This window comes from Pseudomonas sp. Z1-12 (genome assembly GCF_051132015.1).
In the GTDB taxonomy this organism is placed as follows: domain Bacteria; phylum Pseudomonadota; class Gammaproteobacteria; order Pseudomonadales; family Pseudomonadaceae; genus Aquipseudomonas; species Aquipseudomonas zanjanensis.
Genome location: NZ_CP071647.1, coordinates 5,963,703 through 6,421,626, shown reverse-complemented (window position 1 = coordinate 6,421,626; position 457,924 = coordinate 5,963,703). Strand labels below are relative to the sequence as shown.

Sequence of the window (457,924 nt, the reverse complement as noted above, 5' to 3'; positions counted from 1 at the left end):
CGGTTGTCCGGCGGGCGGGCGCTGTTCAACCTGGTGACCGGCGGCGACCCGGACGAATTGGCCGGTGACGGCCTGTTCCTTGACCACGAGCAACGCTACCAGGCCTCGGTGGAATTCACCCGCATCTGGCGCCGGGTGCTGGAAGGCGAGACCGTGGATTACGATGGTGAGCACATCAGTGTGAAGGGCGCCAAGCTGCTCTATCCGCCGATCCAGCAACCGCGTCCGCCGCTGTATTTTGGCGGCTCGTCGGAAGCTGCCCAGGACCTGGCGGCCGAACAAGTGGAAATGGTGCTGACCTGGGGTGAGCCGCCGGCAGCCGTTGCGCAGAAAATCGAACAGGTACGCGCCAAGGCCGCGAAGCTGGGCCGTACCGTACGCTTTGGCATCCGTCTGCATGTGATCGTGCGGGAAACCAACGCTGAAGCCTGGCAAGCGGCGGATCGGCTGATTTCCCACCTGGACGACGACACCATCGCCCGGGCCCAGGCTTCCCTGGCGCGCTTCGATTCGGTGGGCCAGCAACGCATGGCCGCCCTGCACGGCGGCAGTCGCGACAAACTGGAAGTCAGCCCCAACCTCTGGGCCGGTGTCGGCCTGGTTCGCGGCGGTGCCGGCACGGCGCTGGTGGGCGATGGCCCGACCGTGGCGGCGCGGGTCAAGGAGTATGCCGACCTTGGCATCGACACCTTTATCTTCTCCGGTTATCCCCACCTGGAAGAGTCCTATCGCGTGGCGGAACTGTTGTTTCCACACTTGGACGTCGAGCGCCCGGAGTTGCCGAAAAGCCAGGGCTATGTGAGCCCGTTCGGTGAAATGGTCGCCAACGACATCCTGCCCAAAGCCGCGTCCCAGAGCTGAGGCGGCCATGAATAAAATCATCCACAACCTCGCGCCCTGGGCGGTGCCGCTGCTGTTGCTGGCGGTCTGGCAACTGTCGGTGTCGGCCGGTTGGTTGTCCACGCGGATCCTGCCGGCACCCGTGGCGGTGATCGAAGCCGGGGTCAGCCTGGTGCGCAGCGGCGAGATCTGGACGCACCTGGCCATCAGCGGTTGGCGCGCAGCGGTCGGTTTCCTGATCGGCGGCGGCATCGGCCTGGCCCTGGGCTTCATCACCGGCCTGTCAAAATGGGGCGAGCGCCTGTTGGACAGTTCGGTGCAGATGATCCGGAACGTCCCGCACCTCGCGCTGATTCCGCTGGTGATCCTGTGGTTCGGCATCGATGAGTCGGCGAAAATTTTCCTGGTAGCCCTGGGCACGCTGTTCCCCATCTACCTCAACACCTACCACGGCATCCGCAACGTCGACCCGGCGTTGGTGGAAATGTCCCGCAGCTACGGATTGTCCGGTTTCAGCCTGTTTCGCCAGGTGATTCTGCCGGGCGCCTTGCCTTCGATCCTGGTGGGCGTGCGCTTTGCCCTGGGCTTCATGTGGCTGACGCTGATCGTGGCGGAAACCATCTCGGCCAGCTCCGGTATCGGTTATCTGGCGATGAATGCCCGTGAGTTCCTGCAAACCGACGTGGTGGTGCTGGCGATTCTCTTGTACGCGGTGCTGGGCAAATTGGCCGACCTGGCCGCTCGTGGGCTTGAGCGGATCTGGCTGCGCTGGCACCCGGCGTACCAAGTGAACAAGGGAGGTGCCGCATGACCGCCCAACAACCTCCGCGCCTGCTGCGTGGCATCCCGCTGGCGGTGCGCAACCTGCAAAAAACCTTTGGCGCGCGCCAGGTCTTGCGCGACATCGACCTGCATATCCCGGCCGGGCAATTCGTCGCCGTGGTCGGTCGCAGCGGTTGTGGGAAAAGTACCTTGCTGCGGTTGCTGGCCGGCCTCGATCAACCCACCGACGGCCAACTGCTGGCGGGCTCGGCGGCCTTGAGTGCGGCGCAACAGGACACGCGGTTGATGTTCCAGGAAGCGCGTCTGCTGCCGTGGAAAAAAGTCATCGACAACGTTGGCCTCGGGCTCAAGGGCGACTGGCGTCCGCAGGCCTTGCAGGCGCTGGAAGCCGTCGGCTTGGCCGACCGTGCCCATGAGTGGCCGGCGGCGCTGTCCGGCGGCCAGAAACAACGAGTGGCCTTGGCCCGCGCGCTGATTCATCAGCCACGGCTGTTGTTGCTCGACGAACCCTTGGGAGCATTGGACGCCCTGACCCGTATCGAGATGCAGCAACTGATCGAAAACCTCTGGCAGCAGCACGGTTTCACCGTGTTGCTGGTAACCCACGACGTCAGCGAGGCGGTGGCGATTGCCGACCGGGTGATCCTGATCGAGGACGGCCAGATCGGCCTCGACCTGCCCATCGACCTGCCACGCCCACGGGTTCGCGGCTCTCATCGCCTGGCGAGCCTGGAAACCGAAGTCCTCAACCGTGTGCTGTCCTTGCCCGGCCAACCGCCGGAACCCGAACCCGTTTCACCCTTGCCTACGCAATTGCGTTGGGCGCAATAACTTCATCCAGACAGGAATCGACACCATGACCATCAAAGCCATCAACGTACGCAACCAGTTCAAAGGCACCATCAAGGAAATCGTCGAAGGCGACGTGCTGTCGGAAATCGACGTGCAGACCGCCTCCGGCATCGTCACGTCGGTCATCACCACCCGTTCGGTCAAGGAGCTGGAACTGGCGATCGGCAGCGAAGTGATTGCCTTCGTCAAATCCACCGAGGTGTCTATCGCCAAGTTGTGAACGATGCTTGACCCACAGCCCCGGACGGCGTGAGCCCTTCGGGGCTTTTGGGTTTTAGGGCAGCGCACCCATGCACTTTGTTGAGGTGAGGAGGGGGCTGCTGCGCAGCCCAGCGGGAGCAAGCTCCCTCGCCACCTGGATCAGGAAGCTTCGCGCTTGGGTAGATACGGCGGCAAATACAGCCCCAGGTACGCATCGAACACCCGCATGCCTTCTTCGGCCATGCGTGGGGTGATCTGGCCGTGTTGTTGGACCGAGCGGGCGTAGACGCGGTCGCCCAGTTCCATGGCCAGGGCGAACACATCGACGTCGTCGGGCAGGGGTGGCAGGGCGAAATGGTGAGCAAAGACCTTGTGCAGCAAGTCGCTCAACTCGAGGTCGTGCTGGCGGTCGGCCTGGGTGACTTCGGTCAGGCCGTGCTGGGCCAGGATCAACTGGCGAGCGGCGGCGTCCTGGCTGTAGATGGCGAGCATGCGTTGTTCCACCAGCCGGGACAGGTCGTGCCAATGGTTCAGCACGGCATGATCGATCGGTGCTTGCAAGCCCGCGCGGAAGGCGGCGTGGACGTCGGCGGTCAGGGCTTCGAGCAGGGCCGGGACGCTGGCGAAGAAGTGGTACACGGAAGAGGGCGGGATCCCGGCGCGCTCGGCGACGCTGTAGATCGACAGGCTGGCCACGCCTTCGGCGGCAAGCAGCGTACGGGCGGCATCGAGAATGGTGTCGATCCGGGCCTGGCTGCGTGCGCGGGGTTTGCGGGGTGTGGCGATGCGCGTCATGGACGTCTCCTGCGGGGCTGCCGGGCATTGTACGCAGAGCGAGCGGATGGTCCATACCCGGACTTGTGAGCAGAGCAACTCCTGTGGCGAGGGAGCTTGCTCCCGCTGGGCTGCGAAGCAACCCCGAAACCAGCCGCCGCCGTGGTTCAGGTTGACCGCTTCAGCATTTTTGGGGCTGCTGCGCAGCCCAGCGGGAGCAAGCTCCCTCGCCACAATGTTCAGCAACAGACATAAAAAAACGCCGCAGGCCATAAGGCCTGCGGCGTTTCTTTTTGACCGCAACCGCTTACACGGTATGCAGGTACCAGTTGTACTCAAGGTCGGAGATGGAGTGTTCGAACTCCTCCAGCTCGCTTTCCTTGCAGGCCACGAAGATATCGATGTATTTCGGATCGATGTACTTGGCCATGACTTCGCTGTCGTCCAGCTCGCGCAGGGCATCGCGCAAGTTGTTCGGCAGGCTTTGCTCGTTCTGCTCGTAGCTGTTGCCTTCCACCGGCGCACCGGGCTCGATCTTGTTGACCAGGCCATGGTGCACCCCTGCCAGCACGGAGGCCATCAGCAGGTACGGGTTGGCATCGGCGCCGGCGACGCGGTGTTCCAGGCGCACGGCATCGGCTGAGCCGGTCGGCACGCGCAAGGCCACGGTGCGGTTGTCCAGGCCCCAGGTCGGCGAGTTCGGCACGTAGAACTGTGCACCGAAACGACGGTAGGAGTTGACGTTCGGGCAGAGGAAAGCCATCTGCGCGGGCAGGGTCTCGAGCACACCGCCGATCGCGTGACGCAATGCGGCGTTCTGCTCGGGATCCTCGCTGGCGAAGATATTCTTGCCGTCTTTATCCAGGATAGAAATGTGGACGTGCAAACCATTGCCTGCCTGGCCCGGATACGGCTTGGCCATGAAGGTGGTGTCCATTTCATGGTCGTAGGCGATGTTCTTGATCAGGCGCTTGAGCAGGACTGCGTAGTCGCACGCCTTGATCGGATCGGCCACGTGGTGCAGGTTCACTTCGAACTGCGCCGGGGCACTTTCCTTGACGATGGCGTCGGCGGGAATGCCTTGCTCCTTGGCCCCTTCCAGAATGTCCTGGAGACAATCGACATATTCGTCGAGGTCATCGATCAGGTAGACCTGGGTCGAATGCGGGCGTTTGCCGGAAATCGGCGAGCGGGGCGGTTGTGGGCGTCCATTCACGTTCTCCTGGTCGATCAGGTAGAACTCCAGCTCGAATGCGGCGCAGATGGTCAGGCCCAGTTCATCGAACTTGGTCACGACCTGGCGCAGGACTTCACGCGGGTCGGCGAAGAAAGGTTCGCCTTCGAGTTCGTGCATGGTCATCAACAGTTGCGCGGTAGGGCGCTTCTGCCAAGGCTCGTTGCACAGGGTGTCAGGGATTGGATAGCAGATCCGGTCGGCATCACCGATGTCCAGGCCCAGGCCGGTGCTTTCCACCGTAGAGCCATTGATATCCAGAGCAAATAAAGAGGCCGGCAGGTTGATGCCTTTCTCGTAAACCTTGTGGAGGCTGGTGCGTTCTATGCGCTTGCCGCGCACCACACCATTCATATCCGCAATCAGAAGGTCAACGTACAGAACCTCAGGATGTTCCTTAAGGAACGCGTTCGCTTCGTTAAGCTGAACGGCACGCGGGGGTACCGACATGATGCAACACCTTTGTTGTTAAAAATATCAATCATTGATCTCTTCGAAAGCCAGTCAACCCGAACGGCATGCCGAAGTCAAGCAGGGCCTTTTTTGCCCTAAAAAAGCACCTGCGAGGCTTTTTTGGGGCAATTTAGGGCGTTTTTTTCCCTTTAGGGGCCTTGGCGCCCGCAGGCTTGAGCGGGCCGTGTTGTATTTTTTACGGGGGTGTTGTGTAAAAAAATGAACAAGGCTAAGCTCGATTCAAACCCATAACAGCAATAATACCGGGGTGCTTCATGTCTCGCCTGCCGTTAATCGGCGTCACCACCTGCTCCAAGCAGATCGGTCTGCATGCTTATCACACCAGTGGCGATAAATATTCCCGGGCTGTCGCGACAGCCGCCAAGGGCTTGCCAGTGCTGCTCCCGTCCTTGGCGGATCTGTTCCAGCCGTCCGATATTCTGGACGCCCTGGACGGTATTCTCCTTACCGGCTCTCCTTCCAATGTAGAACCTTTTCACTACCAGGGCCCGGCCAGTGCGCCAGGCACTGCCCATGATCCTGCACGGGACGCCACTACCCTGCCGCTGATCCGCGCCGCTGTCGAGGCGGGCATCCCGGTGCTGGGTATTTGCCGTGGTTTCCAGGAGATGAACGTAGCCTTTGGCGGCAGCCTGCATCAGAAAGTTCATGAAGTCGGAACCTTCATCGATCATCGTGAAGACGAGACTCAAGCGGTGGAGGTCCAATACGGTCCTGCCCATGCCGTGCATATCCAGCCCGGCGGTGTACTGGCAGGCCTGGGATTGCCTCAATCGATAGAGGTCAACTCGATCCACAGCCAGGGCATCGAGCGCCTGGCGCCTGGGCTGCGGGCCGAAGCGGTGGCGCCGGATGGCTTGATCGAGGCGGTTTCGGTGTCAGAAGGCAAGGCTTTTGCTTTAGGTGTGCAATGGCACCCCGAATGGGAGGTAAGCTCTAACCCGTACTACCTTGCGATTTTCCAGGCATTTGGCGATGCCTGCCGAGCAAGGGCAACACAACGCGACGCGGATGCGTCAAACAACGCCTGACGATTAATAGCAGTCAGGAAACTCACGCCTAGAGGCATTTATGAGTAACAACCTCGACCAGCTCACCGATTGGTTGAAAGACCACAAGATCACAGAAGTCGAATGCATGATTGGCGACCTGACCGGTATCACCCGGGGCAAGATCTCGCCGACCAACAAGTTCATCGCCGAAAAAGGCATGCGCCTGCCCGAGAGCGTGCTGCTCCAGACCGTGACGGGCGACTATGTCGAAGACGACATCTATTACGAACTGCTCGACCCGGCTGACATCGACATGATCTGCCGCCCGGACGAGAACGCCGTGTTCCTTGTGCCTTGGGCCATCGAGCCCACCGCCCAGGTCATCCACGACGCCTACGACAAGCAGGGCAACCCCATCGAGCTGTCGCCGCGCAACGTGCTCAAGAAAGTGCTCAAGCTCTACGCCGACAAAGGCTGGCAGCCCATCGTCGCGCCGGAAATGGAGTTCTACCTGACCAAGCGCAGCGACGACCCGGACTTCCCGCTGCAGCCGCCCATTGGCCGCTCCGGCCGCCCGGAGACCGGTCGCCAGTCCTTCTCGATCGAAGCGGCCAACGAATTCGACCCACTGTTCGAAGACGTCTACGACTGGTGCGAATTGCAGGAGCTGGACCTCGATACCCTGATCCATGAGGACGGCACGGCGCAGATGGAAATCAACTTCCGTCACGGCGATGCCTTGTCCCTGGCCGACCAGATCCTGGTGTTCAAGCGGACCATGCGCGAGGCGGCACTCAAGCACGACGTGGCCGCCACGTTCATGGCCAAGCCCATGACCGGCGAGCCGGGCAGTGCGATGCACCTGCACCAGAGCATCATCGACAAGGAAACCGGCAAGAACGTCTTCTCCAATGAAGACGGGACCATGAGCGATCTGTTCCTGCACCACATCGGTGGCCTGCAGAAATTCATCCCCGAGCTGTTGCCGCTGTTCGCTCCCAACGTCAACTCGTTCCGCCGCTTCCTGCCGGATACGTCGGCGCCGGTGAACGTGGAGTGGGGCGAAGAGAACCGCACCGTGGGCCTGCGCGTGCCGGATGCCGGGCCGCAGAACCGTCGGGTGGAAAACCGCTTGCCGGGCGCCGACGCCAACCCGTACCTGGCGATTGCCGCCAGCCTGCTGTGTGGCTTCATCGGCATGGTCGAAGGCATCAGCCCGAGCGCGCCGGTGGTGGGCCGCGGCTACGAACGCCGCAACCTGCGTTTGCCGTTGACCATCGAAGACGCCCTGGAACGCATGGAAAACAGCACCACCATCGAGAAATACCTGGGCAAGAAATTCATCACAGGCTACGTCGCGGTCAAGCGGGCCGAGCATGAAAACTTCAAGCGCGTCATCAGTTCGTGGGAGCGGGAATTCCTGCTCTTTGCCGTCTGAAGCGCCGGGCGGGGCTGCTTCAGGCAGCTTCGCCCTCACCGATAACAGGAGAATTCGCATGACCCGCAATAACCCGCAAACCCGTGAATGGCAGGCCCTGAGCAACGATCATCACCTGGCGCCGTTCAGCGACTTCAAGCAGCTCAAAGAGAAAGGCCCGCGCATCATCACCCACGCCAAGGGCGTCTACCTCTGGGACAGTGAAGGCAACAAGATCCTCGACGGCATGGCTGGCCTCTGGTGCGTGGCCGTTGGTTACGGCCGCGAGGAGCTGGCCGATGCCGCCAGCCAACAGATGCGCGAACTGCCGTATTACAACCTGTTCTTCCAGACGGCCCACCCGCCGGTGCTGGAACTGTCCAAAGCCATCGCCGACATTGCCCCTGAAGGCATGAACCATGTGTTCTTCACCGGCTCCGGCTCCGAGGGCAACGACACCATGTTGCGGATGGTCCGCCACTATTGGGCGATCAAAGGCCAGCCGAACAAAAAAGTCATCATCAGCCGCAAGAACGGTTATCACGGCTCGACCGTCGCGGGCGCGAGCCTGGGCGGCATGACCTATATGCACGAGCAGGGCGACCTGCCGATCCCGGGCATTGTCCACATTGCCCAGCCTTACTGGTTCGGTGAAGGCGGCGACATGAGCCCCGAAGAGTTCGGCGTGTGGGCGGCCAACCAGTTGGAAGAAAAAATCCTGGAGATCGGCGTGGACAACGTCGGTGCGTTCATCGCCGAACCGATCCAGGGCGCTGGTGGCGTGATCGTGCCGCCGGACAGCTACTGGCCGCGCATGAAGGAAATCCTCGCCAAGTACGACATCCTGTTCGTGGCCGACGAAGTGATCTGTGGCTTCGGCCGCACCGGTGAGTGGTTCGGTACCGACCATTACGGGTTGAAACCGCACATGATGACCATCGCCAAGGGCCTGACCTCCGGCTACATCCCCATGGGTGGGCTGATCGTGCGCGACGACGTGGTCGCGGTGCTCAACGAAGGCGGCGACTTCAACCACGGCTTTACCTACTCCGGTCACCCGGTGGCCGCGGCGGTGGCCCTGGAAAACATCCGCATCCTGCGCGACGAGAAGATCATCGAGCGTGTCCACAGCGAAACGGCACCCTATTTGCAACAACGCTTACGGGAACTGAACGATCATCCGCTGGTGGGTGAAGTACGTGGGGTCGGTTTGCTGGGGGCGATCGAACTGGTCCAGGACAAGGCCACGCGCAAGCGCTACGAAGGCAAGGGCGTGGGCATGATCTGCCGGCAGTTCTGCTTCGATAACGGGCTGATCATGCGCGCGGTGGGCGACACCATGATCATTGCGCCGCCGCTGGTGATCAGCAAGGCCGAGATCGACGAGTTGGTGACCAAGGCGCGGCAGTGCCTGGACCTGACCCTCAGTGCGTTGCAAGGCTAAGTGCTAGGCTCTGAGCGAGGTGCCTGCGAGGGCCTCGCCCAGCGTGAACAAAAGGTTGGGCTTGTGTTGAAAGCCTGGCCTGTAACTTGCCAGACTGGTGTCCTGTTTCACGAATACGTTACTTTTTGACGAGTGGCTGTTGTCGTCAAGCAAGGCGCCGCGACGAGTCATAGCCCGCTACGGCGAGGAGCGGCAACGCAGCATGACGGCAACAGACGCCGTCAAAAAGGAACAGTATTTGTGATACAGGGCACCCCTGCCTGTTCAAGTTGCCAGAGAGCCGGCTACTGAACTGTGGCTAAGAAGAATAACTGGAGCACTTTTTCATGAAGGCATTAGGCATGAAGACATTAGGTATGAAGATAGCTGGCAAGACCCTCCTCGCCATGTCCCTGATGGGCGTGATGGCGGGCGCCGTCCAGGCGGACGACAAAGTGCTGCACGTCTATAACTGGTCCGACTACATTGCGCCGGACACCGTTGCCAAGTTCGAAAAGGAAACGGGGATCAAAGTCGTCTACGACGTGTTCGACAGCAACGAAACCCTGGAAGCCAAGTTGCTGGCCGGCAAATCCGGTTATGACATCGTGGTGCCGTCGAACAACTTCCTGGCCAAGCAGATCAAGGCCGGTGTCTACCAGGAGCTGGACAAGTCCAAGCTGCCTAACTGGAAGAACCTGGACACCGACCTGCTCAAGGCCGTCGGCGATGCCAGCGACCAGGGCAACAAACATGCCTTCCCCTACATGTGGGGCACCATCGGCATCGGTTACAACCCCGAGAAGGTCAAGGCCGCATTGGGCGTCGACAAGATCGATTCCTGGGACACCCTGCTCAAGCCCGAGAACATCGCCAAGCTCAAGAGCTGCGGCGTGAGCTTCCTCGATTCGCCAACCGAAATGATTCCGGTGGCCCTGCACTACCTCGGTTATCCGACCGACAGCCAGGACAAGAAGCAACTGGCCGAGGCCGAGGCGCTGTTCCTCAAGTTGCGTCCATCAATCGGTTACTTCCACTCGTCCAAGTACATTTCCGACCTGGCCAACGGCAACATCTGCGTCGCCGTGGGTTACTCGGGTGATATCGAGCAATCCAAGAGCCGCGCTGCCGAAGCTGGCGGCAAAGTGAAAGTGGCCTACACCATTCCGAAGGAAGGTGCCGGTTCGTTCTATGACATGGTCGCCATTCCCAAGGATGCCGAAAACGTCGAGGCCGCTTATAAGTGGATGAACTTCATCATGCAGCCGGAAGTCATGGCGGAGATCACCGACAACGTGCGTTTCCCTAACGGCAACAAGGCCGCCACCGCTCTGGTGGACAAGGAAATCTCCGGTGACCCGAGCATTTATCCATCGGACGAAGTGAAGGCCAAGCTGTACGCCATCGCCGACCTGCCAGCCGCGACCCAGCGGATCCTGACCCGCAGCTGGACCAAGATCAAATCCGGTAAATAAGCCGGCCCGAAGCACCCTCCTGTTGTCGCGGCCAGCGCGGCGGCGGCAACAGGAACCCATAAATAATTAAAAGTTTTGCGGGATCGGTTTATCGAGGGTAAGTTGCGCGCCGGTTTTGTTGCAGGGCCCCAACAAGGGTCACGTAACGGGGGCAACTTGGGCCCAACTATTTAAGAGGACCTCCACGTGCCAGTCTTTTCTTTGTTACGCAACGCCTTGCTGGTGGGCGCCGGCCTGACGCTCGCCGTCAGTGTCCAGGCTGCCTCCACTGTGCATATTTATAATTGGTCGGACTACATCGGCGAGACCACCCTGGCGGATTTCGAAAAAGCCACGGGCATCAAGCCGGTGTATGACGTGTTTGACTCCAACGAAACCCTGGAAGGCAAGTTGCTGGCCGGGCGCACCGGTTACGACGTAGTCGTGCCGTCCAACCACTTCCTCGGCAAGCAGATCAAGGCCGGGGCGTTCCAGAAACTCGACAAGGCGCAGTTGCCCAACTACGCCAACCTCGACCCGGTGCTGCTCAAGCGCCTGGAAAAGAACGACCCGGGCAACCAGTACGCCGTGCCTTACCTGTGGGGCACCAACGGCATCGGCTATAACGTCGAGAAAATCAAGGCAGTCCTGGGTGTCGACAAGATCGATTCGTGGGCCATGCTGTTCGAGCCGGAAAACATCAAGAAGCTGTCCAGCTGCGGCGTTTCGTTCCTCGACTCGGGTGACGAGATGATTCCGGCGATGCTCAACTACCTGGGCTTGAACCCCAACAGCGAAGACCCTGAAGACTACAAGAAGGCTGAGGCTCAACTCCTCAAGATTCGGCCTTACGTGACCTACTTCAATTCCTCCAAGTACATCTCCGATCTGGCCAATGGCGAGATCTGCGTGGCCGCCGGTTTTTCCGGGGACATCTTCCAGGCCCGCGAACGTGCCAGCGAAGCCGGCAAGGGCGTCGACATCGCCTACGTGATTCCCAAGGAAGGCGGCAACCTCTGGTTCGACATGCTGGCGATTCCCCGGGATGCCGGCAACGTCAAGCAAGCCCATGCCTTCATCAACTATGTGCTCAAGCCTGAGGTCATCGCCCAGGTCAGCGACGTTGTCGGTTATGCCAACCCGAACCCCAAGGCTGGCGAACTGATGGACCAGAAAGTACGCACCGATGAAGCGGTTTATCCACCGCAAGCGGTCGTCGACAAGCTCTACGTCAACTCCGAGTTGCCGCCCAAGATCCAACGACTCATGACCCGCAGCTGGACCAAGGTCAAGTCGGGTAAATAAACGTCAACACTCTTGTTCGCCTCCGTGGGGCGAACTGCAAATTCTGTGGGAGTTTCGTAAATGGCAGTTGCCTCCGGCGCCTATAAGAAAGCCCTCGAGGGCGACCAGACACCCAAGCAGGTGCTGGTCAAAATCGACCGGGTCACGAAGAAGTTCGACGAGACGATTGCCGTGGACGATGTGTCCCTGGAAATCAAGAAAGGCGAGATCTTCGCCCTGCTCGGCGGTTCGGGATCGGGCAAATCCACCTTGCTGCGCATGCTGGCCGGTTTCGAGCGGCCCACCGAGGGGCGGATTTTCCTCGACGGCGTGGACATCACCGACATGCCGCCCTATGAGCGGCCGATCAACATGATGTTCCAGTCCTACGCCTTGTTCCCGCACATGACCGTGGCGCAGAACATCGCCTTCGGCCTGCAACAGGACAAGATTCCAAAAGCCGAGATCGATGCCCGCGTGGCGGAGATGCTCAAGCTGGTGCAGATGAGCCAGTACGCCAAGCGCAAGCCGCACCAACTGTCCGGCGGCCAGCGCCAGCGTGTGGCCTTGGCCCGTTCCCTGGCCAAGCGGCCCAAGCTGTTGTTGCTCGACGAGCCGATGGGCGCCCTGGACAAGAAGCTGCGTTCGCAAATGCAGCTTGAGTTGGTGGAGATCATCGAGCGGGTCGGCGTGACCTGCGTCATGGTGACCCACGACCAGGAAGAGGCCATGACCATGGCCGAGCGCATCGCGATCATGCACCTGGGCTGGATCGCCCAGATCGGCAGCCCGATCGACATCTACGAAACCCCGACCAGCCGCCTGGTCTGCGAGTTCATCGGCAACGTCAACATCTTCGAGACCGAAGTGGTGGACGACGCCGAAGGCCATGCGGTGCTGACCTGCAAGGACCTGGACCGCAACATCTACGTGGGCCACGGCATCAGCACCTCGGTGCAGGACAAGTCCGTGACCTACGCCATTCGCCCGGAAAAACTGCTGGTCACTTCCGAGCAGCCGACCTGCGAGCACAACTGGTCCAGCGGCAAGGTCCATGACATCGCCTACCTGGGCGGTCACTCGGTGTTCTATGTCGAGCTGCCGAGCGGCAAGTTGGTGCAGTCCTTCGTCGCCAACGCCGAACGCCGTGGCCAGCGCCCGACCTGGGGCGACCAGGTGTTCGTCTGGTGGGAAGACGACAGCGGCGTGGTGCTTCGCTCATGAACATGCGCAAACTCAAACGCCGACTCGATCGAATAACGCCCGGTGGCCGCCAACTGGTCATCGGGGTGCCTTTCATCTGGCTGTTCCTGTTCTTCATGCTGCCGTTCTTCATCGTCCTGAAGATCAGCTTCGCCGAAGCCGACGTGGCCATTCCGCCCTACACCGAGATCTACAGCTACGTCGACCAGAAGCTGCAGGTGCTGCTCAACCTCGCCAACTACGTGATGCTGAGCGAGGACGAGTTGTACATCGCCGCCTACCTCGGCTCGCTGAAAATGGCCTTGATCAGCACGGTCCTGTGCCTGCTGATCGGTTATCCGATGGCCTACGGCATCGCCAATGCCCGCAAAGAGATGCAGACGGTGCTGGTGCTGCTGATCATGATGCCGACCTGGACCGCGATCCTGATCCGCGTCTATGCGTGGATGGGCATCCTCAGCAACAACGGCTTGCTCAACGGGTTTTTGCTGAGCATGGGCTGGATCAGCGAGCCGCTGCAGATCCTCAACACCAACCTGGCGGTGTATATCGGGGTCGTCTACTCCTATCTGCCGTTCATGATCCTGCCGTTGTACGCCAACCTGGTCAAGCACGACCAAAGCCTGCTGGAGGCCGCCTCCGACCTGGGTTCGAGCACCTTCAACAGCTTCTGGAAAATCACCGTGCCGCTGTCCAAGAACGGCATCATTGCCGGCTGCATGCTGGTGTTCATCCCCGTGGTGGGCGAGTTCGTGATCCCGGAACTGCTGGGTGGCCCGGAAACCCTGATGATCGGCAAAGTGCTGTGGCAGGAATTCTTCAATAACCGAGACTGGCCGGTGGCGTCCGCCCTGGCGGTGGTGATGCTGGCGATCCTTATCGTGCCCATCATCCTGTTCAACCGCAGTCAGGCCAAAGAAATGGAGGGCAAGGAATGAAGCGCTTCAGTTTTTCAAGCCTGATGCTGGTGCTGGGTTTGCTGTTCATCTACGCGCCGATGCTGATTTTGGTGATCTACTCGTTCAACGCCTCGAAACTGGTGACGGTGTGGGGCGGCTGGTCGGTCAAGTGGTACGTCGGTCTGCTGGACAACAGCCAGTTGATGGGCTCGGTGATGCGCTCGCTGGAAATCGCCTGCTACACGGCGATTGCCGCGGTGGCCCTGGGGACGCTGGCGGCCTTCGTGCTGACCCGCATCACCCACTTCAAGGGCCGCACGCTGTTCGGCGGCCTGGTCACCGCGCCGCTGGTGATGCCGGAAGTGATCACCGGCCTGTCGCTGTTGCTGCTGTTCGTGGCCATGGCACAGATGATCGGCTGGCCCCAGGAGCGTGGCATCGTCACGATCTGGATCGCCCACACCACGTTCTGCGCGGCCTATGTGGCGGTGGTGGTCTCGGCACGCTTGCGTGAGTTGGACCTGTCCATCGAAGAGGCGGCCATGGACCTCGGTGCGCGGCCGTGGAAGGTGTTCTTCCTGATCACCATCCCGATGATCGCGCCGTCACTGGCGGCGGGGGGCATGATGTCCTTCGCGTTGTCCCTGGACGACCTGGTGCTGGCGAGCTTCGTTTCCGGTCCGGGTTCGACGACCTTGCCGATGGAAGTGTTCTCGGCCGTGCGCCTGGGGGTGAAACCGGAAATCAACGCCGTGGCGAGCCTGATCCTGCTGGCGGTGTCGCTGGTGACCTTCCTGGTCTGGTACTTCAGCCGCCGCGCCGAAGAAAATCGCAAGCGCGCGATCCAGCAAGCCATCGAAGAAAGCGCCGCCGATTCCTGGAAGCAACCGGAAGTCCGCCGGGCCGAGACCGCGCCGGTCTGACCGACACTGGGCCTGTATGTGGGAGCGAGCCTGCTCGCGAAAGCGGTGTGACAGCCAGCGAAGATGCTGAATGTCAGGTCGCCATCGCGAGCAAGCTCGCTCCCACAGGTGTTTTCTGTCGCCTGCAAAACCGTGGTCGAACACAGATCCCTTGTGGGAGCGAGCTTGCTCGCGAAGACGGCAGTACATTCAACACTTATGTTGGCTGATACACCGCTTTCGCGAGCAAGCTCGCTCCCACAAGGGGTTCGGGAACGCCACGGTCCTGTGGCGAGGGAGCTTGCTCCCGCTTGAGTGCGCAGCGCTCATCGCTTTTTTTGGGGGCGCTGCGCGACCCAGCGGGAGCAAGCTCCCTCGCCACAAAAGCTTCCAAATCATCACACCATGGATTGATCAACAGTAAATCCTGTGGGAGCGAGCTTGCTCCGGGCGGCGATCCGACGATAGCGACCTGTGGGGTTATTGGCCCGTCACTTCTTCAACGCGTCATGAGCCTCCAGCGCTCGCAGGGAGTAGATGTACGCCGCGCCCGCGTTGAGGGACACCGCGGTGGCCAGGGTGGCGGCGATTTCTTCGCGGGTGGCGCCGGCCTTGATGGCGGCGTCGGTGTGTACGCCGATGCAACCGTCACAGCGGGTGGTGATGGCGACGGCGATGGAGATCAGCTCCCGGGTCTTGGCATCGAGCACATTGTTCTCGGCCGCGGCTTCGTCCAGGGCCATGTAGGCCTTGACCATCTTCGGATTGCTTTTGCCCAGGGCACCAAAGGCGCTCTTGATGGTGGGCAGCAGCTCGGACCAGTTGTTGAACATAGCGTTGACTCCTGTGGAAGAGACGGGCAAGTGTGCCCCTGTAGTCTTGACCATCCGTGACGATCAAGCCCGGTTAGCGATGAAAAAGACCAGCGCCCGATTCAGGGCGCCCGTGCCGGCAATAGCTTCAACGTGCCGTGGGTATTGGCCGTCACTTCTTCCTCGGCCAGGTGCGCCTGGTGATACAGCCCCTCAATGTACGCCTCGGCCTGATCCTCGTAATGCTTGTCGAACGGCACGCCGCTCTGGCCAACGGGATTGATGGTGACGCTGTGGCCCGGGTCGGCGAAGTCGATGATGCGCCGTGTCGAAGGCCCGTAGGTCACCGGCCACGGCGCCGGGCCGATCCGGGCGGAAAGATTGTTGGGCACTTCATGGGTGCCGGGCGCGGCGAACGGGCCGACGTTGAAGATCCGGTCCAGGGGCTTTTGCAGGCCCAGCGGGTGGCCGTGGGTCAGGGTGTGGGCCTTGCCCCATTGCCATTGCGTGGCGTCTTCGCCGAGAGTGGCCTTCAGATGGGCCAGGCTCTTGTCCCAGGCCTTTTTAACGGTGTCGGCACGGGTCTCGGTGCCGAGGGTCGTGCGGTCGTCCCACCACGGTGATTCCTCTGCGGCTGCCAGGCGTGGCAGGGCCGCGTCGATCACTCGGGTCGACAGGGCGGTTTCGAAGAACCCGTCGCCCAGTTCATCGTGCAGGGCGGCATCGGCCAGGTTGAACAGGAACTGGTTGAACAGCGTGGCGCTGATGGAGTCCAGGGGATAATCGCCCGGCCATTGGGCCAATTGTTCCACCCATTTGCGTTGCTGCGGGTCACTGACCACCTCACGCAGCACCGGCAACAGCGGCGCAAGCAGGCGAGGGCCGTAGGCGGTGGTGGTGCCCAATTGCAGTTTCTGGGTGCTTTCCAGGTCCCACTTTGCCTGTTTGTCGCTGAGCTGGTGGTTGAGTTGCTGGCCACGGTCGGCGAGGTTGTAGTAGCCGGGGATCTCGATGCCGCTGGCCGGCACCGGTTGGAAATTGGCCGAGACGATGTAGCCTCGCGCCGGGTTTTCTTCCTGCGGGTTGCTGCTGAACGGATAAAAACCTTCCTTTTCCGCCTCCGGGCTGCTGCCGTCGAGGATGAAGCCAGGCTTCACGCCGGCGGGGCGCTTGGGCAGTTGCGCGGCGGCCCACCAGCCGATATCCCCCTTGGCATTGGCCCAGACCACGTTCAGCCCCGGTGCGTGGATCTTGGCCGAAGCGCTGCGGGCCTTGGCGAGGGTGTCGGCACGGTTGAGCTGGTAGAAGGCGTCGAGGATCGGATTGCGGCTTTCCAGGAACCCCCACCACATGGCGACCGGGGTCTTGCCGGCGTTCGCGCCGAGGGCATCGTTGACGATCGGACCGTGGGGCGACTGGCGCAGTACCAGTGTCACCGGCGCCTGGCCCTTGACCGCGATCTGCTGCTCGCTGCGGGTCATGTCCACCCATCTGTCGCGATACCAGACCTGCTTGGGATTGTCCGGGTTGACCTTCTCGGCGATCAGGTCCAGGTCGTCGTTCTGGAACATGGTGACGCTCCAGCCGAAATCCTTGTTCATGCCCAGCGTCGCAAACGGCATCAGTGCCTGGTAATGCCCGTAGAGCTCGAAGCCGGGGGCGGACAAGTGCGCCTCGTACCACACCGACGGCGTGGAAAAACGAATGTGCGGGTCGCCCGCCAGCAACGGCTTGCCGCTGCGGGTACGGCCGCCGGCGACCGCCCAGGCGTTACTGCCTTCGAACTGCGGCAAGCCATTGTCGGCCAGGGCCTGGTCGCTCAGGCGGGCCAGGGCGTTGAGGTCTTTCCAATCGGCGGCGGCCAGGGGCAGGCCTGCCTTGCGTCCTTCGGCCAGCACGCCCTGGGGCTGCCAGTCGAGGTCGAAAATATTCAGGTAGTTGGCACCCAGCACATCGCGCACATAGGTCAGCAGGGGTTCGGTGCGAAAGGCCGCGGCAAAGCTGTAGGCCATGTAGCCGGTAATGCTCACGGTGTCTTCGGCGGTGAACGGGCGCTTGGGAATGCCCAGCACGTCGAACTCCACGGGCCGGGTGTGGCTGTCCTGGTAGGCGTTGATACCGTCCAGGTAAGCCTGCATGGCGACCCAGGCCGGGGATTGCGGGTCCTGCTCGGTGATGTAGGCCGCGGCGCGCTCGCGGATACGCAGGCTGCGCATCAGCTTGTCGGTGTCCAGCAGCTTCGGCCCCAGCACCTCGGCCAACTCGCCCCGGGCGAGGCGGCGCATGATCTCCATTTGGAACAGCCGATCCTGGGCATGGACATAACCGAGGGCGCGGTACAGGTCGGCTTCGTTCTCGGCGCGAATATGCGGCACACCGCGTTCGTCGTAGCGCACCGTCACCGAGCCCTGCAGCCCTTGCACCTGCATCGTCCCTTGGCGGGTGGGCTGCTTGCTGTAGAGGTAGCCGCCCGCGACGATGATCGTGGTGACGATCAATGAGAGGAAGGCGATGAGGGTGCGTTTCATGGTGAGTCCTTATTCTGATGACAGCAGTTCCATGGCCTCGCTGTTCGTTCCCTGTTTAACACGCCGCTGCGCGACTTCGCATCGCTCCTCGGGAGGATTTGCCGTCTTATTCCTTGCCTGATGTGTCCTGGGCCCACGGACAATAACAACCCACCGCCATCGTATGCGTCGCATTCACCGCCCGACCGCCGCTCAACGCTTCAAGAATCGGCTCGATAAAGCTGTTGCTCGAATTACAGGTCAGGCCTTCGCTGTAGGGGCCGAAATACGCGAGCTGGCCGCTGCGATCCCAGATCGCCACGGCCGGGCTGGCGGGGATCTGGCTGGAGCCGGGCAGGCTTGGGAGCGGCTTGAGGTTGTTCAGGGTGGCTGGTAACTGACCCTGGCTGCCGGGCTTTTGTACCGCATAGAACTCGACGCCTTGCGGTACGTATTTATCCACCAGTTCGGAAAGGTGTTGCTGATTGCCGACGTTGCACGGGCACGCCGGGTCCCAGAAATGCACCAGGCGGATCGCGCCGGGGCCGGCCAGGTCGGCGGGCAGGCGCAGAGGGTCGCCGGAAAATATCGCGGTGTGTTGGCTGAAGGCCCGCAGGAAACGGCCCTGGAACCAGTCGTAGGCCACCCACAATACGACGGCGCATCCGAGGGCGAGCAGGCTGGCAAGCAAGGTCGTGCGGTGGGACGGGCGCATGGAGTCGATCCTCTGAAGCCGCGTAGCTTGCCATGCTTGCCGCGACAGATGAATATCGCAGGCCTGTAAAGTCTGTTTCGCGCGCTGCGCCCATGCCTGGAAACCTTGATGCCTGCCACTTTTGATCCCGATCTCCTGCGTGCCAGCCTGCAACCGTTGGCCCAGTGGCAAGCCCTGTCCGAGCAGGCCCAGGCCTACCAGCGGTTCTATGGGCTGGATTTTCCCCAGCGCAGCGTGCGCAAGGGATTAGGGCGTTTCGAGGTGGGCGGGTATGAAGTGGTCAGCCAGGTCTGGTGGCCGGAAAAAGCCGTGGCGACGTTGTTTGTGTTTCACGGTTACTACGATCACATGGGGCTGTACCGGCACTTGATCGAGTGGGCTCTGGAGCAGCAATTCGCGGTGATTGCTTGCGACTTGCCGGGCCACGGCCTGTCCAGTGGCGAGCGTGCCAGCATCGGGGATTTCGCCGAGTACCAGGCCACCTTGCAGGGCCTGTTGGCCGAGGCCGCGACGCTGGACCTGCCGCATCCCTGGCACCTGTGTGGGCAAAGCACCGGCGGGGCCATCGTGGTCGATCACGTGCTCAACCACGGCGCGCAGAGCCCGGCCCAGGGCCAGGTCATCCTGCTGTCACCCCTGGTGCGGCCGCGGGCCTGGGGCTGGTCGCGCCTGAGTTATTACCTGCTCAAGCCCTTCGTGACCGGCATCGCCCGGCGTTTCAGCGAGAACTCCACCGACCCGCAGTTCCTGCCTTTCCTGCAAGCCGACCCGTTGCAACCGCTACGCTTGCCCACTGCGTGGGTGGGCGCGTTGGGGCAATGGATCAAGCGTATCGAAGCCGCCCCGAGCAGCCCGCGCCAGCCCTTGATCGTGCAGGGGCAGGCGGACATGACGGTGGACTGGGTGCACAACCTGAACGTGCTGCGCAGCAAGTTCGACCGGCCGCAGGTGTTGATGTTGCCTGAGGGGCGGCATCACTTGGCGAACGAGGCGCTGGCGATGCGGCAGGAGATGTTTGGGTTCTTGACGAAGCGGATGAGCCGGATTCGGCGGTGACTGGGCTATTGCTATCGCGAGCAAGCTCGCTCCCACACAGGATCTTCGGCGATCGCAAAACCTGAGTTCACTGTGGGAGCGAGCTTGCTCGCGATAGCGGTGCCGAACTACTGCCCCAGCGTTTGCCCCACCGCCAACCCCGCCCGAATCGCCGCCAGGGCCGCCTGATAATAAGCCTGTCCCTCGGTCGATTCGGCGAAGGTGGCGAATTCTTCCAGCTCGGTATCCGTCAGGTCACGGTAGACGTACAGCAGCGTGTTGTTCAGGTCCGCGCCGATCTGTTCCATCAGTCGCTGACGCTGGCCGTTGAGCATGCCTTGGGCCTGGCCGGCACCCAAGAGTCCCGGGATCATCGAACTCAGGCTGTCGGCCGCCACGCCGGCGATCGCCAGGCTGACTTCGGCGCCGGCTTCGCGGGCGGGGAGGGCCTGGGCCAGGTGGCCGATGATCAACAGGCGGTTGTCGCTGGCTTGCATCTTCGGCAGGCCCTTGGCGTTTTTCGCCAATTGGTCGCGCCGGGTCGCCAGCAATTCGGCCGCCACGACCTTGCGGCCTAGGGGCGACTGGAAAAAGGCCAGGGCCGGGTTCGGGTCGCGAAGCTTGCTGCGTATCTGCGCCTCGGCCCGCTGGTCCATGGCCTGGGGAGCAAAACGTTGATTGCTGTTGTTGACCAGCGCCTGGAACACTGCCGGCGGCAGGCTGCTCTGGTAGCGTTGCTGGGCGGCGCTCAAGGCGTCGTTGAAATGCGCCCGCTGTTCCGGCCAGCCGGCGACCTTGTACAACTGGTCGTAGCTGTCTGCCCAGGCGGGCAAAACGCAGAACATCAACAGTGAGAAAAGCAAACGGCGCATAGGGACTCCTGTCAGCAGCCGACTATTCTCCGTGGGGTGTGGGGTCTTGTCGAGAATTCGTATCAAGTTCGTACGGCGGTGCTCTTGGAGGTAAAGAACCGACGCAGCGAACCCGCTGCGTGGCGCTGTCGGTTTTGCAGGCGCCGGCATACTATGCGCGCCATGCAAATACCTTCTGATCACCCGCTGCTGTTACGTATCGTCGACGACCTGGCCGAGCGCGGCTGGTCGCAGCAGAACCTCTTCCTGCCGGACGCGCTGACCCGCGCCCTGGCGGCCGAATGCCGCCAGCGTGCCGCCGAAGGTGAGCTGGCCCCGGCGGCGGTCGGGCGCGGGCCGTTCTCGGAGATTCGCGAAGGGATCCGGGGTGATCGCATCCAGTGGATCGAGCCCGGCCAGGCGCAAGCCTGCGATCAATACCTGACGCTGATGGACAGCCTGCGCGAGGCGATGAATCGCGGGTTGTTCCTGGGCCTGGAAGACTTCGAAAGTCACTTTGCCCTGTATCCACCCGGCGCGTTCTACCTCAAGCATGTCGACCGCTTCCGCGACGACGATCGGCGGATGGTGTCGGCGGTGCTTTATCTCAACGACGATTGGTTGCCGGAACACGGCGGTCAGTTGCGCATGTACCTGGAGGACGGCGTGGAGCGTGACGTGGTGCCCATCGGCGGTTGCCTGGTGGTGTTCCTGTCGGGGGACATCCCCCACGAAGTGCTGCCGGCCACCCGGGATCGCCTGTCCTTGACCGGTTGGTTCCGCCGTCGCGGCAACGAGGTGTTCTGATGATGGAAAAGATCCTGGTCAGCCGCTGCCTCCTTGGCCATCGCGTGCGCTACGACGGCGGTGCCAGCGGCCCGTTCGATCAACTCCAGCAATGGCTCGACCAAGGCCGGGTCGTACCGCTGTGCCCGGAAGTCGCTGGCGGCTTGCCCACCCCGCGTGCGGCGGCGGAGATTCCTGGGGGGCAGGGCGGGCAAGTGCTTGACGGTCAGGCCGCGGTGATCACCACCGATGGCGAAGATGTGAGCGCGCAATTTCTGTCAGGCGCGTATCAAGCGCTGGAGCAGGTGCGAGTACACGGCATCCGCATCGCGGTGCTCAAGGCCAACAGCCCGTCGTGCGGCAACCTGCTGACCTATGACGGGACGTTCAGCGGTGTGAAAGTCAGCGGCGAAGGCGTGACGGCGGCGTTGCTCAGGCGCCATGGGGTAAAAGTGTTCAGTGAGCTGGAGCTGCCTGAAGCGGCGGCGGCTCTCAAGGCCTTGAGCAACGACTGATTGCCCAGGCGTTGATTGCTTTTGTGGCGAGGGAGCTTGCTCCCGCTGGGCCGCGAAGCGGTCCTGAAACCTGACACCCCGGTGTGTCAGGCCAACCGTGTTCCGGCATTTTGGGGCCGCTTCGCAGCCCAGCGGGAGCAAGCTCCCTCGCCACAGGTTTTGTGTACTGCCAAAGGGTACTTGGCCAGAACCTTGTGTCGCTCAGAGCTGCCCGGCCAACTGCTCGATCAGCTCCTGCCGCTCCGCCTGGCTCAGCCGCGCCTGGGGATTGAGGGATGACCACTGCGGATGCGCCCGGGCCTTGTTCAAGGCTTCGGGCAGCTTGTCCTCGCGCCAGGACTTGTCCTGGGGCGTGGCGATGCGGATGCTGTCCAGCGCCGCGTGGCCGCGCAGGTTGAGGGCTTGCAGCAGCTGTCCTTGGCGCAGGGCCAGCAGGCGCAACACGCTGTCGTCCACCGTCAGTTCCCGTTGCCCCTTGAGTTTGCCCATCAGCCGGTTGCCGTAGCTGCGGGCGGTTTGCAGGGTGCCGCCGACAATTGCCCCGGCCAGGGCGGCGGCGCCAAGGGTCAGGCCACCTACCAGCAAGTCCACCCCGGCACCGGCCGCCGCGCCCGCCGCGATCCCGCCGCCGACGCGTACACCCAGTTGCTTGAGGGTTTCGGGGTTGAACAGGTCATCGCCCCAGCGCCCGTCGAGCAGCGGCAGGTCGCTGGCGGCGGCGTCCTGGGGGCGGAACGCGTAGAGCTTGAGCAGGGCTTCGACACAACGCTGTTCGCGTTGACGCACCGCGTTGCGCAACTCGCCAATGGCCTGGCGTTCCAGCTCGGTATCGCTGGCGACGCTGCGTCGGCAGGCGGCGCAGTCGATCAGCAGTTCGGCGATCAAGCGCGCCGCGCTCTGCTGGCGGGCCAGGCGTTGGGCCTGTTGGTCGGCGACCAGTCGCTCCAGTTGCCCACGGGCGCTTTCCAGCAACAACGCGAGGCTTTCATACAGGCGTCGCTCGCCGTCCTCGGGCGGGGCGACGCTGTCAAAGCGCACCAGGGCGTGCAACCCCAATCGCGCCAGGGCTTCGCGCCAGTCGGGTTCACGATGCTGGGCGCTGCTGACGAAATTCAACACCGGCAGCAGCGGTTTGCCACAACTGGCGAGGACTTCCAATTCATCGCGGTACTTGGCCAGCACCGGTTCCCGGGCATCGATCACATACAAACCGGCGTCGCTGGCGAGCAATTGCCGCAGTACCTTGGCTTCCTGTTCGAAGCGTTGTCGCGCCTCGCTACCCTCGAGGAAGCGAGCCAGGCGCGCCGGGCCGTCGAGGCGTTCGCCAGGACGCTCCAGGCGCTCAAGGTAATCGAGCAGGGCGATGGCGTCTTCCAGGCCCGGCGTGTCGTACAGCTCCAGCAACGCTTCACCGTCCACCGACAGGCGCGCACCCTCGACATGCCGGGTGGTGCTCGGGCGGTGGGACACCTCGCCGAAGCCGACGTCGCGGGTCAAGGTCCGCAGCAACGAGGTCTTGCCCACGTTGGTGTGGCCGACCACGGCCAGTTTCAGCGGCTTCATGGGGTCAGTCATGGCCGCTCTCCAGCCAGTTCAAGGGCATGCAATCGGCAAAGGGCAACTGCAACTGTTGCAGCGCGGTGTGCCAGTCGCCCAGGCGCTCGGCGTCCAGCGCTTCGCCGGGCGGCGCCTGCAACAGCCAGACGCGGGTGGCGCTGGCGCTGCGGGCCAGCTCGGCGATCAGCGCCAGGCTGCCACGGTCCGGCGAGCGACGTGGGTCACAGGCAATCGCCAGGCGTGCCGGCGGAAAACGCGACAGCTGTTCGAGGAGTTTGTGGCGCGACTCGCGGCTGTCGAGGATGCCGGCGTTTTTCACGGTTTCGGGCAGCTTGGGCGGCCAGGGCCGATCGTCCAGCTCGATCGCCACCAACAGCGCGCCGTCGCTGTCCATCGCACTGACGGCACTTTCGACTCGATGCAAGTGCGCGGGAGCGGCGTCGTTGACGCCCAGGCGTTCGCTGCTGGGCATCAGCCGTTCACGCAACTGGGCGTAGCCCGGCAGGTTCAAATCCAGGCGCAGCGTGGCGCGACCGCGTCGCCAGCGCCACAGGCACAGCAACGCCAGGCCCAGGCGAGGCAGCACGCCATAGACCAGCAGCACGCCGACCAGCCAGGCGGCCCAGGCCTGGCGGGCGCTTTCGATGTTCAGCGCGGCGTCGCCACTGGCGCGGATCATGTCCTCGGTCGGTACGCTGAAGCCCAGCAGTGCCGGCAGTGCGCCGAGGGCCTGGGTCATGGCGACGAAGGTTTCGCTGCCCAGCAGGGTGGTTTCCCAGACGAAGCCATAGCGCCGGGTCGCCATCAGCAGCAGGACGATGACCAGCGCGCTGAGCATCGCCAGCAGCCACAGGCCATTGACCAACACACCGAGGGCCCAGCGACTGAGTTTGTGCCGTTGCAGCAACAGCAGCAGGGCCGGCGCCAGTTGGGCGGCCTTGGCGTCGCGGGCGAGTTTTTCGCTGAGCCACAGCCACAGGCGTCCCAGTGCGGCACCTTGCTCACCGGCAAAGACCAGGCCCAAGACCCAACCGATGAGCAGCACCAGATTCAACCCCAACAGGCTGCCCAAGGCCCAGAACACATTGACCGGTGCCTGGCCGTCACCGAGGGCGGCCAACCCGAGGCCGGCGCCGCTGATGACGGCGAGCAGCGCCAAGGCGATCAGCGCCAGGCGCGCCCCTTGCAGCCAATGGCGCAGGGCTTGCGTGAGGCCATCGCGCTCGGCCAGCCAACGGGCGCGCTGATGGATGCGGGCGGATAAATCGCCGCCTGACGCACGGGCCAGGCGATTGGCTTCCTGGTCTTGGAGCGGGCCGGCGTGCTCTTCACGCAGGCGGATCGTCTCGGTCAACCAGAGGTTCTGCAGTACTGTCACGGGGGCTTCCGTTGCTCGAATGAGGGTTGAGCATAACCGCTGTGATGCCTGTCGGGGTACGCCGGGCCTCTGGTATCCTCGCGTCCATGAACAAAACTCTCCCCCTAAGCCTGATCGCAGCCCTCGGTGAAAACCGTGTGATCGGCGTCGACAACAGCATGCCCTGGCACCTGCCGGGGGATTTCAAATACTTCAAGGCCACCACCCTGGGCAAGCCGATCATCATGGGGCGCAAGACCTGGGATTCCCTTGGTCGACCGCTGCCGGGGCGGCTGAACATCGTCGTCAGCCGCCAGCCGGGGCTGGTGCTGGAAGGTGCCGAGGTGTTTTCCACCTTGGAAGCCGCCGTGGCGCGGGCCGAGGCCTGGGCGCTGGAGCAGGGTGTCGACGAATTGATGTTGATCGGCGGCGCCCAACTCTATGCCCAGGCCCTGGAGCAGGCGGATCGGCTGTACCTGACCCGCGTGGCGCTGAGCCCTGAGGGAGATGCGTGGTTTCCTGCGTTCGATTCGAGCCAGTGGCAGCGGGTCTCGAACCAGCCGAACCCGGCTGAAGGCGACAAGCCGGCCTACAGCTTTGAGGTGTGGGAAAAGCGTTAAAAGCATCGCGAGCAAGCTCGCTCCAACAATGGATTTCTGGCGAACACAGAGTCTGTGATCACTGCCGATCCCTGTGGGAGCGAGCTTGCTCGCGATAGCTATCTATCAGGCGCCACCCATCAAGCGTGCACCAACTCCCCATGCTCCTGGGCATCAAGCAACGCCTTGTCCGTCTGCTGCATCACCTGGCTGGTAATCGCCCCGGCGGTGATCGAGCCGCTGACGTTCAACGCCGTACGCCCCATGTCGATCAAGGGCTCGACGGAAATCAGCAAGGCCACCAGCGACACCGGCAAGCCCATGGCCGGTAGCACGATCAGCGCGGCGAACGTCGCGCCGCCACCGACCCCGGCCACCCCGGCCGAACTTAACGTCACGATCGCCACCAGTGTCGCGATCCAGACCGGGTCCAGCGGGTTGATGCCTACGGTCGGTGCGACCATCACCGCCAGCATGGCCGGGTAAAGGCCGGCACAACCGTTCTGGCCGATGGTGGCGCCGAACGAGGCGCTGAAGCTGGCAATCGCCCGGGGAATGCCGAGGCGGCTGGTCTGGGCTTCGATGCTCAACGGGATGGTGGCCGCGCTGGAGCGGCTGGTGAAAGCGAAGGTCAACACTGGCCAGATCTTGCGGAAGAAGCGCAATGGGTTGATGCCGGCAGCGGACACCAGTAGGCCATGGATCACGAACATCAGGCCCAGCCCCAGGTATGACACCACGACAAAGCTGCCGAGCTTGATGATGTCCTGCAGGTTGGAGCCGGCCACGACTTTGGTCATCAGCGCCAGCACACCGTACGGCGTCAGTTTCATCACCAGGCGCACCAGGCGTGTCACCCAGCTTTGCAGGGTGTCGATCGCGTTGATCACTTTCTGGCCTTTTTCCATGTCATCCTTGAGCAATTGCAACGCCGCGACGCCGAGGAACGCGGCGAAGATCACCACGCTGATGATCGACGTCGGCTTGGCCCGCGCCAGGTCGGCAAAGGGGTTCTGCGGAATGAACGAAAGCAGCAGTTGCGGGATGTTCAGGTCGGCGACCTTGCCGGCGTAGTCGCTCTGGATCACTTGCAGGCGCGCCAGTTCCTGGGTGCCGGCCACCAGGCCCTCGGCGGTGAGGCCGAACAGGTTGGTCAGGCCGATGCCGACCAGCGCGGCGATGGCGGTGGTGAACAGCAGCGTGCCAATGGTCAGGAAGCTGATCTTGCCCAGGGACGAGGCGTTATGCAGGCGGGCCACGGCGCTGAGGATCGAGGCGAAGACCAGTGGGATCACGATCATCTGCAGCAACTGCACGTAGCCGTTGCCCACTAGGTCGAACCAGCCGATCGAGGCCTTGAGCACCGGATTGCCGGTGCCATAAATCGTGTGCAGGGCGATACCGAACACCACGCCCAGCACCAGCGCCAGCAGCACTTTCTTGGCCAGGCTCCAGGTGCGGTGACGGGTTTGCGCCAGGCCGAACAGCAAGGCGAGGAACACCAGCAGGTTGAGGAACAGCGGCAGATTCATCAAAAGAGACTCCGATAAGACGTGCCAGTCGCCCGAAGCCGCGACTGTGAGCCGGGAAGCCTAACAGCCTGATATCTAATGAATTAATACTAAAAAGGCATGTTGATTGTCGTTTATGGAATAAGGACTTGGCGTTTGCGGGTATGTCGCTGGCGTGATCAGGACGCAAGCGGTCGCGGCTGGGCGAGGACTGTCACACGCATTTGTTAGCGTCGAGTTCTTTGAACCCGGGAGAAATGCCGATGAAGCTCGCACCTCGTTTTCTCGCTGTCGCCTTGAGTCTTGGCCTCGTCGGCCAGGCACTTGCCACCGAACTCAAGCACTGGCCAGCGGAGCAGGCCAAGGCCTTGGACGCGATGATCGCCGCCAATGCCAACAAGGGTAACTACGCGGTGTTCGACATGGACAACACCAGTTACCGCTACGACCTTGAGGAATCGTTGCTGCCGTTCATGGAGAACAAGGGCCTCATCACCCGGGAAACCCTCGACCCGTCCTTGAAGCTGATGCCGTTCAAGGACACGGCCGACCACAAGGAAAGCCTGTTCAGCTATTACTACCGCCTGTGCGAAGTGGACGACATGGTCTGCTACCCGTGGGTGGCCCAGGTGTTCTCGGGCTTCACGCTCAAGGAGCTCAAGGGCTATGTCGATGAGTTGATGGCGTCCGGCAAGCCGGTGCCGACCACTTATTACGATGGCGACAAGGTGGTCCAGTACAACGTCAATCCACCGAAGATCTTCACCGGCCAGGCCGAGCTGTACAACAAGCTGATGGAAAACGGCATCGAGGTCTATGTCATGACCGCCGCTTCCGAAGAACTGGTGCGCATGGTCGCTTCGGATCCTAAGTACGGCTACAACCTCAAGCCGCAGAACGTGATCGGCGTGACCACGCTGCTCAAGGACCGCAAGACCGGCGAGCTGACTACCGCGCGCAAGCAGATTACCAACGGCAAATATGACGAGAAGGCCAACCTTGGCCTGGAGTACACGCCGTACCTGTGGACCCCGGCAACCTGGATGGCCGGCAAGCACGCGGCGATCCTGACGTACATCGACGAATGGAAAAAACCGGTGCTGGTGGCGGGTGACACACCGACCAGTGACGGCTACATGCTGTTCCACGACGTGGACGTGGCCAAGGGCGGGATTCACCTGTGGGTCAACCGCAAGGACAAGTACATGACCCAGATCAACGGCATGATGGCCAAGCACGCCGCGGCCCAAGCCAAGGAAGGACTGCCAGTCACCGCGGACAAGAACTGGGTGATCGTCAAGCCTGAAGACATCCAATAAACCTGTGGGAGCGAGCTTGCTCGCGATGACGGCAAACCAGTAATCCTTTTGCTGGCTGACACACCGCTATCGCGAGCAAGCTCGCTCCCACAGGGATACCAAGGAACCCTGTGGCGAGGGAGCTTGCTCCCGCTGGGCTGCGTAGCAGCCCTAAAGTCAGCCCACGCATTGAGGTGAGGGACGAATTTTTGGGGCCGCTTCGCGACCCAGCGGGAGCAAGCTCCCTCGCCACGAAAGATGACTTGGCTCAAAGGGCTGAACTGAAGCAATAAAAAAGCCCCGCACTTGGCGGGGCTTTTTTATGGGTAGCGCTTACAGGCCGTCAAGCATCGCCTTGTTCCGCACCGCGCCCTTGTCGGCGCTGGTGGCGAGCAGGGCGTAAGCCTTGAGGGCCGTGGTGACTTTGCGTGGACGCACTTCCACCGGTTTCCAGCCCTTGTTGTCCTGTTCGATGCGGCGCCCGGCCAGTTCTTCGTCGCTGATCAACAGGTTGATTGAGCGGTTCGGAATGTCGATCAGGACCTTGTCGCCATCGCGCACCAGTCCGATGGCGCCGCCCGCCGCCGCTTCCGGCGAAGCGTGGCCGATGGACAGGCCCGAGGTGCCACCGGAGAAGCGGCCATCGGTCAGCAAGGCGCAGGCTTTACCCAGGCCCTTGGACTTCAGGTAGGACGTTGGGTAGAGCATTTCCTGCATGCCCGGGCCGCCTTTCGGGCCTTCGTAGCGAATGATCACGATGTCGCCGGCCTTCACTTCGTCAGCGAGGATGCCGCGCACGGCGCTATCCTGGCTTTCGAAAATCTTCGCGTTGCCTTCGAATACATGGATCGACTCGTCGACGCCGGCGGTTTTCACCACGCAGCCGTCCAGGGCGATGTTGCCGTACAGCACGGCCAGGCCGCCTTCCTGGGAGTAGGCGTGCTCGACGCTGCGGATGCAGCCGTTTTCACGGTCGTCGTCCAGGGTTTCCCAGCGGGTCGACTGGCTGAACGCGGTTTGCGTCGGGATGCCCGCCGGGCCGGCCTTGAAGAAGTGATGCACGGCCTCGTCGGTGGTCTGGGTGATGTCCCACTTGGCGATGGCCTCGGCCATGGTCTTGCTGTGCACGGTCGGCAGGTCGGTGTGCAGCAGGCCGCCACGGGCCAGGGAACCAAGGATGCTGAAGATCCCGCCGGCACGGTGCACGTCTTCCATGTGGTACTTCTGGATGTTCGGCGCGACCTTGCACAGCTGCGGTACGTGACGGGACAGGCGGTCGATGTCGCGCAGGTCGAAATCGATCTCGGCTTCCTGGGCCGCGGCCAGCAAGTGCAGGATGGTGTTGGTGGAACCGCCCATGGCGATGTCCAGGGTCATGGCGTTTTCGAACGCCTTGAAGTTGGCGATGTTGCGCGGCAACACCGACTCGTCGTTCTCGCCGTAGTAGCGCTTGCAGAGCTCGACGATGGTCCGGCCGGCCTGCAGGAACAACTGTTCGCGGTCGCTGTGGGTGGCCAGGGTCGAACCGTTGCCCGGCAATGCCAGGCCCAGGGCTTCGGTCAGGCAGTTCATCGAGTTGGCGGTGAACATGCCGGAGCACGAACCGCAGGTCGGGCAAGCGCTGCGCTCGTACTCGGCAACCTTCTCGTCAGAGGCGCTGGAGTCGGCGGCGATCACCATGGCGTCGACCAGATCGAGGCCGTGGCTGGCGAGCTTGGTCTTGCCGGCCTCCATCGGGCCGCCGGAGACGAAGATCACGGGGATGTTCAGGCGCAGGGCGGCCATGAGCATGCCGGGGGTGATCTTGTCGCAGTTGGAAATGCACACGATGGCATCGGCGCAGTGGGCGTTGACCATGTACTCGACCGAGTCGGCGATGATCTCGCGGCTCGGCAGCGAATAAAGCATGCCGTCGTGGCCCATGGCGATGCCGTCGTCCACGGCGATGGTGTTGAATTCCTTGGCAACGCCGCCGACGCGTTCGATTTCCCGGGCAACCAGTTGGCCGAGGTCCTTGAGGTGGACGTGGCCCGGTACGAACTGGGTGAAGGAGTTGGCAATGGCGATGATCGGCTTCTTGAAGTCGTCATCCTTCATCCCCGTGGCGCGCCACAAGGCACGGGCGCCGGCCATGTTGCGGCCATGGGTGGATGTTTTCGAGCGGTAATCAGGCATGGAGCACTCCGGGCGGCTAATCAGGTACTTATCAGGTATCAATGGGGAAGTGAGCTTCTGTCGACGTCTGGAGCACCCGGGTTTGGCCGTGTGTCCGGAAGTGGCCGATGACTTTGCAGGATCGCTGCGCGCCTCGGCATGAGCTCATAAACCCGCCGGGGATGAATGGCGATGAATGCCACGATTCTACACCGCTGGCGCCAGGATGAAATGACGCAAAGCGCTGATCGGGCGCCAATGTCGCGTGCGGGATGACGACTGGCAGGGTTCAGCCGGCTAACAGGCCCCTGCCACGCTGCCGGACCTGGGGGGCAACAGCGGGGCCGGGGTTGATCTTTTGAGCGGAGGCTTATTCAGACGCGCAAAAAAAATCGCAGCCAAGGCTGCGATCAGGATGCAATTGGAGTGTGCGGGGCACAGCGCTATTGGCCCTGGCCCCGCCTGGCCTCAGCTGTTGGGCAACAACCGGCAGGTGATGCTCTTGATGTAGCGGGTTTCGGCGATGGCCGGGTGTACCGGGTGGTCGGGCCCCTGGCCGCCGCGTTCGAGCAGTTGGATGTTGCGGTCCAAGTGACGGGCGCTGGTCAGCAGGATGTTTTGCAGGTCGTCTTCGGGCAGGTGCATCGAGCACGATGCGCTGACCAGGATGCCGTCCTTGCTGAGCAGGCGCATGGCTTGCTCGTTGAGGCGGCGATAGGCGCCTTCGCCGTTCTTCAGGTCTTTCTTGCGCTTGATGAAGGCCGGTGGGTCGGCGACGATCACGTCGAAGCGCTCTTCGCTGGCCTTGAGCTCCTTCAGGGCTTCGAAGACGTCGCCTTCGATGCAGGTCAGCTTCTCGGCGAAGCCGTTCAGCGCGGCGTTGCGCTCGACACCGTCGAGGGCGAAGGCCGAGGCGTCGACGCAGAACACTTCACTGGCGCCGAACGCCGCGGCTTGCACGCCCCAGCCGCCGATGTAGCTGAACAGGTCCAGCACGCGCTTGCCCTTGGCGTACGGGGCCAGGCGCGCGCGGTTCATGCGGTGGTCGTAGAACCAGCCGGTTTTCTGGCCTTCCATGACCGGCGCCTCGAACTTCACGCCGTTCTCTTCCAGGGCGACCCATTCCGGCACCAGGCCGAACACGGTCTCGACGTAGCGGTTCAGGCCTTCGGCGTCACGGGCGGCGGAGTCGTTCTTGAACAGGATGCCGCTGGGCTTGAGCACTTGAGTCAGGGCGGCGATCACGTCGTCCTTGTGGGCTTCCATGGTGGCCGAGGCGATCTGCACCACCAGGATATCGCCGAAGCGGTCGACCACCAGGCCTGGCAGCAGGTCGGAGTCACCGTAGACCAGGCGATAGAACGGCTTGTCGAACAGCCGCTCGCGCAGGGACAACGCCACGTTGAGGCGATGCACCAGCAGGGATTTGTCCAGCGGCAGCTTCACGTCACGGGACAGCAGCCGGGCGCAGATCAGGTTGTTGGGGCTCATCGCAACGATGCCCAACGGCTTGCCGCCGGCGGCTTCGAGGATGGCCTGGTCGCCGGCCTTGAAGCCGTGCAGGGGCGTGGCGGCTACATCGATTTCGTTGCTGTAGACCCACAAGTGGCCGGCGCGCAGGCGACGGTCGGCGTTGGCTTTGAGGCGCAGGCTAGGCAGGGACATGACGTCGCTCCGGAAAAAAGAGCGGGATTATACCGTGTTGCAACCTTGGCGGGGCTTGCGGTGGACATGTGGTGAGGGAGCGGGCTCCCTCGCCACGGTGTCGAGCCGGCCTCAAGCGGACAACGCGTTGAGCAACTCGCGGTTAAAGGCCGGGATGTCATCAGGCTGGCGGCTGCTGATCAACGTGCCGTCCTTGACCACTTCCTGGTCGACCCAGTTCGCGCCGGCGTTGACCAGGTCATCCTTGAGGGTCTTGTAGCTGGTCATGGTCTTGCCCTTGACCAGCCCGCTCGATACCAGCAGCCAGCCGCCATGGCAAATCACCGCGATGGGCTTTCTCGCCGCTTCGAAGCCCTTGACCAGTTTCTGGGCGTCGGGGTCGATGCGGATGGTGTCGGAGTTCTGCACGCCACCGGGCAGCACCACGGCGTCGTACTGCTCGACATTGGCGGCCTTGAAGGTCAGGTCGATCGGGAAGTCGTCGGCCGGCTGGTCATGGTTCCAGCCTTTGACCTGGCCTTCGCGGGCCGAAACGATGTCCACCTTGACGCCGGCCTGTTCCAGCGCCTGTTGGGGGCCGGTCAGTTCGGCTTGTTCAAAACCGTCGGTCACCAGGATGGCGACACGTTTATTGTTCAGGGAGCCAGGCATGAAAAAATCTCCTCAAGCTGAGTGGCTGGGTTGCCGACTAAAGCCTGTATGCAGGCTCGGCTGTCGGCCCTGTAAAGTCCGAAGCCGATGCCTGAAGGAAAGTTCCGCCGATCTTCCTTGCGGTGTATCGGATCCATCTTTAAGGGTTAGAATCCCCGCCTGACCCAGAGTGTGTACTCATGTCCAAAGAGCTTACTGCCGAACAGATCCAACAGTCCTTGCAAGGCATCAGCGTGCCGCCCCAGCCGCAGATCATGGTGGATCTGCAGATGGAGCAGTACATGCCCGACCCGGACCTGGAGACCATCGCCAAACTGATTTCCCAGGACCCGGGCCTTTCCGGGGCCTTGCTCAAGATCGTCAACTCGCCGTATTACGGCCTGCGCAACAAGATCACCTCGATCCAGCGCGCGGTGAACCTGCTGGGCAGCCGTTCGATCATCAACCTGATCAATGCGCAGTCGATCAAGGGCGAGCTGCACGATGATGCCATCGTCACCCTGAACCGCTTCTGGGATACGGCCCAGGACGTGGCGATGACCTGCCTGACCCTGGCCAAGCGCGTTGGCCTGGAAAACGGTGACGAGGCTTATGCCTTGGGGCTGTTCCACGATTGTGGCGTGCCGTTGATGCTCAAGCAGTTTCCCAGCTACATGAGCGTGCTGGAAGAGGCCTACGCCAGTGCCAGCGCCGAGTGCCGGGTGGTAGACACCGAGAACCGTGTGTTCAACACCAACCATGCGGTGGTCGGTTACTACACGTCCAAATCCTGGCGCCTGCCGGATCACGTCAGCCAGGCCATTGCCAACCACCACAATGCCCTGGCGGTGTTCAGCGACGAGTCTTCACGCAACAACAGCCCGCTGAAAAACCTGCTGGCGATCCTGAAGATGTCCGAAAACATCTGTGCCTCCCACCGGGTACTCGGCAACCAGGCCGAAGACCACGAGTGGGAGAGCGTCGGGGGCCTGGTGCTCGACTACATCGGTTTGTCGGAATACGACTTCCAGACCCAGAAACAGGAAATTCGCGACCTCGCCTCTCGTTGAGCGCGCGGCGTCGCCTGACGCGAGAACTCCATGCCAGAACTGCCGGAAGTCGAAACCACCCGCCGCGGCATCGCGCCCCATCTTGAAGGCCAGCGGGTCAGTCGTGTGGTGGTCCGTGACCGTCGCCTGCGCTGGCCGATCCCGGAAGACCTCGACGTGCGGCTCTCGGGCCAGCGCATCGTGCAGGTGGAGCGGCGGGCCAAGTACCTGTTGATCAATGCCGAGGTCGGCACGTTGATCAGCCACCTGGGCATGTCCGGCAACTTGCGCCTGGTGGAGGTCGGCATGCCCGCCCTCAAGCATGAGCACGTGGACATCGAGCTGGAGTCCGGCCTGGCCTTGCGCTACACCGACCCTCGGCGTTTCGGCGCGATGCTCTGGAGCCTCGACCCGCTCAATCACGAACTGTTGATTCGCCTTGGTCCCGAGCCGTTGACCGACCTGTTCGATGGCGAGCGGCTGTTCCAGCTTTCGCGAGGGCGCTCCATGGCGGTCAAGCCGTTCATCATGGACAACGCGGTGGTGGTGGGCGTGGGCAATATCTACGCGACCGAGGCGCTGTTCGCCGCCGGGATCGACCCGCGCCGGGCCGCCGGGGGCATTTCCCGGGCGCGTTACCTGAAGCTGGCGATCGAGATCAAGCGCATCCTCGCCCATGCCATCGAGCGCGGCGGCACCACGTTGCGGGATTTCATCGGTGGGGACGGCCAGCCCGGCTATTTCCAGCAGGAACTGTTTGTCTACGGCCGCGGCGGGGAACTGTGCAAGGTCTGCGGCACGGGGCTGCGGGAAATTCGCCTGGGCCAGCGCGCCAGCGTCTGGTGCCCTCGCTGCCAGAGCTGATCGGTCCTACGGTCTATAGTCAGTATTCATACTGTTTTAGCCGAAGGATCGACCATGAATCTGTTTCGACCTGTCGTTCTCGCGCTGCTGCTGAGTGTCGGTTTGCCTGCCCAGGCCAACAGCGGCAGCGGCGACCCGCGCTACACCATCCAGAATCCGCCGGCCTTCGCCATGATCGGCGACCTGCTGATCGCCCGCCCACTGCTGCTCGCCGCCACGGTGATCGGGGCGGGGGCGTTCGTGGTGTCGTTACCCTTTACCGCACTGGGCGGTGGGGTCGGGGATGCGGGGAAGGCGCTGGTGGTGGACCCGGCGAAAGCCACGTTTGTGCGATGCCTGGGGTGTGTGGGAGAGGGGTTTGAGCGGCAGGAGTGAGGCAGTTGGATGCTTGTTAGGGCTGCTGGCCTCATCGCGAGCAAGCTCGCTCCCACAGGGATCTATTGAGTTCACACAATCTGTGTCCTAAGCAAATCCCTTGTGGGAGCGAGCTTGCTCGCGATGGGGCCAGCAGGGCCGCCCAAAACACTCAAGCCTTGCCAGTGATCTTGCGATATTTCTCCATCAACTGCTCTTCCGTCTCCGGATGAGCCTCGTCCAGCGGGATGCAATCCACTGGGCAAACCTGCTGGCACTGGGGTTCGTCGTAATGGCCGACGCACTGGGTGCAGAGGTTCGGGTCGATGACGTAGATTTCCTCGCCTTGGGAAATGGCGGCGTTCGGGCACTCGGGTTCGCAGACGTCGCAATTGATGCAGTCGTCGGTGATGATCAGGGACATGCAGGCTCCTGCCGGGGCGTTGGGCCCGGGCATCTGAAAACGTATGGGCGCAATTGTGCCGCATTGACGAGCGCAGTGCACGCGGGCGCGATGGACTGCGCTGTGCTGCGAGGCGGCTCGCAGCATCCGCCAGCTATTTCTTGAAGCGCAGGGTCAGTGCATCGGCCACGGCCGGGTGGACGAACTTGGTGATATCACCGCCCAACGCCGCAATTTCCCGTACCAGGGTCGAGGAAATGAACGAGTAGCGCTCCGACGGCGTCAGGAACAGGCTTTCGACGTCCGGTGCCAATTGGCGGTTCATGTTGGCCAATTGGAACTCGTACTCGAAGTCCGAGACCGCGCGCAGGCCGCGAAGGAACACGTTGGCGTTCTTTTCCTTGGCAAAGTGGGCCAGAAGCGTCGAGAAGCCGACCACTTCCACGTTGGGCAGGTGCTTGGTGACCTCGCGGGCCAGTTCCACACGTTGTTCCAGCGGGAACAGCGGGTTTTTCTTCGGGCTGGCTGCCACGGCAATGATCACATGGTCGAACAGGCGCGCGGCGCGTTCGACCAGATCGCCATGGCCCTTGGTAATAGGGTCGAAGGTACCTGGGTACAACACTCGGTTCATCGCGTCGTCCTGGCGGGAGTCCGTTGGGGAGTCGGATGGTATCGCAGCCTTCTCGGTCGGCCAAGTCGGCTGTTGCGTAAGAAAGCACTATAGACGCTGCGAATAACCCGGATATTCAGACGTTCGGTAAGCCTGTGGCGAGGGAGCTTGCTCCCGCTGGGCTGCGCAGCAGACCCATTTTGGGAGCGCTTCGCGCTCAAGCGGGAGCAAGCTCCCTCGCCACGGTTTCAATACAGGGTTCATGGGTTTTTCAGGCGTTCGGCCAGGGCCGTCGCCAGTTGTGCGGTCAGCCCGTACACCGACAACTGCGGGTTGGCGCCGATGCTGGTGGGGAACAGCGAGCCGTCATGGATCGACAGGTTGCCCAGTTGGTGATGGCGGCCCAGGCTGTCGGCGACGGCGGTTTTCGGGTCTTCGCCCATGGCGCAGCCACCCATCACGTGGGCGCTGCCCAGGCGCGTGCGATACAAGGCCAGGTCGAGCCCGTCGATCAGCGCGCGGGCTTCTGCCGGGGTCTTCACGTAATGGGCATCGCTATGGGCGGGCATGACCGCCTTGGCGCCGCCGGCGAATTGTATTTCGGCCATGCTGTGGAAAGCCCGACGCAGGCCATCCCAGGTATATGGCGAAACGGGGTAGTCGAGCACGGGCGTGCCGTCGCTGCGCAACTCGACGCTGCCGCCGGGACTGTCCGGGTGAAAACCGTCGCGCAACAGCGCCAGCATCGCGTGGGTATGGGGCAGTCGGGACATGTGCAAGGCGTTCTCGGCGCCGAACCCGCCCAATAACGTGGTGGCGAGGGCTGGGTGCAGGGGCGGGACTTCGAGCTTGTAGGCCATCTTGCCGGTGGCCCCGTCCTGCCATTGGAAATGATCCGAATAAATCGATTGCGGCGCGCCGTAGAACGGATTGATGACCTCGTCGAATTGCCCGACGGACATGTTCACCAAGTGCAGGAAGGTACGCTTGCCCACGCGTTCGTGCGGGTCTGGCGCCTCGGAGCGCAACAGCAGGCCCGGGCTGTTGATGCCACCACCCGCCAGCACGTAGTGCCGCGCCTTGACGGTGATGCGCCGCCCGGTCGGCGCCACGCAACGTTCGTCCATGGCTTGGCACTCGATGCCGACCACGGCGTCGTTCTTGATCGTCAGGCGCTCGGCCCGCGCCAGGTAAAGCAGCGCGCCACCCTTGTCCAGCGTGGCCGGGATGGTGGTGACCAGCATCGACTGCTTGGCGTTGGTCGGGCAGCCCATGCCGCAATAACCCAGGTTCCAGCAACCGCGGACGTTGCGCGGGATGACGTGCCAGGCGTAGCCCAGTTGTTCACAGCCTTTGCGGATCACGTCGTTGTTGGCGTTGGGCGGAACGAGCCACGGCGCCACGCCCAGGCGTTGTTCCATCTGCGCAAACCAGGGTGCCATGTCAGCACGGCCGTGGCCCTTGACGTTGTGCTCGGCGGCCCAATGGTCGAGGGTCTGGTCGGGCGTGCGGAAGCTGGAGGTCCAATTGATCAGCGTCGTGCCGCCGACGGCCCGGCCTTGGAGAATGATAATGGCGCCGTCCTTGCTCATGCGCCCGAGGCCTTCCTGGTACAGGCTGCTGTAGGCCTGGTCTTCGAGCAGCTTGAAGTCATGGCTGGTCTTGAGCGGCCCTTCCTCGATCAGCAACACACGGTAGCCGGCGGCACTGAGGATTTCCGCCGTGGTCCCGCCACCGGCACCGCTGCCGACGATGGCCACGTCCGCTTCCAGGGTCAGGTCTTCGGTCAACTGCGCGCCGTTGTAGGTGGTCCAGCCACGGGCGAGGCCTTCGCGGAAGGGATCGGGTACGGGCATGTTCGGGGCTCTCTTATTGTTATGTGTCGACGATGAGGAACCCTGTGGGAGCGAGCTTGCTCGCGATTGCGATGTGTCAGTCGACAAAAATGCTGCTGATCCGACGCCATCGCGAGCAAGCTCGCTCCCACAGGGTGAAACTTGGTTTTTCAGACCGTTGGCGGTCCTGGATACCCGCAACGCGCCCAGGACTCGGGGCGGCTGTACCAGGCCATCATCACCAGTTGCAGCAATGAACTGTGGCCTTGGCGCAGCAGGTCCAGAGAACTGTTTTCCCAACGGGCGAGGAACTGGCGGATGTCATCGGCGCTGGCGTTCTCCCACGTGCCCCAGACCCCAGTCAGTGGTCCACGGGTAATGCCAAGGGTGAGCACATCGAACAGCTGATGCGTGAGCTTGAGCATGGCGGGGGACAAGTGGGCCAGGCCGTTGTCCAGGCTTTTCAGGGTTTCGTCAGTGGCGGCAGGGATTCGTTCGAGGGTCACTGCGCCCTCCAGCATCACGGGGATGACGCTGCGTAGAAATGGCAGGTCGCTGTCGCGCAGGGCGATCAAGCCCGCGGCCGGTTGGCTTGGCGAACAACCGCTCAGGCTGACACTGAGCCCGACGGTGGCCAGGAAGGCGCTGGCGCCGAGGCTGAATTTCAGCAGGCCGCGCCGTGACAGCGCGGGGGTATCGATGAGGCTTGGGTTCATTATTGTTATTACCCGGCAAGAGACGCGTCAGCGGACAAACAGCTTCTGGATCAGTTTCTGCAACGGCTTGCCATAGGGTGGATAAATCAGCTTCGCCGCGTTGAATCGCTGTTTGGTCAGCACGCCCTTGGCCTTGCTGAAGGTCAGGAAGCCCTCGTGCCCGTGGTAGTGCCCCATTCCCGAGGGCCCGATGCCGCCAAACGGCATGTCATCCTGGGCGACATGCAGCAACGTGTCGTTCAGGCACACGCCGCCGGAATGGGTTTCGTGGAGCACGCGATGCTGTTCGGCCTTGTTGTAGCCGAAGTAGTAGAGCGCCAGCGGGCGGGGTCGCTGATTAATGTAGACAAACGCCTGGTCGAGATTGTCATAAGGCACGATGGGCAGCAGTGGGCCGAAGATCTCGTCCTGCATGACGATCATCTCGTCGTTGACGTTGAGCAACAGGCTGTGGGCCATGCGGCGACCCTGGCCTTGTTCGAACAGCTCGATCAGCAACGCGCCTTTGCTGGTGGCGTCGCCGATGTAGCCGTTGAGCCGCGCCAGTTGTCGTTCGTTGATGACGGCGGTGTAGTCCGGGTTGTCCGCCAGGGTCGGATAAAACCCGCGAACCGCCTCGCGATAGGCCTCGACGAACTCGCCGACGCGGTTCTGCGGCACTAGCACATAGTCCGGGGCGACACAGGTTTGTCCGGCATTCAGGGTTTTGCCGAAGGCAATGCGTTCGGCGGCGTCCTTGATCGGTACATCGACCGACACGATGGCCGGGGATTTCCCACCCAGCTCAAGGGTGACCGGCGTCAGGTTTTCCGCCGCGGCGCGCATGACATGCTTGCCGATGCTGGTGGCGCCGGTGAACAACAGGTGATCGAAGGGCAACTTGGAAAACGCCATGCCCACCTCCGCCTCGCCCAGCACCACGCACACCAGGTCCTGGGGGAAGACCCGGGCCAGCAATTGCTTGAGCAGCAAACCGGTCGCCGGTGTCGATTCGCTGAGCTTGAGCATCACCCGGTTGCCCGCCGCCAATGCCCCTACCAGCGGCCCGATGGCGAGGAACAGTGGGTAATTCCACGGGACGATGACCCCGACCACGCCCAACGGCTGATAGATCACTTTGGCGGACGCCGGTTGAAAGGCCATGCCCACCTTGCGCCGGGAGGGTTTCATCCAACCCTGGAGATGACGGCTGGCGTAATGAATGCCATGCAGGCTCGGCATCAGCTCGGCCAACAGTGTTTCGTCGGCGCTGCGGTGGCTGAAATCCTGGCTGATGGCGTCGATCAAGGCTTGGCGTTCGTTGCTTAATACCTCCCGCAGTGCCTTGAGCCATTGGCGGCGCTGAACGGCCGGTGGCATCGGGTGGGCGGCGTAGGCCTGGCGCTGGGCATCGAAGCGCGACCGCAGCTCGTCCAGTTGTTGTTGAGACTCGTGCAGGTAGGCCACGTCGGCAGGCATCGTCAGGCACCAGATATTATTAGAGTGGGTGTTTTTTAGAGCTTATACTCTAGAAAGTCAATGGCATCCTTAGCGGCTTTGGGTTTTTCCTGTGGCGGATAGGTCGTAAGATGCCGTTCAATGCCTTCGTCGAATTAAAGCCCAAACCATGGCCCCACGAATGAAAACCAGCGAGCGCATCGTGCAAAACAGCCTCGAGCTGTTCAACCAGCAAGGCGAGCGCAGCGTCAGCACCAATCACATCGCCGCCCACATGGACATGTCCCCGGGCAATCTCTATTACCACTTCCCCAACAAGCAGGCGATCATCGCCGTGCTGTTCAGTGAGTATGAGAACCTGGTGGACAGTTTCCTGCGACCGCCCCAGGGCCGGGCGGCCACAGTGGATGACAAACGTTTTTACCTGCAGGAACTGCTGGCGGCCATGTGGCGGTATCGCTTCCTGCACCGGGACCTGGAGCATCTGCTCGACAGCGATCCGGACCTGGCGGCCCGCTATCGTCGATTTTCCCAGCGCTGCCTGATCCACGGTACCGCGATCTACGAGGGCTTCGTTGCCGCCGGCATCCTGAAGATGGACCGGGTGCAGATCGAATCCCTGACCCTCAACGCCTGGATCATCCTCACGTCCTGGGTGCGGTTCTTGTGCACCACGCGGGAAAATTTCAGCCACCTGAGCGAGCAGGCCATCAAGCGCGGCGTCTATCAGGTGCTGGTGCTGGAGGCCGGTTTCGTGACCGACCAGGCCCGCGAGGCGGTGGATGCACTGTTCAAGGAATATTACGTCCCGCTGGCCCAGACCCTGGAGGAAGGGCAGTAGGAATCGATCCCCGATTCAGTCACAGGAGCTCACCATGCCCATCGCGCAACTCATCAGTCCCCAAGCCCTCGAACAGCGGCGATCCCAGCCCGGGCTGGTGATCCTCGACTGCCGTTTCGCCCTGGAAGACCCGGATTACGGTCAGCGCAGTTACGCCGAGGGCCACATTGCCGGGGCGTCGTTCGCAGACCTTGAGCGCGACTTGAGTGGAGCGGTGACCAAGGGCGTGACCGGACGTCATCCGTTGCCCGAGCCCGAGGCGTTGATCGAGCGTCTCAAGACTTGGGGGCTGGATAACGACAGCGAGGTCGTGCTGTACGACGACGGTCCCGGCGCCTATGCCGCGCGGGCCTGGTGGTTGCTGGCCTGGCTGGGCAAGCGCGACGGCGTGTACATCCTCGACGGTGGGCTCAAGGCCTGGCATGCCGCCGGCTTGCCCCTGAGTCTTGATCCGCCGCAGAACGGTCGTGGGACCTTCAGCGGTGCGCCGGACGCGAGTTTGTTGATCGATGCGCAAGCCCTGCAACAACGCCTTGGCGAGCCGGCCATGACCTTGCTGGATGCCCGGGCATTGCCGCGCTTCAAGGGCGAAGTCGAGCCAATCGACCCGATAGCCGGGCATATCCCGGGCGCCCAGTGCGCAGCGTTCACCGACAACCTGGGCGCCGATGGCCGCTTCCTGCCGGCCGAACGGCTCACGCAACGCTTCGCCGAAAAACTGGGCGAGCGTTCGCCCACCGAACTGGTGGCGTACTGCGGCTCCGGCGTGACGGCGTGTCATAACCTGTTTGCCTTGTGCCTGGCAGGCTATCCATTGGGGCGGCTGTATGCCGGTTCGTGGAGTGAATGGATCAATGATCCCCAGCGGGGCGTGGCGAAGGGTGAATAGCGAACACTCGGAATCAATAGGGGTGAACACCAGACTGGTGAACACCCCGGAAAAAATTGTGGGAGCGGGCTTGCTCGCGAAGACGGCGGTACATCCAACATTAATGCAATCTGACCCACCGCTTTCGCGAGCAAGCCCGCTCCCACAGGGGATTCGTTTTGTCTGCAGATCCTTTTACTGCCCTTGCCACGCTCAGCCGCGCTCCAGGCTGGCCAGCCAATGGGGAATCCGCCGCTCCAGGTAATACCCGGGGCGCCGCAAGGTTCCGTCGACAAACCCCACATGCCCACCCCGGGCATGCAATTCAATCCGGGTCGAGGCCGATAATTCGCCCGGTTCGGGCAGGCTGTGGGGGAATATAAAAGGATCATCGGCGGCCTGGATGACCAGGGTCGGCGTGCTGATACTTGCCATGAAATAGCGGCTGGAGGCGCGGCGGTAGTAATCCGCTGCATCGGAGAACCCATGCAGCGGCGCCGTTACCCGGCCGTCAAAGTCCCAGAAGGTGCGCATGTTCTCCAGCGGACCCAGCGCCGCCAGGGTCGCCAGGCCTTCGTGACGTCCGTCGTGCTGGAACTGGCGCTGCTTGTTGCGCACATAGGCCACCAGTTGCCGCATGAAATGGGCCTGGTAGAGCTTGGAAAAACCCTGGCCGATGCGATCGGCGCACTGGTCGAGACGAAACGGTACCGAGACCGCCACCGCCCCTTGCAACTGGCTGTCGCCGGCGGTTTCTCCCAGGTGCTTGAGCAACACATTGCCGCCCAACGAATAGCCCACCGCAAACAGCGGAGCCAAGGGCCGTCGGGCGCGCAAGTGGGCAATGGCGGCGGCCAGGTCTTCACTGACGCCCGAGTGATAGCTGCGGGGCAACAGGTTCGGCTCCCCCGAGCAGCCGCGCCAGTTCAACGCCGCACTGGCCCAGCCCTGGCGACCGAGCGCCTGCTGCAACCCGGCCACGTAGGGCGAGTTGGAAGAGCCGGTCAGCCCGTGCAGCACCAGCACCAAGGGTGCCTCGGCGCTGTGGGGGCCATGCCAGTCGAGGTCGAGGAAATCACCGTCTTCCAACCACAAGCGCTCGCGTTGGCGCGCGATGTGGGTGGTCGGGCGCCACAAGGGGCCCCACAAGGTTTGCAGGTGCGGATTGCCAAGGCCCGGAGCAGGGACGAAACGTTCAGGTGCGGCGGACATCATTATTATTCTCGATGTACGGGTCAGCCGTTCAGCCCATGTCCTTTGTCAAACGCTGCCACAACGCGTAATACACCCGTCCGGATTTCTGCTCGCGGTGCAAGCGCCAGTTGCCCGGCAAGCCCAGGGTGGACGGGGCGGTCTCGCTTTCAGTGTAGACCCAGGCATCCTCGGCCAGCCACTGGCGTTCTTCGAGCAAGGCGCAGACCGTCGGCAACAGGTTCTGGTTGAACGGCGGGTCGAGGAACACCAGGTCGAAAGGCGTTGCCGGTTGGCTGTCGAGGTAGCGCAGCGCATCGGCGGTTTGCACCTGGCCGACGGTGCAGCGCAGGGTGCCCAGGTGTTCCTTCAGGCTGGAGACCGCCAGATTGCTGGCGTCCAGGGCCTGGCCCATGGCGGCGCCACGGGACAGGGCTTCGAGAAACAGCGCGCCGCTGCCGGCGAACGGGTCGAGTACCCGGGCACCCGCCACATAGGGCGCGAGCCAGTTGAACAGGGTTTCCCGCACGCGGTCCGGGGTCGGGCGCAGGCCCGGGGCATCCGGGAAGCTCAGGCGCCGGCTGCGCCATTCGCCGCCGATGATGCGCAACAGGTTCACACCGTTGTGCACGGGTTTCTTGCTGGAATTGGATGGGCGGGCCATTAGTGCTCCGGAACCCCGAGCGGCTGCTCGGCAGGTTTGTCAGTGGGGGGCGGCAACGGCTTTTGCGGCACGCTCGGGCCGGCGGTGACGATAACCATCTTGTCGGTGCTCAGGTGTTTGTTCAGCGCGGCCTTGACCTGCTCGACGGTCAGTTCCTGGGACTGGCGCATGAAGTCCTCCAGGTAGCTCAGCGGCAAGTCATAGAACCCCATGGCGCCGAGCTGGCCGACGATGTCGGCGTTGCTGGCGGTGGACAGCGGGAAGCTACCGGCCAGCTCGCGCTTGGCGTCATCGAGTTCTTTTTGGGTCGGACCGTTCTTGAGGTAGTCGGCGAACACGTCCTGCACCAGTTTCAAGGTGCCTTCGCTCATCTCTGCACGGGTTTGCAAATTGATCATGAACGGGCCGCGGGCCTGCATCGCCGTAAAGCCGGAGTACACGCCGTAGGTCAGGCCGCGCTTTTCGCGAACTTCAGTCATCAACCGCGTGCCGAAGCCACCGCCGCCGAGAATCTGGTTGCCCAGGGACACGGCGGCATAGTCCGGATCGTCGCGGTCGATGCCCAGTTGCGCGAGCATCAGGTTGGTCTGCTTGGACGGAAATTCGATGTGACCGATGCTCGCCTTCGGCTCCACCGGTGGCGGGGTTTTCGCCAGGGCCTGGCCTTTGGGCAGCGCGGTGGAAACCTGGTTGGCAATCGCTTCTGCTTCGGCGCGGGACAAGTCCCCCACCAGTGCGATCACGGCGTTGCCGGCGGCATAGGCCTTGGCGTGGAACGCCCGGGCCTGGGCCAGGGTGATCGGTGGAATGCTCTCGGCGGTGCCGTCGCTGGAGTGGGCATAAGGATGCTCGCCGTACAGGCGCTTCATCAGTTCCAGGCCCGCCAGTTTGCCGGGGTTCTGCTTCTGGTACTCGAAGCCGGCCAGCATCTGGTTCTTGATACGGGCAAAGGAGTCGGCGGGGAAGGTCGGTTTGCCGACGACTTCGGCGAACAGCTTCAAGGCAGGCTCACGTTTGTCGACCACACTGAGGCTGCGCAGGGACGCCACGGCCATGTCCCGGTAGGCACCGTTGCCGAAGTCCGCGCCGAGGCTTTCGAAGCCTTGGGCAATGGCGCTGACGTCCTTGCCGGCCACGCCTTCGTTGAGCATGGCGTTGGTCAGCAGGGCGAGGCCGGGGGCGTCGCCGTCCTGGCTGCTGCCAGCGGCGAAGGTCAGGCGCAGGTCGAACATCGGCAATTCCCGGGCTTCGACGAACAGCACCTTGGCGCCGTCGGCGGTTTTCCAGGTTTGCACGTCGAGCTGGCGCCGGCTGGGCGCCTTGTCGTTCAGTTCAGCCAAGGATTGCAGCTTGTTGCCGGACTTGGCCTTGTCCAAGGCCTGGCTGGCGTTGGAGTCGCTGGACGGCGTCAGGTAAAAGGCCAGGGCGCAGGCCAGGGCGATCGACACCAGGCCGATCGGCACCAGGCGCGATGATTTGCGCTCACTCATGAGCTTTCTCCTCGGGCAGGATGTGCGCAACGCTTAGACGCGAGCGGGTGAAATACAGCTGGGCTGCCTTCTGGATGTCCTGCGGGGTCACGCTTTGCAGTTCGGCGAGTTCGGTGTCCATCAGCTTCCAGGACAAACCGACGGTTTCCAGCTGGCCGATGGCGGTGGCCTGGCTGGTGATCGAATCGCGCTCATACACCAGGCCGGCGATGACCTGGGCGCGTACGCGTTCCAGTTCCTCGGCAGTCGGGGCGGTGGTTTTCAACTGATCGAGCAAGCGCCACAGGCCGGCTTCGGCCTGGGCCAGGGTTTTGTTTTTCTGCGTGTTGGGCGTTGCCGACAAAGTGAACAGCGTGTCGCCACGGGTGTAGGCGTCGTAGCTCGACGAACCGCCGGACACCAATTCTTCACCGCGCTCCAGCTGGGTCGGGATCCGGCCGCTGTAGCCGCCGTCCAGCAAGGCCGAGATCAGCCGCAGGGCGTTGACCGACGCCTTGTCTGTCGCGGTGGCGATGCTGGGCACGTTGAACGCCAGCATCACGCTGGGCAGTTGGGTCTGCACATGCAGGGTGATCTGGCGCTCGCCGGGTTCGGCCAGCTCCAGGGGGATTTTCGCGACCGGCACCGCGCGCCGGGCAATCGGGCCGAAATAACGCTGGGCCAGGGACTTGACCTCATCCGGCGTTACGTCGCCAACCACCACCAGGGTCGCGTTGTTCGGGGTGTACCAGGATTGGTACCAGTGACGCAGCTCTTCGACGGTCATCCGGTCCAGGTCGGCCATCCAGCCGATGGTCGGCGTGTGGTAGCCGCTGGCCGGGTAAGCCATGGCCTTGAAGCGCTCGTAGGCCTTGGACATGGGCTTGTCGTCGGTGCGCATGCGCCGCTCTTCCTTGATCACCTCGATCTCGCGGCTGAATTCCTCCGGCGGCAGGCGCAGGCTGGCCATGCGATCGGCTTCCAATTCGAAGGCCACGCCCAGGCGGTCACGGGCCAGCACCTGGTAGTAGGCGGTGAAGTCATCGCTGGTAAAGGCGTTCTCTTCGGCACCGAGGTCGCGCAGGATCAGCGACGCTTCGCCGGGGCCGACTTTTTCACTGCCCTTGAACATCATGTGTTCGAGGGCATGGGACAAACCGGTCTGGCCTGGCGTTTCGTAGCTGGAGCCCACCTTGTACCAGACCTGGGACACCACCACCGGCGCGCGATGGTCTTCGCGCACGACGACCTTCAGGCCGTTGTCGAGGGTGAATTCATGGGTGGGTTGTGGGTCGGCAGCCAAGGCTGAAAAGGGCAGACAAACTGTGCTGAGCAGCAGGCCTGCGGCGCGGCGGGCAAGAGCATTCATTCGTGTTTAAACCTGTTGGGTTGCCCGCTAGGTCTTAGCGTCGGCGGGCGAGAGGGTGCTAGGATACTGATCCGTTTTACTGGCGGCCACGCCTATCGGGCCTTTTATCGGCCCGGGGTTGTCTGGGTTCTCCGGAGAAACGTTGGGTTTGCTCGTTGATCCCGGCGTTTTCGCCGATGATGCCGTATCAGTCCTTCGAAAAAATCGACTTTGAGGCGTCCTGGGGACGCTTCGACAAAATGTTGCGCATGAACAAGCTGGATGAAACGCAGTCTGTTCAGCATCGAATATTTATCACCGAGGCGCCCTCGTGGCGCGTCGCTACCGTGAGATAGCCGTCCTCCATGTTTGGTTCCAACGACGACAAGAAGCCCCCAGCTGCGGCTGGCGAGAAAAAAAGCCTGTTCGGATGGCTGCGCAAGAAGCCGCAGGAAACCGTCGTCGAACAGCCAGAAGCGCTGCCTGAGCCCGCCGCCGAGACAGTGGCCGAAGAGGCCGCGCCCATCGTCCTGCCGATCGCCGAGCCGGTGCTGCAGCCGGTCGAGCCTGAGCCTGAAGCCGCGCCTGAGCCAGTGGCCGAACAGCCGCTGACCCCGCCGGCCGGGCAGACCCCTTGGCTGACCTTGCCGGTGGCGGAAGAACCGGTTGCGCTGGTCGAAGATGAGGCTGCGCATACCCCGCCACCGATTCCGGCAACGACGCAACCTGTCGAGAAGCCGGTCGAGACGCCGGTTGCCGAAGCGCCAGCGTCCGTCATTACGCCCGCCGCGCCTCAACCCGTTCCTGAACCAGAGCCAGAGCCTGCTCCGGCTGTGGTTCCGACTCCGGCCGAGCCGCCACGCACGGCCGAAGAAAACAAGGTCGGCTTCTTCGCCCGCCTCAAGCAGGGCCTGTCCAAGACCAGCGCCAGCATCGGCGAAGGCATGGCCAGCCTGTTCCTGGGCAAGAAAGTCATCGATGACGAATTGCTGGAAGACATCGAAACCCGCCTGCTGACCGCCGATGTCGGTGTCGAGGCCACGTCGGTGATCATCCAGAGCCTGACCCAGAAGGTCGCGCGCAAGCAGCTGACCGATGCCGATGCCCTGTACAAATCCCTGCAAGGCGAGCTGACCAGCCTGCTCAAGCCGGTGGAAAAACCCCTGGTCGTTGCCTCGCAGAACAAGCCGTTCGTGATCCTGGTCGTTGGCGTCAACGGCGCCGGCAAGACCACCACCATCGGCAAGCTGGCCAAGAAGCTGCAGCTCGAAGGCAAGAAAGTCATGCTGGCCGCGGGCGACACCTTCCGCGCCGCCGCGGTCGAACAGCTGCAAGTGTGGGGCGAACGCAACAAGATCCCGGTGATCGCCCAGCACACCGGTGCCGACTCCGCCTCGGTGATCTTTGACGCCGTACAAGCGGCCAAGGCCCGTGGCATCGATGTGCTGATCGCCGACACTGCCGGTCGCTTGCACACCAAAGACAACCTGATGGAAGAATTGAAAAAGGTGCGCCGGGTGATCGGCAAGCTCGACGCCGACGCGCCCCACGAGGTGCTGCTGGTACTGGACGCCGGTACCGGCCAGAACGCCATCAACCAGGCCAAGCAATTCAACCAGACTGTCGAACTGACCGGGCTGGCCCTGACCAAGCTCGACGGCACGGCCAAGGGCGGGGTGATCTTCGCCCTGGCCAAGCAGTTCGGCCTGCCCATTCGCTACATCGGCGTGGGCGAAGGCATCGACGATTTGCGCACCTTTGAAGCTGAGCCCTTTGTCCAGGCACTGTTTGCCGAGCGGGAGCATTCATGATTCGTTTCGAACAGGTCGGTAAACGCTATCCGAACGGTCACGTCGGCTTGCATGAGCTGAGCTTTCGGGTCCGTCGGGGCGAGTTTCTGTTTGTCACCGGCCATTCCGGCGCCGGTAAAAGTACCCTGCTGCGCCTGTTGCTGGCGATGGAACGACCGTCCACTGGCAAACTGCTGCTGGCCGGCCAGGACCTGAGCACCATCAGCAATGCCCAGATCCCCTACCTGCGGCGGCAGATCGGCGTGGTGTTCCAGAATCACCAATTGCTGTTCGACCGCACGGTGTTCAACAACGTGGCGTTGCCGTTGCAGATCCTCGGCTTGTCCAAGGCCGAGATCATCAAGCGCGTGGACTCGGCCCTGGAGCGCGTGGCCCTGTCGGACAAGACCGACCTGTACCCAGGCGACCTGTCCACCGGCCAGCAACAGCGCGTCGGCATCGCCCGCGCCATCGTCCATCGCCCGGCCTTGCTGCTGGCGGACGAACCCACCGGTAACCTCGACCCGCGCCTGGCGGCGGAAATCATGGGCGTGTTCGAAGACATCAACCGCTTGGGCACCAGCGTGCTGATCGCCAGTCACGACCTGGCACTGATCGCGCGCATGCGTCACCGCATGCTCACCTTGCAACGCGGTCGACTGATCGGTGACGGGGAGGCCGGCGTATGAGTGCTACTCGCAGCCCGAAAGTGGCCGAACGCGTGGCCCCGAAGGCATCCGATCCGCAGCCGCAAAAGAAAAAGCGCGACGATGACGACGGCCCGGACTTCGCCACACTGCTGCGCGCCTGGATCGAAAGCCATCGCGCCAGCCTGCTGGACAGCCTGCGGCGCCTGGGCAAGCAGCCCATCGGCAGCTTCTTTACCTGCATGGTGATGGCGGTTGCCTTGAGCCTGCCCATGGGGCTGTCATTATTGCTAAACAATGTGGAGCGCCTCGGCGGTTCCTGGCAGCGCGCCGCGCAGATTTCCCTCTACCTGCAGATGGACGCCAGCCCTGGTGAAGGCCAGGCGTTGCGTGAGCAAATCAAGGCCCTGCCCGGCGTGTCTGATGCCGAATACATCGGGCGCGAACAGGCGCTGGAGGAATTCCAGCAGCAGTCCGGCCTGGGCGATGCCCTCAAGGAGTTGCCGGAGAATCCGCTGCCAGGCGTGGTGCTGGTGACGCCGAACGAGGTCGACAAGCCGGCCCTTGAAGCATTAAGACAAAGACTTTCCGAGTTGCCGAAGGTACAACAGGCGCAACTTGATCTAGTCTGGGTCGAGCGTCTGGCGGCGATCCTTAAGCTGGGCGACCGGTTTGTCTTCGGTCTGACGGTGCTGCTGGTTTCTGCATTACTTTTGGTGATAGGCAATACCATTCGTCTTCATATTGAAAACCGCCGCACCGAGATAGAAGTGATTAAACTCGTCGGCGGTACGGACAGTTATGTACGCAGGCCCTTCCTTTATATGGGGGCGCTGTATGGCTTCGGTGCCGGCATTCTGTCTTGGGGCGTATTGGCGTTTGGCCTGGACTGGCTGAACGATGCGGTAGTGGGGCTGGCCGGTTTGTACGGCAGTGATTTCTCGCTGGCCGGAGTGCCAGTCGCCGACGGTCTGTCGCTCTTGCTTGGCGCGGTGCTGTTGGGTTATATCGGTGCATGGATTGCGGTCGCACGCCACTTGCGTGAGCTTGCGCCAAAATAGTGTTTTTTGCGCGTATTGACCTTTCGGTTTTTGTGGGAACTTGTCCTACGGTTCCCGGTCAATTTTCGCAGTGCTGAACTGCACGAGTTATGTAAGTTGGAGGTTTTTTCGTATGACCACTTCTTTGCAACCTGCTTATGCTCTGGTCCCGGGTGCGAACCTGGAGGCCTATGTGCACACGGTCAACAGCATCCCGCTGCTGACCCCCGAGCAGGAGCGTGAACTGGCCGAGAGTCTCTACTATGAGCAGGATCTTGAGGCGGCTCGGCAGATGGTGCTCGCCCACCTGCGTTTTGTCGTACATATCGCCCGCAGCTATTCCGGCTACGGGCTGGCCCAGGCCGACCTGATCCAGGAAGGCAACGTTGGCCTGATGAAGGCGGTCAAGCGTTTCAACCCGGAAATGGGTGTACGCCTGGTGTCGTTTGCCGTGCACTGGATCAAGGCGGAAATCCACGAGTTCATCTTGCGCAACTGGCGCATCGTGAAAGTCGCGACCACCAAGGCCCAGCGCAAGCTGTTTTTCAACCTGCGCAGCCAGAAGAAGCGTCTGGCCTGGCTGAACAACGAGGAAGTCCATCGCGTTGCCGAAAGCCTGGGCGTGGAGCCTCGGGAAGTGCGCGAGATGGAAAGCCGCCTGACCGGCCATGACATGGCCTTCGACCCGGCCGCCGAAGCGGACGACGACAGCGCTTTCCAATCGCCGGCCAACTACTTGGAAGACCACCGGTACGACCCGGCGCGTCAACTGGAAGACGCCGACTGGAGCGACAACTCCAACACCAACCTGCACGAAGCACTGGAAGTGCTGGACGAGCGCAGCCGCGACATCCTTTACCAGCGCTGGCTGGCCGAGGAAAAAGCCACGCTGCACGACCTGGCGCAGAAGTACAACGTGTCGGCCGAGCGGATTCGCCAGCTTGAGAAGAGCGCGATGAACAAGCTCAAGGTCTCGATCGCGGCTTGACCTGCGATAGCGACAATAAAAAACGCCCCGATCAGTGATGATCGGGGCGTTTTTTTGTGCTCGATGTTGGATTCGCCCCGGGTCCCTTGTGGGAGCGAGCTTGCTCGCGATGGCGGTGGGTCAGTCGACATCTCTGCTGAGTGCTCAATTGTCATCGCGAGCAAGCTCGCTCCCACAGGGGTATTCAGTGCTGCTACTGCGCCCAAGGCGCCCGCCGCGCCCGATCGAGCTCCAGCAAATAACCGGCGCCCCCCAGCTGGCTCATCTGCTGGCGAATCCAACCCGCTCGCCGTAGCACGTAGGGGCTCGGCCGGCTTGCGCTCCATTTTCGCGGGTTGGGCAACACCGCCGCCAACAGGCTGGCCTGTTGCCGGGACAATGCCCCCGCGCCCACGCGAAAGTGATGCCGCGCCGCCGCTTCCGCTCCAAACACGCCGTCGTCCCACTCCACGCTATTGAGGTACACCTCGAGGATCCGCTGCTTGGGCCAGAACATTTCGATCAGCGCGGTGAACCAGGCCTCCAGGCCTTTGCGCAGCCAGCTGCGCCCCGACCACAGGAACAGGTTTTTCGAGACTTGCTGGCTGAGCGTGCTGGCGCCGCGAATCGAACCGCCACGGCCATTGTGGGCGAAGGCAGCCTGGATCGCGCCGATGTCGAAGCCCCAGTGTTCGGGGAATTTCTGGTCTTCGCCAGCAATTACCGCAACCTTGAGGCTGTCGGATATCTGGTCCCAAGGTTGCCAGTCGCGCTGCAGGTCGATCGGCTCGCCGTTGAACCAGGATTCAACCTTGCGCTCGATCATCAGCGCGGTGAACGGTGGCGGCACCACGCGAAACAGCAGCACCAGCACAACGCTGCCGACGGCGAACCAGAGCAGGGCTTTAAGGAATCGTCGAAACAATGTACGCAGCATAGAGATGGCTTGGCCGAACCCGTCGAGCGGGCCATTATACAGACCCTGCCCACCGAGTCTGACTGGAGTTCCCATGTTGCGTAGCTTTCTGATGCTGGCGGCTTTTTTCGGCTTCACCGGCGTCGCCCTGGGAGCATTTGCCGCCCATGGCCTGAAAAACCGCCTGAGCGCCGATTACCTGGCGATTTTCCACACCGGCGTCACCTACCAACTGGTCCACACCCTGGCGTTGCTGGGCGTTGCGCTGCTGGCCACGCATATTCCCGGTCGCATCGTCATCTGGGCCGGGGTTTCATTTGTGGTTGGCATCCTGTTGTTCTCCGGCAGCCTGTACCTGCTGACGCTCACGGGTATCAGCAAGCTGGGCATCATTACCCCGTTCGGCGGCGTAGCGTTCCTGATCGGCTGGTTGTGCCTGGGCCTTGCCGCCTGGCGCCTGAATTGACGGTAGAGGTCAACTGGCGTTCTTCCAGCCATTGAGCAACGTTTGTGTGAAGGACGGCGCAAGGACGCGGTTGCCGTGCCCACTCAAGTGGTCGGCATCGCGGAAGAGTGGTTTATCGTCGTCGTAGGCAGAGCAGGTCGCGCCTGGGCACAACAGGGGGAGCGGGTCCCAGACAAGCAGCATCGGATACTGGCCGGTCAAATGATCGAGCAGGGTCATTTGCGCCGTTCGCAGTTGCTCGATGTGTTGCCGCGCGATGGTGAATCCCGGGGTGCAGATCGGATTCATCCGGTTGAACCAGTCCGAACAGCGATAGGGCGGCGCCTTGAACAGAGGCATGGGCGCATTGATCAGTACCCGCACGTTGGCGGCCATCAAGCGTGTCAGCACCGCTTCGGCGGCAATCCGGGCGCCTTCAATCTGTTCGGACGTCAGCTCGGAAAGGGCGTCCCCCCATGCTTCCTCTTCGCTGCGAGCCCAGTCGCGCCCAGCCAGCTCCGGCATTCGCAGCGACGCCAGGAACACAATGTCACCGGGTCTTGCCCGTGCTTCGATGTCGCTCAGGGCCTTTTCCCGAGCTCGGGCGCAGACACCTTGCGGATTGGGCGCCATGAGGCTGACCACCGCGCAGCCGCCGCGTTCATATTCCCGAACCTTGAAGCCGAGTTGCCGTGATGCGAGGCTGAGCATGGTGCGATAGGCCGCCGCGTGAGAATCGCCGATCACGAACAATTGGCGGCCCTGCAAGGGTGGGTTCTGGACGGGTTCGTCGACGGAGCGTTGTGGCAGTCGCCTGGAGAACCAGGTGTAGGTATCCCGGGTCTGGCTGAGTGAAAGGGCCTGGGGATTTTCGCTGACCCAGCGTGCGCCGGACCAGCCCAGGCCGATGGCTGCCAGGCAAGAGGCAATCGTGATCCAGGCGCGGCGTTGGAACAGCGAATGGCCGTTGCGCAAGGGTGTTTCGACCCAATGGTAGGACGCTGCGGCAAGCGCCATGACGATCAGCGGGTAGGCCAACTGTACCGCCAGTTGCTCCAGGCCCGTGGTCCAGCGCAGGAACACCAGCACCGGCCAGTGCCACAGGTACAACGAGTAGGACAGTTTGCCGACATAGACGACGGGCGCCGATTGCAGCAGGCGCCGGGGCAGGAAGTGATCGTGGGTTTTCTGGACCAGGGCGGTGAGGATCAGCACAGTGCCGCAAACCGTCAGCAGCGCCCAAGGGAAGGGAAACTGGTTTTTATCGGCGAGGAACAGTCCGCCAGTGACCAGCGCGAAGCCCGCGAGCAGCACGACCCGGCTTGCGGCCGTTGAATGCAGCGTAAAGCGCCCCGTAGCCATCAACTGGAAAAGCGTCGCGCCGGCGGCCAGTTCCCAGAACCGACTGGGCAACAGGTAAAACGCCTCGAGCGGATTTACCCGGGTCTGCAGGGCGCTGAACGCCAGCGATGCCAATGCCAGCAGGGGCAGCAAGGCCCAGGCGAGCCGGCTGTATTGCCGGTAGCGCAACCAGATGAAATAGAGGAATGGAAAGACCAGGTAGAACTGCTCTTCCACCGCCAACGTCCAGGTATGGGTATAGGGGTTGAGCAGGGTGGACGGGGCGAAGTAGGTGTCGGTGTTCCAGGCCAGCACAAAATTGCTCAGGCCGAAGAAGGCGGCCAGCCCGGTACGGTCATTCTGCTGGCTGAGCCAGGCTTGGGGCACGAACATCGCCGAAAGCAGGCTAAAAACCAGAAGAACCAAGAGCAGCGCGGGCACGATACGCAGGAACCGGCGGCGATAAAAATCCATCAGGAAGGCTGGAAAGCGAAGGTGGGCGCGAGCGGACAGCGACTGGCTGATCACGTAGCCGGAGATGACGAAAAAGATGTCGACGCCGGTAAATCCACCGGGCAGTACGTTCAGGAAGTCCGCGTGGAAAACGATCACGCTCAGGACTGCAACGGCGCGCAGGCCGTCGATGGCGGGGTTATTCGGCGTTGGATGGAGGTTGGGCACAGGCTCCTCACACGCGTTATTCGATCAGGTCTAGCTCAAGGCAACGAATATAGGAGGCTTGGACGGGTGCTTGAACCCTGGAGTTGTTTCCGGATTGTTCCGGGCCTGCCGCCTGGCGGCTGGGCTGACCAGCAAGTCCATTTCATGACGAATGGCTTGGGTCACCCAGACTGATCGGGCTAGAATGCCAGCCCCTAAAAATGATGGCGGCATCCGGCATGCGCATTCAGTTGAACGGCGAACCCCTTGAACTGCCCGACGGTGAAACCGTTGCGGCCCTGCTGACCCGTCTGGAACTCACCGGACGCCGCGTCGCGGTGGAACTCAATCTGGATATCGTCCCGCGCAGCCAGCACGCCGAAACCACGTTGAACGACGGCGACAGCGTCGAAGTGGTCCACGCCATCGGTGGCGGCTAGTCGCCTCGGTTTCGCAGCCTTTCGCAAGAACCTCACCCCTACAGAGGATTTCCCATGAGCATCGTTCGTAGCGACAAGCCCTTCGTCCTGGCCGGTCGTACCTACCAGTCGCGCTTGCTGGTAGGCACCGGCAAATACCGCGACATGGAAGAAACCCGCCTGGCCATCGAGGCCTCGGGCGCCGAGATCGTGACCGTCGCCGTGCGCCGGACCAACATCGGCCAGAACCCGGGCGAACCGAACCTGCTGGATATCCTGCCGCCGGATCGCTACACCATCCTGCCCAACACCGCCGGTTGCTTCGACGCCATCGAGGCCGTGCGCACCTGCCGCCTGGCCCGTGAGCTGCTCGACGGCCACAACCTGGTGAAGCTGGAAGTGCTGGCGGACCAGAAGACCTTGTTCCCCAACGTGATCGAAACCCTCAAGGCCGCCGAGACCCTGGTCAAGGAAGGTTTCGACGTGATGGTCTACACCAGCGACGACCCGATCATCGCCCGTCAACTGGCGGAAATCGGCTGCATCGCGGTCATGCCGCTGGCCGGCCTGATCGGCACTGGCCTGGGGATCTGCAACCCGTACAACCTGCAGATCATCCTGGAAGAAGCCAAGATCCCGGTGTTGGTGGATGCCGGTGTCGGTACCGCCTCTGACGCCACCATTGCCATGGAACTGGGTTGCGAAGCGGTGCTGATGAACTCGGCCATCGCCCACGCCCAGCAGCCGATCCTGATGGCCGAAGCCATGAAACACGCCATCGTCGCCGGTCGCCTGGCGTACCTGGCCGGGCGCATGCCGAAAAAACTTTACGCCAGCGCCTCCTCGCCGCTGGATGGTCTGATCAAGTAAGAGCCATTGATGACTGAATCGAACGACACGCCGGTCCTGCCGGAAGAAGGCGAAGAGCGCCAGCACCGCCGCATCAAGAGTTTCGTGATGCGCGCCGGGCGCATGACTGAAGGCCAGCAGCGCGGCCTGGAGCAAGGCGCGCCACTGTTTGTCCTGCCCCTGGCCGATGCGCCGGTGGATTTTGACCAGGTCTTCGGCCGCTCGGCCCCGCGCTCGCTGGAAATCGGCTTTGGCATGGGCCACTCGTTGTTGGAAATGGCCGCCGCTTCACCTGAGCAGGATTTCATTGGTGTGGAAGTCCACCGTCCAGGCGTCGGTGCGCTGCTCAATGGCGTGCTGACCCAAGGGTTGACCAACCTGCGGGTCTACGATTGCGACGCCATCGAAGTGCTCAACCGCTGCGTGGCCGATAACAGTCTCGATCGGCTGATGCTGTTCTTCCCGGATCCCTGGCACAAAAGCCGCCACCACAAGCGCCGGATCGTCCAGGCGTCGTTCGCTGAGCTGGTGCGTAGCAAGTTGAAGGTCGGCGGGGTGCTGCACATGGCCACCGACTGGGAGCCCTACGCCGAGTACATGCTGGAAGTGATGAACGTCGCCCCGGGTTATCGCAACCTGGCCGAAGACGGCAAGTGCGTGCCGCGACCGGCCGAACGGCCGATCACCAAGTTCGAGCGCCGTGGCGAACGGCTTGGGCATGGGGTGTGGGATTTGAAGTTCGAGAAATTGGCGTAAACACCACAAGACCCATAGTGAAATGGGACCCCCTGTGGGAGCGAGCTTGCTCGCGATGAGGGCATGACATTCAACATCAATGTTGACTGTTACACCGCCATCGCGAGCAAGCTCGCTCCCACAGTTGTTTTTGGTTGTGACTGAATCAGCGGCGGTCAGCCACCACCCCAATCAACACCAGCACCACCAACAAAACCGGCGCAAGACTGTAGTTGTTGAACTGGCTCAAGCCCCTGACGATCCATGGCGTGGCATAGATCAGCGCCGCGCCGCTGCCGATCATGCACAGCAGGGCGATCAAGGGCACGCGCAAGGCGCCGGCGATGCTGCCCAGGCGCTGTTCGACCCAGCCCTTGATGTCGGCACCAAACAGCACCAGCAAACAGCCTACCAATGCCAGGGAGATTTCCGACAGGTTGCTGCGGCTCCAGCGGGACACGGTGGCCAGCAGGTCGAGTACCAGATCCATTCGATTTCCTTGTGTTGATCAGCTCAGAAATGTCTGCAGCAAGTCATTGAGAAACAGCTGTCCGCGCTCGGTGGCCGCCAGACGTGTCGGTTCGACCTGCAACAACCCGCTTTGTTCGGCCTCGCGCCGGCCTTCGGCCAGGCTTTCAAGTGGCAGCCCGGTGCGCTCCGGGTACAGCCGCGCTTCCACGCCTGCGGTCAGGCGCAGGGCGTTCATCAGGAACTCGAACGGCAGTTCTTCGTTGGCCAGGGTTTTCTCGCCGGCCTGGAAGCTTTTGGCCGGGTTGAGGTAGTCCTTGGGCAGGCGGGTCTTCCAGGTGCGCACGATGCGCCCGTCCGGATGGCTGAGCTTGCCGTGGGCGCCGGCACCGATGCCGATGAAGTCGCCGAAACTCCAGTAATTGAGGTTATGCCGGGCCGCCCGACCGGGCTGGGCGTAGGCCGAGACTTCGTATTGGGCGTAGCCGTGTTCGGCCAGCAAGGCCTGCCCGGCTTCCTGGATGTCCCACAGCGTGTCGTCTTCGGGCAAGGTCGGCGGCTGGTTCCAGAACACCGTGTTCGGCTCCAGCGTCAATTGGTACCAGGACAGGTGGGTCGGCTTCAAGGCGATGGCCTGGCGCAGGTCGCTCAAGGCGTCGTCGAGGGACTGGTCGGGCAGCCCATGCATCAGGTCCAGGTTGAAATTGTCGAACCCGGCCAGGCGGGCCATGCCGGCGGCGCGCACCGCCTCGTCACCGTTATGGATCCGGCCCAGGGCTTCGAGCTTGGCCTGCTGGAAGCTCTGGATGCCAATGGAGAGGCGATTGATGCCCAGGGCCCGGTAGGCGACGAACTTTTCTTGCTCGAACGTGCCGGGGTTGGCTTCCAGGGTGATTTCAATGTCCGGGGCGAACGCTATCCGCGCTTCGACACCCTTGAGCAACCGGCCCAGGGCTTGGGCACTGAACAGGCTCGGGGTGCCGCCACCGAAAAAGATCGAGCTCAGCGGGCGACCGTAAACCGCGTGCAGGTCCTGGTCGAGGTCGGCCAGCAGGGCGTCGACATACTCTTCTTCCGGCAACTGCGGGCTGGCGGTGTGGGAGTTGAAATCGCAATACGGGCATTTGCGCACGCACCACGGGATGTGGACGTATAACGCCAGGGGCGGCAGCACCGGCAGCGGCGCCCGAGGCGTTTGGACACCGCCATGAATCAGCGGTGCGGGAGCGTCATCGATCATTGCAGGCCCAGGCGTTGACGCAGCAGGGCCATGGCGCGGGCGCGGTGGCTCAGTTGGTTTTTTTCCACCGGCCCCAGCTCGGCGCTGGAGCAATTGCGCTCCGGCACCCAGAACAACGGGTCGTAGCCAAAACCGTGCTCGCCGCTGGCTTCGGTGAGGATGCGCCCGTGCCACAGGCCCTCGCAGAGGATCGGCAACGGATCGTCGGCGTGGCGGACCAGGGCCAGCACACAGACGAACTGTGCGCCGCGCTCGGCTTCGGGCACGTCCTTGAGGGCATCGAGCAGCTTGGCATTGTTCGCCGCGTCACCTTTGCCGTCAGCGTAGCGGGCCGAGTAGATGCCCGGCGCACCGCCGAGGAAGTCCACGGCCAGCCCGGAATCGTCGGCCAGCGCCGGCAGACCGGAGATACGCGCGGCATTGCGGGCCTTGAGGATGGCGTTCTCGACGAATGACAGGCCAGTCTCTTCCGGTTCCACCTGGCTGAATTCGCCAATCGAGCGCAACTGCACCGACCCGCCGAGCATGGCCTGCAGTTCCTTGAGTTTGCCGGCGTTGTGGCTGGCCAGCACGAGTTGGGTAAGGTTGATCATTGGCCCGGGAACAGTTCCTGGTTGAAGTTGAGGGTGTTGATCTTGTCGCCGGTCTGCACCTTGATCTCGAAGGTGCGGGTTTCCTGCTGGGGCACCGGATACTGGGCGATGTAGTAGATCGCGCCTGGCTCGATCACCTGCTTGAATTGCAGCGGGATGCTCTGGCTGGTGAGGTCTTTCACCGTGCCGCTGACCTGGGCCATCAAGGGCTTGCCGCCCTTGATCACCGACACATTGATCACGCCCTGGTTCTTGCTGCGGATCAGCTCGGCGCCCTTGGCGATCTCGGGAGTCAAGAAGGTGGAGTTGAACGTGTTGTAGTGCACGGTGACGTCACCGAACACTTCCTTGCGCTCGCCCTTGATGGCGTCGGCGGCCATGGCGCCAACGCTCAGGCAAGCGGTGATCAAAAACAACGCTAGACGTTTCATGTCGTGCTCCTGGTGAGGCCGGGGCTCACACCGCGACCTGATGATCGGCCAGGCCTGGGCTGCTGACCCGATAGATGCCTATTTCCCCTAACAGATTAGGCCATAGCTTGCTGGCCCACCCGTGGCGGTGCTGCTGGTCCACGGCCAGGCGATCGATGACCTTGGCTTCACGTTCGTGGCACAGCGCTTCGAAATCCTTGAAGGTGCAAAAGTGGATGTTCGGCGTGTTGTACCAGGTGTAGGGCAGGAAATCCGAGACCGGCATGCGGCCCTTGCTCGCCAGGTACCAGCGGCAGCGCCAGTGGCCGAAGTTGGGGAAGGTGATGATGCACTGGCGTCCGACCCGCAGCATTTCGTCGAGGATCTTGTCCGGGTAGTGCACCGCTTGCAGGGCCTGGGTCATGACCACGATGTCGAAGCTGTTGCTGGCGAAGTTGCCCAGGCCCTTGTCCAGGTCCTGCTCGATGACGTTGATGCCCTTGGCGACGCACTCGGCAATGTTGTCCGGGTCGTTTTCCAGGCCGTAGCCGGTGACCTGCTTGTTGTCCCGCAGCCAGGTCAGCAGTTCGCCGTTGCCGCAGCCCAGGTCGAGCACGCGGCTGCCGGCGGGGATCCATTCCTGGATGATGTCCAGATCGGCTCTCATGGCGTCCTCACAGCGTTATACGGTTCATGTAGTTGCCGAACGCCTGCAGGTAGCGCGGGATCGGGATCAAAAAGGCGTCGTGGCCCTGGGGCGCGTCGATTTCCAGGTAGCAGACGTCCTTGCGCGCGGCCATCAGCGCATCCACCAGCTCCCGCGAGCGCGCCGGGGAGAAGCGCCAGTCGGTGGTGAACGACATCACACAGAACTTGGCGGTGGCGTTGGCGAAGGTTTTCGCCAGGTTATCGTCGAAGTTCGCCGCCGGATCGAAGTAGTCCAGCGCCTTGGTCATCAACAGGTAGGTGTTGGCGTCGAAACGCCCGGAGAACTCCTCGCCCTGATAGCGCAGGTAGCTCTCGACCTGGAACTCGACGCTGTGGAAGTCGTAGTTGAGCTTTTCGCTCTTGAGGCCACGGCCGAATTTCTCGCCCATGGAGTCGTCGGACAGGTAGGTGATGTGCCCGACCATGCGCGCCAGCATCAGCCCACGCTTGGGGATCACGCCGTGTTCCTGGAACGAACCGCCGTGGAATTCCGGGTCGGTGAGGATCGCCTGGCGGGCCACTTCGTTGAAGGCGATGTTCTGCGCCGACAGCTTGGGCGCCGAGGCGATTGCCAGGCAGTGGCGCACGCGGTCCGGGTAGGTGATGGTCCATTGCAGGGCCTGCATGCCGCCCAGGCTGCCGCCGATCACCGCCGCCCACTGGCCGATGCCGAGGCGGTCGGCCAGGCGCGCCTGGCTGTGGACCCAATCTTCCACGGTCAGCACCGGGAAATCGGCGCCGAAGGGCTTGCCGGTGTCCGGGTTGAGGCTGCTGGGGCCGGTGGAGCCGTTGCACCCGCCGAGGTTATTCAGGCTGACCACGAAGAACCTACTGGTGTCGATGGGCTTGCCCGGGCCAATGCAACTGTCCCACCAGCCGGGCTTGCGGTCGTCAATGCTGTGGTAGCCGGCGGCATGGTGATGCCCCGACAAGGCGTGGCAAATCAACACGGCATTGCTCGCCGTGGCGTTGAGGGTGCCGTAGGTTTCGTAGATCAGGTCATAGGCTGGCAACGAACGGCCGCAGGCCAGGGCCAGGGGCTCGCTGAAATGCGCCATTTGCGGCGTCACCAGACCAACGGAATCGGGGGGAAAGGCAGCTGGCATCGACCCTGCTCGCGTTGAAATGAGGCGTAAGTCTAAAGACCGCTGGGGTTAGCGGCAAGCAAACGGCGGCGCTGATTGTCCGCTGATGCAAACCCTGTGGTGACTGGATCAATCTGTGGCGAGGGAGCTTGCTCCCGCTGGGGCGCGAAGCGGCCCTGACAGCTGCCTCCCGGGACTGTCTGGACGACGGGGGCGCCTGGTTTGGGGCTGCTTCGCAGCCCAGCGGGAGCAAGCTCCCTCGCCACAGGAAAAGCTGCAGCGTGCTTTAGATCAGCAACCGCAGGATCTCCGGCATCATGGTCATCGCCGCCAGGTTATTGATCACCAGCATGTCGATCAGCTTGAGCACCATGAACGCCAGGATCGGCGAGATGTCCAGGCCGCCGAGGTTCGGCACGATGCGGCGGAACGGTGCCAGGGCCGGCTCGCAGATCTGGTTCACCAGTTCGGCACCCGGGTTATGGCTGCCCGGCGCGACCCACGACAGGATCACGCTGATGATCATGGCGAAGAAGAAAATCTTCAGGAACAGCGCGGTCACGCCAATGATCGACCAGATCAGCAGTTGCAGCGGGTTGCCGGTGGTGCCGTAGGTCAGCAGCAAGGTCAGGGCCATCAGTGCCAGTTGCACCAGGATCGCCAGGACCAGCGACGACATGTCCAGGCCGAACAGGCTCGGGATGATCCGGCGCAGCGGCTTGAGCAGCGGCTGGGTGGCCTTGACGATGAACTGGCACAGCGGGTTGTAGAAGTTGGCGCGCACCAGTTGCAGCACGAAGCGCAGCAGTACGATCAGCAGGTACAGGCTGCCGAGGGTTTGCAGCACGTAGACCGCTGCAGTGTTCAATCCAATCATGAATGGCTCCTTATTGGCCCAGTTGTTCGGCCATTTCGGCCGAGCGGTGCGCGGCGGCGCCGAGTGCTTTTTCCACCAGGGCTTCGAAGCCCCCGGCCTGGAACGATTTGATGGCCGCTTCGGTGGTGCCGGCCGGCGAAGTCACGCGGTGGCGCAGCTCGGCCGCATCGACATCGCTGGACACCGCCATGTGTGCGGCACCGAGGGCGGTCTGCAGGGTTAGTTGGGCGGCGGTTTCCCGGGACAGGCCAAGCTTCTCGCCAGCGGCGGTCATGGCTTCGATCAGCAGGAAGAAGTACGCCGGGCCCGAACCGGAGACGGCGGTGACGGCGTCCAATTGCTGTTCGGTGTCCAGCCACAGGGCCAGGCCCACCGCCGACAGCAGTGTTTCGGCCTGCTGGCGTTGCTCGGCGCTCACCTGTCCGGTGGCGAACAGGCCGCTGACACCCTGGCGCAGCAGCGCCGGGGTGTTGGGCATGCAGCGTACGATCGGCTGCTCGCCGAGCCAGTTGTTCATGCTGGCGCAGGTGATGCCCGCTGCAATCGACACCACCAGTTGATGGGGCTTGAGGCTTGGGCGCAGGGCCTCGCAGACGGTTTTCATCGCTTGCGGCTTGACCGCCAGCACGATGACATCCGCGCCGTCGATGGCCTGGGCGTTGTCGGCAAAGGTCTCGATGCCGTGCTCGGCGCTGACTCGGGTGCGGGTCTCTTCACCTGGATCGCTGGCGCGGATCAGAGAAGCGTCCAGACCCTTGGCCCGCAGGCCGCCGATCAGGCTGGCGGCCATGTTGCCGGCGCCGATGAAAGCAATACGCGTGTTGCTCATGACAGGTCCTTATAAAGAGATGAGTCGGCCATGGTTCAGGAGTGACCGTAGTCGCGGGCGCCAAACAGGGCAGTGCCGATGCGCACCCAGGTGGCGCCTTGGGCAATGGCCGACTCCAGGTCGTGGCTCATGCCCATGGAAAGTGTGTCCAGCGGCAGTGCCAGGCTGGCTTGCAGGCGTTGAACGGCGGCGAAGGCCGCATCCTGGGCGGTGCGGTCATCGGTGGGTTCGGGAATCGCCATCAGCCCACGCAGCTTCAGGCGCGGCAATGCGCTGATGGCGCTGGCCAGGGCGGGCAGGTCCGCCGGGGTGCAGCCGGATTTGCTGGCTTCACCGCTGACATTGACCTGAATGCAGATGTTCAGCGGCGGCAATTCGGCCGGACGCTGCTCGGACAGGCGCTGTGCAATTTTCAAGCGATCCACGGAATGCACCCAATCGAAGTGTTCGGCGATAGCACGCGTCTTGTTCGATTGAATGGGGCCGATGAAGTGCCAGATCAAGGGCAGGTCGGTCAATTCGGCCTGTTTGCCCAAGGCCTCTTGCAGGTAGTTCTCGCCGAAGTCCCGCAGGCCGGCGACATAGGCTTCACGCAGGGCCTGGGCGGGCTTGGTCTTGCTCACGGCCAGCAGTTGGACGCTGCCTTCGGCACGTTGGGCGGTCTGCTCCGCAGTGCGGATACGCGAACTAACCTGAGCAATGTTGTCTGCTATCGTGGACATAAAGGAGCGCCAGCGGTGAGGTTCGCGGCATTCTACTGGAATTGAGGAGCGCTATGGATATCACTGAACTGCTGGCCTTCAGCGCCAAACAGGGGGCGTCGGACCTGCACCTGTCCGCCGGGCTGCCGCCGATGATCCGCGTGGATGGTGACGTACGGCGGATCAACCTGCCGGCGCTGGACCACAAGCAGGTCCATGAATTGATCTACGACATCATGAACGACCGGCAACGGGTGGATTACGAAAAGTTTCTGGAAACCGACTTTTCCTTCGACGTGCCGGGCGTCGCGCGGTTCCGGGTCAACGCCTTCAACCAGAATCGCGGCGCGGGGGCGGTGTTCCGGACCATTCCGTCGAAAGTCCTGACCATGGAAGACCTGGGGATGGGCGAAGTGTTTCGCAAAATCACCGAGGCTCCGCGCGGGCTGGTGTTGGTGACCGGGCCGACCGGCTCAGGCAAGTCCACCACCCTGGCGGCCATGATCGACCACCTCAACAGCCACAAGCACCATCACATCCTCACCATCGAAGACCCTATCGAATTCGTTCACGAACCGCGCAAATGCCTGATCAACCAGCGCGAGGTGCACCGCGACACCCAAGGCTTCTCCACGGCCCTGCGTTCAGCCTTGCGGGAGGACCCGGACGTGATCCTGGTGGGCGAGATGCGCGACCTGGAAACCATCCGCCTGGCGCTGACCGCCGCCGAAACCGGGCACCTGGTGTTCGGCACCCTGCACACCACGTCGGCGGCCAAGACCATCGACCGGGTGGTGGACGTGTTCCCCGGCGACGAGAAGTCGATGGTTCGCTCGATGTTGTCGGAGTCGTTGCAAGCGGTGATTTCCCAGACGCTGATCAAGAAGATCGGCGGCGGCCGGGTCGCGGCCCATGAAATCATGCTGGGGACCTCGGCCATTCGGAACCTGATCCGGGAAGACAAGGTGGCGCAGATGTACTCGTCCATCCAGACCGGCGGCTCGCTGGGGATGCAGACGCTGGACATGTGTTTGAAGGAATTGGTGAACAAGGGGCTGATCAGCCGCGAACATGCCCGGGAGCGGGCGCGTACGCCGGATAATTTCTAGAGATGGGGTGTTTTTGCGGGCCTCATCGCGAGCAAGCTCGCTCCCACACTTGATCTTCAGTGACCACAGAAATTGTGTTCGCCGCAAATCAATTGTGGGAGCGAGCTTGCTCGCGATGAGGCAATCAGTTGCAACACAAATGCTGGATCAGCGCTGAACCACGCGCATCGCGCCCGGTTCTTTCGGCAGCACTCGCTTGGCGACCACGTAATGGGTGTTCCAGTACGGCTTGTTCAGCGTGTCGATGGTCACCGACTTGCCACGGCGCGGGGCGTGGATGAAACGGTCGTTGCCCAGGTAGATGGCCACGTGGTTGACGCGGCGGCTCTTGAGTTTGAAGAAAATCAGGTCGCCGGGCTTGAGGTCCTTGCGCTCGACTTTCTCGCCATGACCGGCAGCCATGGCGTTGGAGGTGCGCGGCAGGTCGAACGTGGCGTCGTTGAACGCGTATTTCACCAAGCCACTGCAATCGAAACCTTTACTTGGGCTGCTGCCGCCCCAACGATAAGGTGTGCCGAGGACATTCACGGCGCGGCTCAGCACGTTGCTGGTCGTCTTGGTCGCCATGGGTGGCACCAGGCGACTGTGAGCGGTGCTCACGCGCTGGACGCCCTGCTTGTTCTTGCTCGAAGGAGCAGAAACATGGGATTTCGGGGTGTAGCCGTTGACGTTGGGAAGACGTTGCTCACGATTGGTGGCGTGGGCGGCCAGTGGCAATAATAGGCAAATGGTTAGCCATGTCTTGAAAAATGGACGCATTAGGCAGGGCTCATAAAGGTTAGCGCGCAACTTTATAACAGCTTTTTTTGTCATTCCGAGGCCGTTTGTCGATCCGAAACCCAGCGTAAACCCTGCACCACTGCGGCAATTTGACTTGATTGTCCGACAGAAGCCCGGTACCACGGGCGTTTCCTCGGTCCGAGTCGTCCAGGACCGCTTGTCGGCGAGACACAAAAAAGTCACAAAAAGTCAGAACAAATTTTTCTATCGAGGCAAAAGAGGCATTAATGAACAGCTATCAGCAGGACGCAATCCGCGATACCCACAGCAAAGTCATCGGGTATCTGCTGTGGATTTTGGGTTTTACCGGCGCTCACCGTTTCTATTACGGCAAGCCGGTCACGGGCACGATCTGGTTTTTCACCTTCGGCCTGCTGGGCATCGGTTGGTTGATCGACCTGTTCCTGATCCCGGCCATGGACCGCGAAGCGGACCTGCGTTTCACCCCCGGGCCCATCGAGTACAGCGTGGCTTGGATTCTGCTGACGTTCCTAGGGGTGCTGGGCGTACACCGGATGTATCAGGGCAAGTGGCTCAGCGGGATCCTCTACCTGCTGACCGGTGGGGTGTTTTTCCTTGGGGTGCTGTATGACTTCTGGACGCTGAACGATCAGGTGTCGATTCGGAATGCGCAGAAGCGTGGGGCTTTTCACTAAGACCGAGTCGCCTGCATCGCAAGCAAGCTCGCTCCCACATTGGATCGGAGGTGTTCACATATCCTGTGTTCACCGAAGATCCCCTGTGGGAGCGAGCTTGCTCGCGATAGGAGCGGCGCGGTTTTCAGGCCTGGTGGGTAATCCGCCCATCCATCAGCGTATAACGCACCACACCCGGCAGGCTGTGACCCAGGAACGGGCAGTTGTCGCCCTTGGAGCGCCAGGCCTCACCGGCCACGGTGGACGCGCTAGGGTCGAACAGCACCAGGTCCGCCGCGGCGCCCACCGCGAGTTTCCCCGCCGGCAGTTGCAGCGCCTGGGCCGGGCCGGCGCTCAGGCGCGCCAGCAAGGTCGGCAAATCCAGCAAACCGTCTTCCACCAGCGTCAGGGCCAGCGGCAGCAGCAGTTCGACGCTGCTGATGCCCGGTTCGGTGGCGCCGAACGGAGCCAGCTTGGCATCGCGCTCGTGGGGTTGGTGATGGCTGGAGATGGCCGAGATCACGCCGGATTTCACAGCCTCGCGCAAGCCATCGCGGTCGGCGCGAGTGCGCAGCGGCGGCTGGACGTGGTAGACGCTGTTGAAATCGATCAGCGCTTCGTCGGTGAGGATCAACTGGTACAGCGCGACGTCGGCGGTCACCGGCAAGCCGCGGGCCTGGGCCTGGGCGATCAATGCGGCGCCGCGGGCACTGGTCAGTTGGCTGAAGTGAGCGCGCACGCCGCTTTGTTCCACCAACAGCAGGTCCCGGGCCAGGGCCACGGTCTCGGCGGTTTCCGGGATGCCCGGCAGGCCGAGGAAGCTGGCGGTCGGGCCTTCATGGGCGAGGCCACCTTCGGCCAGGTCGTGATCCTGGGAGTTGAAGATGACTGTCAGGCCGAAAGTCGCCGCGTATTCCAGGGCGCGGCACAGGGTACGGGTGTTGCGGAAATTGTTCAGGCCATTGCCGAACGCCACGCACCCGGCGTCACGCAGGGCGATGAGCTCGGCCAGTTGTTCGCCTTCCAGGCCTTTGCTCAGGGCCCCGATCGGGAAGACCTTGGTGTTGCCGGCTTCACGGGCGCGGTCGAGGATCAGTTCGGCCACGGCCGAGGTGTCCAGCACCGGTTTGGTCTGCGGCGGGCAGCACAGGCTGGTCACGCCACCGGCAGCGGCGGCGCGGGTTTCGCTGATGATGCTGCCTTTGCGGCTGTAGCCCGGTTCGCGCAGGGCAACGTTCAGATCCACCAGGCCGGGCGCGGCCACCAGGCCTTGGGCGTCGAGGATTTCGGCGGCGACGAAACCTGTCGGCGCCGCGCCAAGGGCGACGATCTTGCAGGCATCGATATGAATGTCAGTCACTTGATCCAGGCCGCTGGCTGGATCGATCACGCGTGCGCCGAGAATGCTGAGCTTCACTGGGCGTTCTCCTGGTCGAATTGGCGCTGGGCCGTTTGTCCGCTCATGGCCATGGACAGCACGGCCATGCGGATGGCGATGCCGTAGGTCACCTGGTTGAGGATCACCGAGTGCGGCCCGTCGGCTACCGCTGACTCGATCTCCACGCCGCGGTTGATCGGCCCCGGGTGCATGACGATGGCGTCCGGCTTGGCCCCGGCCAGGCGCGCCGTGGTCAGGCCGAACAGGCGGTAGAACTCGCCTTCGCTGGGCAGCAGGCCGCCGGTCATGCGCTCGCGTTGCAGGCGCAGCATGATCACCACGTCCACATGCTTAAGGCCTTCGGTCATGTCGGTGTAGACCTTCACGCCGTATTGCTCGACGCCGATGGGCAGCAGGGTTTTCGGCGCGATCACGCGGATATCCGGGCAACCGAGGGTCTTGAGGGCCAGCATGTTCGAGCGGGCCACTCGCGAGTGCAAGATGTCGCCGACGATCGCTACGGACAGGTTCTCGAAGCTGCCCTTGTGCCGACGGATGGTCAGCATGTCGAGCATGCCCTGGGTCGGGTGGGCGTGACGGCCGTCGCCGCCGTTGATGATCGCCACTTGCGGGCACACATGTTCGGCAATGAAGTGCGCTGCGCCCGAATCACCGTGGCGCACAACGAACATGTCGGCGGCCATGGCTTCAAGGTTGCGCAGGGTGTCGAGCAGGGTTTCGCCCTTGCTCGCCGAGGACGTGGACACGTTGAGGGTGATCACGTCCGCCGACAGGCGCTGGGCCGCCAGTTCGAAGGTGGTGCGGGTACGGGTGGAGTTTTCGAAGAACACGTTGCACACGGTCTTGCCGCGCAGCAACGGGACTTTTTTCACCGCCCGGGCGCCGACTTCGAGGAAGGAGTCGGCGGTGTCGAGGATTTCCGTCAGCAGCTCGCGGCGCAGGCCGTCGAGGGACAGGAAGTGCCGCAGCTGGCCCTGATCGTTGAGCTGCAGCGGGCGCTTGGTTTCGAGAGGCGTCATCGCGATGGACTCTTACAAGGGCAGTTAAAGGGCAAGGTCTTGCAGTTCGAGTTGCAGCGGCGACGGCCCGGAGAGCTTGACCCGCTCGTGGGCGGCCAGCGTCAGCGTCGCGCCGACCACGTTCGGTCGGATCGGCAGCTCGGCGGCGTCCAGGTCCAGCAGGCACACCAACGTCACGCTGGCCGGGCGACCGTAGTCGAACAATTCGTTCATGGCGGCGCGGATGGTCCGGCCGCTCATCAGCACGTCGTCGATCAGCACCAGGTGCTGGCCTTCGATCTCGAACGGCAGCGCCGAGGGGCGTACCTGCGGGTGCAGGCCGTTCTGGCTGAAGTCGTCGCGGTAGAAGGACACATCGAGGGTGCCCAGCGGCGATTGGCTGCCCAGTGCTTCGAGCAAGGCCTGGGCCACCCAGACGCCACCGGTGCGAATGCCGATGTAGCGCGGTTCGCTGATGCCGCGTTGTTCCAGGTGCGCCGTGAGACGAATCGCCATCTGGCTGATCAGTTCGGCAGGATTGGGCAGGCTCATGCTGGCTCCTTCAGGTTCCCGGGCCGGTGGTGGGCGGCGCGGTCTATCGCTAAGAGAAAGCGCCTTGGCGGCGCTTTCAAAAAATCAGGTTTCGAACAGGGCGGCGTTGGCGTCGAGCCAGCCTTGCAGCAGCAGGGCGGCGGCGATGGCGTCCACCGGGTTGTCGCGGTAACTGCCTTTCTGTCCGCCGCGCACCAGGCGCTCGCCCTTGGCCTCGAAGGTGGTCAGGCGCTCGTCATGGGTATAGAAGGGCAGGTTGTAGCGGCCGTTGAGTCGGCGGGCGAATTTTTCCGCGCGCAGGCACATGTCGCTGGGCGTGCCGTCCATGTTCAGCGGCAGGCCGACCACCACGGCATCGGGTTTCCACTCCTTGATCAGCGCTTCGACCTGGTTCCAGTCCGGCACGCCATTCTGCGCCTTCAAGGTGCACAACTCGCGGGCCTGCCCGGTAATGACCTGGCCGACCGCCACGCCGATCTGTTTGGTGCCGTAATCGAAGCCCAGCAGCAAGCGCAGGGCCATCAGGCGTGTCCTGCCTGGCTGGTGAGCAGGCTGAGGTTGACTCCCAACCGGCTGGCCGCCGCTTCCAGGCGCAGTTCGCTGCTGGTATTGAACAGGATGTCGGCGTCGAACGGGCAGGTCAGCCAGGCGTTATCCGCCAGTTCGGCTTCCAGTTGCCCGGGCTCCCAGCCGGCATAGCCGAGGGCGATCAGGCTTTTCGCCGGGCCGACGCCATCGGCGATGGCGAACAGCACGTCCTGGGAGGTGGACAGCGATAAGCCGTCCAGGTCCACCGTGGCCTGGAATTTGGGGCCCGACGGATGGAGCACGAAGCCGCGATCGGTCTGCACCGGGCCGCCGATGAAAATCGGCACGTGCTGGCACAAGAGTGGCGGTTCCACCTCGGGCCGCAACTGCTCGAGAATGTCCGCCAGGTTCAGCTCCTGCGGCCGATTGACCACCAGCCCCATGGCCCCATTGGCCGTGTGCTCGACGATGTAGGTCAAGGTGTGGGCAAAGTTCGGATCGGCCATGTGCGGCATGGCAATCAGGAAGTGATGCTTGAGGTAGGTGGGGCTGACGTTTTTCATAGGCGCTAGTGTGGCGGCGCAGGGCCGAACTGACAAGCTGGGGATGTGCGGGAAATGCCTGAGAATGACCCAGATCGCCCCTGTGGGAATGAGTATAAATGGCCAGTTCACCAACAAAACCCTGTGGGAGCGAGCTTGCTCGCGATGGCGGACTGTCGGCCGACATTTATGTTGAATGATCCATGGCTATCGCGAGCAAGCTCGCTCCCACAAGGGATCTGCGGCAGGTTCAGGCATCGATCAGGCTCAGTTACTGGAAAGCCGATCACCCCGGGCGAACTTCCAGGTGCGGATGATTTCCAGCCGGTCGATGTCCGACAGGTCCCCGGTAAACGGTGCGAACGGTGCGGCCAGGCGCACGATCCGCTGGGCTGCCTGGTCCAGCAGCGGTTGGCCGGAGGATTCGAGCACCAGCACTTCATACAACGAGCCGTCGCGGTTGATCGAGACCATGAGCCGCAGGTTGCCGTAGATCTGTTTGCGCCGGGCCTCGTCGGGGTAGTTGAGGTTGCCGATGCGCTCGACCTTCTTGCGCCACTCGTCCTTGTACCAGGCGCCCTTGTCGCGCATGGTCGAGGCGGCGCTCAGGCGGTGGATGCGCGGGCGCTTGGCGTAGAGCTGTTGCTCCTGGGCCAGTTCGGCTTCCAGGCTGGCGATGTCGCTGGACAGTTGGGAGCTGTCGAAGGTGGGCACCGGGGCCTGGGGCTTGGGATCGGGCTTGACCTCTTCCTTGACCGGGGCTTTTTTCGGCTTCGGCGCCACGGTGGTCACGGCTGCCTTGGGGGCCGTTTCCCGCACTTCGGGCTTGGCCGCCGGCGGCGGGGTGACTTTCTGTACCGTGCTGTCCTGGAACGGAGCGATTTCGGTGGTCTTGGGGGTCGCCTTTTTTTCCAGGGTGCCGCTGCCTTGCTGGTTTTCCTGGGCAAGGAAATCGGCCTTCTCGGGCTTGGCCTCGCTCTTGAAGGTGGCCAGGGTAATTTCCAGGGTCTGGCTGATCTGCTTGGGCTCGACCGTGGCAAAGCCGACGCCCAGCAGCAAGGCCAGGTGGATCAATGCCGCCAGGAACAGGGTAAAACCGAGGCGATCAGCCGGGCGCACGCCACGATGGGCGAGCTCTTGGGGCAGATCGGACGGGAGTGTCATGACAAGGAAACCAACATCGCGTTTTTTTCAGGCCGGGCATGATAACGCAATGTGGGTTTCCTTCAGCAGATCTGGATCAACGAGCCTTGAGCTTCTGATCGATGGCATCCATCAACATGCCGCCGATGTCCGTGCCAAAGGCGTTGTCGATCTCGCGAATGCAGGTCGGGCTGGTGACGTTGATTTCCGTCAGGTGCTCGCCGATCACGTCCAGGCCCACGAACAGCAGGCCTTTTTCACGCAGGGTCGGGCCGACCTGGGCGGCGATCCAGCGGTCCTTCTCGGTCAGCGGTCGCGCCTCGCCACGGCCACCGGCTGCCAGGTTGCCGCGGGTTTCGCCGGCTGCCGGAATGCGCGCCAGGCAATAGTCCACCGGTTCGCCGTCAATCATCAGGATGCGCTTGTCGCCATCGACGATGGCCGGTAGGTAGCCTTGGATCATGATCTGTTGCTGGCCGTGCAGGGTCAGGGTTTCCAGGATCACCGACAGGTTCGGGTGGCCGGCGGTGTGCCGGAAGATCGAGGAACCGCCCATGCCGTCCAGGGGCTTGAGGATCACGTCGCCGTGATGGTCGGCAAATGCGCGCAACACGTCCGGGCGACGGCTGACGATGGTCGGCGGCGTGCATTGCGGGAACAGCGTGGCGAACAGCTTTTCGTTGCAGTCGCGCAGGCTCTGGGGTTTGTTGACCACCAGCACGCCGGCGTTTTCAGCCTGCTCCAGCAGGTAGGTGGAGTACACGAACTCCATATCGAACGGCGGATCCTTGCGCATCAGGATCACGTCCAGGTCGCTGAGCAGCGCATCGCTTTCATCGCCCAGCTCGAACCATTTTTCAGGGCTGGCGAAGACCTTTAGCGGCTTCATCCGCGCCCGTGCCTGACCTTCGGCCTGGTAGAGGTCGCGCTGTTCCATGTAGAACAGCTCCCAGCCGCGCTTCTGAGCGGCCAGCAGCATGGCCAGCGAGCTATCCTTCTTATAGGAAATGCTGGCGATAGGGTCCATGACAATGCCGACGCGTACGCTCATGGCTTGGTTCCTCGAAATATGATGGGCACATAATGGCGTGAAAAAGTGGCGTCAGAGTGGCGCCCGGAAGATTGGCGGTCAAGGAAAAACCACCGCGCCGAGCGGCCGATAGATCGGCGATGGAGACTGTGCTAAAAAGGCTGCCATGTGACGTGCGGGCCTTGAACATCAAGGGTTTGCGCTGTCGATCACACTTACGCGTTAAAAATCGGTCCGCAGTGGCAATGGCAGAGCATCTCACGCAGCAGCAACCCAGCGCCTTGAAGGTCATGGTCATCGACGACTCGAAGACCATCCGCCGCACCGCCGAAACCTTGCTGCGCAACGTGGGCTGCGAGGTGATCACGGCCATCGACGGTTTCGATGCCCTGGCCAAGATCGCCGACCATCATCCGGGCATCATTTTTGTCGACATCATGATGCCGCGCCTCGATGGCTACCAGACCTGTGCCCTGATCAAGAACAACAGCGCGTTCAAGGCCACGCCGGTGATCATGCTGTCGTCCCGGGACGGGTTGTTCGACAAGGCCAAGGGGCGCATCGTCGGTTCCGATCAGTTTTTGACCAAGCCGTTCAGCAAGGAAGAACTGCTGGGGGCGATACAGGCCCATGTCCCGGGCTTTGCCGCTGTCCAGCCGCACCAGGCACATTAATGACACTCGGCCAACGGGCCTGGGGTCAACAAGAAAAATGGGGAACACCATGGCACGAGTTCTGATCGTCGATGATTCGCCGACTGAAATGTACAAACTGACCGGCATGCTGGAAAAGCACGGCCATGAGGTTCTGAAGGCCGAGAACGGCGCCGATGGCGTGGCCCTGGCCCGCCAGGAAAAACCCGATGCGGTGCTGATGGACATCGTCATGCCCGGTCTCAATGGTTTCCAGGCCACGCGCCAGTTGACCAAGGACCCGGACACCGGCCATATCCCCGTGATCATCATCACCACCAAGGATCAGGACACCGACAAGGTCTGGGGGACGCGCCAGGGCGCGAAGGACTACCTGACCAAACCGGTGGACGAAGAAACCCTGATCGCGACCCTGAACAAAGTATTGGCGGGTTGACGGCGCGGCCATGAGCCAGTCCCTGACGGCCTTCGAACTGCTGCTGCAGATCGACCGGCGTTGCCGGCTGCTGGGGGCGGACCTGCCCTCCCAGCCGACCCACCGCGCCGGTTGGAGCGGCATCGGCTTTCGCCTGGGCGAGCACTGGTACGTGGCGCCGATGGGCGAAGTCAGCGAAGTGCTGCACGAGCCACGTCACACGCACTTGCCCGGGGTCAAGCCGTGGGTACGTGGTGTGGCTAACCTGCGCGGGCGCTTGTTGCCGTTGATGGACTTGTGCGGGTTCTTCGGCCATGAACTGTCCACCGTGCGCAAGCAGCGGCGCGTGCTGGTGGTGGACCACGACGAAGTGTTCGCCGGGTTGCTGGTGGACGAAGTCCTTGGGCTGCAGCATTTTGCCCAGGACAGCCTGGAACCGACGCGGGTGGACGACCACGACGGCCCGGAAGCGGCCTTCGTCAAGGGCCGGTTCGGCGGCGAGCGAGAGTGGCAGGTGTTCAGCCCGTTTGCCCTGGCGCGGTCGCCGGGGTTCATGGATGTGGCGATTTGACAAGCCGTAGCGCGGCCCCAGTGGGAGCGAGCTTGCTCGCGATAGCAGCGGTACAGCTTGCATCAATGTTGATTGTGCTGGCGCCATCGCGAGCAAGCTCGCTCCCACATTGGGACGGCGGCGGGTTGGGGTCTTGGGCAGGCGAAAATCGATGATCAAAGCAAAAACAGGCAAGCCACTGGAAGCGTCGCGCAGTCGTTCGCAGATCATCGTGCTGTTCGTCGCGCTGATCGTCTTCATCATGCTGCTGTTCGCCAACTTCGCTTACCTCAACACTCAATCCACCTATGACAAACAGTACATCGGCCATGCCGGTGAGCTGCGGGTGCTGTCCCAGCGCATCGCCAAGAACGCCACCGAGGCGGCCGCCGGCAAGCCCGCGGCGTTCAAGCTGCTGAGCGATGCGCGCAATGATTTCGCCCAGCGCTGGGGTTACCTGAAGCAGGGCGATCCGGTGACCGGCCTGCCGCCTGCGCCCGCGACCCTGCGTCCGCAGATGCGCGCCGTGCAGTTGGATTGGGAACGCCTGCTCAAGAACACCGATGCCATCCTCTCCAGCGAGCAGACCGTGCTGTCGCTGCACCAAGTGGCGGCCACCCTGGCCGAAACCGTGCCGCAGTTGCAGGTCGAGTACGAAAAAGTCGTCGAGATCCTGCTGCAACGTGGCGCGCCGGCTGCCCAGGTGGCCATGGCCCAGCGCCAATCGCTGCTGGCCGAGCGGATTCTCGGCGCGGTGAATACCGTGCTGGCGGGGGACGAAAACGCCAGCCAGGCGGCTGACACCTTTGGTCGCGACGCAGCGCGTTTTGGCCAGGTGCTCAATGGCATGTTGCAAGGTGACCCGGCCTTGAAGATCTCCCAGGTCCAGGACCGCGATGCCCGGGCACGGCTGAGTGAAATCAGCGAGCTGTTCGAATTCGTCTCGGGCTCGGTGGATGAAATCCTCGAGACCTCGCCGGAGCTGTTCAAGGTCCGCGAGTCGGCCGGCAACATCTTCAACCTGTCGCAGACCCTGCTCGACGAGGCTTCGCACCTGGCCACGGCCTTCGAAAACCTGGCCGGCGGGCGCTCCGTCAACACCATTGGCGGTTATGTGCTGGGGCTGATGGCGCTAATGTCGATCATCCTGATCGGGCTGGTGATGGTCCGCGAGACCAACCGCCAGCTCCACGAAACCGCGGAAAAGAACGAGCGCAACCAGAACGCGATCATGCGGCTGCTGGATGAAATCGAGGACCTGGCCGACGGCGACCTGACCGTCACGGCCTCGGTCACCGAGGACTTCACCGGCACCATCGCCGACTCCATCAACTACTCGGTGGACCAACTGCGCGACCTGGTGGCGACCATCAACCTCACCGCCGGCCAGGTTGCCGCCGCCGTACAGGAAACCCAGGCCACCGCGATGCACCTGGCCCAGGCTTCCGAACACCAGGCCCAGCAAATTTCCGAAGCTTCGACTTCAATTAATGAAATGGCCCAGTCCATCGACCAGGTGTCGGCCAATGCCGCCGAATCGTCGGCGGTGGCCGAGCGTTCCGTGGAAATCGCCAACAAGGGCAACGAGGTGGTGCACAACACCATTCATGGCATGGACAACATTCGCGAACAGATCCAGGACACCGCCAAGCGCATCAAGCGCCTAGGCGAGTCGTCCCAGGAAATCGGCGACATTGTCAGCCTGATCGACGACATCGCCGACCAGACCAACATCCTCGCCCTCAACGCCGCCATCCAGGCGTCCATGGCCGGCGATGCCGGGCGCGGGTTCGCGGTGGTGGCCGACGAAGTGCAACGCCTGGCCGAGCGTTCTTCAGCGGCGACCCGGCAAATCGAGACCCTGGTGCGGGCGATCCAGGCCGACACCAACGAAGCGGTGATTTCCATGGAGCAGACCACCACCGAAGTGGTGCGCGGCGCGCGACTGGCCCAGGATGCCGGCGTCGCCCTGGAAGAGATCGAAGGTGTATCCAAGACCCTGGCGGCGCTGATCCAGAGCATCTCCAACGCGGCGCAGCAACAGACCACCTCGGCGGGGCAGATTTCCTTGACCATGAACGTGATCCAGCAGATCACCACGCAGACTTCGTCAGGCTCCACCGCCACCGCCGAAAGCATCGGCAACCTGGCGAAAATGGCCAGCCAACTGCGCCGTTCGGTGTCGGGATTTACCTTGCCGGCGACGCCGGTGGCGGATGAGGACAAGGTGTGACTGGCCGGATCTGCCTATTGAGAAGGGGCATGTGGCGAGGAAGCTTTTGTGGCGAGGGAGCTTGCTCCCGCTGGGGGGCGCAGCCGCCCCAAATATTTTGTGAGCGCTGCGCACTCAAGCGGGAGCAAGCTCCCTCGCCACAGGGTTTTATTTTTGCCCTCGGCATATGACTGTTGATTTGGAGTGGTTATGGGTGATCGGCACGACTACGTGGCCCTGGAATGGGTCAAGGGCGAGATTGCCGAAACGCTGAAGCAGGCTCATCTGGCCCTCAACCGCCTGGTGGACGATCCCCAGGCGGCGGATGCCCTCGGGCAGTGCCTGGCTTGCATTCACCAAGTCCACGGCGGCCTGCAGATGGTCGAGTTCTACGGCGCGGCGTTGCTGGCCGAGGAGATGGAGCAGCTGTGCGCCGCCCTCGAGGACAACCGCGTCACCCATCGCGACGAAGCCATCAGCCTGTTGAGCCAGGCCCTGGGGCAGTTGCCGATCTACCTGGACCGCGTACAAGGTGCCCGCCGCGACCTGCCGTTGGTGGTACTGCCCTTGATCAACGACCTGCGCAGTGCCCGGGGCGAGAGCCTGCTGTCGGAAACCAGCCTGTTCAGCCCCGAACTGCCCGATATTGCGCCGCTTGACGACGAGGCCTTGCAGCGCCTCGAACCCGCCGACCTGCCAAACACCTTGCGCAAATGGCGCCAGACGCTGCAAATGGCCCTGGTGGGCCTGCTGCGCGAACAGGACGACGCGACCCACCTCGGTTACCTGGCCAAGGTCTTCCAGCGCCTGGAAACCTTGTGCGCCGGCGCGCCGCTCAATGCGTTATGGCAGGTGGCCTCGGCGCTGGTCGAAGGCATGCGTGACGGGCGCATCGCCAACAGCCCAGCGCTGCGCAGCCTGTTCAAGGAAGCCGACAAGGAACTCAAGCGCCTGTTGGACCAAGGCATGCCCGGCATCAATCAGCCGGCACCGCCGCACCTGCTCAAGAGCTTGTTGTTCTATATTGCCAAGGCCGAACATCCCAGCGGGCAGATGCAGATCATGAAAGAACGCTACTCACTGGACGACGCGCTGCCTGACAGCGCCATGGTCGACGAAGAACGCGCGCGCCTGGCCGGGCCCGACCGCGATGCCATGCGCTCGGTGCTCGCCGCGCTGTGCGAGGAGTTGGTGCGGGTCAAGGAACGCCTGGACCTGTTCGTGCGCAGCGACCGCCAGCACGCCTCGGAACTGGACAGCCTGCTGGCGCCGCTGCGGCAAATCGCCGACACCCTGGCGGTGCTGGGCTTCGGCCAGCCACGCAAGGTCATCATCGATCAACTGGCGGTGGTCCTGAGCCTTGCCCAAGGCCAGCGCGCGCCGGATGACGCGACCCTCATGGATGTCGCCGGGGCCTTGCTCTACGTCGAGGCGACCCTGGCCGGCATGGTCGGCACCGTCGAGCCCGAGAGCCGCGAAGACTCGCACCTGCCCACCACCGACCTGACCCAGATCCACCAGATCGTCATCAAGGAAGCCCACACCTGCCTGCAACAGGCCAAGGACATGATCGTCGACTACATCGACGCGGACTGGAACAGCGAACAACTTCAGCCCTTGCCGGCACTGCTGACCCAGGTGCGCGGCGCGCTGGCGATGATCCCCCTGGGCCGCGCCGCCAGCCTGGTGGAGGCCTGCAACGCATTCATCCGCGACCACCTGCTGCTGGAGCAGGCCCAGCCGGGGTGGGAAGAACTCGACCACCTGGCCGACGTGATCACCGGCCTGGAATACTACCTGGAGCGCTTGAGCGAAGACCCGGAAACCCCTGGCGAGCCGTTGCTCGATGGGGTCGAGCGGAGCCTGGCCGCGCTCGGCTATTACCCTGATGAAGCTCGGGTGCCGGTGCTCGATGATGTGTTGAGCCCCAACGAAGCCCAGGTCATGCAGGACTTGCAGGAGCTGGACGACCCGCAGACGGTGCAGTCCTTGGCCGAGGTGCTGGCCAGTCCGGTCTCGGCGGTCAATCCGCCGGCCCGGAGCACCCCGGGCAGCCTGTTGCCGCCACCACTGGACGAAAGCCCGGTGGACGACGAATTGCGCGAGGTCTTCCTCGAGGAAACCGCCGAGGTGCTCGACGTTCTGCGTGAGTACCTGCCGCGCTGGGGCGCGCATCCCGACGATGCTGTTGCCCTGGGCGAACTGCGCCGGGCGTTCCATACCTTGAAAGGCAGCGGCCGGATGGTGCGGGCGCTGGTGCTGGGCGAGCTGGCCTGGGCCGTGGAAAACCTGCTCAACCGGGTGCTGGAGCGCAGCGTCGAGCCGGGGGCGTCGGTCCGTCAGCTGATCGAAGATACCGTGCAGTTGTTGCCGGACCTGGTGGCCGAATTCGCCGCCAATCGCCAGCGCCAGCGTGACGACGTCGACCGCCTGGCCGCCCGCGCCCATGCCTTGGCCAAGGGCGGCGATGAAGACGATGACGACGAGCAGGATGTAGCCGCCCTCGATCCGCTGCTGTTGAAGATCTTCGACAACGAAGCCCAGGGCCACCTCGCCAGTCTCAATCGTTTTCTCGACCAGGCGGCCGACCACCTGCCGTTGCAGGCCAGCGATGAATTGCAGCGGGCCTTGCACACCCTCAAGGGCAGTGCGTCCATGGCCGGCGTGCTGCCCATCGCCGAGTTGGCCGGTGCGATGGATGAGCTGGCCCGGGAATACCGGGCGCACCTGATCGCCCTCGACCTGGATGAGGTGGAATTGCTGCTGGAGGCAGAGGGACTGCTGCGCCTGGGCTTGCGCCGGTTGCACAGCGAACCGCTGACGCCGATTCCCGGCGCCGGGGATCTGATCCAGCGCGCCCAGGCGCTGCTGGCCGAGCGCCTGCACGCCGCCAACAGTGCGCCGGGCAAAGCCCTGAGGACCAAGCGCGATCCACAATTGATCAACAATTTCCTTGCCCAGGGCATGGACATCCTGCTGGACGCCGAGAGCCTCTTGCAGCGCTGGCAGCAGCACCCTGGCGAAGGCCAGGAATTGAGTGCGCTGCTGGATGAACTGACCACCCTCGGCGAAGGCGCGCACCTGGCCGACCTGCACCCGGTGGACGAGCTCTGCGAAGCCCTGCTGGACCTCTACGGCGCGGTGGAAGAGAGCAGCCTGGCGGTCAGCGATGATTTTTTCCAGCAGGCACAGCGTGCCCATGAAGCGCTGATCGACATGCTCGATGAACTGGCGGCCGGGCAGCACGTGCGTCCGCAACCCGAGCGGGTACAGGCCCTGCGTCGCTTGCTTCAGGAGAGCCTCGACCCTTCGGCTACCGGCCTGATCCGCAGCGACGGCAGCCGCACCTTGAGCATCCGCGAACTGGGCCACGCGACGGCGGAAATGGAACGTGACGCGCCCGCCGAGACCTCGATGGAAGATGACCTCGCGTCGATTTTCCTCGAAGAGGCCCAGGACATTCTCGAAAGCGCCGCCCAAGCCTTGCAACGCTGGTTGGCCGATCCGGACAATGGCGCGCCGTTGTCCTCGCTGCAACGTGACTTGCACACCCTCAAGGGTGGCGCGCGGATGGCCGACATCCGGCCGGTGAGCGACCTGGCCCAGGAGCTGGGAAACCTTTACGAAGGGCTGGTGGACCGGCGCTACAGCTACAGCGAGGAACTGGCGCAGTTGCTCGATAACAGCCACGAACGCCTCGACCTGTTGCTTGGGCAGTTGCAACAGGGCCAGCCGTTGGGCGATCCCGTTGCGCTGATCGATGCCATCCGCAGGTTCCGCCAGGACAAGCCGAACGCCATCGAGACGAGCGCCGCGGCCCAGGCCGACGGCACCGGCCATGATCCCGAGTTGCTGGAAATCTTCCTTGAAGAAGGCTTCGACATCCTCGACAGCTCGGGCGCGGCGCTGCTGCGCTGGCAGGAAGAACCGTCGAACCGCCAGGCCGTGGAAACCCTGCTGCGGGATTTGCACACCCTCAAGGGCGGCGCGCGGATGGTGGAAATCGGCCCCATCGGCGACCTCGCCCACGAGCTGGAAAACCTCTACGAAGGCCTGTCGGCGGGCCTGCTCCAGCCGACCCCGGCGCTGTTCGCCTTGTTGCAAAGCAGCCATGACCGACTGGCGCAGATGCTCGATGCAGTGCGCGCCGGTCACCCGTGCCCACTGGCCGACCGGCTGATCGCACAGATCCAGGCGGTGAATCATCCCCAGGAAAACGCGGCGCCACAGGCTGTTTCGACACCGGAGCCGGTCCCCACCGCTAGCGTAAGTCTTCCCACGGCGCCGCCAAGACCGGACCCTGGCGCAGCGGGCGACGGTGCGGACATGGTCAAGGTCTCCGCCGAACTGCTCGACGACCTGGTGAACCTGGCGGGCGAAACGTCGATTTTCCGTGGGCGCATCGAACAGCAAGTCAACGACGCGCGCGTGGCCCTGGGCGAAATGGAAACCACCATCGAGCGCATGCGCGACCAGTTGCGGCGCCTGGACACCGAGACCCAGGGACGGATTCTCAGCCGCCAGCAGGTGGAGGCCGAGCGCCTGGGCTACGAAGAATTCGACCCACTGGAAATGGACCGGCATTCCCAGTTGCAGCAATTGTCCCGGGCGCTGTTCGAGTCCGCTTCGGACTTGCTCGAACTCAAGGAAACCCTGGATCGCAGCAACCACGACGCCGAAGTCCTGCTGCAACAGCAGGGGCGGATCAACACCGAGCTCCAGGAAGGCCTGATGCGCACGCGCATGGTGCCGTTCGAGCGCATGTTGCCGCGGCTCAAGCGCATCGTCCGGCAAGTGGCGCAGGAATTGGGCAAGGACGTTGAATTCGTGGTCGGCAATGCCGACGGCGAGATGGACCGTAATGTCCTCGAACGCATGGCCGCGCCGCTGGAACACATGCTGCGCAACGCCGTCGACCACGGCCTGGAGTCGGCCGACGTGCGCATCGCCGCCGGCAAGCCCGCGCGGGGCCGCATCAGCCTCGACCTGTCCCGGGAAGGCGGCGACATTATTTTCGACATCCGCGACGACGGCGCCGGCGTGCCGCTGGAAGCGGTGCGGAGCAAGGCGATCAAGCGTGGCCTGCTGGCGCCGGACAGCGACATCAGTGACCGCGACGTGCTGCAGTTCATCCTGCAACCGGGGTTTTCAACCGCGGAAAAAATCACCCAGATCTCCGGGCGTGGCGTGGGCATGGACGTGGTCCACGAAGAGGTGCGGCAGTTGGGTGGCAGCATGGTCATTGATTCCACGCCGGGGCAGGGCGTGCATTTCCGCATTCGCCTGCCGTTTACCGTGGCGGTGAACCGGGCGTTGATGGTGCATTGTCACGACGACCAGTACGCGATCCCACTGAACGCCATCGACAGCATGGTCCGGGTGTTGCCGGCCGAACTGGACGGCTATTACCAGCTCGATCCGCCGACCTACACCTACGCCGGGCAACGCTATGAGCTGTGCTATCTCGGTGAGCTGTTGAAAACCGGCGGCCGCCCGAAATTGCTGGGCCAGAGCCAACCCTTGCCGGTGCTGCTGGTGCAATGCAACGAGCGGCACGTCGCCGTGCAGGTGGACGCCATCGCCGGGACCCGGGAGATCGTGGTCAAGAGCCTGGGGCCGCAATTCGCGGCGGTGCAGGGCTTGTCCGGGGCGACGATCCTGGGGGACGGCCGGGTGGTGCTCATCCTTGACCTGCTGGCGCCGATCCGCGCCTTGCCCCACCAGGTTCCGCGCCGCCCGATGCCGGCCGAAGGCGAGGGCGAACCGCAACGGCCGCTGCTGGTGCTGGTGGTGGATGACTCGGTGACGGTGCGCAAGGTTACCAGCCGCCTGCTGGAACGCCACGGCATGCACGTCCTGACCGCCAAGGACGGCGTGGATGCCATGGCGCTGCTGGCCGAACACGCGCCCGACCTGATGCTGCTGGACATTGAAATGCCGCGCATGGACGGCTTCGAAGTGGCCACCCAAGTGCGCAACGACCCGCGCCTGGCGCACCTGCCGATCATCATGATCACCTCCCGTACCGGCCAGAAACACCGCGACCGCGCCATGGCCATTGGCGTCAACGACTACCTGGGCAAGCCGTACCAGGAGTCGGTGCTGCTCGACAGCATCGCCTACTGGAGCAAAACCCATGCATGAACATCGCACCAGCCACCTCACCGGGCTATTGCTGCCCCTGGCCGATCGACACCTGATCCTGCCCAACGTGGCGGTGGCCGAACTGATCGACTACCAAAGCAGCGCCTTCGATCTGGACACCCCGCCGTGGTTCCTGGGCTGGGTAAGCTGGCGCGAACGGCAAATCCCGCTGCTGAGCTTCGAGTCGGCCTGCGGCCAGAAAACCGTGATGGGCGAGCGTGTGCGCATCGTCGTGCTCAACGCCCTGGGCGGCCGGCCGGAGCTGCGCTTCATCGCGCTGCTGGTGCAAGGCATCCCACGCTCCTGCAAGCTCGACAGCCAGTTGAGCTACGTCGACGTGCCGCTGTGCGGGCTGGAGCAGGCGGCGGTGCAGGTGGGGGAGCATGTGGCGAAAGTGCCGGATCTGTTGGCGTTGGAGGAATTGGTGATTGCGGCGGGATTGGTCGGCAACTGAGCCCAAACGGTGGGAGCGAGCTTGCTCGCGATGACGCAGTGTCATGCGACAACACTGTTGACTGACCCACCGCTATCGCGAGCAAGCTCGCTCCCACAGGGCAGGCCCTCATCCTGATGTCGCAAACCGTGGCGAGGGAGCTTGCTCCCGCTGGGTCGCGAAGCGGCCCCAAAAGCGACGACTGCTGCGCAGCCGAGCGGGAGCAAGCTCCCTCGCCACAGAAGCTTTGTCCGCTGCGGCATTCAACCATTACTCCCACCGTAACGATCCGCCGCTGAGCTTGATTGATGCCCACGCCACAACACTCCTAAGGTGAGCTCCACGACAGCGAACCCGTGGAGTGGTCATGACAACAACAATATCCCCCGACTCGCGCTGGACGCGGCGGCGCAGCGAGAAGCAGCGGCGTCTCGGGCTGGTGAAGGGGCTTGCCGACGGTGTGGTGCTGCCCACCGACAAGATCGTCGCGGCGCTGGAGGCGTTGATCCTGCCCGGCGACCGTGTGGTGCTGGAAGGCAATAACCAGAAGCAGGCGGACTTCCTGTCCCGCTCCCTGGCGAAAGTCGACCCTTCGAAGCTGCATGACCTGCACATGATCATGCCCAGCGTCGGTCGTTCCGAGCACTTGGACCTGTTTGAACGCGGCATCGCCCGCAAGCTCGATTTTTCTTTCGCCGGTACCCAGAGCCTGCGCATCAGCCAGTTGCTGGAAGACGGCCTGCTGGAAATCGGCGCGATCCACACCTACATCGAGCTCTATGCCCGGCTGGTGGTGGACCTGATTCCCAACGTCGTGCTCTCGGCCGGTTTCATGGCCGACCGCGCCGGCAATATCTACACCGGCCCCAGCACCGAAGACACGCCGGCGCTGATCGAACCGGCGGCCTTCAGCGACGGCATCGTTATCGTCCAGGTCAATCAGTTGGTAGACGATGTCAGCGATTTGCCGCGAGTCGATATCCCGGCGTCCTGGGTGGATTTCGTGGTGGTGGCCGACAAACCGTTCTACATCGAACCGTTGTTCACCCGCGACCCTCGCCATATCAAGCCTGTGCATGTGCTGATGGCGATGATGGCGATCCGTGGGATCTACGAAAAACACAACGTCCAGTCCCTCAACCACGGCATCGGTTTCAACACCGCCGCCATCGAATTGATCTTGCCGACCTACGGCGAATCCCTTGGTTTGAAGGGCAAGATCTGCCGCAACTGGACCCTCAATCCGCACCCGACGCTGATCCCGGCCATCGAGAGCGGCTGGGTCGAAAGCGTGCATTGCTTCGGCACCGAGTTGGGCATGGAAAATTACATCGCCGCGCGCCCCGACGTGTTCTTCACTGGCCACGACGGTTCGCTGCGCTCCAACCGCATGGTCTGCCAACTGGCGGGGCAGTACGCGGTGGACCTGTTCATCGGCGCCACCCTGCAAGTGGACGGCGACGGCCATTCCTCCACGGTGACCCGCGGTCGACTGGCCGGCTTCGGCGGTGCGCCGAACATGGGCCATGACCCCCGCGGCCGCCGTCATGGCACGCCGGCCTGGCTCGACATGCGCCACGGCGATGGCGAGGCACCGTTGCTCGAACGCGGCAAGAAGCTGGTGGTGCAGATGGTCGAGACGTTCCAGGAGGGCGGCAAGCCCACCTTCGTCGACACCCTCGACGCGGTGGACGTGGCGAAGAAAGCCGGCATGCCCCTGGCGCCGATCATGATCTACGGCGATGACGTCACCCACCTGCTCACCGAAGAGGGCATCGCCTATCTGTATAAGGCCCGCTCCCTGGAAGAGCGCCAGGCGATGATCGCCGCCGTGGCCGGCGTCACTGCCATCGGCCTGCGCCATGACCCGAAAGACACCGCACGCATGCGCCGCGAAGGGCTGATCGCCTTGCCCGAAGACCTCGGCATCCGCCGCACCGACGCCACCCGCGAGTTGCTCGCGGCCAAGAGCGTGGCCGATCTGGTGGAATGGTCCGGTGGCCTCTACAACCCGCCCGCCAAATTCAGGAGCTGGTAAATGCGCGCCCTTTATCTGCAACCCAAGACGTTATCCCTGGCTGAACGTTTGGCCGATCTGGCGGTGGACGCGTTGATTGACGAAGCCGACCTCTCACCCAAACCGGCCCTGGTGGACCGGCGCGGCAGTGGTGCCCACAGCGACCTGCACCTGGGCCTGATGCACGCCTCGGCACTGTCGCTGTGGCCGGCCTTCAAGGAAATGGCCGAGGCCGCCCTCGAGTGTGGCGAGATCGGCTTGCCGCTGCGCGAGGCCCTCGGCCGGATCGGCCGAGAAGGTGAAGCCGCGATGCTCGTTACCACGGGCGGTGTAAATACCCATCGTGGTGCGATTTGGGCCTTGGGCTTGCTCGTCGCGGCGGCGGCGCTGGAGCCTGAATCCAACGTCGCGGGCGCCGTCACGCTACGTGCCGCCCGCCTGGCCTTGCTCACCGACCGTTATGCGCCCCAGTCCTTGAGCCACGGCGCCCAGGTTGCCCAGCGCTACGGCGTGCGCGGCGCCCGGGAAGAAGCGCAACTGGCGTTCCCGGCGGTGACGAGCCTGGGCTTGCCGCAACTCAAGCGCAGCCGTGCGGCGGGGGCGGGCGAGCAGAACGCTCGCCTGGATGCCTTGCTGGCGATCATGACAACACTGGCCGACACCTGCGTGCTTTACCGCGCCGGCGAGGCGGGCCTGCAAGCCATGCAGCAGGGCGCCAAAGCGGTGCTCGACGCCGGTGGCAGTGCGAGCCTGGGCGGCCGTCGCCAATTGCATGCGCTGGACCAACAACTGATTGCCTTGAACGCCTCGCCTGGCGGCGCTGCCGACCTGTTCGCCGGCTGCCTGTTCCTCGATCGCATCGAGCGCGGCGATGGCTTCTTCCCAGGAGTGTGCTGATGGAAACCTTATCCTTTGAATTCCCCGCCGGCCAGCCGCCACGGGGCAGGGCGTTGGTGGGCTGTGTCGGCTCGGGCGATCTGGAAGTACTGATCGAGCCTGGCCTGGCGGGCAAGCTGACCATCCAGGTGCAGACCTCGGTCAATGGCAGCGAGCAGCGCTGGCGGCATCTGTTTGCCCGGATGTTCGACGGTCAGACACCGTCCGCGATGAGCATCGACATCCATGATTTCGGCGCCACCCCCGGCGTGGTGCGCCTGCGCCTGGAACAAGGCTTCGAGGAGATCGGTCATGACTGACAGCGCAGCGTTGCTCAACAAGCACAGCTTCGTCGAACTCGGCGCCCGGCAACGGGCCAAGGCCTTGCTCGATGCCGGTACGTTCCGCGAATTGCTCGACCCGTTCCAGCGGATCATGTCGCCGTGGCTGTTGCGCCAAGGCGTGGTACCGCAAAGCGACGACGGCGTAGTGATCGCCAAGGGCATGCTCGATGGCCTGCCGGTGGTGATCGCCGCCATCGAAGGCGCGTTCCAGGGGGGCAGCCTCGGCGAAGTCGGCGGGGCGAAGATTGCCGGTGCGTTGGAATTGGCGGCGCAGGACAACCGCAAAGGTATTCCGACCCGTGCCGTGCTGTTGCTGGAAACTGGCGGCGTGCGGTTGCAGGAAGCCAACCTCGGGCTTGCGGCGATTGCCGAGATCCACTCGGCGATAGTCGATCTGCGCCAGTACCAGCCAGTGGTGGGTGTGGTCGCTGGCAGCGTCGGTTGCTTTGGCGGCATGTCCATTGCCGCCGGGCTGTGCAGCTATCTGCTGGTGACCCGGGAAGCGCGGTTGGGTCTGAATGGTCCGCAAGTGATCGAACAGGAAGCCGGCCTCGACGAATATGACTCCCGCGACCGGCCATTCATCTGGAGCCTGACCGGCGGTGAGCAGCGTTTCGCCACTGGACTGGTGGACCGTTACGCGGCCGACGACGTGACGCAGATCCGTCAGCAGGTCAGCCGGTTGCTGCACCTGGGCGTGCCCGCGCAGCACCGCAGTGGCCAGGCCGAACTGTTCCTGCAACGCCTGGCCCGCTTGGACACTGACGTGCAAATCGAACCGGAAGCGGTTCGCCAGCTGTACCAGGGAGAACGCCCATGAGTGCTTATTCGTTGAGAGGCTTGCGCTGGTTCGAGGCCTTGAGTGGTGGTGCGAGCACGGTGCAAGGTTTACCCGCTTCGTTGAAAGTCGCCGATGTCAGCCTGGGCGAACAAACCGTGCGCCTGCTGGCGGTGGTGGCCGATCCCGACAACCGTTTTCCTCGGGCGCGCAATGGCGAAGTCGGCTTGCTGGAAGGGTGGGGCCTGGCCAAGGCGGTGGATGACGCCATCGACGCCGACCGCGATGCGGTCAACAAGCGTGCGCTGATCGCCATTGTCGACGTACCGAGCCAGGCCTATGGCCGGCGCGAAGAGGCGTTGGGCATTCACCAGGCCCTGGCCGGCGCCGCTGACAGTTACGCCCGCGCCCGGTTGGCCGGGCATCCGGTGATTGGCTTGCTGGTGGGCAAGGCGATGTCGGGGGCGTTCCTGGCCCACGGCTACCAGGCCAACCGGTTGATTGCCCTGCGCGACCCGGGCGTGATGGTCCACGCCATGGGCAAGGCTTCGGCGGCACGGGTGACCTTGCGCAGTGTCGAGGAGCTTGAAGCGCTGGCTGCCAGCGTGCCGCCGATGGCCTATGACATCGACAGCTTTGCCAGCCTGGGATTGCTGTGGGAAACCTTGTCGGTGGAGCAGATCGAACAGCCCTCGGCGAGTGATCTGGCCCGAGTCACCGCTTGCCTGAAACATGCGATCAACGATGTCGCCGCGGCGCCCCGCGACTTGAGCAGCCGCCTCGGTGCGACCCATCGGGCAGCCTCCAGCACGGTTCGCCAATTGTTGAGTGCGCAGTGGTGAATACGTACCTGGCCCATGACCTGCTCTGGGGGATGACCCCGGAGCAAGTGCCTGCGGGTGCGCCGGCATGGGTGGTTGAATCGATGGCCGCCGGTCAACCGGTGGTGGTTCGGCGCTCGCTGACGCCAGCGGATCAGATCGCGGTCGGCGTGCGCGGGCGCTTGCGCGAGCAGCGTTATGCAACGTCAATGGCGGTCGCGGCGATTTCCCGTTGCGTCAGGCCGGAAGACCTCTGTCACGTCGAGTCGACTCGCGACCTGCCAGCCCTGCACGCACTGGACCGCCTGCGCCCGCTGCTCGATGCCAGCGGCTGGGCCTGGGGTGTTAGCGGCAGCGCCGGGTTCGAACTCGCCACCGGTGTCGAGGCACTGCATGAGCGCAGCGACCTGGATCTGATTTTGCGCACGCCGCAGCGCCTGGATCGTCTCAAGGCCAAGGCGTTGCTGGCGCTACTGGAGGCTTCGGTATGCGCCGTGGACATGCAGTTGCAAACCCCTTGCGGCGCCGTGGCCTTGCGCGAATGGGCGGGCTCGTCCCGTCGGGTCTTGCTCAAGGATGATGTTCAGGCCCGGCTGGTGAGCGATCCCTGGCAGCCTTCGTTGGAGCAGGTCGCGTGAGCAGCCTCTTCGTCTTTCCCGGCCAGGGTGCGCAGCGCGTGGGCATGCTCCATGGGGTGGCGCCGCGGATCCTGGACGAGGCGGGTGCTGTGCTCGGTGAAGACGTCTTGCGGTTGGACAGCGCTGAAGCCTTGCAGTCGACCCGCGCCGTGCAGCTGTGCCTGCTGATCGCCGGCGTGGCGGCGGCCCGCCGATTGCTGGAACAGGCTCCCGCGCCTGACTATGTGGCGGGACTGTCCATCGGTGCGTATCCGGCGGCAGTGGTGGCCGGGGCGCTGGCGTTCGAGGATGCGTTGCGACTGGTCAGCCTGCGCGGTGAACTGATGCAGCGGGCCTACCCGCAAGGCTATGGCATGACGGCGATCATCGGCCTGGACCTCGCGGCGGTGGAAGCCTTGCTGGCCCAGGTGCACAGTGAAACAACGCCGGTCTACCTGGCCAATATCAATGCCGATAACCAAGTAGTCATTGCCGGCAGCGACGGCGCCATGGGCCTCGTTGCCGAAAAGGCTCGGAGCCAAGGCGCTGGCAAGGCCTGCCGGCTGGCGGTGAGCGTGCCGTCCCATTGCCCGTTGCTGGAGGCGCCGGCCCGGACGTTGGCCGAGGCGTTTGCCGAGGTGTCCTTGAAAGCTCCGACACTGGGCTATCTCAGCGGCAGCCGCGCCCGGCCGGTCATCAAGATCGATGCCCTGCGCGACGACCTGGCCTTCAACATGTGCCGTGTCGTCGATTGGCGCGGCACGGTGCAAAGCGCCTACGAGCGAGGCGTGCGGTTGCAGATCGAACTGCCGCCCGGTGCGGTGCTCACCGCCCTGGCGCGCCGGGCGTTCGAGCAGGGCTCTGTCATGGCCTTCGACGGTGCTCGGCTCGATACCTTGCAGGCGCTGTTGCGTGAGGAGGGAAGCCGCCAACCCTAGACCACCGACTCAAGCTGGCGAAGCACAAAAACAACAACTTCGACGATGCACTTTGAGGACTACGACAATGATTATTTACGGTGTGGCGTTCCTGGCCTTTTGTACCCTGGCGGGTATTTTCATCGGCGAGCTGCTGGGCAAGCTGATTGGCGTGCCGGCCAACGTCGGCGGCGTCGGCATTGCGATGCTGCTGTTGATCGGCCTGGGCAGTTACCTGAACAAACGCGGCCTTTTCACGGGCAAATCCGAGGCCGGCGTGGAATTCTGGAGTGCGGTCTACATCCCCATCGTGGTCGCGATGGCGGCCCAGCAAAACGTCTACGGTGCACTCAAGGGTGGGCCGATGGCGATCCTGGCCGGGACCCTGGCGGTGGTGATTGCCTTTGCGTTGGTACCGGTGCTGGTGCGCATTGGCAACAAAGGGCCTCAGGCCGACATCTCCGTCAAGACGGTCGGGTGATTGCCATGTACGAATCCATGATGAAAGTCATCACCGGCTACGGCCTGATCAGCGGTTTTGCCATTGTCGGCATCACCATGTGGGTGTCCTACTGGATCAGCAATACCTTCACCAAGGGACGCCTGCATGGCTCGGCGATCGCCATCCTGCTGGGATTGGTACTCTCCTACATCGGCGGCGCAATGACCGGTGGGCAGAAGGGCGTGGTGGACATTCCGCTGCTGTCCGGGATTGGCTTGCTGGGCGGCGCCATGCTGCGGGACTTCGCCATCGTCGCCACGGCGTTCGGCGTGAGTGTCGAGGAACTCAAGCGCGCCGGTTTCGTTGGAGTGCTGGCCTTGTTCGTCGGGGTCGGTACGTCGTTCATTGCCGGGGTTGGCGTGGCGATGGCCTTTGGTTATACCGATTCGGTGAGCCTTACCACCATCGGTGCGGGAGCCGTGACCTACATCGTCGGGCCGGTGACCGGGGCGGCGATTGGGGCCACTTCCGAGGTGATGGCCCTGTCCATTGCCGCCGGGTTGATCAAGGCGATCCTGGTGATGGTGGCGACACCGTTCGTGGCGCCGTACATCGGCCTCAACAACCCGCGTAGCGCGGTGATCTTCGGCGGGCTCATGGGTACTTCCAGTGGCGTGGCCGGTGGCCTGGCGGCGACCGATCCGAAGCTGGTGCCTTATGGCTGTCTGACGGCGGCGTTCTACACCGCCCTTGGGTGCTTGCTCGGGCCTTCGCTGTTGTTTTTGATCATGCGGGGGTTGATGGGGTAGGGCTTTGAACCCTTCTTGAAAGGACTGTCGCCATCGCGAGCAAGCTCGCTCCCACAGTTGACCGCATGTCCCTGTGGGAGCGAGCTTGCTCGCGATTGGGGGCAACCGGGTCTCACGCCTGGCGATTGGCATACATCCGGCACTCCGCCAGCAGCGCCAGCAGGTTCGGATCGCGCTCCTTGGCCTTGAGGAACACCACGCCAATGTGCTGCTGCAACCGGTACTTTTCCTGCAACGGGATCAGCTTCACCCGGTTTTCATACACCGCCGCAATCCGGCCTGGCAGCAAAGCGTAGCCCACCCCGGAGCTGACCATGCTCAGCAGGGTGAAGATGTCGTTGACCTGCATCGCCACCTTCGGCTCGAACCCCGCCTGCTTGAACACCCGTACACCGTCCTGATGCGTGGCGAAGCCCTGGGTCAGGGTGATGAACGTCTCGTCGCGGACCTCGGCCAAGTCGACTTCGCTGCGCTGGGCAAAGGGCGAGTCGGCCGGCGTGGCGAGGAAGATGTCATCGGAAAACAGCGCGATCTGCTCGCAATCCGGGTCGTTGACGCTGTCGTCCAGGGACACCAGGATCGCATCGACTTCCATGTTCTTGAGCTTGTACAGCAGGTCGATGTTGGAGCCCATGATCAGGTCGATATTGAGTTCGCTGCGGCGGATTTTCAGGCCCATGATCAACTGCGGCACGGTCTTGACCGTCAGCGAATACAGCGAGCCAAGCTTGAAGCGCTCGGCGGAGAAGCCGGCGGCCTCGCGGGTCAGTCGCACACTGTCGACCACGTCCTGGATCAGCTTCTGTGCCCGTTCCTCCAGCACATAGGCGCTTTCCAACGGCGTGAGGTTGCGGCCTTCGTGCTTGAACAGCGGGCAGCGCAAGGCACTTTCCAACGAGTGAATGGCCCGGTGCACGCTGACGTTGCTGGTCTGCAACTCGGCCGCCGCTCGCGCCAGGTTGCCGGTGCGCATGAAAGCCAGGAACACCTCGAGTTTCTTCAGGGTCAATTCTTCGTCGATCAGCATGGGGGCGGACTCTTATTCGTATGGCTCGATTGTGCCCCCATGTCTTCCTGGCGACGCGATTTATGTGGCTGGAGAGCTTTTGTGGCGAGGGAGCTTGCTCCCGCTGGGTGGCGAAGCCGCCCCAAGAATCTTGTGAGCGCTGCGCACTCAAGCGGGAGCAAGCTCCCTCGCCACAGGTGCGGGATCGCAAGTTAAAAGCAAACCATTGCACTTTGACGCGCCAAGCCTGAGCCTTGGCCCCTGTTTCTAAATGCGAGGTGGTAGTGGATGTATCACGGGGAACGACTCAACGCCTGGACGCACCTGGTGGGGGCGGTGGCCGCGTTTATCGGCGCGGTGTGGTTGCTGGTGATCGCCGGAATGGCCGGCGATCCATGGAAGATCGTCAGCGTGGCGATCTACGGGTTCACCTTGCTGGTGCTGTACAGCGCTTCGACGGTCTATCACAGCGTGCGTGGCCGCAAGAAAGAAATCATGCAGAAGGTCGATCACTTTTCGATCTACCTGCTGATCGCCGGCAGCTACACCCCGTTCTGCCTGGTGACCCTGCGTGGTCCCTGGGGCTGGACATTGTTCGGGATCGTCTGGGGGCTGGCCGTGATTGGTATCTTGCAGGAAATCAAGCCGCGTTCCGAAGCACGAATCCTGTCGATCGTGATCTACGCCGTGATGGGCTGGATCGTGCTGGTGGCGGTCAAGCCCTTGCTGGCGGCGTTGGGCAGCACAGGGTTCGCCTGGCTGGCCTCGGGCGGCGTGTTGTACACCGTCGGCATTATCTTTTTCGCCCTCGACCACCGGTTGCGCCACGCCCATGGCATCTGGCACCTGTTTGTCATGGCCGGCAGTTTGCTGCACTTCGTGGCGATTCTGTTCTACGTGCTTTGAGCGGCGGCGAACAGACGATCCAGTTGTGCCTGGGCCTGGCTGGCAAAAATCTCCAGCAACGCGCCGAGGGTATGCACCGACGCCTCGTTGGCCCGGGTCACGGCGTACAGGGAAATCGGCAGTGGGGGCGACAGCGGCCGGATGGCGGTGCGAGTGCTCGAAGCGCCGAGCGCGGTGAACGGGTCGATCACTGCCAGCCCGGCACCGGACTCGACCATGGCCCGGGCCAGTGAATAGGTCTGTACGGCGATGCTGATGCGCGGCGGCGGTTCCACGGCCTTGAGATAGCCGTCCAGCTTGGCCGAAAGTGGGTCGGCACTGGACAGGCCAATCAACGGTGCACCGGCCAGGGCCTGCAACGGCATCGGCTGGCCCACCTGCGCTTCGGACCAATGACCGCTCGGCGCCAGGGCGACCAATACGCCGCTGGCCAGGGCCTGGGCCTTGAGTCCTGGATGATCGGGCGGTTGCAGGGTCAGGGCCACGTCGATTTCGCGCATCAGCAGGTTCTGCGTCAGTTCGCGGCTGTGGGCGCTGGACAACTCGCAGACGATGTCCGGGTAGCGTCGGGTCCATTGATGGATCGCCGCCGGCAATAGCGACAAGGCCAGGGCCGGTGTCGCGCCGATCCGCAGGCTGTGGCCCGGCTCGCGGCGCAGGCTCTGGGCGAGGCGCCGGACACCTTGCAGGCTCTCGCTGACCTTGTCGACTTCGCGCTCCAGCTCCAACGCTTCGGGGGTGGCCTGCAACTTGCCGCGCACCCGCAGGAATAACGCAAACCCCAACTGCTGCTCGGCATGCTGCAGCACTTTGGTCACCGCCGGTTGCGAAACGTGCAGCAGTTGGGCCGCACCGCTGATGGAGCCGGTCTGGCGGATGGCCTGGAAAATCTCGATATGGCGAAGGCGCATGGCAAGCCCATAACCTTTGTTTATAGGGGCCCCATCTTTATTCATTGTTCGCGACCTGTCACCTGGCCCTAACCTGAAGCCATTCAAAACAGATGTGAGACGGACATGGCTCAGCGGGTTTGCATCATCGGCGGTGGCGTGGTGGGGCTGGCGACGGCTTATGCGCTGGTGCGCGACGGCATCGACGTGACGGTGGTGGAGGCCCGGGAGACCTTGGGCAGCGAAACCAGTTTCGCCAACGGTGGCCAGCTGTCCTATCGCTATGTCGCCCCGCTGGCGGATGCCGGCGTGCCCTGGCAGGCCTTGGGCTGGATGCTGCGCGGTGACTCGCCGCTCAAGCTGCGGCCACGCCTGGACCCGGCGCAGTGGCGCTGGATGGCAGCGTTCATTGGCGCCTGCCGAACTTCGGTCAACCGGCGCAACGGCGCCCACCTGCTGCGCCTGGCGCTGTTGAGCCAGGCGACCTTGCAGGGCTGGCGTGAGCAGGACCACCTCGACGGCTTCGAGTGGCGGCGCAACGGCAAGCTGGTGACGTTTCGCGACGCCGGGCATTTCCGGCGCGCGCGGCAGGGGTTGGCGGACAGTGCCTCTCAGCAGGTGCTTGGTCCCGGCGAGTGCGCGACCCTGGAACCGGCCCTGGCCGGCGTGCCGTATGTAGGCGGGATCTACACACCGGATGAGGAGGTCGCCGATTGCCATGGGTTTTGCCAGCAATTGGCGACACGTTTGCGCGCTTCGGGGCGCTGCGAGTTCGTGTTGGGGCAGCCGGTCAGCGCCATCGAACACGCCAATGGCGCGGTGCAGGCCATCGTGCTGGACGGGCAGCGGCTGCCGGTGGAGCACCTGGTGATCGCTGCCGGCCACCGCAGCGCCGCGCTCGCCTTGCCCGGCGTGCGGATGCCGCTGTATCCGCTCAAGGGCTACAGCTTGACCGTGCCCATTGGTCCCGAGCATCAGGCGCCGGAGTTGAGCATCACCGACTACGACCGCAAGGTTGTCTATGCGCGGATCGGCGAACAATTGCGAATCGCGGCGATGGTCGACATCGTCGGCTTCGACCCGACACCCGACCCCAAGCGCCTGGCCTTGATCAAGCGCCAGGCCCTGGAAACTTTTCCCCTGGCTGGGGATTATTCCCGTGCCATCGAATGGGCCGGCATGCGACCGGCCACCCCCAGCGGCGTGCCGCTGATTGGCGCCACCGGCTACCGTAACCTGTGGCTCAACCTGGGCCATGGGGCCTTGGGTTTTACCCTGGCGTGTGGCAGCGCTCGCGTGCTCAGCGAGCTGATCCGCCAGCACACACCTTCCATCGACTTGCAGGGCCTGACGCCCCGCGCCGCCTGACGTACCCAACGGAGAATAACAATGCAAAAAATCACGTTGATCGGCTGCACCCTGAGCCTGCTATTGAGCGCCCCGGCTTTTGCCAATGAGGCGCCAACGGCGGGCACACTGGGCAAGATCGCTAGCAGCAAGACCATCACCCTGGGCTATCGCGATGCCTCGGTGCCGTTTTCCTATGTCGCGGATAACAGCGGCAAACCGATGGGTTATTCGGTGGAACTGGCGGGCAAGATTGTCGAGCGCATCAAGCAGCAACTGGCGTTACCGCAACTGAATGTGAAGTACAACCTGGTGACCTCCCAGACCCGCATTCCACTGGTGCAGAACGGCACCGTGGACCTGGAGTGCGGCTCCACCGGGGTGACGGCCGAGCGGCAGAAGCAAGTGGCGTTTTCCTACGGTTTCATTTACGTGAAGGGCCAGTTGTTGACGGCCAGGGACAGTGGCATTCACAGCTTCGCCGACCTGCGTGGCAAGAACGTGGTGACCACCGCCGGCACCACCAATGAACGCTTCCTGAAAAGCTACAACCAGGACAACAAGGCCGACATGTTCATCATCAGCGCCAAGGACCACGGCGAGTCCTTCCAGATGCTCGAGACCGGCCGGGCGGCGGCATTCTACATGGACGATGCGCTGCTCTACGGCGAACGGGCCAAGGCCCGCGACCCGCACAAGTGGGTGGTGGTGGGGCAGGAGCAATCGCGGGAGATCTACAGTTGCATGGTGCGCAAGGACGATCCGCAATTCCTGGCGCTGGTCAACGCGACCCTGGCCGATTTGTACAAGTCGGGGGAGATCAACGAGATCTACGACCGCTGGTTCCAGAAACCGATTCCACCCAAGGGCCTGAACCTGGAATTTCCGATGACCAGCGAGTTGAAGGCGATCATTGCCAAGCCGACGAGTGAGCCGGTGCAATAGGCCGTCCAGACATCCACGATGCCCTGTGGGAGCGAGCTTGCTCGCGATAGCGCCGGATCAGTCGGCATCGATATTGACTGACCCACCGCCATCGCGAGCAAGCTCGCTCCCACAGGAGATGTACATCTGATTTCAGAAATCCCCCCACAACTGCTGCGCCACCGCCACCGCCACTACCGGCGCGGTTTCGGTGCGCAGCACGCGGGGGCCGAGGCGGGCGGCGTGGTAGCCGGCGGCTTTGGCCTGCTCGACCTCGGCATCCGACAAGCCGCCCTCGGGGCCGATCAGGAAGGCCAGTGTGGACGGTTTGTCATGGCTGGCCAGCGGCTCGGCCACCGGGTGCAGTACCAGTTTCAGTTCGGCCTCGGCCTGCTTCAACCAGTCCGCCAGCAACAGCGGCGGGTGGATCACCGGCACGGTCGAGCGGCCGCACTGTTCACAGGCGCTGATCGCCACCTGGCGCCAGTGCAGCAAGCGCTTGTCGGCGCGCTCGTCCTTGAGGCGCACTTCGCAGCGCTCGCTGAAAATCGGCGTGATCTCGCTGACCCCCAATTCCGTGGCCTTCTGGATCGCCCAGTCCATGCGCTCGCCCCGGGACAGGCCCTGGCCGAGGTGAATACGCAACGGCGATTCAGGCTGTCCGGCGAACTGCTCGTCCAGTTGCACCCGCACGCGTTTCTTGCCGACTTCGGCCAGGGTGCCGCGAAACTCCTGGCCGGAGCCGTCGAACACCTGCACCGCATCGCCCTCGGCCATGCGCAGCACCCGGCCTATGTAGTGGGCCTGGGCCTCAGGCAACTCATGATCGCCGAGGCTCAGGAGGGCATCGATGAAGAAGCGGGACAGTCTCATGTTTTGTTCTCTATTGAATCTGAATTCGACATTGCTGCGAGGGAGCTTTTGTGGCGAGGGAGCTTGCTCCCGCTCGATTGCGCAGCAATCGCCAGGAGGGGCCGCTTCGCCCGAAGCGTCGGACCGGCCCAGCGGGAGCAAGCTCCCTCGCCACAGAGAAATCTGTCGTCAACCCGGATCGCGATAACCCGGGTGAAAGTCCTTCGGCACCGCCACGCTGACCTTGTCCCGGGTGGCGATGTCGATGCCTTCGCTGGCCACTTCGGCGAGGAAGTCGATCTGCTCGGGGGTGATGACATACGGCGGTAGGAAATACACCACGCTGCCCAGCGGTCGCAACAATGCACCGCGCTCCAGGGCATGCTGGAACACGGCCAGGCCGCGGCGTTCCTGCCATGGATAAGCGGTCTTGCTGGCCTTGTTCTTGACCATCTCGATGGCCAGCACCATGCCGGTCTGGCGCACCTCGGCGACGTTCGGATGGTCGGCCAGGTGGGCGGTCGCGCTGGCCATGCGTTGGGCCAGGGCTCGGTTGTTTTCGATGACGTTGTCTTCTTCGAAGATATCCAGCGTCGCCAGGGCCGCCGCGCAGGCCAGCGGGTTGCCCGTGTAGCTGTGGGAATGCAGGAAAGCGCGCAAGGTCGGGTAGTCGTCGTAGAACGCGCTGTAGACCTCGTCGGTGGTCACGCACGCCGCCAGCGGCAGGTAACCGCCGGTCAGGGCCTTGGACAGACAGAGGAAATCCGGGGTGATGCCGGCCTGTTCACAGGCAAACATCGTCCCGGTGCGGCCGAAGCCGACGGCGATTTCGTCGTGGATCAGGTGCACCCCATAGCGGTCGCAGGCCTCGCGCAGCAGTTTCAGGTACACCGGGTGGTACATGCGCATGCCGCCAGCGCCCTGGATCAGCGGCTCGACGATCACCGCCGCCACCGTGTCGTGGTGCTCGGCCAGGGTCTGCTCCATGGCGGCGAACATATTCCGCGAATGCTCCTCCCAACCCATGCCTTCGGGGCGGTGGTAGCAGTCGGGGCTCGGCACCTTGATCGTGTCCAGCAGCAACGCCTTGTAGGTTTCCGTGAACAACGGCACGTCGCCCACCGACATCGCCGCGATGGTTTCGCCGTGGTAACTGTTGCTCAGGGTGACGAAGCGCTTCTTGTCCGGCTGGCCGCGATTGATCCAGTAGTGGAAGCTCATCTTCATCGCCACTTCGATGCAGGACGAACCGTTATCGGCGTAGAAGCACCGGGTCAGGCCCTCGGGCGTCATCTTCACCAGGCGCTCGGACAGCTCGATCACCGGCTGGTGGCTGAAACCGGCAAGGATCACATGCTCCAGCTGATCGACCTGATCCTTGATGCGCTGGTTGATGCGCGGGTTGGCGTGGCCGAACACGTTGACCCACCAGGAACTGACGGCATCGAGGTAGCGCTTGCCTTCGAAATCTTCCAGCCACACGCCTTCACCGCGCTTGATGGGGATCAGGGGCAGCTGTTCGTGGTCTTTCATCTGGGTGCAGGGATGCCACAGCACCGCGAGGTCGCGTTGCATCCACTGGTTATTCAGGCCCATGTACAGTCTCCTCGAGGCGGCTCGCGGCGGGCGCGGGCAAAACAATCGCGCAAGCCTATGCAATGGCGGCCGTGGGGACAACCCATTGTGTCATTCGCGCTACTTTGAGCCAGGCGATAGACGTCGCTGGCGGCGTTTTGATGGCTGACGTATTCTTCGCCGTTCCCTGGGCCGACTGGCTCGAAAAATCGCGAGCCGCCTGGCTCGAAGCTGAAATTTCCTAGGTTTTAATCCGGAGTTTGTTGAATGTCTGCTGGTTGGCTGCGCGCCTGTGCGCTGGTGATGATAGGGCTGTTCAGCGTTTCGGCGCTGGCCAAGGACAAGCAACCGACGGCCATCGTCATCGGCGGCGGCTTGGCCGGACTGACGGCGGCCTACGAGCTGCAAAACAAGGGTTGGGCCGTGACCCTGCTGGAAGCCAAGCCGAGCCTGGGTGGCCGCTCGGGCATGGCCACCAGCGAGTGGATCGGCAACGAAAAGACCCAGCCGGTGCTGAACAAGTACGTCTCCACCTTCAAGCTGAGCACCACGCCGGCCCCGGAATTCGTGCGTACCCCCAGCTACCTGATCGACGGTACGTATTTCACCGCCGCGGACCTGGCGACCAAGCAGCCGGCCACCGCCGAAGCCCTCAAGCGCTACGAAACCACCCTGGATGACCTGGCGCGCTCCATCGATGACCCGCAGAACCCAGCGGCCACCAACACCTTGCATGCGCTGGACCAGATCACCGTGTCCAACTGGCTCGACCGCCTGCAATTGCCGGCCACGGCCCGTCAGTTGGTAAACCAGGAAATTCGCACCCGGTACGACGAGCCTTCGCGCCTGTCGCTGCTGTATTTCGCCCAGCAGAACCGCGTCTATCGCGGCGTGTCCGACCGCGACCTGCGGGCCTCGCGCCTGCTCGGTGGCAGTCCGGTCCTGGCCCAGGCGTTCGTCAAGCAGCTGAAAACCATCAAGACCAACTCGCCCGTGTCGGCCATCTCCCAGGACAAGGACGGCGTGACCGTCAAGGTCGGCAGCGTGGGCTACCAGGCTGACTACGTGGTGCTGGCGGTGCCATTGCGGGCCCTGAACAAGATCCAGTTGACCCCGGCCCTGGATGCCCAGCATCAAGGTGCGATCAAAGGCACCAACTACGGCTGGCGCGACCAGATCATGCTCAAGTTCAAGACCCCGGTCTGGGACAGCAAGGCGCGCATGTCGGGTGAGATCTACAGCAACGCCGGCCTGGGCATGATGTGGATCGAGCCGGCCATGAAGGGCGGCGCCAACGTGGTCATCAACCTGTCCGGCGACAACGCCCGGGTGATGCAGGCTTTTGGCGACAAGCAGATGGTCGATCAGGTACTGATCCGCCTGCACGCGTTTTATCCACAGGCCCGTGGCGCGTTCACCGGCTATGAGATCCGCCGCTACAGCACCGACCCGTCCATGGGTGGCGCCTACCTGGCCTTTGGCCCGGGCCAGATCAGCAAGTACTGGCGCCTGTGGGAAAAGCCGTTGCAGCGCGTAGCCTTTGCCGGTGAACACACCGACACCTTGTACCCAGGCACCCTGGAAGGTGCGTTGCGCAGCGGCGAGCGGGCAGCCAGTCAGGTTCAAGACCTGGCGGCCGGCAAGTCGTTCGAACCGGCCAAGGTGGCACCGGTTGCCGCAGCGGCCGCCGGTGCGGTGGCGGCGAAGAAGGGCAACTTCTTCAGCAATCTGTTTGGCGGTTCGGATGACGACAAGAAGCCGGAGCCGGTGAAGGCGCCAGAGCCGGTAGCACCGCCGCCAGCTCCAACGCCTGCTCCCGCCCCAGCTCCGGCCCCGGTGGAACCTCCCGCGCCGGCCCCGGCGAAGGTTGAGCCCGCCAAGAAAGCAGCGACCAAACCCGCGGCGAAAAAACCAGCCGCCAAGGCCCCGGCTAAAAAAGCCCCGGCCAAGGCTCCGGTGAAAAAGGCCGAGCCGGTGAAGAAGCCGGCCGCCAAACCGGCGACGGCTACTGAGACCAAGGCTCAGTAACGGTCAGGTGGAAAGAGCGCGGCACAAGGGCCGAATGCTGTTCACTCAAGGCAGCCGACAAACCCGTGGCGAGGGAGCTTGCTCCCGCTGGGTCGCGAAGCGGCCCTGTTTTGGGGCTGCTGCGCAGCCCAGCGGGAGCAAGCTCCCTCGCCACGGCTTGCTGACGTCCTACACGCCTCGGCGATATATCGGAAACTTCCCACCCTTTAACCGGAAGCAGGCGATAGAGCGCATCAAGTCATGAGTCTAGGCTCTCCAAAAAAAACAGGAGCGCGTATGAAAATACTCATGGCAATGGTCGTATTGGTTTCGATGTATGGGTGTGTGTATGGTGAATGTCGGGATCCTCTGATGATCCCGATGGTTCCAGAACGAGACCCTCAGTTGGCGTACAAGTGTACGTTTGACCCATACAAGCCTGAATGCTCGGTGAACTGATCATTCAAGGTCATAAAAGCTGGGCGAACATGAACCTAATAACGGCTTTAATGCTATTGGCAGTATTCGGTGTCAGTGGTTGCACTGCCGATGGGCGTTTGGTGCTGAAAAAGCACGATCCTCAATTAGTTTATAGATGCGACATGGATCCTTACCGACCTGAGTGCGTCAATAAGTAGGCAGACTAGCCATCAAACAATTGCAAGACACCAGATGCTGCCACCACGCTGGCTTTGTTGGGAGCAAGCCCGCCCGCGATGACGCCTTCCAGCCGAGCTGATCTCCTGGTTCCCGCTGGCCATTACGCAGCGCATTCGCTTTAATCTTTCCTTAACCCACCGCCTCCAGACTGATGATCGTATTTCTCGATATTTCAAAGCGAAATTTTCCGCTTTAAATCGATAGATAAGTCGCTAGTCTTGAGCGCAGTTTTTACAGGAAATGAGCAATGCAGCTTCGCAACTCTTCTTCTCGTTATGGCTGGGTCAGCATCGTTTCCCACTGGGCCGTTGCCCTGGCGGTGTACGGGTTGTTCGCCCTGGGCCTGTGGATGGTCGGCCTGGATTACTACAGCACCTGGCGCAAAGACGCGCCGGACCTGCACAAGAGCATCGGCCTGGTGCTGCTGGCGGTCATGCTGCTGCGAGTGATCTGGCGTTTTGTCAGCCCGCCGCCACCGACCCTGGAAACCTACGGACGCCTGACTCGCGTGAGTGCCAAGCTTGGCCATGGCGCACTGTATCTCGGGCTGTTCGCCGTGATGATTGCCGGTTACCTGATTTCCACCGCAGACGGTGTCGGGATTCCGGTGTTTGGCCTGTTTGAAGTACCCGCGCTGGTGTCCGGACTGCCCGATCAGGCAGACGTCGCCGGCCAGATCCATTTTTACCTGGCATGGGCGTTGGTAATTTTTTCCGGCCTTCATGCGTTGGCAGCATTGAAACACCACTTTATCGACCGTGACGCGACCCTCAAGCGAATGCTGGGGCGCGAAGCCTGATGTTCAACCTCGACTCCAAAGGAATAGAAAGCATGTTGAAAAAGACGCTCGCCGCCCTGGCAATCGGTTCTGCCCTGCTGTCCGCCGGCCAGGCCATGGCTGCCGACTACGTGGTCGACAAGGAAGGCCAGCACGCCTTCGTCGACTTCAAGATCAGCCACCTGGGCTATAGCTACATCACCGGTACCTTCAAGGACATCGACGGCAAGTTCAGCTTCGATGCCGCCAAGCCTGAAGCCAGCAAGATCGAGTTCAACGTCAACACCGCCAGCGTGTTCACCAATCACGCCGAGCGTGACAAGCACATCGCCAGCGCTGACTTCTTGAATGCCAGCAAATTCGGCAAGGCCACGTTCGTGTCCACCAGCGTCAAGTCCACCGGCGAAAACACGGCCGACGTGACCGGTGACCTGACCCTGCTGGGCGTGACCAAGCCGGTCGTGGTCAAGGCGACTTTCCTGGGCGAAGGCAAGGACCCATGGGGCGGCTACCGTGCCGGCTTCGAAGGCACCACTACCATCAAGCGTTCCGACTTTGGCAAGCAGAAAGACCTGGGGCCAAAATCCGACGCGGTCGAACTGTACGTCTCGTTCGAAGGTGTCAAAGCGAAGTAACTTTCGCGCCTGACAAAAAAACGCCCCTGGTCTTGGGATCAGGGGCGTTTTTTATTGCGCGGATTCCGGTGTCACAGAAGACCCTGTGGGAGCGAGCTTGCTCGCGATGGCGCCCTGCCTGTCAATTTCGATGTTGACTGATACACCGCTATCGCGAGCAAGCTCGCTCCCACATTTGGAATTGTGTTGGGCCAAAAAAATGCCCCAAGTCGCGAGACATGGGGCATTTTTTCAAGGCTTGGAAAAACTCAGCGATTGCGCGTCAGCAAGGCCGGTTTTTCGCCCCGTGGGCGGCTTGGCAGTTGATCCAGCTGTTCAGGCGTCGGGAAACGATCGGCTTTCGATTCCTTGTGCATGATCTTCGGCTGGTTGCTGCGCGGGTTCTGCACGGCGGGTTCCTGGCGAGGCTGGTCGTCACGGGCCGGGCGGCGCGGGCGGGTGTCGTCGCGGCGGGCTTGACCGTCACGGGGGGCACCGTTGCGTGGACCGTTGCGCTTGGCCGGTGGCGTGCCGGTGGACGAGCCGTTGCTGTTGCGCGGACCGTTCTGGCGACCTTGTGGCGTGCCGGTGCGCGGAGCGCCTGCACCGGCGCCCTGTGCCGGGGCACCAGGGCGGCGACCGCGGCCTTGGGCCGGTTTCTGCTGCGGCACGTAGTCGACGCGGTTACCGAAGTTATCCACATCGTCATCCAGGAACTCGTCCGGAGCACGATCGGCTGCGGCGCGGGGTGCTGGGCGCTGCTGTTCACGGGCCGGAGTGCCTTCGCGAGGCTTTTGCTCGCGGGCAGGGCGTTCGCCGCGGCCATTGCTGTTGCTGGCCGATTTTTCCTTGCCCTTGTCCTTGCCTTTGTCTTTGCGACCGCCGCCACCACCGCCGCCATTCGGGCCGTCGCCGCGTGGGCCACGGGCGTTGCGCGGATTGCGCACGTCCGGACGTTCGCGCACTTCAGGCTTCTCGGCCTCGATGGTGCTGGCATCAAAGCCCATCAGGTCGCCGTCGGCGATTTTCTGCTTGGTCATGCGCTCGATGCTTTTGAGCAGTTTTTCTTCGTCCGGCGCGACCAGGGAAATCGCCTCGCCGGAACGACCGGCCCGGCCGGTACGGCCGATACGGTGCACGTAATCTTCATCGACGTTCGGCAGCTCGAAGTTGACCACGTGTGGCAACTGGTCGATGTCCAGGCCACGGGCCGCGATGTCGGTGGCCACGAGGATGCGCACTTCGCCGGCCTTGAAATCGGCCAGGGCCTTGGTGCGAGCGTTCTGGCTCTTGTTGCCATGGATCGCCACGGCCGGCAGGCCATGTTTGTCCAGGTACTCGGCCAGGCGGTTGGCGCCGTGCTTGGTGCGGGTGAAGACCAGGACCTGTTCCCAGGCGCCGGCGGTAATCAGGTGCGCCAGCAGGGCACGCTTGTGGCTGGCCGCCAGGCGGAACACGCGCTGCTCGATCCGCTCGACCGTGGTGTTCGGCGGCGTGACTTCGATGCGCTCCGGGTTGTGCAGCAGCTTGCCGGCCAGGTCGGTGATGTCCTTGGAGAACGTCGCCGAAAACAGCAGGTTCTGGCGCTTGGCAGGCAGGCGGGCGAGAACTTTCTTCACGTCATGGACAAAGCCCATGTCGAGCATGCGGTCGGCTTCGTCCAGCACGAGGATTTCGACGTGGGACAAATCGACGCTGCCCTGGCCGGCCAGGTCCAGCAGGCGACCGGGGCAGGCCACCAGTACATCGACGCCACGGGACATGGCCTGGACCTGGGGGTTCATGCCAACGCCGCCAAAAATGCAGGCGCTGACGAACTTCAGGTCGCGAGCGTAGATCTTGAAGCTCTCGTGTACCTGGGCCGCCAGTTCGCGGGTGGGGGTCAGGACCAGTACGCGCGGTTGGCGCGGGCCATGACGCTGGGATTTGTCTGGGTGACCGTTAGGAAACAACCGCTCCAGGATCGGAAGGGCGAAACCGCCGGTTTTGCCAGTACCTGTCTGCGCCGCGACCATCAAGTCGCGACCTTGCAACACGGCGGGAATGGCCCGCTGTTGCACCGGGGTAGGCTGGGTATAGCCGGCGGCTTCGATGGCGCCGACTAAAGCCTCGGAGAGACCGAGGGAAGCAAAGGACATGAGTAATCCTGTTTTAGTGAGGGCCTGGCCCAATGGGATAGTCTTGCCGGGCGCGAATGACGCTCAACAAGAAGACGTCACCCCGTCCGGTCCTGCCGGGCCTCGAAGGCGGGTCCGGACAAGGCTCGCGCGGGCTGTAGGCTGCGCTGTAGCGGTGTCGGGATGCCTTTTGCAAGACCGGGCGTCCGGGCGTGAGCCTGGCGGGAAGGCCGGAGTATAACAGAGCAAACGCCGCGCGCCGCTTTCCTGCTGCTCAACGGTTTATTTCGGCACTGAACTGGCTGGGTGGGTGGTCTTCGCCAGGGGGCCCGCGCCGTAGCGGGCGCTCAGTTCGGCATAGGCCGGTTCACGCTTGAAACGCTTGAGTTCGGCACCGAAGCGTTGCACCAGCAAATCCATGCCGGCGTTGCGCCGCACCGCCAGGTATTGGCTTTGACGGCTCACCACCATAGGGTTTTCGGTGATCTGGTCGCCCAGTTGCATTTGTTCGAGCACATGGCGACCGACCCTGCGGTCGGTGATAAGCAGGTCGATCCGACCCAGTTGCAACTTGCCGAAGTTGGCTTCGTGGGTGGGCGCCGCTTCACGTCTGAACCGGGGCGACTCACTGAAGGCCTGGCTGTAAAGGTAGCCGGGCGAGGTACCCACCGTCAGGCCGGCCAGGTCATCGAGCGTGCGAAATGGGTGGGGCCGGGCGTTGGCGTAGAACATCACGAATTCCACGTCCGACAGCGGTTCGCTGGGATAAAGCAGCGTCGCATCGCGTTCATTGCTGTGGAAAATGTCCAGCGCGCCGTCCGCCAACCCTTGTTCGAGCATCGCCAGGCAACGCTTCCAGGGCAGGAACTGCCATTCCACGTCGATGCCCAGGCGCTTGAACACAATGGCCGTTGTTTCGTAGTCCAGGCCGAGCATCTTGCCGTTCTCTTCGTAGACATACGGGGCCCAGGGCTCGGTGACAATGCGCAACTTCTCGGCCTGGGCGGTCATGCTCAGGCACAAGAGAAGGAGGGTGGTCAGCAACTGGACAATGACGGGCATGGGCCTGAGGTTACGACGAGAGCTCATCAAATAGCTAGAGCGCTCTAGCTTGCGCCTTAGTTGCCTTTTGCCTGTCTTGGTTGCTCATGGGTGGCTTCGTGGCGTTCACCCGATGCGAACGCATCTGTTCAAGGCAGAAGGACCTCTGAATGAAAAAGGCCTTGGTTTTCGCCAAGGCCTCTTTGTACTACCGCATCAAGTCATTCAACGCGGCAGCTTGAGATTGTTCCATACCGCGAGGCTGGGCTCGGCCTGGTTAAGGGTATAGAAATGCAGCCCCGGTGCGCCGCCTTGCAACAAACGTTCGCACATTTGCGTGATGACGTCCTCGCCGAAGCGTTGGATGCTCGAGGAATCGTCGCCATAGGCTTCCAGCTGCTTGCGGATCCAGCGTGGGATTTCTGCACCGCATGCGTCGGAGAAACGCGCCAGCTTGCTGTAGTTGGTGATCGGCATGATGCCCGGCACGACCGGAATATCGACGCCCAGCTTGCGGATGCGTTCGACAAAGTAGAAATAACTGTCGGCGTTAAAGAAGTATTGGGTAATCGCGCTGTTGGCGCCGGCATTGGCCTTGCGGACGAAATTGTTGAGATCGTCTTCAAAGTTACGCGCTTGCGGGTGCATCTCCGGGTACGCAGCCACTTCAATGTGGAAGTGATCGCCGGTTTCTTCTCGGATGAAGTTCACCAATTCGTTGGCGTGGCGCAGCTCGCCGCTGGCCATGCCCATGCCCGACGGCAGGTCGCCACGCAGGGCAACGATGCGTTTGATGCCAGCGGCCTTGTACTGGGTCAACAGGCTGCGCAGGTCGTCCTTGCTGTCGCCGACGCAGGACAGGTGCGGAGCGGCCGGGACTTTGACTTCGCCTTCGAGCTGCAACACGGTGTTCAGGGTGCGGTCACGGGTCGAACCGCCGGCGCCATAGGTGCAGGAGAAGAAGTCGGGGTTGTAGCGGGCCAACTGACGAGCAGTGGCGATCAGTTTTTCATGCCCAGCATCGGTCTTTGTCGGGAAGAACTCGAAGCTGTAGCGACGGTCTTGGGACATGGTCATATCCTTGGAAACTCGTAAGCCGGAGAGGCCTGCACAAGCCTTGAGAGGCGGGCTTGTGTGGGAGCGAGCTTGCTCGCGATCAGTCTCACCTCGGTCTGGCAGCCAGATCGAGGTGCCTGCATCTCGAGCAAGCTCGCTCCCACAAAAAGCCTGCTCCCACAGGGAGCAGTGCCGATCAGTAGCGGTAAGCGTGCGGCTTGAACGGGCCTTCGACGGTGACGCCGATGTAGTCAGCCTGTTGCTTGGTCAGCTTGGTGACCACGCCGCCGAAACCGCGGACCATTTCCAGGGCCACTTCTTCGTCGAGTTTCTTCGGCAACACTTCCACGGTCAGGCGCTCGGCTTTCTGGGCTGGCGACAGGTCGGCGTATTTCTGGCCGAACAGGAAGATCTGGGCCAGGACCTGGTTGGCGAACGAGCCGTCCATGATGCGGCTTGGGTGACCGGTGGCATTGCCCAGGTTCACCAAGCGGCCTTCGGCCAGCAGGATCAGGTAGTCATCGTTCTGTGGATCGAAGCTGCCAGTGCCGGTGCGGTGCACCTTGTGGACCTGCGGCTTGACCTCTTCCCATGCCCAGTTCTTGCGCATGAAGGCGGTGTCGATTTCATTGTCGAAGTGGCCGATGTTGCAGACCACTGCGCGCTTCTTCAGGGCCTTGAGCATGTTGGCGTCGCAGACATTGACGTTGCCGGTGGTGGTCACGATCAGGTCGATCTTGCCCAGCAGCGCCTTGTCGATGCTGCCCTCGGTGCCGTCGTTGATCCCGTCGATGAACGGCGAAACCAGCTCGAAGCCGTCCATGCAGGCCTGCATGGCGCAGATCGGGTCGACTTCGGACACCTTGACGATCATGCCTTCCTGGCGCAGGGACTGGGACGAACCCTTGCCCACGTCACCGTAGCCGATCACCAGGGCCTGCTTGCCCGACAACAGATGGTCGGTGCCGCGCTTGATGGCGTCGTTGAGGCTGTGACGGCAGCCGTACTTGTTGTCGTTCTTGCTCTTGGTCACCGAGTCGTTGACGTTGATGGCCGGGATCTTCAGCTCGCCCTTGGCCAGCATGTCCAGCAGGCGGTGCACGCCGGTGGTGGTTTCTTCGGTCACGCCGTGGACTTTATCCAGCACGGCCGGGTATTTCTTGTGCAGCAGCTCGGTCAGGTCGCCGCCGTCGTCGAGGATCATGTTGGTGTCCCACGGCTGGCCATCCTTGAGGATGGTCTGCTCCAGGCACCACTCGTACTCTTGCTCGGTCTCGCCTTTCCAGGCGAATACCGGGATGCCGGCGGCGGCGATGGCGGCAGCGGCCTGGTCCTGGGTCGAGAAGATGTTGCAGGACGACCAGCGCACTTCGGCACCCAGGGCAACCAGGGTTTCGATCAGCACGGCGGTCTGGATGGTCATGTGGATGCAGCCGAGGATTTTTGCGCCCTTCAATGGCTGTTCGCCAGAGTACTTGCGGCGCAGACCCATCAGGGCTGGCATTTCGGATTCGGCGATGATGATTTCGCGACGGCCCCAGGCAGCCAGGGACATGTCGGCGACTTTGTAGTCGGTAAAAGCAGCAGGCGTGATGACAGCGCTCATGAAGAGCCTCCATTCGTAATGTATGCGAATGGGCGCCGTTGTGCGTTTAGTGTCCGTGCGGGTAGCCCCGTACAAACAACGCCCCATCCGAGCCTGACAGGTCGAGCCTGCTGCAGCGCCCCTCGGACAGGTGGCGGGAACGGTCCAAAGGGTGGACCGGTAAAGCGGAGGCGATTATAACGGGCTAATCGGATCTTCCAAAAGGGTTTCTGTCGGCAAATCGAAAATGCCGATGACCGTCATAGGGCCCGCGACATAGAGCTCGGCCGCGGGGTCTGCCATGATGCGGCAATCCATCGGCCAGACGCTCAGGAGTGATCATGAATTTCCACACCCGCAAATGGGTCAAGCCCGAAGACCTCAACCCCAACGGCACGCTGTTCGGCGGCAGCCTGTTGCGCTGGATCGACGAGGAGGCGGCGATCTATGCCATCGTCCAGCTCGGCAACCAGCGCGTGGTCACCAAGTACATCTCGGAAATCAATTTCGTCAGTGCTTCGCGCCAGGGCGACATCATCGAGCTGGGCATCACCGCCACTGAATTTGGTCGCACGTCCATCACCCTGACCTGCGAGGTTCGCAACAAAATCACCCGCAAGAGCATCCTGACCGTGGAGAAGATGGTCTTCGTCAACCTCGGCGAAGACGGCTTGCCCGCGCCTCATGGGCGGACCGAGATCAAGTACGTCAAGGATCAGTTCAAGGACGATGTCGTCGAGTGAGGTCGGCGGCGCTGCTATCGCGAGCAAGCTCGCTCCCACAGGTTATGCATGGGTTGCCACTGAACAGCGCTGGACGCCGCGTGTCGTAGGTACATCACGCCACGGCTTCAGGAGCTGTATGGACACCCACAAAGAAGGCAAGACCCCGGACCTTTCGGCTCAGGAGCAGCACGAAGTCGACCGTAACCAGCCGCCGCGGGCGGCCGTGCTGCATGAAATCATCCGCACCCAAGGCAATCTGGAGCTGGAGCGCAGCGTCGCCGCGCTGTGGTGGTCGGCGCTGGCGGCCGGGCTGACCATGGGCCTGTCCCTGATGGCGATGGGCTTGCTCAATTCTCGATTACCGGATCACGAAGGTTTCAAAGTGATCGCCAGTTTCGGTTACTGCGCAGGCTTTCTAGCGGTGATTCTCGCGCGCCAGCAATTGTTCACCGAAAACACCCTGACCGCCGTGCTGCCGATCATGAGCAAGCCGACTTTGGGCAATTTCGGTCGATTGTTCCGGTTATGGGGCGTGGTGCTGGTGGGCAACCTGTGCGGCACCTTGTTGGTGGCCTATGTGATGCTGCACCTGCCGATTTTTGACCGGCGCACCGATCTGGCCTTCCTGGAGATCGGGCGCAAGGTCATGGAGAACGACACTGGCCAGATGTTCGCCAAGGGCATCATTTCCGGTTGGATGATCGCCACCATGGTGTGGATGATTCCTTCCATGGAGAGCGCCAAGATGTGGATCATCATCCTGATCACCTACCTCATGGCGCTCGGGGACTTCACCCACATTGTCGTCGGCTCGGCCGAGGTGTCTTACCTGGTCTTTGCCGGGCAATTGTCCTGGGAAGACTTCTGGATGGTGTTCGCCGCGCCGACCCTGGCGGGGAACATCATCGGTGGCAGTTTTATTTTCGCCCTGATCAGCCACGCACAGGTGCGCAGCGAGACCAATACACCCCTCAGTCGGCAAGGCCTGCCGCCACGCCGCGATGACGACGCTGACGGTAAATAAAATACAACGCGGTCAGTACCGTCAGGCCGCCGACAGCCGCCCCGGCCCACGGCAGATCCGCCAGGTCGGCACCGCTGGCGACGACCAATCCACCCATCCAGGCCCCGGCCGCGTTGCCGAGATTGAACGCACTCTGATTCAACGTAGAGCCGAGGTTTGGGGCTTCGTGGGCCTGGTCGATGATCAGCAATTGCAGGATCGGGCACAGGGCGAAGGCGAAGACGCCCCACAGCACCAGCGTGATCGCCGCCGGGATCACCGACCGGCTGGTCTGGCTGAACGCGGCCAGCACCAGCACCACAGCCAAGGCCATGCCCACCAGCGCAGGCAGCAGGCGCCGGTCCGCCAGGCGTCCGCCAAGGAAGCTGCCCGCCGTCAGGCCGACACCGAACAACAGCAGCATGACGGTAATGCCATGGGGGCTGACACCGGTGATGTCCTGCAGGATCGGCGCGATGTAGGTGAACACGCTGAACAAACTGGTGGAGGCCAGCACGCTCATGCCCAGGGCGAGCAACACGTTGACCTTGCCCAGGACCTTGAACTCGCTGGCCAGGTTGGCTTTGTCCATGGGGATTTCCTTGGGCAGCCAGGCCCATTGGGCGACGGCGGCGATCACGCCGATGATCGAGACCGCCCAAAAGGTCGAGCGCCAGCCAGCGTATTGGCCCAGGGCCGTGCCCAACGGGACGCCCAGCACGTTGGCCAGGGTCAGGCCGGTGAACATCATGGCAATCGCCTGGGCCCGTTTGTTCGGCGCCACCAGCCCGGCCGCCACCACCGATCCAATGCCAAAGAATGCGCCGTGGCACAACGCAGTGATGACCCGGGCGGCCATCAGCGTGGTGTAGTTCGGCGCCAAGGCGCAGAGCACGTTGCCAAGGATAAACATCAGGGTCATGCCCAGCAGCGTGGCCTTGCGCGGCATGTTGGCGGTGCCGATCGCCAGGATCGGCGCGCCGAACACCACACCCAGGGCGTAGCCGGTGATCAGCAGCCCGGCCTGGGGAATGCTCACGGCCAGGTCCCGGGCGACATCGGGCAACAGGCCCATGATGACGAATTCAGTCGTGCCGATGCCAAAAGCGGCAACGGCCAAAGCAAGCAAGGCGAGTGGCATGCGCAAGGTCTCTGTCTGTAGTCTTGACGCCCGGATCAGGCATACGCATGCCGGCGCCCCGGTTCGAGTGAACGGGACAACAGCAAAATTATTGGTATTGGTGTATGCGCAACTGAGTGCGGCGTGATCGGTTTGCAGTATAAACGGCTGCGGATGGATGGCGAATCAATTCTCTGGACGGAATAAGGAGCGTGCCGTGCTTGCGACGGCCTTGGTATTGGTAGCGGCGCTGTTGCATGCGGCATGGAATACGCTGATCAAGTTCAGTGGCGAGCGTTTGCTGGTGGTGGCGTGCATGGACAGCGTCGCCCTGCTGTTCGTCGCGTTGGCCCTGGGTTTCGTGGCATGGCCGCCATTGGAAATCTGGCCGTGGATCCTGGCGTCGGCGGCGTTCGAGCTGTTGTACCGTTATTTGCTGATCCAGGCTTATCGGGTCGGTGACCTGGGGTTGGTCTATCCCCTGATGCGCGGCCTGTCGCCGCTGGTGGTGCTGGCCCTGACGTTTATTTTCGCCGGTGAAGCCCTGACGACCCAGCAGGTCATCGGTATCTTGCTGATCCCGTTCGGCATGCTTTGCCTGTTGTGGCAGGGCGGTGGCGGCGACCGGCTGCCTTGGTCGATGCTGCCGGTGGTGGCGCTGATCGGCCTGTGCATCGGCTGCTACACCTTTATCGACGGGCATGCTTTGCGGCGTTGGTCCCATCCGCTGGATTACCTGGTCTGGGTCACGCTGCTCAGCGCCTGGCCGTTCCCGTTACTGGCGCTGGTGAGCAAGCGGCCGGCGTTCATGCGGTTCTGGCGCGAACAGTGGCGACTGGGATTGGCGGTCGGGTTCTGCGTATTGTTCAGCTACGCTCTGGTGCTGTGGGCCATGCAACTGGGCTCGATCGCCGAAGCGGCGGCGCTGCGGGAGATCAGCGTGATCCTGGTTGTGCTCTTTGGCATGCGCTACCTTAAAGAACCTTTTGGCCGGCCACGGCTCTTAGCCTGCGGGCTGGTGCTGATTGGCATGCTGGTGATGAAATCCTGACCGGCGCCTGATGCTCGATTCTGTATAAAACTCAAAAAGGAAAACGCGGTATGACGGTTGCCCTGTGGTGTGTGTTGATTGCTTTTCTCCTGCCTTACCTGTGTGTCGGGATCGCCAAGGCCGGTGGCAGATACCGGTTGCAGGATAACCATGACCCACGGGACTTTCTGGATTCCCTCGAAGGCGCGCCCCGACGTGCCTTCGCCGCGCAACTGAACAGCTTTGAAATCAGCCCGTTCTTTGCCGCCGCCGTGATCGTCGCTCACCTGGCCGGGAATGCCGAACTGGTCACCATCAACGTGTTGGCGGTGCTGTTCATCACCAGTCGCTTGCTCTACATCATTTGCTATCTGGCGGACTGGGCGATTCTGCGGTCGCTGGTGTGGTTCGTGGGGGTTGGGTTGGTCTTGAGTTTCTTCTTTGTTTCGGTCTGAGCCTGGTTTGGATTTTCAGTGATCGTTCCGGCCTCATCGCGAGCAAGCTCGCTCCCACAGTTGGTCTTTAGTGAATACATGTCTTGTGTACACACCCGATCCAATGTGGGAGCGAGCTTGCTCGCGATGGGGCCGGGACAATCACCACATCTCTTCAGGGATTGGCGGCATTCGCCACCTGTGGCACTGACGGCAACGCCATGCCCTTGGGCCAGAGCATCCAGATCTGGCCCTGTTGCTTCATGTCCCCGGCCAACTGTCCGGCCGCCTCGCCGGTGCCCCAGAACAGGTCCGCCCGCACTTCGCCGGTGATTGCACCGCCGGTGTCCTGGGCGGCGACGGGCCGGTTCAGTACGCTGCCGTCGGGGCGCGTAGTGGATAGCCACAACAGGCTGCCCAGTGGAATCACCTTGCGGTCCACCGCCACGCTGTAGCCGGCGGTCAGCGGTACATTCAGCGAACCACGTGGGCCTTCATTGCTGTCGGGGTTGCGGTTGAAGAACACGTAGCTGGGGTTGCTGCCGAGCAACTCGGGAATGCGGTTCGGGTTGGCCTTGGCCCAGGCACTGATAGTGCCCATGGTCACGTCTTCCTTTTTCAGCTCACCCTGTTCGACCAGCCAGCGGCCGATGGGGCGGTAAGGGTGGCCGTTCTGGTCGGCATAACCGATGCGCAGTTGGCGGCCATCAGCGAGCTGAATGCGCCCTGAACCCTGGATTTGCAGGAACTGCAGGTTCATGGGGTCGGTCAGCCAGGCAATGACCGGTGCCTTCACCCCGTTGGTTTCGATGGTGGCTGCATCGTCGTACGGCTTGAGCACCCGGCCTTCGAGGCGTCCGCGCAGGCGTTTGCCCTTGAGCTCAGGGTAGATGCTGTCCAGCGACACAATGATCATGTCTTCCGGCACGCCGTAAACCGGGATATTCGCCGTGGCGGTCTGGGTGAGGCTGCCGGGGTAGACCGGTTCGTAATAGCCGGTAATCAGGCCGTTGGGGCTGTTGTCCCCCGAGCGCAGGCCATAGACGTCCAGGTTTTGTTTCAGGAAGCTGCGTACCGCCACAGCCGTCTGCGGCACGTTGGCCGCCGCCGCGCAGGTCGCGCCCCACACCGCGTCGGCCTTGAGCCTGGTGCATGCGCTACGCCAGGAACCGAAACCGGCCAGCAGGTCTGCGTCGGACACCGTTGGCAACGCCTCCCAGGGGGCGCTGACGTAGGTGGCGAGGGCGTGGGTCTGCGGTTCCTCGACCTTTTCACCGCGGTTGCAACCGGCCAACAGGGCGATCAGCGGTAGGGTCAATGCCAGGCCTTTGTGCCAGGGCTTGATGCGGCTGTTCATGAAGATTTCCTTTGCAGCCATTCGAACACTGTCAGGTGCTCGAACAACCCGTATTGTTGATAGGGGCATTGGTCTTTACCGGTGATCCGAGGATACTAATCGCCGTTTCCTGTCCCGAGGCCAAGATGTTTGTAAAACGATTTTCCATGGCCATGCTGGCCTGTCTGATGTTGTCTGCCTGTGGCGGCGTCGATCCCAATTCCCCCCTGGGCCAGCGCAAGACGATCTTCAAGCAGATGCTCAAGACCAACGAAGAACTGGGCGGTATGTTGCGTGGCCGAGTACCGTTTGACGGCGCACGTTTCGCCGAGGGGGCGGCACAACTGGACCAACTGTCCCGTGAGCCGTGGAAACACTTCCCACAAGTACGCGAGCAAGACCACACCAGCGCCCGGGATGAAGTCTGGCAAAAACAGGCGCGCTTCCAGGAGCTGGCCCGCAACCTTGAAGCAGCCACCGGTGAGTTGGTGATCGTCAGCAAGGTCCAGCCCTACCGGGCCAGCAACCTGGGGCCGGCGGTGCAGAAGGTCGAGGATGCGTGCAGTGCCTGTCATAAAGAGTTTCGGGATTATTGATGGTGGAGCAGCTGCAAGCTTCAAGCTGAAAGCTGCAAGTGTGGCGTTTTGAACTTGCAGCTTGCAGCTAGAAACTTGCAGCTAGAACCTACTTATCCAACTCATCCACCGCTTCCTGCAGCTCCTTGCGGGAGGCCGCCAGCTTGTCCTTGCGCTTGTTGATCCGCTCGGCATCGCCTTTCTTCATGGCCTTTTCCAGGTCGGCCTGGCGTCGGCTGACCTCGTGCTTGGCATCGAGCACCTTGTTTTCCCGCTCCTTGCGCAAGGAGGCATCGGTGCAATGGGTGGTGACTTCGTTCAACGCAGTTTCCAGACCCGCCTGTTGATCCTGGTTGCCGCGGGACTTGGCCTGTTCGATCTGGTTGATGATGCCCTGGCGCTTGGCCGCGCAACCGGTGAGTTCCGGGGTTTGCTCGTCCGCCATCAAAGGGGCGGCCATGGCGCTGCACAAGAGCAGCAGGGCAGCGGGGGACAGGAAATTCATAGCAACTCCGTAAAAAATCGCGAGCGGTCGGTGCAGATGCGCTGTTGGAACGCATGCTTGCCCCTTGGGTTCAACCGCACGGGGGTCGGATTAAAAACCGTCGACCCCGGCGGTGCGTAATTCGTCACTCAAGGCCAGTACCTGCGGGTCGCGAAAAAAGGCGCTCAATTGCGCGGCGCGTCCCGGTCCGATGCCGGCTTCGGCTTGCCATTGTTCGGTACTGCGTTCGGCCAGCTTCTGCCACGGCCCTTCCAGTCGTGCCTGACCGCTGGGCGGCAGGCCCAAGGCCTTGAGCCATTGTCCGAAAGGGCGTTGTCGGGCGCTGTCCAGGCTGGCGAGCAGGCGGGCGCTACTGCGCTCGCCGAAGCCGCCAATGTTAGCAAGCTCGGCGGCATCGAGGGTCAACCAATCCAGTAATCCGTTGAGTCGATCGGCAGCCAGGAGTTTTTCCCAGGTGCCGGGGCCGACATGGGGCAGGGCAAGCCCGTGCTTGCCGCTGAGCCAGTTCAGGCGTGCGAGGAATTGGCTTTCACAACCGGGCGTCGCTTGCCAGCAACTCAAGAAGTGATGATCGCTCGCCGTGGGGGCATTGACGTCCTGGCGTTCGAGGCTACGCAGTACCACTTCGTCGAGGCGTGGGATGGTCAGCCCGGCCAGGCTGATGGCGACCCGGTCGCCGGGGCGGATGTCCATCTCCTCCCAGCGCCTGAGAGAGCTGACGCTCACCCGGCGAATCCACCGGTCGTCGAGCCGGATGCGTTCAAGCTCCAATACGGGGGTGATACGCCCGGTACGACCGACCTTGAAGTGCACCTTGCGCACTTCGGCCAAAGCCTGGGCAAACGGATATTTCCAGGCCACGCTCCAGAACGGCGCCCTGGCCTGCCAGCGGTCGGCGGGTGGGCGGCGGCTCTGGCGCAGAACGATTCCGTCGCTGGCGAAGGGCAGCGGTGTGCGATACCAATGGTCGCGCCACTGCAGGGCATCGGCCAATGCCCGGACGGGCTGGTGGTAGTCGCGGGTGTCGGCGAAACCCAGTGCGTTCAGCCCAGTCATCCGTTCGGGCAGGGTGGCGGGCCCTTCAGGCCAGTCCCAGACAAACAGGCCGATGGAGGATGCCTCCTGCGTCGTCAAACTGCTGCGCGCCATCAAGCCCGCCACGGTTGCACGGGCGTTCAGGCTGCCGCTGCGGGCTTGGACATGCGCCTCCAGGCGCCAGTACAACTCACCCTGGACCACCTGGTCCACGGGCTGGCGCAGTTGTTGCGGGATGGCGTCGATCTTGCGCGCATTTGTGGTCCAGTCATGCCCCAGGATGCCATCGCCGCGGCTGATCGCCTGGTGCAGGCGGCCCTTGCGGTAAACCAGGGAGACCGCCACGCCATCGACTTTCGGCTGCGCCCAGACATCCTCCCGACCCTGCAGCCAAGCCTCCACGGCGTCGGCATCCTTGAGCTTTTCCAGGCCAGTATGGACGATGGGGTGTGGCACCTTTCCGCCCGCCGAGCGCAGGGGATCATCGGGCGCCGCGAGATGGAAGCAACCGCGCCATTGGCCCAACTGGTTGCGGGACTGGTCATAAAGCTCATCGGCCACCAGCGTCTGGCCGAGGCGATGGTAACTGTCGTCCCAGGTGTCGATCTGCTGTTGCAGTGCGGCGATCTCGGCCTGGGCACGTTCAACAGGCCAGTCGGGACAGGGCGCAGCAACCGCGGGAATAGCAATGAAGACGAGGCAGGCGAGGGCATGCAGGTACGATGGCATCGAAGCATCCTTGCTTGGTTGAGTACCTCAAGGCTAGTCAGTGTCTTGATCGTTGCGAGGCCTGGAGCGTTACCGGATTTTGCGGCGACTGATGGCTAAATCGCGGCGGTACAGTCCGACGCGATTTAGCCGCGCAACTGTCCCTTGAACCCCCCGATGACCGGTGCAGAATGAACCTTCGATCCGCCTCCGCCTGGAACGCTCGAATGGACCTGTCGACCCTCGCTGTTTTCATTCCGGCCTGCTTTGCGCTGAACATGGCGCCAGGGCCGAACAACCTGCTCTCCATCAGTAACGCCTCGCGTTACGGCTTCGTCCGGGCGTGCGGCGGCGGTGTCGGTCGGTTGCTGGCGTTTGCAATCATGATCGCCCTGGCGGCGGTGGGGCTCACCGCTGTGCTGCACACCTCGGAGTTGCTGTTCCTGGGGATCAAGCTCGTCGGTGCCGGTTACCTGTTCTACCTGGCCGTACAGTTGTGGCGGGCCCAGCCTGAGGCCGACAACGAAGCCGGGCTCGCCTCGATGAGCCGAGCCGGCCTGGCACGCCAGGAGTTCCTGGTGGCGATCGGGAATCCGAAGGCGATCCTGTTGTTTACTGCGTTCCTGCCGCAATTCGTCGACCGTACCGGCACCGTTACCCAACAATTCGCCGTGCTGGGTGGCTTGTTCCTGGTGCTGGAGTGCATCGCCATCGGGCTGTATTGCTACATGGGCATTTACGCACGGCGGCTGTTTGCCCGGCCCAGCGGTAAGCGCCTGTTCAATCGGATGTGTGCAGGACTGCTCGCCAGTGCGGCTTCGTTTTTGCTGGTGGCACGGCGATCGTGAACATTGCGCTAAGCCTTTGTGGCGAGGGAGCTTGCTCCCGCTGGGGTGCGAAGCGCCCCCTCTAACCATCAGGCGCACTGGTTTCCCCGGAGGACTGATTGGGGCTGCTGCGCAGCCCAGCGGGAGCAAGCTCCCTCGCCACAAAGGCATGAAAACCCAAAGGCATGAAAAAGCCCCTGGCGACCGAGTCGCCAGGGGCTTTTTTACAGGCGGGTATTACAGGCCGGCAGCGGCGCGCAGGGCGTCGGCGCGGTCGGTTTTTTCCCAGGTGAACGTAGTGAAGGTGTCGTCACCCACGGTCTTGGTCTGTGGCGTGCGACCGAAGTGGCCGTAGGCAGCAGTGTCCTGGTACATCGGGTGCAGCAGGTCGAGCATCTTGGTGATGGCGTATGGACGCAGGTCGAACACTTCACGGACCAGGTTGATGATCTTGTCATCGCCGATCTTGCCGGTGCCGAAGGTATTCAGCGAAATCGACGTAGGCTGGGCCACGCCAATGGCGTAGGACACCTGGATCTCGCAACGCTCGGCCAGGCCGGCGGCCACGATGTTCTTGGCGACATAACGACCGGCGTAAGCGGCCGAGCGGTCAACCTTGGAAGGGTCTTTGCCGGAGAACGCGCCGCCGCCGTGACGGGCCATGCCGCCGTAGCTGTCGACGATGATCTTGCGACCGGTCAGGCCGCAGTCGCCCACCGGGCCGCCGATGATGAACTGGCCGGTCGGGTTGATGTGGAACTGGGTGTCCTTGGACAGCAATTCGGCAGGCAGCACGTGCTTGACGATCAGTTCCATCACGCCTTCGCGCAGGTCTTTGTAGGACACATCAGGGTTGTGCTGGGTCGACAGGACGACAGCGTCGATGCCGACCACCTTGCCGCCTTCGTAACGGCAGGTCACCTGGGACTTGGCGTCCGGGCGCAACCACGGCAGCAGGCCGGATTTACGGGCCTCGGCCTGGCGCTGGACCAGCTGGTGCGAGAAGGTGATCGGGGCTGGCATCAGCACGTCGGTCTCGTTGCTGGCGTAGCCGAACATCAGGCCCTGGTCGCCGGCGCCCTGGTCTTCTGGCTTGGCCCGATCAACGCCCTGGTTGATGTCGGGGGACTGCTTGCCGATGATGTTCATCACGCCGCAGGTCGCGCCGTCGAAGCCGACGTCGGAGCTGTTGTAGCCAATGCCCAGGATGACGTCGCGGACGATCTGTTCCAGGTCGACCCAGGCCGAGGTGGTGACTTCGCCGGCGATGATCGCCACGCCCGTTTTCACCAGAGTCTCGCACGCCACGCGGGCGAACTTGTCTTCAGCAATGATGGCGTCCAGCACCGCATCAGAAATCTGGTCGGCGATTTTGTCCGGATGCCCTTCAGACACGGACTCGGAGGTGAAAAGGGAGTATTCGCTCATCTCGATGTTTTCCTACAAGTTACCGTTGGTGAGTGTCGCCAGTGGCCGCTGAAAGTGGCGAACCTGGATCTGGAAACCATTACGTAAGCCTATATAGAGGCTTTCCCCGGGCACGAGGCCCGCTGTGGTGGCCCAGCGGGCCAGGTCGTCTTGTTCAAAGCCGAGCCAGAGATCGCCGCAGGCTTCCCTGGCCCAACTCTGGTTGTGGCTGCATAACTCGGTTACCAGCAGGCTGCCGCCCGGTTGCAGCAGGCCGGCCATGTGCTTGAGTGCTTCGGCCGGCGCGGCGAAATGATGCAGCACCATATTCAATACAACGCAGTCAGCCTGCAGGTTCATGCCATCCAGTGCATCGGCCAGTTGCAGGCGGACGTTAGCCAGGGCCTCGCGCTCACAGACCTGGCGCGCCAGTTCGAGCATGGCCGGGCTGTTGTCCAGCGCCGTTACTTGGCTGAAGCGTCGCGCCAGCTCCGGCAGGAACGCACCGTCGCCGGGGCCGACTTCGATCGCCGTGGCCGTGGGCTCGAAGCTCAATTTATCGAGCAGTGCCACGACGCTTTCGCGGTATTGCGGCAGTCCGGCGATCAGGTCTTGCTGGGCGCGAAACTTCTCGGCGACCCGTGCGAAGAAGTCCTGGCTGGCAGCGGCCCGTTGGCCGTGGACCTGGGCGATGCGAGCCTGCACGTCGCTCGGCAGGGCCAGCGCGTCCACTTCGTCCAGCAGCGCTGCGTGCAGCTTGCCGCCCAACAGGTCGGTGTGGGGCAGGGCGCGGCGATAGAAGATGGCGTTGCCTTCCCGGCGAGTCGCCACCAGGTCGGCCTGGGCCAGGACCTTGAGGTGGTGGCTCATGCCGGACTGACCGATGCCGAAGATCTGCGCCAGTTCCAGCACGCCGAACGAATCGTTGGCCAGGGCGCGCAAAACATTGAGCCGCAACGGATCGCCGCCGGCCTTGCAAAGGGCCGCCAGCTCATCGCAGTCGTCATGGCGAATGGTGGGCGCGGGTAAGTTCATGAGCGGCAGTCTAGTGAGGGGTTTGGATCGCCGCAAGGTCAATATCAAAAAGTTTTGATATTGCTGGATAAATGGCACTTCCCAACCCGTGCTTGACTCTACAACCCATCAGCGGAAAGGTTTCACCTGGCGAATGCGACTTTATCCACCGGAAAAACGCTCATGGATGACTATCTGTCATTGCCCCGGGGCGGGTGGGTGAGGGAAAATGCTCGCCTTTTTCAGTTTCGTTTTATTCATTCTCGATTCAATACCCGCAGGAGAACAGCGATGCCCAGCCGTCGTGAGCGTGCCAATGCCATTCGTGCCCTCAGCATGGATGCCGTGCAGAAAGCCAACAGCGGCCATCCCGGTGCCCCCATGGGTATGGCGGATATCGCCGAGGTGCTTTGGCGCGACTACCTCAAGCACAGCCCGAGCAACCCAGCCTTCGCCGACCGTGACCGTTTCGTACTGTCCAACGGTCACGGCTCGATGTTGATCTACTCGCTGCTGCACCTGACCGGCTATGACCTGTCGATCGATGACCTGAAGAACTTCCGCCAGTTGCACAGCCGCACCCCGGGCCACCCGGAATACGGCTACACCCCGGGCGTGGAAACCACCACCGGTCCATTGGGCCAGGGCCTGGCCAACGCCGTGGGTTTTGCCCTGGCGGAAAAAGTCCTGGCCGCGCAGTTCAACCGCCCTGGTCATAACGTCGTCGATCACCATACCTACGTGTTCCTGGGTGATGGCTGCATGATGGAAGGCATTTCCCATGAAGTCGCCTCCTTGGCCGGCACCCTGGGCCTGGACAAGCTGATCGCGTTCTACGACGACAACGGCATCTCCATCGACGGCGAAGTCGAAGGCTGGTTCACCGATGACACCCCCAAGCGCTTCGAAGCCTACAACTGGCTGGTGATCCGCAACGTCGACGGCCACGATCCGGAAGAGATCAAGATTGCCATCGAGACGGCTCGCAAGAGCACCCAGCCGACCCTGATCTGCTGCAAGACCACCATCGGTTTCGGCTCGCCGAACAAGCAGGGCAAGGAAGACTGCCACGGCGCGCCACTGGGCGCCGAGGAAATCGCCCTGACCCGCGCTGCGCTGAAGTGGAGCCATGGCCCGTTCGAAATCCCGGCCGACATCTATGCCGAATGGGATGCCAAGGAAAAAGGCCGCGCCCTCGAAGCCGAGTGGGACCAGCGTTTCGCTGCCTATTCCGCCGAATTCCCTGAGCTGGCCAACGAGCTGGTGCGTCGCCTCAGCGGCGAGTTGCCGGCCGATTTCGCCGAAAAAGCCTCGGCGTACATCGCTGAAGTCGCCGCCAAGGGCGAAACCATCGCCAGCCGCAAGGCCAGCCAGAACACCCTGAACGCCTTCGGCCCGTTGCTGCCGGAACTGCTGGGCGGTTCGGCCGACCTGGCCGGTTCCAACCTGACCCTGTGGAAAGGCTGCAAAGGCGTCAGCGCCGAAGACGCCAGCGGCAACTACATGTACTACGGCGTTCGTGAGTTCGGCATGAGCGCGATCATGAACGGTGTCGCGCTGCACGGCGGCCTGGTGCCTTACGGCGCGACCTTCCTGATGTTCATGGAATACGCCCGCAACGCCGTGCGCATGTCGGCGTTGATGAAAAAACGCATCCTGTATGTGTTCACCCATGACTCCATCGGCTTGGGCGAAGACGGCCCGACGCACCAGCCGATCGAGCAACTGGCGAGCCTGCGTTGCACGCCGAACCTGGACACCTGGCGTCCCTGCGATGCCGTGGAATCGGCGGTGGCCTGGAAATACGCCCTCGAGCGTAACGACGGCCCGTCGGCACTGATCTTTTCGCGCCAGAACCTGCAGCACCAGAACCGCGGTGCCGACCAGATCGGCGACATCGCGCGCGGCGGCTACGTGCTCAAGGATTGCATTGGCGAGCCTGAACTGATCCTGATTGCCACCGGTTCCGAAGTCGGCCTGGCCGTCCAGGCCTATGACAAGCTGACCGAGCAGGGCCGCAACGTACGTGTAGTGTCCATGCCGTGCACCAGCGTGTTCGACGCCCAGGATGCCGGTTACAAGCAAGCGGTGTTGCCGCTGCAGGTCAGCGCGCGGATCGCCATCGAGGCTGCCCATGCCGACTACTGGTACAAGTACGTGGGCCTGGAAGGCCGCGTGATCGGCATGACCACCTACGGCGAATCGGCACCTGCGCCGGCGCTGTTCGAGGAATTCGGTTTCACCCTGGAAAACATCCTGGGTCAGGCGGAAGAGCTGCTGGAAGACTGATCTGTAAAAGGTTGTGTGTGCTGACGCCATCGCGAGCGAGCTCGCTCCCACAAGGATCTCCACCGATCCTGTGGGAGCGAGCTTGCTCGCGATAGCGGTGGTGCAGGCAATGCTGGTCTTAACGGATTCACCCGATCAGAGAACCCCCATGCCCCAACCGCGTCCCTACAAAGTTGCACTCAACGGCTACGGCCGGATTGGTCGTTGCGTCTTGCGTGCGTTGTTCGAGCGAGGGGCCAAGGCCGGTTTCGAAATCGTGGCGATCAACGACCTGGCCGACATGGCCAGCATCGAATACCTGACACGCTTTGACTCTACCCACGGCCGGTTCCCCGGTGAAGTGCGGGTCGAGGGCGATTGTCTGCATATCAATGGTGATTGCGTGAAAGTCCTGCGCAGCGCCACCCCCGAAGGCATCGATTGGGCGTCCCTGGGCGTCGATCTGGTGCTGGAATGCTCCGGCGCCTATAACACTCGCGACGATGGCCTGCGCTTCATCGCCGCCGGTGCGCCACGGGTATTGTTTTCCCAGCCGATGGCCAGCGAAGCGGACGTCGACGCCACCATCGTCTATGGTGTGAACCAGGATTGCCTGAGCGGTGAAGAGCTGCTGGTGTCCAACGCGTCCTGCACCACCAACTGCGGCGTGCCGCTGTTGCGCCTGCTGGATCAGGCCATCGGCCTGGAATATGTGTCGATCACCACCATCCACTCGGCGATGAACGACCAGCCGGTGATCGATGCCTATCATCACGAGGACTTGCGCCGCACCCGTTCGGCGTTTCAGTCGGTGATTCCGGTGTCCACTGGTCTGGCGCGCGGCATCGAACGGCTGCTGCCGGAACTTGCCGGGCGAATTCAGGCCAAAGCCGTGCGGGTGCCGACGGTCAACGTGTCCTGCCTCGACATTACGATGCAGACCGTGAGCGATACCGACGCCACCGAGGTCAACCGAATCCTGCGCGAAGCCGCCACCTGCGGCCCGCTCAAAGGCCTCCTGGCCTACACCGAGTTGCCTCACGCCAGCTGTGATTTTAATCATGACCCCCATTCGGCCATTGTCGATGCCAGCCAGACCCGTGTTTCCGGGCCGCGGCTTGTGAACATCCTGGCCTGGTTCGACAACGAATGGGGGTTCGCCAACCGAATGCTGGACGTTGCCGAGCATTACCTGCAAGCCGCTTCGAAAAAACCTGCTCTCTAAACAGTTACCCAGGAATTGCGACCCATGACCGTGTTGAAGATGTCCGACCTCGATCTGCAAGGTAAGCGCGTACTGATCCGCGAAGACCTCAACGTCCCCGTCAAGGACGGTGTTGTCACCAGCGACGCGCGTATCCTGGCTTCGCTGCCGACCATCAAGCTGGCCTTGGAAAAAGGCGCGGCCGTGATGGTTTGCTCCCACCTGGGCCGTCCGACCGAAGGCGAGTTCTCGGCGGAAAACAGCCTCAAGCCTGTGGCTGACTACCTGAGCAAGGCCTTGGGCCGCGAAGTGCCGCTAGTGGCCGATTACCTGGGCGGCGTCGACGTCAAGGCCGGCGACGTGGTGCTGTTCGAAAACGTGCGCTTCAACAAGGGCGAGAAAAAGAACGCCGACGAACTGGCCCAGCAATACGCCGCCCTGTGCGACGTGTTCGTGATGGACGCCTTTGGCACCGCCCACCGCGCCGAAGGCTCGACCCATGGCGTGGCGAAGTTCGCCAAAGTCGCCGCCGCAGGTCCCTTGCTGGCCGCCGAACTGGACGCATTGGGCAAGGCCCTGGGTTCGCCGGCCCAGCCAATGGCTGCCATTGTGGCCGGCTCCAAGGTTTCCACCAAACTGGACGTGCTCAATAGCCTGAGCCAGGTCTGCAACCAGTTGATCGTGGGCGGCGGCATCGCCAACACCTTCCTGGCTGCTGCCGGTCACCCGGTTGGCAAATCCTTGTACGAGCCAGACCTGCTGGACACGGCTCGGGAAATCGCCGCCAAGGTCAGCGTACCGTTGCCGGTGGACGTGGTCGTGGCCAAGGAATTCGCTGAAAGCGCCACCGCCACCGTCAAGCTGATCGCCGACGTGGCCGACGATGACATGATCCTCGACATCGGCCCGCAAACCGCAGCCAACTTCGCCGAACTGCTGAAATCCTCCCAGACGATCCTGTGGAACGGTCCGGTTGGCGTGTTCGAGTTCGACCAGTTCGGCAACGGCACCAAGGTGCTGGCCCAAGCCATCGCTGAAAGCGCGGCGTTCTCCATCGCCGGTGGCGGCGACACCCTGGCGGCCATCGATAAATATGGCGTGGCCGCACAGATCTCCTACATTTCCACCGGTGGCGGCGCGTTCCTCGAATTCGTCGAAGGCAAAGTGCTGCCTGCCGTGGAAGTCCTGGAAAGCCGGGCCAAGGCCTGACGCTGCGTTGACCAGGCAAAGGAGTGTTCTGATGGTCAAGACGTTCACGTTGCTGCTGGCGGCGACGATGCTGGTGGCTTGCTCAAGCAGCCCGGAGGCCCCGGCCCCGCAAACCGGCACGCCGACGCCCGAAGAAGGCTGTTACCAGGCCGACTGGCAAGCCGAGACCAATCCGGTGCTGAACAAGCGTTCCGGACCGGACGGCCTGGACAAATACGAGACGCAAACCCCGGCCAAGGAACATGGTTGTCCTTGACGGGTCTGACACTTAACTCATGGCGGGCGGCACGTGCCGTCCGTCGAGGAACACGGATGAAAGGCTTGATCGCCGTCGTGGCGTTGGCATTGCTGGCCGGTTGTTCGCAACTGGGTTTCTTGCAGTCGTCCGAACCTGTTTCAGAGGGCTGGACAAGCTGGACCTGTGACAGCGAGGCCAAAGTGCTCTGGCGTTACACCGATGCCGCACGCAAGGAAGTCGATGTACGCCTGGGCGGCGCCGATAAGGTGTATCGCCTCACGCTGGAGCCGGGCGCCGAAGGTTCGCTGTACAGCGACGACATGCTGGCGTTCCACGTCAAGGGTGAGGAAGGCCTGGTGTACTGGGTCGCCACCAATGACTTGATTGGGCGTGGCTGCAAGGCGCAGTGACAGGATTGATCTGATTCACCGAGATCTGAACGTGGACGCAGATCCATTGTGGGAGCGAGCTTGCTCGCGATAGCGGTCTATCAGGCAGCAGTCATGTTGCATGTGCCGCCCTCATCGCGAGCAAGCTCGCTCCCACAAGGACCGCGTCAATATTTGGATTTAGCGATACCGAACACGCAGCTCGGGCCAACCCCCGATCCGCAATGACTTGAATAGCCGCCGCCGCTCCGGCAGGCTGGCACGATTAACGACCCTCGACCGGGAGAGAGACACAATGGCACTTATCAGCATGCGTCAGATGCTGGACCACGCAGCCGAGTTCGGCTACGGCGTTCCAGCCTTTAACGTCAACAACCTTGAGCAGATGCGCGCCATCATGGAAGCCGCTGACAAGACTGACTCTCCGGTGATCGTCCAGGCTTCGGCTGGCGCCCGCAAATACGCCGGCGCGCCATTCCTGCGTCACCTGATCCTGGCGGCGATCGAAGAATTCCCGCACATCCCGGTGTGCATGCACCAGGACCACGGCACCAGCCCGGACGTCTGCCAGCGTTCCATCCAACTGGGCTTCAGCTCGGTAATGATGGACGGTTCCCTTGGCGAAGACGGCAAGACCCCGACCGACTACGAATACAACGTACGCGTCACCCAGCAAACCGTCGCCATGGCCCATGCCTGCGGCGTCTCGGTGGAAGGTGAGTTGGGTTGCCTGGGTTCACTGGAAACCGGCATGGCCGGTGAAGAAGACGGTATCGGCGCCGAAGGCGTGCTCGACCACAGCCAAATGCTGACCGACCCGGAAGAAGCTGCGGATTTCGTCAAGAAAACCCAGGTCGACGCCCTGGCCATCGCCATCGGCACCAGCCACGGTGCCTATAAGTTCACCAAGCCGCCTACCGGTGACGTGCTGGCCATCGACCGCATCAAGGAAATCCACAAGCGCATTCCCAACACTCACCTGGTGATGCACGGTTCTTCTTCGGTTCCGCAAGAGTGGCTGGCGATCATCAATCAGTACGGTGGTGACATCAAGGAAACCTACGGCGTGCCGGTTGAGGAGATCGTCGAGGGCATCAAGTACGGCGTGCGCAAGGTCAACATTGACACTGACCTGCGTTTGGCTTCAACCGGTGCCATGCGTCGGTTGATGGCGACCAATCCTAGCGAGTTTGATCCGCGTAAGTTCTTTGGCGCGACTGTGACGGCGATGCGGGATGTTTGTATTGCGCGTTATGAAGCGTTTGGTACGGCGGGTAATGCTTCTAAGATCAAGCCGATCTCTCTGGAGGCTATGTATCAGCGGTATTTGAAGGGTGAGTTGAACGCTAAGGTTAATTGATGGTTTAGCGTTGTTAGAAAACCCGCAGTGATGCGGGTTTTTTTATGGGGGGGATTTGGGTGTATATCCGTTTTTTGGGTTACGGCTGCTTAGGGTTCCGCCCTGACGGCGGGTCACTTTTGAAGAGCCCGGAAGCCGGCCCAGTCAAAAGTAACCAAAACGCTTTTGCCCCACCACTCGGTGCCTCGCTAGGGCTCGGCATGCCCTCACTCCGGCATTGCTCCGTGGGCCGCCGCGAAGGGCCATCCATGGCCCAGCGCGGCTATCCCGGCATCCATGCCGGGATGCCCACTGCGCAATGCCTGCGTTCGGCCATCGTGGTTAACGGGGCGCCCGAGATCAACGTCCTCCGCGAGGCGGCCTAGTAGCCGACCTGGCTCTTATGGTCGTACACCCAACTGTGGGAGCAAAGCTTGCTCGCGAGGCGGCCTTAGAGCCGGCCTGGCTCTCTTGGTCGTACACCGGTCCAATTGTGGGAGCGAGCTTGCTCGCGATGACGGCAGCAAATCCATCCTCCACACAACTGAATGACCACCAGCAAACTGCTAGGGCCAAATCACTGCCAAGGAAGAAGCGCTGTGTCAGTCGACACCAATGCTGCTGACCCAGCGCTATCGCGAGCAAGCTCGCTCCCACAGGGGAACATCTCCCGACGGGAGGGCTTTATTGGTCTTCGAGGCCGCGCTGTTCGATGACGCCGAATACGTCGGTGACATCCTGGACCAGGATCCGGGCGACGTTGGTGAGGGTATTGAGGTCGCTGGCGGCCGAATCGCGCAAGGTGGCGCAGGCCATGAGCGTCAGGTAATCGAGCGTGGCATGCAAGCGTTCGCTGGCGCAGGCGTGGAGCTCGGCCAATGGGACGGATTTATCGATGAACAGGACGGGTTGGGTGGTGGCGATTGGGGTGAGCGGAGTGAAGCGGGTGGGTAATTGTTCGGCTTTCATGACACACCTCTAACTCAAATAGTATTTGCCACCGTTTGCTGCGAAACAAATTGGGTGGCAGCCATGTGCGGGTTCGCAGACCGAGGAGTTAGAACCCGGCAGACCCGAAGATCTCCCACACACAGCCGCCATGAAAAGCCGAGCATAGACAGGAATGCCTATGTCGATTTCTGACGGTCGTGATTCTAACTCACACGGGCTGCGAAACCCCTGTCCACCGACCAAAGCCAGCAGACCCACCGAACTATAGAGCAGATTCCCAAGGCCAAAATCGGCCCTGTAGGACGCACCGACCCCCTGTGGCGAGGGAGCTTGCTCCCGCTCGGGGGCGCAGCCGCCGTAAAACCGGTGCATGCGTTAGGTCTGGCGGAAAGAGGGGCTGCTTCTCAGTCCAGCGGGGATAAATCCCCTCGCCACAACAGACGGTTTCCTACGAGATTTTCAGAAGCAAAATTTCTGTAGTGTGATCAACAGTCAGCATGTCGAACGTTGTTTCTCGCTTGCAAAAAACTGGCGATCGAAAGCCCCTTGAAATGTCCGCTATAAAGGACATAATCAGATTTCTTTTGTAAAAAGTCCCTTATGGTGGACATTGTGTTGATACTTACTCCTTCCGCTTTAGGCGAAAGAATGCGCACGCTACGCCGTGCAAAAGGCTATAGCCAACAGCTGCTCGCCGAAAAAGCCAACTGCAATCGCAAAACGATCATCGACCTTGAAGCCGGCGAAAACGTGGCCGTGTATACCCTGTTTCGGGTCGTATCGGCATTGGGGATGGCTCTGGAAATCGTCGATAAACGCATCGATCTCAAATCCTTGGCGGAACTGGTGGAACATGATGAGTAGGGTCAAGCTGCTCAATGTCATGACGCCACAAGGCTATAGCGGCGACTTGTCCAAAGGTTCGCAGTTCTCGTTTGCCTATGCCAGTGCCGAGGCGCCTCGGGAGGTTTCGCTGGTCATGCCCTATGACCCTACGCCCTCGGTTAGCAATGTCCTTCATCCGATATTCGACATGAATGTGCCTGAGGGTTTTCTGGCGGACCAGATCAAGCGTCGGATGGCCAGGCATATGCAGGTCGATGATATGCGCCTGCTGTCGATAATAGGCGGCAATCAAATCGGGCGACTCAGCTATCTAAATCCTGTCGAGGCTTCGGTGCCGGTTCGTGCCCAGGTCGGACTGCAGGACATTCTGTCGGCGGACATTTCACAAAGCGTTTTTGATTTTCTGGTCGATACGTATTTCGAGTCGGGTATTTCGGGTGTGCAGCCCAAGGTGCTCGTGCCTGACTTGGACAAGCTGACGGGTGATCGAAAAACCATGCTCAGCTCCGATCTGATCGTTAAATCCGGTGCTGAGGAGTATGCCCATCTGGCGCAAAACGAATTCCTTTGCCTGGAGGCGGCACGCCTGGCAGGGCTTGAAACGCCGCCATTCTGGCTCTCGGAGAATGGCGAGTTGTTTGTCATGGAGAGGTTCGACCTGACCCCGTCCGGACGGCTGGGCTTCGAAGACATGGCGGTGTTGCTCGGCCTGCACAAAGATCCCCATGACAACTACAAATACTCTCAAAGCTACGAAATTCTCGCCGCAGTAGTGGAGCAGGTATGTCGTCATGCTGAGCCGGTTCGCGAGTTGGAGCGTTTTTTTTCTTCGGTGTGCCTCTCGGTCATGGTGCGCAATGGCGATGCCCATCTTAAAAACTTTGGTGTTATCTATACGCATCCGGACGCTCCGGAAAGCGTGCGGTTGGCGCCGGTTTTCGATGTCACCACGACCACGGTGTATGAGCACTACAACCCAAAGTCTGGCCGCTCGCTGGTAGATCGCACATTGGCGATCAAGATGAACAAGGTAAAAACATATCCGGATCGCAAGCAGTTGATCGAGTTTGGTCGCAAGCATTGCAAAGTTGATAAGCCCGCTTTGATCATCGAGCGAATCGCCGAAGCAATGAGCCAGGCGCTGGCGAGCAGCGGGCGTCGAATTGATGGAGGACTGCTGGAGGGTATGCGAGGGGAGTGGGACGCGGGTCGGTTTGCCGCTCTTTATGATTCGGAACCGTTGCGGCTCAGGAACAAACCGCTGGTCCAGAAATGAATTCGACTTGAGTGTGCCGGCCCGTGAAAAGCCGGCGCATACGGTAAAGCCGACGAAAGAAGGGGCCGCTTCGCAGCCCAGCGGGAGCAAGCTCCCTCACCACAGGGTGTAAATTCCTACGAGATTTTAGGACGTGAAAGTTCAGGTGTTGTGATCGATATCCAGCACGCTGAACGTCACTTTCCCACCTTCGCTGGTATAGCCCGTGTTGTCCTGCACATACACCCCAGCCTTGAAATACAGCGGCTTGTCGCGCCACGCCGCGCCGACGGTGGTGTACCAGCTATTACCGGCAGCGGTAATGCCCAGGTCGCCGGTACGATCCAGATGAATCCGGTAAGAGAAGGACCGATTGAGCTTCACCCCAGTGGCCACGGTAATCACCCTGCCTTCGCTGTCATCAGGCCGCATGCGGACCTTGGCGACGATGTTCCCGGTGGCGCTGTCTTCCTTGTATTGGTATTCCAGTTTGACCATGGGCTTGCTGCTGTCCTTGGCATGGATCTGGCCGATCACGATCTTGCCGCTGCTGGGCACCTGGTTGACCACCAAACTTGCTCGTAGCTGGTTGTCGGCGTCGGGATAGACCCAGTTGCGCAAGGTGCCGTCCCGGTAGGTCTCGCGTAATTCGCTGCGGGGGTAGATGGCGTTTTCAGTCTTTGTGCCGGTGACCGGAGACCAGAAATACACCGTGCTGCCTTCGGAGTTGAAATATTTGTCCTGGAACCCATCCACCAGTCGAGGGGTTTCGATGGTTTTCGGCGGGCTGCCTTCAGGGATGCTCAGGTTCCAGGTTGCAAGGTCGACCATGTTCGGATCCTTTCCACTGTAAAAGAAATGATTCACGCCATCGCCGGAGGCTCTAGGACGCACTTTTGCTGAGGCCAAGAATGGGCGCGGACGGGAATTTGGCGCATTCGTCCGGCGGAGGGTTGGCGTCAGCAGACCGTCAGAGTGGCGTTTTCCGGATTTGTGCCCGAGATAATCGACCGTTGGTCGGCTGCCGGGCTTTTCCTTGGAACCATTAGGCGATGGCTATTTGGCAGCTGCTTAGGACAGGGCAAAAAAAAGCACCCAAGCCGGATGCCTTTTAAGGAGGGGCGCCGATAGCAGCGTTCCGTGCCGCTATTACGACGCAGCAGGGTGCAATCAAAGCGTGGTGTGTTTGATTTCCAGCAGGCTGAACGTCACTTTCCCACCTTCGGTGACGTAGCCGGTATTGTCCTGCACATACACACCCGCCTTGAAATAGAGCGGTTTGACTTTCCAGCTCGGATCAACGGTGGTTCGCCAGTTGTAGCCCGCCGCCGTGATGCCGAGTGCGCCCTTCGGGCTCAGGTGGATCATGTAGGAAAAACTACGGTTGAGGGTCACGCCCGTGGCGATGGTAATGACCTGGCCGGTCGCGTCGTCCGGACGAAGACGCACCTTGGCGACGATATTTCCGGTGGAGCTGTAGGTTTTGTATTGGTATTCCAGTTTCACCATCGGACTGGTGCTGTCCTTGGTGTGAATCTGGCCGATCACAATCTTGCCGGTGCTGGGCACCTGGTTGACGGTGACGGTCGCGCGCAAGGTGTTGTCCGCCGACGGGTAAAGCCAATTGCGCAAGGTGCCGTCGCTATTGGTTTCGCGCAGTTCGCTACGTGGGTAAATAGCATTGGCCGTCGTGGCGCCTGTCACGGGGGCCCAGAAAAACACCGTGCCGGTTTCAGAGTTGAAGTACTGGTTCTTGAAGCCTTGAACCAATTGTGAGGTTTCAATGGTGGCCGGTGGGGCGCCCTCGGGGATGCTCAAGTTCCAGGTTGCGAGATCGATCATGTCCAGGTCCTGCGTATCAAAAATGTAAAGGTGAATGCCGTAGCGGGAGGCTTTAAACCGCCCTTTTGAAGCGTTTTGGAACGCTGGACTTGGGCTTTTCTTGTAGACCGTTCGGCGGATGTTTGACGTCAATTGTTCGTCGATGAGGTCTTTGCAGTTTCTGTGCCTGGGGAGGGTGACCGTTAGTCGGCTATTTCGGGCTTTGTCTGGATGATGGCGCGTTGACACCTACTGCTTTTCAAAATCCCGGTCTAGAGTGAGGGGACAGTATTTGTCCGCTTTGCTACGTAAAAACGGACGTGGCGCCCGATAAGAGAAGCAGCATGGAATGCGCGCAACCAACGCCCGGCGAAGACAGCTCTGTCCTTTTGATTGTTGATGATTACCCTGAAAACCTGCTCAGCATGCGGGCCTTGTTGCAGCGTCAGGATTGGCGGGTGATGACCGCGTCCTCGGGGGTCGAGGCGCTTAATCTGCTGCTCGAGCACGACATCGATCTGGTTCTGCTGGATGTGCAGATGCCCGACATGGACGGGTTCGAAGTGGCGCGCCTGATGCGCGGCAGCCAGCGCACGCGGCTCACGCCGATCATTTTCCTGACCGCCAACGAGCAGTCCCAGGACGCGGTCATCAAGGGCTACGCCAGTGGCGCGGTGGACTACCTGTTCAAGCCCTTCGATCCGCAAATCCTCAAGCCCAAGGTCCAGGCGTTGCTCGAGCACCAGCGCAATCGCCGGGCCTTGCAGCGCCTGAGCCAGGATCTCGAAGCGGCCAGGGCCTTCAATGCCTCGGTGCTGGACAACGCCGCCGAAGGCATCCTGGTGGTGGATGAGAACGGTTGCATCCGCTTTGCCAACCCGTCCACCTGCCGCTTGCTCAATGCCACCGCCGAACAGTTGCAGGGCATGCCATTCCTGGATTTCCTGCAGAAACCGCACATTCCCGAGTGGGCCGGTTCCGATATCCACAACGCCTATCAGCGTGGTGAAACCTGGCGATTGCACGACGCAGTGCTGCGCACGGCACCCGGCCAGCAGGTGTCGGTGGCCTTGTCCTGCGCCCCATTGCCTTCGGAGCAGAAGGCAATGGTGGTGACGCTCCAGGACATGTCCGTTGTGCGCCACCTGCACCAGCAACTCGAATACCAGGCCGTCACGGACCCGCTGACCGGCTTGCTCAACCGCCGGGGGTTCTACCAGACCGCGGAAAACCTGTTGATGCGCAGCGAGCGCCTGGAAAGCAACTGGGTGTTGCTGTACCTGGACCTCGATGGTTTCAAGCGGGTCAACGACTCACTGGGGCACGACGCCGGGGACCGGGTCTTGCGCTGGGTGTCGGAGCAATTAAAGGCGTGCCTGCGCCCCTTCGATATCCTGGCGCGGCTGGGTGGGGACGAGTTCACGGCGCTGCTGGACTTGGAGTTTCCCGAGCAGGCGGCGAAGATTGCGGAAAAACTCATTGAACGCGTCGCGATCTGCCAGCAGATCGAAGGCATGGACGTGGCGCTCGGCGCCAGTATCGGCATTGCGACCTACCCCGACTGTGGCGCCAACCTCGATGGGCTGCTGCGAGCGTCCGACATCGCCATGTACGAAGCCAAGCGTGCCGGCCGCCAGCAATACCGTTTCTACGATCACGAAATGAACGGTCGGGCCCGTTCACGGCTGATGCTGGAAGAGAGCGTGCGTTCGGCTATCGAGAACCGTGATTTCAATATGGTCTACCAGCCGCAGGTGAGCATCGTCGACGGGCGGATCCGCGGGTTCGAGGCGCTGTTGCGCTGGCAGCACCCGAGCGTCGGCGATGTGCCGCCGGGGCTGTTCCTGCCGTTGCTGGAAGAGGCGCGGTTGATCAGTCGGCTGGGCAGTTGGATCTATCATCGCAGCGCGGCCCAGCGCAAAGTCTGGGAGCGCTTGTTCGCTGACGACCTGGTGTTGGGCGTGAGCCTGAGCAGCACTCAGTTCGGCATGCCGAACCTGGTGACCGAGTTGCGCCAGGTCCTGGAACGCCATGCCTTGAAGCCTCGGCAACTGGAGGTCGAGGTGACCGAGGATGCGCTGATGCGCAACCCCGATGAAACCCAAAAGCAATTGCGTCTGCTGCGCCAACTGGGGGTGCGGGTGGCGTTGGATGACTTTGGTTCGGGGCCTTGTTCGCTGACGCATCTGCGCGACCTTGAACTCGATACCCTCAAGCTCGATCGGCACCTGATCGCTCGTCTGCCAGGGTCGCCCCGGGATGCGGCGTTGGCGGCCTCGGTGATCGACCTGTGTACGCAGTTGGGCTTGCGGGTGATCGCCGAAGGGGTGGAAACCCGCGAGCAGTATCAGTGGTTGCAGGCCCATGGTTGCGAGTACGTGCAAGGGTTCCTCGTGGCGCGGCCGTTGATGGCCGAAGACACCAATGCCTTCGCCACGCCCTTCGACTGGAGCGCGGTGCAGGCCTGAATTCGCTACACTGGCGGCCTCTTGTGACTGTGTTGCCCTCTTGATGACCGCGCTCAAATACCTCCAGGCCTACCCCGCCGCCCTGCAAGCCCAAGTGCAGCAATTGATCGCCCAGGACCGCCTGGGCGAATACCTGCAACAGCGCTATCCGGGTCGGCATCCGATCCAGAGCGACAAGGCCCTGTACGGATATGCGCTGGACCTCAAGCAGCAATACCTGCGTAACGCACCGGCCATCGACAAGGTGTTGTTCGACAGTCGCCTGGACCTGACCCACCGCGCCCTCGGCCTGCACACCGCGGTGTCGCGGGTGCAGGGCGGCAAGCTCAAGGCCAAGAAGGAAATCCGCATCGCGGCGCTGTTCAAGGACGCAGCGCCCGAGTTCCTGAAGATGATCGTTGTGCACGAACTGGCGCACTTCAAGGAGTCGGACCACAACAAGGCCTTCTACCAACTCTGCGAACACATGCTGCCGGGCTATCACCAGTTGGAATTCGACCTGCGGGTGTACCTGACCTGGCGGGACCTGCAACCTCACAAGGAATGACCGGATGGACGTGAGCAAGACCAAGACCAGCTTCTACCGTCGCCTGTACGTGGCTTACCTGATCGACAGCGGCCTGGCCAGCAACGTCCCGGCCCTTACCGACGCCACCGGCATGCCTCGGCGTACGGCCCAGGACACCATCGCCGCGCTGGCGGACCTGGATATCGTGTGTGAGTTCGAGCAAGAGGACGGCGCGCGCAACCATGCCGGGCGGTATCGGATTCGAGATTGGGGGGCGATCGATCGGGGGTGGATCGAGGGGAATTTGCAGCGGATCAAGGCGGTGCTTGAGTATCCCTGATTATTGGCTTTGCCTGGGCGGGCCCTATCGCGAGCAAGCTCGCTCCCACATTTTGATGGTCTTCGTACACGGATTTTGTGTTCACTAAAGATCCACTGTGGGAGATTCTATGGTTAGGGGGAAGCCCCTCATGCCGCTTTTGGTTGGTATTCGCTTTGTCCTTTCAGCAAAGCGAATACGATCCGAGCAAGCTTACGAGCCAGCATTACCAGCGCCTCAGTAGTACTGAAGCCTCGACTTCTCTTCTCTTCATAAAACTTTTTCCAGGCCTTTGTACGGCGAGCTGACATGGCTGCGTTGTGCAAAAGCCGACGGACTTCCGGGTCGCCTCGTTTGCTCAGGCTTCGGCGACCGTCTTTTTGTCCTGATTTCGACACTCGCAAATCCATTCCCAAGAAAGCAATAAAGGCATCTGCATTTCTAAAGTCGCCTCGCTGAAAAGCCGTAATCAGGCGGGCTCCGGTCAAAAAACCAATGCCTTCAACTTCCATGCAACGCTTCAGCTGCCCCAATAAACCAGCATCTTTCAGTTGATCCTTGATCGTCTTCTCGACCAACGTCTCAAGCCTCTGCATGGCTTTGATCTGGTCGTCGAAAGCCGTTTTCAATAGCGGCTCATTCGCCCAGCTTTGCACCAAGGCGACCCGAGCCTGAACCAAGGCTGCGCGACGGCGGAAAAGGCTCAGAAGCTGGCGATACAGCGGGGATGGTGGGGCCCAAGGGCGCAGTTCCTCAGCTTCATTTTTTAGATAACGAGCCAGTAACTTGGCGTCCAGCGCGTCGGTTTTTGCGCGCACCTTTACGCCTTCGCGGTAATGATGCAGTTCATAACCACCCACCATGTAAATCTCGCAGCCAGCCTCATAGGCCAGATCAGCGAATTCCAAGTGATAGATATTGGTCGACTCTATGGCAATAGCGACTGGCCCCGGCAATGCCTTGAGCCATTTCTTGATAGCTGCTTTGTCGTTGACAATCGCTTCAAGCAGGTCAAGTTCGGCGTGATAGATCACCAGTTCATTCTTGGCGACATCCACGCCTACGATCGGCTTTGTGACAGAAACCGGCATTGCCATTGAAAATCCTCCGGGCTAAGGTTTGAACACTTGAAGGGTTCACCCAGAGGCGCAGGCTTGTTCCTATCGTCGGTCTAGGCCAGATGCATTCTTTATCGGCGCTTGGGTGAAAGGAGGAGGGGCGAAATCTCCCACGGTCTGTACTGCGCTAACAGTCAGAATCGAGCCTTGTCCCTCCTCCTCCCTTCAAGTCCTACCATACAAGCGAGCTTGCTCGCGATGGCGTCCTCAGGGCCGATGCATGCCGATATGTGGAATCCCATCCTCCATATACTCCACCCCCACCACTTCAAACCCATACCGCCCGTAATACCCCTGCAAATGCGCCTGGGCCGACAACGAGATCGACGTGCCGGGCCAACGTTTCTCGGCCTGCTTGAGGGCCTTTTCCATCAGCGTATGACCCAGCCCCTGGCCGCGTGCCTGTGGCGCGATGATCACGCGCCCGATCACCACGTCGCTGTTTTGCGAGTGCGGGTCGAGCAGGCGCAGGTAAGCCACCAAGTGGTTGTCGTGCCAGGCCATCAGGTGGCAGGTGTCGCCCTCCAGGTCCAGGCCGTCAACGTCCGGGTAGGCGCAGTTCTGCTCGACGACGAATACTTCGGCGCGCAGCTTGAGGATGGCATACAGCTGCTCCTTGCTCAGGTCAGTGTGATGTTTGCAGACCCATTCGATATCCATTTTTTGAATTTCCTGAAGAACCTGATGCCGATAGTAAGCGTGCTTGGCTCGGAAGTCTCTTGCTTGCACGACCTGAAAATCTGTGACAAAGACCAAAATGCCATCATTCCTTTGTCGCGGGACTGTCGTCTTTGTGTAATCTTCGTGACAGCGCTGCGCAGCGGTTCCAATGAGCTAATGTTAGGACCGGGTGTCTGGGGATGCCCGTTGGGTTTGGGCTAAAAACAAACCGGGCTTTGAACCCGTCAAGGATGTTTGGCATGCCGCGATTGCATCGAGCTCTTGCATTGATCGGGTTGCTGTTGCTGAGCTACGAGGCCTGTGCGCAGAAGTTGCGCCTGGTCGCCGATGCCTGGCCGCCCTTTACCGATTCCACCTTGATCAATGGCGGCCTGGCGACCGACATCGTCAGCACGGCCCTGGCGCGGGCCGGTTATGCCACGGACTTCGAACAAGTGCCTTGGGCCCGGGCGATGCTGGGTATCGGCGAGGGCCGCTATGATGTGCTGATCAATGCCTGGTACAGCGAGGAGCGCACGCACATAGGCCGGTTCTCGGCCGAATACCTGCTCAACCGCGTGCGCTTCATCAAGCGCAAGGACGAAGCGATCCAGTTTGACAGCCTGCCACAGCTGCGTGCGTATCCCATCGCCGTGGTACGCGGTTACGCCTATTCCAAGGATTTCGATGAAGACCCGAAAATGCAGAAAGTGCCGGTGCACAATTTCGCCATGGCAGTGCGCATGCTGGCGGCCGACCGGGTGAAGTTGACCCTGGAAGACGAGTACGTCGCCCGCTACTACCTGGCCCGCGAATCGCCCACCGTGCGCAGCGCCGTGGAGTTCCTGCCCAAGCCCTTGAGCGAAAACAGCCTGCACATCCTGGTCAGCCTGAAGAACCCGGAGCATGAGCAGATCGTGGCCGGGTTCGATCGGGCGATCGCGGCGATGAAGGCGGATGGGAGTTATGACCGGTTATTGAAGGCTCATGGGATGTGAGGTGCCTGGACTGGCCCCATCGCGAGCAAGCTCGCTCCCACAGTGAGCCTGCTGTGATGCAAAGTCTGTGTGCACAGCAAATCCACTGTGGGAGCGAGCTTGCTCGCGATGAGGCCCACCTGGACCCTACAACCCTCAAGCCTCGCTGGTATCCTTGATCAGATGCGCCGCCAACGTGCGCAACGGCCCCAACTGTCGGCAGATCAATGCCAATTGCGTCTGCACCAGCCGTTGCCCCTCGTCGATTTCATCAGGCATCTGCTCCAACTCACTGGCCAGGGCTTCCTCTTCATCGCTCTGGATCGCGATCGGCTGCTTGCTTGCCAGGCCCTGTGCAATTTCGTCGATGCTCGCCGCCAGTTTCACCCCGGCACCGTCGATCAATTGTTCACGTACTTGCGTCGGCAACTCGGTGCCGCGGTGGGCGCCCAGGCCTGACAGGTAGCTGAGCAGGGTATGGGACAGCACCAGGAAGCGGAAGCCCACATCGGCTTCCTTGCGGAAGTGCCCCGGCTCCATCAGCATGTTGGCCAGCGTGGTGGACAGCGCGGCATCGGCGTTGTGGGCGTTGCGTCGAGCCAGGCGATAAGCCAGGTCGTCGCTTTTGCCGGCGGCGTATTGCTGCATGATCTGGCGCAGGTAAATGCTGTTGCAGGTCAGCGTGTTGGCCAGCACCTTGTTCAGCCGGCGACCTTGCCAGTCGGGCAGGAACAGGAACACCGCCAGCCCGGCGATCAGGCTGCCCAGCAAGGTATCGAACAACCGTGGCAGCAGCAGCCCGTAGCCGTCGCCCACCTGGTTGAAGCAGAACAGCACCATGACGGTGATCGCCGCCGTCGCCAGGGTGTAGCGGGTGGTGCGGTTGGTAAAGAACACCACCCCGGCGGCAATGGCGAAGCACGATTGCACCAGCGGATTGGGAAACAGGTCGAACAGCGCCCAGGCCACTGTCAGGCCGATGGCGGTGCCGATGATCCGCTGGCCGAGCTTGCGCCGGGTGGCGCCATAGTTGGGTTGGCAGACGAACAGCGTGGTGAGGATGATCCAATAACCCTGGGACGGGTGGATCAGGTGCACCATGGCGTAGCCCACGCTGAGGGCCAGGGGCAGGCGCAGGGCATGGCGGAACAGCAGCGAGGTGGGCGTGAGCTGGGTGCGCAAGCGCAGCCAGACATCCTGGAGGTTGCGCGGCGAGCGGTCCAGCAGGCTGCTGTCGGTGGCGTCGGCCAGGGCGTCGGGGTTGCTCGCGTCGCTGAGCAGGCGGTCCATGGTGCCGAGGTTGACCGACAGGGCTCGCAATGACCGCAGCAAGCCGCGCCAGGCCGGGTTGCTCTGGATGCGCAGGTGTTCGAGGGACGCGTGCAGGTCGTTGAGGGCTTCGGCAAAAGTATCGTCGTAGATGAATGGCTGGCGCAGTTGGATCGATTCGGCCAGCGCCTGGCAGGCCTTGCCTTGCTGGCGCAGCAGGCGTTGGCAGCGGAACAGCACGTCGCTGTGGAAGAAAGCCTCGGCCAGGGCGTTGTAGGGGTAGTGGGACGAGCTGGCGCGTTCGTGGATGTCCTGGGCCAGGAAGTACAGCTTCAGGTAGCGGCTGACCTTCGAGCCGGGCCGGCCATTGCCGACGCGGTGCAGGATGATTTCCTTCGCGCTGTTGAGCGCAGCGACCACCCGACCGTTTTGCTGGGCCAGCTCCAGGCGGCGGGCTTCGACGTCCAATTGGCGGATCGGCTCCAGGAGCGACGATTTGAGCTTGAGGTAGCGCCCCAGCTCGCGAAACAGCCGTGCCAGGCTTTGCTGCACCGGCTGGTTGGAAAACAATGCCTGCCACACGACCGACAGCACGCCGTACCACGCGGCACCGGCGACCAATAGCAGGGGTTCGTGCCAGAAATCGTTGACGGCGACGCCGCGCTGGTCCACGCCGATCATGGTGTAGACCGAAAGAATCAGGGTGGCCGAGGCAATTGCGCCATAACGTTCGCCCAAGGCGCCAAGCATGGTCAGGCCGAATGCCGCCAGGGCCAGGGCGACGATGAACAGGATGGGGTAGGGAAACAGCAACTCCACCGACAGCGCTGCGGTGCTGAAACACAGCAGCGTGACTGCCAGCGCATTGAGGCGGCCCTGCCAACTGTCATCGGTCTCGGCCAGGGCGCTGGCGATGATGCCCAGGAACAAGGGAATCAGCAGCGCCATCTCGTCCAGGTACCAACACAACCCCATGCTGCCGGTCAGGGCGATGAAGACCCGCACGCTATAACTGAACTTATCCAACGCCCAAAGGCGACGCAAAGACTGGCTAAACGAGTTCGCTGACATGAAGTGCACGGGCCTGACGGGCAATGACGCTAAATTGAGGCAGTAATGACGCCGACGCAATGGCGGCGATCACATCCGGCAGCAAAAAGTGTTCCGGCATGTACCGTCGAACCCCTGTGGGAGCGAGCTTGCTCGCGATGGCGTCAGGTCCGTCACATTGATGGTGACTGGGCCACCGCTATCGCGAGCAAGCTCGCTCCCACAGGTTATTACCCACATTCGAGTCGTGGCGGATCAGACGTACTGCGCCGCCGCATACCCGGAAGCCCAGGCCCACTGGAAGTTGAACCCGCCCAGATGCCCGGTGACGTCCAGCACTTCGCCGATGAAATACAGGCCCGGGCTTTTCAGCGACTCCATGGTCTTGGACGAGACTTCCCGGGTGTCGACGCCGCCGAGGGTGACTTCGGCGGTGCGGTAGCCTTCGGTGCCGGCGGGGACGACATTCCAGCTCGCCAGTTTCTCGGCAATGTCCGCCAGCTCCGCGTGGGTGTATTGCTTCATGGGTTTGGACACGAACCAAGTGTCGGCCAGCAGGTTGGCCATTTTCTTGGTGAACAACTCGCCCAGCAGGGTCTTGAGTTCGCTGTTGGGACGTTCGGCCTGTTGCTGTTGCAGCCATTGCGGCACATCGTGGTCGGGCAGCAGGTTGATCTGCACCGTGTCCCCCGGTTCCCAGAACGAGGAAATCTGCAGGATCGCCGGGCCGCTCAGGCCGCGATGGGTGAACAGGATGTTCTCGCGAAAACTCTGGTCGTTGCAGCTCACCAGGCAATCCACCGAGGTGCCCGAGAGTTCAGTGCACAGGGCCTTGAGCTGATCGGTGATGGTGAACGGTACCAGGCCGGCGCGGGTCGGCAGCAGCTCGTGGCCAAACTGTTTTGCCACCTGGTAACCGAAGCCGGTTGCCCCGAGCGTGGGGATCGACAGCCCGCCCGTGGCGATCACCAGGGATTGGCAGGCGAGGGCGCCGAGGGTGGTTTGCAGCCGGTAGCCGTCGTCGGTTTTTTCGATCTGCGTGATGGAGGTGTCCAGGTGCAGGCTGACGCCGGCCTGGTCGCATTCATCCAACAGCAGGCCGAGGATGTCGCTGGACTTGTTATCGCAGAACAACTGGCCGAGCTTTTTTTCGTGATAAGGCACGCCGTGCTTGGCCACCAGCGCGATGAAATCCCACTGGGTGTAGCGGGCCAGGGCCGACTTGCAGAAGTGCGGGTTCTGCGACAGGAAATTGCCCGGCTCGGTGTACATGTTGGTGAAATTGCAGCGCCCGCCGCCCGACATGAGGATTTTCTTGCCGGCCTTGTTGGCGTGGTCCAGCAACATCACCTGCCGCCCGCGCGCGGCCGCGGTCAGCGCGCACATCAACCCTGCGGCGCCAGCGCCAATGATCACGACTTCGGTAGAGCGCAAAACGGTGTCCTCAATTTCGATGGTCGGCTGAGTATGGAGCTTTTGTGGCGAGGGAGCTTGCTCCCGCTCGACCGCGAAGCGGTCGCAAAACCAACGAATGCGAACTGTCTGAAGGCGCGCGTTGATTGCTCTTAGGGCTGCTACGCAGCCCAGCGGGAGCAAGCTCCCTCGCCACAGAGTGAATCAACTGGAATCAGAGGATCCGCACCCGCAACGAGCGGCCCTTGATCTTGCCATCGTTCAAGCGCTGCAAGGCCTGTTTGGCGATGCCGCGTTCCACGGCCACGTAGGCCTGGAAATCGAAGATCGCGATCTTGCCGACCTGGGCGCCAGGGATGCCGGCGTCGCCGGTCAGGGCACCGAGGATATCGCCGGGGCGGACTTTGTCCTTGCGCCCGGCGCCGATGCACAGGGTGCTCATGGCCGGCAGCAGCGGGCCGCCACCCTGGGGCTTGAGGTTGTCCAATTGGTCCCAGCTCAGCGGCGACTTCTGCAGTTGCTCGATGGCCTGGGCGCGGTGGGCCTCGGACGGCGCCACCAGGCTGATGGCGATGCCTTTCTCACCGGCGCGACCGGTGCGGCCGACACGGTGGATGTGGATTTCCGAATCCCGGGCCAGCTCGACGTTGATCACCATGTCCAGGGCGTCAATGTCGAGGCCGCGGGCCGCTACGTCGGTGGCCACCAGCACCGAGGTGCTGCGGTTGGCGAACATCGCCAGCACCTGGTCGCGGTCGCGCTGTTCCAGGTCGCCGTGCAGGCCCACGGCCGAGATGCCCTTGGCCGTCAGGTGGTCGACGGTTTCCTGGACCTGCTGCTTGGTGAAGCAGAACGCCACGCAGGAGGCCGGGCGGAAATGGGCCAGGACCTTGACCACCGCATCCATGCGCTCCTCGGGGGAAATCTCATAGAAGCGCTGCTCGATCTGCGCATCGGAGTGGAACGCCTCGGCCTTTACTTGCTGCGGGTTGCGCATGAACTTGGACGACAGTTGCTTGATGCCCACCGGGTAGGTGGCGGAGAACAGCAGCGTCTGGCGGCGTTCCGGAGTCTGCTGGATGATGTCTTCGATGGCGTCGTAGAAGCCCATGTCGAGCATGCGGTCGGCTTCGTCGAGGATCAGCGTGTTGAGGCCGTCGAGCACCAGTGAACCCTTGCGCAGGTGCTGCTGGATGCGCCCCGGCGTGCCGACGATGATGTGGGCGCCGTGTTCGAGGGAGGCGATCTGCGGGCCGAAGGACACGCCGCCGCACAGGGTCAGGACCTTGATGTTGTCTTCGGCGCGGGCCAGGCGGCGGATTTCCTTGGCGACCTGGTCGGCCAGCTCGCGGGTCGGGCACATCACCAGGGCCTGGCAGCCGAAGAAGCGCGGGTTGATCGGGTTCAGCAGGCCGATGCCGAAAGCGGCGGTCTTGCCGCTGCCGGTCTTGGCCTGGGCGATCAGGTCCATACCCTTGAGGATCACCGGCAAGCTTTGCGCCTGGATCGGCGTCATCTGGGCATAACCGAGTGATTCGAGGTTAGCCAGCATGGCGGCGGACAGCGGCAAAGTATTAAAAGCGGTGGCAATGGTGGTCACGGGACTGGCCTGCAAAACAAAATGTCGCGCAGTGTAGCAGCCTCGTGCCACTTTCTTCGAAAGTTCTGGACGAGCTGTGGCGCAGTTCTGAAGTTGGCGAATTCCCTGTGGCGAGGGAGCTTGCTCCCGCTGGGGCGCGAAGCGGCCCCAAACCGGCCAACACGGTACCCCTGGAATTTCGCGTCGCCTGGATTGCGTCTGCTGCGCAGCCGAGCGGGAGCAAGCTCCCTCGCCACAAAAGCCCTGAAGCCTTAAAACCGTCCGAGTCCTACCTAGTGCTCGATATGCTCATCCGGCCGCTTGTCCCGCCGCCCATCCTGCTTCGACAACTGGGAAAAGATCGTCGCCGCCAGCATCGCCATGATCCCCACCGTTACGAACGTCAGCTGGAACGCCCCCAGCACCGTCTCCACCCCATCGTTGCCCACCTGGGCGGTAAAGCCGCCCAGCAGCGCGCCGGCGCAGGCCACGCCGAGGCTCAGGGACAGTTGCGCCACCACCGATAACAGGCTGTTGCCGCTGCTGGCACTGGCGTCGTCCAGGTCGATCAGGGTCACGGTGTTCATCGCGGTGAATTGCAGCGAGTTGATCGCCCCCAGCACCGCCAGTTGCGCCAGCAGCAGCCAGTACGGCGTCTGTTCGCTGACCAGGCCCATGCTCGCCAGCATCAGGCCCAGGGCCAGGGTGTTGCTGGTCAACACGGCGCGGTAGCCAAAGCGTTCGATCAGCGGTCGGGCCACGGATTTGGCGACCATGGCCGCCGCCGCCAGGGGCAGCATGCTCATGCCGGCCTGGGACGGTGAATAACCCAGGGCGACTTGCAGCAGCAACGGCACCAGGAACGGCAAGGCACCGCTGCCCAGGCGCGCGAACAGGTTGCCGAGAATACCGACGGCGAAGGTCCGAGTCTTGAACAACGACGGTGGGAACAGCGCGTTCTCGACATGCCCGGCCCGCAGCCAATAGGCCGCCAGGCAGGCCATGCCGCCGAACAGCAGCAACATCACCCGCAGGTGCGGCAAGTGCAGTTCACCCAGGCCTTCCATGGCGATGGTAATCAGCACCATCGCCGCGCCGAACAGCAGGAACCCCAGCCCATCGAACCGCGTGCGCTCGCTGCCACGCAGGTCGGGGATGAATTTCCACACCGCGTAGCAGCCGATCACGCCCACCGGCAGGTTGATGATGAAGATCCAGTGCCAGGTCAGGTATTCCACCATCCAGCCGCCCATGGTCGGGCCGATCAGTGGGCCGAGCAGGCCAGGGATCGTGATGAAGCCCATGATCCGCACCAGCTCCGAGCGCGGATACGCCCGCAGCACCACCAGCCTGCCCACCGGCAGCATCAGCGCACCGCCCAGGCCTTGGACGACCCGGGCGCCGATCAGCATGCTCAATGAATTGGACAAGGCGCACAGCAGCGAGCCGAAGCTGAACAGCAGGATCGCCCCGAAGAAAATCTTCTTGGTGCCGAAGCGGTCGGCGATCCAGCCCGACGCCGGGATCAGCAACGCCACGGTGAGCATGTAGGCAATGATCACGCCTTGCATGCGCAGCGGGTTTTCCGCTAGGTCGCTGGCCATGGCGGGCAGGGCGGTGTTGAGTATGGTCCCGTCCAGGGACTGCATGAAGAAGGCAATCGCCACGACCCACGGGAGCCAGCGGGCGGTGACGGCGTCGAGCGGGGCGCGGTTGGGCATGGGACCTCTTGTGTGAAAAGTGAACAATTACCTGTGGCGAGGGGATCTTTAAAAAAATGAACAGTTACCTGTGGCAAGGAAGCTCTTGTGGCGAGGGAGCTTGCTCCCGCTGGGGGGGCGAAGCCCCCCCAAACCGGCCAACACGGTGTGCCCGAAAGATCGCGTCGCCTGGGTTACGACTGCTTCGCAGCCGAGCGGGAGCAAGCTCCCTCGCCACGGGGAACTGCGTGTTATAGCGTCAGCGTGAGCCTCTTCACCAACGCCCCCGGCAACAACATCGAGGCCGTGGCCCGTTGGCTGTAGGTGCTGGCCGAGAGCAGAAGTTCCCGCTCCCGGGTCAGCGCTTCGAGTTGCGAGCCGAGCAGGCTGTAGACGCTGTCGTCGAAACGCATCGTGCTGACCGGTGACTGGATCTGGCCGTTCTCGACCCAGAACGTGGCGAAACGGGTCATGCCGGTCAGGCGTGCCGCCGGTTGGTCCGAGTAGTTCAGGTACCAGAGGTTGCTGATGTACAACCCTGTGCCAAGTGCTTCAAGGATGTACTTATGCTCCAGTTGCCCGCCCTGCATGTCCAGCGCCGTAGGGTATTCGTAACTGCTGGCGCCGTTGGCCGCGAGGCCATATTCGGCGGCGCTGCGGGAGTTCACCAATTGTGCGTTGGCCATGCCCTTGGCGATCAGCCCCAGGTCGTCGCGGGGATAACCTTCGTCGGAAAACGCCGGGCTCAGGGAGCCGCTGACCTGCTCCGTGAGCCACACGTTGGGACTGAAGTGGGCGTCGCCAGCATAGAACTTCTGCAGCGGGCTCTGCTTGCTGGCAATGGCCTGGGCCGAGAACCCGCCCCAACTGAGCATGCCCATGATCTCTTCCAGGGCGGCCGGCGCCAGATAGGCGCGGTATTCGCCGGGCGGCAACGTGCGCAGCGGGCGGCCAAGAAACGCCAGTTGTTCGCGGGCCTGCTCGAAACGTTGGGCAAAACCGTCGCTGCTCCATTCGTGCCCGGCATAGCTGGCTTTCACTGCCTGGCCGTTTTCATGGAACAGGCTGAAATCGAAGTTGAAGCTGTTGGCCTGATGCCAGCCGAACGCGCCCGAAGAACTGGCGAAACCTCGGCTGATGGGCCCGGCGGCGTAGAAGCCCACCAGGTCCAGGCCTTCGGCGGCGCGGGTGATTTCGGCAACGGCCTGCTCCGTCTCGGGCAGAGGATGGTCCTGCACATTGTTGCTCTGCCAGCGATGATGGTTGAGCAGCAGGTACGGATCGCGGGGCAGCAGCGGCAAGGTTTCGCGCAGTTGCTGCAAGCCTTCGGACAGACGTTGCACATCGACCTCGGAGTCGCCGGACAGAGTAATCTGCAAGTCGGCGTGGCGACCGTCGTCGATCAATTTGAAGCTGACATTGGCTTGCTGCACCTGCCCGGCCTGGCGGACCTTGCCGTGGTTGAAACGCACGAAAGCCGAGGATTCGGCGGCGTAGCCGAGGGTGAACTGTTCAGGCGTACGCAGGGCGCCGCGCAGCCAGTCGACCAGAACCTTGAATGCCTCGGCCTGATTATTGGTGGTGCTCATCAGGCATCTCCCCCAAACACATCAACATTGCTGAACACACAGGCTGGCGACGCATGGCCGACGCGGATGACCTGGTTCGGTTCGCCCTTGCCGCAGTTCGGTGTGCCAAGGACTTGCGAGGTGCTGGCGTCGCCCACGGCGCGCAGGCTTTTCCAGAATTGCGCGGAGATGCCTCGGTAGTTGGGGTTCTTCACCACGCCCTTGAGCTCGCCGTTCTCGATCAACTGGCCCCATTCGCAGCCGAACTGGAATTTGTTGCGGGCATCATCAATGGACCAGGAGCGGTTGGTGCGCATCAGCACGCCGTGCTCGATGCCCTGGATCAATTGTTCCAGGGATTGGTCGCCGGGCTCGATGTTCAGGTTTGCCATGCGGTCGATGGGCGGCCGATTCCAGCCGCAGGCGCGGCTGTTGGCGACACCGTCCAGGCCGGCACGGAATTGCGACAGTGCCCCACCCAATGGACGCAGCAGCAGGCCTTCGCGAATCAGGAACTGCTTGCTGGCGGCGCTGCCGTCGTCGTCATGGCTGTAGCTTGCCAGTTCTTCGGGAATGTCCGGGTCGAAGGTTACGTTTAGCAGGCTGGAGCCGTATTGCAGGTGGCCGAAATCGCTGGCCTTGACGAAGCTGGTACCGGCGTAATTGCGCTCGTCCCCGAGGATGCGGTCCAGTTCCAGCGGATGGCCGATGGACTCGTGGATTTGCAGCATCATCTGGTCGGGCATCAGCAGCAGGTCGCGGGGACCTTGCGGGGTGTTCGGCGCCATCAGCAATTGCAAGGCCTGGTCGGCGATTTTCGGCCCTGCACCGATCAGTCCGCAGCGGCTGATCACGTCAAAGCCGCCCTGCTGGCCGAAATTCTCCCGACCCAGGGTGCGGGTCTGGCTGTCGTGACCGTCGAAGGCGGTGACGTCCAGGGCCGGGTAGACGAAGCGTTGGGCCTGGCGCAGTTCAGCGCCGGCACTGTTGAGGTAGATCTGCTCGACCTGGGTCAGGCCGATGCTGGCCTGCCAGTTCACCAGGCGTTCGTCCCGGGGCACCGCGGCCGATTCGTCGCCGAGCAATTGATAGCAGTCGCTCAACGACGGGAAGGCCTGGTCGAAATGCGGCGAGAAGTAATCGGCGCGGTCGCTGGACACCGCTTGCCCGCGCAGGTCGAGCAGGGCATGGGGCTTGAGCTGGCGCGCGTGGTGCTCGGCGCGTTGCAGTGCTGCTTGCAGGCCGGCCTGGGACAGGTCGTTGGTGGCGGCATAGGCTTCGACCCCGTTGACCCGCACGGTGAGCATCGCACCTTCATCACGATTCAGGCTGGGCGGTTCGGCGACGTTCTTGCGCACCGACAAATGCTGGCCGGATTCGCGCACATAACGCAGGGAAAAGAATTCAGCGCCCGTTCGCAAGGCAGCGAACCGCTGCTTGAGCCGGGGGTGGAAGTCGAACATGAAACCTCCTTGTCTGGAGTGGCGATGCAGCGAGGTGCGGCGCAGTGACGCGATGGCTCTAGAGTAGGCCTGGGGTGGGGGAGGGATCAAGGCAGATGGGAATTTTGCGGGGTGGCAGTCAGAGAAATAGGCTGAATGGGCTGGCCCCTTCGCGAGCAAGCTCGCTCCCACAGTGAGATTTTCAATGGTCACAAAGTCTGCGTCCACCCCCCAACCCTTGTGGGAGCGAGCTTGCTCGCGATGGCGGTTTGGCAGTCAGCGAAGATGTTGAATGGGCTGGCCCCATCGCGACCAGGCTCGCTCCCACAGTGGGGTTTTCAGTGGTCACAAAATCTGTGTCCACCCCCAACCCTTGTGGGAGCGAGCTTGCTCGCGATGGCGGTTTGGCAGTCAGCGAAGATGTTGAATGGGCTGGCCCCATCGCGAGCAGGCTCGCTCCCACAGTGGGTTTTCAGTGGTCACAAAATCTGAGCTCCACCACCGATCCCCTGTGGGAGCGAGCCTGCTCGCGAAGGCCGCGCCGCGGTCTTGAGTCTTACTGCGTAGCAGTCGCCACTTCACGCAACGGCTTGCCGCGCACCGGCGCATCACCGGCCACGTAGTACGGTGCGGTGCTGCGCGGCAGGGGCTTGCGACCGCGGATCCTGTCGGCGATTTTCTCGGCCATCATGATCGTCGGTGCGTTGAGGTTGCCGGTGGTGATGATCGGCATGATCGAGGCGTCGACCACGCGCAACCCTTCCATGCCGTGCACGCGACCTTCGCTGTCCACCACGGCCATGTCGTCGGTGCCCATCTTGCACGAGCAGGACGGGTGGAACGCGGTTTCGGCGTGCTCGCGAATGAACTGGTCCAGTTGTTCGTCCGTCTGCACCTCGATACCCGGGCTGATCTCGCGACCACGGAACGGATCGAGCGCCGGTTGCTGCATGATCTCGCGGGTCAGGCGGATGCCATCGCGAAATTCCTGCCAGTCCTGCTCGGTCGCCATGTAGTTGAACAGGATGCTCGGGTGCTGGCGCGGGTCCTTGGACTTGGCCTGGATCCGACCACGGCTGGGCGAACGCATGGAACCCATGTGTGCCTGGAAACCATGCTCCTTCACGCCATTGCTGCCGTTGTAATTAATCGCCACCGGCAGGAAGTGGTACTGGATGTTCGGCCATTCGAAATCCGGGCGCGTGCGGATGAAACCGCCGGCCTCGAACTGGTTGCTGGCGCCGATGCCGGTGCCGTTGAACAGCCATTCGGCACCGATGGCTGGCTGGTTGTACCAGAGCAGCGACGGGTACAGCGAGACCGGTTGGGTGCAAGCGTATTGCAGGTACAACTCCAGGTGATCCTGGAGGTTTTCACCGACGCCCGGCAGATCGTGGACCACCGGGATGTCGAGGTTTTCCAGCAGCTTGGCCGGGCCGACGCCGGAGCGTTGCAGAATCTGCGGCGAGGCGATGGCGCCGGAGCACAGCAGCACTTCCTTGCGCGCCCGGGCTTCGACGCGCTCTTCGGCGGCGCCCACCAGGTAACGCACGCCGACCGCGCGCTTGCCTTCGAACAGGATCTTGTCGGTCAAGGCATGGGTGACGATGGTCAGTGTCGAGCGTTTCTTGGCGACGTCCAGGTAACCGCGGGCGGTGCTGGCGCGACGGCCGTTGGGCGTGACGGTACGGTCCATCGGGCCGAAACCTTCCTGCTGGTAGCCGTTGAGGTCCTCGGTACGGGGGTAACCGGCCTGTACGCCGGCTTCGACCATGGCGTGGAACAACGGGTTGTTGCCAGCCTTGGGCGTGGTCACGCTGACCGGGCCGTCGCCACCGTGGTAGTCGTTCGGGCCGATGTCGCGGGTTTCGGCCTTACGGAAATACGGCAGGCAATCGAGGTAGGTCCAGTCTTCCAGGCCCGGCAGCTTGGCCCAGTTGTCATAGTCCAGGGCGTTGCCGCGGATGTAGCACATGCCGTTGATCAGCGAAGAACCGCCCAGGCCCTTGCCGCGACCGCACTCCATGCGGCGGCCGTTCATGTGCGGCTCCGGGTCGGTCTCGTAGGCCCAGTTGTAGCGACGGCCCTGCAGGGGGAACGCCAGGGCAGCGGGCATTTGCGTGCGGAAGTCCAGGCGATAGTCCGGGCCGCCGGCTTCGAGCAGCAGGACGGTGACGCCTTCGTCTTCGGTCAGCCGGGTGGCCAGGGTATTACCGGCCGAGCCGGCACCGATGATGATGTAATCGAATTCTTGGGACATGAAATGCACCCTCTTTTGGAATTGGGTTCAGGTCGCGGTCATCGAGTGCCACATTCTCTGTGGCGAGGGAGCTTGCTCCCGCTCGGCTGCGCAGCAGTCGCAAACAGGGCGACCGTGTTCTGTCTGGAAAACTCAGGGGCCTGAAGTGGGGCCGCCTCGCGGCCCAGCGGGAGCAAGCTCCCTCGCCACAAGGGCCCTGGCCTCAGGTCCGGTGTCAGATCAGAACACCGACGTGTAGTCGCCCAACTCGACCTGGACCGACTTGATGCGGGTGAAGTTGTTCAGCGAGCTGATGCCATTCTCCCGGCCAACGCCCGATTGCTTGTAGCCACCGACCGGCATTTCCGCTGCCGACTCGCCCCAGGCGTTGATCCAGCAGATGCCGGCTTCGAGCTGGTGGATCACGCGGTGGGCGCGGTTCAGGTCGCGGGTCACGACGCCGGCGGCCAGGCCGAAGTCGGTGTCGTTGGCGCGGCGGATCACTTCTTCTTCGGTGTCGTAGGTGAGGATGCTCATCACCGGGCCGAAGATTTCTTCACGCACGATGGTCATCTCATCGGTGCAATCGGTGAACACCGTCGGCGCAACGAACGCGCCCTTGGCGAATTCGCCTTCGGTCAGGCGACCGCCGCCGCACAGCAGGCGAGCGCCTTCGGCTTTGCCTTTCTCGATGTAGCCCAGCACGCTTTCCATGTGGGCGAAGCTCACCAGCGGGCCGAAATTGGTGTTTTCGTCTTCTGGGTTGCCTATGCGGATGCGCGCCACGCGCTCGGCGATCTTGGCTTCGAAGGCGGCCTTGAGGTGGCTCGGCACGAACACGCGGGTGCCGTTGGTGCAGACCTGGCCGGAGCTGTAGAAGTTGGCCATCATCGCGGTGTCGGCGGCGCGATCCAGGTCGGCGTCGTCGAAAATGATCAGCGGCGACTTGCCGCCCAGCTCCATGGTCACGTCCTTGAGCGACGAGCTCGAGGCGCTGGCCATGACTTTCTTGCCCGTGTCGGTGCCGCCGGTGAAGGAAATTTTCTCGATGCGCGGATGCTCGGTCAGCCAGGTGCCGACTTCACGGCCGCTGCCGGTCAGGACGTTGAACACGCCCGCTGGAACGCCGGCTTCGGTGTAGATCTCGGCCAGCTTCAGCGTGGTCAGCGAGGTGACTTCGCTCGGCTTGAAGATCATCGCGTTGCCGGCGGCCAGGGCCGGTGCGGATTTCCACAGGGCGATCTGGATCGGGTAGTTCCACGCGCCGATACCGGCCACCACGCCCAGGGGCTCGCGGCGGGTGTAGACGAAAGATGTGGTGCGCAGCGGCACCTGCTCGCCTTCGATGGCAGGCACCAGGCCGGCGTAGTATTCCAGCACGTCGGCACCGGTGACGATGTCGACGTATTTGGTTTCGGAGAAGGATTTGCCGGTGTCCAGGGTTTCCAGGGCGGCCAGTTCATCGTTGCGCTCGCGCAGGATCTCTACGGCGCGACGCAGGATGCGCGAGCGCTGCATGGCGGTCATGGCGGCCCAGACTTTCTGGCCCTTTTCGGCGCTGACCACGGCGCGCTCGACGTCCTCGAACGTTGCGCGCTGCACCAGGGCGAGTACTTCACCGTTGGCCGGGTTGATGGCTTCGAAAGTGGCGTCGCCGCTGGCATCGCTGTACGCGCCATCGATGTAGAGTTTTTGCAGTTCGAAACGGGCCATAAAGTCCTCGCAAGTGCATGAGTGGTTGGCTGGCCACCGAGCGTGTCGTTTATAGCTGACTACGCGCTGCGGTGACGGTTCAGGAGTCGAGCGGTTCTGTGTGCTCTGGCGCCCCTGCTTTGGCCAGTTGGAAATCCATGTATTCGTAAGCGATCTGGTGCGCCTGGGCGGTATCGAACGCGTCTCCCGACAGCGCGCCGCGCAGCCACAAACCGTCAATCAGCGCGGCCAGGCCCCGTGCCGCGCTGCGTGCCTGATCAACGGGCAACACGCGGCGGAACTGGCAACACAGGTTGGAATACAGACGGTGATCGTTGATCCGCTGCAACCTGTGCAAAGACGGGTGATGCATGCTGGTGGCCCAGAAGGCCAGCCAGGTTTTCATTGCCGGGCCATTGACCTGGCTGGCGTCGAAGTTGCCTTCGATGATCACCTTGAGGTGAGCCCGCGGACTCGAGTCCTCCAGCGCCTGCCGGCGCGCGGTGACGTTCTCGCTCAGGACGCTCATCAGGTATTGGGCCGTGGCCGCGATCAGGCCGTTCTTGTCCTGAAAGTAGTGACTGATGATGCCGTTGGAAACACCGGCCAAACGAGCGATCAGCGCAATGCTGGCGTCCCCCATGCCGACCTGATCGACCGCTTGCAACGTAGCTTCGATCAATTGTTGGCGGCGGATGGGTTGCATACCGACCTTGGGCATCTAGCACATCTCCTTAGGCCCGCAGGCGGACGAGTGCAGTCCGTCATGGCGAGGGCCAGTCTATTTTGTTTTGATTGAACGTTCAATCAACAAAGAATAAGCTCTGCGACAATTCGTCGCGATTTGCCGAAATTTCCTACGCGTAAATGGCGCAGAAGCGAGACATCAAGGACCCAAGACCCACGCAATGACGGGGGCAAGGGCTTTAAGGGTGTCTTTATAACACCCGTCGGTCGGCTGCCCACTCACCGATTGGTCGGGTACCGCGTTGCCTTGTCCTTCTCCCGCACTGCCTGGAGCATCCGTGCAATGAGTTCTGCCTTTCTAATAAAGACCCCACCGCAGAAGGTGACGGTCAACGGTTGGGTGTTCTACACCTCCACCGCGCTGATTCTGTTGCTGACCGCCATTCTGATTATCGCCCCGCAGGAGGCCGGTCGATTGCTCGGCATCGCCCAGGCGTGGTTGTCCCGCAGTTTCGGCTGGTACTACATGGTGGTCATCGCCGCTTACCTGGTGTTTGTGGTTGGCCTGGCGTTTTCCTCCTACGGCAAGCTCAAGCTGGGCAGCAAGGACGACACGCCGGATTTCAGCTACGGCGCCTGGGCCGGGATGCTGTTTTCGTCGGGTATCGGCATCTCCTTGCTGTACTTTGGCGCCTCCGAGCCGCTGGACCATTTTTTCAACCCGCCCGAAGGCGTGGCCGGCAGTCAACAGGCGGCGCGGCAGGCGGTGCAGTTGACGTTCTTGCACTGGGGCCTGCACGGCTGGGCGATCTACGCCTTGGTGGGCCTGGCCGTGGCGTATTTCGCCTACCGGCACAATCAGCCGCTGGCCCTGCGTTCGGCGTTGTATCCGCTGGTGGGGGAGCGCTGGGTCAAGGGTGCGGCCGGTCACGCGGTTGACGGCTTCGGCATGTTCGTGACCCTGCTGGGGCTGGTGACCAACCTGGGGATCGGCTCGTTGCAAGTGGCGTCCGGGCTGGAAAACCTGTTCGGCATGGAACACAGCAACACCAATCTGCTGATCGTGATCATCGTGATGAGCACGGTGGCGACCATCGCGGCGGTGTCCGGTGTGGAGAACGGTATCCGCCGGCTGTCGAACCTGAACATCGTGTTGTTCAGCGGCCTGCTGATCTTTGTGCTGCTGTTCGGTCCGACCCTGCACCTGCTCAACGGTTTCGTTCAGAACATCGGCGACTACCTCAACGGCGTGGTGCTCAAGACCTTCGATCTGTACGTCTACGCGGACGACAGCGCCAAGTCTGGCCGCTGGATGGGCCTGTGGACGCTGTTCTATTGGGCCTGGTGGATTTCCTGGGCGCCTTTTGTCGGCATGTTCATCGCGCGCATTTCCCGTGGGCGTACCGTGCGCGAGTTGGTGGCAGGCGTATTGTTGATTCCCCTGGGCTTCACCCTGGCCTGGCTGTCGATCTTCGGTAACTCGGCCCTGGACCTGGTGATGAACCACGGCGCGGTCGAGCTGGGCAAGACGGCGCTGACGCAGCCGTCGATGTCGATCTACCAGCTGCTTGAATTCTATCCAGCATCGAAGATTGTCATCGGTGTGTCGATCTTTGTCGGTTTCGTCCTGTTCCTGACCCCGGCCGACTCCGGCGCGGTGATGATGGCGAACCTTTCGTGCCAGGGCGGCACCGTTGACGAAGACGCGCCCCATTGGCTGCGGATCTTCTGGTCGGTGGTGATTACGCTGGTGACGATCGGCCTGTTGTTTGCCGGCAACTTCGAAGCGATGCAGACCATGGTGGTGCTGGCCGGATTGCCGTTTTCGGTGGTGTTGGTGTGCTTCATGTTCGGTTTGCACAAGGCCATGCGCCAGGATGTGCAGGCGGAGCAGCAGAAATTGGTGGAGTTGGGCCGGGTCTATAGCTGACCTTCTGTCTGGCCCTGCTCCTGTGGCAGAGGGGCTTTTGTGGCGAGGGAGCTTGCTCCCGCTGGGTTGCGGAGCGACCCCAAACCGGCCAAGCACGGTGTACCTGAAGGTTCGTGTCGCCTGGATTGCGACTGCTGCGCAGCCGAGCGGGAGCAAGCTCCCTCGCCACAGTTATCAGCATTCCAAGCTCAGTATCAGCATTCCAAGCTCAATATCAGCATTCCAAGCTCAATATCAGCATTCCAAGCTCAGTATCGGCATTCCAAGCCAGTACCAGCATTTCAAACCTGGTATGAGCATCAGCCTTGGAAGGCGCACACAAAAACGCCGCGATCATCTCGCGGCGTTTTTGTGTGCGGGGGGCTTAGCCCAGGTTCTTGCCGAGCAGTGCGTGGTACAGCTCGCTGTCGCCCAGGATCCCGACGACTTTCTGATTATCGTGGAGCACCAGTTTGTTGCCGGTCTGGTAGCGGATCTGCAACGCATCGCGCATGCCGATGTTGGAGTCCACCAGGGTCGGACGTCGGCCCAGGCCTTCGACCGCTTGGCCTGGAGCCCAGTTTTGCAAGTCCAGGGCCGCGCCGTTCTGCCGGGCGCCCTTGATGGTGTTGCCGTCGGCCAGGTCGAGCCAGGAGTCGCCGCCCGGGTCCAGGCACACCGAGCCGTTGATGCGCTTGCAGTTGTCCAGGGTGCGCATCAGGCTGCGGCCGCAGAGGACGTTGAGCGGGTTGGTGTGGGCGACGAAGGTGCGCACATAGTCGTCGGCCGGGTTCAGCACGATTTGTTCCGGCTTGCTGTACTGGATGATCCGGCCGTCTTTCATGATCGCGATACGGCTGCCCAGCTTCAGGGCTTCGTCGAGGTCGTGGCTGACGAACACGATGGTCTTGCTCAGCTTGCGTTGCAGCTCCAGCAGTTCGTCCTGCAGGCCTTGGCGGATCAATGGGTCGAGGGCCGAGAACGGTTCGTCCATCAGCAGGATGTCGGCGTCCATCGCCAGGGCGCGGGCCAGGCCGACCCGTTGCTGCATGCCGCCGGACAATTCGTCGGGCTTCTTGTTGCGCCACTGGGTCAGGCCCACCAGCTCAAGCTTCTCATCCACCAGCTTCTTGCGTTCCTTCTCCGGTCGGCCCTGCATTTCCAGGCCGAAGCTGATGTTCTCGCGCACCGTCAGCCAGGGCATCAGGGCGAACTTCTGGAACACCATGGCGATGCGCTTGGTGCGCATCATCTTCAGCTCGGCAGGGGTGCAAGATGCAATGTCGATCTGCCGGCTTTCGTGCTCGACGAACAGCTTGCCGCGGCTGACGGTGTTCAAGCCGTTGATGCAGCGCAGCAAGCTGGATTTGCCGGAGCCGGACAGGCCCATCAAGACACAGATTTCGCCTTTCTCGATGTCCAGGCTGGCTTTTTCCACGCCGACGATTTGCCCGGTTTTCTTCAGGATTTCGTTGCGGGTCATGCCCTGGTCGAGCAGCTTGAGGGCCTCGCGAGGGTCCCTGGCGAAGATCACGTCAACGTCTTCAAAGCGAATTATGCTCATGCGTCACCCCCTACTTTGGCGTCGGGTTGTTTGCAGATTCGGTCGAGCATGATCGCCAGCAGGACGATCGCCAGGCCGGCTTCGAAGCCCAGGGCGATATCGGCGGTGTTCAATGCGTTGACCACGGGTTTGCCCAGGCCATCAGCACCCACCAGCGCGGCGATCACCACCATCGACAACGACAGCATGATGCACTGGGTGATACCGGCGGCGATGCTTGGCATGGCGTGGGGCAGTTCGATGCGCGACAGGAGCTGGCGACGGGAGCAGCCGAAGGCTTTGCCGGCGTCCATCAGTTCGTCCGGGACGTCGCGGATGCCCAGGTAGGTCAGGCGGATGGGCGCGGCAATCGCGAACACCACCGTGGAGATCAGGCCCGGGACCACACCCAGACCGAACAGGGTCAGGGTAGGAATGAGGTAGACGAAGGTCGGTACGGTCTGCATCAGATCGAGCACCGGACGCATCATCGTGTAGAACATCGGCTTGTGCGCGGCAACGATGCCCAGCGGCACGCCGATCAGTACGCAGACCAGGGTCGCGAACAGCACCTGGGCGAGGGTTTCCATGGTCTCTTGCCAGTAACCCAGGTTGAGAATCAGTAGAAAGGACGCGATGACGAATACAGTCAGGCCCCATTTGCGCTGGATGAAGTGCGCCAATAGCGCAATGAGGCCGATCAGGGCCAGGGGGTTGAACCAGGTCAGCGCAAACGTCACGCCGTGAATCATCGTTTCCAGGAACAGCGCGATTGCGTCGAAGGTGTTGGCGCCGTTTTGCGTCAACCATTCGACAAAGCCCGCGATGTACTGGCCCAAGGGTATTTTCTGATCAATAAGCATGGTAGTGAACGTCCGCATGCAAGGGAATAAACAGCCCGGGCGAGCGAACTCGCCCGGCATAACATAAGCAGTTATTGCGCAAGCTTGGCTTTCACGGCCTCCAGGCCAGGTTTACCGTCAATGGTGGTCACGCCAGCGAGCCAGGTATCGAGTACCTGTGGGTTTTTCTTCAGCCAGGCCTTGGCGGCGGCCTCAGGTTTCATCTTGTCGTCGAGCACGTTGCCCATCAGCGTGCTTTCCATGTCGACGGTGAACTCCAGGTTTTTCAACAGCTGGCCAACGTTGCTGCATTCCTGGCTGTAGCCCTTGCGGGTGTTGGTCGCCACGGTTGCGGCACCGAAGTCGGGGCCGAAGAAATCGTCGCCGCCGGTCAGGTACTGGATTTTGAAGCGGGTGTTCATCGGGTGTGGGGCCCAGCCGAGGAACACCACGTCGGTGCCACGCTTGGCGGCGCGATCGACCTGCGAGAGCATGCCCGCTTCACTCGACTCGACGACTTTGAAGCCGGCGTCCTTCAGGCCGAAGGCGTTCTTTTCGATCATGCTCTGGATCAGGCGGTTGCCGTCGTTGCCCGGCTCGATGCCGTAGATCTTGCCGTCCAGCTCTTTCTTGAATTTGGGGATGTCGGCGAAGTCTTTCAGTCCCTTGTCATACAGGCCCTGGGGCACGGCGAGGGTGTACTTGGCGCCCTTGAGGTTGGTGCGCACGGTTTCCACGGTGCCGGCTTCGCGGTAGGCCTTGATGTCGTTTTCCATGGTCGGCATCCAGTTGCCGAGGAACACGTCCATGTTCTTGCCATCGGCCAGGGACTTGTAGGTCACCGGCACGGAAATCATGGTGGTCTTGGTCTTGTAGCCCAGCGCATCCAGCACCACGCTGGTGGTCGCCGTGGTCACGGTAATGTCGGTCCAGCCGACATCGGAGAAGTTGACGGTGCTGCACTTTTCGGGTTCTGCGGCGTTGGCCAGCATCGGAAGACTCAGCATGGCGGCCAACAACAACGGCTTGGAACCTTTCATGGGTGGACTCCTGGTGTTTTATCGGCGGTGTCCGGTCAGGACAACCGCGCTTATGGATGTTGCGGTTGGTGGCGCGTGGGCACTCTTCTGACACGCGGCCTTGCAAACGAGCCGTAACCGATCATGTACCAGCGCAAATCTGACGCCTACAGGGTGGGTCGTATCCAGTACAGGGATGGTCGCATCCAGTGTCGGTGACGTCGTTTACAGATTTTTTCCGCCCCCGATGGACCTCTGACACGCAGAAAAACGCCGCAAAACCGGGCGCAGGGAGGGGCGGCGTTGCTGGGCATGATTGCGTCGGTGTCAGACGTCGGGCACCCAGGTAAAAACCGGATGATGCGGCCATCCCGGCGTTGAGCGTAGCAGCTCCGTCACCGGACGCTCCTGCGCCCGGATGTGCCTGTTCTGGAGGTTATCGGCAATGGCAATCAGCGTTTTCGACTTGTTCAAAATCGGTATCGGCCCGTCCAGTTCACACACCGTGGGCCCCATGCGTGCCGCGGCGCTGTTCGTTGAAGCGCTGAAGGCCAAGGCCCTGCTCAATGATGTGCGCCGGGTCGAAGTGCAATTGTTCGGTTCGCTGTCGGCCACCGGCATCGGCCACGGCAGCGACAACGCCGTGATCATGGGCCTGATGGGAGAGTGGCCGGACGCAATCGACCCGTCGCAGATCGGCCCGCGCATCGAGTTGCTGCGTGAAACCCAGACCCTGCTGCTCGACGGTCGCCTGCCGGTACCGTTCGTATGGTCCCGAGACATGCGCCTGATCGACGAGAACCTGCCGTTCCACCCTAATGCGATGACCCTGGTGGCCGAGGGCGCCGACGGCGAGTTGCACCGTGACACGTATTACTCGGTCGGCGGCGGCTTTGTCGTCGATCAGGCCCAGGCCACCAGCGGCGTGGTGGACTTGGATCGCACTGAGCTGCCGTACGATTTTTCCAGCGCCGAAGAATTGCTCCAGTTGTGCCGCACCCACGACCTGCGGGTGGCCGAGTTGATGCTGGCCAACGAAAAGGTCTGGCGTTCCGAAGAAGAGATTCGCAGTGGCCTGATGAAACTGTGGCGGGCCATGCAGGACTGCGTCGAACAGGGCCTCAAGCACGAGGGCATCCTGCCGGGCGGCTTGAATGTACGTCGGCGCGCGGCCAAGTTGCACCGCAGCCTGCAAGAGCTGAACAAGCCCAATGTCATCGGCTCGACCCTGAGCGCCATGGAGTGGGTCAACCTGTTCGCCCTGGCGGTCAACGAGGAGAACGCCGCCGGCGGGCGCATGGTCACCGCGCCGACCAACGGTGCGGCGGGGATCATCCCGGCGGTGCTGCATTACTTCATGAAGTTCAGCGAAGCGGTCACCGACGCCAACGTCGTGGATTATTTCCTCGGTGCGGCGGCCGTCGGGATCCTGTGCAAAAAGAACGCCTCGATCTCCGGCGCCGAAGTCGGCTGCCAGGGCGAGGTGGGATCGGCTTGCGCCATGGCGGCGGCGGGCTTGGCGGAGATCCTCGGGGCCACGCCGGAGCAATTGTGCAACGCCGCGGAAATCGGCCTGGAACACAACCTCGGCCTGACCTGCGACCCAGTCGGTGGCTTGGTGCAGGTGCCGTGCATCGAGCGCAACGCGATCGCCGCGGTCAAGGCCATCAACGCCGCTCAAATGGCCTTGCGCGGTGACGGCCAGCATTTCATCTCCCTGGACCGGGTGATCCGCACCATGCGCGATACCGGTGCCGACATGCATGACAAATATAAAGAGACTTCGCGCGGTGGCTTGGCGGTCAGTGCGGTGGAGTGCTGATTCGAAATCTCCACCGCACTCTGTGGCGAGGGAGCTTGCTCCCGCTGGGGCGCGAAGCGCCCCCAGGCGACGTCATGATGTCAGGAATATTTCACAAGCCGGATTTGCGACCGCTTCGCGGTCGAGCGGGAGCAAGCTCCCTCGCCACAGATGAATGTAAAAACCGCTCGTAAAACGAACACCCATCCGCAAACGCGCCACCTTTTAGCGCGTCGCAAACAGATAAGGCGTGACTTATCGGTCACGCCTTTGTACGCCGCCCCACCGTCCGTCCCCGCGCTTGCGGTGACAACCCTCGCGCAAACGGCGCAGCCCAGTTCCCACAAGTGCTACCGAACTGCTCACGGCCCTTTGTGACCGGTGCCTGCCGCCATGGATGGCACCTAAAACCTGGACGCGATCCACCCCTTATATAGACAGGCCGCCATGTCGTTTTCAGGATTTATTGAACACACATTCAATTTTAGGCATGGCAATTGCTCTATCCCGATAAAGCCCCGTCTCACGCAAGAGAATGATGGGCAATAACAAGAGCCTCCGCCTGAGGCCATCACCCGCTTTGTGTGAGGAGATACCGCGATGACGACGTCCAACTCCGGGGCCCAACCCCAGAACCGTGCGCCTCAATCCATCGGCTTTTTGCTGCTGGACAATTTCACGCTGATTTCCCTGGCGTCCGCGGTGGAACCGCTACGCATGGCCAACCAACTGTCCGGTCGCGAGCTGTATCGCTGGACCACCCTGACCGTCGACGGCGGCCAGGTATGGGCCAGCGACGGCTTGCAGATCACCCCCGACGCCTCCATGCACAAGGCACCACCCTTGGACACGGTCATCGTCTGTGGCGGTATCGGCATCCAGCGCACCGTAACCCGTGAACACGTGTCATGGCTGCAAGGCCAGGCCCGCCAGTCCCGTCGCCTCGGCGCGGTCTGCACCGGCAGCTGGGCCCTGGCCTGCGCCGGCCTGCTGGACGGTTTCGATTGCAGCGTGCACTGGGAATGCCTGGCGGCGATGCAGGAAGCTTTCCCGCGGGTATCGATGAGTACCCGCCTGTTCACCCTCGACCGCAACCGCTTCACCAGCTCCGGCGGCACCGCGCCGCTGGACATGATGCTGCATCTGATCAGCCGCGATCACGGTCGTGAGCTGTCGGCGGCGATCTCGGAAATGTTTGTCTACGAGCGTATCCGCAACGAGCAGGATCACCAGCGTGTGCCGCTCAAGCATATGCTTGGCACCAACCAGCCGAAGTTGCAGGAAATCGTCGCGTTGATGGAGGCCAACCTCGAAGAGCCGATCGACCTGGACGAATTGGCGGTGTACGTCGCCGTGTCCCGGCGTCAGCTGGAGCGGTTGTTCCAGAAATACCTGCACTGCTCGCCGTCGCGCTATTACCTCAAGCTGCGGCTGATCCGTGCGCGGCAACTGCTCAAGCAGACGCCGATGTCGATCATCGAAGTGGCCTCGGTGTGCGGCTTCGTCTCCACCCCGCACTTCTCCAAGTGCTACCGCGAATACTTCGGCATTCCACCGCGCGACGAGCGCGTCGGTTCCAACACCACGCAACAGGTGGCGATGATGCCGCTGCCGCAGGCGCTGGTGCTGTCGCCATTGTCCGGGCCGCTGTCGGCGCTGAGCCAGGCGCGCAATGAGTCGACGTTTGCCAGTGTGAGGCTCTAGACCGCAGCGCCTTCATCGCGAGCAAGCTCGCTCCCACAGGGGATCTTCCGGGTGCAACAGATAGCGTGCATACCAGAGATCACTGTGGGAGCGAGCTTGCTCGCGATGGGTTTTATCAGGCGCTATGGTTCTGCTGGTATTGCGTCAACGCCGGCAACAGCTGCTTATCGATCGCCTGGCGCACGGCCGGCAGGATGGTGGCGCTGCTGGTGTACATGTCCTTGACCATCCGCCGCAATTCATTGGCGCGAGCCCTGTCCAGCCCGCGCACGGCGCATTCGCATGCCTGCTCGGCGGTGGAGCCGCTGGGTATTTGCAGTCCCAGGGCCTTGAGATGGCCCAGCAGGTCTTCCTGGTCGATCAAATCGGCGTGCATCATGACGCTTTTCCTTGTTCAGGGATTGGGGTCGTGTCTCGATTCTGGTAGCCACCCGAAGCGGCGGCAAGGGTAAATGGTCGCAATGTCATGAATGACTATGGAGGCGTCGTTTTCGGCTAACTTGTCCAGGCCTGGACTGGGCACACTGGCCCCAAGCTGAATCACGATGGTTTGGTCACCCTCGCGCGACGGCTCCTCCAGTAACGCTCCTGCCCCGATCCTGTCACGGCTTGATCGGGGATTTTTTTGCCTGTGTGAATCAGGGGAAAGTGCGTTGTTTGATCGGGCGCTATCGCGAGCAAGCTCGCTCCCACAGGGGTTCTGTGTCGTTCACAAAATCTAATGTGGGAGCGAGCTTGCTCGCGATGAACGATGACGCGGTTTATCTCTGCAACACCAGAATCCGCGACAACAACTCATCCCGATCCACATAACACCCCTGGAAATGCCGGGCCCCGGTGGCCGGGTCGAAGGCGTTGCGGGCGTGGAGGGTGCGGCGGTTGTCGAAGCACCAGAGCTGGCCGGGTTCGAGGCGCTGCACCAGGCGAAATTGCGGCTCGCGGGTCAGGGCGATAAAGCGGCGGTAGGCGCGGTAGAGCCTGGGCATTTGCTCGACCGAGGTGTCGAACGGCCCACGCAGGAAGTTCGCCATGCGGATTTCCGCGACCTGCCCCAGCGCATCCAGCGCGATGATGGGCGCCAGGCAGCGGTAGTCGCTGTGGCGGTCCTTGTTGCGAAACTCCACCGGGATCTGGCACAGCGCGTCGAAGGCCTCGGGGTCTTCCTGGCGCAGCGTCTCGGCAATGGCAAAACCGTCGACAAAAATACTCTCGCCGCCGTCGGCGTCGTTCACCAGGCAATGCAAGAACTGCAGCCCCGGCTGCAACTCACGGGTCGGCAGGTCGCTGTGCAGCGGCAGGTTGAAAGCGGTGTAGGCGTTGCTGTCGGCATCGGCCTTGGACTGCACGTTGAACAACACGCCGAAGTTGCTCTCGCGGATAAAGGAAATGCGTTGGGCGATCTGTTTCAGCGAGCCGGGCTCGGTGGGCACGCCGCGTACTTGGGTCAGGCCGATGTCGCGCACCGCCAAAAGCCATTGCAGCAGCGCGTCGGCATCCGTCATCAGTGCCTGGTATTCGAACACCGGCAGTTTCAGGTCATGCTGCCACAGCTGGCGATGCGGCTTGTTCGCCAGGCGTTCGGCCCTGGATTGATCGTCATACGCATGGGCGCGCAACCAGCCCGGATCGAATAGGCTTCGGTGGCCATCCTGCCAAACCACACACAGATGGCCCGCGTCGTCGATGCTGATGTCGCGAGGGGTCACGTCTTCCGGGACATCGACAATCTCCAGAACCTGCTCGCGGGTAACGCTGTAGACGCATTGCGAGCACGGGCAGTTGTCCCTTAGCCATTGATGATGGAACGGGCTGACCCGGCCGTCGGCCCACGTCACTTGCACCCGGTCGGTCAAGGGGGTCGCAGCGGTCAATGCCTGGACAAGCGGATAGCGTCGGAAGTCGGCAACAGCGGCAGCGGTGTTCATGGCGATCTCCTGTTCGAGGCTTATCGGGCGGCTGGCAGGGCAATGACCCGACCGATGCAGGTCGGTGTCGGCAGATCGGCTTGGCTGTCCAACAGGGCTTTGAGTCGGCCCAGGGTCTGCTCGGTGAATGGCGCTGAGCGCGGGCCGGCCAGGTCGACATGCAGCAACATCTGTTCGTTGCCGGCCAGCTCTTTATCACCGCCGACCAGGTGCAGGCTGTGGTAGAGGTGCAAGCGTTTGGCGTCGTGGCCGATGAGCTGTGTGTGCACCTCGACATCCGCGCCGAGCTTCACTTCGTGCAAGTAATTGAGGTGCAGTTCGAGGGTGAACAACGAGTGGCCGCTGGCTTCGCGGTTCTGGCTGTCCAGGCCGAGCCGGTCCATCAGCGCGTCGGTGGCGTAGCTGAAGATCAGCAAATAGAAGGCATCGCGCAGATGGCCGTTGTAGTCGACCCATTCGGGGAGGATGCGGGTTTGGTAGGTGGTGAGGGTGGGCATGACGTTGGTTCCGACAGTTGTGGTGACTGGGAGGCCGCTATCGCGAGCAAGCTCGCTCCCACAGGTTTTGTGAGCGACACAGAACCAATGTGGGAGCGAGCTTGCTCGCGATGGGCCAGCCTTGCTGGCCCAAAAAACCAAGGTTTACTCGGCGAAGGCCATTCCATGCTTTTCTTTAGTGGCTTTCACCGCCTCCAGCACCGCCAGCAGGCAATCATCACGATAGCGCTCCAGGGCCGAGATGCTGTGGCTGCCCAATTGCTCGCTCGTGCCGTCCACCACATCATCGATTAATTTCTCGGTCAGCTCCGGCGCCGGCAAGTAGGTCCAGGGCAGCTGCAGTGCCGGGCCGAACTGGGCCATGAAGTGCCGCATGCCGGCATCGCCGCCGGCCAGGGTGTAAGTCAGGAACGTGCCCATGAATGACCAGCGCAGGCCGGCGCCAAAACGGATGGCATCGTCGATTTCCCCGGTGGTGGCGACACCGTCGTTGACCAGGTGCAGGGCTTCGCGCCACAGCGCTTCGAGCAGGCGGTCGGCAATGAAGCCGGGGACTTCCTTGCGCACGTGCAATGGCCGCATGCCGAGGGATTCGTAGACTTCCATCGCTGCTTGCACCGCTTCGGGGGCGGTGTTTGTGCCGCCGACTACTTCCACCAGTGGCAACAAGTAGACCGGGTTGAATGGGTGCCCGACCACACAGCGTTCCGGGTGGGTGGCGTTCTCATAGAACTCGCTTGGCAGCAGGCCCGAGGTACTGGAGCCGATCAACGCGTTCGGCTTGGCGGCGGCGCTGATCTGGGCGTGCAATTCGAGCTTGAGTTCCAGTCGCTCGGGAGCGCTTTCCTGGATGAAATCAGCGTCGCGCACGCATTCTTCGATGGTGGCGACAAAGCGCAGCCGATCTTGCGAAGCGCCGGGGGCCAAGCCTTGTTTCTCCAGGGCGCCCCAGGCATTGGCAACGCGTTTGCGCAGTGCCGCCTCGGCACCCGGCGCGGGATCCCAGGCGATGACGTCGAGGCCATGGGCCAGGGCCCGGCTGACCCAGCCGCTGCCGATCACACCGCTGCCCAGGGCGGCGAAGGTCTTGATGTCGGTGATAAAGCTCATGGTGATGTCCTGAAAAGAGTGAAGATCACCTGTGGGAGCGAGCTTGCTCGCGATGGCGGCGGTACATCCGACGCATCGTCGAAGGCTGGAATATCGCTATCGCGAGCGAGCTCGCTCCCACAGGGTTATGCGTCGATTCGGTTCAGCCGCGCTGCACCAGGCCCATTTTCTTGCGACCTTCCGCCGGCGTGAGCACGCGAGCCCCAAGGCGGCTGAGGATTTCTCCGGCGCGCTCCACCAGTTGGCCGTTGGTGGCGAGCACGCCTTTGTCCAGCCAAAGGTTGTCTTCCAGCCCGACCCGCACGTTGCCCCCCAGCAGTACCGCCTGGGCGGCCATCGGCATTTGCATGCGGCCGATGCCGAAGCCGGCCCACACCGCGTCGGCCGGCAGGTTGTCGACCATGGCCTTCATGGTGGTGGTGTCGGCCGGAGCCCCCCACGGGATGCCCAGGCAGAGCTGGAACAGCGGGTTGTCCAGCAGGCCTTCCTTGATCAGTTGCTTGGCGAACCACAAGTGGCCAGTGTCGAAGATTTCCAGCTCGGCCTTGACCCCCAGCTCAGTGATGCGCTTGGCGCCGGCCCGCAGTTGTGCCGGGGTGGAAACGTAAATGGTGTCGCCGTCGCCGAAGTTCAGGGTGCCGCAATCCAATGTGCAGATTTCCGGCAACAGCTCTTCGACGTGAGCCAGGCGCGTCAGCGGGCCTACCAGGTCGGTGTTGGGGCCGAACTCCATCGGTCGTTCGCCGCCGCCGATCTCCAGGTCGCCGCCCATGCCGGCGGTGAGGTTGACGATGATGTCCACGTCCGCCTCACGGATGCGCTCCATCACTTCGCGGTACAACGCCACGTCGCGGCTGAACTTGCCGGTCTGCGGATCGCGGACGTGGCAATGGACCACCGTGGCCCCGGCCTTCGCCGCCTCGACGGCAGCGGCGGCGATCTGTTTCGGGGTGACCGGCACGTGGGGGCTCTTGGCGGTCGTGTCGCCAGCACCGGTGAGTGCGCAGGTGATGATGACGTCGTGGTTCATGGTGCGGGTTCCTTCAGGCGTGGTGAGTCACTGCGCAGCCCTTGTACCGCTGCGCAGATGGCGATCGGTTGATCAGTTGCTGGTGAGTTTCAGGTTGTCGGCGGCCGGTTTGCCGTCGAAGGTGGTCACGCCTTCGAGCCAACGTTGTTTGTCTTGCGGATGATCCTTGAGCCATTGCCGGGCCGATTCGAGCGGGTCCTTGTGATCGAGCAACGGTTGCATCATCCGGCTCTCGTCTTCGGCGGTGAAGGTCAGGTTGCTCAGCAAGCGACCGACGTTCGGGCATTGCTCGGCGTAGTTCGGCGCGGTGACGGTCCAGACGGTGGCCATGCCTTCGTTCGGGCCGAGGGCGTCTTCGCTGCCGGTGAGGTAGGTCATTTGCACGTTGACGTTCATCGGGTGCGGAGCCCAGCCGAAGAACACCACGGCTTCCTTGCGCCGCACGGCACGGTCCACGGCGGCGAGCATGCCGGCTTCGCTGGACTCCACCAGTTGGAATTTGCCCAGGCCGAACTGGTTCTTGGCAATCATCGCCTTGATCTGGGTATTGGCGCCGGAGCCGGGTTCGATGCCGTAGATCTTGCCGCCCAACTCTTTTTCGAATTTGGCGATGTCGGCGAAGGTCTTCAGGCCCTTGTCGGCCAGGTAGGTCGGCACGGCCAGGGTGGCGCGGGCGTCCTTGAGGCTGGGCTGTTCCAGCACCTTGACCTGCTTGGCCTCGACGAACGGGGTGATGGTCTGGGTCATCAACGGGTTCCAGTAGCCGAGGAACAAGTCAAGGCGCTGGTCGCGGATGCCGGCGAAGATGATTTGTTGGGAGGCGCTGGTCTGCTTGGTCTTGTAGCCGAGGCCGTCGAGCATCACTTGGGTCAGGGCGCTGGTGGCGATGACGTCGGTCCAGTTGACCACGCCCAGGCGTACGTTCTGGCAGGCGGCGGGCTCGGCGGCCATGGCGGCCGGGCTCAAAAGCTCGGTGGCGCTGAGTGCGAGAACGCAGTAGCTGATCAGTCGTTTCATTGTCAGGTTCCTCGGCAGCTTATTGTTATGGGGCCCGGTGTCTGTGCGCCGGTGATGCCACGTTACGCAGCCCCGGGCAGGGCAAAACGCACAGCGGCGACGTGCTCTTGCACTGCAGCGACTCTTGAACGGTTGTTGCAACTGGCGTATCAAGGTCCGCACGCTGCCCGTCAACCGAGTGCGCTCCATGTCCCAGGATTTCTACTTCTTGTTGATGCCGGGTTTCTCGGCCATCGGCTTCATCTCGGCCATCGAGCCGTTGCGGGTCGCCAATCGTTTTCGCGGCGAGTTGTACCGCTGGCATGTGTTGAGCATCGACGGCGGGGCGGTGCTGGCGAGCAATGGCATGTCGGTCAACGCCGATGCCGCGCTGGAGCCCTTGAAGAAAGGCGCGACCCTCTGGGTGGTGGCGGGGTTCGAGCCGCTGAAGTTCGTCACCCCGGCACTGGAACGCTGGCTGCATCGGCTGGACAACGAAGGCGTGATCCTGGGCGGCATCGACACCGGCAGCGTGGTCCTGGCCGAGGCGGGGCTGCTGGAAGGGCACCGGGTGACGTTGCACTGGGAAGCCATCGAGGCATTCAAGGAGTCTTATCCACAGCTTGGCGTGACCCAGGAGCTGTTCGAAATCGACCGTCGCCGTATCACGTGTGCGGGCGGCACCGCGTCCATCGACCTGATGCTCGACCTGATCGGCCAGGCCCACGGTTCGGAACTGGCGATCCAGGTCAGCGAGCAATTCGTGCTCGGCCGCATCCGTCCGCGCAAAGATCACCAGCGCATGGAAATCGCCAACCGCTACGGCATTCGCAACAAGAAGCTGGCGCACGTCATCGGCGAGATGGAAACCCACAGTGAACCACCACTGAGTACTTTGGCCCTGGCCGAGTCGATCAACGTCACTCGTCGCCAGCTCGAAAGGCTGTTCCGCCTGCACCTGAACGACACACCAAGCAATTTCTACCTGCGCCTGCGCCTGGAAAAGGCCCAGCAGTTGCTGCGCCAGACCGACATGAGCGTGCTGGAAGTGAGCATCGCCTGCGGGTTTGAGTCGCCGTCGTATTTCACCCGCAGCTATCGGACCCGGTTCGCGCGCTGCCCGCGTGAGGATCGGCGGCGACAAGGGGATGGTCGGGAGCTGGTTTGACAGGCTTTTATACTCAATTATACTCGCGACTATAAATTATACCTGTCGCCATAATTGAGTATAAAACCATGTCCAAGCACCCCGGTTTTGTCTTCCGGCGTCCCGATCTGGCCCGCAATATTGTCGATGGGCTGGCCGGCGCCGGGATCCAGGATTACACCTCAGGCCTGTTCCTGGCCGCGCCAAGGCGTACCGGAAAAAGTACGTTCCTGCGCGAGGACTTGATTCCCGAATGCGAGTCGCGAGGTTGGCTCGCGGTCTACGTCGACCTTTGGGCCAACAAGGAGAAGGACCCTGCCGACCTGATCGCTTCGGCCATCGCCGGGGCACTGGTGCCTTATGAGAAGGGCATTCGCAAGCTCGCCAAATCCATGGGCATCGACAAACTCAGCTTCTTGCGCACGTTGTCCTGGGATTTCAGCCAGCCGCAACTGCCCGAAGGGGCGACGTTGACCCAGGCACTGGAGCTGTTGCACCGTGCCGCGGATAAAACCGTGGTGCTGGTAATCGATGAAGCCCAGCATGCCTTGACCACTGAAGCCGGGGTCAACGCGATGTTCGGCCTCAAGGCGGCACGTGACCAGCTCAACCAGGGGCGCGAGGGCGATACCAGTGGCCTGCGGCTGGTGTTCACCGGTTCCAATCGCGACAAGCTCGCCCACTTGGTGCTGAGTCGCAACCAGCCGTTCTACGGGTCCAGCATCACGCCGTTCCCTTTGCTGGGCAAAGCCTTCACCCAGGCCTACACCGCCCATTTGAACGCACACTTGGCCCAGACCAATCAGTTCAACGCCGATGACCTGGACCAGGCGTTTGAGTTGGTAGGGCGCCGTCCGGAGATGTTGCGCAGCGTCATCGGCGAAATTGCCCTGGAACTGGGTGAGGCGAGCCATTTGGGGGAGTTGCTGCGCAACAGCGCCGAAATGCTGCGCGCCGGCGTCTGGACCGAATTCGAGAGCGCCTGGAACGCCCTGACGGTGCCGCAACGGGCCGTGCTGCAAGTCATGGCCGAGCGCTCGCAGAACAACGAGCCCTTCGCGCCCTTCACCGATTCAACATTGGAGGCGGTGAGCAAGGCATTGAAGAGCATGGGAAGCGAAGTCGTGCCCGGAACCCAAACCATCCAATCGTGTATCGATGCGTTGCGTGAAAAGGAATTGGTGTGGAAATCCAACCGCGGTGGTTATGCGTTGGAGGACAAGGCGTTTGCGGAGTGGTTGAAGGGGTATCGCCAGCAGCGTTGAAACTTGGACAATTTCCCGTGGCGAGGGAGCTTGCTCCTGCTGGGTCGGTCCGACGCTTCGGGCGCAGCCGCCCCAGAACCAGACACCGCGGTGCAACAGGTGAACCCTGCAAACCGGTTTACGACTGCTGCGCAGCCGAGCGGGAGCAAGCTCCCTCGCCACAGGGCGGTGTCAGCAGGTCTATTTCTTCATCAACGCCGAACACGCCGCCTTGTATGCCTCATGCTGATACTTGTTCAGCGTCGCCGGCAGGGCGAAGTCATATTTCTTGCTCTGTGCGTTGATGGTCTGCGGCGACAGCAGCGTTACCTCACAACCTTCCAGCAATTGGAAAACCCCTTCGATCTTGAACGTGGTCGGGCCACCGGCGAACTCGCCTTTCTTGCTGCGCTTCTTGATGGCGATGCGTTCGATGCCGTTGTCCGTCACGAACGTCCGCACCTGGGCGGCGAATGCCTTGACGTTGGCGGCGTCGTCATCGTCGTCCAGGGCGATTTTCTTAGTGCTCAGCGCAACGTGGCTCAACGCTTGCTGGTCCAGCGAGGCAACGGCGATGATCGCTTCGCTGCCTTTGATTTCGATGCCGCAGATGATCATGGGTGGCCTTGGATTCCGGAGGTCTGGAGCGCCAGTCTATCCGCCTTGCTCAATCCATGCTCGCCCGCAGGTCCAGCATGATTTTGTCGAAATAATCGACCCGGATCACGCCAAAGCGCGGGTATTCGAAATCCAGGATCACGTACAAAACGCAGACCATCACCGCCGCGTAGCCGAGGCTGTGCAGCCAGTTGCGCTGCCGGGTGCCGGCCATGCCGTAGCCAATCAGCAGGGCGCTGATCAGGGTCATGGTCACCAGCATCAGGTAAATGGTCAGGGGCGGATGGGTTTCGTGAGCCACGGCGCGCGTCGTGGTGAGGTCGATCATTTCGTTTTGTGCTTGCAGCACGGGTGTGCCCAGGGTCGGTGTGGGCATCTGTTGCAGCGCGGCGACGGTACGTTTCCAGATGGTTTGCTGCAAGTCATTGGCTCGGTCATGGGCCGCTTCGTCGACTTCATCCTCGCGCAAGTCGCGGTAGTACTCGATGCGCGCATCGACATAGTCCCGGAATGCCTGGCGGATCTCCGGTTGTTCATTGGTGGGCAGAAGGTCCAGGCGCAACCAGGCGGTGCCCATGGCGTTGGTTTCGGCGACGATCAATGCACGGCGCTGATCCAGGCGCGAAGCCGCGCCGGAGAAGGTAAAGGCAATCAGCAGCGCCAGCAGGCCAAACACCGCGCCTTCGATGGCCCCGATGCCCTGGCGAGCGCCGTCCGGGTCCTGGGCCAGGTGACGGTTGCCGACCCGACGACCGGCTTCGATGCCCAGCACGATGGCGATAAAGATGGCTAACCCATAAATGGGCAAGGCGGTAAGAGAGTGCATACGAAAATCCTCTGATCGTCGTGTGTGACTCGTCTGTACGGCCCGGCTCGGACGGGTATGCAGCCAGTGTAGACGGCGCTGGCTGATTCATCCTTGGAGAGCGTGTTCTCTCGGGACTTATAGTTCCAGTTGGTCAGCGTGAATGCCAAAGGCAATAGCAATCTTTTCACGAGTGGCCCGGCGAGGTTTGGCCACAGACTCTTGCTGGGCAAACGCCGGTTGGGAAATACCCAGGCGCTTGGCGACTTCATCCTGAGTCAGGTTCAGGTGTTCACGCCAGGCACGGACAGTGGTTGCGCCGTCAACGATATGGCTGACGACTTCATGGGGAATCAAGTTGTTATTCATAGAAGAGTTACTCCTGCCCAATCGACTCCAAAAACTCCGACCGATCGTCGCTCACTTGGGCCATGCAGTCGTTTTCGGCGATTTTGTAGGCGTCGCTGCCGGGTTTGGCCGGGAAGGCGGCGATGGCGCAGTCGGCGTCGCGCTGTTTTTGCCACAGTTGCTGGGCGGTCTTGACCTTGGCGGTGATGTCGTTGAGCTGGGCCTTGTCGCTGGCGTAGCGGGTTTGCAGGCGCTCCAAGAGGCTCTGCAGGTTTTCGCCCAGTAATTGTTCGGCGGCGGTTTTGCCATAGGCCGAGCAGGCCAGGGTCTGGACGTCGTTTTCAACTTCGTCGCAGGGATTGGGCTCGGTGTCTTCGGTTGCGTGTGCCAGGGTGCTGATCAGTGCCAATGCCAGGAAGAGTGATTTCATCGCGTTGCCGCTCAAGTCCAGTGAAAACCAGTGATGCGGCGGATTCTGGCGCAAGCGTCGGGTAAAGAACAGACGGGCAGGGTGGGCCCGTTGTAACCCATTGTCGTGGATTGACGCTTTCGGCAATTCCCCTGTCGTTTTTGCACCGGGTCGCGACGGCCCTCAGGCATATGCTGGCCCCAAAGCGCCGGCACACGATTCGGCGCATGAATCGCTAACAAGGGGACTGCCTGATGAGCCCAGCCGAATTGCACGCCGACAGCATCGTTATCGACGGGCTGATCATTGCCAAGTGGAACCGCGACCTGTTCGAAGACATGCGCAAGGGCGGCCTGACCGCAGCCAACTGCACCGTGTCGGTGTGGGAAGGTTTCCAGGCCACCATCAACAACATCGTCGCCAGCCAGAAACTGATCCGCGAGAACAGCGACCTGGTGATCCCGGTGAAAACCACCGCCGACATCCGTCGCGCCAAGGAACAGGGCAAGACCGGCATCATCTTCGGCTTCCAGAACGCCCATGCCTTCGAAGACCAGCTCGGCTACGTCGAGATCTTCAAGCAGCTCGGCGTCGGTGTGGTGCAGATGTGCTACAACACCCAGAACCTGGTGGGCACCGGTTGCTACGAGCGCGACGGCGGCCTGTCGGGCTTCGGTCGCGAGATCGTCGCCGAGATGAACCGCGTCGGCATCATGTGCGACCTGTCCCACGTCGGTTCCAAGACTTCCGAAGAAGTCATCCTCGAATCGAAAAAGCCGGTCTGCTACTCCCACTGTCTGCCGTCCGGCCTCAAAGAACACCCGCGCAACAAATCCGATGAAGAGCTGAAGTTCATTGCCGACCACGGTGGTTTCGTCGGCGTGACCATGTTCGCGCCGTTCCTGGCCAAGGGCATCGATTCGACCATCGACGACTATGCCGAAGCCATCGAATACACCATGAACATTGTCGGTGAGGACGCCATCGGCATCGGCACCGACTTCACTCAGGGCCATGGCCAGGATTTCTTCGAAATGCTGACCCACGACAAAGGCTATGCCCGTCGTCTGACCAGCTTCGGCAAGATCATCAACCCCCTGGGCATCCGCACCGTGGGCGAGTTCCCGAACCTCACCGAGACGCTGCTCAAGCGCGGTCACCCGGAGCGGGTGGTGCGCAAGATCATGGGGGAAAACTGGGTGAACGTTCTCAAGGACGTCTGGGGCGAGTAGGCCCCGCTGCATCACTGAATCCTTTACCTGCGGCCACTCGCGCCGCAGGCACATCACGAATTTCCGGAGTCAAGTTTTCATGGCCAAGATCGCCCCGCAACTGCCTATCGAAGTCGACAGCGAAACCGGTGTCTGGACGTCCGACGCCCTGCCGATGCTGTACGTGCCGCGTCACTTCTTCGTCAACAACCACATGGGCATCGAGGAAGTGCTGGGCGCCGACGCCTATGCCGAGATTCTCTACAAGGCCGGCTACAAATCCGCCTGGCACTGGTGTGAAAAAGAAGCCGAATGCCACGGCCTGGAAGGCGTCGCGGTGTTCGAGCACTACATGAAGCGCCTGTCCCAGCGTGGCTGGGGCCTGTTCAAGATCCAGGACATCGACCTGGACAAAGGCACCGCCAGCGTGAAGCTCGAGCACTCGGCGTTCGTCTATGTGTACGGCAAGGTCGGGCGCAAGGTCGACTACATGTTCACCGGCTGGTTCGCCGGCGCCATGGACCAGATCCTCGCCGCGCGCGGCAGCCAGATCCGCACCGTGGCCGAGCAGGTCTACGGCGGTTCCGAAGAAGGCCACGACGACGGCCTGTTCATCGTCAAGCCGTTGTAAGTCGAGGATCGCGCCATGGCTTTTGAAGCAATGTTCCAGCCGATCCAGATCGGCAAGCTGACCATCCGCAACCGCGTGCTCAGCACCGCGCACGCCGAGGTCTACGCCACCGACGGCGGCATGACCACCGACCGGTACGTGAAGTATTACGAAGAGAAGGCCAAGGGCGGCATCGGCCTGGCGATCTGCGGTGGCTCGTCGGTGGTTGCCATCGACAGCCCCCAGGAATGGTGGAGCTCGGTGAACCTGTCCACCGACCGCATCATCCCGCACTTCCAGAACCTGGCCGACGCCATGCACAAGCATGGCGCCAAGATCATGATCCAGATTACCCACATGGGCCGTCGCTCGCGCTGGGACGGCTTCAACTGGCCGACCCTGATGTCGCCGTCCGGCGTGCGCGAGCCGGTGCACCGTGCCACCTGCAAGACCATCGAGCCGGAAGAAATCTGGCGGGTGATCGGCAACTACGCCCAGGCCGCGCGCCGGGCCAAGGCCGGTGGCCTGGACGGCGTCGAGCTGTCGGCGGTGCACCAGCACATGATCGACCAGTTCTGGAGCCCGCGGGTCAACAAGCGTACCGACGAATGGGGCGGCAGCTTTGAAGGCCGCATGAAGTTCGGCCTGGAAGTGTTGAAGGCCGTGCGCGCTGAAGTGGGCGACGATTTCTGCGTGGGCATGCGCCTGTGCGGTGACGAGTTCCACCCGGACGGTTTGTCCCACGAGGACATGAAGCAGATCGCCAAGTACTACGACGACACCGGCATGCTGGATTTCATCGGCGTGGTGGGCTCGGGTTGTGACACTCACAACACCCTGGCCAACGTCATCCCGAACATGAGTTATCCACCGGAGCCGTTCCTGCACTTGGCCGCCGGTATCAAGGAAGTGGTCAAGGTCCCGGTGCTGCATGCGCAGAACATCAAGGACCCGAACCAGGCCACGCGGATCCTGGAGGGCGGTTACGTCGACATGGTCGGGATGACCCGTGCCCACATCGCCGACCCGCACCTGATTGCCAAGATCAAGATGGGCCAGATCGACCAGATCAAGCAGTGCGTCGGCGCCAACTACTGCATCGACCGCCAGTACCAAGGCCTGGACGTGCTGTGCATCCAGAATGCCGCGACGTCCCGTGAATACATGGGCGTGCCGCACATCATCGAGAAGTCCACCGGGCCCAAGCGCAAAGTCGTGGTGGTCGGTGCCGGCCCGGCCGGGATGGAAGCCGCGCGCGTGGCCGCCGAACGTGGGCACGATGTGACCCTGTTCGAGAAGAAGGAATTCATCGGCGGGCAGATCACCACCGCCTCGAAGGCCCCGCAACGGGACCAGATCGCCGGTATTACCCGTTGGTTCCAATTGGAGCTGGCGCGGTTGAAAGTCGACCTGCGCCTGGGCGTGGCGGCTGATGCGGCGACCATCATGGACCTGCGTCCGGACGTGGTGGTGCTGGCCGTCGGCGGGCATCCGAACGTGGAGCAGAACGAACACTGGGGCGCCGCCGAAGGGCTGGTGGTTAGCAGCTGGGACGTGCTCGACGGCAAGGTCGCGCCGGGCAAGAACGTGCTGGTCTACGACACCATCTGCGAGTTCACCGGCATGTCGGTGGCCGACTTCCTCGCCGACAAGGGCAGCCAGGTCGAGATCGTCACCGACGACATCAAGCCGGGCGTGGCCATTGGCGGGACGTCGTTCCCCACCTACTACCGCAGCATGTACCCCAAGGAAGTGATCATGACCGGGGACATGATGCTGGAGAAGGTCTACCGCGAAGGCGACAAGCTGGTGGCGGTACTGGAGAACGAATACACCGGCGCCAAGGAAGAACGCGTGGTGGACCAGGTGGTGGTGGAGAACGGCGTGCGGCCGGACGAAGAAATCTACTACGCGCTCAAGGAAGGTTCGCGCAACAAGGGCCAGATCGACGTCGAAGCCCTGTTCGCGATCAAGCCCCAGCCGTGCCTCGAACAGAGCGGCGATGGCTACCTGCTGTTCCGCATCGGCGACTGCGTGGCCCAGCGTAATACCCACGCGGCCATCTATGACGCCCTGCGGTTGTGCAAGGATTTCTAACGGCTTGCACATGATCCTGTGGGAGCGAGCTTGCTCGCGAAAGCGGTGGGTCAGTCACTGCAAATGTGACTGACAGAATGCAATCGCGAGCAAGCTCGCTCCCACAGGCACCGAGTAAGGCATCTCGACCTGCAAGACCCTGAGGTCTTTGGGAGCAACACCTATGTTGAACACCCTTCTTCCAATCCTGCTGTTCGCAGCCATCGGCCTCGCGGTCCTTGGCGCCTTGCGGCGGGTGAACATGTGGCGCCGGGGACGACCGGCCAAGGTCGACCTGATCGGTGGCCTCTTTGCCATGCCCAAGCGCTACATGGTGGATTTGCACCATGTGGTGGCGCGGGACAAATACATTGCCAACACCCACGTCGCCACGGCCGGTGGTGCGGTGGCGTCGATTGTGTTGGCGATCCTGGTCCACGGTTTTGGCCTGCATAACCGCTTCCTCGGCTATGCGTTGCTGCTGATGTCGGCGGTGATGTTCGTTGGCGCGATCTTCATGTACCTGCGTCGGCGCAACCCGCCAGCGCGTTTGTCGAAAGGCCCGTGGATGCGCCTGCCGAAAAGCCTGCTGGCCTTCTCGGCGTCGTTCTTCCTGGTGACCTTGCCGGTGGCCGGCATCCTGCCGGAAAACTTCGGTGGTTGGCTGGTGGCGGCGATCCTGGGCGTCGGCGTGTTGTGGGGCGTGTCGGAATTGTTCTTCGGCATGACCTGGGGCGGGCCGATGAAGCACGCCTTCGCCGGTGCCCTGCACCTGGCCTGGCACCGCCGCGCGGAGCGCTTTGGTGGCGGTCGTTCCACCGGTCTGAAGCCGCTGGACCTGAATGATCCGACCGCCCCGCTGGGTGTGGAAAAACCCAAGGATTTCACTTGGAACCAACTGCTCGGCTTCGATGCCTGCGTGCAGTGCGGCAAGTGCGAAGCGGCCTGCCCGGCGTTCGCCGCCGGCCAGCCGTTGAACCCGAAAAAACTCATCCAGGACATGGTCGTCGGCCTGGCCGGCGGCACCGATGCGAAATTCGCCGGCAGCCCTTACCCAGGTAAACCTGTCGGTGAGCACAGCGGCAACCCGCACCAGCCCATCGTCAACGGCCTGGTGGATGCCGAGACCCTGTGGTCCTGCACCACCTGCCGAGCCTGCGTCGAGGAGTGCCCGATGATGATCGAGCACGTCGATGCCATCGTCGACATGCGCCGCCACCTGACCCTGGAAAAAGGCGCCACGCCGAACAAGGGCGCCGAGGTGCTGGAAAACCTCATCGCCACCGACAACCCTGGCGGCTTTGCCCCGGGCGGGCGGATGAACTGGGCGGCGGACCTGAACCTGAACCTGCTCAGCGAGAAGAAAGCCACCGACGTGCTGTTCTGGGTCGGCGACGGTGCCTTCGACATGCGCAACCAGCGGACCCTGCGCGCCTTCGTCAAAGTGCTCAAGGCGGCGAAGATCGACTTCGCCGTGCTCGGCCTCGAAGAACGCGACAGCGGCGACGTGGCCCGGCGCCTGGGTGATGAGGCGACGTTCCAGCTGTTGGCCAAGCGCAACATCCAGACCCTGGCCAAATACAGCTTCAACCGCATCGTCACCTGCGACCCCCACAGCTTCCATGTGCTGAAAAACGAATACGGCGCCTTCGACGGTAACTACCTGGTGCAGCACCACAGCACCTATATGGCGGAAATCATCGACGCCGGCGCCCTGAATCTTGGCCAGCACAAGGGCGACAGCGTGACTTATCACGACCCGTGCTACCTGGGCCGCTACAACGGCGAATACGAGGCGCCGCGCCAAGTGCTGCGAGCGCTGGGTATCGAGGTCAAGGAGATGCAGCGTTCCGGTTTCCGTTCCCGTTGCTGTGGCGGTGGCGGCGGCGCGCCGATCACCGACATCCCGGGCAAGCAGCGCATCCCGGACATGCGCATGGACGACATCCGCGAAACCGGTGCCGAGTTGGTGGCCGTGGGTTGTCCACAGTGCACCGCGATGCTCGAAGGCGTGGTCGAACCACGGCCGATGATCAAGGACATTGCCGAACTGGTGGCCGATGCGCTGCTGGAAGACGCGGCCCCGAGCAAGCCCGTGGCCCCGGCCAAACGTGAACCCGCGGAGGTGCATTAATGAGTGACATTATCCGCCGCGACCCTCGCGCCGAGTGGATCGCCCGCAACCGCCTGCACCCACTGCACGCGGCCATGCAACCGGTGCAGCACAGCTGGATGGGGCCCAACGGCGTCATTCGCAAGAACGTCCATGGCGTCGGTTTCATCGGCCCCAATGGGATCAAACGGATTGATCGCAGCGGTGCCCAGCAAGGTGGGGCGAGCAAACGCACCGCTGCCGTTGAAGTGCAATTGCCGCTGCATCAGGTGCCGCAACCGGCGTTCCACATCTGTGTCGTCCCGGACATGGTCGGTGGCCGCCTCAGCAGTCATGACCGCGATCTGCTGGGACTGGCCCATCAGTTGGCCGGCAGCGACGGCGCGGTGTTGGCGGTGGTCTTCGGCGAGCACAAGGAAAGCACTTTCGCCACGGCGGGTGTCGACCGCTTGCTGGTGCTCGATGGCGAAGAGTTCAGCGGTTATGCACCGGAACAACGCGTTCAGGGCCTGCGGGCTGTGGATAACCAGTTCAACCCACGCCATTGGCTGCTGCCTGACAGTCGCAGCGGCGGTGGTGAATTGGGCCGGCGCTTTGCCGCAGCCCTGGGCGAGCGTCCGGCCACGCGGGTCTGGCAGGTCAAGGGCGAAGAGTGCATCGGCCGCGCCGGTGCCGGCCTGCAAGACCTCCCACGGCCATTGGCGCGCTTGATCCTGGCGGCGGCCGAATGTGCCGAGCCGGTCAGCGAAACCCGTCACGAAGCCTTGCCGGTGGAGTTATCCACAAGCGTGGCCCGCAGCTTGTCGCGCATCGAAGACCTTGGCGCGGTTGCCGTGGACCCGGGTGCGATCCCGATGGCCGAGGCCGAATTCATTTTCTCCGGCGGCAACGGGGTCAAGGACTGGGCACTGTTCCACCAGGCCGCCGCCGCCCTGGGCGCCACCGAAGGCGCTTCGCGGGTGGCGGTGGACGATGGCTTCATGGCTCGCGATCGCCAGGTCGGTGCGTCCGGCACCTGGGTCACGGCGCGGGTCTATGTGGCCGTGGGGATCTCCGGGGCGATCCAGCACCTGCAAGGCATTGGCGCCTGCGACAAGGTGGTGGCGATCAACCTCGATCCGGGCTGCGACATGATCAAACGGGCAGACCTGTCGGTGATTGGTGACAGCGCGGCGATTCTCCAGGCCTTGATCGCGGCGGTAGACGCTTACCGCAACGAAGCCAAGCGCGATGCGGCTTAAGCTAAGGAAACGTTCATGAGTACCCAAGTGATCAGCCTCGTCTCCATCGGCGCCCACCCGACCTCTGGCCGACCTCGACGGGCCGAACAGGACGCCCGGGCCGTGGAGCTGGGCCTGCAACTGGCCGGCAACGACTTGCAAGTGCTGCACGCCGGCGACGTGGCCGAACCGGCCCTGCGCGCCTACCTGGGCATGGGCCTGGATGAACTCCACGTCCTGGAAAATCCCGACGGGGCCGACGCCCTGCCGGCCTTGACCGACTACCTGCGTGACGCTGGCGCCCAAGTGGTGCTCACCGGCAGCCAGGCGGAAACCGGCGAGGGCTCGGGCATGTTGCCGTTTTTGCTGGCGGAAAACCTCGGCTGGCCGCTGGTGGTGGGGCTGGCCCAGGTCGAGTCCATCGAAAACGGCGCGGCCCTGGTGCTGCAAGCCTTGCCTCGCGGCCAACGGCGACGTCTCAAAGTGCGCCTGCCGTTCCTGGCCACTGTGGATAACGCTGCGCCAAAACCTCGGCAAAGCGCCTACGGCCCGGCCAGGCGTGGAGCGTTGCATGCCGAGGAGGTCGAAGTGATCGACGACACCTTGCTGGCGGTAGCCACCCTGCAACCGGCCAAGCCACGGCCCAAGCGCTTGAAAGTGATCAAGGCCAAGAGCGGCGCCGACCGCATGAAAGCCGCCACGGCCAAGGCCAGCGGCGGAGGCGGACAAGTGCTCAAGGGCGTGAGCCCGGAGGCGGGGGCCGAGGCGATTCTCAAGTTGTTGGTGGAGGAAGGGGTGGTTCGCTGAGCCCGGACTTACCTTGAATCCCTGTGGGAGCGAGCTTGCTCGCGATAGCCATCCATCAGTCACTACAGGGTTGACTGTGCTGACGCCATCGCGAGCAAGCTCGCTCCCACAGGGGATTGGTGGAGCACCTGAGGCTCTTATCAAGCCCAAGCATTGGAACCCAGCAATGGAAGTTGAATTTCGTCCGGCCTTGCCCTCGGATGCACGGGAAATCGCCCGTCTGTTCCGGATTTCTTCGGAGGGTGCGTCGGATTACATCTGGAGCCAATTGGCGGAGCCAGGGCAGGACCTCTTGGAAGTAGGGGCCGCTCGTTATGCCCGGAAGAATGTCGATTTTTCCTACCAGAACTGTTTGGTCGCCCAGGCGGATGGCCGGGTCATCGGCATGATGCACTGTTATGTCACGCGCGAGGATCCGCTGGCGGCGCCGGTGACGGATCCGGTCCTGGCGCCCTACGCCGACATGGAAGTGCCCGACACCCTCTATATTTCAAGCCTGGCCCTGCATGAAGGCTGGCGTAACAAGGGGCTCGGCGTGCGCTTTCTCGAGTTGGCGCAACAGCGTGCCGACCTACTGGCGCTCAAAGGCCTGAGCCTGATCGACTACGCCGCCAATACCGGCGCCCGGCGTTTCTATGAGCGCGAGGGCTTTGGCATCGTCAAAACCTGCCAGGTTTCCCCGCATCCATTAATTCGGGTGACGGGCGAGGCGTATCTGATGCATCGGCCTTGATCGCCATTGCGGCCTCACCAGAAACCTCCTGTGGGAGCGAGCCTGCTCGCGAAGCGGTGTGACATTCAACACCGGTGTCGACTGGTAGGGCCTCATCGCGAGCAAGCTCGCTCCCACAGGATTTAACGGGTTTACCCACAATCCCTGTGCGCGCCTCTGTGGATAACCTGTTCGCCCCTCGCTGCACCCCATGCAAACCAGGCGCTCCAGGCCTGCGATCAAAAAACAGCCAACCTAACCCACGGTTTTTATTGGCTTTTGTTTGTGAATAACGATCCCTTCCGGCCGAAACTTGCCCCCAATCTCTGTTGGCGCTTCTGTGGATAAGATGTTCGCTCTACGCTGCAAGCCAGACGGGCCGGGCTGTTCAGTGAGTTGATCATAAAGTGATCAAACGAGCTTTTTTATCAGGAAAACCTCGGGAAAACCTTGATTTACCTGCCGTCCAAAAGGTTTTCCACAGAATCGTCAACTTTACCCCCAAACCCTGTTGGCGCTTCTGTGGATAAGGTGTTCGCTCACCTCTACAGCCCAGGTATTACAGGGCTTACAGAGTATTGGTCAAAAAACAACCGATAGTGTCGGCAAACCGTCGTTTTCCATAAGTCACGGTTTTTATTCATTTTGCGGCTGAAAAAATGCCCGACCTATCCCACTTGTCCCCATTTGCTGTGGGTGGCCATGTGGATAACTTGTTCGCCAAACGCTGCAAGCCACGGCTGGCATAGCGCACATCGCTATAGGTCAAATTTCATACAGTTCTAAGGAACTGCCTTGACGCAAGCTTGTCACCTGTCTTCACTTCCATGGCACAAGGACATCGCGACTTTATCCACATCAGGTTCAGGGAGAACACATGATGGATAGCAAGGTTCCCCGCTCACACCCGCGTCCCCCACAGACCTGCGTCCCGGCGTCGCCCACTTCGTTGCACAAGCGCATCCATCGTCGCGCCACCAATCAGCGTGCGCGTCTATAGCAAGTACCCGATTTTCCCCCTGTAACACCGTTGACTGCCGCTGGACCCTGCACGGGACAGTGGCCAGGCGTTCGTGCGCCTGTGGATTTGCAGGCAACCGCAGAGTTGCCCCTTCTGCCTGAGAGGACTTGAACATGACACGGATCTCAACCCCCATCAGTGATATCCAGGAGCACTATGACGTGGTCGTCATCGGTTCCGGCTACGGTGGCGGCATTGCTGCCTCGCGCCTGTCCCGGGCCGGACGCAAGGTGTGCCTGCTGGAGCGTGGCCGGGAAATCCAGCCTGGCGAATACCCCAACACCCTGCTCGCGGCTACCGAGGAACTGCAGGTCCATGACCCCGACGGTCACATCGGCTCGCGCACCGGCCTGTTCGACCTGCACGTCAACGCCCAGCAGAACGTGGTGGTCGGTTGTGGGCTGGGCGGCACGTCGCTGATCAATGCCAACGTCGCATTGGAGCCCGAGCCTGGTGTGTTCGAGGACCCGCGTTGGCCGCAGGCGGTACGGGACCACCAGGACACGTTGCTCAAGGACGGCTACGCTCGGGCTCGGGAGATGCTCAAGCCCAATCCCTACCCGGCGTCGGCACCGAACCTGCCCAAGCTCGACGCCCACAAGAAATCAGCCGATTACCTCAAGCAAGGTGCGCACTTCTACACACCCCCCATCAACGTGACCTTCGACAAGCTGCCCAACAACCTCAACCACGTCGGCGTTGAACAGTTGCCCTGCAATGGCTGTGGCGATTGCGTCTCGGGCTGTAACAACAAGGCCAAGAACACCACGCTGATGAACTACCTGCCGGATGCCTGGAACCACGGCACGGAGATTTTCTGCCAGGCCGAGGTGCGGTACTTGGAGCGCGACGGTGACGGCTGGATCGTGCATTTCCAGTACCTGGACAGCGGCCGCGAGCTGTTCTCGGCGCCCACGTTGTTCGTGCGGGCCGATATCGTCGTGGTCTCCGCCGGCACTCTGGGCTCCACCGAAATCATGCTGCGCTCGCGGGACAAGGGCTTGTCCATGTCCAGCCAGTTGGGCGAGCACATGAGCGGCAACGGCGACATCCTCGGGTTCGGCCACAACTGCGACCAAGTGATCAACGGCATCGGCTTCGGCGCCCATTCGGCCAAGGAACTGGAACCGGTGGGGCCGTGCATCACCTCGATCATCGACATGCGCACCGAAGGCGACTGGCGCAGCCGCATGGTCATCGAGGAAGGTTCGATTCCCGGTGCCCTCGGCCGGGCCATGGTGCCGAGCATGGCGGCGTTTGCCGAGATGATCGGCGTGCCCACCGACACCGGTTTCGGCGCCAGCCTCAAGTACAAGGGCCGGGAGGCCGAGAGCTTTCTGCGCGGGCCGTATTACGGCGCGCTGCACAACATGCAGACCTACTTGATCATGAGCCATGACAACGCCAAGGGCCGCATGTTGCTCGACAACAAGGACCAGTTGCGCATCGACTGGCCTGGCGTCGGCGAACAGGAAAACGTCACCCTCGGCAACGAGCGCCTGCACCAGAGCACCAAGGCCCTGGGCGGAATCTGGGTCGAGAACCCGATCTGGACCAAGCTGCTCAAGCACAGCATCGTCTCGGTCCATCCCCTGGGCGGTTGCGTGATGGGCGAGGACGCCACGCAAGGCGTGGTCAACCACAAGGGGCAGGTGTTCAGTGGCGCCAGCGGCACCGAGGTCTACCCGGGCCTGTACGTGACCGACGGCGCGGTGATCCCCACCTCCCTGGCGGTCAATCCGCTTCTGACGATCTCGGCGGTGAGCGAACGCAACATGGGGCTGCTGGCGGCCGACCGTGGCTGGATCATCGACTACACGCTGCCTTCGGCCCCGCGCAAAGCGGTGGCGGCACCGACCCTCGGCGTGCAGTTCACCGAAACCATGAAGGGCTACTTCTCCACAGCCTTCACCCAACCCCAGGGCACCGATCTGAGCTTGTACGAAGCGGCGGCCAAGCGTGGCAAGGCCGACAACTCGCCCATCGAATTCACCCTGACGATTACCGCCGCCGACCTCAATCGCTTGATCAAGGAGCCGGAACACGCCGCGACCCTGGTGGGCACCCTTGATGCGCCGCTGCTGTCGCCCAAGCCACTGGTCGCCAGCAACGGGGTGTTCAATCTGTTCGAGCAGTACCAGGAACAGGTCGGCGTGCGGCACATGAACTACGACATGAAGCTGACCGCCGAAGACGGCAGCGACTATTACTTCAGCGCCTTCAAGACCGTGCCCGAGGACAACGGCGTGCTGAACATCTGGCCTGACACCAGCACCTTGTACGTCACGCTGTATCGCGGACCGGACAAGACCGGCGTGGTGCTCGGCTGCGGCGTGATGCACATCCTGCCGGCCGACTTCGCCAAGCAGATGACCACCATGAAAGTGCTCAACGCCCGCAATGAACGTGAGCGCGTGGAGGCACTGGCGCGGTTCGGCAAGTTCTTCGCCGGGATCCTGTGGGAGAGCTACGGTGGGGTCTTCGCTGGCGACGTCTACTTCAACCCGGACGCGCCGCCCCGGTTGAAACGGCCATTGGATGCACCGGCGCCGGTGGTGCATTTCTTCCAGACCGAAGACAACGTCGAGCTGCGCCTGACCCGCTATCAGGCCGGCAAAAAAGGCCCGGTGATGTTGGTCCATGGCCTGGGGGTGGGCTCGAACATCTTTTCCACCGACACCATCCACACCAACCTGCTGGAGTATCTGTGCAAGCACGAGTACGACGTCTGGCTGCTGGATCTACGGGTGAGCATCCTGCTGCCGGCCAGCAAGAACGAATGGAACGGCGACCAGGTGGCTCTGTACGATTTCAAGGCGGCCATCGAGCAGATCCAGCAAGCGACGCTAGCCCGTGACGTGCAATGCGTGGTGCATTGCTACGGCGCGACGACCTTCTTCATGTCGATGCTGGCGGGGCTGCAAGGGGTGCGCTCGGTGGTCTGCTCGCAGATCGCCGCCGACACGGTGGTCGCCACCGCCACCGGTCTGAAGGCCGGTTTGCATTTGCCGGGAATGCTCGATGCCATCGGCATCAAGTCCATGACGGCCTACGCCGACACCAAGGAAAGCTGGTTCAACAAACTCTACGACAAGGCCCTTAACGGCTATGCCCGGATCGAGGCCCAGGGCTATTGCACCAACCCGGTCTGCCATCGCATTACGTTCATGTATGCCTCGCTGTACCGCCACGACACCCTCAACGAAACCCTGCACGACAACCTGCATGAGCTGTTCGGCGAGTCGAACATCCAGACCTTCGAGCACCTGGCGCTGATCGTGCGCAAGGGGCACCTGGTGGACTTCAAGGGCAACGACGTCTACATGCCGCATTTCGATCGGTTGAAGTTGCCGATCTGCTTCATCAGCGGCGCCGACAACCAGTGCTACCTGCCGCAAAGCACCCTCAAGACCTACGAGCGGTTGTGCGAGATGCACGGCCCGCAGTTGTTCAGCCGCCATGAAGTGAAGGGTTACGGTCATATCGACTGCATGTTCGGCAAGGACGCGGTGGTGGATGTGTATCCGATCATTCTTGAGCACCTGGAGAAGACGGCGTTGGGCTAGCTGACTGCCCTCCGTGGCGAGGGAGCTTGCTCCCGCTCGGCTGCGAAGCAGTCGTCGCTTTTGAAGTCTTGGGGGCCGCTACGCGGCACAGCGGGAGCAAGCTCCCTCGCCACATGGGTTTTGTGGTGAGTCAGGAATAAGGAAAAGGATGCCATGAACACTTACATCCGCTGGTTCCAACGCATCATCTGGGTCGGGATTGTCATGAACATGTTCTTCGCGATCCCGGCGCTGTTCGCGCCGTCGTTGCTGACGTCCATGATCGGCCTGCCCCCCGTATTGTCCGATCCCTGGCTGGAAAACGCCGGCATGTTGCTGGTGGGGATCAGCCTGTTCTACATGCCCTCGGGGTTCAACGCGCCGCATTTCGTCGTGCACTCATGGTTGTGCGTGCTGTCGCGGCTGGTGGCGGTGGTGTTCTGGATTTACCTGATCAACACCAACAACCAGGGCCAGCTGTTCGTGCCGATGCTGATGGGCGACCTGAGCATGTTCCTGATCCTGGGCGTGCTGCTGTACCTGGGCAGCCCAGTGGCCAATCGTCCGCTGGCCTTGCTCTGCGCCGGTTGGCGGGAGTGGCGCGCCGGCTGGGCGCTGCGCTGGCAGAGCCACGGGTTCAAGGTCGGCACGTTGGTGGTGGTGTTGCTGTTGGGGTTCATCGGCTACCAGACCTGGTACCAGATGATCCGGGAGGTGCCACAGCCGGACTTCGCCTCCGACGAAGACCATTACAAATACGCCGCCATCGGCCTGGGCATCGAGGCGCGGATTCCCTACTACCTGTTCGCCGTGCTGCCGCAGATGTGCCCGGAAAAACTGCCCAAGCCGGGTGGCTACGAGGTATTCGGTTTTCTCTATGAAAACGGCAACGACCTGCCCATCGGCATGGCCAAGCGGCAGCTCGGTTACCCCACCGTGGAGCCGAACTGCGCCCTGTGCCACACCGGCTCCTACCGGGCCAATGCCAGTGACGTCGCGGTGCCGGTCGCCGCCGCGCCGGCCAATACCCTGCAACTTCAAGCCTTCCAATGGTTCGCCTACGAATGCGCCAGCGACCCGAAATTCACCCCTGATGCGGTGATGGCGGCGATCAATGGCAAGTTCCAGCTGGGCTTCTTCGAGAAACTGTACAACCGCTACCTGATCATCCCGATGGCCAAGAGTGCGCTGCTCAAGCAGAAGCAGGCCTACGCCTGGCAGAAACTGCGTCCGGCCCAGGGACCTGGGCGGACCGACACCTTCAACCCGACCAAAATGGTGGTGTTCGGCTTCCCGGATGATTCCACCATCGGCACCGTGGACCTGCCGCAGGTGTGGAACCAGAAACCCCGCGAGTCCATGTACCTGCATTGGGACGGCAATAACAACAAAATCCATGAGCGCAACTACGCAGCGGCCATGGCCGTGGGCGCGACGCCGGAATCGGTGCTGCCACCGAGTTTCAACCGGGTGACCAACTGGCTGCTGGGCCACAAGGCGCCGGCCTGGCCATTCGCCCTGGACCAAGGGAAAGTCGCCCAGGGCAAACCGATCTGGGAGCGAAACTGCGCCAGCTGCCATGATTTCGGCCGCAGCGACACCGGCCAGGTCACCACCCACGTCGACCAGTTGGGCACCGACCCCCATCGCCTGAATTCCTTCACCACGGGCCTGGTGTCGGCGTTCCACGGCTTCAAGAAACCGCCGTTCGACTTTGGCGCCTACCGCAAGACCCAGAGCTACAGCAATACGCCCACCGATGGCATCTGGTTGCGGGCGCCGTACCTGCATAACGGTTCGGTGCCAACCCTGTGGGATCTGCTGCAAACGCCGGAGCAGCGTCCGCAGGTGTTCTACACCGGCTCCGACATTTACGACCCGGAGAAGGTCGGCTTCGTCACCAGCGGCGCGCAGATGAAGGCGTCGGCGGATTTCAAATACGACACCCGCCTGGAAGGCAATCACAACGGCGGCCATCTGTACGGCACGCAGTTGTCGGACGTCGACAAACGGGCCCTGATCGAATTCATGAAAACCCTGTAGCCCAGGGCAAAACGAAGGAGCGTTCACATGTCATTACTGCACCATTGGGAACATGAGTTCGACAAGGTCAAGGTCCGCCTGCACGGGTTGGTTACTCGGTTGGAGATGTCCTGGAAGAAGCTCGTCAATGACCTGGAGCCCGAGGAGTTCCAGGCCATCGTCAAGTTGCTGCAGCGAGGCCACGACCAGGCCCGTCACGTCATCGACCACGGGGATTTGCCGGACGACGAACCGGCCGTGCCCTGGGAACTGGCTCACGGCTTGTCGATCCTGAAGATCGGCAACGCCACGCCTTTGCCGCAGAAAGAAGAGGAATTGCCGACCCGCGTGCTCAAGGACGGCACGTTACTGGGCTGTCGCAAATGGGAACTGTTGGATCTGCTGTGGAGCGAGGCGCTGCTCAAGTGGATCGAAAACCTGCGCCACCACGCGCCGTTCGCCACTACTCCGGCGCTGGTGAAGATGGACAACGACGTTGTGCTCGCCATCGCCGGCGACTGGGGCACCGGGCCGTTCGACAGTCACGCCCCGGCGGTGGCGGTGGCCAACCAGATGCAATTGGCCCTGGCCGATTTCACCATCCACCTGGGCGACGTGTATTACGCCGGCACCCACTCCCAGGAAGACGTCGACATGGTCGGTTGGCCCCAGGGCAAGCACGGCTCGTTCACCCTCAACTCCAACCATGAGATGTACAGCGGCGCCCATGGTTATTTCAAGGAGCTGGCGGCGCGTTTTCCGGTGCAGCAGGGCACCAGTTATTTCGCCTTGTACAACGACGACTGGCTGGTGGTTGGCCTGGACAGTGCGTACGCCTCGGACGCGATGAACCTGTACATGGACGGCACCCTCAACACCCAGCAGATCGAGTGGATGAAGACCCTGCCCAAGCGCAAGAAGCTGATGGTGCTCAGTCATCACCAGGGCTTCGATATTTCCGGGCACAACAAGACTGCGCTTTACCAACCGGTGTGCGATGCCCTGGGGCGTGAGCCGGATTATTGGTATTGGGGGCATTTGCACAATGGTATTTGCTATGCGCCGCAAGGCGGGTTGCATGCGCGCTGTGCCGGGCACGGGGCGATCCCCTACGGTACTACCAGCGAGTTGAATGGGCATGCGCGGGTGTTGTGGTCGGAAACGGAATTGGCGGGGGACGAGGCGTATCCGGAGCGGGTGTTGAATGGGTATGTGAAGGTGCAGTTGAGGGGGGAGGAGATTGTCGAGACGTTTTATGGGGAGGATGGCAGTGTGCGGTGGTCTTCCCGGTAGTCGGTGAATGTCAGGCCGCTATCGCGAGCAAGCCCGCTCCCACACATGGCGTCTTCGGTGCGCTGAAGATCCCCTGTGGGAGCGAGCTTGCTCGCGATGCTTCTGACTTAGCCCTGGACTGGCACGCCCTTGAGGTACGGCGCCGGTTCAGCCCCCAGGTTGTTGAGCAGGCGCTCGCTGTACCAGTCCACGAAGTTCACCACGCCAAACTCATAGGTCTTGGAGTACGGGCCTGGCTGGTAGGCGGTGGAGTTGATGCCGCGCTGGTTTTCCTCGGCCAGGCGACGGTCCTGGTCGTTGGTGGCGTCCCAGACTTCGCGCATGCGCGCCACGTCGTAGTCCACGCCTTCGACTGCATCCTTGTGCACCAGCCACTTGGTGGTGACCATGGTTTCCTGGGCGCTGATCGGCCACACGGTGAACACGATGATGTGGTCGCCCATGCAGTGGTTCCACGAATGCGGCAGGTGCAGGATGCGCATCGAGCCCAGGTCCGGATTCTTGATGCGGCCCATCAGCTTGGCGCAGCCTTGCTTGCCGTCCATGGTCATCGACACGGTGCCCTTGAGCAGTGGCATGCGCACGATGCGGTTGCGCAGGCCGAAGCTGGCGTGTGCGTAAGGAATCTTCTCGGCGTCCCAGGCGGCGGCGGAAGCGGCCACGTGGTCCTTGAAGGCCTGGTCGGCCCGTGGGTCGGTGACGTCGTCCCATTCCAGCAGGGTCTTGAGCAGTTCAGGGTGCGAGGCGTTGCAGTGGTAGCACTCGCGGTTGTTCTCCAGCACCAGTTTCCAGTTGGCTTTTTCCATCAAGGTGGTTTGCACCGCCACCTTGGTGTTTTCCATGTCGTAGGGTTCCATGTAATGGTTCAGCGTCGACAGGAAGTCATCGATGGCCGGCGGGTTCTCAGCCAGGCTGATGAAGATGTAGCCGCCAGCGGTCTTCACGTTCACGGGCTTGAGGCCGTACTGCTTCATGTCGAAGTCGGCGCCCATCTCGGTGCCGGCGAACAGCAGGCGACCGTCCAGCTCGTAGGTCCACTGGTGGTAGTGGCAGACCAGTTTGGCGACTTTGCCTTTTTCGCTGGTGCACAGCCGCGAACCGCGGTGGCGGCAGACGTTATGGAAGGCGTGCACCACACCGTCGGCGCCGCGAATCACGATGATCGGGTTCTTGCCGACTTGCAGGGTCAGGTAGTTGCCCTTGGCCGGGATCTCGCAAGTCATGCCGGCGATCAACCATTCCTTCTGGAAAATTTCCTGCATGTCGATATCAAACAGGCGTTCATCACTGTAGAACGGTTGCGGCAGCGAAAAGGTACGCTCGCGCTCCTGCAGCATTTGCGCGGTGGCCTTGCGTGCGGGTTCCAGCGGATCGCCCAGGCTCAGGGTAGTGGTGACGTCCATCGTTTTATCCTCATGGCCATCTTTGTGGCCGGCGAAAAATGACTAATCGGTTGTGCTACGCAAGGCAGAAAACTTTGTTTATCTGTTGGGGCGAGTGTGGGGCCGCGCAGGGGCGCAACCTTATCCATGGGCGACATGGCCCAATCTGTTCCCGACGCGCTAGCCCCGGTCGTTGGGGGCTGGTCGCGATAAGTATGTGAATGTCGCAGATAGGTAAATGGTCACCCAGGCGCCTGCGCACAATCGCCCTCATGAAGGCCGACAGTCGGCCGTGGAGATCAGCATGTCCAATAACTTCCTGAACCCGGTCACTACCCAGACCTGGGCCAATGGCCGACATATCGTACGTTGCGTCAAAGTCATCCAGGAAACCTGGGATGTGCGCACCTTCTGCTTCATGGCCGACCAGCCGATCATGTTCTTTTTCAAGCCCGGGCAGTTCGTCACCCTGGAGCTGGAAATCGAAGGCCAGCCGATCATGCGCTCCTACACCATCTCCAGCTCGCCGTCGGTGCCCTACAGTTTCTCGGTAACGATCAAGCGCGTGCCGGGGGGCAAGGTCTCCAACTGGTTGCACGACACCCTGCACGAAGGCCAGGAACTGGCGGTGCACGGGCCGGTGGGGTTGTTCAACGCCATCGATTTCCCGAGCCCCAAAGTCCTTTACCTGAGCGGTGGCGTGGGGATCACGCCGTGCATGTCCATGGCCCGCTGGTTCTACGACACCAACGCCAATGTCGACATGACCTTCATCCACAGCGCCCGCTCGCCAAAGGACATCATCTACCACCGTGAGCTGGAACATATGGCGTCGCGGATCGACAACTTCAGCTTGCACCTGATCTGCGAAAAGCATGGCCTGGGCGAGCCGTGGGCCGGGTATCGCGGTTACCTGAACCACAAGATGCTGGAATTGATGGTGCCCGACTTCCTCGAGCGCGAGGTGTTCTGTTGCGGGCCGACCCCGTACATGACCGCGGTCAAGCGTCTGCTGGAAGCGGCCGGTTACGACATGAAGCGTTACCACGAGGAATCCTTCGGCGCCACGCCACCGGAAGCCCGTGCCGATGCCGTGGAACAGGCCGAACAGGCAGCCGACGCCCCGCAAGTCGATGCGGCGGACCTGCACATGGTGGAATTCACTTCTTCTGGCAAGAGCATTCGCGTGGGGCCGGGAGAAACCGTACACGCCGCCGCCGCCAAGCTCGGCATGATGATCCCCAAGGCCTGCGGCATGGGCATCTGCGGCACCTGCAAAGTGCTGAAGCTGGGCGGGGAAGTGGAGATGGAGCACAACGGCGGGATCACCGAGGACGACGAGGCCGAGGGTTATATCCTGTCGTGCTGCAGCGTGCCGAAGGGGGATGTGCGGATCGATTTCTGATTTGCTCGCTCGGGTAGATGTAAATCCCTCTGTGCCTGGAGGGATCTACTTGTACCTGGAGGGATTTATCTGTGGCGAGGGAGCTTGCTCCCGCTCGGCTGCGCAGCAGTCGTCATCTGGTAACACGAGCTACCTGATACACCGCATGGGGGCTGCTGCGCAGCCCAGCGGGAGCAAGCTCCCTCGCCACAAAAGCTAAAAAGCCCCAGAGCCCAAAAACCGAAGATATCGGTCGTTGCTTCAGGCGCTCATCACTTCCCGAATATCCGCCGCCAATTCCCGCACCCGCGCTTCCTCGGTATCCCACGAGCACATGAAGCGTGCGCCGCCCTTGCCGATGAAGGTGTAGAAGCGCCAGCCCTTGGCCGTCAGTGCGGCGATGGCCGGTTCCGAGAGTTGCAGGAACACGCCGTTGGCCTGGACCGGGAACATCAGTTCCACGCCGGGAATGTCGCTGACCAGTTCTGCCAGTAGTTGCGCGCAGCGGTTGGCGTGGCGGGCGTGCTTGAGCCAGGCGTCGTTTTGCAACAGGCCGACCCAAGGCGCGGAGAGGAAACGCATTTTCGAAGCCAACTGCCCGGCCTGTTTGCAGCGGTAGTCGAAGTCTTCGGCCAGGTCGTGGTTGAAAAACAGGATCGCTTCACCGACCGCCATGCCGTTTTTAGTCCCGCCGAAGCACAGCACGTCCACGCCGGCTTTCCAGGTCAAGTCGGCTGGAGTGCAGCCGAGGAAAGCGCAGGCATTGGAAAACCGTGCGCCGTCCATGTGCAGGTTCAGCCCCAGCTCCTTGCAGGTGACGCTGATGGCGCGGATTTCATCCGGCGTGTAGACACTGCCGACTTCCGTGGCCTGGGTCAGGGTCACGACTCGGGGCTTGGGGTAGTGGATATCCTGGCGCTTGAGGGCGATCTCGCGGATCGACTCGGGGGTCAGCTTGCCGTTTTCGGTGCGAGCTACCAGCAGCTTCGAGCCGTTGGAGAAAAACTCCGGCGCGCCACATTCATCGGTTTCGACGTGGGCGGTTTCCGAGCAGATCACGCTGTGGTAACTCTGGCACAGTGACGACAGTGCCAAGGAGTTGGCCGCGGTGCCGTTGAACGCAAAAAATACTTCGCAGTCGGTTTCGAACAAGGCCCGGAAATCATCCGCCGCGCGGTGGGTCCATTCGTCGTCGCCATAGGCGCGCTGGTGGCCCTGGTTGGCTTTTTCCATGAACGCCCAGGCTTCGGGGCAAATGCCGGAATAGTTGTCGCTTGCGAATTGTTGGCTCTTGTCGGTCATGGCCTTGCTCCTTGAATAGAGAGTCCTGGGTAAGAGATCCCTGGCGGAATTCCCGGGTGGGGGTTCCTTGGTTCGACGTGCTTGAGTCCGCAACGTCGTGGTCTATGTTGGTGCGCACTTTACCCAAGATTAGCGAGGGAACATAAGTGATGTTTCTGTCAGAAAATCACAACGTCCCAGGGCCGACGCACACATGAATCGGCGCGACGGTGCCTTGGACCTGCTCAAATGGCTGGCATTGTTGTCGATGGTGCTCGATCACCTGCGATATGTCGGTTTTTCCGCCGATTGGCTGTACGTGCCGGGACGCCTGGCGTTCCCGTGGTTCTGCCTGGCGATGGCGGCGAACCTGGCGCGCAGCGGCGTCGATAATGCGCGATGGCGTTACCCGGGTTGGCTGTTGCTGTTCAGTGCCGTCAGCGAAATTCCTTATCGCTTGTTCATTCCTGCCCCCGCCACCTTGAATGTCATGCCTACGTTGGTGCTTGGGTTATTGGTGGCACGCTGTTGGCGGACGCCCACCTTGGAAGCGCGCTGCCTGGCCGCGACGGCATTGCTGCTGGCGGCGCTGTTCTCGTCGCGGCTGATGTTCGGTTTCTTTGGTGTGCTGCTGCCGCTGGTGATGTTGCTGCTATTCAAGCGTTCCTTGTATCTGGCCTTGTTGCCGGGATTGGTCTGCGTGGCGGCCAACCAATGGAGGGTGTTGTATGGCGCGGCGTGGCTGGGGGATGGGGTGGCGTTGTGGGGGCTGGTGGCTTGCCTGATCGCGCCATGGCTGGGGCTGGTGCTTTTGCGACAGGCGGGTCGTTTTCATCCACTGCCAATGCGGCGCTGGGCCTATGCACTATATCCCGCGCATTTCCTGCTGTTGCTCGCGGTTCGCCAGATCGTCGCATAACCCATTGTGGCGAGGGAGCTTGCTCCCGCTGGGCTACGAAGTAGCCCCAAGACCAAACACCTGGGTTTATCAGGTAGATCTGCGTGGGCCTTTCTGGGAGGGCTTCGCCCTCCAGCGGGAGCAAGCTCCCTCGCCACGGGGGGAGTGTTCCATTCCATTTGAGCACATGTCGTAAACGCACCTTTGCGTGGCGTCCATAGGCATTTGACATGCCTGCGCCAGCCATACCATCGCATCCAAAGGGCACGACCGAAACGGTCCGTGCCTCACCGAGACGAAAGGCGCACCGCCGCCGCTGGGAGAGACGCGATGTTCAGCAAGCAAGACCAAATCCAAGGCTACGATGATGCACTGCTGGCGGCGATGAACGCCGAAGAGCAACGCCAGGAAGATCACATCGAACTGATCGCGTCCGAGAACTACACCAGCAAGCGCGTGATGGAGGCCCAGGGCAGCGGCCTGACCAACAAGTACGCCGAAGGCTATCCGGGCAAGCGCTACTACGGTGGTTGCGAACACGTCGACAAAGTCGAAGCCCTGGCCATCGAGCGCGCCAAGCAGCTGTTTGGCGCCGATTACGCCAACGTCCAGCCGCACTCCGGTTCGTCGGCCAACAGCGCCGTGTACCTGGCCCTGCTGCAAGCCGGCGATACCATCCTGGGCATGAGCCTGGCCCACGGCGGTCACTTGACCCACGGCGCCAAGGTGTCGTCCTCGGGCAAGCTTTATAACGCGGTGCAATACGGCATCGACACCACCACCGGCCTGATCGACTACGACGAAGTCGAGCGCCTGGCGGTCGAGTGCAAGCCGAAGATGATCGTTGCCGGCTTCTCCGCCTACTCCAAGACCCTGGATTTCCCACGCTTCCGCCAGATCGCCGATAAAGTCGGTGCCCTGTTGTTCGTCGACATGGCCCACGTCGCTGGCCTGGTTGCCGCCGGCCTGTATCCGAACCCACTGCCGTACGCCGACGTGGTCACCACCACCACCCACAAGACCCTGCGCGGTCCACGTGGCGGCCTGATCCTGGCCAAGGCCAACGAAGAAATCGAGAAAAAGCTCAACGCCGCCGTATTCCCCGGCGCCCAGGGCGGCCCGCTGATGCACGTGATCGCCGGCAAGGCGGTGTGCTTCAAGGAAGCGGCGGAGCCTGGCTTCAAGGCTTACCAGCAGCAAGTGATCGATAACGCCCAGGCCATGGCTGGCGTGTTCATCAAGCGCGGCTACGATGTAGTGTCCGGTGGTACCGACAACCACCTGTTCCTGGTCAGCCTGATCCGTCAGGGCCTGACCGGCAAGGACGCCGATGCCGCCCTGGGCCGCGCCCACATCACCGTCAACAAGAACGCCGTGCCGAACGACCCGCAATCGCCGTTCGTGACGTCGGGCCTGCGCATCGGCACCCCGGCGGTGACCACCCGTGGCTTCAAGGTTACCCAGTGCGTCACGCTGGCCGGCTGGATCTGCGACATCCTCGACAACCTCGGCGATGCCGATGTCGAGGCCAATGTCGCGCAGCAAGTGGCGGCCCTGTGCGCGGACTTCCCGGTTTATCGCTGAGTCGGTTTTGGAGTAATGACTATGCAACGCTATTCGGGCTTCGGCCTCTTCAAACACTCACTCAGCCATCATGAAAACTGGCAGCGGATGTGGCGCACGCCGACCCCGAAAAAGGTCTACGACGTGGTCATCGTCGGCGGCGGCGGGCATGGCCTGGCGACCGCCTACTACCTGGCCAAGGAACACGGCATCACCAACGTGGCCGTGGTCGAGAAGGGCTGGTTGGGTGGCGGTAACACCGCGCGCAACACCACCATCGTGCGCTCCAACTACCTGTGGGACGAATCGGCCCACCTGTACGAACACGCGATGAAACTCTGGGAAGGCCTGTCCCAGGACCTGAACTACAACGTGATGTTCTCCCAGCGTGGCGTCTACAACCTGTGCCACACCCTGCAGGACATCCGTGATTCCGAGCGTCGCGTCAGTGCCAACCGCCTCAACGGCGTGGACGGCGAGCTGCTCAACGCCAAGCAAGTGGCCGACGAGATCCCGTACCTGGATTGCTCGAAGAACACCCGCTACCCGGTGATGGGCGCCACCGTCCAGCGTCGCGGCGGCGTGGCCCGTCACGATGCCGTGGCCTGGGGCTTTGCCCGGGCGGCGGACGCGTTGGGCGTGGACCTGATCCAGCAGACCGAAGTGATCGGTTTCCGCAAGGAAAACGGCGTGTGCATCGGCGTGGAAACCAACAAGGGCTTCATTGGCGCCAAGCGCGTCGGCGTGGTCACTGCCGGTAACTCCGGGCACATGGCCAAGCTCGCCGGCTTCCGCCTGCCGATCGAATCCCACCCGCTGCAAGCGCTGGTGTCGGAGCCGATCAAGCCCATCATCGACAGCGTGATCATGTCCAACGCCGTGCACGGCTACATCAGCCAGTCCGACAAGGGCGACCTGGTGATCGGCGCCGGTATCGACGGCTACAACGGCTACGGCCAGCGTGGCTCGTATCCGGTGATCGAACACACGGTCCAGGCCATCGTCGAGATGTTCCCGGTGTTGTCCCGCGTGCGCATGAACCGTCAGTGGGGCGGCATCGTCGACACCACCCCGGACGCCTGCCCGATCATCTCCAAGACCCCGGTGCCGAACATGTTCTTCAACTGCGGTTGGGGCACCGGCGGCTTCAAGGCGACACCTGGCTCGGGCAACGTGTTTGCCGCGAGTCTGGCCAAGGGCGAAATGCACCCATTGGCCGCCCCTTTCTCCATCGACCGTTTCCACAACGGTGCGTTGATCGATGAACACGGCGCTGCTGCGGTTGCCCACTAACAGGAGAAATCCCCATGTTGCATATCTTCTGTCCTCACTGCGGCGAACTGCGCTCCGAAGAGGAATTCCATGCATCCGGCCAGGCGCATATCCCGCGTCCACTGGATCCGAACGCCTGTACCGACGAGGAGTGGGGCGACTACATGTTCTTCCGTGACAACCCACGCGGGTTGCACCATGAACTGTGGGACCACGTCGCCGGTTGCCGCCAGTACTTCAACGCGACCCGTGACACCGTGACCTACGAGATTCTCGAAACCTACAAGATCGGCCAAAAGCCGCAGTTCACCGACAAGGCTGACAGTCCGAAAGCGGCTGCACAGGCTCTGGGAGAGAAGGTATGAGCCAGATCAATCGCCTGTCCAACGGCGGACGGATCGACCGCAACAAAGTGCTGAGCTTCACCTTCAACGGCCAGACCTACAAAGGCTTCGAGGGCGATTCCCTGGCCGCCGCGCTGCTGGCCAACGGTGTCGACATCATCGGCCGCAGCTTCAAGTATTCCCGGCCGCGCGGCATTTACGCCGCCGGTGCCGAAGAGCCGAACGCGGTGCTGCAGATCGGTGCCACCGAAGCCACGCAAATCCCGAACGTGCGCGCCACGCAACAGGCGCTGTACCAGGGCCTGGTCGCCACCAGCACCAACGGCTGGCCGAACGTGAACAACGACATGATGGGGATTCTCGGCAAGGTCGGCGGCAAGCTGATGCCGCCGGGCTTCTACTACAAAACCTTCATGTACCCGCAATCGTTCTGGATGACCTACGAGAAGTACATCCGCAAGGCCGCGGGCCTGGGTCGCTCGCCGACCGAGAACGATCCGGACACCTACGACTACATGAACCGTCACTGCGACGTGCTGATCGTTGGTGCTGGCCCGTCTGGCCTGGCTGCCGCGTTGGCGGCTGGCCGCAGCGGTGCCCGCGTGATCCTGGCCGATGAGCAGGAAGAGTTCGGCGGCAGCCTGCTCGACTCCCGCGAGAGCCTGGACGGCAAGCCGGCGACCGAATGGGTCGCGGCTGCGGTGGCTGAACTGCGCTCGATGCCCGAAGTGGTGTTGCTGCCTCGCGCCACCGTGAACGGCTACCACGACCATAACTTCCTGACCATCCACGAGCGCCTCACCGACCACCTCGGCGACCGCGCACCGATCGGCCAGGTTCGCCAGCGCATCAACCGCGTTCGTGCCAAGCGCGTGGTGCTGGCGACCGGCGCCTGCGAGCGTCCGCTGGTCTACGGCAACAACGACGTGCCGGGCAACATGCTGGCTGGCGCGGTTTCTACTTACATCCGCCGCTACGGCGTGGCGCCGGGCAAGAAACTGGTGCTGAGCACCAACAACGACCACGCCTATCGCGTGGCCCTGGACTGGTTCGACGCCGGCCTGCAAGTGATCGCCGTGGCCGATGCCCGCAGCAACCCACGGGGTGCGCTGGTGGAAGAAGCCCGCGCCAAGGGCATCCGTATCCTCACCGGCAGCGCCGTGATCGAGGCCCGTGGCAGCAAGCGCGTCAGCGGGGCACGTGTGGCCGCGATCGACGTTCGTGCCCACAAAGTCACCAGCCCTGGCGAATGGCTGGACTGCGACCTGGTGGCCAGCTCCGGCGGCTACAGCCCGGTGGTCCACCTGGCGTCGCACCTGGGCGGCAAGCCGATCTGGCGCGAAGACATCCTCGGTTTCGTACCGGGCGAAGCGCCGCAAAAGCGTGTCTGCGTCGGCGGTGTGAACGGCGTCTACAGCCTCGGCGATAGCTTGGCCGACGGTTTTGAAGGCGGCGTGCGCGCGGCCAGCGAAGCCGGCTTCAAGGCGGTGGAGGGCGTGCTGCCCAAAGCCCTGAGCCGTCATGAAGAACCTACCCTGGCGCTGTTCCAGGTGCCTCATGAAAAATCCACTGCCCGGGCGCCGAAGCAATTCGTCGACCTGCAGAACGACGTCACGGCCGCCGCCATCGAACTCGCCACCCGCGAAGGCTTCGAGTCGGTGGAGCACGTCAAGCGCTACACCGCACTGGGCTTCGGCACCGACCAGGGCAAGCTGGGCAACGTCAACGGCCTGGCCATCGCGGCCCGTTCGCTGAACGTGAGCATCCCGCAGATGGGCACCACCATGTTCCGTCCGAACTACACGCCGGTGACCTTCGGCGCAGTGGCGGGCCGGCACTGTGGGCACATCTTCGAGCCGGTACGCTTCACCGCGCTGCATGCCTGGCATGTGAAAAACGGTGCCGAGTTCGAAGACGTCGGCCAGTGGAAGCGCCCTTGGTACTTCCCGAAGAACGGCGAAGACATGCATGCCGCGGTCAAGCGCGAATGCAAGGCCGTGCGTGACAGCGTCGGCCTGCTGGACGCCTCGACCCTGGGCAAGATCGACATCCAGGGCCCGGACGCCCGCGAGTTCCTCAACCGCGTCTACACCAACGCCTGGACCAAGCTCGACGTGGGCAAGGCCCGCTACGGCCTGATGTGCAAGGAAGACGGCATGGTCTTCGACGACGGCGTAACGGCCTGTCTGGCGGACAACCACTTCCTGATGACCACCACCACTGGCGGCGCCGCGCGCGTACTGCAATGGCTGGAGATCTATCACCAGACCGAATGGCCGGACCTGAAGGTGTACTTCACCTCGGTCACCGACCACTGGGCGACCATGACCCTGTCGGGCCCCAACAGCCGCAAGCTGCTGAGCCACGTCACCGACATCGACCTGGACAAGGACGCCTTCCCGTTCATGACCTGGAAGGAAGGCCTGGTGGGCGGCGTGCCGGCCCGGGTATTCCGGATCTCGTTCACCGGTGAACTGTCGTACGAAATCAACGTGCAGGCCGACTACGCCATGGGCGTGCTCGAACAAATCGTCGAGGCCGGGAAGCAGTACAACCTGACCCCGTACGGCACCGAGACCATGCACGTGCTGCGGGCCGAGAAGGGCTTCATCATCGTCGGCCAGGACACGGACAGCTCGATGACCCCGGACGACCTGAACATGGGCTGGTGCGTCGGCCGGACCAAACCGTTCTCGTGGATCGGCTGGCGCGGCATGAATCGCGAAGATTGCGTGCGTGAGGACCGCAAGCAACTGGTGGGCCTCAAGCCGATCGACCCGAATGTCTGGCTGCCGGAAGGCGCGCAACTGGTGTTCAACACCAAACAGGCGATCCCGATGACCATGGTTGGCCACGTGACCTCCAGCTATGCCCACAACTCCCTGGGTTATTCGTTTGCCATGGGCGTGGTCAAGGGCGGCCTCAAGCGGATGGGCGAGCGCGTGTTCGCGCCATTGGCCGACGGCAGCGTGATCGAGGCAGAGATCGTTTCTTCGGTGTTCTTCGATCCGAAGGGGGATCGGCAGAATATCTAGTGGCTTGAGGTCCTGTGGGAGACCGGCGATACCGCGTCGGCTTCATCGCGAGCAAGCTCGCTCCCACAGTTGATCGTGTAACCCTTGTGGGAGCGAGCTTGCTCGCGATGACGGCCTGACGGCCACCGCAAGGGTTTGACTCAACAGTATTCAGACAGGTGCTCCATATGACCGCAGTCAACGTGTACCAACAACGCCCAACCACCGGGGCCAAGGCCGAGTCGTCGCTGCACCATGCCGACCTCGCCAGCCTGGTGGGCAAGGGTCGCAAGAACGCCGGCGTGACCGTGCGCGAGAAAAAACTCCTGGGCCACCTGACCATTCGTGGCGATGGCCACGACTCGGCGTTCGCCGCCGGTGTCCATAAGGCCCTGGGCCTGGAATTGCCAGGTGCCCTGACCGTCGTCATCAAGGGCGAGACCAGCCTGCAATGGCTCGGCCCGGATGAATGGCTGCTGGTGGTGCCCACCGGCGAAGAGTTCGCCGCCGAGCAGAAACTGCGTGAAGCCTTGGGCGACTTGCACATCCAGATCGTCAACGTCAGCGGCGGCCAGCAGATCCTCGAACTGTCCGGCCCGAACGTGCGCGACGTGCTGATGAAATCCACCAGCTACGATGTTCACCCCAGCAATTTCCCGGTGGGCAAGGCCGTGGGCACGGTATTCGCCAAGTCGCAACTGGTGATCCGCCACACCGGCGAAGACACCTGGGAACTGGTGATCCGCCGCAGCTTCTCCGATTACTGGTGGCTGTGGTTGCAGGATGCCGCGGCGGAGTATGGGTTGAGCGTGCAGGCATAAGGACTAAAGCCGACCACGGCTTTTGTGGCGAGGGAGCTTGCTCCCGCTGGGCTGCGCAGCGGCCCTCGTTTGGCGGTTGCTGCGCAACCGAGCGGGAGCAAGCTCCCTCGCCACGGGGTTCTGCGTCGCTTCGTTAATTTTGAACAGGAGTCACCGCAATGAGCCGCGCCCCAGACACATGGATCTTGACTGCCGACTGCCCCAGCGTGCTCGGCACGGTGGACGCGGTGACCCGCTTTCTGTTCGAGCAGGGCTGCTACGTCACCGAGCACCATTCCTTCGACGACCGGCTCTCGGCGCGTTTCTTCATTCGCGTGGAGTTTCGCCAGCCCGACGGTTTTGACGAGCAGAACTTCCGCGCCGGCCTGGCCGAGCGCGCGCAAGCCTTTGGCATGGTCTTCGAACTGACGCCGCCCAACTACCGGCCCAAAGTGGTGATCATGGTCTCCAAGGCCGATCACTGCCTCAACGACTTGCTCTACCGCCAACGCATCGGCCAGTTGTCCATGGACGTGGTGGCCGTGGTCTCCAACCACCCGGACCTCAAGCCGCTGGCCGACTGGCACCAGATTCCCTACTACCATTTCCCCCTGGACCCGAACGACAAACCCGCCCAGGAGCGACAGGTGTGGCAGGTGATCGAAGACACCGGCGCCGAACTGGTGATCCTTGCCCGCTACATGCAAGTGCTGTCGCCGGAACTGTGCCGCAAGCTCGACGGCAAGGCGATCAATATCCATCACTCGCTGTTGCCAGGTTTCAAGGGCGCCAAGCCGTATCACCAGGCCTACAACAAAGGCGTGAAACTGGTGGGCGCCACGGCGCACTACATCAACAACGACCTGGACGAAGGCCCGATCATCGCCCAGGGCGTGGAAGTGGTGGACCACAGCCACTATCCCGAAGATTTGATCGCCAAGGGGCGGGACATCGAAGGGCTGACCTTGGCCCGGGCGGTGGGGTATCACATTGAGCGAAGGGTGTTCTTGAACGCGAATCGCACGGTTGTTCTTTAGGCCGACATCGCGAGCAAGCTCGCTCCCACAGGATCTGCGTCGGTCTGCAGATCCAGGACACACCAACAATCCACTGTGGGAGCGAGCTTGCTCGCGATGAGGCCCTTACAGACAACAAAGAAACAAAGACACAAGCACTAACCCGAGCAATCAACGCGCTGCCTGCCTGGGCAACGCAGTTCCACAAAAACAACAGCGAGGTGAAAGCATGTCTGGTAATCGTGGTGTCGTGTATCTCGGCAACGGCAAGGTCGAAGTACAGAAAATCGACTATCCAAAAATGCAGGACCCGCGCGGCAGGAAGATTGAGCACGGTGTCATCCTGCGCGTGGTCTCCACCAACATCTGCGGCTCCGACCAACACATGGTCCGCGGCCGTACCACTGCCCAGACCGGCCTGGTCCTGGGTCACGAAATCACTGGCGAAGTGATCGAAAAGGGCAGCGACGTCGAGAACCTGAAAATCGGTGACCTGGTATCGGTGCCGTTCAACGTGGCTTGCGGGCGCTGCCGTTCCTGCAAGGAAATGCACACCGGCGTCTGCCTGACCGTCAACCCGGCCCGTGCCGGCGGTGCCTACGGTTACGTGGACATGGGCGACTGGACCGGCGGCCAGGCCGAATACGTGCTGGTGCCGTACGCTGACTTCAACCTGCTGAAACTGCCGGACCGCGACAAGGCCATGGAGAAAATCCGTGACCTGACCTGCCTGTCCGACATCCTGCCCACCGGCTACCACGGCGCCGTCACCGCCGGCGTTGGTCCTGGCAGCACCGTCTACATCGCCGGTGCCGGCCCGGTTGGCCTGGCCGCCGCCGCTTCCGCTCGCCTGCTGGGCGCGGCCGTGGTCATCATCGGCGACGTCAACCCGGTTCGCCTGGCCCACGCCAAGGCCCAGGGTTTCGAAATTGCCGACCTGTCCACCGACACGCCGCTGCACGAACAGATCGCCGCGCTGCTGGGCGAGCCTGAAGTCGACTGCGCTGTCGATGCGGTAGGCTTCGAAGCCCGCGGCCACGGCCATGACGGCGTCAAGCACGAAGCCCCGGCCACCGTGCTCAACTCCTTGATGGGCGTGGTCCGCGTCGCCGGCAAAATCGGCATCCCCGGCCTCTACGTCACCGAAGACCCGGGCGCCGTCGATGCCGCCGCAAAAATGGGCAGCCTGAGCATTCGCTTCGGCTTGGGCTGGGCCAAATCCCACAGCTTCCACACCGGCCAGACCCCGGTGATGAAGTACAACCGCCAACTGATGCAGGCGATCATGTGGGACCGCATCAACATTGCTGAAATCGTCGGTGTGCAGGTGATCAGCCTGGATGATGCGCCGAAGGGTTATGGTGAGTTCGATGCGGGTGTGCCGAAGAAGTTTGTGATTGATCCGCATAAGTTGTTTAGTGCGGCGTAAGGTTGGAAGCAAGACGGGAGAAGGGCGACAGTGATGTCGTCCTTTTTTATTTATATGATGAGTGACGCTTTTCAATTGCTATTTTTCGATTGGCCTTGGTTGGTGAATCAGCGACTCTATGCCCTGATATTTTCTGAGCTCTGTAACATTTGCTCTTGATAGCTGGGTGGTCGGGAGTAAGGCGGGGGAGGAAGCAGCGGATTAAGCCTTTGTGCGTAATCTTCTAAATTTTCACGATAGTGACCCCGGCGAACCTGTATAACATCCAGCAATCTAGAGAACTCAACGACTTTATTATGAGCTACCCTCCCTGGCTTGAGCATTTGGGCTGCTTGTGTTTCTAGTTTAATGATGTTGAGGCTGTCTTTGTAAAGCGATCGTTCGAGTTCCGGGATGTGTGCATCTATAATCTCTTGAGTCATAGGCCGTTCCGCTGGTAAAAATGGCTTCATAGGATCTCTAATAAATTCCTGAGGCGCTTTCCTAGGCGAAATGCGCAGTTCGATGCCATGAACTATAAAAACATTTTTAGGTTTTCTGACCCCCATCCAATTCAATGTCGCTTTGACAGGGCTGGTAAAAATATTGAAATGTCCAGTTGGATCGCTCGTATTAATAGGGTCGCCTTGGCCATACGCGTAAGGATTTAACCCACCCCTTCCAAATGGGCTCATCGAATCTGGACTATTGAACCGCATCAGCGTTGGGTTAAAGGCCCGATACCCATTACCCAACAAATAATGCCCCGTCACCGGGTCCGGCTGTTCGCCGTTGAAACCGAGCAGACTGAGTAAACCGTTTTCCGCAGGGCGATGGCCGTAGGGTGTGTAGGCGAGGGGATGAGGCTGTGTGGTATCTAGCGCGTGCAGCACCGAGCGTTGCTGATCGGTGGCGAGTAAGGTGGTTTCGACGGCGCCATCCTGGCGCTGTTGTTGCGCCAGGAGTTGGTCGGCCTGCTGGAAAATCGAGCGTTGTACCGAGCCTTGGATTTCGCTGGTCAGGCGCTCTTTCAGGTAGAAGCGCTGGGTGCGGGCCTGGGCCGAGGGTGTGCAGTCGACTAGGCGATCCAGTGGGTCGTAGTGGTAACGGCAGAGCAAGGTTTTATCTGTGGAGGACATGGAGCTTTGCTCTGTGGGATATACAGATAGCACTATCATGTTCAGGGAGAAGGACGGTTGTCTAGCTAGCAGAAGTGTTAGGTTTGGTTGCTCTGCCTATTCCCAACAATCTGCCTGATCACATGCGCTAGGTATTGCTTTGATTTCTTATCGAGTTGGCTTTATTCCGGACTTCAGAAAGCTCATGGTCATTCATATCTATCTCGGACGAAGAGTGGGGTGGCGTATTGTCTTCTGATGGTTGAACGGGTAGTTTTTCTTTCTGCGAGAGCCCCAGAATATTTTTAAAGTTATCTTTTATTTTCTGCCACCGCGGGCCGCCTTCGTTGATTAGGGCGATGAAGCGAGTAGTGACTCCTCCCGCTGCAATTCCCGTGCTTATGGTCGAGACCCAGGGACCATACGGGTGGCCTGCAAGTTGCATGGCTGCCCCTACTACACTACCTCCGGCGCCGAACAGGCTGCCACGTGCGGCCCATAGCTTAAGGCCCTCCAATTTGGGTCCTAATAACACACTCGCAGAATTTGCGGTGTGCAGCACAATGGTGAAAGCGTGTCGTATCGTAGTCAGCATCGGCTGGACAACTTCGCCTGTTGGGTCGGTGTAGTTAACAGGATCTCCCAAGACATAGGCGTAAGCGTTTATTCCACCTTTATCGAAGGGGCTGCGCCTGTCCGGGCTATTAAACCGCATCAACACCGGATTGAACGCCCGATACCCATTGCCCAACAAATAATGCCCCGTCACCGGGTCCGGCCGTTCGCCATTGAAGCCGAGCAGACTGAGTAAACCGTTTTCCGCAGGGCGATGGCCGTAGGGTGTGTAGGCGAGGGGATGAGGCTGCGTGGCATCGAGCACATGCAATACCGAGCGTTGCAGGTCGGTGGCGAGCAAGGTGGTTTCGACGCTGCCATCCCGGCGCTGTTGTTGCGCCAGGAGCTGGTCGGCCTGCTGGAAAATCGAGCGCTGTACCGAGCCCTGGATTTCGCTGGTCAGGCGTTCTTTCAGGTAGAAGCGCTGGGTGCGGGCCTGGGCTGATGGTGTGCAATCGACCAGGCGATCCAGTGGGTCGTACTGGTAGCGGCAGAGCAGCGTTTTTCGGTTCGCCGACATGGGGTCGTTCCTTGGAATGGAAGGCGTTTTATTCCGGCGTCACTCTCGTGGCCTGCATGCCTTTGTCGCCCTTTTCGATTTCAAAAAAAACCGTCTGCTTCTGTTTCAATGTTTTATGGCCCTCGCCGGCGATGGCCGAGTAATGAACGAACAAATCCTCGCCTCCATTGCCGCAGGTGATGAAGCCATAGCCCTTTGCATCGTTAAACCACTTCACGGTTCCTTTGACTTGGTCGCTCATTTTTATTCTTCCTGCTTGCCCGAATGAAGAAAGGCACAGGGGCTGTGGATTGCCCAGAGCCTTGTTTATCGCTGTCACGGTTGAGCTTAGAGCCCGTGTAAGTGGCTGCCTACTGTCAACGTTGACAGTAGGCAATACCGAGAGGAAATAACGGCTTGCGCATTGATAATCGAATAACTGCCGTAGCGGTCAGGCCATGGCTTGTGCCTGCAAGCGGCGGCCGATCACGTCCAGCACGTCGCAGCCGTCGCGCAACGGAATAGCCAAAAGCAGGGCGAAGTCGTGGAGGACGACGGCATCGGAGCTGAGTTCTTCGCGAAAGGCGATGTTTTCCAACAGTTGGGTGACGGCGCGGATGCGATAGGCGGCGGTTTCGTGGAGGACGTCGAGGGGGGGCTTGGGTGTCGATGAGCAAGGCGGCAGGGGAGCAGTCGACGCCGGTGAGGGGCATGTATCGGTTCATTGGGTGGAGCCTCATTTAGTTAAATTGGGACTTCTGACCGCAGTGTTCCGAGTCGCCAAACCCGAGTCGCCATGTGGACGACGGGACAAACTATAGGCATCGCGGATTGGCTTGGGCAAGGCTCGCTGTTGCGGGTGATTTCCCAAGTAGTTGTAAGATTTTTGGTCGGCGGTGTTCGAGCGCTGTTGTGGCCAGAGATTGCTCCCGCTCGAGTGCGAAGCGCTCGCCGTTGGTGTCCCATAAGCGGGCCTGCTTCGCAGCCCAGCGGGAGCAAGCTCCCTCGCCACGGGAGGTGGTGGCTGGTTTATCTGTGAACATCATCAGCGCCGGCGAGTAGGCGGGGCCTGGCTGAACACATTCCCCTGTGGGAGCGAGCTTGCTCGCGATAGGGCCAGGTCAGGCAACATTGATGGTGGCTGGTGTACCGCTATCGCGAGCAGGCTCGCTCCCACAGGTTTTTTCAGTGTTTGGTCCATGGGTGTCAGGGCATGCACCTGCGCCGGCTCTTGTGGCGAGGGAGCAAGCTCCCTCGCCACGGTTACTCTTGGGCCGTTGCGGTCTCGACCCGTTCGCAAAATTCAGGGTAGAACCCTTTGGCGCTGGGACCTTGGCAATAGGCTTGCGCCTGGGCCAGGGCATCGGCGCTGAAACTCAGGCTGCGGGGCATGCCGGCAAAGGTTTCGTAGCCGCCTTGTTGAGTCTTGATGGCGTCGAACCCCGGCATGTCGTAGACCAGTTCCACGTCATCCTCTGTAAGGATCCCCGCCTTGACCGTCACTTGCGTGTACTGCTTGCCTCCTGGCGCGCCGTTGAGCGCCGCCAGGCCGTGGCCGACGACCCGCAGCATATGCGGGACCCAAGGCTCGCAGTCATCCGCGCAAGCGCCAGGACGGTAGCGCACGGTCAGCGTTTGCTGGGCGCGGGTCACGTCGGTCAAAGTCGGGTCGGAGCGCTTGATGCGGTGTTCGATGGTCAGCCAGGTTTTTTGTTCGTCGCTGATGCCCTCGGCAACGTCCGGATTCAGCGGACCGCGCTGGCATTCGTTGACGCCCAAGACGATGAGCATGCCGGTCAGAATGACCGCGAGGGTGGCGCCGCCGATTTGTACGTTCATGGACACACTCTGCTGGAGGAAGTCGCACTGTACGGTAAAGGGTGCAGGCGATGGCAAAGCGCTTAGAGGGGTTGTGCTGGAACAGTGACGCGGTTGCCATTATCGATCAATAAATCAAGTTGAAGTAGTCACTGTCCATCAACCTGCACATTCGCGTATCCGCGCTTTCGCAGCGATTGCTCACCCACTTTGAAAAGGCCGGCTCCAGGATCTGTTGATAGTCCAGCTTCAGGTTGATCGCCCCGTACCTGCAGGTGATGGTCGCACGGAAGGGTGTCTGCTCGTCCCCATCATCCTTATGAATCACATACTCGGCCCCTTCGAATTGCAACGATACCGGGTCGACCACGTCCACCAGGCTTTCGCTCGCCCATTCGTGCTCGTCCTGTACATCGACGAAAAAAACGTCTTCCACCGATTCGATGTTTCTACGGATGTCAGTGACGGCAGGGCAAGTTATTTCACCGGCCTGGACGTGGCCGATGATCAGCAAAAGCAGCACCGCACCTCCCGCCAGTATTTTTTTCATGTGCCAGGCTCCAGGGCTCAGTTCAACGATTCACGGCTTTGGTCGGGCGGGCTACTGTCGAGGCTGACAGTTATTTATGTCAATTTAGAACTGTATATGGATGTTTGGTAACTTTTGGCTATATAAAAAAGTGCGATTTTTGTTAAATCAGACACTTCTTACGGTCCTGGAAGAATTTTCTGTGATGGCTATCGGCTATTAGCCCAATACGTTTAGGAACAATCTTCGCCCGCGCCAGTCCAACCCCACGCTTTAGCCGCTCTTCATGGGCGGCTTTTTCATGTTCAAGAGGATGTCCCGGATGAAGGTTTCACGCGGTTTTGCACTGTCTTGGCTGTTGATACTCGCCGCCAGCCCGGCCTTCGCGCAGTTCAGCCTTAGCGATGCCGCCAATGTCGTGTCGGCCATGCAGGGCAGCTCAGGCAAGGAAGAGGGCATGGTGGCCGCTGCGCCGAAAGCGGCCGGGCTGCTCAATACCCTTGGATCGGAACTGAAGATCACGCCGGAACAGGCCATCGGCGGTGCCGGTGCGATGCTGGGGCTGGCGAAGAATCGGCTTAGCGAGCCGCAATTTTCCGAACTGAGCAAAAGTGTGCCGGGCCTGGACCAGATCGCCGGAAACAGCGCCATCGGCGGGCTCAATGGCTTGGGTGGTTTGCTCGGTGGCGGGTCGGATAACAATGCCTTGCTCGACGGCCTGCTGGGTAACGTCAAGGATACCGGCGACCTGAACAATGCCTTCAGCGCGCTGGGCATGGACAGCGGCATGATCGGCCAGTTTGCCCCGATCATTCTGCAGTACCTCGGCCAACAGGGCGTTGCCGGTTCGCTGCTGCAGAACCTGGGGGGGATTTGGGGGAATGGCGCGGGTGTGTGAGGGTGGCGACATCGAACATCCGCCACAGGGGTATCAGAATCTCAAGCTGAGGTAGTCGGCGTTTTCCCGCCTGCACGTGTGAGGGAGCTGGCTGGCGCAACGCGTGTCCAGCCCTGGCATCAAGTTCAGCTCTTGGGGCGTGGGGTAATAATCCAGCGTGAGATTTCTCTCACCGTGCGTGCATGTAATGCTTACCTTCGCCGGTGCCTGTTGGTTTTCGTCAGGCTCCTGGACCGCGAATTCGGCGTCGTTGAAGGGCAGCGCCGCCGGGTTGAGCTCTTGTACGGGGCTCTCGGTTTGCCATTCGGGATCATCCTGCATTTCTACCGTTTCAGTGTGGTCATGGAGTTGTGTCGTGGCCGGACAAGTGACCTCTCCAGCGTGGGCATGGCCGATCATCAGCAGAACTATTCCACCGCCGCCCGTCATGAAGTTTCGCATGGGTGTGCTTCCGTATTTAGGGTTCGGGCACATGGTTATGGCTGGATCTGGAGAGGGGTACTGTCAGGGTTGACAGTTTTTTATGTTGATTTGGAATTAAAAATTCCTAAAGTCGAACCTCCAGCATCGGAGCTTTTTCAGCCGCTGCCTACTATCAGAACTGTCAGGTTCCCATCCCCTCGTTGCGCAATTGGGCGATGCGCCGGTCCTTTTCAGTCCAGAGCCGATTAACCCAGTCCTGCACCTGCTGGCGAAACACCGGGTCATTTTCGTAATCGCCCTGCCAGAGTGCCGGGTCCAGCTCGCGGGTCTGGATGTCGATGATGACCCTGGGCACCGCGCCGCTGATCAGGTCCCAGAACCCGGGAATGCGCGCTTGCGGATAGACCACCGTCACATCCAGCACCGCGTCCAGTTGTTCGCCCATGGCCGCCAGCACGAACGCCACGCCGCCGGCCTTGGGCTTGAGCAGGTGGGTGAAGGGCGATTGCTGTTGTTGGCTTTTGGCGGCGGTGAAGCGGGTGCCTTCGAGGTAGTTGACCACCGTGACCGGTTGGCGCTTGAACAGCTCGCAGGCGGCCTTGGTGATTTCCAGGTCCTTGCCGGCCAGCTCCGGGTTCTTTGCCAGGAACGCCTTGGTGTAGCGCTTCATGAAGGGGTAATCCAAGGCCCACCAGGCCAGCCCCAGGAACGGCACCCAGATGAGTTCTTTCTTGAGGAAGAACTTGAAGAACGGCGTGCGCCGGTTGAGGGCCTGGACGAGGGCAGGGATGTCCACCCAGGATTGGTGATTGCTGATCACCAGGTAAGACGTATCGCTGCGCAGGTCCGCGCCGCCGCGGATGTCCCAGCGGGTGGGGATGCACAGGGCAAAGATCAGCTTGTCGATCTCGGCCCAGGTCTCGGCGATCCACATCACTGCCCATGAGGCATAGTCGCGAAAGCGGCCGGGCAGGACCAGTTTGAGCAGTGCGAACACCATCAGCGGCCCGAACAGCACCAGGGTGTTGAGCAACAGCAACAGGGTGACGAAACAGCCGGTGAGCAGGCGGCGCATAGATGACTCTTGCAAACGGGTGGGCGGGCCATGATAAGCAAGCTTCGGGTGGTAGGCCAAATCGGCTTGGACGAAAGTTTCACTTGGGCTTGGCTAGACTGGGCTGGCTTTTGTGGCGAGGGAGCTTGCTCCCGCTGGGCTGCGAAGCGGCCCCCAATTGGCGGCCATGGCCAGACCGATTTACGACTGCTGCGCAGCCGAGCGGGAGCAAGCTCCCTCGCCACAGGGATGTTTAACCGAACGAATTCATCAGCCACGGTCTAAAAAACCACGCCCACAATGGAAGCCCTAACTACATGAAATCAGTTCTCGCCCTGCTTTCCCTGATAGCCCTTCCGGTGCTGGCCGCCGAGCCGACCCTGTACGGGCGCTACGAATACATCGCGTTGCCGGAAATCGGCGGCGAAGTGCTCAAGGCCAAGATGGACACGGGCGCCCTGACCGCCTCGCTGTCGGCCAAGGACATCGAGACCTTTACCCGTGATGGCGATGACTGGGTGCGCTTCCGCCTGGCGACCAAGGACGCGGACAACAAGGTCTACGAACACAAGATCGCCCGCATCAGCAAGATCAAGACCCGTTCCGAAGAGGATGAGGACGACGACGAAAAGATCGCCCCCACCAAGCGCCCGGTGGTCGATCTGGAGTTGTGCCTGGGCAACGTCAAGCGCACGGTCGAGGTCAACCTGACCGACCGCAGCAGTTTCAATTACCCATTGTTGATTGGGGCCAAGGCGTTGCGTGAGTTTGGTGCGGCGGTGAACCCGGCGCGGCGGTTTACGGCGGATAAGCCGGACTGCTGATCTCCCTGATTGACTCCCCCCAAACCTTGCGGCACCGTTCCGGCAACTTTACTGCCGGGCCCGCAAGCCATGCCTCATATCCTGATTGTCGAAGACGAAGCCGCCATCGCCGATACGCTGGTGTTTGCCCTGCAAGGGGAGGGGTTTGACACCACTTGGTTGAGCCTTGGCGCAGCCGCTCTTGAACACCAGAAAAACACCCCGGCGGACCTGATCATTCTCGATGTGGGCCTGCCGGATATCAGCGGATTCGAGACTTGTAAAAAAATCAGACGTTTCAGCGACGTTCCGGTCATTTTTCTGACAGCCCGGGATGGCGAGATCGACCGGATCGTGGGCCTGGAGATCGGTGCCGACGATTATGTAGTCAAACCATTCAGCCCCCGCGAGGTGGCGGCCAGGGTCCGGGCGATCCTCAAGCGCGTGGCGCCGCGGCCGGTGGCGGAGTTGGGCACGGCGTTGTTTCAGGTCGATGCCGACCGCGTGCAAATCAACTATCGCGGCACCCCGCTGAGCCTCACCCGCCACGAATTTCGCCTGCTCAATTGTCTGCTGGAGCAGCCCGAGCGGGTTTTCAGCCGCGAACAATTGCTCGATGCCCTGGGCGTTGCCAGCGATGCCGGCTACGAGCGCACCATCGACAGCCACATTAAAAGCGTGCGCGCCAAATTGCGCCTGGTCCGGGCCGAGGCCGAGCCGATCCAGACCCATCGAGGCCTGGGTTACAGCTACAGCCCGGGGCACAGCTGATGTCACTGGGGATCCGGATTTTCCTGGTGTATGTGTTGTTTATCGCCCTGACCGGTTATTTCGTGCTCAACACGGTCATGGAGGAAATCCGCCCCGGCGTGCGCCAGTCCACCGAGGAAACCCTGGTGGACACCGCCAACCTGATGGCGGAGATCCTGCGGGACGATTTCAAGGCCGGCACCCTCAACCAGAATCGTTGGCCACAACTGCTCAGGGCTTATGGCGAGCGCCAGCCGGCGGCGACGATCTGGGGCTTGCCGAAAAACCAGGTCAGCCATCGCATCTATGTCACCGATGCCAAGGGCATCGTGGTGCTCGATTCCAGTGGCGTGGCGGTGGGGCAGGATTATTCACGTTGGAACGACGTCTACCTGACCCTGCGCGGCCACTACGGCGCCCGTTCGAGTCGCAGCGATCCGGACGATCCTGCATCGTCGGTGATGCACGTCGGTGCGCCGATTCGCGACAACGGCCGGATCATTGGCGTTGTCACCGTCGCCAAGCCCAACAGTTCCTTGCAGCCTTATGTCGATCGCACCGAGCGGCGGCTGTTGATCTATGGCGCCGGCTTGGTCGCCCTGGGCTTGTTGCTGGGCGGCTTGTTGTCCTGGTGGCTCAGCGCGGCACTGCGGCGTTTGACGATCTACGCCCAGGCGGTCAGCCAGGGGCGTCGGGTGGAAGTGCCGCATTATCGCGGCGGTGAATTCGAGCAACTGGCCGGGGCGGTGGAGCGCATGCGCACCCAACTCGAAGGCAAGGCCTACGTCGAGCGTTACGTGCACACGCTCACTCACGAGCTCAAGAGCCCGCTGGCGGCGATTCGTGGTGCCGCCGAACTGCTGCAAAGCGACATGCCCGCCGCCCAGCACCAGCGTTTTGTCAGCAACATCGATAACGAAAGCGTGCGCATGCAGCAATTGATCGAGCGCTTGCTCAACCTGGCCCAGATCGAGCAGCGCCAGGGGCTGGAAGAAGAGGTCGCAGTGCCGCTGGCGGCGCTGATGGCTGAGTTGCTGGAAGCACGCGGCGGCTGGATTGAAAGTCGCCAGTTGACGGTTGAACAGCAGATCGCTGGCGACCTGGCGCTGACGGGAGAGCCGTTCCTGTTGCGCCAGGCCTTGGGCAATCTGCTGGAAAACGCCTTGGACTTCACCCCCATCAACGGCCTGCTGCGAGTGAGCGCCGAGCGCCGTGGGAATCGTATCGAGATCCGCCTGTTCAATCAGGCCGCGCCGATCCCCGACTACGCACTGCCGCGCTTGAGCGAGCGCTTCTATTCCCTGCCGCGCCCGGACAGCGGCCGCAAGAGCACCGGCCTGGGGCTCAACTTTGTCGAAGAAGTGGTGCAGTTGCATGGGGGGCAATTCAGTATTGGCAATGTCGAGGGTGGGGTGGAGGTGGTGCTGAGGTTGCCCTGAACACCCAGTTACTCAGTTTGGAACACTCTTGTGGCGAGGGAGCTTGCTCCCGCTGGGCTGCGAAGCGGCCCCTTTTGCGACTGCTTCGCAGCCGAGCGGGAGCAAGCTCCCTCGCCACAAGTTTCATGGGTCAGGTGGATTTCAGTCTCCACACAATCTCCACATTTCCCCCATAAACCCCTCACACAGCCACCCCAGACTCTCACTCATTCGAACAGGGAGAGCCCCACATGAACCGCAGCCTCGCCATTAAACTGGGCATGATCGCCCTCTTGATCCTCTTGCTGATGATCCCGCTGTTGATGATCAATGGCCTCATCGACGAGCGCCAGGAGTTGCGCGACGGTGTGCTGCAGGACATCGCCCGCAGCTCCAGCTACAACCAGCAACTGATCGGGCCGATGATCGTGGTGCCGTTTCGCAAGAGCGTGAAGGTCTGGAACACCAACGAGAAGACCGGTGTGCGTTTCCTGGAAACCGTCGAGCGAACGGGCGAGTTGTATTTCTTGCCTGAGCAATTCGAGCTCGACGGCCAGATCCGCACTGAAACCCGTGCCCGGGGCATCTACGAAGCGCGGATGTTCCACGCCGATAACCGCATCGATGGCCGCTTCAAGGTGCCTGAGCGCTACGGTGTCGCTGCCAAGGATTTCGCCGATTACCGTTTTGACGAGCCGTACCTGAGCGTCGGCATCAGCGATATTCGTGGCATCGAGAATGCGTTGACCTTGACGCTGAACCAGCAGACCGTCGACTTCCTGCCCGGTTCGCGGCTTGGCTGGCTGGGGCAGGGCGTGCATGTGCCGCTGCCGATGATCACCGCCCAGGGCGGCCCCGAGCTGACCTTCGGTTTTGACCTGCGCCTGCAAGGCACGGGCGAGTTCCAGATTCTGCCGGTGGGCAAATCCACCAAGGTGCACCTGTCGGCCGACTGGCCACATCCCAGCTTCATCGGCAACTACCTGCCCACCAACCGCGAGATCAATGAGCAGGGTTTCAGCGCTGACTGGCAAACGTCGTTTTTCTCAACCAACCTGTTGGAAACGCTGCAAGCCTGCGAGCCGAGCGATAGCTGTGAAGCGTTCCGCAGCCGTGCCTTCGGGGTGAGCTTCATCGACCCGGTGGACCAATACCTCAAGAGCGACCGGGCGATTAAATATGCGTTGCTGTTCGTCGCGCTGACCTTCGCCGGCTTCTTCCTTTTCGAAGTGCTCAAGAGCCTGGCGGTGCACCCGGTCCAGTACGCCTTGGTGGGCGTGGCGCTGGCGTTCTTCTACCTGCTGCTGTTGTCGTTGTCGGAGCACATCGGCTTCACCCTGGCGTACCTGGTCTCGGCCAGTGCCTGTGTCGTATTGATCGGTTTTTATGTCTGCCATGTGCTGCGCAGCGTGAGCCACGGCCTCGGGTTTTCGGCGGGGCTGGCGGGCTTGTACGGTTTGCTCTACGGCCTGTTGAGCGCTGAGGACTACGCACTGTTGATGGGTTCGCTATTGTTGTTCAGCCTGTTGGGCGTGTTCATGGTGCTGACCCGCAAGCTGGACTGGTATGGGGTCGGGTCGAAGCCGGCCGCGGCGATGAGCTTCGAGTTGGGGGAGGTGAAGTGAGCCGGTCGCTGGGGTTGCGGGAGGACCGGCAATTGCGAGAAGTGTTAGTGAGACAGATTGCTGGGTTGTTTCCTTTGGATCTGATGTGCCCACCATCGCGAGCAAGCTCGCTCCCACAGGGGATCCCGGTGGTCCAAACAAAGCAACCCAATGTGGGAGCGAGCTTGCTCGCGATGAGGCCGGATAGGTCAATGCAAATCTAGACCCTGGGCACCGTCTCGACCATCGAAGGCCGCAAGCTCACCTCGGCAAACCAGGCTGCCAATTGCGGATTGGCCTTGCGCCACTCCAGGTCGGGATGGCGCAGGTCCAGGTAACCCAGGGCGCAGGCCACGCTGATGGAGGCCACGTCGAAATGGCTGGCCAATTCGGCAATCGCCTCGGCTTCGAGCAGGCCCAGGGCACGGCGAATCTTGTCCCGTTGTGCATCGAGCCATTCGTCCCAGTGTTTTTCCACAGGGCGTAGCGCGGTTTCGTAGCGGATCATCACCGCCGCATCCATGATCCCGTCGGCCAGGGAGGCGAGGGTCAGGCGCCGCCAGCGCGCCGCGCCGTCCCGGGGGATCAATGGGTTGCCGACGTGCTGGTGGTCGAGGTAATCGAGGATTACGCGGCTGTCATGGATCACTGTTCCGTTGGCCAGGCGCAGGGCCGGGATCTTGCTCAACGGGTTGTCATCGATGAGCGCCCGGTCCGGCTTGACCGGCGTGAGCTGGCTGAGCTGCAACGCCACGCGGTCTTGCTGGCCGGTTTCGTGCAGCAGCACCAGGACCTTGCGCACGAAGGGTGAAGCGGGATTGTGGAACAGCGTCATGCTGGGGGTGGACATGCGGGTATCCTCGATTGGGCGGGCAGGGGCTTAGCCTAGACAGTTGAAGGGCGGCTGGCGAGCGGCGGATTGACCGATATATTCCACCTGTGGGAGCGAGCTTGCTCGCGATGGCGGCGTGTCAGTCGACATCAATGCAACTGGCCTTCCGCTATCGCGAGCAAGCTCGCTCCCACATTGGGTTTGCGTTTGTCTGGGGTTATCTGCGTTTGATCAAGCCCCAAGTCCCCAGCACCGTGGGTATGCCTAACCCAACCCAGCTCACCGCATCCCATGCGCCGTCACCCAGCAACGCCGAAAACAGTCCTGCCGCGCTCAATGCCCCGATGACCAGGGGAATACCAAACACCTTCCAGAAATTCGACTGCCGAGGCCTCACGAAGCAAGCTCCGCGCCGACGGTTGCACGTTTGGCGGCCTTGCGCCGAACTACCCACAGATACACGCCGCTGCCCAGGACGATGATGGTCAGTACATCGAGGGTCGCCCAGAAGATCTGCATCGGCCGGCCACCGTAGTCGCCGAAGTGCAACGGCAGGGACAGGCTCATCATGTCCATGTACCACGGTCGTTCGGCGACGGCGGTGACGTCCAGGGTGGTGGCATCGATCAGCACGGGCGTGAGCAGGTGCGAGGTCAGGTGGGTGTCACCTTTCATGAACACGCTGTAGTGGTGCTCACTGGAGAACAGCGTACCGGGGAAGGCGATGAAGCTGGGCTCCATGCCCGGCGCGACGTCCTTGGCGATGTCCAGCAAGCGCGTGGCCGGAGCCAGTTGGGTCAGCGGCGGGGCGTTGCGGTAGGGTTCGACCATGGCACTGAGGCTGTCGTTGCGCCACGCCGCGATGAGCAGGTCGGCGCACGCGGCGATGACGCCGGTCACGCCCACGGTCAGTGCCCAGACCAGCGTGACCACGCCGATCAGGTTGTGCAGGTCGAGCCAGCGCAGGCGCGTGGATTTGTCCTGGCGCACCGTGGCGAACTTCAAGCGGCGCATGAACGGTAAATACAGCACCACCCCGGAGACGATGGCAATCACGAACAACAGCCCCATGAAGGCCAGCAGCAGCTTGCCCGGCAACCCGGCGAACATGTCCACGTGCAGGCGCAACATGACCATCATGAAACCGCCATTGGCCGAGGGCATTTCCAAGGCTTCGCCGGTGCGCCCGTCGAGCATGAAGGTGTGGGAGGAATTGGGTTCGGTGCCCGGTGTCGGCGCCATGATGGTGATGACGCCGTTGGGCTCGTCCTCGTCCCAGCCAAAATACTGGACCACTTCACCTGAGCGATGGGCCTTGGCTTTTTCCACCAGTTGCTGCAAGTCCAGTGGCGGCGTGCTGGCCGGCATCTCCCGAAGCTCGGGGGCGTCGCCCAGCAGGTGTTCGATTTCATGGTGGAAGATCAACGGCAGCCCGGTGATCGCCAGCATCAGCAGGAAGACCGTGCAGATCAGGCTGGTCCAGGTGTGGACGAAGGACCAGCGACGAATGGTTTTGCTTTTCATGATCGATCCGAATGCAAAAGGGCCACGATGCTTGAGATCTGCCGAGAAACCTGTGGGAGCGGGTTTATGTGGGAGCGAGCTTGCTCGCGAAAGCGGAGTGCCAGTCAACATCAACGCAGCTGACTCACCGCCATCGCGAGCAAGCTCGCTCCCACAAAAGCCTCCCACAGGGATTTCATCTGACTGATCGATCTCAGCGACAGCTACCCTCAAATAGGTTTTGCAAATGCTAACCGTTTACCATTTGTAATTCACGCTGGCGACGACATTACGTTGGTCACCGTAGTAGCAGTAGAAGCCGTCGCAAGTGGACAGGTAGTCCTTGTTGAAGATGTTTTTGGCATCCACCGCCACCGTGACGCCCTTGAGGGTCTTGTTCAAACGACCCAGGTCATAATGGGCCGAGGCGTCGTACACGGTGTAGGACCCGACATGGCCCCAGCCGGTGTTGGTGGTGTTGCCGTAGGTGTCGCCGACATAACGCACACCGGCGCCGACACCGAAGCCATCCAGCGGGCCGTTGTGCCAGGTGTAGTCGGCCCAGGCGGTGGCCTGGTTACGCGGCACCTGGGCCATGCGCTTGCCTTCTTCAGCCGCGGTGCCCTTGGTGATTTCGCTGTCGTTGTAGGTGTAGGAACCGACCAGCTTCAAGTTGTCGGTGACATCGCCGGACGCTTCCAACTCAAGGCCTCGTACCTGGACTTCACCCACTTGGCGGGTGACGTTGTTTTCGGTCACGGAGTTGTTTTTCTGGGTCAGGTCGAACACCGCGGCGGTCAGCAAGGTCTTGGTGCCGGGCGGTTGGTACTTGATACCGGCCTCGTACTGTTCGCCTTCGGTCGGCTTGAACGCTTCGGTGCTGTTGACGGTTGAACCTGCCGCCGCCTGGAACGATTGGGCGAAGGAAATGTAGGGCGTCACACCGTTATCGAAGACGTAGCTCAATGCCGCGTTGCCGCTGAATTTCTTGTCGCGCTGGGTGTTGGTGACGTTGTTCAGGTTGTGGAACACGGTGCCGGTATGAATCCAGTCTTCACGACCACCGAGGGTCAGGCGCCAATTGTCCAAGGCGATCTGATCCTGGACGTACAGGCCGGTCTGGTGGGTCTTCTGGTTGTAGTCATACATGGTGAAGTACTGGACGTTGGAGAAATCCTGTCCATAGGTCGGGTTGTGGATGTTGCTGGTTGGCACGCCAGTCGAGCCCCAATCCCAGCGCGAATTGCTGTTGGAGCGCTGGTGATCCAGGCCCAGCAGCAGGGTGTGGCTGAGGGCGCCGGTCTGGAAGTCGGCCTGGAAGTTGTTGTCCACGGCGAACTGGCTGATGTCTTCATTGATGACGCTGGCGCTGCGCTTGACGTTGCCGTCGGCGTCCACCGATTGGTCGGGGCCGTCTGGCCAGAATTGGCCGCCAGCCGAGATACCTTGGGTTTCCAAATCGCTCTTGGTATAGCGCAGGTTCTGGCGGAACTGCCAGGTATCGTTCAAGCGATGTTCAAACGCATAACCGAGCGCGTAGTAGGTGCGGTCGTAGAATTCCCAGTCCGGATCGCCCAGGTTCTTGTGGTGGGATATCTTGCCCGCCGGCGAGGACAGCTTGGTGCCTTGCAGTGGCAGGAATTGCCCGGTGATGCCGGTGTCGTCGCGGGTGTATTGCGACAGGAAGGTCAGGCGCGTGTCGTCGTTGATATTCCAGGTCAGGCTCGGCGCGAGGTTGTAGCGCTTGTCCGGGATGTGATCGACCTGGGCGTTGCTGTCGCGCACGGTGCCGCTGACCCGATAGAGGAACTGGCCTTCGTCATCGACCTTGCCGGTGCTGTCGAAGTTGATTTGCTTGTGTTCGTAGCTGCCGGCCTGCAGCTCGACTTCATTGCTGCTTTCGGCTTGTGGGCGGCGGCTGACCATGTCCAGCATGCCGCCGGGTGGCGTCTGGCCGTAGACCGAAGAAGCCGGGCCACGCAGCACGGCGATGCGCTCAAGGTTCCAAGGCTCGATTTTCGGCGTGATGTAGTTGCCCCTGGGCAGCGGCAGGCCATCGAGGAACTGGGTCGGCACGAAGCCGCGCACCAGCAGCCAATCGTTACGCGAGTCCGAGCCGTAGCCGCTGCTCTGCACACCGGCGGTGTAGCGCAGCGCGTCGTTGAGGTTGAGCACGGAGCGGTCTTCCATCTGCTGGCGGGTGACCACGGAGACTGAGCGCGGCAGTTCGACGATAGGCGTATCGGTCTTGGTCCCGGCGGCGGTGCGGGTGGCGGCGTAGCCCTCGGTCGGGCCCCACGCGGTTTCACTGAGACCGGCGCCGATCACGCTGGTTTCCGGCAGGGCCATGACCCCTTCAGGCATGGCCACCAGGCTGTAGGTGCCGGCGCTGCTTTGTTCCAGTTGCAGGCCGGTGCCGCGCAAGGCCTCGCGCAAGGCGCCGGTGGCGTCGAACTGGCCTTGGACCGGGGCCGAGGTCTTGCCCGAGGCCAGGGACGGATTCAGGCTCAGCGCAAGGCCGGCCTGGCTGGCGATCTGGTTCAGGGTGCTGGCCAGGGGCGCGGCGGGCAGGTTGTAGGCGCGCACGCTCGTGGCCTGTTCGGCGGCCAGCAGCGGGGCGCTGGTCAACGGGGCGGCAAAGGCAATGGCAACGGCCAACAGGCTGGGGCGCAACAGGGTGTCTAGCGGGCGGGACATACGGCGGCTCCTGAATGGAAATATTTCTCAATTGCCTGGGTGCCGGATGAAAATCGAAAAGTGATAGGGCTGGATGAAAATAATTTAGATTCTGTTTGCGGGCGGTGGCTTTTTGGTGGGACGAATGGCCTCATCGCGAGCAAGCTCGCTTCCACATTGGAATACGAAGCCCTGTGGGAGCGAGCTTGCTCGCGATGAGGCCATCACTGACAACAATGTGCTTCAGGGCTTGGCTTCAACCCGCGGCCCCACCACCACCCACCACCGCGTGTGATGCTCGACCTGCACCGGCAAGGTCGGCAGCAAGGCGGTCAGGGCCAGGTCGGTGTCGTGCAGCGGGAAACTGCCGGTGATGCGCAGGTCGGCCACTTGTGGTTCCACGCCCAGGTAGCCGCGCCGGTAACGCCCCAACTCATGGACCAGGTCTTCGAGGCGGGCGTTGTCCACCACCAGCATGCCGCGGGTCCAGGCATCGGCGCCGGGGTTCAGGGCAATGGTCGGGCCGAGGCCGTCGTGGCGCATCAGCACTTGTTGGCCTTCGCGCAGGATCTGTTCGATGTCCGTGGCCTGGGGACGCGCCGCCACGGCGGATTTCAACACGCTCAGACGCGTGCCTTCGTTTTCACGCTTGACCAGGAATCGTGTGCCCAAGGCACGCAGGCTGCCTTCGCGGGTCTCGACGATGAACGGACGCGGGTCGTCGTGGCCGGTCTCCACCAGGATCTCGCCTTCCTGCAGGATGATGCGACGCTGTTTGTCATCGAAACGCACGTCCAGCGCGCTGTGGGTGTTGAGGTTGATCAGCGTGCCGTCGGCCAGGCGCAGGGTGCGTTGCTCGCCCGTCTCGGTGCGCTGGTCGGCCAGCCAATAGTCAAACGGCAGGTAACGCTCCCCGGCAAACAACGCCAGGCCGATGGCCGCGACAACGCTGGCAAGGCCGCTGCCCACCTTGCGTATCCGCCGGCGAATGCTCACCCGTGATTGCAGCAACGCCGCCCGCGCCGGCCCGTTGGCCACGCTGAAGCGCTGGTCGAGCATGCCTAGCTGTCGCCAGGCCCGGGCGTGTTCTTCATCGGCGGCATGCCAGAGGGCGAACGCTTCCCGCTCCTGGGCGCTGCTCGAGTCCAGGGACAACTGCCAGGCGATGGCGGCATCCAGCACGCTGGCCGAGACCGGTTTGGCATGGACCTGGCTCACGTTGGTTCTCCATACAGGGCGATGTAGCACTGGCGGATGCCCTGAGCCAGATACTGCCGTACCCGCGGCACCGAAACCCCCAGGCGCTCGGCAATTTCGGCGTGGCCGAGGCCGTCGAGGCGGTTATAGAGGAAGGCTGCGCGGGCCTTGCTCGACAGTTTGCCGAGCAGGCGGTCGATGGCCTTGAGGTCTTCCAGGATGATTTGCTGTTCTTCCACCGAGGGCTGCTCGGCCTCGGGGATCAGCATCAGTTCGGTGAGGTAAGCCTGCTCCAAGGCTGCGCGCCGGAAATAATCGAACAGCAGGCCCTTGGCGATGGCCACCAGAAACGCCCGGGGCTCGCGGGGTGCTTTCAGTTCCTCGCGACCCAGCAAGCGCACGAAAGTATCCTGGCTCAGGTCCTCGGCCCGGTGCGCACAGGCCACGTTGCGTCGCAGCCATGCCAATAGCCAAGCGCGATGGTCACGGTACAACGCACCAACCAAATCACTATGGGGAGTGGGGACTGACGACACGGAGCATCACCGATGTTTTAAGTAACGAGAATTGTTCGCGATTGTGGCAGAGGGCGGGGAGGGAAAGCAATTGGCGCTGGTCGGGACGAACGACTCAACACCCCTGTGGGAGCGAGCTTGCTCGCGATTGCGGTGAATCAGCTGCGTTGATATCGACTGACACTGCGCTATCGCGAGCAAGCTCGCTCCCACAGGGAGGGCTTTGTGTACCCAAGGTTCTAAAGCGAAGGCGCCTGCTGCCGCCGTTTCCACTGGCCCAGGCGCTGTTGCAGCTCAAGCGCACTGTGGATCTGTTGCTGACGGGCGCGGCTGAACAGGATCAGCGCCAGTTCCGCCGTGGCCAAGGCATCGGCGCTGGCGTTGTGACGGTCAAAGACTTGCAGCTTGAACCAGTCGATCCACTCGTCCAGGCCGGACCTGCGCAGGTGGGCCTGGGGGCAAAGCATCGGGGCCAGGTCCGCCACGTCGAGAAACGGATGCTGCAGGCGATAGCCCAGGTAGTCTTTCAAGGCGCGCCCGAGCATGTGGGAATCGAACGGCGCGTGAAAGGCCAGCAGCGGACTGTCGCCGACGAATTCCATAAACGCCAGCAGCGCCTCGGCCGGGTCGCTGCCAGCGGCAATGGTGCTGGGGGCCAGGCCATGGATCAACACACTGGGCCCGAGTTTCTGCTTATCGCACTGCAAGGTGCGTTCGAACTGTTGGCTGAAGTCGATGGCGCCGTCTTCAATGACCACCGCGCCGATGGACAGCACCTGGTCCTTGTTCAGGTTCAACCCGGTGGTTTCCAGATCCAGCACGACCCAGCGTTGCTCCCGCAGGTTGCTTTCCCTCAGTGGCGAAGGCGCGGGGAGGCGTTCCAGGCGCTGTTGCAGCGCATCGGGTACCGTCGGTTGGGCCGGGCGCAGCCAGGAAAAAATACTCACAACTGGTACCTCAGCGTCAGGCTGCTTTGCAGGCGCTGGGCTTGGCGCAAGGATTCACGCAGGATGCGTCGATCCAGATGGTTGAGGCTGTCGGGGTCGACGCGGTTGGAATAAGGCAGGTTCTCGCGGGTTTGCAGTTGATGTTGCTGCATGCGGGTCTGCTGGATGAAGTGATAGGCCTCTTCATAGGCCGCGCCATCGAGCGGTTCGATCACCTCCTTGACGACCAATTGCCGCAAGCGCTCCAAGGTGTTGTTGGCTTCGATGCCGTTGGCCAGTGCCAGCAGGCGGGCGCCATCGACGAAGGGCGTCAGGCCCTGAACTTTCAAGTCCAGGGTCGCCTTTTCGCCATTCTTGCGGCTCAGCACGAAATCCCTGAAGCGTCCTACGGGTGGGCGATGGCGCAGCGCATTCTCGGCCATCATGCGCTGGAACAAGCGATTGTCGGCCACTTGACCGAGGATCTGCTGGCGCAACTGCTCGCAGCCTTGCTCTTCGCCCCAGACCACCCGCAAGTCGAAATAGATGCTCGAACCCAGCAGGTTTTCCGGCGTCGCTTCACGAATGAATGCCGAGAAGCGCCGGGCCCATTCGGCGCGGGACAGGCACAGCTCGGGGTTGCCGGCCATGATGTTGCCCTTGCACAAGGTGAAGCCGCACAGGGCCAGGCTCTGGTTGATCTGTTGGGCGATGGGCAGCAGCAAGCCACGAATCTGCGCGGCATGGGCGGCGTCCCGGGCTTCGAACAACATGCCGTTGTCCTGGTCGGTGTGCAGGGTTTGCTCGCGCCGGCCTTCACTGCCGAAACACAGCCAACTGAACGGCACGCCCGGGTCGCCCTTGTCGGCCAGGGTCAGTTCGATGACGCGGCAGACGGTGTGATCGTTGAGCAGGGTGATGATGTGGGTGATCTGGGTCGACGACGCACCATGGGCCAGCATGCGTTCCACCAGTTGTCCGATCTCACCGCGCAGGGCCACGAGGTTTTCCAGCCTGGGGGCGTTGCGGATGGTCCGGGCCAGGTGCACCAGGTCCACCCGCTGCAAGGAAAACAGATCGCGCTCCGACACCACGCCACACAGGCGCTGGTCCTTGACCAGGCAGACGTGGGCGATGTGGCGCTCGGTCATGGCGATGGCCGCGTCGAAGGCGCTGTGGTCCGGCGAAAGGAAGAAAGGTGCTTGGGTCATATGTCCTACGATGGCCTGGGAAAAGTCCCCGGAACCATCGGCCACAACCTGTCGGAGGTCGCGCAGGGTAAAAATCCCCACCGGCGCTTTTTGCTCATTCACCACCACGATGCTGCCGACCTGCTGCTCATGCATCAGCTTCACGGCTTCGCGCAGCGGTGTGTCCGGGCTGCAACTGACCGGGTGGCGCATCGCCAATTCGCCCAGTCGGGTATTGAGGGAGTATTGGGTGCCCAGGTTTTGCGCCGATTTTTGCTGGACCTGTTGGTTGACCTGGTCGAGCAAGCTGCTGACCCCGCGCAGGGCGAAGTCGCGAAACGGGCCGGACAAGGCGAACAGCTTGATGAAGGCGAGTTTGTTCAGTTGCAGGCAGAACGTGTCTTCGCCGGCCCGGTGCTCGGTGCGCGTGGCTCGCTCGCCCAGCAGCGCGGCGAGGGGGAAACATTCGCCGGTAGTGATCTCGAAAGTGGTCTCGGTGCCACCCTTGGCCGAATGCGGACGTTCGCCCACCACCCGGCCCTGCTTGACGATGTAGAAGTGTTCCACCGGGCCGTCGGCCGGCTTGATGATGGTGTCACCGGGGGCGTAGAAACGCAGCAGGCATTGCTCCACCAGGTAGGCCAGGTGGGCGTTTTCCATTTGGTTGAACGGGGGAAAGCGCTGGAGAAACTGCAGCGTCCCCTGGATGTTTTGCAACACCGCGGTTTTCCCTGCCTGGATGAAGGCGTCCGCTTTTTTCATAACCATTACGCAGTCTTATTCGAATTGTTGTGGTCGGATCTGTTCCCCATGGTCGACCCCTCAGCGCGGGGTGCCCATTGGACGTAAGTCTAGGTCGGTGCCTAAGGCTGGCTTACGGAAAAGTCCTACGCTAGATGTCAGAAAAATCTTCGTTGAATGTTCTTGGAAAAAAATCCGACGAAGTGCACATTGAAGCGCCTCGGAACGATGTCTGACCACTGTGCCAGGGGATCGATTTATAGAACGTAGAGAGCACCATGTCCGACCACGATATTTTGAGTGATGCCGAGCGCGAGGCGCTGAGTGCCGTCATGCTGGAACCTGACCTGCCGCCGCAGCGCGTCTTGATCGTTGACGACGACAAGGACGCACGTGAGCTGTTGTCGGAGATCCTGGCATTGGACGGGATTCACTGCATGACCGCCGCCAGTGGCGAAACGGCACTCAAGATGCTGGAAACCAAGCCGTCGATCGGCCTGCTGATCACCGACCTGCGCATGGGCAACGTCGATGGCCTGGAGTTGGTGCGCCTGGTGCGCGAGTCCGAGCGGGCGGCGTTGCCGATCATCATCGTCTCGGGCGATGCCGACGTGAAGGACGCCATCGAAGCCATGCACCTGAGCGTGGTGGATTTTTTGCTCAAGCCGATCGATACCGAAAAGCTGTTGGGGTTGGTCAAGCATGAGTTGGGGATGGATCTTTAGCCAGTCGCTTCTTCCAGGAACGAAGCCATGGCGAGATCGCTTTTGTGGCGAGGGAGCTTGCTCCCGCTGGGCTGCGCAGCAGACCTTTTCCAGACGTCGGAATCTCATTGACCTGTATTGCGGTTGCTGCGCAACCGAGCGGGAGCAAGCTCCCTTGCCACAAAGGCAGTCAGGTGTTGCAAATGAAAAAGCCCTGATCTTTTGATCAGGGCTTTTTTGTGTGCCGCGAATCTACCGCTCAATCACAACCCATTGGCTGCCTTGAACTCACGACGACGGCGGTGCAGCACCGGCTCGGTATAGCCATTCGGCTGTTTGGTGCCTTCGATCACCAGCTCGACCGCCGCCTGGAAGGCGATGTTGCTGTCGAAGTCTGGTGCCAGCGGGCGGTACAGCGGATCGCTGGCGTTCTGGCGGTCGACCACCGGCGCCATGCGCTTGAGGCTTTCCATCACTTGCTCTTGAGTGACGATGCCATGGCGCAGCCAGTTGGCGATGTGCTGGCTGGAAATACGCAGCGTCGCACGGTCTTCCATCAGACCGATGTCATTGATGTCCGGCACCTTGGAGCAACCGACGCCCTGGTCAATCCAGCGCACCACGTAGCCAAGGATGCCCTGGGCGTTGTTGTCCAGTTCGTTCTTGATCTGCTCCGGCGTCCAGTTCGGGTTGACGGCCAGCGGGATGGTCAGGATGTCGTCCACCGACGCGCGGGCGCGCTTGGCCAGTTCGGCCTGGCGGGCGAACACGTCGACCTTGTGGTAATGCAGCGCATGCAGGGCGGCGGCGGTCGGCGAGGGAACCCATGCGGTGTTGGCGCCAGCCAGCGGGTGAGCGATTTTCTGTTCGAGCATCGCCGCCATCAGGTCCGGCATCGCCCACATGCCCTTGCCGATTTGCGCGCGGCCTTGCAGGCCGGTGCTCAAACCGATGTCGACGTTCCAGTTTTCATAGGCGCCGATCCACTTCTCGGCTTTCATGTCGGCTTTGCGCACCATCGGGCCGGCTTCCATGGAGGTGTGGATTTCATCGCCGGTACGGTCGAGGAAGCCGGTGTTGATGAACACCACGCGCTCGCTGGCGGCCTTGATGCAGGCCTTGAGGTTGACCGTGGTACGGCGCTCCTCGTCCATGATCCCGACCTTGAGGGTGTTGCGCGGCAGGTCCAGCACGTCTTCGACGCGACCGAACAGCTCGTTGGTGAACGCGGCTTCTTCAGGGCCGTGCATCTTCGGCTTGACGATGTACACCGAACCAGCGCGGCTGTTGCGGCGCGAGGTGTTGCCGTTGAGGCTGTGGATCGCCGCCAGGCTGGTGACCAGGCCGTCGAGGATGCCTTCCGGCACTTCGTTGCCATCCTTGTCCAGGATCGCGTCGATGGTCATCAGGTGGCCGACGTTGCGTACGAACAGCAGAGAGCGGCCGTGCAGGGTCACGCTCGAACCGTCGACGGCGGTGTAGACACGGTCAGGGTTCATGGTCCGGGTAAACGTCTGGCCGCCCTTGGCGACTTCTTCCGACAGATCACCCTTCATCAGGCCGAGCCAGTTGCGGTAGATCACCACTTTGTCATCGGCATCGACGGCGGCGACCGAGTCTTCGCAGTCCATGATGGTGGTCAGTGCGGCTTCCATCAGGATGTCTTTGACGCCCGCGGCGTCGGTCTGGCCGACCGGGGTGCTGGCATCGATCTGGATTTCGAAGTGCAGGCCGTTGTGTTTCAGCAGCACGGCGGTCGGTGCCGAGGCATCGCCCTGGAAACCGATCAACTGGGCATCGTCACGCAGGCCGCTGTTGCTGCCGCCCTTGAGGGTGACCACCAGTTTGCCGTCGATGATTTTGTACGCGGTGGAATCGACATGGGAGCCGGCCGCCAGGGGCGCCGATTCGTCGAGGAAAGCACGGGCGAAGGCGATGACCTTGTCGCCGCGGACCTTGTTGTAGCCTTTGCCTTTTTCCGCGCCATCGGCTTCGCTGATGGCATCGGTGCCGTACAGCGCGTCATACAACGAGCCCCAGCGGGCGTTCGAGGCGTTGAGGGCGAAGCGGGCGTTCATCACCGGCACCACCAGTTGCGGGCCGGCCATGCGGGCAATTTCGTCATCGACGTTTTGGGTCGTGGCCTGGAAATCCGCCGCTTCTGGCAGCAGGTATCCAATGTCTTGCAGGAAGGCTTTGTAAGCCACGGCGTCGTGGGCCTGGCCGGCACGGGCCTGGTGCCAGGCATCGATCCGCGCCTGGAAATCATCGCGTTTGGCGAGTAGGGCTTTGTTCTTCGGGGCCAGGTCGTGGATGACCTTGTCGGCACCGGCCCAGAACGCGTCGGCGGTGAGGCCGGTTCCGGGAATGGCTTCGTTATTCACGAAGTCGAACAGGACTTTGGCGACCTGCAGGCCACCGACTTGAACGTGTTCAGTCATTGCTTGCCTCACTCTGCTCAGCTATTTCGCTTTTCAGCTCTTCGATTTTGACAATGAAGCCTCGGGACATTTAAACCACAAACCCCGGAACCAGTACATGCCATCACTGGCGGCTGGGTATTCAAGCCTTGCTGACGGGGCTTTCAGGGATGCGACTGGCCTTAAGCAGACATCGGTACAACAGGGGTATCGCGATTATGTAGTGCGCGCTGCGGAATACTACATGATCAATTGCGGTTGTGAAAATTAGACTAATTGCGTCGTTCCGCGACCGACTAAAGTGTTACGGTCACGTCGGGACACGGGATGTTCTCAAAAAACAGAGTGATTGTTCCAGATAATTTTATGGTTAGTACACAAAGCACCGTGGCGAGGGAGCTTGCTCCCGCTTCAGTGCGCAGCACTGATCCAACCATTCTGGGCCCGCTACGCGGTCCAGCGGGAGCAAGCTCCCTCGCCACGAAAGCGCGGCCGTGTTGATTTTCTGCCTTGCCTATACTGTCCCTTCCATCAACAAGAGGACTGCGCCCATGGACCACCTCGTCATCACTGTTTTCGCCCCGGACAAGCCCGGGCAGGTCGAGCGCATCGCCGATTGCATCGCCGCCCATGGCGGTAACTGGCTGGAAAGCCGCATGTCGCACTTGGCCGGACAGTTTGCCGGGATCCTGCGAATCAGCGCCCCGGCCGAGGCCCATGAAGAATTGATCGAAGCCTTGCAAGGGTTATCGGCCCACAGCATTCGTGTGTTGATCGCGGAAAGCGCCCTTGAAGAGTCCTGCTCCTGGAAACCCATCACCATGGAGCTGGTGGGCAATGATCGTCCCGGTATCGTGCGGGACATCACCCGGTTGTTGAGCGAGCAGGGCGTCAATGTCGAACGCTTGGTGACCCATGTCCGGCCGGCACCGATGAGCAGCGAGCTGCTGTTTCATGCCGAGGCGCTCCTGGGCGTGCCCTTGACCCTGTCGCTGGAGGCGTTGCAGGAACGCCTTGAGACCTTGGCCGATGAGTTGATGGTAGAACTCAAGTTCAGCGACGAAGCGTGACGAGGGTTATCCAAGGAAAAACTGCGCCTGCCTGTGGATAACCTGTAGAGACCTAGCCCCAGCCCAGGCCTGCCGGGGCTTAGCGGCAGATGATCAAAAAATCACCAGTTTTCAAGGGCTTGTGCACAAACGGCGGGGATCACGCTGTGGATAACCTTGGGAAGGATAAGCGCAGGCCACGCCAGGCGTGGCCTGTAGAGGTTTGTATTTTTTTTGATCAATTGCGCCGGCGCATGCTGATCACGGCATCGACGCTGTACACCGCCAGCCCGGCCCAGATAAACAGGAACGCTACCAGCGTGCTGGACGACAGATGCTCACCGAACAGCAGCACGGCGAGCAACAGCACCAGCGTCGGCGCGATGTACTGGAGAAAACCGATGGTCGTGTAGGGTAAATGCCGGGTTGCGGCGTTGAAGCACACCAACGGCACCAGCGTCACCGGGCCGGCCGCTACCAGCCACCAGGCTTCGGAGGTGGTCCAGAATGCCGCCTGGGCACTGGTGGCCGTGGGGTTGAACAGCAACCAGGCGATGGCGATTGGCACCAGCATCCAGGTTTCCACCACCAGTCCCGGCAAGGCCTTGACCGGCGCCTGTTTGCGGATTAGCCCATAGAAACCGAAGGTCAGCGCCAGCACCAGCGACACCCACGGCAGGCTGCCCACTTGCCAGACCTGCTGCGCCACGCCGGCTGCCGCCAATCCCACCGCCAGCCATTGCATGCGGCGCAGGCGCTCACCGAGGATCAACATGCCCAGCAACACGTTGACCAGCGGGTTGATGTAATAACCCAGGCTGGCTTCGAGCATGCGCTCGTTATTCACTGCCCAGACGTAGGTCAGCCAGTTGGCCGCGATCAGCGTCCCGCTCAGGGCGAGGATCGCCAGGCGTTGTGGATTGTCCCGCAGTTCGCGCCACCAGCCCGGGTGTTTCCACACCAGCAGCAACGCCGCGCCGAACAGGGCCGACCACAGCACCCGGTGGATGATGATTTCCACCGACGGCACGCTGGCGATGGCCTTGAAGTAGATCGGGAACAGACCCCAGATGATGTAGGCACTCAGGCCCAGGATGTACCCGCGACGCGGGTTGGCGGCTTGCATGCAGAATCCTTGCTTAGGCAGCTAACAAAGGAGTGATTGTAAGGAGATTTGTCTGGTCGTGCTGTGAACCTTGTTAGGAAGTAGTTCCACCGCAGGCCCCTGTGGGAGCGAGCTTGCTCGCGATGGCGGTGGAACAGCCGCCATTTATATTGACTGGCACGCCATTATCGCGAGCAAGCTCGCTCCCACAGGAGATTTGCGGTGGCTGTTGGGGCCGAGCCCAATCAGAACAGCTTCAACGGCTCTTCATTGAGCGCCGCCAGTTGCTCGCGCAACGCCAGCACCTGGTCGCCCCAGTAGCGTTCGCTACCGAACCACGGGAAGCTGCGGGGGAAGGCCGGATCGTCCCAGCGCCGCGCCAGCCAGGCGCTGTAGTGCATCAGGCGCAGGGCTCGCAGCGGCTCGATCAGCGCCAGTTCACGGGGGTCGAAATCGTGGAACTCCTGGTAACCGTCCATCAATTCCGACAACTGTCCCAGGCATTCCTGGCGATCCCCGGCGAGCATCATCCATAGATCCTGCACCGCCGGGCCCATGCGGCAATCGTCGAGGTCGACGATGTGGAACACCTCGTCGCGGCACATCATGTTGCCGGGATGGCAATCGCCGTGCATGCGAATGTTCTGGTGGGGCGTGGCGGCGTAGACCTCTTCGACGCGCTTGAGCAGGTCCCGGGCGACCGACTCGTAGGCCGGCAGCAGGCTGCGGGGGACGAAGCCGCTTTGCAGCACGGTCTCCAACGAGTCGTGGCCGAAATTCTTCACGCCCAAGGCTTCACGGTGCTCGAACGGCCGGGTCGCCCCGAGCGCGTGCAGGCGCCCAAGCAGTTGTCCCAGGCGATAGAGTTGGTCGAGATTGCCCGGTTCCGGCGCTCGGCCGCCGCGACGGGGAAACAGGGTGAAACGGAACCCGGCGTGCTCGTGCAGGCTGGCGCCGTTGTGGATCAGCGGCGCCACCACGGGCACTTCGTAGTCTGCAAGTTCGAAGGTAAAGCTGTGCTCTTCCAGGATCGCTTCGTTGGTCCAGCGCTGGGGGCGATAGAACTTGGCGATCAGCGGCTCGGAATCTTCGATACCCACTTGATAGACGCGGTTCTCGTAGCTGTTGAGGGCCAACACGCGGGCGTCGCTGAGAAAGCCGATGCTTTCAACGGCATCGAGCACCAGGTCGGGCGTGAGGGTTTCAAACGGATGGGACATGCTGACTCCTGCGCAGCGGCAGGGCTGCCGCGTCCGGCCCAGCATGGTAGCGCAAAGCAGTCGGGATTGATTGGTGAGACTTCGTGGCGAGGGAGCTTGCTCCCGCTTGGGTGCGTAGCGCCCACAAAAAAGTGGGGTCGCTGCGCAACCCAGCGGGAGCAAGCTCCCTCGCCACAAAGGGTCAGGCGCCGATGACTCCGCCATCCTCCCGGGTGATCACCATCACCGACGAGCGCGGCTTGCCGTTGGGCAGGTGCTCAGGGAAAGTGGAGCCGCCGCTGGGATGCTGGATCCCGACGAACAGCGTCTTGTAGTCCGGCGCGAAACTGATCCCGGTCACTTCGCAGCCTACCGGCCCGACCATGAAGCGGCGGATCTCACCGCTGTTGGGGTCGGCGCACAGCATCTGGTTGTTGCCCATGCCCGCGAAGTCGCCTGCGTTGCTCGAGTCACCGTCGGTCTGGATCCACAGCCGCCCGGCCTTGTCGAAGCCCAGGCCATCGGGGCTGTTGAACATGTTCTGCGGGTTGATATTGGACGAGCCGGCCTTCGGCGTACCCGCGTGTACCGTTGGGTTGCCGGCGACGACGAACAGGTCCCAGTCGAAGGTCTTGGAGGCGTGATCGTCACGGTCGGTGCGCCAGCGCAGGATCTGCCCATAGACGTTCTTGGCCCGCGGGTTCGGCCCGTCCACTGGCTGGCCGGCATCGCCACGCTTGGAGTTGTTGGTCAGGGTGCAATAGACCTGGCCGTCCTTGGGGCTGACCACGATCCACTCCGGGCGGTCCATTCGCGTGGCGCCAACGGCAGTGGCGGCCAGGCGCGCATGGATCAACACCTCGGCCTGATCAGCGAAACCGCTGCTGGCGTCGATGCCGTTCTTGCCATGGGTCAATTCGATCCATTGGCCTTTGCCCTTGGGATGGTCCGGGTTGCCGTCGCCGGCATCGAAGCGCGCCACGTACAAGGTGCCATGGTCCAGCAGGTTGCGGTTGGCCTTGGCATTGCGATGGTTGATGCGCTCGCGGCTGACGAACTTGTAGATGAACTCGCCACGTTCGTCATCGCCCATGTACACCACGGCGCGACCGTCATTGGTCTGCGCCAGGGCCGCGTTTTCATGCTTGAAGCGGCCCAGGGCGGTGCGTTTCACCGGGGTGGATTCTGGATCGAACGGATCGATTTCCACCACCCAGCCGTGGCGATTGAGTTCGTTGGGGTTCTTCGCCAGATCGAAACGCGGGTCGTGCAAGTGCCAATTGATTTCGCTGCTGGTGACGGTGGCGCCATAGCGTTTTTGTGCCGCGTCGAATTGCAGGTCCGACTTGCTGCTGCCGAAGCAGTCAGTGAAGTTTTCTTCGCAGGTCAGATAGGTGCCCCACGGGGTCATGCCGTTGGCACAGTTCTGGAACGTGCCGAGCACTTTCTTGCCACTCTTGTCGGCGCTGGTCTTCAGCAGGTCGTGGCCAGCGGCCGGGCCGCGCAGGCGGATCGGCGTGTTGCCGTGGATCCGGCGGTTGTAGCGCGAGTCCTGGACGAATTGCCACTGGCCGCGACGGCGCTGGATTTCGATCACCGACACGCCTTCGCTGGCCTGGGCCTTGCGCACGTCTTCGGCCGACTGCGGTTGGCCGCCGTGAGGGAACAGGTATTGGTAGTTGGTGTACTCGTTGTTGATCGCCAACAGCGCCCGGTTCTTGTCGCCGGGGAATTCGAACAGGCTCATGCCGTCGTTGTTGTCGCCAAACTGCACTTCCTGTGCGCGGGCGGTGCCATTGCCGCTGGGGTCGAACGCCGGTGCATTTTTCTTCAGCGGCTGGCCCCAACTGATCAGCACCGAGGCCTTGTAGCCTGGCGGCAAGGTAATGGTGTCGGCGGTGGAGGCGGCAATGCTGTTGAAGCCCAGCATGCTTTTGTTGCCTTCGCTCACGGCGGCCGCCATGACGCTGCGGCTCAGCAGGTTGCCACCCAGGAACATCGCCGCGCCGCACAGGGCGCCAGCGCCGATGAAACGGCGACGGCTCAGGCCGACGATCTTTTCCAGGTCGGTGGATTGGTTTTCTTCTAATAGGCTCATCATCAGGCTCCCTGCTGGTTTTGGCAGTCACCTTAAAGCGGCTCGATGAAACTATTGTTGCAACGCGCTACAGCGGTGTGCCGAGCAGCACATTTGTCGCTGAAAACGTCACTTGCACAGGTGAGCCGGTTGCCAGGTCCTGCGCTTGCAACTGTAGCGGATCAGCCAGGGCGCACAGCGTCTGGCCGTTGGGCAGGCCGATGCGCACTTCGCTGGGACCGTTTTCGGCGGCGTCGACCTGCTCGATCACGCCGCGCAAAATATTGACCCCCGGTTTTTCCCCTTGCTCGACAGGATGCAATTGCAGCCAGCCGGCCTTGATCAGCGCCACCACGTCGGTGCCGACACCCAACTCCAGGCGCAATGTGCTGTCGTGGGTGATCTGCGCTTCGATGACCAGGCCCCGGGCCAGTTCCAGGCGTACCCGGTCGTTATGTCCCTGGGCCTCGATGCCCAGGACCTTGCCGTGCAATTGATTGCGGGCGCTGGTGCGCAGCATCAGGCGGCTGAGCAGGCCGAGGTCGCCAGCGTCTTCGCTGGCTTCCAGCAGTTGCGCCTGCAGTGCTTGCAGGCGCAGATACAGGCGCAGCACCCGTTGGCCTTCCTCCGACAGCTTGGCGCCGCCACCGCCCTTGCCGCCGACGCTGCGCTTCACCAGCGGTTGATCCGCGAGGTTGTTCAACTCATCGATGGCGTCCCACGCCGCCTTATAGCTCAGGCCCGCGCTCTTGGCGGCGCGAGTGATCGAACCTTGTTCGGCGATGTGCTGCAGCAGGGCGATGCGTTGGGGTCGCCGGACGATGTGCTGGGTCAGGAGCGTGGGCAATGACATGACTGAAAACTGCGTGCGAAGGTCGATGGGCGGACGTTGGCGCCTTGGGCGCGGCACGTCAAGCCGGCTCACCGGGTTTCGGCGTGCGGGCCAGGCAGTACACATCGACCCGCGCGGCGCCAGCATCCAGCAATAGAGCCGCCAGCGCCTGGGCGGTGGCGCCGGTGGTGAGCACATCGTCGACCAATGCCAGGTGACGGTTACGCAACGTCGCCTGGGGCGCCAGGGCAAAGGCCTGGCGCAGGTTATGTCGCCGGGCCTTGGCATCGAGGGCCTGTTGGGCGGGGGTATCCTGGGTGCGGCGCAGCAGGTTTTCTTCGCAAGGGATCGCCAACGATCCACTGAGCCAGCGGGCCAGCAGCGCCGCTTGGTTGAAACCCCGCTGGCGCAGGCGTCGGGTCGCCAGTGGCACCGGTACCAAGGCGTCGGGCCGTTCCAGCCCTTCGTCGAAATGATGTTGCAGCGATTGCGCCAGCAGTTCGCCCAGCAGCCGGCCGAGAGGCCATTTCGCCTGATGCTTGAAGCGGGTGATCAGGCTGTCCACCGGGAAGTCATAGGACCAGGGCGCCAGGACCCGTTCGAAGGCCGGCGGTCGCGCGGCGCATTGGCCGCAACGCAACCCGGCCATGGGCAGCGGCAAGGCGCAGACGCTGCATTGACCGCCGAGCCAGGGCAGCTCGCTTTCGCAGGGAGTGCAGATAGGCTGCGGCGTATCGGTGTTTTCGCCACACAGCAGACAAAGTTGTTTGTTTTTTAACCAGATGTAAACCGGTCCTTTGTATCGTGGTTGACAGCGCATGACTCTTCCTTAAATATGCCGAACATCCGTGTCGCGCCTGTGGGTATTCCATGCCCCAGGCGCCAGCCAAGCATAATCAAGGAAATGCCCATGAGCGCCAGCACCACTGCCAACCTGCGTCATGACTGGTCTTTGGCCGAAGTCAAAGCACTCTTTGTCCAGCCATTCAATGACCTGTTGTTCCAGGCGCAGACCGTGCACCGCGCGCACTTCGACGCCAATCGCGTCCAGGTTTCCACGCTGCTGTCGATCAAGACCGGCGCTTGCCCGGAAGATTGCAAATATTGTCCGCAGTCCGGTCACTACAACACCGGGCTGGATAAAGAGAAATTGCTCGAAGTGCAGAAGGTCCTCGAAGAGGCTGCACGGGCCAAGGCCATCGGTTCGACCCGTTTCTGCATGGGCGCGGCGTGGAAGCACCCGTCGGCCAAGGACATGCCGTATGTGTTGGAAATGGTCAAGGGCGTGAAGGCCATGGGCCTGGAAACCTGCATGACCCTGGGCCGCCTCGACCAGGAGCAGACCGAAGCACTGGCCCAGGCTGGCCTGGACTACTACAACCACAACCTCGACACCTCGCCGGAGTTCTACGGCAGCATCATCACCACCCGCACCTACAGTGAGCGCCTGCAAACCCTGGCCTACGTGCGTGATTCGGGAATGAAGATCTGCTCCGGCGGGATCCTGGGCATGGGCGAGTCCCTGGATGACCGCGCCAATCTGCTGATCCAGCTGGCGAACCTGCCGGAGCATCCGGAATCGGTGCCGATCAACATGCTGGTCAAGGTCGCCGGCACGCCGCTGGAGAATGCCGAAGACATCGATCCGTTCGATTTCATCCGCATGCTCGCCGTGGCGCGGATCATGATGCCCCAGTCCCACGTACGTCTTTCCGCCGGTCGCGAAGCGATGAACGAGCAAATGCAGGCCCTGGCATTTTTTGCCGGCGCCAACTCGATTTTCTACGGCGACAAGCTGTTGACCACCGCCAACCCGCAGGCCGACAAGGACATGCAGTTGTTCGCACGCCTGGGCATCCAACCCGAAGCCCGCGAAGAACATGCTGACGAAGTGCACCAGGCGGCCATTGAACAGGCGTTGGTGGAGCAGAAGAGCAGCGAGCAGTTCTACAACGCCGCTGTTTGATCACGCACCGATTCCCGGATTGGCATGCAAGACCCTGTGGGAGCGAGCTTGCTCGCGATGGCGATGGAACATTCAACATTTATGTCGACTGGCTCACCGCTATCGCGAGCAAGCTCGCTCCCACAAGGGGCTTTGGCCAGTCTTTAAACAGTTGAGGCCTGCATGCCCTTCGATCTCGCCGCACGCCTGGCTGCCCGTCGTGCCGACAATCTCTATCGCCAGCGCCCGCTGCTCGAAAGCCCCCAGGGCCCGGAGGTGGTGGTGGACGGCCAGCCGCTGCTGGCGTTCTGCAACAACGATTACCTGGGCCTGGCCAACCATCCGCAAGTGATCGAGGCCTGGCGCGCGGGGGCGGCCCGTTGGGGCGTCGGCGGTGGCGCTTCCCATTTGGTGATCGGCCACAGCGGCCCGCATCACGCCCTGGAAGAAGCCTTGGCCGACCTGACGGGGCGTCCGCGAGCGTTGCTGTTCACCACCGGTTACATGGCTAACCTCGGCGCAGTCACCGCGCTGGTGGGGCAGGGCGACACGGTGCTGGAAGACCGTCTCAACCACGCCTCGTTGCTCGACGCCGGGCTGCTGTCCGGTGCGCGTTTCAACCGATACCTGCACAACGATGCCCGGAGCCTGGCCCAACGCTTGGAAAAAGCAGTGGGCAACACCCTGGTGGTCACCGACGGTGTTTTCAGCATGGATGGCGATGTGGCCGATTTGCCGGCGCTCGCCCGTGAAGCCAAGGCCAAGGGCGCCTGGCTGATGGTCGACGATGCCCACGGTTTCGGTACGTTGGGCGTTGCCGGCGGCGGTGTCGTCGAACATTTCGGCATGAGCCGCGAGGACGTCCCGGTGCTGGTCGGCACGTTGGGCAAGGCGTTTGGCACGGCCGGTGCCTTTGTGGCGGGCAGTGAAGAACTGATCGAAAGCCTGATCCAGTTCGCGCGCCCCTACATCTACACCACGAGCCAGCCGCCGGCTTTGGCCTGCGCCACCCTCAAGAGCCTCGAACTGCTGCGCAGCGAACATTGGCGTCGCGAGCACTTGCAGCTGCTGATCCGCCAGTTCCGCCAGGGCGCCGAGCAGATCGGCCTGCAACTGCTGGACAGCTTCACGCCGATCCAACCGATCCTGATTGGCGATGCGGGGCGGGCCATGCGCATGTCGCAGATGCTGCGTGAGCGCGGGCTGATGGTGACGGCGATCCGTCCACCCACCGTGCCGGCCGGCAGCGCTCGCTTGCGTGTGACCCTGACCGCCGCCCACAGCGAGGCCCAGGTGCAGCTATTGTTGAATGCACTGGCCGAGTGTTTTGCCCTGTTGGGGCCGGAGCCAAGCCATGCGTGATCGACTGATTCTAATACCCGGTTGGGGCTTGGGCGTTTCACCGCTGGAGCCGCTGGCGGCGGCTCTGCAAGGGCTCGATGAACACCTGCGGGTGGAAATCGAACCGTTGCCGGCATTGCTGTCGAGCGATCCCGATGAATGGCTCGAAGAGTTGGACGCCACCGTGCCCCAGGACGCCTGGCTCGGCGGCTGGTCCCTGGGCGGCATGCTGGCCTCGGCGCTGGCGGCGCGTCGGGGTGAGCGCTGCTGTGGCTTGTTGACCCTGGCCAGCAATCCATCCTTTGTCGCCCATGAACCATGGCCGAGCGCGATGGACGGCCAGACCTTCGATGGCTTTCTCGCCGGCTGTGCGGCCGACCCACGCCAGACTCTCAAGCGTTTCAGCTTGCTGTGTGCCCAGGGCTGCAGCGATCCGCGCGGCTTGTCGCGGTTGCTGTTGGCCGGGGCGCCGAACACTTCGTCCGAAGTGCTGATGGCCGGGCTCGAACTGCTGGCGCAGTTGGACACTCGCGCTGCATTGCAAAGCTTTCGCGGCCCGCAATTGCATCTGTTTGCCGGGCTCGACGCCTTGGTGCCGGCTGAGGCTGCGGGTGATTTGCTGGCCTTGTTGCCGGATGTCGAAATCGGCCTGATCGAACAGGCCGGCCACGGATTTCTTCTGGAAGACCCCCATGGTGTGGCGGGGGCGATCCAGGCTTTTTTGCATGAGTCCGGTGATGACTGATTTGTCTCTTCCCCCTTTGCCTGGTGCCTTGCCCGACAAACGCCAGGTGGCGGCTTCGTTTTCCCGGGCGGCGAGCAGCTATGACAGCGTGGCCGAGCTGCAGCGCGATGTCGGCCAGCAATTGCTCGACCGCTTGCCGCCTTCGTTCATGCCGCAACGTTGGCTGGACCTGGGTTGTGGCACCGGCTATTTCACCCGCGCCCTGGGCGCGCGTTTCGGCGCGAGCACAGGCCTGGCACTGGATATCGCCGAAGGCATGCTCAACCATGCTCGACCCCAAGGTGGCGCCGCGCATTTTGTCGCCGGTGACGCCGAGCGGCTGCCTTTGCAGGCGGCGAGCTGCGACCTGGTGTTCTCCAGTCTGGCGGTGCAGTGGTGCGAGGATTTTGCCGCGGTGCTGAGTGAGGCGTATCGGGTGTTGAAACCGGGCGGAGTGTTGGCCTTTACCAGCCTCTGCGTAGGTACGTTGTACGAATTGCGCGACAGTTGGCGTCAGGTGGATGGCTTGGTGCACGTCAATCGTTTCCGTGGGTTCGAGAGGTATCAACAGCTTTGCGCGGCCAGCGGGTTGAACGTTGTCAGTCTTGAAAATCGTCCCCATGTGTTGCATTACCCCGATGTACGTAGCCTGACCCACGAATTGAAAGCATTGGGCGCCCATAATCTGAACCCTGGTCGGCCTGGCGGCTTGACGGGCAGGGCGCGGATCCTCGCGCTGGTTGAAGCTTATGAGCAGTTTCGTCAGGCACAGGGGGTGCCCGCGACTTACCAAGTGGTCTACGCCGTTTTGGAGAAACCGCTATGAGCCAGGCTTATTTCATTACCGGCACCGACACTGATGTCGGCAAGACCACCGTCGCGGCGGGCCTGCTACACGCGGCGCGACAGGCCGGCATGAGCACGGCTGCCGGAAAACCGGTGGCCTCCGGCTGCGCCGTGACGCCCAAGGGCCTGCGCAACGCCGATGCCTTGGCCTTGCTGGCGGAATGCTCGATACCGTTGACTTATGCACAGGTCAATCCGGTGGCGTTCGAGCCGGCAATCGCGCCGCACTTGGCCGCCCGGGAGGCCGGTGTTGCGTTGACGGTGCAGTCGCTGCTGGGGCCGATGCGCGAAGTGCTGGCGCTGGGCGCCGACTTCACGTTGATCGAAGGCGCGGGCGGTTGGCGTGTGCCGCTGGTCGGCCAGGATAATCTGTCCGACCTGGCGATAGCGCTGGGCTTGCCGGTGATCCTGGTGGTGGGTGTGCGCCTGGGTTGTATCAGCCACGCCTTGTTGACCGCCGAGGCGATCGCCCGTGATGGCTTGCCGCTTGCCGGTTGGGTCGCGAACATCATCGACCCGGCCACCTCGCGCCTGGAGGAAAACCTGGCAACCTTGGCCGAGCGACTTCCGGCGCCTTGCCTGGGCAGGGTGGCGCGGATCCAGAGCGTGACGGCTGAAGCCGTGGCCGAACACTTGCAATTGGATCTGCTGGACTGACACACCCCAGCAAGGTTTTGCCTATGGCAAGGCACTGTGCCATTAGTGTTTTTGTCGGGCCTTTTCCCTGGCCTTCTGATTCAATGGCCACTGTCGACCCTTCAAGAAGACGAACTCTGCCATGGAAATCTCAGGAAGCACCGCGTTCTACGCCGGTCTGAGCACGATTCAGACAGGGCAGAACCGCGTTGATCAGGCCTCCAGCCAGATCGCCAACAATACGATCGAGCGTTCGGTCACCAGCCAGTCGTCCGAAGTCCAAGTGGATCGCTTGCGGTCAGTGGATCGCAGCCAGCAGTCGGACCTGGTCAGCAACATGGTCGAAATGGCCCAGGGCAAGTCCCAGGTGCAACTGGGTGTGAGCGTCGCCAAGGCATCCGACGAAATGCTCGGTACGTTGATCGACACCTTTGCCTGATCCCGTTCTTCCAGATTTACGAAAACGCCGCGATTATTCGCGGCGTTCTTGTCTCTAACGTCTTATTGCTCAACTAATCTTTTCCTACGCGCATTGCGGATTCTTCACTGCGATGGATTTCCCGTGTCCGACATTTTCTTTGGCTGATGACGAACGGCAAAAGATCGGCGCTTGACAAGATTTGGGCGTAAACGTATGTTTCAAACAACTGTTTGACCGCTACAACAAATCCACGCGGTCGTTCATTCCCGGTTACATCAGCAGAGGTTTATCGCTATGCCTGACTACAAGGCCCCCTTGCGTGATATTCGCTTCGTTCGTGACGAACTGCTTGGCTACGAAGCGCATTATCAGAGCCTTCCGGCTTGCCAGGACGCAACTCCGGACATGGTTGACGCCATTCTCGAAGAAGGCGCCAAGTTTTGTGAGCAGGTGCTGGCTCCGCTGAACCGCGTGGGTGACATCGAAGGTTGCACCTGGAGCGAGTCTGGCGTGAAAACCCCGACCGGTTTCAAGGAAGCCTACAAGCAATTCGTCGAAGGCGGCTGGCCAAGCCTGGCCCATGACGTCGAGCATGGTGGTCAAGGCCTGCCGGAATCCCTGGGCCTGGCGGTCAGCGAGATGGTCGGTGAAGCCAACTGGTCGTGGGGCATGTACCCGGGCCTGTCCCATGGCGCGATGAACACGATTTCCGAACACGGTACGCCCGAACAGCAAGAGGCCTACCTGACCAAACTGGTGTCCGGCGAATGGACCGGCACCATGTGCCTGACCGAACCGCACTGCGGCACCGACCTGGGCATGTTGCGCACCAAGGCCGAGCCTCAGGCCGATGGTTCCTACAAGGTTTCCGGTACGAAGATTTTCATCTCGGCCGGCGAACACGACATGGCCGACAACATCGTCCACATCGTGCTGGCACGCCTGCCCGACGCACCGGCCGGCACCAAGGGCATTTCCCTGTTCATCGTTCCCAAGTTCCTGCCTAACGCCGATGGCACCATTGGCCAGCGCAACGCGGTGAGCTGTGGTTCCCTGGAACACAAGATGGGCATCCACGGCAACGCCACCTGCGTGATGAACTTCGACGCGGCCACCGGTTTCCTGATCGGCCCGGCGAACAAAGGCCTGAATTGCATGTTCACCTTCATGAACACCGCGCGTCTGGGCACTGCGCTGCAAGGCCTGGCCCACGCCGAGATCGGCTTCCAGGGCGGCCTGAAATATGCCCGTGACCGCCTGCAAATGCGCTCCCTGACCGGCCCGAAAGCGCCGGACAAGGCCGCCGACCCGATCATCGTGCACCCTGACGTGCGTCGCATGTTGCTGACCATGAAAGCCTTCGCCGAAGGTAACCGGGCGATGGTCTACTTCACCGCCAAGCAGGTCGACATCGTCAAATACGGCGTGGATGAAGAAGAGAAGAAAAAAGCCGATGCGTTGCTGGCGTTCATGACCCCGATCGCCAAGGCCTTCATGACCGAAGTCGGCTTCGAATCGGCCAACCACGGCGTGCAGATCTACGGCGGTCACGGCTTCATCGCCGAGTGGGGCATGGAGCAGAACGTTCGCGACAGCCGCATCTCGATGCTGTACGAAGGCACCACCGGCATCCAGGCCTTGGACCTGCTGGGTCGTAAAGTGCTGATGACCCAGGGCGAGGCACTCAAGGGCTTCACCAAGATCGTCCACAAGTTCTGCCAGGGCAACGAAGGCAACGAGGCGGTCAAGGAGTTCGTAGAACCCCTGGCTGCGCTGAACAAGGAATGGGGCGAACTGACCATGAAGGTCGGTATGGCAGCCATGAAGGATCGCGAAGAAGTCGGTGCGGCCTCGGTGGACTACCTGATGTACTCCGGTTACGCCTGCCTGGCTTACTTCTGGGCTGACATGGCACGCCTGGCGGCGGAAAAACTCGCCGCCGGCACCACCGAAGAAGCCTTCTACACCGCCAAGCTGCAGACCGCGCGCTTCTACTTCCAGCGCATCCTGCCGCGTACCCGTACCCATGTGGCAACCATGCTGTCAGGCGCCAACAACCTGATGGACATGAAAGAAGAAGACTTCGCGCTGGGCTACTAAGCCTTACGCGGTTCTTCACACAGCCGCTGCTTCTTCGGGAGTAGCGGCTTTTTTGTGTCTGCCATAACGCCAGTCAAGGCAAACTCGTGGCGAGGGAGCTTGCTCCCGCTGGGCTGCGAAGCGGCCCCAAACCTGCCAAATGCGGAATATCAGACACACCGCACCCGCCGGTTTACGACTGCTTCGCAGCCGAGCGGGAGCAAGCTCCCTCGCCACAGGAGGGGCGCGGTGATCCTGAAACAATATTCATCCAACCCAACCCTAAGAAATCCTCCCGCTCTGCCGTTACAGCGATGGCAGTGTGACATCGGTCACACAGCGCAGGCACAATGCTATCCTTGATCAGCCGGGTCGGAGCTTTACCCTTGCCGCGTTCTTCCGCTGTACGCCTGAGCCATTTCCTACCGTCGTTGCTGTTGTTGGTGGCGGGGCTTGCGGCTGCCTACGTCAAGGATCTCAACGTTTTCTTCACCTCGTTGTTCAACGTTCTGCCGACGCTGGTGTTGTTGCTGGGCGGGGCGTATTGCTCCGTCTACCGACGTCAACGTGAATTGTTTCTGATGGTCACGGTGTACATCGCCTACTTCCTGCTGGATACCCAGACCGATTTCTACCGCGACAACGGCAAGGTGCGTGAAGACGCGGCGGTGGTGTTCCATCTCGTCTGCCTGTTGCTGCCGCTGTTGTTCGGGCTGTTCGCGGCGTGGCAGGAGCGCACCCATTTGTTCCAGGACATGGTGGCGCGGTTTGCGGTGTTGCTGGTTTTCGGCAGCGTGGCGCTGGCGTTGGAGCAGAGCTTCCCACAGGCGTTGTTGTTGTGGCTGTCGGAGATCCGCTGGCCCGCGTTGCACGGCGCCTGGATGAGCCTGATCCAATTGTCCTACCCGATGTTCGCCGCCGCGTTCCTGCTGCTGGCCTGGCAATACTGGCGTAACCCCCGGCCGTTGCACGCGGCGCAATTGGTGGGACTGCTCGGGTTGTTCTGGATGCTGCCGAAAACCTTCATCCTGCCATTCACCCTGAACATCATGTGCAGCCAGGTGATGTTGATGATCGCCGCAGCGGTCGCCCACGAGGCGTATCAAATGGCCTTCCGTGACGAGCTCACCGGCCTGCCGGGGCGTCGTGCGTTGAATGAACGCATGCAGCGCCTGGGGCGTAACTATGTGTTGGCAATGAGCGACGTGGACCATTTCAAGAAATTCAACGACACCCACGGCCACGATGTCGGTGACCAAGTGCTACGCCTGGTCGCCAGCAAACTGTCGAAAATCGGCGGTGGCGGTAGGGCGTATCGCTACGGCGGCGAGGAATTCGCCCTGGTGTTCGCGGGCAAGACCATCGACGAATGCATGCCTCATCTGGAGGTTCTTCGCCAGTCCATCGAGACGTACGCTATCCAACTGCGTAATCCCGACAGCCGTCCCCAGGACGATCAGCAAGGCCGTCAGCGGCGCTCCGGCACTGGCGCCTCCAGCGTATCGGTAACCGTCAGCATCGGCGTGGCCGAGCGCATCGAGCAGCGTACGCCCGAAGAGGTGCTCAAATCGGCGGACCAGGCGCTCTATAACGCCAAGGGTGCGGGGCGAAACTGCGTGATCGCCTATGGGCAGAATCGACGCGGCGCAGTGCGCATGGAAGCCGCCGCAGGTTGAGTGATGATGGCGCATTCAGCGTCTGGACTGTGATTGTGGGCCTGGGTGGCCGGCAGTAGGTTGGAACGATCTGCTACCGGAGAAAACCACCATGCCCGAGTACAAAGCTCCCCTGCGCGACATGCGCTTCTTGATCGACCATGTCTTCGATTTTCATGGCCGTTATGCCGAACTGGGTGCCAGCGATGCCAGTCCGGACATGGTCAGCGCCATTCTCGAGGAGGGCGCTCGGTTCTGTGAGAACGTGCTGGCGCCCCTCAATCGCCCGGGTGACGAAGAGGGCTGCCATTTCGACAATGGCGTGGTGACTACGCCTACAGGCTTCAGGCAAGCCTTCGCACAGTACGTGGAAGGCGGCTGGCATGGCCTGGCGGCGGACCCAGCTTACGGTGGCCAGGGCTTGCCCAGTTCCCTGGGGTTGGTCATCAGCGAAATGATCGGATCGAGCAACACCTCTTGGGGCATGTATCCCGGCCTGACCCACGGCGCCATGTCGGCCATCCACGCCCACGGCACCGAGGAACAGAAGCAGACCTATCTCAGTAAACTCACCGCCGGCCAGTGGACCGGCACCATGTGCCTGACTGAAGCCCACTGTGGCACCGACCTCGGCATCATCAAGACCCGCGCGGTGCCCCAGGCGGACGGCAGCTACGCGGTGACCGGCAGCAAGATCTTCATCAGCGCCGGCGAGCACGACATGAGCGACAACATCATTCATCTGGTGCTCGCCAAGCTGCCCGATGCTCCGGCCGGGACCAAGGGCATCTCGCTGTTTATCGTGCCAAAGTTCCTGCCGGACGCCGCGGGTGAGGCCGGGAAGCGCAACGGCGTTTCCTGCGGATCGATCGAGCACAAAATGGGCATCAAGGCCTCGGCTACCTGCGTGCTGAATTTCGACGGGGCCAAGGGTTTCCTGATCGGCGAGGCGAACAAAGGCCTTAATTGCATGTTTACCATGATGAACCATGCCCGCCTCGGCACCGGCATGCAGGGCCTTTGCCTGGGGGAGGCGAGCTTCCAGGGTGCGATCAAATACGCCAACGACCGTTTGCAAATGCGCGCGCTGACCGGCCCCAAGGCGCCGGAAAAAGTCGCCGACCCGATCATCGTCCATCCCGATGTGCGCAGGATGTTGCTCACTATGAAGGCCTTCAACGAAGGCAACCGGGCGCTGACCTATTTCACCGCGCAACTGCTCGACACCGCGCACCTGAGCCCGGACGAAACCGCTCGCCAGGAGGCCGAGGACCTGCTGGCGTTCCTCACCCCGATCTGCAAGGCCTTCATGACCGACACCGGGCTGGAGGTGACCAACCACGGCATGCAGGTTTTTGGCGGACACGGTTTTATCCGCGAGTGGGGCATGGAGCAGCTTGTACGCGATTGTCGGATCGCGCCGATCTACGAAGGCACCAATGGCATCCAGGCCTTGGACCTGCTGGGGCGCAAGGTATTGGGCAGCCAGGGCAAGTTACTGCGTGGCTTCACTAAAATTGTCCATAAATTCTGCACAGCCAACGCCGGGCACCCGCAGCTCAACGCCTATATTGCGCAACTGGACGGGCTCAACCGGGAATGGGGCGAACTGACCACCCAGGTTGGCATGGCTGCCATGAAGAACCCGGATGAAGTGGGCGCCGCCTCAGTGGACTACCTGATGTACAGCGGCTACATCATCCTGGCCTACCTGTGGTTGCGCATGGCCTTGGTGGCCCAGGCGCAACTCGACGGTGGCACTGGAGACAGTGATTTTTGCCAGGGCAAACTGGCGACGTGCGAGTTTTACTTCAAGCGCTTGTTGCCGCGCACGACCGCTCATCGGGCCGCCATCGAGGCGGGGAGCGAATGCCTGATGAAGCTGCCGGCGGAGTTGTTTGCGCTCTGACCGATTAAGTTGTGGCGAGGGAGCTTGCTCCCGCTGGGATGCGCAGCAGACCCTCTTTGTGAGCGCTGCGCACTGGAGCGCCAGCCCGGTCAAGCGGGGAGCAAGCTCCCTCGCCACGATAAACATCCAAGTCTTTCCAGTGACTAAAAATAACAAAACAGTCATTGGTTGACCCTATGTGTCGCAAAAGTTGTTGAGGTACACTCAGGTCACTGCGAAAACCGTCTTTTACGAACAATTGTTTAGATCCTGCGAGGTTTGCCATGGCTGACTACAAAGCGCCCCTGCGCGATATGCGCTTCGTCCTCAATGAAGTGTTCGAGGTCGCGAAACTCTGGGCCCAATTGCCGGTGCTGGCCGACACCGTGGACGCTGAAACGGTCGAAGCGATCCTGGAAGAAGCCGGCAAAGTCACCAGCAAAAGCATCGCGCCTCTCAGCCGTTCCGCTGACGAAGAAGGCTGCCACTGGGCCGACGGCGCCGTCACCACGCCGGCAGGTTTCCCACAGGCCTACAAGACTTATGCTGAAGGCGGTTGGGTCGGTGTCGGCGGCGATCCGGTGTATGGCGGCATGGGCATGCCCAAGGCCGTTTCGGCCCAGGTCGAGGAAATGGTCAACTCCGCGAGCCTGTCCTTCGGCCTGTACCCGATGCTGACCGCCGGCGCTTGCCTGTCGATCAATGCCCATGCCAGCGAAGAGCTGAAGGCGACATACCTGCCGAACATGTACGCCGGCGTCTGGGCCGGTTCCATGTGCCTGACCGAGCCCCATGCAGGCACGGACCTGGGGATCATCCGCACCAAGGCCGAGCCCCAGGCCGACGGTTCCTACAAGGTCAGTGGCACGAAGATTTTCATCACCGGTGGCGAGCACGACCTCACCGAGAACATCATTCACCTGGTACTGGCGAAACTCCCGGACGCGCCGGCAGGCCCCAAGGGCATTTCGCTGTTCCTGGTGCCCAAGTTCATGGTGAATGCCGACGGCAGCCTGGGCGCGCGCAACGCGGCCAACTGCGGCTCGATCGAACACAAGATGGGTATCCAGGCGTCCGCCACCTGCGTGATGAACTTCGATGAAGCCGTGGGCTATCTGGTGGGCGAGCCGAACAAAGGCCTGGCGGCGATGTTCACCATGATGAACTACGAGCGCCTTGGGGTTGGCATCCAGGGCTTGGCCACCGGTGAACGCTCCTACCAGAACGCCGTCGAATACGCCCGCGACCGCCTGCAGAGCCGTTCGCCTACCGGTGCGCAGAACAAGGACAAGGTCGCTGATCCGATCATCGTCCACCCCGACGTGCGCCGGATGCTGTTGACCATGAAAGCCTCGAACGAGGGGGGGCGGGCGTTTTCCACCTACGTGGCGATGCAACTGGACACCGCCAAGTTCAGCGAAGACCCGGTCACCCGCAAGCGCGCCGAAGACTTGGTGGCGTTGCTGACGCCGGTGGCCAAGGCGTTCCTGACCGACCTCGGCCTGGAAACCACCGTCCATGGCCAGCAGGTGTTCGGCGGCCATGGTTACATTCGCGAATGGGGCCAGGAACAACTGGTGCGTGACGTGCGCATCACCCAGATCTACGAAGGCACCAACGGTATCCAGGCGCTGGACCTAGTGGGGCGCAAGATCGTCGGCAGCGGCGGTGCGTTCTATCGCCTGTTCGCCGATGAGATTCGCCATTTCACCGCCACTGCGAGCGGCGACTTGGAAGAGTTCATCAAGCCGTTGAACGGCGCGGTCGACACGCTGGATGAGTTGACCGACTGGCTGCTGGACCGGGCGAAGAGCAACCCGAACGAAATCGGTGCAGCGTCGGTGGAATATCTCCAGGCGTTCGGCTACACCGCGTATGCCTACATGTGGGCGCTGATGGCCCGGGCAGCCTCGGGCAAGGAAAACCAGGATGATTTCTACGCGAGCAAACTCGGGACGGCGCGGTTCTATTTCGCTCGCCTGCTGCCGCGTATCCACTCCTTGAGCGCTTCGGTCAAGGCGGGCAGCGAGTCGCTGTTCCTGCTGGAAGCCAGCCAGTTCTGAAACGATGACGTTGTGTAAGCATTTGCTTACACAACGTGCCGGTGTTTTCCCTCTATCGGCGAATTGGATCCAGGACTAACCTAGCTTCCATGGACGTAGCGCAGGACGCGCAAAAGTAACAACACGGACACGTAGGATTCTGCCAGGACGGCGGAGTGAAATGGATGTCAGGGAAACAGTCTGCAAAGCCCCGCTTCGGCGGGGTTTTCTTTTGCCTGCGTTTTTTATTCTTGCAGGCGTCTAACCCTTGGGGCTGCTTCAGCATGCGTCCCACTGAACCCTGACGAGCGGTCTGGGGTCAATGAGCTATATGGCAATTTGGCCATCGTCGATCAGGGAGTCATCCATGGATTTCATTCGCATCATCATCGCCATCCTGCTGCCGCCACTGGGGGTGTTCCTGCAAGTCGGTTTTGGCGGGGCGTTCTGGCTGAATATCCTGCTGACGCTGCTGGGTTACATTCCTGGCATCGTGCACGCGGTGTACATCATCGCCAAGCGCTGAAGTTTCTGTTGTTGGATCTGTGGCGAGGGAGCTTGCTCCCGCTGGGTCGCGCAGCGGCCCCAAGCTTTTGCGATTGCTGCGCAATCGAGCGGGAGCAAGCTCCCTCGCCACAAGTGGTGTTCCCACTGCCTATAGGTCGCTATCCATCACCTTGCGATAGAACAACCACTCATGCTCCAGGGCATGCGCCTGGTTCGCCGCCTTGCGAAAACCGTGGCGCTCATCCGGATAGTAGTGGGCCTCGACCGCCACACCGTTGGCCTGTAAAGCGCTGACCATGTCGCGGGTTTGCTGCGGTACCACCACGGCGTCCAACTCACCCTGGAAAAAGATCACCGGCACGCGGATGTTCCCGGCGTGCAACAGCGGAGTGCGGGCGCGATAGCGTTCGACGTCCTGTTGCGGGTCGCCGATCAGCCAGTCCAGGTAATCACCTTCGAACTTGTGCGTGGCCCGGCCGAGGGCGACAGGATCGCTCACGCCATAGAGGCTGGCGCCGGCACGGAATACATCCTTGAACGCCAAGGCGCAGAGGGTCGTGTAGCCACCGGCACTGCCACCGCGAATGAACGCGTGACGGCTGTCAATCAGGCCTTGTTCATCCAGATAGGCGACCACCGCGCAGGCGTCCTCGACATCCACCACGCCCCAATTCAAATGCAGCGCCTGCCGATAGGCCCGGCCATAACCGCTGCTGCCGCGGTAATTGAGATCGGCAACGGCAAAGCCGCGCTGGGTCCAATACTGGATACGCGGATCGAACAGGGGATAACAGGCCGAGGTAGGACCGCCGTGAATGAATACCACCAAGGGCGGCTTCGCTTGCGCATTCATGGCCGGGTAAAAAAAACCGTGGGCTTCACCTGACCCGGATGGATAGCGCAGGGTTCGCGGACGACTGATCTGTTCGATGGGCAATGGCGTGACGCCGCCGGCCAGCACCACCACTTCATGACGCTGCCGCTCGATGGCAATGACTGCCGATGGATGAGTCGGCGAGGCGGCAATGGCGTAGATGAACCGCTCATTCAGCGCCAGGCTGCGAAAGCGGCTGTAGGTGCCGGTGAAGTCCTCGTTGGCATCGTCACGGCGACACAGGCCCAGGCGTCCGAAACCTGCTTCGGTCCAACTCGCCAGGTAGGTGTGTTCGTCCAGCGGCAGCCAGGTACAGCCACCCAGTTGCCACGGCGCTGGGGCATGATCGGCTGCGGCGGCGGGCAGCGGTTCCAAGCCTTGGGCCGACTCCATCCAGGGCTGCCAGTAACCGCCGCGATCAGTCAGGCAATAAAGGCGACTGGCCGCGTCGAAGCGCGGTTGCTGGATGGATTCTTCCTGACCGTTGCCGGCCACACAGCGCGGCTCACCCCAGCCCGAAGCAGTGCGCTCGGCCAGCATCAACCGCGTCGCTGTCCAGGGCTGATGCGGACGGCTCCATTCAATCCAGGCGAGTCGCTGGCCGTCCGGGCTCAGGGTTGGCGAAGCGTAGAAATCGGCGCCTTCGGCCAACAGATGCCGTTGATGATCCGCCAATCCGATCGACACCAGGCGATGCTGGTTGGCTTGTTCTTCCACCGCCAACACCTGGCCGTCGGCAAAGCCAAGGTCTCCATAGCGGCACTCACCGAAGGTCAGCGCCACGGGCTGTTCGTCACTCAGCGATTGATGGTACAGCTGTTGGTCGGCCTCGTTGACGAACAGCACGCCATCATGGCTCAGGCAGAACGACCCGCCGCCGTATTCATAGACCCGACTGCGGGCGCTGAATCCGTCCGGCGTCAGGCAGCGGGCCTCGGCGTCTTGCCAATGCCAGATCCGGCAGGCGCCGTCCGCGGGGCGGTATTCATTCCAGAACAAGCCCAAGGGCCCGACTTGCAGTTCGGCGAAGTCGGTGCCGGCGGCTACGGCCTGGGTGGCGCTGAAAGGCTCAGCCTTTAGCGATGAGGCGCGAGTTTCGTTCATTGCGAAAGGCCAACTGTTCAATGGTTTGTGTGGCGTGCTCGGCGTCTTCACGCGCTTTAAGGATCACCCCGTGATGTTCGGACTTGCTGCACACCGGGTCGGCGTTGCTGGCATCGCCCGTGAGCATGAATGCCTGGCAGCGACAGCCGCCGAAATCCTTTTCCTTTTCATCGCAGGAGCGACACGGTTCGGGCATCCAGTCATAACCGCGGAAGCGGTTGAAGCCGAACGAGTCGTACCAGATGTGCTGCATGCTGTGGTCGCGCACGTTGGGAAATTGCACCGGCAGCTGTCGGGCGCCGTGACACGGCAATGCCGTACCGTCCGGTGTGACGGTCAGGAAAATGCTGCCCCAGCCGTTCATGCAACCCTTGGGGCGTTCCTCATAGTAGTCCGGTGTGACAAAAATAAGCTTGCACGGGTTGCCTTCGACTTCCAGCTTGGCGCGGTATTCATTGGTGATGCGCTCGGCGCGCACCAGTTGCTCCCGGGTGGGCAGCAGGCCGACGCGGTTGAGCTGCGCCCAGCCGTAGAACTGGCAGGTGGCGAGCTCGACGAAGTCGGCTTCCAGAGCGATGCACAGCTCGATGATGCGGTCGATCTTGTCGATGTTGTGCCGATGGGTCACGAAGTTCAGCACCATCGGATAGCCGTGGGCTTTCACCGCCCGGGCCATTTCCAATTTTTGCGCGAAGGCTTTCTTCGAACCGGCCAGGAGGTTGTTCACCTGTTCGTCGCTGGCCTGGAAACTGATTTGGATATGGTCCAGGCCGGCCTTCTTGAAGTCGCTGATTTTCTGCTCGGTCAAACCGATGCCGGAGGTGATCAGGTTGGTATAGAAGCCCAGCCTGCGCGCCTCACCGATCAACTCGGCCAGGTCCTGGCGCACCAACGGCTCGCCACCGGAAAAACCCAACTGCGCGGCGCCCATCTCCCGGGCTTCGCGAAACACCTTGAACCACTGCTCGGTGCTCAGTTCCTTGCCTTGCTCGGCGAAGTCCAGCGGGTTGGAGCAGTATGGGCATTGCAGCGGGCAGCGATAGGTCAGCTCGGCCAGCAGCCACAGCGGCAGGCCGACGGCGGGCTTCTCAGGCAAGGGTGATCCAGTGCTCTGCACGGGCGACCTCCATGAATTGCTCGATGTCGTCACCGAGCTCTGGCACACCGGGAAATTGTTTATCCAGCTCAGCGATGATCGCCGCGACGTCCCGTTCACCATCGATCAGGCCGCCGATCAGCGCAGCGCTGTCGTTCAGCTTGATCATGCCTTCAGGATAGAGCAGCACGTGGCCTTTCTGGGCAGGTTCGTACTGGAAGCGATAGCCGGGGCGCCAGCGCGGGGTTTGGCTGCGGTCGAAGCTCATAAGGTAATTCCCTTGTGCCAGACCCGTTGGTCGGTCACGGTGTGATAGGGCGGGCGATTTAGTTCGTAGGCCATGGTCATGGCGTCGAGCATGCTCCAGAGGATGTCCAGTTTGAACTGGAGAATTTCCAGCATGCGTTCCTGCCCTGCGCGGGTGGTGTAGTGCTGCAAGGTGATCGCCAGGCCATGCTCCACATCACGCCGGGCCTGGCCCAGGCGAGTGCGGAAATATTCGTAGCCGGTCGGGTCGATCCACGGGTAATGCTGCGGCCAGCTGTCCAGGCGCGACTGGTGGATCTGCGGGGCGAACAGTTCGGTCAACGAACTGCTGGCGGCTTCCTGCCAACTGGCCCGGCGGGCGAAGTTGACGTAGGCGTCCACCGCGAAGCGCACGCCCGGCAGCACCAATTCCTGGGAGCGCAGTTGATCGGGGTCCAGGCCCACCGCCTGGCCCAGCCGCAGCCAGGCTTCAATGCCGCCGTCTTCGCCGGGCGCGCCGTCATGGTCGAGCAGGCGCTGGATCCACTCGCGGCGGATCTCCCGGTCCGGGCAGTTGGCCAGGATCGCGGCGTCCTTGAGCGGGATATTCACTTGGTAGTAGAAGCGGTTCGCGACCCAGCCCTGGATCTGCTCGCGAGTGGCACGGCCTTCATACATCGCCACGTGATAGGGGTGATGGATGTGGTAATACGCGCCTTTGGCACGCAGGGCGGCTTCGAACTCGGCGGGGGACAGGGGGGTGTCAGTCATTTCGGTCTCCGGGAAATGCCCGTGGGTTCTGTGGCGTCAGGGCTGGCCTCATCGCGAGCAAGCTCGCTCCCACATTGATTTTGCTGTGCAGCAGATATCCAGTACGACTCGAACCATTGTGGGAGCGAGCTTGCTCGCGATGAGGCCTGTTCAGCCAGCATCAATCTGACTGATCACCGCGAGCTCACCCCCACATTGGTCCTGCATTTCCTACAACTCAATACTCATTCCGTCGTAAGCCACTTCAATCTTTCGACGTACAAGCTCGGCCCGCTCGGGCGAGTCTTCGTCCAGGATCGGGTTGGTGTTGTTGATATGGATAAGGACCTTGCGCTGCTCGGGCAGTCGCTCCAGCACTTCCAGCATGCCGCCGGGGCCGTTTTGAGCCAGGTGGCCCATTTCCCGGCCGGTGCGGGTACCGACGCCACGGCGTTGCATTTCATCGTCGTCCCACATCGTGCCGTCCATCAGCAGGCAGTCGCTGCCGGCCATGATTTGCAACAGCGACTCGTCGACCTTGCCCAGCCCCGGGGCATAGAACAGCTTGCCGCCTGTGCGCAGGTCTTCGACGATCAGTCCGATGTTGTCGCCCGGGTGCGGGTCGAAGCGATGAGGCGAATAGGGCGGCGCTGCGCTGCGCAGAGGCAGTGGGGTGAAGCGCAGGTTAGGACAGGCGGCGATGGTGAAGCTCTGGTCGAGTTCGATGCGATTCCAGCTCAACCCGCCGTTCCAATGGGTCAGCATGTTGAACAGCGGAAAGCCGGTGCTCAGGTCTTCATGGACCATATCGGTGCACCAGACTTGATGTGGGCAGCCTTCGCGCAGGCTGAGCAGGCCGGTGGTGTGATCGATCTGGCTGTCCATCAGGATGATCGCGCCAATGCCGGTGTCGCGCAGGGCCCGGCCCGGCTGCATTGGGGCAAAGCCCTGGAGCTGGGCGCGAATGTCCGGAGAGGCGTTGCACAGCACCCAGTTCACCCCGTCATCGGACAGGGCGATGGACGACTGGGTGCGCGCCTGGGCCCGCAAGCTGCCGTTGCGAAAACCTGCGCAATTGGCGCAGTTGCAGTTCCATTGGGGGAAACCGCCACCGGCGGCGGAACCTAGAATCTGGACGAACATGGCTGCTCCATCTGCAAACCGAAATAAAAACGCCTCGGCTGGCCGAGGCGTAGTGCTGCGTGCTTGAGCGCCTGCAGCAATCAGCGGCTGGCGAAGTACATGGTGACTTCGAAACCGATACGCAGGTCGATATATGCGGGTTTGGACCAGGACATGGGAATACTCCTTTGGTTGGGATGCTGTGGTTCGGATGGGTCGGTTGAGACCTATACATATAGTCCACCTCCGAAAGGAGATGTTCAGATGCTTAGGCGGCTATGTTACTAAATCTGACAAATTCGTTCTCCGCGATTCTCGAAGAAAGCTCATTACAGCGGCTGCAATGATCATTGCGCCGCTTGCCAACGCTCTGTCGGGCAGGCGCCATTGCTCAAGCCATACCAACCCCCGGCAGCGTCGATCAAACCCTGGGCGGCGGCTCGTAGTTGTGGGCGATCCAGTTGCAGGATGGCATCGGCCAGTCGTTCAAGATAATCCGACGGGCGGCCAGCCAACTTGCCCTGCCAGAGCAGTTCGGCGGCCTGGGCGCGGGGCAGGGCATCCATTTGGAGTTGAGCGGCGAGCGCCTGTTGCTGGTCGGTCAGGGACGCATCATCGAGCTGCTGGATCAGCGCTGGTAACCCGGCCAGGAATGTCTCGATGTGGGCGATCAGTTGCGCCGACGAGACGCTGGGCGACTGGACGCCGAACAGCAACCCGGTTTGCCCATTGACCTGCTTCAAGCCGCTGAACACGGCATAACCCAACTGCAGCTCCACCCGCAGGCGCTGATAGAACGGTGTCTGGCACAGCTGCGCCAGCAACCGCCAGGCGGCTTCGTCAGCCAGCGCCAGGGTGGCCGTCGGGCAAAACAGCAACACGGCCGTTTCCTCACCGTGGGTCTGAAGCCTGTGCCAAATGCGTTGCCCGCGCGGCGCCATCACCAAACTGATGTCCTCGCTGGCGATTCCCGGCACACGGGCCAACGCTGGGCCCAGTGCCCCTTGAGTGGCGGTCGACAGACCGATGGACAGTCCATCCCAGTGGGCCGTTGTCCACACGCTTTGGTCGCTGTCGGGCATTGGCAACGCTGGCGATTGCCAGCAATGATTCGGCAGCGCTTTGAGCAGGTGTCGAATGGGTATCGGTGTGGGTTCGTGGGCGGCCTGAGCCATGGGCAGCGGCTGTGAAAGCTTCGCCAGGACGTGTTCGAGCACCAGCGGCATCGGGGCCTGCAAGCCGACCAGTTTCAGCAGCCATTGGTGAGCGGACGGTTCGAAACTGACGTCCACACCGGCCTGGCGCGCATCCTCACGCACCTCCTCCAGATGCCGTTCGAGCCGACGTTGAAGATCCAGCGGTACTTGAGTCGTCAGTTGCCAGCGCAGGTACACCGCGCCTTCACGACCGTTGTCGGGCAGCGCCTGGCTGAACTGCATGGGCGAGCGTTCCCGCCGGCCTCGGGAGCGGTCCTGGGCGAAGGTACGCAAGCCACGGTGGGCACTGGTCTGTCCGCGTATCAGACCGGCGCGAGGCGCTTCGCTGGGCGTTTGCAGGAACGGGTTGGACGCGGGCAGTTGCCATTGTCCCGTGACGTTATCGACAGGGTGCAGTTGCTTGAGGATTTCCCTGAGCCTCACGAGGTCGTTTGCCCACAGCGGCCCGTCACGACCTTCACAATCCCAGCGGGCCAACTGCAAGGCCGACCCTGTTTCCTGCCGACGCTGCAACAGCGCGGTGAACTCCTGGCGCAACGGTGCCCAGTCGTCCTGGGCGGCAAAAAATCCCAGCCAGTCGTGCAGCAACGGCTTGATCTGGGCCGCTGTCTGGGCGTTGGCGTGCGTGAATTCGATGTGCAGCAGCGCCTGTCCGGCAAATTCATACAGCGCGGTGGCCTTGAGGCTGTCAGCCAGATGGCGTTGACGCAACAGGGCGAGCAGGCCGCCCGGTTTGCTGGAGTTCAGCCACGTACACAGAAAGTCCAAGGCTTGGGGCGAGGCGCTGGGCAAATCTTCAAAGGCGAACAGCAGGTCGAGACAGCCTTCGCGGACCTGTTGATAACTTGCCTGGGACGACGCCATCAGATGAGGCGGAGAAAATCTGGCGACCGTTTCACCAGTCGGTACATGGCTGCCGAACTGTTGCGCCAACGCTTTCAAGGCGTCGATGCTTTGCGGGCCGGCCAGGCTCAGGCTCATCTGGCCGCTCTGGTAGAAGCTGCGGTAGAAGTCATGCAATGCGCTTTGGAATTCGGCGTGCTCCACCGCGAGACTGTCGCGATTACCCGCATGAAAACCCCGCAGCGGATGGGTCGCCGACAGGCCGTCATGCAAGGCAAGCTGTCGCTGGGCTGCAGCATCCCGGGACCAGGCGATGAACTCGGCGTGTAGCACTTCCCGTTCACGCAACTGATCGGCCTCATCCAGGCGTGGGTGAGCGAGCATGTCCCCCAGCCGTTCCAATCCGTCGGCGAAGGTGGCGGGTGGCAATTCGAAGAAGAAATCCGTGGTGCGTTCGCTGGTGCGCGCATTGACCTGGCCGCCATGGCGCTGCACGTAGGCCATCAAGTTATCCCCCGCGGGAAAACGCTCGGTGCCGAGGAAGAACAGATGCTCGAGCAAGTGCGCCAATCCCGGCCAGGCCAGGGGCGCGTCATGGCTGCCAGCCGCGACTCGCAGTACTGCAGCGCTGCGCTTGAGGCCTGGGACGTGACGCAATGTCACCCGCAAGCCGTTGGCCAGGGTTTCAGTGTGGGGGCGGAGGGAGTCGGGGGCCGGCATGAGCGCTTCCAGAACAAAGATGCGCTCATGCTAGCGGATTAGGCCGCGTTCTCAATCCTCAATCAGTGTTTGTGCAGGTCTTCGTAAAGCTCGGGGCGGCGATCATGCAGGTAGTTGTAGGCCGCTCGGGAATCGTCCATCAGTTGTCGATCCAGTTCTGCGACGATCAAGGCCTCGTCCAACCCCGCAAGCGCCGGTCGGCTGCCATTCGGTGCGGCGATGCTGCTTTGGCCGCAATACAGCAGTTCACCTTCGTGGCCGCAGTAGTTGGCGTAGGCCACGAAACACTGGTTTTCGATGGCGCGGGCACGGACGGTGATGTCGGCGATGAACTCGTAGGGTTGCATATTGGCGGTCGGCACCAGGATCAGCTCGGCGCCTGCCAGGGCCAGGCGGCGGGCGTTCTCCGGGAACTCCAGGTCGTAGCAGATCAGCAGGCCGAGCTTCCAGCCGTTGAGTTCGACGATAGGCAGCGCTGAGTCGCCGGCGCTGAACATGGCGTGATCGAGGTCACCGAACAAGTGGCTCTTGCGGTAGTTGGCCAGGCGCTCGCCCTGGGCGTCGATCAACTGCACGGCGTTGTAGATCTGCCCGTCTTCGCTGCGTTCGGGGTAGCCATAGACAATCGCCAGGCCGGCCGCCTTGGCAATGCGGCCGATCTGTTGCGCCCACTCGCCGTTGTAGACCTCGGCCAATACATTCACCGCGTCGACGCCGATGTTGTAGCCGGTGATGAACATCTCCGGCAGCACCAGCACATCGGCGCCCCTGGCCTCCAGCGCTACCTGGTGCAGGCGTTGCAGGTTGCCGGCTGGATCCAGTGGCAGCGGTGGGCATTGGTAGAGGGCTACACGCATCAAAAACTCCTTTTATTCGGGCAGGGCGATCGGACCGATCTCATGGAACACATCACCTGGACCCGGGTTCTCGGCGTGAGTTTCTCCGCCGAAGTGCTTCATGATTCCCCACACGGCATTGAGTGAGGTCTGTACTGCGCCTTCGACCCAGGCAGGTGTCCATGAGACGTCATCGCCGGCGATAAAGATCCCGCGTTGTTCGGCCGGCATGTCGTCCTGCATGAAATGCGCGTACATGCGCTGGTTGTAGCGATAGTGGCCGGGCAGGGCGCCCTTGAAAGCGCCGAGGAAATGCGGATCCGCTTCCCAGGACACGGTGATCGGATCGCCAATGATGCGTGCGGCGATGTCCACCTTGGGGTAGATCTTCTTCAGGGCATCGAGGGCCAGCTTCACGCGTTTTTCCACCGGATGCGGGAGCATTTTCAGCGCGTCGCTCATCCAGGAGTACGACAGGCAAATCACGCCGGGCTTGTCGTCGCCGTTGTCGAACAGATAGGTGCCACGGGTCAGGCGGTCGGTCAGGGTCATGCTCATCAGGTCGCGGCCGGTTTCCGGGTCCTTGTCCTTCCAGAACGGCCGGTCGACCATCACGAATGTCTTGGACGATTGCATGTAGCGGGTACGGTCCAGGGCCATCCACATCTTTTGCGAGAACAGCGCTTCTTCACATTCGATCTGGGTGGTCAGCAGCCAGCTCTGGCAGGTGACCAGCACGGCGGCGTACTCGCGGGTATTTTCCCAGACGTCCGTCACGCTGAAGCGGCCATCGGCCGCACGGGCAATGCGCTTCACGCCGCTGCGGGGGGCGCCCAGGTGCAGCGAATTCAGGCTGGTTCCTTCGGGCCAGTGCGCACAGCGTTCCGGTACGTGGTTCCAGATGCCGTGGGGCACCTGTTCGACGCCACCGACCACCAGATGCTGGTGGTCGTCGCAGTTGGTCATTACGACGCGGAAGATTTCCAGCATCGAATTGGGGAAATCCGAATCCCAGCCGCCCGTGCCGAAACCGACCTGGCCGAACACTTCGCGGTGCTGGAACGAGAGCTTGGCGAACGCCTTGGAGGTGGCGACGAAGTCGTAGAAGGTGCGGTCGTCCCAGAGGGGCACCAAGGTGTTCCACAGCTCCTTGAGGCGTGGCACGTCGCGGTCGCGGATCGCCTGCTGGATGTCGCCGAAGCGCGAGCCATCCTCCAGTGCATCGGCCCAGGCGTCGGCGACTTCCTGGAACAGGGCGGGAAGGTCCGCCAGTTTCTGGGCGTAATACGTCTGGCCTTCCAGGTCGATAACCGTGCTGCCGGACGCCGGGGTCAGCGGGTTGGGAAACGGTTTGGTCTCCAGCCCCAGTTTGTCCACGTAGTGGTAGAACGCGGTGGACGACACCGGAAAACGCATGCCGCCCAGCTCGGCGATCACCCCTTCAGCGCCGTTGAACGCCTGTGAGCGCAGGCGCCCACCCATCTTCGACGCCTCGTAGACCACGGGCTTGAGTCCCAGCTTCATCAGCTCGTACGCCGCCACCAGACCGGCGATCCCGGCACCGACGATCGCCACTTCCGTACCCTGGTTGTGCGCGGGAATGCTGCCCAGGCCAGCCGGATGTTCGATCCAGTCGTCAAAGGCGAAAGGAAAGTCCGGCCCGAAAATGGTGATGGGCTTCTTGCCGTCTGCTGGGTGGCGATTGTTCTTGTTCATGGCTGACCTTGATGGGCGACTCGACGCAGTGTTCGCGTCTGAGTATAGGAAAGATGCCAGCCATTCTAGGGAGGGTGGAACACGTTAATAAGACACAATATGTCGTCGTTTTGAATATGTTTCAGTCATTTTGACCAATTGCTCAATCGTAATGACGAAACCAGTCCCCTGCGGGAGCGAGCTTGCTCGCGATAGCGTCGGTTCAGTCACATGTTCTTGGGCTGACAGACCGCTATCGCGAGCAAGCTCGCTCCCACAGGTTAAGTGGCGCAGGACTAGACGGGCTGGCCCCGGTCGATCTTGCTGCTGAGGATGATCGAGGTGGTGGTTTTCTCGACACCGTCCACGCTGCCGATCTGGTCCAGCAACTGATCCAGTTGCTCCGGCGATTCCGTGCGCAGCCAGGCGACGTAATCGAACTCACCGCTGACCGCGCACAACTGCTGGACCTGGGCCATGGCGCTCAGGCGTCGCAGCACGTCCTTGCCGGAGCGCGGTTGGACCTTGATGCCGACGTAAGCCTGCAAGCCTCCGTCAATCACCCGTTGGCCCAGGCGCACGCCATAGCCGGTAATCACCTTGGTCTTTTCCAGGCGCGCCAGCCGCGACGTCACGGTCGTGCGGGCGATGCCCAGTTGCCGAGCCAGCATCGCGACGCTTTCCCGGGCGTTGATTTGCAGCGCCGCGATCAGTTGCCGGTCGATTTCGTCGAGGACGGGGGGGCGGGTGTCAGTCAAGGTGGGCTCCGGCGCAGGCATCGATGGCGGCATGTTACAGGCTCTCATGGGCGAAGTAGCCAATGGCAGGCAATGCCAGTGCGCGCCAGGCGGCGGCCAGGTGCGTCTGTGACGTCCTGAGCCAGAAACCGTCCTGGCAAACCAACTGTTCAGCGGGCAACTGCAACAGAGCATCCAGGGAGAACGCCTGCACTGAACCAGCGTCATCATCGTCTTCGGCTGCCCAATCGCGCTCAAAGCAACGTACATGCAGTTGCTCGTCGAAGCGTTCAAACAGCGGCCGGTTGCCCAGCCATTGTGGGTGCACCCGCAACGTGTGCTGCTGGACGTCCAGAAGCAATAATTGCCAGCCCCGGTAGCTGCCACACAGTTCTGCCGCATCGGTCGCCATGCAAGTCAGGGCGAGGTAACGGGCATCCGTCGACCAGATCATCGAGGGCGCCAAGTCGACCAACGCGCAGCCTGAGGCTGTCAGCAGATGGCCTCCGAGCCGGGGCGTCTGGGCACGCACCCAACTGTCGGCATATTCCGTTTCGCTGCCAAACAACCAGGCGGCATCCCGGTGGTCAGGCGCGGGCAGGATGAAGTCGCCGTCGGCGTTGGCCACTTGCGGGCGATCCACCAGGCGCCAAGGGGCGATGCTGTGCAATTGTGAGCCCGTCACCTGCAGCTCCACGGTGTTGTAGAACAGCCGGGAACGTTCATCGGGATGAAAGAATGCAGGATCACCGCCAATCGGCGGCGCAGGAATGTTGAAGCGTTGCAGTGCGCTGCTGTCCAGATCCTGGTCAAGACGACCGGCAACCACCGCCAGGCTCAGCCGGCCATCACGAAAATCGAGGATGCGCGCCACCCACATCGGCGGCCCCACCAGCAGGCGTCGATCCTTCACGTCGGCAACCACCCCATGGGTGGTTACGGTCGTTGACTGTTCGAAGGGCAGCAGTGCCAGGTAACGTCCGCAGTCAGAGACGCGGTGATCCAGCAACCAACTTCCCGGCAAGTGCCAGTCACCGATCTGGCAGCGATAGCCTCCCAGCCCGTCGGAATTATCGACAAGCCAGGTCAATCGCGCGCGTACTCCGTCCTGCATCGGTTGCGTTTCAATGAATGAATCGCCGCGCTGGCCTTGGCTGTCCAACGGCATCGCGATGGTCATGCGGGTCAGCGTAAATTCGCCAACCTGCACGCGACCTTGGGCGTCGTGACCGGCCTGGGTCTCGGTATCGCCGTGGATGCTGTCCAGGCGATAGCCATACCGGCCGGAGCCCGGTCGCCCATAATCGAGGTACGAGCCGATAAATACGTGGTTGCTGTCGAGGCCCAGCAATTCATGCCAGTAGAAGGATGGTTCCGCTTCCCGCCTCACCCAGGGCGATGGCAAGGCCCGCCAGCCGTTGTCGAGCTGCCACAACCAATACTGGTCGCCATCTGCTTGAGGATCCTGCGCCTGAGCCAGGCACACCAGGGCGCGATGATCGCTGCTCCAGATCAACGGCGCATCGGCCGCCATCTGCAGGCCGGACGGTTGCCCGTTGATGCTGATGGTATAGCGCGGGGAAACCAGCGGTTCCAGCGGCTGGGCCAGGTTGCGAAAGGTCGCGGGCAAGGCGATGTCGCCCCGCAGGCAATGCTGACCATCAGGGGAGCGCCGTTCAAAGGTCTGTTGAACCTGTTCGGGACGCCAATCGGATTCCAGCCACAGGTCAGCGAAGGGTAGCAGGTGAGTAACACTGGCCGTCTGGAATAGCTCAGGCAACCGAACTTCGCGAACGCTGTCGTTCACCAGTGGGCTATGACGCCCGCTCAAAACGCCGAGGTCAAAAGCGTCCAGCTCCCAGAGTTCGCTGTCGGCGCAGCGATACACCTGACGCTGCTGGCGGTCGAGGATCAGCAGGCCCCAGTTCTGCCGGGACGGTATTGTCGCGGCGAAGTAGCGCCCGTCGCGGGAGAACAGGGCCGAGGAACCCAAACCGAGAAGGAGGGCGCCATCGGGGAACAGATAGTCGCAATAGGTCGGGCCGCCCATGGCGATTTCGCCGTGGTTGAAGACCCGGATAGGCTCGCCTTCAGGGGTCAGCAATGGCTCATTTCCACCCCAGGCACTCGGCCCTTTGCTGGAAACGGGTGCCAACCCAAGGCGCCGCTCCCAGCTACTGACGCAGGCGAGCCCGACGATGATGCCGACGATCGCCACCAAAATGCCCCACCACTCAGGCAACGCCCGACCCAGGCTGAAACCAAGGCCAAACACCGCACCGACCGTCAATCGGGCAATGCCCCGGCCCATCGCCAAAAAGCCCAGGCGAGCGGCAAGGCCCATCAGCAATCCGAGGCAGACTACCGCCAGCAAGGCCAATGGGGGCGGCAGTATTGTGACGAAAAAGGCCGGCACCAGCAGGATGCCGAGTTGCCAGAACAGTTCAAGAAACAGGCGGGGGAGGCTGGGGCTGGCGATGATGGGCGTCTCGGTGAGGGAGGGAGATTTTTATTGCAATGGTGTGAAAAAGGTTAACGGGAGAACTGCTCTCCTGTGTGACACAGCGGTTTTGATTTTTTCATAAGTTATGTATACGTTACATCTTACTTTGTTTGTTGCGTATACAGAACATGGACTATGCCCTTATCACAACGCGTCTTGGCCAACAGGTCCGGCAGCGCCGCCTGAATCGCGGTCTGACCCAAGCCGATCTCGCTACTTTGGCGGGTATCACCCGGCAGAAGGTCATCGCCATTGAAAAGGGTGACCTGTCGGTGGGCATGCTCGCCTACGCGCGAATCCTGGGAGCTCTGGATTGTGAGTTCGTCGTGGTGCCGGCTGCAATGCCCACGCTTGACGAAATCCAGGGAGTGTTCGACTGATGACGACCTTACTACAGGTTACGACGCCTGAAGGCGACAGCGGGAAAATGATTCGGGGCAGTGGTGGAGACTACCTGTTTCGTTATCACGAAGAGGCTAATGCGCAGGCAGCGATCAGTTTATTGATGCCTGTGCGCCTGGATGAATATCGTCATCGAGAACTGCATCCGATCTTCCAGATGAATCTGCCGGAAGGTTACGTCTTGGAGCAGTTACGTAACCGCTTGGCCAAAGTGGCGAACGTCGACTGAACTGTGTGAGCGGGCACCGAATGTGGTTGCGGCAATCAGGCAATGTGCTGAGCCGTTTCTGAAAACCTTCGGATAGGGCGTGATCACTTTCTGAAAACTCAAAAGCCGCGCAATGCGCGGCTTTCAATTTGGTGGGCCCACACGGACTCGAACCGTGGACCAAAGGATTATGAGTCCTCTGCTCTAACCAACTGAGCTATGGGCCCTCAGTAGGCCGCGGATTATAGCGACGGTTTCTCGGCTGTGCTATCCGAAAAATCCGATACGGACACACATAGAAACGTTGCGGCGAACTCCTCGGCGCACAGGGGCAGGCTGACGATGTAGCCCTGGATCTGTTCGCAACCCTCTTCGGTCAGGAATTGCTGCTGGGCCAGGGTTTCGACACCTTCGGCGATGATGGTGAACTGCATGCTGCGGCCCAAGGCGATGATTGCCCGCACGATGGCTACATCGTGGGGGTCATCGGGCAGGCCGCGGACGAAGGACTGGTCGATCTTGAGGATGTCCAGCGGCAGGCGCTTGAGATAACTCAGGGAGGAATAGCCCGTGCCGAAATCGTCGATGGCCAGTTGCACGCCGAGTTTTTTCAGCTGGTGCAGCACCGTCAGGGCCTCTTCGGCCTGGCTCATGATGAAGTTTTCGGTAATTTCCAGTTGCAATAAGTCGGGCTTGAGTTGGTGTTCGCGCAGCAGTTGTTCGATACGCCCCAGCAAGTTGGGTTGACGCAGTTGGGCGCCGGCCAGGTTGACCGACAGTGGGCCGAGGCTTTCGTAGGTGCTGTTCCATTCGCACAGTTGCCGACAGGCACGTTCCAGCACCCAATCGCCAATTTGCAGGATCATGCCGTTTTCTTCCGCCAACGGGATGAAGTGCTCGGGCGGGACGTCGCCAAATGTCGGGTGATACCAGCGAATCAGCGCCTCGGCGCCTACCAGTCGATTATCGACGAGGCTGATTTTCGGTTGGAAGGACAGTGACAGCTCGTTGCGTTCAATCGCCCGGCGCAGCTCGTGTTCCAAGGCCACGCGCTCGCTGGCCTGGGCGGTGAGGTCGCGGGTGTATTTCTCCACCCGGTTGCGCCCCTTGGCCTTGGAGCGGTACATCGCCGCGTCGGCATTCTTGACCAGCGTGGCGACGTCGCAGCCATCCTGCGGGTAGAGGCTGGTGCCGATGCTGGCGCTGATGAAGAACTCGTGTTCGCCGGCCTGGAACGGTGCGGTAAAGCAGTTCAACAGTTTTTGGGCGATGTGCTCGGCATCGCTGGGCTGCTGCAGGCCCGGCAGCAGGATAATGAACTCATCGCCGCCCAGGCGCGCCACGGTGTCGATGTCACGCAACTGCTCGCGCAAGCGCACGGCGATGCCCTTGAGCAGCAGGTCGCCGACCGGGTGTCCGAGGCTGTCATTGATGTGCTTGAAGCGGTCCAGGTCCAGGAACAGCACGGCACCCTGGCCACCGTTTTCCTGCTGGCTGTTGAGGGCCGCCAACAAGCGGCTTTCGAACAGTGTGCGATTGGGCAGGCCCGTCAGCGGGTCGTGGTGAGCCTGGTAATCGAGCCGGGCCTGGGCGTGTTTGAGGCTGGAGATATCGGCGAAGACGGCGACGAAATGGGTGATCTGTCGGTCCCGATTGCGTACCGCGCTGATGGTCAGCCAACTGGGGTACAGCTCGCCGTTCTTGCGTCGGTTGGAGATCTCTCCCTGCCAGTGTCCCTCCGCTGTCAACTGGTGCCACATCGCCGCGTAAAACGCGCTGTCATGCAGGCCGGAAGCCAACAGTCGGGGGGTATGGCCCAGCGCTTCGGTTTCGCTGTAGCCGGTGATTTCGGTGAAGGCTCGGTTCACGGCGCTGATGTGTTGTTGGGTATCGGTGATCAGCACGCCTTCGGCAGTGCTTTCGAACACCGTGGCGGCCTGTTGCAGTTTTTCCTGCATCAGGTGGCGTTCGGTAATGTCCCGCGCGATGGTCAGCATGCAATCTTCGTTGCCGATGGGCAGCGGGCGGCTGGACACTTCGCAGAGCCGTATCTGCCCGTCGTTGCGACGGATATGGCAGCTGAAATCCCTGACGAAGCCGTCCCGTTTCAGCAGGTCGAGCATCTGTTTGCGCTCGTTGAGATTGACCCAGATGCCCAGGTCCAGGGTAGAACGATCCACCGACAGGGCGCTGTTGAAGCCGGTAATGCGGCTGAATCCTTCGTTGACTTCAATCAGCAAGCCATCGCTTTGCCGGGACAGCAGCAATCCATCGGGCGAGGCGTGGAAGGCCTTGGCGAACTTCTCTTCGGATGTCTGCAGTTGTTGCTGGGTTTCCTTGAGCTGGCTGATGTCCCGCACCACCACGACCAGGGCAGGTGTCGTGTCGAGGTCGAAGGGCTCGGCGGAGATCAGCCCGGTGAACACCTGGCCATTGCTGCGGCGAAAGGGCATTTCCAGGTTGCGAATGCTGCCGGCCTGCAAGCGCTGCAACAGGCCCGGCCCCACACCCTGGATGCCCCAGATATCCAGTGCGGTTGCGCTACGCCCTATCACGTCCGCGGCACTCAAGCCGATCTGCTCTTCGAAGGCCTTGTTGACCTCCAGCAGGCAACCGTCAAACAGCCGCGCAATCACCAGGATATCCGGGCACTGGCGGAACACCGAGGCAAACTTCTGCTCTGAAAGACGCAGGGCTTCCTCGGTACGCTTGGCTTCACTGATATCGATCATCAGCCCGCGCATCAGCGGTTCGTGCCCGTGTTCGATCAGGCTGACAATATCGCGTACCCACAGACAGCGGCCATCGGCGGTGATCACCCGGTAATCGATGCAGTGGTCGCGCCCGGCCAACACTTCATGATCACAGTAGCTCTGGGCACGGATCAGGTCGGCCGGATGAATGATGTTGCGCCAGAAACCTGGGACCAGCCAATGGGAAAGGGGATAGCCCAACAGGTCTTCGGCGTGGGGCGATACGTAACTGTAGGTGAAATCGCTGACCCTTGCCTCCCAGGCAATGGCCGACAGGCTCTCCACCAACCCACGGTAATGGTATTCGCTGCTGCGCAGCTCCTGCTCAAGCTCGACCCGTCGGGCGATCTCCGAACTGAGCCGGCGGTTGATGCGAATCACCACCGCCAATATGCCGACCAGGAGCAGCAGCGCCGGCAGGCCGTATAGCAGCAAGTCCGACCAGAGCTGACGGTAGTCATGCACATTGCCGACCCATTTCTGCTGGATCTCGGCGACCTCGGCCGGGCTCATGTCCGCGATGACCTTATCCAGGATACTGACCAATATCTTGTTGTCTTGAGGGACGGCCATTGCTAGCTGGTAGCGATAGGGCGTTTCCCCGCTGACATAAAGGCCTTCGAGCTTGAGTTGGCGCAGGCTCCAGACACTGGAAGCCAGATCGCCCACTACCGCATCCACTTCGTCGGTCGCCAGTGCTTGCAGGGCTGAGCTGACGTTGGGCAGTGCCACCAGGTTCAGGTCGGGATGATGGTTGCGTAGCAATTCATGGGGGGCATAGTTCTCCACCACGGCGATCTTCAGCCCGTACAGTTCCTTGAGGTTGTGAGGCCGGGCGCCACCGTGATGAGCCAGGATGACAATGGGGAAGTCCAGGTAGGGGCGGGTAAATGCCAGGTAATTCTGGCGCTCCGGGGTGGACATGATGCCTGGCAAAAGATCGATCTTGCCTTGTGCGACCTGTTCCAGCACGGCCGTCCAGCTGACCGGCTCGATTGGGGTGACCTTGACCGCCAATCGTTCACGGATGATCTCGATGTAATCGGCGGCCAGGCCCTGGTAACGGCCTTGATCGTCGCGGAACTCAAACGGCGGCCAGGAGGCGTCGACACCCAGGCGCAGGTCGGGGTGGTCCTTGAGCCAGCGGAGCTCCTCGTCGGTGAGCGTCAACGCGCCAGCTGTTGCGGTCCAGGTCATCAATGACAGCAAAAGCGCGGCCGTCAGTCTGGGCATCACTGTCTCGTCATGGCTTGGTGAGGATGAGTCGAGTGTAGACGGGCCACAGGGTGGTGAGGAGCGTAACGAAGGGGATTTTATCTGTGCATGACAAAACCCCCGGCTGGGCCGGGGGTTTTGAAGGTCACTCGTCGAGGAAGGAGCGCAGATGCTCGCTTCGCGTCGGGTGGCGCAGTTTGCGCAACGCCTTGGCTTCGATCTGGCGAATCCGCTCACGGGTCACATCGAACTGCTTACCGACTTCCTCAAGGGTGTGGTCGGTATTCATGTCGATGCCGAAGCGCATGCGCAGTACCTTGGCTTCACGGGCAGTGAGGCCGGAGAGCACTTCGCGAGTCGCTTCCTTGAGACTCTCGACCGTGGCGACATCAATCGGAGACTGCATGGTGGAGTCTTCGATGAAGTCACCCAGATGGGAGTCTTCGTCATCGCCGATCGGGGTTTCCATGGAGATCGGCTCTTTGGCGATCTTCAATACCTTGCGGATCTTGTCCTCAGGCATTTCCATGCGTTCGCCCAGCTCTTCCGGCGTCGGTTCGCGACCCATTTCCTGCAACATCTGCCGGGAAATGCGGTTGAGCTTGTTGATCGTCTCGATCATGTGCACCGGGATACGGATGGTGCGGGCCTGGTCGGCGATCGAGCGAGTGATCGCCTGACGGATCCACCAGGTGGCATAAGTCGAGAACTTGTAGCCGCGACGGTATTCGAACTTGTCCACCGCCTTCATCAGGCCGATGTTGCCTTCCTGGATCAGGTCGAGGAATTGCAGGCCGCGGTTGGTGTACTTCTTGGCGATGGAGATCACCAGGCGCAAGTTCGCTTCGACCATCTCTTTCTTCGCGCGACGGGCCTTGGCCTCGCCGATCGACATGCGACGGTTGATGTCCTTGATCTCGGCGATGCTCAGGCCGGTCTCGGCCTCCAGCGCACTCAGCTTCTGCTGGCAACGAACGATGTCCGGCTGCAGGCGGGCAATGGCTTCAGCGTATTTGCTCTTGCCCTTGGCCAATGCATCGGTCCAGCTTTCGTCGACTTCGTGGCCAGGGAACTGGCGCAGGAAATCGGCGCGTGGCATGCGGGCGTCACGCACGCAGAGCTGCATGATCGCGCGCTCTTGCTGACGAAGGCGATCCAGGGCACTGCGAACACGCTCGACCAGGCCTTCGAATTGCTTCGGTACCAGCTTGATCGGCATGAACAGCTCGGCCAGTGCCAACAGCTCGGCAATCGCCTGCTTGTTGTTGCGGCCATGCTTCTTCAGCGCCTTGCGGGTGATTTCCATCTGGTCGGCCACGGCGCCGAAACGCTGTGCGGCGATGACCGGATCCGGACCGCTTTCGGCCTCTTCCTCGTCGTCGCTGGCTTCGGCGTCGTCGTCATCGGTGTCGTCGTCGGCCTTGACGGCTTTCGCGTCGATCGGCGGCGGCACTTCGGCGGCAGGCGGCGCAATGCCGTCGTCCGGATCGATATAGCCGCTCAGGACGTCAGACAGGCGGCCACCTTCGGTGGTGACGCGGGTGTACTCGGAGAGAATATGGTCAACCGTGCCAGGGAAGTGCGCGATTGCGCCCATCACTTCGCGGATGCCTTCTTCAATACGCTTGGCGATTTCGATTTCGCCTTCGCGTGTGAGGAGCTCTACCGTACCCATTTCACGCATGTACATGCGCACGGGGTCCGTGGTGCGACCAATGTCGGTCTCGACCGCTGCCAACGCTGCGGCCGCTTCTTCAGCGGCCGCCTCGTCGGTATCGGCGTCGGCCAGCATAAGGGCATCCTTATCTGGAGCAACCTCGAATACGTTGATCCCCATGTCGTTGATCATGCGGATGATGTCTTCCACCTGTTCCGGATCTGAAATATCCTCCGGCAGGTGGTCGTTGACCTCCGCGTAAGTCAGGTAGCCCTGCTCACGACCCAATAGGATCAACTCTTTGATACGAGACTGCTGTTGCGCTTTTCCGGACATAACACCCTATCCACTGAAGGTCTTGGCGGGCAAAAAACAAGCCGAGGATTATACCTGAGCTGTGACCTCACGCGCCAGTTGAGGTCGGGTTTGATGCGCAAACATTGCGGCTGAGTAAGTCGCGCAATTGGTTTTTCTCTTCGCTGGTCAACTCGCTCTGGCGAGCTTTTCGCAGAAGTTGTTCCAGGTTTCGCTCGCGTTGGCGGGCGGACAAGCTAGTAATGGTGTCGAAAAACTGTTGTTCAAGGTTGTCTCCCTCAATCAGCCATTCCTTCTCGGCCAGGGCCTTCAGGAGGCGTCCCTGCTCGGTACCGTGCCACCGTGCGATCAACTGGAAAGAGTTTAGCTTGGGGTTCTTCTGCACGGCTTCAAGGAGTGCCACCAGCAATTGTGTATTGCTGTGGTCCTCGGCGGCGAAGTGCCCTGCGTCCTCGACTTTTTCCGCCAGTTGCGGGTGATGCAGCAAAGTGCGCAGGGCGGCCAGTGTTGGTGGTTCGACGGCGGCCGGCACGCGCGGGGCACGTGGTTGGTCGCGATCGCCGCGCTTGCCGTTCTTGTCCCAGGGTTTCTTGTCCCATTTCTTGCCGCCACTGCCGGGTTTTTTCGGCGTCCATTCCTGTTGCGGCGCGTAATCCTGCTGGGGTTGATGATAGTCGGCGAAGTCGGGCATCGCGTCGTAATCGATGCCCGGGTCATACGCCGGCGGCGCCTCCTGGGGGGCGCTGTGCACCAGTTGGTTGACTGCTTCGCTGTTCAGGCCGGTGATCTCGGTCAGGCGCTGGCGCATGAGGGTGCGCAGGTTGGCGCCGGGCACCTTGTCGATCAGTGGCGCCGCGAGGGTAGCCATGTGGGCCTTGCCTTCGAGGGAGCGTGGATCGGCCTCTTCGGTCAACTGCTGGAAAAAATAGTCGGCCAACGGTTGTGCGTGTTGGTTGATCCGCGCACGGAACGCGTCGGTGCCTTCGGAGCGCACCAGGGTGTCCGGATCCTCGCCCTCGGGCAGGAACAGGAAACGTGCCCGGCGCCCATCCTGCAGGCACGGCAAGGTGGCTTCCAGCGCGCGCCAGGCGGCGTTGCGACCGGCCTGGTCGCCGTCGAAGCAGAACAGCACGTTGGGCACGACGCGAAACAGGCGCTTCATGTGTTCTTCGCTGGTGGCCGTGCCCAGGGTTGCGACGGCGTTGCGCAAGCCTTGCTGGGCCAGGGCGATCACGTCCATGTAGCCTTCGACGACGATGATTTCGTCGAGGTTGCGGTTGTTCTTGCGCGCTTCGTACAGGCCGTAGAGTTCCTGGCCCTTATGGAATACCGGGGTTTCCGGAGAGTTCAGGTATTTCGGCTTGTCGTCGCCCAGCACCCGGCCACCAAAGGCGATGATCCGCCCGCGTGTGTCGCGGATCGGAAACATGACCCGGTCGCGGAAGCGGTCGTAGCGCTTGCCGGTTTCGGCGTTTTCGATCAGCAGGCCGGCGTCGATCATGGCGCGTTGCTGCAGTGTGTCGCTGCTTAAATGCTTGTACAGGTTGTCCCAGCCGGGCGGGGCGAAGCCGAGGCCGAAGTCCCGGGCGATTTCGCCAGTCAGGCCGCGGCCCTTGAGATAATCCACCGCGGCCTTGCGCGCAGGATGGCTTTTGAGAGCCTGGCGATAGAAATCGGCCGCCGCCGTCAGTAGCGGGTAGAGCGGCGAATCGGTCGGTTGGCGCGGCTTGTGTTGTCGACCGCTTTCCTCCCGGGGAATTTCCATGCCCGCGGCTTTGGCCAGTTCTTCGACGGCCTGGGGAAAGTCCAGGTTGTCGTGGTCCATGATGAAGCCGAGGGCGTTGCCGCCAGCGCCGCAACCGAAGCAATAGTAGAATTGCTTGTCGGGGCTGACGCTGAAGGAGGGGGTTTTCTCTTTGTGAAACGGGCAGCAGGCGGTGTAGTTCTTGCCTGCTTTCTTCATTTGCAGGCGAGAGCTGACCACGTCGACGATGTCGGTGCGGTTCAGGAGGTCGTCAATAAAGCTCTGGGGAATCAGCCCGGCCATGGCGTTCTCATCATCACTGCGCGAAATAAGGACCCGAAATCGGCAGGCGTAACCGGGTCTGGGTTTGAGGCACGCTGAATCGGTGCTTCGACCGGGTCGTCTGCATCATCGCTGTCGGGAAGTGTATCTGCCGATAATCCACTGACGTTAATAACTATCAGTATTCGACTGTTTGAATGTGTTGCGCTGAGTCCGGTAACGGCCGGTCGGGCCTCGGATAGCTCATGAAGCGGGCACGCAGGCAGGTGCCTTGGGCTGATCGTCGTTAGAGGAATCAGGGTGTGCTCGTCGGTAGCCTTGGAAGGCTCGTCAGGAAAGACGTGCACCGCTGGCAAAAGAGCCAGGTCTGACGCGGTGAAGCGGTTGTCTTGGTCGCGTCTGCGGCTTCGACGGTGAAGCATCAAGCGTTATTCCGCAAATGCCATAAGCCCGGCTTGAAGGCCGGGCTTGGCAGAAGCTTGCTACGGACGTCTGTGTATTAGTACAGACGTACGGCGCGGCGCTGTTCGCGCTGAACTTTCTTGGCGTGACGCTTAACAGCGGCTGCTGCCTTGCGCTTACGCTCAGAAGTCGGCTTCTCGTAGAATTCGCGGCTACGAACTTCAGCCAGAACACCGGCTTTTTCGCAGGAGCGCTTGAAACGACGCAGAGCTACGTCGAAGGGTTCGTTCTCTTTTACTTTGACGGCTGGCATCCAGAGCTACCTTCATTCATTACCGGGGTCAACATCCTCGCGGCAAAAGAGCACTTGAAGACGTCGGTTTTTAAGGGTTGCGGATGTTAACCCCTCAACGCTCGGAATGCAAAGCCTCTGATCGAAAACCGCTGGTCGGGGCACAAAGCGGCGACTATTATGCGCGCCTTCGAATTCAGCCTCTACAAGGCGCAAACCCATGCTAGTACTGGGATTAGAAACCTCCTGCGACGAAACCGGTGTCGCACTCTACGACAGTGAGCGCGGCCTGCTGGCCGATGCGCTGTTCAGCCAGATCGACCTGCATCGCGCCTATGGCGGGGTGGTGCCCGAGCTTGCCTCTCGCGATCACGTCAAGCGCATGCTGCCCTTGATCCGCCAGGTGCTGGCCGAGGCCGGCTGCGTGCCGACCGAGATCGACGGCATCGCCTACACCGCCGGCCCGGGCCTGGTGGGCGCGTTGCTGGTGGGCGCTTCCTGTGCCCAGGCGCTGGCTTTCGCCTGGGGTATTCCGGCCTTGGGCGTGCACCACATGGAAGGCCATTTGCTGGCGCCGATGCTGGAGTCGCAACCACCAGAATTCCCGTTCGTCGCTTTGTTGGTTTCGGGTGGCCATACGCAGCTCATCCGGGTCGATGGAATCGGCCAATACGAGCTGCTCGGCGAAACCCTCGACGATGCTGCCGGCGAAGCGTTCGACAAAACCGCAAAAATGATGGGCCTCAATTATCCGGGCGGGCCGGAAATTTCCCGGCTGGCGACGCAAGGGGTCGAGGGGCGTTTCGTGTTCCCGCGGCCGATGTGCGACCGTCCCGGCCTGGATTTCAGTTTCAGTGGGCTGAAGACCTTCGCCCTGAATACTTGGCAGCAGTGCGTCAGCGCCGGGGACGACAGTGAGCAAGCCCGTTGCGACATCTCGCTGGCGTTCCAGCAGGCCGTGGTGGAGACTTTGACCATCAAGTGCAAGCGTGCCCTGAAGCAGGCCGGACTCAAGCGCTTGGTCATTGCCGGCGGCGTGAGTGCGAACAAGGCCTTGCGGGCATCGCTGGAGAAAATGCTCGGCGACATGAAGGGCGACGTTTACTACGCCCGGCCGGAGTTCTGCACAGATAACGGCGCGATGATTGCCTTTGCCGGCTGCCAGCGTTTGCAGGCCGGCCAGCAGGAAAGCCTGGCGATCAGCGTGCAGGCGCGCTGGCCCATGGAGCAGTTGGCGCCCTTGTGAAACGTTATTTAAAAATGCCGTTCGCGCCCGGCGAACAGGTCGCGTAGATTGCCGCGGTGACGCCAGACGATCAGGGCAACCAGCGCGGTCATTGGCAGCAAGGCCGCCGGTTCCTGCCAGGCCAGCAACGGCAGGGTCAGCGGTGTGGCGATCAGCGCGGCCAGGGAGCTGGTGCGGGTCAGGTAGAACGTCAGCAGCCAGGCGCAGACAGCCAGCAGGGCGGCGGGCGGGTACAGGCCCAGCAGCATGCCGGCGGCGGTGGCGACACCCTTGCCGCCACGAAAGCGAAAGTACAGCGGGAATAGATGGCCGATGACGGCGCAGACGCCGATCCAGGCCTGTTGCTGCAACGAAAGCCCTGCAAGGCTGGCGATCAACACCGGGACAAGGCCTTTGCAGAGGTCGCCCAGCAGGGTCAGGATGGCGAGTTTGCGTCCGGCCAGGCGCAGCATGTTGGTGGCGCCGGCATTGCCCGAGCCACTCATTCGCGGATCCGGGCGACCGGTCAGGCGGCTGAGCAAAATGGCGAAGGACAGCGAGCCGAGCAGGTAGGCGAGAATCGCCAGTAACCAAAACATGCTAACTATTCCGGGCGAGGACGCCCTGATTCTAACGGGGCATCGCGCCCTTGTCGTGCTGCGGAGAAGAGTGCTTGGACAGAGTGTTTATCGAGGGCCTGGAAGTCGACACGGTAATCGGTGCCTACGACTGGGAGCGAGGCATCCGACAGTGCCTGCGGCTTGACCTGAGTTTCGCCTGGGACAACCGCCCGGCCGCCGCAGGCGACGACCTGACCCTGGCGCTCGACTACGCCAGCGTTTCTTCGCGCATCCAGGCGTTTGCCGAGCAAGCGCAGTTCCAGTTGGTCGAGACCTTTGCCGAACGGCTGGCCCAGGCACTGATGGATGAGTTCAAGATCACCTGGCTGCGTCTGAAAGTGACCAAGCCTGGCGCCGTACCGGCGGCCAGCGGCGTTGGCGTGGAGATCGAGCGCGGATGTCGCTGACTCAGGTTTTTCTCGGGCTCGGCAGCAATATCGAGCGCGAAACCCATTTGTGCGCCGGTCTTGAGGCCTTGGCTGGATTCCTCGTGGACATGCGCTGTTCAGCCGTGTTCGAGAGCCAGCCGGTGGGGATCAAGAGCGGGCCGTTCTTCAATTTTGTCGTCTCGGCCTTCACGGATCTGCCGCTGATGGAATTGGACCGTCGCCTCAAGTTCATCGAGGCGGATAACGGTCGCTATGCGCCGGACCGCAAGGGATTGCCACTGGATATCGACGTGTTGTTGTATGGCGAACAGGTCGGCAACTTCGATGGGCTGATCCTGCCGCGCGCGGAAATTCTCAAGAATGCCTTCGTCCTGTGGCCTTTGTCGTTGATGGCGCCGGATCGGATTCATCCGGGCGTGGGCAAGAGCTTCGCCACGCTGTGGGAAGAAGCGCAGATCGACCAGGTGCTGGCACCGGTGGCTTTCGAGTGGCGAGGCCAGCCGCTTACGCCGTCGAATCTGTTGTGAGGCGGCTGCCGTCATCGCGAGCAAGCTCGCTCCCACATTAGGATTTCAGCGTGTACCTATCTTGTGTTCAACCGAAATCCACTGTGGGAGCGAGCTTGCTCGCGATGACGGCGGTTGACCTGAAAACGCCTGTCAGTTCGCCGCTTCCTTGTAGGCTTTCAACGCCCTGAGACGCTCACGCTTGATCGCCTCTCCCAGCTCCGGTCCCTTGAAACCTTTCTCCAGCAAAGGCTGCACCGCCACTGCGCGGGCCGCTGCCGCAGCGCCTCGCAGATATTCAGCCTGTGGATAACTTCGCTCCTCAAGCCCCTTGCGCCCCCGTGCATCCATCTCGCATGCCGCAATGAATTCCTCGAAGCGCTGGGGCCGACGATACACATCAAAACTTTGCAGCAGCTCAAGCAAAGTAGAGGCCTTCAGTTCAAGCGCACGATGGCCATGGGTGTGGTACTGGCCAACCAGTAACGCCAGTTCCTGGCAGTCCCGCGGTGCCTTGAAGCGTTCGCTGACGGCTTTGATCAGCTTCAGGCCCGTGTGCTCATGGGCGATGTGGCGCGGCCATTCGTGTTGGGGTGTCAGGCCTTTGCCCAAGTCATGGAGCAGGCAGGCCCAGCGGACCGTTAGCGGCTGTTGATGCAGTGCCGCTTGCTCCAGCACGCTCAAGGTATGGACGCCGGTATCGATTTCCGGGTGATGGGCTTCAGGCTGCGGCACGCCGAACAGCGCGTCGACCTCGGGCATCAAGATCTTGAGCGCCGTGCAGTCGCGCAACACCTGGATAAATACCTGTGGCTGTTTTTCCATGAGGGCGCGGGAAATTTCTTTCCAGCTGCGCTCGGCCGTCAACGCCTCCAATTCGCCGGACTCACTGAGCTGGCGCATCAGTTCGAGGGTTTCGTCCGCCACCTTGAAACCCAGCGGCGCATAACGTGCAGCAAAGCGGGCAACCCGCAGGACTCGGAGCGGATCTTCGGCGAAAGCGGGGGAAACGTGGCGCAGCAGACGAGCTTCAAGATCGCGTTGGCCGTGGTACGGATCGGTCAGGTTGCCATGGTCATCTTCAGCCATGGCATTGATGGTCAAATCCCGGCGAACCAGGTCCTCCTCCAAGGTCACTTCGGGGCTGGCATGGAACACGAAGCCGCCATAGCCGCGGCCGCTCTTGCGCTCAGTGCGGGCGAGGGCGTATTCCTCGCCAGTCTTCGGGTCGAGAAATACCGGAAAATCGGCCCCTACAGGGCGAAAACCCTTGGCGAGCATTTCATCGGCGGTGGCTCCCACGACGACCCGATCGACGTCGGTGACGGGAATGCCCAGCAGGCGATCGCGAACGGCGCCGCCAACTTTATAGATCTGCATAAAAAACCTCCGTTGGTCCGACAGGATAACCTTTGCGTCGGACCTCTGGAGGCGAAAACGGGATCAAAGATGAATGACGGCCAGGTCCAGGCGGCCATAGTCGCCTTCGGCTTGTTCGCTTCTGGGCGGCACATGATGGGTTTTCATGACTTGGTCGCCTTGCAGGGTTTCCAGGTGAATATCGAAACCCCAGAGCCGATGCAGGTGCTTGAGCACTTCATCGGTGGAGTCACCAAGAGGTTTACGGTTGTGGGCCTGGTGGCGCAGGGTCAGCGAGCGGTCTCCGCGGCGATCGATACTGTAGATCTGCACATTGGGTTCGCGGTTACCCAGGTTATATTGCGCCGCCAGGGTTTCGCGGATGATGCGGTAGCCGCTCTCATCGTGAATGGCGGGAACCACCAAGTCATCTTTCTGATCGTCATCGAGGATGCTGAACAATTTCAGGTCGCGGATTACCTTGGGTGAGAGGTACTGCAGGATGAAACTCTCGTCCTTGAAGCTGCTCATGGCGAATTTGATGGCGGACAACCAGTCCGAACCGGCGATTTCCGGGAACCAGCGACGATCTTCCTCGGTAGGGTCTTCGCACATGCGCCGGATGTCGCGGTACATGGCGAAACCCAGTGCGTAAGGATTGATGCCGCTGTAGTACGGGCTGTCGAAGCCCGGTTGGAACACCACGCTGGTGTGGGACGTCAGGAACTCCATCATGAAGCCGTCGGTGACCAGGCCTTCGTCGTACAGGTCATTCATCAGCGTGTAGTGCCAGAACGTGGCCCAGCCTTCGTTCATCACCTGGGTCTGGCGCTGTGGATAGAAATACTGGGCGATCTTGCGCACGATGCGCACGATTTCCCGCTGCCACGGCTCCAGCAACGGCGCATGTTTTTCAATGAAATAGAGAATGTTTTCCTGGGGCTCGGCCGGGAAACGGGCATTGTCTTTTTCGTTGTACTTGTCGGCACCCTTGGGAATGGTGCGCCATAGATCGTTGATCTGTTTTTGCAGGTGCTCTTCGCGGTCCTTCTGGCGCCGACGTTCCTCTTCGGCGGAAATCGGATACGGCCGTTTGTAGCGGTCCACACCGTAGTTCATCAAGGCATGGCACGAGTCCAGCAGGTCTTCCACCGCGTCGATGCCGTGGCGCTCCTCGCATTGCATGATGTACTGCTTGGCGAACACCAGGTAATCGATGATCGAACTGGCATCGGTCCACGTGCGGAACAGGTAGTTGCCCTTGAAGAAGCTGTTGTGCCCGTAGCAGGCATGCGCCACCACCAAAGCCTGCATGCAGATGGTGTTTTCTTCCATCAAGTAGGCGATGCAAGGGTCGGAGTTGATCACGATTTCGTAGGCCAGCCCCATCTGGCCGCGGCTGTAGGATTTCTCTGTACTGAGGAAATGCTTGCCGTAGGACCAGTGGTGATAGCCCAGCGGCATGCCGACCGACGCGTAGGCGTCCATCATTTGCTCGGCGGTGATCACCTCGATCTGGTTCGGGTAGGTGTCCAGGGCATAACGGTCCGCGATACGGCTGATTTCGCGGTCGTAGGCCTTGATCAGCTCGAACGTCCATTCGGAGCCGGTGGAAATGGGCTGGCGCTTCTGCTCTTTTTTGGCGGTCATGTCACTAACCTGCGCTGGAAGAGTTCACGGAAGACCGGGTAGATATCCCCGGCCGAGACCAGTTGCTGTTGGGCAAATGTGTCGGAAAATGCTTCGGCAATCCGTTCGTATTCGTACCACAAGGCCTGATGTTCCCGTGGAGTAATTTCCACATAGGTGTAGTACTGGACGAACGGCATGATCTGGTTGATCAGGATGTCACGGCAGATCGGTGAATCGTCGTTCCAGTTGTCACCGTCCGACGCCTGGGCCGCATAGATGTTCCATTCGTTGGCGGGGTAGCGTTCGGCCATGATTTCCTGCATCAGCTTCAGGGCGCTGGACACAATGGTGCCGCCGGTTTCCCTGGAGTAGAAAAACTCCTCTTCGTCCACTTCCCGGGCGCTGGTGTGGTGGCGGATGAACACCACGTCGATCTTGTCGTAATTCCGTTTCAGGAACAGGTACAACAGGATGAAGAAGCGCTTGGCGATGTCCTTGGTCGCCTGGGTCATGGAGCCCGAAACGTCCATCAGGCAGAACATCACCGCCTTGGAACTGGGGTTTGGCTGCTTCACCAGCAAGTTGTACTTGAGGTCGAAGGTGTCGAGGAACGGGACGCGATGGATGCGGGCGCTAAGCTTCTCGATTTCCGCTTCGAGGTCTTGAATATCGCCAAAATTGTCGGGTTCTTCGCGTTTGAGCCGAGCCAGTTCTTCCTTGGCTTCGCGCAGTTTTGCCCGGCTGCTGCCCGACAGCGCGATGCGCCGGGCGTGGGCGGAGCGAAGGGTGCGGATGATGTTGATGCGTGATGGGTTGCCTTCATTGCTGATACCGGCACGCACGGTCTTGAAGGTGTCGGTACCGGTCAGGTTGCGCTTGACCAGGTTCGGCAGCTCCAGGTCCTCGAACATGAACTCCAGGAATTCCTCCTGGGTAATCTGGAAGACGAACTCATCCATGCCTTCGCCGGAGTTGCCGGCCTTGCCGGGGCCTTTGCCGCCACCTCCGCCCTGGGGACGGGGGATGTGCTCGCCACTGGTGAACTCCTTGTTGCCAGGGTGCACGACGGTCTGCTTGCCGCCGCGCCCATGGTGCAGCACCGGCTCGTCGATGTCGCGGCCGGGGATGCTGATCTGTTCGCCGTGTTCCATGTCGGTAATGGAGCGCCGGCTGACCGCCTCTTCAACGGCCTTCTTGATGTGGTCACGGTAACGCCGCAGAAACCGCTGGCGGTTCACCGTGCTTTTGTTCTTGCCATTAAGGCGTCGGTCGATCACATAGCTCATAGGCCCCTCCGGGGGAGCTTCAAGTCGTAAGCCTCAAGCCGTAAGAGGCGTGGCGTCGAGCCTTGGGCTCAACGCCGTTCCCTTGCAGTCTGTAGCTAGAAGCTTGCCGCTGCTTATTGCGATTTCCGGACCCGCAGGTACCACTCGGAAAGCAGTCGTACCTGTTTGTCGGTGTAGCCACGTTCGACCATGCGTGTGACGAAGTCGTTGTGTTTTTGCTGGTCCTCCTTGCTGGCCTTGGCGTTGAAGCTGATAACGGGCAGCAGGTCTTCGGTGTTGGAGAACATTTTCTTCTCGATGACCACCCGCAGCTTTTCATAGCTGAGCCAGGTTGGGTTCTTGCCGTTGTTGTTGGCCCGGGCGCGCAGCACGAAGTTGACGATTTCGTTGCGGAAGTCCTTCGGATTGCTGATGCCGGCGGGTTTCTCGATTTTTTCCAGTTCCTCGTTGAGGGCCACGCGGTTGAGTATCTCGCCGGTTTCCGGGTCGCGGTATTCCTGGTCCTGGATCCAGAAGTCTGCATACAGCACATAGCGGTCGAAGATGTTCTGGCCGTATTCGCTGTAGGACTCCAGGTACGCCGTCTGGATTTCCTTGCCAATGAACTCGATGTAGCGCGGCGCCAGGTACTCCTTCAAGAAGCGCAGGTAGCGTTCGCGGGTTTCGGCCTGGAATTGCTCTTGCTCGATCTGTTGTTCCAGCACATACAGCAGGTGAACCGGGTTGGCCGCGATCTCGTGGGGGTCGAAGTTGAAGACCTTGGACAGGATCTTGAACGCGAAGCGCGTGGACAGCCCGTTCATCCCTTCGTCCACACCCGCGTTGTCGCGGTACTCCTGGATCGACTTGGCCTTCGGATCGGTGTCCTTGAGGTTTTCACCGTCGTACACGCGCATCTTCGAATAGATGTTGGAGTTTTCCGGTTCCTTGAGGCGCGAAAGCACCGTGAACTGGGCCAGCATTTTCAGGGTGTCGGGGGCGCAATGAGCCTTGGACAGCGAACTGTTGAACAACAGCTTGTCGTAGATCTTCACCTCATCGCTCACTCGCAGGCAGTACGGCACCTTGACGATATAGATCCGGTCGATGAAGGCTTCGTTGTTCTTGTTGTTGCGGAAGGTATGCCATTCCGATTCGTTGGAGTGAGCCAGCAGGATGCCGGTGAACGGGATGGCCCCCAGGCCCTCGGTACTGTTGTAGTTGCCTTCCTGGGTGGCGGTCAGCAGCGGGTGGAGGACCTTGATGGGCGCCTTGAACATTTCAACGAATTCCATCAGGCCCTGGTTGGCCCGGCACAGCGCACCCGAATAGCTGTAGGCGTCGGCGTCGTTCTGTGGGAATTCTTCCAGTTTGCGGATATCGACCTTGCCCACCAGGGCTGAGATGTCCTGGTTGTTCTCGTCACCCGGCTCGGTCTTGGCGACCGCGATCTGGTTGAGGATCGAGGGGTAGAGCTTGACCACCCGGAACTGGCTGATATCACCGCCGAACTCGGCCAGGCGCTTGGTCGCCCATGGCGACATGATGGTGTTGAGGTATCGGCGCGGAATGCCGAAGTCTTCCTCGAGGATCGCGCCGTCCTCGGTGGCGTTGAACAGCCCCAGGGGCGATTCGAACACCGGCGAGCCCTTGATGGCATAGAAGGGCACTTTTTCGATCAGTTGCTTGAGTTTTTCGGCCAGGGACGATTTACCGCCACCCACGGGGCCGAGCAGATAAAGGATTTGCTTCTTCTCTTCCAGGCCTTGGGCGGCGTGGCGGAAATAGGACACGATCTGTTCGATGCATTCTTCCATCCCGTGGAAGTCCGCAAAGGCCGGATAGCGGCGAATCACCTTGTTGGAAAAGATGCGCGAGAGCCTCGAGTTGGTCGAGGTATCCAGCAGCTCCGGTTCTCCGATGGCCAGCAACAGACGCTCCGCAGCCGACACATAGGCACTGCGGTCCTGCTTGCAGAGTTCGAGGTATTCCTGCAGCGAGTATTCCTCTTGCCGCGTGGACTCGAAACGTTGCTGGAAGTGGCTAAAAATGCTCATGACGTCACCTCGCTCGATACGTGGAGCCGGTGTCGGATCAATCAGTCGATGCTGGACAGCCCCTGGGGACCCAGTTGCCGTTTACCCCCCAGAATGCTTTCAGAATGCAGGCTCCTGAAAGCTGACTCCCGATGACCCGCGCGCCGGTGTACCGGCTCTCCCCTGTTTTGGATGGCCTGAGGCTAAGGATAGTTCGGAATCGCGGAGGTAAAGGTGGAATACGTAATTAGTTGTGGCAGACCGTTCGTCTGCCATCGCTCAAGCCCACGGTTCACGCGGGGTTGGCCGGGATAAAAAATTATTCGTCGATGCCTTGGGCTGTTTCATCAGGATACTTCGTGCGCCACAGCTCAAAACCACCGTCCAGGCTGTAGACGTCGCTGAAGCCCTGGCTGACCAGATAGGCAGCTGCGCTCTGGCTGGAATTGCCGTGATAGCAGACCACGACGGTGGGCGCATCGAGGTCGGCGGCACGGATGAAATCGGCGAGGGAATGGTTATCCAGATGCTTGGAGCCACGGATATGCAAAGCGGCGAAAGTGGCCGGGTCGCGGACATCGACGACGACCGCGCCTTGCTCGCGCAGGGCTTGGGCCTGTTCAGGGGGGATGCGTTTGAATTCGGTCATGAGGGACTCCTGTAGCGTGGGCGCAACGTCGGTCAAACGGCGGTGCCGGCCGGCGATGGTGCTGTGACTGGGTGGTGGGTTCTGGCGTGGCCCTGTTCGTCGCAATCGCAGCGCAGTTGCTCGCCGGTGTCGATGTTCATCAGTGTCAGGGCGCTGCCCCACACGCAGCCGGTATCGAGGGCGAAGACGCCGGGTTCGTCGCATTGGCCTTCCAGCGCCGCCCAGTGCCCGAAAATGATCTTCAGGTGACGGGTCTTGCGCTCGCTGTGCTTGAACCACGGGGCGTAGCCGGGTGGTGCGGTCTCGATGCCTTCCTTGCCCTTGAGGTCTAGCTTGCCATCTCGGGTGCAGAAGCGCATCCGCGTGAAGTAATTGGTGATGACGCGAAGGCGGGCGCTGCCGGTGAGGTCGTTGTCCCACTTGACCGGCTCGTTGCCGTACATGCCATCCAGGTAGGGCGCGAACAAATTGTCATCGCGTAGTGCCTGTTCCACCTCGGCGGCGCACTTGAGCGCCTTGCGCAGGGACCACTGGGGCGGGATGCCGGCATGGACCATCGCCAGGTTGCGCTGCTCGTCGTAGTGCATGAGCTTTTGCTGGCGCAGCCACTCCAGCAATTCAACGCAATCGGGGGCGGCGAGGATTTCGCTCAAGGTATCGGATTTTTTCAGGCGCTCGATGTTCTGCCAGGTGGCCAGCAGGTGCAGGTCGTGGTTGCCGAGTACGCACACCACCGACTGGCGGATACCGTGGAGAAAGCGCAGCGTCTCAAGGGACTGCGGGCCCCGGTTGACCAGGTCACCCACCAGCCACAGCGTGTCTTTTTGCGGATCGAAGGCGACGCGCTCCAATAGACACTTGAGCGGGTCGAGGCAGCCCTGCAGGTCGCCGACCGCGTAGGTGGCCATTAGTGCAAGGCCCCGGGCACAGCCAGGCGAAAGGGCTTGATGACAGCATCGAAGCGTGTGCCGTCCTCGGCCAGCATCTGGTAGGTACCCTGCATGGTGCCGACCTTGGTGGTCATCACCGTCCCGCTGCTGTAGCTGTGGCTTTTACCGGCGTCGATCAGTGGTTGCTGGCCGACCACGCCTTCACCACGCACTTCTTCAACGTGACCGTCGCCGTCGGTGATGACCCAGTGCCGCGACAACAGCCTGGCCGGCAACGAACCGTTGTTGCTTACGGTAATACTGTAGGCGAAGGCGAAGCGGTCATGTTCGGGTTGCGACTGTTCTGCCAGGAAACGGGTGGTGACGCTGACGTCGACTTGGTAACGAGGATCAGACATGCAAATAAGGCCTTAAAAACGAAGCGGGACGCGGGCGCGACTCAGGAGATGAGTCTAGGCCAAGTATCGGGTAGTAGACCAGACTGGCGTACTGCCCGATAGCGCTCGACCTCTGTTCAGTTGGCGTCGGCTTGCGGGGCGGCCTGTTCGCTGAGCTTGTCGGCCAAGCGTACGAACGCCGCCAGGTCCAACTGCTCGGGGCGCAGGCTGCCATCAACGCCGGCGGCTTCGATTTCGGCGCTGCTGAGCAACAGTTTCAAGGTGTTGCGCAGGGTCTTGCGGCGCTGGTTGAACGCTTCGCGCACCACCCGCTCCAGCAGGCGATGATCCTTGGCCGGGTGCGGCAGGACGGCATGAGGCACCAGGCGAACGATGGCCGAGTCGACTTTCGGCGGCGGGTTGAATGCACCCGGGCCTACGTTGAACAGGTGTTCGACCCGGCAATGGTACTGGACCATGATCGACAGGCGCCCCCAGTCTCCACCACCAGGGCCGGCGGCTAGACGTTCGACCACTTCTTTTTGCAGCATGAAGTGCATATCGCGGATCAGGCCGGCATTGCTCAGCAGATGGAAGATCAGCGGCGTGGAAATGTTGTACGGCAGGTTGCCCACTACCCGCAGGCTGTTCGGCGCGGCGTTCAGGCTATTGAAGTCGAACTTCAGCGCGTCGCCCTGATGCAGGTTGAAATTGCTCTTGCCGGCGAACTGCTGGTTGAGGATCGGGACCAGGTCTTTATCCAGCTCCACCACGTCCAGTTGTGCGCCGCTGTCGAGCAGGCCCTCGGTCAGGGCGCCCTGGCCTGGCCCGATTTCCAGCAAACGGTCGTCGGGCTTGGCCCGGATGGAGCGCAGGATGCGATCGATCACGCCGGCGTCATGCAGGAAGTTCTGGCCGAAGCGCTTGCGCGCGCGGTGTTGGTATTGCTCGGTCATAAATGGGTCTCGGCCATCTGGTAGGCGGTTTCCAGCGCGACTTGCAGGCTGCCGGTATCGATCTTGCCGCTGCCGGCCAGGTCCAGGGCGGTGCCATGGTCCACGGAGGTGCGGATGATCGGCAGGCCCAACGTCACGTTGACTGCTGCGCCGAAGCCTTTGTACTTCAGCACGGGCAGGCCCTGGTCGTGGTACATCGCCAGCACCGCATCGCAGTGCTCCAGATATTTGGGGGTAAACAGAGTGTCGGCAGGCAGCGGGCCACGCAGGTCCATGCCCTCGCTGCGCAAGCGCTCCAACGTGGGTTCTATGATGTCGATTTCTTCTCGGCCCAGGTGTCCGCCTTCGCCGGCATGGGGGTTGAGTCCACAGACCAGGATGCGCGGTCGGGCGATGCCGAATTTTTCCTGGAGGTCGGCGTGCAGGATGCGCGTGACCCGTTCCAGGCGTTCCGGGGTGATGGCGTCGGCGATGTCCCGCAAGGGCAGGTGAGTGGTCACAAGGGCCACGCGCAGGCCACGAGTGGCGAGCATCATCACCACTTGCGCGGTGTGGGTCAGCTCCGCCAGGAATTCGGTGTGCCCGGAAAAGGCAATCCCGGATTCGTTGATCACGCCCTTGTGCACCGGTGCGGTGATCATGCCTGCGAACGCTCCATCCAGGCAGCCTTGGCCGGCGCGGGTCAGGGTTTGCAGGACGAAGGCGGCGTTGGCCTGGTCCAATTGCCCGGTGACGACCGGGGCGCCCAACGGCGTATCCCAGACGTACAGGCTGTTGGCGGGCGCTGGAATATCCGGCCAGGCCTGAGGCGTCACCGGCAACAGGTCGACGACCACCCCCAGTTGCGCGGCCCGCTCAAGGAGCAGGTCGCGACTGGTGATGGCAATCAGGGGATGCGGCTGGGGTTGCGAGGCGAGCAGCAGGCACAGGTCGGGACCGATGCCGGCTGGTTCGCCGGGTGTCAGCGCGAAACGCTTGGGTTTCACTGCGCTGCCTGGTCTGCACCAGGAAGTTTGATTTCAACGTAGGCTTCGTCGCGAATCTGACGCAGCCAGGTTTGCAGCTCTTCGTCGTATTTGCGGTTACGCAATACGGTCATCGCCTGCTGTTCGCGCGCCTGGGTGGTGCTGTCGGTGGCGCGACGGCCGAGGACTTCCAGTACGTGCCAGCCATAAGGGCTCTTGAACGGCTTGGACAGCTGGCCTTGCGGCGTATCAGCCATGACCTGGCGGAACTCGGGAACCAGGGCATTTGGGTCAACCCAGTTCAGGTCGCCGCCGTTGAGGGCCGAGCCCGGGTCTTCCGAGAAGCTCTTCGCCAATTCGGCGAAGTCTTCACCCGCTTCGATGCGGTCGTAGAGTTTCTCCGCCAGACGCTTGGTCTCGGCTTCGCTGCGAATCTCGCTTGGCTTGATCAGGATGTGGCGAACATGGACTTCGTCACGGACCTGGGTTCCGCCACCGCGTTTTTCCAGCACTTTCAGGATAATGAAGCCACCAGGGGTACGTGCTGGCTGGGTGATGTCGCCGACGGCCATAGCGCTCAGCTCGCGGTCGAACGGAGGTGGCAGTTGAGCGGGCTTGCGCCAGCCCATGTCGCCGCCTTCCAGGGCGTTGTCGCTGCCCGACTTGGCAATGGCCATCTGGCCGAAGTCGGCCCCCTGCTTGAGCTGCTGGTAGACATCCATTGCCTGGCGATAAGCACTTTGGATAGCTTCGGAGTTAGCGCTTTCCGGGGTAGGAATCAGGATGTTCGCCAGGTGCAATTCTTCGGAAAGCTGCATCTTGCCCAAGTCGGAGGCGAGGAAGTTTTTCACTTCCTGTTCCGACACCTGGATGCGTTCGGCGACACGGCGCTGGCGCACACGGCTGATGACCATTTCGCGGCGGATCTGATCGCGGGCGTCCTCGTAGGAGAGGCCGTCGCGAGCCAGGGCGGCGCGGAACTGGTCGATGCTCATGTTATTGCGCTGGGCAATGGTGCCGACGGCCTGGTTCAGTTCTTCATCGGTGATGCGGATGCCGGAACGCTCGCCGATCTGCAATTGCAGGTTTTCGACGATCAGGCGTTCGAGCACTTGCTGGTCCAGCACGCCCGGAGGCGGCAGGCCTCCGCCGCGCTTGGCGATGGTTTGCTGCACTTCATGGACGCGCTGGTCCAGTTGGCTCTGCATGACCACGTCGTTGTCGACGATGGCCACTACCTTGTCGATGGACTGTACCGCGGCGTTGGCTGCGGTACCCAGGAACAGCGCGCCCAACATCAGCGGGCGCAGACAATCAGAAAGCTTGGTCTTCACGTTCACGATAACCTTGGATGCCTTTGTCGAGGAAGCTCTCTACCTTGGCGCCGGTCAGGCCGCCGAGTCCCTTCAGAACAATTTGGAGGAAGATGCCGTGGTCGCCTTTTTCGTTTTCCGGGGCGGCTTGACTGAACTCTTCGTAGTCGACCCAGTAACGGTTGATCAGGCGCAGTTTCCAGCAGCAGTTGTCGTATTCGAAACCACCAAAGGCTTCCAGGGTACGGTTGCGGTTGTAGTCATACTGCCAGCGGCTGATGAGGTTCCACTGTGGCACGATCGGCCAGATGACCGAGAAGTCGTGCTGCTTGATCTTGTAGTAGTCCTTCACGTAGTCCGCATCGCCCGGGCGACCATAGTCGCCACCGCCCACTTGCCATTGGCCAGTTGCCTCGTCGTAGCGGACCTGGTCGTTGCGGTAGCGGTAACCGGCATTGATGACCTTGTTCGGGTTGTCTTCCGGCTGGTAATGGAACATCGCGCTACCCGAGCGAGGGCTGCGGGTATCCGGGTCCCAGTTGTAGGTCGCGGTGGTGCGCCAGTCGCGGTTCCAGTGGTATTCATATTCCAGTGCGTACGGGGAAACGTCCGACTTGGCGTCTTCTCGGGTGTCGAAGTCGATGCCTGGCAGTTGGACTTTGCGATCCTTGAAATAAAACGCCTGGCCGACGGCGATACGTTGGCGTTCAAAGCCGTTCTCTTCAATCCAGCGACTGGTCACGCCCAGGGACAGTTTGTTCTCGTCCCCGACACGGTCAGAGCCGGTGAAGCGATTGTCGCGAAACAACGAGGAATAGCTAAAGGTCGATTCGCTGGTATCGAAGATAGGAATGTCGCTCTGGTCCTTCTCGGGTACATAGAGATAGAACAGGCGTGGTTCCAGAGTCTGACGATAGTTGGTGCCAAACCATTGCGTGTTGCGGTCGAAGTACAGACCGCTGTCGATGCTGGCGATAGGGACACTGCGGTTTGGCGTGCTGTCGTAGCCGTTTCCAACGACGCTTTTACCCGTACCATCCAGATCCAAATCATATTGGGTGTATTGGTACTTGAGGGACGGCTTGAGATAACCATAGGACGCGGTCATCGGCAGGCTCATGACCGGCGCGAGGTTCATGCGATTGCCGTTAGCCCGTGCCAGGCCGCGAACGTTGGTATCCAGCCACGGCTCGACGTTGCCGTCCTCATCGGTATAGTTGCCAGTGCGCAAATCACGGTCAAACCGCACCAACTCTGTCTTGTATGCGAAATCCAGCCCGTACGGATGCTCCGGCAGGGCACCACTGAACGTGATCTGAGGCAGTCGGTTATACGGTGTGATCTTCGAAATCGTCGCCAGCTGGTAAGCCTGTGCATTCAAGCGGGCAACATAGTTGTCCCCCCGGTAGCTGACGATCCCTTGCTGATTGACGCGATCATTGGTCTCGATACCAATCTGATCGCTTTTAAGATCCTGGAAATAGTAAGGATCGCTGATCTTGGTGTAGTCGACTTCCGTCAGCACGCGCGAATCGAGACCGCCCTTGTGCTGCCAGTTGTACATGTAGCGGGTCTTGTCGTAGTCGCTCTGCCCGCTGCGCTCATCGTCTTCGTCGTTGAGGTACGCAGCACCGAACTGACCTTCGCTGGACTTGGTCAGATAGCGGAACTCGCCTTCCATCAACAGGCCGCGCTTGGCCATGTAGCGTGGGTACAACGTGGCGTCGTAGTTCGGCGCCAGGTTGAAGTAGTACGGGGTGACCAGCAGGAAGCCGGTGTCGCTGCCGCTGCCGATGGTCGGCGGCAGGAAGCCGGACTGGCGACGGTCGTCGATCGGGAAATAGATGTACGGCGTGTACAGGACCGGGAAGTCCTTGACCCGCAGCGTCACGTTGGTCGCGGTGCCGAAACCGGTGGCCGGGTTCAAGGTGATGTTGTTGCCCTTGAGTGTCCAGGCGTTGCTGCCCGGCTCGCACGTGGTGTACGTACCGTCCTTGAGGCGGATGATCGCGTTCTCGGCGCGCTTGGCGTATAGCGCGTTACCGCGGATGCGCGATTTGTGCATCACGTATTCGGCGTTGTCGACCTTGGCTTCGCCGGTGTCCAGCTGCACATCGGCGTGGTCGCCGACGATCAGCGCACCATTGTCGCGAACCCGCACGTTGCCGCTCAGCTCGCCACGGTTCTCGGCCTGGTACAGGCTGGCCTCGTCGGCCTCGACCTGCATGCTGCCCTGGCGCATGACCACGTCGCCGGCCAGGGTCGCCACCTGTTCTTCCTGCTGATAGCGCGACGCCTTGGCGCCGAGGAAGGTAGGGGCGTCGCTCTTGGCCGTCTTGTCATCCATGCCAGGACGCGTCGGCTCGATATAGGCACCCGCACAGTAAGGACCGGTTTCAGCCAGTTGCGCCGGGGTCAGGTTCTCGCGTGGAACCCAATCCAGGTGGCTGTAGTCTGCGCTGCGCGACTTCAGGCCACGGCCCTTGGCTTCGGTCACGAGCATCGGCTTTTCGCCGGCTTCCTCGCCCGAGCCGCTGTCGGCCGCAGCAGCGCCGCTGTCGGAAACCGCACTGCCATCATGCACGGGACGCGGCGGCAACGCGGCGGCCGGTGTCTTGGGTGCACAGTCCCAGGCACCCGAAGCGGAGACGGAGCAGTCATACTGCTGCGCCGCGACGACGAATGAAGAGGCCAGGGGTTGCAGGGCCAGCAGACTGCCGGTGACCAGCAACGGAAATTTTTTACGAAACGCGGGGGATTTCAATGCCATCTTATTAGTCCGGGCTTCCTGCGTGCCATCTGCCCGCGGTGTGGGCCGCACGCCTCTCGATGGTCTGAAAGTTGGGTAGGAACAGACCATTTCTGGCCTGCTCCCCCCTAAAAACCGTACGTGCGCCTTTCAGCGCATACGGCTCAAGTCTCTACTTAACCCCCGAAATCGGGAGCCGGTTTGTTCACTGTTAGCCCACGAGCATGAAGCTGCTGGTGGCAAATGGGATGCAATAGTACCCGGTTGCTTAGCGAGTCACCACCGCCTTGTGAGCGATAAATGATGTGGTGGTCGTGCCACCCCGTCTCGCTGGTTATCGGGTTCTTGCACAGTAAACACAGACCTTTTTGCGATTGAAACAGGTTTGATACTTGTTTGCGGTATTTCAGTTTCCCGAGCATCCGGGACATCCGCAGTTTCTCGCCCTTTCCTCCATCGAAGGATCGAACGGGTTGTACTCCCCGCTGATTTTTCTGTGCCTCTCGATCGGCGTAGCTTCAAGGGTGTATAGCCTGATCTCCTCTTTACCCCCAGTCTCTGTCAGTAACGTGGTGCAGAACACCCAGTTTCGACCCTCGATGAGTTGGAAATACTTCTTCCTGATCCAGTCGAGGCTTTTGTTCGGGTGTCGCCGTTTTGCCCAGCGCCATAGCGCTTGGAATATTTGAAAGTCCATGCGGCTGTACGCCTTCTTGGCGACTACTGGCTGGTGATAGAACGCCCAGCCTCGCAGCATCGGGTTCAGCAATCGAATCAGATCCTCTTGCGTCACCGCTTTGTTGGTGCTGATGACCTCCTTGGCCTTGCGATAGAACGCTTTCACGTTTTTCTTGCTCGGCTTGATCAGAAGCTTCCCGCCGTACTTGCGGAAATTCCAACCCAGAAAGTCAAAGCCTTCATCTATATGGACGACATGGGTTTTCTCAGAGGATAACTGCAACCCACGCACCGCGAGGAATTGCTCCACCCAAGGTTTGACTTCGCTATCAAGCACCTCTTTCGATTCGCCAGTGATCACAAAATCGTCCGCATATCGCACTACATTGATTTTCAGTTTCTTGGCCCGTGTCACGCCCAGATGTCGCTTGAGCTGTGTTTCCAGGCCATCCAGCACCATGTTTGCCAAGGTCGGCGAGATAATCCCGCCTTGAGGTGTACCGGCATCCGTTGCCTGAAGTTGGCCTTTATGGATCACGCCTGCTTTCAACCATTTGCGAAGAACCATTTTGTCCGTAGGGACGTGGTGGATCAGCCAGTCGTGGTTGATATGGTCAAAGCAGCCTTTGATGTCCGCTTCCAAAACCCATTTGGCCGATAGCCTCTTGGACAGGCAGACGAACAACTGCCCCATCGCATCCGCCGTCGAGCGTCCGATCCTGAAGCCGTAGCTATTGGGATCGCCCGTGGTTTCTGCGATGGGCGCCAGAGCAAGCAAATACAACGCCTGCATTGCCCTGTCAGTCATGGTCGGGATGCCCAAAGGGCGTTCCTTTCCATTCGACTTTGGGATAAACACTCGCCGTAGCGGCCGAGGTTTATACCCGTGGCGCTTCAATCCATCTGCCGCTTTCCATTTGGCATCCGGTGTATCCCAGAGCGCGCGGTCGACTCCCGCCGTGCGCTTGCCCTGGTTTTCAGTGACTCGCCGTACGGCCAAGTATCTGGCCGAGCGTGAGCGGGTCAGCATCCGCTGCAAGGCTTTCACCCTGCGCCAGTTGCCTTCCCGACAAGCCTTCGCAATCCGTATCTGCATTGCCCGAACGTTCCGCTGGACGCGACACCAGTCGATGTCGTGCCACTGCTGCGGAACGTCGGAAGGCGCAGACACGGCCATTTGGCTGTGTTCTATCATGCTGCCTTCCTCTCAGATGACCCTGAGCAAAAGACGTACGCATCCCCTGATGGGGAGGGGCGCTCCCGTCAGGGTTGGACTATTGGAAGGTCCGGTATTTCTGGACCTCGAAGTCATTGAAACAGGCTCAATCAGCATTCATGCGATGAAAGACCACGCAGAAGTCTGCCCGGTTTCCCGTAGGATAATGTTCCAATCCCTATCCGAACCATTACAGCCCGGCGTTCGCTTTCTCTGCGATCCCATACCCGCACAGCCAACAGTTCACCTTGCGGTTTACCTGCCCGAAGGCAGCCATACGGGCTTACCACGTTCCCTGACTGTCACACGACTGGTTTAGGACCTGCCTTTTCGCCGGAGGCTTGTGCAGCGACGTATTCCCACATCCCACAGGAATATCTGGCCTCGTACCTTTTGGTTCATGCCTGACAGCAGTTTGGGCATGGTTATCCTTACGGCGTTTATCAGCAGTTCACTTACGTTGCCCTTGCCAACCAGCCTAGCGCCTCAACCCGGTACTGCTCCGAGCATCCATGATTTGCCTCGCAGCAAGATCACGCCCTGACGGGGGGCTACATTGTCGGAAGAGCTTCATACCCCACCGTTACCAGTGACGCATGTCTTCCTAGGCTATCGTTGGTCGCACAACGAGTCCGCTACTGTTCGGTGACTGCAACAGTTGGACAATGACAGACAGAACTTTCGCTCATGTCTCCAGTTGAAATGGACAAGGACCGTAGGAAAACGGCTTGTCTGGGTGATGTTCCCCCTATTTGCAGAAGGAGGAACCCCTGCGGGGATTCTTCCCGTCAGAGTAAGGCCATGGGGCCGATGTGATGAAGTAAACACTCCCAGTCCGAAATCCGGACCATAACCACGCTTCCGAGTGCTAAGTGGTTTTGGGTTCGCTATTGCGCCGCAGCGACAACGAGTCTTTTTAAGCGAAGGACTCCTTGGGCGGTTTTGTTTCCCGGATTGGCTGCCGGGCTGTTGGTTCCTTTGCAAGAACCCTTCACGATGACTCCTCATCGCGAAGCTGGAGGCACGCTACGCGTGTCGCACAAGATGCTGGATAATAAAGCATGACCCGCTTGACGGCTAGCGCCGTCGGAGACCCTTGCAATGCCCGACCAAGATGTACGCTTGCAACACCTGAAACTTTGGCTCGATGAACAGCTGCCGATCCTTTTCACTCAACAGGGCTGGGGGGCCGTACCCCCGGCCACGTTGACCGCCGCCAGCAGTGACGCGAGTTTCCGGCGGTATTTCCGCTGGGAAGGCGAGGGCCGCACGTTGATCGTGATGGATGCGCCGCCGCCCCAGGAAAACTGCAAACCCTTCGTGGATATTGCTTTTTTACTGGCGAAATCCGGCATCAACGTGCCGAAAATTTATGCCGAAGACCTCGAGCGCGGCTTTCTTTTGCTCAACGACCTGGGCAACCAGACCTATCTGGACGTGATCGACGGTGAAAATGCCGACGATTTATTCGCAGATGCCCTGCAAGCCTTGTTGGCTTTCCAGCAACTGCCGATGGTCGCGCCGCTGCCGAGCTACGATGTCGCGTTGCTGCGTCGAGAGCTGGAACTGTTTCCCGAGTGGTACGTCAAGCGCGAGTTGGGCATCGAACTCGATTCGGCCCAGCAGCAACTCTGGCAGCAAGCCACCGAGCTGCTGATCGACAGCGCCCTGGCCCAGCCCAAAGTGCTGGTGCACCGCGACTACATGCCGCGCAACCTGATGCTCAGCGTGCCGAACCCCGGTGTGCTGGACTTTCAGGATGCGGTCTATGGCCCGGTGACCTATGACGTGACCTGTCTGTTCAAGGATGCCTTCCTCAGTTGGCCCGAGGCGCGGGTGCGCGGTTGGCTGGAGCGGTACTGGCAGCAGGCCGGCGCCCTGGGCATTCCCGTCCAGCCGGATCTCGAGGATTTCCTGCGGGCCAGCGATTTGATGGGCGTGCAGCGTCATCTCAAGGTCATCGGGATCTTCGCGCGCATTTGCCATCGTGACGGCAAGCCACGTTACCTCGGCGATGTGCCGCGTTTCTTTGCCTATATAGAAGCGGTCATTGCCCGTCGTCCTGAGCTGGCACCGCTCGATGAGCTGCTTGGCAGCCTGCGGCAATCGGCCGGAGAAACGGCATGAAAGCGATGATCCTGGCCGCGGGCAAGGGCGAGCGCATGCGTCCCTTGACCTTGACCACGCCAAAGCCGTTGATTCGTGTGGGTGGCGTGCCCTTGATCGAATACCACTTGCGGGCGCTCGCCAGGGCTGGGTTCACCGAGGTCGTGATCAATCACGCCTGGCTCGGCCAGCAGATCGAAGATCACTTGGGGGATGGCTCACGGTTTGGCGTGAGCATCCGTTTTTCTCCCGAGGGCGAGCCGCTGGAAACTGGCGGTGGAATCTTCCGGGCCTTGCCGCTGTTGGGCGATGACGCGTTTGTGGTGGTGAACGGCGATGTCTGGACCGATTACGATTTCAGCGCATTGCGCAAGCCGCTGGAAGGACTGGCGCACCTGGTGCTGGTCGATAATCCCGAGCATCACCCGGGCGGTGATTTCACCCTGGTCGACGGAAAGGTTCACGATGGGCAAACACCTGCCGACAACCTGACCTATAGCGGCATCGCCGTCCTGCATCCGCAATTGTTCAATGGTTGCTCGGACGGTGCCTTCAAGCTTGCACCGCTGTTGCGCACGGCCATGGCCGAGGGGCGCGTCAGTGGCGAGCACCTGAAAGGGCATTGGGTCGATGTCGGTACCCATGAACGTTTGGCGCAGGTCGAAACCTTGATAGAAGCGAGCGGTTGATATGTGGTGGCCAGGGACTCTGATTGGAGCCGGGGCGGGCTTTGCCATAGCCAGCATCCCGGGGGCCATGCTCGGCGCGTTGTTAGGGCAGGCGCTGGACCGGCGCCTGAACCTGCAGGGTTGGGCGCAAATACGTGAGCGTCTGGGCGGACGCCCGGCGTTACGCAACGACGAATTATTGTTTGTGTTGCTCGGACGCCTGGCCAAATGCGATGGGCGTGTGGTCGACGGCCATATCCAGCAGGCTCGCCAGGAGATGCGGGCGCTGGACTTGAGCGAATCGGCGCAACGCCGGGCCATCGCGGCGTTCAACCGGGGCAAGTCTGGCAACGATCGCTTGCGCGGCTATATGCGTCGCCTGGCCGCCCAGCCCCATGCGGCCGAAGGGGTGTTGCGCGCCTGTTGGCGGATGGTCTGGGCCGACGGACGCGCCGGTGTCGGCGAGCGAGAACTGGTGACCCAATGGGGCCGCTGGTTGGGCTGGACGCCGCAACAGGTCCAGGCGTTGGCGGCTGACTACGAGCCGCAGAAACTGTCGCGGCCCAACGCCGGGGTGACCTATCAGGAGGCCTTGCGCCTGTTGGGGGTTTCGGCGACCAGCGAACCGTCGCAGATCAAGCGCGCGTATCGGCGCCTGCTCAGTCGGCATCACCCGGACAAGATTGCCGGCAGCGGTGCGACACCCTTGCAGGTACGTGAAGCCACCGATAGAACCCGGGAATTGCATAACGCCTATCGACTGATTCGGGAGCGACGGGATTTTCGTTAGCGCCACGATCCCTGTGGCGAGGGAGCTTGCTCCCGCTCGGCTGCGCAGCAGTCGCAATCCGGTTCACGCGATCGTTCTTTGAAGAGCGGCGGCGCCTGGTTTCAGGACCGCTTCGCAGTCCAGCGGGAGCAAGCTCCCTCGCCACGGTGGATGGTGGGCGCACACGCTGGACTAGCCCTTACTCCCCCGCCTTCTGCGGATCCAACCAACCCCGCACCCGCCGAAACAGCTGTTCCTGCTCCGCCGACCGGTTCGGCAGGGCCTTGAGGGACACCTGGCTGAATGTGGAACCTTTCAAGCGTTTGCTCCCCTGCAAGCGCTCCAGTGCCGCGTTGCGATCCAGCGCCTTGTCCATGTAGAAAATGTCGGCGGTCGCCAGTTTCAAGGTCGGGGTCAGTTCGGCCAGGCCAGGCTTGGCGGTGACTGGCGTCTGGGCGGCCACCATCACGAAGCGTTCGACTTGCGAGGGCTGTTTTTCACTCAAGTAACGCGCGGCCCAATAGGCGCCGGTGCCATGGCCCAGCAACACGATGCGGCGTGCGCTTTGCTGTTCGGCGTAGGCCAGCGCCGCGTCGATGCGGGCGAAGATTCGCTCGGCGTCAGCGTTGGCGTGCTCTTCATCGGCTTGGGCAGCGACTGGGTCCACCGCATCGGCTTCGCCGCCGGCGACTTGTTCGATCGGTGCCGAAGTAGTCGCGTCCGGTGCCGCTGCAACGGCGTCGGCCGGTTTGGTCTCGGGCGGCGCTTCCACCACGCGCGGTGCAATGACGTCGCTTTGCAGGTCCGGCAGGGTGATACTCAGGCTGCTCCACTGCGCATCGGGCAGTTTTTTACGCAATGGGCCGACGACTTGAGGCCAGTCCGCCGTTTCGCCGGCACCGGGGATTATGATGACCGCACCCCTGGGGTCACTGGTATTGGCCGGTTTCCACAGCGCCAGGAAGGTGTCGCTGCCCGTCTGCAGCTGTTGTTGTTCCTGGGGCGGAACCTTTCGTTCAAGTGCCGCCGCTTCCTCCTGGCTACGCTCGAGCAAGGGTTGGCGCTCGACGGGTTTCTCCTCGGCGGGGGCCGTTTCGCTGGCCTGGACAGAAAAGGCACTTGGCAGGATCAGCGACAGGCACAATGCTGGCAATGCCAGGCGATAAACAAAGGGCATCGGATATTCCATGACCAGAAGTATTTCCGGCAGCCTAATGGGTTGGTCAGTATTTGTCAGTGCATGAGACTTCGATGATGCGTTTTTGCTGCCTGTGGGTTATCGGCTGTTTATGGCTTCCCTTGATGGCGTGGGCCGCGCCCGCGCCGTCGGCGCCTGGGGTGCAATTGAATGCAGGGCAGCGCCAATGGCTGGTGCAACATCCACAATGGCGGGTCGGCCTGGTCTTGCAGGCGCCTTATGCACAATACGACCGACGCTTGCAGCGGTTGTCCGGCACCAACGTCGAGTTGATGCAATGGCTGGGCAAGGCATTGAACGTCGAGCTGACCTGGCGCAATTTCCAGGACGTGGCCCAACTGGAAGCCGCGGTGCGCGCGGGTGAGGTGGACATCGCTCCCGGCCTGACCCAGTCTCCGGGCGGGCTCAAGCTCTGGCAGTTCTCCAACCCCTACATGCGTGTGCCGCAATTGATCGTCGGTGCGCAAAAGGGCACCGAGGGGGTGGAGTTGGAAAAACTCGACGCCCAGGCCCGCGTCGCCGTGCGCATGCCCAGCGCCACGGCTGATTACCTGCGCAGCAACTACCCGACGTTGAATCTGCAAGGCGTGCCGCTGGAGCGCGAGGCCCTGCAATTGCTGCTGACCCAGCAGGCCCGATACGCGGTGGTCGACGAGGCGCAACTTGGACGACTGATGGTCGAACCCGAGTTCGCCGAGCTGGCGGTGGTGGGCGACATTGGCCTGCCGCAGTTGCTGCGGGTCGCCACACGCCGGGATTGGCCGGAACTGGCCGAGATCATCGACAGCGGTTTGCAGGCGATCCCGGCCAAGGAGCTGGAGCAACTGCACAGCCGTTGGCTCAAGCCCAAATACCCGCGCCTGACCGAAACCCCGGGTTTCTGGCAGAACCTGACCCTGTTGATCCTGGCCTTGCTGCTCAGCAGTGTCGCCATCGTGTTCTGGCAGCGCCGCCAGCAACGCGGCCTGGAGCGCCGACTGCGTACCGCGCGGGAAGACATCGCCCAGCGTACGGCCAGCGAGGAGGCCTTGCGCCTGACGCAGTTCTCCATCGATCAAAGCACGGTGGGCATCCTCTGGGTCAATTGGGACAGCCACGTGCGTTATGCCAACCGAGCGGCCGAAACCATGCTCGGCTACGCCTCGGGCGCCATTATCGACCGGCCCCTGATTGACTTCGAACCGGGCTTGCACATGGATCGCTGGCTGAACCTGTGGAAGCGCGCCCGGGCCAGTGAAGACGGACCGCAGAGTTTCGAGACCGAATGCGTGCGAGCCGATGGCAGCATCCTGCCGGCCGACGTTTCCCTGAGCTTCCTGCGTTTTCGCGACGCCGAATATTTGGTGGTCTACCTCAACGACGTGACCGAACGCCGACGTGCGCTGGCGGCGCTGCGCGAAAGCGAGGCGCGGTTGCAAGGCATCGCCGCCAATGTTCCGGGCCTGGTCTTTCGCCTGGAACGGGCGCCGGTGACCGGCCAGATCGACTTCGCCTACATCAGCGAAGGCAGCGAAAGCCTGGTGGGCTATTCCCCTGCAACCCTGGCCCGCAGCGACACTGGGCTGCGCAGCCTGGTGCACCCGCAGGACAAGGCCGACTACCACCGTACCCAGGACCAGGCGCTGGATACCGACAGTGACTGGTCCTGGCAGGGCCGTATCCTGACCCGCGAAGGCCAGGAGCGTTGGGCCGAGATCAAGGCGATCACCCGTCGCCTCGAGGATGGCGCCTACGTCTGGGACGGCATCGTCTGGGACATCACGAACAGCAAGCGCATCGAGCTGGAGCTGGCCAGCTCCCGGGAGCAATTGCGCGAATTGTCGGCACACTTGGAGAGTGTGCGGGAAGAGGAAAAGGCCCGTATTGCCCGGGAAGTTCACGATGAGCTGGGCCAGATGCTGACGGTGTTGAAGCTTGAAACATCCATGTGTGAGTTGGCCTATGCGCAACTCGACCCGGGTCTGCAGGAGCGGCTCAACAGCATGAAGCGCCTGATTGCCCAGTTGTTCCAACTGGTGCGGGACGTGGCGACGGCGTTGCGCCCGCCCATCCTGGATGCGGGCATTGCCTCGGCCATCGAATGGCAGGCCCGGCGCTTCGAGGCGCGTACGCAGATTCCTTGTCTGGTGCAGGTGCCGGACAACTTGCCAACCCTGAGCGACGCCAAGGCCATCGGCCTGTTTCGGATTCTCCAGGAGGCGCTGACCAACGTGATGCGCCATGCCCAGGCGCATACCGTGGAGTTGACGCTGGTCCAGCAAGGTGCTGATTTATGTCTGACGGTCAGCGACGACGGTGTAGGATTCATTGCCGATACGAGCCGGCCCACATCCTTTGGTTTGGTCGGCATGCGCGAACGGGTGCTGATCATGGGGGGGCAATTGACCTTGGACAGCGAGCCGGGGGAGGGGACGACCCTGTCGGTGCGGGTGCCGTTGCAGGAGGCCTGATGGTCTTGGGTTGCCTGGGCTGGCCCTATCGCGAGCAAGCTCGCTCCCACAGGGTTGCGGGGTGGATTTCAACACCTGTGTTCATCACTGTTCCAGTGTGGGAGCGAGCCTGCTCGCGAAAGCGATGGGGCTGTTGGCAAGGATGTAGCGCGTAAAGTAACCATCGCGAACCCATTTGCGATGAGAGCCTGAACCTGGAGAAGAACGTGATCCGTGTACTGGTAGCCGAAGACCATACCATCGTCCGCGAAGGCATCAAGCAGTTGATCGGCCTGGCCAAGGATCTGGTGGTGGTAGGGGAGGCGAGCAATGGCGAACAATTGCTCGAGACCCTGCGTCACGTGCCCTGCGAAGTGGTGCTGCTGGACATTTCCATGCCGGGGGTCAACGGCCTGGAGGCGATCCCACGGATCCGGGCGCTGAACAATCCGCCGGCCATCCTGGTGCTGTCGATGCATGACGAAGCGCAAATGGCTGCTCGCGCGCTGAAAGTCGGCGCCGCCGGCTACGCGACCAAGGACAGCGACCCGGCCCTGCTGCTCATGGCGATTCGCAAGGTCGCGGCCGGTGGACGCTACATCGACCCGGACCTGGCCGACCGCATGGTCTTCGAAGTCGGCCTCACCGATACGCGGCCGCTGCACTCGCTGTTGTCCGAACGTGAATTCTCGGTCTTCGAGCGCCTGGCCCAAGGTGCCAACGTCAACGACATCGCCCAGCAACTGGCCCTGAGCAGCAAGACCATCAGCACCCACAAGGCGCGGCTGATGCAAAAGCTCAACATCACCTCGCTGGCCGAGCTGGTGAAATATGCGATGGAGCACAAGCTGCTCTAACCCTCCATACGTTCCCCTGTGGGAGCGAGCTTGCTCGCGATTGCGTCGGCCCATTCTGCATTGATGTTGGCTGATATACCGCCATCGCGAGCAAGCTCGCTCCCACAAGGAAATGCGCTGACATACCTATTTGCGACACGCCCCAATACCGCATTCGCCCCTGCTTGCAGCTCGCCGCTTCAAACCCACCACTGCATTTATCCAATCCCGCCATCCTTGTAGGGCAATCCCTACCCCGACTCTTCCATCCGGCTGAGGCGATTCTCTCCTGCGCCCCGATTTGCGCGGCCCCCAGGCTCCACTAGGCTTGATTCACAAGCAGTCATCAAAACAAAAGGTGCGGGTATGAGCCAGGTCGATTCAAGCGCGGGGGCCAGTGATGTGCTGGTCAGCTTTCGTGGTGTGCAAAAGAGCTACGACGGCGAGAACCTGATCGTCAAAGACCTCAACCTGGACATTCGCAAAGGCGAATTCCTGACCCTGCTCGGGCCCTCCGGCTCCGGCAAGACCACCAGCCTGATGATGCTCGCCGGGTTTGAAACCCCAACCGCCGGCGAGATCCTGCTGGCCGGGCGCTCGATCAATAATGTGCCGCCGCACAAGCGCGACATCGGCATGGTGTTTCAGAACTACGCTTTGTTCCCGCACATGACCGTCTCCGAAAACCTCGCCTTCCCACTGACTGTGCGTGGCTTGAACAAGAGCGACGTAAGCGATCGGGTCAAGCGCGTCCTGAGCATGGTCCAGCTGGACAGCTTCGCCCAACGCTACCCGGCGCAATTGTCCGGCGGCCAGCAGCAGCGGGTAGCCCTGGCCCGGGCGCTGGTGTTCGAGCCGCAACTGGTGCTGATGGACGAACCCCTCGGCGCGCTGGACAAGCAATTGCGCGAACACATGCAGATGGAAATCAAGCACCTGCACCAGCGCCTTGGCGTGACCGTGGTCTACGTGACCCACGACCAGGGCGAAGCCTTGACCATGTCCGACCGCGTGGCGGTGTTCCACCAGGGCGAGATCCAGCAGATCGCCCCGCCGCGCACCCTGTATGAAGAGCCGAAAAATACCTTCGTCGCCAACTTCATTGGCGAAAACAACCGTCTCAACGGTCGCCTGCACAGCCACACCGGCGATCGTTGCCTGGTGGAGTTGGCGCGCGGCGAGAAAGTCGAGGCCCTGGCGGTGAACGTCGGCCAGCCCGGCGAGCCGGTGACCCTGTCGATCCGTCCGGAGCGGGTGAGCCTCAACGGTGTCAGCGAACAATGTGTCAACCGCTTCTCAGGGAGGGTGGCGGAATTCATCTATCTGGGCGACCACGTCCGGGTTCGCCTGGAAGTCTGCGGCAAGAACGACTTCTTCGTGAAACAACCGATTGCCGAGCTCGATCCCGCGCTCGCCGTCGGGGACGTGGTTCCGCTTGGCTGGCAAGTCGAGCATGTGCGTGCGCTCGATCCCCTTTTAGAGGCGAATTGATCGCCCCCTGCTGTACCAACACCAACCCTGCACGTGGAGAGAACAATAAATGTTGAGATCCCTGAAGTTCACAGCCCTGACACTGGGCATGATGGGTGCGGCAAGCGCGATGGCGGCGGGCCCGGACCTGACCGTGGTGTCTTTCGGCGGGGCGAACAAGGCGGCTCAGGTCAAAGCCTTCTACGCACCGTGGGAAGCGGCCGGCAACGGCAAGATCGTGGCTGGCGAGTACAACGGCGAAATGGCCAAGGTCAAGGCCATGGTCGACACCAAGAGCGTTTCCTGGGACTTGGTGGAAGTCGAGTCTCCGGAATTGTCCCGTGGTTGTGACGAAGACATGTTCGAGCAACTCGACCCGGCCCTGTTCGGCAAGGCCGAGGATTACGTCAAGGGCGCTATCCAACCTTGCGGCGTAGGTTTCTTCGTGTGGTCGACCGTGCTGGCCTACAACGCCGACAAGCTCAAGACCGCACCGACCAGCTGGGCGGACTTCTGGGACACCAAGCAATTCCCAGGCAAGCGCGGCCTGCGCAAAGGCGCCAAGTACACCCTGGAATTCGCCTTGATGGCCGACGGTGTTGCACCGAAGGACGTCTACAAGGTGCTGGCCGGCAAAGATGGCCAGGACCGTGCGTTCAAGAAACTCGATGAGCTCAAGCCGAACATCCAGTGGTGGGAAGCCGGCGCCCAGCCGCCGCAGTACCTGGCATCGGGTGACGTGGTCATGAGTTCGGCCTACAACGGCCGGATCGCCGCGGTACAAAAAGAAAGCAACCTGAAAGTGGTGTGGAACGGCGGCATCTACGACTTCGACGCTTGGGCCATCCCTCGCGGCCTGGACAAGACCCGCGCCGAAGCGGCGAAGAAATTCATCGCCTTCTCGGTGGCACCGCAGCAGCAGAAGACCTACTCGGAAAACATCGCCTACGGCCCGGCCAATACCCAGGCAGTGCCGTTGCTGGCCAAGGATGTCCTGAAAGACATGCCGACCACCCCGGAAAACATCGCCAACCAGGTGCAGATCGACGTCAGCTTCTGGGCTGACAACGGCGAGCAACTGGAGCAGCGCTTCAACTCCTGGGCTGCGAAGTAACCCGACGTTCTGAAACCGGACGAGATCCATGTGGGAGCGAGCTTGCTCGCGATAGCGGTCTGTCAGGCACATCAATCTTGAATGTGCCGCAGCCATCGCGAGCAAGCTCGCTCCCACAGGTTTTTTCATCGACCCGGGTGTTTCAAAAGAACAGAGGCGGCTCGCCGCCCCTGTAACGATAAAAAGATTTGCGGAGTTCGCCATGGCCATCGCCGTTCCACTGAACGCGGGCACCAGCCCCACCCTCAAGCAGCGGCTCAAGCATGCCGAGCGGGTCAACCGCTGGAAGGCCCAGGCCTTGATCGCGCCGCTGGTGCTGTTTCTGTTGCTGGTGTTTCTGGTGCCAATCGTGGCGCTGCTGTTCAAAAGCGTCAGCAACCCGGAAGTGGTGGGCGCCATGCCGCGCACTGTCGCCGCTGTCGCGGCCTGGGACGGACGCGGTCTGCCGGGCGAGCCGGTGTACAAGGCTGCCACTGAAGACCTGGCCGAAGCCCGCAAGAATCAGACCCTGGGGGATTTGTCCAAGCGCCTGAACATGGAATTGGCCGGCTATCGCAGCCTGCTGACAAAGACCGCCCGGGCGTTGCCGTTTGCCACCGAGCCGGCTTCCCATAAAGAAGCCCTGGAAAACCTCGATGAGCGTTGGGGCGACCCGGCGTACTGGCAGGTGATCCGCCGCAACACCAGTAACGTTACCCCGTATTACCTGCTGGCAGCCGTCGATCACCGCATCGATGACCTCGGCGAACTGGCCCCGGCCACTCCTGACCAGTCGATCTATCTCGACATCTTCGCCCGCACCTTCTGGATGGGCCTGGTGATTACCGCGATCTGCCTGGTACTGGCCTATCCGTTGGCCTACCTGCTGGCGAACCTGCCATCGCGCCAGAGCAACCTGTTGATGATCCTGGTGCTGCTGCCGTTCTGGACGTCGATCCTGGTGCGGGTTGCGGCGTGGATCGTGCTGCTGCAATCGGGCGGCTTGATCAACAGCGCGCTGATGGCCATGGGGGTCATCGATAAACCCCTGGAACTGGTGTTCAACCGCGTCGGTGTGTACATCTCCATGGTTCACATCCTATTACCGTTCATGATCCTGCCGATCTACAGCGTGATGAAAGGCATCTCGCCTACTTACATGCGGGCGGCGATTTCCCTGGGCTGCCACCCGTTCGCCAGTTTCTGGCGGGTGTACTTCCCGCAGACCTACGCCGGTGTCGGCGCCGGTTGCCTGTTGGTGTTCATCCTTGCCATTGGCTACTACATCACGCCGGCGCTGCTGGGCAGCCCGAACGACCAGATGGTCAGCTACTTCGTCGCGTTCTACACCAACACCAGCATCAACTGGGGCATGGCCACGGCGCTCGGCGGGCTGCTGTTGCTGGCGACCATCGTGCTTTATCTGATTTACAACTGGCTGGTGGGCGCCAGTCGCCTGCGCCTGAGCTAAGGGGAGATCGAAAATGGTGAGTCCTTACATGTCCCCCATTGAGCGGGTGTGGTTCTACAGCCTGCGCATACTCTGCGGGTTGATCCTGTTGTTCCTGATCCTGCCGGTGCTGGTGATCATTCCGCTGTCGTTCAACTCCGGCAGTTTCCTGGTGTACCCGCTGCAAGGTTTTTCGCTGCAGTGGTACCACGATTTCTTCGCCTCGGCCGAATGGATGCGGGCGCTGAAAAACAGCATCATCGTGGCCCCGGCGGCGACCTTGCTGGCGATGATCTTCGGCACGCTCGCGGCCATCGGCCTGACCCGCGGCGACTTCCCCGGCAAGGCGCTGGTGATGGCCTTGGTGATCTCGCCCATGGTGGTGCCGGTGGTGATCATCGGCGTGGCCAGTTATCTGTTCTTCGCACCGCTGGGGATGGGCAACAGTTTCTTCTCGCTGATCGTGGTCCATGCGGTGCTGGGTGTGCCGTTCGTCATCATCACGGTGTCGGCGACCTTACAGGGGTTCAACCACAACCTGGTCCGCGCCGCCGCCAGCCTTGGAGCATCGCCACTGACGGCGTTTCGTCGGGTGACCCTGCCGTTGATCGCCCCCGGCGTGATCTCTGGCGCACTGTTCGCCTTCGCAACATCGTTCGATGAAGTGGTGGTGACGCTGTTCCTGGCTGGCCCTGAGCAGGCAACCCTGCCACGGCAGATGTTCAGTGGTATCCGCGAAAACCTCAGCCCTACCATCGCCGCCGCGGCGACGTTGCTGATTGCGTTCTCGGTGGTCCTGTTGCTGACCCTGGAATGGTTGCGCGGGCGTAGCGAGAAGCTGCGCACTGCCCAAGTCTGACGGCCCGCTGCAAAACCATTGTGGGAGCGAGCTTGCTCGCGATAGCGCCGGAACATCTGGCATCAGTTTGACTGATATACCGCTATCGCGAGCAAGCTCGCTCCCACAGGGCCCTAAGGCGCATTCACGCGCTGAATGGCAGACAACCCTCAATACCGAGCTATCCTTGTGCCAGCCCACACTCGAATAAGAGGCCGCGCACATGAGTCTTTCCTCATTCAAGATCGCCCATAAACTGATCACCGGTGCCGCTGCCATCGAGCAACTGGCCGCCGAGCTGACGCGACTGGACGTCGACAATCCGCTGATCGTGACCGACGCGGCGCTGGTCAAGTCCGGCACCGTGGACTTGGCCCTGCAGCACCTGGGCGGGCGCGACTACGAGATTTTCGACCGGGTCATGCCGGATCCGGAAATCGCCATCGTCGAAGACTGCATGCAAGCCTACCGCGACGGCGGCCACGATGGCCTGATCGGCCTGGGCGGCGGCAGTGCCATCGACATCGCCAAATGCGTGGGCGTCTATGCCGGTTATCACGGCGAATTGCAGGACATGTTCGGCGTCGATCAGGTGCCGCGCAAAGGCCCGCCCATGATTGCCATCCCCACCACGGCCGGCACCGGTTCGGAAGTCACCAACGTGGCGATCCTCTCCGACAAGGCCGCGCAGCTGAAAAAAGGCATCGTCAGTGATTTTCTGTTGCCGGACGTGGCGCTGGTCAGCCCGCAAATGACCCTCACCTGCCCGCGCAGCGTCACGGCCGCCAGTGGCGTCGATGCGCTGGTGCACGCCATCGAGGCCTACCTGTCGCTCAATGCTTCGCCGATTACCGATGCCCTGGCCATCGGCGCAATCAAACTGATCACCCGCGCGCTGCCCAAGGCCTATGCCAATCCTAACCATCTGCAAGCCCGTGAAGACATGGCCACGGCCAGCCTGATGGCCGGCATGGCCTTCGGTAATGCCGGGGTCGGGGCGGTGCATGCGCTGGCCTATCCGTTGGGCGGGCGCTTTCATGTGTCCCATGGTGTCGCCAACGCCTTGTTGCTGCCGTATGTGATGGCTTGGAACAAGATGGCCTGCGTCGAGCGCATGCGTGATATCGGCGAGGCCATGGGCATCCGGACCGCTCATTTGAGTGATCTTGAAGCGGCCGACGAAGCCGTGGAAGCCATGGTTGCGCTGTGCGCCGCCGTGCAGATTCCCCAGGGCCTGAGCAGCCTGGGGGTGACCGAGGACGTGATCCCGTCCATGGCGGTGGAGGCGGCGGGGATCGAGCGCCTGATGCGCAACAATCCGCGTCAACTGAGCGCCGCCGATATCGAGAAGATCTACCGCGCGGCGTATTGATCGACTGTCACGGTGGGCGCGCCAAATCTTGAGGTATACAATGCGCGCCATCGTGATTTCGCTCAAAACAGGTGCGTCATGCAGCCCTTCGCTATTGCTCCGTCGATTCTCTCCGCCGACTTCGCCCGCCTGGGCGAGGAAGTGGACAACGTTCTGGCCGCCGGGGCCGACATCGTGCACTTCGATGTCATGGACAACCACTACGTGCCCAACCTGACCATCGGCCCGATGGTCTGCGCGGCGCTGCGCAAATACGGCATCACCGCGCCGATCGACGCGCACCTGATGGTCAGCCCGGTGGACCGCATCGTCGGTGACTTCATCGAGGCGGGCGCTACCTACATCACCTTCCACCCGGAAGCCACGCTGCATGTCGACCGCTCCTTGCAGTTGATCCGCGAAGGCGGTTGCAAGGCTGGCCTGGTGTTCAACCCGGCAACACCCTTGGACGTGCTGAAGTACGTGATGGACAAGGTCGACATGATCCTGCTGATGAGCGTCAACCCTGGCTTCGGCGGGCAGAAGTTCATCCCGGGCACCCTCGACAAGCTGCGCGAAGCCCGTGCCCTGATCGACGCCTCGGGCCGTGACATCCGCCTGGAAATCGACGGTGGCGTGAACGTGAACAATATCCGTGAAATCGCCGCGGCCGGCGCCGACACCTTTGTCGCTGGCTCTGCGATCTTCAACGCACCCGACTACCAAGAGGTGATTGCAAAAATGCGCGCCGAACTGGCCCTGGCGCGCCCATGAGCGGCTTCGAGCAGCTCTTCCCCGGCAGCTTGCCGCGTCTGGTGATGTTCGACCTCGATGGCACCTTGGTCGATTCGGTCCCGGACCTCGCGGCGGCCGTGGACACGATGCTGCTCAAGCTTGGACGCCCGCCCGCCGGCATCGACGCGGTGCGCCACTGGGTCGGCAACGGCGCGCCCATGCTGGTGCGCCGGGCCCTGGCCAACGACATCGATGCCCAAGGCGTCGATGAGGCCGAAGCCGAGCAGGCGCTGGCGTTGTTCAATGAAGCCTACGAAGACAATCACCAGCTGACAGTGGTCTATCCTGGCGTGCGCTCCACCCTCAAGTGGCTGAAAAAGCAGGGCGTGGAAATGGCCCTGATCACCAACAAGCCGGAACGCTTCGTGGCGCCGCTGCTGGACCAGATGAAAATTGGCCGCTATTTCCGCTGGATCATCGGTGGCGATACCTTGCCACAGAAAAAACCTGACCCGGCCGCACTGTTCTTCGTGATGAAAATGGCCAACATCCCGGCCTCCCAATCCTTGTTCGTCGGCGACTCGCGCAGCGATGTGCTGGCGGCCAAGGCGGCGGGGGTCAAGTGCGTGGCGTTGAGTTACGGCTACAACCACGGCCGGCCCATCGCCGAAGAGTTTCCGACGCTGGTGATCGACGATTTGCGCCTGTTAATTCCCGGTTGCCTGGACCCCGCCGCTGAGATAACGTTGCCCGACGCTGTTCAATCCTCTTCTGGAAACGCCATCGTGGTGGTCACTCGCAAACTCTGGATGAAAGTCATGAAGGCCTTGGCCCGCTGGCGTTGGCGCACCTGACATGATCCTGGCCGGTTATCCGGCGCGTTTGCATACCTGACTGTCAGCTCCTCTTGCCACGAGGCATCCCATGATCCGTGAAGAATTCCTGCGTCTAGCCGCTGCCGGCTACAACCGCATCCCCCTTGCCTGCGAAACCCTGGCCGACTTCGACACACCGCTGTCGATCTATCTCAAGCTCGCCGACCAGCCCAATTCCTACCTGCTCGAATCGGTACAGGGCGGCGAAAAGTGGGGTCGATATTCCATCATTGGCTTGCCGTGCCGTACGGTGCTGCGGGTCCATGACCATCGCATCAGCGTGACCCACGACGGCGTCGAAATCGAAAGCCTCGAAGTCGAAGATCCGCTGGCCTTCGTTGAAACCTTCAAGGCCCGCTACAACGTGCCGACGATCCCCGGCCTGCCGCGTTTCAACGGCGGCCTGGTGGGGTATTTCGGCTACGACTGCGTGCGCTACGTGGAAAAGCGCCTGGGCACCTGCCCGAACCCCGATCCGCTGGGCGTGCCGGACATCTTGCTGATGGTCTCCGATGCGGTGGTGGTCTTCGATAACCTCGCCGGCAAGATGCACGCGATCGTCCTCGCCGACCCGTCCCGGGAAGATGCCTACGAGCAAGGCCAGAAAAGCCTGCAGGCGCTGTTGGAAAAACTCCGCCAGCCGATCACGCCGCGCCCCGGCCTGGACTTCAGCAAGCAGTCGGCGGCCGACCCGATGTTCCGTTCCAGCTTCACCCAGGACGATTACGAACGGGCCGTCGATACCATCAAGGAATACATCCTCGCCGGCGACTGCATGCAAGTGGTGCCGTCGCAACGGATGTCCATCGACTTCAAGGCCGCGCCCATCGATCTCTACCGGGCGCTGCGCTGCTTCAACCCGACGCCCTACATGTACTTTTTCAACTTCGGCGACTTCCATGTCGTGGGCAGTTCGCCGGAAGTGCTGGTGCGGGTCGAAGACAACCTGATCACCGTGCGCCCGATCGCCGGCACTCGCCCCCGTGGCGCCACGGAGGAGGCAGACCGGGCGCTGGAAGAGGACCTGCTGTCGGACGACAAGGAAATCGCCGAGCACTTGATGCTGATCGACCTGGGGCGCAACGACACCGGGCGGGTCTCGGAAATCGGTTCGGTGAAGCTCACCGAGAAGATGGTCATTGAGCGCTATTCCAACGTGATGCACATCGTCTCCAACGTCACCGGCCAATTGAAGGCCGGGCTGACAGCGATGGATGCCTTGCGGGCGATCCTGCCTGCGGGCACTTTGTCCGGCGCGCCGAAAATCCGCGCGATGGAAATCATCGATGAGCTGGAGCCGGTCAAGCGTGGGGTATACGGCGGGGCGGTGGGGTATTTCGCCTGGAACGGCAACATGGACACCGCAATTGCCATTCGCACCGCGGTGATCAAGAACGGCGAACTGCACGTGCAGGCCGGCGGCGGTATCGTCGCCGACTCGGTGCCGGCATTGGAATGGGAAGAAACCCTGAACAAGCGCCGGGCGATGTTCCGCGCCGTGGCGCTGGCCGAGCAGACCTCGAACGACTGACGCCCTTCAGCATACAACTGTGGCGAGGGAGCTTGCTCCCGCTGGCCTGCGAAGCGGGCCCATCAAATCGATGCGGCTGCTGCGCAGCCGAGCGGGAGCAAGCTCCCTCGCCACAAGTCCTTCAGGCAACTCGATCAAAAATGTGGGAGCGAGCTTGCTCGCGATGAGGCCGTCACCTTCAACAAATAGGTTGGCTGACAGTCCGCTATCGCGAGCAAGCCCGTTCCCACAGGTTCCCCTCGATCAGAAGTCCAGGCTGACCCCCAGGCTCACCCCTTGCTGGGTCATGTCATCGTCCTTGCGCAGTGTATAACCGCCCCGCAACGCCAGGTCCTGGGTGAGCTTGTGGCTGACCCCCAGGCTCAGGCGGTTCAGGTGGCTCTGTGGTGTGTAGCCTTCCAGCGTGAAGTCGTTGGCCGGCAGGCTGTTGAGGGCGATGTTGACCTTTTGCGTGTCGTCTTCGTACTCGCGTTCGTGGGCATATTCGCCAAACACCTGGGTCTGCCGGGTGATGTTGTATTTGCCCTGCAAGCCGATGCCCAGGCGTTTCGAATCGCGGGTCTGGTCATCGAAGGTCAGGGCCGTGGAGCGGTTGCTCTTTTCCGAATAACCATCCACTTCCACCTTCGCATAATCAGCGCTGACAAACGGCGAGAGGTGCCATTCGCTGCCCGGCTGGGCGATGTCGTAGCCCACCCGCGTGCTGAATGCCCAGAGATGGCCGTCGGTGTCGCCTTTCTCCTGCGCTTCGTTGACGCCCAGGTCGAACTTGCGCTCCAGGTTGTCGTAGTCGAGCTTGCCGCCGGTCAGCGCCGCGTCGGCCCACCAGCGGTTTTGCTGGAACTGGGCGAAAGCCGTCGCCAGGTAGCTGTTGAGCTTGTACGTCGAATCGTTATCGCCTGCGTCCATGTCCTGGCGGTAGAAACCGGCGGCGACACCCACGCGCCAAGCGTCGTTGAGGCGATAGCTGCCGCCCACGTTGAGGCTGTAGCCGCTGCCGTCGGCGCTGGCGCCGCTGCCTTGGCTGTCCATGTCCAGGTGTTGGCCGCCACCGGCGACGATGGCTCGCCACTGGCCGACCGCCTGCCAGTCTTCCCAGTCCGATTGCCACTGGCTGCGCAATTCATCCTGGTGAGCGCGTAAGGTCGAGTGGGCCATTTCCGGCAGCAGCGTCAGCTCCCAGGGCGCCGCGAGCAGGGAAAAGGCGTAGTCGGCGATCAGTTTCTGTCCGGCTTCGGTGGGATGGACCGCGTCGTTGTAGATCAGCTTGCTGGGATCCGGCGTGGCGCTGTTGATGCCATAGGTGGCGTTCTCCGTGCAGCCGTTGCCACTAAAGCAGGTTGCGGTGAGGTTCTCGCCGGTGGCGAGGCCGAATCGTGCCGGGTCGGCGAAGCTTTCCTTCAGCAAAAGCGGAATGTTCAACGGAATGATTTCGGCGTCGATGCCTTGCAGTCGCGTGATCAGTTGTTGGTTGAACTGATTGCCCAATTGCGAAAAGGTGTCCTGCAAGGGGCCGCCGTTGAGGGCCGGGGTCAGACCCAGGTCGGGCAGCAGCCAGACCATCACATAGCGGGCACCGGCCGTTTGCAGCACTTGCACGCTGTCGGCCAGGCGGTCGGCGGCGGCGTTTGCTTGTGCGGTGTTCAATACCCGGCCTTGAAGGAAGTCGTTACCACCACCGGAAAGGTAATACAGCGCATTTGGATCGGCACGCAGGCCATTGGACTGCAAGTAGCCGGGACGGCTGCGTTCGCCGGTGTCGGACACCCCAGTGATCGATTCGAGGATCTGGTCGGTGCGATACCCGCCTACCGCCCAGTTGTTGCCATCTGCCAGCCCCTCGCCGGCGCGGACCGCCGACGTGGAAGCGGCGGTCTCGTCGGCGGAATAGCCCAGGCGCCCACCAAGCAATTGGGTGGAGTTGGCCGAATAGGCTTCGCCGCTGCCGTCGGTGTAGATCGGACCGGTTCGGTTGGTGTAGCGCTCGGTCGAGCCGGGTGGGCCGTTCGGGTCGGCGAACTGGCCGGCGTCGTTGAGGCTGTCGCCGAACACGATGAACTTGGAATACGGGTTGGGGGCGGCGTTCGCCTGGGCGCAGGCGAGCGCGAGCAGGCAACCGGCAATCGGTACGAACAATGTCTTTTTAATCATGGGAAAGTCCGTTTTGATCTTATTTTTGTTAGAAAACGAAACGACAGTACCAAAATCTTTCGGCGTTTTGCCATCTATCCGGAACGTCGTGTTTGTTTCAAAGCCCTTCGGGATCGCTCATATTGCGTGCTCCGCCCAGCTAAGCTACTGTGCCGGGACGTATGAACGAGACTTCCCCTGTGTCGATTGTCAGCAAACTTCTGGATCAAATGATCAAGGCACACGCCCGTTGGCGTTGGCGCGCCTGACGATTCTCCGCCGGCCTCGCCGGACCTGTACCGATTTGCCTTCTTTACCCGCTGTAGAACCGCTTCGCCGGGGCATCAATCGCCTCGCCAAGCGCAGCAGCGTGCGGGTCACTCGCTGAAGGCTGTGTTTAAAGTCAGTGAATTCAATAGGTTGCTTACGCCATGTTGCTGATGATCGATAACTACGACTCTTTTACCTACAACGTTGTGCAATACCTTGGCGAGCTGGGCTCCGAGGTCAAGGTCGTGCGCAACGACGAATTGACCATCGCCCAAATCGAAGCCCTCAAGCCTGAGCGCATCGTGGTCTCCCCTGGCCCTTGCACGCCGACCGAAGCGGGCATTTCCATCGACGCCATCAAGTACTTCGCCGGCAAGCTGCCGATCCTGGGCGTCTGCCTGGGGCATCAGTCGATCGGCCAGGCATTCGGTGGCGATGTGGTGCGCGCCCGGCACGTCATGCACGGTAAGACTAGCCCGGTATTCCACGAGGACAAGGGCGTATTCGCGGGATTGAATCATCCGCTTACCGTCACCCGCTACCACTCGCTGATCGTCAAGCGCGAAACGCTGCCCGACTGCCTCGAGTTGACGGCCTGGACCCAGCTTGAAGACGGCTCGGTGGATGAAATCATGGGGCTGCGCCACAAGACGTTGAATATCGAAGGTGTGCAATTTCATCCCGAGTCTATTCTCACCGAGCAGGGCCACGAGCTGTTCGCCAACTTCCTCAAACAAACCGGCGGCACGCGCTAAGGACTTTTCATGGATATCAAGACAGCCCTGAGCCGTATCGTCGGCCATCTCGACCTGAGCACCGACGAGATGCGCGACGTGATGCGCGAAATCATGACCGGCCAATGCACGGATGCGCAGATCGGCGCGTTCATGATGGCCATGCGCATGAAAAGCGAGAGCATCGATGAGATCGTCGGTGCCGTTTCGGCGATGCGTGAGTTGGCGGACAAGGTCGAACTCAAGACCCTGGACGGCGTGGTCGATGTGGTCGGCACCGGTGGTGACGGCGCCAATATCTTCAACGTGTCCACCGCCTCGTCGTTTGTCGTTGCGGCGGCCGGTTGCACCGTTGCCAAGCATGGCAACCGCGCAGTCTCAGGCAAGAGCGGCAGTGCCGATCTGCTGGAGGCGGCTGGAATTTACCTGAACCTGACGCCGGTCCAAGTGGCGCGCTGTATCGACAATGTCGGCATTGGTTTCATGTTTGCCCAGACGCACCATAGCGCCATGAAACACGCTGCCGCGCCGCGCCGTGAGCTGGGGCTGCGTACGCTGTTCAACATGCTCGGCCCGCTTACGAATCCGGCCGGCGTGAAGCATCAAGTGGTGGGAGTGTTCAGCCAGGCGTTGTGCCGGCCATTGGCCGAGGTCCTGCAACGCCTGGGCAGCAAGCATGTGCTGGTGGTCCATTCGAAGGATGGCCTGGATGAATTCAGCCTGGCGGCGCCCACATTCGTGGCCGAACTAAAAAATGATCAGATCAGCGAGTATTGGGTCGAACCTGAAGACCTCGGCATGAAGAGCCAGAGCTTGCATGGCCTGGCGGTCGATGGTCCGGCCCAATCGCTGGAGTTGATCCGCGATGCCCTGGGTCGCCGCAAGACCGAGAATGGCCAGAAAGCCGCTGAGATGATCGTGCTCAATGCCGGCGCCGCGTTGTACGCCGCCGACCACGCCAGCAGCCTCAAGCAAGGCGTGGAACTGGCCCATGATGCACTGCACACTGGCCTGGCCAGGGAAAAACTCGAAGAGTTGGGTGCATTTACCGCCGTATTCAAAGTGGAGAACGAAGGATGAGCGTGCCAACGGTTCTGGAAAACATTCTGGCTCGCAAGGCTGAGGAAGTGGCTGAGCGTCGCGCTCGCGTCAGTCTGGCCGAGCTGGAAAGCCTGGCGCGTTCAGCGGATGCGCCGCGGGGTTTTGCCACGGCGCTGATCGATCAGGCCAAGAAAAAACAGCCGGCGGTGATTGCCGAAATCAAGAAGGCGTCCCCCAGCAAGGGCGTGATCCGTGAACACTTCGTTCCGGCCGACATCGCACGAAGCTACGAGAAGGGCGGCGCGACCTGTCTCTCGGTGCTGACCGACGTCGACTTCTTCCAAGGGGCCGACGACTACCTGAAGCAGGCGCGGGCAGCGTGCAAGTTGCCGGTGATCCGCAAGGATTTCATGATCGACCCGTACCAGATCGTCGAGGCTCGGGCCTTGGGCGCCGATTGCGTGCTGTTGATCGTTTCCGCCCTGGACGACGTGAAAATGGCCGAGCTGGCGGCAGTGGCCAAGAGTGTCGGGCTGGATGTCCTGGTGGAAGTCCATGACGGCGACGAGTTGGAGCGAGCCCTGAAAACCCTCGATACCAAACTGGTCGGGGTGAACAATCGCAACCTGCACACCTTTGAAGTCAGCCTGGAAACCACTCTGGACCTGTTGCCACGCATTCCACGGGATCGCCTGGTCATCACCGAAAGTGGCATCCTCAATCGGGCCGATGTCGAGCTGATGGAAGTCAGCGATGTCTACTCATTCCTGGTGGGCGAGGCATTCATGCGGGCCGAGAACCCGGGAACGGAATTGCAACGGCTGTTCTTTCCTGAACGTGGCCTGCCGGTGAGCGGCTCGACGCTGGACTGATCCATGTCGCCTGTGATGTCCCTCACCGTCGAAGCGGGCCTGCAAGCCGAACAGGATCTGTTGGCCAGCATCTGCGCGGGCGACGCCGAGTTCGGCCTGCTGTTCTGGCAACCCAATGACCGCGCCCTGGTCATGCCGCGCCGCTTGAGTCGCCTGCCGGGGTTCGAGCACGCCTGTGAAGTATCGGCCGCCCATGGCTGGCCAGTCCTGCTGCGCGAAACCGGCGGTGAGCCGGTGCCGCAGTCGGTCGCTACCGTCAATATCGCCTTGGTCTACGCGCCACCGCGCAGCGAAGGTGACCATGGCCGCATCGAAACCGGATATCGACGATTGTGCGATCCCATCTGCCAGTTGTTGGATGAATTGGGCGGGGTGGCTTCGCTGGGCGAAGTGGAAGGGGCCTTTTGCGACGGGCGCTTCAACGTCAACCTCGACGGTCGGAAAATGGTTGGCACCGCTCAGCGCTGGCGCCAGAGCAAGGGCGGTCAGCGTCCGGTGGGCCTGGTTCATGGCGCGCTGTTGCTGGAAAACGAGCGCGAGTCCATGGTCGCGGCGGTCAATCGCTTCAATGAAGCCTGTGGCCTGGAGCAGCGAGTGCGTGCCGAGAGCCACATCGCCCTGCATGAAAAATTCCCGGCGCCTCACGCGTTGGAGCGGCTCGAAGCGTTGTATCGGCAAATGCTGACCCAACTGCTGGGCGCTTAACGCGTTCCGAACACCACCATGGTCTTGCCTTTGACGCTGACCAGGTTGCGCTCTTCCAGGTCCTTGAGTACGCGACCGACCATTTCCCGCGAACAACCGACAATCCGGCCAATCTCTTGGCGGGTCACCTTGATCTGCATGCCGTCGGGGTGGGTCATGGCATCGGGCTGCTTGCACAACTCCAGCAGGCAACGTGCGACACGTCCGGTGACATCGAAAAACGCGAGATCGCCGACCTTGCGGGTGGTATTGCGCAGGCGTTGTGCGATTTGTCCGCTGAGGACGTAAAGAATGTCCGGGTCTTGCAGGGACAGTTCTCGGAATTTGGTGTAGCTGATTTCCGCAACTTCACATTCAATCTTGGTCCGCACCCAGGCACTGCGTTCCTGTTCCTTGCCCGCCTGTTCGAACAACCCCAGCTCGCCGAAGAAATCTCCGGAGTTGAGATAGGCGATGATCATTTCCCGACCGTCGTCATCTTCTATCAGGATGGTAACCGAGCCCTTGATGATGAAAAACAGCGTGTCGGAACGATCACCTGCACAAATGATGTTGTGTTTGGCTGGATAGCGGCGGCGCTGACAATGCATCAAAAGTTTGTCGAGATTCTTGATCTTGAGCGTGGGAGTAATGGCAACCATGGTTGTATCCCGAAAGACTGCGCAGTGTTGTGATTTGGTTTTATGATGAGGGCGAATGGCTATCGCTAAAAGCTGGCCATACGCCAGCGAATTCGCGCCAGCTTAACAGAGGCGTCTTGAATAGATTCGAGAATTTACCTACAGGCTGACAGGAAGAGCTTCCTAAGACGGGGAGCCGTCATGACGAGGTGCTGTGCTAAGCTGGCGACCCTTTTTTAACAGTGGAGTCTTGGCGATGAAGGCACGCATCCAATGGGCTGGCGAAGCCATGTTCCTCGGTGAGTCAGGCAGTGGTCATGTGGTCGTCATGGACGGTCCGCCAGAGGCCGGTGGCCGGAACCTGGGTGTTCGGCCGATGGAAATGCTCCTGTTGGGCGTGGGCGGTTGCAGCAACTTCGACGTGGTCAGCATTCTCAAGAAGTCCCGCCAGGCCGTCGAAAGCTGCGAAGCGTTCCTCGAAGCGGGACGCGCCACTGAAGACCCAAAGGTGTTTACCAAGATTCACATGCACTTTGTGGTGAAGGGGCGAGCCCTGAAGGAAGCCCAGGTCAAGCGTGCCATTGAGCTGTCTGCTGAGAAGTACTGCTCGGCTTCGATCATGCTCGGTGCTGCCGGGGTCGAAATCACCCACGATTATGAAATCATCGAGTTGGGTTGAGTTGCCATCCAAGGGCTTGGGACTTGCTGCACTGAAATTGTCGGATAGAAAAAAGGCGACTCCCGTTGGGAAGTCGCCTTTTTTAGTTTCCGAGGAATAAGGATGGGTTATCCAGATCCCAATCACCGTCAAATCCGATAAGTGCTCTTGGTCATGACCTTGGCCAGCAGGCTCATGCCGAATTTCACCGGGGCCGGGAAACGGAAACCACCGGCGTCAAGCGCACTTTCGGCATGGTGTTCTTCATCCACGCGCATCTGCTCAAGGATCGCCCGGGATTTCTCATCCTCAGCCGGCAATTGCTCCAGGTGCTCGTTCAAGTGCTTGCACACTTGATGCTCGGTCGCCGCGACGAAGCCGAGGCTGACTTTGTCGCTGATCAGCCCGGCGACGGCGCCGATCCCGAACGACATCCCATAGAACAGCGGGTTCAGGACACTGGTGTGGCTGCCCAGTTGGCGAATCCGTTGTTCACACCAGACCAAGTGATCGATTTCTTCCTCGGCGGCATGTTCCATTGCCTCACGCACCTGCGGCAGCTTCGCTGTCAGCGCCTGGCCCTGATACAGCGCCTGGGCACAGACTTCGCCGGTGTGGTTGATACGCATCAATCCAGCGACGTGGCGCGTTTGCTCGTCACTCAATTGCGCGTCCGGTTGCACGATAGCCGGTGATGGGCGGTACGGCTGGCCACTGAAGGGCAGCAGGGTGCGCATCGCGGTGTCGGCTTGCAGCAACAGGCGGTCAATCGGCGAGTAGTGACGTTGGGTAGTCATGCTTACCTCCGGGAAAAATCACAGCGGCCAGTTTAACCCAATCGGCCGTCGAAGATTTGTGTTGGGTCAGGGGTATCAGCCCGGTGGCCAGTTCATCTGGCGCTGACCCAACACATGCATATGAATGTGATAGACCGTCTGCCCACCCAGTTCATTGCAATTCATCACCACGCGAAAACCTTCTTCACAGCCCAATTCCAGCGCCAGGCGCTGGGCAGTGAACAGAATGTGCCCGGCCAGGCCCTTGTCTTCTTCGGTAAGGTCATTGAGCGTGCGGATCGGTTTCTTTGGAATGACTAGAAAGTGCACGGGCGCCTGTGGGGCGATGTCGTGGAAGGCCAGTACCTGGTCATCCTCGTAAATGATCTTCGCCGGGATTTCCCGGTTGATGATCTTGGTAAACAGAGTATCCACAGCTGTTTTCTCCGTTGGGTTCGTTGAGGTCGAATGCCTCGAAGGCCTCGATTGAGGTGTCTTGGCTGTTCAGCTTGAGGGCATCAGCGCGGGCAGTAAGCCTTGTTGACCATGCCGGCGATAGTCCGGACCAGCCACCGTGATCCCAGCCGCGGCAGTGCGGCCAGCCAGCGATTGCGGCGTCCGGGAATGATGATGGCGCGGTTTTTGTCCAGTGCGCGCACGGCGTACAGGGCGACTTCTTCCGGGCTCATCAGCGATTTGCTGGCGATGAGTTTTTGTTCGTCCATCTGCGCCTTGGAAAAAAAGCCGGTTCGGGTCGGACCAGGACAAAGCACCGAGACCTTGATCGCGCATTTCTTCAATTCAACCCGCAGGGCTTCGGAGAAGTGCAGCACATAGGCCTTACTGGCGTGGTAGGTGCTCATCCAAGGACCGGGCTGGAACGCGGCGATCGAGGCAACGTTGAGGATCTGGCCGCCGCCAAGCAGCGCCATGCTATTGCCAACAGCATGACAAAGCCGTGTCAGGGCAAGGATGTTGACTTCGATCAGGTCCTGCTCGGTCATCCAGTCCTGGCCCAGGAACGGCCCGCTGGTGCCGATGCCAGCGCAATTGACCAGCAGGTCGATTTGCCGTTCACCTTCCTCCAGTTCCAGCAAAAAGCCTGAAAGCCTCAGCGGTTCGCCCAGGTCGCAAGCCCGGAACAGTACCTCCACGCCAAACCGCTGGGTCAGTTCGATTGCAATGCTTTCCAGCCGATCACGTTGTCGAGCCACCAGTATCAAGTTGCGGCCGCGCCGGGCCAGCGCTTCAGCCATGGCCAGGCCGATGCCGCTGGAAGCGCCAGTGATCAGTGCGTAACGGGTCATGCAGTTCTCCATCGCAACAGCCCGCCGCCAAATGACTGGGCTGTCACCGGCATGAAGCGCGCTTATTGTTCCTCTTCTTCTTCATAGTCTACAGAAGGCGGAGCGGGCTCGGCTGCCTCAACGGCGGGCTCTTCAGCGGTTTCGCTGCTGGACTCGCTGCTTTCGTAGCTGCTCAGGCTGCTGCTGTCATAGTCCTCCTGGAGGGCTCCGAAGATGCCTGCAAACGTGGCGATGAAAATCAATACGATCATCACGAGCCAGAGCGAGGCCAACAGCTTGACCCCCGTGGTATTGCGCGGGGGTGGCGGGCCATATTGGTTTGCACCGGTGTTGCCTGGCGCGATGATGAGGATGAACGGGAAGATGCTGCCCACGAAAGGAACCAGGTTGATCAGCCACAACCACCCCGACCAACCGAGGTCATGCAGGCGCTGGACGTTGAACTGGATGCTCACGAAGGCAAAGGCAAGCACCACGACCGTGGCGAGCAGGCCGCCGACAATGAGCGCCGCTATCGAGTCGGAAGCCAGCAGCCAGGTCGAGGCGAGCCAGAAGCCCACGCCAACCAAGGGCAGCAGGGCCAGGGTCAACGCCATGGTCCAGGCCAGGTAGCGCAGGCGCCCAATACGGCCGTCGAAGCTGAAGGGCTTGAGGGTGCTGTACTCGGCAAATGCTTCACCGACTTCGGCGCGGGGAGGCGCGTAGGGCGAGGCGGGTTCGATGATCGAATCGGGGTGGCGTCCACTCGGTTGCCGTGGCGCGTCCTGTACTTCGCCAAGGCTCAATTGGACGGTGGGTTCGGCTTCGATCCTGGCATCGATACCGCTTTTGTTGAGCGCTTCGAGGTACTGCTGCGCCTCGTTCTGGGACAGGTTGCTTTTCAGGGCCACCTTGCGACCGGTGAACAGTCGTTCAATGGCGGCGACGTCGCTCTTGAACAGCTCGGCGAGGTTGAGTTTGGCGGTGGTGGTATCGACGCCCGGCATCACGCCGCCGTCGAACACGATGTTGAAACGGGTTTCGCTCATGCCCGGCATCCTTGTCTCTGAAAGTTAAGTAGTTGTTTTGTTTGGGCTGGTTCAGCGCGGCCATTGCCCGCCAAGCTGCGCCGCCCGGGCTTGTGCTTGACGGTATTCTTCATCCAGGCGCGCCACCAACTGATCGACGCTGGGTAAATCATCGATTCCCCCCACGCCCTGGCCGGCGGACCATACGGTTTTCCAGGCCTTGGCTTCATCGTTCAGCGGTTTGAGTTTCGATCCAAAATCCACCTCGCCTTTGTTCTGCAGGGCGGCGAGATCGAAACCGGCATTCTCCAGGCTCTGGCGCATGAAACTCGCCGGCACCCCGGATACAGCAGGAGTATGCACGATGTCCGCGGCTCTGGATGTGAGCAACATCTCTTTATAAGCGTCAGGTGCGTGGCTTTCGCTCGTACCGATAAAGCGCGTACCGAAGTAGGCCAGATCCGCGCCGAGCAATTGTGCGGCAAGAATCTGATGGCCGTGGTTCAGGCATCCTGCAAGCAGCAGGGTCTTATCGAAAAACTGCCGGATCTCGGCAATCAGTGAAAACGGGCTCCAGGTCCCGGCATGCCCGCCTGCGCCGGCGGCAACGGCGATCAAGCCATCGACACCGGCTTCGGCGGCTTTTTCGGCATGACGCCGGGTCGTCACGTCATGGAACACCAGCCCGCCATAACCGTGCACCGCGTCCACCAGTTCTTTCACCGCGCCCAGGCTGGTGATGACAATCGGCACCTTGTGTTCGATGCAGATGGCCAGGTCGGCTTGAAGCCGCGGGTTGCTGTGATGGACGATCAGGTTCACGGCGTAGGGCGCCGGGTTTTCCAGGGTCGCCAGGCTTGCTTCGATCTCTTCCAGCCAGGCCTTGAAGCCGCTGCTTTCGCGCTGGTTCAACGCCGGAAAGCTGCCGACGATGCCATTGCGGCAGCAGGCCAGCACCAATTGGGGATTGGAAATCAGGAACATGGGCGCCGCCACGACGGGCAGGCGCAAGCGTTGTTCAAGCAGAGCGGGCAACGACATTGGAAGTACCCCGGATAATGAATGCTGATTGGAGATTAGAACGGTCGGACGACGACCAGAATTACGATAGCCAGCAATATCAGAACCGGCACCTCATTGAACCAGCGATAAAAGACATGGCTGCGGGTGTTTTCGCCACGAGCGAAGCGTTTCACCTGGGCGCCGCACATGTGGTGGTAACCGATCAACAGCACGACCAAGGTCAACTTGGCGTGCATCCAGCCTCCCTGAGTGAAGTAGGCACCGGCGTTGAGGCTCAGCAGCCAGATGCCGAATATCAGGGTGGCGATCATCGCCGGGCCCATGATGCCGCGGTACAGCTTGCGTTCCATGACGCTGAAGCGCTCTTTGCTGACGCTGTCCTCGCTCTGGGCGTGATAGACAAACAGGCGAGGCAGGTAGAACAGGCCGGCGAACCAGCAGACCATGCTGACAATGTGAAGTGCTTTGAGCCACAGATAGAGCATTTTTAGTTATTCCAAGAAATCACGGTAGCCCGATAGTAGAGGTTAGAGCGGCCGCACGTCACCTTGACGGTTGTCGCCACGCCCTGCGGCCCCTATCATCGACGGCTTTCCAGTGGGTTCGTTGAGGGCAGGTTTATGGTCAAGGTCGGTATCGTCGGCGGCACGGGTTACACCGGTGTCGAACTGCTGCGTCTGCTGGCACAGCATCCGCAGGCTGAAGTGGTGGTCATCACCTCCCGATCCGAGGCCGGCCTGGCCGTCGCCGACATGTACCCGAACCTGCGAGGCCATTACGACGGCCTGGCGTTCAGCGTTCCGGACGTCAAGACCCTCGGCGCCTGCGACGTGGTGTTCTTCGCCACGCCCCACGGTGTTGCTCACGCCCTGGCCGGCGAACTGCTGGCCGCCGGCACCAAGGTCATCGACCTGTCGGCGGACTTCCGCCTGCAGGACGCCGATGAATGGGCCAGATGGTACGGCCAGCCCCACGGTGCGCCGGAACTGCTTGAAGAGGCGGTCTACGGCTTGCCAGAAGTCAATCGCGAGAAGATCAAACAGGCACGACTGATCGCTGTGCCGGGTTGCTATCCGACGGCGACACAGCTGGGGTTCTTGCCGCTGCTGGAAGCCGGTCTTGCCGATGCTTCGCGCCTGATCGCCGACTGCAAGTCCGGTGTCAGCGGTGCCGGGCGTGGCGCCAGTGTCGGCTCGCTGTATTCCGAGACGTCGGAAAGCATGAAGGCGTATGCGGTAAAAGGGCATCGCCACTTGCCGGAAATTCGCCAGGGCTTGCGCCGGGCAGCGGGCAAGGACGTCGGCCTGACCTTCGTGCCGCACCTGACCCCGATGATTCGTGGTATCCATTCCACCCTGTATGCGACTGTCGTCGATCGTTCGGTGGATCTGCAGGCGTTGTTTGAAAAACGTTATGCCAACGAACCGTTCGTCGACGTGATGCCGGCTGGCAGTCATCCGGAAACCCGTAGCGTGCGCGGTGCGAACGTTTGCCGGATCGCCGTGCATCGTCCCCAGGACGGTGATCTGGTGGTGGTGTTGTCGGTCATCGATAACTTGGTCAAGGGCGCGTCCGGCCAGGCCGTGCAGAACCTGAACATCCTGTTCGGGCTGGATGAGCGTCTGGGGCTGTCCCATGCGGGGATGTTGCCGTAATAGCAGCAACAAGCTTTATGTTGGCGGCTACAAGCTTGAGGCTTGTAGCTCGCCGCTGCTCTTCTAAATAGTTGACCAATTTTCTAGGAGAAGCGGATAATGCCCGCCATCACGCATTATGGCGGCGTAAGCGCCGGGAGATATTCAGCATGAGCGTCGAAACCTTCACCCCCACGGCTTTGCAATTCACCCACGGTGCCGCGCACAAGGTGAAGAGCCTGGTCGATGAAGAGGGCAATGATCGTTTGAAGCTGCGCGTATTTGTTACGGGCGGCGGTTGTTCCGGTTTCCAGTACGGCTTCACTTTCGATGAAGAAGTGGCCGAAGACGACACCATTGTCGAGCGCGAAGGTGTCAGCCTGGTGGTTGACCCGATGAGCTTCCAGTACCTGGCGGGTGCCGAGGTGGATTATCAGGAAGGTCTGGAAGGCTCGCGTTTCGTGATCAAGAATCCTAACGCTACCACGACCTGTGGGTGCGGCTCTTCGTTCTCGATCTGAGGGCTTCAGTATAAAAAACGCCGCAGTGCCTTGGGCCCTGCGGCGTTTTTTTGTCCGTGATTATTGGATTCAGGCCGGGTAGATGGCGCCGAGTACGCGCAGGCCACGGGCGCCCGTGACACTTGGGCGGTTACCTGGAATACCTTCAAGACAGCAATGGGCGAGCCAGGCGAACGCCATGGCTTCGACCCAGTCCGGATCCACGCCATAGGCCGCCGTGCTGCTGACGGTGGCCTCTGGCAGCAATTCAGCCAGGCGCTTCATGAACGCCTGGTTGTGCGCGCCGCCGCCGCAGACCAGCAACTCCTGAGTATTCGGCTGGGCATGCTGAAGTGATTCGACGATGGTCAGGGCGGTCAGTTCGAGTAACGTCGCCTGGACGTTTTCCGGGGCGAAGGCTGGCAACTGCGACAAATGCTGGCTCAGCCACGGCAGGTTGAATACTTCACGACCGGTACTTTTCGGACCCTTGGTGACGAAGAAGGGGTCGCTGAGCAGTACCTTGAGCAAAGCTGGCTCGACTTTTCCGCTGGCGGCCCATTGGCCGTCGCGATCGAAATGCTCGCCGCGTTGTTGATGAATCCAGGCATCGAGCAATACGTTGCCTGGGCCGCAGTCGAAACCGGCGACAGGTTTTGCGGGCTCTATCAGGCTGAGGTTGCTGAAGCCACCGACATTCAGCACGGCACGATGACCGGCTCGTTCTTCGAACAATGCTTCGTGAAACGCCGGGACCAGTGGGGCGCCTTGCCCACCAGCGGCGACATCGCGGCTTCGGAAATCGCTGACGACGGTGATGCCGGTCAATTCGCTCAACAGTGCCGGATTGCCAATTTGCACAGTAAACCCACGGGCCGGTTCATGACGGATGGTCTGGCCGTGGCTGCCAATCGCCCTGATGTCTTCAGGCTTGAGTTTCTGTTCGTTGAGCAGGGTATGAATACCCTGCGCGGCCAGCTTTACCCAGCTTTGTTGGGCAATGGCGGAGCGGGCGATCTCATCGGGCCCGCTGCTGCACAATTCGAGCAATTGGGTGCGCAGAACGGCGGGCATGGGGATGTAGTGCGTGGCGATCAATTTGATCGCCGGGGCCAGTTCGATCAGTGCGATATCCAAGCCGTCCAGGCTGGTCCCGGACATCACACCGATATAGTGCGCCATGCTTAGCGCTTGCTCGAGGCCAGCATGGTGGCTTTCTCTTGATCCATGCGAGCCATCAAAGGTTGGCTTTGAGCCAGGAAGCGTGCGCGCTCGCCCTTGGCGATCGGATCGGCCATCGGCAGTTTCTGGCCAAGTGGATCGACATGAACGCCGTTGACCTGGAACTCATAGTGCAAGTGCGGGCCGGTGGAGAGGCCGGTGGTGCCGATGTAGCCAATCACCTGGCCTTGCTTGACGGTGCCGCCAGTCTTCACGCCTTTGGCGAAGCCCTGCATGTGTCCGTACAGGGTGCGATAGGTATTGCCGTGCTGGATGATCACGGTGTTGCCATAACCGCCGCGACGGCCTGCCAGCAACACCTTGCCGTCGCCGGCTGCCTTGATTGGCGTGCCACGAGGGGCGGCGTAGTCGACACCTTTGTGGGCGCGAATCTTGTTCAGGATCGGATGCTTGCGACCTGCGGAGAACTTCGAGCTAATGCGGGCGAAATCAACCGGTGTACGGATGAATGCCTTGCGCATGCTGTTGCCATCGGCGGTGTAGTAGCTGCTGTTGCCTTGCTTGTTGGTGTAGCGCACCGCGGTGTACGTCTTGCCGCGGTTGGTGAAGCGCGCGGAGAGAATCGGGCCGTTGCCGACGCTCTTGCCATTGACCACTTTCTGCTCGTAGATGACGTCGAATTCGTCGCCCTGGCGAATGTCCTGGGCGAAGTCGATGTCGTAGCCGAAAACACTGGCCATATCCATGGTCAGGCTATGGGAAAGGCCAGCGCGCGCAGCGGACTGGGACAGCGAACTGTTGATGACGCCATGGACGTAGGCCGAGCGAACGGTCGGCTTGGCGGTGACGCGGTTGAATACATAACCCTTGTCATTTTTGGTCAGGGTGATGCTTTCCAGATCACTCAGCTTGGTGTGCAGGTTGGTCAGCTGTCCGTCTGGATTGAGTTCGAATTCGAGTTTCTGGCCGCGTTGCAATTGAGTGAATTGCTTGGCTTGTTTGTCGCTGGCCAGTACTTCATGGACCGAAGTCGAAGGCAGGCCAACCTTTTCGAAGAGTGTGGAGAGAGTGTCGCCCTTGGCAACAATCACTTCGCGATGGTCCGGTCCTTTCTTTTCTTCTGCCACAGGCGCTTCTGCCTGAGCGGCGGCCTGGGCAGAGTCTTGCGGGCTGTTTTCAATCTGTGCAAACGGAGAAGCAGCCGGTTCGTTTGTGGCTTGGACGGCTTCGGCGGCGTCTTGTTCTTGTGTCAGTTGTTCAGCGGGGCTTTCCAGTTCAAGACTCAGAGTCGTCTTTTTGGCTTCAACATCGCTGGAGGGAAACACCAGGAGCGCCAGGCTAAGGAGGGCTGCGATGCCACTTGCGGCAAGCAGGTGGGTCTTCGGGTAAAGCGGCGGCGCTTTAGACGGTTCTGTGGTCATAAGTAATTTTGGCTTTTGAAAAATGAATTGAAAAAGATGAATGACATGATGAAGATGAAATAACTGTATAAAATATAACCAAAACCCCTGCGAAGCAAGCCCGCGAACGCTCTGTTCTGTGGATTGGCGTCCTTGCGCCTGGCAAACCTTGTATTTGGTGCGCGATCTTGTATGGTTGGGGCCCTTTGAATCTGAGCCTTACGGGTCTGTTATGAAGTCGGTTGAAGAGCAGCTAGCGCTGATCAAGCGTGGTGCGGAAGAACTGTTGGTCGAGTCCGAGCTGATCGAAAAGCTCAAGCGTGGGCAGCCGCTGCGTATCAAGGCTGGCTTCGATCCGACGGCGCCCGATCTGCACCTGGGTCATACCGTGCTTATTAATAAGCTGCGCCAGTTCCAGGATCTGGGTCACCAGGTCATCTTCCTTATAGGGGACTTCACCGGCATGATCGGTGACCCGAGCGGCAAGAGTGCTACGCGTCCGCCGCTGACCCGCGAGCAGGTCCTCGATAACGCCGAGACCTACAAGACCCAGGTATTCAAGATTCTTGATCCGGCCAAGACCGAAGTGGCTTTCAACTCCACTTGGATGGATAAGATGGGGCCGGCGGATTTCATTCGCCTGACGTCTCAATACACCGTGGCTCGCATGCTTGAGCGCGATGATTTCGACAAGCGCTATACGACCAATCAGCCAATCGCTATTCATGAGTTCCTCTATCCGCTTGTACAGGGTTATGACTCGGTTGCGTTGCGCGCGGACGTTGAGCTCGGCGGTACCGATCAGAAATTCAACCTGTTGATGGGGCGTGAGCTGCAGCGCGGTTATGGTCAAGAGGCGCAGTGCATCCTGACCATGCCATTGCTGGAAGGGTTGGATGGCGTGAAGAAAATGTCCAAATCGCTGGGCAACTACGTAGGCATCCAGGAAGCGCCAGGCGTCATGTACAGCAAGCTGGTCTCCATTCCTGATGCGCTGATGTGGCGCTACTTCGAACTCTTGAGCTTCCGGTCCATGGATGAGATCAATGCGTTCCGTGCTGATGTAGAGGCTGGGGCTAATCCGCGGGACATCAAGATCAAGCTGGCCGAAGAGATCGTTGCTCGTTTCCATGGTGAAGAGGCAGCTGCCAACGCTCACCGTGCGGCGGGTAATCGTATGAAGGATGGCGAGCTGCCGGATGACTTGCCGGAGATCGAGCTGGTTGCTGCCGAGGATATGCCGATTGCGGCGGTCCTTAATAAAGCAGGCCTGGTCAAGAATGCGGCGGTGGCACGAGACCTCCTTGGTTCGGGCGGTGTGCGTGTAGATGGTGAGGTTGTGGATCGCACCTATATATATGAGCTGGGTTCTACTCATGTATGCCAGGCCGGCAAGAAGGCTTTTGCGCGTATTACGCTTAAATCCGAATAAAGCTGAAATTAAGGGTTGACGGCAGATTCTGGAAGTCTATAATTCGCCCCACTTCCGGCGCAGTCGAAACGGAAAACTCCTTGAGTTTCAATGAGTTAAGTAGGTTTCGAAGGTGTTGGGCTTCAGTTCATCGAAGCCCGGAAGGAGCAGGTAGAGCGGTGTTGTTTGGCTCTATCGGCGGTTCGATCTTCTCGGTCGAAAGTGGTGAAAAAGAGGTGTTGACAGCAGCGAGTAACGCTGTAGAATTCGCCTCCCGCTAACGAGAGATCGGAAGCGCAAGTGGTTGAAGTTGAAAAGGAAACTTTGAAAACTTCTTAAAATAACCGCTTGACAGATACACGGGGCGCTGTAGAATGCGCGCCTCGGTTGAGACGAAAGACTCAGCCAACCGCTCTTTAACAACTGAATCAAGCAATTCGTGTGGGTGCTTGTGGAGTCAGACTGCTAGTCAACAGATTATCAGCATCACAAGTTACTCCGCGAGAAATCAAAGATGTAACCAACGATTGCTGAGCCAAGTTTAGGGTTTTCTCAAAACCCAAAGATGTTTGAACTGAAGAGTTTGATCATGGCTCAGATTGAACGCTGGCGGCAGGCCTAACACATGCAAGTCGAGCGGTAGAGAGGTGCTTGCACCTCTTGAGAGCGGCGGACGGGTGAGTAATGCCTAGGAATCTGCCTGGTAGTGGGGGATAACGCTCGGAAACGGACGCTAATACCGCATACGTCCTACGGGAGAAAGCAGGGGACCTTCGGGCCTTGCGCTATCAGATGAGCCTAGGTCGGATTAGCTAGTTGGTGGGGTAATGGCTCACCAAGGCGACGATCCGTAACTGGTCTGAGAGGATGATCAGTCACACTGGAACTGAGACACGGTCCAGACTCCTACGGGAGGCAGCAGTGGGGAATATTGGACAATGGGCGAAAGCCTGATCCAGCCATGCCGCGTGTGTGAAGAAGGTCTTCGGATTGTAAAGCACTTTAAGTTGGGAGGAAGGGCATTAACCTAATACGTTAGTGTTTTGACGTTACCGACAGAATAAGCACCGGCTAACTCTGTGCCAGCAGCCGCGGTAATACAGAGGGTGCAAGCGTTAATCGGAATTACTGGGCGTAAAGCGCGCGTAGGTGGTTCGTTAAGTTGGATGTGAAAGCCCCGGGCTCAACCTGGGAACTGCATTCAAAACTGTCGAGCTAGAGTATGGTAGAGGGTGGTGGAATTTCCTGTGTAGCGGTGAAATGCGTAGATATAGGAAGGAACACCAGTGGCGAAGGCGACCACCTGGACTGATACTGACACTGAGGTGCGAAAGCGTGGGGAGCAAACAGGATTAGATACCCTGGTAGTCCACGCCGTAAACGATGTCAACTAGCCGTTGGGAGCCTTGAGCTCTTAGTGGCGCAGCTAACGCATTAAGTTGACCGCCTGGGGAGTACGGCCGCAAGGTTAAAACTCAAATGAATTGACGGGGGCCCGCACAAGCGGTGGAGCATGTGGTTTAATTCGAAGCAACGCGAAGAACCTTACCAGGCCTTGACATCCAATGAACTTTCCAGAGATGGATTGGTGCCTTCGGGAACATTGAGACAGGTGCTGCATGGCTGTCGTCAGCTCGTGTCGTGAGATGTTGGGTTAAGTCCCGTAACGAGCGCAACCCTTGTCCTTAGTTACCAGCACGTAATGGTGGGCACTCTAAGGAGACTGCCGGTGACAAACCGGAGGAAGGTGGGGATGACGTCAAGTCATCATGGCCCTTACGGCCTGGGCTACACACGTGCTACAATGGTCGGTACAGAGGGTTGCCAAGCCGCGAGGTGGAGCTAATCCCACAAAACCGATCGTAGTCCGGATCGCAGTCTGCAACTCGACTGCGTGAAGTCGGAATCGCTAGTAATCGCGAATCAGAATGTCGCGGTGAATACGTTCCCGGGCCTTGTACACACCGCCCGTCACACCATGGGAGTGGGTTGCACCAGAAGTAGCTAGTCTAACCTTCGGGAGGACGGTTACCACGGTGTGATTCATGACTGGGGTGAAGTCGTAACAAGGTAGCCGTAGGGGAACCTGCGGCTGGATCACCTCCTTAATCGACGACCGCAGCTGCTCCATGAGCTCCCACACGAATTGCTTGATTCATTGAAGAAGACGATAGAAGCAGCTTTAAGCTCCAAGCTGATAGCTCACAGCTAACAGTTACAAGCTCGAAATTGGGTCTGTAGCTCAGTTGGTTAGAGCGCACCCCTGATAAGGGTGAGGTCGGCAGTTCGAATCTGCCCAGACCCACCAATTTTGTTATGGGGCCATAGCTCAGCTGGGAGAGCGCCTGCCTTGCACGCAGGAGGTCAGCGGTTCGATCCCGCTTGGCTCCACCATAAACTGCTTCTGAAAGCTTAGAAATGAGCATTCCATCAAGGTGATGGTGAATGTTGATTTCTAGTCTTTTGATTAGATCGTTCTTTAAAAATTTGGGTATGTGATAGAAAGATAGACTGAACGTTACTTTCACTGGTAACGGATCAGGCTAAGGTAAAATTTGTGAGTTCTCTTAGTTGAGAAATTCGAATTTTCGGCGAATGTCGTCTTCACAGTATAACCAGATTGCTTGGGGTTATATGGTCAAGTGAAGAAGCGCATACGGTGGATGCCTTGGCAGTCAGAGGCGATGAAAGACGTGGTAGCCTGCGAAAAGCTTCGGGGAGTCGGCAAACAGACTTTGATCCGGAGATGTCTGAATGGGGGAACCCAGCCATCATAAGATGGTTATCTTGTACTGAATACATAGGTGCAAGAGGCGAACCAGGGGAACTGAAACATCTAAGTACCCTGAGGAAAAGAAATCAACCGAGATTCCCTTAGTAGTGGCGAGCGAACGGGGACTAGCCCTTAAGCTTCTTTGATTTTAGCGGAACGCTCTGGAAAGTGCGGCCATAGTGGGTGATAGCCCTGTACGCGAAAGGATCTTAGAAGTGAAATCGAGTAGGACGGAGCACGAGAAACTTTGTCTGAATATGGGGGGACCATCCTCCAAGGCTAAATACTACTGACTGACCGATAGTGAACTAGTACCGTGAGGGAAAGGCGAAAAGAACCCCGGAGAGGGGAGTGAAATAGATCCTGAAACCGTATGCGTACAAGCAGTGGGAGCCCACTTTGTTGGGTGACTGCGTACCTTTTGTATAATGGGTCAGCGACTTATTTTCAGTGGCGAGCTTAACCGAATAGGGGAGGCGTAGCGAAAGCGAGTCTTAATAGGGCGTCTAGTCGCTGGGAATAGACCCGAAACCGGGCGATCTATCCATGGGCAGGTTGAAGGTTGGGTAACACTAACTGGAGGACCGAACCGACTACCGTTGAAAAGTTAGCGGATGACCTGTGGATCGGAGTGAAAGGCTAATCAAGCTCGGAGATAGCTGGTTCTCCTCGAAAGCTATTTAGGTAGCGCCTCATGTATCACTGTAGGGGGTAGAGCACTGTTTCGGCTAGGGGGTCATCCCGACTTACCAAACCGATGCAAACTCCGAATACCTACAAGTGCCGAGCATGGGAGACACACGGCGGGTGCTAACGTCCGTCGTGAAAAGGGAAACAACCCAGACCGTCAGCTAAGGTCCCAAAGTTATGGTTAAGTGGGAAACGATGTGGGAAGGCTTAGACAGCTAGGAGGTTGGCTTAGAAGCAGCCACCCTTTAAAGAAAGCGTAATAGCTCACTAGTCGAGTCGGCCTGCGCGGAAGATGTAACGGGGCTCAAACCATACACCGAAGCTACGGGTATCACGTAAGTGATGCGGTAGAGGAGCGTTCTGTAAGCCTGTGAAGGTGAGTTGAGAAGCTTGCTGGAGGTATCAGAAGTGCGAATGCTGACATGAGTAACGACAATGGGTGTGAAAAACACCCACGCCGAAAGACCAAGGTTTCCTGCGCAACGTTAATCGACGCAGGGTTAGTCGGTCCCTAAGGCGAGGCTGAAAAGCGTAGTCGATGGAAAACAGGTTAATATTCCTGTACTTCTGGTTATTGCGATGGAGGGACGGAGAAGGCTAGGCCAGCTTGGCGTTGGTTGTCCAAGTTTAAGGTGGTAGGCTGGAATCTTAGGTAAATCCGGGATTCTAAGGCCGAGAGCTGATGACGAGTTACCCTCTGGGTGACGAAGTGGTTGATGCCATGCTTCCAAGAAAAGCTTCTAAGCTTCAGGTAACCAGGAACCGTACCCCAAACCGACACAGGTGGTTGGGTAGAGAATACCAAGGCGCTTGAGAGAACTCGGGTGAAGGAACTAGGCAAAATGGCACCGTAACTTCGGGAGAAGGTGCGCCGGTGAGGGTGAAGCACTTGCTGCGTAAGCCCACGCCGGTCGAAGATACCAGGCCGCTGCGACTGTTTATTAAAAACACAGCACTCTGCAAACACGAAAGTGGACGTATAGGGTGTGACGCCTGCCCGGTGCCGGAAGGTTAATTGATGGGGTTAGCTAACGCGAAGCTCTTGATCGAAGCCCCGGTAAACGGCGGCCGTAACTATAACGGTCCTAAGGTAGCGAAATTCCTTGTCGGGTAAGTTCCGACCTGCACGAATGGCGTAACGATGGCGGCGCTGTCTCCACCCGAGACTCAGTGAAATTGAAATCGCTGTGAAGATGCAGTGTATCCGCGGCTAGACGGAAAGACCCCGTGAACCTTTACTATAGCTTTGCACTGGACTTTGAATTTGCTTGTGTAGGATAGGTGGGAGGCTTTGAAGCGTGGACGCCAGTCTGCGTGGAGCCATCCTTGAAATACCACCCTGGCAACTTTGAGGTTCTAACTCAGGTCCGTTATCCGGATCGAGGACAGTGTATGGTGGGTAGTTTGACTGGGGCGGTCTCCTCCTAAAGAGTAACGGAGGAGTACGAAGGTGCGCTCAGACCGGTCGGAAATCGGTCGTAGAGTATAAAGGCAAAAGCGCGCTTGACTGCGAGACAGACACGTCGAGCAGGTACGAAAGTAGGTCTTAGTGATCCGGTGGTTCTGTATGGAAGGGCCATCGCTCAACGGATAAAAGGTACTCCGGGGATAACAGGCTGATACCGCCCAAGAGTTCATATCGACGGCGGTGTTTGGCACCTCGATGTCGGCTCATCACATCCTGGGGCTGAAGCCGGTCCCAAGGGTATGGCTGTTCGCCATTTAAAGTGGTACGCGAGCTGGGTTTAGAACGTCGTGAGACAGTTCGGTCCCTATCTGCCGTGGACGTTTGAGATTTGAGAGGGGCTGCTCCTAGTACGAGAGGACCGGAGTGGACGAACCTCTGGTGTTCCGGTTGTCACGCCAGTGGCATTGCCGGGTAGCTATGTTCGGGAAAGATAACCGCTGAAAGCATCTAAGCGGGAAACTTGCCTCAAGATGAGATCTCACTGGGACCTTGAGTCCCCTGAAGGGCCGTCGAAGACTACGACGTTGATAGGCAGGGTGTGTAAGCGCTGTGAGGCGTTGAGCTAACCTGTACTAATTGCCCGTGAGGCTTGACCATATAACACCCAAGCAATTTGCTGACTCGAAAGAGCACCAGATTGCGGTGTGTGAAGACGAAACGAACCGAAAGTTCGAATCTCACAAAACACCGAAAGCTGTCACATACCCAATTTGCTGAAGCGAGGCCGTCAGGCCACGATTCGGTACCCGAATTTCTTGACGACCATAGAGCATTGGAACCACCTGATCCCATCCCGAACTCAGCAGTGAAACGATGCATCGCCGATGGTAGTGTGGGGTTTCCCCATGTGAGAGTAGGTCATCGTCAAGATTAAATTCCGAAACCCCTATCTGCTGATGCAGGTAGGGGTTTTGTTTTGCCCGCAGGAAAGTCCTTTTCTGTTTCTATGCAACCGTCTTGCGCATGGCTATCATGCGGGCCTCATTATCAGGGCGCAGTCCGCATGCTCACGTTGCTAAAACTTCTGAAGGATGGCCGCTTTCATTCGGGGCAGGCACTGGGTGTTGCACTGGGTATCAGCCGCAGTGCTGTATGGAAGCAGCTGCAGCACTTGGAGGCGGATTTAGGATTGTCTGTGCATAAAGTTCGAGGTAGGGGGTATCAATTGGCGAAGCCCCTGTTGCTTTTGGATGCGGCAGAAATCCGCGCAAAAGGCCTTCCTGGATGGCCTGTCCATATATTTGACTCTATCGACTCCACTAACGCCGAGGCGCTGCGTTGCATTGAACGTGGCGGAGCAGCACCGTTCTTGGTTTTGGCCGAGCGACAGATAGCGGGGCGCGGTCGTCGTGGTCGTAAGTGGGTCAGTCCCTTTGCTGAAAATCTCTATCACAGCCTGGTGTTACGCATTGACGGCGGCATGCGACAAATTGAAGGTCTGAGTCTGGTTGTCGGGCTCGCTGTCATGCATGTCTTGCGCGACATGGGCATCGCGGGGGCAGGGCTGAAATGGCCCAATGATGTCCTGGTGGGTGAGAAAAAGATTGCCGGCATTCTGCTTGAATTGGTGGGAGATCCCGCAGATGTTTGCCATGTCGTCCTGGGCGTAGGGGTTAATGTGAACATGCAAGCAACTGATGAGGTCGATCAGCAGTGGACGTCCATGTGCCTTGAGACGGGCAGGGATTTCGATCGGAATGAGCTGGTGGCGCGATTGGGTGCGAAGCTACAGCAGTATCTGGAGCGCCATCATGCCTCGGGGTTTACTGCGATCCAGTCGGAATGGGAGCAGTACCATCTTTGGCAAGGCCGAGCTGTATCTCTGATTGCAGGTGTTAACAAAATTGACGGCATTGTGCTGGGCATTGATCACCAGGGTGCGCTGCGTTTGAAGGTAGATGGTGTGGAAAAGAACTTTAGCGGTGGTGAGCTCAGTTTGAGGTTGCGTGATGATTCTTGAGCTTGACTGCGGCAACAGCTTTATCAAATGGCGTGTTCTTCGTGCTGACGGGATAACGCCGGTCGAGGGGGGCGTGGTCAGCTCTGACGACGATCTGCTGGCGAGCCTGAATGACGGAGGGAAGTTCCAGCTCAAAAAGTGTCGTCTTGTTAGCGTCAGAACCTTGGCGGAGACGGACTCATTGGTCGCTTCGCTGGTCGACTTGTTCGGGGTGTCGGTGGTTCGTGCTGTGCCCGCCCGGGAAATGGCTGGTGTGAAGAACGGCTACGAGGATTACGAGCGGCTAGGCCTCGATCGGTGGCTGGCCTTGCTCGGCGGTTTTCATCTCGCTTCGGGGGCGTGCCTGGTCCTTGATTTTGGTACTGCGGTTACTGCTGATTTCGTGGCGGCGAATGGCGAGCATCTCGGCGGATTCATTTGTCCTGGCATGCCGCTAATGCGTAATCAATTGCGTACCCACACACGAAAAATTCGCTATGACGATATAGCGGCCGAGCGAGCCCATGAGAGTCTCGCTCCAGGTCGCGCGACTGTCGAGGCGGTTGAGCGCGGTTGCATGTTGATGCTCAGGGGGTTCGTCCTGACTCAGCTTGAGTTGGCGCGGCAATATTGGGGAAAGGAATTCGTGGTGTTTCTTACAGGGGGGGACGCCAATCTGGTTTCCGGGGTCGTTCCAGATGCCAGGGTGGTGCCTGACCTGGTTTTTGTTGGCTTGGCGATGGCCTGCCCTTTGTCTTGAGGTCTCTATGCGGTGGCTGTTTCTGTTATTGCTGGTTTTGAATGTCTTTTATTACATCTGGCATCAGCAGGAGGCTCCGCTTCGCGCCAAGGATGTCACGCCGCTGAGTTTGTATCGTGGTTCGCAACAGGATATCCATCTTTTGAGTGAAACGGCGGATGCCCTTGTCAGGCGCGATTCAGCCAAGTCCGGTGAGGTAGCCAAAACCTGTGTCTACCTGGGTGGTTTTTCCCGTCCGGAGCTGGCCAGGCAGTTGGAGCAGCGTTTGGCGGCTTCGAGTGTCCTGGGTCGTTTCGTGGCGTCGGGCTCACAGAGCGCTCCTGAGGGTGGTGGGTTCTGGGTTCAGGTTTCCCAGGAAAGCGCGGGAAAGGTGAATGAAACGCTGCTTCAAAACCTTTCTAAAGAATTCAATGAGTTAAAACATAAAATAATGCCGTGCGAGGGGGTTGCACCCGCAGGGTAGTTTGAATAGAATGGCGCCCGCTTCGCAGCGAAGACCTTTAAAGGTAAGCGGTACGAAGCGACGTCAACGCAGCTAACCTCAGGTTTTTAATGAGAAAATGCTTGACAGAAGGCTGGCATGATATAGAATGCCGGCTCGCTTAGGAGGGGTTCCCGAGCGGCCAAAGGGATCAGACTGTAAATCTGACGTCTACGACTTCGAAGGTTCGAATCCTTCCCCCTCCACCATTTTTAGCGTGAGCTGCAAGCTCCGCGGGTATAGTTTAGTGGTAGAACCTCAGCCTTCCAAGCTGATGATGCGGGTTCGATTCCCGCTACCCGCTCCAAGTTTGCAGGTTGTGCATAGTGTTTCGCTCTTGTAGCTCAGTTGGTAGAGCACACCCTTGGTAAGGGTGAGGTCAGCGGTTCAAATCCGCTCAAGAGCTCCATATAACAAGGCAGATATGCAAATATCTGCCTTTGTTTTAATGGCTTGTGTGACTCGCTAAATTCTTCTCCTAGGGGTGATTTCGATGGCTAAGGAAAAGTTCGAACGTAATAAGCCGCACGTCAACGTCGGTACCATTGGTCACGTTGACCACGGTAAAACCACGCTGACCGCTGCTCTGACCCGCGTCTGCTCCGAAGTTTTCGGTTCGGCCAAGGTTGACTTCGACAAGATCGACAGCGCCCCGGAAGAGAAAGCTCGCGGTATCACCATCAACACCGCTCACGTTGAATACGATTCGGCCGTGCGTCACTACGCACACGTTGACTGCCCAGGTCACGCCGACTATGTAAAAAACATGATCACCGGTGCTGCCCAGATGGATGGCGCGATCCTGGTTTGCTCGGCCGCTGATGGTCCGATGCCGCAAACCCGTGAGCACATCCTGCTGTCCCGTCAGGTAGGCGTTCCGTACATCGTTGTCTTCCTGAACAAGGCTGACATGGTTGACGACGCTGAGCTGCTGGAACTGGTTGAGATGGAAGTGCGCGACCTGCTGAGCACTTACGACTTCCCAGGTGATGACACTCCAATCATCATCGGTTCGGCTCTGATGGCTCTGAACGGCCAAGATGACAACGAAATGGGCACCACTGCTGTCAAGAAGCTGGTGGAAACTCTGGATAGCTACATTCCAGAGCCAGAGCGTGCTATCGACAAGCCGTTCCTGATGCCAATCGAAGACGTGTTCTCGATCTCCGGTCGCGGTACTGTTGTAACTGGTCGTGTTGAGCGTGGCATCGTTCGTATCCAGGAAGAAGTTGAGATTGTCGGTCTGCGTGACACTCAGAAAACGACTTGCACTGGCGTTGAAATGTTCCGCAAGCTGCTCGATGAAGGTCGTGCTGGCGAGAACTGCGGCGTACTGCTGCGCGGCACCAAGCGTGACGACGTTGAGCGTGGCCAGGTTCTGGTCAAGCCAGGCACCGTCAAGCCGCACACCAAGTTCACTGCAGAAGTCTACGTTCTGAGCAAGGAAGAAGGCGGTCGTCATACTCCGTTCTTCAAGGGCTACCGTCCACAGTTCTACTTCCGTACAACTGACGTGACTGGTAACTGCGAGCTGCCAGAAGGCGTTGAAATGGTAATGCCAGGTGACAACATTCAGATGACTGTTACCTTGATCAAGACCATCGCGATGGAAGACGGTCTGCGTTTCGCTATCCGTGAAGGCGGTCGTACCGTTGGCGCTGGCGTCGTAGCCAAAGTCATCGAGTAAACAGTTGTAATGTCTTTTTCGGGCCGGCATAATGGTCGGCCTGATTTTGTTTTAGGTCAGTAGCTCAATTGGCAGAGCGACGGTCTCCAAAACCGTAGGTTGGGGGTTCGATTCCCTCCTGACCTGCCAGATTCACTCGGTGTGTCTGGCTTTCTTTTCACAGGATCTTCATAGATGACTCCTAAAGCTGAAGCTCAAGGCTCTCGCTTCGATCTGCTCAAGTGGCTAGTGGTAGTCGCTTTGGTGGTTATTGGCGTTGTTGGCAATCAGTATTATTCTGCTTCGCCGATCCTGTACCGCGTACTTGCATTGCTCGCCATTGCTGCTGTAGCTGCCTTTGTAGGCCTGCAGACAGCCAAGGGCAAGTCTTTCTTTGTACTCGCTAAGGAAGCTCGCACCGAGATTCGTAAAGTCGTATGGCCGACTCGCCAAGAAACCACGCAGACCACGTTGATCGTTGTGGCTGTTGTTCTGGTAATGGCGTTGCTGTTGTGGGGGCTTGATTCCCTGCTCGGCTGGCTTGTTTCCTTGATTGTTGGCTAAGGGTGTCCCGTGGCTAAGCGTTGGTACGTTGTGCATGCTTACTCGGGTTACGAGAAGCATGTCATGCGCTCGCTGGTAGAGCGCGTAAAGCTGGCTGGCATGGAAGATGGCTTCGGCGAGATTCTGGTCCCCACTGAAGAAGTGGTTGAGATGCGCAATGGCCAGAAGCGCAAAAGTGAACGTAAGTTCTTTCCGGGCTACGTGCTGGTACAGATGGACATGAACGAAGGGACTTGGCACTTGGTCAAGGATACCCCTCGGGTGATGGGCTTCATTGGCGGTACCGCCGACAAGCCTGCGCCAATCACGGATAAAGAGGCAGAAGCGATTCTGCGTCGTGTCGCTGATGGTAGCGACAAGCCGAAGCCGAAAACGCTGTTTGAGCCGGGTGAAGTTGTACGTGTCACCGATGGTCCATTCGCTGATTTCAATGGCACGGTTGAAGAAGTTAACTACGAAAAGAGCCGGATCCAAGTGGCAGTGCTCATTTTCGGTCGCTCTACTCCGGTAGAGCTAGAGTTCAGTCAGGTCGAAAAGGTCTGATTGAACAGGCATCCCAACCCCGCAGCCCTAGGCTGTGGGGTTTTGTCGTCACTGGGATAAACGCGCAAGTAACCGGGGAGCCTTTCGAGGCGTTCGAACCCGTAATTGGAGTGCCTCATGGCCAAGAAAATTACCGCTTACATCAAGCTGCAAGTGAAGGCCGCTCAGGCTAACCCAAGCCCACCTGTTGGTCCTGCCCTGGGTCAGCACGGCGTGAACATCATGGAATTCTGCAAGGCCTTCAACGCCCGTACTCAGGGTCTTGAGCCAGGTCTGCCGACTCCAGTGATCATCACTGTCTACAGCGACCGTAGCTTCACTTTCGAAACAAAAAGCACCCCGGCTTCGGTTCTGCTGAAGAAGGCTGCAGGTTTGACCAGCGGTTCCGCTCGTCCAAACACCGTTAAGGTTGGCACCGTTACCCGTGCTCAGCTGGAAGAAATCGCGAAAACCAAAAACGCGGATCTGACTGCAGCTGATATGGATGCAGCCGTGCGTACTATCGCCGGTTCTGCTCGTAGCATGGGCCTTAACGTGGAGGGTGTGTAATGGCTAAGCTGACCAAGCGTCAAAAGGCTATCGCCGGCAAAATCGAAGCAGGCAAGGCCTACAACTTTGTAGACGCCGCCGCTCTGCTGGCTGAGCTGTCGACTGTCAAGTTCAGCGAGTCGTTCGACGTTGCTGTAAACCTGGGCGTTGACCCACGTAAATCCGACCAGGTCGTTCGTAGCGCTACCGTGCTGCCACACGGCACTGGCAAGACCGTTCGTGTTGCCGTGTTCACCCAGGGCCCAGCAGCTGAAGCTGCTCTGGCCGCTGGCGCTGATCGCGTAGGCATGGACGACCTGGCTGCTGAAATGAAGGGCGGCGACCTGAACTATGACGTAGTGATCGCATCCCCGGATGCCATGCGTGTTGTAGGTCAGTTGGGTCAGATCCTCGGTCCACGTGGTCTGATGCCTAACCCTAAAGTCGGCACCGTAACGCCAGACGTAGCCACCGCGGTTAAAAACGCCAAGGCTGGTCAGGTTCGTTATCGCACCGACAAAAACGGCATCATCCACACTTCCGTTGGCAAGATCGGCTTCGACGCCGTCAAGCTGAAGGAAAACGTTGAAGCCCTGATCGCTGATCTGAAGCGTATCAAGCCAGCTTCTTCGAAAGGTATCTACGTCAAGCGCGTTACCCTGAGCACCACTATGGGCCCAGGTCTGGTCATCGATCAGAGCTCGCTCGACGCGTAAGACTCAGGTTGGCACGAGCAATCGCGCCAACCACAAAATTGGGGTCCCTGCCTGGCGGGGGCTGTCCAAGACCGTAGGCGACGCAAGTCTTAAACCACAAGCCTACGCAGATGGTGCTCCCGGTTCCTTACCGAATCAGACACCAAAACGACATTCGGTTTCGATCGAATGAAACGGTAACAAGCAGGAGTTAAACCCGTGGCAATTAATCTCGAAGACAAGAAGGCCATCGTCGCTGAAGTCAACGAGGCTGCCAAAGTCGCTCTGTCCGCTGTCGTGGCTGATGCCCGTGGCGTAACAGTAGGCGCAATGACCGGACTCCGTAAAGAGGCCCGTGAAGCTGGCGTTTACGTACGTGTCGTACGTAACACCCTGCTCAAGCGCGCTGTTGCTGACACTGAATACAGTGTTCTCAACGACGTGTTCACCGGCCCGACCCTGATCGCGTTCTCCAAAGATCATCCAGGCGCTGCTGCCCGTTTGTTCAAGGAATTCGCCAAGGGTCAGGACAAGTTCGAGATCAAGGCAGCTGCGTTCGAGGGCAAGTTCCTCGCAGCTAATCAGATCGATGTACTGGCAACACTGCCGACCCGCGACGAAGCCATTTCGCAGCTGATGAGCGTGATTCAAGGCGCCACCAGCAAGCTGGCTCGTACCCTGGCTGCAGTTCGCGAGCAAAAAGAAGCTGCCGCAGCCTAAGGCTGAGCACTTTCTCTCGCGCTTTTTTGTTTATTTCGATGGCCGCGTAGGCCGTCCCCCAATTCAGGAAATACAGTAATGTCTATCTCCCAAGACGATATCCTCAACGCCGTAGCTGAAATGTCGGTTCTGCAGGTTGTTGAGCTGATCAAAGCTTTCGAAGAAAAATTCGGCGTTTCCGCTGCCGCTGCTTCCGCTGGTCCAGCTGCTGCTGCCGCCGTTGTTGAAGAGCAAACCGAATTCAACGTCATGCTGACCGAAGCTGGCGAGAAGAAAGTAAACGTGATCAAGGCAGTACGTGAACTGACCGGTCTGGGCCTGAAAGAAGCCAAGGCTGTAGTTGACGGCGCTCCTGCCATGGTTCTGGAAGCTGTATCGAAAGACGCAGCTGACAAAGCCAAGGCCACTCTGGAAGAAGCAGGCGCTAAAGTCGAGCTGAAGTAAGCATCGACTTTGCGTCTCCAGCCCGAGCGTTAAGCGACAGGCTGATGGCTGGTGGCTCTTGCCACCGGCCTTTTTCCGTTATTGGCAGCCGACTGGGTCGGTGCTGATCGCGAGCTGTAACCACCCGATGTGGTGGCGCAAACCATGGGGTTTGCACGATTTTCTGGCTGCTCCCGTCGGGAGGGGCCAAACAAGCAGGTGACCAAGCTGGGGAACGCTGATGGCTTACTCATATACTGAGAAAAAACGTATCCGCAAGGACTTTAGCAAGTTGCCGGACGTCATGGATGTGCCGTACCTCCTGGCCATCCAGCTGGATTCGTATCGTGAATTCTTGCAAGCGGGAGCGACTAAAGATCAGTTCCGCGACGTGGGCCTGCATGCGGCCTTCAAATCCGTTTTCCCGATCATCAGCTACTCCGGCAATGCTGCGCTGGAGTACGTCGGTTATCGCCTGGGCGAACCGGCATTTGATGTCAAAGAATGCGTATTGCGCGGTGTGACTTACGCCGTACCTTTGCGGGTAAAAGTGCGCCTGATCATTTTCGACAAAGAATCGTCGAACAAAGCGATCAAGGACATCAAAGAGCAAGAAGTCTACATGGGTGAAATCCCCCTGATGACTGAAAACGGTACCTTCGTAATCAACGGTACCGAGCGTGTAATCGTTTCCCAGCTGCACCGTTCTCCGGGCGTGTTCTTCGACCACGACCGTGGCAAGACGCACAGCTCCGGCAAACTGCTTTATTCCGCGCGCATCATTCCTTACCGCGGTTCGTGGTTGGACTTCGAGTTCGACCCGAAAGACTGCGTGTTCGTGCGTATCGACCGTCGTCGCAAGCTACCTGCATCGGTACTGCTGCGTGCGCTCGGCTATACCACTGAAGAAGTGCTGGACGCGTTCTACACCACCAACGTTTTCCACGTGCAAGGTGAAAACCTCAGCCTGGAACTGGTGCCTCAGCGCCTGCGCGGTGAAATCGCTGTCCTCGATATCCAGGATGACAAAGGCAAGGTTATTGTCGAGCAGGGTCGTCGTATCACCGCTCGCCACATCAACCAGCTGGAAAAAGCCGGGATCAAAGAGCTGCAAGTGCCTCTGGACTACGTCCTGGGTCGCACCACGGCCAAGGTCATCGTGCATCCGGCCACCGGCGAAATCCTGGCAGAGTGCAACACCGAGCTGAACACCGAGATCCTGGCAAAAATCGCCAAGGCCCAGGTCGTTCGCATCGAGACGCTGTACACCAACGACATCGACTGCGGTCCGTTCATCTCCGACACGCTGAAGATCGACTCCACCGGCAACCAGCTGGAAGCCCTGGTCGAGATCTATCGCATGATGCGTCCTGGCGAGCCGCCAACCAAGGATGCCGCCGAGACTCTGTTCAACAACCTGTTCTTCAGCCCTGAGCGCTATGACCTGTCTGCGGTCGGCCGGATGAAGTTCAACCGTCGTATCGGTCGTACCGAGATCGAAGGTTCGGGCGTACTGAACAAGGACGACATCGTTGCGGTCCTCAAGACCCTGGTCGACATCCGTAACGGCAAGGGCATCGTCGATGACATCGACCACCTGGGTAACCGTCGTGTTCGCTGCGTAGGCGAAATGGCCGAGAACCAGTTCCGTGTTGGCCTGGTGCGCGTAGAGCGTGCGGTCAAGGAACGCCTGTCGATGGCTGAAAGCGAAGGCCTGATGCCGCAAGACCTGATCAACGCCAAGCCTGTTGCTGCGGCGGTGAAGGAGTTCTTCGGTTCGAGCCAGCTGTCCCAGTTCATGGACCAGAACAACCCGCTGTCCGAGATCACCCACAAGCGTCGTGTCTCCGCACTCGGCCCAGGCGGTTTGACTCGTGAGCGTGCAGGCTTCGAAGTTCGTGACGTACACCCGACGCACTACGGTCGTGTATGCCCGATCGAAACGCCGGAAGGTCCGAACATCGGTCTGATCAACTCCCTGGCTGCCTATGCGCGCACCAACCAGTACGGCTTCCTCGAAAGCCCGTACCGCGTGGTGAAAGATGCCCTGGTCACCGACGAGATCGTGTTCCTGTCCGCCATCGAAGAAGCTGATCACGTGATCGCCCAGGCTTCGGCCACGATGAACGACAAGAAAGTTCTGATCGACGAGCTGGTAGCGGTTCGTCACTTGAACGAGTTCACCGTCAAGGCGCCGGAAGACGTCACCTTGATGGACGTATCGCCGAAGCAGGTAGTGTCGGTTGCAGCGTCGCTGATCCCGTTCCTAGAGCACGACGACGCCAACCGTGCGTTGATGGGTTCGAACATGCAGCGTCAAGCTGTACCCACCCTGCGTGCCGATAAGCCGCTGGTCGGTACCGGCATGGAGCGTAACGTAGCCCGTGACTCCGGCGTTTGCGTCGTGGCTCGTCGTGGCGGCGTGATCGACTCCGTCGACGCCAGCCGTATCGTGGTTCGTGTTGCCGATGACGAAGTTGAAACTGGCGAAGCCGGTGTCGACATCTACAACCTGACCAAATACACCCGCTCCAACCAGAACACCTGCATCAACCAGCGTCCGCTGGTGAGCAAGGGTGATCGGGTTCAGCGCAGCGACATCATGGCCGACGGTCCGTCCACCGATATGGGTGAATTGGCGTTGGGCCAGAACATGCGCATCGCGTTCATGGCATGGAACGGCTTCAACTTCGAAGACTCCATCTGCCTGTCCGAGCGTGTGGTCCAGGAAGACCGCTTCACCACGATCCACATCCAGGAACTGACCTGTGTGGCCCGTGACACCAAGCTTGGCCCAGAGGAAATCACTGCGGACATCCCGAACGTGGGTGAAGCCGCACTGAACAAGCTGGACGAAGCCGGTATCGTTTATGTAGGTGCCGAAGTAGGCGCAGGCGACATCCTGGTGGGCAAGGTCACTCCGAAAGGCGAGACCCAGCTGACTCCGGAAGAAAAACTGCTGCGTGCCATCTTCGGTGAAAAAGCCAGCGACGTTAAAGACACCTCCCTGCGCGTGCCTACCGGCACCAAGGGTACCGTCATCGACGTACAGGTCTTCACCCGCGACGGCGTTGAGCGTGATGCTCGTGCACTGTCCATCGAGAAGACTCAGCTCGACGAGATCCGCAAGGATCTGAACGAAGAGTTCCGTATCGTCGAAGGCGCGACTTTCGAGCGTCTGCGCTCCGCCCTGGTAGGCCACAAGGCTGAAGGCGGCGCCGGCCTGAAGAAAGGTCAGGAAATCACCGATGAAGTCCTCGACGGTCTTGAGCACGGCCAGTGGTTCAAGCTGCGCATGGCTGAAGATGCTCTGAACGAGCAGCTCGAGAAGGCCCAGGCCTACATCGTTGATCGCCGCCGTCTGCTGGACGACAAGTTCGAAGACAAGAAGCGCAAACTGCAGCAGGGCGATGACCTGGCTCCAGGCGTGCTGAAAATCGTCAAGGTTTACCTGGCAATCCGTCGCCGCATCCAGCCGGGCGACAAGATGGCCGGTCGTCACGGTAACAAGGGTGTGGTCTCCGTGATCATGCCGGTTGAAGACATGCCGCACGATGCCAATGGCACCCCGGTCGATGTGGTCCTCAACCCGTTGGGCGTACCTTCGCGTATGAACGTTGGTCAGATCCTTGAAACCCACCTGGGCCTCGCGGCCAAGGGCTTGGGCGAGAAGATCAACCGTATGATCGAAGAGCAGCGCAAGGTCGCTGACCTGCGTAAGTTCCTGCACGAGATCTACAACGAGATCGGCGGTCGCAACGAAGAGCTGGACACCTTCTCCGACCAGGAAATCCTGGATCTGGCGAAGAACCTGCGCGGCGGCGTTCCAATGGCTACTCCGGTGTTCGACGGTGCCAAGGAAAGCGAAATCAAGGCCATGCTGAAGCTGGCAGACCTGCCGGAAAGCGGCCAGATGCAGCTGTTCGACGGCCGTACCGGCAACAAGTTCGAGCGCCCGGTTACCGTTGGCTACATGTACATGCTGAAGCTGAACCACTTGGTAGACGACAAGATGCACGCTCGTTCTACCGGTTCTTACAGCCTGGTTACCCAGCAGCCGCTGGGTGGTAAGGCGCAGTTCGGTGGTCAGCGTTTCGGGGAGATGGAGGTCTGGGCACTGGAAGCGTACGGTGCTGCATACACTCTGCAAGAAATGCTCACAGTGAAGTCGGACGATGTGAACGGCCGGACCAAGATGTACAAAAACATCGTGGACGGCGATCACCGTATGGAGCCGGGCATGCCCGAGTCTTTCAACGTGTTGATCAAGGAAATTCGTTCCCTCGGCATCGATATCGATCTGGAAACCGAATAACACGTGACGCGAATCGAGAGCGGGGCTGTTTTGCCCGCTCTCTGCTCCGCCAGGAGGAAAGGCCTTGAAAGACCTACTGAATTTGCTGAAAAACCAGGGTCAAGTCGAAGAGTTCGACGCCATCCGTATTGGATTGGCCTCGCCTGAGATGATCCGTTCGTGGTCGTTCGGTGAAGTTAAAAAGCCGGAAACCATCAACTACCGTACGTTCAAACCTGAGCGTGACGGCCTGTTCTGCGCCAAGATCTTTGGCCCGGTCAAGGATTACGAGTGCCTGTGCGGTAAGTACAAGCGCTTGAAGCACCGCGGTGTGATCTGCGAGAAGTGCGGCGTTGAAGTCGCGCTGGCAAAAGTTCGTCGTGAGCGCATGGCGCACATCGAGCTGGCCTCGCCGGTTGCCCACATCTGGTTCCTGAAATCGCTGCCGTCCCGTATCGGCTTGCTGATGGACATGACCCTGCGTGATATCGAACGTGTTCTCTACTTCGAGAGCTATGTCGTTATCGATCCAGGCATGACCACCCTTGAAAAAGGTCAGCTGCTCAACGACGAACAATACTTCGAAGCGCTGGAAGAGTTCGGTGACGATTTCGATGCCCGTATGGGTGCCGAAGCTGTCCGCGAACTGCTGCACGCTATCGACCTGGAGCACGAGATTGGCCGTCTGCGCGAAGAAATTCCGCAAACCAATTCCGAAACCAAGATCAAGAAGCTGTCCAAGCGTCTGAAGTTGATGGAAGCCTTCCAGGGTTCCGGCAACCTGCCAGAGTGGATGGTGCTGACCGTTCTGCCGGTTCTGCCGCCAGACCTGCGTCCACTGGTTCCGCTCGATGGCGGTCGTTTCGCGACTTCCGACCTCAACGATCTGTATCGTCGAGTGATCAACCGTAACAACCGCTTGAAGCGCCTGCTCGATCTGTCCGCTCCGGACATCATCGTGCGCAACGAAAAGCGTATGTTGCAGGAAGCGGTCGACGCACTGCTCGACAACGGTCGTCGTGGCCGCGCTATTACCGGTTCCAACAAGCGTCCTCTGAAATCCCTGGCTGACATGATCAAGGGTAAACAGGGTCGTTTCCGTCAGAACTTGCTCGGTAAGCGTGTTGACTACTCCGGTCGTTCGGTAATTACCGTAGGCCCGACCCTGCGTCTGCACCAGTGCGGTCTGCCTAAGAAAATGGCCCTGGAGCTGTTCAAGCCGTTCATTTTCGGCAAGCTGGAAATGCGTGGTCTGGCGACCACCATCAAAGCAGCCAAGAAAATGGTCGAGCGCGAGCTGCCAGAGGTCTGGGACGTTCTCGCTGAAGTGATTCGCGAACACCCAGTGCTGCTCAACCGTGCACCGACCCTTCACCGTCTGGGTATCCAGGCGTTTGAACCGGTACTGATCGAAGGTAAGGCTATCCAGCTGCACCCGCTGGTCTGTGCTGCGTACAACGCCGACTTCGACGGCGACCAAATGGCCGTGCACGTGCCGCTGACGCTGGAAGCCCAGCTCGAAGCGCGCGCGTTGATGATGTCGACCAACAACATCCTGTCGCCAGCCAACGGTGAGCCAATCATCGTTCCGTCGCAGGACGTTGTATTGGGTCTGTACTACATGACGCGTGAAGCGATCAACGCCAAGGGCGAAGGTCGTGTGTTCGCGGATCTGCAGGAAGTTGACCGTGTGTTCCGTGCCGGCGAAGCCGCACTGCACGCCAAGGTCAAGGTGCGGATCAACGAAACCGTGAACGATCGTGACGGCGGCAGCGTGACCAACACTCGTATCGTCGACACCACCGTCGGCCGTGCGCTGTTGTTCCAGGTTGTGCCAAAAGGCTTGTCCTTCGACGTCGTCAACCTGCCGATGAAGAAAAAGGCGATCTCCAAGCTGATCAACCAGTGCTACCGCGTGGTTGGTCTGAAAGAGACCGTGATCTTCGCTGACCAGTTGATGTACACCGGTTTTGCCTATTCGACCATTTCCGGCGTTTCCATCGGCGTTAACGACTTCGTTATCCCGGATGAAAAAGCCCGCATCATCGGTGCTGCCACCGAAGAAGTGAAAGAGATCGAAAGTCAGTACGCCTCCGGCCTGGTAACCCAGGGCGAGAAGTACAACAAGGTGATCGACCTCTGGTCCAAGGCGAACGACGAAGTTTCCAAGGCGATGATGGCCAACCTCTCGAAAGAGAAAGTCATCGACCGTCACGGCAACGAAGTCGACCAGGAATCCTTCAACTCGATGTACATGATGGCCGACTCGGGCGCACGGGGTTCTGCTGCGCAGATCCGTCAGCTCGCCGGTATGCGTGGCCTGATGGCCAAGCCGGACGGTTCCATCATCGAGACCCCGATTACCGCGAACTTCCGTGAAGGCTTGAGCGTACTCCAGTACTTCATCTCTACTCACGGTGCTCGTAAGGGTCTTGCGGATACCGCGTTGAAAACGGCGAACTCCGGTTACCTGACTCGTCGTCTGGTAGACGTTGCCCAGGATCTGGTCGTGACCGAGATCGATTGCGGCACCGAACATGGCCTGGTCATGACGCCGCACATTGAAGGCGGTGACGTAGTAGAGCCATTGGGTGAGCGCGTATTGGGTCGTGTCATCGCCCGTGACGTATTCAAGCCGGGTACCGAGGACGTCATCGTTCCTGCTGGCACCCTGGTTGACGAGAAGTGGGTCGAGTTCATCGAACTCAACAGCATCGACGAAGTGATCGTACGTTCGCCGATCAGCTGCGAAACCCGCTACGGCATCTGCGCCAAGTGCTACGGTCGCGACCTGGCTCGCGGTCACCAGGTGAACATCGGTGAAGCGGTCGGCGTTATCGCTGCCCAGTCCATCGGTGAGCCGGGTACCCAGCTGACGATGCGTACGTTCCACATCGGTGGTGCGGCAAGCCGGACCTCCGCGGCCGACAGCGTCCAGGTGAAGAATGGCGGTACCGTCCGTCTGCACAACCTCAAGCACGTAGAGCGTGTCGACGGTCACCTGGTGGCTGTGTCCCGTTCCGGTGAGCTGGCCATCGCTGATGACTTCGGTCGTGAGCGTGAGCGTTACAAGCTGCCGTACGGTGCTGTGATTTCGGTGAAGGAAGGCGACAAGGTCGACGCTGGTGCCATCGTGGCCAAGTGGGATCCGCACACTCACCCGATCGTCACCGAGATGAAAGGTACCGTGACCTACGTGGGCATGGAAGAAGGCATCACGATCAAGCGTCAGACCGACGAATTGACCGGTATGACCAACATTGAAGTACTCGACGCAAAAGATCGTCCAGCTGCCGGCAAGGACATCCGTCCTGCTGTGAAGATGGTCGACGACAACGGCAAGGATCTGTTGCTGCCAGGCACTGACGTAATCGCTCAGTACTTCCTGCCAGCCAACGCCCTGGTCGGTGTTGCGGACGGTGCGCGGATCGCGATCGGTGACGTAATCGCTCGTATCCCGCAGGAAACTTCGAAAACCCGCGACATCACCGGTGGTCTGCCGCGTGTTGCCGACTTGTTCGAAGCCCGTCGTCCGAAAGAAGCCTCGATTCTGGCTGAAGTCAGCGGCACCATCGCGTTCGGTAAAGAGACCAAGGGCAAGCGCCGTCTGGTCATTACTCCGAACGACGGTAGCGATCCGTACGAAGAGCTGATTCCGAAGTGGCGTCACCTGAACGTCTTCGAAGGCGAACAGGTAAACCGCGGCGAAGTTATCTCGGACGGCCCGAGCGATCCACACGACATCCTGCGTCTGCTGGGTGTGAGTGCGCTGGCTAAGTACATCGTGAACGAGATCCAGGACGTTTACCGTCTGCAAGGCGTGAAGATCAACGACAAGCACATCGAGACCATCCTGCGTCAGATGCTGCGTAAGGTCGAGATCGCTGAATCCGGCGACTCGAGTTTCATCAAGGGCGACCAGATGGAACTGACTCACGTACTGGTGGAAAACGAGCGTCTGGCGACCGAAGACAAGTTCGTCTCCAAGTTCACTCGCGTGCTGCTGGGTATCACCAAGGCATCGTTGTCCACCGAATCGTTCATCTCGGCGGCTTCCTTCCAGGAAACCACCCGCGTACTGACCGAAGCGGCGGTAACCGGCAAGCGCGATTACCTGCGCGGCCTGAAAGAAAACGTGGTCGTGGGTCGTCTGATCCCGGCCGGTACCGGCTTGGCCTATCACAGCGAGCGCAAGCGTCGCCGTGATGCTGACAAACCGTTGCGCGTAAGCGCCAGTGAAGTGGAAGCTGCACTGACCGAAGCGCTGAACTCGAGTGGTAACTGAGTTCTGCGGTAATTGAGTGCCTGGCCCTGGTCGCCCCGTTCGGCGGATCGAGACAAATTGTCGAGATCCGGCGGGCGGGGAGGTCGGGGCCTTGCCTTGACTGGGGGCAAGATCCTCTTTAGACTCTTGATCCCCTAAATTTGGCGGGAATTCGTTCCTGCCATTTTGCTTTTCTTGTAAGACAATAGCGTCGCAAGACAACAGTGGAGCTAGTAGATGGCAACTATCAACCAGCTGGTACGTCAGCCGCGTAAGCGTATCGTCGAGAAATCCGACGTGCCTGCGCTGCAGAACTGCCCGCAACGTCGTGGCGTATGCACCCGTGTGTATACCACCACGCCGAAAAAACCTAACTCGGCACTGCGTAAAGTATGCCGTGTGCGTCTGACCAACGGTTTCGAGGTTTCCTCGTACATCGGCGGTGAAGGCCACAACCTGCAAGAGCACAGCGTGGTCCTGATCCGCGGCGGTCGTGTAAAAGACTTGCCAGGTGTTCGTTACCACACCGTTCGCGGCTCTTTGGATACTTCCGGCGTTAAAGGTCGTAACCAAGGTCGTTCGAAGTACGGTACCAAGCGTCCGAAATAATCGGCCGTTTTGCAGTTTTTAATTTTATTGAGTCGATAAGAGTAAGGTCGGGCACGCACCTGCTGTCCCGGGCTAACCTGAAGACCGTTTGAGGGCTTATCAATGCCAAGACGTCGCGTAGCAGCCAAACGTGAGATTCTGGACGATCCGAAATACGGAAGCCAGATTCTCGCCAAGTTCATGAACCACGTAATGGAAAGCGGCAAGAAAGCCGTGGCCGAGCGTATCGTTTATGGCGCACTGGACAAAGTTAAGGAACGCAAGAACAGCGATCCCCTGGAAATCTTCGAGAAAGCTCTCGACGCCATCGCTCCGCTGGTCGAAGTGAAGTCGCGCCGTGTAGGCGGTGCTACTTACCAGGTTCCGGTCGAAGTTCGTCCGTCCCGTCGTAACGCCCTGGCAATGCGCTGGCTGGTAGACTTCGCTCGCAAGCGCGGTGAGAAGTCCATGGCCCTGCGTTTGGCTGGTGAACTGTTGGACGCTGCTGAAGGTAAAGGTGCTGCAGTTAAGAAGCGTGAAGACGTGCACCGTATGGCTGAAGCCAACAAGGCTTTCTCGCACTACCGCTTCTAATTTTAGCGTCACTCAATTTGCGAGGGCTTTATGGCTCGTACTACACCGATTAACCGCTACCGTAACATCGGTATCGTTGCTCACGTGGATGCTGGTAAAACCACCACCACCGAGCGCGTCCTTTTTTACACCGGCAAAAGTCACAAAATGGGCGAGGTGCATGATGGCGCCGCGACCACAGACTGGATGGTGCAGGAGCAGGAGCGTGGTATTACCATTACTTCTGCTGCTATCACCGCCTTCTGGAAAGGTTCCGAGAAGCAGTACCCGCACGAGCACCGCTTCAACGTTATCGATACCCCAGGCCACGTAGACTTCACCATTGAAGTTGAGCGTTCCCTGCGTGTGCTCGACGGCGCTGTCGTTGTGTTCTGTGGTACTTCGGGTGTTGAGCCTCAGTCGGAAACCGTATGGCGTCAGGCCAACAAATACGGCGTTCCACGTCTTGTTTACGTAAACAAGATGGACCGTGCTGGTGCCAACTTCCTGCGCGTGATCGCTCAGATCAAGCAGCGTCTGGGTCACACTCCGGTGCCGATCCAGTTGGCTATCGGTTCCGAAGACAACTTCCAGGGTCAGATCGATCTGATCAACATGCAAGCTGTCTACTGGAACGATTCCGACAAGGGCATGGTTCCTGTTCGCAAGGACATTCCTGCTGAATTGCTGGAAGAAGCCGAGAAGTGGCGCGGCAACATGGTTGAGGCTGCGGCCGAAGCCAATGAAGAGCTGATGAACAAGTACCTTGAGGGTGAAGAACTCACCAACGAGGAAATCAAGGCCGCTCTGCGTCAGCGTACCATCGCTGGTGAGATCGTTCTGGCTGTTTGCGGTTCTTCCTTCAAGAACAAGGGTGTTCCCCTGGTTCTCGACGCCGTTATCGACTTCCTGCCTGCTCCAACCGACATTCCTGCTATCAAGGGTTCCAACCCGGATAACGAGGAAGAGGAAATGGAGCGTCACGCAAGTGATGACGAGCCTTTCGCGGCTTTGGCGTTCAAGATCGCTACCGACCCATTCGTGGGTACCTTGACCTTTGTTCGAGTTTACTCGGGCGTGTTGGCCTCCGGCGACGGCGTGATCAACTCGGTAAAAGGCAAGAAAGAGCGCGTGGGTCGTATGGTGCAGATGCACGCAAACGCCCGTGAAGAAATCAAGGAAGTACGCGCTGGCGACATCGCGGCCTTGATCGGCATGAAGGACGTCACCACCGGTGAAACCTTGTGCAACGCTGACAAGCCAATCATCCTGGTTCGCATGGACTTCCCGGAGCCGGTTATTTCGGTCGCCGTTGAGCCTAAGACCAAGGACGACCAGGAAAAAATGGGTATCGCTCTGGGCAAGCTTGCTCAGGAAGACCCGTCTTTCCGCGTCAAGACTGATGAAGAGACTGGTCAAACGATCATCTCCGGCATGGGCGAGTTGCACCTGGACATCCTGGTTGACCGGATGCGCCGTGAGTTCAACGTCGAAGCCAACATCGGTAAGCCTCAGGTTTCCTATCGTGAGCGCATCACGAAGAACTGTGAAATCGAAGGCAAGTTCGTTCGCCAGTCCGGCGGTCGTGGCCAGTTCGGTCACTGCTGGATTCGTTTTGCACCGGCTGACGAAGGTCAGGAAGGTCTGCAATTCGTGAACGAAGTCGTAGGTGGTGTGGTTCCTAAGGAATACATCCCGGCGATCCAGAAGGGTATCGAAGAGCAGATGAAGAACGGCGTTGTTGCCGGTTATCCGCTGATCGGCCTGAAGGCAACTGTGTTTGATGGTTCTTACCACGACGTCGACTCCAACGAGATGGCGTTCAAGGTGGCTGCTTCCATGGCAACCAAGCAACTGGCCCAGAAGGGCGGTGGTGAGTTGCTCGAGCCGATCATGGCAGTAGAAGTCGTTACGCCTGAAGACTACATGGGTGATGTCATGGGCGACCTTAACCGTCGTCGTGGCATGATTCTGGGTATGGAAGATACGGTTTCCGGCAAGGTCATTCGTGCCGAGGTTCCGTTGGGTGAAATGTTCGGTTACGCGACCGACGTTCGTTCCATGTCTCAGGGTCGCGCAAGCTACTCTATGGAATTCAAAAAATACAATACAGCTCCGTCGCACATCGTCGAGACTGTTACTAAAAAGCAAGGCTGATTCAGCCCTTTAGGCAAGGAGTTAATTGTCGTGGCTAAAGAAAAATTTGATCGTTCCCTACCGCACGTCAACGTTGGCACCATTGGTCACGTTGACCACGGTAAAACCACTCTGACTGCTGCTCTGACTCGCGTCTGCTCCGAAGTTTTCGGTTCGGCCGTTGTTGCTTTCGACAAAATCGACAGCGCTCCGGAAGAAAAGGCTCGTGGTATCACCATCAACACCGCGCACGTTGAGTACAACTCTTCGATTCGTCACTACGCTCACGTTGACTGCCCAGGTCACGCTGACTACGTGAAGAACATGATCACCGGTGCTGCCCAGATGGACGGCGCGATCCTGGTTTGCTCGGCCGCTGATGGTCCGATGCCGCAAACCCGTGAGCACATCCTGCTGTCCCGTCAGGTAGGCGTTCCGTACATCGTTGTCTTCCTGAACAAGGCTGACATGGTTGACGACGCTGAGCTGCTGGAACTGGTTGAGATGGAAGTGCGCGACCTGCTGAGCACTTACGACTTCCCAGGTGATGACACTCCAATCATCATCGGTTCGGCTCTGATGGCTCTGAACGGCCAGGACGACAACGAAATGGGTACCACCGCTGTCAAGCGTCTGGTAGAAACTCTGGACAGCTACATCCCAGAGCCAGTTCGTGTTATCGACAAGCCGTTCCTGATGCCAATCGAAGACGTATTCTCGATCTCCGGTCGCGGTACTGTTGTGACTGGTCGTATCGAGCGCGGTATCGTCAAGGTTCAGGATCCACTGGAAATCGTAGGTCTGCGTGACACCACCGTCACCACCTGCACCGGTGTTGAAATGTTCCGTAAGCTGCTCGACGAAGGTCGTGCTGGCGAGAACTGCGGCGTTCTGCTGCGTGGTACCAAGCGTGACGACGTTGAGCGTGGCCAGGTTCTGGTTAAGCCGGGTTCGGTCAAGCCGCACACCAAGTTCGAAGCTGAAGTGTACGTTCTGAGCAAAGAAGAAGGCGGTCGTCACACTCCGTTCTTCAAAGGCTACCGTCCACAGTTCTACTTCCGGACCACTGACGTGACCGGTAACTGCGAACTGCCGGAAGGCGTTGAAATGGTAATGCCAGGCGACAACATCAAAATGGTTGTCACCCTGATCAAGACCATCGCAATGGAAGACGGTCTGCGTTTCGCTATCCGTGAAGGCGGTCGTACCGTCGGCGCTGGCGTCGTAGCCAAAATCATCGAGTAAGCTCTTTTTGAGTCAGCTTCGATGAGTTGAGAAAGCCCCCGCCCAGCGGGGGCTTTTTTATTGGGTTGACACCTATATGGGGCGTCTATAGAATTGCGCCTCCTTTTAACGGGCGTATTGCGCTCGGTGGGAATAGCAGCCGGAGTCTGAAATCCAATGCAAAATCAGCAAATCCGTATCAGGTTGAAGGCTTTTGACCATCGCCTGATCGACCAATCCACCCAGGAAATCGTGGAAACCGCGAAACGTACTGGTGCTCAAGTGCGTGGTCCAATTCCACTGCCTACCCGTAAAGAGCGGTTCACCGTTCTGGTCTCCCCGCACGTCAACAAAGACGCGCGTGACCAGTACGAGATCCGTACTCATAAGCGCGTTCTGGACATCGTCCAGCCAACGGATAAAACCGTTGATGCACTTATGAAGCTCGATCTTGCGGCCGGTGTGGAAGTGCAGATCAGCCTCGGCTAAGACTCGGTCTTAGTCGTGTAACGCTCTGAAATGGGCGGCCATAGCGGGTGAAAGCCCCGTACACTCATGAGGTTTACAACATGACTATTGGTGTAGTCGGTCGTAAATGCGGTATGACCCGTATTTTCACCGAAGAAGGTGTCTCCATTCCGGTCACGGTCATTGAGATCGAGCCGAATCGCGTCACCCAGTTCAAAACTGAAGAGACCGATGGCTATCGTGCAGTGCAAGTCACTGTCGGCGAGCGTCGCGCTTCGCGTGTAACAGCAGCTCAGGCTGGCCACTTCGCCAAGGCGAACGTTGCCGCTGGTCGTACCGTAATGGAATTCCGCCTTGAAGAAGGCGAGTACCAGGCCGGCGATCTGATCAACGCTGAAATCTTCGCCGCTGGTCAACTGGTTGATGTAACCGGTCAGTCCAAGGGTAAAGGCTTCCAGGGTACGATCAAGCGTTGGAACTTCCGCGGGCAAGATAACACCCACGGTAACTCCGTATCCCACCGCGTTCCAGGCTCTATCGGCCAGTGCCAGACTCCTGGTCGTGTATTCAAGGGCAAAAAAATGTCCGGTCATATGGGCGCTGAGCGCGTGACCGTGCAGTCCCTCGAAGTAGTGCGCGTGGACGCTGAACGCAATCTGTTGTTGGTCAAGGGCGCTGTTCCTGGCGCTACTGGCGGCAACTTGGTTGTACGTCCAGCAGCCAAGGCTCGCGGTTAAGGGGAAGCTGACATGCAATTAAATGTAAATGACGCTCAAGCGATCGAAGTTTCCGAACTGACATTTGGCGGCGAATTCAACGAGACGCTGGTTCACCAAGCAGTCGTGGCCTACATGGCTGGCGGCCGTCAAGGTAGCAAGCAGCAAAAGACCCGTTCCGACGTTTCTGGTGGCGGTAAGCGCCCATGGCGTCAGAAAGGTACTGGCCGTGCTCGTGCCGGTACTATCCGTAGCCCAATCTGGCGTGGCGGCGGTACCACTTTCGCAGCTCGTCCTCAGGATCACTCCCAAAAGCTGAACAAGAAGATGTATCGCGCAGCAATGCGTTCCATCCTTGCTGAGCTGGTGCGTACTGATCGTCTGGTCGTGGTTCAGGACTTCGCTGTTGAAGCACCGAAAACCAAAGATCTGCTGAACAAGCTGAACGGCATGGGCCTGACTGACGTCCTGATCGTGTCTGACGCTGTTGATCAGAACCTGTACCTGGCTGCTCGCAACCTGCCGCACGTCGATGTTCGTGACGTTCAAGGTTCCGATCCGGTCAGTCTGATCGCATACGACAAGGTGTTGATCACCGTGTCGGCCGTGAAGAAATTCGAGGAGCTGCTGGGATGAACCAGGAACGCGTATTTAAAGTTCTGCTTGGCCCGCACGTTTCCGAGAAGGCTACGGTTCTGGCAGACAAGAAAGGCCAGTTCGTTTTCAAGGTTGCGACTGACGCAACCAAGCTGGAAATCAAGAAGGCCGTCGAAAGCCTGTTCAGCGTGAAAGTAGAGCGCGTGACTACCCTGAACGTACTGGGTAAAAGCAAGCGCACTGCTCGCGGTCTGGGCAAGCGTAATGACTGGAAGAAGGCAGTTATCTCCCTTCAGCCAGGCCAAGATCTCGATTTCAGCAGCAGTGCTGAGTAAGGAAGGGGTGCATCATGGCAATCGTTAAATGCAAACCGACTTCCCCTGGCCGCCGTTTTGTGGTCAAGGTGGTCAACCAGGAGCTGCATAAAGGCGCTCCTCACGCACCGCTGCTCGAGAAAAAATCGAAGTCTGGTGGTCGTAACAACAATGGCCGTATTACCACGCGTCACATCGGTGGTGGTCATAAGCAGCATTATCGTCTGGTCGACTTCCGTCGCAACGACAAGGATGGCATCGCTGCCACCGTCGAGCGTATCGAATACGATCCAAACCGTACTGCTCACATCGCTCTGCTGCTGTACGCAGATGGCGAGCGTCGCTACATCATCGCCCCTAAAGGCGTGAGCGCTGGCGACCAGCTGATCGCAGGTGCCCTGGCACCGATCAAGCCGGGCAACGCTCTGCAACTGCGTAACATTCCAGTTGGTAGCACCGTACACGGCATCGAATTGAAGCCAGGTAAAGGCGCACAGATCGCTCGTTCCGCTGGTGCTTCGGCTCAGCTGATCGCTCGTGAAGGTGTCTACGTGACCCTGCGTCTGCGTTCTGGTGAGATGCGTAAAGTACTGGCTGAATGCCGTGCGACCCTGGGCGAAGTCTCGAACTCCGAGCACAGCCTGCGTTCGTTGGGTAAAGCTGGTGCCAAGCGCTGGCGTGGCGTTCGCCCAACCGTTCGTGGTGTTGCCATGAACCCGGTTGACCACCCACATGGTGGTGGTGAAGGTCGTACCTCTGGTGGTCGTCATCCGGTATCGCCATGGGGCTTCCCGACTAAGGGCGCGAAGACTCGTGGTAATAAGCGTACCGACAAAATGATCGTCCGTCGTCGCAAGTAAATAGAGGGATACGACAGTGCCACGTTCTCTGAAAAAAGGTCCTTTTATTGATCTTCACCTACTGAAGAAGATCGAAGTGGCGGCGGAAAAGAACGATCGCAAACCAGTTAAGACCTGGTCGCGTCGTTCGATGATCCTGCCACAAATGGTCGGTCTGACCATCGCAGTACACAACGGTCGTCAACACGTCCCAGTTCTCGTTAACGAAGACATGGTCGGCCACAAACTGGGCGAGTTCGCCGGTACCCGCACTTATCGTGGGCACGTGGCAGACAAGAAAGCCAAGCGTTAAGGGGTTAGGAAATGGAAGTAGCCGCTAAGTTGTCGGGCGCTCGAATCTCCGCCCAGAAAGCCCGCTTGGTCGCCGACCAGATCCGCGGGAAGAAGGTGGGCGAAGCGCTCAACCTGTTGGCTTTCAGCAGTAAGAAAGCCGCCGAGATCATGAAGAAAGTGCTGGAGTCGGCCGTAGCCAACGCCGAGCATAACGAAGGCGCAGACGTTGATGACCTGAAGGTCAGCACCGTTTTCGTCAACGAAGGGCGTTCGCTGAAGCGCATCATGCCACGTGCCAAAGGCCGTGCTGATCGCATCGTCAAGCGGTCTTGCCATATCACTGTCAAGGTTGCTGACAAGTAACGGAGTCGAAGAGATGGGTCAGAAAGTACATCCCATTGGCATTCGCCTGGGAATCGTCAAGGAGCACACCTCCGTCTGGTACGCAGACGGTCGGACTTATGCGGACTACTTGTTCGCTGATCTGAAGGTGCGTGAGTATCTCCAAGACAAACTAAAAAGCGCGTCCGTAAGCCGTATCGATATCCATCGTCCGGCGCAGACTGCACGTATCACCATCCACACCGCTCGTCCAGGTATCGTTATCGGGAAGAAAGGTGAAGATGTTGAGAAGCTGCGTCAGGACCTGACCAAGCAAATGGGTGTGCCTGTGCACATCAATATCGAAGAGATCCGCAAGCCGGAGCTCGACGGTATGCTGGTTGCGCAGAGCGTAGCTCAGCAGCTGGAGCGTCGCGTCATGTTCCGTCGCGCTATGAAGCGCGCTGTACAGAACGCAATGCGCATTGGTGCCAAAGGCATCAAAATCCAAGTGAGCGGTCGTCTCGGCGGTGCTGAAATCGCACGTACTGAATGGTATCGCGAAGGTCGTGTGCCACTGCACACCCTGCGTGCCGACATCGACTATGCCAACTACGAAGCTCACACCACTTACGGTGTGATCGGTGTAAAGGTTTGGATCTTCAAAGGCGAAGTAATTGGTGGTCGCCAAGAAGAACTGAAACCACAAGCACCAGCGCCTCGTAAAAAAGCTGCTAAGTAAGGGGTACGCCAAATGTTGCAACCAAAGCGTACGAAGTTCCGCAAGCAGATGACCGGCCACAACCGTGGCCTGGCATTGCGCGGTAGCAAAGTCAGCTTCGGCGAGTTCGCGCTGAAGTCTGTTGCTCGTGGTCGTCTCACCGCTCGTCAGATCGAGTCAGCGCGTCGTGCTCTGACCCGTCACGTAAAACGTGGCGGCAAGATCTGGATCCGTGTATTCCCGGACAAGCCTGTCACCAAGAAGCCACTCGAAGTTCGGATGGGTAAAGGTAAGGGTAACGTGGAGTACTGGGTTGCCCAGATTCAGCCAGGCAAAGTCCTGTATGAAATCGAGGGTGTTTCTGAAGAGCTGGCGCGTGAGGCTTTCGCCCTGGCTGCTGCAAAGCTGCCGCTCGCCACCTCCTTTGTTAAACGGACGGTGATGTGATGAAAGCGAATGAACTTCGTGAAAAATCAGCACAGCAGCTGAACGAGCAACTGCTCGGCCTGCTGCGCGACCAGTTCAATCTGCGTATGCAGAAAGCAACTGGCCAGTTGGGGCAGTCTCATCTGCTCTCGCAAGTTAAGCGTGACATCGCTCGCGTGAAAACTGTGCTCAACCAGCAGGCAGGTAAGTAATCATGGCTGAAGCCGAAAAAACTGTCCGTACGCTGACTGGCCGTGTTGTCAGCGACAAGATGGACAAAACCATCACCGTTCTGATCGAGCGTCGCGTTAAGCACCCGATCTACGGTAAATACGTTAAGCGTTCGACTAAGCTGCACGCGCACGACGAAACCAATCAGTGCCACATCGGCGACAAAGTCACTATTCGTGAAACTCGTCCTTTGGCCAAGACCAAGTCTTGGGCGCTGGTTGATGTTCTCGAACGCGCTGTGGAAGTCTAAGGACTAGGGGTCGGAGAAATTATATGATTCAGACTCAATCCATGCTCGATGTGGCCGATAACAGCGGCGCTCGCCGTGTTATGTGCATCAAGGTGCTGGGTGGCTCCCATCGTCGTTACGCTGGTATCGGTGACATCATCAAAGTTACCGTCAAGGAAGCAATTCCTCGCGGTAAGGTGAAAAAAGGCCAAGTGATGACTGCTGTTGTAGTCCGCACTCGCCATGGTGTTCGTCGTGCTGACGGCTCCATCATCCGCTTTGATGGCAACGCTGCTGTTCTGTTGAACAACAAGCAAGAGCCGATCGGCACCCGTATCTTTGGGCCAGTGACCCGTGAGCTTCGTACCGAGAAGTTCATGAAGATCGTCTCGCTCGCCCCAGAAGTGCTGTAAGGAGATCCGACATGCAAAAGATTCGTCGTGACGACGAGATCATCGTGATCGCCGGCAAAGACAAAGGTAAGCGCGGTAAGGTGCTGAAGGTTCTTGCTGACAACCGTCTGGTTGTGGGTGGTCTGAACCTGGTCAAGCGTCATACCAAGCCTAACCCGATGTCGGGCGTACAGGGCGGTATCGTCGAGAAAGAAGCGCCACTGCACGCTTCCAACGTCGCCATCTTCAACGGCGAAACCAACAAGGCTGACCGCGTTGGTTTCAAAGTAGAAGACGGTAAGAAAATTCGTGTCTTCAAGTCGACCCAAAAAGCGGTTGATGCTTGAACACTGCTAGGTAGAAGACCATGGCACGACTAAAAGAGATTTACCGGAAGGAAATCGCACCGAAACTTAAGGAAGAACTTAAGCTTTCGAACGTGATGGAAGTTCCGCGCGTTACCAAAATCACCCTGAACATGGGTCTGGGCGAAGCGATCGGCGACAAAAAAGTCATCGAGCACGCTGTTGCTGACCTGGAAAAGATCACCGGCCAGAAAGTCGTCGTGACCTACGCTCGGAAATCCATCGCTGGCTTTAAAGTCCGTGAAGGTTGGCCGATCGGCGTCAAAGTGACCCTGCGCCGTGAGCGTATGTACGAGTTCCTGGATCGTCTGCTGTCGATCTCCCTGCCTCGGGTTCGCGACTTCCGCGGCCTGAATGCCAAGTCCTTCGATGGTCGTGGCAACTACAGCATGGGCGTTAAAGAGCAGATCATTTTCCCGGAAATCGATTACGACAAGATCGACGCTCTCCGCGGTCTGGACATTACCCTGACCACCACTGCTCGGACGGATGACGAAGGTCGCGCACTGCTGCGCGCTTTCAAATTCCCGTTCCGCAACTGATTGGAGTAGGAAAATGGCCAAGAAGAGCATGAAGAACCGTGAGCTGAAGCGTCAGCTCACCGTTGCCAAGTACGCCACCAAGCGTGCAGCGCTGAAAGCTATCATCGTTGATCTGAACGCAAGTCCAGAAGCGCGTTGGGAAGCTACCGTAGCCCTGCAGAAGCAGCCACGTGACGCAAGCGCCTCGCGCATGCGTAACCGCTGCCGCCTGACTGGTCGTCCGCACGGCGTGTACCGCAAGTTCGGCCTTGGCCGTAACATGTTGCGTCAAGCTGCAATGCGTGGTGACGTTCCAGGCCTGGTTAAAGCCAGCTGGTAAGCACTGTCAAAGTCACGGCGTTCGAGGTCGCAAGATCCTGACCGCCGGTGACCTTGAACTTGAATCAAGCCCCTATTGGGGCTTGATTCATTTGTGGGGTGTGTCTAGAATACCCGGCTCGCCTGAGCCCGTGTTTTTATTGCACGGATGCGCTCGGCGACACGTACTAGCCGAAAGGCTAATTTTTTGTGTATTAGGAGCGTCTAGCCCATGAGTATGCAGGACCCGTTAGCGGACATGCTAACTCGTATCCGTAATGCCCAGATGGCTGAAAAGTCCGTCGTAAGCATGCCATCTTCCACGTTGAAGGTAGCTGTTGCCAAAGTCCTGAAGGACGAAGGTTACATTGCGGGTTATCAGATCAGCAGCGAAATCAAGCCTCTGCTGTCCATCGAGCTGAAGTACTTCGAAGGCCGTCCGGTCATCGAGGAAGTGAAGCGCGTTAGTCGTCCAGGCCTGCGTCAGTACAAGTCCGTCGATGATCTGCCAAAAGTTCGTGGCGGTCTCGGTGTGTCTATCGTCTCCACCAACAAGGGTGTGATGACGGATCGTGCTGCGCGCGCTGCCGGTGTCGGCGGCGAAGTTCTTTGCACTGTGTTCTAAGGGGGGATAAGCATGTCACGCGTCGCTAAGAACCCCGTTAAGCTGCCAGCCGGTGTCGAAGTCAAATTCGCAGGCCAACAGCTTTCGGTGAAGGGTGCCAAGGGCACTCTGCAACTGAACATCCATTCGTCCGTCGAGATCGTTGAAGAAGCTGGTGAGCTGCGTTTCGCTGCTCGCAATGGCGATCAACAGACTCGCGCAATGGCTGGTACCACTCGTGCGTTGGTAAACAACATGGTCCAAGGCGTAAGCCAAGGCTTCGAGCGCAAGCTCCAGCTGGTCGGTGTTGGTTACAAAGCGCAAGCAAAAGGCACAGTGCTGAACCTGGCTCTTGGCTTCTCGCATCCAGTGGATTATGAACTGCCGGAAGGCATCACCGCTGAGACTCCTAGCCAGACCGATATCCTGATCAAGGGCATCGACAAGCAGCTGGTAGGTCAAGTGGCCGCCGAGATCCGCGACTTCCGTCCACCAGAGCCGTACAAAGGCAAAGGTGTGCGCTACGCGGACGAAGTCGTCCGTCGTAAAGAAGCCAAGAAGAAGTAGGGCATAGCAAATGACCGACAAAAAAGTTACTCGACTGCGTCGCGCTCGCAAAGCACGCCTGAAAATGCACGAACTCGAAGTCGTGCGTCTCTGCGTGTTCCGCTCGTCGCAGCACATCTACGCCCAGGTCATTTCGGCCGACGGCAACAAAGTCCTGGCAAGTGCCTCGACTTTGGATAAAGAACTGCGTGATGGCGCCACTGGCAACATCGACGCGGCCACTAAGGTTGGCCAGCTGGTCGCTACGCGTGCTAAAGCCGCTGGCGTCTCGCAGGTGGCTTTCGACCGCTCTGGCTTCAAGTACCACGGCCGCGTCAAGGCGCTGGCTGATGCTGCTCGTGAAGCTGGGCTGGAGTTCTAAGTTATGTCAAATAACGACCAAAAGCGCGACGAAGGCTACATCGAGAAGCTGGTTCAAGTTAACCGCGTAGCCAAAACCGTTAAAGGCGGCCGTATCTTCACTTTCACTGCGTTGACCGTAGTGGGTGATGGTAAAGGCCGTGTTGGCTTCGGCCGTGGCAAGTCGCGTGAAGTGCCTGCTGCGATCCAGAAGGCAATGGAAGCTGCTCGCCGCAACATGATCCAGGTTGATCTGAACGGCACCACTCTGCAGTACGCAATGAAGTCCGCCCATGGCGCTTCGAAGGTGTACATGCAGCCTGCTTCTGAAGGTACCGGTATCATCGCTGGCGGCGCTATGCGTGCTGTCCTCGAAGTTGCTGGCGTTCAGAACGTTCTGGCCAAGTGCTACGGCTCGACTAACCCAGTAAACGTGGTTCACGCCACTTTCAAGGGTTTGAAAGCAATGCAGTCTCCTGAATCCATTGCCGCCAAGCGTGGCAAAAGCGTCAAGGAGATCTTCTGATCATGGCTACCGTAAAAGTTACGCTGATCAAAAGCATGACCGGCCGCATCCCTAACCACAAACTGTGCGTTAAGGGTCTGGGTCTGCGTCGCATCGGTCACACTGTAGAAGTCCTGGATACTCCCGAGAATCGCGGGATGATCAACAAGGCTTACTACATGCTGCGTGTCGAGGGTTAATCGATGAAACTCAATGATCTGAGTCCAGCGCCGGGTTCCCGTCGCGAAAAGCATCGTCCGGGCCGTGGTATCGGTAGTGGTTTGGGCAAGACCGGTGGCCGTGGCCACAAAGGTCAGACCTCCCGCTCCGGTGGCACCATTGCTCCAGGCTTTGAAGGCGGTCAACAGCCGCTGCATCGTCGCCTGCCGAAGTTCGGTTTCGTTTCCCTGAAAGCCATGGACCGCGCAGAAGTGCGTCTGTCCGAGCTGGCCAAAGTGGACGGCGACATCGTCACCGTGCAGTCCCTGAAGGATGCCAACGTGATCAACCAGAACGTTCAGCGTGTGAAAATCATGCTGTCGGGCGAAGTTGCTCGTGCTGTCACCATCGGAAAGGGAATCGGCGCCACCAAAGGTGCGCGTGCGGCTATCGAAGCAGCTGGCGGCAAGTTCGAGGAATAAATGGCTAAGCAAGGTGCTCTCTCTGCGCTCGGCAAAGGCGGTATGTCTGAACTCTGGGCTCGTCTGCGTTTTCTGTTCCTGGCGATTATCGTCTACCGAATAGGCGCACACATCCCGGTTCCAGGTATCAACCCGGACCGACTCGCGGACCTGTTTCGACAGAATGAGGGGACCATTCTTAGCTTGTTCAACATGTTTTCCGGCGGCGCGCTGGAGCGGATGAGCATCTTTGCACTGGGGATCATGCCGTACATTTCGGCATCGATCATCATGCAGCTGATGTCCGCTGTCAGCCCGCAGTTGGAGCAGTTGAAGAAGGAAGGTGAAGCTGGCCGTCGCAAGATCAGCCAGTACACCCGCTACCTCACTGTCGTCCTCGCTCTCGTCCAGGCCGTTGGCATGTCCATCGGCTTGGCGGGGCAGGGCGTAGCGTTCACTGGTGACTTTGGCTTCCATTTCGTTGCGGTAACCACTTTTGTGGCGGGCGCGATGTTCATGATGTGGCTGGGTGAGCAGATTACTGAGCGTGGTGTTGGCAACGGTATCTCGATGTTGATCTTCGCAGGTATCGTCGCCGGTCTTCCGAGAGCGATCGGGCAGTCTTTCGAGTCTGCGCGTCAGGGTGATATCAACATCTTCGCCCTGGTTGCCATCGGTTTGCTGGCAGTAGCGATTATCGGTTTCGTGGTGTTCATTGAGCGTGGCCAGCGTCGTATTGCTGTTCACTACGCCAAGCGTCAGCAGGGCCGCAAGGTGTTTGCTGCGCAGACCAGCCACTTGCCGTTGAAGGTGAACATGGCCGGCGTTATCCCGGCTATTTTCGCGAGCAGCATCTTGCTGTTCCCGGCTTCGTTGGGTGCCTGGTTCGGCCAGTCTGAAGGTATGGGCTGGTTGCAGGACATCTCGCAGTCGATCGCTCCTGGTCAGCCGTTGAATATTCTGCTGTTTAGTGCAGGGATTATTTTCTTCTGCTTCTTCTATACGGCGTTGATGTTCAATCCGAAAGACGTAGCGGAAAACCTGAAGAAGTCCGGTGCCTTTATTCCGGGCATCCGTCCAGGTGAGCAGTCGGCGCGCTACATTGATGGCGTTCTGACTCGTTTGACCTTGTTCGGTGCTCTTTACATGACGGCCGTCTGCTTGCTTCCCCAGTTTCTGGTGGTTGCGGCAAACGTACCGTTCTACCTTGGCGGGACCTCGTTGCTGATCGTGGTCGTGGTTGTGATGGACTTCATGTCCCAAGTACAATCGCACCTCGTTTCGCACCAGTACGAATCCCTGATGAAGAAAGCCAACCTGAAGGGCTACGGCAGCGGCATGTTGCGCTGAGTAGCGTCCATAAGGTTCGAGGAGTTGGTGATGAAAGTTCGTGCATCGGTGAAAAAGCTGTGCCGTAACTGCAAGATTATTCGCCGCGAAGGTGTTGTTCGGGTAATTTGCAGCGCGGAACCGCGTCACAAACAGCGCCAAGGCTGAGTGTGATTGTGCTTTAAGCCCGGCAGCTAGTGCGCTGCCGGGTTGATTATTTGTTATTACAGCGATATTATCTCGCGCCCTATTTCTTGGCTTCCGGGGCGTAGGTAGCTGTCAATTGGAGTCCCACTGAATGGCCCGTATTGCAGGCGTCAACATTCCAGATAACAAGCATACTGTTATCTCGCTGACCTACATCTATGGTGTTGGTCGCACTACTGCACAGAAAATTTGTGCGGTGGCTGGGGTCAACCCAGCGGCAAAGATCAAAGATCTGAGCGACGAGCAGATCGAACAGCTGCGTGGCGAAGTGGCGAAGTTCACCACTGAAGGTGACCTGCGTCGCGAAATCAACATGAAAATCAAGCGCTTGATGGACCTCGGTTGCTATCGCGGTCTGCGTCATCGTCGTGGTCTGCCAGTACGCGGTCAGCGTACCAAGACCAACGCGCGTACCCGTAAAGGTCCGCGTAAGCCGATCCGCAAGTAATCGCCCCAGCGAATCGACAGGAATTTAATCATGGCAAAACCTGCTGCTCGTCCTCGTAAAAAAGTTAAAAAGACAGTGGTTGATGGCATCGCCCACATCCATGCTTCTTTTAACAACACCATCGTGACCATTACCGACCGTCAAGGTAACGCTCTTTCCTGGGCTACCTCCGGTGGTTCGGGTTTCCGCGGTTCCCGCAAGTCCACCCCGTTCGCTGCTCAAGTAGCTGCTGAGCGTGCTGGTCAAGCTGCGCTGGAATACGGCCTGAAAAACCTCGACGTCAACGTCAAGGGTCCAGGTCCAGGTCGTGAATCCGCAGTCCGCGCTTTGAACGGCTGTGGCTACAAGATCGCCAGCATCACCGACGTGACGCCAATCCCGCACAACGGGTGCCGTCCGCCGAAGAAGCGCCGCGTGTAATCCAGGAGATTGTAAAGAATGGCTCGTTACATTGGTCCAAAATGCAAACTCGCTCGTCGCGAAGGCACCGATCTTTTTCTGAAGAGCGGCGTGCGCGCGATCGAATCGAAGTGCAACATTGAAGCAGCACCTGGTATCCACGGCCAACGCCGCGGTCGCCAGTCCGACTACGGCACCCAACTGCGTGAAAAGCAGAAGGTCCGTCGTATCTACGGCGTTCTCGAGCGTCAATTCAGCGGCTACTACAAAGAAGCAGCTGGCAAGAAAGGCGCAACCGGCGAAAACCTGTTGCAACTGCTCGAATGCCGTCTGGACAACGTTGTATACCGTATGGGTTTCGGTTCTACTCGTGCCGAATCCCGTCAGCTGGTATCGCACAAGTCGATCAGCGTTAACGGTCAGACCGTAAACGTTCCGTCCTACCAGGTTCGTGCTGGTGACGTGGTTGCTGTTCGCGAGAAAGCAAAGAACCAACTTCGCATTGTCCAAGCTCTCGATCTGTGTGCCCAACGTGGCCGCGTAGAATGGGTAGAAGTAGACACTGAGAAGAAGTCGGGCGTTTTCAAGAACGTTCCTGCTCGCAGTGATCTGTCCGCCGACATCAACGAAAGCCTGATTGTCGAGCTCTACTCCAAGTAAGGGCTAGAAAATAGGTGCATCCATGCAGATTTCGGTAAATGAGTTCCTGACACCCCGCCATATTGATGTGCAGGTTGTCAGTCCAACCCGCGCCAAGATCACGCTCGAGCCTCTCGAGCGTGGTTTCGGCCACACCCTGGGCAACGCGCTGCGCCGCATCCTGTTGTCCTCAATGCCCGGCTGTGCAGTAGTCGAGGCCGAGATTGACGGTGTGCTCCACGAGTACAGCGCCATCGAAGGTGTACAGGAAGACGTAATTGAAATCCTGTTGAACCTTAAAGGTCTGGCTATCAAGCTGCACGGTCGTGACGAAGTTACGCTGACCTTGTCGAAGAAGGGTTCGGGGGTGGTTACCGCTGCCGATATTCAGCTGGATCATGATGTCGAGATCGTTAACCCCGATCACGTAATCGCTAACCTGGCGTCTAACGGCGCCCTGAACATGAAGCTCACCGTAGCTCGTGGTCGTGGTTATGAACCGGCAGACTCGCGTCAGAGCGATGAAGACGAAAGCCGCAGCATCGGTCGCTTGCAGCTTGACTCTTCGTTCAGCCCGGTTCGCCGTATCGCATACGTGGTGGAAAACGCCCGTGTCGAACAGCGTACCAACCTGGACAAGCTGGTTATTGATCTGGAAACCAACGGTACCCTGGATCCTGAAGAGGCTATCCGCCGCGCTGCAACCATCCTGCAACAGCAGTTGGCTGCGTTCGTCGACCTCAAGGGTGACAGTGAGCCAGTGGTTGTCGAGCAGGAAGACGAGATCGATCCGATCCTGCTTCGCCCGGTTGACGATCTGGAACTGACTGTACGTTCGGCTAACTGCCTTAAGGCGGAAAACATCTACTACATCGGCGACCTGATTCAGCGTACCGAAGTAGAGCTGTTGAAGACTCCGAACCTTGGCAAGAAATCCTTGACTGAAATCAAGGACGTTCTGGCCTCCCGCGGTCTGTCCCTCGGCATGCGCCTCGACAACTGGCCGCCTGCAAGTCTTAAGAAGGACGACAAGGCGACTGCCTGATCGTCGTAATCACCGAACGTTGTGTTTGGTAAGGAATGAACCATGCGTCATCGTAAAAGTGGTCGTCACCTGAGCCGCACCAGCTCGCACCGCAAGGCCATGTTCCAAAACATGGCGGTGTCGCTGTTCGAGCACGAGCTGATCAAAACTACACTGCCGAAAGCCAAAGAACTGCGTCGCGTTGCTGAGCCGCTGATCACTCTGGCCAAGACAGATAGCCTGGCTAACCGCCGTCTGGCTTTCGACCGTACTCGTTCGAAAGCTATCGTTGGTAAGCTCTTCAACGACCTGGGCAAGCGTTACGCTACCCGTGAGGGTGGCTACCTGCGCATCCTCAAGTGCGGTTTCCGCGCTGGCGACAACGCGCCTATGGCGTACGTCGAGTTGGTTGATCGTGCTACCAGCGGTGAAGCTGTATCCGCTGAGTAAGTCGGCAACATACAAAAAACCGGGCCTTGTGCCCGGTTTTTTGTTGCCTGGAGAAAAGCCGGTTGGCCGTTTCGCCTGGCTTGGCTATCGGCAAGTGGTCGGTCTTAGATAATGACTATCGATGTCCATGATTTAATGAATTTGGATACTGTCACTAACATGATCGATACTCCTTTCCAGCCGATTAGCCGGCAGTTTGAAGACCGACCTAGGAAGATTGAGCATGAGCCAGATCAAAACGCTTACGACCGCCAGCGGCGCTCCAGTCGCCGATAACCAGAACTCTCGCTCCGCCGGCCCGCGCGGCCCGTTGCTGCTCGACGACTTTCACTTGATCGAGAAGCTTGCTCACTTCAACCGCGAGAACATCCCCGAGCGTCGTGTGCATGCCAAAGGGTCGGGCGCCTACGGCACCTTTACCGTCACCCAGGACATCACCCAGTACACCAGCGCCAAGCTGTTCGAGTCGATCGGCAAGCAGACGCCTACCTTCCTGCGGTTTTCCACCGTGGGTGGCGAGCGTGGTTCGGCCGACACTGAACGCGATCCGCGCGGTTTTGCCTTGAAGTTCTATACCGAGGAAGGCAACTGGGACATCGTCGGCAACAACACGCCGGTATTCTTCATCCGTGATCCATTGAAGTTTCCAGATTTCATCCACACCCAGAAGCGTCTGCCGCAAAGCAACCTGAAAAGTGCCCAGGCGATGTGGGATTTCTGGTCGCATTCGCCTGAGGCGCTGCACCAGGTCACCATCCTGTTTTCCGACCGCGGCATTCCGGATGGCTACCGCCACATGCACGGCTTCGGCAGCCATACCTACAGCCTGATCAATGCACAAGGTGAGCGGCACTGGGTGAAGTGGCACTACAAGACCTTGCAGGGCATCAAGAACCTCGCGCCAGCAGAAGCGGCACGCCTGGCGGGCACCGACCCGGATTATGCCCAGCGTGACCTGTTCGAGGCCATCGAGCGCGGTGACTTCCCGAAATGGCGCGTCTGCATCCAGATCATGAGCGAGGGCCAGGCCGCGGCGCATTACGAGAACCCGTTCGACGTGACCAAGACCTGGTCGCAGAAAGAATTCCCGTTGATCGAAGTGGGCGAACTCGAACTCAACCGCAACCCGCTGAACTACTTCGCTGAAGTCGAGCAGGCGGCATTTGGCCCGAGCAACATGGTGCCAGGGGTTGGCCTCTCGCCGGATCGCATGCTGCAGGGCCGGGTCTTCGCCTACGCCGATGCCCACCGCTACCGTGTGGGCACCAATCACCAGCAATTGCCGGTGAATGCGCCGCGTAGTCCGGTCAACACCTACCAGCGCGACGGCGCCATGGCGTTTGGCAGCAATGGCGGGGCGGCACCGAACTACGAACCCAACAGCTATGTAGAGGCGCCGAAGCAGGCCCCGCGTTACGCGGAGCCGGCGCTGGCCCTCAGTGGCGCGGCGGATCGTTATGATCATCGCGAAGACACCGACTACTACAGCCATGCCGGTGCGCTGTTCCGCTTGATGAACGATGAGCAGAAAGCCCTGCTGATCAACAATATCGCTGGCGCGATGGGCGGTGTCTCGGCGGACGTAGTGGACCGTCAACTGCAGCATTTCTACAAAGCAGATGCTGCTTATGGGGAAGGTATCGCGAAGGCGTTGGGCGTAGCGCTTAACTAAGTCTAAACGAGAAGCAGAACCGCCCTCATTAGGGCGGTTTTTGCGTTATTTAGCTTGGTTTTCTCAGATTTTCTTCGCTTTTATTGCGTTGAGGCAGTGACCTTGCGGTCAGCTTGGTTCAAACTACAACCTTTAAAAGCTTGTGGAGATGTAGGGCGATGCAAGGTCACCCAGACGTAATCGATTACCTCAACACGTTGCTGACCGGCGAGCTGGCAGCCCGTGATCAATATTTCATCCATTCGCGGATGTACGAGGATTGGGGTTTTACCGAGCTCTACGAACGTATCAACCACGAGATGGAAGAAGAGACCCAGCACGCCGATGCACTGATGCGCCGGATCCTGATGCTCGAAGGCACACCGCGCATGCGTGCCGATGACCTGGATGTCGGGACCACCGTACCGGACATGCTCGCCGCCGACCTGCGCCTGGAATACAAAGTCCGCGCTGCGCTGTGCAAAGGCATCGAACTCTGCGAGAAGCACAGCGACTATGTGACTCGCGAAATCCTGCGTGTCCAGCTCAACGACACCGAAGAAGATCACACTTACTGGCTGGAAAAGCAGTTGGGGTTGATCAAGCTGATCGGGTTGGAGAACTACCTGCAATCGCAGTTCTGATGTATCCATTGTGGGAGCGAGCTTGCTCGCGATAGCGGTGGATCAGCCAGCAAAAACGTGACTGATATACCGCTATCGTCGGATCGCCGCCCGGAGCAAGCTCGCTCCCACAGGGAAACAACAAAAAGCCCCTGCCATCGATGAGATGACAGGGGCTTTTTCGTGCCCGGGGTGAAATCAGTCCCGATCACGCTCCAGCAGCGGCTTGAGGTAGTAACCCGTGTGGGACTGCTTCATCTCGGCCACTTGTTCCGGCGTTCCCACGGCGATGATCTGGCCGCCTTTGGAACCGCCTTCCGGTCCCAGGTCCACCAGCCAGTCGGCGGTCTTGATCACGTCCAGGTTGTGTTCGATCACCACCACGGTGTTGCCGTGGTCGCGGAGGCGGTGCAGCACGTCGAGCAATTGCTGGATATCGGCGAAGTGCAGGCCAGTGGTCGGCTCGTCGAGGATATACAGGGTCTTGCCGGTATCGCGCTTGGACAACTCGCGGGACAACTTGACCCGCTGGGCTTCACCGCCGGACAAGGTCGTCGCCGACTGCCCGAGCTTGATGTACGAAAGCCCTACATCCATCAGGGTCTGGAGCTTGCGCGCCAGGGCCGGTACCGCGTCGAAGAACGCCCGAGCCTCTTCGATGGTCATCTCGAGGGTTTCGTGGATGTTCTTGCCCTTGTATTTGATCTCCAGGGTTTCGCGGTTGTAGCGCTTGCTCTTGCACACGTCGCACGGCACGTAGATGTCGGGGAGGAAATGCATTTCCACCTTGATCAGGCCATCGCCCTGACAGGCCTCGCAGCGCCCGCCCTTGACGTTGAACGAGAAACGCCCCGGGCCGTAGCCCCGTGAACGGGACTCCGGCACGCCGGCGAACAGTTCGCGGATCGGGGTGAACAGCCCGGTATAGGTCGCCGGGTTGGAGCGCGGTGTGCGGCCAATCGGGCTTTGGTCGATGTCGACCACCTTGTCCAGGTGTTCCAGGCCCTTGATGCTGTCGTGAGCGGCCGCCTCCAGGGTGGTGGCACCGTTCAAGGCCGTGGCACTGAGGGGGAACAAGGTGTTGTTGATCAGCGTCGACTTGCCGGAGCCAGACACGCCAGTGACACAGGTCAGCAGGCCAATGGGGATTTCCAGGTCGACATTACGCAGGTTGTTGCCGCGAGCCCCCTTGAGGGTCAGCGACAGCTTCTTGTTGCGCGGAGTGCGTTTGGCCGGGACCTTGATCTTGACCCGGCCCGACAGGTATTTGCCCGTCAACGAGTCAGGGTGCGCCATGACTTCGGCGGCGGTGCCCTGGGCGACGATGTGTCCGCCATGCACGCCTGCACCCGGGCCGATGTCCACCACGTAGTCGGCCAAACGGATGGCGTCCTCGTCGTGCTCGACCACGATCACCGTGTTGCCGATGTCCCGCAGGTGCTTCAGGGTTCCGAGCAACCGGTCGTTATCTCGTTGGTGCAAGCCGATGGATGGCTCGTCGAGGATGTACATCACCCCCACCAGGCCGGCGCCGATCTGGCTGGCGAGGCGGATACGCTGGGCTTCGCCGCCGGACAGGGTGTCGGCACTGCGGTCGAGGGTCAGGTAGTCCAGGCCGACGTTCACCAGGAACTGCAGGCGCTCGCGGATTTCCTTGAGGATCTTGTCGGCGATTTCGCCGCGACGGCCGGTGAGTTTCAGTCCACCGAAATAATCGGTGGCGTCGCCAATGGGCAGGTTGGTCACCGCCGGCAGCGTCTTCTCGCCAACCCACACATGCCGCGCTTCGCGACGCAAACGGGTACCGCGGCAATCGGGGCAGGGCTGGGTGCTGAGAAACTTGGCCAGTTCTTCGCGCACGCTGGCCGATTCGGTCTCGCGGTAGCGGCGCTCCAGGTTCGGCACGATGCCTTCGAACGGATGGGAGCGCTTGACGATATCGCCGCGGTCGTTGAGGTATTTGAAATCGACATTCTGCGAGCCGCTGCCGTGCAGGATGAATTTCTGCTGGTCGGCGGGCAATTCGTTGAACGGCTTGTCCAGGCTGAACTTGTAATGGGCCGCCAGCGAACCGAGCATCTGGAAGTAATAGACGTTGCGCCTGTCCCAGCCGCGAATCGCCCCTTCCGCCAGGGTCAGTTCGCCATTGACCAGTCGCTTGGTGTCGAAGAACTGCTTGACCCCCAGGCCGTCGCAGGTCGGGCAGGCGCCGGCCGGGTTGTTGAAGGAGAACAGCTTGGGTTCCAGCTCGCTGATGGCATGGCCGCAGATCGGGCAGGCGAAGCGTGCGGAGAAAATGATCTCTTCGCCGGGTTCGTCGTCCATCGGTGCGACCAGGGCGATGCCGTCGGCCAGTTTCAGGGCGGTCTCGAAGGACTCGGCCAGGCGCTGTTGCAAGTCGGCGCGGACCTTGAAGCGGTCAACCACCACATCGATCGAGTGCTTCTTCTGTTTATCCAGCTTCGGCAACTCGTCCAGTTCGCACAGCTTGCCGTTGACCCGGGCCCGCACGAAGCCCTGGGCGCGCAGCTCTTCGAAAACCATCAGGTGTTCGCCCTTGCGCTCGCGAATCACCGGCGCCAGCAACATCAGCTTGCTGCCTTCCGGCTGGGCCAGCACCAGGTCGACCATCTGGCTGACGGTCTGGGCTTCCAGGGGAATGTCGTGATCGGGGCAACGGGGGATACCGACCCGCGCATACAGCAAGCGCAGGTAATCGTAGATCTCGGTGATGGTGCCGACCGTCGACCGGGGGTTATGGGAGGTCGACTTCTGTTCGATGGAAATGGCCGGCGACAGGCCTTCGATGGTGTCGACGTCGGGTTTTTCCATCATCGACAGGAACTGCCGGGCGTAGGCCGACAGCGATTCGACATAGCGGCGCTGGCCTTCAGCGTACAGCGTGTCGAAGGCCAGGGATGACTTGCCGGATCCGGACAGGCCGGTGATGACGATCAGCTTGTCCCGTGGCAGGGTCAGGTCGATGTTCTTCAGGTTGTGGGTACGGGCCCCACGAATCAGGATCTTGTCCAAAGTGGCCTCGCTCGGCGGGCGTCGAAAACGTAGGAGTATACGGGCAAATACTGGATGGATGCACACTATTGAGGACGCGATTGCGGCCATACATGAAGACTGCGCGGCAAACGGTCGCCATATACCCTCTCAATCGATGGGACTGGTAGAATCGCCGCCGGTTCACATGAGGTTTTTCCATGCAAGATCCCCACAGCGAACGCATGAGTCGTGGCGAGACCCGCGCAGCGAGCGGTCTGGCCCTGGTGTTCGCCTTTCGTATGCTGGGCATGTTCATGGTGTTGCCGGTGCTGGCGACCTATGGCATGGACCTGGCGGGCGCGACGCCGGCCCTCATCGGCTTGGCGATCGGCGCCTATGGCCTGACCCAGGCGATCTTCCAGATCCCGTTCGGGATCATTTCCGACCGCATCGGCCGGCGCCCGGTCATCTACCTGGGGCTGATCGTCTTCGCCCTCGGCAGCGTGCTGGCGGCCAATGCCGACTCGATCTGGGGCGTGATCGCCGGACGCATCCTACAAGGTGCCGGGGCTATTTCCGCGGCCGTCATGGCACTGCTGTCAGATTTGACCCGCGAACAACATCGCACCAAGGCCATGGCCATGATCGGCATGACCATTGGTCTGTCGTTCGCCGTGGCCATGGTGGTCGGCCCCTTGCTGACCCGTGCCTTTGGCTTGTCAGGCCTGTTCCTGGCGACCGGCGCCATGGCCCTGGTGGGAATCCTGATCGTGGCGTTCATGGTGCCGCGCGCCACCGGGCCGCTGCAGCATCGCGAGTCGGGGGTGGCGCGCCAGGCATTGATCCCGACGCTCAAGCACCCGGACCTGTTGCGCCTGGACCTGGGCATCTTCGTGCTCCACGCCATGCTGATGTCCAGCTTCGTCGCCTTGCCGCTGGCCCTGGTCGAAAAAGCCGGCCTGCCCAAGGAGCAGCACTGGTGGGTCTACCTGACGGCGCTGGTGATTTCGTTCTTCGCCATGATTCCCTTCATCATCTATGGCGAGAAACGACGCAAAATGAAACGAGTTTTGCTCGGCGCCGTCGTGACGCTGATGCTCACTGAGCTATTCTTCTGGCAGTTCGGCGATAGCTTGCGAGCCTTGGTGATCGGCACGGTGGTGTTCTTCACCGCGTTCAATCTGCTGGAAGCATCGCTGCCGTCGCTGATCAGCAAGGTTTCACCAGCGGGCGGCAAGGGCACGGCGATGGGGGTCTACTCCACCAGCCAGTTCCTGGGCTCGGCGTTGGGCGGGATCCTCGGCGGCTGGTTGTTCCAGCATGGCGGTTTGTCGGTTGTGTTCCTGGGATGCGCCGCGCTGGCTGCACTTTGGCTAGCCTTTGCTGTTACCATGCGCGAACCTCCCTATGTGACGAGCCTGCGCTTGCCCTTATCGCCCGAGGCGATTCGTGAGGCTGGCCTGACCGAGCGTCTGAAGGCCGTCGTTGGAGTAACCGATGCAGTGGTGGTCGCCGACGAGGCGGCCGTATACATCAAACTGGACACCGAATTATTGGATCGCGCGACGCTCGAGCGCCTGGTGAACAACCCGGCCCCGACTACGTGCGAAGCCTAGGAGAACGTTATGGCCCGTGGGGTTAACAAAGTCATATTGGTCGGTACTTGCGGCCAGGATCCCGAAGTTCGCTACCTGCCGAACGGCAACGCCGTGACCAACCTGAGTCTGGCGACCAGCGAACAGTGGACCGACAAGCAGACCGGCCAGAAGGTCGAGAAGACCGAATGGCACCGCGTGTCGATGTTCGGCAAGGTGGCCGAGATTGCCGGCGAATACCTGCGCAAGGGGTCGCAGGTGTACATCGAAGGCAAGCTGCAGACCCGCGAGTGGGAAAAAGACGGCATCAAGCGCTACACCACCGAAATCGTGGTGGACATGCAAGGCACCATGCAGTTGCTCGGTGGCCGTCCGCAGGGCGACCAGCAGCAAGGTGGCAACAACTACCAGCAGTCGGCTCCGGCCCCGCGCCAGCAGGCACCTCGTCCACAGTCGGCACCACAGCCACAACGCGAGCGCCCGGCCCCACAACAGGCCGCGCCGCAGCCGGCTCCGGATTTCGACAGCTTTGATGACGATATTCCGTTCTGACCTGCCTAGGACTCAGTGGTATTGGTCGATGAGGCTCCTCACTCGCTGATACCTCAAGTTCGAAAAAACCCTCTTCGCTGCAAAGCCTGGAGGGTTTTTTTCGCCCTGTGCAAAGCCGCGAATCAATCAGTCATAAATAATCTTCTGATAGACAGGCATTTGCTTGGCGCTGTGCTTGATGCGTCGCACTGAGTTGCCGGTGATGAGTTGCCCACCGAGAAGAAGATTGCCACAAGGCGATCGCGGTTCGAAAAGCTGCTGCCTCAAGACCCTTATCGCTTCTGCGCCCAATTCATCGCGGGGTACGTGAAGCGTGGTGAGCGGTATATCGTTGATGTCCGCCAGGTTGAACCCGTCCATGCTCATCACTGAAACATCCTGGGGAACCCTCAAGCCAGCATTCTGGAGCGCTTTAACGGCCCCGGCTGCCATGAAGTCACCCCCGGCCAGGATGGCAGTCGGTCGGTCGTCAGGTGCGCAGTTTTCCATGAAGGCCGCTACCCGCGCTTCGGATTCAGCACTGCCGAAACCCTCGGCAACCAATAGGTGTTTGGCTTCGATAAATTCGAGATTTTGCTCCTTCCATGCCTCACGAATTCCACGTATCCGCAGATCCATCGTGTAGCGCCTGAGACATTGTAGAGTCAGCACATTTCGGTGCCCCATCTGAAACAGATAATTGATCGAATAATGACCGATTAAAAAGTGGTCGGGCGATATCGAGGGCAGGCGCATGCTGCGATCGATGCAGTTGATCAGTACCGTCGGCTTGCTGAGATCGGCCGCCAGTTGGTGTATGTGGGGATCATCGATGCCAATCAGGATCGCCGCGCCGGTGTCCTTCTGATTCATCTTTTCCAAAAACAACAATGCGTCGCTATCGACCTCTTCAAGCTCGCAGTAGCGGACTCGTACATCATGTTGCGCGACCGCCTGTGTAATGCCCTGGATAACTTTGTAGTAAAAAATATCCGAGCGTACGTTGAAGGCCCGCGAGGGCGCGAAGATGGTCAGCCCGTTGAGCAGGAAACGACCATTGGCGAGGCCCTCCATCACGCCCTGTTGACGAGCCGCCGCCAGCACTTTTTCTCTCGTGGCCGGGCGGGTATTTGATTTGCCAGCAAGCACCCGCGACACCGTCGCGATGGACAGGCCCGTCTGTGCCGCTATTTCAGCAATGCGTAGTTTCGCCACCGCGGCTTATCCATTGAGACAATTTATGTAAAAGCTTTCATAGCAGAAAAGGGCTATCAATCCTAGCGTGCTTGGGTTTCTGCGAAGCAGTGCAAGAGCAGAATGTAAATTTATACAGGCTTGCTTCTGTACGAGTCCTGGGCAGTTGCCATAGCGTCAAGCCTCAAATAAAAACAAAACGCCGGAAAATCCGGCGACAGGCGAAGAATTGATGACTATCGATATCGAACGCAATGCTCGACTTTCGGCCAAGCTAAAATTCATCCCGCATCTGCGTTGGTGGATGCTCTCGCTGTTTTTACTCGGCGTCACCGTCAACTATATAACCCGCAATTCATTGGGCATCCTGGCGCCCGAACTAAAAACCACCTTCAGCATGTCGACTGAACAGTACTCATGGGTGGTCGCCTCGTTTCAACTTGCCTATACCGTTTTCCAGCCCATCTGCGGGTGGCTGATCGATGCGATCGGGCTCAAGCTCGGCTTCGTGATATGCGCCATCGTATGGTCAGTGATGTGCCTTCTCCATGCCGGGGCAGCGAGTTGGGTGCATCTGGCGATTCTGCGTTTTTTCATGGGCGCTTCGGAGGCAGCGGCTACGCCTGCCAATGCCAAGGCGATAGGGGACTGGTTTCCAAAAAAGGAACGGCCTATCGCCGCGGGCTGGGCGGGGGTTGGTTTTTCCCTGGGGGCGATGCTCGCCCCTCCCATCATCTATCTGGCTCATGTAAGCCTGGGCTGGCAGGGCGCATTTCTGATTTCCGGGGGGATCGGCCTGATATGGGCCGCCGTCTGGGGATGGCTCTACCACGCCCCCAATATCCACCCGCGCTTGTCGCCCAATGAGTTGGAGCATATCCAACAAGACGGCGAAAAAATCGGCCAGCAAATGCCATTTTTCAAAGCGTTGAAAAAGATTGGCCGGGACAAGCGATTTTACGGTATCGCGCTTCCCGCCTTCATGGCAGAACCGGCATGGGCGGTCATGAGTTTTTGGGTGCCGCTGTATCTGGCCAACGAAAGAGGAATGGACCTCAAGCAAATCGTACTGTTTGCCTGGGTTCCGTTTCTGGCGGCGGATCTGGGCAGTATCGCCAGCGGTTATCTCTCACGCGCTTACCATCGGTTTTTCAAGTGCACCCGGGTGAACTCGATCGTCGCCAGTTCAATCACCGGCGCGTTCCTGATGTTTTCGTTAGCCGTGATGACTCAGGTGAAAGACCCCTATGTTGCGATTGCGCTTATTTCCGTCGGCGGTTTTGGCCACCAGATTATTTCCTGCATGTTAAGCGCACTGGTCGTCGAAACGTTTGATCGGGATGAGTTGGCGACCGTGAACGGAATGCGAGGTTCATGCGCCTGGATTGCCAGCTTTATTTTCTCGCTGATCATCGGTGTCAGCGTGGACAAAATAGGATTCAACCCATTGTTCATTGCGATGGGGCTCTTTGACTTTATAGGTGCATTTTTCATGATTTTGTTTATCGCCGACAGAGTGTCCAAACCTAAAGCGGTGCGGGCCCAATGAAGTCACTTAAGGTCTGGACGATGCAGGCCCAGGAAAAAGGCTACATCGAGCTCCTGGTCGAGGGCCGACATCTCTTCAGAATCTATATCCTCGAAGACGGTTTGGCGCGTGTCCTGCTCATGCGTGCAGGCGCCTTGGCATTGGATCGGACCTGGAGCATTGCGCCCCGGGAGGACGTCGCCTGGGAGGGCCGGCCCCGCGAGTCGGTAGCGGATTTCTCTTTGCCCGCGTATCGGGTCGAAGCGTTCCACGACCGGTTGGTACTGACGACTAAAAAACTGCGCATCACGGTGAATCGTCCGCTGTGGTTGCAGTGGGAATACCATGATGGCCAGGGCTGGAGGCCATTGGTCTCGGATCGGCCCACCGGTGCCTATGCGCTTGACGCTCATGGTGAAGGCCTGGAGCATTACCAGCTGCGCGGGCCTGAACATCGCTATTACGGGCTCGGCGAAAAAACCGGCGATTTGAATCGCGCCGGCAAGCGTTTTGAAATGCGTAACCTGGATGCAATGGGGTATGACGCTGCGAGCACCGACCCGCTGTACAAGCATATTCCCTTTGTCATCACGCATCAGGAACACGCCAGCTTCGGGATGTTTTATGACAACCTGAACACCAGCCTGTTTGACCTGGGTAACGAGCTGGATAACTATCACCGACCCTATCGTCGGTACAAGGCGGATGCCGGTGACCTCGACTACTGGGTCCTTGCAGGCCCGCGCATACTGGATGTGACAAAGGCGTTTGTTCGCCTGACCGGCCGCACCTTGTTCCTGCCTAAATGGAGCCTGGGCTACAGCGGCTCGACCATGCATTACACCGACGCTGAAAACGCCCAGGAACAGTTGCTGGGGTTTCTTGACCTGTGCCGTCAGCACGATATTCCCTGTGACTCTTTCCAACTGTCATCCGGGTATACCTCCATTGGCGAAAAACGCTATGTGTTCAACTGGAACCATGAAAAAGTCCCGGATCCCAAGGCGCTGGCCCAGGCCTACCGCGATGCCGGCGTCAGGCTGATTGCCAACATTAAGCCTTGTCTGCTGCAGGACCATCCGCGCTACGCCGAGGTGGCCAAGCAAAAGATGTTCATCCGCGACTCTGAACACGACACGCCGGAGCGCTCGGTGTTCTGGGACGATGAGGGCTCGCATCTGGACTTCACCAATCCGGAGGCTGTCAGTTGGTGGCAGTCAAATGTCACCTCACAGCTTTTGGAACTGGGCATCGAATGCACCTGGAACGACAACAATGAATTCGAGGTGTGGGACGGTGAGGCACGTTGCCAAGGCTTTGGGCGCGAGATAGCAATCAAACATATCCGGCCCGTCATGGCATTGTTGATGATGAGAGCGTCTTTAGAGGCACAACAGCGCTTTTCGCCATCGGAACGGCCCTACCTCATCTCACGCTCAGGGTGTGCCGGCATGCAGCGTTATGTTCAGACTTGGAGCGGTGATAACCGAACCAACTGGCAAACACTGCGCTACAACACCCGCATGGGCCTGGGCATGAGCCTGTCGGGGTTGTACAACGTGGGGCACGATGTCGGTGGGTTTTCCGGCAATAAACCGGATCCCGAGCTGTTTGTCCGTTGGGTCCAGAATGGTGTGATGCATCCGCGCTTCACCATTCACTCCTGGAACGATGATGGCACGGTCAATGAGCCCTGGATGCATCCAACGGTCACCGATGCGGTCCGTGACGCGATCAGGCTCAGATATCGGTTGATGCCTTATTTCTACACCTTACTGTGGCAAGCCAGTCACGCAGATGAGCCGATTTTGCGGCCTACGTTTCTTGACCACGAGCATGACCCTCAAACGTTCAAGGAAAACGACGAATTCGTGCTTGGGCGAGACATCCTCGTCGCCAGCGTTGTGGAGGAAGGCGCACGCGAGCGCGAGGTTTGGCTACCCCTGAATGCGACAGGATGGTGCGACTGGCATACCGGTGACTGGTACGAAGGCGGCCAGCATGTTGTCCTGGATGCGCCTTTGGAACGGTTGCCCTTGTTGGTGCGAGGGGGCGCTGCGATACCGACCGGTGAATGCCACAAGCTTAACGATCCCTCGCTTGATCGGCGTCGCGAGCTGGTGGTTTTCCCTGCACCTTCAGGCGCCTCCAGCGGTGTGTTGTTTGAAGACGACGGCATCAGTCATGACTGGAAAAATGGAAACTGCCTCGTCATCAAATGGACCCTTGAATATGGCCCGGACTTCATTGATTTGACGATCGCCAGAACGGGGGATTTTCGTCCAGCGTGGGAGCAGCTTGAGGTGTCCTTGAAGGGCGTGGATGCGAGAGCCTTGAGAATCAATGGCCGTAGCGGCTGCGATTTGAAATTGGCCGATATTCCGGAGCATCGACAACGTCATTGATTCGCTGGTAAGCCTTGCCCTCCCCAGTCCAGGAGGGCAAATCCAAAAGCTTACAAGTCCAGATCCAATAGCTCCTGCATCCTCTCGCCAATCGACTGCGTCAGCCACGTGGCATGAAACGCCATTTCCGCCACCGGGATGTCCGCTCGAAACCGAAGCGAAATCGGTTTGCCATCGGCTCCGGTGTAGCCGACATCAAAGTGATTCACGTTGGCAAAAGTGGTCAAGGTGTAGGGCTTGATGTAATGGATATCGCTGTAGGGGACGCTTTCTTCGGTGCTTTGCCGGGCAGGGCGACGCTGGGTGAAGGTGAGGCGTTGCTGGCGTTCGTCGAAGCAGAACCCAAGGACTTCGGGTCCGGATGCCAGCCAGTTGATCACGCAGACGGCCGCGAACGCACTGATGAACATGAGCGCGATAACCAGCGGTTCCATAATGATCTGCTTGTGAATCGGCGACAGGCCTTCGACTTTGAACAGCATCAGGGTAAACACTGCCAGCCAATAGACGGGCAGGGCCAGCAACATCCCCGCAGCGTAAATCATGGTGCCCAGGAATCCCGGCCTGGATACGTCGCTTGAGCAATCCCAGGTGGGCGGGTGCCGTGGCGCTGAGGTAGCGATCGGAAAGGGAGATTCGACCAGGCGCGGCGGGCGTTTGCGTTTCATGCGGCTGGCTCCTGGGAACAATACCCGGCCATTCTCGTCGTAACGACTCGCACACGCCTAGTCATTTTCGCTTGCTGTTTATGGCTGCGCCTACGCCTGGCTGTCGCTCAGGAATTGCTCGGTACTCACCACACTCGCATAAGCAAACCCCAGCGCCGACATGAACGCCGCGTGCACGTGGGCGGCCGGGACCACAACGCCGTTGAATTCCAGATCAAGGGTCGCGCAGGCATCATGGACCACCGTGACGCCGTAACCCAGGTCCGCCGCCGCCCGCACGACGCCATCGACGCACATGTGGCTCATGCTGCCGACCACCACCAGTTGTTCGATGCCGTGTTGTTCAAGGAGGGCTTGCAGTTCGGTTTCGCGAAACGAATTGACGAAGTGCTTGAGGACCACCGGTTCGTCGGCGCGGTTGAGCACCTTGGGGTGCAACTGCGCGCCTTCGGAGCCTGGGGTGAAGAAAGGCGCGTCGTCGGAGGTGAATTCGTGGCGGATGTGTACCACGCTGTTTCCGGCCTGGCGAAAGGCTTCGATCAGCCGCGCGGCGTTATCGGCGGCGGCGTCGGCACCGACCAGTGGCCATTTTCCCTGTGGGAAGTAGTCGTTCTGGATATCGACTACGATGAGCGCTTGCTTGGACATGAGGGCTTCCTCGATCAGGTTGGGTAGGGCGCCAGTATTGGCGTTTACCACCGGGTCGAGGATTGGCCGCAACGACAATAAGCGAGGGAAAACTGACAATGACGCAGCAAAGGGCAGTTGCCGAGCTTGGGGTGCTCATCTACCCCGGCGCGCAAATGGCGGCGGTGCATGGCTTGACCGATCTGTTCGCCGTGGCCCAGCGGATCGCGGCCGAGCAGGCCAGTGCACAATTGCCACGGCTGCGGGTCAGTCACTGGCAGACCGATAACGACGAGGCGCCGCGGCGGGTCTTCGACAGCGAAACCGGTCCGGTGGGCCCATTGGTTGCGTTGCTGATCCCGCCATCCATCGCCGGTTTCGATGAAGGCCTGGCGACGCCGGCGCTGATGGATTGGCTGCGTGCACAACATGCGGGCGGCACCGTGCTTGGCGGTGTGTGTGTCGGCTCGATCCTGTTGGCCGAGAGCGGCTTGCTCGACGGGCGCAGCGCCACCACTCATTGGACCTCGGCCAAGAATTTCGCTGCCCGTTACCCGAAGATCAAGCTCAACGCCGACAAACCCATCGTCGACGACGGCGATCTGATCACCACCGCCGGGCTGATGGCCTGGTCGGAACTGGGGCTACGCCTGGTGGACCGCCTGCTCGGGCCCAGCATCGCTACGCGCACGGCGCAGTTCCTGGTAATCGAACACAGCGACAGCGCGAGCCAGTGCGGCAGTAACTTCGCGCCCATCCTCGGCCATGGCGACGGGGCGATTCTCAAGGTTCAGCATTGGTTGCAAGGCAACGGCGCGGTGGAGGTTTCCCTCGGCGCAATGGCCGAACGGGCCGGACTGGAAGAGCGCACCTTCCTGCGCCGCTTCCGTGCCGCCACCGGCCTCAAGCCCACCGAATACTGCCAGCACCTGCGGGTCGGCAAGGCCCGGGAAATGCTGGAGTTCACCAACGGCACCATCGACCACATCGCTTGGACCGTCGGCTACCAGGACCCCAGCGCCTTTCGTGCGACGTTCAGGAAAATCACCGGGTTGGCGCCGAGTGATTATCGGGCGAGATTCGGAGTGAGCCCATCGAGCACTCCCAAAGCCTGACGCTGAACCTTTTTTGTGGCGAGGGAGCTTGCTCCCGCTGGGGTGCGAAGCGCCCCCCCAAAGGAACTCACCGCGGTGTGTCAGTTGATATATTGGGGCTGCTGCGCAGCCCAGCGGGAGCAAGCTCCCTCGCCACAGGTTGGAGGCTGTGACTGCAGGCTGGCATCGTGCAATTTGCGGGATGCCTGCCTTGGGTCGTGCAGAATGAAACAGGCCAGGTGCTATCAACCGCGCACAATGCGCCCGCTTGGCTGACACTCATCGCTCATCTCACCGTTGGCCTGATCTCTGCACCTTCCCTTTTCTCAAGCCATCGAGCGCAGGAAAAAGGGCACCGCATGACATCAGTCAATCGCAACAAACGGGTCGTGGCCTATTCGGTCAATCCACAAGCGCCGCGTCATGAAATCGAGACCAACCGTGCACTGGCCCAGTGGCTGGCACAGATCCTGGGATGGGAGTGCGGCGACCGTCATGATTCCCAGGCCGGTCATGATCTATACCTGTTGCCCACACAAACCCTGATCGGCCCTGAAGCCTTGATGCGCTTGAGCGTCAAGGGGCCCGAAGATGTGTGGGGAGGGTACGTCGAGCACGATTTTATCTGCACCAAGGCGATTACCCACGGTCTGTTGAATAAGGACGCCGTGGCACCCAAAGGCTGGTCGCCCCTGTTTGCCAAGCTCACCCGTGGCGCGGTGCTTGATGGTGTGACCGTCTTTTCCCTCAAGGATGCGCGCCCAGCCGCCGAACATTTGCTCTACACCGGGCCGATCCGCCTCAAGCCGATCCACGCCTGTGCCGGGCGTGGCCAACGGCTGATCAAGAGCCTGGCGCAGTTCGATGAAATCGTTGCCGATCCTGACGCCCTGGCGCTGTTTCGCGAAGGGGTGGTGCTGGAACAGCACCTCAACGAGGTCAAGACCCAGAGCGTCGGCCAGAGCTTCATCAACGGCAAGGTCATGAGCTATTGCGGCGTGCAGCACCTGACCCACGACAGCCAAGGGCTGGAGGTTTATGGCGGGTCGGACCTGCTGGTGGTGCAAGGCGGCTATATAGAGTTGCTCAGGCTCGAACTGCCCGACGATGTGCGCGAGGCGGTGCGCCTGGCACAAGTGTTCGATGACGCCGCCAACCAGGCCTACCCGAGCTTTTTTGCGTCGCGGCGCAACTACGACATCGCCCAAGGCCTGGATGCCGGCGGCCAGCCCCGTGGCGGTGTGCTGGAACAATCCTGGCGCATGGGCGGGGCCAGCAGTGCCGAGCTGGCGGCGTTGCAGGTGTTCGTCGAAGCGCCTGAAACCAGCGCGGTGCGGGTGTCCTCGGTGGAGACCTACCGCGACCAACCGCTGCCGACCGGTGCCAGGGAGGTGTATCGCGGCGCGGCGGAAAATGGTGATTTCCTACTCAAATACGTAACGGTTCAATCCTATGACGGCTAGAAGCGAAACGATCCAGATTGCAATTGATGACGAGCATATGAACGGGACCTTCCTCAGCCCCAAGTCGAAGGTCCCTGGCGTGTTGTTTGTACACGGTTGGGGCGGCAGCCAGGAACGAGACCTGGAACGGGCCAAAGGCATCGCCGGCCTCGGTTGCGTGTGCCTGACCTTCGACTTGCGCGGGCACACGGGCGGGGCGGGGATCCCCTTGTCCCGGGTCACTCGCGAGGACAACCTGCGGGATCTGTTGGCGGCATACGACCGCTTGCTCGCCCATCCGGCCTTGGATACTTCGGCGATTGCCGTGGTGGGCACCAGTTATGGCGGTTACCTGGCCTCGATCCTGACGTCGCTGCGTCCGGTGCGCTGGCTGGCCCTGCGGGTGCCGGCGCTGTACCGCGACGAGCAGTGGCACACCCCCAAGCGCGACCTGGACAAGACCGACCTGCTGGATTACCGCAGCACCCTGGTGCACGCCAGCACCAATCGCGCCTTGCAGGCATGTTCGCAGTTCACCGGTGACGTGTTGCTGGTGGAATCCGAGACCGATACCTACGTGCCCCATGCCACGATCATGAGTTATCGGGCGGCGTGCCAGCAGACCCATTCATTGACGCACCGGATCATCGACGGCGCCGACCATGCCTTGAGCGACCCCGTGTCACAACAGGCTTACACCTCGATCCTGGTGGACTGGATCACGGAAATGGTGGTGGGAGAGCGGTTGAGCATTATTCAGGCGCGGTAGGCATGTGGTGTCTGGGCGGGCCCCTTCGCGAGCAGGCTCGCTCCCACAATGGATCTGTGCGAACCCAATTTTTCGAACGCTACAAATCCCCTGTGGGAGCGAGCTTGCTCGCGATGGGGCCAGGCCAGGCAACCCATCACTTGGGCTTGAGCCCAGGCTTGACCCGCAACGCCTTGGCCTTCGCTTCGATCACCAAATACATCACCACCGTAATCAGCAACGGCAGGATGAAGTAGATCGCCCGGTAGGCAATCAACCCCGCCAGCAGGCTGCCCCGCGACACCTCGTGTTGCAACAGCGCGACGAACACCGCCTCCAACACCCCGAGCCCCGCCGGAATATGAGTGATGACCCCGGCAATGCTGCTGATCAGTAACACCCCGAGTACCACCGGGTAATCCAGTTTGCTGGGCAGCAACGTGAAGATCACCGCTGCCATCAGCGACCAGTTCAGGGCGCCCAAGGCCAGTTGCAGCACCGCCATGCGTGGCGACGGCAGGTTGATCTCCATGCCGCGCACGGTCCAGGCCCGACGCTTGGAAAACCGACAGGCCGCCAGGTACCCGGCACTTGCCAGCAATAACAGCACGCCCACGCCTTGCAGTGCAGTGCTGCTGAGTTTCCAGCCCGGCGGCATCGTCACCAGGCCGCTGCTGAACACCACGCCGGCCAGGGTCATGTAGCCGAACCAATTGGTGGCCAGGCTCAGGCCGAGGATCTTGGCGATGTTCCCGCTACTGACCCCCAGTCGCGAATACAGCCGGTAGCGCATGGCGATGCCGCCGACCCAGGCGCTGAGGTTGAGGTTGAAGGCGTAGCTGATCACCCCCACCGGCAGGATCTGTCGCCAACCGAGCTTCTGGCGGATGTAGGTGCGACCGATCAGGTCGAAGCAGGCATAGGTGATGAAACTGGTGATGGTCAGCGCGGCGGCGATGATCAAGGTGCGCACCTTGAAATCGGCCAGGGTGGCAAACACTTCGGACCAGTCGATGCGCCGGGCCAAGGCCGTGAACAGCACGATCAGCAGCAGGAAGAACGCCAGGGTCAGCGGGCGTTTCCAGCGACTCCAGCGGGATTTGGGCTTGGCCTGCTCCGGCGCATGGGCATCCCTCGGCGCGGTGTGCGCTTCAGAGTGGTTCATGGGGTTCGCTCCGGACCGCCGTTGGCGGCGAAAAAGGTTTCAGACGCGGTTTGTGAGCCGGCAACCAGCCGGCCCAGGCCGGGAAATGACGCAGAAAGTGGAACACCATGAAACCGATGGTCATGCGCCACAGCAGGCCCCGGGGTGCATGGTTTTCGGGCATGGCGGTGCAGTGTTCGCGGCTCAGGTGATCGAGGCGCTCGAACAGCTCGCGGTTGAACGCCCGGTCGCGGATCAGCACGTTGGCTTCCAGGTTCAGCGACAGGCTCAACGGGTCGAGGTTGCTCGAGCCGACGGTGCTCCAATCCTCATCCACCAGGGCGACCTTGCCGTGCAGCGGCCGCTCGCAATATTCATAGATCGTCACGCCGGCCTTGAGCAGATAGTCGTAAAGCATCCGCGCCGCGAGCTTGGCGATCATCATGTCCGGCTGCCCTTGCAGGATCAGCCGCACCTCCACCCCGCGCCGGGCGGCATTGCGGATCTCGCGAAGCAACCGGTAGCCGGGGAAAAAATAGGCATTGGCGATCACCACCCGCCGTTTGGCGCTGCGCAGCACTTGTTGGTAGACCTCTTCGATGTCGGTCTGGTGCTCGTGGTTGTCCCGGTAGACCAGGCGCACCTGGCCGTCATGGTCGCTGAACGCCAGCTCGTTGCGCCGGCTGCGGCGGCGTTGCCACCAATACTTGGCCCGGGCGGGCCGGCCGCTCTGCAGCAGCGCGAAGTGATGGATATCCACCACCGCCGGGCCTTTGACCTCCACGGAATAATCCTGCTTGGCCTCGGGGCCGAAATCCCCCAGGTGGTCGGCGGAAAAATTGATCCCGCCGATGAACGCAATCACCCCGTCTACCACCACGATCTTGCGGTGCAGGCGACGGAACCAGTTGGTGCGGATCCCCAAGTGCCGGGGCGCCGGGTCGAACATCTGCAAGCGCACCCCGGCGTCGCTCAACGATGCCAGGAACTCGGTGGTCAACTCACCGCAGCCGAAGCCGTCGAGGTTGACGGTGATCCGCACGCCGCGTCGGGCCGCATCCACCAGCAGGTCCCGCAATTCACAGCCGACCTTGTCCTCGAAGAGAATGAAGGTCTCAAGGAGGATTTCTTCCTGGGCACGGCGAATCGCCTCGAACACCCGAGGGAAATACTCCTCGCCATTTTCCAGCAGGATGACGCGGTTGTTGCCGTGCCAGCCGTATTCGATGTCGGCCAGCGCCGGGTTGCGTTCGGTCGGCGGCACCTCGATCTTTTCCACCGTCGCCTTGTTCATCGTCGCGCTCATAATTCGATCTCCACCGACAGCGGTGCGTGGTCGGAAAGGTGCGACCAGGGGCGTACATTCAATACCTTGGCGTGATGGGCCTTGAGGTTGCGCACGTAGATGCGGTCCAGGCGCAGGATCGGCAGGCGTGCCGGAAAGCTGCGGGCCGGTTTGCCCCACTGTTCGGCGAATACTTCTCGTAGGCCGCAAGGTTGGAGCAGGTCGTTGGCCTTGCCGCGCCAGTCGTTGAAGTCGCCGGCGACAATCACCGGCGCGTCGGACGGCAATTCGCTCAGGCGCTGGCAAAGCAGTTTCAATTGCTCGACGCGATGGCCTTCGCGCAAACCCAGGTGCACGCAAATGGCATGCACCTCCTGCCCTTCGCCGCCCGGCAGGCGCAGCACGCTGTGGAGCATGCCGCGGCTTTCGTGGCCGCTGATGGACACGTCGAGATTCTCGTGGCGAATGATCTGGAATTTCGACAGCAGCGCATTGCCGTGGTCGCCCGCCGGGTATACCGCATTGCGTCCGTAAGCGAACTGCGGCCAGAGGGTGTCGGCGAGGAATTCGTATTGCGGCATGCTCGGCCAGTTGCTGTAGCGCTGGGGATGGTGCTCGTGGGTGCCGTGGACTTCCTGCAGGAACACCACGTCGGCGGAGACACTGCGCACCGCTTCGCGCAGCTCCGGCAGGATGAAGCGTCGGTTCAGGGCGGTGAAACCCTTGTGGGTATTGACCGTCAGCACGGTGAAACGGCTGACCCGGTCGAGATCGTGGGGCCGTTGTTGAGTCGGCTCGTGGGTCGCTTCGCTGTGTTCTGGACGGTTCATGGCAGCACCCCTTCGGCCGGGCGCTCGCCGGGCGCGGTGGCGAGGTCCTTGTCCAGATGGAAGCGTTCCAGCAAATGACGTGCGTCGTAGGGCGCGCGGACTTTGATGTCGTTGTCGAAATAGCAGAACACTTCCCGGCTCTTGCGTGCCCGGAGTTTCTTGTCCGGGTCGATCAGGTGCGCATCGCTCGGCTGCTTGCCGTGGCTCCAGGCCTCGATCCGGTCGCCCCAGCGCTTCAACGCCTCGTCGGTGTAGCCGCTGGCGTACAGCTCCTCGGCGCCGTGCAGGCGCAGGTAGACGAAATCGCTGGTGACGTCTTCGCGATAGGGCCATTTACCGGCGGTGTCGGCGACCACCAGGGCCACGTTGTAGCGCTTGAGCAACGTGACGAAGTGCGGGTCGATAAAGCTTTCGTGGCGGATCTCCACGGCGTGGCGCAGTGGGCGTTTCTTATCCGTCTCGGTGCTGGCGTGGCCGTCCAGGCGCGGCTCGTGCTCTCGGGCCAGGGCGGCGGCGCCTTCGGTGTCGTGGGGCAGTTGCTTGAGAAAGTCCTCGAACAGCCCAGGGTCGAATTTGAAGCTGGGCGGGAACTGCCAGAGGATCGCCCCCAGTTTCTCCTTGAGCTCCAGCACCCCGGAGGCGAAAAAGTTGGCCAAAGGCTTATGGATGTCCCGAAGGCGTTTGATATGGGTGATGAAACGCGGGGCCTTGACGCTGAACACGAAGCCGGGTGGGGTCTCGGCATACCATTGGGCATACCGTTCGGGGCGTTGCAGGGCGTAGAACGATCCATTGATTTCGATACTGTTGACCGCTCGCGAGGCGAATTGCAATTCCCGTTTCTGGGTCAGCCCCTTGGGGTAGAAATCCCCCCGCCAAGGCGTGTAGCGCCAGCCGGAAATACCAATGTGGATCGCCGTCATGTATCCCTCCCGTGCCAATGACCTCGTACCGCCTGTGTCTTTTGATGACCGCCGCGCGAGCTGGAAAGTTTCGATGGTCTTACCGACGGTGGAGCAGACGGTGACACTGTGGCGAGGGGATTTATGTGGGAGCAAGGCTTGCCCGCGATGCAGGCACTGCGGTCTTTCAGAGATTGAGGCGCCTGCATCGCGGGCAAGCCTTGCTCCCACACATAAATCCCTTGTCACAGGAGGTTGTATTGATCTTCCGGGCGAACTTGCCGGCCCAATATTGATCAGTTCCTTACCCATCCCGTGTGAAGGAGCCTCGCGTTTTGTCTCGATTGAGCACTGTATTGCTGCTGTTGTTGCTGGCGATGACCGGCACCAGCGCCTACGGGACCGCCGCTGTCCCCGGCACCGCCAAGCCCGACGAACCGCCCGCCGAGCCCGCGCCGTTGGTGCAGGGCGGTCTGTTGGGGGCCATCAGTTCGAGCATCGACGACGTCCAGGACAAACTCGACCTCAACCAGAGCCTGGTGGATGCCTGGCGCCTGCGGGCGGACCGGGCGGCGGACGAGGTGGACCGGCTGGTGGACCAGACATCCCGGTCGTCCTGGCGGGTGGCGGGGGATTTCCTTTTACTCTCCGGCGTGTGGCTGGGGACGTTTGCCCTGCTGTGGGCTGGCGCGCGATTGCTGGTGCGGCGTCTCGGTCGGCGCCGTTGGTTGCGTACCCGTCAGCGCGTGCACGACCTGCTCGGTTACCTGCTGCCCTATACCTTGCCGGCGGTGGCGTGCCTGCCGCTGACCCTCTATATCAGCCACTTTCTGCAAGTCTCGGTCGGTCGTGCCCTGGCGCTGTGCTTCGCCTACGCCACCAGCAGCGGTATTTTCTCCACCTCGGTGTTGCTCTGCGTGATCGTCATGTTCAACGCCGGGCACAAGCGTCGCGCGGTGGCGATCATTCGGCGCTTCAGCCCGCGGCCGTTGTTTCTGATCGGCTTTCTCGCCGCCCTCAGCGATGCCCTGACCAGCCCGCAGATCGCCCGGCAACTGGGCGGTAACATCACCAGCAGCGTCGCGGTGTTCACCGGGCTGTCGGCGTCGATGATCTTTGGCTGGCTGGTGATTCACATGCGCCGGCCAGTGGCGCACTTGATTCGCAACCGCCCGCTGGCCCAGCGCTTGAAGCAGCCGGCCTTGCAGGAGTCGCTGCGGATTTTCTCCGGGCTCTGGTATTGGCCGATCCTGCTGATGGTGCTGGTGTCGGCGGTGAGCCTGATCGGCGTCGGCGAGGACAACCAGAAAGCCCTGCGTTGTGCCTTGTTCACCACCATCCTGCTGATCGCCACGGTGTTTCTCAGCACCGTGTTCCAACATGTCTTCAAGTCGCCCAAGGCCGAAGCCATCCAGCGCAACAGCGCCTACAAGGGCCGTTTGCTAAGTCTGCTGCACGCCTTGCTACGCATCGTCATGGCGGTGGCATTCATTGAAATCCTCGGACGAATCTGGGGGATATCCCTGTTCGAATTCGCCTCGCGCAATGCCATCGGTCGGGCGATCAGTGATTCCTTGAGCCGCATCGGCCTGATCGTCCTGATGACCTGGCTGACGTGGGTGGTGCTCGACACGGCGATCCAGGAAGCCTTGAAGCCGCCGCTGAACAAGCGCGGCGCGCGCCAGCCCAGCACCCGGGTCAAGACCATCCTGCCGCTGTTGCGCAACGCCGCGAAAATCATCCTGGTGGTGATTTGCGCAATCACCACCATGGCCAACCTGGGCATCAACGTCGCACCGTTGCTGGCCGGTGCCGGGGTGGTGGGGCTGGCGATCGGTTTCGGGTCCCAGCAACTGGTGCAGGACGTGATCACCGGGTTGTTCATCATCATCGAAGACACGCTGTCCATCGGCGACTGGGTGGTGCTCAGTTCCGGCCATGCCGGCACCGTCGAAGGCCTGACCATCCGCACCCTGCGCCTGCGCGACGGCAAGGGCTTCGTGCATTCGGTGCCGTTCGGCCAGATCAAGGCCGTGACCAACCAGTCCCGGCAATTCGCCTTTGCGTTCTTCTCCGTGCAATTCACCTACGACACTGACGTGGACGAGGCCATCGGGTTGATTCGCGAAGCTGGGCGTTCGATTGCCGAGGACCCGTTCCTCAAGTTCAACCTGCAAGGGCCGCTGGATGTGTTCGGCGTGGACAAGATGGACCTCAACGGCGTGGTACTCACGGCGCAGTTCCGCACCGTGTCGGGTGGGCAGTATGCGGTGAGCCGGGCGTTCAACCAGCGCTTGAAGAAGCTTGTGGATAACCACCCGGCGGTGCATTTTGCGCAGACTTATCCACAGCAGGTGGTGATGCCGAAGCGGTTGATGGAGAAGTGAAAAAAGGGGAAGAGGTGCCTGATCAATCTCAGTAGTTGAGGTTTGTGGTGGGGCTTATGGCCTCATCGCGAGCAAGCTCGCTCCCACAGTAGGGTTGTGGTGAATGGAAAACCCTGTGGGAGCGAGCTTGCTCGCGATGAGGCCCGCCCAGACACCCTCAAACTTTCTGGATGAGCTTGCTCCTGACCTCCGCCATCCCTTGAGCATCCAATTCCACCCAAAGCTGCTGCTTGCCGGCAATCAGCGCCGCCACCGGCAACCCATCCCGGTAAACCAGCCGATTACTCGCCAGCGCCGGCACTTTCGCCCCCGGCAGCAACGTGCCGGCCAGGTTCAGCGGATCGACCCCGCACACCGCCACCAGGCTACCGTCGGTGGGGCGGCGGCGGGTTTCGCGCAGCAGCGGGATGGCTTCGGGCAGGGCGAATTGCTCGCCCGCCAGGCCGCTGACAAAACGCCCGCCGCGAATCTCGCCCCGCGCCTCCAGGCGATGAAAGGTGCGCAGCAGCTCGCGCCAGCTCGGCAGCCAGTCGGCCTCGCGCTCCAGCAGGCGCCAGAACACCACGCCGTAACGGCGCAGCAAGGTCATGGCGATGTGCTCCAACGTCTCTGGCGCGGTGGGCACGGGGCGGTTGCCCTCCACGGGGGCGAGTGGGCTGCGGCGCAACAACGCCCAGCGTCCGGCGTCGTCCATGCCGCCGACAAACGCGCCGCGCCCGCGCCGGCTGCTACGGGCCTGGCGTTTGCTGGCCGGCGTAATCAGGGCGCGCAAGCCGGCAAAGCTGTCGGCATTCACCAACCCGGCGCCCACCAGCTCCTGCAAGGCGATTTCCAGTTCGCTGCGCAGCAGGTGGGCTTCGTGGACCAGCTCATCGAAAAACAGCGCGCCGTGTTCACTGAGGGCCTGATGGACTTTTTGCGTCTTGGGCGACAGTTCATCCAGGGGCGTTTGCCCGGCCAAGCTGCTCCACAACGCCACCTGACTGCGGGGCAGCAACACCACCGGCGTGCTGCGCAGGGCACTGGCAGACGGTTTTTGACGTGCGCTCAGGCGCGTCCATACCCATTTGCCACTGCGGCACAGCTCATCGAGCCAACTGGGCGAATAATCCTTGATCCGCCCGGGCAACAGGTCGCTGTCCCAGGCTGACGCGGCGGCCGGGTAGCCTTCGAACTGGCTCAGGATCGACGGCAGCACGGCATTGCCCCGGCCCTGGGTGGACGAGGACAGGTGCTGCCAATCGAACAGGAACCGCATGAAGTCCTGCAACATCACCGGCTCGATTTCCCGGCGCAGACGCTTGACCGTGTAGCGGTGGATCCGCGCCAGCAAATGCCGCTCGCACCATTCCTCCTGCCCGGTGCCCGGCGTGAACCGCCCGCGCAGCACGTAGCCTTGCTGCTCAAGCTGCGCCAGGGCTTGGGTGGCCTGCGGGGTCGACAACCCCAACGGGTAAGCGATGGCCTTCAACGGCAACGGGCCAAAGGCACTGAGGCGGGCGCGGAGTACTTCCACCAGGGCTTCGTCACTGTCCCAGGCTTCATCGAAACCGGCCAACGGTGTGAGTGCCGGTTGCCACCGGGCCTGTGGATAAATGGCTTGCAAGCAGGTCAGGCGTTCCAGCGGCACCCACAAACCACGTTCGGCACTGATCTGCAGGTGGCTGGCGCGCCCACTGGCCGCCAATGCCTGCAACCAATCCAGCCACGGCACGTGGGCGTCGACTTCGCTGTCGGCGATGCAGGCCAGGCTCATCAAGGCTTCGTGCATCTCATCGAGATTGGCCGGCGTCGGCCAGGCCTCATCCCGGACCGATTGGATGGCCTCGGCGTCCAGCGCGCCCAGGTCGTCGGTGGCCTGTGGATCGCTCCAGCGCCGGTTGATCACCGCCTGGGTCCGCCGTTCTTCCAGCGGCGCGTCGTCGAGAAAGGTGTAGGGGCGGGCGCTGAGGATTTCCGCCGCCAGCGGCGAAGGCGCCGGCAGGTCGCGGCTGATCAGGCGCACCTCGCCCGCTTCCATGCGCCGTAACAATGCCAGCCAGCCTTCGCTGTCCATGGCTTCGTGCAGGCAATCGTCGAGGGTCTGCTCCACCAGCGGGTGGTCGGGAATCTCACGCTCGCCGGCGAGGTTTTCCAGGCAGGCGATCTGGTCCGGAAACACGCTGGCGATCAGGTCTTCGCTCTTCATGCGTTGGATTTGCGGGGCGACCTTGCGCCCGCCGGTGTAGCGCGGCAACGCCAGGGCCACGCCCGCGTTCCAGCGCCAGCGCACGCCGAACAGCGGCGCATCCAGCACGGCCTGGACCAGGATCTGCTCGGCGCTGTGGCTGTTGAGGTAGCGCCAGACTTCGTCCAGTTCGAAGCTGTGGCTGGTGGACAGTGAGAGCACGATGGCGTCTTCGCTGGCGGCAGCCTGCAATTCGAAGTTGAAGGTGCGGCAGAAGCGCTTGCGCAAGGCCAGGCCCCAGGCGCGGTTGATGCGGCTGCCAAAGGGGGTGTGGATGATCAGTTGCGTGCCGCCGGACTCGTCGAAAAACCGCTCCATCAGCAGCGTGTCCTGGGACGGCAGGGCGCCGAAGGCCAGGCGCGCCGGGGCGAGGTAATCGACCAATTGTTCGGCGCTGGCGAGGTTCAGGCGCAAGGTGCCGGTCAACCAATCGAGGGCTGGTTGCAGGTGGCCCGGCGTGGCGGCCAGCAGGTGGTCGAGCTGGGCTTGCAGGCGCGCCACGGCGAAAGACAGTTCGGCGCTGCGCCCCGGGGCTTCGCCGAGCCAGAACGGGATGGTCGGCGGTTGGCCCTGGGCGTCCTCGACCCGCACGCGGCCGGTCTCGACGCGGATGATGCGGTAGGAGGTATTGCCCAGTTGGAATACGTCGCCGGCAATGCTCTCCACCGCGAAGTCTTCGTTGACGCTGCCGATGTTCAAGCCCTGGGGTTCGAGCAGCACGCTGTAGTCGGCATTGTCGGGAATGGTGCCGCCGCTGGTCACCGCCGTCAGCTTGCTGCCCCGGCGCCCGCGCAAGGTTCGGGTCACGGCGTCGCGGTGCAGGTAGGCGCTGCGCACGCCTTGGCGGCCATTGAGGCCTTCGGCGAGCATTTGCAGCAGCGCCTGGTAATGCCCTTCGTCCAACTCGGCATAAGGCGAGGCGCGGCGGAAGGTGTCCAGCAGCGCCTGTTCCGACCATTCCTGGCAACTGACTTCGGCGACGATCTGCTGGGCCAGCACGTCCAGCGGTGCCTTGGGGATGTGCAGGATGTCCAGTTCGCCTCGGCGCACGCAGTCGAGCAGGGCGGCGCATTCAATCAAGTCGTCGCGGGTGGTGGCGAACAGACGCCCCTTGGGCGTGCCGCCGACCTGGTGGCCGGAGCGTCCAACCCTTTGCAGGAACGCCGAGATCGAACGGGGCGAGGCGATCTGGCAGACCAGGTCGACGTCGCCGATATCGATGCCCAGCTCCAGGGACGCGGTGGCGATCAGTACCTGCAGTTCACCGCGTTTCAGGCGTTGTTCGGCGTCGAGGCGAAACTCCTTGGCCAGGCTGCCGTGGTGAGCGGCCACGGCGTCCTTGCCCAGGCGTTCGCTCAGGTGTCGGCTGAGGCGTTCGGCCAGGCGCCGGGTGTTGACGAACACCAGGGTGGTGCGATGTTCCCGGGCCAGTTCGGCGAGGCGGTTGTAGACCAGTTCCCACACGTCGTTGGCCATCACCGCCGACAGCGGCACCGGTGGCACCTCGATGTCCAAATCCCGGGGGCGGGCATGGCCGATGTCGACGATTTCACAGGCGCGTCCTTCGCCGACGAGAAACCGCGAGACCGCTTCGATGGGTTTTTGCGTGGCCGACAAACCGATGCGCATCAGCGGTTCGGTGCACAGGGCTTGCAGGCGCTCCAGGCTCAAGGCCAGGTGGCTGCCGCGCTTGCTGGCGGCGATGGCGTGGATTTCGTCGACGATGACCGTGCGGGTGCTGGCGAGCATCTGTCGGCCGGAATCGGAGCCGAGTAGCACGTAGAGGGATTCGGGCGTGGTCACTAGGATGTGCGGCGCGGTCTTGCGCATCGCCGAGCGGTCTCTTTGCGGCGTGTCGCCGGTGCGCACGGCGGTGGTGATCGGCAAGGGCGGCAAGCCCATTTTCTGCAGCTGTTCAGTGATGCCGGCCAGGGGATTCTGCAGGTTGATCTGGATGTCGTTGCTCAGGGCCTTGAGCGGCGAGACATAGACCACCAGGGTCTGGTCCGGCAGGCCGCCTTGTTCCAGGCCACGGTGCACCAGGTCATCGAGCACGGCGAGAAAGGCCGTCAGGGTCTTGCCCGAGCCGGTGGGCGCTGCGACCAGCACCGAGCGACGCTGGCCGATCAACGGCCACGCCTGGGCCTGGGCGGCCGTGACCGCCGGGAAGGTCTGGCTGAACCAGGCGCGAACGGCGGGGTGAAAGCCTGCCATGGCGTGGTTGGCTGCAAGGGGCAGATTCATGTGGGCAGTTTAGGCGGGTGGGGTGGGGAAGATGCAAGTACCGTCTGGGATCTCCATGGGCTGTTCCGGCCTCATCGCGAGCAAGCTCGCTCCCACAGGAGATCTAATGTGCATGCGGTCCCTGTGGGAGCGAGCTTGCTCGCGATGAGGGCCCCAAGACCTGCACAAACCCGGCGATCTGCACATTGCGGATGACGGTTGCGCACTAAACCCGCAAAATGCAACGATTCCGACAACGCCTGCGGGCGTTATCGACCAAATTCTTGTGCCAATAGACTGGGCCTGCTGACTTTATGCGAATGCGCCTTATGTTACTGGGCGGCGGAAATGCCCTTGGGCAGGCGCTGATTCGCCTCGGTGCAGAAGAAGACATCGGTTTTCTTGCCCCCCGCCCGCCCGAAGACGGCTGGGATGCCGCGAGCCTGACGCAACTGCTCGACGATACCCGTCCGGACGCCTTGATCAACCTGGCGTACTACTTCGACTGGTTCCAGGCCGAGGCCGTCAGCGAGCAGCGCCTGGCCAGCCAGGAGCGCGCTGTCGAGCGCCTGGCCGAGCTGTGCCAGCACCACAACATCGTCTTGTTGCAACCGTCCAGCTATCGCGTGTTCGACGGTTCCCGCGCCACGGCCTACAGCGAAAAGGACGAGCCGGTGCCCTTGGGCGTGCGTGGCCAGGCGCTCTGGCGGATCGAGCAAAGCGTGCGCGCCACCTGCCCGCAACACGTACTGCTGCGCTTCGGCTGGCTGCTGGATGACAGCGCCGACGGTATCCTCGGCCGTTTCCTGGCCCGGGCCGAACAGCCCGAAGAGTTGTTGCTGGCGGACGACCGTCGCGGCAACCCGACCCCCGTGGACGATGCGGCGCGGGTGATCATTTCGGTGCTCAAGCAACTCGATTGCGCGGCGCCGCTGTGGGGCACCTATCATTACGCCGGGCACGAGGCGACCACGCCGCTGGCGCTGGGCCAGGCGATCCTGACCGAAGCCCGCGCCCTGCATCCGCTGGCCATCGAGTCGCCCACCCCCCAGGCTCATGCCGCACGCCCGGACGCCGCGGAAGAACCGCAGCACGCGGTGCTGGCCTGCAAGAAAATTCTGCACACGTTCGGGATCAAGCCCCGCGCCTGGCGCGCGGCCCTCCCGGGCTTACTGGATAGGTTTTATCGCCATGGCTGAAGGCCCTGTTTTAATCACCGGCGGTGCGGGTTTCATTGGTTCGCACCTGACCGACGCCTTGCTCGCCAAGGGGCATGCGGTGCGGATCCTCGATGATCTGTCTACCGGCAAGCGCAGCAACCTGCCGCTGGACAACCCGGCGGTCGAACTGATCGAAGGCGACGTCGCCGATGCCGCGCTGGTGGCCCGGGCCATGGCCGGTTGCAGCGCCGTGGCGCACCTGGCGGCGGTGGCTTCGGTGCAAGCCTCGGTGGATGACCCGGTGCGCACCCACCAGAGCAATTTCATCGGCACCCTGAATGTCTGCGAAGCCATGCGCCAGAGCGGGGTGAAACGCGTGCTGTTCGCCTCCAGCGCGGCGGTCTATGGCAACAACGGCGAAGGCGAGCCCATCGACGAAGACACCCCCAAGGCCCCGCTCACACCCTATGCCTCGGACAAACTGGCCAGCGAGTTCTACTTCGACTTCTATCGCCGCCAGCACGACCTGGAGCCGGTGGTGTTCCGCTTCTTCAACATCTACGGCCCGCGCCAGGATCCGTCCTCGCCGTATTCGGGCGTCATCAGCATCTTCAGCGAACGGGCGCAGAAAGGCCTGCCGATCACCGTGTTTGGCGACGGCGAGCAGACCCGGGACTTTGTCTATGTGGAAGATCTGGTGGACTTGCTGGTGCAGGCCATCGAGAAGCCCGAGGTGGAAGTGGGTGCGGTGAACGTCGGCTGGAACCAGGCCACGACCCTCAAGCAGATGCTCCAGGCCCTGGCCGCCGTGGTGGGCGACCTGCCGCCGATCAGCTACGGCCCGGCGCGTTCCGGGGACATCCGTCATTCCCGGGCGGACAACCATCGGCTGTTGCAGCGCTTCAGCTTTCCACAACAGACACCGATGAGCGTAGGCCTGGCGCGATTGTTGGGGCGCTGAGTTTCAGCCGCCCAAAACCTGTGGGAGCGAGCTTGCTCGCGATAGCGGTGGGTCAGTCAACATGATTGCTGGCTGATCCACTGCTATCGTCGGATCGCCGCCCGGAGCAAGCTCGCTCCCACAGTGATTTTCGGCAAGTGAAACCTGTGGCGAGGGAGCTTGCTCCCGCTCGAGCGCGAAGCGGTCGCACATTCTTTGGGTCTGCTTCGCAGCCCAGCGGGAGCAAGCTCCCTCGCCACAGGATGTGTAGTCATCTCACCATTGCGTAGGGGCTTAGAACTTGTAGCCCAACCCCACCATGTAGACGAACGGATCCACATCGACGTCCACCTTGGCCCGGGTGCCGCCGGCCACGGCGTTGTTGTCCACATAGGCGGTGGTGTCGATGTCGATGTAGCGGATCTGGCCGTTGATCATGATGTTGTCGGTCAACATGTAGTCGGCCCCGACTTGCCACGCCATGCCCCAGCTGTTGCTTGCGCGAAAGTTGCTGAAACCGTTGGCGCTGGCGTCGCTGCCGACGTGTTCGTCATAGATCCAGGTGTAGTTGATGCCCGCGCCGACGTAAGGCTGGAAGGCCGACTTGGCGTCGAGCGGGTAGTAGACCAGGCTCAGGGTCGGCGGCAAGTGCTTGAGGCTGCCGAGCTTGCCATTGGCCGCGCCCAGGGCGGTGCCTTTGAGCTTTACGTCGTGCTCGAACGGCGAGGCCGCCAGCAGTTCGATGCCCAGGTTGTTGGTGATCATGTAGGCGAAGTTCAGGCCCAGTTGCGTGTCGCTGCTCATGGTCGCCTTGCCGCCCAGGTCGGCGCCGGCCAGGGGGCCACGGTCGACCTTGACGCTGGAGCTGTCGGCGTCCGGGTTGACGGTGATCGCACCGGCGCGAACGATGATGTCGCCGGCGGTATGGGCCTGGGCGAGCGGGGCCGCGAGGGCGAGGGCAACGAGGGACGCGCTGAGCAAGGACTTGTTCATGGGGCTCCAAAGGGCATCGAAATTTGATGTCCCATGGTACGAAGCCGTCTGGCCCGGTCTTTTGACACAGCTCAATGAGTCAGTGGGTGTTTAATTGACTCAGCTCAATGAAATGATGATGAGCAGCCTTGAGGGCCCCATCATCGCGAGCAAGCTCGCTCCCACAGTTTGACCGCATTCCCTCTGAAGAAACACGATCCCCTGTGGGAGCGAGCTTGCTCGCGATAGCTATCTCATCAACAACCCATCACCACCGGATTCACTCCGGCAGCTCATACACATAAATCTTCTCAGCCTCCATCTGATACCCGGCATCGGCCAGTTCACTGGTGGACGGCTTGACCTGCATCGGCCCCTCGACCCAGTACGGTTGGTACAGCTCATCAAGCTTGACCCCAACCTCACTTTTCACATGCACGATCTGGTTCGACGGCGGTGGTGGCACGTGGATGCAGGCACCGAAATACGGCACCAGCAGGAAATCGGTGGTGCGGCCTTCCTCGCTGACTTCCAGCGGCACGATGTAGCCCGGCAAGCGAATCTGTTGGCCGTCGAGGGCCTTGACCACCGGGGCGTTGGGCAGGTCCTGCTTGGCCGCGGGCGCGGCTTCGGCGGCCAACGCATCGCTCATCTTCGACAGGTCATGCAGCGGCGTCATGTTCGGCACTTCCGGCGGCGCGTCCGGCGGGATCATTTCCGACCAGGCCAGGTCCCTCGGCTCGGCCGCCCACAACGGCAGGGTGACCATCATCAACAGCGCTAGCAGGGCGCGGGGCATTTTCAAGGTCCTCATAGACGGATCGACAGGCCGTCGGCCAACGATTGGCGATAGGCGCGCCAGGCCGGCACGCTGCCCATCAGCAGGGCGGCGACCAGGATGCCAGCCAGCAGCGTCCATTCATATTCGCTCGGCCAGCCCAGCGGCAAGTACAAACCGTAGGCCGACTGCACGTAACCCTGGGCGGCGGCGATGCCGATGTACAGCAGTGCCAGCCCGGCGGTGACCCCGGCCAATGCCAGGGCAAAGGCTTCGAGCACCAGCAGCGTCGCGATGTGCCACGGCCGCGCGCCCACCGAACGCAGGATCGCCATTTCCCGGCGACGTTCGTTGAGGCTGGTGAGGATTGCCGTGAGCATGCCGATCAACCCGGTCAACACCACGAACAGCGAAATCACGAACAGGGCTTTCTCCGCCGTGCCCATCAGGCTCCACAGTTCCTGTAGGGCTACGCCGGGCAGGATCGCCAGCAGCGGTTCGCCACGGAACTCGTTGATCTCGCGTTGCAAGGCAAAGGTCGAAATCTTGCTGTTGAGGCCAAGCATGAACGCGGTGATCGCCTGGGGCGTGAGGTCCATGTTGCGGGCCTGGTCGGCGCTGATGCGTCCGTTGCCCTGGGCCGGCACACCGTTCTTCCAATCAACGTGGATCGCTTCCATGCCGCCGAGGCTGATGTGCAGCGTGCGGTCCACCGGGGTGCCGGTGCGCTTGAGAATCCCGACCACAGTGAAGGGCTTGTCGTCATGCTTGACCAGGCTGATCGCCGCCACGCCGTGGGCCAGCACCAGTTTGTCACCGAGCTTGTAATGCAGCGCTTCGGCGACTTCGGCGCCGAGCACCACTTCGAACGGATCGGTGGCGAACGCCCGGCCATCGGCCAGCTCCAGGTGTTGCCGGCGGCCGTACTGGTAGTGCTCGAAGTAGGCCTCGGTGGTGCCCATCACCCGATAACCACGATGGGAATCGCCGAGGGACATGGGGATCGCCCACTTCACTTTCGGGTTGTTAGCGAACTGCTCGAAGCTGTCCCAGCGAATGTTGTTGGTGGCGTTGCCGATGCGAAACACCGAGTACAGCAACAGGTTCACGGAGCCGGAGCGGGCGCCGACGATCAGGTCGGTGCCGCTGATGGTGCTGGCGAAACTGGCCCGCGCCTCGGTGCGCACCCGTTCCACCGCCAGCAGCAGGCACACCGACAGGGCGATGGCGAATGCGGTGAGGATCGCGGTGAAGCGGCGGTTCGCCAGGCTGGCCATGGCTAGACGGAACAAATACATCTCAAACCTCGAGTGGCGTGGCGGCACGATTGAGATCGGCCAGCGAGAGGTGGCGGTCGAACAGCGGTGCCAGGCTCTGGTCGTGGCTGACGAACAACAGGCTCGAGCCGGCCTCGCGGCATTCAGCGAACAACAGCCGCAGGAAGTTTTCCCGAGCGTCGTAGTCCAAGGCCGACGTCGGTTCGTCGGCGATCACCAGTTCCGGTTGGCCAATCAGCGCCCGAGCCGCGGCGACCCGTTGTTGCTGGCCGATGGACAGCGAGTCGGCGCGGCGCTCCAACAGCTTCGCATCGGTCAAGCCCAGGTGGGCCAGCAGCGTGGCGGCGGCTTGATCGACACTGCCGTGGCGCTGGATGGCCCGTTGCGCACGCAGCTTGGAGAAATGGCAGGGCAGTTCGACGTTCTCGCGCACCGAGAGAAACGGCAGCAGGTTGAATTGCTGGAAAATGTAGCCGGTGTGGTCCACGCGAAAGCGGTCGCGGCGGCCGGCGCCCAGTTCGCTGAGTTCCTGGCCGAGCAGGCGAATGCTGCCGCGATCCGGCGTCTGCACCCCGCCCAGAAGCCCCAGCAAAGTGGTCTTGCCGCTGCCGCTCGGGCCCTTGAGGAACAAGGTTTCGCCGGCTTCCAGGCGAAACGCCGGGATATCCAGCAAGGGCGGATGCCCGGGCCAACTGAAGCCCAGGTCGGACAGTTCGATGAGTGCTTGGGTCATGTTTGTCGCTTCAAAGTGGAATCTGTGGAAGACCCGTGGGAGCCGAGCTTGCTCGCGATGAGGCCATCACATTCAACTGGGTAGCCGACTGTTGGACTGCTATCGCGAGCAAGCTTTGCTCCCACCAGGCTCACTCCCACATTTGGGTTTTGCGGTGAATCAGAATTTCAGGGCTGGCGCCTTGGCCGTCACTTCCACACCTTTCTGGCCGCTCGGGCCGATCAGTTGTACCTGAATTTTCTGCGTGGCCGGGAAGGTTTTGAACAGTGTCGCCAGGTCCAGGTTCTTCAAGGCGCCAGGGGTAGCACAGGTGAACTGGTAGTGGGCATGGATCTCGCTGTGCTCGCCGTGGTGCTCGTCGCCGTCTTCGTCATGGTCTTCGTGGTCCGGTTCATCGCCAAACAACGGGCTTTCCAGTTCCTGCTGGGCCACGGTGCACGTGGCGGCGGCTGGCAGGTTGAACAGCGCCAGTGGCTTGTCCAGCTGTGCGCGTACGGTGGCGACCTTGGCTTTGTCGGCATCGCTGGTGGCAGCGTGTTCGAAGCCCACCAGGTTCATCGCCGGGCTTTCCAGCTCCAGTTCCAGGGTCTGGCCATCCAGGGCGGCGTTCAGTCGAGCAACGCCGTGTTCATGGGCGCCGAGGCTGCCATGTTCGTGATCATGATCGTGGTCATGCTCCACCGCCGCGTGAGCGACAGCCAATGGCAGCAGGGCGAACGGCAAAGCGAGAAGCAGACGACGCATGACGAGTCTCCGAAAAGGTTATGTAATCTTATAACGAAAGTGCGCAGAGTTTGACCGGCTGCTTGGCGTCGCGCAAGGGCCATGGGAGCATGCGTACATGAAATATTCAGGAGCACGGTGATGTTGCGGATACGCGGAACCGTCGGCGAATGGCCGGTGGACTTGACGATTGAAATGGATGAAGGCGACTGGGCGCAGCTCGGCGCGCAGTTGCAAGTGGCCAAGTCCGAGAGCGTAGTGGCGCCTGCGGCCAAACCGGCGAATCAAGATGATGCCCAATGGCAGATCGCCAAGGAGCTGCTGCGCAAGGCCGGCCAACTGAGCGGCCCGGACCTGCTGGAACAGCTCGAAGGCCTGACCGGCAGCGCCTCGGCGGGCAAGCGCTTGTTGGTGCGCTTGCGCCATAGCGCCGAGGTCAAGGTGCTGAGCGGCGCCGATACACCGCTCTACAGTTGGGTCGGTCAGTAAAGCGCGGCGAACAGCTTGCGGCGATAGGTCGTCACCAGCGGATGGTCGTTGCCCAGCAGTTCGAACACCTGCAACAAGGTCTTGTGGGGCAGGCCTTCGCTGTAGCCGCGGTTGCGCACGAACAGCTTGAGCAGCGCATCGAGGGCCGCTTCGTACTGCTGGCGCGCCAGTTGCTGGATCGCCAGTTGGTACACCGCTTCATCGTCTTGCGGGTCTTTCGCCAGGCGGGCCTTGAGGTCGGCGGCGTCCGGTAGGTGCTTGGCCAAGCCGAGGAACTGGATCTGCGCCTTGGCACCGGCGAGGGCGGCCTTGTGCTCGTCGCTTTTCACCGCGTCGAGTACCGTCTGCGCTTCGTCCAGCTCGCCGCGCTCGGTCAGGCAGCGGGCGTACAGGATCAGGGCCTTGGCGTTGGTGTTGTCTTCACCCAGCAATACCGTGAGCACGGCTTCGGCATCGGCGAAACGACCGTCGTCGAACAGCGCCTGGGCCTGTTCGAACGGATCGGCCGCGGCCGGCGGCGGCATTTGCACATGGGGTTCGAGCATCGTCCGCACCGCCGATTCCGGCTGGGCACCGGCAAAGCCATCCACGGGCTGGCCGTCCTTGAACAGCACCACGGTCGGCAGGCTGCGAATGCCGAAACGGGCGACAATGTCCTGCTCGATGTCGCAGTTGACCTTCGCCAGCAGCAGTTCGCCCTGATAGCTCTCGGCAATGCTTTGCAGCATCGGCATCAGCGCCTTGCACGGCGCGCACCACTCGGCCCAGAAGTCCACCAGCACCGGTTTGTGGAAAGAGTTGGCGATCACCGACTGATCGAAATCGACCGTGGTGGCGTCGAAGATGTAGGGCGTTTCCTGAGTCATGGGCAATCTCGTAGAGCGCTTGAATGGGGCAACTATACGGCTTGGTGGGGGGTGGCTGAAAGCGGGGTGGCAGTGAGAGGTGTATTGATTGGCAGGGCCTTATCGCGAGCAAGCTCGCTCCCACAGGAATCTCAAATGTTCATGCGGGCCCTGTGGGAGCGAGCTTGCTCGCGATGCTTTTATGAGTCAGCGCCGAGCGTGGTACAGGCTCACATGCCGAAACTCCTCCGGCTCGGCCAGATCCGGCAAGGTCATGGCCTGGAGCATTTCGATACGCCGGTACAGCGGATGCTGGAAATCCCGCACCCGGGAATCGGCCACCAACGCCTCGCGGCCACGGCTGAGGAATTGATCGAGCAGCGGCAGGTTGGCCCGGTCGTAGAGCACGTCGGCGACCAGGATCAGGTCGAAGCGATCAGCCTCGGCGAAAAAATCCGTCGAATAATCCAGTGCCACGCCGTTGAGCGCGGCATTGGCCTGGCACGCGGCAATCGCCAATGGGTCCAGGTCGCAGGCCACCACTTCCAGCGCCCCGGCCTTGACCGCCGCGATCCCCGCCACGCCGGAGCCGGCGCCAAAATCCAACACCCGCTTGCCCTCGACCCACCGCGGCTGTTCGGCCAGGTAGCGGGCCATCGCCAGGCCGCTGGCCCAGCAGAAACTCCAATAGGGCGGCTCGTGGAGGATGCGCCGGGTTTCTTCCGGGCTGAAGGCGCGATCCATGTTGTCGCCGTCGATCAGCCACAACTTCAAATCAGTGCCGGGTAGCGGACAAGCCACCAGGCGCGCGTCGCCCAGCAATTCACTCAACGCCTGTTGCAAGTCTTGCGGTGCACTCATGGGGCTTTGACGAATTGCAGGGTGCCCAACGCCTGGGTGGTCGGTTGACTGATGCGTTGCTCCGGCAAGTGCAGGATCAACTGGCCGGACTGGCTGGCGCGGCCACGCAGTTCCACGCGGGCGCCGACCGGGAAGGCTTGCGGGTTGAAGCGCAGGCGGAAGGGCAGGGCCTGGTTGGTGCCGATCAGGCTGGAGCTGGCGAGCAATTGCTGCGGACGGTCTTTCTCGTCGATCACCAGCAACGCCAATTCGACCTCGGCACCGGCCGGCACGCCTTGCAAGGTGCCGCTCAACTCACGCTGATGCGCCGGCAACGGCCCCAGCTCGGTGGCCTGCCGGGCCTTTTCCTGGGCCTGTTTCGGCGCAGGGGCCGGAGCGGGAGCGGCGGGCTTTGGGGCATCGCTGCTGCACGCCATCAGCAGGCTGAAAAAACTGAGCAAAACGAGCGATCGTAGCGGCATGTGTGGCTCCAGCAAGGTGAATTCCATGGATCTGACGGTAAGCCCGTCTGTATACCGTAAACCCTATGGCTTGTCTTGCCAGTGGGATGCGCTACCATGGCCCTCCCTTTTTTTGTTGCCTGCCACCATGCACTGTCCCTTCTGCGGTGCCAACGACACCAAGGTCATCGACTCGCGACTGGTCGCCGAGGGCGAACAAGTCCGCCGCCGCCGCGAATGCCTGGCTTGCGGCGAACGTTTCACGACGTTCGAGACCGCTGAACTGGTGTTGCCGCGCCTGATCAAAACCGACGGCAGCCGCCAGCCGTTCGACGAAGAAAAACTGCGCGCCGGCATGCAGCGCGCCCTGGAAAAACGCCCGGTGAGCGTCGAGCGCCTGGAAGCGGCGCTGGTGCACATCAAGCACAAGCTGCGGGCCACCGGCGAGCGCGAGGTCAAGTCCCTGGTGGTCGGAGAGCTGGTGATGGCCGAGCTGCAGAAGCTCGACGAAGTCGCCTACATCCGTTTCGCCTCGGTATACCGACGCTTCCAGGACCTGAACGAGTTCCGCGAAGAAATTGACCGCCTGGCCCGCGAACCGGTGAAACAATGACCGCCTCGGCGCAGCAGGCCGTCCTCGACGCCCATTACATGGCCCGTGCCCTGGAGTTGGCGCGGCGCGGTCACTACACCACCCACCCCAATCCCCGGGTCGGTTGCGTGATCGTGCGGGACGGGCAGGTTGTCGGCGAAGGCTGGCACATCCGCACCGGCGAGCCCCATGCCGAAGTCCATGCCCTGCGTGCCGCCGGCACTAATGCCAGGGGCGCCACGGTCTACGTGACCCTCGAACCGTGCAGCCATCACGGGCGTACGCCGCCGTGTGCCGATGCGTTGGTCAATGCCGGCGTGGCGCGGGTGGTGGCAGCGATGCAGGACCCCAACCCGGAAGTCGCCGGTCGCGGCCTGCAGCGCCTGGCCCAGGCCGGCATCGCCACGCAAAGCGGCGTGCTGGAAGGCGAAGCGCGCACGCTCAATGAAGGTTTTCTCAAGCGCATGGAGCATGGCCTGCCGTTCGTGCGGGTCAAGCTGGCCATGAGCCTCGATGGCCGCACCGCCATGGAAAGCGGCGAAAGCCAGTGGATCACCGGCCCGGCTGCACGCTCGGCGGTGCAACGCCTGCGTGCCCAGGCCAGCGTGGTGCTGACCGGCGCCGACACGGTGCTGGCGGACAACGCCCGGCTGACCGTGCGCGCCGATGAACTGGGGCTCGATGCCGAGCAAACCGCGTTGGCCATGAGCCGCCCGCCGCTGCGGGTGCTGGTGGACGGGCGCCTGCGGGTGCCGCTGGATGCGGCGTTTTTCAAGGCCGGCCCGGCGCTGGTCGCTACCTGCATGGCGGTGGAAGAACAATACGCCAACGGTCCCGAATGCATGATCGTCGCGGGCGATGACGGCCAGGTCGATCTGCATCGCCTGCTGGTGGAGCTGGCGGGCCGTGGCGTCAATGAGGTGCTGGTGGAGGCCGGTCCGCGCCTGGCGGGGGCTTTCGCCCGGCTGGGGTTGGTGGATGAGTTCCAGATTTTCATCGCTGGCAAATTCCTCGGCTCTTCGGCGCGGCCACTGCTGGACTGGCCGCTGGCGCAGATGAAAGACGCCCCGGCGCTGAAAATCACCGAAATCCGCGCCGTGGGCGATGACTGGCGAGTCATCGCCGTTCCCGTTTCATCGGCCAGCGTATAATTCCCGGCTTTCGCTCAAGCGGCGGCCCGTTCTCGAGGAGGACTCCATGTTTACCGGCATCATCGAATCCATCGGCAGCATCCGTGCACTCACCCCCAAGGGCGGCGATGTGCGGGTCCATGTCGAAACCGGCAAGCTCGACCTGAGCGACGTCAAGCTGGGCGACAGCATCGCGGTAAACGGCGTGTGCCTGACCGCCGTCGAATTGCCGGGCAACGGTTTCCTGGCGGACGTCAGCCGCGAAACCCTCGACTGCACGGCCATGAACGACCTCAAGAGCGGCAGCCCGGTCAACCTGGAAAAAGCCCTGACCCCCACCACTCGCCTGGGCGGGCACCTGGTCAGCGGCCACGTGGACGGCGTCGGCGAAGTGGTCTCGCGCACGGATAACGCCCGGGCCGTGGAGTTTCGCATCCGCGCCCCGAAGGAACTGGCCAAGTACATCGCCCATAAAGGCTCGATCACCGTCGACGGCACCAGCCTGACGGTCAACGCGGTGGACGGCGCCGAATTCCTGCTGACGATCATTCCCCACACGTTGAGCGAAACCATCATGGCTTCGTACCGGCCAGGTCGCCGGGTCAACCTGGAAGTCGACTTGCTGGCCCGTTACCTCGAGCGCCTGCTGTTGGGCGACAAGGCCGCAGAGCCTGCAGCCGGTAACATCACTGAAAGTTTTCTGGCCGCCAACGGCTACCTCAAATCCTGACCCAAGGGGGTGCCGCGTGGCGCTCAATAGCATCGAAGAACTGGTTGAAGACATCCGCCAAGGCAAGATGGTCATCCTCATGGATGACGAAGACCGCGAGAACGAAGGCGACCTGATCATGGCCGCCGAATGCTGCAAGGCCGAGCACATCAACTTCATGGCCAAGCATGCCCGTGGGCTGATCTGCATGCCGATGACCCGCGAGCGCTGCGAGCTGTTGAAGCTGCCGCTGATGGCGCCGCGCAACGGCTCGGGCTTCGGCACCAAGTTCACCGTGTCCATCGAGGCCGCCGAGGGCGTTACCACCGGGATCTCCGCTGCTGACCGCGCGCGCACCGTACAGGCCGCTGCCGCCCGGGACGCCAAGGCCGAAGACATCGTCAGCCCCGGCCACATCTTCCCCCTGATGGCCCAGGCCGGCGGCACCCTGGCCCGCGCCGGCCACACCGAAGCGGCGTGCGACCTGGCGCGCATGGCCGGTTTCGAACCCAGCGGCGTGATCTGCGAAGTGATGAACGACGACGGCACCATGTCCCGTCGCGCGGAATTGGAAACCTTCGCCGCCGAACACAACATCAAGATCGGCACCATCGCCGACCTGATCCACTACCGGATGATCCACGAACGTACCGTTCAGCGGATTGCCGAGCAGCCGCTGGACAGCGAACTGGGGCAGTTCAACCTGGTGACCTACCGCGACTCGGTGGAAGGTGACGTGCACATGGCGCTGACCCTCGGCACCGTATGCGCCGAAGAGCCGACCCTGGTGCGCGTGCACAACATGGACCCGCTGCGCGACCTGCTGATGGTCAAGCAACCCGGCCGCTGGAGCCTGCGGGCCGCCATGGCCGCGGTGGCCGAGGCCGGCAGCGGCGTGGTGTTGCTGCTCGGGCACCCGCTCGATGGCGACGTGCTGCTGGCGCACATCCGCGAAACCGCCGACCAGGCGGCGCCGAAAAAACCGACCACCTACAGCATCGTCGGTGCCGGTTCGCAGATCCTTCGGGACCTGGGCGTGCGTAAAATGCGCCTGATGAGCGCACCGATGAAATTTAATGCGATATCCGGTTTCGATCTGGAAGTTGTAGAATACGTGCCCTCTGAATAATGGCCCGGGGATTGCGGCATTATCGTTAAGGCTTGTTGGATTCATTGTGGCGAGGGAGCTTGCTCCCGCTTGGGTGCGCAGCGCCCACCAAAAAGGGCCGCTACGCAGCCCAGCGGGAGCAAGCTCCCTCGCCACAGAAGATGTGCAAGTGAACGAGATGGCGAAATCCACAGCCCTGTATTCGTGGCTAATATCACTGAAGGAGCGCGTATAGAACGCGCTCTGGCTCTTTAAGAGATCTGACGAATGACCCTGAAGACCATCGAAGGTACCTTCATCGCCCCCAAAGGCCGCTACGCTCTGGTAGTGGGCCGTTTCAACAGTTTCGTGGTCGAGAGCCTGGTGGGCGGTGCGGTCGATGCCCTGGTTCGCCATGGCGTGAGCGAAAGCGACATCACTATCATCCGCGCCCCTGGCGCCTTCGAAATTCCGCTGGTTGCGCAGAAAGTCGCTCAAAAGGGCGAATATGCGGCGATCATCGCCTTGGGCGCGGTCATTCGTGGCGGTACTCCGCACTTCGAATACGTGGCTGGCGAATGCACCAAGGGCCTGGCCCAGGTGTCCATGGAGTTCGGCGTGCCGGTCGCTTTCGGCGTGCTGACTGTTGATTCCATCGAGCAAGCCATCGAACGTTCCGGCACCAAGGCCGGTAACAAAGGTGCCGAAGCTGCCCTGTCCGCCCTGGAAATGGTCAGTCTGCTGGCGCAGTTGGAGGCCAAGTGATTAGCGACGAAAGCGATCGTTTCAACCCGCGCGATCCAAAGCCTGCGGATGCCGGCAAGCCGTCGAAAAGCGTCAAGCGCCGTGAAGCCCGTCAGCTCGCGACGCAAGCGCTGTACCAATGGCACATGGCCAAGCAATCGCTGAACGAGATCGAAGCGCAGTTTCGGGTCGACAACGATTTCAGTGATGTCGACGGCGCTTATTTCCGCGAGATCCTGCATGGCGTGCCGGCTCACAAGACCGAGATCGACATCGCCCTGGCGCCTTGCCTGGACCTGACGATCGACGAGCTGGACCCGGTTGAGTTGGCGGTGTTGCGCCTGTCCACCTGGGAACTGATGCAGCGCGTCGACGTACCGTACCGCGTGGTGATCAACGAAGGGATCGAGCTGGCGAAAGTCTTCGGTTCCACCGATGGCCACAAATTCGTCAACGGTGTGCTCGACAAGCTCGCCCCGCGCCTGCGTGAAGCTGAAGTGAAGGCGTTCAAGCGCTGATTGGCGTTTGCGGCGACTGACTATGGGCGAATTCGAGCTGATCCGTAACTACTTCGCCGCCGCGCCCTGTGCGCAGGGCGGCGAGGGCGTTGCGCTGGGGATCGGCGACGACTGCGCCCTGCTGGCCGTCCCTCCCGGGGAACAGCTGGCGGTGTCCACCGACACGCTCGTGGCCGGCATACACTTTCCAGACCCTTGCGATCCGTTCCTGCTCGGCCAGCGCTCGCTGGCCGTGGCGGTCAGTGACCTGGCGGCCATGGGCGCCAAGCCCTTCGCCTTTACCCTTGCCTTGACCCTGCCGACGGTGACCACCGATTGGCTGCAAGCCTATGCCCGCGGTTTGAACCTGATGGCCCAGGCCTGTGGCGTGGCGCTGGTGGGAGGCGACACCACACGCGGGCCGCTGAGCCTGACCCTGACGGTATTCGGCCATGTGCCTGGCAGTCAGGCCTTGACCCGCGGCGGCGCGCAGCCCGGCGACCTGCTGTGCGTCGGCGGCGAGTTGGGCAATGCCGCCGGCGCATTGCCGTTGGTGCTCGGCCAGCGTCACGCCGAGCCCGCCATCGCCGAGCCGCTGCTGGCTCATTATTGGTCACCGCGACCACAGATCGCCTTGGGCCTGGCGTTGCGGGGCAAGGCCAGCGCGGCGATGGATATTTCCGATGGCTTGCTGGCCGATTGCGAGCATATCGCCCTCGCATCCGGGGTGGCCTTGCAGGTGGAACGGGACCGACTGCCGCTGTCCAACGCTCTGCTAGCGTTTTTTGGCCGGGCGGATGCTGAGCAGGCCGCCCTGAGCGGCGGTGACGATTACGTGCTGTTGTTCGCCGTGCCACCGAGCCGATGGCCGGCGTTGCAGGCCGAAGGCGGGCCGATCCATGTGATCGGCAGCGTACTGGCCGGGCAGGGCGTCACGCTGGTCGACGACGTCGGGCACGACATCACCCCGCAAACACGGGGCTATCAACATTTTCGGGAGACACCGTGACAGATCATCCCAACCAGGTCCCGGCAGAGTTCGTTCCGCCTTCGGTCTGGCGCAATCCCTGGCATTTCATGGCGTTTGGCTTCGGTTCGGGCACTTTACCTAAAGCGCCGGGCACCTGGGGCTCGCTGGTTGCGCTACCCTTCATACCGTTGTGGCAGATGTTGCCGGACTGGGGCTACTGGTTGATGCTGGGCATCACCATGCTGTTTGGCTTCTGGCTGTGTGGCAAAGTGGCGGACGACCTGCGGGTGCACGATCATGAAGGGATCGTCTGGGACGAAATGGTCGGCATGTGGATCACCTTGTGGCTGGTACCGGAAGGCTGGTACTGGTTGCTGACGGGATTTCTGGTGTTCCGTTTCTTCGATATCCTCAAGCCGTGGCCGATCCGCTGGATCGACCGGCATGTGCACGGAGGTGTCGGGATCATGCTTGACGATGTACTGGCCGGGGTGTTCGCTTGGCTGGCAATGCAGGGATTGGTGTGGTGTTTCACCTGAAGGAGCCAGGCATGGGCGTAAGCCGCGCACTACTGCTGTTGCTGTGTTTAGGAGCCTGTGTGGGAGCGGGGGCGGCCCAGTCGGCGCCATTGCCCGACAAGATCCGTGCGGCCAGCGAGGAATGGGCCGATTACACCCAGGCCGATGGCCAGGGCATGGGTTGGGATATCTTGCGCGCGGTGTTCGAGCCCGAAGGTGTCAAGCTGGAAACCCGCAGCGTGCCGTATACGCGCTCGATCGGGCTGGTGCAGCGTGGCGAGGTCGAGGTGCAGGTCGGCGCCTATCGGGATGAGTCCGAAGGTGTGCTGTACCCGAAGTGGCACTATGACGTCGATCACATCTATGCCCTGGGGCTCGCCTCCAAGCCGTCCCCCACGCTGGCGACGGTGGGCAATTACCGGCTGGTGTGGATGCGCGGGTACGAATACAACAACTACCTGCCCAATATCCGACGCTTCAATGAAATCCACCGCGCCGTGGGCATCTTGCCGATGCTGGTCCATGATCGTGCCGATTTTTATATCGATGCGTTGATGGAAATCCAGGACGTGCTCGCCAAGGCCGAGAACCCGAAGCAGTTCAAACTCTCGCCGTTGATCAATTTGCCGCTGTATCTGGGCTTTGCCAACAACGCCAAGGGGAAGGCACTGAGCGAACTGTTCGATCGGCGGATGGAAGTGCTGGTGAAAACCGGCCAGTTGAAACCGATTTTCGAACGCTGGAAGCAACCCTATCCCTTCGACGAGAACGGCCAGCCACCGAAGCCTTGATCGAACTTTTCGATAGTGATGGTGGATAATTCAGCCTAAGCGTCTGCCGGATCGTGCTGTTACAATGCCCGCCTCTGCGAATCTCCAGTACTAGATCAGGAGCACACCGGTGCCTGTCGTTTTTGTTGCCGCTTCCAAGCTGCCAACGCCCTTTGCGCAATTCACCATGCATGGTTTTCTCGATGAGGCCACCGGCCGTGAGCACGTCGTGCTGAGCCTGGGTGATGTCGCCGACGGTTCTGCGGTGCTGGGCCGCTTGCATTCCGAATGCCTGACCGGCGATGCGTTGTTCAGCCAGCGTTGCGATTGTGGCTCGCAACTCGAGGCCGCGCTGCAGGCCATCGCCCGGGAAGGCCGTGGCGTGTTGCTGTACCTGCGCCAGGAAGGCCGTGGCATTGGCCTGTTGAACAAGATCCGCGCCTATGAGCTGCAAGACGGCGGCGCCGATACCGTGGAAGCCAACGAACGCCTGGGCTTTGCCGCCGACCTGCGTGACTACAGCATTTGCCTGCCGATGCTGGAGCACCTGGGCGTCAAGTCGCTGCGCTTGATGACCAACAACCCGCGCAAGGTCAAGGCGTTGACCGACATGGGTATCGTGGTGGCCGAGCGTGTGCCGCTGCACACCGGTCACAACCCCCACAACAAACTCTACCTGGCGACCAAGGCCAGCAAGCTCGACCACATGATGGGCAACGAGCACCAGGGCGAGGTTGATCGGGCGTGACGCGCGGTCAGGTTCGGCGGCGGCTGTCGGTCAGTTGGTGGCAATACCTGGCCCTCGCCTTGCTGCCCTTGTTTGTGATCAACGCGGTGTTCGGCCAGGGCGAAGCGATTCTGCCGGTGCTGGCGATGCCGCTGTTCATTGCCGGCGTGGCGTCGATGTTTGTCAGCCTGCGCTTCTTCGGGCCGTATAAACAGGCCTTGATCGCCACCCAGAAAGCCCTCGACACGCCCGAAGAGCCCCAGGCCTGGATTGATTTGGCGGCCCGTCGCCGCGCCGCTTTGCTGGTGGCGGGGTTGCCGGCCTGGGTTGGCGCCCTGGCGGTGTTCGTTGGGCTGGAAGCGGTGCCGCTGATGCTGCTGGCCTTGTCGACCGCCGTGTTGTTCTACCTGTACCGCATCCCGCGTCAACTCGGCTGATGAGTCGCTGGCTGGCGGTCTTGCTGCTGGCCGTCAGCGCCTCGACGATGGCGGCCTCGCGGGTCGTCAGCCTCGCGCCGTCGCTGTCGGAAATCGTCGTTGAGCTGGATTCCGCCGACCTGTTGGTGGGCGTGCTGGATGGCGGTGATCGTCCGCCGGTGCTCAAGGCAGTGCCCTCGGTGGGCCGTTACGGGCAACTGGAGATGGAGCGCTTGCTCAGCCTCAAGCCCGATCTTCTCCTGCTCTGGCCCGGCAGTGTCGGCCCGGCCCAGCGCGAGCAGCTTAAAACGCTGGGCATTCCCATCTACATCGCCGAGCCTCGCAGCCTCGACCAACTCATCACGCAAATCGAAACCATCGCCTTGCAACTCGGTCGTCCGGAGCGCGGCGTGCAGCGGGCGGCGCAGTTGCGCGTGCGTCTTGAGGGGTTACGCCAACGCTATCGACGGGACCCGCCGTTGCCGGTGTTCTACCAAGTCTGGGACCGGCCGCTATACACCGTCGGTGGCGGGCAGATCATCAGTGATGCGCTGGCGGTGTGCGGGGCGCGCAACGTCTTCGCCGACCTGAGCGTGCCGGCTCCGCAGGTGAGTGTGGAAGCGGTGCTGCAGCGCAATCCGCAGGTCATCCTCGCCACCGAACAGGCGCAGCTCGATGGCTGGAAAACCTGGCCGGTAGCGCAGGGGCGATTGCTGCTGGTCAATGACAAGGGGCTGGAGCGGCCGAGTGGGCAGATGATCGAGGCGACGGCGCGGTTGTGTGAGTTGATTGCGCCAGATCGGTAGACCGCGGCGCCTGCAATCGCGAGCAAGCTCGCTCCCACAGGGGACGGGTGGCGAGCGCCAATTCCATATTCACAACAGGCCAACTGTGGGAGCGAGCTTGCTCGCGATTGCAGGCCGGCCCAGGCACTACGAATCCCAGATCAGAGTTCCGGGGTCCAAGTCACCCCAAACAACCAACTCCGACCTTCCTCCCGATACCCATACTGCCCTCCATCATGGCTATACAGAGCCCGGCTGTACCCTTTGTCCAACAGGTTATCTACCTTCATCTCCAGCTTCACCTCTCGGGTCAACGCCCAAGTGGCGCGCAACCCGAGCAGGGCATTGCCGCCCAGGACGTTGCGGTTGTCTTCGTCGTCGTAACTGCTGCTCACCGCTTGCCAAGTGGCACCCAGGCCCAACCGATCGAATTGCCGATCCAGGTCCAGGCTCAACGTCCTTCGGGCGCGGCGGGCGAGGGTGTGGCCGCTGTCGCGGTCCCGTGGGTCGATGATGGCCAGGGCCAGATTGCCCTGCCAGCCGAATACATCTTGCAGGTAGGCCATCTCGAAACCGTTGATCCGCGCCGAGGCGACGTTTTGCGGGCGGGAGTCGCGGCCAAAGATGATCGCGTCCTCCAGGTCGGTGCGGTACAGCGAGGTTTCCAGGCGGGCGCTGTCGCTCAGTTGGCTGCGCCATTGCAGTTCGTAGCTCTTGGCTGTCTCGGGTTTTAAATCCGGGTTGCTGTACTCCGGGTAGTACAGGTCGTTGAAGGTCGGTGCGCGGAAGCTTTCGCTGTAGGTCAACAGCACGTCGTTGTCCGGGTTGACCGGCAGGGTCAGGGTGCCGCTCCAACTGTTCTGGCCGCCAAACTGCTGGTTCTGGTCGCGGCGCAGGCCCAGCTCTGTCGAAAAAGTTTCGGCCTGGAAGCGGTGCTGGATAAACGCTGCGCGGTTCCAACGGCTGTCTTCGTCGAACGGCGTGCTGCTGTTGACCCGGTCCTGATACCAGTCACCGCCGACGATCAGGCTATTGCGCGCGTTCAGGGTCACGTCGTTCTGCCAGGTCACGGAATCGCGGTAGGTGTTGAAGACTTCGTGGACGTCGCTGAGCTTGTCGAAGGTTTTTTCGCGGTTTTCGCTGTGGCCCAGTTCCAGGCGCGACTTCCAGCTGTCGTTGATTCGGCCGTCCATATAGGCGCTGAAGCTGCTCACCGCAAACTCGCTATGGGGTTGCTGGGGCAGGGATTCGAAGGTGGCCGGGTCGAAGCGGCCGAACGGGTTGTCGTATTCGCTCTTGCCGCGGTTATCCAGCAGGTTCAGGCCAACTTCCAAGTCATCGCTGGCGGCATGGCTCAGGCTCAGGCTGAAGGACTGGTTGCGATTGGCATCGTTGTCGCGGTCGCTGGCGTAGGACTCGTGGGTCCGATTGCTTCCTGCGCTGTCGTCGAGGCTGGCGCCGAGGTTGAAGCGGGTCTGCTCATCGCCGCCGGACAGGCCTACACTGCGCTCCCAGGTCTGGTGGCTGCCGACGCCCACATGCAGGCGCGGTTGCAGGCCTTGTTCGCTGCCGCGCCGGGTGAAAATCTGGATCACCCCACCCACCGCATCGGCACCGTAGATCACCGAGCGCGAGCCGCGCAGCACTTCCACGCGCTCGATCTGGTTGATGTTCAGGCGTTGCAGGTTGCTGTCGCCGGAGGTGGCGTTGCCGATGCGCTGGCCGTCCACCAATACCAGGCTCTGGGCTGATTTGGTGCCGCGAATGTAAATCCCCGGCAGGCTGCCGCGCCCACCCAGCGGCGCCACTTGCACGCCGGGCACGCGGCTGAGCAGGTCGGTGACGCTGGCCGGTTGCAGGCGGTCGATGTCGTCGCGGGTGAAGATCGTGTTGGCGGCGCTGCTGTCATTGCGGGCCTCGACCTGGCGGTTGGCGCTGATGACGATGTCGGGCAGCTTCAGGGCCTGGTCGCGTTCGAAGGTGTCGGCGAGCAGGTTGGGGGTAGGGAGCAGGGCGAGGGCAAGGGTGAGGCGGCGTTTCATTGATGTTCCGATCATGCTGATTCACACCAAGCCAGTGTGGGAGCGAGCTTGCTCGCGATAGCGGAAGATCAGTCAATTAATGATTGGCTGACACACCGCCATCGCGAGCAAGCTCGCTCCCACAGGGGGCTTGTGTTGGCTGTACTTACAAGCCCAACAACTGCAACCGCAGCCGCACCGCCGCTTCGATCCCAACTTCGTCCAAGCCACATTCGGCCAGCATTTGCGCTGGCTTGGCGTGTTCGACGTAGACATCGGGCAGGCCCAGGTGCAGCACCGACTTGAGGATGTTTTCCCGCGCCAGGAACTCGCTGACCGCTGCGCCGGCGCCGCCCATGATGGCGTTCTCCTCGACGGTCACCAGCAGTTCATGGCTGCCGGCCATCTCGCGCACCAGGGCTTCGTCCAGGGGTTTGACGAAACGCATGTCCACCACAGTGGCATCGAGTTTTTCGGCGACTTTCAAGGCCTCGGCCAGTTGCACGCCGAACACCAGCAGGGCGGTTTGCTTGCCCTGACGGCGGATCACGCCCTTGCCGATCTCGATGGGCTCGAGGTCGGCCGAGATCGTCGCGTTCGGGCCGGTGCCACGCGGGTAGCGCACCGCCGCCGGGCCATTGAACAGGTGGCCGGTGGTGAGCATCTTGCGCAGCTCGTTTTCATCACTCGGAGTCATCACCAGCATGCCGGGGATGCAGCGCAGGAACGACAGGTCGAAGCTGCCAGCATGAGTCGGGCCGTCTTCGCCCACCAGGCCGGCGCGATCGATGGCGAACAGCACGTCGAGGTTCTGCACCGCCACGTCATGGATCAATTGGTCATAGGCCCGCTGCAGGAACGTCGAGTAGATCGCCACCACTGGCTTGGCGCCTTCACAGGCCATGCCGGCGGCGAGGGTCACGGCGTGCTGCTCGGCAATCGCCACGTCGAAATAGCGCTGCGGGTAGCGTTCGCTGAAGGCCACCAGGTCAGAGCCTTCCTTCATCGCCGGGGTGATGCCCACCAGGCGCGGGTCGGCGGCGGCCATGTCGCACAGCCATTGGCCAAAGACCCCGGAATATTTCGGTCCGCCGGCTTTTTTCGGCGCGGCCGCCGGGGCGTCCAGGGGTTCGAGCTTGGTGATGGCGTGGTAGCCGATCGGGTCGACCTCCGCCGGGGCGAAGCCTTTGCCTTTCTTGGTGACCACGTGCAGGAACTGCGGGCCCTTGAGGTCACGCATGTTGCGCAGGGTGGCGATCAGCGTGGGCAGGTCATGACCGTCGATGGGGCCGATGTAGTTCCAGCCCAGTTCTTCGAACAGCGTGCCGGGGACCAGCATGCCCTTGGCGTATTCTTCGGTGCGGCGGGCGATTTCCCAGGCGCCGGGCAGGCGCGACAAGACCTTCTTGCTGCCTTCGCGCATGCTTGCGTAGGTGCGGCTGGAGAGGATCTTCGCCAGGTAGTTGGACAAACCGCCAACGTTGCGCGAGATCGACATGTCGTTGTCGTTGAGGATCACCAGCATGTTGGCGTCGACTTCCGGCGCATGGTTCAGCGCTTCGAAAGCCATGCCCGCGGTCAGTGCGCCGTCGCCGATCACGGCAATCGCCTTGCGCTCGCTGTTTTGCAGGCGGGCGGCAATCGCCATGCCCAGGGCGGCGCTGATGGACGTACTGGAGTGGCCGACGCCAAAGGTGTCGTATTCGCTCTCGGAGCGACGCGGGAAGGCGGCGATGCCATCCTTCTGGCGCAGCGTGCCCATGCGCTCGCGACGATCGGTGAGGATCTTGTGCGGGTAGGCCTGGTGCCCGACGTCCCACACCAGCCGGTCGTCCGGGGTGTCGAACACGTAATGCAGCGCGATCGTCAGCTCGATGACGCCCAGGCCTGCACCGAAGTGCCCACCGGTCTGGCCGACCGTGTAGAGCAATTCCAGGCGCAACTCATCGGCCAGGGTTTCCAGCTCGGCTTCACCCAGGCGACGCAGGCCGTCCGGCGTGTTGGCGCGGTCCAGCAGGGGCGTGGTCGGGCGCTTGCGGGGGATCTCTTGAAACGTCGTGGGCATCAGGCGAATCGTTATAGGTATAGAAAGAGGCGGCAGTTTACCTTATGCATCGCAAGCTGCCCACGCGTAGGCCGGAACTTGGCCGATACGCAATCTTTAGGGTTGACCTTGTATCAGCTGCGTCGTTCGACGATATAACGCGCCAAGTCGCGCAACGGCTCGGCCGCCGCGTCAAAGGGTCGCAGCGCGGCCAGGGCCTGGTCGCGCAACTCCAGGGCATAGGCCTTGGCCGCGTCGAGGCCGAGCAGGGCCGGGTAGGTCGGCTTGTCGCGCGCGATGTCTGCGCCCTGGCGTTTGCCCAGGGTCTGGGTATCGCTTTCAACGTCGAGGATGTCGTCCTGCACCTGGAACGCCAGGCCGATGGCCCGGGCGTAGGTCTGCAAGGCTTGCAGTTGTGCGGGAGTGGCCCGACCGCTGGCCAGGGCGCCGAGTTTGACGCTGGCTTCGATCAAGGCGCCGGTCTTGTGCCGGTGCATGTATTCCAGCGCGCTCTGGTCCAGCTTCAGGCCCACCGAGCCCAGGTCGATGGCCTGGCCGCCGACCATTCCGGCAGGGCCTGCCGCCAACGCCAGGGCGCTGACCATGTCCAGGCGAACCTGCGCCGGGCAGTCGCTCAAGGCCGGGTCCAGCAGTGCGCTGAAGGCCAGGCTCTGCAAGCCGTCGCCAGCCAGGATCGCGCAGGCTTCATCGAATTGCTTGTGAGTGGTCGGCTGGCCGCGGCGCAGGTCGTCATCGTCCATGGCCGGCAAGTCGTCGTGCACCAGCGAATAGGCATGGATCAGTTCCACCGCGCAGGCGGCGCCGTTGGCCTGTTCGGCCTGGCCGCCCAAGGCTTCGCACGCGGCATAGGCCAGCAGCGGCCGGACACGTTTGCCGCCGTTCATCACGCTGTAGCGCATGGCTTCGTACAGGCGCGCCAGTTCCGGGCTCGGGGCGCTGAACAAGGTATCCAGTGCAGCATTGACCCGGGCCTGGCTGCTGGCCTGATAAGCGCCGATCATTCAGGTTGTTCCGCGTCGAAAGGCTCTTCGGTCAACTCACCGTCGCGCTCGAGGAGCAATTGCACCTTCTGCTCGGCCTGGGCCAGCGCCGCCTGGCAGTCGCGAGTCAAGCCGATACCCTGCTCGAAGGCGGTCAGCGAGTCTTCCAGCGACAATTCGCCGTTCTCCAGGCGTTCGACCAGCGTTTGCAGGTCGGCCAGAGATTGTTCGAAATCCAGTGCAGCTTTTTTGCGGGCCATGGCGGCTATTCCGGTTGACTGTTAAACCGGCGCGACACTAGCAGACATGGGGTGTTCGGGCAAATCAGGGCGGGGTAACGCGGGCTGTGATCCAGTGCTTTTGTGGCGAGGGAGCTTGCTCCCGCTCGAGCGCGCAGCGGTCGCAAACTGGATCAACCCGGCGGGTTTGGGGCTGCTGCGCAGCCCAGCGGGAGCAAGCTCCCTCGCCACGGGATTTGGTCAGAAGTGACGTCAGGTTCCGTATTCGGCTTATTTCGTGAGCCGAGTAAGTCCCCTATTCGGCTCATGCCTCTCTCAGTACGTGATTTCCCACACAGAATCGCGTGTTCCCCGATTGTGAAAAATCCGTCAAATGGCTACTCTTCGCGCCATCTACGGCCCCTTGTAACGGCAATGCCGTTCACTTAAGAAAAATGATGACCCTGTGGCGAGGGAGCTTGCTCCCGCTCGGCTGCGAAGCAGTCGTAAACCGGCGGGTGCGGTGTGTCTGATACGCCGCAATTGGCAGGTTTTGGGGCCGCTTCGCGGCCCAGCGGGAGCAAGCTCCCTCGCCACGGGTTTATCGATTGCCTTAAGTGAACAGCATTGCCTTGTAACGGGGCCTTCAGACGAAACCCGAATAATCACAAGCAGCGCCCTGGAAGGGCGCCGGGTTGCGTCGTGCATGGCAGGAGGCATACGTGCGTTTTCTTTCTTTATTGATCGTGTTGCTCGGTGCGCCGTTGGCGTGGGCCGCGCCTTCGGCTGAAATGTCGGAGCCGGTCGGCGGCTGGCGCTACAGCGGCTTGCTCGATCGTACGGAAAACCCGCAAGTCGCGTATCCCACGCCACCCATCGACCGCGGCATCCAGCGCAACCGCACGATGATCGAGGGCCAGATCAAGGCGATGGGCACGGCGCGCCAGCCCCACAGCCTGGCGGTCAACGGCAATCCACTGAATCTCTATACCGACGACGAGGGGCGTTTCGCCCGGCCGTATGCGTTCGGCGCCGGCTCCAACAGCGTCGAGGTACGCAGCTCCGAAGGCCAGTCCCTCAAGCGCGTGCAATTCTATGAAGCCAACAACCTGCGCACCCCGGCGCAGATCCGCGTGGTGCTGGGCTGGGACGACCCCAAGGCCGAGCTCGACCTGCATATCGTCACACCCGACGGCCAACATGCCTTCTTCGGTCGCCCGGCGCTGACCAACGGCGGCGGCCTCGACCCGGATGGCGTCGACGGCCCCGGCCCTGAGATGTTCACCATGACCGCGCCGATGCACGGCACCTACCTGGTCTACGTGAACTATTGGGGCAACTACGGCAGCGGCGGCTACAACTTCGATGAGACCAGCAACCAGAACGAGGTGATCACCTCGCAGATCAACCTGGTGCTCAACGAAAACACCGTCGATGAAAAACGCGAGACCTTTGTCGTGCCCCTGCGCGCCATTGGCGATCTGTTGCTGGTCAAGACTTTCAACTACTAAATCCGCTCCACGGATGAACAGGCCCTTGTGAATATGAGCGACAACACTGCTTCCCCGACCACGCCGACACCTGTCGCCAAACCTGTGCGCCGCTGGCCGGCGATACTGATCGGGCTGTGCCTGGCCGCCGGTGTGGCCGCCGGGCTGGGCTGGTTCATCAACAAGCCCAAGGCGCCGCCCATGGCGTTGGCATTGGAAAAACTCGGCCTGAGCCGTCCCGACGGCTTGCTCGAGACCCATTCCCTGAGCCAGTTGCCCAAGGACCTGTTGGCGGTGCCGTTCCTCAAGGCCACGCTCACCGAGGACTTCGTCTTCTATTACGAAGCCCACGCCGACCGCCTCGGGCTCATCGGCAGCCTGCGCCGGATCATCTACGAGCATGACCTCAAGCTGCAGGACAGCCTGATCGAAGCGCTTTTCGACCAGCCGGCCGACGTCGCGTTGTGGCGCGGTGCGGACGGTCGCCTCAAGGATTTCCTGTTGGTGATGGATCGCGGCGGCCTGGCCAAGGTGCTGGAGCCGTTGGCGAAAGTCGCCTTGGATGACACCCAACTGAGCAAGCTCAGCGACCTCAAGGTCGGCGGTGACGACGTCGCGCTTTACCAACTCAGCTACAACGCCAGCAAATCCCTGGCCTTCGCCTCCCACGGCGACAAACTGGTCGTGCTGTCCAACCCGGCCAAGCTGTACGACCCGGCCAGCGGGTCGGCGGTGGAGCCGGGCAGCGTTTCGACGACCGCCCTGGCCGCCTTGCTCAACGGCGACAAACTCTTCCCTGAAGCCTTTGGCCTGCCGGCCAAGGCGCCGCAGGTCAAGCAACGCATCTCGGTCAACGCCAGCGTGCTCGCCATGGGCTACCAGCGGTTCATCCCGAACTTCGCCGGCTTGCGCTTCGACATGGACGACAAGGGCTGGCACAGCTTCCTGGCCATGGACGAACTGGAAAACCAGCCGGACTTCGACTTCAAGCCAATCTGGCAAGCCATGCCCATGGGCGCCAGCGCTTGCGTGGCCTTGCCCCTGGCCGCCGAGCAGCAGAAACCATTGCTGGTGAAACTGGGCGCCGACGAAAAAGCCGCCCAGGCCATGGTCGATCATGTGACGGGCGCCGCTGGCCTGTGCTGGTACGCCGATTCGCGGCTGTACACGCCGCTGTTGGTGGCGAGCCTGAATGACGACGACGGCAAGCTCGACGCCGACCTGGGCAACCTGTTCGGTTCGATGGTCGGTGCCTATGAAAACAACGTCGCCGAACACGCGTTCCCGGTAGTGGAAAAGCAAGCAGGTTCGACGCACCAATGGCAACGCCAGGTCAGCTCCAACTTCGGGCCTTATCCGGCCAAGGAAGCCGAGCAACCCGAAGCGATTACCGGCAAGGCGTTCCTGCGGGTCAGCCTGGCCCGTCATGGCTCGACCTTGCTGTTCTCCCTCGACGACAAGTTGGTGGACAAGGCCCTCGGCACCCTCGACAAGCGCTTCCCGCCCATGGCCGAGGTGGTGCCCCAAGACCTGCTGATGCCGGTCTACTTCGGCCCGGATTCCATGGCGCAACTGATGCAGCGCGAAACCCTCGACAGCCTGCCCCAGGACATGGAGCCGGTGTTCTACAACGCCGCGCAAACCTACCTGATCCCGAAACTGCGCACCCTCGGCGGCTACGGCAAATACGCCCTGACCTTGCCCGCGGGCAGCGAGCCGGACGGCCATTGGCAGTGGCTGCCGCTGGAATGGAAAGCGCTGTGACCGCACTGATCCGCAACCCTGCGTTGACGCTGCTGCTGGCACTGCTGCTCGGCGGGCCGGCGCGTGCCGTCGAGGCGCCGGCGTTGGACGTGCAGCAGTCCCAGGTTTTTCGCGCCTGGTTCGTGCGCATTGCCCAGGAACAGCTGACCAAAGGCCCGAGCCCGCGCTGGTACCAGCAGGATTGCGCCGGGCTGGTGCGTTTCGCTGCCAACGAAGCGCTGAAGGTCCACGATGAAAAATGGCTGCGCAGCAATGGCCTGTCCAATCGCTACCTGCCTCCGGAACTGCCCCTCAGCGATGCGCAACGGCGCCTCGCCCAGCAGTGGCAGCAGGGCGGCGGCAAGGTCGGGCCCTACGTCAACGCCATCAAGCTGATCCAGTTCAACAGTCGCCTGGTGGGCCGCGATGTCGCCCAGGCCCGCCCCGGCGACCTGATGTTCTTCGATCAGGGCGATGACCAGCACTTGATGATCTGGATGGGCCGCTACATCGCCTATCACACCGGCACCACAACCCCTACCGACAACGGCATGCGCTCCGCAAGCCTGCAACAACTCATGAACTGGAAGGACACCCGATGGATACCCGACGCAGCCAACCCCAACTTCATCGGCGTCTATCGACTCAACTTTCTCTCCCAATGACCGGTGCCCGCATGCTGCGCTTGTGTTCAAAACTGCCCCTGCTGTTCGCCCTGTTGCTGGCACCCATGGTTAATGCCGAAGACACGGTGGAGCCCAGTGGCTACACGCCGGTGTCCGGCGAAAGCTTTTTCCTGCTGGCCGACAGCAGTTTTGCCAGCGACGAACAGGCCATGGTTCGCCTCGAAGCGCCGGGCCGCGACTACCGTCGGTACCGCATGGAGCCCTACGGCGGCGCCGACATCCGCGTCTATCGCATCGAAAAACCGCTGGAGTTCCTCAAGCGCCAGAAAAACCTGCACCGCGTGGTCAGCGACGGCCAGTTCAAGGGCGAAGGCCTGTCGAACACCCTCGCGTACCTGTGGGACAACTGGTACCGCAAGTCCCGTCGAGTGATGCAACGGGCGTTCTCCTACGAATCGCGCCAGCACGTCACCGAAGAGGTGCCGGAACTTAGAATCGGCGACGCCCTGGTCGCGCCGACCCCGTACGAGGCACCGGCGCAATTCGCCTTGATCCCGGGCTTGCCGGTGGTCAGCCAGTTCCGTTATCCGCTGTGGCAGGCCAAGCCAATCCAGCCGCCAGCCGGGGTCAACCTGGCGGGTTCGTCCAGTGAGTTCGTCAGCGTCGCCCCGGGCAACGTCTATGTGCCGCTGGGCCAGTTGAAGCCGGGCCTGTATCTGGTGGAAGCGCTGATCGGCAAATACCGCGCGACCACCATGGTCTTCGTTTCCAATACCGTGGCCGTGAGCAAGATTGCCGGCGATGAATTGCTGGTCTGGGCCGCACGCAAGCATGAAGGGCGTTCGGTGCCCAAGGTCAATGTGCTGTGGACCGACGGCCTGGGCGTGATGAGCAGCGGTGCCACCGATGAAGACGGCCTGCTGCGCCTCAAGCACGTCAGCCCGGAGCGTTCCTTCGTCATTGGTGAGGACGAGGAGGGCGGGGTCTTCGTCTCGGAAAACTTCTACTACGACAGCGAAATCTACGACACCAAGCTGTATGCGTTCACCGACCGGCCGCTGTACCGGCCGGGGGATTGGGTGTCGCTGAAAATCGTCGGTCGCGAGTTCAAGAACGCCCGTGACTCGGTGCAACCGACCGCCGCCGACGTCAATGTCAGCGTCCTCGACGCCACCGGCACCGCGCTGCAAACCCTGGCCCTGAAGCTCGACTCCAAGGCCGGTACCCAAGGCCGTTTCCAATTGCCGGAAAACGCCGTGGCCGGCGGTTATGAGCTGCGCTTCAGCTACAAGGACCAGCTCTATAGCAGCGCCTTTCGCGTCGCCGAATACATCAAGCCGCACTTCGAGATCGCCCTGAACCTGGCCAAGCAGGACTACCGCACCGGCGAGCCGGTCAAGGGCAACCTCGTGCTGCTGTACCCGGACGGCAAGCCGGTGGTGAATGCCACGGTGAGCCTGAGCCTGCGGGCCCAGCAATTGTCGATGGTCGATAACGAGCTGCAATACCTGGGGCAATTCCCGGTGGAACTGACCAGCAGCGAAGTGACCACCGATGCCAAGGGCAACGCGACCCTCGACCTGCCGGCCGCCGACAAGCCGAGCCGCTACACGCTCACCGTGTTCGCCAGCGATGGCGCGGCGTATCGGGTCAAGACCACCAAGGAAATCCTCATCGACCGTGGCGCGGCGAATTTCCGCCTGAGCGCTCCCCAGCGGTTCAGCGCCGCGGGCCAGAAGGTGTCATTCAGCTACGCCAACGAAGGCGGCAACGAACAGGCCAAGGCTGTGACACCAGGCAGCTACGCCTGGGTGCGCCTGGAAGACCAGAGCACCGGCGAAGGCAAGCTGGCGGCCAAGGACAAGGGCTTCAGCCTGACCTTCGAGCGTCCCGGCACCTATAACCTGACGCTTAAGGACGACCACGGCCGGGTCATTGGAGCCGCCGCCCATGCGGTGACCGGTGAGGGCATCAAGGCCGTGCCGGGCACCGTCGAGATTGTCTTCGACAAGCCTGAATACAAGACCGGTGACGAAGCGCTGGCGCTGATCACCTTCCCGGAGCCGGTCAGCGATGCGCTGCTGTCGCTTGAGCGGGACAAGGTCGAGGCCACGGCGCTGCTGTCCAAGGGCGGCGACTGGCTGAAGATGGAAAAGCTCAGCGACACCCAATACCGCGCGCGCATTGCCGTGAAGGATAGCTTTGCGCCCAACCTGACCTTCTCGGTGCTGTACACCAAGGGCGGCCAGTACAGTTTCCAGAACGCCGGCATCAAGGTGATCACGCCGCAGATCGATGTGGCTGTCGTCACCGACAAAGCCACCTATCGTCCGGGCGACACGGTGACCGTGGACCTGAGCACCCAGTTCGCCGGCAAGGCGATCCCGGCGCACCTGACGGTCAGCGTGGTCGATGAGATGGTCTATGCCCTGCAACCGGAAGTGGCGCCGACCATCGATCAGTTCTTCTATCACCCGCGCCGCAACAACGTGCGCACCAGTGCCAGCCTGTCGTTCATCAGCTATGACGTGGCGCTGCCAGGCAGCCCCGGTGCGCCGGGCAAGGCCAACCGTAGCGAGCGTGGGGTCAAGGTGCTGGAGCGGCCACGGCGTGAAGACGTCGACACCGCCGCCTGGCAACCGGAGCTGGTCACCGACGCCAATGGCAAGGCCCGCTTCACCTTCAAGATGCCGGACTCGCTGACCCGCTGGCGCATCACGGCCAAGGCGATCGCTGACGACGGCCAAGTCGGCCAGAAGAAGCAGTTCATTGCGTCGGAAAAACCGCTGTACCTGAAGTGGAGCGGCCCGACCCGCTTCCGCACGGGCGACAAGCCGCAACTGGGCCTGTTCGCCTTCAGCCAATCGGAAAAACCCCTGAAGGCCGAGCTGCTGATCCGTTACGCCGGCGCTGAACAGCGCGTGGTGGCGGAGCTGAAAAACGGCATCAACTACGTGGCGCTGCCGGCCCTGGAATTGAGCAGCGGCGACTTGACCGTGCAGTTGCAATTGAACGGCGAAACCCAAGACGCCCTGGCCATGCACCTGAACGCCAGCGGCAACGGCTGGCAAGTGACCCAGAGCCAGCGCCTTGATGTGGCCAGTGGCGACACCCCGCTGACCCTGCCGACCGACGCCACAGATATTCGCCTGCGCCTGGATGACAGCCCGCAAGCGTTGTTCCGTTCGGCCCTGGATGACCTGCTGAGCTACCCCTACGGTGGCGTCGAGCAGACCGCCAGTCGCCTGTTGCCGTTGAGCATCGCCTATCCGACCCTGGCGTCGAATCCGCAGATCCGCGACCGCTTGCGCTTGATCATGCAAAACAGCCGCTTGCGCCTGGTGCAGATGGCCGGGCCGTCGGCGAGCTTCACCTGGTGGGGCCAGGACGGTGAGCCAGATGCCTTCCTCACTGCCTATGCCTATTACGCCGACTGGCACGCCAGCCAGGCCCTGGACCTGAGCCTGCCGCCGGAACACTGGCAGCGGGTGCTGGAGGTCTACGCCAAGGAGGCCGCGGATACACCGCTGCTGCAACGTGCGTTGATCCTGTCGTTCGCCAAGCAGATGCAACTGCCGGTGAATACCTTGCTCAGTGGCTTGATGGACGACCTGGCGAAAGCCAGTGAAGACAGCACCGAGAGCGTGCTGGACAGCGGCGAAGACAGCCTGGTCATGTACGCGCCGGACTCGGCCCTTGGCCTGGCCAGCGCCCGAGTGCTGACCGCGTCCCTCGCCAAGCAGGCGAAGGTGCCGTTGCCCACAGCCTTCAGCCGCCAGGCCGACGCCGCGCAACAGCAACTGGAGCTGAGCTCGCAGCCTTTCGTCGAGGCTTTGCTGCTGTCGCTGCAGAGCTTCGATCAAGCCCGCGCCACGGCACTGCTGGAGCGCGTGCTGCCGCAGCAGTCCACCCTGGAACGGGCGCTGGCCCTGACCTGGTTGCAACGCAGCATCGAACAGGCCGCGCCGGCCGTGGCCCTGGCGCCGGGCGAAGGCTGGGTTGCCAAGCAAGGCGCGACCGGTGAAACCTACTGGCAGTGGCAGGGCGCGCAGCTTCCAACGATGCTGACCCTGACTGGTGCCGAGGAGCGTCCACTGCAAGCGGCATTGAGTTTCCAGAGCCAGCAAGCGCCGGTGGCACCGATGGCCGTGTCGATCACCCGGCGCCTGTCGCGCCTGGTGCCGGGCGACGAGGCCTTCACCTTCAAGCTTGAAGCCGTGGGCAACAAACCATTGTCCAGCGACAGCCTCTACCTGGATGAAGTGATCATCAACAGCAAGGCACCGACGCCGCTGCGCTACGGCATGCTCGAAGTGCCGTTGCCGCCGGGCGCCGATGTGGAACGCACCACCTGGGGTATCCAATTGATGGGCAAGGCCGACAGCGAGCCGACATCCCTGGAAAAGGCGCGCTTCGAGCCGGGCCAGATGGCCTATGCGATACCGCTGGACGCCATCAGTGGCGAGCTGCGCCTGCGGCACTTGGTGCGCTTCTCCCAGAAAGGCCAGTTCACCTTGCCGCCGGTGCGCTTCACCCAAGTCTATGCACCACAGAATCAGGCTCGCGAACAGAAACCGGCGCTCGGTCAGGTGACGGTCAACTGACATGCGCAGGCCTTGGGGTTGGTGGTTGTTGTGCTTGATTCCTGCGCTGGCGACAGCGCAGGACGAGCCGTTGCGCCTGGCCTTCGACGGTCAATTGCTGCGAGTGAATCAAACCCAGGTGCTGGATCGCCAGCCATTGCCCGACACGTTGCAGGCACCGTTGGGCAGCCTGTGGAAGCTGTTTGTCTACGCCTGGCTGGTGGACACCAACGCTCGCGAACCGGTCTATGAATGCCGCGGCGAGTCGAAGGAAGAAGTCTATTGCTGCAATCCCGGGCAGAGCATCGGTCGTGACCAGGCGCTGGTGAAGTCCTGTGGTTTGTATTTCGAGCCGCAGCGGCTCGGGCTTTCAGCGCCCGGCTGGCGGGATTACTGGCAGGCGCGCCAGGCGCCGGCCTGGTTGTTGGACCTGCCAACGCTGCAACCCCAGACGCAAGTACCGGTCGCGCAATTGATCAAGGCCCTGGCCATGCTGCCGGCCCAGGACCAGGCCCGTCGGGTGCTGTTGGACGTGGTCCTCGGTGCGGCGGACGGGCGGCTGGTCGGAGAGTTGGGCAGCCGCCTGCGGGTCAAGACCTGGAGTTGGTTGGGCGACCAGGGGCCTTCCTCGCGACAGGGCGGTTTTGCCGGTTGGCTGGCTGATGGCACGCCGGTGTGGGCCGGTGGACGTGGCACCAGCCAGCAGGTCCTCAAGGTCTACGGCGAAGGTCTGGCGGCGGCGTTGCCGTCCCGCTGGCCGGCGGACACCGGGCGCTGCGTGGAAGTCGATCTGTTTGCCCGTTATCCGTTGCAACGGGTGATGGCCGGCGAGCGGCCGGCCACACCGGGCCAACTGCGCGGTGACTACCGCGTCGAATTCACCAACGGCAACCAATTGGACATCCACAGCGATGGCGAGCTGTTCCTGCTGCCCGGCAAGCTGGTGGCGCGCCTGGACCGCGAGGAGTACATCGCCCGGGTCTTGCAGCGCGAAGCCAAGGCCGAACCCGCCGAAGCCGCCAAGGCCCTGGCGGTGGCGATTCGCACGTATCTGCTGCAAAACGCCCAACGCAACGGTGATTGCCTGAGCATCGACGACAGCAGCCATCGCCAGCGTGTCGCGCCACGTCCGGCGGCACCTGGAACCCGAGCCATTGCCGCCTGGACCAGCGACCTGGTCCTGGCCGGCACCGACGTCACCTACCACTCCGACCAGCCGGGCCCGGACAAACTGTCCTGGGCGCAAGCCGTGGAGCAGGCCAACGCTGGCCAACGCTACGACGCCATCCTGCTGCACGCCTATCCGCGCGCCAGCCTCAGCCGCTGGGACAACCCGGTGGCGTCCTGTGAAGCGCTGCCTGCCGCCCAGGACTGGCTGCTAAAGCAGCGCCGGGGCTGGCGTGAGCGACTGGAAAGCGAAGTGGGCTACAACGAAATCAGCGCTTTCGCCGTCTGCCGCGTCGCCTTCGGCCGGCCGTATGTCGACCGCGAACGCCAGCGCATCTACGTGCGCGGCGTGCTGTCGCTGCAAGACCGTCTCGACCTGACACATGAATATTTGCACCTGGCCTTCGAAGCTCACCCCAACGGCCAGGACGAAACCTATATCGAAGGGCTCGCCCGTCACCTCTTGCTGGAATAGACCATGACACTCCGTTATCCACAGGTCTTGCTGTTGCTCTGCGCCCTGACCGCGTTATCACCGGCCATGGCCGCCGACTCCATCAAGCTCGACACCCCCATTGGCGGCTGGCGCAGCGGTGCGCCGGGGGGTGAAGGCGAAAGCTTCAGCCAGACCGTCAACTACCCGGCCTCGTCGGTCAACACGCCTCCGGGCCAGGCCGACACCGCGCGCATTACCGGGCAGATCAAAGGTGCGCCCAAGGACAGCAACGCGCCGGGCCAGTTGATCGTCAACGGCGTCAGCCTGCCGCTGAAACTGGATGAAGAAGGTCGCTTCGACCGGCCGTTCTCGTTCCCCAACGGCAGCAACAGCGTTGAAGTGCGCAGCGCCGATGGCCAGCAGCGCCACCGCACGCAGTTTCTCAACACCAGCGGCGGCGCCACCCCGGCCAAGCTGCGGGTGTTGCTGACGTGGGACAGCGACGGCACCGACCTGGACCTGCACCTGGTCACCCCCGATGGCGCGCACATCTGGTACGGCGACCGCGCCGTCGCCAACGGCTCTGCCCTCGACGTCGACGTCACCACCGGCTACGGCCCGGAAATCTTCGCCATGCCCGCGCCGATCAAGGGCCAGTACCTGGTGTATGTGAATTACTACGGCGGCGGTTATCGCAGTGAAGAGGACGGCGAAGAGGGCGAGTCCGTGGCGCAGGCGCAACAGGCCTTGACCACCGCGCAGGTCACCGTGATCACTGAGGAGGGCACGCCGAACGAGAAAATGGAAACCTTCGTCGTGCCGATGCGGGCGGTGGGGGAGCTGACGTTGGTCAAAAGCTTTAGCTACCCGTAAAACTGCGTGGGATGACCCCCGTGGCGAGGGAGCTTGCTCCCGCTGGGCTGCGCAGCAGCCCCAAAAACAAACACCACGGAGTGTCAGGCTGATCGTATTGGCTGCTTGGGGGCTGCTGCGCAGCCCAGCGGGAGCAAGCTCCCTCGCCACAAGAGCGGTCAGCCTGGATGAAGCCCTTTGGGAGCTAGGGTGGACGCCTGAGCTGTGAGCACTCGAAGTCCAATGTGGGAGCGAGCTTGCTCGCGATGACGGTCTAGCATCCACATCAATGCAAGCTGATGTACCGCTATCGCGAGCAAGCTCGCTCCCACAGGGTTGGATGGGCTGCAATAAAAAAATCTCACGCGTGAGCTATTGTGGGGTTTGGAAAGTGCCTGTAGTGTTTCTCACGCGTGAGTTTTTCACAGTGGGGTCAGTACCATGCCAACCAGCTCTCCATCAGATCCGCCTGACGGGTCTGTGACCGATCCAGCGAGCCGCACGGGAGAGCGCGCCAAACCCTCGGCGAAAAAACCGTCGAGCTTCTACATGAAGCAGATGCGCGCGGGCCTGAGTGCCGCCGGGTATGTGAAACACGAGACTTGGGTGCTTCCCGAAAACAGAAGCCTGCTCAAGCAAATGGAGAAACAGCTACGCCAACCGATTCTGGCTGGCTCATTCATGTCGGAGGATTACATGAGCGCAGGTAATAACTGGAACATCGATCGCCTCTACAGCGCCCTTCAGGCCCTGGATGAAGTGGTCGCGAACGACATCACCCTCTCCCTCGTCCAAGGCTCCGAGTCCAGCATCAAGCTGGAAATGAATGACTTCGGTGGCTTGCCCATCTACATCGCCGTGGTCGGCGACCAGATCATCGTCGATACCGTGCTGGTGGACGTCGAGTCGATCAGCGATGTGGCGGCCTTCAACGACGCGGTGTTGCGCAGTCGGGAAATGTTCCCGCTGTCGTCCATCGGCATCGAGACCATGCCCAACGGACAGGTGGTCTACAACATGTTCGGCGCGTTGAGCGCCGACTCCAGCCTGACCAACGTCGTCACCGAGGTCAAAACCCTCGTCGACAATGTCCAGCGCGCCAGCGAAGCCTTCGAACGCTTCTTCATCTAATTCGCCGAATAGGAACCATCCAATGACTCAGTCCATCTGGAGCAAGTTGTTCACCGCACTGCGTGGCGGTGCCAACGAAGTCGGCGAATCGATCGTCGACCAACAGGCCCTGCGCATCCTTGACCAGGAAATCCGCGATGCCGACAGCGCGCTGGCCAATGCCAAGCGTGAGCTGGTCACCATCATGGCCAAGCACAAGCTGGCGACCGATCGCGTCGGCGAATACAACGCCAAGATCAAGGACCTGGAAGCCAAGGCCCTGGCCGCGATCCAGGCCAACCGCGAAGACCTGGCGCTGGAAGTGGCCGAAGCCATTTCGACCCTGACCAACGAACTGGACGCCGAGCAAAAGCACGCAACCGAATTCGGCGGTTACGCGGACAACATGCGCAAGGACATCACCAAGGCCGAAGCCCGCATCAAGAGCCTGCGCCAGCAAGTGGACATGGCCAAGGCCCGTGAAAGCGTGCAGAAGGCCCAGGTCAGCGCCTCGATCGCCAGTGGCGGCGCCAATGGCAAGCTGGAAACCGCCGTCGGTACGCTCAACCGCCTGCAAGCCAAGCAACAGCAACGTGCCGCTGAACTGCAAGCCCAGGACGAACTGGCCGAGGCTTCCACCGGCTCCGACCTGGAGCGCAAGCTGCGCGATGCCGGCATCACGCCAAACGAAGGCAGCGCCAATGCGATCCTGGAACGCCTGAAGAAAAAATCGGCTGAGTAAGTCGTGCAGGTGCGCTCATCACCCTGAGAGCACTGAACCTGTGGCGAGGGAGCTTGCTCCCGCTGGACTGCGCAGCAGGCCCCTTTTGGAGCCGCTTCGCGCCTCAGCGGGAGCAAGCTCCCTCGCCACAAGGGTGTGGCACGCCACGGATTTATTGTTACGCAGGTACTTCTATCCAAGCCCCGCAACAGGTTTAATGCTGTCCGGCCACTACGCTCGCGCCCCCAGGCGCCAGAGCGATGATCCCGCCAGGAACCAAGCCCCACGGAGTCAGGGACGCAATGTCGATTTTCCTTTTGTTGCGCACGTACGCATCGTCCTTCTTCCATCGTTTCGGTTGGGCGGGGCTGGCTATTGCGCTGGGCGTGCACCTGTCCACGGCCTGGATCGGCCTGGTGCTGTTGGGCGAGCAACACCTCATCGCCGCCGCCACGTTTATCTACTTCTATCTCACCACCACGCTCACCGTCGGTTATGGCGATCTGTTGCCACAGACCTCCGCCGGACGGATTTTCGTGGCGACCTGGATCATGCTCGGGGGCATTGCCCTGTTGACGACGGTCATCGGCAAAACCACCAGCAGCGTCATCGATGTATGGAGAAAAGGCATGAAGGGTAAAGGCGATTTCACCGGCAAGGTCGGCCACACGGTGCTCATCGGTTGGGAGGGCGCCACCAGCGAGCGGGTCATCGAACTGCTGCTGCAGGACGAAACGTCCAATGACAACCTGATCGTCATCTGCGATTGCGATCTCGAAGAAAACCCCATGCCCGGCAAGGCCACCTACATCAAGGGCGACAGCCTGTCCTCCGTCGCGCTGTTGCAGCGTGCCGGCGTACCAGGTGCCGAACGCGTGCTGGTGCGCACCCATTCCGACGACCTGACCCTGGCCACCGTGCTGGCGGTCAATCGACTGGGACCTGTCGGGCATGTGGTCGCCCATTTCAACGACAGCGAAGTGGCCGCCCTCGCCAGCGCCTACGCGCCGAGCCTGGAATGCACCTCCAGCATGGCCATCGAAATGCTGGTGCGTGCCTCCCAGGACCCGGGCTCGTCGGTGGTCATCAATGAATTGCTCTGCGTCGGCGAAGGCGCCACGCAATACCTGATGAAGCTGCCCGAAGCGTTTGAAGCGACGTTTGGCGACCTCTACATCCGGATGAAAGAACAGCACAACGCTACGCTGATCGGCTACCGCGCCCAGGGTGCCCGCCAGCCGTCGATCAACCCGCCCGGCGCCACCCGTGTGGTGGGCGGCGAACTCTTCTATATCGCCTCGGCGCGTCTCAAGGAAATTTCCCATGGGGTGGTTTAAACAGTTGATGGGGCTCGAGGCCCCGAATTCGAACGCAATAGCCAGCAATACGCCTGTCGTTGGGCCGCTGGGCCTGGCCTCCGGCAAGCAGGTCATGTTCGATGCCACGCTCAAATTGCTGCTCGACGGCAACACCGCCGTGGTCATCCCAGGCAACCAACAGATCTGGAGCCTGGGCATCGTCGACCTCGGGCAGTCGAACTGGCTGTCGCGCTGCTACATGAACGACGAAGACTACTGGCTGCAAGTGCACACCAGCGGCGACGTCGCCGGGCAGGTCGAGTCGGTGATCCTGTTCAACTACCTCAGCTACGTCACGATCAACAGCGAAGCGGAATTGCGTCGCCTGGCCGGCCCGGAAAGCCTGATCGGCCTGCCGACCTACACCCACGACGGCGTCGAGTACACCCGCGAATGGGGCACCGAGGCGGGCCAGACCGAGCTGGTGGGATTGAGCGAGCGCGTAAGCAATCCCGAAGAGTCCTACAGCGTCGAGCACCGTTCGATGCTGTATGCCCGCGACACCGGCCTGACGGATCGCCGGGAGTTCCTGTTGTTTTCCGTCGAAGAGGACGCCGAAGGCACTGTCAGCCTGAGCACTTCGCTGGGCATTTCGCTGTACACCACTGACCTGAACACTCTTTGAATAAGGAAGAAGTCCATGCTTGAAGCGCTCTCCATTTCCCTGAACAAAGCCGCCGTGCTTGGCTTTGTCATGTACATCCTCGGCGCCGCCGTGCTGTTCGCGCTGTTCCAGTTCATCTACACCCGCGTCACGCCGCACAAGGAATTCGAGCTGATCCGTTCGGGCAACGTGGCTGCGGCCATCGCCCTGGGCGGCGCCGTCATCGGTTTCGCCATTCCGGCCAGCAACGTGATCGCCTACTCGATCAGCATGCTGGACTTCGTCGTCTGGGCAGTGATCGCCGCGGTCGTCCAGTTGCTGGCGTTTCTGGTCACCAGCCTGGTGCTCAAGGGCGCTTCCGCGCGCATCAAGAACGGTGAAATCGCCGCGGGTATCTACATCGCCGCCGTGGCCATCAGCGTCGGCATGTTGAACGCCGCGTGCATGACGCCTTCCACGAACTGATTGCGCCACGGAGATCCCGATGAAACGAAGCAAGTACGTCCAGCTCTCGCTGGCCGCGTCGGTCGCCCTGGCGATATCCGGTTGCGGGCCCGCGGAAAAAACCTACAAGTTGCAGAAGAAGTACAACTTCCAGTCCGTCCAGGAATGTGTCGATGAAAAGCTGCCGGTAGACATTTGCTCCACCGCCTACATGACCGCCATGGGTGAGCATCGTCGCATCGCGCCGGTATACGATAGCAAGGCCGATTGCGATGCCGACTTCGTGCCCGATTGGTGCCAGCAGGACTCGGCCGGCAAGTTCCTGCCCAAGCTGGGTGGTTTCGAGCTGAACGCCGATGGCGAAGTCACGCAGTCCGAGGTCGATGCCGCCCGGGCCCAGTTGCCGGCTTCGGAAGCGAACGTCGGTGGATCAGGCTTTGGCAACCTGCTGACCGGCCTGCTGATCGGCAACATGTTGAGCGGCAACCGCAGCAGTTATTACTCCGAGCCGGTCTACCGCTACCGCGATGACCGCGGCAACTTCGGGTCCTCGACGCTCAGCCAGCGGGTTTCCAGCGGCTCGACCTTTACCAAGTCCAACCAGGCGCGGTATGGCAGCTACACCGACTCCGTCAAGACCAGCAAGGCGATGGCCGTCGCGTCGTCCACCTCTCGCGGTGGCTTCGGCAGCAAGTCCAGTGCCCGCAGCGGTTGGGGCGGTTCGAGCAGCTCCGGCGGCTAAGGAACGAGGGTCATGAAGAAGATCCATTGCGCAGAACGTCCCGACTGGAAACAGACCGCCGAGCAACTCGGCTTTCTGTTCCACACCATCGACGACGAACCCTATTGGGACGAAAGCGCGTACTACCAGTTCACCCTCAAGCAGATCGAGGATGACCTGGAAGACCCGACCACCGAGCTCCATGACATGTGCATGGACCTGGTGGCCCGGGTGGTCCAGAGCGAAGAATTGCTGGAACGCCTGAGCATCCCGGCGCCGTTCTTCGACCTGGTGCGCACGTCATGGCTGGAAGGCCATCCGCACCTGTATGGGCGCATGGATTTCTCCTACAACGGCACGGGCCCGGCCAAGTTGTTGGAACTCAACTACGACACGCCGACCAGCCTCTACGAGGCGGCGGCGTTCCAGTGGGGTTGGCTGGAGCAATGCATCGAGCGCGGCATGCTGCCGGCCCATGCCGACCAGTTCAACAGCATCGACACCAAGCTACACCAGGCCTTCGCCCAATTGCAGCTCAAGGAGCCGTTCTATTTCGCCTCGATGAAAGGCTCGGTGGAAGACAAAGGCACCACGGATTACTTGCGCCTGATCGCGGAAAAAGTCGGCATTGAATCGCGGCACATCGATATCGAAGACATCGGCCTCAACAGCGACGGACGTTTCGTCGACCTGGAAGAGCGCTGGATTCCTCACCTGTTCAAGTTGCACGCGTGGGAATTCATCTTCCACGAGCCCTTTGGTGAAGCGATCGCTCAATGCGATACGCAGTTTTTCGAGCCGGCCTGGAAGTCGATCATCTCCAACAAAGGCATCCTGCCGCTGCTGTGGGAATTCAACAAAGGCCACCCGAACCTGCTTGCCGCCCACCTGGACACCGACACCCGCAAAGCGGTGCCGAAAGGCTGGGTGCGCAAGCCGTTCTTTTCCCGGGAAGGCGCCAACATCGAGCTGCAGACCGCTGACGGCTTGATCGTCAAGGAAGACGGCCCTTACACCGATGCGCCGTTCATCCTCCAGGAATTTGCGCCACTGCCGAAGTTCGACGACAGCTACACCCTGATCGGCTCGTGGGTCATCGGCGACCAGGCCGCCGGCATTGGCGTGCGGGAAGACAACAGCCTGATCACCAAGGATTCCAGCCGGTTTTTGCCGCACTTGATTCTGGATTGATTCTCTCCTGTATAGAAAGAGCCCCCTGTGGGAGCGAGCTTGCTCGCGATAGCGGTGGGCCAGTCGATATCAATGTTGACTGATCTGCCGCTATCGCGAGCAAGCTCGCTCCCACAGGGGGGTATGCCAGGCCATGTATACCCACCGCCTGTCGCCTTTGCGGAATTGCGCCTGCCCCCTCCCTGTCGATTTTAAAGAGCCCAGGAAAAACCCGAGAGCGGCACGCCATTCCTGACAGGAGGCCCCCATGCGTATCCATCACCTGAACTGCGGTTGCATGTGCCCCGTGGGTGGGAAGTTGTTCGATGGCTACAGTCGGGGGCTGACGGCGTGCCTGGTGTGTCATTGCCTGCTGATCGAAACCGACAACAATGGCCTGGTCCTGGTGGACACCGGTTTTGGCCAGCGGGATGTCCAGACGCCCGAACGGCTGAGTCGATTCTTCCGGGCATTCAACAACATCAAGTTCGAGCATCGCCTCACCGCCCTGGAACAGGTGCGCCGCTTGGGATTCGACACCGGCGATGTGCGGCATATCCTGCTGACGCACCTGGATTTTGACCACGCCGGCGGGCTCCAGGACTTTCCCCAGGCTCGGGTTCACGTGATGCGCGACGAGATGGCGATGGCGCGCAGCGCCGACACCTGGATCAGTCGACGGCGATTCCAGGCGCGCCAGTGGCAGGGCGTCGACAACTGGGAGTTCTATGCCCCGGACGGTGATACGTGGTTCGGTTTTGATTCGGTGCGCGCGTTGATCGGGGCGGAAGAAGAGGACATTTTCCTGGTCCCGCTCCAAGGCCACACCGCCGGCCACGCCGGGATCGCCCTGAGGACACCGGACGGTTGGATGCTCCATGCCGGCGATGCGTATTTCTTCCACGATGAAGTCCATCAGCCCGAGCGGCGTTGCCCGCCGGGGCTGAAGTTCTATCAGTACATGATGGACACCTATCGCCCGGCACGGCTGCGCAATCAGGATCGCCTGCGGGAACTGGCGGCGGGCCAGAACGGGCATATAGAGATTTTTTGCAGTCACGATGCCAAGGAATGGGAACGCTCTACGAACCAGGCGCGTACCGTTCGTGTTGATCCCACGGCCATGCCGTCGACCCACCGCTAAACCACCCGCCCGGGCACACACACCTGTGGGAGCGAGCTTGCTCGCGATAGCGGTACATCAGGCGACATCGATGTTGACTGATCCACCGCCATCGCGAGCAAGCTCGCTCCCACAGGTTAGGTATTCACCACAGATTCCCACAGGTTAGATATTCACCACAGACGCCCACAGGTCCAGGGGTTCGCCGCAGGCTTTTTCAGGTCCACCAGTACCGCACCAGGTGGAAGAAGATCGGCGCGGCGAAGCACACCGAGTCCAGCCGGTCGAGCATGCCGCCGTGGCCTTCGATCATGTGGCCCCAGTCCTTGACGCCGCGGTCGCGCTTGATCGCTGACATGACAATGCCGCCGGCAAAGCCCAGCAGGTTGATCAGCAAGGCGATGAGGAACGACTGCCAGGGATTGAACGGCGTGATCCACCACAACGCACCACCGATCAGCGAGGCCAGGAAGATGCCGCCGACAAAACCTTCCACGGTTTTCGAGGGCGACAGGTTCGGCGCGATCTTGTGTTTGCCGAACAGCTTGCCGCAGACGTACTGCAACACATCCGAGAGCTGCACCACGATCACCAGGTAGGCGATCAGCAACAGGTTGCGCCCTTCGAAACCGGCGATGTCCAGGGTCAGCAGGGCGGGGACGAAGGAGATGCAGAACACCGCGATCATCAAGCCCCACTGCACCTTCGACGCGCGCTCGAGGAAGTGCGTGCTGTCGCCGCCCAGGGACGCCAGGATCGGCAGCAGCAGGAATACATACACCGGGATAAAGATCGAAAACAGCCCGTACCAGTCGTAGTAGATCAGCAGGTATTGCAGCGGCAGGGCCAGGTAGAACGCCGCCATCAGGGCCGGGTAGTCACTGCGCCGGGTCGGTGTCAGGGTCAGGAATTCCCGCAGGGCGTAGAACGACACCGCGTAGAACAACAGGATGACCGCCGCGTTACCGAGCCAGAACGCCACGCCGATCACCAAGACCATGATCCACCAGGCGTTGATCCGGGCGTTCAGGTTGTCGATGACCGAGTTCGGCGCGCCTTTGGTCCGCAGCCTGAGAACGAAACCAATCAGCGACGCCAGCACCAGAATCGCGCCGATCCCGCCAAACAACATCAGGGTATATCGATCCATGTCAGACGTGCTCCGGGGCCAGTGCCAGCAGCGCGGCGCGGCTGCGTTCAAGGAATTGCTCTTTGCTTTCACCCTCTTCGATGCACAGCGGCGCACCGAAACTGGTGGTGCACAACAACGGCAGTGGCAGGACACGGCCCTTGGGCATGACGCGGTTGAGGTTGGCGATCCACACCGGGATCACCTCGACCTCGGGGTGGTTTTTCATCAAGTGATAGATCCCGCTCTTGAAGGGCAACAGGCCTTCCTCCGGATTGCGTGTGCCTTCCGGGAAGATGATCAGCGAGTCGCCGTTTTCCAGCGCATCGAGCATCGGCTGCAATGGGTTGTACGCAGGGTCCTTGCGCTCGCGGTCCACCAGCACGCCGTTGAACACCCGGTTGATGATGTAGCGACGCACCGGGCTGGTTTGCCAATAGTCAGAGCCCGCCACCGGGCGGGTGAGCTTGCGCAGCGCCGGCGGCAGCGAGGCCCAGAGCAACACGAAGTCACCGTGGCTGCTGTGGTTGGCGAAGTAGATCCGCTGCACCGGCGTCGGCGCGCAACCGAGCCACAGGCTGCGAGCGCCCGTGACCATGCGAGCGGCGGAGGTGATGAGGTTGGCGACCACGGGTTCGAACATGAGGATTCCTTGTCCTGAGAAACATAAGCATCACTGTGGCGAGGGAGCTTGCTCCCGCTGGGCTGCGCAGCAGCCCCCAAGAGGCTGAATACAACCAATCTGACACACCGCAGCGCTTGGCTTTGGGACTGCTTCGCAGTCCAGCGGGAGCAAGCTTCCTCGCCACAAAAAACTATCTAGAGACCTGACGCTAGCCAGGGACTGGCCACGATGAAGCCCAGCACCAGGACAACTTGTACCGCCAGCAACCGCGACTGCCGACGCAGCAGCAACAACGCGCCGTGCCGTCGTTCGGTCCACAGGCGCCCGGCCCGTTCGGCGGGTTGCAGGCCCAACGCGGTCAGGGCTTGATCCAGCTCATAGGTGCGCTCGGCCAGGGAGTGGGTGCTGTCGGCCATGCGCTGGAACAGATCGGCGTCAAACGCCACGCGCAGCGCCCAGTATTTTTCCACCACTCCGATTACCAGCAGCACAGCACTCAACAGCAGCAACCACGGATCGATCACGCCCACCAGCCATTGCCCCAACCCCAGCAGCGCCGCCAGCAGCGTCAGTCCCGTGGAAAGCTGGTCCAGCGAATGACCCCGGCGCAACAGGCTCGCCACGGTGTGGAGTTCCATATCACTGATCATGAGCATTCCCCCGTGTTGTGGATAACTGTTCCAGTGCCCGACGGTGCGCCGCGTGCAAGACGATGCGCGGTCGAGCGCGCTGGATCTGCACGATCGCTGCGTCAACGCTCGCTGCCCGGCCGGTGTGCAACAACCAGGCAACCACCGCCGTGGCGCTGCGCGAATAACCCAAGGCGCAGCAGACCAGCACCGGCCCATGTTGGCGCAGGCTTTCGATGGCCTCTGCCGCTTTCAGGCATTGCTCGGCGGTCGGCGCCGTCAGGTCGAGCACCGGTAACGAACGATAGGCGACATTCGAGCTGTCCATGGACAGTTCCGCGCAGAGGTCGAGCACGCCGGTAAACGTGCTGTCCTTCAATTCCATCGGCGTAGGCACTCGCCCCAGCCAGACGTTATCCGCGATCAGGTCTGGCTGCGGGTGCTTGCGCGTCCAGCAGCGAGAATTGATCCACGCCGCCGCCAGGTACGGCGCCAGCAACCAACGCACCGCCGGACTCAAGCGACCATCGGCGCGCTTCTGGAAACCATCAGCACCGAACATCAAGTAATTCAGCGCCACCATGAGCACCGCGACCGCCGGCCAGATCAGCCAGAGCCACGCGCCGCCCAAGGCAAACGCCGGGATGAACAGCGCCGCCGCGCCCAGGCCATAACGCAAGGCCAGGCGTCGGCGGGCAGGATCGGCCGTCAGGCGCGCACTCGACAGCGGACTCGGTCGATCCAGCGGCCACAACCAGACGCACAACCAACCGGCCAACGCGCCCGTGGGCAGGTCGATGAAGTGATGTTGATAAGTCGTCAGCACCGACACGCCGATCAACGCGAACCAACCGTGCATCACCCAACGCCAGAAGCCCTGCAAGTGCCGCTGGTAACAGACCCAGAGCACCACCAGCAGCGCGATGTGCAGCGACGGCGCCTGGTTGAACGGCTTGTCGAAGCCGGCCAGCACGTCGAACATCCAGCCGAACAGCCCATCCATTTCCGGCCGGGGAAAGGTAAACGTCAGCGGCCAGAGCAAAAAGCAACTGACCGCAATCACCTGGGCCGTGAGCAGGCGCAAGGCATGGCGCTTGAGTTCGTCGCGGCTGTTGGGCAACAGCAGGGACAAGCCGTACAGCAGATCGATCGACCAGTACGGCACGATGGTCCAGGCCATGAACGGCATGTGGCTTTCCCAGGCGAACACCAGCGTGCCGACGTCGTCACGCTGGGCGGTAACCCAGGTGGCGAAGCCGTAGGTGGTGAAGAACAGCGGCGCCAGCAACAGCAGCCACAGCACCGCCGGTTTGAGCAGCGCGGGTTCGCGGGCCGGAGCGATGACGGCGCTCATTACTGCACTCGCTGCGCCAGCGAAACGCTGAAAATACCCCATTCATCGACACGCAGGGTGATCTTGCGGAAGCCCGCCGCCTCGACCAGTTGATCCATTTCCGCCTGGGTGCGTCGACGCATCACCCAGGCTTGCCCGGCGCGGTGGCTGGTGAGGGCGCGGGCGATCAGCTCCAGTTGCGGGTGCCACGGCTGGCCGGTGTAGACCAGGAAACCACCAGGCTCCACGGCTTCGGCCAGGCCGGCGAGGGAACCGCCGACCATCTGGTTATCGGCGAACAGTTCGTACAGGCCCGACACCACCGCCAGGGTCGGTTTCGGTTCCAGCGCCGCCAGATCCTGGCGGTCGAAGGCATCACCTTTGACGAATCGTGCGATGTCGCCGAGGCCTTTTTCAGTGATCAGCGCGCTGCCATCGCGCACGTTGATGTCGCTGTAGTCGCGCAGCAGGATCGACTCGGGCAACGGGCTGACACCTTGCAGCGCTTCGAGAATGTAACGGCCATGGCCGGCGGCGATGTCGACGATCCGCACTTCGCGGTCCTGGGCGCGCAACTCGGCCATCGCCAGGCGCAGCAGTTCTTCGACGTGCACCTTGCGTTGGCGAATGCCGCGCCAGCCGATGGAGTTCAGGTAGTTCTGGTCGATCATCTTGCCCAGCGCCGACGTGCCGGTAGGGCGGTTGCGGTAGACGTAATCCAGGGTGCTGCCGGAGTCGAAGCCGGTGTCGAAGCCCAGCTTCACCCCGGCGGACAATTTGCTGCCAAAACGCATGCTGGCGCGGGTCATGCGCCAGTAAAGGTCACGCAGGGAGTTGTGGGGCAGCGGCGTGGCCAGGGTTTCGGCTTCGGCGCAGGTCGCGCCCAGGCGATCGGCGTCGAGCAGGGAAGGGCGCTCCAGCGGACGGGCGAAGTTCTGCAGGATGAAGCGACGGGCACTGGCCACGGCAGGTGCACGGTTTTTCTCGCCGAGGGTGTCGTGGAAGAAGCCCGGCAGGATGTGTTTTTCCTTGTGCAGGCTGCCCAGGCGTTCGAAGAACTGCTCCTGGGGTTTGCGGTGCACCACGAAGTCCGAACCGGAGATCAACAACTGCGTCGGCACCTGGATCGCCTGGGCATCGGCCACCACGCGGTCGGCGGCTTCGTACAGGCCCAGCAGCACGTTCACCGAAATGGCCTTGGTGATCAACGGATCGCTGTCGTAGGACGCTACGCGCTCCGGGTCATGGCTGAGGAATTTCGCCTTGACGTAGCTATTGACGAAGAAATTGCCGCGGAACTTGCGCATCAGCGCCAGGCCCGGCCGGGCGAACGGCACGTAGAGCTTGACCTTGAACGCCGGCGACGCCAGCACCAGCGAGCGAATGCGCGGTGCGTAGTCGTGGACCCAAGTGGACACGATCACCGCGCCGACGCTTTGTGCGACCACGGCGATGTTCGCTTCGTCGATCTGATGCGTCGCGCCGATGTGATCGCAGAAGGTCTGCACGTCCCGCGCACTGGTGGCAAAACTCGGGCTGTCGCCCCGTTCGCCCGGCGACTGGCCGTGGCCGCGCGCGTCCCAGGCAAAGAAGTCGAACCCGGGCAAATCCAGCTCATCCACCAGGTGCGCAATGCGCCCGGAGTGTTCATGACCACGATGGAACAACAACACAGCCTGGCGGGGTTCACCCGCTGCCACGTCGACAGCCGGCCAGTGTTGGTAGAACAGTTCCACGCCATCGTGGGTGGTGAATGTCCGGTGTTGGGCTTCGCGCATTGCAACTTCCTTATGCTGAGGGAGCGTTTTCCGTCACCTGGCCCAGGCCATGACGGACCCGATTGACCAAGGTATAAACCAGCAGGGCGGCAACCACCGCCATCACACCATTTACCCAGAGTGCCCCGAGCCAACCCAGGGCAATGCCGGTCGCCAACACGCCAAACACAAAAGCGCGATCGCTCTTGCCCATCGGCCCGTCATACCGCCGCGAAGCCCCCACCATCGGCCCCAGCACGCCGGCATATTCGCTGAACAACGCCAACAGCGTGACCAACAACACGAGTAGAAGACTGGTATCGGCAAACAGGGCAAAAGGCAGGATCAAGGCAACGTCGGCGATGATATCGCATAGCTCGTTGAGGTAGGCGCCCAGATGCGATTGTTGACCAAACTCCCGCGCCAGCATGCCGTCCACGGCATTCAACGCCATGCGCAGGAACATCCAGATCGGCACCAGGACGAAAATCCACGGATGGTCGGCGAACCAGGCAATGACCGCCCCCACCAACACTGAGACGATGCCCGCGAGCAGGGTGACCTGGTTGGCGGTGACACCGTTGTCGTAGAGGCGTTGGACCATGGGGCGCAGCAAGTTTTGAAAGGCAGGCTTGAGTTGGTAGATGGAGGGCATCGGGGTGAGATCTCGGCCGGTGGCGGGGCTGGGCTTATACAGGTGCGAGATTACGATAGGTTGAGGGGTTGCAGGCGGGTATTTCTTGAGAATGCGTGCGGGTAGGCATCTATTCGCGCGTTTATCTGCGCAAGACACCCCCGGGAGATATGAAAAAAACGCTAAACCTGTGGCGAGGGAGCTTGCTCCCGCTGGGTTGCGAAGCAGCCCCAAGGCCATTCAACGCGGTGTCCGGGCAGGTTTACGACTGCTGCGCAGCCGAGCGGGAGCAAGCTCCCTCGCCACGATGATTCATGCGCCTTAAGTTAAGGGGAGCCTGTGAGAGCAACTGTTCACACATTCCCAACCTCACCGCAGTTCCCCTGTGGGAGCAAGCTTGCTCGCGATGGCGGAGTGTCAGTCAACATCAATGGCCGCTGACCCAGCGCCATCGCGAGCAAGCTCGCTCCCACACGTTTTGTGTCTGAAACGAATATGCGCTGTGCATTCGATTCTGTTCCGAGGCTGCATTGGCCGATGTTCCAGCTCTGATTTATACTGAGCAAATCATGAGCACTGTTTGTATTAAAATTTCCTTATTAAACAATTTATTACAGGAATTTTAAGACTAGGTGCTATCCGGGAGGTAAGTCATGATTATCGAAGAGCGGCTTAAAAGATCAATCGCCTTGCGAAAGGACGATGTCTTTCTACGCTCCGAGTTTTCCGACTTCGGCAGCCCCGCGCAGGTATCCCGAGCACTGCGTCATCTGGTGGCTAGCGGTGTATTGGTCAAGCTCGGCGTGGGTGTCTTCGCAAAAGCCAAGGTCAGTGTGCTTACCGGCAAGCCGATACCCATTCGTCCCCTTGAAGTCTTGGCGCCTTTGGTTCTGCAAAAGCTTGGCGTGACGATCACGGCTGGACGCGCAGCGCGTGAATACAACGCCAGCGATAGCTTGCAGCTACCTGCCGGCATCGTTTTTGACACGGGGTCACGGCGTATTAATCGAAAACTCGGCTTCGGTGGTCGTTACGTCGTTTATGAAAATCATCACGCCTGAACAGGTCGAGTTAATCGATGCGGTGTTGGCAGAGGTCGATGTCGGGCTGCTGACGACTAGCATCCTGGAAAAAGACGTCCATGTGACGGATGCTTTGCAAGCTCTGATGGGCATGCAGTTTCCCGGTGTTCGCCTCGTGTTTTGCGGTGGTACAAGCCTGTCGAAGGCTTACCAACTGATCGAGCGTATGTCTGAGGACGTCGACTTAAAAATCGTTTTGAATGATCTTGATGTGTTGAGTGCCTCGGCTCAGAAGCGGCACCTCAGCAATCTGAAGGCTCAGGTTTGTCATGTCCTCGCCGAGCTCGGTTTTGAGGAGATCGTGGAAGAGCGTGTTGCCCGGAATGAAAACCGCTACTTCGCCAGTCGTTGGCAATATGCCTCGCAATACCCTCATGACACCAGTTTGCGTCCTTATCTAAGTCTTGAGTTGACTGCGCGAATCCCGCAGTTTGAAGTGACTCAGCAGCCACTGGAATACTTGGTCAATCGACTCGCCGCAAGGTCTGGGAGATTGGGCGATATTGCCTGCGTAGCGGTTGAGGAGACGCTTGCGGAGAAAGTCATTTCGTTTCTTCGCCGTTATGCCCAACACCAAGCCGGAGCCATGCTCCAGCCGTGGGACGAGACGTTGGTGCGGCATATCTATGATGTTTACTGCATAAGCCGTGGAGATCCCGCTGTCTGCGAACGAGCCGCTATCGGATTCAAAAGCCTGGTGGAGTTTGATGCGCTGGAATTTGGTCGGCAGTTCCCCCCATTTGCTAACGATCCGGGAAATGTCATGCAGAGCGCCCTCCATCAGGCGAGTTCGGATGCGCAGATTCGTCGCCAGTATGGCGCGAAGCTCATGCCGCTGATTTTTGGCGATGTCCGCCCGAGCTTTGATGAGGCTTATGTCGTGTTTCGTCAGCACGCCGAAGCGTTGATGCGGACGCTATAAAGCTCTTGGTTCCTAACGGATTAATGGTTTCTGCACACGTGGGGCTTCTTTCGAGCAAAGTGGGTCAGTAGCCGAGCGCTAGCCTCCAGCGCGCAGTGGGCCGCCGACCGGGACGTACTCGATCGGGGCGTCCCCTGGCAGCGTCTCGATGGGGTCTTCGGCATAACCGAATCCTTCCTCTTTGAGATTGATCGAATGCACGCTGTGCTCACGGGCAGTGCTGTCGGTGAGCTTGGTGAATAGACGGTGATCTGCGGGCAGGGTGAAGCGGTCGCCGGGGTGGAGTTGGGAGAAGGTCAGGGGGCGACGGTTCATGGCGGCGGGCTCCGAGTGGGGGTGGTCTCTCTGGAGTTGAGGGCGCTCGTCGGGATTGGTTCTGTTTTTTAGACCATCGAACGTAGTGACCGGCTCGAAGCATGACTTGGGTCTTTAGGTGACCTTGCGTGGGAGCGAGTTTTTCGATTTACCGGATCTCCGACGCTGTATGCATAGGCATTCAACCCACCCTCTCCAAACGGACTCAAACTGTCCGGGCTGTTAAACCGCATCAACCCCGGATTGAACGCCCGATACCCATTGCCCAACAAATAATGCCCGGTCACCGGGTCCGGTCGTTCGCCGTTGAAGCCGAGCAAAAGGCCACTTTGCGCAGAGCGGTAACCTTAGGGAGTGTAGGCGAGCGGATGTGGCTGCGTGGCAGCGAGCGCGTGCAATACCGAGCGCCGTTGATTGGTGGCGAGCAAAGTGGTTTTACTCGCTTCGTTCTCGCGTTGCTGCCCGGCGAGCAACTGGTCGTCGTGTTGGAAGATCGATCGTTGAACCATGCCTTGAATCTCTGAGACGAGGCGGTTCTTCAAGTAGAAGCGGTAAGTGCTGGCCTGGGGCGCAGGCGTGCAGTCAGCCAGATGATCGAGTGGATCGTAGTGATAGCGGCAAAGCAGCGTTTAGGCTGTAGATTGCATTTTTTAGCCTCTGGGCCTGATGCATCCAGAAATGGCGCTCGCCTTCTTCGCTGTTGGTGACGCTGGGGCATGAATGGTGGCATCGACGATGTACCTTGAAGCAGCGTCAGTGTTTTTCGAACTGAAGGGCAACCTAATGCCACTTGCCAGTTTGATGGCGACTATGGGGTTACTCTAATTGATTTGAAATTGTGCGATAAATAGGCGAACGGATGGGCGATGAGGTTGTGGGGATTGTGTTTTCTTACTGTATGGAATGCTCCGGACAATCGAACATTGAGTTCGGCTTGTGGAGACTTAGGGTTTTGTTTCCTTGCTTCAAGAAATTCGCTCCAGATTTCCTCAGGTAGATGACTTGAGTTTACCCTTCCGCTGTAGCCTTTCACCGGCTTTGCTGTGAGATAGGATAGTTGTTTGATGAATGAATTTGCTCCGTCCCCAGAGTAGCAAGAAATCATCCGAAGTTCATCGAAGTTATTGGGGTTGATACCGTGTTTTTTAAGTGTGGAGAGTAGCTGGTCAGGGCTGGTTGGCCTGTTTTTGTAAAAAACAACCGAGCTGGATTGTGGCGTCGGAATGGTTCCATGAGTGCCGATATTCAAGCGGTTTTTATTTTTATATCGGTCTGAGTATGTGAATAAATCATTGTCAAGTGCTTTTATATTCTGCATTGGTCCTCTTTTGGGGATATGCGCGATAGTTGGCGTTGGCGTGACATCTATTGCCCAGCTTGCCGCTTTATACAGGCCGTTTAAAGATTTTGAAAATAGGCCAGTAATTGTTTTTATAAAATGCCCGGAGGGGTCGGATAAATTGACCGGATCGCCAATGCAATACGCATACGCACTCAACCCACCCACTCCAAACGGACTCAAATTGTCCGGGCTGTTGAAGCGCATCAACACTGGGTTGAACGCCCGATACCCATTGCCCAACAAATAGTGCCCGGTCACCGGATCCGGTCGTTCGCCGTTGAATCCGAGCAGACTGAGTAAACCGTTTTCCGCAGGGCGATGGCCGTAGGGTGTGTAGGCGAGGGGATGAGGCTGCGTGACATCGAGCGCGTGCAACACCGAACGTTGCTGGTCGGTGGCGAGTAACGTGGTTTCGACGCTGCCATCCTGGCGCTGTTGTTGCGCCAGGAGTTGGTCTTCCTGCTGGAAGATCGAGCGCTGTACCGAGCCCTTGATTTCGCTGGTCAGGCGTTCTTTCAGGTAGAAGCGCTGGGTGCTGGCCTGGGCCAAGGGTGTGCAATCGGCCAGGCGATCCAGTGGGTCGTAGTGGTAACGGCATAGCAAGGTTTTATCTGTGGAGGGCATGGGCTTTGCTCTGTGGGAAATACAGATAGCACCATCATGTTCAGGGAGAAGGGCGGTTGTCTAGCTAGCAGAAGTGTTAGGGTTGGCTGTCCACCCCGATGGTCCCGAGCCTGACAAGCTACGTAAGAGTTCAGTCGAATAAAAATAACTTATGAGCTTTGTCCAGGTGCAGAAGCAGTGCCTCTTCGTAAAGAAAGCCCGGTTACTCGCATATTTTTGTCTGTGACACCTCTGATGCCTGCGGCTAATAAATTCAGAAGTGCGCCGGAAAAATTAGTGCCATTCGGTTATTGAATGAAATTTTTCTCCCCATAAACCGAATTCTTTCCAGTGCGCCGTTGTAGTGCTGATTTCTCCAGTGCTGGCTTGTCGAACTATTTGTTTGATTACCTCGACCTAGGACTCGGTCAAGGCATTGTTGCCATGACTTGCCATATTATCGTTGACATTGGCCAGAGTTTTGACATATGGCGCCGGAGACGCATCAGTTGTAGCAATGATTTTCAGGTTTTGCCTTTCAATGGAAATTAACTCTACAGGAACCTTGCTCGCGATAGCGGTATCAGCCAACACCCACTCAATAATTTGGCCCTATCGCTGAAAAGCGGCCACGTCATTTACCCCTGTTGCGAAAGGTTTTGCTGGAAAGAGCAATGGCTTATATCGCGGCGTTGATAGTCGTCGGCGGGTTTTGTGCGCCAAGCGTTGGATTTAGCGAATTGCCCTACACGCCCCGCTTCTTTCACTGACTTATTTCTCCTGTCATCCCCGGCACAGTCTCGCGCCCACTCCTGCGCCGCGAGCTGCCTGCATGCGTTTCCCTGACAAGATCCCGTCATTAACCGGTGCCATTGGTTCGCTGGTCCTGGCCGCCATGAACTCGCCCGATGTCGAGGAGGTATTGCAGGACTTTCGCCACTGCCTGGGCGACTACGACAGTTGGGCGGAAAGATTCTGGGCCGGTCGGACACTGGACATTCAGCAGGTATTTAAAGTCGGCAAGGAGGTGTCGCTCGTACCCGTGAAAGACGGTGGCAAACAGGTCAGCGCCGTGGTGGCGAGATGTCCGGCACAAGGTCCGCTGACACTGGTGCACATGTTCCAGGCCGCGCGTTTCGTGCCTATCGGCGACACGCCAGTGGTGTTGGAGCCGATCATCAAGGGCGAGCTGGGGAAGGAAACGTTTGGCGATCCGATCCCTCATGTCATTGGTCCCAGCGGCATTTTGGAAGTGTCCGAATGCGACCGCGGCCAGCGCTACCGCATCAGTTTTTTTCCAAATATCACGACCGATCATGTCCGGGCGCTGTACGCGTCCTACCAGCACGAGATCGTCGAACTCGAAGGTTGGCTGAAAGCGGAATGGAACGAGTTTCAACCCTTGTGGAAGGAGTCTTCCGAGGGCGGTTTTGTAAAGCGCTTCAACGCATTGCAGGAAGCCCAGCTACGCGGCTTTGAAAATGCCCTGTTTGGGCTATGGGACGACGTAACACAGGTCTTCGATCTGTTGGCGGACCTACAGGCCAACAGTGAAAAATTGTTGGAATACCTCACCGAGGTCGAGCTTGAGCAACTGCTGAAGGCGTCATCCGAGGCGATTGCCAAAGGATTGATGATCCTGAGCGATGAGCCCTTGCTCTTCGTTTACACCGCGGCGTTCACCAGTTGGCTGCGGATGCTGCCGCCCCAGTACATGGCTGAAATCCTGGGGGAAATGCGAGCCTCGATTCTGATCAATTTCCTCTTGGCGCGCGTGACCGGTGGCCTGGGCGTGGGACTGCGCATGAGCGGTAAAGTGCTGCGCCATGTCCGTTCGGAACGCGCCCGGAAGTGGCTACAGGCATCGAGTCAACGCCTCGGACAACTCGGTGGCGACAGTTTCAACAAACATGCCGATGTACTGAAGCCGTTGGTAATCGCCGGTCAAGGACCGTCGGTGGGACCGGCGCCTGTCAGACCGTTGCGGATCAGCAATGGGGATTCCGCGCCGCTGTCGGTCAGTAACCCCGCCCCGATAGTGCGGGAAAAATCCCAGCCCTCTACCCGTCTGAGCCAACACGAACCCCACGACGACGCCCCCGCCCAATCGAAAAACCCCAACGGTGACAGCGCCGATACCGCCGCCCAGACCCAGACCAGCGGCTGCCCGGTGTCGATGGTCACCGGCGAAGAACTGCTGACCCTCGACGATGGCACCCTTGATGGCCGCTTGCCGTTTGTCTTCACCCGTTTATACCGCACCAGCGCCGCCAACCTGGACCTCGGCCTCGGACGCGGGTGGAGTCATGCCCTGGCCCATCGCCTGGAACTCGACGGCGAACAGGTCACCTGGGTCGACCAGGAAAACCGTCGCACGCTCTTTCCATTGCCCACCACCCAGCGCCCGGCGATCCACAACAGCCTGGCCCGGGCGGCGATCTACCTGGGCAGCGAGCCGGACGAACTGATCGTCGCCCAACCGGGGGGAAACGCCCCGTTCCTGCATTTTCGCGACGGCCACCTGATCGCCCTCAGCGACCGCTACGACAACCGCCTGACCCTCCAGCGCAACATCCACGGCGACATCTGCCGCCTGGACAACGGCGCCGGGCGTTCCCTGCGCCTGCGCTACGAACAGCGCCACCTGATCGCCGTCGACTACCAGAGCTTCCACCCGGCCATCACCCTCGACGAAGCCTGGCGGACCGAGCAGACGCTGGTGTCCTACCGCTACGACGGACGTTTCCGACTGATCGAAGCGACCAATGCCGCCGGGGAAAGCGAACGCTACGACTACGACGACCAGCACGTCATTCTCCAGCGGCAATTGGCTGGCGGGGCGAGTTTTTATTGGGAGTGGCAAGGCGTCGGGCCGACGTCCCGTTGCGTACGGCATTGGGCTTCGTTTGCGCAGATGGACAGCCGCTACACCTGGGGCGAGGACGGCAGTGTCACGGTCCGGCACCTGGATGGCAGCCAGGAAGTGTATGTCCACGACGACCGGGCGCGGCTGGTGGGCAAGGTCGAGCCCGACGGCGGCGAACACCTCAAGGCCTATGACGAACAGGGCCGGCTGATCGCCGAACAGGACCCGCTGGGGGCGGTCCGTGAATACCGCTACGACGAAGTCGGGCGGCTGCTGGCGTTGATTCCGCCGGACGAGGCACCGACGTCCTACGAATACCGCAACGGTTTCCTGCACACCCGCTCCCGTGGCAAGGCAGTGTGGACTTACCGGCGCAATGACCACGGTGATGTGATCGCTAGCATCGACCCGGACGGCCAGCGTACGGAATATGCCTACGACGCCCATGGGCAACTGCTGGCGAAGTATGACCCGGACGGCGGCGAACATCGCTTCACCTGGAGTCGCCTGGGCCAACTGACTGAAGAAATCCTGCCCGACGGCGGTCACCGGCATTTTTCCTACGATGCCCTGGGACGTTTGCTCAGCCGCCGGGACGAATACGGCGCCCTCACGCACTACCAATGGGACGCCGTCGGCCGACTGCTGCAAGTGACCCTGCCCACTGGCGCCATCCGTGCCTGGAGCTACAACGCCTACGGCAAGGTCATTGCCGAGCGCGACGAGCAGGGCCGGACCACCCGCTACGAATACGCCGATGACCTGCACCTGGTCAGTCGTCGCCTGAACCCCGACGGCAGCGAGCTGAAGTACCGCTACGACTCGGCGCGGCTGTTGCTGACCGAGATCGAGAACGAATCCGGCGAACAATATCAGCTGGACTACACGCCCAACGGCTTGATCCGACAGCAAGTCGGCTTCGACGGCCAACGCACCGCCTACGCCTACGACCTCAACGGTCACCTGCTGGAAAAAACTGAACACGGCGAGGACGGTTCGCAATGGGTCACCCGCTACCAGCGCGACACGGCCGGGCGGCTGCAACTCAAGACCTTGCCCGACGGCCAGTCCATCGAATACCGCTACGACGAACTGGGCCGGCTGGTCTACGTCGACGACGGCAGCGACCATCCGCTGGCCTTCGAATACGACGCCCAGGATCGGCTGGTCTGCGAACACCAGGGCTGGGGCACCCTGCGTTATCGCTACGATGCCTGCGGGCGCCTCAACCACCTGCGCCTGCCGGACGACAGCCAACTCGACTACCACCACGCCCCAGGCGGCGCGCTGACCGCCATCGACCTCAACGGCGCACGCCTGACCGAACACCGCTTTGATGGCAGCCGCGAACGACAGCGCCAGCAAGGTCAGTTGCTCAGCGACTACAGGTACGACGAACAGGGCCGCCTCAAGGCCCAGACCGTGTGGCAGAACCCACAACAGCAACTGCTCTGGCGCGACTATACCTACAGCCCCAAGGGCAACCTGCAAACCCTTTCCGACCACCGAAGCCGCCGCAGCTACCAGTACGATTCTCTAGATCGCCTGACCCGCATCGACTTTTCCCACAGCGAGCCGCCGGAACACTTCAGCCACGACCCGGCCGGCAACCTGCTGATGCAGGACCGCCCCGGCCCGACCACCCTCAAGGGCAACCGCCTGCTGAAAGAGGGCGACCGCCACTACGACTACGACGCCTTTGGCAACCTGATCCGCGAACGCCGCGGCGAGGCTCTGGTCAGTGCCTACCGCTACGACAGCCAACACCGCCTGATCGGCATCACCACGGCCGACGGCTGCGAAACCTCCTACCGCTACGACGCTTTCGGCCGACGCATCAGCAAGACCGTGGACGGCCTGACCACGGAATTTTTCTGGCAGGGCGACCAGCTCGTCGCCGAAAACAGCCCGCGCCACCACCGCAGCTACGTCTACGAACCGGGCACCTTCCGCCCACTGGCGATGCTCAATGGCGAAGGCCCGGAAAAAGCCGCGCCGTTCTACTACCACCTCGACCACCTGGGCACGCCCCAGGAACTGACCAACCCCAACGGCCAGATCGTCTGGTCGGCGCGCTACAACGGCTACGGCAAAGTCACCGCACTCACGCACGGCGACGGCGAGCAGCTTGAACAGCCGCTGCGCTTCCAAGGCCAATACTTCGACCCGGAAAGCGGCCTGCACTACAACCGCCACCGCTACTACAATCCCGAGACTGGCCGCTATTTGACGCCTGACCCGAGCAAGTTGGTGGGCGGGCTCAATGGGTACCGGTACACCCTGAATCCGACGGGGTGGGTGGATCCGTTGGGGTTGGTGGATTGTCCGGGGAAGGGTGGGTGTAGGCCGGCGGTTGGGGATCAGGATCCGGCAGCTAGGGTTGGGGTGGATGAGGGGGAGGCTTCCCCACCAAAACCTACATTTCTTTATCGTGGAGACTTGAGGGGGCCAGAAATCATTTTTAAAGAAGGTTTTAGGAGCTTGGGGAAAAGCACCGACCTACGACTTCATGTTTGGGATAACAGAAATCCACCGAGTAATTTTGTCAGTACAAGCACGGATGTTGATGTCGGTATCGATTTTGGAACAAAGTATAGGACGCGCAAAGGGTATCTGTATGTCCTAAAGCGAATTCTTGGACGCGATGTAAACAAGGAGCTCCCGCGCAGTGATGTTCCTTATAGCTATGAGTATGAGATTGCAATTCCTGATCGGGTAAAGGCGGAAGATATTATCGGGGTCACTCCACTTAAGAAGGATGGTTCCTATGTTGGGTACTCTTTACCCAACCCTCAAAGGAAATAAAAAATGACAAAGCAAGTTATTTCAATTGTTAAAGACGGTCAAAAAGAGGAGGTGCTGCTTGATGTTAATTCAGTAAAATCAACCATTTTTCTTACCTTTAAAAGTGGCTGGTCAAAAAAATATTCCGGGGCTGACGTGTATGAGTGTTTTGGAAAAATTATAAAAGAACATTCTGATTTGAAATTTTTATGCAAGGGAGCTAAGCGAAGTGTAAGACCTTCCAGTATGTCCTCGCAAATGTCGTCAGGGATAGCTGCATATGACCATGTTTTGGGTAAGCGTGCCTCAAGATCGGATCTTGTTAATATATTTGATTATGAAGACCAAGATATAGTCAGTGATCCTCAGCTGCAAAAAGATCATTTTTTTATTTGGCTTGAATCTATAAAGGATGTGGATGAATAGGATCTAGATTGTGTGGGAGCGATCAAAAGCCCCTGAACATCTGAAAAGCGCTGAACCTGTGGCGAGGGAGCTTGCTCCCGCTGGGCTGCGCAGCAGCCCCAAAGCCATTCAACGCGGTGACCGGGTAGGTTTACGACTGCTGCGCAGCCGAGCGGAAGCAAGCTCCCTCGCCACGATGATTCGTACAGCCTTTAAGTCCACGGTCGCCTATAGGACTGGCGCTCACGCATTCCCGATGCCACCACAACTCCACTGTGGGAGCGAGCTTGCTCGCGATAGCGGAGTATCAGTCACCCTCAATGGCAACTGACCCACCGCCATCGCGAGCAAGCTCGCTCCCACAGGTTCATCAGTGACTTGGGTATTGATCGAGGCCCCTGGACGTCTGAAAAAACGCTGAACCTGTGGCGAGGGAGCTTGCTCCCGCCGGGCCGTGGTAGGAGCTGCCGAAGGCTGCGATCTTTTGATCTTGATCTTTCGCTTGATACTCAACTGGCTTTGGAAAGATCGCAGCCTCGCTTCGCTCGGCAGCTCCTACGGCGCAGCCGAGCGGGAGCAAGCGCCCTCGCCACGATGATTCGTACAGCCTTAAGTCCACGGTCGCCTGTAGGACTGGCGCTCACGCATTCCCGAGGTCCCCACAATTTCCAGTGTGGGAGCGGGCTTGCTCGCGAAAGCGATTGCACATTCACCCCTTCAGTGACTGACCCACCGCTTTCGCGAGCAAGCCCGCTCCCACAGGTTTTTGTGTTCGCAGATCCTCTCAGACCTTCATCCAGCCATTAAAAAAACCACCCCTTTGGCACCGATAACATCGTTTCTCGCCCGCCCGGCTTTTCCCTATATTGGCCCTCAGATCCGGTGGATGGCTCAACGTCCACCCCCTCAGTGTGAGTAGCCTCGATGAACAATAAACCTGACAGCACAGGGCTTGATAATGCCGGCGCCGGCACCCGGGCGGTTTGGGGTGGGGAGCAAGTCAGGCATCCCTACAACGCCACGCAAACCCCCATCGTGGCCAGTGCCGCGTACGGTTATGACGACATCGACGTCTGGTACGACGTCGCCCTGGGCAAGGCCCCCGGTTTTATCTACAGCCGCATGAGCAACCCGACCGTCGAGACCCTCGAAGCCAAGATTCGCGAGCTGGAAATGGCCGAGTCTGCCGTGGCCTTCAGCAGTGGCATGGCGGCGATCAGCAGCGTGCTCTACACCTTTCTGGCCCATGGCGATCGCGTGGTGTCGACCAAGGACAGTTACGGCGGCACCAACAAGATTTTCGAGGAGTTCCTGCCGCGCACCGGCGTGGCGGTGACCCTGTGCGAGACCTTCGACCACGACGACCTGGAGCGTGAAATCGCCAAGGGCTGCCAGGTGCTGTACCTGGAAACCCCCACCAACCCGACCCTGAAAATCCTCGACATCCCGCGCCTGGTGGCGGCGGCCAAGCGTGTCGGCGCCGTGGTCGTGGCGGACAACACCTTCGCCACGCCGCTGAACCAGAGCCCGCTGGCCTTGGGCGTGGACGTGGTGATTCACAGCGCGACCAAATTCCTCAGCGGCCATGGCGACGTGCTTGGTGGCCTGGTGTGTGGCAGCGAAGCCTTGATGGCCCAAGTGCGGCACTACCGGGAAATCAACGGCGCGAGCCTCGACCCGTTCTCGGCCTACCTGATCATCCGTGGCATGAAGACCCTGGCATTGCGCATGCGCCAGCAACAACACAGCGCCCGGGCCCTGGCCGAATTCCTCTGCACCGAACCATTGGTGGAGGCGGTGAATTATCCCGGCTTGCCCAGCCACCCGAACCACGCCATCGCCTGTGCACAGATGTCCGGCTTCGGCGCCATCGTCAGTTTTGTCCTGGTCGGCGGCATGGACACGGTCAAGTTGCTGCTGCCACGCCTGCGCTTCGCCCACTGCGCGGGCAACCTGGGCGCGGTGGAAACCATCTACGGCCCGGCCCGCACCACCAGCCATGTCGAGAACACCCTGGAAGAACGCCTGGCCCTGGGCATCTCCGAAGGCTTGGTGCGGGTTTCGGTGGGCATCGAAGACACCGACGATCTGCTGGACGATCTGAAACAGGCCTTCGCCTTCGTCAAAAAGACCCTCGATCCGCAACTCAATGAAGTCCACACCGAGACGGCAAGCTGAAGTTTGAAAGTTGATACCCCGCGACAAGGCTGTCAGCGGGGCGTTCATGAATAGGAATAATAATAAAAGCTCAGCGGCGCTTGTCTGACTCGCGTAGACGTCGATGCGCGCCCTGACATTTCATGAGAACAACCATGTCCATAACAGAACAACAAACGAATACGCGGACCGGCTTCAAGCAGGAAATGCAGACGCGCCATATCGTCATGCTCGCCTTGGGTGGCGTGATCGGCACCGGGCTGTTCCTGACCTCCGGCTACACCGTCAACCAGGCCGGCCCTATGGGGGCGGTGATCGCTTACATCATCGGCGCACTCATGGTGTATATGGTGATGATGTGCCTCGGCGAACTGGCAGTGCAGATGCCGGTAACCGGTTCCTTCAGCACCTACGCCACGCGCTTTCTCGGTCCCGGCACCGGCTACACCGTGGCCTGGCTGTATTGGCTGACGTGGACGGTGGCGATCGGTTCCGAGTTCACCGCCGCCGGCATCCTCATGACCCGATGGTTTCCCGACACCCCGGTGTGGATCTGGAGCGCGCTGTTTGCCGGCGTGGTGTTTCTCACCAACGTGGTGTCGGTGCGTTTGTTCGCCGAGACCGAGTTCTGGCTGTCGTTGATCAAAGTCCTGACCGTGGTGGTGTTCCTGCTGATCGGTGGTGGTGCGATTCTCGGCCTGTTGAACATCGATCAGGCCCACAGCATCGGCTTGAGTAACTTCACTCGCGAAGGACTTTTTCCTACGGGCTTCATGCCGATTGCGATGACGCTGCTGGCGGTGTCCTTCGCGTTTTCCGGCACTGAGCTGATCGGCATCGCCGCCGGCGAAACCAAGGATCCGCAGCGCAACGTGCCGCGCGCTATCCGCACCACGGTGCTGCGCCTGGCGGTGTTTTTTGTCGGGACCATTTTTGTCCTCGCGACGTTGCTGCCCCGCGAGCAAGCCGGTCTGGTGGAAAGCCCGTTCGTTACGGTGTTCACCTACATCGGCATTCCATACTCCGCCGACATCATGAACTTCGTGATCATCACCGCGCTGTTGTCGGCGGCCAACTCCGGCTTGTACGCCGCTTCGCGCATGCTTTGGACCCTTAGCGATCAAGGCCACCTGCCCAAGCAGTTCTCGGCCCTGACCCGCATGGGCACGCCGCTCAACGCGATCATCGTCAGCATGGCCGGCGGCGCTGCGTCGTTGCTCAGCAGTGTGTTTGCTGCTGACACCATCTACTTGGCACTGGTGTCGATTTCCGGCCTGGCCGTGGTGGTGGTGTGGATGAGCATCGCAGCGAGCCAGATCGGCTTTCGCCGTCACTACGTCGCCAACGGCGGTGACATTCGCGACCTCAAGTTCCGGGTTCGGGGTTATCCGTGGGTGCCGCTGGGGGCGCTGGTGTGTTGCAGCCTGGCGTGCATCGGCATCGCCTTCGACCCTGAACAGCGAGTGGCGCTGTACTTCGGCTTGCCATTCATCGCCTGGTGTTACTTCGTGTATTACATTACCCGCAAAAGCCGCGAGCGACGCTTGTCGGTCGCCCTCGTGGCACAACCGTCCGACGCGTTTTAAACCGCATCGACGGGCGGGCAAACGTGCCCGGTGCGTGGGGGTCAGCGAGGTAAGAGCATGAAGCAAAAAACGTTGCCCCCGTTGAACTGGCTGCGGGCGTTCGAAGTGTCGGCCCGCTGCCTGAACTTCACCCACGCCGCCGACGAATTATTCTTGACCCAGGGCGCGGTCAGCCAGCAGATCCGCCAGTTGGAAAGTCACCTCGGCGTGGCGCTGTTCAAGCGCTTGCCTCGTGGCCTGGGCCTGACCGAGGAAGGCCAGGCGTACCTGCCGGTGGTGCAGGACGCGATCACGCGGCTGGCGGTGGGCACCAACGAAATCTTCGGCCAGCACAAGCGCCGGCCGATCAAGGTGCGCGGCAGCCTGGCGTTTTTCGTGCACTGGCTGGCGCCGAAACTGGTGGACTTTCGCCAGGCCCATCCCCATGTCGACATCCGCTACATCAGCAACATCTGGGTCAAGGAGCTGGACGGTGAAGACGACATGGAGATTCGCTGGGGCCACGGCCAATGGCCCGGCCTGGTGTCGCAGCGGCTGACCTGGGATACCTTGTTCCCGGTGTGCTCGCCAGCCTTGATGGCGACGCTGAAGGTGCCGGCGGACGTGGCCAAGCATCCGTTGCTGCACGTGCTAGGTTACGAAGAAGGCTGGGGTTACTGGCTGAAAATGGTCGGTGCCGACTCGGTGGATTCCTCGACGGGCATGCAATTCGATACATTGGTTTGCACCTTGCGCATGGCCGAGTTGGGGCAGGGCATCGCCCTGGCGCGGTCATCGATGGTCAGTGAATTGCTGGAAGACGGACGCCTGGTCGAACCCTTCGCCCAGCGCATCGAAGCCAGCGAATCGTTCTACCTAGTGCGCAGTTCCGGGGCCGAGCAACACCCGGACGCGGCGCGGTTTTCCACCTGGCTGGTGGAGCAGGCGCATCGTTTTAAATGAGCTGTTTTATAGGAGTTTGCGGAGTTGACCATGCGCTATATAAGTACGCGAAGTCCAGACGAACTGGTCGACTTCGAACGAGTCGTGCTGTCGGCCATCGCCGAGGATGGCGGGCTGTTCGTCCCCGTCGCACTGCCGCGGTTCGAACCCCAGGACATCGCCAACTGGTCCACATTGTCCTACGACGAACTGGCCTATCGAGTGATGCGTCAGTTCGTGGGTGAAGCGATCCCCGAGGCCGACTTCAAGCGTCTGCTCAAGGAGGCCTGCAGCCAATTCAGCCATCGTTCCGTGGCGCCGTTGCATCAGGTGGATCGCAACGAATGGGTCCTGGAGTTGTTCCATGGCCCGACCCGTTCCTCGAAGGATTTCGCCGCGCAATTGCAGGCGCGGCTGGTGCAGTATTTCCTGCGCAAACGCGGGCGTCGCGCCGTGGTGATGGGCGTCACCAACGGCGACACCGGCCTGGCTGCCATCGAGGCGTTCAAGCACTGCGACGAAACTGACGTGGTGGTGATCTACCCCGAGGCCGGCGTACCGCAAGACCAGCTTCAAGACCTGCAAGCGACCGCGCACCCGCGGGTGCATCAAGTCGCCGTGAATGGCAGTTTCGATGAATGCCAGACCCTCGTCACGCAACTGTTCCGCCAGCATGCGGCGATCAGTTTCAACTCCAGCAACTGGGTCAGCGTCATGGCGCAGTTGGTGTTTTATTTTCACGCCGTGCTGCAGTTGGGCGGCGGTCAGCGGCCCATTGGTTTCAGCGTGCCGGCGGCGAGTTTTGCCGAAGTCTATGCCGGCTACATCGCGCAGAAGATGGGCTTGCCGATCACGCAGATGATCGTCGCCACCAACCAGAACGACGCGCTGCATCAGTTCTTTTTGAAGAACCACTACTCGCGGTTGCGTGCGAGCAAGACCCTGTCGCCGGCCATGGACTTGTCGATCTTTTCCAACCTGGAACGGCTTCTCTGGGAGCTCTATGGGCACGACGATGAAGCCGTGAGCGCGCTGATGCACACCTTCGAAACCGACGGCGAAATGAGCATTGGTAACGAGTTCTGGCTAAAGGCACGGATGATCATCGACTCGTATGCGGTCAGTGATGAGCAGACGCTGAACGAGATCACTTCGCTGTACCGCGACACCGGTTATGTCATCGACCCACACACCGCCACCGGCGTGCTCGCGGCGCGCTTGTACCGCCGCAGCCTGGTGGCGCCGATGGTGACCCTGGGCGAGATCTCACCGATTAAATCGGCGGTGTTGCTCGGTGAGTTGGGGATCCCCGTGGCGACGCAACAACGTCCGATGGCCGAGCAGGGCCCGGCGCAGATCCATCGCATCCAGCCGGACGACCTCGCTGCCCTCCATCAACTGCTCGGCTCGCTATAACCGGAGGCCCCATGAAGCGAATCCTCGACCCCCTCGACGAACGCATCATCGCCGAACTGCGCCTCAACGCCCGCGCCGCCCACGCCGAGCTGGCGGCCAAGGTCAACCTCTCGCGCAACGCCGTGCGCCAACGCATCGAACGCCTCGAACGCGACGGCGTGATCCAGGGCTACACGGTGCGCACGGGGGAGGGCGCGCAAGCGTCGTCGAACATCAACGCCGTAATCTTCGTCTACCGCTACGACCGCATGCGCGGCGCCGAGGTGTTGCAAGCGTTGCAGGCGATGCCGGAAGTGCTGCAGTGCGATGTGATGAGCGGCGAGTTTGATTTGATGCTGAGGGTCGGCGCGGCGAACCCGGAGCGGGTGCACAAGGTGTGGAAAGAGATCTCGGCGCTGCCGGGAGTGGAGAACACCGTGACGTCGTTTGTGTTGTCGTCGGTGGTCTAGACACGCTAGCCGTCACAGCAGTGAACCCCGTGGCGAGGGAGCTTGCTCCCGCTGGGCTGCGAAGCAGCCCCAACCAGGTTACCCCAATCAACCTGACCCACCGCGCTGCATGTTTTGGGCCGCTGCGCAGCCCAGCGGGAGCAAGCTCCCTCGCCACAAGAGCCGGTCGGCGGTGCATGGCCAAACGCCGATGGACCAAACACTGAAAAAAACTGTGGGAGCGAGCCTGCTCGCGATAGCGGTACACCAGCCAACATCAATGTTGCCTGACCTGGCCCCTTCGCGAGCAAGCTCGCTCCCACAGGGGAATGTGTTCGACCAGGCCCCGCCTGCTCGCCGCCGCAGATGGTGTTCACAGATAACCCAGCCACCACAAACCCCGTGGCGAGGGAGCTTGCTCCCGCTGGGTTGCGAAGCAGCCCCAACCAGGTTATCCCCAATCAACCTGACCCACCGCGCCGGCCAGTTCCAGGGGCCGCTGCGCAGCCCAGCGGGAGCAAGCTCCCTCGCCACAAGAGCCGGTCGGCGGTGCATGGCCAAACGCCGATGGACCAAACACTGAAAAATACCTGTGGGAGCGAGCCTGCTCGCGATGGCGGTACACCAGCCGCCATCAATGTTGCCTGACCTGGCCTCTTCGCGAGCAAGCTCGCTCCCACAGTGGTCAGTGTTCGGCCAGTCGATTCTGTCGGCTTCCCCCCCCACCCACCGCTTTGCCCAACCCCTGGTCAAAACGCCCAAGAAATAGAGCAAATTGGCCTATTTCACTGCCCACCCCACACCCCTAACCTAGATCCCAACAACCTCATCACCCGGATCAAGGGACACAACAAAAATGACTGAATACAAACTGGCCCTAGTCGGCTTCGGCGGTGTAAACCGGGCATTGGCCCAACTGATTGCCGAGCGCAACCAGCAGTGGAAAACCGAACTCGGCTTCACCCTGAAAATCGTCGGCGTGACCGACCTGTTCCTCGGTTCGGTGATGAACCGCCACGGCCTCGACGCCGCCTCACTCGCCCGGCTGCCCGCCAGCAAAGGCGCCATGGCCCAACTCCCCGGCGGCACCGTCGATGCCCTCAACGAAGCCGTGATCAAAGACTGTGGCGCCGACATCATCGCCGAAGCCACCTTCACCAACCCGGTGGACGGCGAGCCCGCCACCTCGTTCTGCCGCTGGGCCCTGGAGCGCGGCAAACACGTGGTCACCACCAACAAAGGCCCCATCGCCCTGCACGGCGCCGAACTCAAGGCCCTGGCCCAACGCAACAACGTCGCTTTCGAATACGAAGGCTCGGTCATGAGCGGCACCCCCGTCATTCGCCTCGCCAAACAAGCCCTGGCCGGCAGCTCGATCAACGGTTTTGAAGGCATCCTCAACGGCACCTCCAACTTCGTCCTCACCTGCATGGAAGGCGGCCTAGGGTTCGCCGAAGCCGTCAGCCAGGCCCAAGCCCTCGGCTACGCCGAAGCCGACCCGACGGCCGACGTCGCAGGCCATGACGTGCGCTTGAAAGTAGTGATCCTGGCCAACGAACTGCTGGACGCCAAACTCACCGTCAACGACGTCACCTGCAACGGCATCGCCTCCCTCAGCCTTGACGACATCGAAAAAGCCCGACAAAACGATGCACGCTGGAAACTCATCGGCGCCGCCACCCGCAATGCCGACGGCTCCATCAGCGCCAGCGTCGAACCGCGCCTGCTCAGCAACGACCATCCACTGGCCAGCATCAGCGGCGCCACCAACGCCGTGTCGTTCACCAGCGAACTGCTCGGCGCCGTCACCGTCTCCGGCCCGGGCGCCGGCCGCACCGAAACCGCCTTCGCGCTGCTGTCGGACATCATCCACATCCACCAATCGGCAACCCGCAAACAGGAGCACACCCTGTGAACGTATCGCGCCTGGCCCTGGCGGTCGTCGAACCGCACATCGAAGTCCTCAACCCGTTTGACGGCAGCATCGTCGGCACCGTCGCCGACCTCAAAGCCTCGGAAGTCCCGCAACTGCTGGAGACCGCACGCAGCGGCGCAAAAACCTGCGCCGCACTGCCCCGTCATCGCCGCGCCAGCATCCTCGAACAAGCAGCACTGAACATCGAACGCGACGCCAAAGCCTTCGCTCGACTCATCGTCGACGAAGCCGGCAAGACCCTCAAACAGGCGGAAAAAGAAGTCAAACGCTGCGTCAACACCCTCAAGCTCTCCGCCGAAGAAGCCAAGCGCAACGCCGGCGAAATCGTCCCGTTCGACGCCTACGAAGGCGCCGAATCGCGCCAGGGCTGGTTCACCCGCGAACCCCTGGGCTTGATCGTCGCCATCACCCCCTACAACGACCCGCTCAACCTCGTCGCTCACAAACTCGGCCCGGCCATCGCCGGCGGCAACGCAGTGATCCTCAAACCGTCCGAACTGGCCCCGCTGTCAGCCCTCAAGTTGGTCTCGTACCTGGTCGCCGCCGGCCTCCCCGAAACCGTGGTCACCGTCGCCACCGGCGGCGCCGAACTCGGCAAAGCCCTGGTCGCCGCCCGCGACGTGCGGATGATCTCCTTCACTGGCGGCTTCGTCACCGGCGAACAAATCGCCCGCACCGCCGGCCTGAAAAAACTCGCCATGGACCTCGGCGGCAACGCCCCTGTTATCGTCATGGGCGACTGCAACCTCGACGCCGCCGTCGACAGCTGCGTCTCCGGCGCCTTCTGGGCCGCCGGGCAAAACTGCATCGGCACCCAACGCCTGCTCATCCACGCACCGATCTACGAAGCCTTCCGCGAACGCTTCGTCAACCAGGCCCAAGCCCTCGTCGTCGGCAACCCACTGCTCGCCAACACCGACATCGGCCCGATGATCACCCAGCAAGCCGCGCAAAACGCCGAACAGGTCGTCAACGAAGCCCTGCAACAAGGCGCCACGTTACTCTGCGGCCACCGCCGTCAGGGCAATTGCTACGCCGCCACCGTCCT

404 protein-coding genes, 8 tRNA genes, 3 rRNA genes, 5 pseudogenes and 1 riboswitch (2 of these 421 only partly in view) are annotated in these 457,924 nt (G+C 61.2%); of the genes and pseudogenes, 244 read left to right on the top strand and 176 right to left on the bottom strand.

Annotated features, from left to right (window positions below):
• The 4 genes in view from ssuD to J3P85_RS28135 are tightly spaced (at most 25 nt apart) and all read left to right on the top strand, a layout consistent with a single transcriptional unit that may run on beyond the window.
• A protein-coding gene (gene ssuD, locus J3P85_RS28150; RefSeq protein WP_109752544.1) for an FMNH2-dependent alkanesulfonate monooxygenase crosses the window boundary here: on the top strand, positions 1-861 show its 3' portion. Its footprint begins 288 nt before the window's first position; 861 of the gene's 1,149 nt are visible here — the last part of the coding sequence; its start codon lies off the left edge, out of view; the stop codon is at positions 859-861.
• Positions 862-868: 7 nt separating this feature from the next.
• Positions 869-1,651, top strand: a complete 783-nt coding sequence (ssuC, locus tag J3P85_RS28145) for an aliphatic sulfonate ABC transporter permease SsuC (protein ID WP_434704239.1) — start codon at positions 869-871, stop codon at positions 1,649-1,651.
• Positions 1,648-2,454: an aliphatic sulfonates ABC transporter ATP-binding protein gene (gene ssuB, locus J3P85_RS28140; protein WP_434704238.1), complete on the top strand. Its 807-nt coding sequence runs from the start codon at positions 1,648-1,650 to the stop codon at positions 2,452-2,454. Before ssuC ends, ssuB begins: the two co-directional genes overlap by 4 nt.
• Before the next feature lie 25 nt (positions 2,455-2,479).
• A complete protein-coding gene (locus J3P85_RS28135; RefSeq protein WP_003177394.1) occupies positions 2,480-2,695 on the top strand; it encodes a TOBE domain-containing protein in 216 nt (71 codons plus the stop codon).
• A gap of 140 nt (positions 2,696-2,835) precedes the next feature.
• Here J3P85_RS28135 and J3P85_RS28130 read toward each other — a convergent pair whose 3' ends face one another.
• On the bottom strand, positions 2,836-3,471 hold the full coding sequence (locus J3P85_RS28130; RefSeq protein WP_434704237.1) for a TetR/AcrR family transcriptional regulator: 636 nt from the start codon (positions 3,469-3,471) through the stop codon (positions 2,836-2,838).
• Between the two features lie 286 nt (positions 3,472-3,757).
• On the bottom strand, positions 3,758-5,134 hold the full coding sequence (locus J3P85_RS28125; RefSeq protein ID WP_014340747.1) for a glutamine synthetase family protein: 1,377 nt from the start codon (positions 5,132-5,134) through the stop codon (positions 3,758-3,760).
• 278 nt (positions 5,135-5,412) lie between these two features.
• On the opposite strand from J3P85_RS28125, the gene J3P85_RS28120 reads away from it, so the two are divergent.
• The 8 genes from J3P85_RS28120 to J3P85_RS28085 all read left to right on the top strand — a co-directional run bounded on the left by J3P85_RS28120 (position 5,413) and on the right by J3P85_RS28085 (position 14,753).
• Positions 5,413-6,189: a gamma-glutamyl-gamma-aminobutyrate hydrolase family protein gene (locus J3P85_RS28120; protein ID WP_434704236.1), complete on the top strand. Its 777-nt coding sequence runs from the start codon at positions 5,413-5,415 to the stop codon at positions 6,187-6,189.
• 40 nt (positions 6,190-6,229) lie between these two features.
• On the top strand, positions 6,230-7,588 hold the full coding sequence (locus J3P85_RS28115) for a glutamine synthetase family protein (RefSeq protein ID WP_053126367.1): 1,359 nt from the start codon (positions 6,230-6,232) through the stop codon (positions 7,586-7,588).
• 58 nt (positions 7,589-7,646) lie between these two features.
• Entirely contained in the window at positions 7,647-9,011 is a 1,365-nt protein-coding gene (locus tag J3P85_RS28110; RefSeq protein ID WP_434704235.1) for an aspartate aminotransferase family protein, read from the top strand.
• 356 nt (positions 9,012-9,367) lie between these two features.
• Entirely contained in the window at positions 9,368-10,465 is a 1,098-nt protein-coding gene (locus tag J3P85_RS28105; RefSeq protein ID WP_186707600.1) for a polyamine ABC transporter substrate-binding protein, read from the top strand.
• A gap of 186 nt (positions 10,466-10,651) precedes the next feature.
• On the top strand, positions 10,652-11,749 hold the full coding sequence (locus J3P85_RS28100; RefSeq protein WP_186707567.1) for a polyamine ABC transporter substrate-binding protein: 1,098 nt from the start codon (positions 10,652-10,654) through the stop codon (positions 11,747-11,749).
• Between the two features lie 60 nt (positions 11,750-11,809).
• Positions 11,810-12,952, top strand: a complete 1,143-nt coding sequence (locus J3P85_RS28095; RefSeq protein ID WP_122567462.1) for an ABC transporter ATP-binding protein — start codon at positions 11,810-11,812, stop codon at positions 12,950-12,952.
• A complete protein-coding gene (locus J3P85_RS28090; protein WP_434704234.1) occupies positions 12,949-13,869 on the top strand; it encodes an ABC transporter permease subunit in 921 nt (306 codons plus the stop codon). Before J3P85_RS28095 ends, J3P85_RS28090 begins: the two co-directional genes overlap by 4 nt.
• Positions 13,866-14,753 carry an ABC transporter permease subunit gene (locus J3P85_RS28085; protein WP_186707565.1) on the top strand — a complete coding sequence of 296 codons (888 nt, stop codon included), beginning with the start codon at positions 13,866-13,868 and terminating at the stop codon, positions 14,751-14,753. The genes J3P85_RS28090 and J3P85_RS28085 overlap by 4 nt, the downstream gene beginning before the upstream one ends.
• Positions 14,754-15,223: 470 nt before the next feature.
• Here the strand turns inward: J3P85_RS28085 and J3P85_RS28080 are convergent, their stop codons facing one another.
• The 3 genes from J3P85_RS28080 to J3P85_RS28070 all read right to left on the bottom strand — a co-directional run bounded on the left by J3P85_RS28080 (position 15,224) and on the right by J3P85_RS28070 (position 18,766).
• On the bottom strand, positions 15,224-15,565 hold the full coding sequence (locus J3P85_RS28080) for a carboxymuconolactone decarboxylase family protein (RefSeq protein WP_014340738.1): 342 nt from the start codon (positions 15,563-15,565) through the stop codon (positions 15,224-15,226).
• A gap of 101 nt (positions 15,566-15,666) precedes the next feature.
• The gene (locus J3P85_RS28075; RefSeq protein ID WP_434704233.1) at positions 15,667-18,072 is read right to left on the bottom strand and encodes a penicillin acylase family protein; all 2,406 of its coding nucleotides are present in this window, start codon (positions 18,070-18,072) and stop codon (positions 15,667-15,669) included.
• Between the two features lie 106 nt (positions 18,073-18,178).
• Positions 18,179-18,766, bottom strand: coding sequence for a DUF6436 domain-containing protein (locus J3P85_RS28070; protein WP_434704232.1), 588 nt, complete (start codon positions 18,764-18,766; stop codon positions 18,179-18,181).
• A gap of 108 nt (positions 18,767-18,874) precedes the next feature.
• Here J3P85_RS28070 and J3P85_RS28065 point away from each other — a divergent pair, with 108 nt between their 5' ends.
• Positions 18,875-19,822, top strand: a complete 948-nt coding sequence (locus tag J3P85_RS28065; protein ID WP_434704231.1) for an alpha/beta hydrolase — start codon at positions 18,875-18,877, stop codon at positions 19,820-19,822.
• Between the two features lie 107 nt (positions 19,823-19,929).
• Here J3P85_RS28065 and J3P85_RS28060 read toward each other — a convergent pair whose 3' ends face one another.
• Positions 19,930-20,673, bottom strand: a complete 744-nt coding sequence (locus tag J3P85_RS28060; RefSeq protein ID WP_060740167.1) for a DUF2059 domain-containing protein — start codon at positions 20,671-20,673, stop codon at positions 19,930-19,932.
• A 153-nt stretch (positions 20,674-20,826) separates the two neighbouring features.
• Here J3P85_RS28060 and J3P85_RS28055 point away from each other — a divergent pair, with 153 nt between their 5' ends.
• Both J3P85_RS28055 and J3P85_RS28050 read left to right on the top strand, forming a co-directional pair.
• A complete protein-coding gene (locus J3P85_RS28055; protein ID WP_434573717.1) occupies positions 20,827-21,459 on the top strand; it encodes a 2OG-Fe(II) oxygenase in 633 nt (210 codons plus the stop codon).
• 2 nt (positions 21,460-21,461) lie between these two features.
• The gene (locus J3P85_RS28050) at positions 21,462-21,953 is read left to right on the top strand and encodes a DUF523 domain-containing protein (RefSeq protein ID WP_434706434.1); all 492 of its coding nucleotides are present in this window, start codon (positions 21,462-21,464) and stop codon (positions 21,951-21,953) included.
• Positions 21,954-22,154: 201 nt separating this feature from the next.
• On the opposite strand, the gene J3P85_RS28045 is transcribed toward J3P85_RS28050, so the two are convergent.
• Complete coding sequence (locus tag J3P85_RS28045; protein WP_434704230.1) at positions 22,155-23,528, bottom strand: GTPase/DUF3482 domain-containing protein; 1,374 nt, start codon at positions 23,526-23,528, stop codon at positions 22,155-22,157.
• Positions 23,521-24,888, bottom strand: a complete 1,368-nt coding sequence (locus tag J3P85_RS28040; RefSeq protein ID WP_434704229.1) for a DUF2868 domain-containing protein — start codon at positions 24,886-24,888, stop codon at positions 23,521-23,523. The genes J3P85_RS28045 and J3P85_RS28040 overlap by 8 nt, the downstream gene beginning before the upstream one ends.
• Positions 24,889-24,974: 86 nt before the next feature.
• On the opposite strand from J3P85_RS28040, the gene J3P85_RS28035 reads away from it, so the two are divergent.
• Positions 24,975-25,487 (top strand): dihydrofolate reductase, encoded by a 513-nt coding sequence (locus J3P85_RS28035; protein ID WP_434704228.1) that lies wholly within the window; start codon positions 24,975-24,977, stop codon positions 25,485-25,487.
• A gap of 119 nt (positions 25,488-25,606) precedes the next feature.
• Here J3P85_RS28035 and J3P85_RS28030 read toward each other — a convergent pair whose 3' ends face one another.
• Complete coding sequence (locus tag J3P85_RS28030; protein WP_434704227.1) at positions 25,607-26,998, bottom strand: L-cystine transporter; 1,392 nt, start codon at positions 26,996-26,998, stop codon at positions 25,607-25,609.
• 242 nt (positions 26,999-27,240) lie between these two features.
• Here J3P85_RS28030 and J3P85_RS28025 point away from each other — a divergent pair, with 242 nt between their 5' ends.
• A complete protein-coding gene (locus J3P85_RS28025; protein ID WP_434704226.1) occupies positions 27,241-28,296 on the top strand; it encodes a haloacid dehalogenase-like hydrolase in 1,056 nt (351 codons plus the stop codon).
• A 312-nt stretch (positions 28,297-28,608) separates the two neighbouring features.
• Here the strand turns inward: J3P85_RS28025 and ilvD are convergent, their stop codons facing one another.
• The 3 genes from ilvD to J3P85_RS28010 form a co-directional block, all read right to left on the bottom strand.
• Positions 28,609-30,450, bottom strand: coding sequence for a dihydroxy-acid dehydratase (ilvD, locus tag J3P85_RS28020; RefSeq protein WP_186707549.1), 1,842 nt, complete (start codon positions 30,448-30,450; stop codon positions 28,609-28,611).
• A gap of 447 nt (positions 30,451-30,897) precedes the next feature.
• Positions 30,898-32,094, bottom strand: a complete 1,197-nt coding sequence (locus tag J3P85_RS28015; protein WP_003206543.1) for a class I SAM-dependent rRNA methyltransferase — start codon at positions 32,092-32,094, stop codon at positions 30,898-30,900.
• A 111-nt stretch (positions 32,095-32,205) separates the two neighbouring features.
• A complete protein-coding gene (locus tag J3P85_RS28010; protein WP_434573731.1) occupies positions 32,206-32,745 on the bottom strand; it encodes a type 1 glutamine amidotransferase domain-containing protein in 540 nt (179 codons plus the stop codon).
• A 233-nt stretch (positions 32,746-32,978) separates the two neighbouring features.
• Between J3P85_RS28010 and J3P85_RS28005 the strand changes: the two genes are divergently transcribed.
• From J3P85_RS28005 to J3P85_RS27995, 3 genes are read left to right on the top strand one after another with little or no spacing between them, the layout of a single operon-like run.
• A complete protein-coding gene (locus tag J3P85_RS28005) occupies positions 32,979-33,794 on the top strand; it encodes an HDOD domain-containing protein (protein ID WP_434706433.1) in 816 nt (271 codons plus the stop codon).
• A gap of 30 nt (positions 33,795-33,824) precedes the next feature.
• Positions 33,825-34,637, top strand: a complete 813-nt coding sequence (gene mutM, locus J3P85_RS28000; RefSeq protein WP_053188961.1) for a bifunctional DNA-formamidopyrimidine glycosylase/DNA-(apurinic or apyrimidinic site) lyase — start codon at positions 33,825-33,827, stop codon at positions 34,635-34,637.
• A 54-nt stretch (positions 34,638-34,691) separates the two neighbouring features.
• On the top strand, positions 34,692-35,012 hold the full coding sequence (locus tag J3P85_RS27995) for a multidrug transporter (protein WP_434704225.1): 321 nt from the start codon (positions 34,692-34,694) through the stop codon (positions 35,010-35,012).
• 151 nt (positions 35,013-35,163) lie between these two features.
• Here J3P85_RS27995 and J3P85_RS27990 read toward each other — a convergent pair whose 3' ends face one another.
• The 5 genes from J3P85_RS27990 to J3P85_RS27970 form a co-directional block, all read right to left on the bottom strand.
• The gene (locus J3P85_RS27990) at positions 35,164-35,415 is read right to left on the bottom strand and encodes a YfhL family 4Fe-4S dicluster ferredoxin (protein WP_003195146.1); all 252 of its coding nucleotides are present in this window, start codon (positions 35,413-35,415) and stop codon (positions 35,164-35,166) included.
• 133 nt (positions 35,416-35,548) lie between these two features.
• The gene (gene coaD, locus J3P85_RS27985; RefSeq protein WP_003177462.1) at positions 35,549-36,028 is read right to left on the bottom strand and encodes a pantetheine-phosphate adenylyltransferase; all 480 of its coding nucleotides are present in this window, start codon (positions 36,026-36,028) and stop codon (positions 35,549-35,551) included.
• A gap of 239 nt (positions 36,029-36,267) precedes the next feature.
• Positions 36,268-37,863: a GMC family oxidoreductase N-terminal domain-containing protein gene (locus tag J3P85_RS27980; RefSeq protein ID WP_434704224.1), complete on the bottom strand. Its 1,596-nt coding sequence runs from the start codon at positions 37,861-37,863 to the stop codon at positions 36,268-36,270.
• A 149-nt stretch (positions 37,864-38,012) separates the two neighbouring features.
• Entirely contained in the window at positions 38,013-38,558 is a 546-nt protein-coding gene (locus tag J3P85_RS27975; protein ID WP_434704223.1) for a twin-arginine translocation pathway signal protein, read from the bottom strand.
• Positions 38,559-38,585: 27 nt separating this feature from the next.
• Positions 38,586-40,016 carry a coniferyl aldehyde dehydrogenase gene (locus tag J3P85_RS27970; protein WP_434704222.1) on the bottom strand — a complete coding sequence of 477 codons (1,431 nt, stop codon included), beginning with the start codon at positions 40,014-40,016 and terminating at the stop codon, positions 38,586-38,588.
• A gap of 148 nt (positions 40,017-40,164) precedes the next feature.
• On the opposite strand from J3P85_RS27970, the gene J3P85_RS27965 reads away from it, so the two are divergent.
• Both J3P85_RS27965 and J3P85_RS27960 read left to right on the top strand, forming a co-directional pair.
• Positions 40,165-40,836: a TetR/AcrR family transcriptional regulator gene (locus tag J3P85_RS27965; protein WP_060740184.1), complete on the top strand. Its 672-nt coding sequence runs from the start codon at positions 40,165-40,167 to the stop codon at positions 40,834-40,836.
• 34 nt (positions 40,837-40,870) lie between these two features.
• Complete coding sequence (locus tag J3P85_RS27960) at positions 40,871-41,725, top strand: sulfurtransferase (RefSeq protein WP_434704221.1); 855 nt, start codon at positions 40,871-40,873, stop codon at positions 41,723-41,725.
• A 192-nt stretch (positions 41,726-41,917) separates the two neighbouring features.
• Here J3P85_RS27960 and J3P85_RS27955 read toward each other — a convergent pair whose 3' ends face one another.
• Genes J3P85_RS27955 through J3P85_RS27940 form a run of 4 tightly spaced genes read right to left on the bottom strand, consistent with a single transcriptional unit; the run spans position 41,918 to position 46,397 of the window.
• On the bottom strand, positions 41,918-42,916 hold the full coding sequence (locus tag J3P85_RS27955; protein WP_434706432.1) for a hydrolase: 999 nt from the start codon (positions 42,914-42,916) through the stop codon (positions 41,918-41,920).
• Between the two features lie 31 nt (positions 42,917-42,947).
• Entirely contained in the window at positions 42,948-43,559 is a 612-nt protein-coding gene (gene rsmD, locus J3P85_RS27950; RefSeq protein ID WP_434704220.1) for a 16S rRNA (guanine(966)-N(2))-methyltransferase RsmD, read from the bottom strand.
• Positions 43,559-45,049 (bottom strand): M16 family metallopeptidase, encoded by a 1,491-nt coding sequence (locus J3P85_RS27945; RefSeq protein WP_434704219.1) that lies wholly within the window; start codon positions 45,047-45,049, stop codon positions 43,559-43,561. The genes rsmD and J3P85_RS27945 overlap by 1 nt, the downstream gene beginning before the upstream one ends.
• The gene (locus J3P85_RS27940) at positions 45,042-46,397 is read right to left on the bottom strand and encodes a M16 family metallopeptidase (protein WP_434704218.1); all 1,356 of its coding nucleotides are present in this window, start codon (positions 46,395-46,397) and stop codon (positions 45,042-45,044) included. The genes J3P85_RS27945 and J3P85_RS27940 overlap by 8 nt, the downstream gene beginning before the upstream one ends.
• Positions 46,398-46,741: 344 nt before the next feature.
• Here J3P85_RS27940 and ftsY point away from each other — a divergent pair, with 344 nt between their 5' ends.
• The 4 genes from ftsY to rpoH all read left to right on the top strand — a co-directional run bounded on the left by ftsY (position 46,742) and on the right by rpoH (position 50,841).
• Positions 46,742-48,187, top strand: coding sequence for a signal recognition particle-docking protein FtsY (gene ftsY, locus J3P85_RS27935; RefSeq protein WP_434704217.1), 1,446 nt, complete (start codon positions 46,742-46,744; stop codon positions 48,185-48,187).
• Positions 48,184-48,855, top strand: coding sequence for a cell division ATP-binding protein FtsE (gene ftsE / locus J3P85_RS27930; protein ID WP_003177474.1), 672 nt, complete (start codon positions 48,184-48,186; stop codon positions 48,853-48,855). Before ftsY ends, ftsE begins: the two co-directional genes overlap by 4 nt.
• Positions 48,852-49,874, top strand: a complete 1,023-nt coding sequence (gene ftsX / locus J3P85_RS27925; RefSeq protein ID WP_434704216.1) for a permease-like cell division protein FtsX — start codon at positions 48,852-48,854, stop codon at positions 49,872-49,874. The genes ftsE and ftsX overlap by 4 nt, the downstream gene beginning before the upstream one ends.
• Before the next feature lie 112 nt (positions 49,875-49,986).
• The gene (gene rpoH, locus J3P85_RS27920; protein WP_003177476.1) at positions 49,987-50,841 is read left to right on the top strand and encodes an RNA polymerase sigma factor RpoH; all 855 of its coding nucleotides are present in this window, start codon (positions 49,987-49,989) and stop codon (positions 50,839-50,841) included.
• A 193-nt stretch (positions 50,842-51,034) separates the two neighbouring features.
• On the opposite strand, the gene mtgA is transcribed toward rpoH, so the two are convergent.
• Positions 51,035-51,757, bottom strand: coding sequence for a monofunctional biosynthetic peptidoglycan transglycosylase (gene mtgA, locus J3P85_RS27915; RefSeq protein ID WP_434704215.1), 723 nt, complete (start codon positions 51,755-51,757; stop codon positions 51,035-51,037).
• Between the two features lie 73 nt (positions 51,758-51,830).
• Here mtgA and J3P85_RS27910 point away from each other — a divergent pair, with 73 nt between their 5' ends.
• The gene (locus tag J3P85_RS27910) at positions 51,831-52,202 is read left to right on the top strand and encodes a DUF423 domain-containing protein (RefSeq protein ID WP_434704214.1); all 372 of its coding nucleotides are present in this window, start codon (positions 51,831-51,833) and stop codon (positions 52,200-52,202) included.
• Positions 52,203-52,211: 9 nt separating this feature from the next.
• Here J3P85_RS27910 and J3P85_RS27905 read toward each other — a convergent pair whose 3' ends face one another.
• Positions 52,212-54,203, bottom strand: coding sequence for an acyltransferase family protein (locus tag J3P85_RS27905; RefSeq protein WP_434704213.1), 1,992 nt, complete (start codon positions 54,201-54,203; stop codon positions 52,212-52,214).
• Between the two features lie 218 nt (positions 54,204-54,421).
• Here J3P85_RS27905 and thiS point away from each other — a divergent pair, with 218 nt between their 5' ends.
• The 3 genes from thiS to trmB are packed head-to-tail and all read left to right on the top strand — an operon-like array spanning position 54,422 to position 56,206.
• Positions 54,422-54,622 carry a sulfur carrier protein ThiS gene (gene thiS / locus J3P85_RS27900; protein WP_163006804.1) on the top strand — a complete coding sequence of 67 codons (201 nt, stop codon included), beginning with the start codon at positions 54,422-54,424 and terminating at the stop codon, positions 54,620-54,622.
• A 54-nt stretch (positions 54,623-54,676) separates the two neighbouring features.
• Positions 54,677-55,471 carry a thiazole synthase gene (locus J3P85_RS27895; RefSeq protein ID WP_003177480.1) on the top strand — a complete coding sequence of 265 codons (795 nt, stop codon included), beginning with the start codon at positions 54,677-54,679 and terminating at the stop codon, positions 55,469-55,471.
• 9 nt (positions 55,472-55,480) lie between these two features.
• Entirely contained in the window at positions 55,481-56,206 is a 726-nt protein-coding gene (trmB, locus tag J3P85_RS27890; protein WP_018609495.1) for a tRNA (guanosine(46)-N7)-methyltransferase TrmB, read from the top strand.
• A 145-nt stretch (positions 56,207-56,351) separates the two neighbouring features.
• On the opposite strand, the gene J3P85_RS27885 is transcribed toward trmB, so the two are convergent.
• The 9 genes from J3P85_RS27885 to J3P85_RS27845 form a co-directional block, all read right to left on the bottom strand.
• Positions 56,352-56,675 (bottom strand): DUF3392 domain-containing protein, encoded by a 324-nt coding sequence (locus tag J3P85_RS27885; protein WP_014340681.1) that lies wholly within the window; start codon positions 56,673-56,675, stop codon positions 56,352-56,354.
• Positions 56,676-56,693: 18 nt separating this feature from the next.
• Positions 56,694-57,893: a radical SAM family heme chaperone HemW gene (hemW, locus tag J3P85_RS27880; protein WP_434704212.1), complete on the bottom strand. Its 1,200-nt coding sequence runs from the start codon at positions 57,891-57,893 to the stop codon at positions 56,694-56,696.
• Positions 57,890-58,486, bottom strand: a complete 597-nt coding sequence (gene rdgB, locus J3P85_RS27875; RefSeq protein ID WP_250963760.1) for an RdgB/HAM1 family non-canonical purine NTP pyrophosphatase — start codon at positions 58,484-58,486, stop codon at positions 57,890-57,892. The genes hemW and rdgB overlap by 4 nt, the downstream gene beginning before the upstream one ends.
• A complete protein-coding gene (locus J3P85_RS27870) occupies positions 58,483-58,917 on the bottom strand; it encodes a DUF4426 domain-containing protein (protein ID WP_434704211.1) in 435 nt (144 codons plus the stop codon). Before J3P85_RS27870 ends, rdgB begins: the two co-directional genes overlap by 4 nt.
• A 25-nt stretch (positions 58,918-58,942) precedes the next feature.
• On the bottom strand, positions 58,943-59,563 hold the full coding sequence (gene metW, locus J3P85_RS27865) for a methionine biosynthesis protein MetW (protein ID WP_053126236.1): 621 nt from the start codon (positions 59,561-59,563) through the stop codon (positions 58,943-58,945).
• Between the two features lie 7 nt (positions 59,564-59,570).
• Entirely contained in the window at positions 59,571-60,710 is a 1,140-nt protein-coding gene (metX, locus tag J3P85_RS27860; protein ID WP_003177487.1) for a homoserine O-succinyltransferase MetX, read from the bottom strand.
• A 265-nt stretch (positions 60,711-60,975) separates the two neighbouring features.
• On the bottom strand, positions 60,976-61,566 hold the full coding sequence (locus J3P85_RS27855) for a YggT family protein (RefSeq protein ID WP_072405911.1): 591 nt from the start codon (positions 61,564-61,566) through the stop codon (positions 60,976-60,978).
• A gap of 10 nt (positions 61,567-61,576) precedes the next feature.
• Positions 61,577-62,395: a pyrroline-5-carboxylate reductase gene (gene proC / locus J3P85_RS27850; protein ID WP_434704210.1), complete on the bottom strand. Its 819-nt coding sequence runs from the start codon at positions 62,393-62,395 to the stop codon at positions 61,577-61,579.
• A 35-nt stretch (positions 62,396-62,430) separates the two neighbouring features.
• Positions 62,431-63,117 (bottom strand): YggS family pyridoxal phosphate-dependent enzyme, encoded by a 687-nt coding sequence (locus J3P85_RS27845; RefSeq protein ID WP_434704209.1) that lies wholly within the window; start codon positions 63,115-63,117, stop codon positions 62,431-62,433.
• A gap of 53 nt (positions 63,118-63,170) precedes the next feature.
• On the opposite strand from J3P85_RS27845, the gene J3P85_RS27840 reads away from it, so the two are divergent.
• The gene (locus tag J3P85_RS27840; protein ID WP_434704208.1) at positions 63,171-64,205 is read left to right on the top strand and encodes a type IV pilus twitching motility protein PilT; all 1,035 of its coding nucleotides are present in this window, start codon (positions 63,171-63,173) and stop codon (positions 64,203-64,205) included.
• A gap of 147 nt (positions 64,206-64,352) precedes the next feature.
• Here J3P85_RS27840 and J3P85_RS27835 read toward each other — a convergent pair whose 3' ends face one another.
• The gene (locus J3P85_RS27835) at positions 64,353-64,964 is read right to left on the bottom strand and encodes a C40 family peptidase (RefSeq protein WP_186729237.1); all 612 of its coding nucleotides are present in this window, start codon (positions 64,962-64,964) and stop codon (positions 64,353-64,355) included.
• A 248-nt stretch (positions 64,965-65,212) separates the two neighbouring features.
• Here J3P85_RS27835 and J3P85_RS27830 point away from each other — a divergent pair, with 248 nt between their 5' ends.
• A complete protein-coding gene (locus J3P85_RS27830; protein ID WP_186710353.1) occupies positions 65,213-65,641 on the top strand; it encodes an NINE protein in 429 nt (142 codons plus the stop codon).
• 124 nt (positions 65,642-65,765) lie between these two features.
• Here the strand turns inward: J3P85_RS27830 and J3P85_RS27825 are convergent, their stop codons facing one another.
• From J3P85_RS27825 to gshB, 7 genes are all read right to left on the bottom strand, one after another.
• Positions 65,766-67,037 (bottom strand): dihydroorotase, encoded by a 1,272-nt coding sequence (locus tag J3P85_RS27825; protein ID WP_434704207.1) that lies wholly within the window; start codon positions 67,035-67,037, stop codon positions 65,766-65,768.
• Positions 67,034-68,038, bottom strand: coding sequence for an aspartate carbamoyltransferase catalytic subunit (locus J3P85_RS27820; protein ID WP_434704206.1), 1,005 nt, complete (start codon positions 68,036-68,038; stop codon positions 67,034-67,036). Before J3P85_RS27820 ends, J3P85_RS27825 begins: the two co-directional genes overlap by 4 nt.
• A 24-nt stretch (positions 68,039-68,062) precedes the next feature.
• On the bottom strand, positions 68,063-68,569 hold the full coding sequence (pyrR, locus tag J3P85_RS27815; RefSeq protein ID WP_053126217.1) for a bifunctional pyr operon transcriptional regulator/uracil phosphoribosyltransferase PyrR: 507 nt from the start codon (positions 68,567-68,569) through the stop codon (positions 68,063-68,065).
• Between the two features lie 84 nt (positions 68,570-68,653).
• Positions 68,654-69,091 carry a Holliday junction resolvase RuvX gene (gene ruvX / locus J3P85_RS27810; RefSeq protein ID WP_003177497.1) on the bottom strand — a complete coding sequence of 146 codons (438 nt, stop codon included), beginning with the start codon at positions 69,089-69,091 and terminating at the stop codon, positions 68,654-68,656.
• The gene (locus tag J3P85_RS27805) at positions 69,091-69,660 is read right to left on the bottom strand and encodes a YqgE/AlgH family protein (protein WP_186710357.1); all 570 of its coding nucleotides are present in this window, start codon (positions 69,658-69,660) and stop codon (positions 69,091-69,093) included. Before J3P85_RS27805 ends, ruvX begins: the two co-directional genes overlap by 1 nt.
• A gap of 246 nt (positions 69,661-69,906) precedes the next feature.
• The gene (locus J3P85_RS27800; protein ID WP_186710359.1) at positions 69,907-70,803 is read right to left on the bottom strand and encodes an energy transducer TonB; all 897 of its coding nucleotides are present in this window, start codon (positions 70,801-70,803) and stop codon (positions 69,907-69,909) included.
• Between the two features lie 76 nt (positions 70,804-70,879).
• The gene (gene gshB / locus J3P85_RS27795) at positions 70,880-71,833 is read right to left on the bottom strand and encodes a glutathione synthase (protein ID WP_434704205.1); all 954 of its coding nucleotides are present in this window, start codon (positions 71,831-71,833) and stop codon (positions 70,880-70,882) included.
• 224 nt (positions 71,834-72,057) lie between these two features.
• On the opposite strand from gshB, the gene J3P85_RS27790 reads away from it, so the two are divergent.
• The 15 genes from J3P85_RS27790 (at position 72,058) to madM (ending at position 89,840) form a co-directional block, all read left to right on the top strand.
• Complete coding sequence (locus tag J3P85_RS27790; protein ID WP_092170757.1) at positions 72,058-72,486, top strand: response regulator; 429 nt, start codon at positions 72,058-72,060, stop codon at positions 72,484-72,486.
• Positions 72,487-72,535: 49 nt separating this feature from the next.
• Positions 72,536-72,901, top strand: coding sequence for a twitching motility response regulator PilH (gene pilH, locus J3P85_RS27785; RefSeq protein WP_018609535.1), 366 nt, complete (start codon positions 72,536-72,538; stop codon positions 72,899-72,901).
• Positions 72,902-72,911: 10 nt separating this feature from the next.
• A complete protein-coding gene (locus J3P85_RS27780; RefSeq protein WP_434704204.1) occupies positions 72,912-73,451 on the top strand; it encodes a chemotaxis protein CheW in 540 nt (179 codons plus the stop codon).
• A gap of 151 nt (positions 73,452-73,602) precedes the next feature.
• Positions 73,603-75,663 carry a methyl-accepting chemotaxis protein gene (locus tag J3P85_RS27775; protein ID WP_411385875.1) on the top strand — a complete coding sequence of 687 codons (2,061 nt, stop codon included), beginning with the start codon at positions 73,603-73,605 and terminating at the stop codon, positions 75,661-75,663.
• A gap of 189 nt (positions 75,664-75,852) precedes the next feature.
• The gene (locus tag J3P85_RS27770) at positions 75,853-81,786 is read left to right on the top strand and encodes an Hpt domain-containing protein (protein ID WP_434704203.1); all 5,934 of its coding nucleotides are present in this window, start codon (positions 75,853-75,855) and stop codon (positions 81,784-81,786) included.
• Positions 81,779-82,240 (top strand): chemotaxis protein CheW, encoded by a 462-nt coding sequence (locus J3P85_RS27765; RefSeq protein ID WP_186710363.1) that lies wholly within the window; start codon positions 81,779-81,781, stop codon positions 82,238-82,240. Before J3P85_RS27770 ends, J3P85_RS27765 begins: the two co-directional genes overlap by 8 nt.
• Positions 82,241-82,586: 346 nt before the next feature.
• Positions 82,587-84,257, top strand: coding sequence for a malonate decarboxylase subunit alpha (gene mdcA, locus J3P85_RS27760; protein ID WP_024616425.1), 1,671 nt, complete (start codon positions 82,587-82,589; stop codon positions 84,255-84,257).
• Positions 84,258-85,133 (top strand): triphosphoribosyl-dephospho-CoA synthase, encoded by an 876-nt coding sequence (locus J3P85_RS27755; RefSeq protein WP_434704202.1) that lies wholly within the window; start codon positions 84,258-84,260, stop codon positions 85,131-85,133.
• Entirely contained in the window at positions 85,133-85,432 is a 300-nt protein-coding gene (locus J3P85_RS27750; RefSeq protein ID WP_411385870.1) for a malonate decarboxylase subunit delta, read from the top strand. Before J3P85_RS27755 ends, J3P85_RS27750 begins: the two co-directional genes overlap by 1 nt.
• Positions 85,425-86,276, top strand: a complete 852-nt coding sequence (locus tag J3P85_RS27745; RefSeq protein ID WP_434704201.1) for a biotin-independent malonate decarboxylase subunit beta — start codon at positions 85,425-85,427, stop codon at positions 86,274-86,276. The genes J3P85_RS27750 and J3P85_RS27745 overlap by 8 nt, the downstream gene beginning before the upstream one ends.
• Positions 86,273-87,076 (top strand): biotin-independent malonate decarboxylase subunit gamma, encoded by an 804-nt coding sequence (gene mdcE, locus J3P85_RS27740; RefSeq protein ID WP_434704200.1) that lies wholly within the window; start codon positions 86,273-86,275, stop codon positions 87,074-87,076. The genes J3P85_RS27745 and mdcE overlap by 4 nt, the downstream gene beginning before the upstream one ends.
• The gene (locus J3P85_RS27735; protein WP_434704199.1) at positions 87,073-87,693 is read left to right on the top strand and encodes a malonate decarboxylase holo-ACP synthase; all 621 of its coding nucleotides are present in this window, start codon (positions 87,073-87,075) and stop codon (positions 87,691-87,693) included. The genes mdcE and J3P85_RS27735 overlap by 4 nt, the downstream gene beginning before the upstream one ends.
• Complete coding sequence (gene mdcH, locus J3P85_RS27730; protein ID WP_434704198.1) at positions 87,690-88,610, top strand: malonate decarboxylase subunit epsilon; 921 nt, start codon at positions 87,690-87,692, stop codon at positions 88,608-88,610. The genes J3P85_RS27735 and mdcH overlap by 4 nt, the downstream gene beginning before the upstream one ends.
• Positions 88,611-88,677: 67 nt before the next feature.
• The gene (gene madL / locus J3P85_RS27725; RefSeq protein ID WP_250963782.1) at positions 88,678-89,070 is read left to right on the top strand and encodes a malonate transporter subunit MadL; all 393 of its coding nucleotides are present in this window, start codon (positions 88,678-88,680) and stop codon (positions 89,068-89,070) included.
• A 5-nt stretch (positions 89,071-89,075) separates the two neighbouring features.
• A complete protein-coding gene (gene madM, locus J3P85_RS27720) occupies positions 89,076-89,840 on the top strand; it encodes a malonate transporter subunit MadM (protein ID WP_186729218.1) in 765 nt (254 codons plus the stop codon).
• 112 nt (positions 89,841-89,952) lie between these two features.
• Here madM and J3P85_RS27715 read toward each other — a convergent pair whose 3' ends face one another.
• Positions 89,953-90,867 (bottom strand): LysR family transcriptional regulator, encoded by a 915-nt coding sequence (locus tag J3P85_RS27715; RefSeq protein WP_186707073.1) that lies wholly within the window; start codon positions 90,865-90,867, stop codon positions 89,953-89,955.
• 267 nt (positions 90,868-91,134) lie between these two features.
• Between J3P85_RS27715 and trhA the strand changes: the two genes are divergently transcribed.
• Complete coding sequence (gene trhA, locus J3P85_RS27710) at positions 91,135-91,752, top strand: PAQR family membrane homeostasis protein TrhA (protein WP_122567374.1); 618 nt, start codon at positions 91,135-91,137, stop codon at positions 91,750-91,752.
• On the opposite strand, the gene J3P85_RS27705 is transcribed toward trhA, so the two are convergent.
• Entirely contained in the window at positions 91,740-92,663 is a 924-nt protein-coding gene (locus tag J3P85_RS27705) for a LysR family transcriptional regulator (protein ID WP_434704197.1), read from the bottom strand. The genes trhA and J3P85_RS27705 overlap by 13 nt on opposite strands.
• A gap of 105 nt (positions 92,664-92,768) precedes the next feature.
• Between J3P85_RS27705 and J3P85_RS27700 the strand changes: the two genes are divergently transcribed.
• Together J3P85_RS27700 and J3P85_RS27695 are read left to right on the top strand one after the other, a co-directional pair.
• The gene (locus J3P85_RS27700; RefSeq protein ID WP_434704196.1) at positions 92,769-94,010 is read left to right on the top strand and encodes a D-amino acid dehydrogenase; all 1,242 of its coding nucleotides are present in this window, start codon (positions 92,769-92,771) and stop codon (positions 94,008-94,010) included.
• A 21-nt stretch (positions 94,011-94,031) separates the two neighbouring features.
• Entirely contained in the window at positions 94,032-94,934 is a 903-nt protein-coding gene (locus tag J3P85_RS27695) for a transporter substrate-binding domain-containing protein (RefSeq protein ID WP_434704195.1), read from the top strand.
• Between the two features lie 132 nt (positions 94,935-95,066).
• Here J3P85_RS27695 and J3P85_RS27690 read toward each other — a convergent pair whose 3' ends face one another.
• Together J3P85_RS27690 and J3P85_RS27685 are read right to left on the bottom strand one after the other, a co-directional pair.
• Positions 95,067-95,786: a 16S rRNA (uracil(1498)-N(3))-methyltransferase gene (locus J3P85_RS27690; protein WP_434704194.1), complete on the bottom strand. Its 720-nt coding sequence runs from the start codon at positions 95,784-95,786 to the stop codon at positions 95,067-95,069.
• Between the two features lie 168 nt (positions 95,787-95,954).
• Positions 95,955-97,361, bottom strand: a complete 1,407-nt coding sequence (locus tag J3P85_RS27685) for an adenosylmethionine--8-amino-7-oxononanoate transaminase (protein WP_434704193.1) — start codon at positions 97,359-97,361, stop codon at positions 95,955-95,957.
• Between the two features lie 246 nt (positions 97,362-97,607).
• On the opposite strand from J3P85_RS27685, the gene J3P85_RS27680 reads away from it, so the two are divergent.
• The 3 genes from J3P85_RS27680 to J3P85_RS27670 all read left to right on the top strand — a co-directional run bounded on the left by J3P85_RS27680 (position 97,608) and on the right by J3P85_RS27670 (position 101,420).
• Positions 97,608-99,368, top strand: a complete 1,761-nt coding sequence (locus J3P85_RS27680; RefSeq protein ID WP_434704192.1) for a flavin monoamine oxidase family protein — start codon at positions 97,608-97,610, stop codon at positions 99,366-99,368.
• A gap of 886 nt (positions 99,369-100,254) precedes the next feature.
• Positions 100,255-100,806: a cytochrome b gene (locus tag J3P85_RS27675; RefSeq protein ID WP_411385863.1), complete on the top strand. Its 552-nt coding sequence runs from the start codon at positions 100,255-100,257 to the stop codon at positions 100,804-100,806.
• Positions 100,807-100,838: 32 nt separating this feature from the next.
• On the top strand, positions 100,839-101,420 hold the full coding sequence (locus tag J3P85_RS27670) for a YceI family protein (protein WP_207966847.1): 582 nt from the start codon (positions 100,839-100,841) through the stop codon (positions 101,418-101,420).
• 248 nt (positions 101,421-101,668) lie between these two features.
• On the opposite strand, the gene J3P85_RS27665 is transcribed toward J3P85_RS27670, so the two are convergent.
• From J3P85_RS27665 to ahcY, 4 genes are all read right to left on the bottom strand, one after another.
• Complete coding sequence (locus tag J3P85_RS27665) at positions 101,669-103,537, bottom strand: DEAD/DEAH box helicase (RefSeq protein WP_434704191.1); 1,869 nt, start codon at positions 103,535-103,537, stop codon at positions 101,669-101,671.
• 261 nt (positions 103,538-103,798) lie between these two features.
• A complete protein-coding gene (locus J3P85_RS27660) occupies positions 103,799-104,578 on the bottom strand; it encodes a substrate-binding periplasmic protein (protein ID WP_434706431.1) in 780 nt (259 codons plus the stop codon).
• A gap of 204 nt (positions 104,579-104,782) precedes the next feature.
• Entirely contained in the window at positions 104,783-105,628 is an 846-nt protein-coding gene (gene metF / locus J3P85_RS27655) for a methylenetetrahydrofolate reductase [NAD(P)H] (protein WP_186707084.1), read from the bottom strand.
• A gap of 181 nt (positions 105,629-105,809) precedes the next feature.
• The gene (gene ahcY / locus J3P85_RS27650) at positions 105,810-107,219 is read right to left on the bottom strand and encodes an adenosylhomocysteinase (protein ID WP_411385860.1); all 1,410 of its coding nucleotides are present in this window, start codon (positions 107,217-107,219) and stop codon (positions 105,810-105,812) included.
• A 23-nt stretch (positions 107,220-107,242) separates the two neighbouring features.
• A riboswitch (S-adenosyl-L-homocysteine riboswitch) is annotated at positions 107,243-107,349 on the bottom strand.
• 190 nt (positions 107,350-107,539) lie between these two features.
• Between ahcY and J3P85_RS27645 the strand changes: the two genes are divergently transcribed.
• Positions 107,540-107,941: an acyl-CoA thioesterase gene (locus J3P85_RS27645; protein WP_072346269.1), complete on the top strand. Its 402-nt coding sequence runs from the start codon at positions 107,540-107,542 to the stop codon at positions 107,939-107,941.
• A 118-nt stretch (positions 107,942-108,059) separates the two neighbouring features.
• Positions 108,060-108,947, top strand: coding sequence for a formate/nitrite transporter family protein (locus tag J3P85_RS27640; RefSeq protein ID WP_411385859.1), 888 nt, complete (start codon positions 108,060-108,062; stop codon positions 108,945-108,947).
• Here the strand turns inward: J3P85_RS27640 and J3P85_RS27635 are convergent.
• Positions 108,895-110,067: an MFS transporter gene (locus J3P85_RS27635; RefSeq protein WP_434704190.1), complete on the bottom strand. Its 1,173-nt coding sequence runs from the start codon at positions 110,065-110,067 to the stop codon at positions 108,895-108,897. The genes J3P85_RS27640 and J3P85_RS27635 overlap by 53 nt on opposite strands.
• A 196-nt stretch (positions 110,068-110,263) precedes the next feature.
• Between J3P85_RS27635 and J3P85_RS27630 the strand changes: the two genes are divergently transcribed.
• Together J3P85_RS27630 and J3P85_RS27625 are read left to right on the top strand one after the other, a co-directional pair.
• A complete protein-coding gene (locus J3P85_RS27630; protein ID WP_434704189.1) occupies positions 110,264-111,097 on the top strand; it encodes an EamA family transporter in 834 nt (277 codons plus the stop codon).
• Positions 111,098-111,147: 50 nt separating this feature from the next.
• On the top strand, positions 111,148-111,531 hold the full coding sequence (locus J3P85_RS27625) for an MAPEG family protein (protein WP_186707089.1): 384 nt from the start codon (positions 111,148-111,150) through the stop codon (positions 111,529-111,531).
• A 154-nt stretch (positions 111,532-111,685) separates the two neighbouring features.
• Here the strand turns inward: J3P85_RS27625 and mltA are convergent, their stop codons facing one another.
• Positions 111,686-112,867 carry a murein transglycosylase A gene (gene mltA / locus J3P85_RS27620; RefSeq protein WP_434704188.1) on the bottom strand — a complete coding sequence of 394 codons (1,182 nt, stop codon included), beginning with the start codon at positions 112,865-112,867 and terminating at the stop codon, positions 111,686-111,688.
• A 125-nt stretch (positions 112,868-112,992) separates the two neighbouring features.
• Between mltA and J3P85_RS27615 the strand changes: the two genes are divergently transcribed.
• On the top strand, positions 112,993-113,442 hold the full coding sequence (locus tag J3P85_RS27615; protein WP_434704187.1) for a c-type cytochrome: 450 nt from the start codon (positions 112,993-112,995) through the stop codon (positions 113,440-113,442).
• 88 nt (positions 113,443-113,530) lie between these two features.
• Here J3P85_RS27615 and J3P85_RS27610 read toward each other — a convergent pair whose 3' ends face one another.
• Together J3P85_RS27610 and ligB are read right to left on the bottom strand one after the other, a co-directional pair.
• Positions 113,531-113,926 (bottom strand): DUF1090 domain-containing protein, encoded by a 396-nt coding sequence (locus tag J3P85_RS27610; RefSeq protein WP_434704186.1) that lies wholly within the window; start codon positions 113,924-113,926, stop codon positions 113,531-113,533.
• Between the two features lie 90 nt (positions 113,927-114,016).
• A complete protein-coding gene (gene ligB / locus J3P85_RS27605) occupies positions 114,017-115,690 on the bottom strand; it encodes an NAD-dependent DNA ligase LigB (protein ID WP_434704185.1) in 1,674 nt (557 codons plus the stop codon).
• A gap of 206 nt (positions 115,691-115,896) precedes the next feature.
• Between ligB and J3P85_RS27600 the strand changes: the two genes are divergently transcribed.
• Positions 115,897-116,517: a LysE family translocator gene (locus tag J3P85_RS27600; RefSeq protein WP_186707094.1), complete on the top strand. Its 621-nt coding sequence runs from the start codon at positions 115,897-115,899 to the stop codon at positions 116,515-116,517.
• A 216-nt stretch (positions 116,518-116,733) separates the two neighbouring features.
• Here J3P85_RS27600 and metK read toward each other — a convergent pair whose 3' ends face one another.
• Both metK and J3P85_RS27590 read right to left on the bottom strand, forming a co-directional pair.
• Entirely contained in the window at positions 116,734-117,924 is a 1,191-nt protein-coding gene (metK, locus tag J3P85_RS27595; RefSeq protein ID WP_250965089.1) for a methionine adenosyltransferase, read from the bottom strand.
• 19 nt (positions 117,925-117,943) lie between these two features.
• A pseudogene (locus tag J3P85_RS27590) lies at positions 117,944-118,938 on the bottom strand (ArsR/SmtB family transcription factor).
• A gap of 270 nt (positions 118,939-119,208) precedes the next feature.
• Between J3P85_RS27590 and tkt the strand changes: the two are divergent.
• The 7 genes from tkt (at position 119,209) to J3P85_RS27555 (ending at position 125,950) form a co-directional block, all read left to right on the top strand.
• The gene (tkt, locus tag J3P85_RS27585) at positions 119,209-121,206 is read left to right on the top strand and encodes a transketolase (protein ID WP_434704184.1); all 1,998 of its coding nucleotides are present in this window, start codon (positions 119,209-119,211) and stop codon (positions 121,204-121,206) included.
• Positions 121,207-121,354: 148 nt separating this feature from the next.
• A complete protein-coding gene (gene epd / locus J3P85_RS27580) occupies positions 121,355-122,410 on the top strand; it encodes an erythrose-4-phosphate dehydrogenase (RefSeq protein WP_434704183.1) in 1,056 nt (351 codons plus the stop codon).
• Between the two features lie 24 nt (positions 122,411-122,434).
• Positions 122,435-123,598, top strand: a complete 1,164-nt coding sequence (locus J3P85_RS27575) for a phosphoglycerate kinase (RefSeq protein WP_186729190.1) — start codon at positions 122,435-122,437, stop codon at positions 123,596-123,598.
• Positions 123,599-123,629: 31 nt separating this feature from the next.
• The gene (locus tag J3P85_RS27570; protein ID WP_122566574.1) at positions 123,630-123,854 is read left to right on the top strand and encodes a hypothetical protein; all 225 of its coding nucleotides are present in this window, start codon (positions 123,630-123,632) and stop codon (positions 123,852-123,854) included.
• 56 nt (positions 123,855-123,910) lie between these two features.
• Positions 123,911-124,246, top strand: a complete 336-nt coding sequence (locus J3P85_RS27565) for an MliC family protein (protein ID WP_411385850.1) — start codon at positions 123,911-123,913, stop codon at positions 124,244-124,246.
• Between the two features lie 274 nt (positions 124,247-124,520).
• Positions 124,521-125,585, top strand: a complete 1,065-nt coding sequence (gene fba, locus J3P85_RS27560) for a class II fructose-bisphosphate aldolase (RefSeq protein ID WP_003177554.1) — start codon at positions 124,521-124,523, stop codon at positions 125,583-125,585.
• A 200-nt stretch (positions 125,586-125,785) separates the two neighbouring features.
• The gene (locus J3P85_RS27555) at positions 125,786-125,950 is read left to right on the top strand and encodes a hypothetical protein (RefSeq protein ID WP_434706450.1); all 165 of its coding nucleotides are present in this window, start codon (positions 125,786-125,788) and stop codon (positions 125,948-125,950) included.
• A 298-nt stretch (positions 125,951-126,248) separates the two neighbouring features.
• Here J3P85_RS27555 and J3P85_RS27550 read toward each other — a convergent pair whose 3' ends face one another.
• Entirely contained in the window at positions 126,249-126,533 is a 285-nt protein-coding gene (locus J3P85_RS27550) for a fructose-bisphosphate aldolase (RefSeq protein ID WP_434704182.1), read from the bottom strand.
• A 594-nt stretch (positions 126,534-127,127) separates the two neighbouring features.
• On the opposite strand from J3P85_RS27550, the gene J3P85_RS27545 reads away from it, so the two are divergent.
• Entirely contained in the window at positions 127,128-127,379 is a 252-nt protein-coding gene (locus J3P85_RS27545; RefSeq protein WP_434704181.1) for a helix-turn-helix transcriptional regulator, read from the top strand.
• Entirely contained in the window at positions 127,369-128,637 is a 1,269-nt protein-coding gene (locus tag J3P85_RS27540; RefSeq protein WP_434704180.1) for a type II toxin-antitoxin system HipA family toxin, read from the top strand. Before J3P85_RS27545 ends, J3P85_RS27540 begins: the two co-directional genes overlap by 11 nt.
• Before the next feature lie 141 nt (positions 128,638-128,778).
• Here the strand turns inward: J3P85_RS27540 and J3P85_RS27535 are convergent, their stop codons facing one another.
• Together J3P85_RS27535 and J3P85_RS27530 are read right to left on the bottom strand one after the other, a co-directional pair.
• Positions 128,779-129,447 (bottom strand): polysaccharide lyase family 7 protein, encoded by a 669-nt coding sequence (locus tag J3P85_RS27535; protein ID WP_053126121.1) that lies wholly within the window; start codon positions 129,445-129,447, stop codon positions 128,779-128,781.
• A gap of 339 nt (positions 129,448-129,786) precedes the next feature.
• A complete protein-coding gene (locus J3P85_RS27530) occupies positions 129,787-130,458 on the bottom strand; it encodes a polysaccharide lyase family 7 protein (protein ID WP_186707106.1) in 672 nt (223 codons plus the stop codon).
• 323 nt (positions 130,459-130,781) lie between these two features.
• Between J3P85_RS27530 and J3P85_RS27525 the strand changes: the two genes are divergently transcribed.
• Genes J3P85_RS27525 through J3P85_RS27515 form a run of 3 tightly spaced genes read left to right on the top strand, consistent with a single transcriptional unit; the run spans position 130,782 to position 133,753 of the window.
• Positions 130,782-132,905: a putative bifunctional diguanylate cyclase/phosphodiesterase gene (locus J3P85_RS27525; RefSeq protein WP_434704179.1), complete on the top strand. Its 2,124-nt coding sequence runs from the start codon at positions 130,782-130,784 to the stop codon at positions 132,903-132,905.
• Positions 132,906-132,948: 43 nt separating this feature from the next.
• Positions 132,949-133,452 (top strand): M48 metallopeptidase family protein, encoded by a 504-nt coding sequence (locus tag J3P85_RS27520; RefSeq protein WP_186707108.1) that lies wholly within the window; start codon positions 132,949-132,951, stop codon positions 133,450-133,452.
• Positions 133,453-133,456: 4 nt separating this feature from the next.
• Entirely contained in the window at positions 133,457-133,753 is a 297-nt protein-coding gene (locus tag J3P85_RS27515) for a winged helix-turn-helix domain-containing protein (RefSeq protein ID WP_434704178.1), read from the top strand.
• 128 nt (positions 133,754-133,881) lie between these two features.
• Here the strand turns inward: J3P85_RS27515 and J3P85_RS27510 are convergent, their stop codons facing one another.
• Together J3P85_RS27510 and J3P85_RS27505 are read right to left on the bottom strand one after the other, a co-directional pair.
• The gene (locus tag J3P85_RS27510) at positions 133,882-134,829 is read right to left on the bottom strand and encodes an IS110 family transposase (protein ID WP_434704177.1); all 948 of its coding nucleotides are present in this window, start codon (positions 134,827-134,829) and stop codon (positions 133,882-133,884) included.
• A gap of 228 nt (positions 134,830-135,057) precedes the next feature.
• Positions 135,058-135,510, bottom strand: a complete 453-nt coding sequence (locus J3P85_RS27505; protein WP_434704176.1) for a GNAT family N-acetyltransferase — start codon at positions 135,508-135,510, stop codon at positions 135,058-135,060.
• A 260-nt stretch (positions 135,511-135,770) separates the two neighbouring features.
• Here J3P85_RS27505 and J3P85_RS27500 point away from each other — a divergent pair, with 260 nt between their 5' ends.
• A complete protein-coding gene (locus J3P85_RS27500) occupies positions 135,771-136,508 on the top strand; it encodes a substrate-binding periplasmic protein (RefSeq protein ID WP_250965102.1) in 738 nt (245 codons plus the stop codon).
• A 135-nt stretch (positions 136,509-136,643) separates the two neighbouring features.
• Here the strand turns inward: J3P85_RS27500 and yccS are convergent, their stop codons facing one another.
• The 9 genes from yccS to betI form a co-directional block, all read right to left on the bottom strand.
• The gene (gene yccS, locus J3P85_RS27495) at positions 136,644-138,827 is read right to left on the bottom strand and encodes a YccS family putative transporter (protein WP_434704175.1); all 2,184 of its coding nucleotides are present in this window, start codon (positions 138,825-138,827) and stop codon (positions 136,644-136,646) included.
• Between the two features lie 234 nt (positions 138,828-139,061).
• Positions 139,062-140,240 (bottom strand): NAD(P)/FAD-dependent oxidoreductase, encoded by a 1,179-nt coding sequence (locus tag J3P85_RS27490; protein ID WP_434704174.1) that lies wholly within the window; start codon positions 140,238-140,240, stop codon positions 139,062-139,064.
• A gap of 193 nt (positions 140,241-140,433) precedes the next feature.
• Complete coding sequence (dbpA, locus tag J3P85_RS27485; RefSeq protein WP_411387564.1) at positions 140,434-141,771, bottom strand: ATP-dependent RNA helicase DbpA; 1,338 nt, start codon at positions 141,769-141,771, stop codon at positions 140,434-140,436.
• Positions 141,772-142,091: 320 nt separating this feature from the next.
• Entirely contained in the window at positions 142,092-143,519 is a 1,428-nt protein-coding gene (gene mdtD, locus J3P85_RS27480; RefSeq protein ID WP_186707115.1) for a multidrug transporter subunit MdtD, read from the bottom strand.
• 230 nt (positions 143,520-143,749) lie between these two features.
• Positions 143,750-145,087 carry a TldD/PmbA family protein gene (locus tag J3P85_RS27475; protein WP_434704173.1) on the bottom strand — a complete coding sequence of 446 codons (1,338 nt, stop codon included), beginning with the start codon at positions 145,085-145,087 and terminating at the stop codon, positions 143,750-143,752.
• Positions 145,087-146,529 (bottom strand): TldD/PmbA family protein, encoded by a 1,443-nt coding sequence (locus J3P85_RS27470; protein WP_434704172.1) that lies wholly within the window; start codon positions 146,527-146,529, stop codon positions 145,087-145,089. The genes J3P85_RS27475 and J3P85_RS27470 overlap by 1 nt, the downstream gene beginning before the upstream one ends.
• 535 nt (positions 146,530-147,064) lie before the next feature.
• On the bottom strand, positions 147,065-148,768 hold the full coding sequence (gene betA / locus J3P85_RS27465; RefSeq protein WP_434704171.1) for a choline dehydrogenase: 1,704 nt from the start codon (positions 148,766-148,768) through the stop codon (positions 147,065-147,067).
• 219 nt (positions 148,769-148,987) lie between these two features.
• Entirely contained in the window at positions 148,988-150,460 is a 1,473-nt protein-coding gene (betB, locus tag J3P85_RS27460) for a betaine-aldehyde dehydrogenase (RefSeq protein ID WP_434704170.1), read from the bottom strand.
• Positions 150,461-150,539: 79 nt separating this feature from the next.
• Positions 150,540-151,160 carry a transcriptional regulator BetI gene (gene betI / locus J3P85_RS27455; RefSeq protein WP_053188831.1) on the bottom strand — a complete coding sequence of 207 codons (621 nt, stop codon included), beginning with the start codon at positions 151,158-151,160 and terminating at the stop codon, positions 150,540-150,542.
• Between the two features lie 366 nt (positions 151,161-151,526).
• Between betI and J3P85_RS27450 the strand changes: the two genes are divergently transcribed.
• Positions 151,527-153,056, top strand: a complete 1,530-nt coding sequence (locus tag J3P85_RS27450; RefSeq protein WP_434706430.1) for a BCCT family transporter — start codon at positions 151,527-151,529, stop codon at positions 153,054-153,056.
• A 364-nt stretch (positions 153,057-153,420) separates the two neighbouring features.
• On the opposite strand, the gene choV is transcribed toward J3P85_RS27450, so the two are convergent.
• From choV to J3P85_RS27435, 3 genes are all read right to left on the bottom strand, one after another.
• Positions 153,421-154,599 carry a choline ABC transporter ATP-binding protein gene (gene choV / locus J3P85_RS27445; protein WP_186707121.1) on the bottom strand — a complete coding sequence of 393 codons (1,179 nt, stop codon included), beginning with the start codon at positions 154,597-154,599 and terminating at the stop codon, positions 153,421-153,423.
• Positions 154,596-155,441 (bottom strand): choline ABC transporter permease subunit, encoded by an 846-nt coding sequence (gene choW / locus J3P85_RS27440; protein WP_014340605.1) that lies wholly within the window; start codon positions 155,439-155,441, stop codon positions 154,596-154,598. The genes choV and choW overlap by 4 nt, the downstream gene beginning before the upstream one ends.
• Before the next feature lie 71 nt (positions 155,442-155,512).
• Positions 155,513-156,460, bottom strand: coding sequence for a choline ABC transporter substrate-binding protein (locus J3P85_RS27435; protein WP_434704169.1), 948 nt, complete (start codon positions 156,458-156,460; stop codon positions 155,513-155,515).
• A gap of 424 nt (positions 156,461-156,884) precedes the next feature.
• Between J3P85_RS27435 and J3P85_RS27430 the strand changes: the two genes are divergently transcribed.
• The gene (locus J3P85_RS27430; protein ID WP_186707123.1) at positions 156,885-158,261 is read left to right on the top strand and encodes an L-serine ammonia-lyase; all 1,377 of its coding nucleotides are present in this window, start codon (positions 156,885-156,887) and stop codon (positions 158,259-158,261) included.
• A gap of 579 nt (positions 158,262-158,840) precedes the next feature.
• Entirely contained in the window at positions 158,841-159,944 is a 1,104-nt protein-coding gene (locus tag J3P85_RS27425; RefSeq protein WP_042731607.1) for a GlxA family transcriptional regulator, read from the top strand.
• A 115-nt stretch (positions 159,945-160,059) separates the two neighbouring features.
• Here J3P85_RS27425 and J3P85_RS27420 read toward each other — a convergent pair whose 3' ends face one another.
• The 6 genes from J3P85_RS27420 to J3P85_RS27395 all read right to left on the bottom strand — a co-directional run bounded on the left by J3P85_RS27420 (position 160,060) and on the right by J3P85_RS27395 (position 165,523).
• Positions 160,060-160,323, bottom strand: a complete 264-nt coding sequence (locus tag J3P85_RS27420; RefSeq protein ID WP_186707124.1) for a hypothetical protein — start codon at positions 160,321-160,323, stop codon at positions 160,060-160,062.
• 382 nt (positions 160,324-160,705) lie between these two features.
• Complete coding sequence (locus J3P85_RS27415) at positions 160,706-161,869, bottom strand: gamma-butyrobetaine dioxygenase (RefSeq protein WP_434704168.1); 1,164 nt, start codon at positions 161,867-161,869, stop codon at positions 160,706-160,708.
• Between the two features lie 20 nt (positions 161,870-161,889).
• Entirely contained in the window at positions 161,890-162,366 is a 477-nt protein-coding gene (locus J3P85_RS27410; RefSeq protein ID WP_434704166.1) for a thioesterase family protein, read from the bottom strand.
• A 144-nt stretch (positions 162,367-162,510) separates the two neighbouring features.
• Positions 162,511-163,476, bottom strand: a complete 966-nt coding sequence (locus tag J3P85_RS27405) for an L-carnitine dehydrogenase (protein WP_434704165.1) — start codon at positions 163,474-163,476, stop codon at positions 162,511-162,513.
• 142 nt (positions 163,477-163,618) lie between these two features.
• Complete coding sequence (locus J3P85_RS27400) at positions 163,619-164,506, bottom strand: 3-keto-5-aminohexanoate cleavage protein (RefSeq protein ID WP_186707128.1); 888 nt, start codon at positions 164,504-164,506, stop codon at positions 163,619-163,621.
• Between the two features lie 72 nt (positions 164,507-164,578).
• The gene (locus J3P85_RS27395) at positions 164,579-165,523 is read right to left on the bottom strand and encodes a choline ABC transporter substrate-binding protein (RefSeq protein WP_434704164.1); all 945 of its coding nucleotides are present in this window, start codon (positions 165,521-165,523) and stop codon (positions 164,579-164,581) included.
• A gap of 187 nt (positions 165,524-165,710) precedes the next feature.
• Here J3P85_RS27395 and J3P85_RS27390 point away from each other — a divergent pair, with 187 nt between their 5' ends.
• Positions 165,711-166,670 carry a GlxA family transcriptional regulator gene (locus J3P85_RS27390; RefSeq protein ID WP_434704163.1) on the top strand — a complete coding sequence of 320 codons (960 nt, stop codon included), beginning with the start codon at positions 165,711-165,713 and terminating at the stop codon, positions 166,668-166,670.
• A 68-nt stretch (positions 166,671-166,738) separates the two neighbouring features.
• Positions 166,739-167,914 carry a hypothetical protein gene (locus J3P85_RS27385; RefSeq protein ID WP_434704162.1) on the top strand — a complete coding sequence of 392 codons (1,176 nt, stop codon included), beginning with the start codon at positions 166,739-166,741 and terminating at the stop codon, positions 167,912-167,914.
• 180 nt (positions 167,915-168,094) lie between these two features.
• On the opposite strand, the gene J3P85_RS27380 is transcribed toward J3P85_RS27385, so the two are convergent.
• The 4 genes and pseudogenes from J3P85_RS27380 to J3P85_RS27365 all read right to left on the bottom strand — a co-directional run bounded on the left by J3P85_RS27380 (position 168,095) and on the right by J3P85_RS27365 (position 170,094).
• A complete protein-coding gene (locus tag J3P85_RS27380) occupies positions 168,095-168,511 on the bottom strand; it encodes a DUF3010 family protein (protein WP_434704161.1) in 417 nt (138 codons plus the stop codon).
• Between the two features lie 49 nt (positions 168,512-168,560).
• The gene (locus J3P85_RS27375; protein WP_434704160.1) at positions 168,561-169,337 is read right to left on the bottom strand and encodes a DUF4239 domain-containing protein; all 777 of its coding nucleotides are present in this window, start codon (positions 169,335-169,337) and stop codon (positions 168,561-168,563) included.
• A 117-nt stretch (positions 169,338-169,454) separates the two neighbouring features.
• Positions 169,455-169,676, bottom strand: a pseudogene (locus tag J3P85_RS27370) (helix-turn-helix domain-containing protein); the annotation flags it as partial.
• A gap of 16 nt (positions 169,677-169,692) precedes the next feature.
• Positions 169,693-170,094, bottom strand: coding sequence for a lysozyme inhibitor LprI family protein (locus J3P85_RS27365; protein ID WP_186729243.1), 402 nt, complete (start codon positions 170,092-170,094; stop codon positions 169,693-169,695).
• Positions 170,095-170,327: 233 nt separating this feature from the next.
• Between J3P85_RS27365 and J3P85_RS27360 the strand changes: the two genes are divergently transcribed.
• From J3P85_RS27360 to J3P85_RS27315, 10 genes are all read left to right on the top strand, one after another.
• Positions 170,328-171,305, top strand: coding sequence for a dipeptidase (locus J3P85_RS27360; protein WP_030139307.1), 978 nt, complete (start codon positions 170,328-170,330; stop codon positions 171,303-171,305).
• A 79-nt stretch (positions 171,306-171,384) separates the two neighbouring features.
• On the top strand, positions 171,385-171,915 hold the full coding sequence (locus tag J3P85_RS27355; RefSeq protein ID WP_018612374.1) for a DUF5943 domain-containing protein: 531 nt from the start codon (positions 171,385-171,387) through the stop codon (positions 171,913-171,915).
• Positions 171,916-171,930: 15 nt separating this feature from the next.
• A complete protein-coding gene (dgcA, locus tag J3P85_RS27350; RefSeq protein ID WP_072405833.1) occupies positions 171,931-173,991 on the top strand; it encodes a dimethylglycine demethylation protein DgcA in 2,061 nt (686 codons plus the stop codon).
• Between the two features lie 163 nt (positions 173,992-174,154).
• The gene (dgcB, locus tag J3P85_RS27345; protein ID WP_434704159.1) at positions 174,155-176,104 is read left to right on the top strand and encodes a dimethylglycine demethylation protein DgcB; all 1,950 of its coding nucleotides are present in this window, start codon (positions 174,155-174,157) and stop codon (positions 176,102-176,104) included.
• Complete coding sequence (locus J3P85_RS27340; protein ID WP_434704158.1) at positions 176,104-177,324, top strand: electron transfer flavoprotein subunit alpha/FixB family protein; 1,221 nt, start codon at positions 176,104-176,106, stop codon at positions 177,322-177,324. Before dgcB ends, J3P85_RS27340 begins: the two co-directional genes overlap by 1 nt.
• 15 nt (positions 177,325-177,339) lie before the next feature.
• Positions 177,340-178,110 carry an electron transfer flavoprotein subunit beta gene (locus tag J3P85_RS27335; RefSeq protein ID WP_250962167.1) on the top strand — a complete coding sequence of 257 codons (771 nt, stop codon included), beginning with the start codon at positions 177,340-177,342 and terminating at the stop codon, positions 178,108-178,110.
• 166 nt (positions 178,111-178,276) lie between these two features.
• Entirely contained in the window at positions 178,277-178,843 is a 567-nt protein-coding gene (locus J3P85_RS27330; protein ID WP_434704157.1) for a GNAT family N-acetyltransferase, read from the top strand.
• Positions 178,844-179,956: 1,113 nt separating this feature from the next.
• Complete coding sequence (locus J3P85_RS27325) at positions 179,957-183,409, top strand: GMC oxidoreductase (RefSeq protein WP_434704156.1); 3,453 nt, start codon at positions 179,957-179,959, stop codon at positions 183,407-183,409.
• Between the two features lie 153 nt (positions 183,410-183,562).
• Positions 183,563-185,431 (top strand): hypothetical protein, encoded by a 1,869-nt coding sequence (locus J3P85_RS27320; RefSeq protein WP_434704155.1) that lies wholly within the window; start codon positions 183,563-183,565, stop codon positions 185,429-185,431.
• Positions 185,432-185,458: 27 nt separating this feature from the next.
• Complete coding sequence (locus J3P85_RS27315; protein WP_434704154.1) at positions 185,459-186,703, top strand: metallophosphoesterase; 1,245 nt, start codon at positions 185,459-185,461, stop codon at positions 186,701-186,703.
• Positions 186,704-186,810: 107 nt separating this feature from the next.
• Here the strand turns inward: J3P85_RS27315 and gbcA are convergent, their stop codons facing one another.
• Positions 186,811-188,106 (bottom strand): glycine-betaine demethylase subunit GbcA, encoded by a 1,296-nt coding sequence (gene gbcA, locus J3P85_RS27310; RefSeq protein WP_434573874.1) that lies wholly within the window; start codon positions 188,104-188,106, stop codon positions 186,811-186,813.
• 283 nt (positions 188,107-188,389) lie between these two features.
• Between gbcA and gbcB the strand changes: the two genes are divergently transcribed.
• Positions 188,390-189,490, top strand: coding sequence for a glycine-betaine demethylase subunit GbcB (gene gbcB / locus J3P85_RS27305; protein ID WP_434704153.1), 1,101 nt, complete (start codon positions 188,390-188,392; stop codon positions 189,488-189,490).
• A 240-nt stretch (positions 189,491-189,730) separates the two neighbouring features.
• Here the strand turns inward: gbcB and J3P85_RS27300 are convergent, their stop codons facing one another.
• Positions 189,731-190,771 (bottom strand): low specificity L-threonine aldolase, encoded by a 1,041-nt coding sequence (locus tag J3P85_RS27300; RefSeq protein ID WP_250962164.1) that lies wholly within the window; start codon positions 190,769-190,771, stop codon positions 189,731-189,733.
• A gap of 193 nt (positions 190,772-190,964) precedes the next feature.
• Between J3P85_RS27300 and J3P85_RS27295 the strand changes: the two genes are divergently transcribed.
• The 8 genes from J3P85_RS27295 (at position 190,965) to fdhA (ending at position 201,086) form a co-directional block, all read left to right on the top strand.
• The gene (locus J3P85_RS27295) at positions 190,965-191,669 is read left to right on the top strand and encodes a TraX family protein (protein ID WP_434704152.1); all 705 of its coding nucleotides are present in this window, start codon (positions 190,965-190,967) and stop codon (positions 191,667-191,669) included.
• Positions 191,670-191,978: 309 nt separating this feature from the next.
• Positions 191,979-193,232 (top strand): serine hydroxymethyltransferase, encoded by a 1,254-nt coding sequence (glyA, locus tag J3P85_RS27290; protein WP_207967332.1) that lies wholly within the window; start codon positions 191,979-191,981, stop codon positions 193,230-193,232.
• 21 nt (positions 193,233-193,253) lie between these two features.
• Complete coding sequence (locus J3P85_RS27285) at positions 193,254-194,504, top strand: sarcosine oxidase subunit beta (protein WP_003177603.1); 1,251 nt, start codon at positions 193,254-193,256, stop codon at positions 194,502-194,504.
• Positions 194,505-194,518: 14 nt separating this feature from the next.
• Positions 194,519-194,848, top strand: coding sequence for a sarcosine oxidase subunit delta (locus J3P85_RS27280; RefSeq protein ID WP_186707145.1), 330 nt, complete (start codon positions 194,519-194,521; stop codon positions 194,846-194,848).
• Complete coding sequence (locus J3P85_RS27275) at positions 194,845-197,862, top strand: sarcosine oxidase subunit alpha (protein ID WP_434573881.1); 3,018 nt, start codon at positions 194,845-194,847, stop codon at positions 197,860-197,862. Before J3P85_RS27280 ends, J3P85_RS27275 begins: the two co-directional genes overlap by 4 nt.
• Positions 197,863-198,029: 167 nt before the next feature.
• A complete protein-coding gene (locus J3P85_RS27270; RefSeq protein ID WP_434704151.1) occupies positions 198,030-198,662 on the top strand; it encodes a sarcosine oxidase subunit gamma in 633 nt (210 codons plus the stop codon).
• Positions 198,663-198,820: 158 nt separating this feature from the next.
• Entirely contained in the window at positions 198,821-199,678 is an 858-nt protein-coding gene (purU, locus tag J3P85_RS27265; protein WP_039590651.1) for a formyltetrahydrofolate deformylase, read from the top strand.
• Between the two features lie 208 nt (positions 199,679-199,886).
• Complete coding sequence (fdhA, locus tag J3P85_RS27260) at positions 199,887-201,086, top strand: formaldehyde dehydrogenase, glutathione-independent (RefSeq protein ID WP_434704150.1); 1,200 nt, start codon at positions 199,887-199,889, stop codon at positions 201,084-201,086.
• A 116-nt stretch (positions 201,087-201,202) separates the two neighbouring features.
• Here fdhA and J3P85_RS27255 read toward each other — a convergent pair whose 3' ends face one another.
• The 6 genes and pseudogenes from J3P85_RS27255 to J3P85_RS27230 all read right to left on the bottom strand — a co-directional run bounded on the left by J3P85_RS27255 (position 201,203) and on the right by J3P85_RS27230 (position 205,665).
• Positions 201,203-202,204: an RHS repeat-associated core domain-containing protein gene (locus J3P85_RS27255; RefSeq protein WP_434704149.1), complete on the bottom strand. Its 1,002-nt coding sequence runs from the start codon at positions 202,202-202,204 to the stop codon at positions 201,203-201,205.
• A 127-nt stretch (positions 202,205-202,331) separates the two neighbouring features.
• Positions 202,332-203,318, bottom strand: a complete 987-nt coding sequence (locus J3P85_RS27250; RefSeq protein WP_434704148.1) for an RHS repeat-associated core domain-containing protein — start codon at positions 203,316-203,318, stop codon at positions 202,332-202,334.
• Between the two features lie 28 nt (positions 203,319-203,346).
• A complete protein-coding gene (locus J3P85_RS27245; protein WP_434704147.1) occupies positions 203,347-203,559 on the bottom strand; it encodes a cold-shock protein in 213 nt (70 codons plus the stop codon).
• A gap of 189 nt (positions 203,560-203,748) precedes the next feature.
• Positions 203,749-204,022 (bottom strand): annotated as a pseudogene (locus tag J3P85_RS27240) (hypothetical protein).
• A 538-nt stretch (positions 204,023-204,560) separates the two neighbouring features.
• On the bottom strand, positions 204,561-205,136 hold the full coding sequence (locus J3P85_RS27235; RefSeq protein WP_434704146.1) for a hypothetical protein: 576 nt from the start codon (positions 205,134-205,136) through the stop codon (positions 204,561-204,563).
• 106 nt (positions 205,137-205,242) lie between these two features.
• The gene (locus J3P85_RS27230; RefSeq protein WP_434704145.1) at positions 205,243-205,665 is read right to left on the bottom strand and encodes a DUF3757 domain-containing protein; all 423 of its coding nucleotides are present in this window, start codon (positions 205,663-205,665) and stop codon (positions 205,243-205,245) included.
• A gap of 301 nt (positions 205,666-205,966) precedes the next feature.
• Between J3P85_RS27230 and J3P85_RS27225 the strand changes: the two genes are divergently transcribed.
• Entirely contained in the window at positions 205,967-206,542 is a 576-nt protein-coding gene (locus J3P85_RS27225; protein WP_434704144.1) for a DUF2780 domain-containing protein, read from the top strand.
• A 33-nt stretch (positions 206,543-206,575) separates the two neighbouring features.
• On the opposite strand, the gene J3P85_RS27220 is transcribed toward J3P85_RS27225, so the two are convergent.
• Together J3P85_RS27220 and J3P85_RS27215 are read right to left on the bottom strand one after the other, a co-directional pair.
• Positions 206,576-206,983, bottom strand: a complete 408-nt coding sequence (locus J3P85_RS27220; RefSeq protein ID WP_434704143.1) for a hypothetical protein — start codon at positions 206,981-206,983, stop codon at positions 206,576-206,578.
• Positions 206,984-207,146: 163 nt separating this feature from the next.
• A complete protein-coding gene (locus J3P85_RS27215; protein ID WP_434704142.1) occupies positions 207,147-208,040 on the bottom strand; it encodes an acyltransferase in 894 nt (297 codons plus the stop codon).
• Positions 208,041-208,336: 296 nt separating this feature from the next.
• On the opposite strand from J3P85_RS27215, the gene J3P85_RS27210 reads away from it, so the two are divergent.
• The 4 genes from J3P85_RS27210 to creD all read left to right on the top strand — a co-directional run bounded on the left by J3P85_RS27210 (position 208,337) and on the right by creD (position 212,615).
• On the top strand, positions 208,337-208,843 hold the full coding sequence (locus J3P85_RS27210; RefSeq protein WP_434704141.1) for an ATP-dependent zinc protease family protein: 507 nt from the start codon (positions 208,337-208,339) through the stop codon (positions 208,841-208,843).
• Between the two features lie 69 nt (positions 208,844-208,912).
• Positions 208,913-209,593 (top strand): two-component system response regulator CreB, encoded by a 681-nt coding sequence (gene creB, locus J3P85_RS27205; protein WP_434704140.1) that lies wholly within the window; start codon positions 208,913-208,915, stop codon positions 209,591-209,593.
• Positions 209,593-211,011, top strand: coding sequence for a two-component system sensor histidine kinase CreC (gene creC, locus J3P85_RS27200; RefSeq protein ID WP_434704139.1), 1,419 nt, complete (start codon positions 209,593-209,595; stop codon positions 211,009-211,011). Before creB ends, creC begins: the two co-directional genes overlap by 1 nt.
• A gap of 230 nt (positions 211,012-211,241) precedes the next feature.
• A complete protein-coding gene (gene creD / locus J3P85_RS27195) occupies positions 211,242-212,615 on the top strand; it encodes a cell envelope integrity protein CreD (RefSeq protein ID WP_434704138.1) in 1,374 nt (457 codons plus the stop codon).
• A gap of 199 nt (positions 212,616-212,814) precedes the next feature.
• Here the strand turns inward: creD and J3P85_RS27190 are convergent, their stop codons facing one another.
• The 8 genes from J3P85_RS27190 to J3P85_RS27155 form a co-directional block, all read right to left on the bottom strand.
• A complete protein-coding gene (locus tag J3P85_RS27190) occupies positions 212,815-213,444 on the bottom strand; it encodes a glutathione S-transferase (protein WP_434704137.1) in 630 nt (209 codons plus the stop codon).
• Between the two features lie 199 nt (positions 213,445-213,643).
• Complete coding sequence (locus tag J3P85_RS27185) at positions 213,644-213,823, bottom strand: hypothetical protein (RefSeq protein WP_434704136.1); 180 nt, start codon at positions 213,821-213,823, stop codon at positions 213,644-213,646.
• Complete coding sequence (locus J3P85_RS27180) at positions 213,820-214,950, bottom strand: PepSY-associated TM helix domain-containing protein (RefSeq protein WP_434704135.1); 1,131 nt, start codon at positions 214,948-214,950, stop codon at positions 213,820-213,822. Before J3P85_RS27180 ends, J3P85_RS27185 begins: the two co-directional genes overlap by 4 nt.
• Before the next feature lie 237 nt (positions 214,951-215,187).
• Complete coding sequence (locus J3P85_RS27175) at positions 215,188-217,626, bottom strand: TonB-dependent siderophore receptor (RefSeq protein ID WP_434704134.1); 2,439 nt, start codon at positions 217,624-217,626, stop codon at positions 215,188-215,190.
• Between the two features lie 222 nt (positions 217,627-217,848).
• Positions 217,849-218,823, bottom strand: coding sequence for a FecR domain-containing protein (locus J3P85_RS27170; protein ID WP_434704133.1), 975 nt, complete (start codon positions 218,821-218,823; stop codon positions 217,849-217,851).
• Entirely contained in the window at positions 218,820-219,338 is a 519-nt protein-coding gene (locus J3P85_RS27165) for an RNA polymerase sigma factor (protein ID WP_018607416.1), read from the bottom strand. Before J3P85_RS27165 ends, J3P85_RS27170 begins: the two co-directional genes overlap by 4 nt.
• A gap of 218 nt (positions 219,339-219,556) precedes the next feature.
• Positions 219,557-220,264, bottom strand: coding sequence for a 3'-5' exonuclease (locus J3P85_RS27160; protein ID WP_434704132.1), 708 nt, complete (start codon positions 220,262-220,264; stop codon positions 219,557-219,559).
• Positions 220,261-222,195 (bottom strand): putative nucleotidyltransferase substrate binding domain-containing protein, encoded by a 1,935-nt coding sequence (locus J3P85_RS27155; protein ID WP_434706429.1) that lies wholly within the window; start codon positions 222,193-222,195, stop codon positions 220,261-220,263. Before J3P85_RS27155 ends, J3P85_RS27160 begins: the two co-directional genes overlap by 4 nt.
• 257 nt (positions 222,196-222,452) lie before the next feature.
• Here J3P85_RS27155 and J3P85_RS27150 point away from each other — a divergent pair, with 257 nt between their 5' ends.
• Positions 222,453-222,899 carry a response regulator gene (locus J3P85_RS27150; RefSeq protein ID WP_053126003.1) on the top strand — a complete coding sequence of 149 codons (447 nt, stop codon included), beginning with the start codon at positions 222,453-222,455 and terminating at the stop codon, positions 222,897-222,899.
• 242 nt (positions 222,900-223,141) lie between these two features.
• On the opposite strand, the gene J3P85_RS27145 is transcribed toward J3P85_RS27150, so the two are convergent.
• Positions 223,142-225,319, bottom strand: a complete 2,178-nt coding sequence (locus J3P85_RS27145) for a malate synthase G (RefSeq protein WP_434704131.1) — start codon at positions 225,317-225,319, stop codon at positions 223,142-223,144.
• A 530-nt stretch (positions 225,320-225,849) separates the two neighbouring features.
• On the opposite strand from J3P85_RS27145, the gene J3P85_RS27140 reads away from it, so the two are divergent.
• Positions 225,850-226,368 carry a glycine cleavage system protein R gene (locus tag J3P85_RS27140; RefSeq protein ID WP_434704130.1) on the top strand — a complete coding sequence of 173 codons (519 nt, stop codon included), beginning with the start codon at positions 225,850-225,852 and terminating at the stop codon, positions 226,366-226,368.
• Between the two features lie 217 nt (positions 226,369-226,585).
• Here J3P85_RS27140 and rarD read toward each other — a convergent pair whose 3' ends face one another.
• From rarD to J3P85_RS27115, 5 genes are all read right to left on the bottom strand, one after another.
• Entirely contained in the window at positions 226,586-227,473 is an 888-nt protein-coding gene (gene rarD / locus J3P85_RS27135; RefSeq protein WP_434704129.1) for an EamA family transporter RarD, read from the bottom strand.
• Positions 227,474-227,697: 224 nt separating this feature from the next.
• The gene (locus J3P85_RS27130) at positions 227,698-228,672 is read right to left on the bottom strand and encodes a serine/threonine protein kinase (RefSeq protein ID WP_186706931.1); all 975 of its coding nucleotides are present in this window, start codon (positions 228,670-228,672) and stop codon (positions 227,698-227,700) included.
• Between the two features lie 181 nt (positions 228,673-228,853).
• Positions 228,854-230,749: a PhoX family protein gene (locus J3P85_RS27125; RefSeq protein ID WP_411385807.1), complete on the bottom strand. Its 1,896-nt coding sequence runs from the start codon at positions 230,747-230,749 to the stop codon at positions 228,854-228,856.
• A gap of 67 nt (positions 230,750-230,816) precedes the next feature.
• Positions 230,817-231,581: a TOBE domain-containing protein gene (locus J3P85_RS27120; RefSeq protein ID WP_434704128.1), complete on the bottom strand. Its 765-nt coding sequence runs from the start codon at positions 231,579-231,581 to the stop codon at positions 230,817-230,819.
• 58 nt (positions 231,582-231,639) lie between these two features.
• Positions 231,640-232,380: a ComF family protein gene (locus J3P85_RS27115; RefSeq protein ID WP_434704127.1), complete on the bottom strand. Its 741-nt coding sequence runs from the start codon at positions 232,378-232,380 to the stop codon at positions 231,640-231,642.
• A 90-nt stretch (positions 232,381-232,470) separates the two neighbouring features.
• Between J3P85_RS27115 and bioB the strand changes: the two genes are divergently transcribed.
• From bioB to J3P85_RS27060, 11 genes are all read left to right on the top strand, one after another.
• Positions 232,471-233,526 carry a biotin synthase BioB gene (gene bioB, locus J3P85_RS27110; protein ID WP_014340550.1) on the top strand — a complete coding sequence of 352 codons (1,056 nt, stop codon included), beginning with the start codon at positions 232,471-232,473 and terminating at the stop codon, positions 233,524-233,526.
• A gap of 162 nt (positions 233,527-233,688) precedes the next feature.
• Positions 233,689-234,867 carry an 8-amino-7-oxononanoate synthase gene (gene bioF, locus J3P85_RS27105; protein ID WP_434704126.1) on the top strand — a complete coding sequence of 393 codons (1,179 nt, stop codon included), beginning with the start codon at positions 233,689-233,691 and terminating at the stop codon, positions 234,865-234,867.
• Positions 234,860-235,591 (top strand): alpha/beta fold hydrolase, encoded by a 732-nt coding sequence (locus J3P85_RS27100; protein ID WP_434704125.1) that lies wholly within the window; start codon positions 234,860-234,862, stop codon positions 235,589-235,591. Before bioF ends, J3P85_RS27100 begins: the two co-directional genes overlap by 8 nt.
• Positions 235,584-236,396, top strand: coding sequence for a malonyl-ACP O-methyltransferase BioC (gene bioC / locus J3P85_RS27095; RefSeq protein WP_434704124.1), 813 nt, complete (start codon positions 235,584-235,586; stop codon positions 236,394-236,396). Before J3P85_RS27100 ends, bioC begins: the two co-directional genes overlap by 8 nt.
• Complete coding sequence (gene bioD / locus J3P85_RS27090; protein ID WP_434704123.1) at positions 236,393-237,073, top strand: dethiobiotin synthase; 681 nt, start codon at positions 236,393-236,395, stop codon at positions 237,071-237,073. The genes bioC and bioD overlap by 4 nt, the downstream gene beginning before the upstream one ends.
• 121 nt (positions 237,074-237,194) lie before the next feature.
• Complete coding sequence (locus J3P85_RS27085; RefSeq protein WP_186706940.1) at positions 237,195-237,491, top strand: pyrroloquinoline quinone biosynthesis protein PqqE; 297 nt, start codon at positions 237,195-237,197, stop codon at positions 237,489-237,491.
• A gap of 276 nt (positions 237,492-237,767) precedes the next feature.
• The gene (locus J3P85_RS27080; protein ID WP_053125979.1) at positions 237,768-239,573 is read left to right on the top strand and encodes a phenylacyl-CoA dehydrogenase; all 1,806 of its coding nucleotides are present in this window, start codon (positions 237,768-237,770) and stop codon (positions 239,571-239,573) included.
• Between the two features lie 365 nt (positions 239,574-239,938).
• Positions 239,939-241,228, top strand: coding sequence for a GGDEF domain-containing protein (locus tag J3P85_RS27075; RefSeq protein WP_434704122.1), 1,290 nt, complete (start codon positions 239,939-239,941; stop codon positions 241,226-241,228).
• Positions 241,229-241,319: 91 nt separating this feature from the next.
• Complete coding sequence (locus tag J3P85_RS27070) at positions 241,320-243,116, top strand: acyl-CoA dehydrogenase C-terminal domain-containing protein (RefSeq protein ID WP_434704121.1); 1,797 nt, start codon at positions 241,320-241,322, stop codon at positions 243,114-243,116.
• A gap of 263 nt (positions 243,117-243,379) precedes the next feature.
• Positions 243,380-245,158: an acyl-CoA dehydrogenase C-terminal domain-containing protein gene (locus J3P85_RS27065; protein WP_186706944.1), complete on the top strand. Its 1,779-nt coding sequence runs from the start codon at positions 243,380-243,382 to the stop codon at positions 245,156-245,158.
• A gap of 346 nt (positions 245,159-245,504) precedes the next feature.
• Positions 245,505-245,663 carry a YqaE/Pmp3 family membrane protein gene (locus tag J3P85_RS27060; protein WP_003177654.1) on the top strand — a complete coding sequence of 53 codons (159 nt, stop codon included), beginning with the start codon at positions 245,505-245,507 and terminating at the stop codon, positions 245,661-245,663.
• A gap of 129 nt (positions 245,664-245,792) precedes the next feature.
• On the opposite strand, the gene J3P85_RS27055 is transcribed toward J3P85_RS27060, so the two are convergent.
• The 11 genes from J3P85_RS27055 to J3P85_RS27005 all read right to left on the bottom strand — a co-directional run bounded on the left by J3P85_RS27055 (position 245,793) and on the right by J3P85_RS27005 (position 259,228).
• A complete protein-coding gene (locus J3P85_RS27055) occupies positions 245,793-247,622 on the bottom strand; it encodes a prolyl oligopeptidase family serine peptidase (protein WP_434704120.1) in 1,830 nt (609 codons plus the stop codon).
• On the bottom strand, positions 247,588-248,718 hold the full coding sequence (gene pqqE / locus J3P85_RS27050) for a pyrroloquinoline quinone biosynthesis protein PqqE (protein WP_434704119.1): 1,131 nt from the start codon (positions 248,716-248,718) through the stop codon (positions 247,588-247,590). The genes J3P85_RS27055 and pqqE overlap by 35 nt, the downstream gene beginning before the upstream one ends.
• Positions 248,711-248,986: a pyrroloquinoline quinone biosynthesis peptide chaperone PqqD gene (pqqD, locus tag J3P85_RS27045; RefSeq protein WP_434573939.1), complete on the bottom strand. Its 276-nt coding sequence runs from the start codon at positions 248,984-248,986 to the stop codon at positions 248,711-248,713. The genes pqqE and pqqD overlap by 8 nt, the downstream gene beginning before the upstream one ends.
• Positions 248,983-249,735, bottom strand: a complete 753-nt coding sequence (pqqC, locus tag J3P85_RS27040) for a pyrroloquinoline-quinone synthase PqqC (protein WP_186729607.1) — start codon at positions 249,733-249,735, stop codon at positions 248,983-248,985. The genes pqqD and pqqC overlap by 4 nt, the downstream gene beginning before the upstream one ends.
• Positions 249,736-249,945: 210 nt before the next feature.
• Positions 249,946-250,857 carry a pyrroloquinoline quinone biosynthesis protein PqqB gene (gene pqqB, locus J3P85_RS27035; RefSeq protein WP_434704118.1) on the bottom strand — a complete coding sequence of 304 codons (912 nt, stop codon included), beginning with the start codon at positions 250,855-250,857 and terminating at the stop codon, positions 249,946-249,948.
• Between the two features lie 80 nt (positions 250,858-250,937).
• The gene (pqqA, locus tag J3P85_RS27030) at positions 250,938-251,012 is read right to left on the bottom strand and encodes a pyrroloquinoline quinone precursor peptide PqqA (RefSeq protein ID WP_003177660.1); all 75 of its coding nucleotides are present in this window, start codon (positions 251,010-251,012) and stop codon (positions 250,938-250,940) included.
• Positions 251,013-251,183: 171 nt separating this feature from the next.
• Positions 251,184-253,616 (bottom strand): pyrroloquinoline quinone biosynthesis protein PqqF, encoded by a 2,433-nt coding sequence (pqqF, locus tag J3P85_RS27025; RefSeq protein ID WP_434704117.1) that lies wholly within the window; start codon positions 253,614-253,616, stop codon positions 251,184-251,186.
• Between the two features lie 62 nt (positions 253,617-253,678).
• Positions 253,679-254,473 (bottom strand): carbon-nitrogen hydrolase family protein, encoded by a 795-nt coding sequence (locus tag J3P85_RS27020; protein WP_434704116.1) that lies wholly within the window; start codon positions 254,471-254,473, stop codon positions 253,679-253,681.
• Between the two features lie 12 nt (positions 254,474-254,485).
• A complete protein-coding gene (locus J3P85_RS27015; RefSeq protein WP_186706951.1) occupies positions 254,486-256,168 on the bottom strand; it encodes a flavin monoamine oxidase family protein in 1,683 nt (560 codons plus the stop codon).
• 275 nt (positions 256,169-256,443) lie between these two features.
• Complete coding sequence (locus tag J3P85_RS27010; RefSeq protein WP_053125954.1) at positions 256,444-256,905, bottom strand: Lrp/AsnC family transcriptional regulator; 462 nt, start codon at positions 256,903-256,905, stop codon at positions 256,444-256,446.
• A 34-nt stretch (positions 256,906-256,939) separates the two neighbouring features.
• Complete coding sequence (locus tag J3P85_RS27005; RefSeq protein WP_434704114.1) at positions 256,940-259,228, bottom strand: hypothetical protein; 2,289 nt, start codon at positions 259,226-259,228, stop codon at positions 256,940-256,942.
• A 287-nt stretch (positions 259,229-259,515) separates the two neighbouring features.
• Here J3P85_RS27005 and J3P85_RS27000 point away from each other — a divergent pair, with 287 nt between their 5' ends.
• Both J3P85_RS27000 and J3P85_RS26995 read left to right on the top strand, forming a co-directional pair.
• Positions 259,516-259,767, top strand: coding sequence for a helix-turn-helix transcriptional regulator (locus J3P85_RS27000; RefSeq protein WP_434704113.1), 252 nt, complete (start codon positions 259,516-259,518; stop codon positions 259,765-259,767).
• Positions 259,767-260,015: pseudogene (locus J3P85_RS26995) on the top strand (HipA N-terminal domain-containing protein); the annotation flags it as partial. The gene J3P85_RS27000 and the pseudogene J3P85_RS26995, both read left to right, overlap by 1 nt.
• Before the next feature lie 132 nt (positions 260,016-260,147).
• Here the strand turns inward: J3P85_RS26995 and J3P85_RS26990 are convergent.
• The 5 genes from J3P85_RS26990 to rpsU form a co-directional block, all read right to left on the bottom strand.
• Positions 260,148-260,224 (bottom strand) — tRNA-Ile (locus J3P85_RS26990).
• Positions 260,225-260,239: 15 nt separating this feature from the next.
• Positions 260,240-263,983, bottom strand: a complete 3,744-nt coding sequence (locus tag J3P85_RS26985) for a bifunctional diguanylate cyclase/phosphodiesterase (protein WP_434704112.1) — start codon at positions 263,981-263,983, stop codon at positions 260,240-260,242.
• A 127-nt stretch (positions 263,984-264,110) separates the two neighbouring features.
• Positions 264,111-265,958, bottom strand: coding sequence for an RNA polymerase sigma factor RpoD (gene rpoD / locus J3P85_RS26980; RefSeq protein ID WP_186706958.1), 1,848 nt, complete (start codon positions 265,956-265,958; stop codon positions 264,111-264,113).
• Positions 265,959-266,025: 67 nt separating this feature from the next.
• Positions 266,026-267,984, bottom strand: coding sequence for a DNA primase (gene dnaG / locus J3P85_RS26975; protein WP_024616738.1), 1,959 nt, complete (start codon positions 267,982-267,984; stop codon positions 266,026-266,028).
• Between the two features lie 478 nt (positions 267,985-268,462).
• Complete coding sequence (gene rpsU / locus J3P85_RS26970) at positions 268,463-268,678, bottom strand: 30S ribosomal protein S21 (protein WP_002551877.1); 216 nt, start codon at positions 268,676-268,678, stop codon at positions 268,463-268,465.
• A 199-nt stretch (positions 268,679-268,877) separates the two neighbouring features.
• On the opposite strand from rpsU, the gene tsaD reads away from it, so the two are divergent.
• Positions 268,878-269,903 carry a tRNA (adenosine(37)-N6)-threonylcarbamoyltransferase complex transferase subunit TsaD gene (tsaD, locus tag J3P85_RS26965; RefSeq protein WP_434704111.1) on the top strand — a complete coding sequence of 342 codons (1,026 nt, stop codon included), beginning with the start codon at positions 268,878-268,880 and terminating at the stop codon, positions 269,901-269,903.
• An 8-nt stretch (positions 269,904-269,911) separates the two neighbouring features.
• Here tsaD and plsY read toward each other — a convergent pair whose 3' ends face one another.
• The gene (gene plsY / locus J3P85_RS26960; RefSeq protein WP_003206189.1) at positions 269,912-270,481 is read right to left on the bottom strand and encodes a glycerol-3-phosphate 1-O-acyltransferase PlsY; all 570 of its coding nucleotides are present in this window, start codon (positions 270,479-270,481) and stop codon (positions 269,912-269,914) included.
• Between the two features lie 74 nt (positions 270,482-270,555).
• On the opposite strand from plsY, the gene folB reads away from it, so the two are divergent.
• Together folB and folK are read left to right on the top strand one after the other, a co-directional pair.
• Positions 270,556-270,909 (top strand): dihydroneopterin aldolase, encoded by a 354-nt coding sequence (gene folB / locus J3P85_RS26955; RefSeq protein WP_018607238.1) that lies wholly within the window; start codon positions 270,556-270,558, stop codon positions 270,907-270,909.
• Positions 270,900-271,418 carry a 2-amino-4-hydroxy-6-hydroxymethyldihydropteridine diphosphokinase gene (gene folK / locus J3P85_RS26950; RefSeq protein WP_186729599.1) on the top strand — a complete coding sequence of 173 codons (519 nt, stop codon included), beginning with the start codon at positions 270,900-270,902 and terminating at the stop codon, positions 271,416-271,418. The genes folB and folK overlap by 10 nt, the downstream gene beginning before the upstream one ends.
• A gap of 132 nt (positions 271,419-271,550) precedes the next feature.
• Here the strand turns inward: folK and J3P85_RS26945 are convergent, their stop codons facing one another.
• The 12 genes and pseudogenes from J3P85_RS26945 to ltrA form a co-directional block, all read right to left on the bottom strand.
• Positions 271,551-272,777 carry a multifunctional CCA addition/repair protein gene (locus tag J3P85_RS26945; RefSeq protein WP_434704110.1) on the bottom strand — a complete coding sequence of 409 codons (1,227 nt, stop codon included), beginning with the start codon at positions 272,775-272,777 and terminating at the stop codon, positions 271,551-271,553.
• A gap of 63 nt (positions 272,778-272,840) precedes the next feature.
• On the bottom strand, positions 272,841-274,406 hold the full coding sequence (locus tag J3P85_RS26940) for a SpoVR family protein (RefSeq protein WP_434704109.1): 1,566 nt from the start codon (positions 274,404-274,406) through the stop codon (positions 272,841-272,843).
• Positions 274,403-275,674, bottom strand: coding sequence for a YeaH/YhbH family protein (locus J3P85_RS26935; RefSeq protein WP_003206179.1), 1,272 nt, complete (start codon positions 275,672-275,674; stop codon positions 274,403-274,405). Before J3P85_RS26935 ends, J3P85_RS26940 begins: the two co-directional genes overlap by 4 nt.
• 113 nt (positions 275,675-275,787) lie before the next feature.
• Complete coding sequence (locus J3P85_RS26930; RefSeq protein ID WP_003177689.1) at positions 275,788-277,710, bottom strand: PrkA family serine protein kinase; 1,923 nt, start codon at positions 277,708-277,710, stop codon at positions 275,788-275,790.
• A gap of 298 nt (positions 277,711-278,008) precedes the next feature.
• Positions 278,009-278,338: a thiosulfate sulfurtransferase GlpE gene (glpE, locus tag J3P85_RS26925; protein ID WP_434704108.1), complete on the bottom strand. Its 330-nt coding sequence runs from the start codon at positions 278,336-278,338 to the stop codon at positions 278,009-278,011.
• Positions 278,339-278,370: 32 nt separating this feature from the next.
• Positions 278,371-279,246 (bottom strand): symmetrical bis(5'-nucleosyl)-tetraphosphatase, encoded by an 876-nt coding sequence (locus J3P85_RS26920; RefSeq protein WP_434704107.1) that lies wholly within the window; start codon positions 279,244-279,246, stop codon positions 278,371-278,373.
• On the bottom strand, positions 279,246-279,626 hold the full coding sequence (apaG, locus tag J3P85_RS26915) for a Co2+/Mg2+ efflux protein ApaG (protein ID WP_186706965.1): 381 nt from the start codon (positions 279,624-279,626) through the stop codon (positions 279,246-279,248). The genes J3P85_RS26920 and apaG overlap by 1 nt, the downstream gene beginning before the upstream one ends.
• A gap of 116 nt (positions 279,627-279,742) precedes the next feature.
• Entirely contained in the window at positions 279,743-280,561 is an 819-nt protein-coding gene (gene rsmA, locus J3P85_RS26910) for a 16S rRNA (adenine(1518)-N(6)/adenine(1519)-N(6))-dimethyltransferase RsmA (RefSeq protein ID WP_186706966.1), read from the bottom strand.
• Entirely contained in the window at positions 280,558-281,547 is a 990-nt protein-coding gene (gene pdxA / locus J3P85_RS26905) for a 4-hydroxythreonine-4-phosphate dehydrogenase PdxA (protein WP_186729596.1), read from the bottom strand. The genes rsmA and pdxA overlap by 4 nt, the downstream gene beginning before the upstream one ends.
• Positions 281,544-282,860, bottom strand: a complete 1,317-nt coding sequence (gene surA, locus J3P85_RS26900) for a peptidylprolyl isomerase SurA (RefSeq protein ID WP_139197732.1) — start codon at positions 282,858-282,860, stop codon at positions 281,544-281,546. Before surA ends, pdxA begins: the two co-directional genes overlap by 4 nt.
• Positions 282,841-285,609 carry an LPS-assembly protein LptD gene (locus tag J3P85_RS26895; RefSeq protein ID WP_434704106.1) on the bottom strand — a complete coding sequence of 923 codons (2,769 nt, stop codon included), beginning with the start codon at positions 285,607-285,609 and terminating at the stop codon, positions 282,841-282,843. Before J3P85_RS26895 ends, surA begins: the two co-directional genes overlap by 20 nt.
• A gap of 155 nt (positions 285,610-285,764) precedes the next feature.
• Positions 285,765-287,461, bottom strand: a pseudogene (ltrA, locus tag J3P85_RS26890) (group II intron reverse transcriptase/maturase).
• Between the two features lie 1,122 nt (positions 287,462-288,583).
• Between ltrA and J3P85_RS26885 the strand changes: the two are divergent.
• From J3P85_RS26885 to J3P85_RS26875, 3 genes are read left to right on the top strand one after another with little or no spacing between them, the layout of a single operon-like run.
• Entirely contained in the window at positions 288,584-289,609 is a 1,026-nt protein-coding gene (locus tag J3P85_RS26885) for an aminoglycoside phosphotransferase family protein (protein ID WP_186706969.1), read from the top strand.
• Positions 289,606-290,277 carry an N-acetylmuramate alpha-1-phosphate uridylyltransferase MurU gene (murU, locus tag J3P85_RS26880; RefSeq protein WP_434704105.1) on the top strand — a complete coding sequence of 224 codons (672 nt, stop codon included), beginning with the start codon at positions 289,606-289,608 and terminating at the stop codon, positions 290,275-290,277. The genes J3P85_RS26885 and murU overlap by 4 nt, the downstream gene beginning before the upstream one ends.
• Before the next feature lies 1 nt (position 290,278).
• Positions 290,279-291,046: a TerB family tellurite resistance protein gene (locus J3P85_RS26875; protein WP_186706971.1), complete on the top strand. Its 768-nt coding sequence runs from the start codon at positions 290,279-290,281 to the stop codon at positions 291,044-291,046.
• Between the two features lie 178 nt (positions 291,047-291,224).
• Here J3P85_RS26875 and J3P85_RS26870 read toward each other — a convergent pair whose 3' ends face one another.
• On the bottom strand, positions 291,225-292,202 hold the full coding sequence (locus J3P85_RS26870; protein ID WP_434704104.1) for an alpha/beta hydrolase family protein: 978 nt from the start codon (positions 292,200-292,202) through the stop codon (positions 291,225-291,227).
• Positions 292,203-292,276: 74 nt separating this feature from the next.
• On the opposite strand from J3P85_RS26870, the gene J3P85_RS26865 reads away from it, so the two are divergent.
• The 10 genes from J3P85_RS26865 (at position 292,277) to trpE (ending at position 304,831) form a co-directional block, all read left to right on the top strand.
• A complete protein-coding gene (locus tag J3P85_RS26865; RefSeq protein ID WP_434704103.1) occupies positions 292,277-294,673 on the top strand; it encodes a PAS domain-containing sensor histidine kinase in 2,397 nt (798 codons plus the stop codon).
• Between the two features lie 206 nt (positions 294,674-294,879).
• Positions 294,880-295,509, top strand: a complete 630-nt coding sequence (locus tag J3P85_RS26860) for a response regulator (RefSeq protein WP_003206156.1) — start codon at positions 294,880-294,882, stop codon at positions 295,507-295,509.
• Positions 295,510-295,854: 345 nt separating this feature from the next.
• Positions 295,855-296,979: an ABC transporter ATP-binding protein gene (locus J3P85_RS26855; protein WP_053125916.1), complete on the top strand. Its 1,125-nt coding sequence runs from the start codon at positions 295,855-295,857 to the stop codon at positions 296,977-296,979.
• 49 nt (positions 296,980-297,028) lie between these two features.
• Complete coding sequence (locus J3P85_RS26850) at positions 297,029-298,072, top strand: ABC transporter substrate-binding protein (protein ID WP_003206153.1); 1,044 nt, start codon at positions 297,029-297,031, stop codon at positions 298,070-298,072.
• A 202-nt stretch (positions 298,073-298,274) separates the two neighbouring features.
• Entirely contained in the window at positions 298,275-299,522 is a 1,248-nt protein-coding gene (locus J3P85_RS26845) for an ABC transporter permease (protein ID WP_434704102.1), read from the top strand.
• A gap of 13 nt (positions 299,523-299,535) precedes the next feature.
• A complete protein-coding gene (locus tag J3P85_RS26840) occupies positions 299,536-300,360 on the top strand; it encodes an ABC transporter permease (protein ID WP_186706975.1) in 825 nt (274 codons plus the stop codon).
• Positions 300,361-300,562: 202 nt separating this feature from the next.
• The gene (locus tag J3P85_RS26835; protein ID WP_186706976.1) at positions 300,563-301,711 is read left to right on the top strand and encodes an iron-containing alcohol dehydrogenase; all 1,149 of its coding nucleotides are present in this window, start codon (positions 300,563-300,565) and stop codon (positions 301,709-301,711) included.
• A gap of 78 nt (positions 301,712-301,789) precedes the next feature.
• Positions 301,790-302,464, top strand: coding sequence for a ribulose-phosphate 3-epimerase (rpe, locus tag J3P85_RS26830; RefSeq protein WP_186706977.1), 675 nt, complete (start codon positions 301,790-301,792; stop codon positions 302,462-302,464).
• Positions 302,461-303,279 (top strand): phosphoglycolate phosphatase, encoded by an 819-nt coding sequence (locus J3P85_RS26825; protein WP_186729591.1) that lies wholly within the window; start codon positions 302,461-302,463, stop codon positions 303,277-303,279. Before rpe ends, J3P85_RS26825 begins: the two co-directional genes overlap by 4 nt.
• 70 nt (positions 303,280-303,349) lie before the next feature.
• Complete coding sequence (gene trpE, locus J3P85_RS26820; RefSeq protein ID WP_434704101.1) at positions 303,350-304,831, top strand: anthranilate synthase component I; 1,482 nt, start codon at positions 303,350-303,352, stop codon at positions 304,829-304,831.
• Between the two features lie 243 nt (positions 304,832-305,074).
• Here the strand turns inward: trpE and estP are convergent, their stop codons facing one another.
• Positions 305,075-306,982 carry an esterase EstP gene (estP, locus tag J3P85_RS26815; protein WP_434704100.1) on the bottom strand — a complete coding sequence of 636 codons (1,908 nt, stop codon included), beginning with the start codon at positions 306,980-306,982 and terminating at the stop codon, positions 305,075-305,077.
• 410 nt (positions 306,983-307,392) lie between these two features.
• Between estP and J3P85_RS26810 the strand changes: the two genes are divergently transcribed.
• The 4 genes from J3P85_RS26810 to J3P85_RS26795 are packed head-to-tail and all read left to right on the top strand — an operon-like array spanning position 307,393 to position 310,583.
• Positions 307,393-307,986: an aminodeoxychorismate/anthranilate synthase component II gene (locus J3P85_RS26810; RefSeq protein WP_250962151.1), complete on the top strand. Its 594-nt coding sequence runs from the start codon at positions 307,393-307,395 to the stop codon at positions 307,984-307,986.
• A 9-nt stretch (positions 307,987-307,995) separates the two neighbouring features.
• Positions 307,996-309,045 (top strand): anthranilate phosphoribosyltransferase, encoded by a 1,050-nt coding sequence (gene trpD / locus J3P85_RS26805; RefSeq protein ID WP_092146427.1) that lies wholly within the window; start codon positions 307,996-307,998, stop codon positions 309,043-309,045.
• Complete coding sequence (gene trpC / locus J3P85_RS26800; protein ID WP_186706982.1) at positions 309,042-309,878, top strand: indole-3-glycerol phosphate synthase TrpC; 837 nt, start codon at positions 309,042-309,044, stop codon at positions 309,876-309,878. Before trpD ends, trpC begins: the two co-directional genes overlap by 4 nt.
• A gap of 3 nt (positions 309,879-309,881) precedes the next feature.
• Positions 309,882-310,583: a lipoate--protein ligase family protein gene (locus J3P85_RS26795; protein ID WP_434704099.1), complete on the top strand. Its 702-nt coding sequence runs from the start codon at positions 309,882-309,884 to the stop codon at positions 310,581-310,583.
• Here J3P85_RS26795 and crp read toward each other — a convergent pair.
• On the bottom strand, positions 310,580-311,224 hold the full coding sequence (gene crp / locus J3P85_RS26790; protein WP_434704098.1) for a cAMP-activated global transcriptional regulator CRP: 645 nt from the start codon (positions 311,222-311,224) through the stop codon (positions 310,580-310,582). The two genes, J3P85_RS26795 and crp, sit on opposite strands and share 4 nt — an antisense overlap.
• A gap of 235 nt (positions 311,225-311,459) precedes the next feature.
• Between crp and J3P85_RS26785 the strand changes: the two genes are divergently transcribed.
• Positions 311,460-311,882 carry an OsmC family protein gene (locus tag J3P85_RS26785; RefSeq protein ID WP_434704097.1) on the top strand — a complete coding sequence of 141 codons (423 nt, stop codon included), beginning with the start codon at positions 311,460-311,462 and terminating at the stop codon, positions 311,880-311,882.
• Between the two features lie 128 nt (positions 311,883-312,010).
• On the opposite strand, the gene coq7 is transcribed toward J3P85_RS26785, so the two are convergent.
• The 6 genes from coq7 to hemJ form a co-directional block, all read right to left on the bottom strand.
• Positions 312,011-312,658: a 2-polyprenyl-3-methyl-6-methoxy-1,4-benzoquinone monooxygenase gene (coq7, locus tag J3P85_RS26780; RefSeq protein ID WP_060740380.1), complete on the bottom strand. Its 648-nt coding sequence runs from the start codon at positions 312,656-312,658 to the stop codon at positions 312,011-312,013.
• Positions 312,659-312,733: 75 nt separating this feature from the next.
• Positions 312,734-313,072 (bottom strand): histidine triad nucleotide-binding protein, encoded by a 339-nt coding sequence (locus tag J3P85_RS26775; RefSeq protein ID WP_003316306.1) that lies wholly within the window; start codon positions 313,070-313,072, stop codon positions 312,734-312,736.
• Between the two features lie 83 nt (positions 313,073-313,155).
• Positions 313,156-313,944: an SDR family NAD(P)-dependent oxidoreductase gene (locus J3P85_RS26770; RefSeq protein ID WP_434704096.1), complete on the bottom strand. Its 789-nt coding sequence runs from the start codon at positions 313,942-313,944 to the stop codon at positions 313,156-313,158.
• Positions 313,945-314,006: 62 nt separating this feature from the next.
• Entirely contained in the window at positions 314,007-314,972 is a 966-nt protein-coding gene (locus J3P85_RS26765; RefSeq protein WP_434704095.1) for a DUF805 domain-containing protein, read from the bottom strand.
• A gap of 51 nt (positions 314,973-315,023) precedes the next feature.
• Entirely contained in the window at positions 315,024-315,992 is a 969-nt protein-coding gene (locus J3P85_RS26760) for an NAD(P)H-dependent flavin oxidoreductase (RefSeq protein ID WP_434704094.1), read from the bottom strand.
• A gap of 35 nt (positions 315,993-316,027) precedes the next feature.
• The gene (gene hemJ / locus J3P85_RS26755; RefSeq protein WP_186706988.1) at positions 316,028-316,459 is read right to left on the bottom strand and encodes a protoporphyrinogen oxidase HemJ; all 432 of its coding nucleotides are present in this window, start codon (positions 316,457-316,459) and stop codon (positions 316,028-316,030) included.
• 135 nt (positions 316,460-316,594) lie between these two features.
• Here hemJ and argC point away from each other — a divergent pair, with 135 nt between their 5' ends.
• Both argC and erpA read left to right on the top strand, forming a co-directional pair.
• Positions 316,595-317,629 carry an N-acetyl-gamma-glutamyl-phosphate reductase gene (gene argC / locus J3P85_RS26750; RefSeq protein ID WP_434704093.1) on the top strand — a complete coding sequence of 345 codons (1,035 nt, stop codon included), beginning with the start codon at positions 316,595-316,597 and terminating at the stop codon, positions 317,627-317,629.
• A 149-nt stretch (positions 317,630-317,778) separates the two neighbouring features.
• Complete coding sequence (gene erpA, locus J3P85_RS26745; RefSeq protein WP_003177727.1) at positions 317,779-318,129, top strand: iron-sulfur cluster insertion protein ErpA; 351 nt, start codon at positions 317,779-317,781, stop codon at positions 318,127-318,129.
• Between the two features lie 69 nt (positions 318,130-318,198).
• On the opposite strand, the gene J3P85_RS26740 is transcribed toward erpA, so the two are convergent.
• Both J3P85_RS26740 and J3P85_RS26735 read right to left on the bottom strand, forming a co-directional pair.
• Positions 318,199-319,290 carry an anhydro-N-acetylmuramic acid kinase gene (locus tag J3P85_RS26740; RefSeq protein WP_434704092.1) on the bottom strand — a complete coding sequence of 364 codons (1,092 nt, stop codon included), beginning with the start codon at positions 319,288-319,290 and terminating at the stop codon, positions 318,199-318,201.
• A 2-nt stretch (positions 319,291-319,292) separates the two neighbouring features.
• Entirely contained in the window at positions 319,293-320,711 is a 1,419-nt protein-coding gene (locus J3P85_RS26735) for a peptidoglycan DD-metalloendopeptidase family protein (protein WP_434704091.1), read from the bottom strand.
• 211 nt (positions 320,712-320,922) lie between these two features.
• Between J3P85_RS26735 and tyrS the strand changes: the two genes are divergently transcribed.
• The 56 genes from tyrS to bfr all read left to right on the top strand — a co-directional run bounded on the left by tyrS (position 320,923) and on the right by bfr (position 364,608).
• The gene (gene tyrS / locus J3P85_RS26730; RefSeq protein ID WP_250962162.1) at positions 320,923-322,122 is read left to right on the top strand and encodes a tyrosine--tRNA ligase; all 1,200 of its coding nucleotides are present in this window, start codon (positions 320,923-320,925) and stop codon (positions 322,120-322,122) included.
• A 550-nt stretch (positions 322,123-322,672) separates the two neighbouring features.
• A 16S ribosomal RNA gene (locus J3P85_RS26725) occupies positions 322,673-324,209 on the top strand.
• 123 nt (positions 324,210-324,332) lie between these two features.
• Positions 324,333-324,409: transfer RNA gene (locus J3P85_RS26720), tRNA-Ile, on the top strand.
• Positions 324,410-324,419: 10 nt separating this feature from the next.
• Positions 324,420-324,495: transfer RNA gene (locus tag J3P85_RS26715), tRNA-Ala, on the top strand.
• A gap of 242 nt (positions 324,496-324,737) precedes the next feature.
• Positions 324,738-327,629: ribosomal RNA gene (locus J3P85_RS26710) — 23S ribosomal RNA — on the top strand.
• 157 nt (positions 327,630-327,786) lie between these two features.
• A 5S ribosomal RNA gene (gene rrf / locus J3P85_RS26705) occupies positions 327,787-327,902 on the top strand.
• The 16S, 23S and 5S rRNA genes sit together here with 2 tRNA genes alongside, the layout of an rRNA operon.
• A gap of 133 nt (positions 327,903-328,035) precedes the next feature.
• Positions 328,036-328,992: a bifunctional biotin--[acetyl-CoA-carboxylase] ligase/biotin operon repressor BirA gene (gene birA, locus J3P85_RS26700; RefSeq protein WP_434704090.1), complete on the top strand. Its 957-nt coding sequence runs from the start codon at positions 328,036-328,038 to the stop codon at positions 328,990-328,992.
• A complete protein-coding gene (locus tag J3P85_RS26695; RefSeq protein ID WP_434704089.1) occupies positions 328,982-329,731 on the top strand; it encodes a pantothenate kinase in 750 nt (249 codons plus the stop codon). Before birA ends, J3P85_RS26695 begins: the two co-directional genes overlap by 11 nt.
• A gap of 7 nt (positions 329,732-329,738) precedes the next feature.
• Positions 329,739-330,194, top strand: a complete 456-nt coding sequence (locus tag J3P85_RS26690; RefSeq protein ID WP_434704088.1) for a hypothetical protein — start codon at positions 329,739-329,741, stop codon at positions 330,192-330,194.
• 142 nt (positions 330,195-330,336) lie between these two features.
• Positions 330,337-330,421: transfer RNA gene (locus J3P85_RS26685), tRNA-Tyr, on the top strand.
• 24 nt (positions 330,422-330,445) lie between these two features.
• Positions 330,446-330,519 (top strand) — tRNA-Gly (locus J3P85_RS26680).
• Positions 330,520-330,545: 26 nt separating this feature from the next.
• Positions 330,546-330,621 (top strand) — tRNA-Thr (locus J3P85_RS26675).
• Between the two features lie 84 nt (positions 330,622-330,705).
• Positions 330,706-331,899, top strand: coding sequence for an elongation factor Tu (gene tuf, locus J3P85_RS26670; RefSeq protein WP_003186103.1), 1,194 nt, complete (start codon positions 330,706-330,708; stop codon positions 331,897-331,899).
• A gap of 53 nt (positions 331,900-331,952) precedes the next feature.
• Positions 331,953-332,028 (top strand) — tRNA-Trp (locus J3P85_RS26665).
• Positions 332,029-332,073: 45 nt separating this feature from the next.
• Positions 332,074-332,442 carry a preprotein translocase subunit SecE gene (gene secE / locus J3P85_RS26660; RefSeq protein ID WP_003206102.1) on the top strand — a complete coding sequence of 123 codons (369 nt, stop codon included), beginning with the start codon at positions 332,074-332,076 and terminating at the stop codon, positions 332,440-332,442.
• A 9-nt stretch (positions 332,443-332,451) separates the two neighbouring features.
• A complete protein-coding gene (gene nusG / locus J3P85_RS26655) occupies positions 332,452-332,985 on the top strand; it encodes a transcription termination/antitermination protein NusG (protein ID WP_003186097.1) in 534 nt (177 codons plus the stop codon).
• Positions 332,986-333,102: 117 nt separating this feature from the next.
• Positions 333,103-333,534, top strand: coding sequence for a 50S ribosomal protein L11 (gene rplK, locus J3P85_RS26650; protein ID WP_003176435.1), 432 nt, complete (start codon positions 333,103-333,105; stop codon positions 333,532-333,534).
• Positions 333,534-334,229 carry a 50S ribosomal protein L1 gene (gene rplA / locus J3P85_RS26645; protein ID WP_003186095.1) on the top strand — a complete coding sequence of 232 codons (696 nt, stop codon included), beginning with the start codon at positions 333,534-333,536 and terminating at the stop codon, positions 334,227-334,229. The genes rplK and rplA overlap by 1 nt, the downstream gene beginning before the upstream one ends.
• A gap of 198 nt (positions 334,230-334,427) precedes the next feature.
• Positions 334,428-334,928, top strand: coding sequence for a 50S ribosomal protein L10 (rplJ, locus tag J3P85_RS26640; protein ID WP_047230484.1), 501 nt, complete (start codon positions 334,428-334,430; stop codon positions 334,926-334,928).
• 78 nt (positions 334,929-335,006) lie between these two features.
• On the top strand, positions 335,007-335,372 hold the full coding sequence (gene rplL, locus J3P85_RS26635; RefSeq protein ID WP_025215758.1) for a 50S ribosomal protein L7/L12: 366 nt from the start codon (positions 335,007-335,009) through the stop codon (positions 335,370-335,372).
• 220 nt (positions 335,373-335,592) lie between these two features.
• On the top strand, positions 335,593-339,666 hold the full coding sequence (rpoB, locus tag J3P85_RS26630; protein ID WP_053125867.1) for a DNA-directed RNA polymerase subunit beta: 4,074 nt from the start codon (positions 335,593-335,595) through the stop codon (positions 339,664-339,666).
• Positions 339,667-339,730: 64 nt separating this feature from the next.
• Positions 339,731-343,930: a DNA-directed RNA polymerase subunit beta' gene (rpoC, locus tag J3P85_RS26625; RefSeq protein WP_047230482.1), complete on the top strand. Its 4,200-nt coding sequence runs from the start codon at positions 339,731-339,733 to the stop codon at positions 343,928-343,930.
• 216 nt (positions 343,931-344,146) lie between these two features.
• On the top strand, positions 344,147-344,518 hold the full coding sequence (rpsL, locus tag J3P85_RS26620) for a 30S ribosomal protein S12 (RefSeq protein WP_003186084.1): 372 nt from the start codon (positions 344,147-344,149) through the stop codon (positions 344,516-344,518).
• Positions 344,519-344,620: 102 nt separating this feature from the next.
• Positions 344,621-345,091: a 30S ribosomal protein S7 gene (gene rpsG, locus J3P85_RS26615; RefSeq protein WP_003186074.1), complete on the top strand. Its 471-nt coding sequence runs from the start codon at positions 344,621-344,623 to the stop codon at positions 345,089-345,091.
• Positions 345,092-345,121: 30 nt separating this feature from the next.
• Positions 345,122-347,227, top strand: a complete 2,106-nt coding sequence (gene fusA / locus J3P85_RS26610; RefSeq protein WP_053125865.1) for an elongation factor G — start codon at positions 345,122-345,124, stop codon at positions 347,225-347,227.
• A gap of 30 nt (positions 347,228-347,257) precedes the next feature.
• Positions 347,258-348,451, top strand: coding sequence for an elongation factor Tu (gene tuf / locus J3P85_RS26605; protein ID WP_003186071.1), 1,194 nt, complete (start codon positions 347,258-347,260; stop codon positions 348,449-348,451).
• 156 nt (positions 348,452-348,607) lie between these two features.
• Positions 348,608-348,919, top strand: coding sequence for a 30S ribosomal protein S10 (gene rpsJ / locus J3P85_RS26600; RefSeq protein ID WP_003186070.1), 312 nt, complete (start codon positions 348,608-348,610; stop codon positions 348,917-348,919).
• An 80-nt stretch (positions 348,920-348,999) separates the two neighbouring features.
• Positions 349,000-349,635, top strand: a complete 636-nt coding sequence (rplC, locus tag J3P85_RS26595) for a 50S ribosomal protein L3 (RefSeq protein ID WP_003186059.1) — start codon at positions 349,000-349,002, stop codon at positions 349,633-349,635.
• A 12-nt stretch (positions 349,636-349,647) separates the two neighbouring features.
• Positions 349,648-350,250 (top strand): 50S ribosomal protein L4, encoded by a 603-nt coding sequence (gene rplD, locus J3P85_RS26590; RefSeq protein ID WP_003186057.1) that lies wholly within the window; start codon positions 349,648-349,650, stop codon positions 350,248-350,250.
• Entirely contained in the window at positions 350,247-350,546 is a 300-nt protein-coding gene (gene rplW / locus J3P85_RS26585; protein WP_002555488.1) for a 50S ribosomal protein L23, read from the top strand. The genes rplD and rplW overlap by 4 nt, the downstream gene beginning before the upstream one ends.
• A gap of 14 nt (positions 350,547-350,560) precedes the next feature.
• A complete protein-coding gene (rplB, locus tag J3P85_RS26580) occupies positions 350,561-351,385 on the top strand; it encodes a 50S ribosomal protein L2 (protein ID WP_003186055.1) in 825 nt (274 codons plus the stop codon).
• A 16-nt stretch (positions 351,386-351,401) separates the two neighbouring features.
• Positions 351,402-351,677: a 30S ribosomal protein S19 gene (gene rpsS, locus J3P85_RS26575; RefSeq protein WP_002555486.1), complete on the top strand. Its 276-nt coding sequence runs from the start codon at positions 351,402-351,404 to the stop codon at positions 351,675-351,677.
• Between the two features lie 11 nt (positions 351,678-351,688).
• A complete protein-coding gene (gene rplV, locus J3P85_RS26570) occupies positions 351,689-352,021 on the top strand; it encodes a 50S ribosomal protein L22 (RefSeq protein WP_003103908.1) in 333 nt (110 codons plus the stop codon).
• Between the two features lie 13 nt (positions 352,022-352,034).
• The gene (gene rpsC / locus J3P85_RS26565) at positions 352,035-352,721 is read left to right on the top strand and encodes a 30S ribosomal protein S3 (protein ID WP_003176422.1); all 687 of its coding nucleotides are present in this window, start codon (positions 352,035-352,037) and stop codon (positions 352,719-352,721) included.
• A 12-nt stretch (positions 352,722-352,733) separates the two neighbouring features.
• Entirely contained in the window at positions 352,734-353,147 is a 414-nt protein-coding gene (gene rplP / locus J3P85_RS26560; RefSeq protein ID WP_003186052.1) for a 50S ribosomal protein L16, read from the top strand.
• Positions 353,147-353,338, top strand: coding sequence for a 50S ribosomal protein L29 (gene rpmC, locus J3P85_RS26555; protein ID WP_002555481.1), 192 nt, complete (start codon positions 353,147-353,149; stop codon positions 353,336-353,338). The genes rplP and rpmC overlap by 1 nt, the downstream gene beginning before the upstream one ends.
• Positions 353,339-353,340: 2 nt before the next feature.
• Positions 353,341-353,607, top strand: coding sequence for a 30S ribosomal protein S17 (gene rpsQ / locus J3P85_RS26550; protein ID WP_003176419.1), 267 nt, complete (start codon positions 353,341-353,343; stop codon positions 353,605-353,607).
• A gap of 23 nt (positions 353,608-353,630) precedes the next feature.
• A complete protein-coding gene (gene rplN, locus J3P85_RS26545; RefSeq protein ID WP_002555479.1) occupies positions 353,631-353,999 on the top strand; it encodes a 50S ribosomal protein L14 in 369 nt (122 codons plus the stop codon).
• Positions 354,000-354,010: 11 nt separating this feature from the next.
• Positions 354,011-354,325 (top strand): 50S ribosomal protein L24, encoded by a 315-nt coding sequence (rplX, locus tag J3P85_RS26540; protein WP_003186046.1) that lies wholly within the window; start codon positions 354,011-354,013, stop codon positions 354,323-354,325.
• 20 nt (positions 354,326-354,345) lie between these two features.
• Positions 354,346-354,885, top strand: coding sequence for a 50S ribosomal protein L5 (rplE, locus tag J3P85_RS26535; protein WP_003186044.1), 540 nt, complete (start codon positions 354,346-354,348; stop codon positions 354,883-354,885).
• Between the two features lie 13 nt (positions 354,886-354,898).
• Positions 354,899-355,204 carry a 30S ribosomal protein S14 gene (gene rpsN, locus J3P85_RS26530; protein ID WP_003186042.1) on the top strand — a complete coding sequence of 102 codons (306 nt, stop codon included), beginning with the start codon at positions 354,899-354,901 and terminating at the stop codon, positions 355,202-355,204.
• Positions 355,205-355,414: 210 nt separating this feature from the next.
• Positions 355,415-355,807, top strand: a complete 393-nt coding sequence (gene rpsH / locus J3P85_RS26525) for a 30S ribosomal protein S8 (RefSeq protein WP_003186040.1) — start codon at positions 355,415-355,417, stop codon at positions 355,805-355,807.
• Between the two features lie 12 nt (positions 355,808-355,819).
• Entirely contained in the window at positions 355,820-356,353 is a 534-nt protein-coding gene (rplF, locus tag J3P85_RS26520) for a 50S ribosomal protein L6 (RefSeq protein WP_003186039.1), read from the top strand.
• Between the two features lie 10 nt (positions 356,354-356,363).
• A complete protein-coding gene (rplR, locus tag J3P85_RS26515; protein ID WP_003186037.1) occupies positions 356,364-356,714 on the top strand; it encodes a 50S ribosomal protein L18 in 351 nt (116 codons plus the stop codon).
• Between the two features lie 3 nt (positions 356,715-356,717).
• Positions 356,718-357,218 carry a 30S ribosomal protein S5 gene (gene rpsE / locus J3P85_RS26510; protein ID WP_003186035.1) on the top strand — a complete coding sequence of 167 codons (501 nt, stop codon included), beginning with the start codon at positions 356,718-356,720 and terminating at the stop codon, positions 357,216-357,218.
• A gap of 2 nt (positions 357,219-357,220) precedes the next feature.
• A complete protein-coding gene (gene rpmD, locus J3P85_RS26505; protein WP_003186033.1) occupies positions 357,221-357,397 on the top strand; it encodes a 50S ribosomal protein L30 in 177 nt (58 codons plus the stop codon).
• Between the two features lie 3 nt (positions 357,398-357,400).
• Positions 357,401-357,838, top strand: a complete 438-nt coding sequence (rplO, locus tag J3P85_RS26500; protein WP_003186032.1) for a 50S ribosomal protein L15 — start codon at positions 357,401-357,403, stop codon at positions 357,836-357,838.
• A complete protein-coding gene (gene secY, locus J3P85_RS26495; protein WP_018612224.1) occupies positions 357,839-359,167 on the top strand; it encodes a preprotein translocase subunit SecY in 1,329 nt (442 codons plus the stop codon).
• 30 nt (positions 359,168-359,197) lie between these two features.
• Positions 359,198-359,314 carry a 50S ribosomal protein L36 gene (gene rpmJ, locus J3P85_RS26490; protein WP_002555468.1) on the top strand — a complete coding sequence of 39 codons (117 nt, stop codon included), beginning with the start codon at positions 359,198-359,200 and terminating at the stop codon, positions 359,312-359,314.
• A 130-nt stretch (positions 359,315-359,444) separates the two neighbouring features.
• Positions 359,445-359,801 (top strand): 30S ribosomal protein S13, encoded by a 357-nt coding sequence (gene rpsM / locus J3P85_RS26485; protein ID WP_003194635.1) that lies wholly within the window; start codon positions 359,445-359,447, stop codon positions 359,799-359,801.
• Between the two features lie 30 nt (positions 359,802-359,831).
• A complete protein-coding gene (rpsK, locus tag J3P85_RS26480; protein ID WP_002555466.1) occupies positions 359,832-360,221 on the top strand; it encodes a 30S ribosomal protein S11 in 390 nt (129 codons plus the stop codon).
• Between the two features lie 18 nt (positions 360,222-360,239).
• Positions 360,240-360,860, top strand: coding sequence for a 30S ribosomal protein S4 (gene rpsD, locus J3P85_RS26475; protein ID WP_003176404.1), 621 nt, complete (start codon positions 360,240-360,242; stop codon positions 360,858-360,860).
• A 22-nt stretch (positions 360,861-360,882) separates the two neighbouring features.
• On the top strand, positions 360,883-361,884 hold the full coding sequence (locus J3P85_RS26470; protein WP_003186012.1) for a DNA-directed RNA polymerase subunit alpha: 1,002 nt from the start codon (positions 360,883-360,885) through the stop codon (positions 361,882-361,884).
• Between the two features lie 42 nt (positions 361,885-361,926).
• The gene (gene rplQ / locus J3P85_RS26465; RefSeq protein ID WP_003186009.1) at positions 361,927-362,313 is read left to right on the top strand and encodes a 50S ribosomal protein L17; all 387 of its coding nucleotides are present in this window, start codon (positions 361,927-361,929) and stop codon (positions 362,311-362,313) included.
• 223 nt (positions 362,314-362,536) lie between these two features.
• Complete coding sequence (locus tag J3P85_RS26460) at positions 362,537-363,985, top strand: catalase (RefSeq protein WP_434704087.1); 1,449 nt, start codon at positions 362,537-362,539, stop codon at positions 363,983-363,985.
• Positions 363,986-364,143: 158 nt separating this feature from the next.
• Entirely contained in the window at positions 364,144-364,608 is a 465-nt protein-coding gene (gene bfr / locus J3P85_RS26455) for a bacterioferritin (protein ID WP_434704086.1), read from the top strand.
• A gap of 177 nt (positions 364,609-364,785) precedes the next feature.
• Here bfr and uvrA read toward each other — a convergent pair whose 3' ends face one another.
• Complete coding sequence (uvrA, locus tag J3P85_RS26450) at positions 364,786-367,620, bottom strand: excinuclease ABC subunit UvrA (protein WP_186729629.1); 2,835 nt, start codon at positions 367,618-367,620, stop codon at positions 364,786-364,788.
• Positions 367,621-367,799: 179 nt separating this feature from the next.
• Here uvrA and J3P85_RS26445 point away from each other — a divergent pair, with 179 nt between their 5' ends.
• Complete coding sequence (locus J3P85_RS26445; protein WP_186707728.1) at positions 367,800-369,197, top strand: MFS transporter; 1,398 nt, start codon at positions 367,800-367,802, stop codon at positions 369,195-369,197.
• 9 nt (positions 369,198-369,206) lie between these two features.
• Positions 369,207-369,728 (top strand): single-stranded DNA-binding protein, encoded by a 522-nt coding sequence (locus J3P85_RS26440; protein WP_003206078.1) that lies wholly within the window; start codon positions 369,207-369,209, stop codon positions 369,726-369,728.
• Positions 369,729-369,854: 126 nt separating this feature from the next.
• On the opposite strand, the gene J3P85_RS26435 is transcribed toward J3P85_RS26440, so the two are convergent.
• Entirely contained in the window at positions 369,855-370,922 is a 1,068-nt protein-coding gene (locus J3P85_RS26435; protein ID WP_434704085.1) for a LacI family DNA-binding transcriptional regulator, read from the bottom strand.
• A 211-nt stretch (positions 370,923-371,133) separates the two neighbouring features.
• Here J3P85_RS26435 and J3P85_RS26430 point away from each other — a divergent pair, with 211 nt between their 5' ends.
• Both J3P85_RS26430 and J3P85_RS26425 read left to right on the top strand, forming a co-directional pair.
• On the top strand, positions 371,134-372,450 hold the full coding sequence (locus J3P85_RS26430; RefSeq protein WP_186707724.1) for an MFS transporter: 1,317 nt from the start codon (positions 371,134-371,136) through the stop codon (positions 372,448-372,450).
• On the top strand, positions 372,447-374,834 hold the full coding sequence (locus tag J3P85_RS26425; protein ID WP_434704084.1) for a TIM-barrel domain-containing protein: 2,388 nt from the start codon (positions 372,447-372,449) through the stop codon (positions 374,832-374,834). The genes J3P85_RS26430 and J3P85_RS26425 overlap by 4 nt, the downstream gene beginning before the upstream one ends.
• Positions 374,835-374,884: 50 nt before the next feature.
• On the opposite strand, the gene J3P85_RS26420 is transcribed toward J3P85_RS26425, so the two are convergent.
• Positions 374,885-375,502, bottom strand: coding sequence for a hypothetical protein (locus J3P85_RS26420; RefSeq protein WP_434704083.1), 618 nt, complete (start codon positions 375,500-375,502; stop codon positions 374,885-374,887).
• 90 nt (positions 375,503-375,592) lie between these two features.
• Positions 375,593-376,150, bottom strand: coding sequence for a cysteine hydrolase family protein (locus tag J3P85_RS26415; RefSeq protein ID WP_434704082.1), 558 nt, complete (start codon positions 376,148-376,150; stop codon positions 375,593-375,595).
• Positions 376,151-376,248: 98 nt separating this feature from the next.
• Between J3P85_RS26415 and J3P85_RS26410 the strand changes: the two genes are divergently transcribed.
• The 3 genes from J3P85_RS26410 to J3P85_RS26400 all read left to right on the top strand — a co-directional run bounded on the left by J3P85_RS26410 (position 376,249) and on the right by J3P85_RS26400 (position 379,434).
• On the top strand, positions 376,249-377,244 hold the full coding sequence (locus tag J3P85_RS26410; RefSeq protein WP_434704081.1) for a GlxA family transcriptional regulator: 996 nt from the start codon (positions 376,249-376,251) through the stop codon (positions 377,242-377,244).
• Between the two features lie 338 nt (positions 377,245-377,582).
• The gene (locus tag J3P85_RS26405; RefSeq protein WP_434704080.1) at positions 377,583-378,686 is read left to right on the top strand and encodes a DUF3182 family protein; all 1,104 of its coding nucleotides are present in this window, start codon (positions 377,583-377,585) and stop codon (positions 378,684-378,686) included.
• On the top strand, positions 378,676-379,434 hold the full coding sequence (locus J3P85_RS26400) for an alpha/beta hydrolase family protein (protein ID WP_250962630.1): 759 nt from the start codon (positions 378,676-378,678) through the stop codon (positions 379,432-379,434). Before J3P85_RS26405 ends, J3P85_RS26400 begins: the two co-directional genes overlap by 11 nt.
• A 136-nt stretch (positions 379,435-379,570) precedes the next feature.
• Here J3P85_RS26400 and J3P85_RS26395 read toward each other — a convergent pair whose 3' ends face one another.
• From J3P85_RS26395 to J3P85_RS26380, 4 genes are read right to left on the bottom strand one after another with little or no spacing between them, the layout of a single operon-like run.
• Positions 379,571-380,578 (bottom strand): lysylphosphatidylglycerol synthase domain-containing protein, encoded by a 1,008-nt coding sequence (locus J3P85_RS26395; RefSeq protein ID WP_207966116.1) that lies wholly within the window; start codon positions 380,576-380,578, stop codon positions 379,571-379,573.
• Positions 380,565-381,863, bottom strand: coding sequence for a cardiolipin synthase ClsB (gene clsB, locus J3P85_RS26390; RefSeq protein WP_186707707.1), 1,299 nt, complete (start codon positions 381,861-381,863; stop codon positions 380,565-380,567). Before clsB ends, J3P85_RS26395 begins: the two co-directional genes overlap by 14 nt.
• On the bottom strand, positions 381,860-382,672 hold the full coding sequence (locus J3P85_RS26385; RefSeq protein WP_186707705.1) for an endonuclease/exonuclease/phosphatase family protein: 813 nt from the start codon (positions 382,670-382,672) through the stop codon (positions 381,860-381,862). The genes clsB and J3P85_RS26385 overlap by 4 nt, the downstream gene beginning before the upstream one ends.
• Positions 382,669-383,595, bottom strand: coding sequence for a DUF72 domain-containing protein (locus J3P85_RS26380; protein ID WP_434704079.1), 927 nt, complete (start codon positions 383,593-383,595; stop codon positions 382,669-382,671). Before J3P85_RS26380 ends, J3P85_RS26385 begins: the two co-directional genes overlap by 4 nt.
• A 356-nt stretch (positions 383,596-383,951) precedes the next feature.
• Between J3P85_RS26380 and J3P85_RS26375 the strand changes: the two genes are divergently transcribed.
• Complete coding sequence (locus tag J3P85_RS26375) at positions 383,952-385,961, top strand: mechanosensitive ion channel family protein (RefSeq protein WP_434706428.1); 2,010 nt, start codon at positions 383,952-383,954, stop codon at positions 385,959-385,961.
• A 157-nt stretch (positions 385,962-386,118) separates the two neighbouring features.
• Here the strand turns inward: J3P85_RS26375 and J3P85_RS26370 are convergent, their stop codons facing one another.
• On the bottom strand, positions 386,119-390,432 hold the full coding sequence (locus tag J3P85_RS26370) for a DEAD/DEAH box helicase (RefSeq protein WP_434704078.1): 4,314 nt from the start codon (positions 390,430-390,432) through the stop codon (positions 386,119-386,121).
• A 293-nt stretch (positions 390,433-390,725) separates the two neighbouring features.
• Here J3P85_RS26370 and J3P85_RS26365 point away from each other — a divergent pair, with 293 nt between their 5' ends.
• Together J3P85_RS26365 and J3P85_RS26360 are read left to right on the top strand one after the other, a co-directional pair.
• The gene (locus J3P85_RS26365) at positions 390,726-391,610 is read left to right on the top strand and encodes a sugar nucleotide-binding protein (RefSeq protein WP_053188636.1); all 885 of its coding nucleotides are present in this window, start codon (positions 390,726-390,728) and stop codon (positions 391,608-391,610) included.
• Positions 391,603-392,532, top strand: a complete 930-nt coding sequence (locus tag J3P85_RS26360) for an NAD-dependent epimerase/dehydratase family protein (protein WP_434704077.1) — start codon at positions 391,603-391,605, stop codon at positions 392,530-392,532. The genes J3P85_RS26365 and J3P85_RS26360 overlap by 8 nt, the downstream gene beginning before the upstream one ends.
• A gap of 273 nt (positions 392,533-392,805) precedes the next feature.
• On the opposite strand, the gene J3P85_RS26355 is transcribed toward J3P85_RS26360, so the two are convergent.
• The 5 genes from J3P85_RS26355 to J3P85_RS26335 all read right to left on the bottom strand — a co-directional run bounded on the left by J3P85_RS26355 (position 392,806) and on the right by J3P85_RS26335 (position 397,015).
• Complete coding sequence (locus J3P85_RS26355; RefSeq protein WP_434704076.1) at positions 392,806-393,504, bottom strand: OmpW/AlkL family protein; 699 nt, start codon at positions 393,502-393,504, stop codon at positions 392,806-392,808.
• Between the two features lie 259 nt (positions 393,505-393,763).
• Positions 393,764-394,282 (bottom strand): DUF3299 domain-containing protein, encoded by a 519-nt coding sequence (locus J3P85_RS26350; RefSeq protein ID WP_186707693.1) that lies wholly within the window; start codon positions 394,280-394,282, stop codon positions 393,764-393,766.
• A gap of 11 nt (positions 394,283-394,293) precedes the next feature.
• Positions 394,294-395,559: an ABC transporter permease gene (locus J3P85_RS26345; RefSeq protein ID WP_411385768.1), complete on the bottom strand. Its 1,266-nt coding sequence runs from the start codon at positions 395,557-395,559 to the stop codon at positions 394,294-394,296.
• 1 nt (position 395,560) lies between these two features.
• Positions 395,561-396,271: an ABC transporter ATP-binding protein gene (locus J3P85_RS26340; RefSeq protein WP_186707691.1), complete on the bottom strand. Its 711-nt coding sequence runs from the start codon at positions 396,269-396,271 to the stop codon at positions 395,561-395,563.
• A gap of 159 nt (positions 396,272-396,430) precedes the next feature.
• Positions 396,431-397,015 carry a DUF2796 domain-containing protein gene (locus tag J3P85_RS26335; protein ID WP_434704075.1) on the bottom strand — a complete coding sequence of 195 codons (585 nt, stop codon included), beginning with the start codon at positions 397,013-397,015 and terminating at the stop codon, positions 396,431-396,433.
• A gap of 120 nt (positions 397,016-397,135) precedes the next feature.
• Between J3P85_RS26335 and J3P85_RS26330 the strand changes: the two genes are divergently transcribed.
• A complete protein-coding gene (locus tag J3P85_RS26330; protein WP_434704074.1) occupies positions 397,136-397,483 on the top strand; it encodes a hypothetical protein in 348 nt (115 codons plus the stop codon).
• Here the strand turns inward: J3P85_RS26330 and trxA are convergent.
• The 3 genes from trxA to J3P85_RS26315 all read right to left on the bottom strand — a co-directional run bounded on the left by trxA (position 397,477) and on the right by J3P85_RS26315 (position 399,650).
• Positions 397,477-398,349: a thioredoxin gene (gene trxA, locus J3P85_RS26325; RefSeq protein ID WP_434704073.1), complete on the bottom strand. Its 873-nt coding sequence runs from the start codon at positions 398,347-398,349 to the stop codon at positions 397,477-397,479. The two genes, J3P85_RS26330 and trxA, sit on opposite strands and share 7 nt — an antisense overlap.
• 186 nt (positions 398,350-398,535) lie before the next feature.
• Entirely contained in the window at positions 398,536-399,189 is a 654-nt protein-coding gene (locus J3P85_RS26320) for a class I SAM-dependent methyltransferase (protein ID WP_434704072.1), read from the bottom strand.
• Positions 399,186-399,650, bottom strand: coding sequence for a YbaY family lipoprotein (locus tag J3P85_RS26315; RefSeq protein WP_186707686.1), 465 nt, complete (start codon positions 399,648-399,650; stop codon positions 399,186-399,188). The genes J3P85_RS26320 and J3P85_RS26315 overlap by 4 nt, the downstream gene beginning before the upstream one ends.
• Positions 399,651-399,777: 127 nt before the next feature.
• On the opposite strand from J3P85_RS26315, the gene nrdR reads away from it, so the two are divergent.
• From nrdR to J3P85_RS26255, 12 genes are all read left to right on the top strand, one after another.
• Positions 399,778-400,242: a transcriptional regulator NrdR gene (nrdR, locus tag J3P85_RS26310; protein WP_163006734.1), complete on the top strand. Its 465-nt coding sequence runs from the start codon at positions 399,778-399,780 to the stop codon at positions 400,240-400,242.
• Entirely contained in the window at positions 400,239-401,372 is a 1,134-nt protein-coding gene (gene ribD, locus J3P85_RS26305; RefSeq protein ID WP_434704071.1) for a bifunctional diaminohydroxyphosphoribosylaminopyrimidine deaminase/5-amino-6-(5-phosphoribosylamino)uracil reductase RibD, read from the top strand. Before nrdR ends, ribD begins: the two co-directional genes overlap by 4 nt.
• A gap of 46 nt (positions 401,373-401,418) precedes the next feature.
• Entirely contained in the window at positions 401,419-402,081 is a 663-nt protein-coding gene (locus J3P85_RS26300) for a riboflavin synthase (RefSeq protein WP_092204487.1), read from the top strand.
• Between the two features lie 16 nt (positions 402,082-402,097).
• Entirely contained in the window at positions 402,098-403,189 is a 1,092-nt protein-coding gene (gene ribBA / locus J3P85_RS26295) for a bifunctional 3,4-dihydroxy-2-butanone-4-phosphate synthase/GTP cyclohydrolase II (protein WP_053125811.1), read from the top strand.
• Between the two features lie 246 nt (positions 403,190-403,435).
• Entirely contained in the window at positions 403,436-403,912 is a 477-nt protein-coding gene (gene ribH / locus J3P85_RS26290) for a 6,7-dimethyl-8-ribityllumazine synthase (RefSeq protein ID WP_003206025.1), read from the top strand.
• Positions 403,909-404,409 carry a transcription antitermination factor NusB gene (gene nusB, locus J3P85_RS26285; protein WP_186707683.1) on the top strand — a complete coding sequence of 167 codons (501 nt, stop codon included), beginning with the start codon at positions 403,909-403,911 and terminating at the stop codon, positions 404,407-404,409. The genes ribH and nusB overlap by 4 nt, the downstream gene beginning before the upstream one ends.
• Positions 404,410-404,431: 22 nt before the next feature.
• A complete protein-coding gene (gene thiL / locus J3P85_RS26280; protein WP_434704070.1) occupies positions 404,432-405,397 on the top strand; it encodes a thiamine-phosphate kinase in 966 nt (321 codons plus the stop codon).
• Positions 405,394-405,897 (top strand): phosphatidylglycerophosphatase A family protein, encoded by a 504-nt coding sequence (locus J3P85_RS26275; RefSeq protein ID WP_030140455.1) that lies wholly within the window; start codon positions 405,394-405,396, stop codon positions 405,895-405,897. The genes thiL and J3P85_RS26275 overlap by 4 nt, the downstream gene beginning before the upstream one ends.
• 11 nt (positions 405,898-405,908) lie before the next feature.
• Positions 405,909-406,667: a substrate-binding periplasmic protein gene (locus J3P85_RS26270; RefSeq protein ID WP_434704069.1), complete on the top strand. Its 759-nt coding sequence runs from the start codon at positions 405,909-405,911 to the stop codon at positions 406,665-406,667.
• A 109-nt stretch (positions 406,668-406,776) separates the two neighbouring features.
• The gene (ribA, locus tag J3P85_RS26265) at positions 406,777-407,394 is read left to right on the top strand and encodes a GTP cyclohydrolase II (protein WP_250962612.1); all 618 of its coding nucleotides are present in this window, start codon (positions 406,777-406,779) and stop codon (positions 407,392-407,394) included.
• Complete coding sequence (locus J3P85_RS26260; protein WP_434704068.1) at positions 407,391-407,810, top strand: MFS transporter; 420 nt, start codon at positions 407,391-407,393, stop codon at positions 407,808-407,810. The genes ribA and J3P85_RS26260 overlap by 4 nt, the downstream gene beginning before the upstream one ends.
• Positions 407,810-408,595: a cobalamin-binding protein gene (locus tag J3P85_RS26255; RefSeq protein WP_434704067.1), complete on the top strand. Its 786-nt coding sequence runs from the start codon at positions 407,810-407,812 to the stop codon at positions 408,593-408,595. Before J3P85_RS26260 ends, J3P85_RS26255 begins: the two co-directional genes overlap by 1 nt.
• Before the next feature lie 140 nt (positions 408,596-408,735).
• Here J3P85_RS26255 and J3P85_RS26250 read toward each other — a convergent pair whose 3' ends face one another.
• The 4 genes from J3P85_RS26250 to J3P85_RS26235 form a co-directional block, all read right to left on the bottom strand.
• Entirely contained in the window at positions 408,736-410,616 is a 1,881-nt protein-coding gene (locus J3P85_RS26250; protein WP_434704066.1) for a TonB-dependent receptor domain-containing protein, read from the bottom strand.
• A 145-nt stretch (positions 410,617-410,761) separates the two neighbouring features.
• Positions 410,762-412,660, bottom strand: a complete 1,899-nt coding sequence (gene dxs / locus J3P85_RS26245; protein ID WP_434704065.1) for a 1-deoxy-D-xylulose-5-phosphate synthase — start codon at positions 412,658-412,660, stop codon at positions 410,762-410,764.
• Between the two features lie 113 nt (positions 412,661-412,773).
• Positions 412,774-413,661: a (2E,6E)-farnesyl diphosphate synthase gene (gene ispA, locus J3P85_RS26240; protein ID WP_434704064.1), complete on the bottom strand. Its 888-nt coding sequence runs from the start codon at positions 413,659-413,661 to the stop codon at positions 412,774-412,776.
• The gene (locus J3P85_RS26235) at positions 413,658-413,900 is read right to left on the bottom strand and encodes an exodeoxyribonuclease VII small subunit (RefSeq protein WP_003185917.1); all 243 of its coding nucleotides are present in this window, start codon (positions 413,898-413,900) and stop codon (positions 413,658-413,660) included. Before J3P85_RS26235 ends, ispA begins: the two co-directional genes overlap by 4 nt.
• A 680-nt stretch (positions 413,901-414,580) precedes the next feature.
• Between J3P85_RS26235 and J3P85_RS26230 the strand changes: the two genes are divergently transcribed.
• On the top strand, positions 414,581-415,369 hold the full coding sequence (locus tag J3P85_RS26230) for a DUF2135 domain-containing protein (protein WP_186710545.1): 789 nt from the start codon (positions 414,581-414,583) through the stop codon (positions 415,367-415,369).
• Between the two features lie 514 nt (positions 415,370-415,883).
• On the opposite strand, the gene J3P85_RS26225 is transcribed toward J3P85_RS26230, so the two are convergent.
• Positions 415,884-415,990 (bottom strand) — tRNA-Asp (locus J3P85_RS26225).
• Positions 415,991-416,032: 42 nt separating this feature from the next.
• Here J3P85_RS26225 and J3P85_RS26220 point away from each other — a divergent pair.
• The 13 genes from J3P85_RS26220 to J3P85_RS26160 all read left to right on the top strand — a co-directional run bounded on the left by J3P85_RS26220 (position 416,033) and on the right by J3P85_RS26160 (position 432,027).
• Positions 416,033-417,112, top strand: coding sequence for a DUF2138 family protein (locus J3P85_RS26220; RefSeq protein ID WP_434704063.1), 1,080 nt, complete (start codon positions 416,033-416,035; stop codon positions 417,110-417,112).
• Entirely contained in the window at positions 417,097-417,756 is a 660-nt protein-coding gene (locus J3P85_RS26215; RefSeq protein ID WP_186710539.1) for a DUF1175 domain-containing protein, read from the top strand. The genes J3P85_RS26220 and J3P85_RS26215 overlap by 16 nt, the downstream gene beginning before the upstream one ends.
• Positions 417,753-422,321, top strand: coding sequence for an alpha-2-macroglobulin family protein (locus J3P85_RS26210; protein WP_434706427.1), 4,569 nt, complete (start codon positions 417,753-417,755; stop codon positions 422,319-422,321). The genes J3P85_RS26215 and J3P85_RS26210 overlap by 4 nt, the downstream gene beginning before the upstream one ends.
• Before the next feature lies 1 nt (position 422,322).
• Positions 422,323-423,942, top strand: a complete 1,620-nt coding sequence (locus J3P85_RS26205) for a DUF2300 domain-containing protein (RefSeq protein WP_434704062.1) — start codon at positions 422,323-422,325, stop codon at positions 423,940-423,942.
• Positions 423,943-423,945: 3 nt separating this feature from the next.
• A complete protein-coding gene (locus tag J3P85_RS26200; protein WP_434704061.1) occupies positions 423,946-424,776 on the top strand; it encodes a YfaP family protein in 831 nt (276 codons plus the stop codon).
• Positions 424,777-425,304: 528 nt separating this feature from the next.
• Positions 425,305-425,886 (top strand): YjfI family protein, encoded by a 582-nt coding sequence (locus tag J3P85_RS26195; protein WP_250962602.1) that lies wholly within the window; start codon positions 425,305-425,307, stop codon positions 425,884-425,886.
• Positions 425,887-425,908: 22 nt separating this feature from the next.
• Complete coding sequence (locus J3P85_RS26190; RefSeq protein ID WP_186710531.1) at positions 425,909-426,607, top strand: PspA/IM30 family protein; 699 nt, start codon at positions 425,909-425,911, stop codon at positions 426,605-426,607.
• Positions 426,608-426,888: 281 nt separating this feature from the next.
• Positions 426,889-427,923 (top strand): ion channel, encoded by a 1,035-nt coding sequence (locus J3P85_RS26185; RefSeq protein ID WP_434704060.1) that lies wholly within the window; start codon positions 426,889-426,891, stop codon positions 427,921-427,923.
• On the top strand, positions 427,910-428,569 hold the full coding sequence (locus tag J3P85_RS26180; RefSeq protein ID WP_434704059.1) for a DUF2491 family protein: 660 nt from the start codon (positions 427,910-427,912) through the stop codon (positions 428,567-428,569). The genes J3P85_RS26185 and J3P85_RS26180 overlap by 14 nt, the downstream gene beginning before the upstream one ends.
• 15 nt (positions 428,570-428,584) lie before the next feature.
• Entirely contained in the window at positions 428,585-429,013 is a 429-nt protein-coding gene (locus J3P85_RS26175) for a DUF350 domain-containing protein (RefSeq protein ID WP_014340424.1), read from the top strand.
• Positions 429,014-429,032: 19 nt separating this feature from the next.
• A complete protein-coding gene (locus J3P85_RS26170; protein ID WP_186729654.1) occupies positions 429,033-429,734 on the top strand; it encodes a DUF1190 domain-containing protein in 702 nt (233 codons plus the stop codon).
• 12 nt (positions 429,735-429,746) lie between these two features.
• Positions 429,747-430,904 (top strand): glutathionylspermidine synthase family protein, encoded by a 1,158-nt coding sequence (locus J3P85_RS26165; RefSeq protein ID WP_434704058.1) that lies wholly within the window; start codon positions 429,747-429,749, stop codon positions 430,902-430,904.
• A 247-nt stretch (positions 430,905-431,151) separates the two neighbouring features.
• Positions 431,152-432,027, top strand: a complete 876-nt coding sequence (locus tag J3P85_RS26160; RefSeq protein ID WP_434704057.1) for an MBL fold metallo-hydrolase — start codon at positions 431,152-431,154, stop codon at positions 432,025-432,027.
• A 196-nt stretch (positions 432,028-432,223) separates the two neighbouring features.
• Here the strand turns inward: J3P85_RS26160 and J3P85_RS26155 are convergent, their stop codons facing one another.
• From J3P85_RS26155 to J3P85_RS26130, 6 genes are all read right to left on the bottom strand, one after another.
• Entirely contained in the window at positions 432,224-433,156 is a 933-nt protein-coding gene (locus J3P85_RS26155) for a phosphatidate cytidylyltransferase (protein WP_434704056.1), read from the bottom strand.
• Between the two features lies 1 nt (position 433,157).
• The gene (locus tag J3P85_RS26150; RefSeq protein ID WP_186710525.1) at positions 433,158-433,778 is read right to left on the bottom strand and encodes a lysophospholipid acyltransferase family protein; all 621 of its coding nucleotides are present in this window, start codon (positions 433,776-433,778) and stop codon (positions 433,158-433,160) included.
• Between the two features lie 176 nt (positions 433,779-433,954).
• The gene (locus J3P85_RS26145; RefSeq protein ID WP_207967270.1) at positions 433,955-434,410 is read right to left on the bottom strand and encodes a hypothetical protein; all 456 of its coding nucleotides are present in this window, start codon (positions 434,408-434,410) and stop codon (positions 433,955-433,957) included.
• The gene (locus J3P85_RS26140) at positions 434,400-435,743 is read right to left on the bottom strand and encodes a phosphatase PAP2/dual specificity phosphatase family protein (RefSeq protein WP_434704055.1); all 1,344 of its coding nucleotides are present in this window, start codon (positions 435,741-435,743) and stop codon (positions 434,400-434,402) included. The genes J3P85_RS26145 and J3P85_RS26140 overlap by 11 nt, the downstream gene beginning before the upstream one ends.
• Positions 435,743-437,500, bottom strand: a complete 1,758-nt coding sequence (locus J3P85_RS26135) for a bifunctional alpha/beta hydrolase/class I SAM-dependent methyltransferase (protein WP_434704054.1) — start codon at positions 437,498-437,500, stop codon at positions 435,743-435,745. Before J3P85_RS26135 ends, J3P85_RS26140 begins: the two co-directional genes overlap by 1 nt.
• A 10-nt stretch (positions 437,501-437,510) precedes the next feature.
• Positions 437,511-438,134, bottom strand: coding sequence for a CDP-alcohol phosphatidyltransferase family protein (locus J3P85_RS26130; protein ID WP_434704053.1), 624 nt, complete (start codon positions 438,132-438,134; stop codon positions 437,511-437,513).
• 632 nt (positions 438,135-438,766) lie between these two features.
• Between J3P85_RS26130 and J3P85_RS26125 the strand changes: the two genes are divergently transcribed.
• Positions 438,767-439,174: a DUF6088 family protein gene (locus J3P85_RS26125; protein WP_434704052.1), complete on the top strand. Its 408-nt coding sequence runs from the start codon at positions 438,767-438,769 to the stop codon at positions 439,172-439,174.
• A complete protein-coding gene (locus tag J3P85_RS26120; protein ID WP_434704051.1) occupies positions 439,155-440,117 on the top strand; it encodes a nucleotidyl transferase AbiEii/AbiGii toxin family protein in 963 nt (320 codons plus the stop codon). Before J3P85_RS26125 ends, J3P85_RS26120 begins: the two co-directional genes overlap by 20 nt.
• 78 nt (positions 440,118-440,195) lie before the next feature.
• On the opposite strand, the gene J3P85_RS26115 is transcribed toward J3P85_RS26120, so the two are convergent.
• Both J3P85_RS26115 and J3P85_RS26110 read right to left on the bottom strand, forming a co-directional pair.
• The gene (locus tag J3P85_RS26115) at positions 440,196-440,432 is read right to left on the bottom strand and encodes a hypothetical protein (RefSeq protein ID WP_434704050.1); all 237 of its coding nucleotides are present in this window, start codon (positions 440,430-440,432) and stop codon (positions 440,196-440,198) included.
• Between the two features lie 68 nt (positions 440,433-440,500).
• On the bottom strand, positions 440,501-440,719 hold the full coding sequence (locus J3P85_RS26110; protein ID WP_434706426.1) for an RHS repeat-associated core domain-containing protein: 219 nt from the start codon (positions 440,717-440,719) through the stop codon (positions 440,501-440,503).
• Between the two features lie 81 nt (positions 440,720-440,800).
• On the opposite strand from J3P85_RS26110, the gene J3P85_RS26105 reads away from it, so the two are divergent.
• Entirely contained in the window at positions 440,801-440,956 is a 156-nt protein-coding gene (locus tag J3P85_RS26105; protein WP_434704049.1) for a hypothetical protein, read from the top strand.
• Between the two features lie 284 nt (positions 440,957-441,240).
• Here J3P85_RS26105 and J3P85_RS26100 read toward each other — a convergent pair whose 3' ends face one another.
• The gene (locus J3P85_RS26100; protein ID WP_434704048.1) at positions 441,241-442,398 is read right to left on the bottom strand and encodes an RHS repeat-associated core domain-containing protein; all 1,158 of its coding nucleotides are present in this window, start codon (positions 442,396-442,398) and stop codon (positions 441,241-441,243) included.
• An 811-nt stretch (positions 442,399-443,209) separates the two neighbouring features.
• On the opposite strand from J3P85_RS26100, the gene J3P85_RS26095 reads away from it, so the two are divergent.
• From J3P85_RS26095 to J3P85_RS26055, 9 genes are all read left to right on the top strand, one after another.
• Positions 443,210-448,048, top strand: a complete 4,839-nt coding sequence (locus tag J3P85_RS26095) for an RHS repeat-associated core domain-containing protein (RefSeq protein ID WP_434704047.1) — start codon at positions 443,210-443,212, stop codon at positions 448,046-448,048.
• A gap of 3 nt (positions 448,049-448,051) precedes the next feature.
• A complete protein-coding gene (locus tag J3P85_RS26090) occupies positions 448,052-448,453 on the top strand; it encodes a hypothetical protein (RefSeq protein WP_434704046.1) in 402 nt (133 codons plus the stop codon).
• A 903-nt stretch (positions 448,454-449,356) separates the two neighbouring features.
• Complete coding sequence (locus J3P85_RS26085; protein WP_186730267.1) at positions 449,357-450,610, top strand: cystathionine gamma-synthase family protein; 1,254 nt, start codon at positions 449,357-449,359, stop codon at positions 450,608-450,610.
• A 134-nt stretch (positions 450,611-450,744) separates the two neighbouring features.
• A complete protein-coding gene (locus J3P85_RS26080) occupies positions 450,745-452,175 on the top strand; it encodes an amino acid permease (RefSeq protein WP_186730268.1) in 1,431 nt (476 codons plus the stop codon).
• A gap of 57 nt (positions 452,176-452,232) precedes the next feature.
• Complete coding sequence (locus J3P85_RS26075) at positions 452,233-453,117, top strand: LysR substrate-binding domain-containing protein (RefSeq protein WP_411385742.1); 885 nt, start codon at positions 452,233-452,235, stop codon at positions 453,115-453,117.
• Between the two features lie 30 nt (positions 453,118-453,147).
• Entirely contained in the window at positions 453,148-454,512 is a 1,365-nt protein-coding gene (gene thrC, locus J3P85_RS26070; protein ID WP_434704045.1) for a threonine synthase, read from the top strand.
• A gap of 11 nt (positions 454,513-454,523) precedes the next feature.
• Complete coding sequence (locus J3P85_RS26065) at positions 454,524-454,961, top strand: Lrp/AsnC family transcriptional regulator (protein WP_053188548.1); 438 nt, start codon at positions 454,524-454,526, stop codon at positions 454,959-454,961.
• An 835-nt stretch (positions 454,962-455,796) separates the two neighbouring features.
• Positions 455,797-456,855: a homoserine dehydrogenase gene (locus tag J3P85_RS26060; protein WP_434704044.1), complete on the top strand. Its 1,059-nt coding sequence runs from the start codon at positions 455,797-455,799 to the stop codon at positions 456,853-456,855.
• On the top strand, positions 456,852-457,924 hold the 5' portion of the coding sequence (locus J3P85_RS26055; protein ID WP_434704043.1) for an aldehyde dehydrogenase family protein. The gene runs 340 nt beyond the window's last position; the window shows 1,073 of its 1,413 coding nt (coding positions 1-1,073); it begins with the start codon at positions 456,852-456,854; the stop codon falls past the right edge of the window. Before J3P85_RS26060 ends, J3P85_RS26055 begins: the two co-directional genes overlap by 4 nt.

What these genes read in the sequence shown, in the direction of transcription:
- J3P85_RS26200 (WP_434704061.1), top strand. Translation starts at nt 423,946, where the DNA reads ATGACACTCCGTTATCCACAGGTCTTGCTGTTGCTCTGCGCCCTGACC.
- J3P85_RS27525 (WP_434704179.1), top strand. Translation starts at nt 130,782, where the DNA reads ATGGAATGCGCGCAACCAACGCCCGGCGAAGACAGCTCTGTCCTTTTG.
- J3P85_RS26335 (WP_434704075.1), bottom strand. Translation starts at nt 397,015, where the DNA reads ATGCGTCGTCTGCTTCTCGCTTTGCCGTTCGCCCTGCTGCCATTGGCT.
- estP (WP_434704100.1), bottom strand. Translation starts at nt 306,982, where the DNA reads ATGATTAAAAAGACATTGTTCGTACCGATTGCCGGTTGCCTGCTCGCG.
- J3P85_RS28090 (WP_434704234.1), top strand. Translation starts at nt 12,949, where the DNA reads ATGAACATGCGCAAACTCAAACGCCGACTCGATCGAATAACGCCCGGT.
- J3P85_RS28130 (WP_434704237.1), bottom strand. Translation starts at nt 3,471, where the DNA reads ATGACGCGCATCGCCACACCCCGCAAACCCCGCGCACGCAGCCAGGCC.
- J3P85_RS26185 (WP_434704060.1), top strand. Translation starts at nt 426,889, where the DNA reads ATGTCGATTTTCCTTTTGTTGCGCACGTACGCATCGTCCTTCTTCCAT.
- J3P85_RS27020 (WP_434704116.1), bottom strand. Translation starts at nt 254,473, where the DNA reads ATGCGTGTAGCCCTCTACCAATGCCCACCGCTGCCACTGGATCCAGCC.
- J3P85_RS26370 (WP_434704078.1), bottom strand. Translation starts at nt 390,432, where the DNA reads ATGAATCTGCCCCTTGCAGCCAACCACGCCATGGCAGGCTTTCACCCC.
- J3P85_RS27960 (WP_434704221.1), top strand. Translation starts at nt 40,871, where the DNA reads ATGCCCATCGCGCAACTCATCAGTCCCCAAGCCCTCGAACAGCGGCGA.
- pqqC (WP_186729607.1), bottom strand. Translation starts at nt 249,735, where the DNA reads ATGACTGACACCCCCCTGTCCCCCGCCGAGTTCGAAGCCGCCCTGCGT.
- pyrR (WP_053126217.1), bottom strand. Translation starts at nt 68,569, where the DNA reads ATGAGCCTGCCCAATCCTGCCGAACTGATCAGCCAGATGGCGATTCGT.
- J3P85_RS26460 (WP_434704087.1), top strand. Translation starts at nt 362,537, where the DNA reads ATGAGCCAGATCAAAACGCTTACGACCGCCAGCGGCGCTCCAGTCGCC.
- proC (WP_434704210.1), bottom strand. Translation starts at nt 62,395, where the DNA reads ATGAGCAACACGCGTATTGCTTTCATCGGCGCCGGCAACATGGCCGCC.
- pilH (WP_018609535.1), top strand. Translation starts at nt 72,536, where the DNA reads ATGGCACGAGTTCTGATCGTCGATGATTCGCCGACTGAAATGTACAAA.
- J3P85_RS27300 (WP_250962164.1), bottom strand. Translation starts at nt 190,771, where the DNA reads ATGACCGACAAGAGCCAACAATTCGCAAGCGACAACTATTCCGGCATT.
- J3P85_RS26155 (WP_434704056.1), bottom strand. Translation starts at nt 433,156, where the DNA reads ATGGATCGATATACCCTGATGTTGTTTGGCGGGATCGGCGCGATTCTG.
- J3P85_RS27375 (WP_434704160.1), bottom strand. Translation starts at nt 169,337, where the DNA reads ATGCACTCTCTTACCGCCTTGCCCATTTATGGGTTAGCCATCTTTATC.
- J3P85_RS27230 (WP_434704145.1), bottom strand. Translation starts at nt 205,665, where the DNA reads ATGAAAAAAATACTGGCGGGAGGTGCGGTGCTGCTTTTGCTGATCATC.
- J3P85_RS26855 (WP_053125916.1), top strand. Translation starts at nt 295,855, where the DNA reads ATGAGCCAGGTCGATTCAAGCGCGGGGGCCAGTGATGTGCTGGTCAGC.
- J3P85_RS26090 (WP_434704046.1), top strand. Translation starts at nt 448,052, where the DNA reads ATGACAAAGCAAGTTATTTCAATTGTTAAAGACGGTCAAAAAGAGGAG.
- rplV (WP_003103908.1), top strand. Translation starts at nt 351,689, where the DNA reads ATGGAAGTAGCCGCTAAGTTGTCGGGCGCTCGAATCTCCGCCCAGAAA.
- rplP (WP_003186052.1), top strand. Translation starts at nt 352,734, where the DNA reads ATGTTGCAACCAAAGCGTACGAAGTTCCGCAAGCAGATGACCGGCCAC.
- J3P85_RS26400 (WP_250962630.1), top strand. Translation starts at nt 378,676, where the DNA reads ATGACGGCTAGAAGCGAAACGATCCAGATTGCAATTGATGACGAGCAT.
- thrC (WP_434704045.1), top strand. Translation starts at nt 453,148, where the DNA reads ATGCGCTATATAAGTACGCGAAGTCCAGACGAACTGGTCGACTTCGAA.
- J3P85_RS27425 (WP_042731607.1), top strand. Translation starts at nt 158,841, where the DNA reads ATGACGACGTCCAACTCCGGGGCCCAACCCCAGAACCGTGCGCCTCAA.
- J3P85_RS27085 (WP_186706940.1), top strand. Translation starts at nt 237,195, where the DNA reads ATGGAAATCTCAGGAAGCACCGCGTTCTACGCCGGTCTGAGCACGATT.
- J3P85_RS28070 (WP_434704232.1), bottom strand. Translation starts at nt 18,766, where the DNA reads ATGCGCCCGTCCCACCGCACGACCTTGCTTGCCAGCCTGCTCGCCCTC.
- J3P85_RS28105 (WP_186707600.1), top strand. Translation starts at nt 9,368, where the DNA reads ATGAAGATAGCTGGCAAGACCCTCCTCGCCATGTCCCTGATGGGCGTG.
- fusA (WP_053125865.1), top strand. Translation starts at nt 345,122, where the DNA reads ATGGCTCGTACTACACCGATTAACCGCTACCGTAACATCGGTATCGTT.
- trpD (WP_092146427.1), top strand. Translation starts at nt 307,996, where the DNA reads ATGGATATCAAGACAGCCCTGAGCCGTATCGTCGGCCATCTCGACCTG.
- J3P85_RS27625 (WP_186707089.1), top strand. Translation starts at nt 111,148, where the DNA reads ATGACGGTTGCCCTGTGGTGTGTGTTGATTGCTTTTCTCCTGCCTTAC.
- J3P85_RS26080 (WP_186730268.1), top strand. Translation starts at nt 450,745, where the DNA reads ATGTCCATAACAGAACAACAAACGAATACGCGGACCGGCTTCAAGCAG.
- thiL (WP_434704070.1), top strand. Translation starts at nt 404,432, where the DNA reads ATGGGCGAATTCGAGCTGATCCGTAACTACTTCGCCGCCGCGCCCTGT.
- creC (WP_434704139.1), top strand. Translation starts at nt 209,593, where the DNA reads ATGTCACTGGGGATCCGGATTTTCCTGGTGTATGTGTTGTTTATCGCC.
- choW (WP_014340605.1), bottom strand. Translation starts at nt 155,441, where the DNA reads ATGCTTATTGATCAGAAAATACCCTTGGGCCAGTACATCGCGGGCTTT.
- J3P85_RS28015 (WP_003206543.1), bottom strand. Translation starts at nt 32,094, where the DNA reads ATGTCCCTGCCTAGCCTGCGCCTCAAAGCCAACGCCGACCGTCGCCTG.
- hemW (WP_434704212.1), bottom strand. Translation starts at nt 57,893, where the DNA reads ATGATCGATGACGCTCCCGCACCGCTGATTCATGGCGGTGTCCAAACG.
- J3P85_RS26895 (WP_434704106.1), bottom strand. Translation starts at nt 285,609, where the DNA reads ATGGCATTGAAATCCCCCGCGTTTCGTAAAAAATTTCCGTTGCTGGTC.
- J3P85_RS27000 (WP_434704113.1), top strand. Translation starts at nt 259,516, where the DNA reads ATGGACTATGCCCTTATCACAACGCGTCTTGGCCAACAGGTCCGGCAG.
- rpoH (WP_003177476.1), top strand. Translation starts at nt 49,987, where the DNA reads ATGACCACTTCTTTGCAACCTGCTTATGCTCTGGTCCCGGGTGCGAAC.
- J3P85_RS28060 (WP_060740167.1), bottom strand. Translation starts at nt 20,673, where the DNA reads ATGCGCCGTTTGCTTTTCTCACTGTTGATGTTCTGCGTTTTGCCCGCC.
- J3P85_RS27080 (WP_053125979.1), top strand. Translation starts at nt 237,768, where the DNA reads ATGCCTGACTACAAGGCCCCCTTGCGTGATATTCGCTTCGTTCGTGAC.
- J3P85_RS26470 (WP_003186012.1), top strand. Translation starts at nt 360,883, where the DNA reads ATGCAGATTTCGGTAAATGAGTTCCTGACACCCCGCCATATTGATGTG.
- J3P85_RS27945 (WP_434704219.1), bottom strand. Translation starts at nt 45,049, where the DNA reads ATGAGTGAGCGCAAATCATCGCGCCTGGTGCCGATCGGCCTGGTGTCG.
- rpsJ (WP_003186070.1), top strand. Translation starts at nt 348,608, where the DNA reads ATGCAAAATCAGCAAATCCGTATCAGGTTGAAGGCTTTTGACCATCGC.
- J3P85_RS27800 (WP_186710359.1), bottom strand. Translation starts at nt 70,803, where the DNA reads ATGACACTCCCGTCCGATCTGCCCCAAGAGCTCGCCCATCGTGGCGTG.
- J3P85_RS27965 (WP_060740184.1), top strand. Translation starts at nt 40,165, where the DNA reads ATGGCCCCACGAATGAAAACCAGCGAGCGCATCGTGCAAAACAGCCTC.
- J3P85_RS27395 (WP_434704164.1), bottom strand. Translation starts at nt 165,523, where the DNA reads ATGAAACGACTGATCAGCTACTGCGTTCTCGCACTCAGCGCCACCGAG.
- tyrS (WP_250962162.1), top strand. Translation starts at nt 320,923, where the DNA reads ATGAAGTCGGTTGAAGAGCAGCTAGCGCTGATCAAGCGTGGTGCGGAA.
- J3P85_RS28030 (WP_434704227.1), bottom strand. Translation starts at nt 26,998, where the DNA reads ATGAATCTGCCGCTGTTCCTCAACCTGCTGGTGTTCCTCGCCTTGCTG.
- rpoD (WP_186706958.1), bottom strand. Translation starts at nt 265,958, where the DNA reads ATGTCCGGAAAAGCGCAACAGCAGTCTCGTATCAAAGAGTTGATCCTA.
- J3P85_RS27155 (WP_434706429.1), bottom strand. Translation starts at nt 222,195, where the DNA reads ATGAAAAAAGCGGACGCCTTCATCCAGGCAGGGAAAACCGCGGTGTTG.
- J3P85_RS27055 (WP_434704120.1), bottom strand. Translation starts at nt 247,622, where the DNA reads ATGAACGAAACTCGCGCCTCATCGCTAAAGGCTGAGCCTTTCAGCGCC.
- J3P85_RS27125 (WP_411385807.1), bottom strand. Translation starts at nt 230,749, where the DNA reads ATGAGCCTATTAGAAGAAAACCAATCCACCGACCTGGAAAAGATCGTC.
- J3P85_RS27120 (WP_434704128.1), bottom strand. Translation starts at nt 231,581, where the DNA reads ATGTCATTGCCCACGCTCCTGACCCAGCACATCGTCCGGCGACCCCAA.
- J3P85_RS26930 (WP_003177689.1), bottom strand. Translation starts at nt 277,710, where the DNA reads ATGAGCATTTTTAGCCACTTCCAGCAACGTTTCGAGTCCACGCGGCAA.
- rarD (WP_434704129.1), bottom strand. Translation starts at nt 227,473, where the DNA reads ATGCAAGCCGCCAACCCGCGTCGCGGGTACATCCTGGGCCTGAGTGCC.
- tkt (WP_434704184.1), top strand. Translation starts at nt 119,209, where the DNA reads ATGCCCAGCCGTCGTGAGCGTGCCAATGCCATTCGTGCCCTCAGCATG.
- J3P85_RS26205 (WP_434704062.1), top strand. Translation starts at nt 422,323, where the DNA reads ATGCGCAGGCCTTGGGGTTGGTGGTTGTTGTGCTTGATTCCTGCGCTG.
- J3P85_RS26085 (WP_186730267.1), top strand. Translation starts at nt 449,357, where the DNA reads ATGAACAATAAACCTGACAGCACAGGGCTTGATAATGCCGGCGCCGGC.
- rpsE (WP_003186035.1), top strand. Translation starts at nt 356,718, where the DNA reads ATGTCAAATAACGACCAAAAGCGCGACGAAGGCTACATCGAGAAGCTG.
- rpsM (WP_003194635.1), top strand. Translation starts at nt 359,445, where the DNA reads ATGGCCCGTATTGCAGGCGTCAACATTCCAGATAACAAGCATACTGTT.
- erpA (WP_003177727.1), top strand. Translation starts at nt 317,779, where the DNA reads ATGAGCGTCGAAACCTTCACCCCCACGGCTTTGCAATTCACCCACGGT.
- pqqB (WP_434704118.1), bottom strand. Translation starts at nt 250,857, where the DNA reads ATGTTCGTCCAGATTCTAGGTTCCGCCGCCGGTGGCGGTTTCCCCCAA.
- rpmD (WP_003186033.1), top strand. Translation starts at nt 357,221, where the DNA reads ATGGCTACCGTAAAAGTTACGCTGATCAAAAGCATGACCGGCCGCATC.
- J3P85_RS27175 (WP_434704134.1), bottom strand. Translation starts at nt 217,626, where the DNA reads ATGTCCCGCCCGCTAGACACCCTGTTGCGCCCCAGCCTGTTGGCCGTT.
- J3P85_RS26875 (WP_186706971.1), top strand. Translation starts at nt 290,279, where the DNA reads ATGTGGTGGCCAGGGACTCTGATTGGAGCCGGGGCGGGCTTTGCCATA.
- J3P85_RS28110 (WP_434704235.1), top strand. Translation starts at nt 7,647, where the DNA reads ATGACCCGCAATAACCCGCAAACCCGTGAATGGCAGGCCCTGAGCAAC.
- ligB (WP_434704185.1), bottom strand. Translation starts at nt 115,690, where the DNA reads ATGCCATCGTACCTGCATGCCCTCGCCTGCCTCGTCTTCATTGCTATT.
- J3P85_RS26360 (WP_434704077.1), top strand. Translation starts at nt 391,603, where the DNA reads ATGGCTGAAGGCCCTGTTTTAATCACCGGCGGTGCGGGTTTCATTGGT.
- J3P85_RS27470 (WP_434704172.1), bottom strand. Translation starts at nt 146,529, where the DNA reads ATGTTCGACTTCCACCCCCGGCTCAAGCAGCGGTTCGCTGCCTTGCGA.
- J3P85_RS26170 (WP_186729654.1), top strand. Translation starts at nt 429,033, where the DNA reads ATGAAACGAAGCAAGTACGTCCAGCTCTCGCTGGCCGCGTCGGTCGCC.
- J3P85_RS26195 (WP_250962602.1), top strand. Translation starts at nt 425,305, where the DNA reads ATGAAGCAGATGCGCGCGGGCCTGAGTGCCGCCGGGTATGTGAAACAC.
- secE (WP_003206102.1), top strand. Translation starts at nt 332,074, where the DNA reads ATGACTCCTAAAGCTGAAGCTCAAGGCTCTCGCTTCGATCTGCTCAAG.
- J3P85_RS26425 (WP_434704084.1), top strand. Translation starts at nt 372,447, where the DNA reads ATGAAGTCACTTAAGGTCTGGACGATGCAGGCCCAGGAAAAAGGCTAC.
- J3P85_RS26405 (WP_434704080.1), top strand. Translation starts at nt 377,583, where the DNA reads ATGACATCAGTCAATCGCAACAAACGGGTCGTGGCCTATTCGGTCAAT.
- gbcB (WP_434704153.1), top strand. Translation starts at nt 188,390, where the DNA reads ATGTCCAATAACTTCCTGAACCCGGTCACTACCCAGACCTGGGCCAAT.
- J3P85_RS26810 (WP_250962151.1), top strand. Translation starts at nt 307,393, where the DNA reads ATGTTGCTGATGATCGATAACTACGACTCTTTTACCTACAACGTTGTG.
- J3P85_RS26985 (WP_434704112.1), bottom strand. Translation starts at nt 263,983, where the DNA reads ATGCCCAGACTGACGGCCGCGCTTTTGCTGTCATTGATGACCTGGACC.
- J3P85_RS27805 (WP_186710357.1), bottom strand. Translation starts at nt 69,660, where the DNA reads ATGAAAAACGTCAGCCCCACCTACCTCAAGCATCACTTCCTGATTGCC.
- mdtD (WP_186707115.1), bottom strand. Translation starts at nt 143,519, where the DNA reads ATGCCCAACCGCGCCCCGCTCGACGCCGTCACCGCCCGCTGGCTCCCG.
- dbpA (WP_411387564.1), bottom strand. Translation starts at nt 141,771, where the DNA reads ATGCTGGCTAACCTCGAATCACTCGGTTATGCCCAGATGACGCCGATC.
- gshB (WP_434704205.1), bottom strand. Translation starts at nt 71,833, where the DNA reads ATGAGCGTACGCGTCGGCATTGTCATGGACCCTATCGCCAGCATTTCC.
- J3P85_RS27500 (WP_250965102.1), top strand. Translation starts at nt 135,771, where the DNA reads ATGCCGCGATTGCATCGAGCTCTTGCATTGATCGGGTTGCTGTTGCTG.
- bioC (WP_434704124.1), top strand. Translation starts at nt 235,584, where the DNA reads ATGACTGATTTGTCTCTTCCCCCTTTGCCTGGTGCCTTGCCCGACAAA.
- J3P85_RS27210 (WP_434704141.1), top strand. Translation starts at nt 208,337, where the DNA reads ATGAAATCAGTTCTCGCCCTGCTTTCCCTGATAGCCCTTCCGGTGCTG.
- fba (WP_003177554.1), top strand. Translation starts at nt 124,521, where the DNA reads ATGGCACTTATCAGCATGCGTCAGATGCTGGACCACGCAGCCGAGTTC.
- J3P85_RS26945 (WP_434704110.1), bottom strand. Translation starts at nt 272,777, where the DNA reads ATGCAGATCTATAAAGTTGGCGGCGCCGTTCGCGATCGCCTGCTGGGC.
- pqqD (WP_434573939.1), bottom strand. Translation starts at nt 248,986, where the DNA reads ATGAGCTTCGACCGCAGCCAAACCCCGCGCTGGCGCCCCGGCTATCGC.
- rpsG (WP_003186074.1), top strand. Translation starts at nt 344,621, where the DNA reads ATGCCAAGACGTCGCGTAGCAGCCAAACGTGAGATTCTGGACGATCCG.
- J3P85_RS28080 (WP_014340738.1), bottom strand. Translation starts at nt 15,565, where the DNA reads ATGTTCAACAACTGGTCCGAGCTGCTGCCCACCATCAAGAGCGCCTTT.
- J3P85_RS27600 (WP_186707094.1), top strand. Translation starts at nt 115,897, where the DNA reads ATGGACCTGTCGACCCTCGCTGTTTTCATTCCGGCCTGCTTTGCGCTG.
- J3P85_RS27005 (WP_434704114.1), bottom strand. Translation starts at nt 259,228, where the DNA reads ATGGGCCTTGCCGCTCGCCTGGGCTTTTTGGCGATGGGCCGGGGCATT.
- J3P85_RS26445 (WP_186707728.1), top strand. Translation starts at nt 367,800, where the DNA reads ATGCAAGATCCCCACAGCGAACGCATGAGTCGTGGCGAGACCCGCGCA.
- J3P85_RS27765 (WP_186710363.1), top strand. Translation starts at nt 81,779, where the DNA reads ATGCATGAACATCGCACCAGCCACCTCACCGGGCTATTGCTGCCCCTG.
- J3P85_RS26235 (WP_003185917.1), bottom strand. Translation starts at nt 413,900, where the DNA reads ATGGCCCGCAAAAAAGCTGCACTGGATTTCGAACAATCTCTGGCCGAC.
- rpmC (WP_002555481.1), top strand. Translation starts at nt 353,147, where the DNA reads ATGAAAGCGAATGAACTTCGTGAAAAATCAGCACAGCAGCTGAACGAG.
- creB (WP_434704140.1), top strand. Translation starts at nt 208,913, where the DNA reads ATGCCTCATATCCTGATTGTCGAAGACGAAGCCGCCATCGCCGATACG.
- J3P85_RS26885 (WP_186706969.1), top strand. Translation starts at nt 288,584, where the DNA reads ATGCCCGACCAAGATGTACGCTTGCAACACCTGAAACTTTGGCTCGAT.
- J3P85_RS28055 (WP_434573717.1), top strand. Translation starts at nt 20,827, where the DNA reads ATGCGCGCCATGCAAATACCTTCTGATCACCCGCTGCTGTTACGTATC.
- J3P85_RS27745 (WP_434704201.1), top strand. Translation starts at nt 85,425, where the DNA reads ATGACTGACAGCGCAGCGTTGCTCAACAAGCACAGCTTCGTCGAACTC.
- J3P85_RS26785 (WP_434704097.1), top strand. Translation starts at nt 311,460, where the DNA reads ATGAAGGCACGCATCCAATGGGCTGGCGAAGCCATGTTCCTCGGTGAG.
- J3P85_RS27435 (WP_434704169.1), bottom strand. Translation starts at nt 156,460, where the DNA reads ATGAAAGGTTCCAAGCCGTTGTTGTTGGCCGCCATGCTGAGTCTTCCG.
- epd (WP_434704183.1), top strand. Translation starts at nt 121,355, where the DNA reads ATGCCCCAACCGCGTCCCTACAAAGTTGCACTCAACGGCTACGGCCGG.
- ispA (WP_434704064.1), bottom strand. Translation starts at nt 413,661, where the DNA reads ATGATCGGCGCTTATCAGGCCAGCAGCCAGGCCCGGGTCAATGCTGCA.
- J3P85_RS28085 (WP_186707565.1), top strand. Translation starts at nt 13,866, where the DNA reads ATGAAGCGCTTCAGTTTTTCAAGCCTGATGCTGGTGCTGGGTTTGCTG.
- J3P85_RS27115 (WP_434704127.1), bottom strand. Translation starts at nt 232,380, where the DNA reads ATGCGCTGTCAACCACGATACAAAGGACCGGTTTACATCTGGTTAAAA.
- J3P85_RS27705 (WP_434704197.1), bottom strand. Translation starts at nt 92,663, where the DNA reads ATGCGCCTTCGCCATATCGAGATTTTCCAGGCCATCCGCCAGACCGGC.
- J3P85_RS28075 (WP_434704233.1), bottom strand. Translation starts at nt 18,072, where the DNA reads ATGAAACGCACCCTCATCGCCTTCCTCTCATTGATCGTCACCACGATC.
- secY (WP_018612224.1), top strand. Translation starts at nt 357,839, where the DNA reads ATGGCTAAGCAAGGTGCTCTCTCTGCGCTCGGCAAAGGCGGTATGTCT.
- rpsQ (WP_003176419.1), top strand. Translation starts at nt 353,341, where the DNA reads ATGGCTGAAGCCGAAAAAACTGTCCGTACGCTGACTGGCCGTGTTGTC.
- coq7 (WP_060740380.1), bottom strand. Translation starts at nt 312,658, where the DNA reads ATGACTACCCAACGTCACTACTCGCCGATTGACCGCCTGTTGCTGCAA.
- J3P85_RS27150 (WP_053126003.1), top strand. Translation starts at nt 222,453, where the DNA reads ATGTCCGACCACGATATTTTGAGTGATGCCGAGCGCGAGGCGCTGAGT.
- J3P85_RS27365 (WP_186729243.1), bottom strand. Translation starts at nt 170,094, where the DNA reads ATGAAATCACTCTTCCTGGCATTGGCACTGATCAGCACCCTGGCACAC.
- J3P85_RS27645 (WP_072346269.1), top strand. Translation starts at nt 107,540, where the DNA reads ATGAATTTCCACACCCGCAAATGGGTCAAGCCCGAAGACCTCAACCCC.
- dxs (WP_434704065.1), bottom strand. Translation starts at nt 412,660, where the DNA reads ATGCCCACGACGTTTCAAGAGATCCCCCGCAAGCGCCCGACCACGCCC.
- J3P85_RS26060 (WP_434704044.1), top strand. Translation starts at nt 455,797, where the DNA reads ATGACTGAATACAAACTGGCCCTAGTCGGCTTCGGCGGTGTAAACCGG.
- J3P85_RS27570 (WP_122566574.1), top strand. Translation starts at nt 123,630, where the DNA reads ATGGTCAAGACGTTCACGTTGCTGCTGGCGGCGACGATGCTGGTGGCT.
- J3P85_RS26215 (WP_186710539.1), top strand. Translation starts at nt 417,097, where the DNA reads ATGGAAAGCGCTGTGACCGCACTGATCCGCAACCCTGCGTTGACGCTG.
- J3P85_RS26075 (WP_411385742.1), top strand. Translation starts at nt 452,233, where the DNA reads ATGAAGCAAAAAACGTTGCCCCCGTTGAACTGGCTGCGGGCGTTCGAA.
- J3P85_RS26365 (WP_053188636.1), top strand. Translation starts at nt 390,726, where the DNA reads ATGCGAATGCGCCTTATGTTACTGGGCGGCGGAAATGCCCTTGGGCAG.
- J3P85_RS26795 (WP_434704099.1), top strand. Translation starts at nt 309,882, where the DNA reads ATGTCGCCTGTGATGTCCCTCACCGTCGAAGCGGGCCTGCAAGCCGAA.
- ftsY (WP_434704217.1), top strand. Translation starts at nt 46,742, where the DNA reads ATGTTTGGTTCCAACGACGACAAGAAGCCCCCAGCTGCGGCTGGCGAG.
- J3P85_RS27855 (WP_072405911.1), bottom strand. Translation starts at nt 61,566, where the DNA reads ATGATTGGATTGAACACTGCAGCGGTCTACGTGCTGCAAACCCTCGGC.
- J3P85_RS27845 (WP_434704209.1), bottom strand. Translation starts at nt 63,117, where the DNA reads ATGTCCACGATAGCAGACAACATTGCTCAGGTTAGTTCGCGTATCCGC.
- argC (WP_434704093.1), top strand. Translation starts at nt 316,595, where the DNA reads ATGGTCAAGGTCGGTATCGTCGGCGGCACGGGTTACACCGGTGTCGAA.
- J3P85_RS26130 (WP_434704053.1), bottom strand. Translation starts at nt 438,134, where the DNA reads ATGCCCTCCATCTACCAACTCAAGCCTGCCTTTCAAAACTTGCTGCGC.
- J3P85_RS28115 (WP_053126367.1), top strand. Translation starts at nt 6,230, where the DNA reads ATGAGTAACAACCTCGACCAGCTCACCGATTGGTTGAAAGACCACAAG.
- J3P85_RS27270 (WP_434704151.1), top strand. Translation starts at nt 198,030, where the DNA reads ATGACCGCAGTCAACGTGTACCAACAACGCCCAACCACCGGGGCCAAG.
- J3P85_RS27665 (WP_434704191.1), bottom strand. Translation starts at nt 103,537, where the DNA reads ATGTCCTTTGCTTCCCTCGGTCTCTCCGAGGCTTTAGTCGGCGCCATC.
- J3P85_RS27410 (WP_434704166.1), bottom strand. Translation starts at nt 162,366, where the DNA reads ATGCCCACCCTCACCACCTACCAAACCCGCATCCTCCCCGAATGGGTC.
- J3P85_RS26190 (WP_186710531.1), top strand. Translation starts at nt 425,909, where the DNA reads ATGACTCAGTCCATCTGGAGCAAGTTGTTCACCGCACTGCGTGGCGGT.
- creD (WP_434704138.1), top strand. Translation starts at nt 211,242, where the DNA reads ATGAACCGCAGCCTCGCCATTAAACTGGGCATGATCGCCCTCTTGATC.
- J3P85_RS27610 (WP_434704186.1), bottom strand. Translation starts at nt 113,926, where the DNA reads ATGAATTTCCTGTCCCCCGCTGCCCTGCTGCTCTTGTGCAGCGCCATG.
- ribH (WP_003206025.1), top strand. Translation starts at nt 403,436, where the DNA reads ATGACCCTGAAGACCATCGAAGGTACCTTCATCGCCCCCAAAGGCCGC.
- J3P85_RS27530 (WP_186707106.1), bottom strand. Translation starts at nt 130,458, where the DNA reads ATGATCGATCTCGCAACCTGGAACTTGAGCATCCCCGAGGGCGCCCCA.
- J3P85_RS26065 (WP_053188548.1), top strand. Translation starts at nt 454,524, where the DNA reads ATGAAGCGAATCCTCGACCCCCTCGACGAACGCATCATCGCCGAACTG.
- trpC (WP_186706982.1), top strand. Translation starts at nt 309,042, where the DNA reads ATGAGCGTGCCAACGGTTCTGGAAAACATTCTGGCTCGCAAGGCTGAG.
- J3P85_RS26735 (WP_434704091.1), bottom strand. Translation starts at nt 320,711, where the DNA reads ATGACCACAGAACCGTCTAAAGCGCCGCCGCTTTACCCGAAGACCCAC.
- J3P85_RS27360 (WP_030139307.1), top strand. Translation starts at nt 170,328, where the DNA reads ATGAGCCCAGCCGAATTGCACGCCGACAGCATCGTTATCGACGGGCTG.
- J3P85_RS26380 (WP_434704079.1), bottom strand. Translation starts at nt 383,595, where the DNA reads ATGACGGCGATCCACATTGGTATTTCCGGCTGGCGCTACACGCCTTGG.
- J3P85_RS27835 (WP_186729237.1), bottom strand. Translation starts at nt 64,964, where the DNA reads ATGCGTCCATTTTTCAAGACATGGCTAACCATTTGCCTATTATTGCCA.
- crp (WP_434704098.1), bottom strand. Translation starts at nt 311,224, where the DNA reads ATGGTTGCCATTACTCCCACGCTCAAGATCAAGAATCTCGACAAACTT.
- J3P85_RS26420 (WP_434704083.1), bottom strand. Translation starts at nt 375,502, where the DNA reads ATGAAACGCAAACGCCCGCCGCGCCTGGTCGAATCTCCCTTTCCGATC.
- gbcA (WP_434573874.1), bottom strand. Translation starts at nt 188,106, where the DNA reads ATGGACGTCACCACTACCCTGAGCCTGGGCGATCCGCTGGAACCCGCA.
- J3P85_RS26835 (WP_186706976.1), top strand. Translation starts at nt 300,563, where the DNA reads ATGAGTCTTTCCTCATTCAAGATCGCCCATAAACTGATCACCGGTGCC.
- J3P85_RS26940 (WP_434704109.1), bottom strand. Translation starts at nt 274,406, where the DNA reads ATGACCGCCAAAAAAGAGCAGAAGCGCCAGCCCATTTCCACCGGCTCC.
- apaG (WP_186706965.1), bottom strand. Translation starts at nt 279,626, where the DNA reads ATGTCTGATCCTCGTTACCAAGTCGACGTCAGCGTCACCACCCGTTTC.
- J3P85_RS28050 (WP_434706434.1), top strand. Translation starts at nt 21,462, where the DNA reads ATGGAAAAGATCCTGGTCAGCCGCTGCCTCCTTGGCCATCGCGTGCGC.
- J3P85_RS27225 (WP_434704144.1), top strand. Translation starts at nt 205,967, where the DNA reads ATGAAGGTTTCACGCGGTTTTGCACTGTCTTGGCTGTTGATACTCGCC.
- J3P85_RS27245 (WP_434704147.1), bottom strand. Translation starts at nt 203,559, where the DNA reads ATGAGCGACCAAGTCAAAGGAACCGTGAAGTGGTTTAACGATGCAAAG.
- metX (WP_003177487.1), bottom strand. Translation starts at nt 60,710, where the DNA reads ATGCCAGCTGCCTTTCCCCCCGATTCCGTTGGTCTGGTGACGCCGCAA.
- J3P85_RS26100 (WP_434704048.1), bottom strand. Translation starts at nt 442,398, where the DNA reads ATGCCCTCCACAGATAAAACCTTGCTATGCCGTTACCACTACGACCCA.
- J3P85_RS26255 (WP_434704067.1), top strand. Translation starts at nt 407,810, where the DNA reads ATGAGTCGCTGGCTGGCGGTCTTGCTGCTGGCCGTCAGCGCCTCGACG.
- J3P85_RS26690 (WP_434704088.1), top strand. Translation starts at nt 329,739, where the DNA reads ATGCGGTGGCTGTTTCTGTTATTGCTGGTTTTGAATGTCTTTTATTAC.
- ribD (WP_434704071.1), top strand. Translation starts at nt 400,239, where the DNA reads ATGACCGCCTCGGCGCAGCAGGCCGTCCTCGACGCCCATTACATGGCC.
- J3P85_RS27975 (WP_434704223.1), bottom strand. Translation starts at nt 38,558, where the DNA reads ATGAACCCAAGCCTCATCGATACCCCCGCGCTGTCACGGCGCGGCCTG.
- ftsE (WP_003177474.1), top strand. Translation starts at nt 48,184, where the DNA reads ATGATTCGTTTCGAACAGGTCGGTAAACGCTATCCGAACGGTCACGTC.
- J3P85_RS27380 (WP_434704161.1), bottom strand. Translation starts at nt 168,511, where the DNA reads ATGATCATCTGCGGCATCGAAATCAAAGGCAGCGAAGCGATCATCGCC.
- J3P85_RS27420 (WP_186707124.1), bottom strand. Translation starts at nt 160,323, where the DNA reads ATGATGCACGCCGATTTGATCGACCAGGAAGACCTGCTGGGCCATCTC.
- J3P85_RS28120 (WP_434704236.1), top strand. Translation starts at nt 5,413, where the DNA reads ATGTCTCGCCTGCCGTTAATCGGCGTCACCACCTGCTCCAAGCAGATC.
- rplC (WP_003186059.1), top strand. Translation starts at nt 349,000, where the DNA reads ATGACTATTGGTGTAGTCGGTCGTAAATGCGGTATGACCCGTATTTTC.
- dgcB (WP_434704159.1), top strand. Translation starts at nt 174,155, where the DNA reads ATGTTGAACACCCTTCTTCCAATCCTGCTGTTCGCAGCCATCGGCCTC.
- rpsL (WP_003186084.1), top strand. Translation starts at nt 344,147, where the DNA reads ATGGCAACTATCAACCAGCTGGTACGTCAGCCGCGTAAGCGTATCGTC.
- J3P85_RS26865 (WP_434704103.1), top strand. Translation starts at nt 292,277, where the DNA reads ATGATGCGTTTTTGCTGCCTGTGGGTTATCGGCTGTTTATGGCTTCCC.
- J3P85_RS27660 (WP_434706431.1), bottom strand. Translation starts at nt 104,578, where the DNA reads ATGCCCGTCATTGTCCAGTTGCTGACCACCCTCCTTCTCTTGTGCCTG.
- J3P85_RS27405 (WP_434704165.1), bottom strand. Translation starts at nt 163,476, where the DNA reads ATGAGCTTTATCACCGACATCAAGACCTTCGCCGCCCTGGGCAGCGGT.
- J3P85_RS26315 (WP_186707686.1), bottom strand. Translation starts at nt 399,650, where the DNA reads ATGCCGCTACGATCGCTCGTTTTGCTCAGTTTTTTCAGCCTGCTGATG.
- J3P85_RS27990 (WP_003195146.1), bottom strand. Translation starts at nt 35,415, where the DNA reads ATGTCCCTGATCATCACCGACGACTGCATCAATTGCGACGTCTGCGAA.
- rpsN (WP_003186042.1), top strand. Translation starts at nt 354,899, where the DNA reads ATGGCCAAGAAGAGCATGAAGAACCGTGAGCTGAAGCGTCAGCTCACC.
- J3P85_RS27390 (WP_434704163.1), top strand. Translation starts at nt 165,711, where the DNA reads ATGTCCCAGGATTTCTACTTCTTGTTGATGCCGGGTTTCTCGGCCATC.
- J3P85_RS26210 (WP_434706427.1), top strand. Translation starts at nt 417,753, where the DNA reads ATGACCGGTGCCCGCATGCTGCGCTTGTGTTCAAAACTGCCCCTGCTG.
- J3P85_RS26770 (WP_434704096.1), bottom strand. Translation starts at nt 313,944, where the DNA reads ATGACCCGTTACGCACTGATCACTGGCGCTTCCAGCGGCATCGGCCTG.
- mltA (WP_434704188.1), bottom strand. Translation starts at nt 112,867, where the DNA reads ATGAACAGCCGCATCAAGCCCTGGCACAAAGGCCTGGCATTGACCCTA.
- rdgB (WP_250963760.1), bottom strand. Translation starts at nt 58,486, where the DNA reads ATGATCAACCTTACCCAACTCGTGCTGGCCAGCCACAACGCCGGCAAA.
- rpsD (WP_003176404.1), top strand. Translation starts at nt 360,240, where the DNA reads ATGGCTCGTTACATTGGTCCAAAATGCAAACTCGCTCGTCGCGAAGGC.
- J3P85_RS26870 (WP_434704104.1), bottom strand. Translation starts at nt 292,202, where the DNA reads ATGCCCTTTGTTTATCGCCTGGCATTGCCAGCATTGTGCCTGTCGCTG.
- J3P85_RS26825 (WP_186729591.1), top strand. Translation starts at nt 302,461, where the DNA reads ATGAGCGGCTTCGAGCAGCTCTTCCCCGGCAGCTTGCCGCGTCTGGTG.
- J3P85_RS26760 (WP_434704094.1), bottom strand. Translation starts at nt 315,992, where the DNA reads ATGTCGTTGCCCGCTCTGCTTGAACAACGCTTGCGCCTGCCCGTCGTG.
- birA (WP_434704090.1), top strand. Translation starts at nt 328,036, where the DNA reads ATGCTCACGTTGCTAAAACTTCTGAAGGATGGCCGCTTTCATTCGGGG.
- J3P85_RS28025 (WP_434704226.1), top strand. Translation starts at nt 27,241, where the DNA reads ATGAAGCTCGCACCTCGTTTTCTCGCTGTCGCCTTGAGTCTTGGCCTC.
- ahcY (WP_411385860.1), bottom strand. Translation starts at nt 107,219, where the DNA reads ATGAGCGCTGTCATCACGCCTGCTGCTTTTACCGACTACAAAGTCGCC.
- rsmA (WP_186706966.1), bottom strand. Translation starts at nt 280,561, where the DNA reads ATGACCGAGCAATACCAACACCGCGCGCGCAAGCGCTTCGGCCAGAAC.
- J3P85_RS26410 (WP_434704081.1), top strand. Translation starts at nt 376,249, where the DNA reads ATGACGCAGCAAAGGGCAGTTGCCGAGCTTGGGGTGCTCATCTACCCC.
- madL (WP_250963782.1), top strand. Translation starts at nt 88,678, where the DNA reads ATGATTATTTACGGTGTGGCGTTCCTGGCCTTTTGTACCCTGGCGGGT.
- J3P85_RS26115 (WP_434704050.1), bottom strand. Translation starts at nt 440,432, where the DNA reads ATGAACCGTCGCCCCCTGACCTTCTCCCAACTCCACCCCGGCGACCGC.
- J3P85_RS26355 (WP_434704076.1), bottom strand. Translation starts at nt 393,504, where the DNA reads ATGAACAAGTCCTTGCTCAGCGCGTCCCTCGTTGCCCTCGCCCTCGCG.
- J3P85_RS27335 (WP_250962167.1), top strand. Translation starts at nt 177,340, where the DNA reads ATGAGTACCCAAGTGATCAGCCTCGTCTCCATCGGCGCCCACCCGACC.
- J3P85_RS26935 (WP_003206179.1), bottom strand. Translation starts at nt 275,674, where the DNA reads ATGAGCTATGTGATCGACCGACGCCTTAATGGCAAGAACAAAAGCACG.
- J3P85_RS27430 (WP_186707123.1), top strand. Translation starts at nt 156,885, where the DNA reads ATGGCAATCAGCGTTTTCGACTTGTTCAAAATCGGTATCGGCCCGTCC.
- J3P85_RS27510 (WP_434704177.1), bottom strand. Translation starts at nt 134,829, where the DNA reads ATGGCAATGCCGGTTTCTGTCACAAAGCCGATCGTAGGCGTGGATGTC.
- murU (WP_434704105.1), top strand. Translation starts at nt 289,606, where the DNA reads ATGAAAGCGATGATCCTGGCCGCGGGCAAGGGCGAGCGCATGCGTCCC.
- fdhA (WP_434704150.1), top strand. Translation starts at nt 199,887, where the DNA reads ATGTCTGGTAATCGTGGTGTCGTGTATCTCGGCAACGGCAAGGTCGAA.
- J3P85_RS27635 (WP_434704190.1), bottom strand. Translation starts at nt 110,067, where the DNA reads ATGCCACTCGCCTTGCTTGCTTTGGCCGTTGCCGCTTTTGGCATCGGC.
- J3P85_RS27755 (WP_434704202.1), top strand. Translation starts at nt 84,258, where the DNA reads ATGCGCGCCCTTTATCTGCAACCCAAGACGTTATCCCTGGCTGAACGT.
- J3P85_RS27415 (WP_434704168.1), bottom strand. Translation starts at nt 161,869, where the DNA reads ATGAACACCGCTGCCGCTGTTGCCGACTTCCGACGCTATCCGCTTGTC.
- J3P85_RS26695 (WP_434704089.1), top strand. Translation starts at nt 328,982, where the DNA reads ATGATTCTTGAGCTTGACTGCGGCAACAGCTTTATCAAATGGCGTGTT.
- J3P85_RS26150 (WP_186710525.1), bottom strand. Translation starts at nt 433,778, where the DNA reads ATGTTCGAACCCGTGGTCGCCAACCTCATCACCTCCGCCGCTCGCATG.
- J3P85_RS26415 (WP_434704082.1), bottom strand. Translation starts at nt 376,150, where the DNA reads ATGTCCAAGCAAGCGCTCATCGTAGTCGATATCCAGAACGACTACTTC.
- J3P85_RS28065 (WP_434704231.1), top strand. Translation starts at nt 18,875, where the DNA reads ATGCCTGCCACTTTTGATCCCGATCTCCTGCGTGCCAGCCTGCAACCG.
- trmB (WP_018609495.1), top strand. Translation starts at nt 55,481, where the DNA reads ATGACTGAATCGAACGACACGCCGGTCCTGCCGGAAGAAGGCGAAGAG.
- J3P85_RS26765 (WP_434704095.1), bottom strand. Translation starts at nt 314,972, where the DNA reads ATGAGCGAAACCCGTTTCAACATCGTGTTCGACGGCGGCGTGATGCCG.
- trhA (WP_122567374.1), top strand. Translation starts at nt 91,135, where the DNA reads ATGTATCACGGGGAACGACTCAACGCCTGGACGCACCTGGTGGGGGCG.
- J3P85_RS27680 (WP_434704192.1), top strand. Translation starts at nt 97,608, where the DNA reads ATGTCTGCTGGTTGGCTGCGCGCCTGTGCGCTGGTGATGATAGGGCTG.
- J3P85_RS28135 (WP_003177394.1), top strand. Translation starts at nt 2,480, where the DNA reads ATGACCATCAAAGCCATCAACGTACGCAACCAGTTCAAAGGCACCATC.
- J3P85_RS26300 (WP_092204487.1), top strand. Translation starts at nt 401,419, where the DNA reads ATGTTTACCGGCATCATCGAATCCATCGGCAGCATCCGTGCACTCACC.
- J3P85_RS26345 (WP_411385768.1), bottom strand. Translation starts at nt 395,559, where the DNA reads ATGTATTTGTTCCGTCTAGCCATGGCCAGCCTGGCGAACCGCCGCTTC.
- J3P85_RS27575 (WP_186729190.1), top strand. Translation starts at nt 122,435, where the DNA reads ATGACCGTGTTGAAGATGTCCGACCTCGATCTGCAAGGTAAGCGCGTA.
- J3P85_RS26120 (WP_434704051.1), top strand. Translation starts at nt 439,155, where the DNA reads ATGAAAATCATCACGCCTGAACAGGTCGAGTTAATCGATGCGGTGTTG.
- J3P85_RS26125 (WP_434704052.1), top strand. Translation starts at nt 438,767, where the DNA reads ATGATTATCGAAGAGCGGCTTAAAAGATCAATCGCCTTGCGAAAGGAC.
- J3P85_RS27515 (WP_434704178.1), top strand. Translation starts at nt 133,457, where the DNA reads ATGGACGTGAGCAAGACCAAGACCAGCTTCTACCGTCGCCTGTACGTG.
- dgcA (WP_072405833.1), top strand. Translation starts at nt 171,931, where the DNA reads ATGGCTTTTGAAGCAATGTTCCAGCCGATCCAGATCGGCAAGCTGACC.
- rplB (WP_003186055.1), top strand. Translation starts at nt 350,561, where the DNA reads ATGGCAATCGTTAAATGCAAACCGACTTCCCCTGGCCGCCGTTTTGTG.
- J3P85_RS28095 (WP_122567462.1), top strand. Translation starts at nt 11,810, where the DNA reads ATGGCAGTTGCCTCCGGCGCCTATAAGAAAGCCCTCGAGGGCGACCAG.
- J3P85_RS27910 (WP_434704214.1), top strand. Translation starts at nt 51,831, where the DNA reads ATGTTGCGTAGCTTTCTGATGCTGGCGGCTTTTTTCGGCTTCACCGGC.
- glpE (WP_434704108.1), bottom strand. Translation starts at nt 278,338, where the DNA reads ATGACCGAATTCAAACGCATCCCCCCTGAACAGGCCCAAGCCCTGCGC.
- J3P85_RS26135 (WP_434704054.1), bottom strand. Translation starts at nt 437,500, where the DNA reads ATGCGCGAAGCCCAACACCGGACATTCACCACCCACGATGGCGTGGAA.
- J3P85_RS27615 (WP_434704187.1), top strand. Translation starts at nt 112,993, where the DNA reads ATGTTTGTAAAACGATTTTCCATGGCCATGCTGGCCTGTCTGATGTTG.
- J3P85_RS27385 (WP_434704162.1), top strand. Translation starts at nt 166,739, where the DNA reads ATGTCCAAGCACCCCGGTTTTGTCTTCCGGCGTCCCGATCTGGCCCGC.
- J3P85_RS27895 (WP_003177480.1), top strand. Translation starts at nt 54,677, where the DNA reads ATGAGCATCGTTCGTAGCGACAAGCCCTTCGTCCTGGCCGGTCGTACC.
- J3P85_RS26430 (WP_186707724.1), top strand. Translation starts at nt 371,134, where the DNA reads ATGACTATCGATATCGAACGCAATGCTCGACTTTCGGCCAAGCTAAAA.
- J3P85_RS26095 (WP_434704047.1), top strand. Translation starts at nt 443,210, where the DNA reads ATGCGTTTCCCTGACAAGATCCCGTCATTAACCGGTGCCATTGGTTCG.
- J3P85_RS27550 (WP_434704182.1), bottom strand. Translation starts at nt 126,533, where the DNA reads ATGAAAGCCGAACAATTACCCACCCGCTTCACTCCGCTCACCCCAATC.
- J3P85_RS27250 (WP_434704148.1), bottom strand. Translation starts at nt 203,318, where the DNA reads ATGTCGGCGAACCGAAAAACGCTGCTCTGCCGCTACCAGTACGACCCA.
- rpsH (WP_003186040.1), top strand. Translation starts at nt 355,415, where the DNA reads ATGAGTATGCAGGACCCGTTAGCGGACATGCTAACTCGTATCCGTAAT.
- J3P85_RS27065 (WP_186706944.1), top strand. Translation starts at nt 243,380, where the DNA reads ATGGCTGACTACAAAGCGCCCCTGCGCGATATGCGCTTCGTCCTCAAT.
- J3P85_RS27070 (WP_434704121.1), top strand. Translation starts at nt 241,320, where the DNA reads ATGCCCGAGTACAAAGCTCCCCTGCGCGACATGCGCTTCTTGATCGAC.
- J3P85_RS28045 (WP_434704230.1), bottom strand. Translation starts at nt 23,528, where the DNA reads ATGACTGACCCCATGAAGCCGCTGAAACTGGCCGTGGTCGGCCACACC.
- trxA (WP_434704073.1), bottom strand. Translation starts at nt 398,349, where the DNA reads ATGACTCAGGAAACGCCCTACATCTTCGACGCCACCACGGTCGATTTC.
- J3P85_RS26320 (WP_434704072.1), bottom strand. Translation starts at nt 399,189, where the DNA reads ATGAGTGCACCGCAAGACTTGCAACAGGCGTTGAGTGAATTGCTGGGC.
- nrdR (WP_163006734.1), top strand. Translation starts at nt 399,778, where the DNA reads ATGCACTGTCCCTTCTGCGGTGCCAACGACACCAAGGTCATCGACTCG.
- J3P85_RS26330 (WP_434704074.1), top strand. Translation starts at nt 397,136, where the DNA reads ATGTTGCGGATACGCGGAACCGTCGGCGAATGGCCGGTGGACTTGACG.
- J3P85_RS26160 (WP_434704057.1), top strand. Translation starts at nt 431,152, where the DNA reads ATGCGTATCCATCACCTGAACTGCGGTTGCATGTGCCCCGTGGGTGGG.
- J3P85_RS28010 (WP_434573731.1), bottom strand. Translation starts at nt 32,745, where the DNA reads ATGCCTGGCTCCCTGAACAATAAACGTGTCGCCATCCTGGTGACCGAC.
- rplR (WP_003186037.1), top strand. Translation starts at nt 356,364, where the DNA reads ATGACCGACAAAAAAGTTACTCGACTGCGTCGCGCTCGCAAAGCACGC.
- mdcA (WP_024616425.1), top strand. Translation starts at nt 82,587, where the DNA reads ATGACAACAACAATATCCCCCGACTCGCGCTGGACGCGGCGGCGCAGC.
- betI (WP_053188831.1), bottom strand. Translation starts at nt 151,160, where the DNA reads ATGCCCAAGGTCGGTATGCAACCCATCCGCCGCCAACAATTGATCGAA.
- J3P85_RS27275 (WP_434573881.1), top strand. Translation starts at nt 194,845, where the DNA reads ATGAGCCAGATCAATCGCCTGTCCAACGGCGGACGGATCGACCGCAAC.
- mdcE (WP_434704200.1), top strand. Translation starts at nt 86,273, where the DNA reads ATGAGTGCTTATTCGTTGAGAGGCTTGCGCTGGTTCGAGGCCTTGAGT.
- J3P85_RS27750 (WP_411385870.1), top strand. Translation starts at nt 85,133, where the DNA reads ATGGAAACCTTATCCTTTGAATTCCCCGCCGGCCAGCCGCCACGGGGC.
- coaD (WP_003177462.1), bottom strand. Translation starts at nt 36,028, where the DNA reads ATGAACCGAGTGTTGTACCCAGGTACCTTCGACCCTATTACCAAGGGC.
- J3P85_RS26140 (WP_434704055.1), bottom strand. Translation starts at nt 435,743, where the DNA reads ATGAGCGCCGTCATCGCTCCGGCCCGCGAACCCGCGCTGCTCAAACCG.
- rsmD (WP_434704220.1), bottom strand. Translation starts at nt 43,559, where the DNA reads ATGGCCCGCCCATCCAATTCCAGCAAGAAACCCGTGCACAACGGTGTG.
- J3P85_RS27980 (WP_434704224.1), bottom strand. Translation starts at nt 37,863, where the DNA reads ATGCCCGTACCCGATCCCTTCCGCGAAGGCCTCGCCCGTGGCTGGACC.
- rplL (WP_025215758.1), top strand. Translation starts at nt 335,007, where the DNA reads ATGTCTATCTCCCAAGACGATATCCTCAACGCCGTAGCTGAAATGTCG.
- rplK (WP_003176435.1), top strand. Translation starts at nt 333,103, where the DNA reads ATGGCCAAGAAAATTACCGCTTACATCAAGCTGCAAGTGAAGGCCGCT.
- J3P85_RS27675 (WP_411385863.1), top strand. Translation starts at nt 100,255, where the DNA reads ATGCAGCTTCGCAACTCTTCTTCTCGTTATGGCTGGGTCAGCATCGTT.
- rplE (WP_003186044.1), top strand. Translation starts at nt 354,346, where the DNA reads ATGGCACGACTAAAAGAGATTTACCGGAAGGAAATCGCACCGAAACTT.
- rplX (WP_003186046.1), top strand. Translation starts at nt 354,011, where the DNA reads ATGCAAAAGATTCGTCGTGACGACGAGATCATCGTGATCGCCGGCAAA.
- bioB (WP_014340550.1), top strand. Translation starts at nt 232,471, where the DNA reads ATGAGCGCCAGCACCACTGCCAACCTGCGTCATGACTGGTCTTTGGCC.
- J3P85_RS26845 (WP_434704102.1), top strand. Translation starts at nt 298,275, where the DNA reads ATGGCCATCGCCGTTCCACTGAACGCGGGCACCAGCCCCACCCTCAAG.
- J3P85_RS27770 (WP_434704203.1), top strand. Translation starts at nt 75,853, where the DNA reads ATGGGTGATCGGCACGACTACGTGGCCCTGGAATGGGTCAAGGGCGAG.
- J3P85_RS27340 (WP_434704158.1), top strand. Translation starts at nt 176,104, where the DNA reads ATGAGTGACATTATCCGCCGCGACCCTCGCGCCGAGTGGATCGCCCGC.
- rplF (WP_003186039.1), top strand. Translation starts at nt 355,820, where the DNA reads ATGTCACGCGTCGCTAAGAACCCCGTTAAGCTGCCAGCCGGTGTCGAA.
- rpoB (WP_053125867.1), top strand. Translation starts at nt 335,593, where the DNA reads ATGGCTTACTCATATACTGAGAAAAAACGTATCCGCAAGGACTTTAGC.
- trpE (WP_434704101.1), top strand. Translation starts at nt 303,350, where the DNA reads ATGATCCGTGAAGAATTCCTGCGTCTAGCCGCTGCCGGCTACAACCGC.
- J3P85_RS27505 (WP_434704176.1), bottom strand. Translation starts at nt 135,510, where the DNA reads ATGGATATCGAATGGGTCTGCAAACATCACACTGACCTGAGCAAGGAG.
- J3P85_RS26105 (WP_434704049.1), top strand. Translation starts at nt 440,801, where the DNA reads ATGTGGCTGCGTGGCAGCGAGCGCGTGCAATACCGAGCGCCGTTGATT.
- ilvD (WP_186707549.1), bottom strand. Translation starts at nt 30,450, where the DNA reads ATGCCTGATTACCGCTCGAAAACATCCACCCATGGCCGCAACATGGCC.
- J3P85_RS27180 (WP_434704135.1), bottom strand. Translation starts at nt 214,950, where the DNA reads ATGAAAAGCAAAACCATTCGTCGCTGGTCCTTCGTCCACACCTGGACC.
- J3P85_RS26180 (WP_434704059.1), top strand. Translation starts at nt 427,910, where the DNA reads ATGGGGTGGTTTAAACAGTTGATGGGGCTCGAGGCCCCGAATTCGAAC.
- pqqF (WP_434704117.1), bottom strand. Translation starts at nt 253,616, where the DNA reads ATGCCGGCCCCCGACTCCCTCCGCCCCCACACTGAAACCCTGGCCAAC.
- ftsX (WP_434704216.1), top strand. Translation starts at nt 48,852, where the DNA reads ATGAGTGCTACTCGCAGCCCGAAAGTGGCCGAACGCGTGGCCCCGAAG.
- ssuB (WP_434704238.1), top strand. Translation starts at nt 1,648, where the DNA reads ATGACCGCCCAACAACCTCCGCGCCTGCTGCGTGGCATCCCGCTGGCG.
- J3P85_RS27330 (WP_434704157.1), top strand. Translation starts at nt 178,277, where the DNA reads ATGGAAGTTGAATTTCGTCCGGCCTTGCCCTCGGATGCACGGGAAATC.
- J3P85_RS27325 (WP_434704156.1), top strand. Translation starts at nt 179,957, where the DNA reads ATGACACGGATCTCAACCCCCATCAGTGATATCCAGGAGCACTATGAC.
- bioF (WP_434704126.1), top strand. Translation starts at nt 233,689, where the DNA reads ATGCCCTTCGATCTCGCCGCACGCCTGGCTGCCCGTCGTGCCGACAAT.
- J3P85_RS26375 (WP_434706428.1), top strand. Translation starts at nt 383,952, where the DNA reads ATGACCGGCACCAGCGCCTACGGGACCGCCGCTGTCCCCGGCACCGCC.
- J3P85_RS26440 (WP_003206078.1), top strand. Translation starts at nt 369,207, where the DNA reads ATGGCCCGTGGGGTTAACAAAGTCATATTGGTCGGTACTTGCGGCCAG.
- J3P85_RS26385 (WP_186707705.1), bottom strand. Translation starts at nt 382,672, where the DNA reads ATGAACCGTCCAGAACACAGCGAAGCGACCCACGAGCCGACTCAACAA.
- rpsC (WP_003176422.1), top strand. Translation starts at nt 352,035, where the DNA reads ATGGGTCAGAAAGTACATCCCATTGGCATTCGCCTGGGAATCGTCAAG.
- rplN (WP_002555479.1), top strand. Translation starts at nt 353,631, where the DNA reads ATGATTCAGACTCAATCCATGCTCGATGTGGCCGATAACAGCGGCGCT.
- J3P85_RS27780 (WP_434704204.1), top strand. Translation starts at nt 72,912, where the DNA reads ATGAGCCAGTCCCTGACGGCCTTCGAACTGCTGCTGCAGATCGACCGG.
- ssuC (WP_434704239.1), top strand. Translation starts at nt 869, where the DNA reads ATGAATAAAATCATCCACAACCTCGCGCCCTGGGCGGTGCCGCTGCTG.
- rpsK (WP_002555466.1), top strand. Translation starts at nt 359,832, where the DNA reads ATGGCAAAACCTGCTGCTCGTCCTCGTAAAAAAGTTAAAAAGACAGTG.
- metF (WP_186707084.1), bottom strand. Translation starts at nt 105,628, where the DNA reads ATGTCCCAAGACCGTCGCTACAGCTTCGAGTTCTTCCCGACAAAGACC.
- ruvX (WP_003177497.1), bottom strand. Translation starts at nt 69,091, where the DNA reads ATGGCCCTGCGCTTGCTGCTGGGCTTCGATTACGGCACCAAACAGATC.
- J3P85_RS28035 (WP_434704228.1), top strand. Translation starts at nt 24,975, where the DNA reads ATGAACAAAACTCTCCCCCTAAGCCTGATCGCAGCCCTCGGTGAAAAC.
- J3P85_RS26350 (WP_186707693.1), bottom strand. Translation starts at nt 394,282, where the DNA reads ATGCCCCGCGCCCTGCTAGCGCTGTTGATGATGGTCACCCTGCCGTTG.
- clsB (WP_186707707.1), bottom strand. Translation starts at nt 381,863, where the DNA reads ATGAGCGCGACGATGAACAAGGCGACGGTGGAAAAGATCGAGGTGCCG.
- J3P85_RS27565 (WP_411385850.1), top strand. Translation starts at nt 123,911, where the DNA reads ATGAAAGGCTTGATCGCCGTCGTGGCGTTGGCATTGCTGGCCGGTTGT.
- metW (WP_053126236.1), bottom strand. Translation starts at nt 59,563, where the DNA reads ATGAGAGCCGATCTGGACATCATCCAGGAATGGATCCCCGCCGGCAGC.
- betB (WP_434704170.1), bottom strand. Translation starts at nt 150,460, where the DNA reads ATGGCCCGTTTCGAACTGCAAAAACTCTACATCGATGGCGCGTACAGC.
- tuf (WP_003186103.1), top strand. Translation starts at nt 330,706, where the DNA reads ATGGCTAAGGAAAAGTTCGAACGTAATAAGCCGCACGTCAACGTCGGT.
- J3P85_RS27280 (WP_186707145.1), top strand. Translation starts at nt 194,519, where the DNA reads ATGTTGCATATCTTCTGTCCTCACTGCGGCGAACTGCGCTCCGAAGAG.
- J3P85_RS27315 (WP_434704154.1), top strand. Translation starts at nt 185,459, where the DNA reads ATGTCATTACTGCACCATTGGGAACATGAGTTCGACAAGGTCAAGGTC.
- J3P85_RS27775 (WP_411385875.1), top strand. Translation starts at nt 73,603, where the DNA reads ATGATCAAAGCAAAAACAGGCAAGCCACTGGAAGCGTCGCGCAGTCGT.
- J3P85_RS27060 (WP_003177654.1), top strand. Translation starts at nt 245,505, where the DNA reads ATGGATTTCATTCGCATCATCATCGCCATCCTGCTGCCGCCACTGGGG.
- J3P85_RS27285 (WP_003177603.1), top strand. Translation starts at nt 193,254, where the DNA reads ATGCAACGCTATTCGGGCTTCGGCCTCTTCAAACACTCACTCAGCCAT.
- rpe (WP_186706977.1), top strand. Translation starts at nt 301,790, where the DNA reads ATGCAGCCCTTCGCTATTGCTCCGTCGATTCTCTCCGCCGACTTCGCC.
- thiS (WP_163006804.1), top strand. Translation starts at nt 54,422, where the DNA reads ATGCGCATTCAGTTGAACGGCGAACCCCTTGAACTGCCCGACGGTGAA.
- J3P85_RS26920 (WP_434704107.1), bottom strand. Translation starts at nt 279,246, where the DNA reads ATGGCCACCTACGCGGTCGGCGACCTGCAGGGCTGCCTCGACCCGCTC.
- J3P85_RS27520 (WP_186707108.1), top strand. Translation starts at nt 132,949, where the DNA reads ATGACCGCGCTCAAATACCTCCAGGCCTACCCCGCCGCCCTGCAAGCC.
- rplQ (WP_003186009.1), top strand. Translation starts at nt 361,927, where the DNA reads ATGCGTCATCGTAAAAGTGGTCGTCACCTGAGCCGCACCAGCTCGCAC.
- J3P85_RS27700 (WP_434704196.1), top strand. Translation starts at nt 92,769, where the DNA reads ATGGCTCAGCGGGTTTGCATCATCGGCGGTGGCGTGGTGGGGCTGGCG.
- J3P85_RS28125 (WP_014340747.1), bottom strand. Translation starts at nt 5,134, where the DNA reads ATGTCGGTACCCCCGCGTGCCGTTCAGCTTAACGAAGCGAACGCGTTC.
- J3P85_RS27540 (WP_434704180.1), top strand. Translation starts at nt 127,369, where the DNA reads ATGATGAGTAGGGTCAAGCTGCTCAATGTCATGACGCCACAAGGCTAT.
- J3P85_RS27190 (WP_434704137.1), bottom strand. Translation starts at nt 213,444, where the DNA reads ATGTCCACCCCCAGCATGACGCTGTTCCACAATCCCGCTTCACCCTTC.
- J3P85_RS26165 (WP_434704058.1), top strand. Translation starts at nt 429,747, where the DNA reads ATGAAGAAGATCCATTGCGCAGAACGTCCCGACTGGAAACAGACCGCC.
- J3P85_RS27145 (WP_434704131.1), bottom strand. Translation starts at nt 225,319, where the DNA reads ATGACTGAACACGTTCAAGTCGGTGGCCTGCAGGTCGCCAAAGTCCTG.
- J3P85_RS26145 (WP_207967270.1), bottom strand. Translation starts at nt 434,410, where the DNA reads ATGATCAGTGATATGGAACTCCACACCGTGGCGAGCCTGTTGCGCCGG.
- rplA (WP_003186095.1), top strand. Translation starts at nt 333,534, where the DNA reads ATGGCTAAGCTGACCAAGCGTCAAAAGGCTATCGCCGGCAAAATCGAA.
- hemJ (WP_186706988.1), bottom strand. Translation starts at nt 316,459, where the DNA reads ATGCTCTATCTGTGGCTCAAAGCACTTCACATTGTCAGCATGGTCTGC.
- rplW (WP_002555488.1), top strand. Translation starts at nt 350,247, where the DNA reads ATGAACCAGGAACGCGTATTTAAAGTTCTGCTTGGCCCGCACGTTTCC.
- J3P85_RS27970 (WP_434704222.1), bottom strand. Translation starts at nt 40,016, where the DNA reads ATGCCTGCCGACGTGGCCTACCTGCACGAGTCTCAACAACAACTGGAC.
- J3P85_RS27355 (WP_018612374.1), top strand. Translation starts at nt 171,385, where the DNA reads ATGGCCAAGATCGCCCCGCAACTGCCTATCGAAGTCGACAGCGAAACC.
- tsaD (WP_434704111.1), top strand. Translation starts at nt 268,878, where the DNA reads ATGCTAGTACTGGGATTAGAAACCTCCTGCGACGAAACCGGTGTCGCA.
- J3P85_RS26340 (WP_186707691.1), bottom strand. Translation starts at nt 396,271, where the DNA reads ATGACCCAAGCACTCATCGAACTGTCCGACCTGGGCTTCAGTTGGCCC.
- J3P85_RS26850 (WP_003206153.1), top strand. Translation starts at nt 297,029, where the DNA reads ATGTTGAGATCCCTGAAGTTCACAGCCCTGACACTGGGCATGATGGGT.
- J3P85_RS27695 (WP_434704195.1), top strand. Translation starts at nt 94,032, where the DNA reads ATGCAAAAAATCACGTTGATCGGCTGCACCCTGAGCCTGCTATTGAGC.
- choV (WP_186707121.1), bottom strand. Translation starts at nt 154,599, where the DNA reads ATGAGCATAATTCGCTTTGAAGACGTTGACGTGATCTTCGCCAGGGAC.
- rplO (WP_003186032.1), top strand. Translation starts at nt 357,401, where the DNA reads ATGAAACTCAATGATCTGAGTCCAGCGCCGGGTTCCCGTCGCGAAAAG.
- J3P85_RS26395 (WP_207966116.1), bottom strand. Translation starts at nt 380,578, where the DNA reads ATGAACCACTCTGAAGCGCACACCGCGCCGAGGGATGCCCATGCGCCG.
- purU (WP_039590651.1), top strand. Translation starts at nt 198,821, where the DNA reads ATGAGCCGCGCCCCAGACACATGGATCTTGACTGCCGACTGCCCCAGC.
- J3P85_RS27220 (WP_434704143.1), bottom strand. Translation starts at nt 206,983, where the DNA reads ATGCGAAACTTCATGACGGGCGGCGGTGGAATAGTTCTGCTGATGATC.
- J3P85_RS27475 (WP_434704173.1), bottom strand. Translation starts at nt 145,087, where the DNA reads ATGAGCACCACCAATAATCAGGCCGAGGCATTCAAGGTTCTGGTCGAC.
- J3P85_RS27320 (WP_434704155.1), top strand. Translation starts at nt 183,563, where the DNA reads ATGAACACTTACATCCGCTGGTTCCAACGCATCATCTGGGTCGGGATT.
- J3P85_RS27790 (WP_092170757.1), top strand. Translation starts at nt 72,058, where the DNA reads ATGGCAGAGCATCTCACGCAGCAGCAACCCAGCGCCTTGAAGGTCATG.
- J3P85_RS27820 (WP_434704206.1), bottom strand. Translation starts at nt 68,038, where the DNA reads ATGACGCCTCTCGAAACCAAGCGCCCGCTGCAGCTCAACGATCAGGGC.
- J3P85_RS27235 (WP_434704146.1), bottom strand. Translation starts at nt 205,136, where the DNA reads ATGAACGTACAAATCGGCGGCGCCACCCTCGCGGTCATTCTGACCGGC.
- dnaG (WP_024616738.1), bottom strand. Translation starts at nt 267,984, where the DNA reads ATGGCCGGGCTGATTCCCCAGAGCTTTATTGACGACCTCCTGAACCGC.
- madM (WP_186729218.1), top strand. Translation starts at nt 89,076, where the DNA reads ATGTACGAATCCATGATGAAAGTCATCACCGGCTACGGCCTGATCAGC.
- bioD (WP_434704123.1), top strand. Translation starts at nt 236,393, where the DNA reads ATGAGCCAGGCTTATTTCATTACCGGCACCGACACTGATGTCGGCAAG.
- J3P85_RS27130 (WP_186706931.1), bottom strand. Translation starts at nt 228,672, where the DNA reads ATGTCCCATCCGTTTGAAACCCTCACGCCCGACCTGGTGCTCGATGCC.
- J3P85_RS26740 (WP_434704092.1), bottom strand. Translation starts at nt 319,290, where the DNA reads ATGGCGCACTATATCGGTGTGATGTCCGGGACCAGCCTGGACGGCTTG.
- mtgA (WP_434704215.1), bottom strand. Translation starts at nt 51,757, where the DNA reads ATGCTGCGTACATTGTTTCGACGATTCCTTAAAGCCCTGCTCTGGTTC.
- J3P85_RS27940 (WP_434704218.1), bottom strand. Translation starts at nt 46,397, where the DNA reads ATGAATGCTCTTGCCCGCCGCGCCGCAGGCCTGCTGCTCAGCACAGTT.
- J3P85_RS27100 (WP_434704125.1), top strand. Translation starts at nt 234,860, where the DNA reads ATGCGTGATCGACTGATTCTAATACCCGGTTGGGGCTTGGGCGTTTCA.
- J3P85_RS27015 (WP_186706951.1), bottom strand. Translation starts at nt 256,168, where the DNA reads ATGAACAAGAACAATCGCCACCCAGCAGACGGCAAGAAGCCCATCACC.
- J3P85_RS27140 (WP_434704130.1), top strand. Translation starts at nt 225,850, where the DNA reads ATGGACCACCTCGTCATCACTGTTTTCGCCCCGGACAAGCCCGGGCAG.
- J3P85_RS27535 (WP_053126121.1), bottom strand. Translation starts at nt 129,447, where the DNA reads ATGGTCGACCTTGCAACCTGGAACCTGAGCATCCCTGAAGGCAGCCCG.
- rpmJ (WP_002555468.1), top strand. Translation starts at nt 359,198, where the DNA reads ATGAAAGTTCGTGCATCGGTGAAAAAGCTGTGCCGTAACTGCAAGATT.
- metK (WP_250965089.1), bottom strand. Translation starts at nt 117,924, where the DNA reads ATGAGCGAATACTCCCTTTTCACCTCCGAGTCCGTGTCTGAAGGGCAT.
- plsY (WP_003206189.1), bottom strand. Translation starts at nt 270,481, where the DNA reads ATGTTTTGGTTACTGGCGATTCTCGCCTACCTGCTCGGCTCGCTGTCC.
- J3P85_RS27640 (WP_411385859.1), top strand. Translation starts at nt 108,060, where the DNA reads ATGGACACCCACAAAGAAGGCAAGACCCCGGACCTTTCGGCTCAGGAG.
- betA (WP_434704171.1), bottom strand. Translation starts at nt 148,768, where the DNA reads ATGTCCCAAGAATTCGATTACATCATCATCGGTGCCGGCTCGGCCGGT.
- bfr (WP_434704086.1), top strand. Translation starts at nt 364,144, where the DNA reads ATGCAAGGTCACCCAGACGTAATCGATTACCTCAACACGTTGCTGACC.
- J3P85_RS27830 (WP_186710353.1), top strand. Translation starts at nt 65,213, where the DNA reads ATGAACAGCTATCAGCAGGACGCAATCCGCGATACCCACAGCAAAGTC.
- rpsU (WP_002551877.1), bottom strand. Translation starts at nt 268,678, where the DNA reads ATGCCAGCCGTCAAAGTAAAAGAGAACGAACCCTTCGACGTAGCTCTG.
- J3P85_RS27400 (WP_186707128.1), bottom strand. Translation starts at nt 164,506, where the DNA reads ATGAACCACGACGTCATCATCACCTGCGCACTCACCGGTGCTGGCGAC.
- J3P85_RS26175 (WP_014340424.1), top strand. Translation starts at nt 428,585, where the DNA reads ATGCTTGAAGCGCTCTCCATTTCCCTGAACAAAGCCGCCGTGCTTGGC.
- J3P85_RS26250 (WP_434704066.1), bottom strand. Translation starts at nt 410,616, where the DNA reads ATGAAACGCCGCCTCACCCTTGCCCTCGCCCTGCTCCCTACCCCCAAC.
- mutM (WP_053188961.1), top strand. Translation starts at nt 33,825, where the DNA reads ATGCCAGAACTGCCGGAAGTCGAAACCACCCGCCGCGGCATCGCGCCC.
- J3P85_RS27715 (WP_186707073.1), bottom strand. Translation starts at nt 90,867, where the DNA reads ATGCTGATCGACGAAGAATTGACCCTGAAGAAACTCGAGGTGTTCCTG.
- J3P85_RS27215 (WP_434704142.1), bottom strand. Translation starts at nt 208,040, where the DNA reads ATGCGCCGCCTGCTCACCGGCTGTTTCGTCACCCTGTTGCTGTTGCTC.
- J3P85_RS27995 (WP_434704225.1), top strand. Translation starts at nt 34,692, where the DNA reads ATGAATCTGTTTCGACCTGTCGTTCTCGCGCTGCTGCTGAGTGTCGGT.
- folK (WP_186729599.1), top strand. Translation starts at nt 270,900, where the DNA reads ATGTCGCTGACTCAGGTTTTTCTCGGGCTCGGCAGCAATATCGAGCGC.
- J3P85_RS26270 (WP_434704069.1), top strand. Translation starts at nt 405,909, where the DNA reads ATGGGCGTAAGCCGCGCACTACTGCTGTTGCTGTGTTTAGGAGCCTGT.
- J3P85_RS26840 (WP_186706975.1), top strand. Translation starts at nt 299,536, where the DNA reads ATGGTGAGTCCTTACATGTCCCCCATTGAGCGGGTGTGGTTCTACAGC.
- J3P85_RS27555 (WP_434706450.1), top strand. Translation starts at nt 125,786, where the DNA reads ATGCCCTCACTCCGGCATTGCTCCGTGGGCCGCCGCGAAGGGCCATCC.
- glyA (WP_207967332.1), top strand. Translation starts at nt 191,979, where the DNA reads ATGTTCAGCAAGCAAGACCAAATCCAAGGCTACGATGATGCACTGCTG.
- J3P85_RS27885 (WP_014340681.1), bottom strand. Translation starts at nt 56,675, where the DNA reads ATGGATCTGGTACTCGACCTGCTGGCCACCGTGTCCCGCTGGAGCCGC.
- J3P85_RS27685 (WP_434704193.1), bottom strand. Translation starts at nt 97,361, where the DNA reads ATGGGCCTGAATAACCAGTGGATGCAACGCGACCTCGCGGTGCTGTGG.
- J3P85_RS27690 (WP_434704194.1), bottom strand. Translation starts at nt 95,786, where the DNA reads ATGAGACTGTCCCGCTTCTTCATCGATGCCCTCCTGAGCCTCGGCGAT.
- J3P85_RS27670 (WP_207966847.1), top strand. Translation starts at nt 100,839, where the DNA reads ATGTTGAAAAAGACGCTCGCCGCCCTGGCAATCGGTTCTGCCCTGCTG.
- J3P85_RS27295 (WP_434704152.1), top strand. Translation starts at nt 190,965, where the DNA reads ATGAATCGGCGCGACGGTGCCTTGGACCTGCTCAAATGGCTGGCATTG.
- J3P85_RS27955 (WP_434706432.1), bottom strand. Translation starts at nt 42,916, where the DNA reads ATGTCCGCCGCACCTGAACGTTTCGTCCCTGCTCCGGGCCTTGGCAAT.
- J3P85_RS27870 (WP_434704211.1), bottom strand. Translation starts at nt 58,917, where the DNA reads ATGAAACGTCTAGCGTTGTTTTTGATCACCGCTTGCCTGAGCGTTGGC.
- rplD (WP_003186057.1), top strand. Translation starts at nt 349,648, where the DNA reads ATGCAATTAAATGTAAATGACGCTCAAGCGATCGAAGTTTCCGAACTG.
- yccS (WP_434704175.1), bottom strand. Translation starts at nt 138,827, where the DNA reads ATGTCAGCGAACTCGTTTAGCCAGTCTTTGCGTCGCCTTTGGGCGTTG.
- J3P85_RS27840 (WP_434704208.1), top strand. Translation starts at nt 63,171, where the DNA reads ATGGATATCACTGAACTGCTGGCCTTCAGCGCCAAACAGGGGGCGTCG.
- J3P85_RS27255 (WP_434704149.1), bottom strand. Translation starts at nt 202,204, where the DNA reads ATGTCCTCCACAGATAAAACCTTGCTCTGCCGTTACCACTACGACCCA.